Raw genomic sequence first — 461,373 nt, 5'->3', positions numbered from 1 at the left:
CCTTCGCCACTCAGGCGCGCGGCCAGGGTGAGCGCCTCCAGCGAGCCGCCCGCCTCCAACCCGATCTGCGCCGCACGACCGACCACCTGCGCCTCCACCTGGCCGCGCAGGGCGAGCGTGAAGGGCCGGCCGGTCGCGATGCGCCCCTCGGCTTGCAAGACCAGGGCCTGCCATTGGCCGCGCAGGCCGCTCGCCACGAGTTGCTCGGGCGTCGCGCTGAGGCCGCCGGAAAGACGGCTCAGTTGCACTGCAGGGGCCGGCTGCGTGTCGCCCGGCACAAGTTCGCCGATATCCAGGCGGCCGACGCGCAGGTCCGGCGCGTCGATGGTGATCGGCAGGGCCAGGCTGTCGGGCAGGCGCGCTGGGTCGCTGGAAGGTGCCGTGCGGATGTCCAGCACATCGACCTGCAGGCGCATCACGCGCAGATGCCGGTCGAGCAGCGCGGCGGGCTGCCAGTCGGCCTCGACCCCTTCGGCGCGCAGCACGAAACCAGGCAGGGCGAAACGCAGGCGTCGCGCCTTCCACTGCTTGCCCAAGTGGCCCTGCCAGCCCTCCACCTGCAGCAGCTCAGGCTGGAGGGTGGCGACGATGCGCAAGGCGGTGCGGCCACCGGCCTCGCTGCCGAGCAGGAACAGGAGGCCGCCGCCCGCGAGCGCCAGCGCGCCCAGCAAGCCGATCAGGACACCCAGCAGCCCGCGCCGCAGCCGTCGCCGCGGGCCTGGCGTCTGCGGGGCCTCGTCCGCCATGGCGGGACTCAGGCGAACAGGGCCGCCAGTTGGGCGCCGGGGTCGTCGGCGCGCATGAAGGCCTCGCCGACGAGGAAGGCGTTGACCGCGCGGCCACGCATGAGCTGCACATCCGCGCGGCCGAGGATGCCGCTCTCGGTGACCACGATGCGATCGGCCGGAATGCGCGCCAGTTGCGACAGCGTCACATCCAGCGTGACCTCGAAGGTGCGCAGGTTGCGGTTGTTGATACCCAGCAGCGGGGTCGTCATCTGCAGGGCGATATCCAGCTCGTCGGCGCTGTGCACCTCGACCAGCACGGCCATGCCCAGGTCGTGGGCCAGTTGCTCCAGCTCCAGCAGGTGGCTCAGGGCGGCGCGACTGGTCGCGCTATTGACCGTGCCGTCCGGCGGCAGGAAGGCGGCCACGATCAGCAGGATGCAATCGGCCCCCATGGCCCGCGCCTCGAACACCTGGTAGGGGTCGATGATGAAGTCCTTGCGCAGCACCGGCAGGCTGCAGGCTTCGCGCGCCTGCTGCAGGTACTCAGGGCTGCCCTGGAAGTAGTCGCGATCGGTCAGCACCGACAGGCAGGCCGCGCCACCGGCTTCGTAGGAACGGGCGATGTCGGCCGGGCGGAAGTCCGCGCGCAGCACGCCCTTGGACGGGCTGGCCTTCTTGACCTCGGCGATCACCGCCGCCTGGCCGGCCGCGATCTTGGCCCGGATGGCGCCCACGAAATCGCGCGGCTCGACCGCATCGCGCGCCTCTTCGACGATGTCCTCACGGGACAACTGGGCTTCGGCGGCTTCGATTTCCACCCGCTTGGTGGCAAGAATCTTCTGCAGGATGTCGGACATGGTCTGGGGCGCTGGGCGAGGCTGGATGAGACAGCCCCGCATGGTATCAAACGCGGCGCCGCCGCTGCCCGGCTCAGAAGGCCAGGCCGACCCCCACGAACACGGTTTTCAGCGTGGTCTTGGACTCCGGCTCATAGAAGCCGAGCACCACCGGCGATTCGCCATACTTGAAGCGGGTCTCACGGTAGTCGGCATGGACGCGCCAGGTCTTGGTGATGGCGTAGTCCAGGCCCAGGCCCAGGGCATAGACCGGATGCTTGCCAAGGTAGAAGACCGGCCCGCCGTCGATCTTCATCTGCGGGTCGATCATGTAGGACACCGAGGCATCCACAGAGGCCACCAGGCGCGCCCCCAGCGCGAACTGGCTCAGCAGCCCGAGCCCCACGGACTGATGCTCGTAGATCTCCATGTAGCCGTACTCGTCGGTGCGCGAATCGCGCACCCACTCGTGATAGGCATAGGACAGGTAGGGCGTGAGCTGGATGCTGTCGCCCGCCACGCGGAAACCCTTGCCGGCGCGGGCCTGGAAGTCGGTGGTGGTGGCGTGGCTGGTGGTCTTGTAGGGGGTCAATGCGCCGGTGTTGAGGTTCTGCAGGTAGCCGTCGTACTGCGTGTTGCCGCGCGCGCTGAGGTAGCTGGCGGCAATGTAGAGATCCTTCACGTCTTCACGGTCGGTCTGGAAGGCGAAGGCCACGCGCACCGCATTCTGCGTGCCATTCTCGGTATCCAGCACGCCGCTGCTGGTGACCCCATAGTTGTCGTACTCGGTGTAGCCGATCTTGTGGCGGCCGGCCGACAGCGTGAGCTGGCGGTTGGCCTGGGCGATGGCGGATTCAGCGACGGCCTGGCCCGTGACGCAGGCCAGTGCAAGCAACAGGATGAGGTGACGCATGTGAAGATTCCCCGATAGTCATGTTTGTTCTTGGCCACCAGCGCGCGACGGGTCGATGGGGCGGCGCGATTATGCGATACAGATATGAAATGGCAAGCCCGGTTAGCGCAAAGCGCCCCCATTCCTGCCCACCCCTGCCTGAAAGTCGGCACCCGTCGATGTTGCACCGCAATACCATTCGTCTGGGAGTAATGGTTTACCCGCATATTTGAGTCTCCAAACTGTTAGGCTCGGGCCGCGCACAGCAGGCCTAGGACCGGACGCAACCGGCCCGCCCGCCTGTCCGCTCATTACGATTCACCCGGAGAAACATTCATGCATCGATTCACGAGAACGCCCCTGATCATGGCCCTGGCGGCCTCGCTCACCTTCGCCTGCGCCTCCCCCGGCCGTCCCTTCGACCCAGTGGATGGCGCCGCACCCAGCCTCAAGACGGTGGCACTGATCATGGGCGAGCCCAATTTCTCGGTCGATGGCGCCTACCAGGAACTGGAGGAAGGCCTCTACACCAAGCCCGAGCTGCGCGCCGGCAAGACCGTGTTCGCCCCGCTGGGCGACCTGGTGCCCTACCTGGGCGGTGAATTCAGCTATGACCCGGGCACCCGCGCCGCCCGCTACAGCCTGGGCGGCCAGGTACTGGAGCTGAGTGTCGGCAGCAGCGCGGCCACCCTCAATGGCCAGCCGGTCAGCCTGGGCAGCGCGCCCGAGTTCAAGGACGGTAGCGTGTGGGTGCCGGTGGGCGAGGTATGGGCCAAGCTGGGCGCCTATGTGAAGTGGGACGAAGCCCGCCAGCGCCTGGTCGGCAGCTTCATCCTGCCGCCCAGCAAGAAGCTGGAAGACTTCGCGCGCGGCGGCCCGGTCACCGAGGCCAGCATGGCAGCCCAGAAACCCGAGTTCTACGGCAGCGCCGATGGCATCAAGCTGGGTGACGTGATCCTGGGCTACCAGAATGCCGACGGCGGCTGGCCCAAGCTGGAGGCCAACGTGAACCTGCTGGTGCCGGTGAACACCGCCGCCATGACGGGCTTCCGCATCAAGTCGACGATCGACAACGACTCGACGATGAAGCAGATGGCCGTGCTGGCCCGCATCCACCAGGCCACCGGCGAGCGCAAGTACGCCGAAGCCTACCTGCGCGGGCTGGATTACGTGCTCGCCGCGCAGCTCCCCAATGGCGGCTGGCAGCAGTTCTGGCCGGCCCCCAAGGGCTACAAGGCACATGTGACCTTCAACGACGACGCCATCGCCAATGTGCTGGAGGCGCTGCGCGACGTGGCGGCGCGCAAGCCCGAGCTGCGCTTCGTGGACGAGGCACGGGTGGCACGCGCCAAGGCGGCCTATGACAAGGGCCTGGCGCTGATCCTCAAGACGCAACTGGTGGTCGGCGGCAAGAAGACCGGCTGGTGCGCACAGTACGACGCAGCCACGCTGGCGCCGGTAATGGGGCGCGCCTTCGAGCTGGCCTCGATCAGCGGCAACGAGAGCGTGAATGTGGTGCGCTTCCTGATGAGCATCGACCAACCCAGCCCGCAGGTCATCGACGCCGTGCAGAACGCAGTGGCCTGGTTCGACAGCGCCAAGCTCAGCGGCATCCGCCTTGAGCGTAAGGACGACCGCACGCTGGAGTTCGGCTTCGACCGCCGCGTGGTGAGCGACCCCAAGGCGCCGCCGCTGTGGGCTCGCTTCTACGACCTGGAGACCGGCAAGCCCCTGTTCTCGGCACGCGACAGCGCCAAGCGCGACAACTACGCCGACGTGAGCTACGAGCGCCGCGTGAAGTACAACTGGTACGCGGAATCCCCGCGCGATCTGCTGGCCAAGGACTACCCGGCCTGGCAGGTGAAGTGGGCGCCCGGCCGCAGCGTGCTGGCGAAGTAAGCGGCGCCGCCCAGGACAAGCCCGGCCCCGCGCCGGGCTTTTTCATTGGGGCGGCGAACGCCTCAGGCGAGCCTGTAGCGCGCCATCGTGCCGACCAGGTCGCCAGACACCTGCTCCAGCGCCTGGGCGGTGTCGCTGGAGCGGCGCGCCGCCTCCACGTTCTGCTCGGCCATGTCCGACACGACCTGGGTGTTGCGCGCCAGAGCCTCCAGCGCGCTGCGCTGCTCGGCCAGCGATTGGTTGATCTCGCCGATGCCCTGGTTGGTGTCCTCGGCCGTCGCGCGCGCCTGGTCGAGCACCTCGACCACCGCGCGCGCCGCTTCGTTGCTCTCTTGCAGCAACTGGCGCCCCTCGCCGATGTGGCTGGTCATGCGACGCGCATGCTCCTGCAGTTCGCTCGCAATGCTGTCGATCTGGTTGGCGGACCGTCCCGAGTGCTCCGCCAGCTTGCGCACTTCGTCGGCCACCACCGCGAAACCCCGCCCCGCCTCACCCGCACGCGCCGCCTCGATGGCCGCGTTGAGCGCCAGCAGGTTGGTCTGGTCGGCGATCTCCTTCACATAGCCGGTGATCTGGCTGATCTGCTGCATGCTCTGCATGAAGCCGTCGATGGAGTCGCTGATGCTGCCGCTGAGCATGCGCTCGGCATCCGTCACCTTGTCCGCCAACTGGGCCAGGCGTTGCGTGCCGTGCTGGGTGCTGGCCCGGTTGTGCTCGGCCAGGCGGGCGATCTCGTTGGTGCGGTCGGCCACATGGGAGACGCTGACCGACAGCTCCTCCAGCGCGCTGGCCGCAGCCTGCGCGGCGTCCGATTGCTCGCCGGCGCGCTGTGATACGTCGCGTGAATCCGCCGCCACGCCGCTGGCCATGGCATCGAGACGGCGCGCCTCCTCGCCGATCAGCACCAGGGTCTGGCGCAGCGAGTCGAGCAAGGCAGAACAGCCGCGCCCCAACTCACCGAACTCATCACGACGCTCCACCGCGAAGCGCTGAGTCAGATCGTTCTGGCGTTCCACCGCGCGCATGCTGTCGAGCATCTGCTGCAGAGCCTGCACCACGCCCCGCCCGAGCAGGTTGGACAAAAGCATCACCAGCAGGCTCACCGCCACCAGCGCGGCGACGAACCAGGCTGTGTCGCGGTAGAACTGGCGGTTGATGTTGTCGATGTACATGCCGGTATTCACCAGCCAGTCCCAGGGCTCGTAACGCCGCGCGTAGGAGAGCTTGGGCGAAGGTTTCTCCTCGCCGGCCTTGGGCCACCAGTATTCGACGTAGGCACTGCCCTCGGCCTTCACCTGGGCCACCATCTCGGCGATGAAGGGCTTGTCGTTCTTGTCCTTGAGCCCGCCGAAGTTCTTGCCTTCCAGCGCCGGCACGGCCGGGTGCATCAGCATCACAGGCTCCATGGTGCCGACCGAGAAGAACTCCTTTTCCTGATAGCGCACCTTGCGCAAGGCCTCCAGCGCCTGGCGCCTGGCCTCGTCCGCCGGCAGCTTGCCGCTGTCGGCCAGGCCACGGTAGTAGTCGAACATCGTGAACACGATGGACATCTGGTCGCGCAACTGCTGGCGCACGCCTTCCATCATCGTGTTGCGTTTGGCCTGGATGGCCGAGATGCCGATGATCAACAGGGCCGCCAGCGCGACCAGATTGATGAGGCGCAGCTTGGCACGCAGGCTCAGGTGCTTGAACATGAAACCCCCGGAATGGACTCGTGACGGATGCCGCTGCTGCAATGCGACATACCGGGGGTTTCGGCGGGTAGCGCGGCTTCTTGAGCCCTCGCCCGCGCCCTGGAAGGAGGCTTACCCTTCAGGGCAGGGTAAGCGTTTCAGCCGGCCAGCTTCTGGGTCAGGCCGACGAACTCATCCAGCTTGGCACGCGCCGCGCCGCTGGCGATCGTCTCCAGCGCGAGCTTCACGCCGGCTTCCAGGGTGGCGGCCTTGCCCGACACGTAGAGGCTGGCGCCGGCATTGAAGGCCACGATGTCGCGCGCGGCCGGCAGCTTGTTCTCCAGCGCGCCCAGCAGCACCGACTTCGACTGCTCGACCGAGCCCACGCGCAGGGCCGAGGCACCGTGCATGGGCAGGCCCACGTCCTCGGGGCTGATGCGGTACTCGCGCACCACACCGTCACGCAGCTCGCCGACCATGGTGGGCGCCGAGATCGACAACTCGTCCAGCCCTTCCACACCGTAGACGATCATCACGTTGCGGCTGCCCAGGCGCTGCAAGACCCGCACCTGGATGCCCACCAGATCGGGATGGAACACGCCCATCAACTGGTTGGAGGCGCCAGCCGGATTGGTCAGCGGCCCCAGGATGTTGAACATGGTGCGCACGCCCAGCTCCTTGCGCACCGGCGCGGCGTGCTTCATGGAACTGTGGTGGTTGGGCGCAAACATGAAGCCGATGCCGACCTCGTCGATGCACTGGCCGACCTGCTCCGGGCTCAGGTTGATCTTGGCCCCCAGCGCCTCCAGCACATCGGCCGAACCGGACAAGGAGGAAGCCGAGCGCCCGCCGTGCTTGGCCACGCGCGCGCCGGCCGCGGCCGCGACGAACATGGCCGAGGTCGAGATGTTGAAGGTGTGCGAACCGTCGCCCCCCGTGCCACAGGTATCGACGAGGGTCTGCACGTCGCTCTTGACCGGCACCTTGGTCGACAGCTCGCGCATCACGCTGGCCGCTGCGGCGATCTCGCCGATGGTCTCTTTCTTCACCCGCAGGCCGGTGATGATGGCCGAGATCAGCACCGGCGACACCTGACCGGACATGATCTGGCGCATCAAGTCGACCATCTCGTCATGGAAGATTTCGCGGTGTTCGATGATGCGCTGGAGCGCTTCCTGCGGAGTCATGTCTTAGCCTCGTCTCTCAATGTGTTGGTGTGCCCGGTTTCGGGCGTCGATTCTATCGCCTGCTCGGACTCGCGCGGGCAGTCGTTCATGCGCACACTGCCATAGGTGAGCAGCAGCGCCCAGATCAGGATCACCAGCATCAACGTGGCTGAAGGCACATCGGCCAGCGCGTATTGCGCCGGCAGGCTCATGAACAGCAGAACGGTGATCAGGCCACGCGGCGCGAAGAAGGTCAGCACCCGCGAGTGCTCACCCGCCACCCAGCGCAGCAGCGGGATGCGTGGCAGCACGCAGCACAGCACCACCACCACCGCCATGCCCCAGGCCAGGGGATCGGCCAGTTGCGGCAGGCTGGTGCTGTAGCCCAGCAGCACGAAGAAGAAGCAGCGCACGACGAAGGTGAACTCCGCCGTCAGGTGCTTGAAGGCCTCCAGATCCGCCTCGAAGGACGTGGCCGCCCGCACGCGACCACGGCTGAGCCGCTCGAACAGGAAGCTGTTGTTGAGCAGCAGGCCGACCAGCACCACCAGCACCAGCGGAGCCAGGTGCATCATCTTGCCGACCCTGTACAGCAACACGATGCCGAAGATCATCGGCAGTACGCGCACATGGTGGTCGATGCGCTGGATCAGCCAGAAGATGGCGAAAGCCACGATCAGGCCGAGCACGATGGACAAGGTGATCTCGCCGACCTGCGCCACCAACAAGCCAGCCACGTCACCGTCGTAGCGCAACAGCGCGTAGAACAGCACTACGCCGAAGATGTCGGACAGCGAGCTTTCGTAGACGACGAACTCGCGCTGGTGCTGCGCCAGCGCGCCTGCGGCGGGTATGGCCACCGCCGAGCTGATGACCGCGAAGGGGGTGGCGAGCAGCATGGCCTGCAACACGGGAACGTGGAACACCGCGACCAGCAGGCCGGCAATGAGGCCGCCGGTGACCACGATGCCCGCCGCCGCCATCGCCGCCGTGCGACCGACCAGGCCGATGTGCTCGCGCGTCAGCGAGATGTCCAGCGCGCCTTCCAGCACGATCAGGATCAGGCCCACGGTGCCTAGCACCGGCAGCAGCCCTGCCGGAATCTCCAGCGACAACCCGGTGAAGTCGGTCGTCGCCCGAAGCGCCAGGCCGCTGAAGATCAGCAGCACCACCGAGGGCACCTTGATGCGCCGGCCGGCGAAATCCAGCAGATAGGCCACCAACACGATGGCCCCCAGACTCACCAGGATCAGGGAGGGATCCATTCACACTCCTTCAGTTTGTGTGCTGCAGGAGGCGGGCATGCTTCCCCGCCGGAATCGCCGCCGGAATCGCCAATTACATCCGCATGTCGAGGAAGTTCTGCAGCAGCATGTGCCCGCCCTCGGTCTTGATCGACTCCGGATGGAACTGCACGCCCTCGATGGGCAGGGTCTTGTGGCGCACGCCCATGATCTCGCCATCCTCGGTCCAGGCGGTCACTTCCAGGCAGTCCGGGCAGCTCTCGCGTTCGATGGCCAGTGAATGGTAGCGCGTCGCGGTGAAGGGCTGCGGCAGGCCGCGAAAGATGCCCACGTCGCTATGCTGGATGGGCGAGGTCTTGCCATGCATGAGCTGCTTGGCATGCACGATCTTGCCACCGAAGGCCGCGCCGATGCTCTGGTGCCCCAGGCACACGCCCAGGATGGGCAGCTTGCCGGCGAAGTGCTTGATCGTCGCCACCGAGATACCGGCTTCGGCGGGCGAACACGGCCCCGGCGAGATGACGATGCGTTCGGGCTTCATCGCCTCGATCTGCTCGAGCGTGATGCCATCGTTGCGATAGACGCGCACATCGGCGCCCAGTTCGCCCAGGTACTGGACGATGTTGTAGGTAAAGCTGTCGTAGTTGTCGATCATCAGCAGCATGGTGTCTTCCTTGTCGCGGCGCCTTACAGGCGGGCCGCCAGTATTTCCTTGACGAAATTCGGGGTGATATTGCCACGCTCGCCGAGCGCATTCACGCCACGCGAAGCCAGGCGCTCAGCGATGCGCTGCGGCGCTTCCTCGCCCACGCCATAAGCGACCAGGCGCGTGGGCACGCCGACGGCGGCAAAGAAGCCCTCGGTGTGCGCAATGGCCGCCTCGATGCGCTCGCTCTCCGAGCCAGTGCTGAGGCCCCACACCCGTTCAGCGTACTGCAGCAGTTTCTCGCGCTTGTCCTGCCATCGATGACGCAGCACGCCGGGCAGCGTGACGGCCAGGGTCTGCGCATGGTCCAGGCCGTACTCGGCGGTGATCTCGTGGCCGATCATGTGGGTGGCCCAGTCCTGCGGCACCCCGCAACCGATGAGGCCATTCAAGGCCATGGTGGCGCACCACACCTGCTCGGCGCGCAGGTCGTAGTCCTGCGGATTGGCGATCACCCTGGGACCGATCTCGACCAGGGTCTTCAGGATGCTCTCGGCGAAGCGGTCCTGCAGCGCAGCGCTGGCCGGATAGGTCATGTACTGCTCCATGGTGTGCACGAAGGCGTCCACGATGCCGTTCGACACCTGGCGCAGCGGCAGGCTGAAGGTGGTCTCGGGGTCCAGCACTGCGAAACGCGGGTAGCAATGCTCGCTGCCGAAGGCGAGCTTGTCGCCCGTCGACTCGCGCGAGATCACCGCAAAGGTGTTCGACTCCGAGCCGGTGGCCGGCAAGGTCAGCACCACGCCCATGGGCGTGGCGTCCTCCACCGCGGCGCCCTTGCTGAGGATGTCCCAAGGCTCGGCGCCCTTGAAGCGGGCCGCGGCGGCAATGAACTTTGTGCCGTCACAGACCGAACCGCCGCCCACGGCCAGCAGGAACGTGACCCCCTCGCGCCGCACGATCTCGACCGCGCGCATCAGCGTCTCGTAACGCGGGTTGGGCTCGATGCCGCCGAATTCATGCCACTCGAAGCCGGCCAGGGCAGCCTTCACCTGATCGTAGACACCGTTCTGCTTGATGCTGCCCCCACCATAGGTGACCAACACCTTGCTGCCGGCGGGAATCTGCGTGGCGATGGCTGCGATCTGGCCCTTGCCGAACAGGATGCGGGTCGGGTTGTAGTAGCTGAAGTTCTGCATGATGCGCTCTCCTCTATTCAGTCAGTTCATACCCGGCCCGCGATGGCCAGGATCAATTCAGTACGCCCAGTCGGCCAAGCGTCTCACGGACCTTCTGACGCTTCTCCTCGGTCAAGGGCACGGCCGGCGGCAGCACATGGGTCGAGATGTCCACACCCGCCATCTTCGCCGCCTCCTTGACAACGGCATAGAACGGTGACTCCAGCGCGAACATCGGCGGGCACAGGCACAGCAGGCGCTGCAGCTCCACCATGCGGGCACCATCGCGCTCGTTGAACGCGCGCCACAGCCCGACCGGGATGTACGGTGCGAAGTTCAGCGCCGACGGGAAGCAACCATCGCCGCCCATGATCAGCGTCTCCAGCATGTATTCGTCGAAACCGGCGTACACCGCGAAATCGGGCCGTACCGGCTTGACCGCCGCGATCACGTCGCGGATGTGACGCACCGTGTCCGTGGTGTCCTTGACACCCACGATGTTGGGGCACTCCAGCGCCAGCTCGCGGATCATGGCCGGCGACAGGTCCTGTCCGGTCAGCGCCGGGAAGTTGTAGAGGATCAGCGGCAGATCCACCGCCGCTGCCAGGCGCCGGTAGTGCAGCTTGATGTTATCCGGCAGCAGCAACGCGTAATACGGATTGACCGCCACCACGCCGCTGGCCCCGATGGCCTTGGCATGCTGGCCGTAGGCGATCGCCTGGTCGGTGCTGCAGGAAGCAATGCCGATCAGCACCGGCACGCGCCCCGCGACGTGGCTCACCGCGAATTCCGCCACCTCGCGCCGCTGCGCTTCGCTCATCTGGCTGAACTCGCCGGCGCTGCCGACACAGAACACCACATCAGCACCACCCGCAATCACGAAATCCAGCATGCGGCCCATGCCCGCGCGGTCGAGCTGGCCTTGCGGGGTCCAGATCGTCGGGACGGGTGGGATGTTGCCGCGGAACAAGGGGCTGCTCATGACAAGGTCCTTACGGGAGTGGAAAGACGGCCAGCTTGCGAGTCCCTTCTGTTGTCAGGCAATAAGCAGTCACCGCAGTGCTGATGCCGGACAAATACACGCAATGCCCGCCGCCCGAATCACTCCAGGCGCGTGTCCAGTCCGCTTTCCGCCAGCTCCGCCGCGCGGATCACCGCGCGCGCCTTGCTCAGCGTCTCCTGCCACTCCGACTCCGGGTTGGAGTCGGCCACGATGCCGGCCCCGGCCTGCACATGGAGCTGGCCGTCCTTGATCACGGCCGTGCGGATGGCGATCGCCACGTCCACATCGCCATCGAAGCCCAGGTAGCCCACGGCGCCTGCATACACACCGCGCTTCACCGGCTCCAGTTCGTCGATGATTTCCATCGCGCGCACCTTGGGTGCGCCGGACACGGTGCCGGCCGGGAAGGTGGCGCGCAGCACTGCCAGCGCGGCGGCACGCCGATCGGTCGCAGGCGGCAGCACGCCTTCCACGTTCGACACGATGTGCATGACGTGCGAGTAACGCTCGATGGTGAACTGCTCGGTCACCTTGACGGTACCGGTCGCGGCCACACGGCCCACGTCGTTACGCCCGAGGTCCAGCAACTGCAGGTGCTCCGCCAGTTCCTTCTGGTCGGCCAGCAGGTCCTTCTCCAGTGCCAGGTCCTCCTCATGCGTGGCGCCGCGCTTGCGCGTCCCGGCGATGGGTCGCACCGTCACGACCTGCTGGCCAGCGTCCTCTTCCAGCTTGACCAGGATTTCCGGCGAGGCGCCGACCACCTGGTAGTCCTCGAAGTTGAAATAGAACATGTAGGGCGAAGGGTTCAGCGCACGCAGGCTGCGGTACAGCGCCAGCGGGCTGGCCGCGAAGGGCTTGCTCATGCGCTGCGACAGCACCACCTGCATGATGTCGCCATCCACGATGTACTGCTTGGCGCGCAGCACGGCGTCCTTGAAGGCCTGCTCGCCGAAACTGGACACCGCCGGCGCCGGTGTGGCGCGCGTGTCGGCCGGAATCGCCACCGGCTCGCGCAGCTTGGCCAGCAGTTCCTTGAGGCGGCGCTGCGCGCGCTTGTAGGCGCCGGGCACTTCCGGCTCGGCATACACCACCAGGGTCAGCTTGCCGGAGAGGTTGTCGACGATGGCGATCTCTTCGGACAGCAGCAACAGGATGTCCGGCACTTCCAGCGGATCGGCCGCCTTGTGCGAGGCCAGCTTGGGCTCGATGTAGCGCACCGTGTCGTAGCCGAAGGAGCCGACCAGGCCACCGCAGTAGCGCGGCAGGCCAGCCTTGGGCGGCACCTTGATGCGTTGCATGAACTCGCCGACGTAGGCCAGCGGATCGCCGTAGTCGCGGCGCTCGACGATGCGATCGCCGGTCAGCAACATGGCGGTACGACCGCGCACTTCGATGCGCGTATCGGCGCGCAAACCGATGATGGAGTAACGGCCGAAGCGCTCACCGCCCTGCACGGACTCCAGCAGGTAGGTGTAGGACTCGTTGGCGAGCTTGAGATAGATGGACAGCGGCGTGTCCAGGTCGGCAAAAGTCTCCAGCGTCAGGGGGATACGGTTGTAGCCCTGGGCTGCGAGTGCCTGGAATTCGGATTCGGTCATGGTGACTCCAAAAGCGTTTTGTCTTCTTCGTTCGGGTCTTTTTCAACCCTGGGCGCGACGCAAGCCGGCCCGGCGGTGTGCGTTATTGTTGGCGCACACGCCACGAGCACCCGATGTGCTGCCAGCAAGCTGAAGCGGCACGAACCGGGGATTGCTCCTTAGCGAAGAAACGGCTCTTGTCAGTCACGGAATCTTGATGAGGGTTGTCTGCCGCCCCCGCCTTGCTCAGTCGAGCAGGCCGGGCAGATCGGCGAGCGAGGATAGTAACCCGTCGCAATCGACAGTGTCCACCGACACGCCCTCGTTGTAACCGTAGGTCATCAAGACCACCGGAATGCCCGCGCGGCGCGCGCACAGGGCGTCGTTCGACGAGTCGCCAACCATCAGCGCCGCCTCGCGCGCCACCCCCACTTTCAGGCAGGCATGCCACAGCGGCTCGGGCTCCGGCTTCTTCTGTGCCAGGGTGTCGCCACCGACCACCACGTCCATGTAGGGCATGAGGCCCAGGGTCTCCAGCAGCGGCGTGGTGAAGCGCTCGGCCTTGTTGGTCACGCAGCCCATGCGCACACCATGTGCGCGCAACACCGCCAGCCCTTCCTTCACGCCCGGATAGGCCACGGTCAGCAGTCCATTGACGACGTCATAGTGGCGCTGGAATACGGTGATGGCCTGCTGCAGGCGTTCCGGCGAAGCCGGCGCCCGCCCGGTGGTCAGCGCCCGCTCCACCATGACCGGGATGCCCTTGCCGACATAGGTGGCGATCTCGGCATCGCTGCGCGTCGGCTCGCCCAGCTCGGCCAGCATGCGGCGCGCGGCCTCGGCCAGATCGGGCACGGAATCGACGAGTGTGCCGTCGAGGTCGAAGAAGATGGCCTGTGGTGAAAATCGCTTCATTGCTGCTGATCCTGTTGTTGCCCGTACTGCGCGAACTGCGCCTGCACCTCGGCGAGCTGCGCGGCGCTGAGCAGGCGCGGCTGCCCCAACTGCCTGGCGCGCCAGTAGTGCTCGCACAGGGATTCGAACTCGACTGCGGCCGCGATGGCGCCGGGCGCATCCTTGGCCAGTGCGACCATACCGTGGTTGGCCATAAGGCAGGCCGTGCGGTCTTGCAGCGCGGCCAGCACCGCATCCGACAAGGCCTGGGTGCCGTAGGTCGCGTAGTCGGCGCAGCGCACGTCGGGGCCACCGAAGCGCAGCACCATGTAGTGGAACGGCGGAATGCTCTCGGCATGGCAGGCCAGCGCCGTGGCGGCTGGCGAATGGGCGTGCATGACCGCGCCGATCTCGGGCCGCGCCGCCAGGATGTCGTGGTGCAGGCGCCATTCCGACGAGGGCTTGCAGCGCCCACGCGTATTACCCGCGAAGTCCATGAACACCAGGTCGGCTTCGTTGACCTCGTCGGCCGCAATGCCCGAGGGCGTGACCAGGAAGCCCGCACCGAAACGCAGACTGGCATTGCCGGCCGTGCCGGCGTTCAAGCCGCGCCTGCTCAGCTCGCGGAACGCGCGCAGCAAGGCCACGCGGGCCTCATGCTCGTCATGCTCGGCGATGTTCTGGTGCGGGAATCCGATCATGTGACACCTCCAGAAGGAAGCTCGGATGCTACTGGAAGGGGCGGAAGACCAGATTGATCCGCTGCAGGGAGTCGCTATCACGCATCGCCTGCGTGACCGGCAGCGGCTCGGCACGGCGCAAGGCCTTGAGCACGGCTTCATCCACCGCCTTGTAGCCGCTGCCACGCAGCACGCGTGCGCCCAGCACGGCGCCGCTGGGCGTCAGTGCGGCCTCCAGCGTGACGGCTGCGCTCTTCGGGTAGCTGCCACGCGGCACGACGAGGTTGGCGCGCAGCTTGTTGGCGATCTCGCGCCCCACCATCGCATCCGAGGGGCTGCCGTCCTGCGCCAGGACCTGGATGCCCGGTTCAAGGAAGCCGGCCTGGTCCGGCTCGCCCGCGATCGGCTGGGTGTTCAACTCGGCGACCTGGCGGGCCGGTTCGGCCGGAGCAGGCGGGGCTGCAGGCCGCAGGCCGGCGCACGCGCCCAGGCCCAACAAAACGGCGAAAGACAGGGAAAGACTGCGAAACACCATGCCCCCTCTCAGGCCAGCGTGGCGAGCTGGGTGCGCATCGCCGCGATCACGCTGTCGTAGCGGTGCGGGTCGCTCGCCTTGGCCGCGCCGAACACGGCCGAGCCGGCCACGAAGGTGTCAGCCCCCGCAGCAGCGATCTCGGCAATGTTGTCGACCTTCACTCCGCCGTCGATCTCGAGCAGGATGCGTCGGCCCGTTTCTTGTTGGTAGGCATCCAGCCGCGCACGCGCAGCGCGCAGCTTGGGCAGGGTGGAGGGGATGAAGCTCTGACCGCCGAAGCCGGGGTTCACCGACATCAGCATGATGATGTCCAGCTTGTCCATCACGTAGTCCATGTAGTCCAGCGGCGTGGCCGGGTTGAACACCAGGCCGGCCTGGCAACCGTGGTCACGGATCAGCTGCAGCGTGCGGTCCACATGACGCGTGGCTTCCGGGTGGAAGGTGATGATGTTGGCGCCGGCCTTGGCGAACATCGGCACCAGCGCATCGACCGGCTCGACCATCAGGTGCACGTCGATCGGCGCGGTGGTGAGCGGGCGCAGGGCCTGGCACACCAGCGGGCCGATAGTGAGGTTGGGCACGTAGTGGTTGTCCATCACGTCGAAGTGCAGCCAGTCCGCCCCAGAGGCGAGGACGTTGTGCACTTCCTCCCCGAGGCGGGCGAAGTCGGCGGAAAGCAGGCTGGGGGCGAGCCTGAAGCGGGATTGCTCGGTCATGGAAACGTCCTGATGTCGCGGGCCGGATGCTGCCCTGCAAAAGACGGTAGGATACCGGGCGGGCCCATTCCTTGGCACGCCCGCCGTGCCTGAAACAGAGATTTACGCCGCACCATGAGCGCCGAATACGACATCACCGTGGAAGCCGAAGCCAGCTACGCAGCCGATCAGTCCGAGCCGGACGAGGCGCGCTACGTGTTCTCGTACCGCATCCGCATCACCAACAGCGGCCGGGTTGCGGCCAAACTGATTAGCCGCCATTGGATCATCACCGATGCCGAGGGCAAGGTGCAGGAGGTGCGCGGCCAGGGCGTGATCGGCGAGCAACCCACGCTGCAGCCGGGCCAGAGCTTCGAGTACACCAGCGGCTGCGTGCTGGAGACCCCCTTCGGCACCATGCGCGGCAGCTACCAGATGGTGGCCGACGACGGCACACAGTTCGATGCCCACATCCCGGAGTTCTTCCTCTCCGGGCCGCGCGTCATCCACTGATCCGCTGCTTGCGTTCCTCGCGCCACAGACGCCAGATCGTGAACCCGTTGGTGAGCACGATCACCGCCTCCAGTGCGGTGCCGCCGATGGAGCCGGACAGGATGTTGTTCACCAGCCACAGCAAGGTGCCCACCATCATCAGGCCGCGCATGCGGATGCCGTGCAGCCAGTACAGCGCGGTCGTGCCACAACAGGCCGCCAGGATGGGTAGCAAGGACAAGGGGCCGTTGTAGAAGACCGCCCCCATCAGCAGGCTCAGCGCGATGAAGAATCCGCCGGCCCACGGCGAGCGCGTGCGGATGGACACCACCGAACGCCCCAGCGACACCGCCGTGCTGGCCATCGCGGTGTAGTTGCCCAGCAGCCAGAAGTGGATCACATAGCTGAGGCATTCGATCGACATGAAGACCTTGAACCGCAGGTCATTCTTCTGCAGGAAGCAGCCCACGCCGAAGACGAAGGCCAGGTAGCCAAAGAGTTGCGGGATCGAGAAGACGGTGTCGAGACTCATGGTGCAATCTGTCGGGCCGCGGCGCGCTGGCGGTAGAGCTGCCAGATGGTGTAGAGATTGGCCACCGCGATGCAGACCTCCAGCGCCGTGCCGCCGATCGAGCCAGACAGGATGTTGTTGGCCAACCACAGGAGCGTGGCGACGAACAGGAGCCAGCGCATGGTGATGCCGGTGAACAGGAACACGGCCGTAGTCCCCAGGCAGGAGCCCAGGATGGGCAGCACGCCGGCCCAGCTCCGCACCAGGATGAAGCCCAGCAGGATCGTCAGCGACACGAAAAAGGCCGCCACCCAGCGGGAGTTGCTGCGCATGGAAACGATCGTGCGCGCGCAGGCCATGCTTGAGCTCGCCATCGCTGGATAGTTGCCCAGCAACCAGAAATGGATCACATAGCTGCCGGCCTCCAACACCAGGAAGAACTTGAAACGCAGGTCGTTCTTCTGCAGGAAGCAGGTGATGCCAAAAACGAAGGCGAGGTAGCCGAAAAGCTGTGGGAGGGAGAAGACGTGGTCCAGCATGCAGGCGAGACGGGCGGGCAATCCGGCAAGCTAGCACCGGGCGCCCCGCCCGGGGGCAAACTTTCGTCAAGCGCGGGTCATTCGCCCGGGCGGCACGTGGGCGGCGGCAGGAGCGCCCGGCCCGCGTGCGTCCGGTCGATCAGGAACGGTAATCCGCGTTGATCTTGACGTAGTCGTAGGAGAAGTCGCAGGTCCAGATCGTGGCGGCTGCGGTGCCGCGCGCGAGGTCCGCGCGGATCGTGATCTCGGCGTTCTTCATGATGCGCGCGCCGACCTCCTCGGCATAGCTCGCGGCACGCCCGCCCTGCTCCGCCACCAGCACCTCCTCGCCACCACCGCCGAGCCACACGCGGATCTTCGCCACATCCAGATCGTTCACGCCGGCATAGCCGATGGCGGCCAGGATGCGGCCCAGGTTGGGGTCGGAAGCGAAAAAGGCGGTCTTGACCAGCGGCGAGTGCGCCACGGCGTAGCCGATCTGGCGGCACTCGGCGAGATCGCGCCCGCCCTCGACCACGATGCTCATGAACTTGGTGGCGCCTTCGCCGTCGCGCACGATGGCCTGGGCCAGCCACTGCGACAGCTCGATCACCGCAGCACGCAGCGTGGCATAGGCCGGCGAGGCCGCGTCGACGATCTCCGCCCCCACCTGGCCGGTGGCGATCAGGATGAAGCTGTCATTGGTCGAGGTGTCGCCGTCGACCGTGATGCTGTTGAAGGACAGGTCGGCTGCCTCGCGCACCAGGCGCTCCAGCAGCGGCTGCGCCAGCTTCGCGTCGGTGGCCAGGAAGCCCAGCATGGTCGCCATGTTGGGCTTGATCATGCCGGCGCCCTTGCTCATGCCGGTCAGCGTGATGGTCTGGCCGTCGATCTGCACCTGGCGCGAGGCGCACTTGGGCTGGGTGTCGGTGGTCATGATGGCGTGGCAGGCCTCGAACCAGCCATCCGCCTTCAACGCGCCCTTCGCCATGGGCAGGCCAGCCACCAGTCGCTCGACCGGCAGGTGTTCGAGGATCACGCCGGTCGAGAAGGGCAGCACTGCCGTCGCTGGCACACCCAGCAGGCGGCCGACCGCCTCGCAACTGGCCTGGGCGTTGCGCACGCCGAGCTCGCCAGTACCGGCGTTGGCGATGCCGGTGTTGATGACCAGGGCGCGGATCTCGCCACCAGCCAAGTGCTGCTTGCACACCTGCACCGGGGCAGCGCAGAAGCGGTTCTGCGTGAACACACCGGCCGCGCGGCTGCCGGGCGCCAGCTCGATCAGGCTCAGATCGCGGCGGTTGGCCTTGCGGATACCTGCCTCGGCCGTCCCCAGACGGACACCCCGGACGGGCAGGAGCTGGTCGGCGAGTGGCAACGGCAGATTGACGGGCATGGCGGTTCCATCGGTCAGGTGGCGGGACAGCGATTCTATGCCAGCGCGCAGAATCTCGCAGTGCAACAATCCGACACCTTTTGCTCCACTTTCCGGATCAAGCCCTCTTCAGGCTCGACCGTTATTGCTCCATGGCCCAGAAATCCGCCCCCTCCCTTCCGGCCACCCCACCCGAGGACCCGCAACAGGTCGCCCGACTGATCCGCGACGAACGCATCCGCATGCATGTGGCGAGCTCGCGGGGCGTGGTCGCGGCGACGGTGGCGATCAGCACGCTGGTGTGCGTCGCCCTCTTCGACGCTGTGCGCCCGGCCTGGAGCCTGCTCTGCTGGTGGCTGTGCTTCCAGGTGCTGATGGTGGTGCGCCTGGGCTACAGCGAGCGCTGGCGCAACGACACGGATCGCGTGCTGCGTGGCCGCCTGTGGGAGCGTCGCCTGGCCATCACGGCCAGCCTGTCCGGCCTGATGTGGGGTCTCACCGGCACCCTGCTGTACCCCACGGAGGAGAGCGGGCTGCGACCGATCAGCGCGCTGGTGCAGATGGGCGTGTCGGCCGCCGCCGTGTCCTCGCTGTCCAGCCTGCCGGGGGCCTTCCGCGGCTTCTTCCTGCTCCTGATGGTGCCCAACATCGTGTGGCTGGGCCTGCGCGACGACTACGCGGCGCAGCTCACCGCGCTGGCCCTGTTCTTCTTCACCGTGCTGATCATGATCAACGGCAGCCAGGTGTACCGGCGCATCGACCGCGGCATCCGCCTGCAGCTCGACCTCGCCCGCGCGGTCCGCGAGACAGAGGCCGCACTGGCCGCCGCGCGCAGTGCCAACGAGGCCAAGAGCCTGTTCGTGGCCAACATCTCGCACGAGCTACGCACGCCGATGCACGCGATCCTGGGCTTCGCCCAATTGGGGCGCGAGCGCAGCACCGAGCACAAGATCAAGGACTACTTCGAGCGCATCGGCTTCAGCGGGCGCCGCCTGCTGACGCTAATCGACGACCTGCTGGACCTGTCCAAGCTGGAGGCCGGGCAGATGCAGCTCACGCTGCAACGCCTGGGAGTCCGCAGCGTGGTAGACCACGCCGCGCGGGAGTTCGAGCCCCTGCTGCGCGAACGCCGGCTGCACCTGGTGGTCGACGAAGAAGCCAACCTGCCGCCGGTGATGCTGGACCCACAGCGCTTCGGCCAGGTGGTGCGCAACCTGCTGTCGAACGCCGTCAAGTTTTCGCCCGAGGGCGGCAGCATCTACGTGCGCATCAAGCGCAGCCAGGGCTCGGCGCCCATGCTGCAACTGATCATCAGCGACGAAGGGGTCGGCATCCCCGAAGGCGAGCTGGAGACCATCTTCGACAAGTTCGTGCAGAGCTCCAAGACCCGCACCGGCGCCGGCGGCACCGGGCTGGGACTGGCGATCTGCCGCGAACTGGTGATGGCGCACCACGGGCTGATCCACGCCCACAATGCCCCCACCGGCGGTGCTGTGCTGGTGGTGGAGCTTCCGCCGGCCCCGCCCTCTACCACCCACGCAGCCGCGGCTGCCTGAGCTCAACTCAGGTGCGAGATGCGGCTGGGTCCCAGCTCGACCGCAGGGTCGCTGCCACTGTCGACGAAGTCGATCAGCGCCGCTAGCTCCTCCTTGCCCAGCGCCACACCGACCGCCAGCACGTCGATCACCAGCAGGTGCAGGATGCGCGAGATCATGGCAATGGCATTGGGGCTGTCTTCCACGTGGTCGACCGGGATGCACACCGTCGCGCGCTGCGCCAACGTGGAGTGGCTGGCGGTGATCGCGATCACTTTGGCACCACGCGCCAGGGCAGAGTCCACCGCCTCCAGCAACTCCGGCAGCTGGCCGCGGCTGGACACCACCACCACCACATCGCCGGGGCTCAGCAACTGCGCCGCCATGCGCGTGGTGTAGGCGTCCGGGTAGGCCACCGACGGGATGCGCAGGCGGAAGAACTTGTGCTGCCCGTCGTGCGCCACGATGCCGGAATTACCCATGCCATAGAACTCGATGCGCCGCGCCTCGCGCAGCACGGCGATGGCGGCGTCGATGGGGGCTGCATTGAGGCTCTCGCGGAAGCGCAGGATCGCCGACACCGTATTGTCGAGCACCTTGGCAAAGATGTCTGGCGCGGTGTCGCCGTGGCGCACCTGGCTATGACGCACCGGCACCGTGCCGGTGAGCCCGGTGGCCAGACGCAGGCGGAAGTCCGACAGCCCTTCGAAACCCAGCGAGCGACAGAAACGGATCACCGTCGGCTGGCTCACGCCGGCCTGGCGGGCCAACTCGCTGACCGAGTCGTTGAGTGCGGCACGCGGGTGACGCAGCACGAGGTCGGCCACACGGCGCTCGGCCGGCGACAGCATGGCGCGTCGCTTGCGCAGGCTGGGCAACAGCGCGTCGTGGCGATCATGGTCGCGCAGACGGTCGGCGAGGATCGCTGCCACCCCCAGGAAAGCCGGATGCTCGGCAGTGATCACATAGGTCGGAACCTGCGCGAGGTAGGCCGACATGCGTCCCTTGGCCTCGAAGCGCGCGCGGAAGGGCGAGCGGTCGAGGAACTCACCGAGACGCGGCACGATGCCGCCGCCAATGTAGATGCCACCAAAGGCGCCCAGGGTAACCGCGAGGTCGGCCGCCACCGTACCCAGCATGGCGCAGAAGCAGTTGAGTGCCTCGACGCACAGCGCATCGCTGCCGGCCAGCGCACGCGCGCCGATCTCGGGCGCCGTCAGCCCGCCTGGCAGGCCAGCCGCTTCGGCCAGCGCGGCATGGCACAGCTCCAGGCCCGGTCCGGACACCAGGCGCTCGGCCGACACATGCGGATATTTGCGCCAGGCGTACTGCAGCACGCGCAACTCGCGCTCGTCGGCCGGCGCAAAGCTGACGTGGCCGCCCTCGCTGCCCAGGGTGACCCAGCGATCCGCCGTCGGGATCAGACCCGACACGCCTAGCCCGGTGCCTGGCCCCAGGAGCCCGATCACCGCGCTCTCGCGTGGCGTACCCCCGCCGATCTGCCGACGCTGCTCGACTGGAAGCCGGGGCAAGGCCATGGCCAGCGCAGTGAAGTCATTCACCACCAGCAAGGTCTGCAGGCCCAAGGACTGGCGCAAGGCCTCGATCGAAAACTGCCAGTTGCGGTTGGTCATGCGCGCGATGTCGCCATCCACCGGGTAGGCGATGGCGATCGCCGCATGCTGGATCAAGGGCTCGCCCTGCCGTGCAAGGTAGTGACGGATGAGCGGCTCGATACCCGCGAAGTCCTCGCTGTGCAGGACCGCGACCGCGCCGATTTCACCCGGCGCCGACTCCAGCGCGAAACGCGCATGGGTGGCCCCGATATCGGCCAGCAGGCGCGGCCCGTCTTGATAAAGCTCGGCGTGGCCCATCAGCGGATGCGCGCCTCCGTCGCCGGATCGAAGTACACCGCCTTGGAGAGATCGAACAGGAGCTTCATGTCCTCGCCGGCCCGCGCGGCGAAGTCGGGGCACACACGACAGGTCACCTTGGCGCCATTGATGTTCACCAACAGCAAGGTGTCGGGGCCGGTGGGCTCGGCCAGATCAACCCGCAGGCTCTGTGTCACCACGCGCGGGTCGCTGCCATGCGAGTCGACCACCTCGGTGATCTGCTCCGGCCGGATGCCCAGAATGACCTCCTTGCCGAGATAGGCCTGCAAGCCCTCGGCATTCACGGCCGGGAAGGCGAAGTGCTGCCCGTGGCTCTCCATCTCCAGCCCCAGTCCGCTGCCCAGTTGCACGACGCGCGTGCGGATGAAATTCATCGACGGCGAGCCCATGAAGCCAGCCACGAACAGATTGGCCGGGTTGCGATAGATCTCGTTGGGGGTGCCGAACTGTTGCACCTCGCCGGCCTTCATCACCGCGATCTTGTCGCCCAGGGTCATGGCCTCGATCTGGTCGTGGGTGACATAGACGATGGTGGTGCCCAGGCGCTGATGCAGCAGCTTGATCTCGGTGCGCATCTCGACGCGCAGCTTGGCGTCGAGGTTGGACAGCGGCTCATCGAACAGGAACAGCGCCGGGTTGCGCGCGATGGCACGGCCCATGGCCACGCGCTGGCGCTGCCCGCCAGAGAGTTGCGCCGGGCGCCGATCCAGCAGGTGGCCGATCTGCAGGATCTGCGCCACGCGCTCGACCGCCGCGTCACGCTCGGCCTGCGGCACCTTGCGGATCTCCAGCCCGAAGGAAATGTTCTCGCGCACCGTCATCGAGGGATACAGCGCATAGGACTGGAACACCATCGCGATGTCGCGGTCCTTGGGCGACAGATCGTTCACCTTGCGGCCGGCGATATGCACCTCGCCCGAGCTGATGTCGTCCAGCCCCGCGATCATGGCCAGCAGGGTGGATTTGCCGCAGCCGGAAGGGCCGACGAGGATCAGGAACTCGCCCGGCTCGATCTCCAGGTCGATGCCTTTGAGGATTTCGGTCCCTGCATACGATTTGCGGACCTGGCGTAGAGACAATGCACCCATGTTGTTCAGCCCTTGACTGCGCCGGCTGTCAGCCCGCGTACGAAATATTTGCCCGCCACGATGTAGACCAGCAATGTGGGCAGCGCGGCGATGACCGCTGCGGCCATATCGACGTTGTATTCCTTCACCCCGGTGGACGTGTTCACCAGGTTGTTGAGCGCCACCGTGATCGGCTGGCGCTCGCCCGAGGAGAACACGACGCCGAACAGGAAGTCGTTCCAGATCTGGGTGAACTGCCAGATGACCGTCACCACGATGATCGGCCCCGACAGCGGCAGCACGATGCGCCGGAAGATCATGAAGAAGCCTGCCCCATCGATGCGCGCGGCCTTCACCAGCTCGTCGGGAATGGTCACGTAGTAGTTGCGGAAGAACAGCGTGGTGAAGGCGATGCCATAGACCACGTGCACGAAGATCAAGCCCGGCACCGAGTTGGCGATGCCCAGCCAACCCAGGGTCTGCGCCATCGGCAACAGGATGGCCTGGAACGGGATGAAGCAGCCCAGCATCAAGGCCATGAACAAGGCATCCGACCCGCGGAAGCGCCACATGGTCAGCACGTAGCCGTTGAAGGCACCGACCAGGGTGGAGATCAGCACCGCGGGCACGACGAAGGACACCGAGTTCCAGAAATAACCCTTGAGCCCCTCGCATTGCACGCCGGTACAGGCGCTGTCCCAGGCCTTGAGCCAGGGCTCGAAGGTCACGCGCTGCGGAAAGGCCAGCAGATTGCCGGCCTTCAGCTCGTCCAGGTCCTTGATCGAGTTGAACAGCATCACCGTCAGCGGCAGCAAGTAGTACAGGCAGCAGTAGGTGATGAAGGCGTAGAGCATCACCCTGCCGAAAGAGAGCTTGGTCACGGCCTTAGTCACGTCTTGTGCTCCTCAGCTCCGAATACATGAAGGGCACGATCACCGCCACCACGATCATCAGCATCACGATGGCGGAAGCCGCGCCCATGCCGATCTGGTTGCGTGTGAAGGCAAACGAATACATGAAGGTGGCCGGCAGGTCGCTGGCGAAGCCGGGGCCGCCGCCAGTGAGCGCCATCACCAGGTCGAAGCTCTTGATCGCGATGTGCGCCAGGATCATGAAGCTGGAGAAGAACACGGGGCGCAGACTGGGCAGGATGATTCGGCGGTAGATCGTCGGCATCGATGCGCCATCGACCTTGGCAGACTTGATGATGCTGTCATCAATGCCGCGCAGGCCAGCGAGGAACAAGGCCATCACGAACCCGGATGATTGCCAGATGCCGGCAATGACCACGGTGTAGATCGCCATCTCCGGATTCTTGATCCAGTCGAACACGAAGCTCTCCCAGCCCAGGTCGTTAACGACCTTCTGGAATCCGATGGAAGGATCGAGAATCCATTTCCAGGCCGTGCCGGTGACGATGAAGGACAGCGCCAGCGGGTACAGGAAGATCGAGCGGATGAAACCTTCGGCGCGAATCCGCTGATCGAGCAGGATCGCCAGCAAGAGCCCCATCGCCAGGCAGGCCAGGATGAAGAGGCCACCGAAGGCGGCGAGATTCTTCAAGGCCAGCCACCAACGATCGTTATCGAACAAGCTCAGGTATTGCTCGAAACCGACAAACTCGTAGCGCGGCAACAGGCGCGAGGGCGTCATCGACAGCACGGCTGTCCACAGGATGAAGCCGTAGAAGAACACCACGCAGATGACGAAGGTGGGCGACAACACCAGCTTGGGCAGGAAACCCTCAAGCGTGTCGAGCCAGTTTCGGCGCGCGGGCGATGCAAGAGTGTGTGTAGAGGACATGGGAGCCTCGGGTGTGTTGGGGCGGTCGGCCCTCTCCCGGCGCTGTGCGCTACCCTCTCCAGCCAGCGGGCGAGGGGCAAACCGGCAAGGCGCCAGCCTTCCCCTCTCCCACGACCGTGGGAGAGGGTGGCCGTCAGGCCGGGAGATGGCCGCGAAACAGTGAGCCTGCTTCGCAGCCGCCGCTTACTTCGTCTTGGCCGCCGTAGCCAGCTTCTTCACCGCATCCTTCGAAGATTCGTTGGAGTTGAAGAAGGCCGTCACCACGTCCTGGATCGCCCCGGTAGTCGCCGCCGGCACCGCCATCTGGTGCGCGATCGAGGGCACCAGGCCGCCCGCCTTGGCGGTATCGGCAAAGTCCTTGGACGACAACTTCGCGCAATCGTCGAACTTGGCCATCGACACGCCGCTGCGCACCGGGATCGACCCCTTGTTCAGGTTGAACACCTCCTGGAACTCAGGGCTCATCACCGCCGTGGCGAAGTTGGCCTGCGCCTTGGCGGCATCCGCGCCCGACTGCTTGAAGACGATGAAGCTGTCGATGTTGAAGGTGAAGGCCTTGTCGGTACCCGGCGCAGCCAGGCACAGGTAGTCCTTGCCCGGCACCTTGCCGGCCGCAGTGAACTCGCCCTTGGCCCAGTCCCCCATGAACTGCATGGCCGCCTTGCCGTTGATGACCATGGCCGTGGCCAGGTTCCAGTCGCGGTTGGCGGCATCCTTGTCGACGTACTTACGGACCTGGCGGAAGGTATCGAAGGCCTTCTCCATGGTCGGGCTGGTCAGCACTTTCTGATCCAGCTTCACAAGTGCATCGTTGTAGAACTGCGCGCCGCCGACGCCCAGCACGACCGACTCGAACACGGTGAAGTCCTGCCAGGGCTGGCCGCCATGCGCCACCGGAATGAAGCCGGCCTTCTGTATCTTCTCGGCTGCAGCCGGGAAGTCGGCCCAGGTCTTGGGCACCTCCGCTCCAGCCTTCTTGAAGACCTCCGGATTCACCCACATCCAGTTCACGCGATGCACATTCACCGGCACCGCCACGTAGTTGCCCTTGTACTTCATGACATTGGCCACCACGCCCGGCAGCAGGCCATCCCAGTTATTGGTCTTGGCGGTGTCATTCAGGTTGGCCAGCACCCCTTCGGCGCCCCACTCCTGGATGCTGGGGCCCTTCACCTGCGCGGCAGTCGGGGCCTTGCCCGAAACCACGCGGCTCTTCAGCACCGTCATGGCGTTCTCGCCGCCACCACCGGCCACGGCAAAATCCTTCCACTTGTCGCCCTTGGCCTCGATCATTTTCTTCAGCTCGGCCGCCGACTTGGCCTCGCCACCCGAGGTCCACCAATGCAGCACCTCGACTTCCGCCGCCTGCGCCACACCCAGACCCAGCGTCGCGAGTGCGACGACCAAGCGCTTCTTCGTGATCATGTCCAATCTCCTTTGGTGGATAAGGCGACACCGTGGTGTCGCCACTGCACGACGCGTCCGCAGTGCTCCCGCAGCGCAACTCTTGTGTTCTGTATCGGCGTCAGTCTTCGAGCGTCAGCACGGAAGCGCCCTCTTCGGCCGCGCTCACCACCGCACGCATATGGCCGAACAGGTCGCGCCCCATGCCGTACTGCGGCCGGCTGACGTCAAAACTCGCCGGGCTGCGCGCGGCCAGTACAGCATCCTCCAGCTCGACCTTCAGCACGCCCGTCTCGGCATTCAGCTCGATGACATCGCCATCCTGGATGCGACACAGGGGGCCGCCCGACGCCGCCTCCGGTGTCACATGGATCGCCGCCGGCACCTTGCCCGAAGCGCCGGACATTCGCCCATCGGTCACCAGTGCAACCTTGAAGCCCTTGTCCTGCAGGTTCGCCAGCGTGGGCGTGAGCTGGTGCAGCTCCGGCATACCGATGGCCTTGGGGCCCTGGAAACGCAGCACCGCGATGAAATCCGCTTCGAGCTCGCCGGCCTTGTAAGCCTTCAAGAAAGCCTCCTGGCTCTCGAACACGCGCGCCGGCGCACGTACCACACGATGCTCCGGCTTGACCGCCGAGACCTTGATGACCGCACGGCCCAGATTGCCCTGCAGCAGGTGCAGCCCACCATTGACGCTGAACGGTGCCGATACCGGAGCCAGAATGCCGGGGTCGCCACTGGCTTGCGGCGGGGCACTCCACTGCAGCTTGCCGCCTTCGAGCTGCGGCGCCGTGGCGTAGGGGCGCAAGCCCTGGCCCATGACGGTCCGCACGTCTTCGTGCAGCAGGCCCGCATCCAGCAGTTCGCGGATCAGCCAGGCCATGCCGCCAGCCTGGTGGAACTGGTTCACGTCGGCCTTGCCATTGGGATAGACCTTGGCCAGCAGCGGCACGACATGCGACAGCGCCTCGAAGTCGCCCCAGTCGATCACGATACCGGCCGCCCGCGCGATGGCCACGAGATGCAGCGTGTGATTAGTCGAGCCTCCAGTCGCCAGCAGGCCGACGATGCCATTGACGATGGCGCGCTCATCCACGACTTCGCCTATCGGCGCGAAGTCAGGCTGGCCATTGGTGATCTGCACCACGCGCCGCGCGGCCTCGCGCGTCAGCGCTTCGCGCAGCGGCGTGCTCGGTGGCACGAAGGCGGTGCCCGGCAGGTGCAGACCCATGATCTCCATGAGCATCTGGTTGCTGTTCGCCGTGCCGTAGAAGGTGCAGGTGCCGGCCGCGTGGTAGGACGCCGCCTCGCTCTCCAGCAGGGCATCCTGGCCCACCTTGCCAGCGGCATATTCCTGCCGCACCTTGGCCTTTTGATCATTGGAGATGCCGGTCGGCATCGGCCCGCCCGGCACGAAGATGAAGGGCAGATGCCCGAAGCGCAGCGCACCGATCAGCAAGCCCGGCACGATCTTGTCGCATACCCCCAGGCACAGCCCCGCGTCGAACATGTTGTGCGACAGCGAGACCGCCGTGCTCATGGCGATCACGTCGCGCGAGAACAGCGACAGCTCCATGCCATCCTGCCCCTGCGTGATGCCGTCGCACATGGCCGGCACGCCACCGGCCACCTGTGCGGTGGCGCCCACTTCACGCGCCGCCTGCTTGATCCATTCCGGGTACGCACCCAACGGCTGATGCGCCGACAGCATGTCGTTGTAGGCCGTCACGATGCCAATGTTGGGCGCCTTGATCGTCTTGATGCGCAGCTTGTCCTCGGCCGGACTGGCCGCGAAGCCGTGAGCCAGGTTGGTACAACCGAGCTGGCCGCGATACGGCGAGCCGGGAATGGCCGCCTGCAGGCGGGCCAGGTAGCGCGTGCGCCGTTCACGACTACGTTCGCGGATACGTTCGGTGACGGCCACCAGGCCGGGATGAAGCTTGCTCATGTGAGGCATCCAGAAGAAAGACGGGGCGCTTTTCAGCGTGCCGTGAGTGTAGTTGCGCTACATCCCCACATCAAGCCAAAAGCCCGCCCACGCCCGCCCAAGCTGAATTTCCGCATGAACAAAGCTCAATAAATAATATTTAATTCAATAACTTAAAAGTATAAAATTCTAAACTACGCTCAACTTATCAGCGTATACCCCAGGTCAACATGGCCACTACTGCTATGTAGTTTTGTTTCATATACTTCAGCCAGAGCCCACTCAGACCCGCACCATGCCCCACCCCACTACCTGGCCCCGTCTCGTTGGCGACATCGGTGGCACCAACGCCCGCTTTGCGCTGCTCGATCGCCTCGATGGCAAGCTGCAACACGTCCGTACGCTAGCCTGCCGGGACTTCAGCGGCCCCGCCGCCGCGATCCGGCACTGGGCCGACGAGACGGGTATCGGATTGCCGGCCGTGGGCGGCATCGGCATCGCCAACCCCATCCTCGGCGACCGCATCCAGGTCACCAACAACCACTGGAATTTCTCGATCGAAGAAACGCGCCGGCAACTCGGGCTTGAACGCCTGCAGTTCATCAACGACTTCACCGCACTCGCGCTGTCCTTGCCGCACCTGGGGCAGGACATGCTGCGCAGCGTGGGCGGAGGCATCGCAATGCCCGGCTGCGCCATTGGCGTGATCGGCCCTGGCACCGGCCTGGGCGTCTCCGGTCTGCTGCCGGTCGCGGGGCGCCACGCACCGATCGAAGGCGAAGGCGGCCACGTCACGCTCTCCACCCAAACGGAAGAGGAGCGCGCCGTGCTGGCGATCCTGCAGAAGGAGTTTTCCCACGTTTCGGCCGAACGCGTACTGTCCGGCCCCGGCCTGGTATGCCTTCATCGCGCCCTGGCCCAGGTGCGCAGCCAGACACCCGCCGCCCTTGATGGCCCGCAGATCACCGAAGCGGCGCTCGCCAGTCACGACGCCCTGTGTCGCGCCACACTGGACATGTTCTGCGCCCTGCTCGGCACCGCCGCCGCCAACCTCGCCCTAATCCTGGGTGCGCGTGGCGGCATCTACATCGGCGGCGGCATCGTGCCGCGCCTCGGCGACTACTTCGCGAAATCGCCCTTTCGCGCCCGCTTCGAGGACAAGGGGCGTTTTTCTCCCTATCTCGCCCGCATCCCCACCTGGGTCATCACCGCCCCCTACCCCGCGCTGATCGGTGCAGCGGCCGCATTGGACAATCTCGACTGAAGCACAGGCCGCATCCTCCGCGCCGGGCAAACAGTCATCGCCCGAACCATCCGGATACAGAGAATTGCGGAGGAAAGCACAAAAACAAAAACGCCCCTCGCGGGGCGTTTTTGCGTTTTGGCGGAGTGGACGGGACTCGAACCCGCGACCCCCGGCGTGACAGGCCGGTATTCTAACCGACTGAACTACCACTCCAAGCGTAGCGACTTGCATCGCTTCGCCGTACAACCCTGGACTTGCTCGGTTAGTACAAGTCCATCAAATTGTGGCGTCCCCACGGGGATTCGAACCCCGGTTATCGCCGTGAAAGGGCGGTGTCCTAGGCCTCTAGACGATGGGGACCCTAGTACAACTTTTTCTTCGCTGCGTTTGCTTGGTGGAGGTAAGCGGGATCGAACCGCTGACCTCTTGCATGCCATGCAAGCGCTCTCCCAGCTGAGCTATACCCCCGCTGCAGCGAAGAAGCGAAACTATAGACGCCACATAGCGATGTGTCAAGCACCTTTTCGCGTTTTCCGCATCCTCCTTGTACGTAGCCGTGTGCAAGGCCAAACGGGCAACGCATAATCCTTGGCCTCCCCCTTCCGTTACAGGCATGTCATCCGGCTTTCCTCCTTCGCGCTTCACCGCCCTGCGCAGGGTTCTCGTCGCCGACGCCCGCGCCTACGCGCAGACACACGGTCACCTGGCCGGACAAGTCACGCGCCTCGCGCCGTATCTCACCCACGGCCTGATCTCGGCAGCTGAGGTGTTCGACTGCTGGCGACTGCGCCACGGGCTCACGCTGCGCGACCGGCTGTGCCAGGAACTGGCCTGGCGTGAGTACTTTCAGCATGTGTGGCGGCATCGCGCGGATGGCATTCTGGAGGACATGCGACCGCCCCTTGCGGGCCATCGTCCCCTGAACCACCTACCGGCCGACATCCGCCGTGCCGCGACCGGCATTCCGGTCATCGATCTGAGCGTACGCGAGCTTTACGACACCGGCTATCTCCATCATCGCCAGCGCCTGTGGCTGGCCAGTTACTGCGTGCACGTGCGCAAGCTCGCTTGGCGCAGCGCTGCGGACTGGATGTACGGACACCTGCTGGACGGCGACCTGGCCTCCAATCATTTGTCATGGAAAGGCGTGAGCGGAAATTTCGGCAGCAAGCCTTACGTGTTCACCAACGACAATGTGCGCCGCTTCGCGCCCGCGCTGGACAGCCCGGGCTCGCTGCTGGACCGTAGCGTCGCCGACATGGAAAAGCTGGCCATGGATGGAAGCTCTCCGGCCGATGCACGCATCCTGGGATGTTCAGTGCGCGAACCCGAATTGCTGGCTCGACCGCCCGTACTGCAAAGCTCGCCGGGCTTGGCAAGCGCAGCACGCGCGCGCAAGGTTTCGCTGATCCACCCTTGGATGCTGGAGCGTCGGCCTCGGGCGGATCTCGTAGTCGGCGTGATCCATCTGCCCTTCCACGCCCGCTTTCCGTGGTCGGCGAAACGCTGGCATTTCGTGCTGACGCGCATGCGTGCGCTGTGTGATGTGTTCTTCGTTGGTGACCTGCAGCAGGCACACCACTGGCTGGATGAAGTGGACATCGCTGCCAGTGAGGACACACTCAATCCAGGCTATCGCGAAGCCTTGCGCCATGCGCGCGTGCAGCTCGCCACCACGCCGCGCGCACTGCCTGAGCCGGGCACGCAATGCGCGTCCTATCACGCTTGGTTGAAAGCCCTGATGCGTCTGGCGCCTGAACTCTTCGAGCGCTCGCTGGCGGACCAACTGGCCCGTCTGCGGCATGCCGAAGAAAACTAGATGACCTTGCCCGGATTCATCAAGCCGCGCGGGTCCAGGGCATGCTTGATCGCCTGCATCATCTCCAGCTCCACCGCTGACTTGTAGCGCCGGATCTCCTCGCGCTTGAGCTGGCCCAGGCCATGCTCGGCCGAGATGGAGCCGCTCAAGTCGGCCACGATGTCATGCACGATGCGATTGACCGCCGGGGTCTCGGCGATGAAAGAAGCATTCTCCTGGCTGATGGGCTTGGACAGGTTGTAGTGCAGATTGCCGTCGCCGACGTGGCCAAAAGCCACGATGCGCACACCAGGAAAAGCCTCGCGCAAGGCGGCATCCGCGCGCGCAAGAAAGCGCGGGATCGCACTCACCGGCACAGCGATGTCGTGCTTGATGCTGATGCCCTCAATGCGCTGCGCTTCGGAAATGTTTTCGCGCAGGGCCCACAGCGCCTGCGCCTGCGCTTCGCTGCTCGACAGCACGGCATCCAGCACGGCGCCGCGCTCCATCGCCGGCAGCAGGCCGGCTTCAAAGCGCGCGGACAAGTCCGCGTCAGCCGAAGCATCGCTGAGTTCGGCCAGCAGGTACCAGGGGGCGGGGGCACCGAGCGGATCGGAACAGCCGGGCAGATGCTTCAACACCAGTTCCAAAGCCGGACGCGCCACGATCTCGAAAGCCGTCAGGCCTTCGCCGCAACTCGCTCTCAGCTCACCCAGCAGGCGGATGGCCTCCTCCGCCTCGCCCAGGGCCAGCCAGGCGACACAACGCGTGCGCGGCAGGGGGAAGAGTTTCAGCACGGCGGCGGTAATGATGCCCAGCGTGCCTTCGGCACCAATGAACAGGTGCTTGAGATCGTAGCCGGTATTGTCCTTACGCAAGCCGCGCAGGCCATTCCAGACCTCGCCGCTAGGCAGCACCACTTCGAGACCAAGGGTCAGCTCACGCGTGTTGCCATAGCGCAGCACCTGGACGCCGCCGGCATTGGACGACAGGTTGCCACCGATCTGGCAACTGCCCTCAGCCGCCAACGACAGCGGGAACAGGCGCCCGGCCTCCTGCGCCGCGGCCTGCACTGCGGCCAGGGTGCAGCCAGCTTCGACCGTGATGGTGTTGTTGCCTGGGTCGACCGCCAGCACACGGTTCAGGCGCCCCAGGCTGATGACGACTTCATGCCCGCTGTCGCGCGGCACGCTCCCGCCCACCAGGCCGGTATTGCCACCTTGCGGCACCATCGGCACGCCCGCGCTGGCACACTCGCGCACTACCGCCGCGACTTCTTCGGTGCTGCCGGGTCGCAGTACGCAGCGCGCCCGACCGTGATAGCGCCCGCGCCAGTCGGTGACATAGGGTGCGATGTCTTTGTCATCGACCAGGACGTGGGGGCGACCGATGATCTCAACGCAGCGCGCAAGCAACTCGTCCATGCTCTCAGGCTTTCTCGGCAAGACGTCGGAAATAATCGGGCGGCACAACCAGTTGCGGTTTGCCGGTCTCGGCCAGCAGCAGGTTCAGGCGCGCCAAGCGTGCCAGCAGGCCGGTGCGGCCCCCCGCCTCGCATGGAGCCTCATCCTGGGTGGCCAGTTGTAGCGCCAGTGCCACCGCTTCCTTGTGCAGCTCCAACTCGGGCGGCACATAACCGGCGTTCTTGAGTACGCGGTAGGCCACGCGCAGTTCCTCGGGCACCAGGCTCAGGTCTTCGTCCGGCAGGGGCTGGCCCGCGCCAGGCAGGTCGTCGAAGGCCCCGGCGTCACGCGCCTGCTCGATACGCTGTTCGGCGATGCGGTCAAGCAGCCACATGACTCAGCGGCCTCACTCGTCGGCGTAGATTGGTTCAGCGTACAGGTCGTGCACGTCGCAATCGGTGACGCGCACGCGGTAGAAGCCGCCGGGCTCCATGTCGTGGCCCTCGGGGATCATGACCAGACCGTCGATGTCCGGCGCATCGCCTTCGGAACGCGCGATGGCGCCCTCCTCGTCGACGTCGTCGACCAACACCACGATCTCCTTGCCAATCTTGGCCTCCAGGCGCTGGGTGGAGATGTCTTCCTGGAACTCCATCAGGCGCTGCTTGCGCTCTTCGCGCAGTTCGTCCGGCACCGGATCCGGCAGCTCGTTGGCGGCAGCCCCCGTGACCGGGGAATAGGCGAAGCAGCCCACGCGATCCAGTTGCGCTTCTTCCAGGAAGCCCAGCAGCTCTTCGAACTCGGCATCGGTCTCGCCCGGGAAGCCGGCGATGAAGGTGCTGCGGATCGTCAGCTCGGGGCAGATCTCGCGCCAGCGCTTGATGCGCGCCAGGTTGTTCTCGGCACTGGCGGGGCGCTTCATCAGCTTGAGAATGCGCGGGCTGGCATGCTGGAAGGGCACGTCGAGGTAGGGCAGGATCTTGCCCTCGGCCATCAGCTGGATGATGTCGTCGACGCTGGGATACGGATAGACGTAGTGCAGGCGCACCCACACGTCCAGTTCCGACAGTTCCTTGCACAGGTCGTAGAGCTTGGTCTTGACCGGGCGGCCATTGACGAAGCCGGTGCGGTATTTCGTATCGACCCCGTAGGCGCTGGTGTCCTGCGAGATGACCAGGATTTCCTTCACGCCAGAGTCGACCAGCGCTTCGGCCTCGCGCATCACTTCGTGGATCGGACGCGAGACGAGATCGCCACGCATCGACGGAATGATGCAGAAGGTGCAGCGGTGGTTGCAGCCCTCGGAAATCTTCAGGTACGCAAAATGCCCCGGCGTCAGGCGCACGCCTTGCGGGGGAACGAGATCGGTGAAGGGATCGTGCGGCTTGGGCAGGTGCTGGTGCACCACCTCCATGACCTCTTCGGTGGCGTGCGGGCCAGTCACCGCCAGCACCTTGGGGTGCACCTGCTCGACGATCCCCTTGCCGGCTTCATCCTTCTTGGCACCGAGGCAGCCGGTCACGATGACCTTACCGTTCTCCTTGAGCGCCTCGCCGATGGCATCCAGCGACTCTTCCACCGCAGCATCGATGAAGCCACAGGTGTTCACGACCACCAGGTCGGCACCATCGTAGCTCGACGAGATGTCGTAGCCTTCGGCGCGCAGGCGGGTCAGGATGTTCTCGGAATCGACGGTGGCCTTCGGGCAGCCGAGGGATACGAAGCCGACTTTGGGCGTCGCGCCGGGGACGATGATCTTGCTCAAGGGATGGAACCTTCCAGAAAGACAGCGGGCGCAGCATGAAGGCTGCGCCCTGCGTGTCGTGTATTCATGTAAGTGGTTATTTTAGCAGCGGATTGCGACAGCTCCAAAAGCAAGCGGCGCCCGTGGGCGCCGCCTATGCCGAGCACACCTTCGCTTACTTCTTGTCGCCCGGGAACTGGAAGCCCGAGAACAGGTTGCGCGTCTGCGACTCGATCTGCTCCTGCATCTGCTGGAACATGCGCTTGCTCTGCTCCATGTAGGCCGACATCATGCTTTGCATGGCCGGCCCCTGGAAACTCAGGAACTGGGTCCACAGGTCCTTGCTCATCGGGCTGTTCTCGCCGTAGAGCGCACGGGCCTGGTCCTGCAGCTTGGTCTGCATTTCGGTGAAGGCCTTGATGTTGTTTTCCAGGTATCCGCCCATGAAGCCCTGCATGGCGCTGCCATAGGACCGGATCATCTGGGCCAGCACGTCGCTGGAGAACATAGGCGCGCCGCCGCTTTCCTCTTCGAGGATGATCTGCAGCAGGATGCTGCGCGTGATGTCTTCGCCCGTCTTGGCGTCGACCACCTGGAACTCCTCCTGACTGAGGACCAGGTCACGCACGTCGGCCAGGGTGATGTAGCAACTGGACGCCGTGTCGTAGAGCCGACGGTTCGGGTACTTCTTGATCAAACGAGGGTGCTCGGACATCTTTGTCTTCCTCCGATGGAAACCGGTTGATCGCTTGTTTTGCCTTTTCGTTCGCGCGACAGTGGGGCGATTATAACAACGGGACGAAACCTGCCCAGACGGGCAGGCTTCGATCCGGAACTATTTCTCGCTTGCCTGCAGCGCATGCGTCGGGAATTCCAGTTCCGCGACGCACCGCGGGGTCAGCACATGTGCAGACCGCCGTTGATGTTGATGGTGGCGCCGGTGATATAGCCGGCCTTGTCGGAGGCCAGGAAAGCACACAGGTCGCCGATCTCCTCCGGCTTGCCCAGACGCCCGGCCGGTACTTGGGCCACGATCTGGGCCCGCACCTCTTCCTTGATCGCCATGACCATGTCGGTGCCGATGTAGCCCGGGGCGATGGCATTCACCGTCACGCCCTTCTTGGCCACTTCCTGCGCCAGCGCCTTGGTGATGCCCAGGATGCCGGCCTTGGCGGCGGAATAGTTGGCCTGACCGAACTGCCCCTTCACCCCGTTGACCGAGGAAATATTGATAACCCGCCCAAACCCGCGCTCGGCCATCAAGGGCAGGATGTGGTGGGTGACATTGAACACGCTATCCAGGTTGGTCGCCATGACGGCGTCCCACTGGCCCTTGTCCATCTTGCGGAACATGGCGTCGCGCGTGATACCGGCATTGTTGATCAGCACGTCGATCTGGCCGATCTCGGCCTCGATCTTCTTGACCATGGCGCCGCATTGCTCGTAGTCGGTCACGTCGGCTTCACCTACGTAGAAGTTGAAGCCCTCGGCCTTGGTCTTCTCCAGCCACTCCTTGGCGGGCGGAAAATCGGGCAGACAGTTGGCCACCACCTTGTAGCCTTCATTGGCCAGGGACTTGCAGATCGCGGTACCGAGACCGCCCATGCCACCGGTTACCAGAGCAACGTTCTTCGCCATTTTGGAGCACCTCGCTAGTCAAGACGCCGGCCACGGGGGGAGTCGCGGCCGGCACATGCATCCGCCATCGCGGGCGGACGCGGGATCAATACATGTGCTGCCCCCCGTTGATCGAAATATTGGCCCCCGTCAGGAAAGCCGCCTCTTCCGAAGCCAGGTAGGCGACCAGGCCGGCGATCTCTTCCGGCTTGCCCAGGCGGGCGACCGGGATCTGCGGCAGGATCTTCGATTCCAGGATTTCGTTCGGGATGGCGGTGACCATCTTGGTACCGATGTAGCCCGGCGAGATGGTGTTCACGGTCACGCCGTGCTTGGCCACTTCCAGCGCCAGGGCCTTGGTGAAGCCGTGCATGCCGGCCTTGGCCGCCGAGTAGTTGGTCTGGCCGAAGGCGCCCTTCTGCCCGTTAACGGAAGAGACGTTGATGATGCGGCCCCACTTGCGTTCCATCATGCCGTTCATGACGTGCTTGCTCATGTTGAACACGCTGTCGAGGTTGGTGTGGATCACCGCATCCCAGTCGGCCTTGCTCATTTTCTTGAAGGTCATGTCGCGCGTGATCCCCGCGTTGTTGACCAGCACGTCGACCGGGCCGATCTCGCGCGTGACTTCCTCGATGCACTCAGCCGCCGAATCGAAGTCGGTCACATCGCACTTGAAACCGCGAAAGCCATAGCCCAGGTGGTGCATCTTGGTCAGCCACTCGTCTGCCGTCTTGTTGCCGGGCGAATAGGTGGTCGCCACCTTGTAGCCCAGCGCCGCCATCTTCATGCAAATCGCTTCGCCCAGGCCGCCCATGCCGCCTGTAATCAGCGCAACTCGAACCATCTTTTGTCTCCCACAAGGGTTCAGCCCGGTTGATTCAGTTCGCCGACGGCCCGGGCAGCCGGCGGCGAATCGCGGATTGTACGGACTTAGTCAGGACAGGGCTGTCAGGCTTTTACCTTGACGTAGCGGCCTGGCGCCGGTTCGATTTCCTTGAACTTGCGCGTGCTGCCCGGCTTGCGGGCCGCGATGAGCTTGCCGCTGCGCGCCTTGAGCCAGTCGATCCAGTGCGGCCACCAGCTCCCTGCCTGCTCAGTCGCGCCTTCCATCCAGTCATCGCTGGTGGAGGCCTGCGAATCGTTGGTCCAGAAGCTGCGCTTCTTCTTGGCCGCCGGATTGACCACACCGGCGATGTGACCGGATGCGCCCAGCACAAAGGTGGTGTCACCGCCCAGCAGGCGGCGCCCGAGGTAGGAGGTCTGCCAGGGCACGATGTGGTCCTCGCGGGCCGCCATGAAATAGGCCGGCACCTTGATGCTGGTGAGGTCGACCTTCTCGCCCAGAATCTCCAGCTTGCCCGGAATGCGCAGGTTGTTCTCCAGATACATGTTGCGCAGGTACCAAGCGCCGAAGGGACCCGGCATGTTGGTGGAGTCCGAGTTCCAGTACAGCAGGTCGAAGGCCGGCGGCTTGTTGCCCTTGAGGTAGTTGTCGACCACGTAGTTCCAGATCAGGTCGTTGGGACGCAGGCTGGAAAACACGTTGGCCAGTTCGCGCCCCGGCATCAAGCCGCCTTTGCCGATGGTGGCCTCGCGTGCGGCCACGCTCTGCTCGTCCACATAGCAGGCGATGTCGCCGGTCTCGGTGAAGTCCAGCAGGGTGGTCAGGAAGGTGATGCTCTCCACCGGGTCCTCGCCGCGCGCCGCCGCCACGGCCAACGCACTGGCCACCAGCGTGCCGCCGATGCAGAAGCCCAGGATGTTGGGCTTCGGGTCCTTGGTGATTTCACTGACGACCGACAAGGCCTCCAGCACGCCGGAACCGACGTAATCATCCCAAGTCAGCGTCGACTGCTCGGCCTGTGGGTTGACCCAGGACACCAGGAACACCGTGAAGCCCTGCTCCACGATGTAGCGCACATAGGAGTTTTCCTTCTGCAGGTCCAGGATGTAGTACTTGTTGATACAGGGCGGCACGATCAGCAGCGGCTTGTCGCACACCTTCTCGGTCTGCGGCGTGTACTGGATGAGTTGCATGACCGCGTTCTCGTACACCACCGCGCCGGGCGTGGTGGCGAGATTGACGCCGACCTCGAAGGCCGTGTCATCGGTCATCGAGATGCGCCCCTTCTCCATGTCGGCGATCAGGTTCATCACGCCCTGGGTGATGCTCTCGCCCTTGGTCTCCAGCGCACGCTTGACGAACTCGGGATTGGTCGCGGCAAAGTTCGACGGCGAAAGCGCGTCGATGTACTGGCGGGTGAAGAACTGCAGTTTGCTCTTGGCTGCACGGTCGGTGATCGGCAAGGCCTCGGCCACCGAATTCAGGAAGCGCGCATTGATCAGGTAGGCCTGGCGGATGTAGTCATACACCGGACTCTCGGACCACTCCGGCGCATTGAAGCGGCGATCGCCGGGGGCGGGCTGCACCACCGGCTCGATGGACTGCTCGGGCTTGCGGCCCAGCATGGTCTGCCACAGCTTGGCATGCATCTCCAGGTGCTCGCGCTGCAAGTTGGCCAGCCGCTCGGCATCCGGCGCCAGGGTGGGCGCGATGGCCGCCGGCGTGACACCCGCCACGCCGGGCATCTTGTTCATGTGCTGGAAGAAGCCCTGCATGAGGCTCTGGCCGGCTTTGACAAACTGTTCGAAACCTTGGGGTGTGGTGGGATCGGAAGGCGCAGTCATCTTGTTGTCACCATGGATGGAAAGGTTTGTGCTGAACCGGCAGCAGACTCCGTGCCAGTTGCTTCTATGAGGCTGCGTGCTGATTTTTGCACTGCACAAATGCGCCGTCAAGCAATCGCCTGCACCACAATGACGGCCACTCCAGGGCCCCACTCGCGCATGCACATCATCTCTCTCGGCTGGCTTTTCGTCGCCCTCATGATCGCCGTCGGGCAGCCCTCGCCGGTGGCGGGCCTGCTCAGCTTCATCGGCTGGGGGCCGCTGCCACTGCTGTTGTTTTGGTATCTGTTCGGGCGCCGCCGCCCACGCCAGGCGCGGCCCCCGCTCAGCGAAGACGACTGATCAAGTCCTGCAGGTCGTCCGCCAGCGGCACACTCCAGCTCATCTCCTGCCCGGTGGCGGGATGCACCAGGCCAAGCCGGAATGCATGCAGGGCCTGGCGCGCGAACCCGCTCGCCGCCGCCAGGCTGCGGCGCCCGCCATAGACCGGGTCGCCAACCAAGGGGTGTCCCAGATGCGCCATATGCACCCGTATCTGGTGCGTGCGTCCGGTCTCCAGCCGGCACTCGACCCAGGTCGCGCCTTGCAGGCGCTCGACCACGCGGAAGTGGGTCCGCGCCGGGCGCCCGTCCTGCACCACGGCCATGCGGGTGCGCTGGGTCGGATGACGGCCGATCGGCGCATCGACGGTACCGGCAGCGGCCGGCTCACCCATGACCACGGCGGCGTAATGGCGCGACACGCTGCGCGCCTGCAGTTGCCGCACCAAATCGGTCTGCGCAGTGAGGGTGCGCGCCACCACCATCAGACCCGAGGTCTCCTTGTCGAGGCGATGCACGATCCCGGCGCGCGGCAGTTCGCGCAGACGCCCATCGTGGTGCAGCAGCGCATTGAGGAGCGTGCCGGACCAGTTGCCGCTGCCCGGATGAACCACCAGCCCCGCCGGCTTGTCGATGACAATGAGGCTGGCGTCCTCGTACACAATGGACAGCGGGATCGCCTCGGGCTCGAAGGCCAGGGCCTGCGGCGCGGCCACCGGCATCACTGCCAAGCGGTCGCCCTCGGCCACGCGCTGCTTGGGATCGTCCAGCACCCGCGCCTCGCGGCTTACACGGCCGGCGCGGATCCAGTCCTGCAGGCGGCTGCGCGAGTGCTGCGGCAGCAGGCGGGCGAGTGCGGCGTCCAGGCGCATGCCGGCCAGACTGGCGTCGACACAGAGTTCGGCGCAGTCCTCCTCGACCGATTCGCTATAATCCTCGGACTCTTCAGCAGGTGGTGTTGGTATGTTCAAGCTCACGAAACGTAGTCTACCGGTAGTCCTCGCGCTGTGCCTCGCGGCCTGCGGCTCGGATCCCAAGCTCCCCGACGAGGGCACGCCGCCGGCCAAGCTCTACGCCGACGCCAAGGAAGCCCTCGATTCCGGCAACTACGAGGACGCAATCAAGAAGTACGAGTTGCTGGAATCGCGCTTCCCCTACGGCAGCTACGCCCAGCAGGCCCAGTTGGACATCGCCTATGGCTACTTCCGGCAGCCCGACATCGCCTCGGCCATCGCGGCCTGCGACCGCTTCATCAAGCAGTACCCGAACCATCCCAACGTCGACTACGCGTACTACTTGAAGGGTCTGGCCAACTTCAACGCCGACGCCGGCGGCATCCTGGCGCTGGTCGACGAAGACCTGGCCGAGCGCGACCAGAAGGCCGCGCGCGACTCCTTCAACATCTTCCGCGACCTGATCACCCGCTTCCCCGAGAGCCGCTACGTGCCGGACGCGCGCGCCAAGATGGAGCATTTGGTCAACGCCATGGCGCGCCACGAGGTGCTGGTGGCGAACTACTACATGAAGCGGCGCGCGCCGGTGGCGGCCGCCAACCGCGCCAAGCAGGTGGTGCTGAACTACCCGAACTCCGCCTCGCTGGAAGAGGCCTTGTCGATCATGGTTCGCGCCTATGACCAGTTGGGCCTCGTCACCCTGCGCGACGACGCCCGCCGCGTACTCGAAAAGAGCTTCCCCAACAGCCGTTTCCTCGCCCCGGCCAAGGGCTGAGCATGCTCGCACTGGACCAGTTGCTGCTCTTCGTGCCGATCGCGCTGCTGGTGACGGCCACGCCGGGACCGGACAATCTGGTTGTACTGGCCCTCGGCATGGCGCGCGGGCGTGCCGCCAGTCTTGGCTTTGGCCTGGGCTGCGCGGCCGGTTGCCTCAACCACACCTTGCTCGCGGTGATCGGCGTATCGGCCCTGATCGCCGCCTCGCCCACCGCCTTCGCGCTGATGCAGTATGCCGGCGCGGCCTACCTGATCTGGATCGGCCTGCGCAGCCTGCGTCACGCCGGCAGCAGCCAGCCACTCCTCGACACTCAGGGTACGGCCAGCGCGGGCGACTTCTGGCGGCATTTCCGGCGCGGCCTGCTGGCCAACGCGATCAACCCCAAGGTCGCCCTGTTCTTCCTCGCCTTCCTGCCCCAGTTTGTCCGCCCCGAGCAGGGCGGACCGGGCGGGCAGCTCGCGCTGCTGGGGCTCGTGTTCACCGCCTGTGCCGCGCTCCTGTTCAGCCTGCTGGCCCTCGGTGCAGCGCGCGCCGGTGGCGTGCTGCGTGCACGCCCCGCCATCGGACGTGCGCTCGACAAAACCACTGGCCTGCTTTTCCTGGGTCTCGGACTGCGCCTCGCTCTGGGCGATCTGGCACGCGTGCGCTGACCCTTCCCTCTTCGCTTCAAGACTGGACCATGCAGATCCACCACCAGATTCATTCGTTGCGCGCTGCGCTGCTCGGGGCTGGCCGGGTGGCCTTCGTTCCCACCATGGGCAATCTGCATGCCGGGCACATCGACCTCATGCGTCGCGCCCGCACGCACGCCGACGTGGTGGTCGCGAGCATCTTCGTCAACCGTCTGCAGTTCGGGCCGCATGAGGACTTCGACCGCTACCCGCGCACCCTGGAGGCGGATTGCGCCCAGCTTGCCGCCGCTGGTGTGGACCACCTGTTCGCTCCTGACGAAGCCGAGTTGTACCCGCAGCCGCAGACCTATCAGGTACAGCCCGACCCGGCCCATGACAGCATCCTCGAAGGCGCTGCCCGCCCCGGCCACTTCCGTGGCGTGGCCACGGTGGTCGCCAAGCTGTTCAACATCGTCCAGCCGGCGGTGGCGCTGTTCGGCAAGAAGGACTATCAACAACTGATGGTGATCCGCAACATGGTCAGCCAACTGGCCCTGCCGATCGAGATCGTGGGCGTGGATACGGTGCGCGCCGAAGACGGGCTCGCCCTCTCCTCGCGCAACGGTTACCTCAGTGCAGAGGAGCGCGCCGAAGCACCGCGCCTGGCGCGCCTGCTGCGCGACATCGCACAGGCGGTGGAGGGCGGCCGGCGGGATTTCGCCGTGCTGGAGCAGGCGGTTGTGACTGAACTTCAGGCCCATGGCTGGCAGCCCGATTATGTGGCGATCCGCCGCCGCACGGACCTGCAGCCGGCACAGGACGACGCAGCACTCGTGGTACTGGCTGCCGCACGTCTGGGCCGGACGCGCCTGATCGACAATCTGGAGATCGGCCCGCGTTAATTTGTTATCGCTTGGCGTACGCAGAGGCTGGCACACGCCGCGCCACTGATTTGTAATGGGGCCCAGCCACCCCTCACCACAGCCCGATCCGGCCACGACCCATGCTCATGCCACGCAGACTGATCGCCCTCCTCCTGGGAATGGCGCTCGTCCTGCCGCTGTCTGGTATGGCAGAACCCGCGCCAACGGGCGTGCTGAGCTACCACCTCGGCGACATCACGACGCAACGCCAGCCGATCGACCCCGACCTGGCCGATCCCGAACGCCTCCGCCTGCTGCTGTCCGACGGCCTCGCCCCGCTTCCCCGCGCGACTCCGCTGCTGGCCACGCCCCAGGTGTCCGCGCCCTTGCCCAAGGAGGTGGTGGAAGAGGAGGCCCCGGCCACGCCCGCCGGCCTGCTCATCGCCCAGCTCGCCCTGGCGCTGTGCGGGCTAGGCCTCATCCTGCATGAGTTGCAAAGCTGGCCCCGCCTGTGGCGCGGCCTGCGCCAGCGCCACCATGCGGCGGCCATCACCACCGCCGACTGGCCCGAACTGAGCATCGTGTTCCCGCCCGGCCACCCGCCGGAAGTGCTGGCCCAGCGCATCCACGCCCTGCTCCATTCGGGCTACCCGGCCCCGCGTCTGCACTTCCTGCCGATCTCCAGCTCGACCCAGCCGATCCTGCGCGATGACATCGCGCGCTACCTCGCCCTGCCGCCCGCACGCATCGTGCCGGTCAGCACCGGTGGTCGCCTGCATGACGCATTGGCCATGTTGCGCGCCGCCTTCGTGCATGCCCCGACCGATTTGCTGGTGGTGGTCGATCCGACCCGCCCCTTGCTGCCGGACCAGCTCAAGCAGGCGGTCGCGCCTTTCCTCGATCCCGCCGTCGGCGCCATCCAGGGCACGCGCCACGGGCGCGCTCCGGCGACCACCCTGTCCCGCCTGCTCGATCTCGCGCGCCACGCCCAGGTCGCGCAGCACGACGCCTGCAGCCACACCCGGCTGCTGCCCGGCGCCACCGTGTTGGGCCTGCGCCGCCGCGCCGCGCTCGACTGCGGTGATCCACAGAACGATGCCTCGGCCGAAGTGGAATTCGTCGCGCGGCTCGCCGCGCGTGGCTGGCATACCGCGATGCAGACGGCCTTCAGCGACATGCGGCCAAGCCCCCAGCGCTGGGACGAATACCTGCGCCGGGTTCGCCTGGGCAGCCATGCCGAAGGTGGCCCCGCCCGCCTGCCACTGCTTTCCCTGCTGTGGCTGGGCGGCATTGCGCTGTCGATCCTGCTCTATCTGGTGGGCGAGCCTGTCCTGGCTGGCCTGGGTCTGCTGGTGTGCGCCTTCCACAGTTTCGATGCGACGGGCGAGGCCACCAGCCTGCTGCGCCTGCTGGTTCCGGCACGCGCGCGACGCCAGCCCCAGCAACTCGCCTTGTTGCCCCTGATGCCCCTGCTACACGCCCTGGCCGCCGCCCATGCGGTACTCGCCTGGGGCGCCGGCTTGTTGCCGCGCAGTAGCCGCGCACGCGCGCAATTGCTGGCCGCAACGCACCAGGAAACGCTCACGTGAACGCCCTCAGCCATCTCGCCTTCCTGGCCCTCGGGCTGGGCCTGCTGGGCCTGCCGCTGGCCGGCATGCTGCGCGCGCTGTGGCGCCCGCGCCCGCTGGCGGAACACCCGGACCTGCCACTGCAGACCGTGGCCCTGGCCGGCATCGCACGCTTCAAGGAGAACCTGGCGCAGGAATTCGGCTCCCTGCTCGCCCTGGTGCGCGAGGACGAGGCCATCCGCGGCTCCTCCAAGCGCGGCGTGCCCTTCCTGATGCTGGGCGGCAAGCGCTACCTGACCGAGCAACTGCCGCCCTCGGCCCGGGTACTGCGCCAGTGGGTGGTGGCCGCGCGCCACCTGGACATTCCCGGCGAACTGGCCTGCGAGCGCCCCCTGCATGCGGAGGCCCGGCTCAGCCTGGCGCACAACGCCAGCGTGCGCACCGCCCACGCCGGACGCGAGATCGTGATCGGGCCGCGCGCCCGGGTGCGCCAGTGGGCCAGTGCGGGCCTGCGCGTGGAGGCGGCCGAGGGCGCGGTGCTGCACGGTCTTGTCAGCGCCGGGCGCGAGATCGTGCTGGCGCGCCAGGTCCGCTTCACCCACCTCGACGCGCCGCGCATCCAGTTCGGCCGCAGCCTCCCGCGCGCACCAGCCGAGTCGCGCAGCCGGCTGGAGATGGATCCGCCGCCGCACGTCGACGTCCGCCAGGGCGTGTGGCATGTGCGTGGCGACCTGCATGTGCCGGCCAGTTGCGTGATCGTGGCCGACCTGCTGATCCGGGGGCGCCTGGTGCTGGGCAAGCACAGCCTGGTGCAAGGCCATGTGCATGCCGATGGGGCGGTGCACATGGACGTGGATGCACGTATCGAAGGCGCCTTGTTCAGCAAGGAAGACATTGCGCTGGGCGAGGGGTGTCGCGTACTGGGTCCGCTGCAGGCGGGCGGCCGCCTGGGCCTGGATGCCTGCAGCGTGGTCGGCAGCCCGCAGGCGCCCACCACCGTATCGGCCCAACGCCTGCTGTGTGCCGAGTCGGCCCAGGTGCATGGGGCGGTGCATGCGCGCCACAGCGGCGAGGTGCTGCTCGACGTGCGGGACCGGCCATGAAGCGCGAGGCGGCTGAACTGCTGTCGCGCACCTTCTCGACCCGCGCCCCCGCCCGCAAGGCGCGGTGGCGCCTGCGCGGCCACACCCAGCGCCGGCTCGGCCTGGGCCTTTCCTTCGCCCTGCTGTACGCCGTGCTATGCCTGCTGCAGCCCGCGCTGAACCGGCTGACGGTGAGCAGCAGCGCCTTCTGGCTGAGCAGTCTGGAGTTGGAGGCACGCGCCGGCCTGCAGATGCTGGCGGTGGCAGGCTGGCAGGTGAATCTACCGGTGATCCACGCCGCCACGACGGGGAGCCCCCCGGGCCTGCTGTGGCATGTCCTGCTGCTGGGCGCGCTGGGCGCGCTGGTGCGGCGCTTGTTCCACCGGCGTCCGTCGGCGGCCTGGGCGCTGTGCGGCGTGCTGGCGGTGCACGGGCTGAGCGTGCTGGCCACGGCCGCCGGCGCAGGCGCGCAGCTCACCCTGAGTTCGCACACGCTGGCGATCAGCGCCTGCACGCAGTTGCTCCTGCTGTGCGCGCCACTGGTACTGGTTTTCGGCTTCTTCGTGCTGGAGCCCTCTTGGCCGCGCCGCCTGCTGGCGAGTGCCCTGTTGCTGAGCTACCTGATGATGGCCGGCGCGCTGAAGCTGGTGAGCCACGCCTGGCTGGCCGAGTTGGGCGGACCGGTCATGCTGCCCACGCTGTTCATCCTGTTCGGGCCGGCCTTCGACGTGCTGGCCCTGGCCGGCATCCTGAGCAGCCTGCTCGCCATGCCGCCGCAACTGCACCCTGCGCGCAACGTGGCCGAGCCTCACTGACCACGGCTCCGCCTGAAGCAAAAAAGGCCGGCCCCGGGCAAACCGGGCCGGCCTTTCTTGTGGGCGACGGGTCTTACATCACGGCGCCGATGGACCAGGGCAGGAACTCGTCCTGGCCATAGCCCAGCACCTCGCTGCGCGTCTTCTCGCCCGAGGCGTAGGCCACGATGGCATCGAAGATACGCTGGCTGACGACCTGCATCGGCACGCCCTCGATCATGTCGCCACAATTCACGTCCATGTCGTCGCGCTGGCGCTCCCACAGGGCGTTGTTGGTGGCGAACTTGATCGTCGGCACGGCGGCGCAGCCGAAGGCCGAGCCACGCCCGGTCGTGAAACAGATGAGCTGCGCGCCGCCGGCCGCCTGGCCGGTGGCCGACACCGGGTCGTAGCCCGGGGTGTCCATGTACACGAAGCCCTTGGCGGTGACCGGCTCGGCGTATTCGTACACCGCCTCCAGCGTGGTCGTGCCGCCCTTGGCGACCGCCCCCAGGGATTTTTCGAGGATGGTGGTCAGGCCGCCGGCCTTGTTGCCGACCGAGGGGTTGTTGTCCATCTCGCCGCCGTTGCGCTGGGTGTAGTCCTTCCACCAGGCGATGCGACCGAGCAGCTTCTCGGCCACTTCGGGCGTCGCCGCACGGCGTGTCAGCAGGTGCTCGGCACCGTAGATCTCGGGCGTCTCGGACAGGATGGCGGTGGCGCCATGCGCCACCAGCATGTCGACTGCGCCACCCAGGGCCGGGTTGGCAGTGATGCCGGAGTAGCCGTCGGAGCCGCCGCAGTTCAGGCCCACGATCAGGTGACTCAGCGGCGCCGGCTTGCGCTCGAACTTATTCACGCCGTCCAGCATGCCGGCCACGCATTCGATGCCGGCGCGGATGGCGGCCGAGGTGCCGCCCAGGTCCTGGATGTTCACGCTCTTGAGCATGCCCGGCTCCAGCCCGTTCATGCCTTCGACCAGCGCCGACACCTGGGCCATCTCGCAGCCCAGGCCCACCATCAGCACGCCCGCCACGTTGGGGTGCAGGGCGTAGCCGCGGATGGTCCGCTGCAATACCTGCATGCCCTCGCCGGCGGAGTTCATGCCGCAGCCCAGCGGATGCACCAGGCCGACGACGCCGTCAATGTTAGGCCAGGCGGCCAGGCGCTCGCGATTGAAATGGTTGGAGATGCTGCGCACCACGGTCGCCGAGCAGTTCACCGAGGCGATCACCGCGATGTAGTTGCGCGTGCCGACCTTGCCGTTGCGCCGGTGGTAACCCATGAAGGTGGCCGGTTCAGCCAGCTTGGGCGGATCGAACTTCGCGGTGCCGATCTCATGCTTGCGCTCGAATTCGCCCATGCCCAGGTTCTGCACGTGGACGTGCTCGCCGGCCGCGATGTCGGCCTTGGCGAAGCCGATGACCTGGTTGTAGCGGCGCACGGCTTCACCTTGCTTGATGTCGTGCGCGGCGACCTTGTGGCCCGGGGGAACCAGCGAGCGCACGGCGAGGTTTTCGGCCTCCAGGCGCGTGCCCGGCATCAGTTGGGCGGTGGCGATGACGACATCGTCGTTGGGATGCAGGCGGATGAAGATCGGGGTAGCCATGTGTCTTGCCTCCGCGGACCGTCTGGCTGACGGCCCGGCTTATTTGGGTAGGGATGTAGACCGGCCGCCGGGGCCGGTCGTTCAGCTCAGAGCAGTTCTTCCAGCGCCTGCTTGACGCCCACGGCCTTGATGCGCGCCAACGCGGCAGCGGCCTGCTCGCTGAGGCCCGGCACGGCGTTGAGGTCTTCGCCCCACAGGCGGGCATCGCCCAGCACGCTGCGCACCAGCGCGGGCGTGTCCTGCTTGGCAGCCCAGGCACGCCAGGCTTCGGCCAGCACCGTCAGCACCTCGGCGTTGTCCTTGATCGGGTAGCTCTGGCCGCCGCGCGTGCCGACATACTCACCCTTGTCGGTATAGCTGCCGCTGTAGAAGTTCAGCAACGCGGCCAGCGAGAAGGACAGCAGCTTGGGCGCCTTGCCCTGGGCCTTGGCGAAATCCTTGACCGTGGGCAGCACGCGCACCTGCCACTTCGACACCGAGTTCAGCGCGATCGAGATCAGCTCGTGGCGGATGTAGGGGTTGGCGAAGCGCTCCATGATGGTGTTCGCATAGGCCTTGCGCTCCGCGTCGGGCAGCGGCACGCAGGGCACGATCTCGTCGAACATCAGGGTGCGCAGGTACTTGGAGACGACCGGGTCGTCGATCATCGCCTGCACGGTATCCAGCCCGGCGCTGTAGGACGCCAGGGCCGAGGCGGTGTGCGCGCCATTGAGGATGCGCACCTTGCGCGTGCGGTAGGGCTGCAGATCATTGGTCCACACCACGTCCAGCCCCGCCTTGTGCAACGGGAACTCGTCGGCGATGGCCTGCGGCCCTTCGATGACCCACAGGTGGAAGGGCTCGGCGGCCACCATCAGCGGGTCTTCCACGCCCAGATCGACGAACAGCTTGTCGGCTTCGTTGGCGGGATAGCCCGGCACGATGCGATCGACCAGGGTGTTCAGGAAGTGGTTGTGCTGCTCGATCCAGGCCGCAAACTCGGCCGGCAGGGCCCAGGCCTTGGCGTGCTGCAGCACGATGCGACGCAGGTTCGTGCCGTTGGCTTCGATCAGCTCGCAGGGCAGGAACACCAGACCGGTAGCGGCGCTGCCGCCTAGCTTCTGGAACCGCGCCCACAGCAGCGCGGCGACCTTGGCCGGGAAACTCTGCGGGCAGACGCCATTGACCAGGGCCTCTTCGACGTGCGCGATGCCCGCTTCGGTGGTGTTGGACACGACGAAGCGCAGGCTGGGATCGGCGGCACAGGCCAGCATCGCATCCCACTGCGCATAGGGGTTCAGCGATTCGCCCACGCAGGTCACGATGCGCTTGGCTTCGCTCGGCTTGCCGTCCTGCAGGCCACGCAGCAGCACGGTGTAGAGACCGTCCTGCGCATTCAGCTTGTCAGCGATGCCGCGATCCAGCGGCTGCGCGATGGTGACCTTGGCGTTGAGCACACCGGCGCCGTTGGCCACGTCGATCATCCAGTCGGCGAAAGCGCGAAGGAAGTTGCCATCGCCCACCTGCAACACGCGCACCGGCGGCTTGGTCGAGGGCTGGGTGTTGAAATCGGCGCGGATCTTGGCGCCGGCCAGGCTTGCGCGGTTCAGTGCTGCCACGGAGGTCTCCTTGTGTTTTGCCAGGCGCGGCTGCCCACCAGACAGACCTCACGCCTGACAAATTCGCGTTGATTTGGCAATTTTAGGCCAATTTGCCTGACAACTCAATTGCGCCACGGCCCGCCGGTTTGTGCCCGGTCAACCGAAGAAAAAGACCGGCATCGCCTCGCGCGGGATGATCGCGCCCGGGTACTGCACCACGATAGACGCCAGCTTGTTGCCGTAGCGTGCCGCCACTTCCGGTGCCTGGCCCGAGAGGCGCGCGGCCAGGTAGCCACCGGCGAAGGAGTCCCCCGCGCCGGTGGTGTCCACCACCTTGGAGACGCGGAAGGTCGGCACCATGATCGGGTCCATGCCGCGGATGCGGATCAGGGTCGGGTCGGCGCCACGCTTCACCACCACTTCGTCCGGCGCCAGCGAGTAGGCGTGGCTCAGCGCCGATTCCTCGTCCAGGCCGTACAGGGCGGCATTGTCTTCCAGGGTGATCAGGGCCAGGTCGGCACTGGCGAAGGCGCGGTCATACCACTCCGTGGTGCGCGGATCCCCACGCCACACGCGCGGCCGGTAATTGTTGTCGAAGAACACCTTGCCGCCCCGCGCACGCAGGCGCTCGGACAGGCGGAACAGGGTCTCGCGGCCGGAATCCGGCAGCACCGCCAGGCTGATGCCGCTGAAATAGAGCACGTCGAGTTCGTCGATGTGCTGCTCCAGCAGGCTGTCGTGGTCCTGCCCGACGAAGAAGTCCTTGGCGGCACTCATGTCGCGCCAGTAGTAGAAGGTGCGCTCGCCCTTGTCGTCGACCTGGATCGTGTAGAGGCCGGGCATCTTGCCCTCGACGCGACGCACCATGCAGGTGTCGATCCCCTCCTCTTCCCACGCCGACACCATGGCGTCGCTGAACGCGTCGGTGCCCAGTTGCGTGGCATAGGCCACCTGGATGCCCGCATCCGCACCCAGGCGCGCCAGGTAGACCGCGGTGTTGAGGGTGTCACCGCCAAAGGTTTGCTGCATGGTGCCGAACATCTGGCCCCGCAACTCGATCATGCATTCGCCGAACAGCGCGATACGACACTTCGTTTCCATGGATGGGATTTGCCTTTTTTGTGTTTCGCCGCGACCGCAGTGTGCCTCAGTCGCCGGCAACAGGGGAGCGTCAATGATAGTCAAAGCGTGCCCGGCGGTTGCGGCAGCGCCGCAGGCCGGCTCCGCCGCGCTGACTTGGATCAAGCCCTGCCGCCGCCGCACCGGCCACCGCAGCGCGACAGAAATCACGCGCAGCTTTGGTTTTAGGTTCAAACAAAGTTACCGGGGCATGGCAAGTGAGTGTCCTTGTGTTAAAAAGTTTAAAGCCGCCTCTGGCAAGGGTCGTAAAAGATTGAGCCTCAACGAAAGTAATAGAAGTTGAAGCTCGGCATAGAGCGCGGCAGGAGACAAGCCATCACGCAACAGATGATGGATACACAACGATAAGACACGAGATTTCACGACGATGAAGACAGTGTTGTCTGTCATCAACAACGAGGCGAGCCCGCGCAAGACGGAGCCCCTCTCGGCGCAGGACTGCGTGGCCGTCGTGCTGACGCAGCCGGCCTTTCCCATTGCCGCCACCACCCTGGCCAGCACGCTGGCCCATGCCCTGGGTGCGGACCATGTCTGCATCGGCCTGCTCAAGGGCCCGGCGATGCGCCTGGTGGCCTGGTCCGACACCGCCGACGTGCGCGAGGAGCTGGGCGTGGTGCGCCTGGTCACCTCCGCCATGGAGGAAGCGGCTGACCAGCACTGCAGCCTGCGCTACCCGCTGCCGCCCGAGGACCCGCCGCGCATCACGCTGATGCATGCCGAGCTGTCGGGCCAGGGCTTCGGCGGCGCACTGCTGACCATTCCCCTGTCCGACCGCCAGCAGGTCACCGGCGCACTCACCCTGGCGCGCAAGCGCCCGTGGAGCGGCGAGGAGCGCGACATGCTGGAGGGCCTGGCCGGCGCCATCGGCCCGGCCTTGCGCCTGCGCCAGCGCGCCGACGAGAGCCTGCCGGCCCATCTGCGGCGCAGCCTGCGTGACTTCGTGGCACGCCTGCGCGGCCCGGGAGCGCTCGGCACCAAGCTGGTCACCGGTGGCGTGCTGCTGCTCGCCGCCTTCGCGCTGTTGGTTCCGGTGGCCGACACGGTGAAGGCACCCGCGCGGCTGGAAGGCGTGATCCAACGCAGCATCACCGCCCCCGCCGACAGTTTCATCCAGGACGTGCTGACCCGCCCCGGCGCCCAGGTCAAGACCGGCCAGGTCCTGCTGACCCTGAAGGACACCGACCTGCGCAACGAGCACCTGCGCCTGGAAGGCGAACTGGCCCGTTTCCGTGGCGAACAGGCCGAGGCCTTCGCGCGCCAGGACCGCGCCCAGATGGTCATCGCCCAGTCCAAGGTGGAAGAGGTCTCCGCCCAGCTCGCCCTGGTGGCCGACCAACTGGCGCGTACCCGCCTGGTCGCGCCCTTTGACGGCATCATCATTCGCGGCGACCTGCAGCAGCACGCCGGCGCGCCGGTCAAGCGCGGCGACGTGCTGATGGTGCTGGCACCGGCCGCCGATTACCGCTTGGCGCTACAGGTCGATGAGCGCGAGGTGGCGCGCCTGCAGCCGGGCCATCTGGGCGAGGTCGCCTTCGCTGCCCTGCCCGGCGAGCGCTTCCCGATCCGCATCGAGCGCCTCACCCCGGTGGCCAGCCTCAAGGACGGCCGCAACAGTTTCGAGGTGGAGGCCAGCCTGCAACGCAAGGCCGCCGGCCTGCGGCCCGGCCTGGAAGGCTTCGCCCACATTCAGGACGGGCAACGCCCGCTGGGCCTGATCTGGGCCCGTCGCGTCATCGACTGGGCCAGCTTCAAGCTGTGGACCTGGTTCGGCTGAGCGAGGTGGCATGAGCGACTCGCTGTTCAGCCCCTACTGGTACCGCGCGGCGGGCCTGCATCCGCGCCTGGTCAGCACCATCCAGGTGGCGCGCCAGACCTTCCGCGGCGAGCACTGGCACGTCCTGTCCAACCCGGCGACGGGACGCCAGTTCCGCGTCAACAGCATCGCCTACCAGTTGGTCGGCCGCCTCGACGGCCGCCTCACGGTGCAGGAGATCTGGGACCTGCTGGTGCGCGAACTGGGCAACGACGCGCCCACCCAACACGAGGTGCTGTCGGTGCTGTCCGAGCTGGCCGCCGCCGGCATGCTGCACAGCGAGACCGCGCAAGACCTCGGCGCCGTGTTCGAAGCAACGCGTCGGCGCCGCGGCCGCCCCGGCAAGCAACAGAGCCTGCTGGGCTTCCGCGTGAGCCTGTTCGACCCCACGCGGCTGCTCGACGCCCTGCTGCCGCTGGCCACGCCCCTGCTGCGACCACGCATGCTGTTCGCCTGGAGCCTGCTGGTCGCGACCGCCCTGCTCGTCGCCGGTATGCACGCGGCCGAACTGGGCGCCTATGCGCGCAGCCACCTGGCGAGCCCACGCATGCTGCTGCTGGGCTGGTTCCTGTATCCCTTGATCAAGGCCCTGCACGAGCTGGGGCATGGCCTGGCGGTGCGCCGCTGGGGCGGCGAGGTGCGCGAGATGGGGGTGGCCGTGTTCCTGGTCATCCCCGTGCCCTACGTCGACGCCTCGGCCGCTTCCGGCTTCTCCAGCAAGTACCGCCGCATGGTGGTGAGCAGCATGGGCATCCTGGTCGAGACCACGCTCGCCGCGCTGGCCCTGTTCGTGTGGCTGCAGCTCAGCGACGGCTGGCTGCGCCAGGCCGCCTTCGCCTGCATGCTGATCGGCGGCCTGTCCACACTGCTGGTCAACGCCAACCCGCTGATGCGCTTCGACGGCTACTACGTGTTGATGGACTGGCTGGAGATGCCCGGCCTCGCCACCCGCGCCGACGCCTGGCTGCGCTACCTGGGCGAGCGCTGGGTACTGGGCAACCGCAAGCTGCGCAGCCCACCGGGCAGCGAGCACAGCCGCCTGCTGCTGAGCGGCTTCGGCCTCGCCTCGCTGGCATACCGCCTGCTGCTGCTGGCCAGCATGACGCTGTGGCTGGCCGCCCAGCAACTGGCCCTGGGCCTGGCCCTGGGGGCCTGGCTGCTGCTGCGCTTCCTGCTGCAGCCGCTGTGGCGCCTGCTGCGCCTAGTGTTCCAGCACCCGCGCATGGCACCGATCCGCCTGCGCGCGGCCGGCAGCGTCAGCGTGCTGCTGCTGGCCGTACTGGGCTTCGCCTGCGCCTACCCGCTGCCTCAGGTCACCCGCGCCATGGGCCTGGTCTGGCTGCCCGACGAGGCCCGCGTGCGCAGCGAGGTCGATGGCTTCGTGAGCGAGGTGCGGGTGGGTGAGGGCCAGCTCGTCAAGCGCGGCGACGTGTTGCTGGTGTTGGAGAACCCCGAGCTGGAAGCGCGCCGGGCACAGATCGCCAGCCGCCTGGCGAGCAAACAGCAGGCCTACCAGGCCGCCCTGCTGACTCAGCCCGCCACCGCGGTGGCCCTGGGTGAAACCCTGGAGGCCCTGCACGCCCAACTGCTCGACGCCGAGCGCGAGCTGGGCCGCCTGGTATTGCGCGCGCCGGTGGACGGCCGTGTCGGCCTGGGCGCCGCGCGCGACCTGCCGGGGCACTACTTCCCGCGCGGCAGCGTGGTGGTGAACGTGCTCAACCCACGCCAGGCCACGGTACGCCTGGCACTGCCACAGACCGAGGTGGACCTGTTGCGCCAGCCGGCACGCAGCATCGTGGTGCGCACCGCCGAGGCGCCGCAGCGCGACCTGGCCGCGCGCCTCGCCGCACAGGAACCCGCCGCCAGTTATGACCTGCCCAGCGCCGTACTGGGCGAGCACGGCGGCGGCCCCTTTGCCACCGATCCGGCCGACGCCAACGGACTGCGCACGCTGGAGCCCTTCTTCATCGTCGATCTGGAACTGCCCGGCCAGCCGCTCGAACGCATCGGCAGCCGCGCCTGGGTACGCCTGGAGTTCCCGCCGCAACCCCTGGCGCAGCAGTGGCTGCGTGCGCTGCGCCAGCTCCTGAGTGCGCCGCTGGACAGTGCCGTCCGGCCGGGGACCACGCTATGACCGGCCTGCGTCGCGCGCCCCTGCCGATGCCCGGCGTGGTGCTGGGGCCTTACCCCCAGCGCACGACGGGCGAATCGGAAGGCCACCGGCTGGCCGGCCTGCGCGCCCTGCTGGATGCCCTGCCGAGCAGCCAGCGCCGGTTGCAAGGCCAACTGGCGCTGGCGGCGCGACGGGTGCAGGAACACGTGGGCCGTCTGGCACCGCTGAGCGAGCCGACGGTACTGGCCCAGTTGCACACGGTGCGCGCCGAGCTGGCGCGCGACGGTCTGCGCTCGGCCGCCGCCGAGCGCTGCCTGGCCATGGTGCTGGTCAGCCTGCGTCACGCCGGGGGGCCGGCGCTGCGCCCCAACCAGATCATGGCGGCCCTGGCCGTGTTGCGCGGCCTGCTGGCCGAAGTGCCCACCGGCGAGGGCAAGACCCTGGCCACCGCGGTGGCGGCCTGCGTCGCCGCGCTGGCCGGCATCCCGGTGCATGTGGTGACCAGCAACGACTACCTGGCCGGCCGCGACGCCGCCCTGCTGTTGCCGCTGGCGCATCGCCTGGGCCTCAGCGTGGCCGCGCTGGAGGCGGGCATGAGCCCACAGGCGCGGCGCCGCGCCTATGCCTGCAGCATTGCGTATAGCAGTGCCAAGGAGCTGGTGTTCGACTACCTGCGAGACGGCCTGCAGCCTTCCCCGCAATCGCTGACCGAGAGCCCGCTCTCCGGTCGCGTGCTGCGCGGCCTGTGCATGGCCATCGTGGACGAGGCGGACAGCGTGCTGATCGACGAGGCGATCACGCCCTTCATCCTGTCCGAGACCTACGCCGAACCCGAGCAACTGGCGGCCTGTACCCACGCCCTGCGCTGCGCGGGCACGCTGCGTGCCGGCTTCGACTTCCGCCTCGATGCGCGCAATGGCAGCGTGGAGCTGAGCGAATCCGCACACCAGGAAATCGCCGCCAACGTCGGCGGTGGCGCCGGAGCGCTGTGGGCGATTCCGCGCTATCGCCGCGAGATGGTGGAGCTGGCGATCCGCGCCCTGCACCTGCTGCGCCGCGACGAGCACTACCTGGTGCGCGAAGGCAAGGTCCACATCATCGACAACCACAGCGGGCGCATCGCAAGCGGACGCGCCTGGTCGCGCGGCCTGCACCAGATGGTGGAACTGAAGGAGCGTTGCGCCCCCACGCCTGCCACCCGCGTGCGGGCACAGATCACCTTCCAGCAGTTCTTCACCCGCTACCTGCACCTGGGGGGCATGAGCGGCACCCTGGTGGAAGCGCGGCGCGAGTTGCTCGACAGCTACGGCCTGCATGTGCTGCCGATCCCGACCGGCCGGCCGGGCGGCCTGCAGGTCGCGCCACCGCAGGTCTTCGTCGGCGCCGCCGCACGCTGGGAGGCGGTCATCGCGGAGATCCGCCGGCACCATGCGGCGGGCCTGCCAGTACTGGTGGGCACCGACTCGGTCCGCGAGTCCGAGCGCCTGGCCACCCTGCTGACCCGCGCCGGCCTGGCGCATCGCGTGCTCAATGCGCGCCAGGACCAGGAGGAAGCGCGGCTCATCGCGGCCGCCGGCGAGCCGGGCAGCATCACGGTGACCACTAACATGGCCGGGCGCGGCACCGACATCCTGATCGCCCCCGAGGTCGCCCGCAGCGGCGGGCTGCAGGTCGTGTCCTGCCAGCACAACAGCGCCCGCCGCATCGACCGCCAGTTGTTCGGTCGCGCCGGCCGCCTTGGCCAGCCGGGCGGTGCGAGGACCATTCTGTCGCTGGAAGAAGGCCTGCTGGGACGCTACCTTCCGCCCGGCCTCCGCCGCCTGCTGGCGGTATTTTCAAGCTCGTCCGGACGCCTGCCGATAGTCATGGGATCAGCCTTGGTGCGGGGTACGCAGTGGCTGGAAGAAGGCCGCGCCGCCCGTGCCCGCCGTGCCCTGCGCGACCGCGAACGGCAGCAGCGCAGCCAGCCCTCCTTTGGTACCCGGCCCGAATAACCTGAACCGAGAACACATGTTCATGACCCGCCCGTTCCTCCTCTTCCTCGCCCTGCTCGCCGTGCCAGCCCTGGCCGCCGACCCGCCGACCGCCCCCTCCAATGCCTGGAAGGCCGGCAGCGCCCGTCCGGACGTGCTGGGCTGCCTGCTCACCCCCACCGCAGAAGTGGATGTCGGCAGCCCGGTGGTCGGGGTGCTCGCCAAGGTGCTGGTGGATCGCGGCGACGCGGTCAAGAAGGGCCAGGTGCTGGCCCAACTCGTCGACGACGTGGAGCGTGCCTCGGTGGCTGCCGCCTCGCAGCGTTTCGAGAACCGCGCCGACGTGGCCGCCGCCAAGGCCGCCTACGAGTTCGCGCAGAAGAAGGCGGATCGCGCCGAGGAACTGCTGGCCAAGAATTTCATCTCGCCCCAGGCGCGCGACCAGGCCGTGTCGGAGGCCAAGGTGGCCGCGATGCGCTACGCCCAGGCGCAGGAGCAGCGCGTGGTGGCGCGCGAGGAGATGGGTGTGGCGCGTGCCCAGCTCGGGCTGCGCACCATCGTCGCGCCCTTCGGCGGGGTGGTGGTGGAGCGCTACCTCCAGGCCGGCGCCCGGGTGGAGGACAAGCCGGTGGTGAAGTTGGCGCAGATCGACCCCTTGCGGGTGGAGGTGGTCGCCCCCGCCGCCCGCTTCGGCCAGATCAAGGCCGGCATGAACGCGCGCGTGACGCCGGAGCTGGCGGGCGCGCAGGAGACGTCGGCCCGCGTGGCCCGTGTGGACGCGGTGGTTGATGCCGCCAGCAACACCTTCCGCATCCGCCTCGAGTTGCCCAACCCGGGCGGCCAGATCCCCTCCGGTCTGCGCTGCCAGGTGCAGTTCGAGCAGCCCTGAACGGACATCGGCATGGGGCACTCCGATCTCCTCCACCGTGTCGGCCGCGCCTGGCAGCGCCTGGCCCGGCGCCGGCCGGCCACGCCCCAGCCGCGCGCCAGCGTGTTTGAGGAGGTCGAGGCGCGTCTGCTGTATTCGGCCGATCTGGCCCCGGGTGTCGAGGACGAGGCGGCGGAGGTGCGCATCCTCGACGCCAGTCCGCCCACCACCAGCGAAGCGCCACAGCAGGACGGGAGCACAGACCAGCAGAATGCCGTCACGCCCCCGCTCGCCTTCGAGGAGAACCTGGGACAAGCGGCGGACGAGTTCGATTTCCTCGCCCACGGCGATGGCTATGACGCCTACTTCAGCCAGGGCGACGCCTGGCTGCTGTTCCACCAGGGCGAGCAAAGCCGCCTGGTGCAGTTGCAGTTGGTGGACGCCCAGGACCCCAGCGCGGCCTATGGCGAACAGGCCCTGGGCAGCTACAGCAATTACCTGACCGGCAGCCAGGAGAGCTGGCTGACGAGAGTGGCCCACCAGGGCGCGATCCGCTACGACGGGGTGTGGGACGGCATCGACCTGCGCTACTACGGCAACCAGCGCCAGCTCGAATATGACTTCCTGGTCGCCGCTGGCGCCGACACCGGCCAGATCCGTCTCGCCTTCAGCGGAGTGGACAGCCTCAGCATCGCCGACAACGGCGAGCTGGAACTCCGGCTCTCCCCCAACGAATCGATCCGTTTCATGGCGCCGGTGAGCTACCAGATCGACGCCCTCGGCCAGCGCGAGGCGGTCGCCAGCCACTACGTGATCCATGCCGACGGTTCGGTCGGCTTCGTGCTGGGCGACTACGACCACAGCCGCGCGTTGGTGATCGACCCGGTCCTGAGCTATGGCACCTACCTCGGGGCCTCGGGCACGGACAATGTCAATGACATGACCGTGGACAGCGCCGGCAACTTCTACACCGTCGGGACCACGACCTCCAGCTCGGGGCTGGCCACGGTGGGCGACACCACCCTCGACGGCTCCAACGAGGCCTTCGTAGCCAAGTACAACAGCGACGGCACGCTGGCCTGGGTGACCTACTACGGCGGCGGCGGCGACGACTCGGGCTGGGGCATCGACGTCGACAGCAGTGGCAACGTCTATATCGTCGGCCAGACCAGCTCGACCGACATCAGCGTGCCGAACGGCGCCGACACCACGCGTGACAGCACGGTGGACGGTTTCCTCGCCAAGCTCGACAGCAGCGGCAGCAGCGTGCTGTATGGCACCTACAGCGAAGATGGCGGCGGCGGCGACATCTTCTACGGCGTGGCGGTCGACAACAGCGGCAACGCCTACGTGACCGGCGGTCTCGGCACGACATCCAACCACGACCTCTACGTCGCCAAGTACAACACCGCCGGCAGCGGGACGGGCTCCCTGGTCGACGCACAGACCTATGCGCAGTCAGGCGATGCCTATGGCCGCGACATCGCGCTGGATGGCTCGGGTCGCATCTACGTGGTCGGCATCACAGACGGCGCCTTCAGTTCCAGCCTGCCCAGCAACAAGGGGCAGTCGAGCTTCGGTGGCGGCGCCAGCGACGGCTTCGTGGTGCGCTACACCACCTCGCTGACCTGGGACTATTTCAGCTACATCGGCGGCTCCGGCAGCGACGAGGCCTACAGCGTCGCGCTCGACTCCGCCAACAAGGTCATCGTGGGCGGGGTGAGCGGCTCCAGCGGCCTGGCCTCCAGCGGAGCCTACGACACCAGTTTCAACTCGACCACCGAAGGCTTCGTCGCCAAGTTCAACGCCACCACCAACGGCGCCTCCTCGCAGGAGTTCTTCACCTACTACGGCAACGAGTCGGGCAAAGTCACCCGCGTCTACGGCGTCGCGGTCCGCGCGGACGATTCCATCGCCCTGACCGGCGAGACCAACTCGACCACCCTGCCGACCTCGGGCGATGCGCTGGACACCTCGCTCGACAGCGGCTTCGACGCCTACCTGGCAATCATCAGTTCGAGCGGCGCCGCACTGACCTACGGCTCCTACATCGGCGGCAGCAGTTCGGACGTGGGCAATGCCGTCGCCGCCAGCGGTTCGACCGTGTTCGTCGCCGGCTCCACCGCGTCCAACGGCCTCAGCACGGCCGGCGCGCCGGACACCTCGCGCTCTGGCACCGATGGCTTCATCCAGAAGTACAGTTTCAACAGCGCGCCCACGGTCACGATCACACCGACGACCTACTCGGCCACCGAGCAGGTCTCACTCAACCTGCACGGCACAGGCATCTCGATCAGCGATGACTCCGCCTCGCTGACCGTCACGATCTCCAGTCCCGACACGAACGCCGAGTTCACCGCCTCGGCGGGCAGCTCGGGCATCAGCATCGTCTCCGGCAACGGCACCGAAAGCCTGGTCATCAGCGGCACGGTCACCCAGCTCAACAACTTCTTCGCCGGCAATGGCTCGGCCACCCTGACTTTCCGCCTGGCAGACGACACCCCGGCCACCAGCGTGAGCATAACGATCCAGGCCAGCGACGGCAGCCTGTCGGGCTCCGACAGTGCGACCATCAACATCACGGCAGTCAACGACGCGCCGGTCATCAACATCAACAACTCAGCCCTGGCCTACGCCGAGAACGCGGCGGCCACCGCCATCGACAGCGCGCTCACGATCAGCGACGCGGACAGCACAAACCTGACCGGCGCCACCGTGCAGATCACCGGCAACTATGCCAACGGCCAGGACGTGCTGGCCTTCACCAACCAGTTGGGCATCACCGGTTCGTGGAACGCTGCCGCCGGCACGCTCACGCTCTCCGGCACCACCACCGTCGCCAACTACCAGACCGCGCTGCGCGCGGTCACCTACCAGAACAGCTCCGACAACCCCAGCACCTCGGCCCGTGTCGTCACCTTCACCGTCAACGATGGCAGTGCCACCGGCAACGACACCCGCACGATCAATGTTTCGGCCGCCAACGACGCACCGGTCATCAGCGTCGACAACACGGCCCTGGCCTACGCCGAGAACGCGGCGGCCACCGCCATCGACAGCGCGCTCACGATCAGCGACGCGGACAGCACAAACCTGACCGGCGCCACCGTGCAGATCACCGGCAACTATGCCAACGGCCAGGACGTGCTGGCCTTCACCAACCAGTTGGGCATCACCGGTTCCTGGAATGCCGCCACCGGCACGCTCACGCTCTCCGGCACCACCACCGTCGCCAACTACCAGACCGCGCTGCGCGCGGTCACCTACCAGAACAGCTCCGACAACCCCAGCACCTCGGCCCGTGTCGTCACCTTCACCGTCAACGATGGCAGTGCCACCGGCAACGACACCCGCACGATCAATGTTTCGGCCGCCAACGACGCACCGGTCATCAGCGTCGACAACACGGCCCTGGCCTACGCCGAGAACGCGGCGGCCACCGCCATCGACAGCGCGCTCACGATCAGCGACGCGGACAGCACAAACCTGACCGGCGCCACCGTGCAGATCACCGGCAACTATGCCAACGGCCAGGACGTGCTGGCCTTCACCAACCAGTTGGGCATCACCGGTTCCTGGAATGCCGCCACCGGCACACTCACGCTCTCCGGCACCACCACCGTCGCCAACTACCAGACCGCGCTGCGCTCGGTCACCTACCAGAACAGCTCCGACAACCCCAGCACCTCGGCCCGTGTCGTCACCTTCACCGTCAACGATGGCAGTGCCACCGGCAACGACACCCGCACGATCAATGTTTCGGCCGCCAACGACGCACCGGTCATCAGCGTCGACAACACGGCCCTGGCCTACGCCGAGAACGCGGCGGCCACCGCCATCGACAGCGCGCTCACCATCAGCGACGCGGACAGCACAAACCTGACCGGCGCCACCGTGCAGATCACCGGCAACTATGCCAACGGCCAGGACGTGCTGGCCTTCACCAACCAGTTGGGCATCACCGGTTCCTGGAACGCCGCCACCGGCACACTCACGCTCTCCGGCACCACCACCGTCGCCAACTACCAGACCGCGCTGCGCTCGGTCACCTACCAGAACAGCTCCGACAACCCCAGCACCTCGGCCCGTGTCGTCACCTTCACCGTCAACGATGGCAGTGCCACCGGCAACGACACCCGCACGATCAATGTTTCGGCCGCCAACGACGCACCGGTCATCAGCGTCGACAACACGGCCCTGGCCTACGCCGAGAACGCGGCGGCCACCGCCATCGACAGCGCGCTCACCATCAGCGACGCGGACAGCACGAACCTGACCGGCGCCACCGTGCAGATCACCGGCAACTATGCCAACGGCCAGGACGTGCTGGCCTTCACCAACCAGTTGGGCATCACCGGTTCCTGGAACGCCGCCACCGGCACGCTCACCTTGTCGGGCAGCAGTTCGGTCGCCAACTACCAGACCGCGCTGCGCTCGGTCACCTACCAGAACAGCTCCGACAATCCGAGCACGGCCACGCGGACCGTGTCTTTCACGGCCAACGATGGCAGCGCCAACAGCAACACGGCCACGCGCAACATCAGCGTGGCTGCCGCCAACGATGCACCGCTCATCAGCGTCGACAACGCGGCCCTGGCCTACGCCGAGAACGCGGCGGCCACCGCCATCGACAGCGCGCTCACCATCAGCGATGCCGACAGCACGAACCTGACCGGCGCCACCGTGCAGATCACCGGCAACTATGCCAACGGCCAGGACGTGCTGGCCTTCACCGACCAGTTGGGCATCACCGGTTCGTGGAACGCCGCCACCGGCACACTCACGCTCTCCGGCACCACCACCGTCGCCAACTACCAGACCGCGCTGCGCGCGGTCACCTACCAGAACAGCTCCGACAACCCCAGCACCTCGGCCCGTGTCGTCACCTTCACCGTCAACGATGGCAGTGCCGCCGGCAACGACACCCGCACGATCAATGTCAGCGCCACCAACGACGCGCCGCTCAACAGCGTGCCCGGCGCCCAGGCCACCAACGAGGACACGGCGCTGGTCTTCTCCAGCGGCAACGGCAACCTGATCTCCATCGCCGATGTCGATGCCGCCAGCGGCAGCCTGCGTGTCACCCTCGCCGTCACCCAGGGCACGCTGACGCTCTCCGGTACCACCGGCCTGTCCTTCACTACCGGCGACGGCACCGCCGACACCAGCATGACCTTCACCGGCACGCTGGCCAGCATCAATGCCGCGCTCAATGGCCTGGCCTACACACCCACCGCCAACTACAACGGCGCCGACACCCTGACCCTCACCACCAACGACCAGGGCAACACCGGCTCCGGCGGTGCCCAGCAGGATGTCGACAACATCGCCATCACGGTCAATGCCGTCAATGATTCTCCGGTCAACAACGTGCCCGGCGCGCAGACGGTCAATGAGGACACCAACCTGTCGATCGCGGGCATCTCCGTCAATGACGTCGATGCCAACCTGATCACCGTGGCCTTGTCGGTGGGCAATGGCACGCTCAACGTCACGCTCTCCGGAAGCGCCTCCATCTCTGCCGGCAGCAATGGCTCGGGCGCGCTGACCCTCAGCGGCAGCCAGGCCGACATCAATGCCACCCTGGCCAGCCTGGTCTATCGCGGCAACCTGAACTTCAACGGCAGCGACACCCTGACCGTGCTGTCGACCGACAGCAACAACGCCACCGATTCGGACACCGTGAGCATCAATGTCAGCGCCACCAACGACGCGCCGCTCAACAGCGTGCCCGGCGCCCAGGCCACCAACGAGGACACGGCGCTGGTCTTCTCCAGCGGCAACGGCAACCTGATCTCCATCGCCGATGTCGATGCCGCCAGCGGCAGCCTGCGTGTCACCCTCGCCGTCACCCAGGGCATGCTGACGCTCTCCGGTACCACCGGCCTGTCCTTCACTACCGGCGACGGCACCGCCGACACCAGCATGACCTTCACCGGCACGCTGGCCAGCATCAATGCCGCGCTCAATGGCCTGGCCTACACACCCACCGCCAACTACAACGGCGCCGACACCCTGACCCTCACCACCAACGACCAGGGCAACACCGGCTCCGGCGGTGCCCAGCAGGATGTCGACAACATCGCCATCACGGTCAATGCCGTCAATGATTCTCCGGTCAACAACGTGCCCGGCGCGCAGACGGTCAATGAGGACACCAACCTGTCGATCGCGGGCATCTCCGTCAATGACGTCGATGCCAACCTGATCACCGTGGCCTTGTCGGTGGGCAATGGCACGCTCAACGTCACGCTCTCCGGAAGCGCCTCCATCTCTGCCGGCAGCAATGGCTCGGGCGCGCTGACCCTCAGCGGCAGCCAGGCCGACATCAATGCCACCCTGGCCAGCCTGGTCTATCGCGGCAACCTGAACTTCAACGGCAGCGACACCCTGACCGTGCTGTCGACCGACAGCAACAACGCCACCGATTCGGACACCGTGAGCATCAATGTCAGCGCCACCAACGACGCGCCGCTCAACAGCGTGCCCGGCGCCCAGGCCACCAACGAGGACACGGCGCTGGTCTTCTCCAGCGGCAACGGCAACCTGATCTCCATCGCCGATGTCGATGCCGCCAGCGGCAGCCTGCGCGTCACCCTCGCCGTCACCCAGGGCACGCTGACGCTCTCCGGTACCACCGGCCTGTCCTTCACTACCGGCGACGGCACCGCCGACACCAGCATGACCTTCACCGGCACGCTGGCCAGCATCAATGCCGCGCTCAATGGCCTGGCCTACACACCCACCGCCAACTACAACGGCGCCGACACCCTGACCCTCACCACCAACGACCAGGGCAACACCGGCTCCGGCGGTGCCCAGCAGGATGTCGACAACATCGCCATCACGGTCAATGCCGTCAATGACGCACCCGTGCTGGCCACCACCGGCAGCACCCTGGCCTACACCGAGAACGATGCGGCCACGGCGGTGGATGGCGCGCTCACCATCAGCGACGCGGACAGCACGAACCTGACCGGCGCCACCGTGCAGATCACCGGCAACTATGCCAACGGCCAGGACGTGTTGGCCTTCACCAACCAGTTGGGCATCACCGGTTCGTGGAACGCCGCCACCGGCACGCTCACCTTGTCGGGCAGCAGTTCGGTCGCCAACTACCAGACCGCGCTGCGCTCGGTCACCTACCAGAACAGCTCCGACAATCCGAGCACGGCCACGCGGACCGTGTCTTTCACGGCCAACGATGGCAGCGCCAACAGCAACACGGCCACGCGCAACATCAGCGTGGCTGCCGCCAACGATGCGCCGCTCATCAGCGTCGACAACACGGCCCTGGCCTACGCCGAGAACGCGGCGGCCACCGCCATCGACAGCGCGCTCACCATCAGCGATGCCGACAGCACGAACCTGACCGGCGCCACCGTGCAGATCACCGGCAACTATGCCAACGGCCAGGACGTGCTGGCCTTCACCAACCAGTTGGGCATCACCGGTTCCTGGAACGCCGCCACCGGCACGCTCACGCTCTCCGGCACCACCACCATCGCCAACTACCAGACCGCCCTGCGCGCGGTCACCTACCAGAACAGCTCCGACAACCCCAGCACCTCGGCCCGCGTCGTCACCTTCACCGTCAACGATGGCAGTGCCACCGGCAACGACACCCGCACGATCAATGTCAGCGCCACCAACGATGCACCGGATGCGCACGACGACAGCGCCTTCACGCCGATCGACACCCCGATCAACATCGCGGTGCTCGCCAATGACAGCGACGCGGAAGGCAACACGCTGACCGTCACCAGCATCGACGGCAACGCGGCCTCGGTCGGCGTGCCGGTGGTGCTGGGCGACGGCAGTTCGGTCACGCTCAATGCCAACGGCAGCCTGACCGTGCTGCCGCCAAGCGGCTCCAGCAATCCGGTGTCCTTCAGCTACACGGTCAGTGACGGCAATGGCGGCAGCGATACGGCGACCGTCACCGTCACAGTCGGCGCCAACAATCCCCCCGAAGGGGTCGACGTCTCGCGCAGCTTCGACGAAGACACGGCCTACGTCATCTCGGCGGGCGATTTCGGCGGCTTCCCCGATGTGGACGGTCATACCCTGGCGGCGGTGCGCATCGACAGCCTGCCCGGTGCGGGCAGTCTGCGCCTGAACGGCGTGGCCGTGACGGCGGGCCAGATCGTCAGCGTGGCCGACATCAACAGCGGCCTGCTGCGTTTCACCCCCGGCCTGAATGCCAACGGCAACGCCTACGCCGGCTTCGACTTCACGGTGCAGGATTCGGTCGGTGGGTTCGACGACGACAGCGACACCTTCACGTTCAACGTCAACGCGGTCAACGACGCCCCGGTCAACAGCCTGCCGGCCGCGCAGAGCGTGGCGGAGGATGGCACGCTGACGCTGTCCGGCGGCAGCGCCATCAGCGTGTCGGATGTTGCCAACGAGAATGCCACCCTGGAAGTCACGCTGAGCGTCTCCAACGGCACGCTGAGCCTGGCCGGCACGGCCGGTCTCAGCTTCAGCAGCGGCGACGGCACAGGCGACGCCAGCATGGTGTTCAGTGGCACCCAGGCCGCCATCAATGCCGCGCTGAATGGACTGGTGTTCACGCCCACCGCAAACTTCAACGGCACGGCCACGCTGTCGATCACGACCGACGATCAGGGTTCAAGCGGCAGCGGCGGCGCCCTGCAGGACAGCGACAACCTCACGATCACGGTCGGTGCGGTCAACGACGCGCCGGTCGCGACGATCACGCCCAACAGCTACAACGTCAATGAGCAGGCCACGCTGACCCTGGCCGGCACCGGCCTGTCGATCAGCGACATCGACGCCGGCGGCGCCACGATCACGGCCACGCTGTCGGTGGTGTCCGGCACGCTCACCGCCGGGGCCGGCAGCACCGGCGTGGTGATCTCGGGTTCCGGCAGCAACACGCTGACCTTGACGGGCACCCTGGCCGAGATCAACGACCTGCTGGCCGGCAATGGCGGTGCCACGCTGGACTACATCCTGAACAGCGACACGCCCCCCGCCAGCGATACGCTCACCCTCGCCGTGGATGACGGCGGCAACACCGGCACAGGCGGGCCGCTGAGCAGCTCGGACAGCGCCACCATCAACCTCACCGCCGTCAACGATGCGCCGGTGGTCAGCATCGCCCAACCGTCCTACACCGCGACCGAGCAGGTGAGCCTGGCCCTGCACAACACCGGCCTGTCGCTTGCCGACGTGGATGCCGCCGGCGGCACGCTGACCGCCACCCTGTCGGTCAGCGGCGGCGTGCTCAACGTGGTGGCCGGCAGCAGCGGCGTGCTCGTCAGCAACTCCGGCAGCGCCAGCGTCACGCTGACCGGCACGCTGGCCCAGATCAACGACCTGCTGGCCGGCAATGGCGGCGCCACCATCGGCTTCCTGCACCCCAGCGACACGCCACCCGCCTCGGTCACGCTGACCCTGGCGATCGACGACAACGGCAACAGCGGCGGTGGCAACCTGAGCGACAGCGCGCAGGTGACAATCAACCTCAGTGCCGTCAACGACGCCCCGGTCAACACCGTGCCCGGCGCGCAGAACCTCAACGAAGACGCCACCCTGGTCTTCTCCACCGCCAATGGCAACCTGATCGCGCTCGCCGACGCCGACGCCGCCAGCGGCAATGTGCGCGTGACGCTGAGTGTGGGCAATGGCAGGCTCACCCTCGCCGGCACCACCGGCCTGTCCTTCACCACCGGCGACGGCACGGCCGATGGCCACATGGTCTTCAGCGGCAGCCTCGCCGACGTCAATGCCGCCCTCGATGGCCTGAGCTACACGCCAGACGCCCATTTCAACGGCAGCGATACACTGAGCCTCCTCAGCAACGACCTCGGCAATAACGGCTCGGGTGGCGCGCTCTTCGACCTCGACCAGGTCACGCTCAACGTCGCCGCCGTCAACGATGCGCCGGTGGTCAGCATCGCCCAACCGTCCTACACCGCGACCGAGCAGGTGAGCCTGGCCCTGCACAACACCGGCCTGTCGCTTGCCGACGTGGATGCCGCCGGCGGCACGCTGACCGCCACCCTGTCGGTCAGCGGCGGCGTGCTCAACGTGGTGGCCGGCAGCAGCGGCGTGCTCGTCAGCAACTCCGGCAGCGCCAGCGTCACCCTCAGTGGCACCCTGGCCCAGCTCAACGACCTGCTGGCCGGCAATGGCGGCGCCACCATCGGCTTCCTGCACCCCAGCGACACGCCACCCGCCTCGGTCACGCTGACCCTGGCGGTCGACGACAACGGCAACAGCGGCGGTGGCAACCTGAGCGACAGCGCGCAGGTAACGATCAACCTCAGTGCCGTCAACGACGCCCCGGTCAACACCATACCCGCGGCCCAGAACGTCGACGAGGACGGCGTGCTGGTGTTCTCCACCGCCAATGGCAACCTGATCGCGCTCGCCGACGTCGACGCCACGGGCAGCGTGCAGGTGCTGCTGAGCGTCTTCAACGGCACGCTTACCCTGGCCGGCACGACGGGGCTGAGCTTTTCGATCGGCGATGGCACGGCCGATGCCACCCTGCGCTTCAGCGGCAGCCTTGCCGACATCAATGCCGCGCTGGACGGGCTCAGCTACACCCCCTTCAGCAACCACAACGGCAGCGACACCTTGCTGATCAACACCTCGGACCTGGGCGGCACCGGCAGCGGTGGCGCCCAGACCGATGCCGACAGCGTCTCGATCACCGTCGCCGCGGTCAACGACGCCCCGGCCATCACCGTCACCCAGCCGTCCTACAACGCCACCGAACAGCAGAGCCTGGTGCTCAGCGGCACGGGCATCTCGCTCGACGACGTAGATGCCGGCGGTGGCACGCTGACCCTCACGCTGTCCGTCAGCCATGGCAGCCTGATCGTGTCCGCCGGCAGCAGCGGCGTCATCGCAGCCAACTCCGGCACCGCCAGCGTGACCCTCAACGGCACCCTGGCCCAGCTCAATGCACTGCTGGCCGGCAGCAGCGGCGCCAGCCTGAGCTACCTGATCAACAGCGACGCCCCGCCGGCCACCGACACCCTGAGCCTGACCCTGGATGACAACGGCAACAGCGGAAGCGGCGGCAATCTCGCGGACAGCGCGGCGGTGACGATCAACATCGCCGCGGTCAACGACGCCCCCACGGCCGACATCACCCAGGCCAGCTACAACGCAACCGAGCAGGTATCACTTACCCTCTCCGGCACCGGCATGAGCCTGACCGACCCGGACGCCGGCAACTCGATCATCAGCGCCACGCTGTCGGTCAGTGCCGGCACGCTCACCGCCAACGCCGGCAGCACCGGCGTGGTGATCTCGGGGTCGGGCAGCAACACGCTGAGCCTGAGCGGCACGCTGGCCCAGATCAACGACCTGCTGGCCGGCAACGGTGCGGCCAGCATCAGCTTCCTGATGGCCCAGAACGCCCCGCCCGCCAGCGCCAGCCTGAGCCTGGAGATCGACGACGGCGCCCTGCTCGCCAGCGACACCGCCACCATCAACATCGCCGCCGTCAACGACGCGCCGCTCAACACAGTGCCCGGCGCCCAGAGCGTGGCCGAAGATGGCAGCCTGGTGTTCTCCAGCGCCAATGGCAACGCCATCCTGATCAGCGACGCGGATGCCGGCAGCAATGCCGTGCAGGTCAGCCTGTCGGTCACCCAGGGCAGCCTGAGCCTGGCCGGCACCAGTGGCCTCAGCTTCACCACCGGTGACGGCAGCGCGGACGCGAGCATGGTCTTCAGCGGCAGCCTGTCGGCCATCCTCGCCGCACTCGAGGGCATGAGCTTCACGCCCCCGGCTGACTTCACCGGTAGCGCGGTGATCACCCTCCTCACCGACGACCTCGGCGCCACCGGCAGCGGGGGCGCCCTGAGCGACAGCGACACCATCACGGTCACGGTGAACAGCGTCAACGACACGCCCACCCTGGACAACGCGCTGGCCGACCAGAACGCCGTCGAGGACAGCGTCTTCAGCTACACCGTGCCAGCCAACAGCTTCAGCGATGTCGACGCCGGCGACACGCTCACCTGGAGCACCTCGGCCCTGCCCGCCTGGCTCAGCTTCAACGCCACCACGCGCAGCTTCTCCGGCACCCCGGCCAATGCCGACGTGGGCAGCTTCAGCGTCACCGTGACCGTCACCGACGGCAGCGGCGCCACAGCCTCCGACAGCTTCCAGCTCACCGTCGCCAACACCAACGACACGCCCACCCTGGACAACGCGCTGGCCGACCAGAACGCCGTCGAGGACAGCGCCTTCAGCTACACCGTGCCGGCCAACAGCTTCAGCGATGTCGACGCCGGCGACACGCTCACCTGGAGCACCTCGGCCCTGCCCGCCTGGCTCAGCTTCAACGCCACCACGCGCACCTTCTCCGGCACCCCGGCCAATGCCGACGTGGGCAGCTTCAGCGTCACCGTGACCGTCACCGACGGCAGCGGCGCCACCGCCTCCGATGTCTTCCAGCTCACCGTCGCCAACACCAACGACGCGCCCACCCTGGACAACGCGCTGGCCGACCAGAACGCCGTCGAGGACAGCGCCTTCAGCTACACCGTGCCGGCCAACAGCTTCAGCGATGTCGACGCCGGCGACACGCTCACCTGGAGCACCTCGGCCCTGCCCGCCTGGCTCAGCTTCAACGCCACCACGCGCACCTTCTCCGGCACCCCGGCCAATGCCGACGTGGGCAGCTTCAGCGTCACCGTGACCGTCACCGACGGCAGCGGCGCCACCGCCTCCGATGTCTTCCAGCTCACCGTCGCCAACACCAACGACGCGCCCACCCTGGACGTCAACGCCGGCACCACGCTGGCCGAGGGCGCCAGCGTGACGCTCAACACCAGCATGCTGTCGGCCAGCGACAACGACAGCAGCAACGCGCAAATCATCTACACCCTGAGCAGCGTGCCGGCCAACGGACAGTTGAGCCTGGGCGGCAGCGTGCTGGGCGTGGGCGGCAGCTTCACCCAGGCCGACATCCTCGCCGGCCAGCTCATCTACACGCATGACGGTTCGGAAAGCAGCAGCGACGGCTTCTCGTTCACGCTCAGTGACAGCAGTGGCGGCAGCGGCGGCGCGGCCAGCTTTGCCATCACCGTCCAGCCGATCAACGACAACGCGCCGGTCATCAGCAGCGACGGCGGCGGTGCCGCCGCCGCCATCAACCTCACCGAGAACACCAGCACGGTCACCACGGTGCTGGCCAGCGACGCCGACCTGCCGGCACAGAGCCTTGGCTACAGCATCGTGGGTGGCCTGGACGCCGCCCTGTTCAGCATCGACGCCAGCACCGGGGTACTGAGCTTCCTCGCCGCGCCGGACTTCGAGGCGCCGGCCGACAGCAACGGCGACAACCAGTACCTGGTGGTGGTGCAGGCCAGCGACGGCAGCCTCATCGACACCCAGACCCTGGTCGTCACGGTGAGCGACAGCAACGAATTCGCGCTCGGCCCGGTCAGCGACACCGACGGCACCGCCAACACCATCGCGGAAGGCGCCGCCAACGGCAGCGCGGTGGGCATCACCGCCCAGGCCAGCGATGCCGACGGCAGCAACAACACCGTGTCCTACAGCCTGGATGACGACGCTGGCGGCCGCTTCGCCATCGACGCCAGCACCGGCGTGGTCAGCGTCGCCAACGGCAGCCTGCTCGACTACGAGGCCGCCAGCAGCCACGCCATCGTGGTGCGCGCCAGCAGCAGCGACGGCTCATTCAGCACCCAGTCGCTCACCATCAACCTGCAAGCCCTCAACGACAATGCGCCCGTGATCACCAGCAACGGCGGCGGTGCCAGCGCGACGCTCAACCTGGCCGAGAACGGCACGAGCGTGACCACCGTTCTCGCCAGCGACGCCGACCTGCCGGCGCAGAGCCTCAGCTACAGCATCGTGGGCGGCCTGGACGCCGCCCTGTTCAGCATCGACGCCAGCACCGGGGTGCTGAGCTTCCTCGCCGCGCCGGACTTCGAGGCGCCGGCCGACAGCAACGGCGACAACCAGTACCAGGTGATCGTGCAGGTCAGCGATGGCAGTTTCAGCGACACGCAGAGCCTCAGCATCCAGGTCAGCGACAGTAACGAATTCGCGCTCGGCCCGGTCAGCGACACCGACGGCACCGCCAACACCATCGCGGAAGGCGCCGCCAACGGCAGCGCGGTGGGCATCACCGCCCAGGCCAGCGATGCCGACGGCAGCAACAACACCGTGTCCTACAGCCTGGATGACGACGCCAGCGGCCGCTTCGCCATCGACGCCAGCACCGGCGTGGTCAGCGTCGCCAACGGCAGCCTGCTCGACTACGAGGCCGCCAGCAGCCACGCCATCGTGGTGCGCGCCAGCAGCAGCGACGGCTCCTTCAGCACGCTCAGCCTGAGCATCGCACTGGGCGACCTCAACGAGGCCGGCGTGGGCCCGCTGTCGGATATCGACGCCACAGTCGACGGCGTCGTCGAAAACGCCAGCGCCGGTGCGACGGTGGGCATCACGGCGCAGGCCACGGACCCCGACGGCAGCAACAACACCGTGTCCTACAGCCTGGACGACGACGCCGGCGGCCGCTTCGCCATCGACGCCAGCACCGGCGTGGTCAGCGTCGCCAACGGCAGCCTGCTCGACTACGAGGCCGCCAGCAGCCACGCCATCGTGGTGCGCGCCAGCAGCAGCGACGGCTCGTTCAGCACCCGCCTGTTCAGCATCGCGCTGCAAGCAGCCAACGACAACGCCCCGCTCATCACCAGCGACGGCGCGGGCGCGACGGCCGCCCGCCAGGTGCAGGAAGGCCTGGGCCTCGTCACCACCGTCACGGCCAGCGATGCCGACCTGCCGACCCAGACCCTCGGCTTCAGCATCGTCGGCGGCAGCGACGCCAGCCTGTTCGTCATCGACGCGAACACCGGCGCGCTGAGTTTCATCACCGCGCCGGACTTCGAGAACCCGCAGGATGCGGATCGCGACAATGTCTATCACGTCATCGTGCAGGCCAGCGATGGCGCCGGCCTCAACGACACCCAGGCCCTCACGGTCAGCGTCATCAACGTCAACGAGGCGCCCCGCGTGCAGGCCCCGGACGCCCTGTTCGCGAGCGGGACCAGCACCGTGCCCATCATCGGCATCAGCGTCAGCGACGTCGATGGCAACGTCAGCAGCGTGAGCCTGCAGGTCGACCGTGGGACCCTGCACATCACCCCCACGACCGGCGTCACCATCAGCAGCGGCGCCAACGGCTCCCCGGCCATGACCCTGAGCGGCAGCCAGGCGGCCCTCAACGCCGCTCTCGCCACGCTCGGCTTCAGCGCCAGCACCGGCGACAGCGGTGTAGCCACCCTCAGCCTGACCGCCATCGACAGCGGCGGCCTCAGCCACGTGGCGCAGACGCGTGTGGGCCTGAACATAGACGACAGCACCAGCACGCCCCCCCTGCTCGACCCTGGCCCGCCGCCGGACCCCGGTCCCGGTCCCGGTCCCGGTCCCGGTCCCGGTCCCGATCCCGACCCCGATCCCGACCCCGATCCCAAGCCGGGTCCAGACCCGGATCCGGATCCGGACCGCGGCCTGTGGCCGGAGGGCGGCCTGCGCGAAGACACCGACATCGGCAACATCCTGGGCGGCGGCGAGGGGCCACTGTCACCAGCCGCGAGCGGTGGCCGCTTCTACGCCGGCCTGGAAGACCGCTACCTGAGTGGCACGCCGAATGAAGTACCGGATCTCATCACGCCGGAAATCCGCGTGTTGCTGGGGCGCTTCGACGTCGATCTGGGCAGTCTCGAACAGATCCGCAACCAGGGAGGCGAGTTGTCGGTCGACTGGGGTTCGATCACGCGCCCGGCGCAGGAGGAGGACCTCTTCCTCAACCTCACCCCGACCCAGGCTGGCAAGGTTGCCACCGTGGCCATGACGGCCGGCGTGGTGTGGTGGGCCGGTCGCTCGGCCGGCCTGATCACCGCCCTCATGGCCTCGGTCCCGGCCTGGCGTACCATTGACCCGCTGCCCATCCTGGCGCGCAACCGCCAGCGTGGCAGCCTCGCCGACGAACAGGCCCAGAACGATGACGACGCGATCGACGCGCGCCTGCCACAGCGCGATGCCATGGCACCCACACGCCGCGAACCGGAACGAACCCTGATGATGGACCTCGACGCGTGATCTCCCGTCTCAACCCCACCATCCGCATCACCCTCGGCCTGCTCTCGCTGAGCGTCACCCTGCTGCTCGCCCTGGACCTGCTGCTGGGCGTCTTCCCCAATCCGGACCAGCAGGAAGCCCAGGTCCGCAAGCGCCTGGCCGAAGGCGTCGCGGTGCAGGTCGCCACCCTCATGATGCGCAGCGACGAAACCACGGTGGCCAGCGTCGTGCCCGAACTGGTGCGCCGCGACCCCGGCCTGGCCTCGGTCGGCGTGCGCGACAGCCGCGGCATGCTGATCTACGCCACCCCAGAACACGAGCGCGGCTGGCGCAGCACAGACCCCACCAGCTTCGGACGCGAGCAGTTCGTGGTGCCCCTGGCTGCCAGCAACCGGCCCGGGGCAGCCTGGGGCCAGGTCGAGGTGCGCTTCCAGCCGATCGGCAGTTCCTGGCTCGCCCACCTGCTGTCGCCGACGGTGAAACTGGTGCTGCTGTTCACCGCGGTGGCCGGCGCCATCTACTACCTCTACCTTCGCCGCAGCCTGCAACACCTGGACCCCACCGCGGCCGTCCCCGAGCGGGTGCAGATGGCCTTCGACGCGATGAGCGAGGCGGTGCTGATCCTCAACGCCCAGGGCCGCATCGTCATGGCCAACAAGTACTTCGACGCCCTCATGCCGAACGAGGGTGAGCAGGTCATCGGGCGCGATCCGGCGGACTTCACCTGGCTCACCATGGGTGCCGAGCACGTCGCGCGCACCCCACCCTGGCAGCAGTGCGCGATCGACAAGGCACCGGTCGAAGGCTACGTCTACGAAGCCCGGACCAAGCTCGGCGAGACCCGCCGCCTGATCGCCAACAGCTCGCCGGTGCTCGACGCGCGCGACAACGTGCGCGGCTGCATGGTGTCCTTCAACGACGTGACCGACCTCGACGAAGCCAACAAGCAACTGGTCAGCCTGATGGCCGACCTGTCCGCCTCCAAGGAGCAACTGGAAGCGCAGAACGTCGAGTTGCATCGCCTGGCCAGCGTCGACCCCATGACCGGCGCACGCAACCGGCGTTCCTTCTACCCCGAGTTCGAACGCATGTTCGCGGACGCGCAGAAGCGCGAGCTGAGCTTCGCCTTCATCATGGCCGACATCGACAAGTTCAAGTCGGTCAATGACGTCTATGGGCACCAGATCGGCGACAAGGTGATCCAGAAGTTCGCCGCTATCCTGCTGCGCTCGGCGCGCGACAGCGACATCGTGTGCCGCTACGGCGGCGAGGAGTTCTGCATCGCGCTGCCCGGCACCGACGCAGCGCAGGCCCATGCCGTGGCCGAGCGCATCCGCGAGCAGGTGGAGGCCGAGGTCGGTGCTGCGCTCCCGCTGGACCAGAAGCCCACCATCACCAGCAGCTTCGGCGTGGCCGCGCTCTCCAGCGGCGCGCGCAGCGCCGAGGAACTCGCCGACCAGGCCGACCAGGCGCTGTACCACTCCAAGCACAACGGTCGAAACCGCACCACGACCTATTCCAAGGTCATTGCGGCGAAAGTGGCCGAAGACAGCAAGCCCGCCTCGCCGGCCACCGCCTGATCAGCCCCCGCCTGCGTAGCCACACTGGCGCCAGGCTTCGTACACCACCACCGCCGCCGCGTTGGAGAGATTCAGGCTGCGGCAGCCCGCCTGCATCGGAATGCGCATGCACTGCTCGCGCCCCACTTCATCCAGCATCGCCTCCGGCAGGCCGCGCGATTCGGGACCGAAGATGAACACATCGCCCGCCTGGAAGGCGAAGTCCGCCATCATCCGCGTGCCGCGCGTCGAGATGGCGAACATGCGCTGCCCCGCCAGTTGCGCGCGGCAGTGGGCCCAGTCCGGATGCACCGTGTAAGTGGCCAGGTCGCGGTAATCCATGCCGGCGCGCGCCAGCAGCTTGTCGTCCAGCGAATAGCCCAAGGGCTCGATCAGGTGCAGGCGCGCCCCCGTGTTGGCGCACATGCGCATGATGTTGCCCGTGTTGGGCGGAATCTCCGGTTCAAACAGCACCACGTGAAACACCGTCGTCCTTCTCCCTGCTCTGCGGAGCGGCCTGTGCCGCCCCAGTCTTCAATCGCGCCCACCCAGCAGCGTGCGCGCCAGGACGAGGTTCGTCACCCGCACAGCCCCCGCCAGCTTGAGCGTGCGCGCCAGTTCATCCAGCGTCGCCCCACTGGTCATCACATCGTCGAGCACCAGTACATGCTGGGCATCGAAACGCCGTACACAGCGGAACGCCCCCCGCACATTGCGCCGTCGCACCGCCCGCCGCTTCCCCACCTGATGCGGGGTATCCGCGTCACGCAGCACGCCGTCGCGCTCCAGTGGCCGCCCCAGCGAACGCGCCAGGCCGGCACCGATCTCGACACACTGGTTGAACCCCCGCTCGCGCAGACGCGCGGCATGCAGCGGCACCGGCAGGACCAGGTCGACCTCGTGCTCCACCAGCGGCAGCAGGCGTTCCGCAAACCAGGGCGCCAGCGCGAAACCTTGCCCCCGCTTGAGCGCCAGCACCATCTCACGCAGCGGCGTCTCGTAACGGAACAAGGCCTGGGTGGCATCGAAATGGGGCGGGCGACGCAGGCAACGCCCGCAGCGCTCACCCAGCGGGGTGGGCAAGGCGCACTGCGGGCAATGCGGCTCCACCAGCCAGGGCAACTCGTCCAGGCAGGCCCCGCACACCGCCTGCGCACCCGCAAGGCCACCACACACGAAGCAGCTACGCGGCCAGGCGCGCGCCATCCAGGCCGCCGCAGGCCGGGCAATCGCATGCCACCACGTACCCTGCGGCTGGTTTGACAAGGCTTTCTCCTTTCCGAGAAGATACCCCGTTTCCCGCCTGACAGAACACACTCCATGACCAGTTGCACCAGCACCGCTGCGCCGCAAAGCGCCACGATCAATTTCGCCCGCAAGCCCGCCCCGGCCGAGGGTCCGTGGTCCATCGACGCCGTCGCCGCCCTGTTCGACCTGCCTTTCATGGACCTGGTGTTCCGCGCCCAGCAGGTGCACCGCGAGCATTTCGATCCCAACGCCGTGCAGCGCTCGACCCTGCTGTCGATCAAGACCGGCGGTTGCTCGGAAGACTGCAGCTACTGCTCGCAGGCCAAGCGCTACAACACCGGCCTCGAAGAAACCCCGTTGATGTCGCTGGAAGAGGTGCTGCAGAAAGCCCGCCTGGCCAAGAATAACGGCGCCAGCCGCTTCTGCATGGGCGCCGCCTGGCGCAGCCCCAAGGGCCGCGATCTGGAGCCGGTGCTGGAGATGGTGCGTGAGGTGAAGGCTCTGGGCCTGGAGACCTGCGTCACCCTGGGCATGCTCAAGGACGGACAGGCCGAACTCCTGCGCGAGGCCGGGCTGGACTTCTACAACCACAACCTCGACACCGCGCCCGAGATGTATGACCAGATCATCTCGACGCACTCGCAGGCCGACCGCTTCGACACCATCGCCAAGGTACGCGACGTGGGCATCAAGGTGTGTGCCGGCGGCATCATCGGCATGGGTGAATCGCGCCGCGGCCGTGCCGGCCTGGTGGCCCAGCTCGCCAACATGGACCCGGCGCCGGAGTCCGTACCCATCAACGGCCTGGTGCGCGTGGAAGGCACCCCGCTGGCCAGCCTGCCGCCGATCGACCCGCTGGAGTTCGTGCGCACCATTGCGGTCGCGCGCATCACCATGCCGAAGTCATACGTGCGCCTGTCCGCCGGCCGCCGCGAGATGAGCGACGAGCTGCAGGCACTGTGCTTCATGGCTGGCGCCAACTCGATCTTCTACGGCGAGCAACTGCTCACCACCGGCAACCCCGACGTCGAACGCGACGAGAACCTGCTGGCCCGCCTGGGCATGCGTTCGGTGTGAGCCTGCCGCAAGACTTCGACATCGACCGCCGGCTCGCCCGGCAGCGCTTTGACCGCCATGCGCTGGGCGCGGCTGCGAGCGGCTTCCTGGGCCGCGAAGTGGCCACCCGCATGGCCGAGCGGTTGGACTACATCCGCCACACGCCGGCCCGCATCCTCGACCTGGGCTGCGGCATCGGCAGCGACCTGCCCCTGCTGGCCAAGCACTATCCGCAAGCACAGCGCATCGGCGTCGACTTCGCCTGGCGCACGCTGCAGACGGGCCGCGGCGGCCGCAGCTTCGTCCAGCGGGTGCTGGGCATCCTGCGCCCGGGCGAACCCTGGCTGGCCTGCGCCGATGCCGAGGCCCTGCCCTTCCCCCGCGCCAGCATGGACATGGTGTGGAGCAACCTGATGCTCAACTGGCTGGCCGACCCGATGCCCGCGCTGGGCGAGATGCACCGTGTATTACGTGTCGGCGGCATGCTGATGTTCTCCACCCTGGGCCCGGACACGCTGCGCGAGCTGCGCGCAGCCCTGCCGGCCGGGCGCGGCGAGCGCGTGCATCGCTTCATCGACATGCATGACCTGGGCGATTGCCTGGTGCGCGCCGGCTTTGCCGAGCCGGTGATGGACATGCAGACCCTGACGCTGACCTACCAAGATGTCGACGGCCTGCTCAAAGACCTCCGCCAAGGAGGCTGCAGCAATGCCGCACGGACGCGACCGCGCGGTCTCAGCGGCCGGCACGAGTGGCAACGCGCCCGTGCCGCCTACGAGAGCCTGCGCCGGGACGGCGTACTCCCCGCCACCATCGAAGTGGTATTCGGGCATGCCTGGAAGACGGCGCCCAAGAAGACGGATGACGGTCGGGACGTCATCCAATTCCGCCCACGCAGCTAGGACCGACTTCCCGATGAAGATCCTCGTCACGATCACCAACCCCGAGCTCATCCGCAACATCTTTGACCCGACCACGCTGGACCGCCTCGCCTCGCTGGGCACAGTGACCTGGGCGCCCACCGACGGCAGCTTCACACAGGAAGCCTTCGAGGCCTGCATCGCCGATTACGACGCCTGCCTCATGTCCTGGGGCTCGCCGCGCCTGTCCGCCACCGCCTGCCAGCGCGCCACACGGCTGCGCTTCCTCGGCCATGCGGCGGGCACGCTGGCGCCCTATCTCGACCCCACGGTTTTCGAGCGCGACATCGCCATCATCAACGCCAGCGAGATGCTGGCGCTATCCACCGCCGAGTGCAGCCTCGCGCTCATGCTGGCCGGCGCCTGGAACCTCAACGGCTATGCCGAAGGCATGCGCAATGGGCGCTGGTCTCAGTCGCGCAAGGAGACGGTCATGGGCGTGTACGGCCAGACCATCGGTATCGTCGGCCTGGGCCAGATCTCGCGCCAGTTGATCCGCTACCTGCAGCCCCTGCATCCTCACATCCTGGTCCACTCCAGCCACCTTTCTGCTGGCGAGGCCGAGGCCCTGGGCGTCACGCCGGCCACGCTGGACGAACTGCTGGCGAGCAGCCAGATCGTCTCGCTGCATGCCACGCTGACCGAGCGCACGCGCGGCATGCTGGGTGCGCGTGAGCTGGGCCTGATGCGCGACGGCGCCCTGCTGGTCAACACGGCCCGCTCCGAACTCGTGGACAGCGCCGCCCTGCTGGTCGAGCTGCGCAGCGGGCGCTTGTTCGCCGCGCTGGACGTGTTCGACCAGGAACCGCTGGACAAGGCAGATCCGCTGCTGCACCTGCCCAACGTACTGTGCGCGCCGCACATCGGCGGCATCTCGTCCTACTGGCGCAAAGGGCTGGGACGCAAGGTGGTCGATGCGCTGGCTGCCTTCCAGGCCGGCGAGGCGCTGCCCGAGCGCATCACCGCCGAGCGTTTCCGCGCGATGTCTGCTCACTGAGCGGCTCACTTAACGACACACTGAGCGACACGGCAGGCACATGGTGACTCCAGTCTGGCTGTTCGATCTCGACGACACGCTGCACGACGCCAGCGCACACATCTTTCCGCACATCAACCAGGCGATGACGGACTACGTGGCGCGCCTGCTGCAGGTCGATTCGGTCGAAGCCAACCGGCTGCGCATGCACTACTGGCAACGTTACGGCGCGACCCTGTTGGGCCTGATGCGCCATCATGGCGTCGATCCGCGCCACTTCCTGCATCACACTCACCAGTTCCCGGACCTGCCGCGCATGGTGGTACACGACCGCGCGCTGTGCGGCCTGCTGCGCCGGTTGCCCGGCCGCAAGGTGGTGTTCAGCAATGGCCCGCGCGCCTATGCACATGCGGTCATCGACCTGCTGGGCATCCGCCCGATGCTGGACGATGTGATCTGCGTCGAGGATGTGAACTTCAAGCCCAAGCCGATGCTGCAGGCCTACCGCAAGGTGCTGCGCCGTCTGCGCGTGCCCGCCTCGCGCTGCATCATGGTGGAGGATTCGGCCGAGAACCTGCGTACGGCCAAGCGCCTGGGCATGCGCACGGTGTGGATCACGCGCCGGATGCAGCGGCCGCCGCATGTCGACCAAGTCCACCGCAGCGTGCTGCAGCTAGCGCGCGGCTGACTCCATCACGACCGCCTCGCCATAACCGGCGTGCGGCCGCAAGCCTGCAAGCCTGCTGAATCCATGGCGCTGCCAGAACGTCATGGCCTGCCCCACGGCCACCAGCACGATGCGCCGCAAATGCCTCGCCTCCGCAGTAGCCTGCAGCGCGTTCACCAAGCGACCCGCGACACCGCGGCCCGCCGCCTGCGGGTGCACGGCCAGGTCGTGGATGAACAGGTACTCGGGTAACGCGCAAGCCGGCAAGGCCTGATGCAGGACCGGCAGATCGCCCGCCCAGGGATGGGCGAACAGGTAGGCACAGACGGCACCTGCGTGCTCAGCCACGAAACAGCACTGCGGCGCGGCCTTCAGATGCGTCAGCAATACGGCCTGCGCCTCATGATGGCTGGGCGGATAGGCCGCACACTGCACCGCGTGGATCACCGCCATGTCCTCGGCCCGCATCGGCCGGACACACAGCTCACCCACGCTTGAGCACGCGCGCTGCCTCCAGCGCGAAGTAAGTGAGCACGCCGTCGGCACCCGCGCGCTTGAAGGCCAGCAGGGATTCCATCATGCAGGCTTCCTCGTTGAGCCAGCCATTGGCGCCGGCAGCCTTGAGCATGGCGTACTCGCCACTGACCTGGTAGACGAAGGTCGGCACACGCAACTCCTCCTTCACGCGACGCACGATATCGAGGTAAGGCATGCCAGGCTTGACCATGACCATGTCGGCGCCTTCCGCGAGATCCAGTTGTACTTCGCGGATCGCCTCGTCGCTGTTGGCCGGGTCCATCTGGTAGCTGTACTTGTTGCCCTTGCCCAGATTGCCGGCCGAGCCCACCGCGTCGCGGAAGGGGCCGTAGAAGCTGGAGGCGTACTTGGCCGAGTAGGCCAGGATGCGCGTGTGGATATGCCCGCCGGCCTCCAGCGCGCTGCGGATACGCCCAATACGGCCATCCATCATGTCGCTGGGCGCCACCACGTCGGCTCCGGCCTGGGCATGGCACAAGGCCTGTTTCTCCAGCGCCACCAGGGTCTCGTCGTTGAGCACGTAGCCGGTGGCGTCGATCAGCCCGTCCTGGCCATGGCTGGTGTAAGGGTCCAGCGCCACATCGGTGATCACGCCCAGTTCCGGAAAGCGCGCCTTCAGCGCCTGCACGGTGCGCGGCACCAGGCCGTCGGGGTTCCAAGCCTCGTCAGCCGCCTCGTTCTTGAACGCACTGTCGACCACGGGGAACAGCGCCAGCGCTGGCACGCCCAGCTCCACGGCTTGCTCGGCCACGTGCAGCAGCTTGTCGATGGATAGGCGCGACACGCCGGGCATAGAGGAGACCGCCTCGACGCGCTGCTCGCCATCCAGCACGAACACCGGATAGATCAGGTCATCGGCCGACAGGTGCGATTCGCGCATCAGGCGGCGGGAGAAGTCGTCACGGCGCATGCGGCGCGGGCGAATGGCGGGAAAACGGGCGTCCTGGGTCATGGTCTGCGATGTAAAGCTGGGTGAAAACCACCGGCAATTCAAAATGGCCGGAACTATTCTGGAATGGCAGGATCATAGCCTGCAGATGGCGCCAGCCATCTCCCGCTTCACCTCCCTGAGCGGGCGCCTGGACACACTCCCCCGGGTTGTTCAGGTTGTTTGAGCCCCCCGACGTGTCCCCTCGCGTCGGGGGTCATTTTTTTCCAGAGTGCTTGAGAAGCCGGCTGCGCGTCGCGCTGGCTGCGTTGGCATGCTCGCCGTACCACTTGTACGGCTGTGCGTGCCGCCTTGCCAGCACGCCGCTCGCTCGGCTTCCCAAGCACTCTGGCTGGCCTGTCGGATGCTTACTCTGAACCCTCGCCGCTTTGCGGCTCGGTCGGTTCGTCCGAATAGGGCTTCAACCACTCCGCCACCACCACTTCGCACTCCTCGATACCGGTCTTCTTGAGACTGGAGAAGAGTTGCACAGTGATGTTGTCACCCCAGGCCTTCAGCTCGCGCCGCACGGTGGCCAGGGTCTGGGTGGCGGGGCCACGGGTCAGCTTGTCGGACTTGGTCAGCAGCACGTGCACCGGGCGACCGCCCTGGGCGTACCAGTCCAGCATCTGGCGGTCGAGCGGGGTCAGGGGGTGGCGCGCGTCCATGATCAGGATGAGGCCGATCAGGTTCTCGCGCCGCGACAGGTAGTTCTCCAGCAGCCGGACCCATTGCTTGCGGATCGCCTCGGGCACCTTGGCGTAGCCATAACCAGGCAGGTCCATCAAGGCGGCACCGGACTTCATGCGGAAGATGTTGATGAGCTGGGTGCGACCGGGCGTCTTGGAGACGAAAGCGAGCCGGGTGTGTTGCACCAGGGTATTGATCGCGCTGGACTTGCCCGCGTTGGAACGGCCGGCGAAGGCGATCTCCGGCCCTGTGGGGGGAGGCAGGTCCTGCGGCTTGGCAATCGAGATCTCGAACTGGGCGTGGCGGAAGATGGACATGAAGCGTGGCGTGGGCGTGACACCGGCTGTCGCCGGGCGGGCACCGTGTTATAGAATCGCCTGATTCTAATCGCCCCACGCCTTCGAGACGACAATGATCAAGCGCACTTTCCTCCTGGCCTTGCTGTTCGCGGCCCAGGCCAGTTCCGCCCAGACCGCCCAGAAGCCCGCCCCGGACCTGGCAAAGGCCAAGCAGACCGCCGAAACGGTGTGCGCCGCCTGCCACGGTGCAGACGGCAACAGCGCCATCTCGGCCAACCCCAAGCTGGCCTCCCAGCATGCCGCCTACCTGGAAAAGCAGTTGCTCAACTTCAAGCCAGCCAACGGCAAGCCGGCCGAGCGCAACAACGCAGTCATGGCCGGCATGGTGGCAGCCCTGACGCCGGAAGACATGAAAGCGCTGGCGATCTATTTCTCGCAGCAGAAGCTCAAGCCCGAAGTGGCCAAGAACAAGGCCACGGTCGAGTTCGGTCAGAAGATCTGGCGCTCCGGCGATGCCGGCAAGGGCATCCCGGCCTGCGCCGGCTGCCACGGCCCGGCCGGTGCAGGCCTGCCGGCCCAGTACCCGCGCCTGGCCGGCCAGTTCGCCGACTACACCGAAGCGCAGTTGAAGGCCTTCCGCGACGGTGCCCGTGCCAATGATCCGAGCTCGATGATGCGCGCCATCGCCGTACGCATGACCGACCCCGAGATCAAGGCCGTGTCGGACTACATTGCCGGCTTGCGCTGAGAGCCTGCTCTCCCCGGAGACGAAAGGGCTGCCACGGCAGCCCTTTTTCTTGGTCTCAGCGCTCGGCGCGCCGACGCAGGAAATCGTCCAGCTCGGCTTGGCTGAAACCGGCCGCGAGGCGCGCCTCCACGTTCAGCGGCGCCTTGGGCCGCGGTGCATCGAATTCAGCCATCAGACGTTGGAAGGCGGCTTCCGGCACTTCGCCCCGACGCGCGCATTCGACCCGAAACCAGTGGTCGCCCACCGCCACATGCCCCACTTCGTCACGCAGGATGATGTCCAGGATGGCCAGCGAAGCCTGGTCACCGATCTCCCGCAGCTTGCGCTGGATCGGCGGCGTGGCGTCGAGCCCGCGTGCCTCCAGCAGGCGCGGCACCAAGGCCATGCGGGCCAGGAAGTCGTGGTCGGTCGCCACCGCCATCTCCCACAGCCCGTTGTGTGCATCGAAGTCGCCATAGGCGAACCCAAGCTCGCCCAAGCGGCCTTGCAGCAACGCGAAATGCTCACACTCCTCACGTGCCACGCGCAGCCATTGGGCTACGAACAGGTCGCCCTCCACCGAAAAACGCAACACGCAGTCCAGCGCCAGATTGATCGCGTTGAATTCGATGTGGGCGATGGCGTGGAGCAAGGCGGCATGGCCTTCGCGCGAACCCACGCTGCGGCGGGGCACCTGGTCAGGCGAAACCAGACACGGGCGCGCAGGACGCCCCGGCAATTCGACACGGCCCAGCGGGCTGCGCCCGCCACGCGAGAGCTCACCGGCCAGCCAGTCCGCCTCCAAGGCATGTACCCGTGAGCACTTTTCGGCCGGGTCGCAACACAGCAGGGCCGCAGCGGCTCCCGCCTCCACGCAGTTCATCGCAGTAGCAGGAAGGCGGCGGCGGCCACGGCAGTTGGCGGCAAGGCGGCGGTGAATAGGCGTCGCGCACTGATGGACTGATCCGGAAAGTAATTCTTGAGCATCGCGTAACCTGCCGGATTGGGCGCATTGGCGATCACGGTCAGGCCGCCGCCGGTCACGGCCCCCGCCACAAGGGCGTATTTGAAACCGTCATCCACGCCCGACACCAGCGAACCGAGGTAGGTCAGCGCGGCATTGTCAGTCATGGCCGTCAGCCCCATCGCGCCGAAGAACAGCACGAGATCATGCATGTCCGCGAGCAGGGGCTGCAGCCACCATTTCTGCATCCCGCCCAGCACCACGAGACCGGCCAGGAACAAGGCCACCATCAATCCTTCACGCAGGATCAGGCGGTCCTGGAACTGCTTATAGGCATCCGCCAGCCCCAGGAACAGCAGAAAGATCGCCATGAACACGACGGGATGATGGGCGAAATAGACCACGCCACCGAGGAACACGAGATGAAGCGCGATCACCCAGGCCGGCAAGGGGCGTTGCTTGCCGGTCTCGGCCACGCTCGGCAAAGCCAGCAACTCGCGCCGACACCACCAGGTCAGCACACCCGCGTTGATCAGCACTGCGATCGCCGCTTTCCAGCCGAAAGTGCTGAAGACATAGGCGGTGTCCCAAGACCAGGTGCTGGCGACCATCAGGATGGGAGGCGCGGCAAAATTGGTCAGGGTGCCACCGATGGAAATGTTCACGAACAGCACACCCAGCGTGGCGTACTTGACCGATTCCGGGATGCCGCGCGAATAGAAGCGCTCGCGCAGCATCAGGGCAGCCAGGGTCATCGCGGCCGGCTCGGTCACCAGTGAGCCGAGCAAGGGCACGAGAAACAGTACGACAAAGAAATAGGCGACGTTCTCCGACAGCGGCAGGCTGCGCGCCACCGTGCTCACCAAGCCACCACAGAAACGGATCACCGGCTTGGTCGCGGCAATCACCATGATCGCGAACACGAACATGGGCTCGGTGAAGTTCAGCACCTCCATGTAGGCCACCGCAGAGTCAACGCTGATGCGCAGCGCCATGATCACGACCAACACGGCGGCCCAGATGCCGAACACGGCCTCTACTTCGGCGAAGAAATGCCATAGCCCCGCATGCGCGGGTTGCTTGTGCGCCAGCACCTCGAAACGGTGGGTCAGGAAGGTGTGCGCAATCGCCAGCGCAAACAGCACGGTCGCGATCGTGTCGATCTGGTGCATCCGGAATTCCCCCGAAACGTATTAGAAGCTGCTTGACTGCCTGTGCCGGCATTCGGTTCCACGCCAGCAGATCATAGAACGCAAACGGGCACCATACGGTGCCCGTGATCGACGCGAAGTCTACCTGCTCAGTGTTGCGGCGCCGTGCTAACGCTCGGCGTCTTGATCTCCTTGTGCGGCTCATGCGGCTCCCAACCCACCACAGTAAGCATCACGAAGAACCCGATGACATAGGCCACCGCCACATACCAGCCATGGCGCAGCCACTTGGCCACCGACTTGGCTTCCGGGTACATGTTCGACAAGGCCACGCCTGCGGACGAACCGAACCAGATCATCGAACCGCCGAAGCCCACGGCATAGGCCAGCACGCCCCAGTCGTAGCCACCTTGCTTGAGCGCCAGCGCGGTCAGCGGAATGTTGTCGAACACGGCAGACACGAAGCCCAGGCCGAAAGCCGTTTGCCACGACGCCAACGGCAACTTTTCCACCGGCATCAGCGAAGCGCAGCTCACCAGCGAGAGCAGAAAGATGGAGCCCTTGAAGGCTTCCGGCAGCACCTCCCAGTCCGGACGACGGACCGCCACCGACACCAGGATCGCCAGTACCACGGCAACGCCGATGAAGGGGAATCCATTGGCCAGCTCAGGCATGCGGGTATTGATGTACACGTTGGTGATGATGGCCGCGACCAGGATGAACCCCACGATGCCTACGCGCCCCCAGTCGATATGGGTGTGTTCATGTGCGTTCTTGATGATCGGCGAGTACTTGTGTTGCGCGATGGAGGCCGGAATGCCGAACACCACCAGCGCAACCCCCGCCGCCACGTAGGCATGCAGCACATCGGCCGGATCCACACCGTCGATCCACATCATGGTCGTCGTGGTGTCGCCCACCACGCTGCCAGATCCACCCGCATTCGAGGCCGCCACGATTGCCGCCAGGTAACCGATGTGCACGCGTGCGCGGAACAGTTGATGCGCCATCGCGCCGCCGATCAGCGCCGCCGCGATGTTGTCGAGGAAGCTGGACAACACGAACACCATCACCAGCATCAGGAAGCCGCCCTTCCAGTCGTTCGGCAGGAACTTGGGCAGCACCACCGGCACATGGCTCTTCTCAAAGTGACGCGCCAGCACCGCAAACCCCATCAGCAGACACAGCAGATTGGCCAACGTGACCCATTCGTGACCGAAATGGCTGACCAAGCCCCCCAGGCCAGAGCCATGGGCAAAGCCGGTGAAGATCAGCTTGTAGATCACGATCACGGTGAGACCGGTCAGGCCGACCTTCAGCGTATGGTCGTGGAACAGCGCCACGCCCAGCAGCGTGCAGGCAAACAAGATGAAATCGACCGGAATGCCGAACAACGCGGGCAACTCGCCTGCCGAGGCCCAAGCCGGATTGAAGAACACAAGAAGGCTCAGCGCCAATGCTGAGCGCGACAAGACTCGAGACATGGTTTTCCCTGGTTTTTGGTTATGTATGTAACAACTGCTGCGCTATTCACGCATTGCCCGCTGAAGGAGCAAGAAAGGCACCACCCGGGTGCACGCTTCCCACCCTCCTCACCCGGCAGTAAATCAGGCCAGATGACGGACGACTTTGTTATATGTCAGACAAAGCTAATGGAAGAATGTCTGTCCTGCAACAGGGGGAAACCACCAAGCCCGCCTCGCCTCAGCGCATGCCCGGCAGCATGCCCTTGAGCCCGCCCATGCCACGCATGAGCTTGCCCAGTCCGCCCTTGCTGAACTGCTTCATCATCTTCTGCATCTGCTCGAACTGGTTGAGCAGGCGATTGACTTCCTGCACCTGCACGCCGGCTCCGGTCGCGATACGGCGCTTGCGGCTGGCCTTGATGAGTTCGGGGTTGCTGCGCTCGGCCGGGGTCATGGCATTGATGATGCCTTCCACGCGGCGCATGGACTTCTCCGCCGCATCCCCCTGCACCTGCGACGCCGCCTGCGCGAACTGCGCCGGCATCTTGTCCATCAGCGCCGACAGACCACCCATGTTGCGCATCTGGCCGATCTGTTCCTTGAAGTCATTGAGATCGAAACCCTTGCCCTTCTTCAGCTTGTCGGCAAACTCGCGCGCTTTTTCCTCATCGACCATCGTGCGCGCTTCCTCGACCAGCGACAGGATGTCGCCCATGCCGAGGATGCGACTGGCCATGCGTTCGGGGTGGAATTCTTCCAGCCCGGTCAGTTTCTCGCCCACGCCCGAGAACTTGATCGGCTTGCCCGTCACCTGGCGCACCGACAGCGCCGCGCCGCCGCGCGAATCGCCATCCAGCTTGGTCAGCACGACGCCGGTCAGAGGCAGCGCCTCGTTGAAGGCACGCGCGGTGTTGACGGCGTCCTGACCCAGCATGGCGTCGACCACGAACAGGGTTTCGATAGGCTGCACGGCCGCGTGGAGCTGTTTGATCTCGGTCATCATGGCTTCGTCGATCGTCAGACGACCGGCCGTGTCGACCAGCAACACGTCGAAGTAATGACGCTTGGCGTAGTCGATCGCGGCGTTGGCAATATCGACCGGCTTCTGCTCCACAGTGGAGGGAAAGAACTCGGCGCCGGCCTGACCGGATACGGTCTGCAACTGCGCGATGGCCGCCGGGCGATAGACATCGCAAGAGACCGTCAGCACCTTCTTCTTGTGCTTTTCCTTCAGGAACTTGGCCAGTTTGCCGACGGTGGTGGTCTTGCCCGCGCCCTGCAAGCCCGCCATCAGGATGATGGCCGGCGGCTGCGTTGCAAAGCTGAGCGCCGACTGAGCCCCCCCCATGATTTCGGTGAGCTCCTTGTGCACCACGCCGACCAGCGCCTGGCCTGGCGTCAAGGAACCGACCACCTCTTGCCCCAGCGCCTTCTCCTTGACTCGCGCAATCAACTCCTTGACCACCGGCAGCGCCACGTCCGCCTCCAGCAAGGCCATGCGCACCTCGCGCAGCATCTCGGCGATATTGTCTTCGGTCAGGCGTGCCTGCCCGCGCAGCGTCTTGACGACCTTGGCGAGCCTTTGAGTCAGGTTATCCAGCATGGGTAGGATCGAGAAGGGTGAGGGTCGATGAGGCGCAACGAATAGGGCTGCGTGTCTCCACCCGGACAGAGGCGGTTACACTGCGCGAATGTCCGCGATTTTACTGCATCTGCTACCCGCCTCCATTTACGTTTTCCTCGGGCTGATCTGGCGGCGCCTCCATGCGGCCAGCGGTGGCTCGGCAAGCTCGCTGTTGCATGGCCTGCCGCTGCTCGCCCTCGCCCTGCACGCTGGCGCGCTATACCAGGACATGTTCGCGGCTGGCAGCCTGCGCTTCGGGCTGGCCAGCTCGCTCTCGCTGACCTTGTGGCTGGTCGTGGCCGTGTATTTCTTCGAAAGCCATTTCGCCCGCATCAACAAGCTGCTCGCGTGGGCCATGCCGGTCGCCGCAATCTGTTGTGTGTTGCCCCTTGTCCTGCCCGGCCCGCTGCACCCAGGAGCACTGGACACCTGGACCTTCCGCGGCCATTTCATTGTCGCCATGCTGGCCTACAGTCTCTTCACCCTCGCCGCGCTGCATGCCCTGATGATGAGCCTGGCCGAGAAGCAACTGCACCGCGCCCGTCTCAACCCCGGCATGGAAGGCCTGCCGCCCTTGCTGACCCTGGAGAACCTGCTGTTCCGCCTGATCGGGATCGCCTTCATCTTCCTGACCCTGACGGTGCTATCCGGCGTCGTCTTCTCCGAGCAGGTTTTCGGCAAACCCTTCACCTTCAGCCACAAGACCATCTTCACCCTGCTCTCCTGGCTGGTATTCGGCGGCTTGCTGCTTGGGCGCCACCTGCGCGGCTGGCGCGGCCGCACAGCACAGCGCTGGACTCTGACGGGCTTCCTGTGCCTGCTGCTGGCCTACGTCGGCACCCGCTTCGTGCTGGAGATCATCCTGGCCCGCCCTTGATTCGTCGCCCTGATGCCACCACAAATCCCGCAGACCTTCATTCGCAGGCTTTTTGGCCGACAATACCGACAGGATGCACGGGTGTCCGACTGTTCGCGCCCATCGGCGGGCCACCAGTCACGCTTGGCGGGAGGATGCTTTACAAAGCGCGCAGGACGGGCGCAACATGAAGTATCGCGTGTAAGTTATTGATAACGGATAAAGATTCATGGCGGCAAACCCCCAGGCAGCGCTCAGTGGTCTGGCTCGGGCCCTGGTCCAGCATGGCCGACTCTCCGAAGCGGATGCCGTCGCCTGCTCCAGTGCGCCCGGGAATCCTGGCGGATTCGTCGCCGAGGTCGTCCAGCGCGGAGTCATGAAGCCGATGCAACTCGCGGTATTCGGCGCCGAAACCTTCGGCTTTCCGGTACTCGATCTGGCGATGTTCGACGAGGCCCAGGCCCCACGCGACGCCATCGACCCCAAGCTGGTCACCAAGCATCAGGTCGTCGCCCTCAACAAGCGCGCCAATCGCCTGACCGTCGCCCTGGCCGATCCGACCAACCTGCGGGCGATCGACGAAATCCGCTTCCAGTCCGGCATGGCCGTCGACCCAGTCGTGGTAGAAGTCGACAAGCTCGTCCAGTTCATCGCCAAGATAACGGAGTCCGCGGCCAAGACGCTGGATGACCTCACCAAGGGCGACGACTTCGATCTCGACAGCATGACCGAGCTGGCGGAAGAGGACACCTCTGCCGATACCGGCGCCGGAGCGGACGTGGACGACGCGCCCGTGGTGCGCTTCATCCAGAAGATGCTGACCGACGCCATCAACGAAGGCGCCTCGGACATTCACTTCGAACCCTACGAGAAGTACTACCGCATCCGCTTCCGCACCGACGGGGTGCTACGCGAGATTGCCCAGCCCCCGCTCGCCCTGAAGGAGAAGATCGCCGCCCGCATCAAGGTCATCTCGCGCCTGGACATCGCCGAGAAGCGCGTTCCCCAGGACGGCCGCATGAAGCTGGTGATCTCCAAGCAGAAGGCCATCGACTTCCGGGTTTCCACCCTGCCCACCCTGCACGGCGAGAAGATCGTGATGCGTATTCTCGATCCCAGCTCCGCCATGCTCGGGGTCGACGCTCTGGGTTATGAACCTGACCAGAAGCAAGCCTTGCTGGATGCGGTCAACCGGCCCTATGGCATGGTCCTGGTCACCGGCCCGACCGGTTCGGGCAAGACGGTGTCGCTCTATACCTGCCTCAACATCCTGAACAAGCCTGGCGTGAACATCTCGACAGCGGAAGACCCGGCCGAAATCAATCTGCCCGGCATCAACCAGGTCACCATGAACGACAAGGCGGGCCTGAACTTTGCCGTATCGCTCAAATCCTTCCTGCGGCAGGATCCGGACGTGATCATGGTGGGTGAAATCCGTGATCTGGAAACCGCCGAGATCTCGATCAAAGCGGCCCAAACAGGTCACTTGGTGCTGTCCACACTGCACACCAACGATGCCCCGACCACCTTGGAGCGACTGCGCAACATGGGGGTTGCGCCCTTCAACATCGCCTCCAGCGTGATCCTGATCACCGCCCAGCGTCTTGCTCGCCGCCTTTGCTCTTGCAAGAAACCCGTCGACATCCCTGTCGAAGCGCTACTACAGGCAGGCTTCGCGGAGAACGACCTGGACGGCAGTTGGCAACCCTACGGCCCAGTTGGCTGTGATCGCTGCAAAGGCTCCGGCTACAAGGGCCGCGTGGGCATTTATCAGGTCATGCCGATCTCCGAAGAAATCCAGCGCATCATCATGACCGGCGGCAACTCGATGGACGTCGCGGCACAGGCGCAGCTGGAAGGCGTGCGCGATCTACGGCAATCCGGCCTGCTGAAGGTCAAACAAGGCGTGACCTCGTTGATCGAGGTACTGGCAACCACCAACGAATGATCCTATCGGACTGATACATGGCCACCGCAACCCGCACCCGTACCCCACGTCCCCGCCAGCAGGAATCCAAGGAGATTCTCTTTACCTGGGAGGGCAAGGACAAAGTCGGCAAGATCGTGCGCGGCGAAATGCGCGCGCATACCGAAAACGTGGTCCAGGCCACCCTGCGCCGCCAGGGCATCTCGGTCACCAAGGTCAAGAAACGCAGCTTCGGCCGGGGCGCCAAGATCAAGGACAAGGACATCGCGATCTTCACCCGCCAGCTCGCCACCATGATGCGATCCGGCGTGCCGCTGCTGCAGTCCTTCGATATCGCCATCAAGGGCTCCAGCAACCCGGCCGTGGCACGCCTGCTCAATGAAATCCGCAATGACGTCGAGACCGGCACCAGTCTGTCTCAGGCCATGCGCCGACATCCCATCTATTTCGACCAGCTTTACTGCAATCTTGTCGGTGCGGGCGAACAGTCCGGTGCGCTTGAAAACCTGCTGGACCGCCTGGCTACCTATAAAGAGAAGATCCTAGCCATCAAGGGCAAGATCAAATCGGCACTGTTTTACCCAATTTCCGTGGTAGTCGTGGCTGGCGGCGTTGTGACGGTCATGATGTTGTTCGTTATTCCGCAGTTCAAGAGTGTATTCACAAACTTCGGCGCCGAACTGCCAGCCCCAACCCTGTTCGTCATCGCACTGTCGGATGCATTTGTGAATAACGCGCCCATCCTTTTTGGTAGCCTGATTGCTGCTGTCTTTGCCATCAGTTATTTCTACAAACGTTCCCCCGCCATGCAGGCCGCAGTGGACAAGGCAATCCTACAGATTCCAGTCATCGGGGAGATCATCCGTAAGGCCACGATCGCGCGCTGGACCCGTACCCTGTCCACCATGTTCGCAGCAGGCGTACCGCTGGTGGAAGCGCTGGACTCAGTCGCTGGCGCTGCCGGTAACCACATCTACAAGGTCGCAACCAAGAACATCCAGAACGAAGTCGCCACCGGGACTAGTCTCACGGTGGCGATGCAGGGCGCCCAAGTCTTTCCCGCCATGGTGGTTCAGATGGTTTCGATCGGCGAAGAGTCCGGCCAGTTAGACGGCATGTGTTCAAAGGTCGCAGACTTCTTTGAGCGCGAAGTCGACGAAATGGTGGCCGGTCTGTCCCAGCTCATCGAACCCCTGATCATTGTGTTCCTGGGCGTGGTCATTGGTGGCCTTGTCGTCGCTATGTACCTGCCGATCTTCAAGCTCGGTGCCGTCGTCTGACCTTATCTGCGGGCCTCCTTCAGGGCGGCCCAGTTCCTTCATGACCGATTATCTACACGTCCCGACTGTGCTGATCAGCATATGCACCGTCATCGGTCTCTGCGTCGGCAGCTTTCTCAATGTGGTGATCCATCGCCTGCCCAAGATGCTGGAGAACCGCTGGCGTGCGGAAGCCGCCGAGTTCACCGGCGAGCAGGTCGCGGTCGAGCGTTTCAATCTCGCCGTACCGCGCTCACGCTGCCCACACTGCGGACACCTCATCACGGCCCTGGAAAACGTTCCACTGTTCAGCTACCTGTTCCTGCGCGGTCGCTGTCGCCACTGCCAGGCCCCCATCAGCGCACGCTACCCGGTCATCGAAGTGCTGACAGCCGCACTCTCCGGCTTGGTGGCAGCCAAGACGGGCTATGGCCCGGCATGCCTCGGCGGCCTGCTGTTCGTCTGGGCCGCCATCGCGCTGACCTTCATTGACCTCGACACCTTCCTGTTGCCGGACGACATCACCCTGCCCCTGCTGTGGCTGGGCCTGATCTTCAACCTGTGGGGCGTGTTCGCCGAACTGGATGCGGCGGTGATTGGCGCGATGGCGGGCTATCTCGCGCTGTGGAGCATTTACTGGGGCTTCAAGCTGCTGACCGGCAAGGAAGGAATGGGCTATGGCGACTTCAAGTTGCTCGCCGCCATCGGCGCCTGGTTCGGCTGGCAGGCCTTGCCGATGGTGATCCTGCTGTCCTCCGCGGTCGGCGCGCTGGTCGGAATCGGCCTGATCCTGTTTGCACGTCACGGCCGCGAAACACCCATCCCCTTTGGTCCTTATCTTGCCGCAGCGGGGGTTCTTACCCTGTTCTTTGGCGACATTCTGCGCGCCTGGCTACTGCCGGGTGCTTGAATCTCGCGCAAACCATCCCCATCTACTGCTAGCCGGAAGCGACAAGAACATTTCTTGCTTGGCTGCATTCCGCTAAACTCTGTTATTTCGACTTCACTTTTTGGAATCGGGAGCAGTCATGCCGATTTACGAATACCGCTGTGGCGAGTGCGGCCACACCAAAGATCATCTGCAGAAGGTTAGCGACGAGCCTATCGCCGTTTGTCCCGCCTGCGGTAGCGCTTCCTATGCGAAACAACTGTCCGCCGCCGGTTTCCAGCTCAAGGGCAGCGGTTGGTACGCCACCGATTTCAAGGGCGGCACTTCGTCCTCTGCATCCGCCAGCAAGACGGAAGCCAAGTCCGAGTCGAGCGCCAGCAGCGCAGCCCCCAGTACGCCTTGTGGAGGTAGTTGCGCCTGCCACTAAGGTGGCTCGCTGCCTCACATGAAGAAATACTTCATCACCGGCCTGCTGGTGTGGGTACCGCTGGCCATCACGGTCTGGGTGCTGCAACTCATCATCGGCACGCTGGACCAGTCCTTGCTGCTCCTGCCGCCAGCCTGGCAGCCCAAGCAGCTCTTCGGCTTCCGCATCTGGGGCATAGGGGCGGTTCTGACCCTGCTGGTCGTACTGCTGACCGGCATGATTACGTCGAACTTCTTCGGCGCGCGCATCCTGCGACTGTGGGAAAGCGTGCTGAACCGCATCCCGGTCGTGAAGTCGATCTACTCCAGCGTCAAGCAGGTGTCGGACACGCTGCTGGGCCCTGGTGGGCAAGCTTTTCGCCAAGCCCTGCTGGTTCAATACCCGCGTCCAGGTAGCTGGACGATCGCCTTCCTGACTGGCCAGCCCAATGGCGAGGTCGCCAGTCACTTGCCCGGCGACTGCGTGAGCGTGTACGTCCCAACCACGCCCAACCCGACTTCCGGCTTCTTCCTGATGATGCCGCGCGCCGATGTGATCGAACTCGACATGTCGGTCGACGAAGCCCTGAAGTACATCATCTCGATGGGCGTCGTAGGCCCCGAAAACGGCAGGGCTTAAGCCTTGCGTCATTGAATTTGCTGGAAATTGCGGCAAACTAGCGCCCCATGAAAACTTTCAGCCCGGTCGCCCCTGCCTGCGGCCATCCTGATCTGCGGCGAAATTGAATGGGTTGAGCCACGCGATCCGATTGCGCTCAACCCCACCGCATCCAGCATTGCCCTGCCTCCGCGGCAGTCCAGAACCAAAAATCCGGAGAATTCCATGCGTACCACTTACAGCGGCCTTATTTCCGCCGCTCACCTCGACCAAGTTGTCACCCTGTTCGGCTGGGCCCACCGTCGTCGCGACCACGGCGGCGTGATCTTCATCGACCTACGTGACCGCGAAGGCCTGGTGCAGGTCGTGTGCGACCCGGACCGTGCCGCAACCTTTGCCATCGCCGAAGGCGTGCGCAACGAGTTCTGCCTGAAAGTGGTCGGCAAGGTGCGTCGTCGCCCCGAAGGCACGACCAACGCCAACCTGATCTCCGGCGAAATTGAAGTGCTCGCACACGAACTGGAAGTGCTGAACCCCTCGGTGACGCCCCCGTTCCAGCTCGACGACGAGAACCTGTCGGAAACCGTGCGTCTGACCAACCGTGTCATCGACCTGCGCCGCCCCGCGATGCAGAAGAACATGATGCTGCGCTACAAGACCGCACGCGCCTTCCGCCGCTTCCTGGATGACGCCGGCTTTGTCGACATCGAAACGCCGATGCTCACCAAGAGCACGCCCGAAGGCGCGCGCGACTACTTGGTGCCCAGCCGCGTGCATGACGGCCAGTTTTTCGCCCTGCCGCAGTCGCCGCAGCTCTTCAAACAGCTCTTGATGGTGGCCGGCTACGACCGCTACTACCAGATCACCAAGTGCTTCCGCGACGAAGACCTGCGCGCTGATCGCCAGCCTGAATTCACCCAGGTCGATATCGAAACCTCGTTCCTGACCGAGACCGAGATCACCGGGATCATGGAAAACCTGATCCGCTACGTCTTCAAGGACGCCATCGACGTCGATCTGCCTAACCCCTTCCCGCGCATCAGCTACCAGGAAGCCATGGCCCGCTATGGCTCCGACAAGCCCGACCTGCGCGTGACACTGGAACTGGTCGACGTCGCCGACGCGATGAAGGACGTGGCCTTCAAGGTCTTCTCGGGCGCTGCCAACGACCCGGGCTGCCGCGTCACCGCGCTGCGCATCCCGGGTGGCGCTTCGCTGTCGCGTGGCGAGATCGACGGCTACACCGAGTTCGTGAAGATCTACGGCGCCAAGGGTCTGGCCTACATCAAGGTCAATGACGTCACCAAGCTCAACGAAGAAGGCCTGCAGTCGCCCATCGTCAAGAACCTGTCCGAAGCTTCGCTGAAGACGGTGATGGAACGCACCGGCGCGCAATCCGGCGACCTGATTTTCTTCGGCGCCGACAAGGCCAAGATCGTCTCCGACGCACTCGGCGCGCTGCGCACGAAGATCGGCCACGAGAAAGGCCACGTCGATGGTCGCAAGTGGGCACCGGCCTGGGTAGTCGACTTCCCGATGTTCGACTACGACGAGGAAGACAAGCGCTGGGTCGCCTGTCACCACCCCTTCACCTCGCCCAAGGATGAACACCTCGAATTCCTCGAGACCGATCCGGGCAAGTGCCTCGCCAAGGCCTATGACCTCGCGCTTAACGGCTGGGAACTGGGCGGTGGCTCGGTGCGTATCCACCGCGCCGACGTGCAGGAGAAAGTGTTCAAGGCGCTGGGCATCGGCGAGGAAGAAGCGCAGCTGAAGTTCGGCTTCCTGCTCGACGCGCTGAAGTACGGCGCGCCGCCGCACGGTGGCCTGGCTTTCGGTCTGGACCGCATCGTCACCATGATGACCGGCGCAGAATCGATTCGCGACGTGATCGCCTTCCCCAAGACGCAACGTGCCCAGTGTCTGCTCACGCAGGCCCCGAGCCCGGTCGATGAGAAGCAACTGCGCGAACTGCACATCCGCCTGCGCAACCCGGTCAAGACCGAGGATGCCGCGGGTTGATCGTTCCGCCTCCCATGCTCAAAAAGGGCGAGCCGCGGCTCGCCCTTTTCTTGTCGGCGGGCTCATGAGAACAGCATAGAATCGAAGCTCGCCCCCAGGAGAGATTCATGACCGCCCCCCTACTACTCCACCCCCAATCACGCGACATCGGCTTCACCGTGCGCCGCCTGCTGCCCGCCATGCAGGCGCGCAGCGTCGGCCCTTTCGTGTTCCTCGACCACATGGGACCGGCAAGCTTCAAGGCGGGGACCACCGAGAATGACGTGCGACCACATCCGCACATCGGGCTGGCCACGGTGACCTACCTGTTCGCCGGCGCGATGATGCATCGCGACAGCCTGGGGGTCGTGCAGCGCATCGAACCGGGCGCGGTGAACTGGATGCGCGCGGGTCGTGGCGTAGTCCATTCCGAACGCATTCCGAAAGACATCCGCGCAGCCGGCACCGAGATCGAAGGCATCCAGATGTGGGTCGCGCTGCCGGCCGACCAGCAGGAAGCCGAGCCCGCATTCCATCATCATGCCGCCGACAGCCTGCCGCGCTGGCAGGAGGGCGGGGCTAGCTGGCACCTGCTGATTGGCAACTGGGGTTCGCGCAGTGCCCCCGTCGCGCAGCCCTCACCCACCTTCTACGTAGCCGGAGAGTTGAGCTCCGGCGCCGTCTTCCGCTTCCCCGAAACCGTCGCCGAGCGCGCCCTCTACGTCGTCAGCGGCGCCCTCATGCTGAATGGCGAAGCTGTCAGCGAAGGCACGCTGGCCGTGCTGCCGACGGACTGGCAGGGCGACATCGCGGCCCAGGCAAACAGCCGCGTCATGCTGCTGGGCGGCGCGCCGCTGGATGGTCCGCGCCACATGTGGTGGAACTTCGTCTCCACCTCGCGCGAGCGCATCGCCCAGGCTTACGAGGACTGGGAAGGCGGCCGCTTCCCGCCCGTGCCTGGCGAGACCGAGCGCATTCCGGCACCACCCTTCAAGCCCGCGTAGGGCGGAACTCCGAAGGAGGTTCCGCCAGCCGCCCAGAGGGCGGCATCGGCCTATGCGTCACGAAAATGGCGGAACCTCCTTCGGAGTTCCGCCCTACGTCACACCTCGCTCGCGCAGGTACACTCCCGCCACAATGTCCAAGCAGAACCGCTCCGCGCCGCCCGCGCTCGATCTTTCATCCGCGCCCCCGGTGGCGGCCCGCAAACCCAAACGCCTCACGGCGCATGGCCACACCCGCGAAGACGCCTACCATTGGCTGAACCGCCGCCGCGACCCGGCCGTGCTGGCGCATCTGCAGGCTGAGAACGCCTATGCCGAGACGGTCATGGCTCCACTCGCTGCGCTGCGCGAGACGCTCTATGCGGAGATGCTCGCGCGCATCGAGGAAGACGATCAGTCGGTGCCAGTGCGCTATGGCGCCTGGATGTACTACAGCCGCACCGTGCAGGGCCTGGCCTACCCGATCCATGCGCGCAAGCGGGTCGCGGACGACGGGCAGTGGGAGAGCGCTGCCGAGGAAGTGCTACTCGACGAGAACCGCGAGGCCGAGGGCAAACCGTTCTACGAGGTCGGTGATTTCGAAGTGAGCCCGGACGGCAGCTTGCTGGCCTGGGCAGAGGACACGCGCGGCAACCGCCAGTACCGCTTGCGCGTGCGCGATCTTGCGACAGGACGTGACCTGCGCCTGCGCCGCGAACGCATCACCAGCCTGGCCTGGGCCAACGACAACCGGACCCTGTTCTACACGGTGGAAGACGCAGTCACACAGCGCTCCTGGCAGCTGTGGCGCCACCACCTCGGCGAGCGCGAAGACGCATTGCTCTACACCGAGCGCGACGAGCGCTTCTCGGTCTCGCTGATGCGCACACGCAGCGACGGCTACCTCGTCCTCACCAGCGGCAGCCACACCACCAACGAGCTGCGCCTGCTGCCGGCGGATCAGCCCGATGGCCAGTGGCGCGTGTTCGCGCGTCGTCGCGCCGGCATCGAGTACGAACTGGATCACTATCGCGGCGAACTGGGCGACTTCCTGCTCCTGCGCGTGAACGACACCGGGCCGAACTTCCGCCTGTGCATCACGCAAGCAGACGACTGGAAGAAGGAAAGCTGGCGCGAGCTGATGCCGCACGACGACGAGGTGATCATCGAGGGCATCGACCTGTGGCGCGACTGGCAGGTGCTGAGCCTGCGGGTGCGCGGCCAGCAGACGCTGCGCGTCACCGTCCTGCGGGACAGCGCGACGGGCCAGGCGGGCGACACCCACGACATCCGCTTCGACGAGCCGGCGCACGCAGTCGAGATTGAAGACCTGCCAGCATGGGATTCGCCCTTCCTGCGCTACGAATTCGAGTCCTTCACCACGCCGGACTCCACCTTCAACTACGACCCGCTCGCCCGCCACGCCACGCTGGTCAAGCAGGCGCGCATCCTAGGCGGCTTCGACGCCAGCCGCTATACCAGTGCGCGCATCGAAGCCCTCACCGCCGATGGCACACGCATCCCGATTTCCCTGGTTCACCACCGCGCCACCCTGCTCGACGGCAGCGCACCGCTATGGCTGGAAGGCTACGGCGCCTACGGCATCCCCTCTGACCCCTGGTTCTCCAGCACCCGCCTGTCGCTGCTGGATCGCGGCTGGGTCTATGCCATCGCCCATGTGCGCGGTGGCGGCGAGCTGGGCCAGCGCTGGCACGATGGCGGGCGCCTCAAGGACAAACCCAACAGCTTCAGCGACTTCGTGGCCTGCGGCGAGGCCCTGGTCGCGGCAAGCTTTACGCGCGCCGGCCGGATACTCGCCAACGGCGGCAGCGCCGGCGGCCTGCTGGTGGCGGCCAGCCTGCACCTGAACCCTGCGCTGTTCGGTGCCGCCATCCTGGAAGTGCCTTTCGTCGATGTCGTCACCACCATGCTGGACCCCAGCCTGCCACTGACCGTGGGCGAATACGAGGAATGGGGCAATCCGCAGCGCGCGGCCGACTACCGCCGCCTGCTCGCCTGGTCCCCCTACGACACGCTGGACGCCCGGCTCTACCCGCCGGTGCTGATCGAGGCCGGCCTGCACGACAGCCAGGTCATGTATTGGGAACCAGCCAAGTATGTAGCCCGGCTACGTGAGCACAAAGCCACGCCCGCCCTGTTGGTCACCAATCTGGAAGCTGGCCATGGTGGCGCTTCCGGGCGCTACGCCGCGCTGCAAGAACGGGCGCGCCAGGTGGCTTTCGCGCTAGCTGCAATACCGCCAGAAGGGGCTTAAGCACGAGGCTCCATTAGGGCTTACCGCCCTCAAGATTGTTGGGTCTCGGCCGTATTCAAGACACGCCCCCCCCGTGCTAGCTGCCGCCATGCAATCCATTTCCGACCTGAGCATCCTGATCGTGGAGTCCAACTCCGCGATGCGCACGCAGTTGCGCAACATGGTCTCGCTGTGCGGCATAACCAAGGTCAGCCTGGCAGTCACAGCCGGAGTGGCGATCAGAAAGCTCAGGGAGATGAACTTCGACATCATCCTGTGCGAATACCACCTGGGCGAAGGCCAGGATGGTCAGCACCTGCTGGAAGACTTGCGCCAGCACCACCTGATCCCGCTTGCCACGGTATTCCTGATGGTCACCGGAGAGAGCCTGTACGACAAGGTCGTCAGCACCGCCGAGCTGGCGCCGAACGACTACATCCTCAAGCCTTTCTCTTCTGACAAACTGCTTGAACGACTGCTGAAGACGCTGCAAAAGCGCGATGCATTCCTGCCAACCTATCGCCATATCGAGGCGGGCTCGCTCAGCGACGCCATTCAGTCGGCAGCCGACGGCGAGAAGGCTTACCCGCAATACATCATCGACTTCAAGCGCCTGCGCGCCGAGCTGCTGATCACGGCCGGCGAGGCCGAGGCGGCCCAGCAGCTCTACCAGGAGGTGCTGGCCCTTAAAGCCGTACCCTGGGCCAAGCTCGGCCTGGCCAAGACGATGTTCATGCTCAAGCAGTACGAGAACGCGGAGAAACAGCTCGAATCCCTGGTGGATGAGAACGCCGCCTTCATGGACGCTTACGACTGGCTGGCCAAAACGCGCGAGGCCGCCGGCAAACTGGTGGAGGCGCAGGAAATCCTGCAGGACGCGGTGAAGGTTTCGCCCCACACGGTGCGTCGCCTGCGCAAGCTGGGCGAGGTTGCCAACGAACTGGGCGACCACGACACTGCGATCAAGACCATGTCCGAGGTCGTCCGCAAGGGCAAGTATTCCGACTTCCGCGAACCCGAAGACCATGTGCTGCTGGTCAAGGCACAACTGGGCAAGGGCGACGTGGATGCCGCCAACGCCACCGTGCGCGACCTCGAACGCAACATGGACGGTGAGCCGAAGACGGCCCTGTGCAAGGCCGTCACCGAGGCCATGGTGGCGACCAAGCTGGGCGACACCGAGCGCGCCCAGAAGGCGCTCGATGCGGCCATGCAGCACAACGACCCGCGCCTGGGCGCCTCGCTGCAACTGAAGAAGGACCTGGCCCGCATCTGCATCGAGAATGAGCGCGACGAACAGGCCGCCGAGGTGATCATGGACGTCATGCGTCACGCCGCCAACGACGCCGAAGTCGACCGCATCAAGGGCGTGCTGGTGGAGCTGGGGCGGCCGGAACTGGCCGAGAACCTAGCCACGCGCATCCGCGTGGAGGTCAAAGAAATCATGAGCGAGGGTGCCCAGCTCGCCCAAAGCGGCGACTACGAAGGCGCCGTGCGCCAGATGATGCAGGCAGTGCACAAGTTGCCCGGCAACACCCACGTACTGTTCAACGCCGCGCTGGCCCTGCTCAAGAGCCTGGAGCACGAGGGCTGGAACGAGAAGTACGCCTCCCACGCGCGCGACTACATCGAACGCGTGCGCAAGCAGGAGCCCAGCAACGAGCGCCTGGCCGCCCTCAACGGTTACTACCAGAACCTCCACAAAAAGCATCAGCTCAGCAAGCAGCAAGCGATGGCCCGCAAAGCGGGCTAAGATCCCGCCACCTGCCATCTCTGCCTGCCCTATGCGACCGACCCCCACCCGGTGGGCCTCGCCGATTCAGCTCTGGCGCCTGCTGCTTCCCCTGTTATGTCTGCTCCTGACAAGCCTCAACGCGCCTGGCGTGCTGGCGCGGGACGAAGCCGCCAGCCGCATCCCGCTGGTCAGCCTGGCCAAGCTGCCCCCCGAAGCCAGCACCACCCTGCGCCTGATTGAGCGTGGCGGGCCCTTTCCCTATCGCCGCGACGGCATCACCTTCCAGAACCGGGAGCGCCGCCTGCCGCTCCAGCCCAAGGGCTATTACCGCGAGTACACCGTGCCCACCCCGGGCTCGCCCGACCGCGGCGCACGCCGCATCGTGGCCGGCAGCGCACGCGAGTACTACTACACCGACGACCACTACCGCAGCTTCAAGCGCATCCAGCAGCCATGACGCCCACTCAGCCCACCGCCTTCCCGACCCTCCTGCGGGACGCCCGCGCCGCCGGCCTGGTCGCCCTCGCGCCCGGGCAGGCGCCTGCCCTGCAGGCAGCGGCGCAGCAGTTGCGCTTCCGCATCTGGCAGGTCGCGCTGGCCGAGGCGCCGGACGAAGCCGCGCTGATGCGCCTGTTCGGCCAGCAACTGGGCCTGCCGGACTGGTTTGGCCACAACCGCGACGCCTTGGCCGATTGCCTGCTCGATCTGTCGTGGAGCGAAGCGCCGGGCTACCTGCTCCTGCTCAGCGGCTTCACCGCCTTCGCTGCGCGCGCCCCCGAAGCCGCGCAGGTCCTGCTCGACATCCTGGCCGATGCGGCCTCCGCCTGGGCCGACGACGACATCCCGTTCTGGGTCGTCTTCGACGCCGACGCCCCGGCCGGCCTGCCCACACTCGCCGGCGCGGCATGAGCCACAAGAAGCCGGTGTCGGTGCTGGTGCTGTTACATACCCCGGCGCTGGACGTCCTGCTGATCGAACGCGCCCGCCACCCCGGCTACTGGCAGTCCGTCACCGGCAGCCAGGAAGGGGACGAGCCGCTGATCCAGACGGCCTGCCGCGAACTGGCCGAAGAAACCGGGCTCATCGCCACGCCCGCGCAACTGCAGGACTGGCATCTCATCAACCGCTTCGAGATCCTCGCCCAGTGGCGCGAGCGCTACGCCCCCGGCGTGACCCACAACCTGGAGCATGTGTTCAGCCTGTGCGTCCCCGCGCCGGTGGCGGTCCGCCTGGCGCCCGACGAGCATCGCGCCCAGCGCTGGCTGCCCTGGCGCGAGGCTGCCGCGGCCTGCTTCTCCTGGACCAACCAGGACGCCATCCGCTTGCTGCCCCTGCGCCTGCAGAGCCGCCCAACCTCTTGAGTCGCAGCCGCCCCGCCCCCATCTAGAGGGTGTGGGAGGGCATCCCGCCCTCCATCGAGAAAGGAGGGCATCATGGCCAACATCGTTCGCTCCGATCCCTTCGAGGATCTGTTCCGCGGCTTCTTCGTACGCCCGGTCGAGTTTGGCAACGTGGCCGGCATGGAAGCGCCGAGCATGCGCGTCGATGTACGCGAACAAGCCGAAGCCTACGTCGTGCATGCCGAACTGCCCGGCATGAAGAAGGAAGACATCGAGGTGCGGGTGGACGGCAGCCTGCTCACCATCGCCGCCGAGCGCAAGATGGAGCGTGAGGTCAAGGAAGGCGAGCGCGTGCTGCGCACCGAACGCAGTTTCGGCAAGGTCTCGCGCAGCTTCGAGCTGGGCAGCCTGCTTGACGACGAGCACGCCCGCGCCAGCTTCACTGACGGCGTACTGGAACTGACCCTGCCCAAGAAGGCCGGACCGCAAGCCAAGCGGCTTGCCATCTCATGAATCCCCTTGTCGCGGTACGACAGCCGGGTGCAAGCCCGGCTTTTTCTTTCATCCCGGCGCGCTAGAATGCGCGGCTACGCGTCGATCGACGCCCCTCCCCCGTCCACCCGAATCACGAGTCCCGCCATGCCCGCCGAATTGCAAAGCCTCAGCCCCGTCCTCAAGGCCGAAGTCCTTGCCGAAGCCCTGCCCTACATCAAGCGCTTCTTCGACAAGACCATCGTCATCAAGTACGGCGGCAACGCGATGACCGACCCCAAGCTGCAGGACTGCTTCGCGCGTGACGTAGTGCTGCTCAAGCTGGTCGGCATGAACCCGGTGGTGGTACACGGCGGCGGCCCGCAGATCGACGACCTGCTCAAGCGCGTCGGCAAGCAGGGCCAATTCATCCAGGGCATGCGGGTGACCGACGAAGAGACCATGGACATCGTCGAGATGGTGCTCGGCGGCCAGGTCAATAAGGACATCGTCAACCTCATCAACAAGCACGGTGGCAAGGCCGTGGGCCTGACCGGCGCCGACGGCGCCTTCATCCGCGCCAAGAAACTGATGATGCCCAACAAGGACAACCCGGACGAAATGCTGGACATCGGGCAGGTCGGGGAGATCACCCAGATCGACCCGTCGATCATCACCTTCCTTGACTCCGGCGACTTCATCCCGGTCATCGCGCCTATCGGCGTGGGCTCTGGCGGCGAAACCTACAACATCAACGCCGACCTGGTGGCTGGCAAGCTGGCCGAGATCCTCAAGGCGGAAAAGCTCGTGCTGCTGACCAACACGCCTGGCGTCCTCGACAAACAAGGCAACCTGCTGACCGGGCTGACCCCGACGAAGATCGACGAACTGGTGGCCGACGGCACCCTGTCAGGCGGCATGCTGCCCAAGATCAGCTCAGCGCTGGATGCCGCGCGCAACGGCGTGCGCTCGGTGCACATCATCGACGGCCGAGTGGAACACTGCCTGCTGCTCGAAGTGCTCACGCATCACGGCGTGGGCACCATGATCAAGAGTCACTGAGACTGGGCGGCCGGGGCGCTCGCCGCGGCGGGCGCCGAGGCCGCCTCTTCCGGCACCGGTGGCGGCTCGGTCCACTTGCCTTCGCGCATCAGCGCATTCTTCAGCCCCGGCAAGGGAAAACCACCCGCATACGCCTTGTGGGCGAAAACCAGCGCGCGGTCATACTGCTTGAGCTGCAGGTAGGCCAGGCCCAGGTTGTAATTGGTGTTCGGGTTGGTGTCGTCGAGGCTGGCGGCCATCTCCAGGTTTTCCTTTGCCTTGGCCGTGTCGCCCATCTTCAGCAGGTGGATGCCGTACAAGGTGTAGGGAATCGGGTCGTCCGCCTGGAACTCGATCGCATGCTCGAAGTAGCAGCGCAAGGGCGCTTTCGCGCCCTGCGGAATAGCCATCTTGTTGCGTTCGAACAATCGCATCATCGACATCAGCGCGCGCGGATGGTTGGGAAATGCACGCAGCGTGTACTCGATGTCTCCGGCCAGATAGCCGCGGTGACCGCGGATCAGATTCTCCACCATCGGCAGGAAGTGGGCGCCCTCCACCAGAACCTTCTGCTCCTGCGTCGCGGTACGGTAATCGAACGGACCAAAGCCGTGCGTCAGGATCGGGCACCCCACCATGTTCTGGGCCAGAGCGAAGCTTGGTGCGCTCAGCGCCCAAGCCAGGACCACCGTACGCACACTCCACTCAAGCGGAAACCGCATGCTCCCCCCTCGCCAAGAATTGCCGCGTCAGCCACTCTTTGGTCGCCAGTTCCACATCCTGGCGCCAAACCTGGCTCGAAAAAGTATGATCGGCTGCGGCGAAACGCACGCAGTCGACCTGCTGGGAAACTAGGAGTTGCGACCACACGGCAGACTGCACCATCGCCGCCTCGAACTCGGCAGCCACGAAATCCCGTCCGGACAGCAGCACCAGCACCGGCCGGCCGGCCCGCCGCAAGCTCTCGGGCAGACGCTGCGCGAGCGGACGTGAAGCATCCTCATGTTCGGCCCGCTCTGTATGTGGCGCCGTGGCGCGCGCCCGCCTGAGCATGTCCCACAGCCCGCCCAAGGCACGCCGCGGATCAAGGCGGCCGGACAGCAGCTTGCGCCAGAAGGCTGGATCAACGATGCGCTGCAGGTAGTAGTGCTTGAGCATGGTCTGCGCTTCGCCGGCTTCGCTACGCACCCAGGGATTCAGCAAGACCAGCCCGGCCACCCGCGCGTCATGCGCGGCATGGAAGGCCGCCGCCGTCGCGCCATCGCACAAGCCCCACAACACGACACGCTTGACCGTGGGGCAAGCCGCCTGGAACTGCGCGATGGCCGCCCCGATATCGTCGGAGACTTCGAGGTAGGAACGCATCGGCCCGCTGCTGTCCCCCATGCCGCGGAAATCGAAGCGCAGGGTCGGCACGCCGGCCTGCGCCAGGGCGCGCGACAACAACAGGAACTGGCGATGGCTCCCGACCCGGTATTGCGGCCCACCGACCACAATCAGCACGCCAAGATCGTGCGACGGCGACACGGCGGGCTCGGCCACGAGCGCCACCAGTTGCTCCGTGTACAGGCCAAAGCTGAAGGCGCGCTCCACCAGGCTCATGCCACGCACTCCTGCGCGTGCACTGCAAGCATCCGCAGGCTCGCCTCCACCAGGGCCGGCACTTCGGCGATCTCCAGCGTCTGCCAGAAGGACGGGCCCGCCATAGCCTGCGTCTGCACCGCATGCCCCTGCGCCCGGAGCGCCTCCACACGCTGGCGCGAGGCCGGCAGCAAATCGGGTTCCTCGCGCGCCGACACTTCCAGCCATGCAATCGGCATGGCCGCCAGCGGTTCCAGCGTGGTCGCTTCCAGCCCGGCCGCCAGAGCCGGCGACAAGGCATAGCCACCGACTTCCACCTGCCGGCCAGCAGCAAGTTCCGCACGCAGTTGTTTGGTGTCGATGCCGTTGTCGGCGCCGGCAAGGGATTCGCTCGCCAGCTTGAGGCGCAGGAACTGGGTGAGGAACTGCTTGCCCGAGACCACCGGCTGCCACAGCAGCAGCCCATCGCCGCCCGCCTCGCGGCTGGCCGCGCCAGCCAGCAGGGCACCGCTGCGCAGGCCCCACCACACCCAGGGCAGGTGGGTGCCGACATCACTCAGGGCTGCGCGAGACCAGGCCGCATCCTGCACCCAGGCGGACCAGGCGGCGTCGCCGAAATCCCCGGCGCTGTCGCCGGTCCCCAAGGGGTCGACGATCAGCACCTGCCACCCCGCTCCGGCCATGGCCCAAGCGGCATGCGCGACCATGTGGCGCGCCTTGTTCATCTCTTCCGCGAAGGCAGGCAGATGGCACACATAACCACAGGGCGCGCCGTCAGGCAGGACCCGCAGGCAAAACAGGCGGCCAGAAGGAGCGTCGATGAAATCAGGTTGCAGGCGCGGCACGCGTGCCCCGCAGTCAGGCGAGCTTGCCTTCGACGAAGCGCACCAGGCTGCCGAAGGTCTGGAAGGTCGCGCCGTCGATATCGTCGTCGCTGACCTCGAAACCGAAGTGTTCCTCGAGCGAGGTGATCACCGCGACGACCGCCATTGAATCCAGTTCCGGGATGCTCCCCAGCAGTGGGCTGTCGTCACCCAGCGCCTTGGCGCGCGCGCCCAGGTTGAGTACCGAATCCAGAACTGCTGCAGTCTCTTGCCGAATGTCCAAAATGAAACCCCTCAAAAGCGCAAAACCCTAACACGAATGCCGCTGCAAGCGTAAGCAGCCCGCGCCCTGCCCGTTAGGTCGGGCACGAACCCGGGCATTTTTCCTGCGTGGTGTAATAGTGGGCATGCAGCATGCGTGCCCGCATGACACAGTGAGCGCCGCCCTTAACCTCATGACATCCGGCTCGCCCTCCAGCCCACGACCAGCCCCATGTCCACCCTGACCCTCGCCGCCACGATCCCGCGCCTGCCCAGCCTTGGCTGGCACGCCCTGCACAGCGAACGCACCCTCTCCCTGCCTTCGGTACTGGACCAGCCCCGGCGCCTGCTGACGACCAGCGGACGCGCCGCCATCGCCCTGGCCTTGCGCTGTCTGCGGATCGGCCCCGGCGACCGCGTCCTGGTGCCCACCTACCACTGCCCCACAATGATCGCGCCGATCACCGCCTGCGGCGCGCAACCGGTGTTCTTTCCCATCACCGCCGAAGGCGATGCCGATATCAGCTGGCTGGAGGCCGCCGACCTGAGCGGGATCCGCGCCATCATCGCCGCGCACTACTTCGGCCTGCCCCTCCATTTCGCCACGCTACGTGCCTTCTGCGATGCACGCGGCATCGCGTTGATCGAAGATTGCGCGCACGCCCTGTTCGGTCGCTGCGATGGCGTGGCCATCGGCACCTGGGGCGACCTCGCCATCGCCAGCCTGACCAAGTTCCTGCCGGTACAGGATTGCGGCCTGCTGGTGTCGAACCGACCCGAGTTGCCGGCGCTGCGTGGCCCGGCGCGCGGCTGGGGCAAGGAGATGCGGACCTTGCTGGACATGCTGGAGATCGGCAGCCAGCATGGCGGCTTCCCGCCCTTCGGCCCGCTCCTGAACGGCGCGTTCCGGCTCAAGCGCCATCTCCGCCAGACCCCTTTGACGACGGCAACCGAAACCCTGGAAGCCCCGCCCGAGAACATCCAGTGGCTGGACGCTGAACTCGTCGACACGCCGCCGACGCAGGTCAATGTACTGGCTATCCGCGCCACCCTGCGCGACAGTGTGATCCAGCGACGCCGCGCCAACTTCCAGCGCCTGTTGCAACTGCTGGGCGACCTGCCCGGCGCCACGCCTCTGGTCTCCAGCCTGCCGGCCGACTGCGCGCCCTACGTCTTCCCCCTCCTCAGCGAACGCCCGGACGAACGCTACCGCTTCCTGCGCGCCAGCGGCCTGCCCCTGTTCCGCTGGGACTGGCTGTGGCCTGACACCCCCACGCTACCTGGCGATGCCGGCGTAAGCTGGGCACGCAAGGTGTTCCAGCTCCCCTGCCACCAGGACCTGCGCGAACACGATCTGCTCTGCATCGCCGACACGCTGCGCGCAGCCTGCCGCGAATATCCGACGGAGTGAGGGCATGACCACCCGACGGGTGCTGATGGTCGCCTTCCACTTCCCGCCATTGCGAGGCAGCAGCGGCATCCAGCGCACGCTCGCCTTCGCCCGCCACCTGCACGAATCCGGCTGGGAGCCCTTGATCCTCACGGCACATCCGCGCGCCTACCCGGACATCAGCACGCCCCCCCCCGATCTTCCGCCCGACCTGGTGGTGGCGCGCGCGCAGGCGCTGGACACCGCCCGCCATCTCTCGCTTGCCGGCCGCTACCCACAGGCCCTGGCACTACCGGACCGCTGGCGCAGTTGGCAGTTCGGCGCGGTACCGCAAGGGCTGGCGATGATCCGTCGCTACCGCCCCGCCGCCCTGTGGTCCACCTACCCCATTGCCACCGCCCACCTGATCGGCGCCAACCTGCAAAAACTCAGCGGACTGCCGTGGGTTGCCGACTTCCGCGACCCGATGGCGCATGAGGGCTACCCCGCGGACGCCCGCACCTGGCACAGCTTCAAGCACGTGGAGGAAAAGGTCTTCGGGCGCGCCCGCCATGCCTGCTTTGCCACACAAGGCGCGCACCGCCTGTATGCCGAGCGCTACCCCCAACGGGCCGCCGACATGTCGGTCATCGAGAATGGCTACGACGAAGCCGCCTTCGCCAACCTGGCACCAGCCCCGCGTGAGGACAACCGCATCCTTCTCCTGCACAGTGGCATCGTCTATCCCGAGTGGCGTGACCCGGCGGCCCTGTTCACCGCCGTGCGCCGCCTGCGCGAACAAGGCCACTCCCTGGTCGGGCGCCTGTGCCTGCGCTTCCGTGCCAGCGAGCATGACAGCTTTGTGACTGCGCGCGCGCGCGAACACGGCGTGGCCGATCTGGTGGAAACCGTTCCGCCTCTGTCCTATCGCGAGGCTCTGGCCGAGATGCTGGCGGCGGATGCCTTGCTGGTCCTGCAATCGGCCGGCTGCAACGACCAGGTGCCCGCCAAGTCCTACGAGTATCTGCGCGCTGCGCGTCCGGTGCTGGCCCTGGCCGACCCCACCAGCGACACCGCCCGCCTGTTCCAGGCCAGCCCACTCGCCCATCTGGCTGCGCTGGAAGCATCGGTCGACGTCGAACAGGCCCTGCGTGCCCTGCTCGACCGCCTGACCCAGCCCGCGAGCAGCACCGTCGACACCCAATGGACCGCCCGCTTCAGCCGCCGCGCCCAGACTGCCGAGCTGGGTCGGTTGCTCGATCAAGCCATCGCCTGAGTCCTGCCACCGACCGCTTACTGACCGTAGGGGCAGATGGAGACTTATTGCGCAATTGCAGCAAATGTTCGCTGCTATCATCCAGGGCCTCCCGTACCCAAGAGCACATCATGTCCATTCGTTGGGAGTGTCATGCGGCATCAGCGTTTCCCCAATTCACCCAACGCTGGGACGCGCTCAACCAGGAAGCGGGCAATCTGCCCTTCCTCGACAGTCGTTTCATCGCCCCCTTGCTGGCCCACTTCGGCAACGGAGACCAACGCCTCCTGATCGCTACCCGGGACGGCCGTGACATCGCCGCCGGGATCGTCGAGCCTTGCGGTCTCGGTCGCTGGCACAGCTTCCAGCCCTCCCAGATGCCCCTGGGGCCTTGGCTGATGCGGCCAGAGAGCGACCTCGAAGCGCTCACCACCAGTCTGCTGCGCAGCCTGCCGGGCGCCAATCTGCTGCTGGGCCTCACCCAACTCGACCCCCTGCTCGTGCCGCGGCCGGCCAATGACGGGCGGATCGGTACGGTGGACTACATCCAGACCGCCTGGGTCGATGTCGAGGGCAGCTTCGACACCTATTGGGACGCGCGCGGCAAGAATCTGCGTACCAACATGCGCAAGCAGCGCAGCAAGCTCGAAACCGAAGGCGTGCAGATCCGCTTCGAGCGCATCACCGATCCGACCCAAGTGGACGACTGCCTGGCGGAGTATGGCCGCCTGGAAGCCAGTGGCTGGAAAGCCGAGGCGGGCACGGCTGTAGGCCATGACAATGCCCAGGGCGCTTTCTATGCCGACATGATGAGGGCCTTCTGCGCCAGCAATCAGGGCTGCATCTGGCGCCTGCAGTTCAACGACAAGACGGTCGCCATGGACCTGTGCATCGAGAGCGGCAGCACCCTGGTCGTGCTCAAGACCGCCTTCGATGCAGAACACCGCAGCGTCTCCCCTGCCTTCATCCTGCGCCAGGACGCCTTCCGTGGCCTGTTCGACGAGGGCCGCATCCGCCGCATCGAGTTCTACGGCCGCCTGATGGAGTGGCACACGCGGTGGACGCAGAACGCGCGCACGCTGTACCACCTGAACACCTGGCGCTGGGGCTTCCTCGCCCGCATCAAGCAACAGTTGCAGCAGCGCCAGGCGCGCCAGGCCGAGGCCGCGCCCGAAAGTGCCGCCAGTGAAAGCTGAGCACGCGCGCACCATCCCGCTGTCGATCCGCCTGCGCTGGCAGGCTTTCCGCCTGCTCGAACGCTTCGGCACGCCAGGCTCCCCGCTGCGTCTGCCGGACGACGACACCATCCGTCCGTCCCTGTGGGTCTTCGTCTCCACCATTGGAGAAGTCAACGCCATCGGCCCCCTGCTGCGCGAACTCGCCGATCGCCATCGCAACCTGCAACTGGTCCTGCTGACCGACCGCAGCATCTATCGCGAGTCCTACCTCGCCCAGTTCCCGCAGGCCGAAGTCGTCGAGATCGGTGCCAGCGGCGCCCCGGCCGCCGCACTCGCCCAGCGCCGCCCGCCACGCCTGTTCGTCGTCGCCGAGATTCCCTGCCTGCCCGCCGATGCGCCCTGCCGTCTGCCCTTCGGCTATCTCTACGCTGCGCGCCAGGCCGGTGCCCACCTGGCCCTTGTGAACGGCTGGCTCTATGGCTACACCCCGAGTTGCCGCATGGACGACATCGAGCGCCGCCTGCTCAGCGCGAGCTACCTGCAACTCTTCGATGTCCTGTGCGTGCAGACCGAAACGGTTGCCGCGCGCCTGCGCGAGGCCGGCGCACCCGCCGATCGCCTGCACATCACCGGCAACATCAAGTTCGACGCCATGCAAAGTACTGCGCGCCCCTGGCAGGACACGCGCAGTCCCCACACCCTGCACAGCATCGAGCAGAGCGCCCGCCCGATCGTCGTAGCCGGCTGTGTGACCGACGATGATGAACGGGACCTCGTGCTCGACGCCTTCCAGTCCCTGCTGCCTGCCCGCCCCAACGCGCTGCTGGTGCTCGCCCCGCGCCACCCGGAGAACCCGAATGTCATGCGCAACCTGCACACCGCGCTGCAGGCACGCCACCTCGCCTACCGTTGCCGCAGTGCCGCCGCCGACCACGCGGTCGAGCCCGGCCTGCAGGTGCTGGTACTGGACACCATGGGTGAGCTGCGCGACTTCTATGCCCGCGCCAGCGTGGCCCATGTAGGGCGCGACCACAACGTGCTGGAGCCGCTGGCCTTCGGTAAACCGGTCACGGTGAGGCCTGGCTGGGACAGCACCTATCCCAGCTATCCGGTCTATCAGTTGACCCGCGAACATGGCTTGCTCAGTGAAGCCACCGGAAAGGAAGACCTGGCCCAGGCATGGGCTGAGTCCTTGAGCCGCGGCGAGGCACGCGGCCTACAGATTCACGCAGCCCTGCGCCCGCTCACGGGCGCGACCTCGGCCAGCGCCCGCGCCCTGAGCGCATTGCTCCCTGGGGCCACGGCATGAGCCTGAAGGTTTTGCACCTGTCGCACACCCCTCTGGTGGGCGCACCAGGCCGCATCTGCGAAGCGCTGCGCGCACTCGGCTGCGATGCGCGCTGGGCGGTGCTCAAAGCCGAAAACTACGGCGGCCTGAGCTTCGAACTCGACTGGCGATGGGACGATCACCAGGAAGAGATACTCGCCTTTGCCGCCCAGGCCGACCTCATCCACCTCCACAACTACGTCGACCTGAGCTGCAAGGATTTCGCGCCGCTCGACTTCCGTGCGCTGTGGGCCTCCGGGCGGCCGATGCTGCGGCATTTCCATTCGACGCCCCAGCTCGTCGCACGCTACATGGGTATCGACGAGCAAGCCGTACTCGACTGCCCTCTGCCCAAGCTGGTGATCGCACAGTATCCGGAACGCTTCTTCCCGCAAGCCCGGATCGTGCCGAACATCGTCTCCGATGTGCCAGACCGGGCGGATCGCAGCGGGCTGCCGCTGCGCATCGGTTATGCCCCGAGCAACTTCCGCTCCGCCCGCGCCAGCCGCTGGGACACCAAGGGCTACCCCGAGACCCGCAAGCTGCTGCTCCACACGCTGAAGACGCTCAAGCAGGCCGGGCATGAAATCGAACTCGACCTCATCACCCAGGTGCCGCATCGCGAGTGCATCCAACGCAAGGCGCAGTGCGATGTCTTCATCGACGACCTGGTCACCGGTAGCTATCACCTCAACACACTGGAGTCGCTGATCCAGGGCTGCGCCACCCTGACGCACCTGGATGGCCGCATCCAACGCACATTGTTCGAGTTGCTGGGTCGCGCAGATTTCCCCGCACTGGACGTGCGCCTCGAAAGCCTGCCCGAAACGCTGGACCGATTCGCGGCAGACCCAGCATTGGCGCGTTCGCTGGGCGCCCAATCCCGCGCCTGGATGCGTCAATACTGGACCCCGGCGCTCATGGGCCAGCACTTCCTGGATGCGTATTCCGCCGTCCTGCGTTCGCCGGGCACGCCCTTCCCCGCTCGCTTTGGCTCGGATGCGGCGTCCGCCTACCGTACGCGGGATCACTACGATGCGGCCTGGGAGGCGCGGCATCGTACCTGGCCCCGACTGACGCCAGACTGGCTGCTGTCGGCGCGCCACGCACTCGGGCAGACCCTGCGCAAGCTCGGCCTGCGAACATGACATGAAGCATGCGCTCGTACTCACCCGCGCCTGGAGTGACGCGCCGGAGACAGCCACGCATGGCATCTTCCAGCGGCTCTCGCTGTTTCTCGACGCACTGGGGACGCAGTTCTCCCATATCGAGGTCCTGGCTTTTGCGCCCGACAGTCCTGACCTGCCCGGTCTCGCCGCCCGGCATGCCGCGCGCTATCAACGCGGCCTATCCGCGAGCATCAAGGTGACTGCAGTCCCCCGCACCCCCAATCCGGCGCCCTGGGGCTTGGTGGCGCGCTACCTCGGTGGCGCCTGGTCGGTGGACCGCCAGGAGAACTACCTCAACATCGCAAGCCGGCCGTGCACCCAAGCCGTGGAGACTGCCCTGCAAGCCAGTCCGGCCCTGGTTTTCGCGCACCGCCTGCCCGTCTTCACCCCGCTGCTGAACTGCTCCAGCCAGACGCTGCCGCCGATCCTGTTCGACATGGACGACATCGAGCATCGGGCGCTCATCCGCAGCCTCCGCCACGCACCGCGCTGGCCCAGTGACCGCCTTCGCCTGCTACACGCGCCGGCCTTGATGCTGCGCGAGCGAGCAGCCATTCGGGCCAGTCAACTCACCTTTGTATGCTCGCAAGAAGATGCCCTGAGCCTGCAACGACTCTCAGGCTCGCGGCATGTGGTTGCTGTGCCCAATGCTGTTGCAGCCCCCGTGACTCTCGCCGAACGCAAAGCCGCACGCCATGCGGTGGGTTTCATCGGCTCCTTCGCCCACCCGCCCAATCTCGACGCCGCCATCTGGCTGATCGAGGATATCTGGCCGCGAATACGCGCTCAGCATCCGCATGCGACACTGCAGATCGCCGGAGCAGGCTCGGCGGATGCCCTGTCCAGCTACAGCGAAACCCCCGGGCTGCGGGTTCTCGACTTCGTCCCTGATGTCAGCAGCTTCTATGACGAGGTGGACGTCATGCTCGCCCCGCTCCGGTTTGGCGCCGGAACACGCGTCAAGATCATCGAGTCCGCCGGCTACGGCCTGCCCACGGTCAGCACCCACATCGGTGCCGAAGGCCTGGTGCTCCGATCAGATGAAAGCATCGTCCTGGCCGACTCGGCCGAGCAGATCGCAAGCGCCGCCTGCCGGTTGCTCGGCGACTACGCGGCAACACAGCGAATCGGTCTCGCCGCGAGAGCCTGTTACGAACAACACTATGCGAGGCAAGGCGTCGTGGACGGCATCGCCGGCCACATTGCCCGCATCCTGGAATCCCCGGCGGCCCGCTGAATCATGTCCATCAGAAAGTCGATCTTCATCAGCGCCCTGTCCGCCAACAGCCTCACGCTCATCGGCATCATCTCGTCGATGATCATTGCGCGGCTGCTGACGCCAACCGATCTCGGTGCTTACGCGATCGCCGCGGTGTTTGTGGGACTCGCTCACCAGTTTCGGGACTTCGGAACCAGCACCTATCTCGTGCAGTGCGAACGGATAGATCGGGAGTCCCTGGGCAAGGCACTGGGACTGACGGTCCTTTCCGCCTCGGCACTGGGGCTACTCGTCATCGCCCTGGCTCCGTTGGCTGGCTGGTTCTACCGCTCACAGCAGATCACCTATGTGCTGCTCGTCCTCGGCGTGAACTTCTTCATCGTGCCCTTTGGCGCCAACACACTTGCCATCCTCCGTCGCGATATGCGTTTCAAGGAGCGTGCAATCATCGACCACGCCAGCGCCTTTACCGGCCTCGCGGTGTCGTCCACCTGTGCCCTGCTCGAATACGGCGCGATGAGCCTCGCCATCGGAACCTTGAGCAGCACGATCGCCACCACGCTATGCGCCAGTCTTTATCGTCCGCGTCAGCATCCTTGGTCGATCCGTTTCCGGGGACTCAGGGAAGTTTTCAGCTTTGGCGCCTCGACCACGGCGAGCACGATGATCACCCAACTGAATCGCGGAATCGTGGACATGGTGGGTGGGCGCTTCGCGGGATTGGAGGCGGTGGCCTTCTTCAACAAAGCCAAATCCGTGACAGACCAAATCGGGGCGTTGCTACTCGGCGTGGCAAATCAGGTCACCCTGCCGGTGCTGTCTGACGCGCACCGCAAGGGCGAACCCCTCGCCCCGCTCTACCTAAGGGCCATCGCACTACTGACGGGAGTAGTGTGGCCTGCGTGCATATTCGCTGCCTTCTTCCCGCTCGACATCCTGCATTTCATGTACGGCTCGCAATGGGATGCAGCCGCGCCCATGCTCAGGCTGATGTGCCTGATGACTGTCTTCAGTTGTCCATTCTGGCTATGGCCGCAACCCATGTTCGCGCTCGGCAAGCCTCAACCCGTAGTCTGGGGGGAAAGCCTCCACCTAGTCAGCCTATTGGCTAGCTTGGGTGTCCTCGCATGGTGGCTCAAATCAGACAACCTTGCGCTTGCAACGATACTCGGCGTACCCCTGGTGCTGATCTACGCTTATCGCACACTACGCATCACGCTCGGGTACTCACATCGGGAATACTTCCTGGCTCTTTGGCCGAGTGCGCTTGTAGCATGCTCAGTGGCTCTGTGCGCTTTCGCCATGGCTACCTTGACGCAAGGATGGCTCTTGATTCCCCGCCTGCTTTTGTGTGGAGGAATCTGCGGAATCACTTGGGTCGCTAGCACCTTCCTTTTCAAGCACTTATTGCGTAACGAACTGACCCACGCTCTCCGTTACGTAGGGCTCATGCGTAGGACTTGAGCCGAGTCGAACACGGTACAACGCACACAGCAACTCGAGATTTTTCAGCATGGAACGCCCAGATCTAAGCATCGTCATCCCGACTTACAACAACGCGGAGTACTTGGTTCGCGTTTTGGGCTCGGCTTATGCGCTCGAAGGTGTATCTCTCGAAGTCATCCTGGTAGATGACGGATCGACCGATCACACTCCGCAACTGGTCCCGGCACTGACTCAGTCTTACCCTGAACTCGTTTGTGTCAGAACCACGAATGGCGGACTGTCGGCGGCACGAAACACTGGCATTGAACGCGCAACGGGGCGTTACGTAATGCTTCTGGATGCCGATGATGAAGCTATCAAGAACGACCTCAGATCCGTCCTCTCCACAGGCGCCGACCTGATCCGTATAGGAACGGAGGAAATTGGCTTTGACGGCCACGCTCTACAACACGAACCGCCCACGGTCTCGCCATGCAGCGGGCCTGCGTACCTACGCCAGTGTTTTTTGGCCGAGTCGTTCTACACCCCGGCTTGGGCATACCTGTATCGACTAGACTGGCTGAGATCAAACGGACTCGTTTTTCAGAAAGGCTTGATCCACGAAGACATGCTGTTCAGCGTGCAAGCCCTACTCGCCGCAGAGTTGGTGATCTGCTTCGATCCGCCCGTTTATAGATATTTCAGACGACCGGGATCGATCACAACCAGCACTCAGGAACACCATTACCTGCAACGCATACGTTCGCTGGAGAAGATCGTACGGATACTGGTTCAAATGGGAAACTCGCGTACAGACATAGACCTGAGCCACTGGATCGTCACGACCAACGACCACGCCCTCCAGATCGCATACAAAGCCGAAACCCGCAAGGCCAAAGCCATTGCACTGAGATCTCTTCTATGGATGCTGGTTTTCTATCGCGGACCAAGCGCTCCCCAGATCCGTCAGCGAGAGCGCTGGCGGCTACGGCAGACATGGCATGATTTCCTGTTCAATCCGCAAACCTGATCGCCCCCTGAAATCCAAAGATCTCTCCCGATCCGACAAACCTGTTGCGCTCAAGACCTTCGGCCACTAGAGCGAGGCAGATGAGAAAGCCACAATACAGCCATTCACAACCGATCGAAGAAGAGCAGCCTCATGACGAACGCCCCACTTACTCATGAGCGACTATCGGTGGTGAGGCGTGCATTGCGTATTGCATAACGCAACTAGAAAACCCAACAACTCTCTTGATCTACATGAGCGAACGGTCTGCACGCACGCCCCGAGCCAGAGCAATTGCCTTCTACCTGCCTCAGTACCACCCCATTTCCGAAAATGATGAATGGTGGGGGCCTGGATTCACGGAGTGGATCAATGTCGCCAAGGCGCGCCCTCTCTTTCGTGGACATCATCAGCCACACCTCCCCGCGGATCTCGGCTTTTACGACTTACGACTGGCGGAAACAAGGGAGCAGCAAGCGCTGCTCGCGCGGGAAGCTGGCATAGAGGGGTTCTGTTACTACCACTATTGGTTCGCCGGGCGCCGAATCATCGAACGGCCTTTCAATGAAGTACTCGCATCCCGGCAACCCGATTTTCCCTTCTGCCTCTGCTGGGCGAACCAGACATGGTCTGGAATCTGGCACGGGCTGAGTAATCGTGTGCTCATCGAGCAGACCTACCCGGGAAAAGAGGATCACATTCAGCACTTCAACGCGCTGTTGCCCGCGTTCACAGATTCTCGCTACATCAAGGTAGACGGTAAGCCATTGTTTGTTGTATTCAATCCGACCGACGTTCCTGACCCGCAAAGAACGACGGACCTCTGGCGAGAGCTGGCGGTCAAGGCTGGGCTGCCGGGCCTATACCTTGCTGCGAGCATCGGCGACCCAGATTGGGAGCCGGCCCTTCATGGGTTTGACGCTTCGGTGATCACGCGACTTCCACCCAAGCGTAGGACCTGGGTGCCATGGTCCAACCCCTACCAGAAAATCAAAGGGAAATTGATGGACCTGATGCGTCAGCCCACAATTCATCCCTATCGGAGTGTGATCGACAAAATGATCACGCCTCGCTTTGACCGGATCACGAGTTTCCCATGTGTGATTCCGAACTGGGACAACACGCCTCGCAGTGGCGCGAAAGGCATGGTGCTTGATGGCGCCACGCCCGAGTTGTATCAGCAGGTGTTGGAGAAGGCAGTCGCCCGAGTCGCCGACGAGAGCCCGGAACACAGAATCGTGTTCATCAAATCCTGGAACGAGTGGGCGGAAGGAAATTATCTTGAACCGGACCGTCAATTTGGCCACCAGTATCTGGACGCGACTCGACGGGTTCTACTTGGTTAAAGTCTCTGACCTGACGGCCTCAGATCCAAGGCCTACTTTCAGACAGGCATAGCTATGCACGACGCTCATCTGCTGCATCACCTTCCATTACTGTCGGCCGCGAGTCGTCCGACGAGTCCGGCACTGACCTACCAGGACAGTACGTTCAGCTATCAGCTTGTGGCGGAAAGCTGCACCAACTTCGCCAGCGCGCTGCTCGACCTCGGCCTCCCCCGCGCTGCCCGCGTCGCGATCTACCTCGACAAGCGCGCCGAGTTCGTCTTCGGGGCGTTCGGGGCGGCGGCGGCGGGCTGCGTGTTCGTGCCGATCAATCCCTTGCTGAAGCCTGAGCAGGTCGGTTACATCCTGCGCGATTGCAATGTCAGCCTGCTGCTGACTTCGCCGGAGCGCTATGCGCTGCTGGGCGAGACGCTCGCCCAATGCCCCGATCTCAAGCATGTGATCCTGACCGAAGGTGCGCAGACACCCGAGGGCGGCGCGGCGACACACGCGCTGCATTCCTGGTCCGCCGCCATGGCAAGCCCGGCGCGGCCGGGGCATCGGGTGACCGATGCCGACATGGTGTCCATCCTCTACACCTCAGGCAGCACCGGGCGCCCCAAGGGCGTGGTGCTGAGCCATCGCAACATGGTCGCTGGGGCGAAGAGTGTGGCGAGTTACCTCGGCAACCATGCGGAAGACACCCTGCTCGCCGCGCTCCCACTGTCCTTCGACGCCGGCTTCTCGCAACTGACCACGGCCTTCCATTCGGGTGCGCGCGTGGTGCTGCTGAACTACCTGATGCCGCGCGATGTGATCAAGGCGCTGGAGCGCGAGAAGGTGACCGGGCTTACCGCCGTGCCGCCGCTGTGGATCCAGCTCACCCAGGTGCAATGGCCGGTGAGCATTGGCGAGCATCTGCGCTACATCGCCAACACCGGCGGGCGCATGCCTTTCGAGACGCTCAAGGCCTTGCGCGAACGTCTCCCCAAGACCAAGCCCTTCCTCATGTACGGGCTGACCGAGGCCTTCCGCGCTACTTATCTCGACCCCAGTGAAGTGGATCGTCGCCCGGACTCGATCGGCAAGTCGATCCCGAACTCCGAGGTGCTGGTGCTGCGTGAAGACGGCACGGAGTGCGCACCCAACGAACCGGGCGAACTGGTCCAGCGCGGGGCACTGGTCGCCATGGGCTACTGGAACGACATGGAGAAGACCGCCGAGCGTTTCAAGCCCCTGCCCGCCAATCTGCGTCCGAACGGTCTGGTGCTGCCCGAGATCGCAGTGTTCTCGGGCGACACCGTGCGCCGCGACGAAGAGGGCTTCCTGTATTTCATCGGGCGCCGCGACGAGATGATCAAGGTGTCGGGTTATCGCATCAGCCCGACCGAGATCGAAGAAGTAGTCTATGCCACCCAGATGGTCGGCGAGTGCGCGGCCTTCGGTGTGCCGCACCCCGCCATGGGCCAGGCCATCGTGCTGATCGTCACCGCCCCCGCCGAAGGCACGCTGGATACCGACGCACTGCTCGCGCAGCTCAAGCGTGACTGCCCGGCTTACCAGGTCCCCTCGCGCATCGAGCTCCGCCCAGGTCCGCTGCCCCGCAACCCGAACGGCAAGATCGACCGCAAGCTGCTGTCGGGCGAATTCCAGACTCTGTTCGAACAGGCCCCGCAATGAGCGAAGTCCGCCAAGCCCCGCGCCACGCGCCCCAGTCATATTTCCCACAGCAACACGGTGAACTGCAGGTGGGTGGCATGCCCCTGAGCCGGCTGGTCGCGCGCGTCGGCCAGACGCCGTTCTACGTGTATGACCGCAGCGTACTGCAGCGTCGCGTGGAAGAGTTGCGCGCTGCGCTACCCGCCGCGCTGTCGCTGCACTATGCGATGAAGGCCAACCCGATGCCGGCACTGGTGGGCTTCATGGCAGGCCTGGTCGACGGCCTGGATGTCGCCTCCGGCCGCGAGCTGCGCGTCGCGCTCGATAGTGGCATGGACCCGCGCGAAATCAGCTTTGCCGGTCCCGGCAAGAGCGAGGCCGAACTGACCCAGGCGGTCGCGGCCGGCGTGCTGCTCAATGTCGAATCCTTCCGCGAGGCGCGCGTGCTGGCCGACATCGGCGCACGCACCGGGTGGACGCCGCGCGTGGCGGTGCGCGTGAATCCGGACTTCGAACTGAAATCCTCCGGCATGAAGATGGGCGGCGGCCCCAAGCAGTTCGGCGTGGACGCCGAGCAGGTGCCCGATCTGTTGCGCGAGATCGGCACGCTGGGGCTGAGCTTCGAAGGCTTTCACCTCTACGCCGGCTCGCAAAACCTGAAAGCCGAGTCCATCGTCGAGGCGCAGCAGAAGAGCTTCGAGCTGGCCCTGCGCCTGGCCGAGACCGCACCCGCTCCGGTGCGCGTGCTCAACCTGGGGGGCGGTTTCGGCATCCCTTATTTCCCGGGTGAGACACCGCTCGATCTCGCGCCCGTCGGCGCCAACCTCGACGCAATACTCGCCCGCGCAGCCCAAGCGCTGCCTGGCACGGAAATCGTGATCGAACTGGGCCGCTACCTCGTCGGCGAAGCCGGCCTGTATGTCTGCCGGGTGACCGACAAGAAGGTATCGCGCGGTCTGCCCTATCTGGTGGCCGACGGCGGCCTGCATCACCACCTCGCCGCCTCCGGTAACTTCGGCCAGGTGATCCGCAAGAACTACCCGGTTGTCATTGGCAATCGCATGGACAGCGAGCTAACCGAAGTCGCCTCGGTGGTCGGCCCCTTGTGCACGCCGCTGGATCTGCTGGCCGAGCGCATGGAACTCGCCCGTGCCGAACCCGGCGATCTGGTCGTGGTGTTCCAGTCCGGTGCCTACGGCTACACCGCCAGCCCGCGCGACTTCCTGAGCCAGCCCCCCGTGGTGGAAGTGCTGGTGTAGTCACACGCACGCAAGACACAGGAGAACACGATGCCCCGCGTCAGCGTCATCATCCCCGCCTACAACGCAGCCGCCTTGCTCGGGCCCACCTTGCAGACGACCCTGACGTCGCAGTTCGACGACCTGGAGATCGTGGTCGTGAACGACGGCTCACGCGACCAGACGGCAGAAGTCGCCGCCTCCTACGGCCCGCGCGTGCGCGTGATCTCCCAGGCCAACGCGGGCATGTCGGCCTCGCGCAACCGGGGTATCGCAGAGAGCGACTCCGAGTTCATCGCCTTGCTCGACAGCGACGACATCTGGCATCCGGCCAAACTACGACTGCAGATCGCTGCGCTGGATGCGCGCGCCGATCACGCCTACTGCTTCACCGAGTTCGAAAGCTGGCCCGGTGGTGATTGGCAGGCGTTCATTGGCCAGCCGCGTGCGGGACACGTTGCCCCCGCGCTCAGTGGCTGGATCTATCACAAGCTGCTGCTGACCAACTGGGCTTTGCCCTCCTCCATGCTGTTCCGCCGTTCGGCCTGGCAGGCGACGGGCCCATTCCTGTGCGAGGACCACCAGACGGACGATTGGGAATACTTCGTGCGGGCAAGCCGGCAATTCCGCTTCATCAAGCTGGCCGAGCCCATGGTGCTGTACCGCCAGCACCCAGGCTCGCTGTCACGCAAAGTCGCTCCCACCAATACAACGGAGCTGATGCGTGAGCGACTGATCGCGCAGTACGGTCTTCAATCACCTGACGGCACAGAGGTAGACCACACCGAACTGGCCCGACGCCGCTATCAGGGCTGGAGCCATTTTGCCGACGCCCACTGCGCACGCGGCGACCTGGGGACCGGTTTGCGCACCTTCGGCAGACTGCTGGCACAGGGGCCACATCGGGTGGATGCCTTGGCACGATTGGGCAAATCGCTGGTTCGCCGCGTAGCACCCAAAGCGTCCCCGCAGTAAGCCCCCCCCCAGACACTCCCTCTTCACCTTATCAAACCCATCATGCTCATCGGTCAGATCGACATCGCCTCTCTGAATACCGGCCCACTTCACACGCAACGGGAGACTGAAGGAGAGATCCGCTTGGTCGCACCGGGGGTGGATGTCACGCTGCGCGGCCCTGGCTGGACGGTGGCATACCAAGACTCAGCCTGCCTGATTCTGAGTGGCCGGCCCGCACCGCGCGAGGCACGCCTGGCCCAGCAGATCAAACAAGAGGGCTGGGGATGCCTGCTGCCCTGGTTGCTGGCTCGCCCGGAGGAGGTGCTGAATCAGTTGGCCGGACGCTTCAGCCTGCTGTGGCTGGACACCTCGTCGCGGCAGCTTGGCCTGGCCTCCGATCGTTTCAATACGCACGGTTTCTGCTATCACGTCGAGGGTACCCGTGTGAGCCTCTCGGACCGCGCGGATCAGGTTCCGGTGAGCAAGGAGCTCTCGCCGCAAGCGCTCTTCAACTACCTGTATTTCCATGTCATTCCGGCACCCGACACCGTGTTCCGGAACATCCGTCGCCTCGAACCGGCGGGTCTGCTATGCGGCAAGCCTGACGGCGTCAGCACGCGCTGCTGGTGGTCACCACGTTTCGAGGAACCCAAGGACGCCGACGCCAAGTCGCTGGGCGAATCCTTCCGCACCCTGGTGCGCGAATCGGTTCGTCGCGAGGCGGCAGGTGAAGGAAACATCGGCGCCTTCCTGTCCGGCGGCACCGACAGTTCCACCGTGGTCGGCATGCTGGCGCAGGAAGGCGGAGCACCCGTGCAGGCGTACTCGATCGGCTTCGAAGCCGAGGGCTACGACGAGATGGAGTACGCCCGCATCACCGCCAAGCACTATGGCGCGCAGCACCACGAGTACTACATCACGCCAGACGACTTGCTGACAGGCATTCCGCTGGTGGCTGCGCACTACGACCAACCCTTCGGCAACTCCTCGGCCGTCCCGGCCTACTACTGCGCCAAGCTGGCGCGCGCCGATGGCGTGACCCGCATGCTGGCCGGTGACGGGGGCGACGAACTGTTTGGCGGCAACACGCGCTATGCCAAGCAACGCGTGTTCGAACACTACAAGCGGATTCCCGCGCCGCTGCGGCGCGGGCTCGTCGAGCCCCTGCTCTCGCAGGGCTGGGTGCGCAGCCTGCCGCTTGCCAGCAAAGCGGCCAGTTACATGGAGCAGGCCCGCACCCCGTTGCCGGATCGCACCGAGCGCTACAACCTGCTGCACCGTCTGGGCATGACAAATGTCTTCGAGGCCGGCTTCCTGACCCAGATTGACGGTGAAGCGCCGATGGTCCTGCAGCGTGCGGTATGGAACGCCATCGAGGGCATGTCGCTGATCAACCGTCAGCTCGGCTTCGACTGGCGCTTCACGCTGGCAGACACCGATCTGCCCAAGGTGATCGGCAGCACGCAATTGGCCGGGGTCGAGGTGGCCTTCCCGCTACTGGACGATGACCTGGTGGACTTCTCCGCCCGCCTGCCGCCCCACTTCAAGCTCAAGGGACAGCAACTGCGCTGGTTCTTCAAGGACGCGCTACGCCACTTCCTGCCACCCGAGATCCTGACCAAACCCAAGCACGGTTTCGGCCTGCCCTTCGGCCCCTGGACGCTCAAGCACGACGGATTGCGCGCGCAGGCGAGCGACGCGCTACGCAGCCTGGCCACACGCGGGATCGTTCGTGCGGACTTCCTGGATGAGCTGATGCAGCGCCGGCTGGCCGAGCATCCTGGTTACTACGGTGAGATGGTGTGGATCTGCGAGATGCTGGAGCACTGGCTACGCCAGCACGCGCCGGACTACCGTTCCCAGTCCTGAGCCGACGGCCACCGAACACGGTCCCAGGACAGGCCCGAGACGGCGTCAGCGCTCAGCACGGCTCTCCCAGTAACGCTGTGCGGCATCTAGTTCGACCTTCCTGGCAAAGAAGCAGCCTCTGGCGCGAGCGGCATTCACGTCTTCAAGCGTCAGATAGCGCGGGCTGGCCGCCCCCGGCGGGAATTCATCGAAACGACGATTGCCCGCTTCCGCGACTCGGAGGCCTGCCCGCCGATGAAGAATCTGGAAGAAGTGCTCGTCCGCACAGCGCGTCCAGCGGAATCTCCCGCAGTAATCCTGCAGGTCGACGCCCTCGAACATCTTGTGCAATGACCCAGCCCGAATCGACCACCAAGTACTGCCCTTGAGGATTTCCTCAACCGAGAAGTTCCGGCGCGGCGGGAATGGGCGTTGCGCATCCCTGAGCTTCTTGAAGGCGAGGTTGTACCAGTGAGTACGGTTCTTCGGATGCTCACCGAAGATGTTGTAACGGTTGATGCGCCAGGCGTACTCGGGCTTCCAATGGGAGTCGAGCAGATCTTCATCGGCATGCTCTGCACGCATGATGCGATCCATCTCGTTAAAGGAAAGCAGGGGCAGGCACTCTCCGCTCATGAGGTGCAGCACCCGGTAATCAGGACACTTTGCCTGAGCGAGCGAGATGCCGCGCAGGGTGGCCTCGACCTGGGAGAACCCCGCCCAATTGACCGACACCGGCTCCTGCACGATGGCGACCCGCTCGCTGGTGGCGAGATGTTCGAGGAGATCGGCAAACCGCGGCAGGCTCTTCCGGTCGACATGCAGGAGCACAAAAGCGCCGAGACGGATGAGTTGCTCGACCAGCCAGCGAGTCTGCTCCGGTTTCTGGAAAACCATCAGCACGACCGCATGGCCGGACCATTCTGAGCCTACTGACTGGATTGGCTGTGCTGCGACTTCGGCCATGGCGCCCCCGTGCCAGGTACAGGAGAGCGGATTGTACGTCCCCGCCACGCGGGCGGCTTACCAAGTCATCCCGTGCGAACTTCAAGGCAGGTTCAACATTCCATCGCCGGTCGCGGCGCAGGAAATGAGAGCAAATCCTCAGGGCGCCCGTGGGCGCCCTGAGGAATGTCAGGCCACGCGCAGAATGCGGATATCGTTGTCCGCGCTGTCGACGAAGAGCACCGCGCCCAGTTGCTTCACATAAGCCATCTTGGTCTCGACCAGCCCGTGCGCGTTCGCAAGGAATGCGCCTGGCATTGCGGCGTCGCTCATGACGCCGGTGGCCGGGTCGATCCAGTACAGCCGCAGCTTGTTCTGCGACTGGGAGTGACTGGCCAACAGGAGCTTCCCCAACTCGGGGACATAGGTCAGGCCACCTCCGTCATACCAGGACGTGGTGTAGGTATCCGAAGCCAGGCCAGTGACAGCCAGGCTGGTCCGCTGATTGGTCTTGATGTTGAGGATGCTCAGCTCGGCAGAGCGGATGGAGTCCGGACGACAGTAAGAGTACAGCGTATCGTCGTGCAGGCACTTGGCCGTGGCCCAGTAATAGTCGCCAGCCTGGATATTGACGTTCGACAGTGTCGTCGTCTTGGTCACTGGGTCGAACTCCAGGTTCTGCCCCGCATTGCCATTCTGCGTGGCATTCACGATGTACTTGCCGCGATAGTTATCCCACCAGCAGAACATGTTCTCGCCGATCGACCAGTTGTTCGAACCTTGCTGGGCGTGCTGGTTCGAGACAGACCAGAGATTGGTGTTGAGGTCCAGGGACCACATGCGTCGGCAGCCCATGAACAATTCGTTGCGCGAGGGATTGAACACCAGCGACCCATAGGTGTGACGAGCTGTCGGCTCAAGCGGTGCGAACGGGTAGAAGCAATCTGACTTCACACTGTAGTTCGTTGGATTAGCCGCCTCGAAATCCGCCGCAGGCGGGTAGTTCGTAAACGATCCGGTGCCCGCGGTGGTGTAACGTGAGTCGAACTGTGCCGGATCGGTCGGCAGCTTCTGCACCGCCCAGGCCATCTTGTCCAAATCGAAGCGATACACGCCGTTGTTGGCCGAGTCGTGGTGCCCCCCACCGAAGAAGAAAGCGCGCGGGCGGGAAGGATCAAGCGCCATGCCGCTCCAGGCCTTCAGCACCCCGTTCCAGTCCCCGGTTCCGCGGTCGTTCCAGGCGGGGATGGCCGCCTTCACCGCGCTCTCCAGCACATCCATGCGCGTGCTGGCCACGCGCACCCAACGGTTCAGCGGCACCAGGTTCCAGCTCATGGCGGTCACCCGGCCATCGCTACCCCGACCGGGCGTCCACGCATCCGTGGCGGGATCGTAGCTGCCCGGCACATTGTCTTTGGACCAGGTCGCCGCGGCAGCCTGACTGATCAAAACAGAAAAGGTATTCGACAGAACGGTTGGCATGCTCAGCTCCTCGGCCCCACACCCCAGGTCGGGTCGTTGGCCAGCGAGTTACGACAACTCGCATAGTTCGACGCGCTCGTGATGCGCGCGAACGCTGTCGCGGCTCCCGGCACCCCTTGGTTGACACACTGCGCCAAGGCATTCATCGCGTACTCGAAATAGTTGGCTCCCCAACTCGACGCGGCGATGTAAGTCGTCAAGTTGCGCTCATCCGTCCAGCCACCATAGATGACTCCATTGTCCAGGTCGGTGCCGTTGGCACGCCCGAACCAGCGCTGGAACGCCACCCCCCAGTTCGCATCCAGGTTCGCTTGCTGCTGGTTCTGCGGGAAGGCTGCGCCACTGACGGTCGGCGAATACGGCTGGCGCGCCCAGTGCCATCCATTCGGATTCGTTCCATCCGACATGCGCTGCACCAACCCCGCCCCACACCAGTTCATCACCGCCTGCGCGTCGGCCAATTGCTGGCCGGCCAGGAGTTTCTGGTCGAGCGCCCAGGCGATGCAACCCACCACGTAATCACTCATCCAGGTACGTTGCCCGCCCGGGTCTCCCCAGCCAGCCTGATCGGGTTCGATGAACAAGCCCAGCCCATTGGTGTGGTAACCGCGCATCCAGCTCAACGAGGCGCCGACGGCGTTGCAGTAGGCTGCGCGCTCGCTGTCGCTGTCCGGGGTGATCGCAGCCGCCATGGCGCAATTGCGCAAGGCCCAGGCGGTGCCGCGTGTCTGCAGGTTGCGCACCATCAGGCCCGTCGCATTGCCCCGATAGGACACATTGCTGGTGTAGTGCACCCACTTCACCACGAACTGCAGCTCCTCCAGGTGCCACCAGTCGCCCGTCAGCAGATAAGCGAGGTAGCCTGGAATCCAGCCATGCGAGATGTCCCAGTCGGTCCCGTACTGCCCCGAGTAGTAGGCCCGCCCGCCATAAGCGGAGTTGCTGCCGGCTGACTGGCCAATCCCGGTGGTCGGGGCGTCGCCATAGGCCACCACGTTGCCGCTTGTGCCGTTGCGGAAGTGATAGGAATAAGCAGCAGATGCGAAGGAGTTGACCAGCACTGCGCGGTAGGCGCGCGCGTCGGCACTGACCACGTAGCAGGCATCCCAGCGCGGCAGCCAGCCGATGGAGGGGTGCGCCCCGCCTCCGCCCAGCGAGTTACCCGGCAGATTGTGCTGGGCATAGGGCACGTAGGCCTGTGACAGCCCATTGAGCGTGTTGGCATTGACGCTCTGCACCAGGTAGGCCGGCACGGCGCCCGTCCGTTGCAGGTAGCTCGTGTTGTGCGCCGGAATCACGCCTGGGTCGCCGCCGATCCACAGCTTGCCGCTATAGCCGGTCGTACACACCATGCGGGTGTGGTGCTTGATGTCGATGGCGCTGCCCGAGTCGTAGGCGACCGTGCCGTTCAACGTGACCACCACCTGGGCCGGCTTGTTGATCGCCCCAGTAAAGTTGAACCAGCCATTCTCGATGCTGGCCATGCACTCGACACGCCCGCCCTTGTACAGGCGCACATAGAGCCAGACCGTCAGTTGCGCATCAACCGTCAGGCGGTACTGCCATTCACTGCACACCGGTCCAGCGAGAAGCTGGCGGTGCGGGGTTCCGATGACACTCCCCAGATTGACCGTGCCAAACCCGCCGACCTGCACGCTGATCTGCGGATTGGCCTGGGTCAGATCGGTCAGCGACACGGCCGTCTGTGCGCTCGCCGCGACACGCGTCAGTTGCACGGTGCGCGCCACCCCCGCATTCAGGTTGCAACGTCCGGACAGGACGGCAAACTTGACCGAGCCATCCGGCCAGCGATTGCGGATCACCGCCTGAAAATCGTCGACGTCGGCGTACAGTGTTTCACCGTTCGGAACATCACCCTGGCGGAAGAAGTGCCCCATCGTCCAGGGCAGCAGACTGCCGCCGGCACTGGAGGTGAGGGTAAAGGAGGTAACGAAATTGCCCAGCGGATTGGCACTGACACTCAGGCTCACATTGGTCAGTTGCACGCTGGAGCCGGAGCCGTCGTAACTGAGGATGCCAGTCTTCTGGTCGAAGCTGAGCCCGGCGGGGAGTACCCCCACCAGGGTGTAAGTCGGTGCTTCATAGCCCGGTGGAATCTGCACGTATTGGCTGAACGCATGGGTCGCCGCGACGCCGCCGGTGAACACGATCTGGGGGATAGCCGAGATGGTGATCGGGCTGACGCCCCCTCCCCCGCCGTTGCCGCCCCCGCCGCCGCTGCTGCTGCCAGCCGCGCTGGTGGTGCTCGCTCCGCCGCCCCCGCCTCCGCCACACGCGACCAGGCCCGCGCTCCCCCACGAGGCCATCAAGGCCTTGATCAGGGTTCTACGCTTGTGAAGGATTTCCGTGTTCATCTTGCCGCCTCATGCCAAGCACCGAATACAGGCATCAACCTGCCCGCCGGATGTTACACACGCAACTACGGAGTGGATCGGCGCTTCCTGAGGACCGCCCGAATAACGTACGCCAGGGCTGACCAGTGGGCGGCTGCGCCCCTTAGGCGGCGTTCATCGGGCGAGGCTGGCGAGCGCCGGCGAGGTGGACTGACGCGCATTGAGCGTCAGGCGCGCCAGGAAGGCGAGGCGACTCCGGTCCCAGGGGCTGAAGCGGCGCAACTGGAAAAGATCGTCACCAGGCCGCGACGCGCCGGATGCCGTCGACACCGCTGCATCGAATCCAGCCTCGCGCACCATGTGGACGTGCTCTGCGGTGTAGTCCTGCCTGGGGCGCCCGTTCGGATAGGCAAACAGACGGATCGGCGCGCCCAGCATGTCTTCCAGCTCGCGCCGGCCGTCCAGGATCTCACTGCGCGCCTGGTCGGAGGGTAGTCGCGCCAGAATGGGATGAAGACGCGTGTGGGCACCGATCTCCTGCCCACCGGCCGCCAGTGCACGGACTTCGTCGCTCGTCATCATCAGGTTCGCGGGCAGGGGGGCACCACTACGACGGGCAAAGTCATCCACAAAGCGGCTGCGCTCCGCAAACTCCAGGTATTTGGCCTGGCCGAGGATGGCGTCGATGGCCTGTCTCCGCGCGGCGACAGAATCCAGCCTGAATTGGCCGAAGGGGCCGGCATCGCACAGATCCCCCTGCCAATGGCGGATGCTCTCGATGATCGTGTCGTTCCACATTCGCCCCCCGTTCAGGAAACCGGTGGCGATGAAAAAAGTCGCGGACACGCCGTGCTTGCGCAGGATGGGGTGAGCGACATGCAGATTGTCCGCGTAGCCATCGTCGAAAGTGATCGCCAGGGCGCGTGCCGGCAGTTGCCCGTCACGCATGCGGGCGACCGCCTCGCCCAGGGGCAGCACCCGGAAGTAGCGGCTCAGCCAGCCGATCGTGCGATCGAAACGCTCGGCGTGCATCTCTTCGGGGAACAAGGGGTCCGGCTCAGCCAGGACGCGATGCCAGATCAGCACCGGCAGGCGGCCGCCCCGCCCCCCCGGGAAAACGGCTGACAGAACGGGATTGATCACGCTGGCGCTCCTTGACTCCCTGTTGCCACGGCTGACCTAGCTGGCGCCATCAACAGCCGTCGCAGGGCCGACACGACCACGGCAAGGTAGTAGGGGAAGTCGAAATAGCTGAGACTCAGGAAGGCGCCGCCGACCGCGAAGGCCAGCAGGCTGACCTGGATCATCCGGGCGAGATTGACCATCCATTCACGATCCGCCTGAGCGCGTGCAGTCTTGCTGATCCAGCCGCAGGTGCGCCAGACGTAGCCCCAGAACGCCAGATAAAGCATGAGCCCGATCCAGCCATGCTCCCCCATCATCTGGAAATAGATGCTGTGGGCGGTGAGCGGCCAGCTCGGATCAGGCGCATACAGCCCGAACACATAGGCATTGGCCACCGCGTAGCCACCACCCGTGATCCGGTCATTGGCCAGGTTGAAGGCCATCTGCCAGGCATTGATGCGCCCCATCGCGGACTCGTCCTGCTGGTAGGTCTTGAGCGTGTTCATGCGCTCGAACCAGTTGTCGGGCAGGAAAGCGATGGCCAAGGGGATCAGGATGAGGATCAGGAGCCCGAAAGCCAGCTTGTTCTTGCCTTTCAGCCACAGGAACCCGCCCATGGCCACCATGGCCAGCAAGGCCCCGCGCGAATGGCTACCGAGTGCGGAGAAGATGCTCAGGATCGCGGCCAAACGCAATGCCCACTTGAGGTACTTGTTGCTCACGTCGCCCGCCAGGAAGAACAGCAAGGGCACTGCCATGATGGAGGCCAGGGCAAACGCATTATTGTCCTCGACGAAGGACGATGGCGGCCCCCACACGCGGTATGAGCCCCCCGAGGCGAGGGTGAACAAACCGCCCTTGGCGCTCAGCACGCCGATACTCAAGGTCAGCGCCCACACCAGTACCTTGACCTGCTTCTCGGTGGTGAACAAGGAGATCGCCACCACCGCCATCAGATTGATCTTGAGTACCCGCTCCAGCATCTCGAAACTGGGCGCGGGAAAGAGTGCGGCGGCGGTCGTCACGCACATCCATAAAGTCAGGACGGTGAGCAGCACTCCAGTCACGTCGAACGGCGACTTCTTTTCATCTTTGGTGATAGCCAGGCCGATGAAGACCACCAGCGCCGACAGCATCGCAAAGGGCGCGCTGTAAGCAAATCCGTACGCGAAACGGTGGGGGTTGAGCACACTGATGACGACCCACACGATCATGGCGATCCACGGGTGCTTGAGCCCCTTCGCCAGTGCGGCCAGCACCGCAAGGGTAATCGCAATATCACGCATGCCGGATCGCTCCCGTACCCGCCGCCACCTGCGCACCCCGCGCGCGCACCTGATGGAACAGCGCAAGCTGCGCCGCCGTAGTGGCCTCCCACGAAAAGCCCTCGGCGTAGCGCCTGACCGCCGCGCGATCGGGCTGGCGCGCGAGCAGGGCGAAGAGCGCGGCCGCGAAAGCCGCCCCCGCACGCTCATCCACCAGTTCGCCCACGGCCGGGTCCTGCACCACCTCGGGCGTACCCCAGATGCGGGTGGCGACTACCGGCGTGCCGCAGGCCATGCTCTCCAACAACACATTGGCCCAGCCCTCGCGGCTGGAAGCCAGGATCAAGACGTCGGCCGCGCTGTACCAGCGCGCCAGCTCGGTGTTCGGCCGCGCGCCGGCGAAGCGCACGCGCATGCCCAGGCCTAGTGTCTGCACCTGCGCTTCCAGGCGCGCACGCTCCTCGCCCTCACCCACGATCACCAGGCTGGCGTCGGGCAGCGCCGCCACGGCGTCGATCGCCACGTGATGCCCCTTGCGTTCGACCAGATGGCCGACCGAGAGCAACACCGGCCCCTGCGTCGGCAGGCCCAGCTCGGCACGCATCTGCGCCTGCGGCAGTGGCTTGAAACGCTCCAGATCGACGCCATTGCGCATCACATGCAGCTTGTCGCCCGCCACGCCCATGTCGCGCAGCACGTCCATCAGGGCTGCACACACGCCGATGGAGCCCGCCGCCTGCTGTGCGGTGTCGCGGATCAGGCGGCGCGGCCAGGCATATTGCGGGATCAGGTTGAGGTCGGTGCCACGCGCGGTGACTACGAAGGGCTTGTTGAACCAGCGCGCCAGCATCGCGGCGGCGACGCCATCCGGGTAGTAGTAGTGGGCGTCGATCAGGTCGAAGTCGAAGCCCTCGCGGATCAGCCGTGCCACGGTGGCGCGTGCGCCCCAGGCCAGCGTCCAGGGCGCGAGGTTCATGCCCACCTTGGGCGGCAGGACGTAGCGCGGATGATGGACCTCCACCCCGTGGCGCGATTCGAACGACGGGGTGGCCGCCATCTTCGCCCAGTCGCCGAAGCGCGGATGCGTGGACGGAAACCAGGGCACCGGCGCCACCACGCGCGTCTCCACCTCGCCACTCTTGAGCAGTTCGCGTAACCGGGTCTCGACAAAGATGCCGTGCGTGGGCCGCACGCTGGATGGGTACAGCGAGGAGAACAACAGGGTGCGGAGCGGACGCCCGGCGGTCACAGCGCCCGCCCAAGCAAGCGGCCGTAGAGGCCGCGATAGCGCGCCACGCTGTTGCTCCAGTTGCGCTCGTCTTCGACAAAGCGACGGCCAGCCGCGCGCAAGGCCGGCCAGTATTCGGAGGAGTCCAGCAGCTTGAGGATCGCGTCGCCGAGGGCCTGCGCATCACCGGCCTTGAACAGGATGCCGGTCTCGCCATGGCGCACCAGTTCCTTGTGCCCGCCCACATCGGAGGCCACGAAGATGCGCTGCTGTGCCATCGCCTCCAGTGGCTTGAGCGGGGTGACCAGCTCGGTCAGGCGCATCGGGTGGCGCGGATAGGCCAACACATCCACCAGGTCGTAATAACGCTGCACCTCGGCATGCGGTACGCGACCGGTGAACACCACCTTGTCGGCAATGCCCAGTTGTTGGGCCTGGGCCTTGAGCGCCTGCTCCTGCGGGCCACCACCGACCAGCAGGAAGCGCAGCTCGGGGCGCGCCTGCAGCAAGCGGGGCGCGGCCTCCAGCAACAGATCCAGCCCCTCGTAGGCATAGAAGGAGCCGATGAAACCGATCACCGTGCAGCCGGCCAGCCCCAGCGAGGCCTTGAGCGCCTCATCCGCCGGTCCGCTGGGGGTGAAGGAATGCACGTCCACCGCGTTGGGGATCACCGTGACGCGATCCGCCGCAATGCCACGCGCCACGATGTCGGCCCGCAGACCCTCGCAGATGGTCGTCACATGGTCGGCCCGTCGCAACGCCCAGGTCTCCATCGCGCGGGTGGCGCGGTAGCGCGCACTGCCCTCTTGCGTGGTGCCATGATCGACCGCGGCATCTTCCCAGAACGCCCGCACTTCATAGACCGTGGGGATGCGCGCACGCGCCGCGACGCGCAGCATCGGGATCGCGTTGAGCACCGGCGAATGCGCGTGCAGCACGTCCGGTTTGAGCACCTCGACCAGCTCCGCCAGGCGCTTCTCGGTGGCCCGCATCTGGGCCACCTCGCCCAGCACCGGCAGGCTGGCCATACCTCCCTGCGGCACCGCGGTGCGATAGAAACGCAGGCCATCGGCCTCTTCGCAGGGCAAGGCCACCTCGCCCTGCTTGGGGGAGGTGAGGTGGAAGGTCTCCCAGCCCAGCGCACGCTGCTCGCGCAGGATGGCGGCAGTACGGAAGGTGTAACCGCTGTGCAGCGGCAGGGAATGGTCCAGTACGTGGAGGACTTTGAGCGTCATGGTGTACGGATTCGGAAATACGGTTCAGCTTGCGGGCTGCTGCTGGCGCAGGAAGGCTTCGAACATCAGCAGGCTCCAGATCGAGGCACTGTAGTCGCGGCTGCCATTCTGATGCGCGTCGACGAGGTGTTCCAGATAGGGGCGGTTGAACAGACCGGTGTCGGCCAGGGTCGACCCCAGCAAGGCGTCGCGCACGCGCTGGCGCAGCGGCCCGCGGAACCAGCGCGCCAGCGGCACGGAGAAGCCCATCTTGGGACGGTACAACACCTCGTTCGGCAGCAACGGTTCCAGCGCCTTCTTGAACAGGTACTTGCCCTGCATGCCGCGCAGCTTGAGGTCGGACGGCAGGGTCGCCAGCCACTCGACCAGCGGATGGTCCATCAGCGGCTCGCGCACCTCCAGCGAATGCGCCATCGACGCGCGGTCCACCTTGGTATTGATGTCGCCCACCAGGTAGGTCTTGAGATCGAGGTACTGGATCAGGCCCAGCGCGTCGTCTGTACCGGCGCGCTCGGCATGCCGACGGAATACCTCGATCGCGTTGTAGCCGCCCAGGCGCGACTTCATCTGCGGGCTGTACAACTGCTGCCGCATGTCGTCGCGCAGCACCGAGATGGAATGGAAATAGGCTTCCACCGAGTTGCGCGCCAGCGCCTGGAACGTGGTCTTGGCGCGGAACATGCGCGGCGCCCAGTCGGCCTTCGGATAGACCCCACCCAGGAAGCCGAACAGCGGACGACGCAGGGCCAAGGGCAGCGCGCTGCGCATGCGCTCTTCCATCGCATGCAGGCGATAGCGGCGGTAACCGCCCAGGCTCTCGTCGCCGCCATCACCCGACAGCGCGACAGTGACATGCCGGCGCGCAAGCTGGCACACACGGTAGGTGGGGATCGCCGAGCTGTCGGCGTAAGGCTCGTCGTAGAGCGCCGCCAGGGTGTCGATCAGGTCGAAGTCGTCGCTCGCCACCTGGTCCAGGTGATGGCGCGTGCGGTAGCGGTCGGCCACCATCTGGGCGAAGGCCGACTCGTTGAAGGCCGGATCGTCGAAACCGATCGAGCAGGTCACGACGGGCTCGTTGGACACATGCGCCATGGCGGCAACCACCGCGCTCGAATCCACCCCGCCCGAGAGGAAGGCGCCCAGCGGCACCTCGGAGATCATGCGCAGCTTGACCGACTCGTACAGCCGGCGCGTCAGCTCCTCGCTGGCCTCTTCCTGCGAGATGGGCGAATCGAGCGAGAAGCGCACATCCCAATACTCGCGCGGCTCGGCGGCCGGGCGACCCCGCCGCAGGCACAGGGTGTGCGCCGGCGGCAGCTTGCGCGCGGCCGTGAAGATGGTGCGCGGCTCGGGGACGTAGCCCAGGGCGAAATACTCCTCCACGCACTGCGGGTCGATCTGGCGCGACAGGCCGGGGTGTTGCAGCAGGCACTTCAACTCGGAGCCGAACAGCAGGGTGCCGTCATCCAGCAAGGCATAGTAGAGCGGCTTCACGCCCAGGCGGTCGCGCGCCAGGAACAGGGTGTCGTGGTTGCGGTCCCACAGGGCGAAGGCGAACATGCCACGGAAGCGCTCCACGCAGGCCTCGCCCCAGGCCTCCCAGGCGTGCACGATGACCTCGGTGTCGCTATGGGTGTGGAACACATGCCCCAGCGCCTGCAACTCCGGCACCAGTTCCTGGAAGTTGTAGATCTCGCCGTTGAACACCACGACGACCGATCCATCCTCGTTGAACAGCGGCTGCTGACCAGTGGCGACGTCGATGATGGACAGGCGGCGGTGCGCCAGTGCCAGGCCTGGCTCGAAATGGAAACCGGCCGAATCCGGCCCGCGATAGGCGATCACCTCGCTCATGCGCTCGACCACGGGGCGCGCGATCTCGCGCAAGCCTTTGCTATCGAACACCCCTGCTATTCCACACATGTCCCCGTACCCTGTTCAGACTTGCTTGGTTCCGCTGCGACCGACCCGTGCCAGCAGCGACTGATACAACTCATCGTAGCGACGCACCATGCCGGCAAGGCTGAATTCCGCCTCGATCCGGGCACGCGCCGCCTCGCCCATGACCCGCCCACGCTCGCCATGCTGTACGCATTGCGCCATGCATTCCGCCCACGCGGCCGGGTCGGCCGCCGGCAACAGCACGCCATCCGTGCCATCGCGCACCAGCTCCGGATTGCCACCGACCCGCGAAGCGAGCACCGGCAGGCCGCAGGCCATGGCTTCGAGCACCGTGTTGGAGATGCCCTCGGCCAGCGAGGGCAGCACGAAGCAGTCGAAGCTGCGCATCAAAGCGGCCACGTCGGCCCGCTCACCGGCCAGCCACACCACATCCGCCAGGCCCTCTTCGGCGATGCAGCGTTCCAGCTCGCCACGCAAGGGACCGTCACCCACGACCACCAGGCGCGCCGCCGCCACCGCCTCGCCCTGTTCGCGCCGCATCTGCGCAAAGGCACGTAGCAGGCCCATCTGGTCCTTCACCGCCTGCAATCGACCCACGGTGCCGAACACATAGAGCCCCGGCGCGCCGAAGGGCGAGCCCTCGACCGGCTCGCGCGCGGCGTCCGGCGCCGGATGAAAGCGGTCCGCGTCCACCCCGTTGCAGATCGTCAGCACGCGACGTGATCCGATGCGCACGATGTCCGTCAGATATGACGCGAGATCGCGCGATAGGGCAATGTACTGCGTCACGAACGGACTGTAGGCACGACGCACCCACTGGTACGCGCGGTTGCTGCCATCGGGGTCGTCAACGTCGCGCCCGTGCTCGCCATGCACCCGCACCGGCACACGCGCCAGCCAGGCTGGCAGACTCATCTCCAGCGCCGCCAGGTTTCGGGTATGCACGATGTCCGGCTGCAGCTCACGCAGCAGGCGGTAGAGACGCGGAAACAGCTTGGCGCCATGCCCCGGCGTCTTGTGGAGCGCGATGAAGCGCACGTCCTCGCGCTTGATGCGCTGGCAGAACTGCGGGTCGTAGTCGGTCAGCGCGATCACCACATGCCGGTAGCCCTCGCGCGGCAGGCGGTTGATGAGGTTGACCATGCCGTTTTCCAGGCCACCGACGCGGAAGCTATAGACGATATGGGCGATCAGGGCAGACATGCGACGCCTACTGTTCCGCCGCGGCGACGGCCTCGCCGATCGCACGCCCGTGGGCCTGGAGGAAATCGCTCAGCACGGCACGCGCGCGCGTCTCGTCGGCATCAGTGGCAACGAACACCGCCGCCGAGTAGTCGGACTGGCGCAACAGGCGGTCACGCAGCAGCGACAGCTTGGCCTCGCGCACGCTGATCGTGGGCCGTTCGTCCACGATCAGCCAGTGCCAGGTCTCCACATAACTGCCGGACCGGCCGCGGATGCGCGCGCGCTCGACACGCTGCTCGCCAGCACCCAGGTCGACAACTGTCGTGCCCTGCGCCACCACTTCCCAGGGGCGCTCCGACTCTTCGGCGGCGACCAGCCGGTTGTCCCATTGCAACAGCTTTTGCCCGTCACGCTGGCCGGCATAGGCGTAGACGAAGACCTGCACCCGGTCCTCCCCCTTCCGGTAGCTCTGAGTGAGGCTACGGATCATGCCGGCATAGGTGGGCCGCCAGCCGTTCGCCGGCGTCTCGGTCCACTGCCAGCCGGCACTCGCCGGCGGCGTCCGCAGCTCGGCCACGACAGGCACGGGCGCATCAAGCATCCACTGCGCCACGGGCTTCCACAGGGCCGCAGCAGCCACTGCCAGCAGCACCGCAGCGGCGAACCGCGACTTCGCCGCGACCGGGCCGACGTGGCCCGTGGGTGGCGCATCCTGCGGCACCGGCTGACGCCAGCGCGCGCCGATCCAGAACATCGCAAACACCACCAGGCCAAAGAACAGCCAGCCATAGATCAGGTGATCCACCCCCACCGCCAGCTTGTTGCCGCTGAGGTGCCCCAGCATCACGATGAGGTAGGCACGCAACCAGTTCGCCACCAAGGGCATGACGAACGAGAACGCCACGAAAGCGAGACGCCGGCCGAGGCTGGCATAGGTCAGGTAGGCATAGAGCGAGCCGACCATGACGGAGGCAATCAGGTAGCGGATGCCGCTGCAGGCCTCCACCACCGACCAGTTGCCGCTGGGGATCACGAAGGACAGGCCCTCGCGATAGACCGGGATGCCGGTGAGGCGCAGCGCCAGCACGGTGAAGTCCGCGGTGTGCTCCATCAATACCGGCACGAGAAATTCGCCAAAGGGCACAGCGAAGAACAGGAAGGCCAAGGGGAAGGCGGCCAGCGCGGCGGTCCGATGACCCCATACCAGCCACACGCCACCCAGCAACATGCCGACCAGACCGAAGTGACGCAACGCTCCGACCGCGGCCAGCTCGCCCACTAGCCACACGCCCCCTGCACCCAGCACGAACAGCACGGCCAGCCAGCCCGGCCGGAAGCCCTGCTCCAGCAGGCGATGACGTTCGCGCCACAACAACCACAGCCACAAGGGCAGCACGGCATAGCCATGCTCGTAGGTGGAGGAGCCGTCCCAGACGCGACGAATCTCGCCGACCGTGGGCCAGTACCAGGCCAGGATGGCCAGGAAGGCCAGCAGGCTCCCCAGCAGCGGCACGCTCGCCACCCGCCAACGCGCTTCAGGCATGCGCCACCTCGCCCGTCTTATCGATCGCAGCCGCTTCGATCAGGGAGGGGAACACCGCCAGGTGGGCCTCCCAACTGTAGTGGTCCAGCACGCACTGGCGTGCAACCAGGCCCAGCGCGTCGCCAGCGCTATGCCCGACCCCATCCAGCAGGCCGGAGACCTGGCTGGCAAACTCTTCCGCCGTATCCGCCACCAGCAGATGCTCGCCAGGCTGTGCCATCAGCCCGCCGGCACAGGTGGCGGAGGCCACCACCGGGCGGGCCATCGACATGGCTTCCAGAATTTTGTTCTGCACCCCGCGCGCCACGCGCAGCGGCGCCACCACCGCGCGCGCATGGCCGGTATAGGGACGCACATCCGGCACCGTGCCGGTGACGACGATGCCATCGCGTCCGTCCAGCGCACGCAGTTCGGGCGCGGGGTTCATCCCCACGATGTAGAAGTGCGCCGCCGGTGCCTGCGCGCGCAACAGTGGCCACACGGCCTGGGCGAACCAGCTCGCTGCGTCGATGTTGGGCCAGTAGTCCATCGCGCCGGTGAACACCACGGCTTGCTCGCCTTCGGCATACGGGCTGGCCCCGCGCTTTTCGGGGGAGAAGAAGGCCGCGTCCACTCCGTTGCTCACAGCATGGATGCGCGCCGCCTGCGCCGGGGCAACCTGGCGGAACAGTGCGGCCTCGGCTTCCGACACCAGTACGCTGCTGCTCGCCCGCGCCGCCAGCGCGCGCTCGTAGTCCGCCAGGCGGGCGCCTTCGCGCCGATACAACCAGGCCATGGGGCCGGCGTGATCGTCGGCATAGCGGGTCCACTTGGCGGAGTCGACGTCGACGAAATCGACCACGGGTCGTAGCTCCGGGTGCCGATCCAGGTACTGCCCCATCGAGGAGCTGAACACCACCGCGCGGCGGATATCGTGGCGCACGCGCACCGCATCCACCCAAGCCTGCATGCGGGCATTGCGGTAGTACGGCAGGGTCAGGGCCTCGCCGCTCAGCAAGCCGCGCAGTGACAGCAGGCGCGCGCTGCGCGGCTGGATACCTTCGACATGCACGTCCTCGCACCATTGACGCAGGCTGTCGACATGGGCCCAGTCCTCGGGCTGATCGATGAAGCAGCCGAGAAACACGCGGTAGTCCTGAGCAAGCTGGCGCAGCAGGTGGTAGGAGCGCACCTTGTCGCCCTTGTTGGGCGGGAAGGGAATGCGATGGACCAGGTACAGCAGCGCCGGTTTCTGCATGCTCATCCCAGGTTGCGCACGATGAAGGGGCCCAGGGTGTTGGCCACCGGCAGGGGCAGGCGCTTCCACATCGCGATGAAGGCGCGGTACTTCGGGTTCATCGGGTTGTTCTGCGGCACCGAGTCGCGCTTGTAGAGCACGTATTCGTAGGACAGCGGCGTCGGTTCGAAGCCCCAGTTCTTCTTGAAACTGTACGGGCCAGTGCCGACCTTGCTGCGACCGTAGTCGAACACCTTGCAGCCGCGCGCCAGTGCGCGCCGCATCAGTTCCCAATACTTGAAATCGTTGGCCGCCAGATCGCGCGCAGCCGGCATGTCGCCGGCATAGTAGGGCAGGATCTCGTCACGGAAGTAGAAGCTCAGTACGCTGGAGAGCAGTTGCCCATCCGGCCCGGTGATGGTCATCACCTCGCAATCCTCGCCAAAGGCCTCGCGCAATGCGGCAAACCACTTGCGCGGCATGGCCGGCGTGCCGTGGCGTCGCACATTGTCGGAATAGACCGCGAAGAAGCGTTCGACATCCGGGTCCAGCGTCGCCTGCAGGCCGTTCTTGATGCCCTTGCGCACCATCGCGCGCTGCTTGCGCGGAATGGCGTTCATGTTGGCCTCTTCGTCCGCCTCCAGGGTCTTGCGGAAGGTCACGTACAAGTCCTGCCGCGGCCAGTCGGGGTTGGCCGGCTGCATGTTGCGGTATTCCAGGTGGCTCACACCCAGCTCGCGCGCCAGCGAATCCGCCCGGGCCTCCAGCGCCCGCCGCGCATCCTCGTCGTTCCCTGCGATACCGCCGTAAACCGCGAAGGGCAAGGAGGTCAGAGCATGGCCGAACAAGCGGCTCTTGACCTCCACCAGGGGCAATACCGCCACGATCTCTCCGCCCCGCTCGGCGAACACGTAATGCGTGCGATGACCGAACACGGAGGAAATGAGACCGGCCCAGGCCGAGAGGTGGAAGAAGCTGGCCTGCGGACAGGCGCGGACGAACGCGTCCCAGCGCAGGCGATCACTCTCTTGCAGGTTGCGCAGCTGCAGCCCGCCGGGGGAAGACGCACTCATGGCTTCAGTGTTGGATGGGCTTGAGAAAAACCTCGTCCACCCGCCCCCACTGGAAGTCGGCCAGCAGGCGCGCCAGGCGCGCCTCGGTCTTGTCGAGGTTCACATAGTGGCGAAAACGCGACTTGGCGCTCGCCTCTGCCACCCGGGGTTGCTCCGGATCGAGCTCCCAGGGGTGGAAGTAGAAGATGGCCGGCCGCCGGTCCTGCTCGTTGACGCGGCGAATGCACCAGCGCGACATCGGGTAAGGCAGCAAACGGAAATAGCCGCCACCACCCGCCGGCCAGTTGCGGCCCAAGGCATGCACGGTGGAGATCGGAATCTCGAACAGCCCGGACTCATGCTTGTAAGGAAAACGCGGTGCATCGGGCATGCCGTAGTGATCGTGCACCACCGGATAGATGCTGGAGCTGTACTCGTAGCCAGCCTCCAGCAAGACCGCGTGCGCCCACGGGTTCTGCTTGCCGATCGAGAAGCTCGGTGCGCGATAGCCGCGCACATCGACGCCGCCGATGTCCTCCAGCACCGCCTTGGCCAGTTGCACGTCGGCCAGGAAGGCGCCGCGCGACAGGTCACTCGCGCGCTCGTGGGCAAACCCGTGGCTGGCCAGTTCATGACCTTCCATCACGATCAGGCGCACGATCTTGGGATAGCGTTCGGCAATCCAGCCCAGGGTGAAGAAGGTGGCCTTGACGCCATACTCGTGCAGCAGCGCCAGGATGCGATCGACGTTGCGTTCGACCCGGCACTCCACGCTGTCCCACTTTGACTTGGGGAAATGCGGCGCCAGCGCGGAGACCTGGAAGTAGTCCTCGACATCAATGCTGAGGGCATTGGTGATGCGATCCATGCTGCTCATCCCTTGGCCTGTTTGCGCGCCGGCGCGGGCGCGGGTTCTTCAGCGGCGGCAGCATGCTTGCCCTGGCCGACGGCACCCAGTAAGGCGGCAAATGCGTGCTCAAGACGCATGATGCGCTCTTCCAGGCGCGAGGCCTGGAAACCCGCCGCCGCGTCGGCCAGCGCGGCAAGGTCGGCCTGCCCCATGCCCATGAGCGAGGACAGGGCTTCCTGTGCCGGGCCGCCCAACGCATCAGGGCGCCGCGCGGGCATGGCTGACACCGGGTTGCTTGCCCCCGCCTTGGCGACCGGTGTTTCCTCGCGAATTTCGCGCACCACCTCGTCGACCTGGGTATCGGTGATGATCCGCCGCTCGGACAGAAAACTCGCCAGCAACACCCGGTCACACAAAGTATTGATGCGCCGTGGCACCCCACCGCTGAAGGCGAAGATGGCCGCGTGGGCAGAGGGCTCGATGCGCGGCTCACCACGCCAGCCGACCCGCTTGAGGCGGTGCTCGACGTAGGCACGGGTCTCCTCCGCATCCATTGGGCCCAGGTGATAGGTGGCGATCACGCGCTGGCGCAACTGTTGCATATGATCGCTCTGCATGGTCTCGCGGAACTCCGGCTGACCAACCAGGAAGCTCTGCAGCAGCGCGTGATCCTCAAGCTGGAAGTTGGACAGCATGCGCAACTCCTCCACCGCACGCGGGGTGAGGTTCTGCGCTTCATCCACGATCAGCAGCGCACGCTTGCCAGAGGCGGTGACCGATACCAGGAAACCTTCCAGCGCGAGCAACACATCGGACTTCTCCATGCCCTTGGCCGGCACGCCAAACGCGGCGGCCACCAGGCGCAGGATGTCATCGGCATCAATCTGGGTGCTCACCAGATGCGCTGCGACGACCTTGGACTCTTCGAGCTTCTGCAACAGGCTGCGCACCAGGGTCGTCTTGCCGGCCCCGATATCGCCGGTGATGACGATGAAGCCCTCGTTCTGGTGCAGGCCGTATTCCAGGTAGGCCATGGCGCGCCGGTGGCCGCGACTGCCGTAGTAGAAGGTCGGGTCCGGGTTGAGCTGGAAGGGTTTGGCGGAGAAACCGTAGAACGACTCGTACATGATGCGGCTCAGAAAGCGTGGTACAGCGTGGCGGCCAGCGAGTTCTCGCGGTATTCCGCAGTGCCGGTCGAACGCGAATAGCGGTAGCGCAAGCCCCCCCGCGTGTAGGCCCCGAGGCTGGTGTTCAACCCGAGATCAAGGCTGTTGGTGCGACGGGTGTCCTGCGCACCATTCCCCACTTGTTCGCCGCGCACCCAAGAATGCTCCAGCCCCATGTAGGCCGTCCCGATCGCCGAGTAGCGGTTGGACCACATGAAGTAGCCACGGTTTTCACGCGTGGTCGAGTAGGACGAAAAATCCCCCAGTACCGGCCCCAGCGTCTGGTTGTACAAGGCAGCACGGTCCGCCCGCTGGAAGTTCAGCGAGAACGTGTTGCGCACACCCTGCGCCGTGATGGTGCCGAACAGGCGGCGGGAATCGGTATAGGTATTGGCCAGGAAGTTGACGGTCGCCAGATCGAAGGGGGAAACACCTTGCTGGGCCAGTTGGGTCAGCACCTTGATGAAACGCTGGTAGGGGTCCGGTTCGGACTTCATCAACGAAGTGTTCAACAGATCGTACTGGGTCATCTGGAGCGACTGCTCGGTGATGCTCGTCTCGGCGTCATGCACATAGCCGACTTCGAAAGTCACGCGCCGCATCGCATGTCGCATGCGGTAGTCGCGCCCCCAGCCAAACCAGCGCTTGTTGATGCGGGCCGACAGCAAGGTGCGCTCCTGCGGCGTCCACGTCACGCCTCCACCGTAGTTCTGGTAGTTTTCCTGCTCCAAGGTCAGGTAGTTATTGCGCTCACGCCCACCGATGAGCTCCAGGCGCAAGGCTGGGGTCATCGAGTAGAAAAGGGAGAGGTTCATGACCGCGGCCTCGGTCGTGCGGGTTCGCTCGCCGGATATCCGGGTCTGCTCGGCCAGCAGCCCCCAGCCCAGGCGGCCCCAAGCCGTACCGTTCTGGGCATTCAGGCTCAGGCGCTGCTCCACCCGCTCGTCCACCAGGGAGTCGTCGGAATCCGAGAAATCAGCGCGATAGCGGAGGATGGCCAGCCCTTGGTCGCCCAGCCGCCAGCGCGCATAGGGCGAGAAATTGAAGCGGCGGATCTCGGTGGTATTGGTGTCCTGGTAGTCACCGACATTGGTGGCACCGAACTGCGACACCCGCTCCCGCGAAATGCTCGCCCCGCCATCCACGAACACGCGATCATCGAGCAGTTCGGCCTGGCCTACGCCGTACATGCCGAGGCGCGTCTCCGCATCCTTGCCATCGGCGGTATGCGCAATGCCCTGCACACGCAGGTTCACGTCGCCGCGCGCACGCGCGCTGTTGCCCGTCAGACGCAGCCCTGGCGTGACCTCGGTCACCCAGTCGGCCTCCTGGTTCTGGGAGGCGGCCTGGAGGTCGGCGTTGTCGGTATAGGTCTCGCTGACCGTGAGGTCCGTCGACACGCGCCAGCCCTGGGCTTGCGCGAACGGCAGTCCGGCCAGGCCCAGCACGACCAGCAGGGCGCGGATAGGCACGGCACCGCGCCGCTCAGGCCTGTTCCGGTTTCTGCCCGTAACCATACTGCCCATAGCCGTAGTAACCCCCCGGCCCGGCTTCCCGGGTCTTGTTCAGCAGCATCAACTTGATCGGACAAGCTTCAATGGTGGCCAGCGCCTGCCTGACCATTGCATGGGTGGTACCCCCGGACTCGACAACCATCACGACCTGCCCCATGTGCGTGGCCAGCACGCGAGCCTCGGTAGTCACCAGCAAGGGTGGGGAATCGAAGATCACCACGCGATCGGCATAGCGGGTGGCGATCTCGTCGACCAGGGCCGCCATGGTGTCGCTGGCCAGAAACTCGGTGGCACGCTGGTGCGGCATCCCGGCGGGCAAAAGGGTCAGCTTGTCCACGTTGGTCCGCAACAGCACATCCTGCAGGGCCACCGAGCGGTCCTTGGCCGTCAGCACGTCCATCAGGCCAGGAGCGGGCGGCAGGCCCAGCAGATTGAGAATGGAGGGACGCGACACGTCGGCGTCGACCAGCAGGACGGTACGGTCCATTTCCATCGCCAGACTCATGGCCAGATTGATCGAGCTGAAGCTCTTGCCCTCGCCCGGCACCGAGCTGCTGACCATGATGAGATTGGCGTGGCGCAAGTTGCCACTCGCGGCGCTGGTGATGTTGCGCAACAGCGGACGCTTGATGACACGGTATTCCTCGGCGATGACCGAGCGCGGATTGCGGGGCGTCACCATGCCCACGGCCTCCAGTCGATCGAGGTCGATCACAATCTGCTTGCCGGTCACCGGCGCTGGTGCCACAGCCGGACGCGCAGCCTCGGCCACCACGGGCGGCGCAACCGGCTCCGCCGGAGCAGGCGCAACTGCGGCGGCGGGCGCTGCGGGTGCGGCTACGTGAGTGGGAGCGGGTGCGGTGGCGGGCGTGACTGGAGGTACATCCACCCCCGCCCGCTTGAGCTGGTCCAGTCGTTCGACGGCTTTCTCGATGATGCTCACTGCATGCTCCCTCAACGCCCGAAGTGGCTGATCAGGATCGTCAGCGCACCGAATGCCATCACCAGGGAGGCCACCCCGCCCGCGAACCCGATCAACTGGCGGCGCTGACGACGGCGGCGCTCGGGCGAACGGATCATGGACACCGTACCCAGAATGGGTAGCCCGGTGAATTCCCGCAAGGAACGACTGTCATGGAAGGTCGGCCGGATCTGGCTGATCAGCAGCGCCACCGCGCCCCCCACCAACAGGCTCAGCAGACCGACCAGGGGCATCAGCAGGCCACGGTTCGGCGCAGCGGGCTTGGACGGCACGTTGGGCGGGTCGATCACGCGGAACTCGGCGACCCCCGCAGAGGACTCCATCTCGACCGAGATGTTGGCCGACTCACGCCGCGCGACCAGGCTCTCGTAATTGCGCTTGTTGATCTCGTAATCACGATTCAGTTGGGCCAGTTCCTGCTCGATCTGCGGGCCCAGCTTCATGTATTCCTTCAATTGCGCCTGGCGCGCCTGGTACTCAGCCACCCGTGTCTTGAGCGAGGCAATGTTCGCCTCGGACTCCATCAGTTGAATCTTCATCTGCTGATAGACCGGGTTGGAGTTCACGTTCATCGCCTGGGCTCCGGGCTTACGGCGCGTCTTCAGCGCTTCGGCGCGTTCTTTCTCCAGTTGCTCGATGATGCGCTGGGTACCCACCACATCCGGATGCTTGTCGGTATAGCGGCGCTCCAGTTCGTCGAGCTGCTTCTTGAGCGCGTCAATGCGGCCATCCAGCTCGGGCAGGGAGACGCCACCGGTATTCGGGTTGTCGGGCAACAGCACGGGTTCCTCGCCCACCAACTGGCGCTTGAGCGCATCGCGCGAATTCTCGGCCTCGCGCAATTGCAACTGGGCGTCGCGCAGGCGGCTCGCCAGGTCGCCGACCTGCCCGGTCAGGTCCTTGCCGCTCTCGCTGAGCATGGAAATGTTCTTGATCCGGAAGTCCTTCAGGCGCGTCTCGGCCTCGTCGAGCTTCTGGGCGTAGTTCTTGATCTGTTCTTCAATGAAGCGGCGGGCCGAGTCCGTGTCCTTGCGCTTGTCGCCCAGCCCCGACTCAACGAAGATCGACACGATGGACTGCACCACGCGTTTCGCGCGGTCCGGCTTGGTGTCACGGAAGGCCAGGGTGTACAGGTTGTCGCGGCCGGTGCTGGAAATCTGGATGCGTTTGGTGACATCCTCGATGAGTTCCTCGCGCTGCTCCTTGGTCTTGGCCGCCAGATCCAGGTCGGCCATGCGGATCAGCTTTTCGACATTGGGCCGGCTGATCAAGGTCTTGGACAGCATCGCCACCTGCTGATTGACGTCGCTTGGAACGGCCAGGCCCGACATCAGCGGCGCCAGCACGGACTGGGTGTCGACGTAGATGCGCGCACTCGCCTCGTAGCGATCGGGGATGAAGTAGACACCCACGGCCCCGCCGATGCCCACGAGCCACGCCACGAGCAGGCCCCACCAGCGATAGGCCCAGGCGCCGCGCGCGAACACCAGCAATTGCCGAATCAAATCATCCATAGCCCTACCCGGGAAGCCGCCAACACAAGCACGCGCCCCGGCGATCCGGGGCAGCCAGAATCAAGGACGCGAGCCACGCTCGCGCCAGGTGGTCAGAACCAGCTCTGCGGAATCACCAGGACGTCGCCCGGCTTGACCTCGACATTCGCTGACACGTCGCCACCACGCAGGAGGTCCTTGAGGCGCACGTTGTACTGCTTGTTGCCCTCGGCGGTCCGCAAAATGGAGGCGCGGTTGCCATCAGCGAACTCGGTGATGCCGCCCACCGCGATCATCACGTCCAGCACCGTCATCTTCTGGCGGTAGGCCAGCACCTGCGGGCGAGTTGCCTCACCGACGACGCGGATCTGCTCGCTGAAGGGACCGGCGAAGCTGGTCACCACGACCGTCACGACCGGATCGCGGATGTATTTGGACAAGGCCTTCTCGATGTCACGCGCCAGGGTGCTGGCATCCTTGCCGATGGCCGGCAGGTCTTCCACCAGGGGCGTGGTGATCTTGCCGTCGGGACGCACCGGCACCGACATCGACAGTTCGGGATTGCGCCACACGACGACGTTGAGCGAATCGCCCGGGCCGATGATGTAGTTGTATTCGCCGGACGCAGCGGCAGCCGGAGCCGGCGGATAGGACGAGGCACAACCACCGAGCACCTGCAGCAAGGCAAGACACAGTGCCAGGCAGGCGAGCAGTGACTTGCTGAATGACATTCGCAACATTTCCCACCTCCGAATCGACTTGGGGATACCGGCAAGACCCGCGCCGCAGAGGCGTCGTCGTCACCGGCCCCGACACGATGACCTGCCATGCCGGGATACGCAGCCTGCTGATCGGGCAGCAGGACCGGGCGGCCATTGTAGCGAGGGCAGGCTACACATTGATTGCCCTATCGGGCCGCTCCACAGACGCGGAGCGATGCCTTTCCGGGATCATAGCAGCGTCAAAACGCATTGCGCCGCATCAAATACTGCTGCGTATTGAATACCAAGCGCCCCGCGCTGGCTGTGAACCACTGCACGCCCACCACCCTATCTCCTGGTTTTCTGCCTGCCCCGACGGGCAGGCCCGCATGCCGGACATCCGCGCCAGGCCTGACACCGCCACGCGCCGCGGCTAAGATGACGACATCCTGTCCCGACCCAAAGCCTGCCCATGCGCGACTGGCTGCACCTGGATCTCCCCCTGGCCCTGCGCAATCTGCTGCGCCACGGGCGCCGCAGCTTGCTGGGGCTGCTCATCGTGGTGGGCGGTGTGGTGGCCTACATGCAGGCCGCCGGCTTCATTGCCTGGATCTACGACCAGATGCGCGAGGGCGTGATCCACGCCCAACTGGGGCATTTCCAGATCACCCGCAGCGGTTACCTGGAGAAAGGGCTCAGCGCCCCCTACCAGTACCTGCTCGACCCGCAGGCCCCCGAACTGGCTGCACTGCGGCAAACCCCCGGCCTGCAGGCCCTGTCCCCTCGGCTGGCGATCAGCGGGCTGCTGTCCAAGGGCGAGCGCTCGGTCGGCTTCCTGGGCGAGGGAGTCGATCCGGTCGCCGAACAGGCGCTCAGCGCGCGCATCCACATCCGCGCCGGGCGCAACCTTGAGGCCGGCAAGGGTTGCAGCCTGATCCTCGGTGAAGGCCTGGCAGCGGCCGTCGATGCGCATCCGGGCGATCTCGTCGTCTTGTTGAGCAATCGCGTCCGGGGCGGACAGAACGCGGTGGAGTGCACGGTGGCCGGGCTTTTCTCGACCGACGCCAAGGCGTATGACGATGCGTTCCTGCGCCTGCCACTCACCAGTGCACAGGAACTGGTCCGCAGCACGGGCGCGACGATGCTGGTGGCCCTGCTCGACGACACCGACCGCACCGACACGGTGGTCGCCGCCCTGCAGAAGCCCCTCATCCAGGCCGGCTACGAGGTGACGCCATGGCACGCCCAGGCCGACTTCTACAACAAGACGGTGGCGCTGTTCTCGCGCCAGGTCGGCGTGATCCGCTTCATCATCGCGCTGATCATCGTGCTGTCGATCAGCAACACACTGACCATGAGCGTGATGGAGCGCACCAGCGAGATCGGCACCTGTCTGGCGATCGGCAATCGGCGTAACGAGGTGCTGCGCCTGTTCATCACCGAAGGGCTGGTGCTGGGCCTCGCCGGCGGCGTGGCTGGCATCGTGCTGGGCAGCGTGCTTGCGGCATTGATCTCATGGATCGGCATTCCGATGCCGCCGCCCCCCGGCATGGCGCATGGCTACATCGGGGGGATCCGGATCACCCTGGGCATCGTGGTGGAGGCCTTGCTGCTGGCCGGCCTGACCACCTTGCTGGCGAGCATCCTGCCGGCCCTGCGCGCCTCGCGCCTGAACGTGGTGGAGGCCTTGCGCCATGGCCGTTGAGCAACCCAATCCAGCCGGGAGGCCACGCGCATGACCTGGACCCTCGCCCTGCGCAACCTGCTGCGCCAGCGCGCCCGCACCCTGATCACACTGGTGGCGATCGTGGTGGGCGTGGCGAGCCTGATCCTGTCCGGCGGTTTCGTGCGCGACATCATCGACCAGTTGGGCGAAGCGGTGATCGGCTCCCAGACGGGCCACCTGCAGTTCGCCCATCCACGCCAGTTCGCCAGCGGCTTCGCGCTGTCCAACGAGACACTGCTGAGCGACACCGGGCGCCTGCGCAAGCAGGTGGCCCTGCATCCCGAGGTGGCGGACACGATGGGGCGCTTGAGTTTCGCCGGTGTGCTCAACAACGGGCGGCGTGACCATTCGGTGGTGGCCGAAGGCATCGAGCCCGCCCCGGAATCACGCCTGGGCGGCTACATCCAGATCATTCAGGGGCGGGCGCTCACCGACAAGGACGGCGACGCCGCCATCGTCGGCGAAGGTCTGGCCCAGTCGATGGGGCTCAAGCCCGGCGATCTCGTCACCCTTCTTGCCAACACGCCGGATGGTGCGATCAACACGCTGGAAGTCGAGATCGTCGGCGTGTTCCGCAGTTTCTCGCGCGACTTCGATGCGCGCGCCCTGCGCCTGCCATTGGCCAGCGCCCAGGCCCTGCTGGCCAGCGACACGATCAACCTGCTGGTGCTGCGTCTGCACCACACGGCCGATACCGACCGCACCCATGCCGCGCTGAAGCCGCTGGAGACGCCCGGCCTCGTGCTGCGCCGCTGGGAAACCCTGTCCGACTTCTACGACAAGGCGGTTCAGCTCTACGACCGCCAGTTCGGCACCCTGCAGTTCATCATTCTGCTGATGGTGTTGCTGAGCGTCTCCAACAGCGTGAACATGAGCGCCTTCGAACGCATCGCCGAGTTCGGCACACTGCGCGCGCTGGGTTCGCGCCGCGCCGACCTGATCCGCCTGATCCTTGCCGAGAACCTGTTGCTCGGCGCCGCCGGCGCCAGCCTGGGCGTGCTGACCGGCTGGCTGCTGGCGATGGCCATATCTGCCATTGGGATACCTATGCCCCCACCGCCTGGCTCGAACGTGGCCTATACCGCTTATATACGGCCGACGGCCCTCACGCTGGCGAGTGCCTGGGGTGTCGGTTTCATCGCTACCGTGGCGGCAGCCATCCTGCCGGCGCTGCGGCTAACCCGCATTCCGCTGGTGGATGCACTGCGAAGGGCGATCTGAGCCGTCAAGCCGGCCCGATTGGCGCCGATATTGAGCCTGTCCGGATCCACCGGACCACATACGAACACGGGAGGACACATGTTCCTGTTTGATGTCTTCGATGTGCTGAACCTGGGCGAAGGCTTTCGCAAGCACTTCCAGCTCACCCCTTGCTTTCACGACGAGCAGCGCACCGCCGTCTACCGCATCCGCCACGAGGTGTACTGTCGCGAACTCGGGTGGGAAGCGTTGCGCGAGGACGGTTGCGAGTCGGACGCCTACGACCGCCACGCCCTGCATTGCCTGATGCGCACCGCCGACGAGTCGCGCCGCCCGGTCGGCTGCACCCGCCTGGTGCTGGCCCGCCCAGACGCCCCGGCGACCCCGCTGCCCTTCGAGGCCTTCTGCGCCGACTCGCTGGACCGCAGCGTGATTGACCCGGCCAAGCTGCCCCGTAACAAGATCGCCGAGGTTTCTCGCCTCGCCGTGATGCCCGCCTGGCGCCGCCGTCGCAATGAGTCGAGCCAACCGGTGGCGATGAACGACGAGGATTTCGGCGACCGCAAGCAGCCGCGCTTCCCCTTCATTCCTGTCGGGCTCTACATGGGCGCGGTGTCGCTGGCCCACCGCCACGGCATCGACTACATCTTCACCCTGACCGAGCCGCGCCTGGCGCAGCATTTCGGCAAGCTGGGCGTACGCGTGCAGCAGATCGGCGAGCCGGTGGAACACCGTGGTCTGCGCATCCCCTCCATGCTGGACGTGCAGGAGATCGTGGGCGGCATCCGCCGCTTCTTCCGCCCGATGTGGAAGGAGATCAACCTGCAGATTGAGGCGGCCTACGCCGAGGAAGCCAGTAGGGCCGCCGCCGCGGCCACGCGGCACCTGCCCGAGCAGGCACCGCGCCTGGTCTCAGAATGACTGGCGGACCTCGCCCCAGATGCGGTCCTGCTTGTCGTAGCGGCCAAAGAAGGCAGTGCGCGGCCCGTAGTACACGTCCGCCCCGAAGCGCAGGCGGGTGTCAGGCCGCAGCTTCCACACCAGGATCGGGTTGAACCAGCCCTCCGAACGGTTGAAGCTGCTCACCCACAGCACCTGGCTCTCCAGGCTGCGGTTGAAGCTGTAGCTGAGCATCACGCTGCCGCCGGTCTCCAACTGATCGTTGAGCATGGAAGCATCATGCTCGCTGAGACGCTTGCCGAAGAGCTGGTAATTCACCCGCAAGTCACGCAGCGGCTGGGTGTCCAGCCCCAAGGCAAAATCCACCGTGTGCGCGGCCAGCAAACCATCGTCGTCATCCAGGCGGGTCAGCGAGTAGCGCCGGCCGCCGGTCCACACCAGCTCGGTCTTGAACACCATGCCCGAGAAATCCTTGGCCAGCGTGCCGCCGATCTGGCGGATGCGGTCATGCACCGGGGTATAGATCGTCGCCGGCGTGGGCCCCGCCGCCACCTGACGCTCATAGGTGGGCGACACATCACGGCTGTAGAAGCCGAACAGCGAGACATCCCAGCCATTCTTGAGGAAGCCGGTGCGCAAGCCCGCGCTGCTGTTGGACAGGCTGCGCTCGGGCCGCTGCTCATCGGTGATCACATAGGCGTAGCCAGGTGTGGCCGGCACTGGGTAGGGGTAGAAATCCGCCCCGGGCATGCCGATCTTGTCGTAGGTCTGCACCGGCACCCACACGAACTCGTGATGCCAGTCGCCGGCGAATTTCTCCAGCCGGAGGCCCCATTGCGTGCGCCGCATGTTGTCGTTCTCGACCTGCAGGAAGTCGCGCATGTCCCGCGCCGACACCACGTCAGCCACGTACAGGCCAACCATCTCGCCCCACACGATGTTCTGCTTGCCGGCGCGCACCGACAGGCCGGCCAGCTCGAAGTCGACATAGTTCTCGCGCAGCTCTGCACCGAGCTTCTGGTCCATGCGTACGGCGGGCGGGTAGATGTCCTGCCCGACGTAGGCCGCGTCTGCGTCCACGCGCACGCCCAGCTTCCACTTCAGGCCGCCGCTGCCGCCCTGGGCCCCGAGCAGGCTGCGCAGGCGGATATGCGCGTCGTGCTGCGGCTCGGCCACCACGCCCGCGTAGTCGAACTGCAGGTTGCCGTAGAAGCGTGCGCTGGCCGGCGCCGCAGCGGGCTTGAGCAACTTGACCTCGTCGGCCGGTGCCGCGTCATCGTCGAACAAGGCGTCGCGCGACTGCGCCATCGCCGTGCCCACCAGCACACTGCACAACAGCCACGCACCGACAGCCCTCACAGCACCTCCTCCGGCTGCGCCGGCTGGCGCTTCTCGGCCACCCAGATCCATTCGGACCCGGTGCGCACGCCCAGATGGGTGATCTCGCCATCGTCGATGCGCACCTGGCGGTCCGCCATGGCCATCACGCGTTTGTCATGGGTTGAAAACACGAAAGTCGTCCCCGTTTTCTTGTTGATCGAGCGCATCAACTGCAGGATCTCGTCACCCGTCTTGCGATCCAGGTTGGCCGTGGGCTCATCGGCCAGCACGATGCGCGGCTGGATGGCCAATGCGCGGGCAATCGCCACCCGCTGGCGCTGCCCGCCCGAGAGCTGGTTGGGGCGCCGGTCGCCCTTGTCACCCAGCCCGACCAGCGCCAGATTGCGCTGCACCCGCTCGCGCCGCTCCGCCGGGCTGATCTCCTTGCGTCGCAGCAGCGGATATTCCACGTTTTCGGCTGCGGTGAGCACCGGCAGCAGATTGAAGGTCTGGAAGATGAAGCCGATGGTCGTGTTGCGCAGATCGGCCAGTTCGTCCTCGCTGCGCCCGGCCACATCGTGATCGTCGATCAGGATGCGTCCCGAGCTGGGAGAGTCGATGCAGCCGATCAGGTTCAGCAGGGTCGTCTTGCCACTGCCGGAAGGCCCGGCCAGGGCCAGGAACACCCCCTCCTCGATGTGCAGGGACACGCCCTTGAGCGCCTGCACGCGCTGCTCCCCCAGCGGGTATTCCTTGACGACGTTCTCAACCTGCACCACGCTCATCACAACACTCCTTGCAATGCTCGCCAGGTCCGGCCAATCTGGCGGCCCATCGTGAAGGACCGTCCCGTCATGCGCATCCTGTCCGCTCTGTTTGTCTGCTGCCTGAGTCTAGCATCCGTCGCCCATGCCGCCGAGCCGGACGCCGCTGCGATCGTCGAGGCGGCCGACCGCATCCGCTTCCCGGCCGACGGCTTCCAGGTCGAGATAGCCATCACCACCAAGGCACCCGACCAGTCGCCCGAGCAGCGCAAGTACCGCGTACTGTCCAAGGGCAATGACAACACCATCGTCATGACCGTGGAACCAGCGGCCGATCGCGGCCAGATGCTGCTGATGAAGGGCCGCGACCTGTGGTGGTTCGCTCCCAACGTATCGCAACCGGTGCGCCTGTCGGTGTCACAGCGCCTGACCGGCGAGGTCTCCAACGGCGACCTGGCGCGGGCCAACTTCGCCGGCGACTACACCCCGCAGATCCTGCGCACCGAGCAGATCGACGGCGAAGATCATTACGTACTGGAACTGACTGCCGTGGACCGCGGCGTCACCTATGCCAAGGTGCTGTACTGGGTGGCGCGCGGCAACAACTATCCGTACAAGGCGGAGTTCTACTCGCTCAGCAACCGTCTGCTCAAGACTTGCCGCTACGAGAACTTCAGTACCCTGGCCGGCAAGCTGCGGCCGGCCCGCCTGGTCATGGAAGACGCGCTGCGCAAGGGCGAGGTGTCCGTCCTGGAATACTCGAACATGAAGGCGCGCGAACTGCCGGACCACGTATTCACGAAGGAATACCTGAAGAAGCTGGAGTAAGCCCCCGCGCCGGGCCGCGTCAGGAGCCCGGGATGCTGGTGCGCCAAGCCGTGCCGGCACCGACCGTGGAGGTGGTCGTGTGCATGTTGATGTCGGTGATGGCCGACTTCTCGGTCAAGGCTTCCAGGGGGATACCCACGCGGTACTCCTGCTCGATCAGTTCCAGCAGGGGCAGCAGGGTATGGGTCAGCTCGCGCAGGCGCTTTCTCGGCTCGTCGACCGCGCCGGTCCGCAGTTGGGTCAGCGCGTGGTCAACGCTGACCGCCAGGCGACTGAAGCGGCCGATGTTGTCAGGCGTCACCTCGCCGGATTCCGACACCACGCGATTGCCGCCCATGCCGCGGCCTTCCGACACACGCTGTGCGGCAAGCTGCAACAACTGCTCCAGGGTCACCTTGTCGTCGCCATGCGCACTGGCCAGGCCGATGGTCAGGCTGACGCGGATGCGGTGCTCCTTGTAGGTCATCACGATCGTCTCGATCGCGCGTCGCAGGCGGAGCGCGAAGGCGCCGCAGGCATCGAGGTCAGCCGAGGGCGAGATCACCGCGAACTGGCCTTCGGCCAGGTGGGCGATGGTGTCTTCCTTGCGCACCTTGGCCGACAGCAGCTTGGACAGCTTGCGGTGAACCAGTTGGCCCACGCTGTGGCCGTAGGACTCGCACAGCTTGTCGTAATGATCGACCTCGATGACCATGACCGAGACGTCGCCCCGGTTGCGCCGCACCAGTTGCTCGCGGCTCTGCTCCAGTTCGCGACGGGTCTGGGCCATCTTGACCAGGGCCTCGATGCGCGCCAGCAACTCGACGCGCGGCGTGCCCTTGGTAATGAAGTCGGTGGCGCCCATGGACTGGGCCTTGAGGCGCGCCTCGTTCTCGTCTTCGCCGGAAATGATCAGCACCGGCAGGGCGTTGACGCGCGACAGACGCGACCCACGGATGCGCTCGAGCAGGCCGAAGCCGTCCAGACGCGGCATGCCGATGTCAGAGATCACGACCTCGATGCTGGGGTCCAGCAGCAGGGCCTGCCAACCGGCCTCGCCGTCGGCTTCTTCGCGGATGTCGAACTTGTCGCGAATCTGCTTGATCAGGGACGCCCGGACCATGCGCGAGTCATCGACGATCAACACGCGCGGCAGTTGCGCACTCACCTCGGACATGGAGTCTTTCTCCCCTGAACCTGCGTCCAGAACCTAATCTTCCGCACCGATGCGTACCACGGTACGCCCGCGCGCCTTCCCCGCCAGCAGGTGCGCGAACACCTGCGGCAAGGCCTCGAATTCCACACTGTGCGCGATGCGGTCCAGGTGGCGCGGCCGCAAATCGGCCGCCAACCGCCCCCAGGCACGTTCACGCACGGAAAAACCAGCATAGCCGGAGTCGATGCCGAGCAAGCTGACCCCCCGCAATACAAAGGGCATCACGGTCGTATTCAGCGTCGCCCCACCCGCCAGCCCGATGCCTGCGACCACACCGGCCGGCTTGGTCGTACTCAGCAGCCAGGCCAGCACGTCGCCGCCCAGGTTGTCTACGGCACCGGCCCACAGTCCTTTATCCAACGGCCTGGGATGTTGTAGCGACAATTCGTTACGCAGCATCACCCGGCGCGCCCCCAACTCGTGCAGCCAATCCACCTCGGCGACCTTGCCGGTCAGGGCCACCACTTCGTAGCCTCGTCCGGCCAGCATGTCGATCGCCAGCGAGCCCACGCCGCCCGTCGCCCCGGTCACCAGCACCGGGCCGTTCTCGACGCGCAGGCCGTTATCTTCCATCCGGCTGATTGCCAGGGCGGCGGTCAGCCCGGCCGTGCCCAGCGCCATCGCCTGGGCCAGCGTCAGCCCCGGCGGCAGCGGCAGCACCCAGCCGCCGGGCACCAGGGCGTATTCGGCGTAGCCGCCGTGGTGCGAGACCCCGAGGTCGTAACTGGTGGCGATGACCTTGTCACCGGGCGCGAAACGCGGCACGGCGCTGCTCACCACGACGCCTGCCAGGTCGATGCCGCCCACGCAGGGAAAGCGCCGGATGATCTGCCCCGCACCGGTCGCGGCCAGAGCGTCCTTGTAGTTGACGGAGGAGTGGACAACCCGGATCAGCACGTCGCCGGCGTCGAATGCGGCTTCGGTCAGGTTCACGAAGTCGCCACGGACGACCGCCCGGCCCTCAGCTTCGCTCCTTTGCACCAGGAATGCCTTGAATGGCGTCACTTACTTCTCCAGCGCGCCCAGGCGGGACGCGCCCGGATTATAGCCAGCCCCTTCCCGCCCCAAGCGGCCGCCTGACTTGCGGTCGCCAGCACGCGACAGAGCCGCACCGCGCCTCAAGCTCGCCCTCGGCGCTGCCGTAAATACCGAGAGCACCTATTCGCACGGAAGATTCGATGGCCATTCGGACGCCTCTTGCCAGCATAGACAGTTACATCGCGTATTTCGCCGGTGCGGACATCCCCGTGCTGCGGCGAAGCATGCGCGAGCTGGCCGAACTGCGCAAAGACGAGGAGAACGTTGCCGGGCGCCGCCTCGCCAGCGTGGTGCTGCAAGACCCCCTGCTCGCACTGCGCGTGCTGGTCCACCTGGAAGCCAACCGGCGCAGCAGCCAGAACCACGACATCACCACCATCGAGCGCGCCGTCATGATGATGGGCATCACGCCCTTCTTCAGCCGCTTCTGCGATCTGCCCACGATCGAAGCAGGCCTGGCGCAGCATCCCAAAGCCCTGATCGGGGTCCTCAAGGTCATCACACGTGCCAAGACGGCAGCCGACCTGGCGCGCGACTGGGCCATCCTGCGCCACGACATCGACGTCGACGAGGTCACCGTGGCCGCCCTGCTGCACGACGTGGCCGAGATCCTGCTGTGGTGCTTCGCCCCTGAAGCCATGCTGCAGGTCGCCCACGACCTCCAGGCCACACCTGGCCTGCGCAGCGCCCAGGCCCAGCGCCAGCACCTGGGCTTTGCTGTACACGAGATCCAGCTCGCCCTGGTGCGTGCCTGGCACCTGCCGGAACTCTTGATCACCTTGATGGACGAGAAGCAGGCCGACAACGCGCGCGTGCGCAACGTGGCCCTCGCCTGCAACATGGCGCGCCACCTCTCCAACGGCTGGGGCGACCCGGCCTTGCCGGACGATTACCGCGGCGTGGCGGACCTGCTGCACCTGAACCTGGAAAACACGCTCTACCGGCTGGGCGTACCTTCCGAGCACTGGCCACCCGGCCTGGCACAGGACGGGTGAGTTGATCTTGCGCAGACCGGTAATCCGAAGTCAGCACGCAGGCTCAAGTCCATCGTCATCGCAACCGTAAGGCACAGACTGGAACCATGCGCGGGCCGACAGCCCGGCCTGTCTCGCCTGGATTGGCCCTGAGGCGCACCAACAGACGCACCCCTGCTGGATAGGGATTGTTCGGAGAGAGGGCCAATGCAGACTCGCCATGCCGTCCGCGCGCTCAATGGCGCCGCAATCGCCGCACTGTCGTTGATCATCATCCTCGCCCTGGGCGGAGCCGCGCCAGGCCTCGTGCCGTGGTTGGCCCTATGCACCGGCCTGTGCGTCGCGCTGTCTTGGTGGCTGGTCGGGCGGCGCCTGCTGCGCCCCCTCGGCGAGCTCGAACAAGATCTTGGGCAGGCCCTGGCGCGACACGACTTTTCCCCCTGCCCGCCCCGCGAGGGCACCCACGACATCAGCACCGTAGCCCGTCTGCACAACGAGTTGCTCGGGCTCGTCCACACCTCCCTGCAGAACCTGCAGCAGTGCGCGGAAGAACTGGAGTCCGTCTCGGAAGAGGTGGACGTGGTGTCGCGCAAGATCGCGCGCAACTCCCATCTGCAAAGCGAAGCGTCCTCGAACATGGCCTCGGCGGTGGAAGAAATGACCGTCAGCATTGCGCTGGCGGCGGAGCAAACCCTCACCGCCAGCAGCCACACCGAAGAGTCCTCGACCGTCGCACGCGATAGCGCAACTGACATCGTGGCCACGGTAGAAGGCATTCACGCCATCTCACAACTGGTCGGTAACGCCACGGCCCGCATCCACAACCTGCGCGAGGACTGCGACAACATCACCCGTATGGCCGACACCATCCGCGACATCGCGGACCAAACCAACCTGCTCGCACTCAACGCCGCCATCGAAGCAGCGCGTGCCGGCGAGCAGGGGCGCGGTTTTGCCGTGGTGGCCGACGAGGTGCGCAAACTGGCCGAGCGGACCGCCGGCTCCACGCAGGAGATCAGTGCTCTCGTGCAGCGCATGCAACAGGACGCGCACGAAGCGGTGGACGGCATGGCCAAGACCGAACAAGCCGTCGGCCGGGGCGTGGAATGCGGCACCCGCGCCGGCGCCTCGATCGAACGCATCCAGGCCAGCTCAGCCTCCGCCGCCAGCGTCGTGCGCGACATCTCGGCGGCCATCCAGGAGCAGCGCGAGGCCAGCACCGACGTCGCCAAGAACATCGAACAGGTGGCCCAGATGAGCGAGCAGAACTCGCTCGCCACGCAAGCGGCGGCCGAGGCGATCGCTCGCCTGACCCAGAACAGCCGCCAGATCAGCAGCATCCTGGATCAATTCCATGCACGGCAAGGGAACGACCGGCGCATCGTGCTGCGGCTTGCCGACATCCACGCAGAAGACCACCCTGCGGTGCGCGCGCTGCAGGCAATGAGCCAGATTTTGCGCGAGCGCAGCCAGGGCCGCATCGAGCTGAAGGTACAGGCAGGCGGCGTGCTCGGCACCGAAAAGGAAGTGTCGGAGCAGGTGCGCGCTGGCCGCATCGACATGATGCGGGTGAACATGTCCTCGCTGAACAAGGACTGCCCGCTGACGGTGGTACCCACCCTGCCCTTCCTGTTCCGCGACATCCACCACCTGCATGCCGCCATGGACGGCGCGCCGGGCGCCAGCGTGCTGGCGGCCTGCGAGACAGTGGGGCTGATCGGCCTGGCCTTCTACGACAGCGGCGCGCGCTCCATCTACGCCACGAAGCCGGTCCGCAAGCCTGCCGACACGCGCGACATGAAACTGCGCGTCATGCAGTCCGACCTGTGGGTGGCCGTGGCCAGGGCGATGGGCGCCAACCCCACACCGATGCCGATGGACGAGATCATCCCCGGCTTCAAGACCGGCCTGATCGACGCGGCCGAGAACAACATCCCGACCTTCGACAGCTATCGCCAGCACGACGTATTCAAGTACTTCTCGCACACCGAGCATGCGATGGTGCCCGAGATCATCGCGTTCTCGCGCCAGCGCTGGCAAAGCCTGCCGCCCGATGTGCAGGAACTGATCCGCGCAGCGGCGCGCGACTCGGTCCCCTTGATGCGGCGCTTCTGGCAGGAGCGCGAGGTTGAGGCACGCCAGCGCGCCATGCAAGCCGGTACGCACTTCGTCACCGACGTCGACAAGGGCGCCTTCCAGCAGCTCATGCGGCCGGTTTATGAGCGCTTCGTGACCACCCCTGAGCAACGTGCGCTGCTGCGCGCCATCCAGGACATCCGCTAGGGCTGTTGTGTCAAACTGATCCTTTGCCCAGCAAAGCGTTTCACAGGAGCCCCCATGTCCGACCCCCAGTACGTCGTTCCCGCCGCCCCCCGCCCCAGCCTGCCCGTCACCGGCAGCAGCGCCCGCTTTCCGGTGCGTCGCATCTACTGCGTGGGCCGCAATTACCTGGAGCACATCCGCGAGCTGGGCAACGACGAGAAGCAGCCGCCGATCTTCTTCAGCAAGCCTGCCGACGCGATCGTGCAGGACGGCAGCACCATACCCTATGCCAGCGTCACGCAGAACCTGCATTACGAGCTTGAGCTGGCGGTCGCCCTGCAGTCCGGCGGCTACAACATCGCCGAGGCCAATGCCCTGTCGCACGTCTATGGCTACGCCGTGGCGCTCGACATGACCCGGCGCGACATCCAGAAGCAGCTCTCGTCCAAGGGCAGCCCGTGGGACGTCGCCAAGGGCTTCGATCACTCCTGCCCAGTTGCGGCCATCCATCCGGCCAGCGCAGTGGGGCACTTCTCCGCGGGCAAGATCCAGCTCAAGGTCAACGGCGAGCTCAAGCAGGACTCCGACCTGTCGATGATGATCTGGAACGTGCCGCAGATCATCGCCGAGCTGTCGCGCTACTACGATCTCCAGGCCGGCGACCTCATCCTCACTGGCACTCCGGCCGGCGTCGGACCGGTGGTACCGGGCGACGTGATGGTCGGCAGCATCGACAAACTGGGCAGCCTTACCATCTCGGTCGGGCCGGCAGCGGCCTGATCCGATTCACACGCTGGAGGCAGACAATGGGCTCGTGGTTCTTCTTTGCAATCGTGCTGGTGGTGGTGGCCTATGCGGTCATGCTCTACAACGGCCTGGTGAACCTCAAGCATGGTGTCGCGCGCGCCTGGGCCAACATCGACGTCCTGCTCAAGCAGCGCCATGACGAGTTGCCCAAGCTGGTCGAAGTCTGCCGCCAGTACCAGCAGTTCGAGCAGAGCACGCTGGAGCGCGTGATCGCCGCGCGCGCCCAGGTCGCACAGGCACGCGAGCGGCAGGACATCGCCGCGCTGGGTACGGCCGAATCCAGCCTGCGCGCCGGGCTGGGGCAAATCTTCGCGGTGGCCGAGGCCTACCCCGAGTTGCGCACCAGCGAACACTTCATGCAGTTGCAGACGCGCATCAGCGGGCTGGAGAATGCCATCGCCGACCGCCGCGAGCTGTACAACGACGCGGTCAACCTCAACAACGTGCGCGTCGAACAGTTCCCCGACCTGGTGATCGCGCGCCTGTTCGGCTTCACCGCCAAGCCCCAACTGGAATTCTCGTCCGCCGAAAAGAGCGACGTGGACATGAAGGCCTTGTTCAGCAACTGATCTCCCCGCCGTGCACCTCAAGCTGGACAACCCGCTCAAGCTCATTCCGGCCTTACTGTTTGGCGTGCTGTTCATGGCCGGCGGCGGCGACTGGCTCACCCGCCACCTGGCCCCTTGGCACTTCGCCCTGGCGGCAGGCGTCATCGGCTTTGGTGGCTGGGTCTGGAACCACCGGCGCTACCGCAACTTCGCAGATACCCCTGACTGCCCCATCAGCAGTGCGCCGCAGGGCTACGTGCGCCTCTCGGGCATCGGCCGCCCGGTCGCCGGCACGCCCCTGCTCTCGCCGGCCATGCACGGCTTCATGCCCCTGCCCTGCCTGTGGTACCGCATCAAGGTGGAGGAACGCGACAGCAACGACCGCTGGCACACCACCTTCGAAGACGAGAGCGAGGACGCCTTCCTGCTCGTCGACGAGGACGGCACGGAGTGTGAAATCTACCCGGCGGGCGCCAGTGTGATCACCGCGCGCGAAGAGCACGGCCGCGCCCTGGGCGAGCGCAGCACCCTGTGGCTGCTGATTCCCGGCACGCGCATCTCGGCCAGCGGCGAGTTCCGTACGCGCAGTGCCCACGGCGAAGCGCCCGACATGCGCGCACGCCTGCGCGACAAACTGGCGGACTGGAAAACCAGCGGCGAAGCGCAGCGTTTCGACCTCGACCGCAATGGCGAACTCGATCTACGCGAATGGGAGCTTGCCCGCGCCGCCGCGCAGCGCGAGGTGCGCACCGAGCGTAGCGAGGAGCTGACCCAGGCCGAGCAGCACGTCCTCGCCAAACCGGCCGATGGCCGCCCCTTCATCCTCAGCGACCGGCGTCCGGAGCAGATTGTCCGCCGCCTGCGCTGGCAGGCCTGGGGCTTCCTCCTGCTGTTCTTCGCCGGGGTGGCGGGCTTGGCCTACACCTTCAGCCCCTGAGTCAGGATGGGCCGGGTGCGCGCGTTTCTGCTGAGCTGCCTGCTGTGGCCCCTCCTGGGTCTGGCACAGTCGCGCGACATCAACGAAACGCTGATCCGCGTGCCGGTCAGCGTGCCAGACCGCGAGGGGCGGACGATCAGCGGCGACATCCCGGTCAGTCTGTTCCGCCCCGATGGCCCCGGCCCCTTCCCTCTGGTCGTCATCAGCCATGGCCGCGCCAGCACCCCGGTCAAACGCGGTGAGCCGAAGATCCAGCGCCAGGAGTCCGCCGCCCGCTTCTTCGTGCGCAAGGGGTTCGCGGTCGCGGTGCCCACCCGCCTGGGCTATGGCGAAACCCTCACCCTGGGTGACCCGGAACGTTCGCGTGGCAACTGCGGCAACGCCGAGTATGCCGACGCCATGCAGGCCGGCGCGCGGCAGGTACTGGCCGTGGTCGAGCACCTGCACCAGCAGCCCTGGGTGGATGCCCGGCGCCTCGTGCTGGTTGGCCAATCGGTTGGCGGCTTCGTGACGACGGCCGCCAACGCCAGCCGCCCGCCCGGCCTGATCGCCGCGATCAACTTCGCCGGCGGCTCCGGCGGCAACCCGGAGACCCACCCCGGCGTGCCCTGCGCCGGCGCCAATGCGGGCCAGGCCTACGCCGGTTTCGGCCGCAGCGCCCAGGCCCCGATGCTGTGGGTCTATACCGAGAACGACCGCTACTTCGACCCGGCACACAGCCGCGCCTGGCACGCCGCCTACACCGGCGCGGGCGGACAGGCGGAATACCGCCTGCTGCCAGCCTTCGGTGACGACGGTCACACCCTGTTCGCGCGGGGCAATGACATCTGGCAGCCGATCGTGGACGACTTCCTGGCGCGCTTCGGCTTCCCCCGACCAGGCACCCTGCAGGCGGAATGGAGCGACTACGCGGCGCTGACGGACAGCCTGCGCCTTCCCTTCCTGAGTACGCAGGCGATCCGCGAGGGCTATGAAAAATTCCTCGCAGCGAAACCACCACGCGCCTTCGCCATCGCCCCGCAGGGCGGCTGGGGCTGGGCTAGTGGTGACGACAGCCTGTCGCGCGCGCTGGCGAACTGCCAGCAGCACGACAGGACGCGCTGCCGCCTGTATGCAGTGGACGATGCCGTAGTGTGGCGCTGAAACGGGCGGCTCGGCGCTCGCTCAGCCCACCTTGCCTTCCAGCACTTCCCAACGCTCCAGCAGCTCCAGCAGTTCTTCCTCGATGGCTTCGAGGCGTGCGTTCATGGCCGGCATCTGCGAGCCATGCTTCTTGTACGCATCCGGGTCGGCGAGTTGCTGCTGCAGGCCCGCCTGCTCAGCCTCCAGCGCGGCGATCTTGGCGGGCAGCGCTTCCAGCTCGCGCTTCTCGTTGTAGCTGAGCTTGCCCGGCTTGGCGGCGGCGGGTTTCTTCTCCTCCGGCGCTGCAGCGGGCTTGGCCGGCTTCGCTTCCTTCGACTCGACTGACACCGGGCGCTGGCGTACCCAATCGGCATAGCCACCGGCGTACTCCTTCCAGTTGCCATCGCCTTCGGATGCGATGGTCTGGGTCACCACGTTGTCGAGGAAGGTCCGGTCGTGGCTGACCACGAACAGCGTGCCGTTGTAGTCCTGCAGCAACTGCTCCAACAATTCCAGGGTCTCGATGTCGAGGTCGTTGGTCGGCTCGTCCAGCACCAGCACATTGGCGGGCTGGGCGAACAAGCGGGCCAGCAGCAGACGGTTGCGCTCGCCGCCGGACAAGGACTTCACCGGGCTGCGCGCACGCTGCGGCGAGAACAGGAAATCGCCGAGATAGCCGACGACGTGCTTCTTGCTGTCGCCAATCTCGACGAAATCCGAGCCCGGGCTGATCACGTCGGTCAGCGGCGCTTCGGGGTCCAGCGCGGTGCGGAACTGGTCGAAGTAGGCGACCTGCTGCTTGGTGCCGCGCTTGATGCTGCCGGCATCCGCCTCCAGCTCGCCGAGGATCAGCTTGAGCAGCGTGGTCTTGCCGGCACCGTTGGGGCCGATCAGGCCGATGCGGTCGCCACGCATCAGGCGCGCCGAGAAATCGCGCACCACGGTTTTCTCGCCGAAGCGCTTGGTAACGTTCGTCAGCTCGGCAACGAGCTGCCCGCTTTGCTCACCGCGGTCCAGTTGCAGATTGACGTTGCCGACGCGGTCGCGCCGCGCCGCACGATCGCGCCGCAACTGCTCCAAGCGCTTGACGCGACCTTCGTTGCGCGTACGCCGCGCCTCCACGCCCTTGCGAATCCACACCTCTTCCTGCGCCAGGAACTTGTCGAACTCCGCGTTCGACTTGGCCTCCATCTCCAGCATCTCGGCCTTGCGGCGCTGGTACTCGGAGAAGGAGCCGGGAAAGCTCGCCAGGATGCCGCGATCCAGTTCCAGGATGCGCGTAGACACGGCGTCCATGAAGCTGCGATCGTGAGTGATGACGACCACTCCGCCACGGAAGCCACGGATCAGTTCTTCCAGCCAGCCGATGGCGTCGATATCCAGGTGGTTGGTGGGTTCGTCCAGCAACAGCAGGTCCGGTTCGCCGGCCAGCGCGCGTGCCAGCGCCACGCGCTTGACTCCACCACCGGATAGGCTGCCGACGCGCGCCGCGCCGTCCAGGCGCAGGCGGTCGATGACTTGCTCGACCTTGTGGTGCAGGGTCCAGCCGTTCCCCGCTTCCAGTTGATGCTGAAGTTCTTCCAGGCGCGCCAGTGCCGCCGGGTCGTGCCCTGCTACGGCCGCACAGGCATGGTATTCGGCGATCAGGCGGGCGGCCTCGCCGACGCCCTCGGCCACCGTGGCGAACACATCGCGATCCAGCGCGAAATCCGGCTCCTGCGCCACGTAGGCCACCTTGAGGCCGGGCTGGCGCCACACCGTGCCGTCATCCAGCCGCGCCTGGCCGGCCAGCGCACGCAGCAGGCTGGATTTGCCCGCGCCATTGCGCCCGATCAGGGAGACTTTCTCACCCGGCTCCAGCACCAGTTCGGCACGGTCCAACAGGGCGACGTCGCCGAAGGCGAGGCAGGCGTTATCCAGGGTGAGCAAAGGCATGGTGCGGACAGGCTACGGCGTGAAAGGCCGCCATTCTACCCGGGCCACCGCTCAGCCCTTGCGGCCAATCAACGCTTTCAGGTCAGCGAGTACTTCCTCGGCATGCTTGTCGGCATCCACTTTCAGATAGGCCTTGCGCAGCACGCCCTGCGGGTCGATCAGGAAGGTCTGGCGCTTGGCGAACTTGACCACGCCCCAGTTCGACAAGGCGCCATAGCGCTGTGCCACCGCCCCGTCCGCGTCGGCCAGCAGCGGGAAAGGCAGCTTGTACTTCTCGGCGAAGGCCTTGTGCGAATCCGTGTTGTCGATGCTGACGCCCACCACCTGCGCACCCAGGGCGCTGATGAAGGCCTGCCCATCGCGGAAGTTGCAGGCCTCGGTGGTGCAGCCGGGCGTATCGTTCCGAGGGTAGAAGTAGAGCACCAGCCACTTGCCACGGAAGCTCTCCAGCGTACGTATGGTGCCGCCCTGGTCCGGCAGGCTGAAGGCCGGCGCAGGAGCGCCCAGGCCCGGCGTTTCCGCCCTGGCGCCGGTCAGGAAACAGCCCAGCAGGACGCCCGCACAGAGTCTCATCATCATTTCTCTCTCCTCTTGGGATCACGCGCTTGCACTACAATACCGCCCGGTTCTGCCCGTCCCGCCGTAGTTCAATGGATAGAACGGCCGCCTCCTAAGCGGCAGATACAGGTTCGATTCCTGTCGGGGGGACCACTCCGCGGCCCCGCCATGCTCAGACCACTTCTCGCCACCGGCGTTCTTGCCCTGCTCAGCGCTGCCGCCCCGGCTGGTGCCGAGGTGGCCGAGCGCCTGGACCAGCGGGCCTACCCCGTCAGCCCTTCGCCCGAGCAGCGGCTGTACGAGGCCATCGACGCGGCCTCGCCGATCCGCCACGACGGCCGGGTATTCCACGGCTACACCCGCTGGGATATCAACTGGCGTTTCGCCACCCAGGCCCGCAGCGACGGCCGCTGCCGCATCACCAGCATCCGCGTCGACCTGGCCATCACCCTCGATCTGCCCGAATTGCGCGGCGGCAGTGATGCACAGCGGAGTGCTTTCGCAGCCTACCTGCCGGCCCTGCGCGAACACGAGATGGGGCACGTACAGATCGGCCGCGAGGCTGCGGCCACCATCGAGCGGCGCATCTTCATCCTGCCCGAGATGGCCAACTGCGCGGTACTCGAACAACAGGCCAACCAGACCGGCCACCAAGCGCTGGCGGAGTTCCGGCGCCGCGAGATCCAGTACGACCAGCAAACCCGGCACGGCAGGACGCAAGGCGCCTGGCTGCGGGAATGACCGGCCCGGGCCGGCTCAGGCCTCGCCGTCCTTGAGCGCCAGAGCACGCTCGTAGAGTGCGTTCTTTGACGCCCCGCTGATGCTGGCCGCCAGTTTCGCCGCGCTCTTCAGCGGCAACTCCTCCATCAACAGGCGCAGCACGCGCTCGGCCTCGACCGACAGACCCTCCTCCTGCGGCGCCGCGCTCACGCACAGCACGAACTCGCCACGTTGGCGGTTGGCGTCGGCGCGCACCCAGGCCGGGGCCTCGCTCAAGGGCAAGCGCACGACCTGCTCGAACAGCTTGGTCAGCTCGCGCCCGATCACGATCTCGCGCGTCGGCTCCAGCGTCGCGGCCAGGTCGTCGATGCATTCGACGATGCGGTGTGGCGCCTCGTAGCACACCAGGGTGGCGTGGACACCGCGCAAGCGCTCGATCTCGGCAACCCGCGCGGCGTGCTTGGGCGGCAGGAAGCCGACGAAGAGAAAACGGTTATCCAGCAAACCGGAGGCGGACAGGGTGGCCACCACCGCGCTGGCGCCAGGCAGCGGCACGACACGGAAACCCGCTTCCTGCACCCGCCGCACCACGCGCGCACCAGGGTCGGAAATGGCCGGCGTGCCGGCATCACTGACCAGCGCGACATGCTGGCCCTGCTGCAAGCGTTCGATGATGCGCGTCGCGCTCTCCTGCTCGTTGTGCTCATGCGCCGCCAGCAGTGGCACGCTTATGTCATACGCATCAAGCAGGCGTTGCGTATGACGGGTATCCTCCGCCGCCACCACATCGACGCAGCGCAACACGGATAATGCGCGCTGCGTGATGTCCGAAGCATTCCCCAGCGGCGTCGCAACCACATACAATGCGGGCGTTTCCGCCAATATCTTTTCCGGAGTCGGGTGCATGAGGGTCTTGGCCAACAGGGTCAGGGAGATCGTGGATTCTCTGCTGCGTCGCAGCCCGCGGCAAGTCGCGCCCGTTTACGACGAGGGCGCGCGTGCCGAGGAGCTGGCCGCGCAGTTCCTGACTTCGGTCGGCGGCCGCGTGCTGGCGCGCAACGTGCGCTGCCGCGGTGGCGAGATCGACCTGATCGTGCTGATCAGCGGCACCCTGGTCTTCGTCGAGGTGCGCAAGCGCCGCCGCAAGGATTACGGCGGTGCGGCCGGCAGCATCTCGGAACGCAAGCAGATGCGCATCGTGCTGGCCTCGCGCTACTGGCTGGCCGGCGCCGGCCGCGAGCATGCCTGGCGCCCCTGCCGCTACGACGCGATCCTGCTCGACCAGCTCTCGCTGAACGCGCTCAAGTGGATCCAGGACGCCTTCCGTCCCGCCTGATCCAGGCCTTGCTGGTCCTGGCCTGCGCGGCCCCCTTGCCGGTCCGTGCCGCCGAAGCACGCTTCCTCCACATCCACAGCACCCAGGTCGCCGGTCTCGCCTATTACGACGCTTCCGCCGTGTGGGCCGAGCTGCGCCCCGGAGACCTCTTGCAACTGCAAGCCGATCCGGCCAATCCGCATGACGCGCGGGCCGTGCGGGTGCTGTGGCGCGGCCGCATGCTGGGCTACCTGCCCGCGGCCGAGAACGCTCCGCTGGCCGCCGCGCTGGCCCAGGGGCAGCCGCTGCAGGGGCGCATCGCCCGTCTGCGCGAACATCCGAACCCGCGCGAACGCTTGCGCATAGACGTGCTGGCCCCCCTGCCCGGCGCCAGCCCTTGATGCCGCTCAACTAGGCGCCCCGCGCCGGCCTTCGCGGTAGGCGTAAACATGTACTACCGCCAGATCAATAGGCTAAACTTATCGGCTCAGGCGTATTCGACAGACCCGTCCGTTGCGGCAAGCTCCACACGAGCGGTCTCTGACGCGCAACCAGCCTGTGCGAACGCGCAGGTCACTGTCACCACACGGGAGAGTTACAGAATGAGCAATCCTTTCGATCTGACCGGCAAGGTCGCCCTCATCACCGGCGGAGCCCAGGGCATCGGTGCCGCCATCGCTGCCAAGGTGGCAGAAGCCGGCGCCAACGTGATCTGCGCCGACTTCGCGCCGATGGCCGCCGAATCCACCGCCGCCATGGACGCGGCTGTCGCCAAGACCGGCGGCAAGTGGTGGTACCTGCAGGCCAACCTGACCGAAAAGGGCGCCCCCCAGCGCGTGATCGACGAAGCCGTGAAGCTGGCCGGCCAGGTCGACCTGCTGGGCAACGTGGCCGGCACCATCCGCCGCGCCCCGTTCCTGGAGCACACCGAAGCCGACTTCGACTTCGTCATGCAGATCAACCTGTATGCCCCGATGTACCTGTCGCAAGCCTTCTGCCGCCACGTCGTGGGCCGCAATGGCAAGGGCAAGATCATCAACATCTGCTCGATGCTGTCCTACCAGGGCGGCATTCTGGTGCCGGGTTACACCGCCTCCAAGCACGGTATCGCCGGCATCACCAAGCTGATCGCCAACGAAATGGGCGCCAAGGGCATCAACTGCAACGGCATCGCCCCGGGCTACATCGCCACCGCGAACACCGCCCCGATCCGTGCCGACGAAGCCCGCAACAAGGCCATCCTGGACCGCATCCCCGCAGGTCGCTGGGGCGAGCCGGAAGACCTGGCCGGCACCGCCGTGTTCCTGTTCTCGGCCGCTTCGGACTACCTGAACGGCACCATCGTGAACGTGGACGGCGGCTGGCAAGCCCGCTGATCCCACGGCAGTCACGCAGCACCGAAACCCCTGCCGAGCGATCGGCAGGGGTTTTTCTTTGGCCAACGCCCGGCGGCGGTAAAACGTCCCCGTCACAGGTCTCGTTTACAATTGAGGCCCTTCACGCGAAGCAGCGAGCAGCCCCATGAGCTACAAGGTATTCATCGACGGCCGCCACGGCACCACCGGTCTCAAGATCGACGAGCGCCTGGCCGCCCGCGACGAGATCGAAGTCCTCAGCATTCCCGAGGACAAGCGCAAGGACCCCGCCGTCAAGGCTGAGTACATCAACTCGGCGGACGTGGTGTTCCTGTGCCTGCCCGATGCGGCCTCCAAGGAGTCCGTATCCCTGCTGAAGCCGGGCAACACGAAGACCCGCTTCCTCGATGCCAGCACCGCGCATCGCACCCACCCCGACTGGGTGTATGGCCTGCCCGAACTGCACGGACAGCGTGCGCGCATCGCCGGCGCGCAGAAGGTGGCCGTACCAGGCTGCCACGCCAGCGGCTTCATCCTGCTGGTCGCCCCGCTGGTGGCGGCAGGCATCCTGCCGCCCGCACACCCGCTGACGACCTACTCCATCACGGGCTACAGCGGTGGTGGCAAGGAAATGATCGCCAGTTACGAAGAACCGGCCGGCCTGCCCGACGCGATGCTGAGCCCGCGCTTCTACGCACTGGGTCTGACCCACAAGCACCTGCCCGAGATGAAGGCCATCTGCGGCCTGGATGCGGCGCCGCTGTTCACCCCCATCGTCGGCAACTTCGCACAAGGCATGGTGGTGGCCGTGCCGCTGCTGCCGCGCATGCTGCCTGGCACGGTCACCCCCGCGTCGCTGCAAGCCTTCTACGCCGACTACTACCGCGACCAGACCTTTGTGAAGGCGATGCCGCTGGATGCCGCTCCGCTGCTGGATAACGGCTTCCTGCCCGCCACCGCCTGCAACGACACCAATCGTGCGGAGCTGTTCGTGTTCGGCCACGGCGAACAGGTCCTGCTGGCCGCGCGTTTCGACAATCTGGGCAAGGGTGCTTCGGGTGCCGCGATCCAGTGCATGAACATCATGCTGGGCCTGGACGAAACCCGTGGTCTGAGCGCCTGACATGGACCTGCTGGAACGCATCGGCACGCACTTCCAGGAGAGTGCGCAACTCAAGCTGGACGCCGCTGAACTGCTGGCTGGCCCCCTGGCCGAAGCCGTCGACCTGATGGTGGGCAGCCTGCTCTCCAATGGCAAGATCCTGGCTTGCGGTGTGGGCGGCTCGGCCGCCGACGCCCAGCACTTCGCCTCCAAGCTGGTCGGCCGCTTCGAGCGCGAGCGCCCCGAACTCGCCGCCATCGCGCTCGGCACCGACGGCGCGGTGGTGACCGCCAGCGGCAACGACCACGCCTTCGACGAAGTCTTCGCCAAACAGATCCGCGCCTTCGGTCAGTCGGGCGACGTCTTGCTGGCGATTGCCACCAGCGGCAATTCGCCCAGCGTGCTCAATGCGGTGCAGGCCGCGCATGACCGCGACATGCGCGTCGTGGCCCTGACCGGACGCGGTGGTGGCCGAATGGCTGAACAATTGCGCGGCGACGATGTCCATATCTGCGTGCCGCATGAACGCACGGCACGCATCCAGGAAGTCCATATCCTCGCCATCCACTGCCTGTGCGATGGCATCGACTGCATGTTGATGGGAGAAGAAGCGTGAAGAAGTTGAAACCGGTTCTCCAGTTGCTCGTTGCCGCGGGTCTCGGCATGAGCCTGCTGCAGGCGTGCGTACCGGTGGTCGCCACCGGCGTGGCCACTGGTGTATCCGCCAGCGTGGATCGCCGCAGCTACGGCGCCCAGGTCGAGGACACCAACCTCGAACTCAAGATCGCCAATACCCTGCGTGAACGCCTCGGCAACAAGGCCAGCATCGGCGTCACCTCGTACAACCGCTGGGTGCTGCTGACCGGCCAGGTGCAGGACGAAGCCACACGGGCCGAGGCCATCCGCTTGGCCGGCGCAGAGACCAACGTGCGTCGCGTGTTCTCCGAGACCGGCATTGCGGCCTCGCCCACTTTCGGCGTGTACTCCAACGACGCCTACGTCACCACCAAGGTCAAGGCCCGCCTGCTGGACACCCACGGCATTTCGGCGAGCAACGTCAAAGTGGTCACTGAGACGGGCACCACCTATCTGATGGGCCTGCTAACCGAAAGGGAAGCAGAACTCGCCACGCGCATCGCAGCCACTACGGCTGGAGTCCAGAAAGTGATCCAGGTCTTCGAGATCATCTCGGATGAGGATGCGCGCCGTCTCTCGCCGCCGCCCGCGCAGAGCGCGCCGGCCACCGACCCGCGCTACACAAACTAAGGCTCAGCGCGGCAGACGCAACAGGAAGCGCTTGCCGCGCCCAGCCGCCGGCGTCACCCTGCCCAGCAGGAGTTCCCCTCCCATGGCCTGCGCAAGGCGATGCGCCAGGACAAGACCCAGCCCGCGGTCCTTGAACGCCTGGCCATAGGCGGAGAAGGGCTCGAACACGGTATCCAGCGCCTCTGCGGGCAGGGCCTTGCCGCTGTCCCAGACCTCGATGCGCACACTGCCCGCCTCGCGCCGGCAGCCAATCACGATGCCCGCGCCCGCTTCGCTACTGGCCAGTGCATGCGCCAGCAGGCCATCGAGCAGACGCGCAAGCTGCGCCTCGTCGGCCCACACCTGCAGCCGGGTCGGCACATGGCGCAGATGAATCTCGCGTTCCTGCGCGGCATCCATGCGCTCCGCCACGCAGCGCTTGAGCACCAGCCCCAGCGCCACTTCCTGACGCTGCAACTGGACCTTGCCTGCCATCAGCCGAGCCAGGGCCATCACCGCCTCAAACAGCTCCGACAAGGACTCGGCCGCCTGCTCGATGCCCTGCACCAGCTTGGCGGAATCGCCAGGCAGCGGATGCGCGGCCAGGGTTGCCGAAAAGAGGGCAATGGCTTGCAAGGGTTGGCGCATGTCATGGCCGGCGGAGGACAGGAAGCTGGCCTCCTCGGACACCGGGGCTGCCTCACGCGACTCGGCGGCGGCAGGTGCCGCGACCGCTGGCTCGCGCTCATCGGCGGGCGGCGCCGAGGACGAGGACAATCGGGCCAGGCGGCGCAAGGCCATCACTCCGTAAGCCAGGCAGACCAGGAGCGCCAGAACCCAGAACCAGGAAATGAGACCCAGACCGCCCAGGCTGGCGAGCAGCCCAAGCGCGCAGATGAGGCCGCCGACCAGTGCCAGCCGCAAGCTGAGCAGTGATTGCGACAAGACCGGCGAGCGCCGCTCAGGCATCTTCGGCAGGCATCGACAAATCCAGCGTCTGCCCCACCAGGATGGCTTGCGAGCGCGTCGACACACCCAGCACGTGATACACCGATGTCAGGTGCATTTTCACGGTGCGTTCAGAAAGATCGAGCTTCTGCGCGATCTCCTTGTTGGACAGCCCTTCCATCAGGCAGCACAGCACCCGTTCCTGCTTGGGCGAAAGCTTGGGGCGCGCACGTTGTTCACCACCGTTGCGGCCGCGCTCACCCTGGTCGTCGAAGAAACGACGACCCGCCAGCAGCAGCTTCACCGCCTCGACCAGCGCAGCAGGCTGCATAGACTTGGAGAGGAAGCCCTCAACTTCGGCCTCGCGCGCGAGTTGGCGATAGATCGGCGCATCCTGGCCCGAAAACACCGCCACCGGCACGCCCGGCGCCTCACGCCGCAACAGGCTCAGCAGGCGCAGACCGTCGCTGTCGGGCAGTTTCAGGTCAAGCAGGATCAAGTGGAACTGCTTGCCGGCCCGCAGGGCACTCACCGCCTCTTGGGCAGACGCGGCACAGACAATCACGCCCCCGCTGAGCAGGGGTTCGAGCATGGCCGACAAGGCATGTTGCAACAGTGCATGATCATCGACCAGAAGGATGTTTCGGACGAACGGATTCATCGGCGGAGGCGAGGCTGACTGGAATGGCAGGCGAAAAGATTACCGCAATATTTGCTGCCCAACGAGGCATTTTTGACGCTTTTCCACACATGACATGTCAGCGATTTGCGGCCATGCGACGCAGAAGCCAGCGTACCGCGGCGCCGAACACAGGCAAACGCGCAAACAATTCGGACGCGCTGTCCCAGTAATCGAGATGCTCTGCCACCCTTCCTTCGCCATCCAGGCTCAGCCGGCTACAGCCCTGGATGCTGAACGCCCGGCCACGCAGGCGGAAATGGAAATCCCATACCAGCATCGCCGTTCCCGGGCCATGAAAGACATCGCTCACCTTAAAGCTGGGGCTCTCCAGCGTGTCGAACATATGCCGGAAAATGCGCTCGATCCGGGCCGGACCGCGCACATCGTTGAAAGGATCACGGAAGCGCGCAGCGGGCGCATAGAACTCTGGAAGGCGCGCGAGCGAATCTGGACTGAGGGTTTCGTACCAGGCGACCAGTCGCGCCACCCTGGCTTCCTGCGTGTTCTCCGAGGTGCAGGACGCGTTCATGCCTGCACCGTCCGTGCCACGAGTTTGAGATACGCCCATGCCGGCAACAGCTTCAGGCACTTCAGCAGCAGCGTGAAGCGACGCGGGAAGTGGATCTCGAACTTGCCACGTGCCAGGCCCGCCAGAATTCGCCGGGCCGCCTCGTCCGGCTCCATCAGCGCGGGCATGCGAAAGTCATTCTGCGCGGTCAACGGCGTGCGCACGAAGCCGGGGCTGACGAGGGTCACGCCAAGCCCCGCGCGCGCCACGTCCAGATACAAGGACTCGGCGAAGTTGATCAGTGCCGCCTTGCTGGGTCCGTAGGCCAGCGCCTTGGGCAGGCCGCGATAGCCCGCCACGCTGCCGACCAGCACGATGTGGCCCTGCCCTGCGCGCAGCATGCCGGGCAGCACGCAGGCGACGGCATCCATGATGCCCAGCAGGTTGGTACGCATCAGCGCATCGGCCCAGCCGGGCTGGATATCCTTCGCGGCCACTGGGGCATAGGTGCCTGCATTGAGGATGGCGACATCCACCCCACCCCACTCGGCCAGCAAGCGTGCATGTGCAGCCTGCAGTTGCTCGGCCTGCCCCACATCCAGGGGCAAGGCGAGCGCTCCCAGGCTGTCTGCCAGATCGGCCAGCCGTGCCGGGTTGCGTGCCGACAGCGCCAGCCTCGCGCCCTGCGCGGCCAACGCCTTGGCCAGCTCGGCACCAATGCCGGTGGAGCCGCCGAGCAGCCACACTCGGCGGCCACTCCAGTCGGTGATCGGAGGATTCATGGCCATGCTGGTATTTACCGTTTGGTGAAGGACAGCGTGACCTGACCAAGCTCGAAGCCGAACTTGCTCATGAACGAGCGGTTCAACATGACTTTGTCATCAATCAGGAACATCCAGTCGTCGAACTTGACGTGATAGACCTTGCCATCCACCGGCAGGGCCAGCACGTAGCGCCAGCGCAGGGCATTGCCGGAGACCTCGCCGACGGCCTCGCCCACCACGTCGTCCGCCCGCCCGCGCCAACTACCATCGGCCTGCTGGGTCAGCGTCCATACCCGGCGCTGGGTCGTGCCGTCCGAGTAGCGGAAGTGCTCGTCCAGGGTGCCGACCGGTCGCCCGTCCTCGAACTTCCAGCTTGTCTCGATCACCACATGGAAGCGCTTGATCACCTTGCCGGAACGATCCTGGAACATGCCCCAGGCATCCAGTGTGCCGCTGAAGTACTTGGGCAGCTCCAGCTTGGGCTCATCGGCCATGTAATCTTTCACATCCATGCTTGCGCATCCCGTCAAGGCGGCCAACAGAAACAGACACCACCAGCGTTTCATGATCCCTTGTGCTCCTCTATCCGATGTCTGAACGTCCATAGCAAGGCCACCGCTGCCAGCTTCAGCACGGCCGGCAGCAGGGCATAGACGATGGCCAACGCGAACAAGGGTTGGGCTTCGCGCGCACCGACCGTGTAGCCGAGCGCCTGCAACAACGGCAAGGCGAGGCCGGCGGCCAGCGCGAGATTCAGCTTGGACACCAGATTCCACCAGCCGAAGTAACTGCCAGCGCCCAGTTCCGCATCCTGCGCAACCTGATCGGCCAGCAGGGACGGCGGCATCGCCAGGTCCGCCCCCAGGGCCAGCCCGGAGAGCACGCACACCAGCCCATAGGCGAAAAGCTGCCCTTCGCCCAGGAAAGCTGCCCAGACGAAAGCGGCGGATGCCATCAGCATTCCCGCCAGCCAGGCATGCAGTCGACCGATGCGCCGTGCCAGGCTCACCCATACCGGCAAGCCACAGGCGGCCGCGATGAAGTACACCGCGAGAAAGATGCCGCTGAGGCGCTCGGCTTGCAGCACGTCGGCAATGAAGAACAGGACCAGGGTGGCAGGTATCGCCGCTGCGATGCCGCTCAATGCAAAAACGGCCAGCAGTGCGCGAAACCGGGGGCGGCGGAACACCCGCCACAGCACCGAGAGAACGGGCGCTTCGCCAGATCGCACGAGCGCCGCAGGCTGCATGCGGGGCAGGCCGGATGCGGCACCCAGCACGCCCAGCACCAACAAACCGGCGAACAACCAGGCGATGAGCCCCAAGCCCTCGGCCAGCGTCGGCGCGATCAGCCCCGGCAGGGCCGAGGCGAGTACGACACCCAGCAGAGCGAAGCCTTCACGACTGGCCGTCAGGCCGGTGCGCTGCTCGACGTTCTGGGCCAGTTCCGCCCCCCAGGCCTGGTGATTCACGCTGGCCACCGAATACGCCGAGTAGACGACAAAGAGGCTCAGCAGCAACCAGCCCGCGCCCGCCGTGGCGGGTGGGTTCATCAGGGCCGCAAAACCGAGCATGAGGAAAGGTGCTGCCAGGGCGATGAAGCGCAGACGGGCTGAACCCGCCGCCGGATGGCGATCCGCCCACCAGCCGATCACCGGGTCGATCAGCGCATCCCACAAACGGGCAAACAGCAGGATGCTGCCGATGGCGGCCAGGGACAAGGCGCCATGCTGTGCGTACAGCGCCGGGACATGCACGTAGATTGGCAGCGCGACGAATGCCAAGGGCATGCCAAGTCCGCCATAGGCCAGGACGGTTCGCCAGCTTGCCGGGCCACGCGACGCAGCAGGCAGGCACTCCAGCCGGGCGCTCATCAGCCAGCTCCGATCAGACGGGTGCGCAACTCGGCCGCGCGCGTCCGGGGGTCGAGCCAGATACCGAAGAAGGCACGTGCCAGCGCCGGGTCGCGCACCTCTCCCACAAAGCGACCGTCGTGGAACATGCTCATGCCCCGCCCAGGCTCATGCCGCCCGATCAGGGTCTCGCCTTTCTTCACGCTGGGCAGCACGCGGTCCAGCTCCTGGCGCCAGCGCGCCAGCGTCGCCTCGTCACGCGTACCGAGGCGGCGGATCTCGTCGATGGAGGTGGACACCAGCATCTCGCCCGAGAAATCGCGGGCGTAGGTCAGTTGCAGGGCGAACGCAGCGTCGACATCGAAACGCTCACCGGCGACCCACAGTTGTGCACGATAGAGGTTGAGGCCGAACCAGCGCATTTCGCCCGCTCCCAGTGGGCGCAGGCCCGGCAGCATCTGCTCCGCTCCACTCTCCTGCGCGTGCCCCAGCACCGGCAGCAGAAGACAGAGGCTCAGAAGGAGACGCCGCCGCCGGTTCATCTGCCCACCCCCGGGCTGTCGCCCTCGTGCGCGAAGAGGTACTGCAGCACGTCGGTGTTACGGGCGCGGAAGCCGGCTTCGCAGTACGCCAGGTAGAACTGCCACATGCGCATGAAACGGGCGTCGAAGCCCTGCGCCGCGACCTCCTTGGCAACCGCATTGAAGCGCTCCATCCAGTGCGCCAGCGTCTCTGCATAGTCGATGCCAAAGGCATGCTCGTCGAGCACATCGAGCCCGGCACGCTTGGCCTGCAGACGCACCTGCTGGGGCGACAGCAACATGCCGCCGGGGAAGATGTGGCGCTGGATGAAATCCACGTCACGACGGTAGTGGGCAAACAAGGCGTCATCGATCACGATGCCCTGCACCGCGATGCGCCCGCCGGGTCTGACGCAGGCCTTGAGTTGCGCGAAGTAGGAGGGCCAGTAGCGCTCGCCCACCGCCTCGATCATCTCGATCGAGACGATGTGGTCCCACTGGCCGGCCAGGTCGCGATAGTCACGCAACTCGAACACCGCGCGATCGGCGAAACCACCGCGCTCCGCGCGCTGCTGTGCCCAGGCGAGCTGGGACGGGGACAGGGTGATGCCGTGCACCTTGCAATCGAACTCGGTCGCCGCGACCTCGGCGAAACCGCCCCAGCCACAGCCTATCTCCAGGATGTGCTGGCCGGGCCGCGCGCCGATCTGCTGCAGCATGCGGCGGTACTTGGCGCGCTGGGCGTCTGCCAGGGCCTGGCCGGGCGTCTCGAACAGCGCGCTCGAATAGGTCATGGTCTCGTCCAGCCACAGGGCATAGAACTCGTTGCCCAGGTCGTAATGCGCCTCAATGTTGCGGCGTGCACCGCGGCGGGTGTTCATGCGCAGCAGGTGCCACAGGCGGTGCCCCAATACGCGCAGCACGTTGCCGTGGATGGCGCGCTCCAACTGGCGCCGGTTGCTGGCCAGCAAGGTGAGCAAGGCAGCAAGGTGGTCGGCCTGCCACAGACCCTCCATGTAGGCCTCGCCAAAGCCGATGCTGCCCTCGCCCAGGATGCGCTCGAACACCGACCAGTCGGTGACTTCCAGCGTGGCCGTCAGGGAGCCATCGCCCAGCAGGCATTGATCGCCATTGGGCAGGCGCAAGGAAATGCATCCGCCCTCGATGCGTTCCAGCATGCGGATCACGATGCGGGCGGCGGAGGGGATGCTGGCGGCGGCGCTGCGGCTGAGGGCGTCGGAACGGGTATTCATGTGGTCTCCTCTGCGGGCGGGAGCGGTCTGGAATGAAAACGGACTCGGCGCAGGGCCAGTCGCAGAGCCTGCCAATGGATGCGGACGATGACGCCTACGCTGAGCAGAGGGCAGCGTAGCAGCGCGCCCAGCAAGGCTCGACTGGTCAAAGGTCTGTCCTGGCCGGCCAGGCGGGTGGTGAGCTGCTTTACCCCTTCATCCCAGTAGTCGATGCCCACAGTGAGCTGGCTTCCGCGTCGTGTGAAGTGAAAGCGGTACTCGCCTTTCACCGGAAAGAAGGGCGACACATGGAAAACCTTCTGTGCCACCAGCACGTCGTCGGCTTCAATGGGGCGCTGGTCCGGATGCACGACCAGATAGTTATGGCGGTCGCCAAAGGTGTTGTTCACCTCGGCCAGCACCGCACGCAGCTTGCCGTCACGGTCGTGGCAGTACCAGAAGCTGACCGGGTTGAAGACGTAGCCGAACAGGCGCGGCACCGTTTGCAGCACCACCTCGCCATCGGCGCTGTCGACGCCATGGCGGGCCAGCAAGCCCCGGATCCAGGGCAGCAAGGGCGAGCCATCACGCGCGCCATGGTCCTTTTCGTAAAGGGCCAGCGGTGCCGCCCGATTGACCCGCAGCAGCGGTAGGTCGAGGGTCTGCAGGTGTGACAGGGGCACGCACAAGGTAAAGGCCGAGTAGGAGAAGCGATGCTCCACCGGCACGTGGCGCGCATGCATGACCGCCCCCAGGCTCAGGGCGGGCGTCATCGACAGGCTCTGGCTCACGCCGCCACCTCGTCGAGCTGCAGCGCGGCGGCACGCCAGGGTGCCACTGCACCGAGCATCGCAGCCACCTCCACCGCCGACGCGATACCGTCCTCATGGAAGCCGTAACGCGTCCAGGCGCCGCAGAACCAGGTGTGCTGACGGCCTTGCAGCATCGGCAGGTGTGCCTGGGCGTCGCGTGCGCGCAGGTCGAACACCGGGTGGTCGTAATCGAACTCGGCAATTACCTTGTCCGGCGCGGGCTCGATGAAGGGATTCAGCGAGACCACGACCGGGCGCTGGAAGGGCAGCGGCTGCAAGCGGTTCAGCAGGTAGGACACGCTCACCGGCTGGCGGTCGATTGCGCCTTCGCCGGCCAGGTAGTTCCAGGCCGACCAGGTGTTGCGCCGGCGCGGCAGCAGGCGTGTGTCGGTATGCAGGATGGCGCGGTTCGGTTGATACGGAATCGCGCCCAGCACGGCACGTTCCGCCGCCGTGGCGGACTCGCCCAGGATGCGCAGCGCCTGATCGCTATGGCAGGCCATCACCAGATGGTCGAAGTGCTCGGTACCACGCGTGCTGATGACCTCGACGCCCCGCTCACCGCGCTGCACGGCGTAGACCGGCGCATTGAGGCGCAGGTCCGGGATGCCGGCCAGCATGCGCTGGACGTACTCGCGCGAGCCGCCGCGCACCGTCATCCACTGGGGCCGGTCGAATACCTGCAGCAGGCCATGGTTGTGACAGAACTGAAGGAAGGTGGCCAGCGGATAGGCCAGCATCTGCTCGGTCGGGCAGGACCAGATCGCCGCCGCCATCGGCAACAGATACCAGGCCCGGAAACCCTCGCTGTAGCCCCCGCGTCGCAGGTATTCGCCCAGCGAGATGGCCGGTGCCGAATGCTCGCGCGCAAGCCTGGTCGTCTCTTCATTGAAGCGGCGGATATCCGACAGCATGCGCCAGAAAGCAGGGCGACCGAGATTGCGCTTCTGCGCGAACAGGGTGAAGAGATCGTCCCCGGCCCACTCCAGGTCGGGCTGCGACAGGCTCACCGAGAAGCTCATGTTGCTGGTGGCCACCGGTACATCCAGGGTTTCGAACAGGCCGACCAGGTTCGGATAGGTGCGCCGGTTGAATACCAGGAAGCCGGTGTCGACCGGTCCGGAGACGCCATCGACCTCGATGTCGACCGTATTGGCATGCCCACCTGCGTAAGCCCCCGCCTCGAAGAGCGTGACCTGATGCCGACGGCCCAGCAGCCAGGCCGCCGACAAGCCGGCGATACCGCCGCCGACCACCGCGATGCGCCGTGGCTGCTCGCCCGTGCCCGGCTGCGCCGGAAGTTCGCCCATCTTCATGTCAGCGCCTCCCCGGCTTCAGCATTCACGCCCTCGATCAGCGCGTAGGCGGAATGGTTGTGGATCGACTCAAAATTCTCCGATTCCACCGTCCACCGCGCGACGCGGGGCTCGGCCTTGAGCCGCAGTGCGATGTCGCGCACCAGGTCCTCGACGAACTTGGGATTGTCATAGGCGCGCTCGGTGACCCACTTCTCGTCCGGCCGCTTGAGCAGACCGAAGACTTCGCAGGAGGCCTCCTCCTCCGCCATGCGGACCAGGGTCTCCAGGCTCAGCCAGCCGCGCAACTGGACCGTGATGCTGATGTGCGAGCGCTGGTTGTGCGCGCCGTACTCCGAGATCTTCTTCGAGCAGGGGCACAGGCTGGTCACCGGCGTGACGACCTTGAGGGTGACTTCGCTCACTGCCTCGCCCGGGCGACGCTCCACCCGCAGCTCGGCATCCAGGTCCAGCAGGCTGGCCACGCCCGACACCGGCGCCAGCTTGCGCAGGAAGTAGGGGAAGCGCAGCTCGATGTAGCCGCTGCTCGCATCCAGGTGCACCAGCATCTCGTCGAGCAGGGCCGGCAAGTCCTGCATGCGCAGGGCGGCACGCTCGCGCTCCAGAATCTCGACGAAGCGCGACATGTGGGTGCCCTTCACCTCGGGCGCCAGGCCGACGTACATCGCCACGGTCGCCACAGTGGATTGGATCAGTCCTTCGTCCGACAGCAACTGCAGCGGGTAGCGCAAACCCTTGACCCCGACACGCTGGATGGCCAGCGCGCGCAGGTCAGGCGTGGCCTGGACGTCGGGCAGGAAAACAACTTTCTCGGGGGCGTTCATGGTCTCTCCAGGGGCGGGGCGGGCTCAGGGGTGCCACATGGCGGCCACGCCGTCATGCACAATCAACATCCTGTCCATGACAAACCGTTCCTGCTCGGCTTCGCGTGCATGCTGGATCACACCCCAGGTGGCGGTCGCCGCCATCACGGCGAACAGGCTGAGCAGCGCGGCCAGCCCAGGGCGGGACAGGACCCGTCCGGCACGGGGGAAAGACTGATGAGACTTCATGGCCATCTCCATTTGTCGTGGACAAAACTGAATAGTGATCTTAAATTAGAGCTCAACTCAATCAAAGTCAAGAGTTTGTCTTGGACAAAATGATTCAGACTGACAGACAAGAAGACCCTTACTTCAGCATTGCCGCCGTCGAGCGCGACACCGGGCTTGCCAAGGACACCTTGCGTGTATGGGAGCGTCGCTACGGCTTCCCCGTCCCGGCGCGCGATGCGCTGGGCGAGCGGCTGTACTCACGTGAGCAACTGGAGCTGCTGCGCCATGTGAAACGTCTGATAGACCAGGGCGCGCGCCCCGGCAAGTTGCTGGCCGATGGCCAGGCGGGCTTGCATGCCGCGCTGTCGGAGCAATCAGCGCGCCCCGCGCTGCCTGCCTGCCCCCAGTTCGATGAGTTGGTCGCCCTGCTGCGCGGTCACCACAGCGAAGCGCTGCGCAGCATCCTGCTCAAATGGCTGGGCAAACAAGGCTTGCAGCGTTTCGTGACCGACACCGTGGTTCCACTCAACATCGCGGTCGGCAATGCGTGGATGCAGGGCGAGATCGACGTGGCAGAGGAGCACCTCTACACCGAGCACATCCAGAACACGCTGCGCGCCGCGATCAATGCCCAGGCCAGCGGCGGTACGCGCCCGCGCATCCTGCTGACGACCTTTCCCGAAGAGCAGCACAGCCTGGGGCTTTTGATGGCGGAAGCCATGCTCGTTCCGGAAGGAGCGACCTGCATCTCGCTGGGCACCCAGACGCCGCTGGCCGACATTGCCAGCGCGGCTGCGCGTGGCGACATCGACATCGTGGCCCTGTCATTCAGCCCGGCCTACCCGCAACGACAAGCTCGCGAAGGCGTCGCCGCCCTGCTCCGCCTGCTGCCCCCACACATCAAACTGTGGGTGGGTTCGCGTCTGGAGAAGCTGTGCCCGCCAAACGACCCGCGCTGCATGGAGATGAGTGACATCGCGCAGACGCTGGAAGGGCTGGCGGAGTGGCGCCGCCGCCAAGGCTGAAGGCGCGGTTCAGGCCGTCGCGCAGAGACCGTCCGCCCGCGGGTCACAGGCGCCTTCGATGAGGCCATCGGCGTGCCACGAGACGGCGCCGGCGTGGCCCATCATGTCCTCGAAATCACCGACGATCTGGATGTCATGCCCGGCTGCGCGTAGCGCGTCGTATAGCGCGGGGGCGAAACGCGACTCCAGCTTGAGGTTGGTGGACTCCTCGCCCCAGGTGCGCCCCAACAACCAGCGCGGTGCCGTGACAGCGGCCTGGATGTCCTGACCGAACAGCACGTGGCGCGAGAACACGGCGGCCTGCGTCTGCGGCTGCCCTTCCCCACCCATGGTGCCGTAGGCGATGACGCGGCCATCCTTCAGTTGCGCCAGCGAAGGGTTCAGCGTGTGGAAGGGCAAGCGCCCCGGCAGCAAGGCATTGGGGCCGTCGTGCAGAGTGAAGCTCGCGCCACGGTTCTGCCACTGCACACCGCTCTCGGGCAGCACCACGCCGCTGCCGAACTCCCAATACACGCTCTGGATGTAGCTGACCACGTTGCCGTGGCGGTCGGCTGCGCCCATCCAGATCGTGTCGCCAGGCTTGGCGATCTCGGGCCAGGGCGCAGCACGCTGACTGTCGATGGCAGCGGCCTCGCGCGCCAGCACATCGGCATGCAGGAAGGCCTGGGCGTCCGCACTCATGTAGCGCGGATCGCCGCAGTGCGCATTGCGCCAGCGAAAAGCGCGCTTAGTCGCCTCCACCAAGCCGTGCACATGCGCAAAGGACTCGCCGTCCCGCACGCCCAGACGGTCGAAGATGCCGAGGATCGCCAGCGCGCTGACGCCCTGCGTGGGTGGCGGCTGGTTGAAGATGCGGCCGACGCCCAAATCCACGCACAGCGGTGTGACCTGTTCGGCCCGATAGGCCTCCAGGTCGGCCAGGCGCAGCGGGCTGCCCAGCGCCTCCAGGTCACGTGCCAGGCTGCGCGCCAGCTCGCCGCGATAGAAGTCATCCAGCCCGGCACGCACGAGCTGCTCCAGCGTGGCAGCGAGGCGCGGCTGCACCTGCGTATCCCCCAGTGCGGGAAGGCCCTGGGCGGCAAAAGTCTCGGCGAAGCCAGGCACGGCTTCCAGCTCATGCCATTTGCTGGCGGTGAGCTGGACCTGCGAACGCGTGATCGGCACGCCGACACGCGCGTGATGGATCGCATCCGCCAACAGACGCGCCACGGGCAGGTGGCCACCCAGGCGCGCCGCGACCTGCAGCGCCTGCGCCCAGCCGCCGATGGCGCCCGCCACCGTCAGCGCGGCACGCGGGCCGCGCGTGGGAATGCTCTTGTCCTGCGTGTAGAAGGCGCGGTCGGCCAGCCCGGCTGCCGGCCCGCAGGCACGGATCGCAATGGGCGGCTTGCCCGGCTCGGCGATCAGCCAGAAGCCGTCACCACCGATGCCGTTCATGTGCGGGTACACCACCGCGATACTCGCCGCCGCCGCGAGCATCGCCTCCACCGCATTGCCGCCTTCGCGCAGCACCGCCGCACCGCTCTGCGCGGCCAGGTGATGTGGTGCCGTAACCAAGCCGCCACGGGCCATCGTCGCTTTCAGCATGTCAGCTCCCGAATGCGCTCATGAACATCTTGATCGAGGTGATCAGCAGGAACAGCGCGAAGGCGCGCCGCAGCAGCGCCGGCGAAATCGCATGCGCGGCGCGCACGCCATGCGGCGCGGTCAGCATCGAGGCCGGCACGATCAGGGCGCAACCGATCAGGCTGCAGTAGCCCAGGCTCAGTGGCGGCAACAGTGGATTGCCCCAGCCAGTGGCGATGAAGCCCAGCACGCCCGGCACGCCGATCAGGATGCCCACGGCCGACGCGGTGCCCACGGCGCGCCGCACCTCCACGCCGAAAGCGCTCAGGATGGGCACCGACAGCGTGCCGCCGCCAATGCCCATCAGCACCGAGAACCAGCCGATGAACAGCCCGATGGGCGCACGCAGCAAGGGCGAAGCCGGCAAGGCCGGGGCGATGATCCAGTTGTCGCGGCGGAAGGCCATGTAGATCGCGACCACCAGGGCGACGATGGCGAAGATCAGGATCAGCGTGTGACCACTGGCCTTGCCACCAAACAGGCTGCCGGCCACCACGCCGACCAGGATCGCCGGCGCCAGCGCGCGCAGCAGGGCCGGGTCCAGCCCACCCTTGGCGTAGTGCGCACGCGCCGAGGTGATCGCGGTCGGGATGATGGTGGCCAGCGAGGTGCCGACGGCCAGGTGCATGCGGATCTCCTCCGCCACATTGAGCGCCGGGAACAGCATGTAGAGGATGGGCACCACGATGATGCCGCCGCCGACCCCCAACAGGCCGGCCAGGAAACCGGACACGCAGCCGGTCAGGAAGAGTGCGGCGGCGAACAGCGCCAGATGGGTGAAATCGATTGTCATGTATCAAGTGTCTTGTAGTTGCGATCGGCGCGTGCCTCAGTCCATCCAGGAGACGTGCGCCGCGACCACGCGCCAGCCCTCGGGCATGCGCACCCAGGTCTGCGTCTGGCGACCGACGCGGGCCACGCCTTCGCGCGTGAACTCGGTGCAGGCGGTGGCGAAGTCCTCACCGTAAGTCGTGATGACGGTGTTGCGCAAGCGGCGCATCAGGCCCTTGGAGGGGCGCGCCGCACGGAAGTCCTGAATCGCCGCATAGCCGTAGAGGTTCTCGGTCGCGCCATACCGCACGGTGAGCGGGCTGTCGCAGAAAAGCTCGTCGAGCACCGCCACGTCGTTGCCGGTCAGGGCGGCCTCATAGCGCGCGAAGGCCGCTTCGACCTCGGCAAGGATGTGGGGAAGGTTGATGCTTCGTTCATTCATGTGATTCGTCCGATCCTGATTCATGCCGTCGCCCCTGCGCAGGCAGGTGCCCAGTGACTTTGCCTTTCCTTCCGCACCTGCGCGCCGCGACCGAATGACGCTGGACTCCAGCCCCCGATCAGATCGAGGGCAGGCTCTGCGCAGGAATGACGGAGAGAGGGTTCGAAAGGGAGCCCGCCACTCAGTGCCCACCGAGATACGCCTTCGCCAGTGCCGGATCGGCCGCAATCTCGGCCGCTGTGCCACGCGCGACCACGCGGCCGCTCTCCAGCACGTAGGCACGGTCGGCCAGGGCCAGCGCGAGCGCCGCCATCTGGTCGACGAGCAGGATGGTCATGTTCTCGTTGCGCAGGCGATCCAGCGCCGCGAACAGCTCTTCGATGATCTTCGGCGCGAGCCCCAGCGAGGGTTCGTCGAGCAGCAGCACGCGCGGCTTCGCCATCAGCGCGCGGGCAATCGCGAGCATCTGCTGCTCCCCGCCCGACAGCAGGCCGGCGCGCTGGTGCAGGCGCTCGCGCAGGCGCGGGAAGCGCGTCAGCATCTCCTCCACGCGCTGCTCGCGCCCTCCCGGGTGCAGGAAGGCGCCGAGGCGGATGTTGTCCAGCACGCTCAGTTCGGGGAACACTTGGCGCCCCTCCGGCACCAGCACCAGGCCCTGGCCCACGATCTGCTCGGCGCGCAGCTCGGTCAGCTCCGCACCGGCCAGGTGGATGCCGCCCTGCAAGGGTTTGTGCAGGCCGCTGAGGCTGCGCATCAGCGTGGACTTGCCGGCGCCGTTGGCGCCCAGCAGCGCCACCATCTCGCCCTCGCGCACCTGCAGGTCCACCGCGTGCAGCACCGGCTCGGCACCGTAGCCAGTTGTGAGGCCGCCCACGCCCAGCACTTCCGCCGCATCACCGGCTACGCGGCGGGCAGCAGGCGCGGCCACCTGCACAGAGCCCGACTCGCCCAGGTAGGCACGGCGGACATCGGGGTGATGCTGGATCTCGACCGGCGTGCCTTGCGCCAGCAACTGGCCCGCATCCAGCACCACGATGTGGTCCGACACCTCCATCACCAGCGCCATGTCGTGCTCGACCAGCAGCACGCCGATACCAGCCTCGGCAATCCGCCGCAGCAAGGCACCGAGCTGCGCCTTGTCCTCGCGAGACAGGCCGGCCGCGGGCTCGTCCAGCAACAGCACCTCCGGGTCCGTTGCAAGCGCCCGCGCGATCTCGACCAGGCGACGATCGACATGCGCCAGCCCCGCAGCCTGGATACCGAGCTCACCCTGATAACCACACCAGCGCAACAAAGCAGCCGCACGCTCACGCGCAGCCGGCGCACTGACGGCACGACGCGACAGCAAGCCCCCCAGGCGACCGCGCGGCAGGGCCAAGGCCACGTTGTCCAACACCGTCAGCGAGCCGAAGAGCTGCGAGGTCTGGTAGCTGCGCGCCACCCCACTGCGCGCCGCGCGCCACGCGCCACGCCCTTGCAAAGCCGCATCCTGCAGCAGGCAGCGGCCCAGCGTCGGGGTGTAGAAACCCGAAAGCATGTTCAGCACCGTGCTCTTGCCGGCACCGTTCGGCCCGATCAGGCTGGTCACCCGCCCCGGCTGTGCAGCAAAGCTCAGTGCGCTGACCGCACGCACGCCGCCGAAGATCATCGACAAGGCGTCCGCATGCAGGGGCTTGCGCGGCCGCGCCGGCAGGCTGATCTGCGGCGCGTCGACCGACATCGTTCCCTTGCCCGCCCAGCCAAGCCGGCGCATCGCGGCGGCATGCAGGGACGCGAGCAAGCCGACCATGCCGCCGGGTGCCGCCCACAACACAAGCAGCAACAGCACGCCAAAGAACAGCAGGCGATATTCCTCCAGGCTGGACAACAGCTCTGGCAGGACCCCCACGATGATGGCGCCGACGATAGGACCTGCCAGCGTGCCCGAGCCGCCGATCATGACCACCAGCACGAACAGGATGGACTGGATGAAGGCAAAGCTGCTGGGCGTCACGAAGCCCGAGAGCGGTGCATAGAGCCCGCCTGCCAGGCCCGCCAGCAGGGCCGACACCGCAAAGGCCACGGTTTTCACCACCAGCGGATTGAGGCCGATGGACTCGGCAGCGGTCTCGCTGTCGCGCACCGCACGCAAGGCCGCGCCCCAACTGCCGCGCGACAAGAGCTGGTAGCCCAGCAGGGCCACCGCCGCTGTCAGCACGGCCAAGGCGGCCACCGCACGCTCGCCGCGCAACAGCTCGCCCAAGGCCGGCGCAGCGATGCCCATGATGCCGTTCTGCCCGCCGGTGAGATCGCGCAGCTCGACCGCGCTGTGCTCGACGATGAAGCCGAAAGCGATGGTGATCATGGCGAGATAAGGCCCCTTGGCGCGCAGTGCCGGCAAGGCCAGCAGCGCACCCACCGCGCAGCTCAGCGCCGCTGCGACCGGCCAGGCGGCCCAGAAACTCCAGCCCGCCCGGGTCGTCAGCACCGCCACCACGTAGGCGCCCAGCGCATAGAAGCCGACATGGCCGAAGGAGACCTGCCCGCTCATGCCCATCAACACGTTGAGGCCGATGCCCACGATGGCCAGCAGCGCGACATTGGCCAGCACGAACACGTAGTAGCCGTTGAGGGTGGCGGCCAGCACCAGCGCGGCCGTGAAACCGATCAGCGCGAGCACCAGCCGCGCGAGGCCGCCATCGTTGCGGCCGGTGATGACATTTGAATTGAATGACATGGCGGGTAGGGGAAGGGTTTGATCCAGGCTGCTCATACCTTGCGCACCTCGGCGCGGCCGAACAGGCCATTGGGGCGCAGCGCCAGCGCCACGATGACCAGCGAGAAGCTGATGATCTGGGTGTAGCCCGAGCCCAGCGTGGCGGTGACCAGGGCCTCCACGCCCCCAAAGATCAGCCCGGCCAGCATCACGCCCCAGGCGCTGGAGATACCGCCCAGGATGGCGACCGCGAAGGCCTTGAGACCGAACAGCGTGCCCATGTCGGCATGTACGTTCATCAAGGGGGCGATCAACACGCCGGCGATGCCGGCGAACAGGGTCGACAGCGCGAAGGCGAGCATCACCACGCGCCGGATCGGTATGCCCATCAGGCGCGCCGCGTCGCGGTTCTGCACCACCGCCAGCATGGCCGTGCCCCAGCGGGTACGCCGCGCCACGAAGTGCAGCACCGCCGCGAGGGCCAGACCGATGACGGGGATCAGCAGTTGCAGCGGATACACGCCCAGGCCCAGCCCACCCAGTTCGATCGGCGTCTGCGCCAGCACCGAGGGCAGCGAGCGTGGCTCCTTGCCGAAGGAGAACATGACCAGGTTGTCGAGCACGATGCCCAGCGCCACCGTCGACATCAGCCAGGCATCCGAGCCCCGACTGGCGAAAGGACGCACCGCAACGAACTCAACCAGCAGGCCATACAGCGCGCACAGCATCAGCGCCAGCACGATGGCCAGCAGCATCGGCCAGCCCAGCAACTTGGCGAACGCAAAGGTCAGCACCGCGCCCAGCATCATCGAACTGCCCTGCGCGAAGTTGACCGTGCCGGACACGGCGTAAGTGACATGGAAGCCCAGCGCCATGAGGCCATACATGGCTCCCAGGCCAAGGCCGGAAATCAGGGCGGAGAGGAGGAGCATCGGATTGCCTTGGTATTCGTGATAGCCGGAACGTAGGGCGGAACGCGCAGCGGTTCCGCCGGTCGTGACCATGCGAAGCCTGACTGGAGCCGCCTGCCGGCGGCCGGCGGAACCTCCTGCGGAGTTCCGCCCTACGTACTGAGCGGAGAAATCGCATCAGGGCGGAGCGAGCGCCCTGCTGGCTAGGCGGCTTGCGCAGAGCAGTGCAGTTGCACGGCGAGCAAGCCAACAACGCCAGCGGGGCGCGCAGCCCGCCCTGGTGCGATTTCTTACTTGCTGGTCATACCGACCGGCAGGATGTAGTCGTCAATGAAGTAGGCCCATACGTAGTCATTCTCGTTGAGCGCGTCATGCACCTCGGGAGTGAAGGGCTTCACGTAGGTCTTGATCAGGCCTTCGTAGCGGTCGATCTTGTAGAAGCCCTGGCGCACCGCATCGCCGTCCGTGGAGCCGGCCTTGGCGATCGCCTGCGCGGCGAGGTGCAGGCCGTCATAGGCATTGGCCACGCCGACCGCCGGCGTGATGTCATCCACGCCCTTGATGTCCGGGTACTTGGCCATCAGGGTCTTGATCAGCTTCTCGCCGACCGGGTTCTGCTTGCCGAAGAAGCTGTAGGTCTGCACGAAGTGCACGTTCTTCGCATTCGGGCCGGCCAGTTCGGTGAAGCGGCCACCCGCCGGGCCCCAGTGCGACACCACCGGCACCTTCCAGCCCATGCGGTCCAGCGACTTCACGACCTGAGCCGAGGGACCCACGTTGCCGACCATGAACAGCACGTCGGCACCGGCCGCCTTGAGGCGCGTCAGTTGCGGCACCACGTCCACATCATTGGCCTCGAACTTCTCGACGCCGACCGCCTTCATGCCCTTGGCCGTCAGCGCGGCGGTGAGGCCCTTCTCGTTGGATTCACCCCAGGCGTTGTTCACCAGGATCATGCCGGGCTTGGCTGCCTTGAAGGTCTTCTGCGCGTAGGCCAGCATGCCGCGGTCGACGATCTCGTCCACCGCCGACACGCGGAAGGCAAAGTTCGGGTTGGCGCCATTCTTGGTCACCGGCGTACCGGCCGCCCACGGCCCCATGAAGGGCACCTTCTCCTGGTTGGCCATCTGCACGATGGCCACCGACACCGGCGTATCCAGGCCGCCGAACAGAACCGCCACCTTCTCCTTGTAGATCAGCTCGCGCGCCGCGGTCACGCCCTTGGCCGGGTTGCCCTCATCGTCGCGCCGCACCAGCTCCAGCTTGCGCCCGCCCAGCAATCCGCCCTTGGCATTGATCTCCTCGATGGCGACGGTCATGCCGCGCGTGATGGCCTCGCCCGCCAGCGCAGACTGGCCGGACAAGGCCGTCACCAGGCCGATCTTGATCGGGTCGGCCGCCAGCGCGGACGGCAGGCTCAGACAGCTCGCGGCCGCCAGCGCGGCAGCCAGGACGGTACGTCGGGTAGTACGGGTCATGACGAATCTCCAGTGTGCGGGACAAGAACAGGCCACATGGCCACGGAACAACCCAACGCAGGAAACATGCCAGATGTTATCAATGTAGAAACAACATTGCAGACGCTTGTAAAAGCTAATTGTCTACAATCTGGCACGCACTATGCTCACATGTAAAAGCACGCCTCGTTGGCGATTGTTCGCACAGATTTAGTGCAAAAACGGAGAATCCACGATGAATCCTGCTTCAAAACCGGGCATGGGCAGTAGCGAAGAGATCGGCCGCCGCGCCGGCGAACTGGTCGAAGAGTTCCTGCGCGTGATCATGATTCCGGACCCGGAGGGCGCCCGCGCCTTCACCGCGCCCGACATGCGCATCCTGTTTACGGGTGGGCGCAAGATGGCGGAACCCGCCGAGTGCAGCGCCTTCAACGCCAGCCGCTATGCCTGGGTCAAGAAACGCTTCGAGCGCACCGACGTGGTCGCCGGCGCGACCGCCGATGAAGCCATCGTCTACAACATCGGCACGCTCTACGGCGCCTGGCTGGACGGCACCCCTTTCGAGGGCAATCGCTACGTCGATCGCTACGTGGTGCGCCAGGGCAAGATCGTAGACATGCAGGTGTGGAACGACAGCGCGGAGTGGCTGCTGGTGCGCGCCGGCCTCGCCCAGGCCTGGCCCTCCCCCATGGGGGCCGCGGCATGAGTGCGCCTCCCCTGGCCCGGCTGCCCGACAGTGGCCGCTTCGCCTATAGCCCGATCACGCGGCGCCCGGACTACAGCTGGCCCGGTGGCGCACGGCTCGCCGTCTATCTCGGTTTCAACATCGAACACTTTGCATTCGGGGAAGGGCTGGGCGCCTGCATCGGCCCGGTCTCGCCGCAGCCGGATGTGCTCAATTACAGTTGGCGCGAGTACGGCAACCGCGTCGGCGCCTGGCGCTGCCTGGAACTGTTCAAGCAGCTCGGCTTGCCAACCGGCGCGTTGATCAACACCGCCCTCTACGAGCACTGTCCCGAGCTGGTGGAGGCCTTCGCTGCACGCGGCGATGAGCTGATTGGTCATGGCCATAGCAACGCGATGCGCCAGGCCGAGCTGGATGAAGCCGGCGAAGCCGGGCTGCTCGCCACCTGCCGCGAACACATCGCACGCCATAGCGGGATCGCGCCCAGCGGCTGGTTGTCACCCTGGATTTCAGAAAGTCGCCTGACCCCCGACCTGCTCGCCGAAACGGGCTATCGCTACACGCTCAACTGGTGCCACGACGACCAGCCGGTCGCGATGCAGACACGCAGCGGAAAGCGGCTGTGGGCCATCCCCTACCCGCAGGAGGTCAACGACATCCCGATGATCATCGCGCGCCAGATGGACGGCAAGGACTTCGCCCAGCTCGTGGTCGACAACTTCGACGAGATGCGCGAGCAGTCCCGCCACCAGCCGCTGGTGATGGGCATCGCCTTGCATCCCTACCTCGTCGGCCAGCCCTACCGCCTGCGTCACCTGCGCCGCGCGCTGGAACACATCGCCGCCGCACGCGACGCCGGCGATGTCTGGATCACCACGCCAGGGGCAATCTGCCGACATGTCGACGAGCTGTTTCCAGTTTGAATGAGATGCACGCCACTCTTCAATTGCCAGCAGCCGCCTTGCTCACACTGCCGCGCTCGTCGTCCCTGCGCAGGCAGGGACCCAGCGACTTTGCTTTTCCCTCTGCACTTGCGGGCTGCATCGAAAGACACTGGAGTCCTGCCTGCGCAGGAATGACGGCTTCCACTCAGCCCAGCTCACCACGCTCATGACGACACACTCCCCTCTCCCCTTCGAAGACCACATCGGCGCCTGGGTACCGCACGGCAAGTTCAGCCTGCCGCCCACCGCCAGCGGCCCGCTGGCCGGCCTCAGCTTTGCCGTGAAAGACGTGTTCGACGTCGCCGGCCATCCCACCGGGGCCGGCAATCCGCGCTGGCTGGAGACGCATCCTATACCCGATCGGCATAGCCCCCTGGTGGCGCAGTTGCTGGCCGCTGGTGCCGCCCTGCATGGCAAGACGCTGACCGACGAGTTGGCCTACAGCATTCACGGCGACAACCTGCACTACGGCATGCCGGTGAACAGCGCAGCTCCCGAGCGCATCCCCGGCGGCTCTTCCAGCGGCTCGGTGGCGGCGGTGGCAGCGCATCTCGTCGACTTCGCGCTGGGCACCGACACTGGCGGCTCCACCCGCGTGCCGGCCAGCTACTGCGGCGTGTGGGGCTTGCGTACCACGCACGGCCTGCTGTCACGTGACGGTCTTGTGCCCCTGCATCCCGGCTTCGACACGGCCACCTGGTTCGCCCACGCCGCCGAGACCTTCGAGCGCGTCGGGCAGGTACTGCTGCCGGAGAGCGCTTTCAGGCCATGTCGCGTACTGCTGCCACGCGACACCTGGGCACTGGCGGAGCCGGCCTTCCAACCCTTGCTGGCCGCCGCCCGGGATGCCGCTGTGGCGCAGGTCGGGCCAGCCAGCGAGACGGACATTGCCGCCCCCACCTCGCTGGAGGACTGGCGCCAGACCTACGTGACCGTGGGCGCCTTCGAAGGCTGGCAAGCTCACGGCGATTGGATCAGGCGTGAGTCGCCGGTGTTCGCGCCCGCCATCGCGGCACGCTGGCAGCATGCGGCCAGCGTCAGCCAGGCCGATGCCGAGACGGCACAAGCCCGCAAGGCCGCGATCCGCGAACAGGTGCGCGGCCTGCTCGGCGACGATGCCATTGCCATCCTGCCTTCGGCGGCCAGTGTGCCACCCTTGCGCACGGCAGGCGGCGCGGAGATCGACGACATCCGCATGCGCACCCTGCGCATCTGCTGCATTGCCGGCCTGGCTGGCCTGCCACAGGTGAGCCTGCCGCTGCGCACCGCCACCGGGCTGCCCGCCGGCATCTCGCTGCTGGGGCCAGTGGGCAGCGACCTCGCGCTGATCCGCCTGGCACGCCAGATCCACGCCAGGCTCACCGCCTGATGCGCGGCAAGGCTTGTCACACCCCATGCGAGGCAGAGGTGTGGCAAGCTGTGTCGCTCAATCAACCCACAGGATTGTCGACAATCCAGACGAGCCCATGGCCACCAGCAAATCGCGCAACAAGTCCCGCCCTGCCATGAGCACCGAACTGCCAGGGCTGCAGCCCGGCGACGACGTGGAGACGCGCATCTACAACACGGTGTTCGAGAGTGTGATGACGCAGCGCCTCAAGCCCGGCACCAAGCTGCCGGAAGCCTCGCTGTGCGAACTGTTCGAGGTGAGCCGCGCCACCGTGCGCAAGGTGCTGCAGAAGCTGGCGCACGACCACATCGTGGAACTGCGCATCAATCGCGGCGCCGTGGTGGCCGCGCCCACGCCGGAGGAGACGCGCCAGATCTTCGAAGCCCGCCGGCAGATGGAAGCGAGCATCGTGCGCCTGGCCGCCGCCAAGGCCACGCGCGCCGACATCGCCAGCCTGCGCGCCCAGCTCAAGCAGGAACACGAGGCCATGCACAGCTTTGCGCAGCCGCAGTGGGCGCGGCTCGCCAGCGCCTTCCACCTGCGCCTGGCCGAAGTCGCCGGCAATACCATCCTGCAGCGCTACCTGATCGAGCTGGTATCGCGCTGCTCGCTGATCGTGGCGCTGTACGAGCCGCCCGGCAACGCGTCCTGCGAACACGACGAGCACGCCCGCATCGTCGACTACATCGAGAAGGGCGATGCCGAACGCGCTGTGAAGCTGATGGATGAACACCTGCATACATTGGAAGCCAATGTATGCGTGGAGACGGAGGAAGAAGACGGCAGTCTGGCCCGCATGCTGGGCATGCGCTGAAAGATGCGCAGAACGCTTACGAACTGAGTCAGCGATCTTTCACGTGAGGACTCAAGAAATACCTCGGCGGGCCGTACTGTGGACATGACCATTCAACTGGAGTGGTCTTGCTCTTTTCCTGACGTACGAAAGCCCCATGAAACTCTCCTCCCGCCTGGCCCTGATCATCCTCAGTTCTGCCATTGGCCTGCTGTTGATCTGCGGTATCGCCCTGTACGGTATCCGCAGCACCATGACCGCAGAACGAGAAATGCAGACACGTACGCTGCTCAATCTTTCCGTGGGCATCCTCAAGCAGTTCGATGAAGCGGCCAAGGCCGGCAAGATGACGCAGGAGGAGGCGCGGGCACGCGCCAGCGAAGCCCTGCGCGGCCTCAAGAATGGCAATGACTACATCTTTGCGCGCGACGACGACTTCACGCTGGTCGCGCACGCCAATGAATCGCGCATCGGCAAGAAGGATCTCGGCTCCACGATGCCGGACGGACGCAAGACCGTGGAGGTCTATCGGGATGCGCTGGCCAAGGCGGATCCGGCCTTTGTCACCATCTACACCACCCGGCCGGGCAGCGACAGCAAGGAAGAGTTTCCAAAACTCAACGGCGTGACCCGATTCGCCCCCTGGGGCTGGACGGTGGGTACCGGCTTCTTCGTGGATGACATCGACACGGCCTTCCACCGCTACGCCCTGACGCTGGCTGTGGCCGGCTTGCTGATCGTCGGCCTTGGCACGGGGCTCGCCGTCATCATGGCGCGCAACATCTACCGGCAACTCGGCGGCGAACCCGCCATCGCGGTGGAAGCAGCCAACCAGATCGCCACAGGTCATCTCGGCCAACGCCTTCCCACCGCGCCGGCAGGCAGTCTGGTGGACTCGCTGGGGGTGATGCAGCGCAACCTCCAGGGCATGCTCACCAGCATCAAACACAGCGCGACTGCACTGAACGATGCGGCCAACGATATTGCCTCCCGCATGAGCGACATCCACACCGCCTCCAGCCAGTCGTCGGAGGCGACCTCGGCCACCGCCGCCGCCATCGAGGAGATGACGGTCAGCGTGGGCCAGATCGCCGACAACGCGCATGAGACCGAGGGCAACTCCAGCCGCTCAGCCGAACTGGCAGCCAGTGGCGGCCAGCGCGTCGCATCGGCGGCCGAAGCGATCGAGGCCGTGTCTGGCACCATCGCCGACGCTTCCGGCAAGATCGAGGGCCTGGCAGAACGCACGCGCCAGATCGGCGGCATCGCCAGCACCATCAAGGAAATTGCCGAGCAGACCAACTTGCTGGCGCTCAATGCAGCCATCGAGGCCGCACGCGCAGGCGAACAGGGGCGCGGCTTTGCCGTGGTGGCCGACGAGGTGCGCAAGCTGGCGGAACGCACCACCAAGGCCACCACCGAAATCGCACAGACCATTGCCGCCGTGCAGGATGACACCGACTCCGTGGTGGCCAGCATGCACACCGTGCGCCCACTGGTGGAGCGCGGCGTGGCGCTGTCCAACGAGGCAGCCGAAGCCCTGCATGGCATCAATGCCGAGACGCAGCAGACGCTGGCCAAGATCCGCGACGTGGCCCACGCAACGGCGGAGCAGACGGCAGCCAGCAACAGCATCGCCAACAACGTGGAGCGCATTGCGCACATGGTCGAGGAATCCGACTCGGCAGTGCGCGGCGCCAGCGAAACCGCGCGCTCACTGGCCAGTCTTGCCGGCGAGTTGAACGCAGCGGCGGCTCGCTTCAGGGTCTGAACGGGGCACGCTGTCTGCCCAAGCAGTGACCAGCAGGAAGGCGATTGGTTATAGTGTTCGCCTTCCTTGCACGCCTCACCCGAAGATGTCCGCCTACCCGCTCCCCGACTTCACCCGCCGCATCTGCGCGCCGCAAGACCTCGCCGCGCGCATCGCCACCCTGCCCCGCCCGCTGGTGTTCACCAACGGCTGCTTCGACATCCTGCACCGCGGTCATGTGACCTACCTGGGCCAGGCCCGCGCGCTGGGCGCCAGCATGATCGTGGCGCTCAACACCGACGCCTCGGTCAAGCGCCAGGGCAAGGGCGACGACCGCCCGGTCAACACACTGGAAGACCGCGCGCATGTCATGGCGGCGCTGGACTGCGTAGACTTGGTCACCTGGTTCGACGAGGACACGCCGATCGCGCGCATCATCGAATGTCGCCCCGACGTGCTGGTCAAGGGCGGCGACTGGCCGGTGGAGAAGATCGTCGGCTACCCCGAGGTGCTCGGCTGGGGCGGCAGCGTGCACAGCATCCCCTTCGAGGTCGAGCGCTCGACCACCGCCCTGCTCAGCAAGATCCGCCGCCTCTGAATCCCGCCCGACAAGGCGTGATTTCGATCACGCCGCGGCACACAGCCGGCTATGGCCAACGGCACTGAAATGTCACCATCTGTGACTTATTGAGTCGCGCTTGCAAACGACTGTTGCGCTACGGAATTTCACTTCGTGTCCATCCGTCCACACGACACAATGAAACGCATGGACAGACTCAATCAAGGCTTCGAAATCGAATCCACCAGCTATTGCCAGACCGGCTTCTCGCCGCGCTGGTCGTGGTGGATTCGTGGCATCGCCGGCACCGCGCGCTACGGCATCGTCGGCACCGACGAGCTTGGCTCGGGCCTCTACCTCTACGGCTACGACAGCGCGCACCAGCAGACGCGCGAGTTACTGCTGCCCGCCGAGCGCTTCTCGCTGACTGAAGAAGTGCCACGCACCCTGGCCAACGAGATGGTCACGCGCGCACTGGTCGACATCGGCTGGTTGCAAGCAGACAACCCCTTTGACCGCGGCAACCTCAACACGCCCAGCCGCCACAGGCAGTAAGCGCAGCACGCACACACAAAAACGCCAGCCTCCAGGCTGGCGTTTTTGCTGCTCACTCCACGCACCGTTCAGGCCGCGCGCTTGAGCTGCTTCTGGTACAGGAACTCCAGGATCGCCGCGCGATAGGCCGCAAAGTTGCTGTCGTGCGCCAGCGCGAGACGATCGCGCGGCTTGTCCAGCTTCACCTCGAGGATTTCGCCGATGGTCGCCGCCGGGCCGTTGGTCATCATCACCACGCGATCCGATAGCAGCACCGCCTCATCCACGTCGTGCGTCACCATCACCACGGTAGCTCCCGTCTTGCCCATCACGCCGATCAGCTCGTCCTGCAGGCTGGCGCGCGTCAGCGCATCGAGCGCGCCAAAGGGCTCATCCATCAGCAGGATCTTCGGCTCCATCGCGAACGCCCGGGCGATACCCACACGCTGCTTCATGCCGCCCGAGATCTCGTGCGGATACTTGTTGGCCGCATGACCCATATGAACCATCTCGAGCGCGGCCGTGGTGCGCGCCTTAAGCTTGGGCTTGCCTTCCTTAGTGCCGAACACACGCTCGACAGCCAGGTAGACATTCTCGAAGCAGGTCAGCCAAGGCAGCAGGGAGTGGTTCTGGAACACCACCGCGCGCTCCGGGCCGGGACCGCCGATCTCGCGACCATTGCAGATCAACGCCCCGGTGCTGGGCAGGGTGAGCCCCGCGATCAGGTTCAGCAGGGTCGACTTGCCACACCCGGAGTGACCGATCAGGGATACGACCTCGCCTTCCGCAATGCGCAGGTTGATGTCGCGCAGTGCGACGAAGGTGCCCTTCTTGGTCTCGAAGGACATACCGACATCTTCGATCTGTACCAGTGATTTCATGATTCTTTCCTCTCTGTGTCGCGGGGGCGTCAGGAACCGTCGTGGGAGAACCTGCGGGCGATCAGCAGCAGCAACTGCTCCAGCAACAGGCCAACGAAACCGATGACGAAGATGGCGATGACGATGTGCTCGACCTTGAGGTTGTTCCACTCATCCCACACCCAGAAGCCGATACCCACCCCGCCGGTCAGCATCTCGGCCGCCACGATCACCAGCCAGGCCGTACCGATGGACAGGCGGATGCCGGTCAGCATGTAGGGCAGCACGGCCGGGAACAGGATCTTGGTGATGATCTTCATCTCGGAGAGGTTCAACACGCGCGCCACGTTCATGTAGTCCTGCGGCACCCGCGTCACCCCCTGGGCGGTGTTGAGGATCATCGGCCAGATCGAGCAGATGAAGATGGTCCAGGTCGCCGCGGGGTCCGCCTTCTTGAACACCAGCAGGCCGATCGGCAGCCAGGCCAGCGGCGACACCGGACGCAGCAGCGAGATGATCGGCTCGAGCATGTTCGCCATGAAGGTGAAGCGGCCCAGCATGAAGCCCAAGGGAATGCCGATCAGCGCGGCGAAGCCGAAACCGATGCCCACCCGCTGCAGCGACGACAGGACGTTCCAGCCAATGCCCTGGTCATTCGGGCCGTTGCTGTAGAACGGGTCGGAGAACAGCACGACGGCCGCCTCCCAGGTTTTCAGGGGACTCGGAATGCCCTGGGTCTTCATGGCCACGATGGCCCAGATGCCAACCAGCAAGGCAAGGCCGAACAGCGGCGGGATCACCTTGCGCAGGAAGGCGACGAACAGCTCGCGGGCACGCGCGGAATCCACGCCCGGTGCGGGCCTGGCTTCGGCCGGCGGGGCAGCGGCGAGCTCAAGGTGGGTGGTTTTGTTCGGGGCCGGCTCGGCCGCCGGAATAGTCGTGGTGCTCAGGGTCGCAGCAGTCATGTTGGGTACTCCACAAGCTTGTTCTGATCGGAATCACTGCGGTCAGCCAGGCCGCGGGGGCTGGCCTGGCTGACCTCGTCGCAACGCGTCAAGCTGCCTTGATCTTGAAACTCGCGGCGTACTTCTTCGGGTCCTTGCCGTCCCACACCACGCCATCAATCAGTTTCGAGGTACGGAAATCAGACTTGGGAACCGGCGCCTTGACGATGGCTGCCGCCTGCTTGTAAAGGTCGATCTTGTTGATCTGCTTGGCCACGGCCAGGTAGTCGACGTCTTCCTTCAACAGCCCCCAGCGGCGATGCTGGGTGAGGAACCACATGCCGTCCGACAGGTAGGGGAAGTTCACCGTGCCGTCGTTGTAGAACTTCATGTAGTTCTTCTCCGACCAGCTCTTGCCCAGGCCGTCTTCGTACTGTCCGATCATGCGGCTGCGGATGACATCGGTATCGGTATTGACGTAGGCCTTGGCCGACACGGTTTCCGCCGTCTTGCTACGGTTGCTGGCGCTGGCGTCGATCCACATGGAAGCCTCGAGGATCGCGCAGATCATGGCGCGCGCCGTCTTCGGGTACTTCTGCACGAACTCTGCAGTGGTGCCGAGGATCTTCTCCGGGTGATCGGTCCAGATGTCTTGAGTGGTGATACCCGTGAAGCCGATCTTGTCGGCAATCGCGCGCATGCCCCAGGGCTCACCCACACAGTAGCCGTCCATGTTGCCCACACGCATGTTGGCCACCATCTGCGGCGGCGGGACGGTAATGGTCTTCACATCCTTCATCGGATCGATGCCATGCGCAGCCAGCCAGTAGTACAGCCACATGGCGTGCGTGCCGGTCGGGAAGGTGTGTGCGAAGGTGTATTCCTTTTCCTTCCTAGCGATCACCTTGGCAAGCGATGCACCGTCAGTTGCACCCTTGTCCTTGAAGGCGTTGGCAAGGGTGATGGCCTGACCGTTGTGATTCAGGGTCATCAGGTTGGCCATGTCCTTCTTGGGGCCGCCAATGCCCAGGTGCACACCGTAGATGAGACCGTACAGCACGTGGGCGGCATGCAACTCGCCGTTCACCAGCTTGTCGCGCACGGCGGCCCAGGAGGCCTCCTTGGTCGGGGTGATCTTGATGCCGTACTTCTTGTCGAAGCCCATGACGTTAGCCATGACCACGGAGGAGCAATCGGTCAGCGGAATGAAGCCGATCTTCACTTCTTCCAGTTCGGGCTTGTCACTGCCCTGCGCCCACACGCCGCCCATCGGCAGCGTACCCGCTGCAACCGCTCCACTCATGGCCATACCTTTCTTGAGGAAATCTCGCCGGGCGAGATCGTCAACTTTGCTTTCCGTCATGTTCATCTCCGTTGGTGACGCTGGGGGCTTGCTCTCGCAAACGAAAAAAGGCGTCACGGCGAATGAAACAGCGCAGACACCTCTGTCTCCCCTTCGCCGGACGCCTTTGTCCGTGCCGGACCTTCATTGGCCCGACTTCAGACAGCAATTAGCAGGAGCCATGCCAACAACAAAGATTCATTAAAAATCAAATGATTAAATAACAACTACCGGAATCCGGAGCACAGGGCATGAGCCAGCACGGCGCACTTTTGCAGTGCAACAGCCTGCCCGGCGCACCAAAGCGGTCAATCACATCCGGATACGTAAAGAGGTCAGGGAAAGGCGCGAGCATACGCAGCGCCATTGGCGGCGCCCGCAGTGCGAAACGGGAACGAAATCGGGCTGGCGCCGCTCAGCCGAGCAGCAGCTTGGCGCTGGCCAGCACTTCGTCGGCCACTTCGACGAGCTTGCGGCCGCGCTCCATCGCCAGCTTGCGCAGGGCGTGGTAGGCCTCGTCCTCGTCCATGCCACGCGCCTTCATCAGCACACCCTTGGCGCGGTCGATGGTGACCCGCTCGGTGAGTTTGCGCTGTGCTTCGTCGCGCTCGCGGCGCATGGCCATGAACTCCTCGAAGTGCACGGTCGCCACCTTGAGCAGTTTCTCCAGGCGCTCGGGCGCCAATCCGTCCACCACGTAGGACGACACGCCCGCCCGCATGGCACGGCGGATCGCGTCGTCGTCGTCGTCACCGGCGAACATCAGCACCGCGCGCGGCGAGTTCTCGTGCATCACAGCGAGGTTTTCGAGCGTGTCGCGACTGGGGGAGTCGGTATTGATCAGCACCACGTCGGGCTGCATGTCGAGCACGCGGTCATTGAGATTGACGGCGTCCGACAGCACCGCCGCCACCATGTGGCCCGCGCGCGTCAATCCTTCGCAGATGTCCAGCGCGCGTTCCTGAATCTCGTCGATGACCAATACCTTGAGCATGCAGATCTCTCATCCCGCCCATGCAGGGCGCGGTCGGGGGGCGTGTTGCGTTTATGTGTCGGGATTCTAGCAGTGACACCCAGCCCCCCCGACAAGATTCAGATCACCATACCAGGCACCGACGCGGGCACCTCCAGCTCAGCTTCGGTTGCAGCCAGCACGGCGTCGACACTGACGCCCGGTGCCGTCTCTTCGAGGCGTGCGCGTCCGTCGGGGAACGAGATCACCGCCAGCTCAGTCACCAATAGGTCGATACGCCGCGCCGAGGTCAGCGGCAAACTGCATTCGCGCACGATCTTGGGCTTGCCCTTCGCGGTGTGCAGCATGGCCACCACCACGCGCTTGGCTCCGGTGACCAGATCCATCGCGCCGCCCATTCCCGGCACCATCTTGCCGGGGATGGTCCAGTTGGCAAGCCGCCCCGTCTGGTCCACCTGCAATCCGCCAAGCACCGTCATATCCAGGTGGCCCCCGCGGATCAGCGCGAAGGACATCGCGCTGTCGAAGGCGCAAGCGCCGGGCAGCGCAGACACGGGGCGCCCGCCTGCATCGGTCAGCCGGCGCTGGGCCATCCCCGGCTCCGGCACCGGTCCGGTACCGATCAGCCCGTTCTCCGACTGGAAGAACACGTGAATGCCAGAAGGCACGTAGTTGGCCACCTGGGTGGGAATGCCGATCCCCAGATTCACCAGCATGCCATCACGCAGTTCGCGCGCGATGCGCCTGGCAATGATTTCCTGTGCGTCCATGTGGCTCACCCGTGTGCAATGAGATAGTCGACCAGCACGCCGGGCGTCATCACGTGATCCGGCGCGATGACGCCGGTGGGCACGATGTTCTCGGCGTCAACAATCACCGTACTTCCTGCCATCGCCATGACGGGATTGAAGTTGCGCGCGGTCAGCGCATACATGAGGTTGCCCAGGTAGTCGGCCAGAAAGGAACCGATCAGCGAGAAGTCGGCCTTGAGCGGCGTTTCGAGCAGGAACTCGCGCCCCTCCACCTCGATCTTGCGCTTGCCCTCCTCGACGACGGTACCGATGCCCGTAGGCGTCAGCACCCCGCCCAGCCCACAACCGCCCGCGCGGATGCGTTCGATCAAGGTCCCCTGCGGCACCAGTTCGCACTCGATGTCGCCCGCCAGCAGTTGCTGCTGGGTCTCGGGGTTGAGGCCAATATGGCTCACGATCAGCTTGCGGACCAGACGGGCGCTGATCAGCTTGCCAATGCCCACGCCCGGGGCGGCACTATCGTTGGCGATGACAGTCAGTTGCCGCTTGCCCTGGCGCACGATCTCGTCAATCAGGCGCTCAGGTGTGCCAACCCCCATGAAGCCTCCCACCATCAGGCTGGCGCCATCTGGAATCAGGGCGACCGCTTCGTCCACCGGGACAGTCTGCATCACACGCTCCTTGCCAGGTTTTGCCTGCGGGCTCGGCGCAGGCATGCCACCTCAGCATAGCCCGAAGCTGTTGCCCGCAGAAGTCAAAGGCGCCTGTTCAGGAAGGCGTGGCATCCACCGCGGCCGCCCCCTGCGTCGCGCACCAGCGCTGCCACATGCCGCGCAAGGCCCGCCCCATGCCTGCGGCAAAGGCCGGGCCGTCGGTCAGGGGCGAGGCAAGCAAACGCTCGCGCATCCCCGCGCGCAAGGTAGCCAGCTTTTCAAGATCACCAGCAGCCGCGACGGCGCGCCGCACGTAGTCGTCGCGATCCTCGGCCACCCAGTCCAGCAAATCCGCCTGCTTGAGGATCGACTCCGCCATGTGGGACACATAGTTGTAGCCCCGCATGGTCAGGACAGGAACGCCCATCCACAAGGCATCCAGAGTGGTGGTCGCACCGTTGAAGGGGAAAGGGTCGAGCATGATGTCGACCTCGTGGTGAGCCGCGAAGTAGCCCTTGCGATCCGACGGCGCGTCCACCCGCACGCGCAGAGGGTCAATGCCATGCCCGCCAAACACCTGGCGCATGTACTCCTGCCCCTCGGGCTTGCGCCCGGTGTCATTCTTGATGAGTAACTGGCTGCCAGGCAGCGCATGCAGAATCCTGGCCCAGGTTTCGAGCACCTGCGGCGTCAACTTCTCATGCCGGTTGAAGCAGCCGAACGTCACGCCATTCTTGGCCAGAGCCGGCAAGGGCGCCACGTCCGCATCAACCTCAAAGGGCGCAAAGCATAAATGTCCTGTTTCAAGATACCAGGGCGTCTCGCTGTAGAGCCCCTCCTCGCCCGGCGGGACAAGCTCGCGATTGACCAGGATGTAATCCATGGCTCGCACCCCCGTCGTCGCGAAGTAACCCAGGTAGCTCACCTGGACAGGGGCCGCCCGACTGGCAAACACAAGTATGCGATTGCCATAAGTACAGCCTGACAGGTCGAACAGGATGTCGATCCCGTCTTCGCGAATCCGCTTGGCCAGACCTTCGTCCGACAAAGGGCGCACATCCCGCCACACCGAGAACAAAGGCTTCAGTGCATCGGTCTGTTTGTCGAACCCCTCCTGGCTGGAGTAACAATACAGCTTGAACTGTTCACGATCGAGGTAGCGCAACCAGCTCGCCATGAAGTTCCCGACCGGATGGATGCGCAGATCGGCCGACACCATGCCGATCTTCAAGGGACGCGTCGGATCGGCAACATTGGTGAAGCGATCACCGTCCTTATTGCGCAGGGCATCCACATGGGCACCGAATTCCCGGTGCAGATCGGCCACCTCCAGCGCGCTGAGTTCCGTCGCACAGGCGCTGGCGTAGAGCAGTTGCTGCCAGTTGTCCGGCATGATCTCCCGGATGTCCTTGGCCTGCCGCAAGCAGGCCACCGCCTCATCCGGCAACTGCTTGCGCATATAACAGTCACCCAGGTTGCATAAGTAACCGCAGTGCCCGGGAAACGCCTCAAGCAGCTCCTTGTACAGCACGATCGCCTCATCCACGCGCCCAGCCGCGTTAACGAACATGCCCGCCAGATACTCCTTGGCAAAAGGCGCGGTCAGAGAGCCGGACGCAATGATCTCGCGAAAGGCCCGTTCCGCGTCCCGCAACAGCCCCGCTTTCTCAAAGGCTCGCGCCAAGTTCAGTCGTGCCTGTTCGTGATCGGGTTTCGCCCGCAGAATGCGCTCCAGAACAGCTCGGGCCTGAACCCAGTCACCCAGACCGAACATGCATTCCGCATAGTCGAGCAACACGTCGATAGGCACATCGCGCCCCACCGCGGCGATTTCGAAGAGCTTGCGGGCCTCCTTGAGCTTGCCAGCCCGCATCGTCAGCGTAGCAAGCACGCCTGCCGCAGCAGGATTACGCGCATCTCGCCGCAAGATCTCCTCGCACAGGACTGCCGCCTCGCCTACCCGCCCAGCCGCCTGCAACATCAAGGCATGCTGAGCCGCCTGAGGAACCGGATAGGGCAGGCCATTGATGAGGATGGGCTTGGACGACTGGGACTGGCTGTTTTTCTTCATGAGGGTCACTCAACACCAGAAAACAAAAACAAAAAAGCCGAATCGGCAGCATGCTGATTCGGCTTTTTATATCCTGGTCGGGGTGAGAGGATTCGAACCTCCGGCCTCTACGTCCCGAACGTAGCGCTCTACCAGGCTAAGCTACACCCCGCTTGAGCCAGCCTAAAAATTCCGGCTGACTGCAAAGTCGCATAATTGTAGCAGCGACTTTTGGAAAGAGGAAGATTCTAGCACACCCAAAGCTTCGCGTGCGCACACCATCTCGCGCCGCGCATATTCGCGGGTCACATCCAGCGCCCCGGTCGCCCGGATGGCCTCCAGCACTTCTGCAAAGGAGTCACGCCCACCAACTTCAATGGCTTCGCGCACCAATGCAGCCTGGGCAGGAGTCCCGGCGTTCATCACATGTATCAACGGAAGCGTCGGTTTCCCCTCGGCAAGATCATCCCCGAGATGCTTGCCCGTGGCATCGGCATCACCTGAGTAGTCCAGAACGTCGTCTATGAGCTGGAATGCAGTTCCGATATGACGACCGAATACAGCAAGACGCTCTTCACCCGCCTCGTCCAGCCCCCCCAGGATTGCCCCCAGGCGCGCCGCAGCCTCGAACAGCTTGGCCGTCTTGAAATTGATGACCTGCAGGTAGTCGGCAACTGCCGCATCCGCGTTGTGCACATTCAAGAGCTGCAATACCTCGCCTTCCGCAATGATGTTGGTTGCGTCGGCCAGCACACGCATCACGCGCATGCTGCCCACATCCACCATCATCTGAAAGGAACGGGAATACAGGAAGTCCCCGACCAGCACGGCAGCTGCATTGCCGAACATCGCGTTGGCCGTAGAGCGGCCGCGCCGCAGATCAGACTCGTCCACCACATCATCGTGCAGGAGGGTGGCGGTGTGAATGAACTCAACGACTGCCGCCAACTCATGGTGGTGCGCCCCTTTGTACCCCAGCGCACGGGCAACCAGTAGCAACAGGGCAGGCCGCAAACGCTTGCCGCCCGCCCCGATGATGTATTCAGAAACCTGGCTCACCAGCGCGACCTGCGAGTACAGGCGCTTGCGGATCACCGCATTGACCGCTTCCATGTCAGCAGCAATCGGAGCGTAGATATGTTCGAGCGACAAAGCGGCGGCCAGAAACTGGAAACCCGCGATCTTAGGCGGCGCAGCACGACAGCGTCAAGGCGAGCAGCAAAAACCGCTTGACGTCAAAGACTTGCGCAAAGATAATGTTCGGCTCTGCTCGCTCCGAGCAGGTTTTGCAATGGAGTCCAACATGTACGCGGTCATAAAAACCGGTGGCAAGCAGTATCGCGTTGCCGCAGGCGAAAAGATCAAAGTAGAACAGATACCGGCAGACGTTGGCGCTGAAATCACGCTCGACCAGGTTCTCATGGTCGGCGCAGGCGAGGACGTCAAGATTGGCGCCCCGCTGGTTTCCGGCGCCTCGGTGAAGGCCACCGTGCTTTCGCAAGGCCGCCACGACAAGGTCACGATCTTCAAGATGCGCCGTCGCAAGCACTATCAGAAGCATCAAGGCCACCGTCAGAACTACACCGAGCTGCGCATCGACGCAATCTCGGCGTGAGCGTAAGGAGCTAATACGCCATGGCACACAAAAAAGCAGGCGGCAGTTCGCGTAACGGCCGCGAATCGGAATCGAAACGACTCGGCGTCAAGCGCTACGGTGGTCAGGCTGTTCTGGCTGGCAACATCATCGTGCGTCAACGTGGCACCGAATACCACCCGGGTGAAAACGTCGGCATCGGCAAGGATCACACCCTGTTCGCACTGGTCGACGGTCGCGTGCAGTTCGTGGTCAAGGGCCCGCAGCGTCGCCGCACCGTGGTGATCGTGCCGGACGCGCAAGCCTAATACGCTCCTGCGCGCACGCCTAAAGCCCCGTCGCGCCGCGATGGGGCTTTTTCGTTTTTTAGCCCTCCCTTTCCCGGAACGCAGCCATGAAGTTTTTTGACGAAGCACGCATCGAAGTCATTGCCGGCGATGGCGGCAACGGCGCGGCCACGTTCCGGCGTGAGAAGTACATCCCCATGGGCGGACCGGATGGCGGCGACGGCGGCCGTGGCGGCAGCGTGTTTGCCGTGGCTGATCGCAACATCAACACGCTGGTCGACTACCGCTACACCCGGACTTTCAAGGCCCAGAATGGGGAAAAGGGCGGCAGCAGCGACTGCTACGGCAAAGGCGGCGAGGACATCACGCTGCGCTTCCCTGTGGGGACGCTGATCCGCAACCTTGAAACGGGTGAACTGCTCGCCGACCTCAAACAAGACGGTATGCGAATCCTGATTGCCAAGGGCGGACAAGGCGGCCTGGGGAATCTGCATTTCAAGTCCAGCACCAATCGCGCTCCGCGCCAAAAGACCATGGGCACGCCCGGCGAACGCTTCAAGCTGCACCTGGAGCTCAAGGTGTTGGCGGATGTCGGGCTGCTGGGCATGCCCAATGCGGGCAAGTCGACTTTCATCCGGGCAGTTTCCGCCGCCAAACCCAAGGTGGCCGATTACCCCTTCACCACACTCGCCCCCAATCTCGGCGTGGTGCGCACGGACCAGGGGCGCAGCTTCGTCATCGCGGACGTACCCGGCCTGATCGAAGGCGCGGCCGAAGGCGCAGGGCTGGGGCATCGATTCCTGCGCCACCTTCAGCGCACGCACTTGCTCCTACACCTTGTTGACCTTGCCCCCTTCGACCCCGACACCGATCCCGTGCATGAAGCACGGGCCATCGTCGATGAGTTGCGCAAGTACGACGAGCATCTCTACAACAAGCCTCGCTGGCTGGTACTGAACAAGCTGGACCTCATCCCAGAAACCGAACGCGCGGCGCGCGTCGACGCGTTCCTGGCCGCTTTCGGCCGCCCGGAGCAGGTTTTCACGATCTCTGGAATCAAGGGCGAAGGTTGTCAGGAGTTGATATTTGCGATTCAGGATTACCTCGACGCGCAGCCTCGCCCCAATGAAGAAGAAAGCCTTGCAGCCGTTGCCAGCGGGCCTGCCCTCGCCCGCGAGGTCGATACAGCGGCCGACGATGATGAAGATGACGATGACGACGACTTCGAAGGCGAAATCATCTACGCCCGCTGACCTTCGCGACTCCGCACCGGACTCCACTATGCGTGACACCATCTGCCAGGCTCGCCGCTTTGTCGTCAAGGTCGGGAGCGCATTGGTTACCAATAATGGCTCCGGCCTGGACCTCGATGCCATTGCCGACTGGGCCCGACAAATCGCACGCCTGCGGGCAGATGGGCGAGAGGTCGTGATGGTGTCCAGTGGCGCCATCGCTGCGGGCATGCAGCGCCTGGGCTGGACGACTCGTCCCAACGAAACGCATTCCCTCCAGGCCGCCGCAGCAGTGGGTCAGATGGGACTCGCGCAAGCCTACGACAGCGCATTCGCGGAATTCGGGCTCCATACCGCACAGATTCTATTGACCCATGCAGACCTGGCTGACCGCCTGCGTTATCTCAACGCGCGATCCACGCTCGCCACGCTTCTCGACCTGGGTGTCATTCCGGTCATCAACGAGAATGACACCGTTGTGACCGATGAAATCAAGTTCGGTGACAACGACACCCTGGGTGCGCTCGTTGCCAATCTGATCGAAGCCGACGCCCTGATCATCCTCACCGATCAGAAAGGCCTCTACACGGCCGATCCCCGCAAGAATCCGGAGGCACGCCTGATCTCTGAAGGCCGGGCCGAAGACCCAAGCTACGAAGCCATGGCCGGCGGTGCCGGCAGCGGCATCTCACGCGGCGGCATGATCACCAAGATCAGAGCAGCCCAGCGTGCTGCACGCAGCGGAGCCCACACGCTGATTGCCAGTGGTCGGGAGCACGACCCGCTGCTGCGCTTGGCCGCTGGCGAGAATCTGGGCACTTTGCTCTACGCCACCAGCACGCCACTCGCCGCGCGCAAGCAGTGGCTAGCCGACCACCTTCAGCTTGCCGGCAGTTTTTCCCTAGATGCCGGCGCCGTACAGGCGCTACGCGCAGGGGCCAGCCTGCTTCCGATTGGCGTTACGGCGGTGGAAGGGGAATTCGAACGGGGCGCGGTCGTAGCCTGCCTGGACACGAATGGCCAGGAGTTGGCGCGTGGCTTGAGCTGTTACTCCAGCTCCGAAGCACGACGCATTGCTCGCCATCCGAGCAGCGACATCGAGACGCTGCTGGGCTATATCGAGGAACCCGAGTTGATCCATCGGGACAATCTCGTACTTCGCTGACTTTGTCCCTGGCGCTGTTGAAGAAGTAACGCCCTCAACGCCCTCTTCTTCACTCAGGCACAAAAAAAGGGCACCCGAAGGTGCCCTTTCTCAGCTCAACTGTCTTGCGACAGATTAGAAGCTGTGGCGGATAGCCAGTTCCAGGCCTGCCTGGTTGTCTTCGCCGTTGGCGAACTGGTCTTGCTGGCGGTCGTACTTCATGTTGGCCATGAGGATCGTACGCTTGCTCAGCAGGTGCCAGTAGCCCAGACCGATGTGGCTGTAGTCGGACAGGTCGGTCGAGGTCTTCACATTGGTCGTTGCATTGGTAGCGACGGTAGTTTCCGTGCCGCGGCCGATGTTGGCCAGGATCACGCCCTTGCCGACCGGCACCTTCACACCGATCTGGTAACGAACCATTTCAGCGCCTTCGTTGTCGATACCCAGGGCGGAGTAGCCCTTGGAGATCGCGTAGCCGCCGAACAGGTCGAAGGAACCGAAGGCGTAGCCAGCGGTCAGGTAGGTGGTGTCGTACATGCGGCCCTTGACCAGCGCGCCGCCGCCGGCGTCACCCACGTCCTTTTGATAGACCAGCTCGCCACGGAAGCCGCCCAGACCCAGCTTGCCGCCGAGGGCGTAAGCAGCCTTGCCGCCAGCAGCTTCTTCGTTGAAGCTGTAGGTGGCGATGGCTTGGAAGCCACCCCAGACCGGCGAGTCGTAACGCACGGAGTTGTTCCACAGGTTCACGACCTTACCGCGACGCGAGCCGAACGAACCGATGGTGTCGCCACCGAAGGACTCGTAACCGCCGGAAGTTGCACCGCCACCACCGTACAGGGCGTAGCCCACGGAAGCGTTACGGCCCAGGTAGACCTTGCCGAAGCCGCCCGACAGACCAACCCAAGCCTTGTCCTTCCACTGGGTGTTGGTGGCCGAAGCACCGGTCACCACAGCGACGGTTTGCGTCGAGGTGCCGTTGGAGATCGAACGGGTCGAGGTGCTCACCGCCGGGTTCGGGTCGGTGTTGCCGTTGTCCAGCCAGAAACGGTTTTCCAACTGGAAGAAGGCCTTCAGGCCGCCGCCCAGGTCTTCTTCACCCATCAGGCCCCAACGGTTGCTCGACTCTTGCTCCAGCACGGAACCCTTGTCGTCGTTGGTCAGGTTGGTGTACGCCATGTCAACGCGGCCGTAGACGGTCACGTTCGACTGTGCGAAAGCGGGGGCTGCCATCAGGCCGGCGACAGCCAGCGCGATCAGTTTCACTTGCATGGAATTCTCCTCATAGTTTGAAGATCAGGCTGGCGTACCCAGGTTTGCCACGCCTGCTCACCCCCCGCGGACGGGGAGTTGCGGCGATTGTGGCGCTGGACCCGAGGCAAATGTGGGAATTCGTATCGTCGAAGCGCGTATACCGGATCTTTTGTTGCGGATACGCAACACAGCCTTTGGCGACGCCAGTCCCGATGAAGACTCGGCCAGAGCAGGCGCTCGCTGCAAGCGATCCAGCCAATCCCAATGGCGACGTCGCATCCGGGCAACAGGCCTCGCCACCACCCACGCACAAACAGAACGGGCACCCGAAGGTGCCCGTTCTGTGCAAAGAAAGTAAGGACTCAGCGACGCTGGCGAGACCAGAAAAGTCCGGCCAGTGCGATCCCGAGCAAGGCCAGCGGTGCCGGTTCGGGTACGTCCGTCGTCGTCGGGGTCGTACCGGTCAGCGATGCGATCTTGATGTAATCCTTGCTGGAGTCGGTATTGGCCCACACGCTGCTGTTGGCCGCGCCAACCAGCCAGTACATGGAGGTCGTGGAGTTCGTCCCACTCTGGTTAGTAGCATCCCCTGCCGTATTCCAGGCGAGGTTGCTCAGCTTGCTGGTCAGAGTCCAGCCACTGCTGACCAAGGAGGAATAGGTCTTGCCCTTGAGGATGGTGTTGATGTCGGCCGGACCGGTGCTGCCGGTATAGGCCATCACGAACAGGTCGCTGTCGCCGGAACTCCAGCCGATCGTGACGTCTGTCAAATTCACGGCCTTGCCGAAGCTGAACAGGACGGAGTCGAAACGGGTGGCAGAATCAACCGAGTGTTCCGGACTCACGCCCTCGTCACTATCACCTGTAGAACTCCCGCTCAGGCAACTGGTTCCGTCGCAGTCCCTGTTCTGCACGCCAAGACCGCCGGTATAGGCACCGACATAGCCGTCTTCAAGTGCGGTGTTGGTTGAGCCAACCGTGTTGGACCACGCCGTTGCGGTCACGGAAACTCCGTCAGCCGTCCAGGTACGGTTGTTACCATAGCCGTTGATGACACCGCCTTGCGTGCCGCCCGAAGTGAAGTTCCAAGTCGTTGCGCCCAGCGCGGCCGGAGCTGCAATTGCTAGCAATAGGGCCAGAACGAGTTGAGCGGGGTTTTTCATTGTGGAACTCCAGCAGAAAGGCGTTTTTCAGTTCATTAAGCAAACCCTGTTCCACCAAAAAAAAACTTCAAATATGTCAGTGCTTTACACAAACCCACACCCCCTGTAGAAGGTGGGCTGTAAAAAGCACCGACAGCACCAGAAATGAGTCCTGCGGTAAACGCTTATCAGATCCCGAGCTCACGTCGGAGCACAGCCACCGCGTCCGGTGCTTCGAACTTTGCCTGAGCCTGGAACATGGGCTGCAACTCGGCTTTCGCCTCTTCCTTGCGCCCCAGGCGGGCCAGGGTGAAGGCGAGGTGGTGGCGCACGTCGGGGTTCTGGGGCAGACGTAGCCGCGCGTCGCGCAGCAGGCGCAGCGCCCGCTCATAGTCTCCTGACTGGGCCAGGGCCCAGCCGTAGGTGTCGATCGCGTCGGGATTGCCGGGGGCCGCCTTCCAGGCACGCTCGGCCACCGCGACAGCCTGCGGGTCCTTCAACCGGATCAGGATGTTCGCGAGGTTGTTGAGGAAGACCGGATTGTTCGGGTCCACCTTGAGTACTTGTTCGTACTGGGTGCGGGCGACAGTCCAGTTGCCGGCACGCATGTGGGATTCGGCCAGCGCCGCGCGCACCGCGACGTCGCCCGGCCGCTGGGCCAACCAGGACTCCAGGGCCGCCAAGGCTTGGCGGGTGTCGCCCACGAGCAGCCAGGCGTGGGCCACGCGCTGGACGTTGATCGTGGTGGGGTCGCGCTCGAGCGCGCTGCGATAGGCAACCGCCGCCGCCTGGTGCTGGCCACGGGCGGAAGCGGCGTCGCCCGCAATACGCCAGCCTTCGGCACTGGACGGGTAGCGGGCCTGGATGTCCCGCGCGATCGCCTCGGCCTTGCCAATGTCGCGCCGGCTCAACTCGGTGTCCGCCTGCAGCGACAGCGCGGCAAGGTCTTCGGGGGCGACGGCCAGCGCTTTTTGGGCGTTGTAGGCCGCACCTTCAGTGTTGTTGACCATGAGCTGCATACGCCCGATGCGGACCTGCAGTACCGGGTTGAACTCCGCCAGACGCGTCATGTCCTTCATGGTCTGGATGGCCCCCTTGTTGTCGCTCGAAGCGATCTGTACGCGGGCCTGGGCGGCCAGCGCATCGAGATTGTCCGGTACGCGCGCGACCAGATCCCGCGCCAGCTTGAGGGCTGGCTCGTAGGACTTCTGGGTGAGGAGGATGTCGATCAGGGCCACCCCGGCCGTGACATCCCGCGGCTGTTCATCCACCACCTTCTGCAGCCGGCGCTGGGCCTCTTGCGACCGGCCCATGCGTTGTTCGAGCAAGGCCAGTTCGTACTGCGCCAGGGAGTTCTGGGGCTCCGCCGCAACCAAGGCGTCAAGGCGCTTGCGGGCCTCGGCCTGCTTGCCTTCCGCCTGGTCCAGGCGCGCCAGGTTGAGCGTCACGGTGCTGAACTTCGGTTCGCGCGCCAAGGCTTGTTCATAGGCCTTGCGCGCACCGACGCGATCACCTGCAGCCCCCTTGACCACGCCCAGCAGGTTGAGTGCCGCCAGGTTGTTGGGGTCGCGCTTGAGCATGCTGTCGACGACCTGGATAGCCTTGGCCGACTGGCCCATCCGCATATGCAGGCCGGCGAGCATGAGGCCGATGGCGGCATCGCCGGGTTTGCGCCGGAATGCCTCTTCCATGCTCTTGAGCCCTTGCTCGCCTTTGCCGAGATTCAGCAAGCCCTGGCCCAGAACGGCCTTGACCTCGGCGGTATCCAGGCCGGCCTTGGCCGCACGCTCGAGGTAGTCGGTGGCCTGTACGTAGCGCTTCTCAGCCATGAGGATGCGCCCCTTGAGGAACAGGGCCTGACCGTCACCCGGCACGTCCCGCAAGGCGGGATCCAGGGTATTGCTGGCGCTCGCCAGGTCGCCCTGATCGAAATAGATCGAGGCCAGCAGCTTGCGCGCGGCGGCATGCCGGCCATTCCGGCCGATGATGGTGTCGAGGTAGGCGCGTGCCGCGGTGAAGTTGCCGAGCCCGTGATGGGCGGTCGCCCCGAGCATCAGGAACTGCTCCTGATTGTTGATCCATGCCCGCGGCATGGCATCCACGACCTTGGCGACCTCGCCCAGCAGGCGCGCGACCTCCGCGGAGTTGCCCTTGCGTCCTGCCAGTACCGCGCGCAGGTAGTTGGCACGGGCTTCGGCCGGCACCTGCTGGCGCAGGGCATCGAGATCCTTCTCGGCATCTGCGTCGCGCTGCAATTCAAGGTAGATGGCGACGCGCGCCAGGCGTGCGTCGATGTGCTTGGGATTGGCCCCCAGGGCCTTGCTGTAGTGGTCGAGCGCCTGCTTCAAGTCGCCACCGATATGCGTCACCGAGCCCTGCAGATACCAGGCGTCGGCGTTCTGCGGTGCGAGTTGCACCGCCTTGTCGATCAGGGCCTTGGCCTGGGCCAATTGGCCACGCGCAAGCAGGATCGGGGCTTCCGCCACCAGTGGCACCGGGGAGTGTGGGTCGAGCTGGCGCGCACGCTCGAAGCTAGCGGTGGACTGCGCCAGTTCGCCCAGCTCGAAATGGGCGACCCCGCGCAGGGCAAGCACCTCGACCTGAGCCGGTACGGGCAGGCCCTCTGGGCTGACCCGATCCAGCAATGCCCGCGTCTGTCCCATCAGCAACAGGGACTTGGCCAGAGGGACGGCGACTTCGCTTCGGCTGACCCCCAGGCGCAGAGCCTCGCTGAACGCCACCTCGGCCGCCAGCACATCGCCAGTGCGCAGCAACGCATTGCCAAGCAGTACGTGCGCGGCCAGCAGCTTGTTGTCCTGCTGCAAGGCGTTCTTGAGCTGGATGATTGCGCCGCTGAGGTCTTCCCGCTTGTAGCGGCTCAGGCCGTCCTCATAGAAGCGCGCGGCCTTGTCGGGATCCGCCGCCACGCCGCCCGGCGCACCCAGCATCAGGCCGAGAATCAGGAGGCTACGGGCAACCTGGCGTGTCATTTTCGGCTGGGTGAACATGGGATACATCCAATAGCGTGGATCAAGGTGGCGAGTATAGTGCGGCGCTATGACGACGCGCGTGACGGCTTCCCCACCGTACGCTGCGTCGCGGTATCGGCCGGCGACTCAAGTCGCCGCCTTGCGTTGCCGCAATATTGGTTTCGACGGATAGGCTTCATCGAGGGAACAGGCCCGCTTCTGGCTTATCCTCCGCAGTTGCGATCCGACGCACCTTAGGCGTTTCTCATGGAGGTTCACATGTTCAAGAAGTACTGTCTCCCGGCCCTGTTCCTGGGCCTGCTGTCCGCCGGCGCGCTGGCACAAGATGCGGGCACGCTGAAGAAGATCCAGGACACCGGCACGATCACGCTGGGCATCCGCGAGTCCTCGTTCCCGCTGTCCTACCTCGACGCCAGTCAAAAACCGATCGGTTATCACATCGACATCTGCTATGCGATCGTCGACGCGGTGAAGGCACGCCTGAAGAAGCCCGACTTGAAGGTGGCCACCCAGGCAGTGACCTCGCAGAACCGCATCCCCTTGATGGTCAATGGCACCATCGATCTGGAGTGCGGTTCCACCACCAACAACGCCGCCCGCCAGCAGCAGGTCGCCTTCGCGCCGACCACCTACGTCACCAACGTGCTGATGGCAGTGAAGAAGTCTTCCGGCATCAAGAGCCTGTCGGAGCTCAACGGCAAGCCGGTCGCCACCACTACCGGCACCACCAGCGTGCAACTGATCCGCGCCCACGAGAAGGGCAAGAACCTGGACATCAAGGAGGTCTATGGCAAGGATCACGCCGACTCCTTCCTGATGCTGGAGACGGATCGCGCCGTGGCCTTCGTCATGGATGACAACCTGCTGATGGGCCTGATCGCCAACGCCAAGGCGCCGCAGGACTACGCCATCGTCGGCGAGTCGCTGTCGGTGGAGCCGATCGCCATCATGCTGCGCAAGGATGATCCGCAGTTCAAGGGTCTGGTGCATGCCACGGTGACCAGTCTGGCCAAGACCGGCGAGCTCAACAAGCTCTACGCCAAGTGGTTCAACTCGCCGATTCCGCCCAAGGGCGTGAACCTGAGCGTGCCGATGAGCGACATGCTCAAGGCCGCGATCGCGCAGCCGAACGACAACCCGATGGAAATGTACAAGAAGTAACAGGAAGCACGCGGAACGGAGGCGGCCAAAAGGCCGCCTCCTCCTATTTGGGACCGCCAAGGGAGAGTCGAAGTGAATTACAACTGGAACTGGGGAATCTTCTTCCAGACCATCCCCTCCGGAGATGAAACCTATCTGACCTGGGTGCTGCACGGCCTGGGCTGGACCATCTCCATTTCTTTGCTGGCCTGGGTCATCGCGCTGGTGCTGGGCAGCATCGCCGGCATCCTGCGGACCGCACCGCACAAGGGGCTGGCCCTGATCGGCCACGTCTGGGTCGAATTTTTCCGCAACGTACCGCTGCTGATGCAGTTGTTCCTGTGGTTCTTCGTCGTACCGGAACTCTTGCCCAAGGACCTGTCGATGTGGGTTAAGCAGGACATGCCGGCCAAGGAATTCCTCACTGCCGTGATCGCCCTCGGGCTGTTCACCTCGGCGCGTGTCGCCGAGCAGGTACGGGCCGGTATCCAGGCCCTGCCACGCGGCCAGCGTAACGCGGGCCTGGCGATCGGTTTCACCCAGTTGCAGACCTATCGCTACGTGCTGCTGCCTATGGCCTATCGCATCATCATCCCGCCGCTGACCTCGGAGTTCATGAACGCTTTCAAGAACTCGGGCGTGGCCTATGCCGTGGGGGTATGGGAACTGGTTTTCGTATCGCGTCAGATGGTGGAGGAAACCGGCGGCCAGGTCATCGAGAGCCTGCTGGTGCCGACCGTGCTGTACATCCTGTGCGCCTACGCGGCCAACCGCGGCATGGCAGTGATCGAGCGGCGCGCCCACGTGCCTGGTTTCATCGTGGCAAAGTGAGGGAATGACGATGCTCGGTTCACTTGATTTTTCCGTCATCCCGCTGGCCTGGGGCGCGATCATGAAGGGCTTGCTGTTCAGCCTGGAACTGACCGTCATCGCCATGATCGGCGGCATCGTCCTCGGCACGCTGCTGGCGCTGGCCCGCCTGTCCGGCGGCAAGTTGCTGGCCGGCGCGGCCAAGCTGTATGTGGACATCATGCGCTCGATCCCGCTGCTCATGATGATCCTGTGGTTCTTCTTCCTGATCCCGCTGCTCACCGGCAAGCCGATCGGTCAGGAGAACTCGGCCATCATCACCTTCACCCTGTTCCAGGCAGCCTTCTACAGCGAGATCATGCGCGCCGGCATCCAGAGCATCCCGAAGGGTCAGGTCTACGCGGCCTCGGCCATCGGCATGACCTACTGGCAGGCCATGGGCCACGTGGTGCTGCCGCAGGCCTTCCGCAACATGGTCCCGGTGCTGCTGACGCAGACCTTCATCCTGTTCCAGGATACCTCGCTGGTCTATGCCATCGGCGCCACCGACATGCTCAAGGCTGCCGAGAACGCCGGCATGCTCTACGGCCGCACCGTCGAGATGTACCTGTTCGTGTCGGTGATCTATTTCGTCATCTGCTTCTCGCTGTCCATGCTCGTCAAGTACATGAACAAGCGCATCGCCATCATTCGCTAGGCATCCCCATGATCAAAATCGAGAACGTTTCCAAGTGGTACGGCAACTTCCAGGTGCTGACCGACTGCTCCACCCACATCGACAAGGGCGAGGTGGTCGTGGTGTGTGGCCCCTCGGGTTCCGGCAAGTCCACCCTCATCAAGTGTGTCAACGGGCTGGAGCCGATCCAGAAGGGCTCCATCATCGTCAACGGCACCCAGGTCAACGACCCGGCGACCGACCTGCCCAAGCTGCGCTCGCACGTCGGCATGGTGTTCCAGCACTTCGAGCTGTTCCCGCACATGAGCATCATCCAGAACCTGCGCATCGGCCAGGTCAAGGTGCTTGGCCGCGGGCAGGACGAAGCGCATGAACGCGGCATGAAGCTGCTCGACCGCGTTGGCATCAAGATGCACGCCGACAAGTACCCCGGCGAGCTATCCGGCGGCCAGCAGCAACGCGTGGCGATCGCACGTGCGCTGTCGATGGACCCGATCTGCATGCTGTTCGACGAACCGACCTCGGCGCTTGATCCGGAAATGATCAACGAGGTGCTGGATGTCATGGTCGAACTGGCGCAGGAAGGCATGACCATGATGGTGGTGACGCACGAGATGGGCTTCGCCCGCAAAGTGGCACACCGCGTGGTGTTCATGGACTACGGCAAGATCGTCGAGGACGCGACCAAGGAAGATTTCTTCGGCAAGCCGCGCAGCGAACGCGCCCAGCAGTTCCTGTCGAAGATCCTCAGTCACTGAGCCTGACGAAAGCGGCCAGCAGCTCCTTTCGGCGCCTCCGGGCGCCGAAACTTTTTCCGCCCCTGATCCTTACAACGCACCGGTCTTGAAGGTATTGCACTGCTCCACGCTGCCCGACTCCATGCCGACCCGGAACCAGCGCACGCGCTGTGCCGAGCTGCCATGCGTGAAACTGTCGGGCACGGCATAGCCGCGCGCATTCTTCTGCAAGGTGTCGTCGCCGATGGCGGTGGCGGCCCGTAGCCCTTCCTCCACGTCGCCCGGCTCCAGCACCTTGCGGCGCGTATTCGCGTGGTGCGCCCACACGCCCGCCAGGCAATCGGCCTGCAACTCCAGACGCACCGACAGCGCATTGGCCTCCTTCTCGCCCGCCTGGCGCCGCGCCTGCTGCACCTTGGCCGAAATGCCCAGCAGGTTTTGCACGTGGTGCCCCACTTCGTGCGCGATCACATAGGCCTGGGCGAAATCGCCCGGCGCCTGGAAGCGCCGCTGCAACTCGTCGTAGAAGCCCAGATCGATATAGACCCGTTGGTCGGCCGGGCAATAGAACGGGCCCATGGCGGCTTCACCCGTGCCACAGGCGGTGGGCGTCTGCCCACGGAACAGCACAAGGCGCGGCTCCCGGTACTGCTTGCCGGCCTGGGCGAACAGCTCGCTCCAGGTCTTTTCGGTGTCGCGCAGGACCTGCGACACGAAATGCGCGGTCGGGTCACTGGCCGGATCGGTGTTCAAGGCCTGCCCCGCCGGCGCCTGCTGGGCACTGCCTTGCTGCAGCATCTGCGAACCCTGGAGCACGATCGAGGGGTCGATGCCGAAGTACCAGGCCGCCAGCGCGAGCACGATGGTGCCCACGCCGAGGGAGCGCCCGCCGACAGGTAGGCCGCCGCCACGGCGGCGGTCTTCCACATTGCGGCTACCGGAATCGTCGTCGAAACGCATGGCTCACTCCAGAACACGATCAGGCGCCGATTCTGGCACAGGCGCGGAGCGCACTTGCGCACTGCGGCATATATGGGCCGATCAATAAAGTGCTTGCGTCATCCCCGCCCCAGCTCTGTTCGGCGCACCACTATGGCGCACGCGCTTCACCATGCACAGGCATTCAGGCTCCCACAGGGCATGCACACCCCATCTTGGTGCATAACCAATCAAACCGCCAGGCGAGAGAACGCTTTCCCTGTGGCACGCCGATTGCTCACGTAGCCCAGTTCGCAAACCTTTGTTCAATCACGGAGAAGCACTCATGAACCTGTTTGCCCGCAAGCTTGGCCGCAGCCTGATCGGTGGCCTGCTCGTCCTGTCATCCGGCCTGGCACTTGCCCAGGAGCCCACCAAGATCAAGTTCACGCTGGACTGGCGCTTCGAAGGCCCCTCCGCCCCCTTCCTGCTGGCCAAGGCCAAGGGTTACTTCGCCGCCGAAGGCCTGGACGTGAGCATCGACGCCGGCACCGGCTCGGGCGCGGCGGTCACCCGCGTGGCGACCGGCGCCTACGAGATGGGCTTCGCCGACTTCAACGCGCTGGTGGAGTACGACGCGAACAATCCTGGTTCCAAGATCCAGGCTGTATACATGGTCTACAACTTCTCGCCGGCGGCCGTGGTGTCGCTGAAGAAATCCAACATCGCCAAGCCGGCCGACCTGGTCGGCAAGACCCTGGCCGCGCCGGTGTTCGATGCCGGCCGCAAGGCCTTCCCGGCCTTCGCCAAGTCCAACAAGCTGGACCCGGCCAGCGTGAAGTGGCAGTCGGTCGACCCGGCACTACGCGAAACCCTGCTCGCCAAGGGTGAGGTGGATGCCATCACCGGCTTCTCCTTCACCAGCATCCTGAGCCTGGAAGCCCGTGGCGTGAAGGAGTCCGACCTCAACGTGATGCTCTACAACAACAACGGCGTCGAGCTGTACGGCAACGCGATCATCGCCTCGAACAAGCTGATCACCGAGAAGCCCAAGGCGGTTGAGGGCTTCGTGCGCGCCTTCAACAAGGCGCTCAAGGAGACCATTGCGAACCCGGACGAAGCCGCCACCTACGTCAAGAAGCAGGACGCCCTGGTCGACCTCTCGCTGGAGACGCGTCGCCTCAAGATGGCGCTGAACGAAGTGGTAATCACCGCCGAAACCAAGGCCAATGGTCTGGGCGGCGTCACCGACGACCGCATGCAGCGCTCCATTGCCGAGACCTCCGCCGCCTACAACCTGAAGACCGTGCCGGTCGCCAAAGACCTGTTCAATGCGGGCTTCCTGCCGGCCAAAGCGGATCGCGCGATCAAGTAACAGCCTCTTTCCCTTGCCCCTCTCCCGCGCGCGGGAGAGGGGAAACCCTGGCACGAGACCCCGCCCCCATGAGTTTCGTCATCTTCGAGAATGTCAGCCTGTCCTACGCCGAGGACGGCCCACGTGCCATCGAGGACGTGAGCCTGTCGGTGCAGGAAGGTGAGTTTGTCGCCATCGTCGGCCCCTCCGGCTGCGGCAAGTCCACTGTCATGAAACTGGTGTCCGGCCTGAAGCCGCCCAGCGAAGGCTACGTGTACGTCAATGGTCGCCAGGTCGGCGGGCCGCTGAATATCGTCGGCATGGCCTTCCAGGCCTCCAATCTGCTGCCCTGGCGCACCACGCTGGAGAACGTGATGCTGCCGATGGAGATCGTCGAGCCCTACCGCAGCAACCTGCGCGCCAAGCGCGCCGAGTACGAGGAGATGGCGCGCGCCCAGTTGAAGCGCGTCGGGCTGGCGGGCTACGAAGACAAGTTCCCGTGGGAGCTGTCGGGCGGCATGCAGCAACGCGCCTCGATCTGCCGCGCATTGATCCACAAGCCGCGCCTGCTGATGCTGGACGAGCCATTCGGTGCGCTCGACGCCTTCACCCGCGAAGAGCTGTGGTGCATGTTGCGCGACCTGTGGCAGCAGGAGCCCTTCACCATCATCCTGGTGACGCACGATCTGCGCGAAGCGGTGTTCCTGGCCGACACCGTGTATGTCATGAGCAAGCGGCCGGGCCGCATCCTGGTGCGGCGCGAGATCGACCTGCCGCATCCGCGCGACATCGAAGTCACCTACACCGACGCATTCTCCAGCCACGTCCATGTGCTGCGCGACGCCATCGGCCGCGTGAGGGAGTCCTGACATGAAACGCAGCAAGCGTCTCTCGCCAAAGGTCATCAATCGCCTCGCCCCCTGGCTGCTGACCCTCATCCTGCTGGTGATGTGGGAGGCCATCTGCAAGGGCTTCGACGTACCCACCTTCCTGTTCCCCGCGCCCAGCCTGGTGTGGCACACCGGGGTGGAGATGTACCAACCGATATTCCAGCATGCCACGCAGACTTTCATCACCACCATGGCCGGTTTTGCCCTGGCGGTAATCGTCGGTCTGCTGCTGGGCATGCTCGTCGGTTCTTCACCGCTGATCTACAAGGCGCTGTACCCCATGCTGGTGGGCTTCAACAGCATCCCGAAAGTGGCTTTCGTCCCGGTGCTGGTGGTGTGGTTCGGCATCGGCACGGTCCCGGCCATCCTGACCGCTTTCCTGATCTCCTTCTTCCCGGTCGTGGTCAATGTGGCCACCGGGCTCGCCACGCTGGAGCCGGAACTGGAAGACGTGCTGCGCTCGCTCGGCGCCTCGCGCATCGACATCCTGCGCAAGGTCGGCCTGCCGCGCTCCCTGCCCTTCTTCTTCGCCTCGCTGAAGGTGGCCATCACTCTGGCTTTCGTCGGCTCGGTGATCTCCGAGACCGTCGCGTCCAATCTGGGCATCGGCTACCTGATGATGAGTGCCAGCTCCTCGATGAACATGCCGCTGGTGTTCGCCGGGCTGATCGTCATCGGCGCCATGGGCGTGATCATGTACGAGCTGTTCGCGCGCCTGGAGCGCCGCCTCACCGGCTGGTCACAGCGCGGGCAGAACGCCGCTCTGTAGGCGCGGCGGCGCCACAACCAAAGAGATAGGCCAGAAAGCCGGTGCAAACCGGCTTTCTGCTTTTGCGTCAGGCCACTACACTCCTTGCGGCAGGATGGCGCCGACCATCCGCTCGCCCATCACGCCCAACAGGAGAAAGCATGGCCAGCTCGCGTCCGCAGTACCTGTATCCGCCCGGTTCCGTCATGATGCATTCGCCGCTGCAGTTGAAGCGCGCGAACATGTATGGCTTCTTCATCCAGGGGCAGCTCTCTGCCCTGCAGGCCAGCATTGATGGCACGCTCAACACGGTGGCGGCCGGCCGCCTCAAGTACAAGGTGCTGTCGCCCTTCGCGATGCTGACCTTCACCGCGGTCTCGCATGCCAACTCGGCGGTGCCGGTCGATTTCAACAAGGGCTGGATCACCGAGACGGACATCATCACCTGGATCATGGTGGGCCGCATGGACACCGTGAACGGCAAGGAGAAGCTGGGCGCCATCTACTGGTACCCGTTCCACATCTGGGTCGATGACACGATGGCGCTGATCAACGGGCGCGAGCTGTTCGGCTATCCCAAGTACGACTGCCAGTACACCATGCCCAAGCTGGGCGAAGACCCGCTGGCCTTCACCCTCAACGTGAAGAGCTTCAAGACCTTCTCGCCCGACACACAGATTGCCTGGAACCCGCTGCTGGAGGTCAATGCGATCAAGCAGGGCCACCACACGCCGATCCAGAGTTTCATCGAGCTGGTGGAACAAGGCATCGAACTGCTGATCTCGATGCCCGAGCTTCTGAACCTGGATGCCGATGGCATCAAGGATCTGCTGTCGCTGATCAGGCACCCACGCACCGACCAGATCTTCCTCAAGCAATTCCCGGATAGCGCCGGCGAGCGCGCGGTCTATCAGGCCATCGTCGCGGCCCCGGCCAATGTCGACAAGCTCTATAGCGGGCAGCTGCTGGGCCACGAGTACCAGCTCACGCTGCACGAGAACGACAGCTTCCCGCTCACCCACAGCCTCGGCGTGGCCGCCGGCAACAGCCAAGCCATCTTCCCGTTCAACGTGTATTTCGATTTCTCGGTGCCGCCGGGCGAAGAGATTCTCGACAACTCGCAAATCGCGCCTGAGAAGATCGCCATCCTCGGCGGCGGGGTGGGCTCCATGGTCACGGCCTTCTACCTGACCGACCAGCCGGGCTGGCAGAACAAGTACGACATCACCGTCTACCAGATGGGCTGGCGCCTGGGCGGCAAGGGCGCCTCCGGCCGCAACGCGCAGTACGGCCAGCGGATCGAGGAGCACGGTCTGCACATCTGGTTCGGTTTCTATGAGAACGCCTTCGCCACCATCCAGAAAGCCTACGAGCTGCTCGGTCGCCCGCCGGGTGCCCCGCTCGCCACCTGGCAGGACGCCTTCAAACCACAGGACTACATTGCGCTGACCGAGAACGTGAATGGTCAGTGGAAGACCTGGCCACTGTATTTCCCGCACAAGCCCGGCGTACCCGGCAAGGCGGACGAGGATCTCACGCTGTGGGATCTGGTCGAGAGCCTGTTTGCCTGGATCAAGCAATGGCTCGGCGAAGCACGCGCGCACAAGAAACTGCTGGCAGCCAAGCACCACACCGCGGATGGTCCGCTGGACTGGCTCAAGCATCTGGCTAGCGAGGTCGGACAGGAGGCAGAGGATCTGCTGCATGACGTCACGCACCTGGCCATCGGTTCGGAAAAGCTGCTGCAGGCCCTGGGCGCCGAGCGCTCGCTGGACGCCGCGCGCCATGCGCTGCTCAAGCACAGCCTGGGCGGCATCCGCCACTGGCTGGAGCGCGAACTGCTGCACCTGATCGATGAAGACGACACATTGCGCCGTCTCTACATCTGCATCGACCTGGGCCTGGCCATCCTCTCTGGCATGCTCGAAGACCAGGTGTTCGAATACGGTTTCGATGTCATCAACGACATGGACTTCGCGGCGTGGATCGCCAAGCACGGCGCCAACAAGAAGATCACAGTGCCCTCGGCTCCGGTGCGTGGGTTCTACGACCTGGTGTTCGGCTTCAAGAACGGTGACTTCAACCAACCCGACTTCGAGGCAGGCACCATGCTGCGCGCGATGATGCGCATCAGCTTCGCCTACCAGGGCAGCATCATGTGGAAGATGCAGGCCGGCATGGGCGACACCATCTTCACCCCCTTCTACCAGGCGCTGAAAGACCGCGGCGTGAAGTTCAAGTTCTTCCACAAAGTGGAGGATCTGGTGCCGGACGATGCCAATGACATCGGCGAGATCCGACTCACCCAGCAGATCGAAGTGGCCGGCGGCTACGACAGTTACGATCCCTTCGTGTATGTGAAGGGTCTGGCCTGCTGGCCCTCGGAGCCGAACTACGGCCAGTTGATGCCCGACCAGGCGGCGCTGCTCAAGACGGCCTCCACCGGCCTGGAGTCGCGCTGGAGCAACTGGCCGCAGCTCTACCAGCAGAAGTTCGGCAAACCGCTGCCCACCCTCACGCTCAAGAAGGGCGTGGACTTCGACAAGGTGGTGTTCGGTCTGTCGCTGGCCACGCTGCAGGACGTGGGCAAGCAGCTCATGGCGCAGAGCCCGGCGCTGCAGACCACCTTCGACAAGGTCGACACGGTGGTGACCCAGGCCTACCAGGTCTGGCTGACGCAGACGCTCGCCGCGACCGGTTACACGCCCTTGCCGGAAAGTGGCCCGGGCGCCGGCCAGCAACCCGTGCTGAGCGCCTTCACCGAACCGTATGACACCTGGGCGCCGATGGATCAGTTGCTGTGTCGCGAGGACTGGCCGCCCGCCAACGAGCCGCAGAACGTTTCCTACTTCTGCAGCGCGATGACGATGGATGCCCGCAAGCTGCCGCCGCCCTCGGACACCCAGTTCCCGCTGCAGGCCGCCGCGCAGGCCAAGGCCAATGCGCTCAACCAGCTCGCCACGCAGATCGGCACGCTGTGGCCCGCCGCGCTACAAGGGGGGCAGTTCGACTGGGGCTTCCTGTTCGACCAGCAGAACAGCAGCGGCCCGGCCCGCTTCGATGCACAGTACTGGCGTGCCAATGTCGACCCGACCGAACACTACGTACTGTCGACGACCAACAGCACGCAGTACCGCCTGGCCACCGACGGCAGCGGCTTCGGCAACCTGTATCTCACCGGCGACTGGATTCGCACCGGGCTGAATGCGGGCTGCGTGGAGGCTGCGACGATGGCGGGCATGCAGGCCTCGCGGGCCATCTGTGGCTACCCGAGCGTCATCAAGGGCGAGAAGGACTTCTAGACTGCACGCATTTCGCCCTGCAAACGCCCCTGCTCCGGCAGGGGCGTTTTTGCTTTGTGCCGATCAGGCCAGGCGCACCAGCGCGCGCTGCAGGTTGGCGCGCGCCACCGGCGTGTAGCGCTGCGCGAAGGCCGGCGTCAGGAACAAAGCCTCACGGTCGAGAAAAGACTGCAACAGCGCGCGTCGCTTGTGGCGGAACAGGATGTCGGGCACCCAGGCGTACTCCGCCCGCACCTGCTGCTCGTACTCGTCGAAGCGCGCAGGCTCTGCGCCAAGGATGGCCAAGTCGATGTCGAGCAGCAGGGCTTCGTCTGGGTTCGTCGCAGGCTGGGCGTGGCGGGTCGCCAGCACCAGCGCATGCACGCGCGCAGCCACCTCGAGCGGCGCCCCTGCCGCCAGCAAGGCCGCCTGCGCCCAATCGGCGCTGCGCTGCTCGTTGTCGTGACGCTGCGTGTCATAGACCGCGTCGTGGAACCACAGGGCGACGCGTAGTTCGGCCGGCTGCTCGGCCAGCGCCAGATTCGCGTCCAGCAGCGCCAAGCACTCTGCCAGGTGCTGCAGCGTGTGATAGTGACGATGCGGTTCGCGGTAGGCATCGGCCAGTTGTGCCAGCACGGCCATGTCAGCCCCCAGCGCACCCAAGGCCGACCAGTCATGTCGCCAGGCGTCGATCCAGGCGTCTTGCATGCTGGGTGCCTAGGCGGAACGCCGACGCATCGCCTTGCGGGCGCTCTTGGAGAGGTACATGCGGGTATCCGCCTGGGTTACCAGGATGGCCGGGGTCGAGCATTCGGAGGAATAGGCGATACCGAAGCTGATGCCGGCCTCGGTCGACACCGGCGTCACGATGTCGCGCTCGATCTCGCCCAGGCTGGCCACGATGAAGCTCTCCTGCGCGCGCAGCGAGAGGATCGCGAACTCGTCGCCGCCCAGGCGGTAGATACGCCCCACCGGCTCCAGGCGCTGCTTGAGGGCCTGCGCCACCTGGCGCAGCAGGTCGTCGCCAACCGAGTGACCGAGACGATCATTGATCGGTTTGAGCCCATCGAGGTCGATCAGCACCATCAACTGTTCGCCATCATGCTTCACATCATCGAAGATGAAGTGATGCCGCAGGTACTCGTCGAAGGCGTAGCGGTTGCCCACACCGGTGAGGCCGTCGGTGTTGGCCAGGGTCAGCGCCTGGTTGAGCTCATGCATGAAGCGGTCTTTCTGCTCCGACACCATGCGGTAACGGTCGGCCACCGCGAAGGCGAGCAGGATGCCGTCCAGCGTGCCGCCCAACAACGTGAACAACTCGTTGTCGACGAGGTCGGGCATCAGCCCGATGTTGGCCGGCAGGATCATCATGGCCGGCAGGATCAGCGCGATGAAGGCCGGCACGAAGAAGCGCGCCGGGCGATAGCCGGAGCGCCAGCTCACGATGCCGCAGACCAGCGCGAGGCTGAGCCAGATGGCGATGGCGATGGTCGCCAGCGTATGCGCCCACGACAGCGCGAGGAAGCAGCTCGGCAACAGCAGCAAGGGCAGCACGATGTTGATGCGGCTGGCCCGCGCAAGCCTGGGCGAGACCTGCCGGATATTCAGGAAGTCCAGGTAGAACAGGGTGTTGAGCACCGGCAGCAGGAAGAAGGGCACATAGTTCCAGCGCAGGTCGGTGTGCCCGAACAGGTCGGCCGGCAGGTTGAACACGAAGGCCCAGCCCGCCGCATAGGTCAGCAGGTAGGCCGAGTAGTAGAGCAGGCTGTTCTCACGGATGGTCAGGAACAGGAACAGGTTGAACACCGCGAGACAGGCCAGTGCACCGAGGCATCCCAGCGCGATCACGTTGCCGCCCAGCACATGGTGCTGGTAGGCGGTCTGCGGCCACAGTTCGAAGCGCGGGAAAGAACTGAAGAAGGGGCTGGAGAAACGCACCAGCACCTCGTAGCGGCCCGGCACCGAGAGATTGACCACCTTGCCGTAATGCAGCATGAAGTCATGCGGCGCGGCATAGCCCGTTCTGACGCTCTGGCTAAGCCCGTCGGGCCCGTCGATGCGCACCTCGACCTGCTGGATCAAGCTGTTGGACGCCTCGAACACCCACTGCTGCTGGGTATCGCCAACCAGCAGCTCGGCATACAACCAGTAGTCGCCCCCCTGCAGACTCACCCGCTCAACCGGCTGGCGCTCCCGCACCCAATGGCCCAGTTGCCCATGGGCAGGCGGCAGGGAGCCGTCGGCCAGGTAGTAGCGACCGACGCTGCCCAGGTCGCTGACCGGCACAGCCGGACGGCTGGTGACGAAGGACGAGGCCAGCAACAGGACGAAGCCCGTCATCACGCTGAGCATGAGCAGGCCAACGAGATAGCGCGGGGCCAGGAAGTACTGCATGTCGTGCCGGCGAGAGGGGTCCTCTCATGCTCCCTAAGTCAGGTGCCCCGCAGTCGGCCAGGCGCCTGGGCGCCCGGTCTCACGCTGTGAGGCTTGTTTTTATAATCAGCCACTTGCAACTGTTTCTAAAGGGCATACTGCCTTGCACCCGCCCTCCGAAACAGCCAGGAAAACACCTACGCCATCTAAACTAAGGTAATAGATCACAGGCGAGCAGGAACGCTACCACAACATCATGCGCCACGTATGTAGGCGCATTGCCCCAGGACGTGCGTGGCCGCGACGCAACGCTCGTCGCCCAGCATGATCAGCGCGAACAGGCGCTCGCCCAGGGACTCGGCATGACGCCAGCGGAAGCCCAGCTCGGGCACACCCTCCGCATCCAGCACCACGAAGTCCGCCTCCTTGTTCTCGGCGAAGTTGCCGATGAAGGAATCCAGGCCCAGCGCATGTGCCCCTCCGAGGGTGGCCAGGTAGGCCGCGCGCCATGGCGACAGCGGCTGGTGCTGGGCCTGGCTGACCATGTAGGCCGCCGCCATGGTGCGCAGCATCGAGAGGCTGTTGCCGCCACCCACGTCGCTCGCCAGGCCCACCGCCAGACCGGCCGCCTGCGCCGCGTCGTAATGGAAGAAGCCGCTGCCGAGGAACAGGTTGGAGCTGGGGCAAAAGGCAATGGCGGAGCCCGTTTCGGCCAGGCGCGTCCGCTCGGCAGCACTGAGATGGATGCCATGACCATAGATGGCGCGCGGGCCCAGCAGGCCGAAGTGGTCATAGACGTCAAGGTAGTCGCGCCGCCCCGGGAACAGCTCGCCCACCCACTCCAGCTCGCGCCGGTTCTCCGACAGATGCGACTGCAGGTGCAGCTCCGGCGCACTGCGGAACAAGGCGCCCGCCACCTCCAGTTGCGCCTCGGTCGAGGTCGGCGCGAAGCGCGGCGTCACCGTGTAGCGCAGGCGGCCCTGCCCATGCCAGCGGGCGATCAGCGCCTGGCTGTCGTCGAAGGCGCTCTGCGCGGTGTCGCGCAGATTGTCAGGGCAGTGGCGGTCCATCATGACCTTGCCGCTGAGCATGCGCAGGTTGCGCGTCCGGGCCGCCTCGAAGAAGGCATCCACCGAATGCGGATGCACCGTGGCGAACACCGAGGCCGTGGTCGTGCCATGCGCCAGCAGGCGGTCGAGGAAGAAGGCCGCGGTGTCCTCGGCCACGCGGCGATCGGCAAAGCTCGCCTCGGCCGGAAAGGTGTAGTGCTCCAGCCAGTCCAGCAACTGCCGACCATAGGAACCCATGACGCGCAGTTGCGGGTAATGCACGTGGGTGTCGATCAGCCCGGGCAGGATCAGCTTGCCGCTGTAGTCAAAGTAGCGCGCCGCATCGCGGGTCACCGCAGGCAGCGCGGCCAGCACGTCCTGCCACAGCCCCACGCGCTGGATGCGCCCGTCGACGATCAGCAGCGCGCCGTCCTCGATGAACTGCCAGGCCGCGGGATCGTCCTGCGGACCCGGATCGCTCAGGAAGTGCAACAGCTTGCCACGGACGAGAATGGAGTTTGGAAGCGGATTCATGAGACGGAAATGCAGACGCGGGGCATCGGCACTATAGCCGTCCCCCCATGCCCATGCCATGCGCAAAGGATTACAGTGCCTATCCTTGCACGCAGGATGAGCCCCATGAGCGACACCAACGACAACACGCCGCGCTGGCTGGGCCTGACCCTCATCGCCGCGCTGATGCTGATGATCACCATGGGCTCGCGCCAGTCGCTGGGCCTGTTCGTCTCGCCGCTCAACACCGCGACCGGTCTGGGCATCGCCAGCATCAGCCTGGCCATGGCGATCGGTCAGTTCGTGTGGGGCGCGGTGCAGCCCATCGCCGGCGCAGTAGCCGACCGCTACGGCCCCGGGCGCGTGCTGGTGGCCGGCCTGGTGCTGCTGGCGGCCGGCTTCGCGCTGACGCCCTACCTGGGCAGCACCTGGGGCCTGAGCTTCAGCCTGGGCGTGCTGATGGCCGCCGGCTCCGGCGCCAGCAGCTTCTCGGTGCTGATCGGCTCGATCGCGCAGCGCCTGCCGGCCGAGCGGCGCGGCATGGCCTCGGGCATCGTCAATGCGGGCGGCAGTTTCGGCCAGTTCGTGTTTGCCCCGCTGGTGCAAGGCCTGATCCAGTTCGTCGGTTGGGTCGGCGCGCTGTGGTCACTGGCGGTGATCAGCCTCGCCGCCCTGCCCCTGGCGCGCCCGCTCAAGCGTGACGCCACCACCACCGCCGCCCACGCGGCCCATGCGGCAAGCGATGGCCCCAAACTGGGCGCCACCGTGCGCGGCGCGCTGGCCGACCGCAGCTACCTGCTGCTGCATGCCGGCTTCTTCACCTGCGGCTTCCACATCGCCTTCCTGGTCACCCACCTGCCCGGCGAGGTCTCGCTGTGCGGCCTGCCGGCCGGGGTGGCGAGCTGGTCGCTGGCCATCATCGGCCTGGCCAACGTGGTGGGCAGCCTGATCGCGGGCTGGGCCGTGCAGCACTATCGCAGCAAGTACGTGCTGTTCTGGATGTACGGCTCGCGCGCGCTGCTGATCCTGGCCTACCTGGCTGCTCCGCGTACGGCGCTGACCTTCTACCTCTTCGCTGCCGGTCTCGGCTTTACCTGGCTCGCCACCGTGCCGCCCACGGCGGGCCTGGTCGGCAAGCTGTTCGGCACGCGCTACCTGGCCACCCTGTTCGGCCTGACCCTGCTGTCACACCAGGCCGGCGGCTTCCTCGGCGCCTGGCTGGGCGGACTGGCGATCACCCACTGGGGCAGCTACACCGCGATGTGGTGGGCGGATATCGCACTGGCCGCCGTTGCCGCGCTGCTGAACCTGCCGATCCGCGAGGCGCGCATCGCCCGCGCCGTCCCCGCAGCCGCCTGATTACAACCCGTTACACACGCTTACCACGCCCGGTCAGCCGGCTCCGTAGGCTGGACGTTGATCGCTCATCGCATCGCGCGATCCCGATCCAACCACGGAGTCGAAACATGAAAACCCTGCCTGTCCTGCTCACCCTTGTCGCCGCCCTGCCCCTTGCCGCCCAGGCCGACGAATACGCCCCGGTCATCGCACGCAGCGAGATCGTCCAGGGCTTCCCGGTCAGCCGCCAGGTCTGCCGTACCGAACAGGTCAGCGTGCCCGTCGAGCGCAGCGGTGCCGGTGCCGCCATCGGTGGCGTGGCTGGCGGCCTGCTGGGCCACACCGTCGGTGAGGGTAGCGGCAAGATCGCCGCCACCGCCGTAGGCGCCATCGCCGGCGCCATCGTCGGTGACCGCGTAGCCAACCGTGACGCGGACGGCTACTACGAAACGCGCAACGTGCAGCGCTGCAGCAACGTGACCGAGATGGAAAACCGCGTGGTCGGCTACAACGTGACCTACGAATACGCCGGCAAGCAATACACCACGCGCATGGCGCGCGACCCGGGCAGCCAGGTGCAGTTGCGCATCAGCGTGGTGGGGGGCGATGAGACCGCGCCGGTGGCCTACTACGAACCGGCCCGCCCGCCGCGTCGCGGCCGGTATTGATCGGTCGTCCGGTAGGCCGTCGCCGGCTCACCCCAAAGACACTGGATTCCTGCCCCCGATCGGGTCGAGGGCAGGCTCTGCGCAGGAATGACGGGCGTGGAGGGAATGACAGACGCGTAGGGCGGAGCTCCGCAGGAGGTTCCGCCAATCCACCCCTCCGGCCGACAGGCCGCTGACCGCATTCCCACGCACCATCACGTCGCACGCATGACACACCGCCGCCCTCCGGGCGGCCGGCGGAACCTCCTGCGGAGTTCCGCCCTACGCCCATCCCATCAACCTCAGCCCGCGACCAGACTGCGCGCCAACCGCTGGTGGCGCTCCAGCACGCGCGGCAGGTCCAGCGTGGCGAGCTGGCCCTCGCGCACCACCACCCGGCCGTTGATGACGGACCAAGTCACCTGCGGCGGGGTGCAGAACACCAATGCGGCCACCGCGTCGTGTAGCGCGCCGCCGGCCATGCCGACGGCATCGAGCGGGAAGGCCACGCAATCCGCGCTCATGCCCGGCGCCAGCGCACCGATGTCGTCGCGCCCCAGCACCTTGGCGCCGCCCAGGGTGGCGAGCTCCAGCGCCTGACGCGCGCTCATGGCGGCAGGGCCGTGGCCCACGCGCGCCAGCAGCATGGCCTGGCGCGCTTCACCCAGCATGTGCGCACCATCGTTGGAGGCCGAGCCGTCCACACCCAGCCCCACCGGCACGCCAGCCACTCGCATCTGCGGAATCGGCGCAATGCCTGAAGCCAGGCGCATGTTGGAACACGGGCAGTGCGCCACCCCGGTGCCGGTGCGTGCGAACAACGCAATGCCTTCAGCATCGAGCTGCACGCAGTGCGCGTGCCACACGTCCGGCCCGGTCCAGCCCAGGGACTCGGCGTACTCGGCCGGGGTCATGCCGAACTGCTCGCGGCTGTAGGCCACGTCCTTCACGTTCTCGGCCAGGTGGGTGTGCAGGCGCACGCCGTAACTGCGCGCCAGCAACGCCGCCTCGCGCATCAGCTCACGGCTCACCGAGAAGGGCGAGCACGGCGCCACCGCGATGTGCAGCATGCTATGACGGGCTGCATCGTGGTACTGCTCGATCAGACGCTGGGTGTCGCGCAGGATCGCCTCTTCCTGCTCCACCACCTCGTCCGGCGGCAGGCCGCCCTGCGAACGCCCCACGCTCATGCTGCCGCGCGAGGCGGTGAAGCGCATGCCGATCTCGGCGGCCGCAGCGATGGAGTCATCCAGCCGGCAGCCGTTGGGATAGATGTAGAGGTGGTCGGACGAGGTGGTGCAGCCGGACAGGATCAGCTCCGCCATCGCGGTCTGCGTGGAGGCGTGGATCATCTCCGGCGTGAGGCGCGCCCAGATCGGGTACAGCGCCTGCAGCCAGTCGAACAGCTCGGCATCCTGCGCGGCCGGAATCGCCCGCGTCAGGCTCTGGTACATGTGGTGGTGGGTGTTGATGAGGCCCGGCATCAGCACCTGGCCGGCCAGGTCGATCACTTCGTCGGCCGTTTGCGGCAGCTCGGCGGTCGCCCCGACCTGCTCGATCACACCATCGCGGATGAAGACAGCGCCCTGCGCGATCTCGCGCCGCGCGGCGTCCATGGTGACCAGGACGTCCGCGTTCTTGAGCAGCAGGGTCGCCATCAGCCCCCCGGAATGAAAGGCTTGCCCAGCGAGGCCGGCAGGTTCAGTTGCAGCACCGTGCGGTCGCGCGAGATCAGCACCAGCACCAGGATGGTGGCGATGTAGGGGATGGCCGACAGCAGTTGCGAGGGCAGCGCCACGCCCAGGCCCTGCGCGTGCAGTTGCAGGATGGTCATGCCACCGAACAGGTAAGCCCCCAGCACCAGGCGCATGGGTTTCCAGGTGGCGAACACGACCAGCGCCACCGCGATCCAGCCACGCCCGGCGGTCATGTTCTGCACCCATAGCGGGGTGTAGACGGTGGAGAGGTAGGCCCCCGCGATGCCCGCCATCGCGCCGCCGAAGCACACTGCGGCGTAGCGGATGCCGGTGACCGGATAGCCGATGGTGTGTGCGGCCTCAGGGCTCTCGCCCACCGCGCGCAACACCAGGCCCCAGCGCGTCTTGGCCAGCACCCAGGCGACCACCGCGATGGCGATGTAAGAGAGGTAGACCAGCGCCGTCTGGTTGAAGAACACAGGGCCGATCAGCGGAATCGCCGACAGGCCCGGGATCGCCCAGGGCTGCAGGCCGGGCAGACTTTCACTGACGAAGTACTGGCCCACGAAGGCCGACAGGCCGCTGCCGAAGATGGTCAGTGCCAGGCCCGAGGCCGCCTGGTTGGCCCCCAGCGTGAGGGTCAGCACCGCGAAGGGCAAGGCCGCCAGCGCACCGGCGAAGGCGCCCGCGAGGATGCCAGCCACCAGGCCCCACTGCAGTGCGGCGCCGAAGCCGGCGACAGCGCCGACCAGCATCATGCCTTCAACGCCCAGATTGATGACACCGCTCTTCTCCGTGACCAGCTCGCCCAGGCCCGCGAAGATCAAGGGCGTGGCGGCGGCCAGCGTACCGACCAGGATGGGAACAAGGTGCTCGATCATGCTGCGTTCTCCACGGCAGGCGACTTGAGGACAACCGGTTTGCGGCGCTTCAGGCGGAAATCGACGAAGGCGTCCGCCCCCAGCAGGAAGAACAGCAACATGCCCTGGAACAGCCAGCTCACCGCCGAGGGCAGTTGCATCGACACCTGTGCCGCTTCACCCCCGATGTAGATCAGCGCCATCAGGAAGCCGGAGAACACGATGCCAACGGGATGCAGGCGGCCGACCCAGGCCACGATGATGGCGGCGAAGCCATAGCCCGGCGACAACGACAAGGTGAGCTGGCCAACGGGTCCGGCTGCTTCCGCCGCCCCCGCGATGCCTGCCGTCAGGCCCGAGACGACCAGGCTGATCCACACCGTGCGCCGGGCCGAAAAGCCGGCGTAGCGCGCCGCCAGCGGCGCCTGCCCACCCACCGCCAACTGGTAGGCGAGGAAGCTGCGCGCAACGAAGACCCAGAAGATCGGCACGGCCACCAGCGTGATGATGACCGAGGTGTTGATGCGCAGCCCCTCGAACAACATGGAGAACAGGGCGGGCTCCGAGAACAGGATGGACTGCGGGAAGTTGGTGCCACCCGGGTCACGCCAGGGCCCGCTGACCAACCACGAGAGCAGGAAGCCGGCGACATAGGTCAGCATCAGCGTGGTCAGCGTTTCTTCCGCGTTGAAGTGCGTCTTCAACCAGGCCGGCAAGGCGCCCCACAAGGCCCCGCCGATGCCACCGGCGATCACCATGGCGGGCAGGATCCAGGCGCCCTCCATGCCATCGGTGTAGATCGCGATGCCCGAGGCGAAGATCGCGCCCATCAGCAACTGACCTTCGGCTCCGATGTTGTAGATACGCGCACGGAAACCCAGCGCCAGGCCCTGCGCGATGAGGATCAAGGGCGAAGCCTTGAGCGCCAGCTCGCTCCAGCCGTTGGCGGTCTCCAGCGGCTCGATGAAGAACACGTAGAAGGCCTGCATGGGCGGTTTGTTCAGGGCATAGAACAAGACCGTGGCAGTGAGCAGGGTGGCGATGATGGCAATGGGCGGCGCGGCCCATTGCATCAGCTTGGAGGGATTGGCACGCGGGGTCAGGATTTGCATGGGGTGATCGGTCGTCCGTTCTTAACTTCGTTCCGTGCTGGCCACATCAAAAGACACTGGATTCCTGGCTGCGCAGGAATGACGGTGAAAACTCATGCCGCCTCCTCCCTTTGCCCCGCCATCAACAATCCAATCCGCTCGGCATCCGTCTGGGTCTTGGGCACGGCCTCCGACAGCCGCCCGCCGGCCAGCACCGCGATGCGGTCGCAGATTTCGAACAGTTCTTCCAGTTCTTCCGACACCACCAGCACCGCCACCCCGCTGCGCGAGAGGTCGAGCAGGGTCTGGCGCAAGGTAGCGGAAGCCCCCACGTCGACACCCCAGGTCGGCTGCGACACGATCATCAGCTTGGGCTTCTGCATGATCTCGCGGCCCACGATGAACTTCTGCAGATTGCCGCCGGACAAACTGCGCGCGGCGGCCTGCGGGCCATTGCAGCGCACATCGAAACGTTCGATGCAGCGCAGGGCGAATTCACGCGCGACCGAGAAGTCGAGCAGGCCGCTGCGTTTGAGCGAGGGCTGGCGGTGCGCGGTAAGCATCGCGTTATAGGTCAGCGACATGGCCGGCACCGCGCCACGCCCGAGGCGCTCTTCCGGCACGAAGGCCAGGCCGCGGTCACGTCGCGCGCCCGCATCCAGGTGGCCCACCGGCTCGCCCTCGATACACACCGACTCCGGCTTGCCCTGCGTCTCACCCGAGAGGGCGGACAACAGCTCCGCCTGGCCGTTGCCGGAGATGCCGGCGATACCCACCACCTCGCCCGCATACACGGTTAGCGAGATGTCCTGCAACGACACGCCGAAGGGATCATCGTTGGGACGCACGATCTTGTTGATCTGCAGCACCGGACGGACTTCCCCCTCGTAGGCCGGCGCGTGGCAAACCGGCAGTTCGCGGCCGATCATCATGCGCGCCAGGCTGCCGGTGGTCTCATGGCGCGGCACAGCCTCGCCCGTCACGCGGCCACCGCGCATCACGGTGGCGCGGTCGCACAGCTCCTGGATTTCGTGCAGCTTGTGGCTGATGTAGAGGATGGACACCCCCTCGGACGAAAGCTGGCGCAGCGTCTCGAACAGCTTACGCACGGCCTGCGGCGTCAGCACCGAGGTCGGCTCATCGAGGATCAGCAGTTGCGGGTTCTGCAGCAGACTGCGCACGATCTCCACGCGCTGGCGCTCGCCCACCGACAGGGCATGCACCATGCGGTTCGGGTCCAGCGGCAGGCCGTACTTCTCCGACACGCTGCGCACCTTCTCGGCCAGCGTCTTGAGGTCGCGCTCATGCGACAGGGCCAGCGCGATGTTCTCGGTGACGCTGAGCGTCTCGAACAACTGGAAGTGCTGGAACACCATGCCGATGCCCAGCTCGCGCGCCTCGGCCGGGTTGGCAATCGAGACCTCGCGGCCATTCCACTCGATCTGCCCGCTGTCGGCCTGCACTGAGCCGTAGATGATCTTCATCAGCGTGCTCTTGCCGGCGCCGTTCTCGCCCAGCACGGCATGGATCTCGCCCGGCATCACATGCAGGCTGACCTTGTCGTTGGCCAGCACGCCGGGGTAGCGCTTGGAGATGTCGATCAGCCGCAGGCGCGGCTCACCCGGTGGAACCGGATGGGGATGGGGCGGAGGTATCAGCATGGGGCCTGAATCGCGGAGTCTTGTCTTAGGTTCGGAGTCGAAGATTCGTTCTGCACAGCCAGTTCGCGGACCTGCAAGAGTTGCGCCACCACCGCCACTGCGATGGCAGCCGGCAACTTGCTGCGGATGCCGGCCACGCCGATCGGACACACGAGCCGCGCCAAGCGTAGCGGATCGAGCCCGCGACTGACCAGACGCTGCTCAAAACGGGCCCGCTTGGCGCGCGAGCCGATCAGGCCGAAGAACCCCAGGTCATCGCGACGCAGGCCGGCGGCACAGAGTTCCAGGTCGATGGCGTGGCTATGGGTCAGCACCAGCACGAAGCTACCCGGCGGCAGCGCGGCGAGTGCCTGTTCCGGCGCGTCGGTCGCGATGCAGCGGACCTGCGCCGCGAGATCGGGCGGGAAGACGCCCTCGCGCGTGTCGATCCAGCGAACCTGCGCCTCCAGCGGCAGCAGCGCCCGCACGATGGCCTCGCCGACGTGGCCCGCACCGAAGATGGCGACAGGGAAATGTGGCAGGGAGAGAGAGAGGGTGAATTGCCAGGAGGCAACGGAGGAGTTGCCCTTCAATTCCAGCACAGTGCCAGATACCGGCACCGCAACCCCTCCCAGCCTCCCCTTCTCAGGGGAGGAGACCACCACGCCAACACGATCCGGCTCCCCCCTGACAAGGGGGGCTGGGGGGGTTACGGCCTCGCCACCCCAAGACCACACCGAAGGTTCACCTGAACCGCAGGCCCGCTTCAACACTCGCCCCTGCTCCAAGCCCGTCAATCGCTCTTGCCACGAAATCGCGTCACCCGCCGCGATGCGCTCGAACAGCAGCCACACCACGCCGCCACAGCATTGCCCGAGACTGGCGGCCAGCGGGAAACGGCGCAGCACCGGTGCCGTCGCGCCGCTCGCCAACATCTCGCGCGACAAGGCGATGGCCTCCCACTCCAGGCGTCCGCCGCCGATGGTGTCGCAACAGTCCTGCGCGCCGACCAGCATGCTGGCGCCCCGCTCGCGCGGACCGGAGCCGCGCAAGTCGGCCACGGTGACCAGCACCTGGTCACCCTGCTCGGCCAGCCGCTGCGGCAGCGCACGCCAGGCGTTCATCCCGACAGGCCTCCGATGGCGCGCAGAATGGCCTCCGGCGTGGCCGGCGCATCCAGCTTGACCGTGCGCCCGGCAGCCGCGCAGCAGGCATCGCGCAAGGCGAAGAAGACACTGAAGGCGAGCATCAGCGGCGGCTCGCCGACAGCCTTGGACTTGTGGATCGTGTCCTCCACGTTGGCGTTGTCGAACAGCTTCACGTTCAAGACCGGCGGGCAATCGCTGGCAGCCGGAATCTTGTAGGTGGAGGGCGCATGCGTCATGTTGCGTCCCTTCTGCGCCCCGTCCGGGCGGAACCACAGCTCCTCGGTGGTGAGCCAGCCCATGCCCTGGATGAAGCCCCCCTCGATCTGGCCGATGTCGATGGCCGGATTCAGCGACTTGCCTACGTCATGCAGGATGTCGACGCGCAACACGCGCGACTCGCCAGTCAGGCTGTCGATGGCGACCTCGGCACAGGCCGCGCCGTAGGAGAAATAGAAGAAGGGGCGGCCCTGCAGCGTGTCCTTGTTCCAGTGGATCTTGGGCGTGCTGTAGAAGCCGGCGTCCCACAACTGGATGCGCGCACGGTAAGCCGCGATCACGACCTCGGCGAAGGGCTGGCTCACGCCGCCGGCGCGCAGCATGCCATCGGCAAACACCACGCTGTCGACCGCCAGCCCATGCTGCGCGGCGAAGAAGCTCGCCAGACGCTGCTTGATCTTGAGTGCGGCGGCCTGCGCCGCCTTGCCGTTGAGGTCGGCACCACTCGATGCCGCCGTGGCCGAGGTGTTCGGCACGCGGCTGGTGTCGGTGGCGGTCAGGCGCACCTGCTCGTCGGGCAAGCCCAGCTCATGCGCGACGACCTGACGGATCTTGGTGTACAGCCCCTGCCCCATCTCGGTGCCGCCATGCGAGACCAGCACCGTGCCATCGGCATACACATGCACCACCGCACCGGCCTGGTTGTACAGCGTGGCATTGAAGGAGATGCCGAACTTCAGCGGTGTCAGCGCGATGCCGCGCTTGATCACCGGGCTGCTGGCGTTGAAGGCGGCAATGGCCTCGCGCCGCGCGGCGTAGTCGCTGCTCGCGGCCAGCTCGGCAATCAGCGCGGGCGCCACGTTGTCCTCGACCTTCATGCCATAGGGGGTGGTGTCACGACGTATTTCAGACTCCCCTCGCCCGCAAGCGGGAGAGGGGTCGTATAGATTCACCTGCCTCACCTGCAAGGGGTCCAGCCCTAGGTGGCGCGCGATGTCGTCCACGATGGTTTCGATGAAGAACATGCCCTGCGGCCCACCGAAGCCGCGGAAGGCGGTGTTCGAGACAGTGTTCGTGCGGCAGCGCAGGCTGCGCACATCCACCGCATCGAGGTAATAACAGTTGTCGACGTGGCACAGCGCGCGGTCGTTCACCGGCCCCGAGAGGTCGGCCGAGAAGCCACAGCGTGAGGCCATCGTCAGGCGCAGGCCGAGGATGCGACCGGCATGATCGAAGCCGACCTCCCACTCGCCGTCGAAGTCGTGGCGCTTGCCGGTGATCGTCATGTCGTCGTCGCGGTCCAGGCGCAGCTTGACCGGCCGGCCGGTCTTCCACACACCCAACGCCGCGGCGCAGGCAATCTGTGCCGACTGCGACTCCTTGCCGCCAAAGCCACCCCCCATGCGCCGGCATTCCACGCTGACCTGATGGCTATGCCAGCCCAGCATGTGCGCCACCATGTGCTGCATCTCGGTGGGGTGCTGGGTCGAGCTGTAGACGTGCATGCTCTCGTGCTCGCGTGGCACGGCGTAGGCGACCTGGCCTTCTAGGTAGAAGTGCTCCTGCCCGCCCACCGTGGCCTTGCCCTGCAGCCGCAGCGGAGCTGCCGCCAGCGCAGCGGCAGCTTCACCGCGCTGCATGTGCACCGGCGGAAGCACCCAGGATTCAGCCGCCACCGCCTCGTCCGTCGTCAGGATCGCCGGCAGCGTCTCGTACTCCACCTTGCCCAGGCGCGCCGCGCGACGCGCTGCCTCGTGCGTCTCAGCCAGCACCAGGAAGATCGGCTGCCCGTAGAACTGCACCAGGCCGTCGGCCAGGATCGGGTCATCATGGATGATCGGCCCGCAGTCATTAACGCCGGGGATGTCGCGCGCGGTCAGCACGCTCACCACGCCGGGGGCGCCACGCACCGCCTCCAGGTCCATGCGCAGGATGCGGCCATGGGCACAGGCCGACAGGCCGAAGGCTGCATGCAGCGTGCCATGCAGCTCGCGCATGTCGTCGATGTAGGTCGCGCTGCCGCTCACATGCTGAGCGGCGCTCTCGTGATAGAGGGGCTGGCCGACGACGCTGCTCATGCCTGCACCTCCAGGCACGAACCGCAGAACGCGCATCCCTCACGGCGGCGTCCCTGCGCAGGCAGGGACCCAGCGACTTTAGAGCGCTTCGGCCACGCTCCGGCGTCACACAAGACACTGGATTCCTGCCTGCGCAGGAATGACGGCAAAAGGCCAGCGCTCAGCCACAAGTGTCGGTTGTTCATGCCTGCACCTCCGCCAACCCACCCACCGAGACCGGCACGCCAGCGTGCTCCAGCCACAGGCGCCACAGCAGATTCTGCGCGACCTGCAGGCGATAGGCCGCCGTGGCGCGCATGTCGCTGAGCGGCTGGTAATCCTGCGCCAGGGCCGCCATCGCCGCACGGATGCTGACCTCCGACACGGGCTGACCCGTCAGCGCGGCTTCGGCCTGTGCGGCGCGCCTGGGCGTGGCCGCCATGCCGCCGAAGGAAAGCCGTGCCTCCACGACCACCTCGCCCTGCAGACGCAGGGCGAAGCCGCCGCACACGGCAGAGATATCCTGGTCGGCGCGCTTGGATATCTTCCAGGTGCGGAACACGGTGTCTTCACGCCGACGCGGCACACGCAGGGCGCGCACGAACTCGCCCGCTTCGCGCGCCGTCTGCTGATAGGCGAGGTAGAAATCCTCCAGCGCCATCGTGCGGATGCGCGCGCCCTTCTGCAGCACGATCTGTGTGCCCAGTGCGATCAGCGCGGGCATCGAATCGCCGATGGGCGACCCATTGGCCACATTGCCGCCCAGGGTCCCGGCATTGCGCACCGGCACCGAGGCGAAGCGGCGTGCGAGCTCGGTCCACTGTGCGTCTTCCCGTATCAGTTCCGAGAAGGCGTCGGACAGCGAGACGCCGGCACCGATCTCGATGCAATCGGCATCGGTCTTAATCTGTTTCAGTTCCGGTGCAGCCCCGAGATAAAGGATGTCACCCAGTTGCTTGAGCTGCTTGGTGACCCACAAGCCGATGTCGGTGGAGCCCGCCAACAGGCGCGCCTGTGGCATCTGCTCACAGGCGGTGGCGAGCTCGTCCAGGCTGCGTGGCGCGAGATAGCGCTGGCCGGCATGGGTGTAATCCAGCGTCGGCAAGGCGGCGAGCTGATCGAGCGCGGCACGGATCGGCTGCCGGTCGATGCGACGCATCGGCTTCTGCCAGGCGGCCTGCGCGGCATCGATGATGGGTCGGTAGCCGGTGCACCGACACAGGTTGCCGGAGAAGCAGTCGCTGACCTCGTCGCGCGTCGGCGCGGCCTCACGTTTTTCGTAGTCGGCCCACAGCGACATCACGAAGCCCGGCGTGCAGAAGCCGCACTGCGAGGCATGTGCCTCGACCATCGCTTCCTGCACCGGATGCAGGGCGTCGCCCTGCGCCAGGTCCTCGACCGTGAACAGCGCCTTGCCGTCCAGCGTAGGCAGCAACTGGATGCAACTGTTCACCGCCTCCAGGCGCAGGCCGCCGCAGGTGGCGTCGTCACGCGAGCCCAGCACGACGGTGCAGGCGCCGCAATCGCCCTCGCCACAACCCTCCTTGCTGCCCACGGCATGCTGATCCTCGCGCAGCCATTGCAGCACGGTGCGCTGCGGGGAAACTTCGGAAACGGAGACGATCTGGCCGCGGAACCAGAACTGGATGGGGCGTGGGGGCATGGGGCAAGCAGGTCCTGTGTTGTTGATTTGAGGCTAGCACGCGCGGTGCCAGTGCATCATCGGTGATGGCAATAGAGCCTATCGCGGCGTCCAGAAACCTCGTTGCGCCACCGCCGCCTCCTCCTCCAGCAAGGGGCCCAGCACTTCGATGGGCCGTTGGCCGGCCGCGAAGACGGTGCGGCAAGGCAAGGACAGCGTGGGGTTCTCCGGGTCGTTGCCGGTGATCGCCAACAGGCCGGTCTCGGACAAGCCATAGACCACGCGCCCGATGCCGCACCAATAGATCGCGCCGGCACACATCGCACAGGGCTCTGCGTTGGAATACAAGGTGCAGCCGCGCAGGGCTGCCAGGTCCAGCAAGGTCGCGGCGCGCGCCGCAGCTACTCGCTCAGCATGACGGGTCGGATTGCCGGGCGGGCGCGAATCATTGCCGCATTCCACCACCACCTGGCCATCCGGCCCCACGACCAGGGCGGCGAAGGGGTGATGGCCGGCCTCGCGACTCGCCTGCGCCAGTTCGAAGCTGCGGCGCAGCCAGTGCAGATCGTCGGACTTGATTTGATCGGGGGTCATGGTCTCTCCTTGGAATTAGCATCCTGCCCACAATCGGTGCCCCATGCCCCGATATCTGACATAAGCCGCAGACGATAGAATTGCGCCAGTCGCCGGTCTACAGTTCCACGGCCAATCCCGCGTTTGCTTTTACCCTCATTTCATCCACTCACCCGGAGAAATCAATGTCATCCAGTCCCTTTGCCCGGTTCACGCGCGCCATTGCAGCCTGCGTCGGCCTGTTCGCCTTGTCCGCCGGCCACGCTGCCGATCCGCTGAAGGCCGGCTTCGTCTACATCGGCCCGACCGGCGACCATGGCTGGACCTATGCCCACGACCAGGGCCGCAAGGCACTGGAAGCCAAGATGGGCGACAAGGTGAAGACGACCTTTGTCGAGAACGTGCCCGAAACCGCCGACGCCGAGCGCGTGATCCGCGACCTCGCAACCAAGGGCCACAAGGTGATCTTCGCCACCTCCTTCGGCTATATGAACGCCATGGACAAGGTGGCCAAGCAGTTCCCCAAGACCGTGTTCATGCACGCCACCGGCTACAAGACCGGCAAGAACCTGGGCATCTACGATGTGCGCACGTACGAAGGCGCCTACATGCTGGGCGTGGTCGCCGGCAAGATGAGCAAGAGCGGCAAGCTGGGCGTGGTGGGCTCCATCGCCATCCCGGAAGTGATCCGCAACATCAACGCCTTCACCCTGGGCGCGCGCAGCACCAACCCCAAGGCCACCACCAAGGTGATCTGGGTGAATAGCTGGTTCGATCCGGGCAAGGAGCGTGAAGCCGCTCTGACCCTGATCTCGCAAGGCGCCGACGTGCTGATGCAGAACACCGACTCGCCGGCCGTGGTGCAGGCCGCCAACGAGAAGGGCGTGTTCGCCTTCGGCTGGGATTCCGACATGAGCAAGTTCGGCGACAAGGCCCACCTGGCCGCCTCGGTGCTGAACTGGGGCGTGATCTACAACCAGGAAGTCGAGAAGGTCGCCAATGGCACCTGGAAGACCATCGACATCTGGTACGGCGTCAAGGACGGCGCGGTCGACATCATGAACTTCGGCCCCTCCACCCCGGCCGACGTGAAGAAGCTGGCTGAAACCGCCCGCGACAACATCAAGGCCGGCAAGCTGCATCCCTTCACCGGCCCCTTGAAGGACAACACCGGCAAGGACATGCTGGCCGCTGGCAAGGTGATGACCGACGCCGATCTGCGCAAGATGAGCGTGTATGTCGAAGGCGTAGAGGGCAGCATTCCCAAGTAAGCCGTCTTCGCTTACGGCTTGACCCGTCATTCCCGCGCAGGCGGGAATCCAGCGACTTTCGAGACACTGGGTTCCCGCATCCGCGGGAATGACGCTTTGTGAGAGAGAAAAACATGGACACCCTGCAACTCGCGCTGAGCGCCCCCAAGGCCGAACTGCACCTGCACATCGAAGGCTCGCTGGAGCCCGAGCTGGCTTTCGAACTGGCGCAGCGCAACGGCATTACCCTGCCCTACGCCAGCGTGGAGGCCCTGCGCGCGGCCTACGACTTCAGTGACTTGCAGAGCTTCCTCGACCTCTACTACGCCTGCGCCGATGTGCTGCGCAGCGAGGCCGACTTCCGCGACCTGATGCTGGCCTACCTGCGCCGTGCGCGTGAAGACAACGTCATCCACGCCGAGATCTTCTTCGATCCGCAGACGCACACCGCGCGCGGCATTGCGTTCGAGACCGTGCTGCGCGGGCTCAAGGCCGGAGCGGACGCGGCGCGCGCCGAGTGGGGCATGAGCACGCAACTGATCCTGTGCTTCCTGCGCCACCTGCCGGAGGAGGACGCCTTCGCCACGCTGGAACAGGCCCTGCCCTTCATCGCGGACATCGACGGCTTCGGCCTGGACTCTTCCGAGCGCGGTCATCCGCCGGCCAAGTTCGAGCGCGTGTTCGCCCGCTGCCGCGCGCTGGGCAAGCCGGTCGTGGCGCATGCCGGCGAGGAAGGCCCGCCGGCCTACATCGTCGAGGCACTGGACCTGCTGAAGGTGGCGCGCATCGACCACGGCGTGCGCTGCGTCGAAGACCCCGCGCTGGTGCAGCGCCTGGCCCGTGAGCAGATGCCGCTGACCGTGTGCCCGCTGTCCAACGTGCGCCTGTGCGTGTTCAAGGACATGCGCGAGCACAGCCTGCCGCAACTGCTGGCCCAGGGTCTGTGCGTCACGCTCAACAGCGACGACCCGGCCTATTTCGGCGGCTACATGGGCAACAATATCCGTGCCGTGCAGGCCGCCTTCGACTTCGACAAGCACACTTGGCAGACCCTGGTGGCCAACAGCTTCCGCGCGAGCTTCGTCTCCGAGGCCCAGAAGGCCGAGTGGATCGCCCGCGTCGCCGCGCATTTCGCCTGACCTCCGCGGCCCGGCCAAACCGGGCCGCGCCCCGCCGCTCGTCGCACCCACGCAGCAATTCGCCCCCCGCGCCCTTGAAGCATCCGTACGGGAAAACCAGAATAAAAGGCGCCAACAAGTTATCAGGCAGTCATCTGCCGCATGCGGCACGGGGCGCCCACGCTTCGCCCGCCCCTCGCACCCCACCGAATTCCGGCGGCGCCCGCCGCCCGATCCGCTTGGTGGCGACCAGACCGGTACCAAGCCCTGACCACACAGGGCTGGAGGAGACACCATGCAGCAGCCGGTCTGGCTCGCCACCTCCCGCCCCTCCCCCATCACTCGGCCGCGAAAGGCATGATCCTCGCTTGCCACGCAGGCGCGGCCCACGCAGATGGCCGAACGACACACGGGGAGAAGACATGAAACAGACCTTCATCCAGGTCACCGAAATCTGGGTGCCCTCGCGCGACCGCAGCATCCTGGAACACCTGGGTGGCATCTACGGCCCGCACCACGGCTTTCGCCTGGCCGCGCAGAACACCTGTTTCGGCTACGACCAGGGCCTGCCCGGGCGCGCCTGGGCGCAGCGCCGCCCGGTGGTGCTGCGCGACCTGCAGCACTCCTACTTCCGCCGTGCCGAGGCCGCCCAGCGCGCCGGGCTGACCTGCGGCGTGGCGCTGCCAATCTTCGCCGGCGATTACCTGCTGGCCGTGGTGACCTTCTTCTGCGGCTCCGACGACGACCACGTGGGCGCCATCGAGCTGTGGCACCACGACGCCGGGGACTCGCCCGAGATGCGCTTCGTCGACGGTTACTTCGGCATCGCCGAGAGCTTCGAATTCTCCGCGCGCCACACCACATTCATGCGCGGCTTCGGCATCCCCGGCCTGGTGTGGCAGAGCGGCATGCCGCTGGTGATGAACGATCTGGGGCATACCCAGCGCTTCCTGCGCCGGGATGATGCACGCCGCGTGGGCATCAACAAGGGCCTGGGCCTGCCCTCGCCCTACTGCCCGGGGCACGACTATGTGCTGACCTTCCTGTCAGCGCTGGGCACGCCGATCGCGCGCCGCTTCGAGATCTGGCTGCCGGACGAGCGCCACGCCTCGCTCGTCTTCCAGGACGGCCTGTGCGACCTCGACCCGCAACTGAGCGCGCGCTACGCCGCGCTTCGCCTGGAAGCGGGCTGGGGCGTGCTGGGCAACGTGCTGCTGACCGGCCTGCCGGCGGTCAGCGAGCACATCGGCAGTGAGCAGACACCGATCGGCAGCTCCGCCGCCGAGGCCGGCCTGTCCTCGCTGGCCGCTCTGCCGGTGCTGGAGAACGGGCGGCTCAAGGCGGTGGTCGCGCTGTACTTCTGAATGCCATCGCGCCGGGGCAAAGGTCGGGGCCTGTTCACGGTGGCCACACAGGCTTGCATAGCGGTGAGCTCGAGCGCAGACCACGACACGGCATGACGAATGAATCCATCGTGATGGGCAAAAAAAAGGCCGCCCATGGGCGGCCATCAAACATTCCATGCAAGGAGGAGACTCACTCTTCCCTAGCAATTCACATGCCACATCACAGATGCCATTCGACCTTCAGCATCGGGGTGGAGGTCTTGCTGCCCGGCGTCGGTGCGCTGGTGCCGAACTTGTTCTTCACGTACTCGTAGCCCACGCCGACCAGCACGGTGTCTTTCTTGTCGGCGATCAGCTTGCCGGCGTCCACCATCAGGAAGGCGTCGCCCCAGGTTTCGGGCTTGGTTTCGGTACCGAAACCATCCTTGCCCTTCTTGCCGGTGTAGTTGAGGAAGCCGTTGAACTTGAGCGGCACCGGACCGGCGTTGAACGACAGGCCCCAGGCCATCGCGATGCGGTAGGTGGCATCGAAGTCCACGCTCTTGCCGACGATGCCGTTGTGGTTCCATTCCTTGTAGTACATCAGGCCCAGGTCGGCCCAGCCGAGGCTGCCGCCAAACTTCATGACCGGACCGGTGATCAGCTTGCGCACGCGCGGTGCAAAGGCGGTGTCCTTGGAGTTGGCGTCGAAACCCGTGCTCCAGGCGAAATCACTGATCACACCCATGTCCAGCTTCTTGCCTGTGAGCTTGGAGTAATGCAGTTGGTTGGCATAGACCAGGTAGATTTCCTGCGCGCCGCTCGTCGAGTTGTTGGCCGGGTCGGCCTTGTCGGACATCAGCACGTCAACGTTGAAGAAGTTGCTGCCGTACTTGAAACCACTCACATGGGTCAGCCCGACGATGCTCTTGCGCACATCCTTATCGATGCCGGGTTCGCTGAAATCCGAGCCGTAGCGATAGCTGATGGCGGTGTCGCTCCAGTCCGCCGCATGTGCGCCAATGCTCGTCGCGCCGGCCAGGGCCGCGACTGCGGCCAAACGATAGATGCTGCTTTTCATATAGGTCTCCCTGAGAATCAAACACAGGACCGCGCGACATGTCACGGTCTTGCAACGATTCTAGGGAGCCCCCTCGGTGCCCCCGGACATAGGCCGCATAAGGCCCGACACATGCTTCAGGACGGTGCCGCCAAGGCCTGCCCATGCACCCAAGTCGAGCCTTGATGCCGCCTGCACGCTGGCCCGCCAGCAAGGCCCTCGGCACTCGCCGACGGCGCTCTCCGCGCCACCACCACAGTCGAACGCCCCAGCATGGCGCGCCCGCTATTCGCCACCCGCAATATCTTGTATACAAGACTGGACGCTCTCGGCCCGAAGGCAAACCCTCAAGGCCAGCGCCAGCGCAACTGCAGCGCCACCGTCACCGGCGTCTTGGTCGTGCGCGGCACGACGATCAGCGCCGTCTCGACCGGCCCCGTCGCCATCACCAACTCGGGTACCACCAGCGCATGCAGGCCCCCCTTGTAGCCCGACACCACGCCCAGCACGCCGCCCGCCGACAGCGCGACGCGGTCATCACCGAGCAGACGCCAGCGCCATTCACGCCCGAGATAGAAGGAATCGTTGCGGATGCTGTTGAAGTAGTAGCCGGCGGTGTAGCCGCCGGGAATACGCAAGCCGATGCCCGCGTTGTGCGGGTTGAGATCATCGCGGTCGTCGGCGTGCCAGGACTCGAAGCCGCTGAGCAAGGCGTAGCCCAGCTCCTCTGCCGCCCACAAAGGCGCAGCCGCCAACCCACCCGCCAATGCAATCGCACACGCACGCACCATGGTGCCCTCCTGGCTGCAGGAGGCCGGCGCCGAAGCGCCGGTCAGCCACCACTCCGTCGGCCTCATGGGCCAACGACATGCCGGTGGGCGAGCACCGGTCCGAATCAGTCCGCATCTGGCCGCGCGACGCCCCACATGGGCGAGATGCGACGCGGCAGACGCTTGAATTCAAGACGCCAATCACGCCGCCCGCCCGCCCGGCATTCCCGCATGGCGAGGCGCCTGACTGCGGACTATGCTGATTCCCGCTCAGCGGTCCAGCACCAGCCGCGCGCCCGCGCAGCGCGACACGCAGGGCAGCATGAGCCGGCCCTCGGCGCGCTCGGCATCGTTCAGGTAGGCGTCGTGGTGCGCGGGCGTGCCTTCGATCACCTCGCTGAGGCAGGCGCCGCACACGCCCTGCTCGCAACTGGTGGGGATATCGACGCCGCATTGCCGCGCCACCTCGATGATGGGCACGCCGGCCGGTACCTCGGCCTCCACGCCGCTGCGCGCGAAAACGATGCGGAAGCTGCCGTCGGCCAGCGCCGCGCCGGCCGCAGCAGGCGCCTCGGCCGCGAAGCGCTCCAGGCGCAGGCGCGCGGCCGGCACACCGGCGGCGGCCAGCGCGGTTTCGACCGCCGCCATGAAGGGTGCCGGCCCGCAGGTGTAGAAGCCGCAGCGCGGGTCATCCACATGCGGCGTCACGATGGCGCGCAGGGCCTCTGCCGTCGCTTCGGCATCCAGACCGAAGTGGGGATGCACCGCGTCCCCCAGCCTGTCGGCGAAGGCGGCGTGTGCAGCGCTGCGTGCAAAGTAGTGCAGCTCTGCCGCAGCGCGCCCGTGCAAGGCATTGAACATCGCATACAGCGGGGTGATGCCGATGCCCCCGGCGAGCAGCACATGACGCGTGGCCTGCGGGTCGATCTCGAACAGGTTGAGCGGTGCGCCGACGCGCAGGCGCTGGCCGACGCTGAGTGCGTGCATGGCGCGCGAGCCGCCGCGCGAGGCGGGTTCGAGCTTGACGGCGATGCGCAGCGCCTCGCGCTCGCCGGGGTGGTTGCACAGCGAGTAGGCGCGGCGCAGGGTCTGGCCGGGACCGACAGGCAGTTCGACCAGCACGTGCGCGCCCGGCGCCCAGGCTGGCAGGGCAACACCGTCGCAAGGGACCAGCTCGAAGCTGCGCACGCCCTCGGCCTCGATGCGGATGCTGCGGATGAGCATGTCCATGGCGGGTCTCCTCAGGCCGCCGCCGCGCGGGCGATCAGGTCGCGCACGGCCAGCCGCGCCTGCGTCGCCAGCTCCGCCATGTCGAGGCCGGGGATGGCGCCGTCGCGCACCACTTCGTTCCCGCCCACCAGCAGGGCGCGCAGATGCGCCTGTCCACCGGCTGCCACGGGCGCGATGGCGACGTCATGCAGGCCGAAGTAGCGCGGGTTGCGGGAGAGGTCATAGACCGCGATATCGGCCGCCTGGCCGGGCGCCAGCGTGCCGGTGCCGGGCAGGCCCAGCACCGCCGCGCCGCCAGCCGTGCCCCAGCGCACCACGTCCTCCACCGTGGCCCAGTCCGCCCCCTGCTCGCCCGCGCCGCCGCGGTACTTCGCGACGGCCGCCTCGCCGCCCTTGGCGCGTTGCATGAGCCAGGCCGCGTGCGTCTCGGAAATCATGTCGGCGGCTTCGTTGGACGCGGCGCCATCGACGCCGATGGACACCGGTGCGCCGGCGGCCTCCAGCGCGCGCACCGGGGCAATGCCGCTGCCTAGGCGGCCATTGCTCTGCGGGCAGTGGGCGATGCCGGTGCGGGTGGCGCCGAGCAGCGCGATCTCGTCGGCATCGAGCTTGACGAGGTGGGCGAACCACACGTCCTCGCCCAGCCAGTCGATGCTTTCGCAGAAGCGCAGTGGGCTCATGTCGTGCATGGCCGCGATGCTGTCCTGGTAGCCGACGGTCTCGGACAAATGCGAGTGCAGACGCAGGCCCAGCTTGCGCGCCAGCGCAGCCGCCTCGCGCAGCTCACCGGGCTTCATCGAGTACGGCGGCGTGGTCGGCGCCATCACCACGCGGCGCATCGCGGCCGGCGATGGGTCGTGGTAGCGCGCGGCGAGGCGTTCCATGTCGGCCATGTAGGCCGCCATGGATTCGGGCCGCAGGGCTTGCGGCAGCTCGGCTTCAAGCTGCCGCGTGAGGGTGGCGCCGCCCCGGCACAGCACGAAGCGCAAGCCCAGCGCCGCGGCCTCCTCGAACAGGATGGCCGAGGGGTCGTAGTCTTGCCCCGGGTAGTAGAGGTAGTTGTGGTCCGCGACCGTGGCGCAGCCCGAGAGGGCCAGCTCGATGAGACCGATGCGCGCAGCGAGGCGGAAGCTCGCCGCATCGAAGCCGGCACGGAAGCGGTAGGGCGTGGCCGCCAGCCAGGGCGTCAGCGTGGCATTGATGCCCTGCGGCTCGCCCTTGAGCAAGGCCTGGAACAGGTGATGGTGGGTGTTGACCCAGGCCGGGTAGATCACGCAATCGGTGGCGTCGAGCACACGCTCGCCGGCTTCGACCGGCAGGCGGCCGAGGGCGACGATGCGGCCATCGACGATGCGCAGGTCGGGGCCTGCATGGCGCGCCGCGTCACCGGGCAGGCCGGTGAGGATGGCGGCGGCGTTCTGGATGAGGAGAGAGGTCATGGTTTGTCTCTTTCGTGTTCAGGTGTTGGCTGCTGGAGCACGGCGGAACCCCTCCCCCGCCTCCCCTTTTCAAGGGGAGGCGCCCGTGGCGCGCGGCGCCTTTCAGCTCCCCTAAAAAAGGGGAGGCCGGGAGGGGTTGCCGTTGAGCAGTCGTGCCGCAGCAGGTAGCCCGGATGCAGCGCAGCGTAATCCGGGAATCCGGGCGGGCTCGCTCCCGGATTCCGGCCTATGGCCTTCATCCGGGCTACGCCCAGGCCTAGGCCATCTCGCTCTCATGCCAATGCGATAGCGACTTCTTCGCCAGCCAGGCCATCAGCGAGAACAGCAGCACGCCGGTCAGCGAGATCAGCACCAGCGCGGCGAACAGGCGCGGGATGTTGATCTGGAAGCCGGCCTGCATGATCTGGTAGGCGAGCCCGGCGCCGGTGCCGCCGGTGCCGGCGACGAACTCCGCCACCACCGCGCCGATCAGCGCCAGCCCACTGGAGATGCGCAGGCCACCGAAGAAGTACGGCAGCGCGCTGGGGATGCGCAGGCGCGTGAGTGTCTGCCAGCGCGTCGCGCCATTGAGGCGGAACAGGTTGAGCAGCCCGGGATTGACGCTGCGCAGCCCCAGCACGGTGTTGGAGATGATGGGAAACAGCGCGACCAGGGTGGCGCAGAAGACCAGCGCGGTCGTCGTGTCCTTGACCCAGATGATCAGCAGCGGGGCGATGGCCACCACGGGGGTGACCTGCAGCAGGATGGCGTAGGGGAACAGGCTGGTCTCGATCACGCGGCTCTGTACGAACAGGAAGGCCGCGATCACGCCCAGCACCACCGCCATGACGAAAGCGAGGAAGGTGATCTTGAGGGTGACGGCCAGCGCGCGCAGCAGGCTGGGGCCATCACTCCACAGCGTGGCGGCCACGTCCGAGGGCTTTGGTACGAGGTAGGTCGGTACCTGCCAGACGGTGCACACCACCTGCCACAGCGTGAGCAGGACGAGACCGACCAGCAGCGGGGCGACGATCTTCATGACGCGTGGGTTCTGGATGAGCGGGGTTTTCATGGCGGGGCTCCTCAGTCGTGATCCAGCTCGCCGCCACTGGCGGCCAGCAGGCGTGCGGAGAGATCGCGGCAGTACGCCGCGAAGGTATTGGACAGGCGGAAATCCTCGTCGCGCACCGGCTCGGGGATCGGCAGGTCGGCGACGATGCGGCCCGGGCGCGCAGCCATCATCACGACGCGGCTGGAGAGGTACACCGCCTCGTAGATGCTGTGGGTGACGAACACCACCGACAGGGGCTTGCCATCGCCGTTGCGCTGCGCCCACAGCTTGCGCAGATCGGCATCGAGCTTGTTGCGCGTGAACTCGTCGAGCGCGCCAAAGGGTTCGTCCATCAGCAGCACATCGGGCTCGGTGACCAGCGCGCGCGCAATCGACACCCGCATCTGCATGCCGCCCGACAACTCGCGCGGATAGCACCCGCCGAACTTGCCGAGGCCCACGGCGTCGAGCGCGCGCTGCACGCGCGGCAGGCTGTCCGCCTTGGGCACGCCGGCCAGGTCCAGCGGCAGGCGCACATTGGTGGCAACATCGGCCCAGGGCATCAGGGTGGCCTCCTGGAACACCATGGCGGTCTTCAGCCCGCTCTTCGCCGGCGTATCTGCAGCCCCCCAGCGCACCTGCCCCGCCGAGGCGGATTCGAGGCCGGCGAACATCTTGAGCAGGGTGCTCTTGCCGCAGCCCGAAGGGCCCAGCAGCGAGATGAAGTCGCCGCGCTGCACGCGCAGGCGCACATCGTCGAGTGCATGGGTGCCATTGGGATAAGTCTTGTCGACGCGGTTGGCGAACAGCACGGTGTCCGCATCAGGCTGCGAGGGCACAAGCTCGGTTTCGATCTCGATCTCGCTGTACTTCATGAGCATGTTCATCTCCAATAGTTCGGTGTGACTCAGGTGCGGAAGACTTCCACTTCGCCATGCGCGGTGAGCAGATCCATGAGCTGCTTGCGGATCAGCAGGCCGGGCTTGTCCGAGGGCATGTGGAACTCGACGCGGCGCCGCGTATCGACGCAGGCATCGGGGTCGGTGGCTTCAAGGATGTCGCGGTCCTCGGCGGTGATCGCCGCGTCCCACTCGATCAGCTCCTGTGTGCTGCAGGCCTCCTCGCTGTCGTTGCGGTAGAGCCACTGCACCAGCATCATGTTTTCGTCGTCGATCGGCGTGGCGCAGTTGTAGATGATGTGGTCGGTGCCGCTGTCCGGGTACGAGCAGCCGAAGCGACGACAGAACGGCAGGTAGTAGCGATTGACCAGATGGCGATGCGTGATCGCCTCGGTCGTACCGGTGATGCGATGACTCTCTGGCGGGTTCCTGATCGGCACCAGGGTCTCGGCCTCGAAGCCGTAGTCGGTATCGCGGAATTCGTAGGGCGCCGGTGCAGGCTGGTCGAGGATGCCGAAGTTGGCCTTGTGCACGAAGGAGAAGTGCGAGTTGTCGAAGCTGTTCTCCATCATGCGCAGCGGGCTGGTCTTCCATTGCTCGTAGAACTGGAAGATGCGGCGGTAGCCGGGCGCGCCGTCTTCGGGGAAGTGCGGGATGTCGCGCAGCGGCTCTTCCAGCGCGACCCACACGTAGCCGTAGCGTTCCTTGCAGCGGAAGGCCTCGGTCTTCGCGCCGGACGGAATCTTCTCTCCGTTGAACTGCGGGATCTTCACGCAGGTGCCCATGCAGTCGTACTGCCAGCCGTGGTAGCCGCAGACGATGTTGTCCCCCTCGACCCAGCCTTTCGAGAGCTGCGCGGTGCGGTGGCAGCAACGGTCGCGCAAGGCGGCGGGGCTGCCGTCGGTGCGCTTCCAGATCACCAGATTTTCGCCCAGCAAAGTGAAGGGTTTGGGACCGTCGTCGAGATACGACATCGGCATGAGTGCGTACCAGAATCGGCGCAGCACGGGTTGTCGGGTTACCAGCATTTTCATGACTCCTTGCTCGACGCCAGGCCTGTGTGGGTCTGGCGCCACCAACCGGCGTGCCTGGAATGGTCGCCTTCGTCGGTTCCGGCGCTCAGCTTCAGCGCCGCAGTTTTGTTGCTACTCCTGCCGCCCTCTCCCGGCCCTTCGGACCACCCTCTCCCGCAAGCGGGAGAGGGGAAGGCGCGCGTCGTGCCACTTGTCCCTCTCCCATGCAATGGGAGAGGGTGGCCGTCAGGCCGGGAGAGGGCAGATTGTTCGTACCTATGCGCTCGCCGCCTCGCGCTCAGCCAGATTGCCGCGATGCACTTCCTCCTCGCCACATGTGCTCATGAGGTCAAGCAACTGCTTGCGGATCAGCAGACCGGGTTTGTCGGATGGCATATGGAATTCCTCGCGCCGGCGCGTATCCATGCACACGTCGAAGTCGGTCGCCTCCAGGATCACCTTGTCTTCCAGCGTGACGGCACCGTCCCACTCGATGAGCTTGGCGGCCGGGCACTGTTCCTCGGTGTCGTTGCGATAGAGCCACTGCACCAGCACCATGCGTTCGTCGTCGATGGGGGTGGCGCAGTTGTAGACGATGTGGTCGATGCCCGACTCGTAGCTCACGCCCATGCGGCGGCAGAACGGCAGGTAGTAGCGATTGACCATGTGGCGCGTCACGCGCTCGGCCGTTGAACCGGTGACCTGGTGCGCTGCCGGCGGGTTGAGCACCGAGACGGAGACTTGCGCCTCGAAGCCGTAGTCGGTTTCCTGCAGCCCATAGCTCAGCGGAATCGGGTTGCCGAGATCGCCGAAGGTGCCCTTGTGCACGAAGCTGAAATGCGAGTTGTCGAAGCTGTTCTCCATCATCCGCATCGGCGTGCAGTGCCAGGTGTCGTAGAGCTGGAAGATGCGGCGGTAGCCCGGCCTACCCTCTTCGGGAAAGTCGGGGATGGGACGTAGCGGGTCTTCCAGCGCGACCCACACGTAGCCGTACTTCTCGACGCAGTGGTACGCCTGGACCTTCGCGCCAGCGGGGATGCGGTCGTCCTGCGCCTGCGGAATCTTCACGCAGGCGCCGCTGCAGTCGTACTGCCAACCGTGGTAGCCGCACACGATGTGGTCGCCCTCGACCCAGCCCTTGGAGAGCTTGGCCGTGCGGTGACAGCAGCGGTCGCGTACTGCGGCGGGGCTGCCGTCGGCCTTCTTCCACACGACGATGTCTTCACCGAGCAGGGTGAAAGGTTTCGGCCCGCTGTCGAGGTCGTGCAGCGGAAACAGCGCATACCAGAAGCGGCGCAGGATGGCTTGTTGGGTGACCAGCATGGTTCTTCTCCTTGCTCTCTGTGAAGCAGCGTCTCTGTCGGGGCTGCTTCACCTCCACCGGCGCGCCAGAACGGTCGCCCTCGTGGAGTCTTGCTACGCGGTGCCATTGCCCGGGCACCATCGGATCCCTGCTCCGTCATTCCCGCGAAAGCGGGAATGACGTCTATTGGGAGTGTGTCGCCGACAGCGTCTCCTTCTCGCCGTGCTCGCGAAGCAGCGCCAGCAGCCGTTTGCGCATCAGCAGCCCGGGGCGATCACTGGGCATGTGCTGCTCCAGCAGCAGGCTCACATCACAGGGCGCATCGGGGTCGACGGACTCCAGGATCTCCTTGTCCTCGGCCACGACCTTGATGTCCCACTCGTTGAGCAACTGCGCCGGGCACTGTTCTTCGCTGTCGTTGCGATAGACCCACTGGATAATCTGGATGTGCGCGTCGTCGATCGGTGTGGCACACGTGAAGATGGTGTGGTGAATGCCACTGGGATAGACCAGGCCGAGCCGGCGCAGGAAGGGAAGATGCCACTGGTTGTGGAAGTGGCGCTTGGTGGTCGGCTCGGTCGAGCCGGTGATGCGGTGCGACTCGGGCGGGTTGTTGATGGTGATGATGGTCTCGGCTTCGAAGCCGTAGTCCGTCTCGCGGATCTCGAAGAACTCGGGCTTGGGCTTGCCAAACTGGCCGAAGGTACCCTTGTGCACGAAGGAAAAGTGCGCCGTATCGAAGCTGTTCTCCATCAGGCGCAGCGCACCGGTCTTCCAGGTCTCGTCGAACTGGTGGATGCGGCGATAGGCCGGGTTGCCCTCTTCGGGCGTGTCGAGCAGGGGCACCAGCGGATCGTCCAGCGCCACCCACACGTAGCCAAAGCGCGCCTGGCAGCGATAGGCATCGACGCGCGCGCCGGCGGGAATCTTCTCACCGCTGAACTGGGGAATCTTCACGCAAGTGCCGGTGCAGTCGTACTGCCAGCCGTGGTAGCCGCACACGATGTGGTCGCCCTCGACCCAACCCTTGGAGAGCTGGGCGGTGCGGTGGCAACAGCGGTCTGCGGCGGCGGCCGGCGTGCCGTCGGCCATCTTCCACAGCACGATCTTCTCGCCCAGCAAGGTGAAAGGCTGGGGGCCGCCGTCGAGCTTGGCGAGCGGCATCACGGCGTACCAGAAGCGCCGCAGGACGGGTTGTTGGGTAACGAGCATGGAAACTTCCTTTCTAGCTGGACCGGCCGGCGTGCCCGGTGGGCCGCCTTCGCCGGCCGGTCCGTTCAATGACTTGCGTTCTCAGGTACCGGCGCGCTCGCGCGAACCCGGGCTTCTGTTTCGCCATGGGTGGCGAGCAACTCCAGCAAGGCACGGCGGATCTGGATGCCGGGCAGGTCGGAGGCCATGTGCACCTCCAGGTTCATGCGCGTGTCGAGTGGCATGTCCTCTTCGACGAAGGCGAGGATGTCGCGGTCCTCGTCGAGGATCTTGCGGTCGAAGGCATTGATGGCGGCCGCCGGCACCTCGGCCTCGCTATCGTTGCGATAGCTCCACTGCACGACCATCGTGCGCTTGTCGTCGATGGGCGTGGCTGCGGTGACGATGCTCTGCACGAGGCCGTTGGGATAGGTGATATGCATGCGTCGTGCGCAGGGCATGAACCAGTCCATGACCACGGTGCGCACCGTCTCGTCGCTGGCGATGCCGGTGTGCGCCTTGCCCGAGTCGGGGTTGCGCACCGGCTGCTGGAGGTGCATGACCAGTCCGAAAGGCACGCGCTGCAGCTCGCCCTTGGGAGGCTGCGGTTTGTCGTAGGTGCCATGCATGGCGCGATGCACGTAGGCCTGGTGTGCGAAGTCGAAGGTGTTCTCGATGAAGCGCAGTGCGCCGCAGTCCCATTCCTCGTAGAACTGGTCCACGCGGCGGTAGCCGGGCAGGCCGTCTTCTTCGAGCACGGGGATCGGCGCCAGCGGCTCTTCCAGGGCGACCCACACGTAGCCGTACTTCTCGGCACAGTGGTAGGCCTGGATCTTCGCGCCGGCGGGAATCTTCTCGCTGGTGAATTGCGGAATGCTCACGCAGGCGCCGCTGCAGTCGTACTGCCAGCCGTGGTAGCCGCACGCGATGTGGTCGCCCTCGACCCAGCCCTTGGAGAGCTGGGCGGTGCGATGGCAGCAGCGGTCGCGGGCGGCGGCCGGCGTACCGTCGCGTTTCTTCCACAGCACGATCTTCTCGCCGAGCAGGGTGAAGGGCTGGGGGCCGCCGTCGAGCTTGGCGAGCGGCATCACGGCGTACCAGAAACGCCGCAGAACGGCTTGTTGGGTCACGAGCATGGTCGTCTCCACGACGGCCGGGCGCACTTGGCGACCGGCCATCCTTGAGGGGTGGGAAGAATCAGGGCTTGGGCAGGAAGTTCAGGGTGTAGCCCTGCTTCCAGTCGACATCCGGCTTGAGCAGGCTGTTGGCCACCATGAAGTCGAAGGTCTTCTTCCAGCGCGCCTCGGTCATCACGCCTGGCCCCGCCTTGGCAGCATCGCCCGAACCCATGACATTGAGCTTCTTGAGGCCGGCCACCGCGAAGGCGAGCTTCTCGTCGCTCATCTGCGGGTTGTCCTTCTTGATCAGCTCGTTGCCGGCGGCCGGGTCCTGCAGGTAGCTGGCCCAGCCTTCCAGCGTAGCCTTGACGAAGCGCGCCACCACATCGGGCTTGTCCTTGAGCGTCTTCTGCATCGTCACGATGGTGTTGCCATAGGGCGGGTAGCCTTCTTCCGAGAGCAGGAAGAAGTTGGTCTTCACGCCAGCCTTCTCGGCCTCGAAGGGCTCGGAGGTGATGAAGCCCTGGGTGGCGATGCTCTTGTCGGCGAAGAAGGGCTGCAGGCTGCCGGTGTAGGGGCGCACCTGGGCATCGGTGAAGCCGAACTTGCTCTTGAGCATCGGCCAGTACGAGGTGTGTGCGCTACTCGCCATCATGATGCTGCGGCCCTTGAGGTCCGCGATGCTCTTCACGTCCGGATGGGTCATGATGCCCTGCACTTCGTACTGGAAGTTGGCCGCCACGGTCACCATCGGGATGCCCTTCTCGATGCCCGAGAGCACCTGGAAGTCCTTGCCCATGATGAAGTCGGTCTGCCCGGCGGCGAGCAGTTGCACGATGTTGACCTGGGGGCCGCCCATCTTGATGCTGACGTCGAGGCCGTACTTCTTGTAGATGCCCTTGGCGACGGCCTGGTAGTAACCGCCGTGTTCGGCCTGGGCGAACCAGGAGGTGGTGAAACTCACCTTGTCATCGGCCTGCGCCGCCGGGATGGCCAGGGTGCAGATGGACAGCAGGCAGGCCACACGGCCGCGGAAGGATTGGATGATGCTGGGCATGTCGGTTCTCCGTTGAGGTAAGGGAACCGGAACACGCGGGGAAGGAGGGAATGCCGCTCGCGAAATGCCGCAGTCTCTTGGCCACCGACCCGTTGTGTTCCGTCGCGAACACAAGCGCCTCTCGCGAGGCGCACAACCGGGGCGCTACCCACCGGTTGCCGGAGCAATGACCCATCGTCCTTTTTTCAGCTCGGACGACTGACTGCTTCTACTCCACGCCCTGACTTTAGCAAGGCATGTGCCAACACCATTCGACCGGCACGCACATTGACATGGATCAAGGCTTTGCGTGAAAGAGAGCGGCTGCAGCCTTCCGCAAACACCTGCTTATCGTGCTTCAGGCTGGTGCAAGCCTGCGCCACAAGCATGCATGCACGAGCCCCACTGGGGCTCACCAGGTCGCGGGGATCAGGGCCACGCGGTCCAACTGGACCTCGTCGCAGTTCGGCCCCTCTCCGGCACGGTCCAGCACCAGGAAATCGCTGACCGCCTCCAGCGCAAGCAAGGGGTGATGCCATACCCCCTTGGCATAGTTGACGCCCTGCCCCGGCTGCGCCAGAAAGCAGCGCAGGTCCTCGGCCACAGGCGGCTCGCCGGGCGGCGCCACCACCACCAGATAAGGCCGCGCCGCCAGCGGCACGAAAGCCTGCGAGGCGAGCGGATGGCGTTCCATCATCGCCACCGTGAAGGGCAGCGCGCGTGGTTGGCCGCGAAAGATGCTCACGATCACGCGCCCGTCCTCGCCCGGATCGAGCGTCGCCAGATCGTGGAAACGCTCGGTATTGCCACCATTGATCGGGAAGTGACGCAGCGCGTCGCTGGCCTCGATGAGGTCGCCGAAAGGCGCGAAGGCTTCGTGCGTGAGAGGCTCAACCGTCAACTGCCTCATGCGCCGGCCACCTTGCCGAACAGGCGCAGGCGGCTCACCCCGCCGTCCGGGAAGATATTGAAGCGCACATGTGTCACCGGCCCCAGGCTGGCCAGCGCATCGAAGCTATGGATCGCATCCATGGTCAGCTTCTGCGGCGCCAGCAGCTCCTGCCAGAACATGCTTTGCGTGATCAAAGATTGCTCGGTGCCGCCGCTCATACGCGCGGCCTGCAGTGAGCAGGCATCCGGGAAGTTGCCCTTGAAGTGCGCGGTATCGACTTCGACGCGCTCGATGATGCCCGGCGCGGCCAGCGCGACGATACACCAGTCGTTGCCGGGCTCACGCCGGCGCCGCGTCTCCCAGCCGTCCCCCATGTTCACGCCACGCCCCGGCAGCAGCAAGGTCGCGGCCAGGCCGAAGTGTTCGTTGTTGGCCGCCACCACGTAGGCGCCGTTGATGGCCGCGGCAAGGTCCAGCTCGGCCCCGGCCACGGTCGCATCGCTGCTGGGGCGGCCATAGATGCGCAGGCGCGCCACACCACCGTCGGGATAGATCGACAGGCGCACATGGGTCCAGGTCTCGTTGCTGCTCAAGGCGTGGTAGTGATGCGAGTTCCCCGCCAGCGCCACGGTAGGCAGCAGCGGCGTCCAGCGCGTCTCCGCCGTCGGCTCGCCCTTGGGGCTGTGGCAGGCTTCCAGCGAAGCGCCCGGCGGATAGTTGCCGGTGAAGTGGCGGGTGTCGATATCCACGCCGAAGAGGCGCCCCGGGCGCGCCAGGCGCACGATGCACCAGTCATTGCCGGGACCGCGCTTGCGACGCGACTCCCAGCCATCCATCCATTTGCCATGCTCGTCGTACTTGCCGGGGATGAATACCGGCTCGGCAGGGTCCAGCAGGCGCTCGCGCGGGGCGAAGAACTCGTCGCTGCTGGCGACGGCCTGCGCGCCCAGGCGCGGATCGGCAAGATTGGTATAGCGGCGGGTGAAGTCGGGCGCGTTCGGATCGAGGGCAACGATGGCCATGGCGGCTTTCCTGTTGTGTATGGGGCAAGGGCGTTCTCCTGAGCTTAGCGCGGCGCCCCCCGCTTGTGCGCAATGAGCTCTATTGCCGAATCGCAGACAGCCCCGCCGTGGCATGCTATGGCCGTCCTTACAACAGGCCCCGGCATGCTTCGACTCCTGCTCATCCCACTGCTATCGCTGGCGCTGTGCGCCCTTCGCGCCGCGGCACAGGAGCCCGGCGAGGAGCGCTTCAGCCTCGACCCGCAGCACAGTTTTGCCCGCTTCGAGTACGACCACTGGGGCCTGTCGCGCCAGCAAGGGCGCTTCGACGCGACCCGCGGTCGCATCACCCTGGCTCCGGACACACCGACGGGCGGCCTGGTGGAAGTGGAGATCGACACCCAGTCCATCAGCACCGGCAGCCGTGTGCTGGACGATCTGCTGCGCGGTGAAGACTTCTTTGATGCCGCCGCCCATCCACGCATCCTCTTCCGCACCCAGCGCCTGATCTTCGAGGGCGAGCGCCTGCGCAGCCTGGTGGGCGAACTGGCGATCAAGGGCGTCACCCGCCCGGTCACGCTGGACGTTACGCACATTCACTGCCGCTTCGTGCCGATCTACCTACGCCGCGCCTGTGGCGCACACGCCCAGACCACCATTCTGCGCAGCAGTTTCGGCATGGGGCGCTACAGCAGCTTCGTCAGCGACGAAATCCAGCTCTCCATCGTGGTCGAGGCCCTGCAAGAGCCCCCCGCCGACCCGCCTCCATGACAAAGGGCTCCCTCAGGAGCCCTTTGTCACACGAAGCAAGCACGGACTACTTCTTGGCCGGCTTGGCCGCTGCGTCGGCGATGCTGACGAGCTGCTTCTCCAGTTGCTCCACCGGCACGTAGCCCCCGATGCGGGTGCCGTCGGCCAGGAAGATGGTCGGCGTGCCATTGATGCGGTACTTGCGCGCGATCTCCGAGTTCTTGCTGGTCGGTGTATCGCAATTGGCGTTGGCCGGTGCCTTGCCCTCCACCATCCAGTCGTTCCAGGCCTTGGTGCGATCCGAGGCGCACCAGATGTTGCGCACCTTCTCGCCGGAGTCCGCCGACAGGATGGGGATCATGAAGGTGTAGATCGTCGCGTCCTTCATGCCCGCCAACTCCTTCGCGAGCTTCTTGCAGTAGCCGCAGTTGGGGTCCTCGAAGGTGGCAATCACGCGCTTGCCATTGCCCCGCACCTGCTTGATGGCCTGGTTCAGCGGCAGATCGGCAAAATTGATGCGCGACAGCTCGGCCTGACGTGCCTGGGTGACATCCTTGCGCTGGCCGACATCGACCAGGGAGCCGGTGAAGAAGAAGCTGCCGGTCTCATCCACGTAAATGAACTCACCGTTGCTCAGCACCACCTCGTAGAAGCCGCCGTAGCCCGCCTTGCGCATGCTCTCAATTGCCCCCGGCGAGGACATCACGTTCTCCAGGCTCTTGCGGATCTCAGCCTCACTGAGGACGGGCTTGGCTACCTGCTTGGCCACGCCCGGCTTGGCCGGCTCAGCCCACGCGGTGCCGCCCAGGATCGCGCCGATCAGGCCTGCCGCTGCGCACAACTTGAAAATCGAACTCAAGATCATCTCCACACTTATCGTTGATTGCCACCCATCACACCAGGCCTGCCGCGTACCGCGCCAACCCCGCCCTTACCAGCGGAAGCCGGTCCGCCATGCTCATGCCCACATTGCGTGCCCAGGCCAAGGGGCCACGGCGCGGCCGGAACATACCATGCAGCGCATGCGTGACCGACTGCACCAGCAGCACCTCCTCCTTGCGTCGCCGTGCGTGGCGGCGCAGCACGTCCATCCTGCCGCAATCCGTCGCCCCGGCCTCCAGCAGCAGTTCGGCCAGCACGCAGGCATCCTGGAAGCCCAGGTTGATGCCATGTCCCGACAGCGGGTGCACCGCATGCGCCGCATCGCCGATCAGCACCACGCGCTGACCAATCACAGTCTCCAGGCGCATCCGCCGCAACGGAAAGCCTGCCGCTGCCGTCACTTGCCCCAGGCGCCCCAGGCGCCCTTCGCCAGCCGCCTCGACAGCACGACAGAACGCCTCTTCGTCGAGCGCGAGCAGGCGCCGGGCCTGTTCGTCGGGGGTAGACCAGACGATGGATATTTGGTTTCCGGGCAGGGGCAGATAGGCCAGCACCCCATCCTCGCGGAACCACTGCCAGGCCGTCCCGTGGTGCGGCTGCGCACAGGCGAAGTTGGCCACCACGCCTTGCTGCCCGTAGGGCTGCGCAGCGCCTGGAATGCCAATCTGCCGGCGCACCCAGGACTCCACGCCGTCTGCGCCGACCACCAGGCGGGCACGGATCTCGCGCCCGTCCTCCAGGCCCAGCACCGCCACATCCTCCAACTGGCGCAACGTCACCGGCCGGGCCGGGCACAGCAGGCTCACATTGGACTGGCGCCGCGCCGTCTCCCACAGTTCGCTGGCCAGCCGCCCGCCTTCGACCGTCCAGGCCAGGGCGTCAAGCCCGCTGTCGTAGGCATCGAAATGCAGACGACCGCCACGATCTCCCCGCACATCCATTCGCTGGATGGCCTGCACCCGCTCACGCGGCAACAGATCCCAGGCGCCACAGCGACGCAGGAAATCCACATTGGCTGGGCTCACCGCATAGACGCGTGCATCCCAGCCCGAAGCCACGACCGGCTGGCGTTGCTCCACCAGCGCCACCCGCAGGGGGCTGCCGCGCAGCGCGCAGGCCAGGCTGGCGCCCGCCAGCCCGCCGCCCACAATCAGTACGTCACATTCCATGGTTTTTCACTCCGGCGCGGATTGTGCCCGAGTGCCACCCCGCGCGATACCTGCGCCGCACCAGCCACCGGCGGGCGTGACCCACACCACGGCCAGCGGCGTCGCTTTTCTTTACACTTCACCGTCAAACACATCAGTAGAAACCCGAAGAACGCCCTGGCGCCAAGCCCGCCCAACGCAGGCCTGCTTATTGCTTCAAGCTGCCGGAGCGTGGCGACGACGTAAAACAAGGCTCAAGCTGCACCGCCCGCCCCCTGGATGGCCCGCCCGATCTGAACCGGCGAACCACCAAGGTCGATTGATAATGGAGATATCGATGCATATGCTTCGCCACTGGGTCGCCGGGCTGATCACGGCCGCGAGTTGTGTTTCCGCGCACGGCGCCACCGCCTACAACCTCGGCATCGCCGAGCGCTTCAGCGCCTACATCTTCGGCAACTTCGACAACATCGGGGGGGGCTCGGACACCCTGCACTCGCTGGCGGTCGGCGGCAACGTCAAGATCACCAACGGCTACGGCTTCGCCAATGGCGGCACCACCTACTCCACCGGCGGCCAGGACTGGGGCCTCATCGTGGGTGGCAGCATGTCCTGGAATGGCGCGCCGCAGGTCAACGACGGCAATGCCGCCATCAACAATCTGACCAGCACCCCGCTGACCGTCAATGGCGGGGGATATGCCGTCACCGGCGCGGCTGCGGCCAGCGTGATCGGCAGCGTCGACTTTGCCGGCACCAAGAGCAGCCTGACGAGCTACTCCGCCACCCTCGCCGGCAAGGCCGCGACCGGCACAGTCAGCAAGGATGCGAACTACATCTACCTCAAGGGCGTGGGTTCGGGCGTGCAGTACTTCAACGTGAAGGCCTCGGACCTGCAGAGCGTGGGCGGCGTGAACGTCAGCAACGTCGGCGCCGGCATGGTCATCAACATCATTGGCGACATCACCAGCCTGGTCGTCAGTGCGCTCGACAACTTCTCCGGCATCTACGACGGCGCCAACACGCTGTGGAACTTTGACAGCAAGATCACCAACATCACGCTGGACACCGGCGGCTACGGCGCCATCCTGGCCACTGGCGCGACCATCACCTCGAATAGCGGGAACATCACAGGCACCGTTGTGGCCGCCAACTGGAAGGGCACCACTCAGCTCAACGGCGGAACGGCGTCCTCTTCTTCATCCTCATCCTCGTCCAGCAGCGGCGGCAACAAGGTGCCGGAACCCGCATCCCTAGGCCTGCTGGGCCTCGCCCTCGGCGGCCTGCTCGCCAGCCGCCGTCGGCGCGCCTGAGACCACGGCATGCAGCAACCCCGGCCTGGTGCCGGGGTTGTTTCGTTCACCGCCCCGCGCAGCGATAGTGGGCAGTGCAACACGGCTTGCAGTAAGCTCCACCCTCATCCTTGAGCTGCTTGGGCCGTAATACCCACAAGAATCGTTTCCAGGAGACACCAGTGCGCCTCTTCCAAGCCTTGTCCTGTCTGCTGTTCCTGCTGTTTTCTGCCACGACTGCCGCGCAGGGCACCGCCCCGGCCGCAGGCGAGCGAGGCTTCCGCGTACTCCACGTCATGAGCTACCACAGCCCCTGGCGGTGGACCGACGGACAACTGCAGGGCTTCAAGGATGGTTTCGGCAAGGGTCTGGCCGAGGTCGAGGTATTCCAGATGAATGCCAAGGCACTCAGCTCGCTGGAAGCCAAGCAGCAGAAGGGCAAGGAAGCGCTGGCCCTGATCGAGCGCTGGAAGCCCGACCTCGTCTACACCTCCGACGACGAAGCCCAGGAGTTCGTCGCCAAGTTCCTGGTAGGCAGCAAGATCCCGGTGGTGTTCAGTGGCGTCAACAAGGCGCCTTCGGAATACAGCTTCGCCGGCAGCCCAAACGTGACTGGCGTGCTGGAACAGGAACACTTCGTCGAATCGGTCGGTCTGATCCGTCAGCTCAATCCTTCCATCAAGCGCATCGCCGTGGTGTTCGACGACGCACCCTTGTGGAAGGCCGTAGGGCAACGCATGCGGGATGCAGCAGGCCAGTTGCAGGGTGTGGAGATCGTAGCCTGGGACGTGATCACCCGCTACGACGACTTCCAGCAGAAGATGCTGTCCTACCCCGCCAAGGCCGACGCGGTCGCGCTGCTGGGTGTGTTCAACTTCAAGGACCAGGCCGGCAATAACGTGCCTTACCAGACGGTGCACCGATGGGTGGCGGAGAACAGCAAGCTGCCCGACTTCTCATTCTGGATCGACCGTATCTACTACGGCACGCTGAGCGCCGTCACCGTGTCCGAGCGCGAGCAAGGCCTGGCCGCCGGCCGCCTGGCACGCAGCATCCTGGTCGAGGGCAAGTCCCCGGCCAGCCTGCCGATGCTACCGACCAAGAAGGGCGTCGCAGCGATCAGTCTGGCGCGCGCGCGCGACCTTGGCATCACCCCCAGCAGCACGCTGCTGCTGTCCTCCGAAGTCTCCACCGTCTACGAGTGGAATAAGAAACAATGAACTTCCGCCTGAACCTGAGCCTGCGCAGCAAGTTCGCGCTGATCGGGTCCGGTGCCATCCTGCTGGCCATCTTGACCGTGGTGACGGTCAGCGGCCACATATTCCGGGAGTCCTACACCGAAGCGCTGGAATCCCGCTCGGTCGCCGTGGCACGCAGCCTGGCCCTGCAGCTCGAACGCATCGTGCAACTGGGCATCCGCCCGACCGAGCTGAGCGGCTTCGACGTCCAGCTCAGCGAAGCCGCCAATGCCTACGAAGGCATCGCATGGGCCATTCTCGCCACCCAGGATGGCAATGTCATTGCCCATAGCACGCAGGCGCACACCGACCTCCTGCGCAGCAACACCGAGCTGATGCATGCGCTGCGCGCCGGCCGCGCGCAGGTCATCAACACCCAGGACAAAGGCCAGGACATCCATGTCGCGCTGGCGCCGGTGCGCACCCCCAGCGACTTCACCCCGGTCGTGGTGGGCGTGGCTCTCGATTCGACCTCCCTGCAGCGCGACATCCTGCGCCTGCAGGTCGCGGGCTGGGCGGCTGGCCTGATGGCGCTGGTAGCTGGTGCCGCGCTGCTGATCTTCGCCACCACGCGCTACATCACGCGCCCGATCTCGTCCTTCGTCGCCACCATGGCGCGCATCCGCAAGGGTGGCGTGGACCTCAGCCTGCGCGCCAAGCGGCGCAGCGACGACGAGTTCGGCGTCATGGTCGATGGCTTCAACACCCTGCTCGACCAGTTGGCTCAGCGCGATGCAGCCCTGGTGCACGCACGCCAGACCGCGGACGCAGCCAACCGCGCCAAGTCCCAGTTCCTCGCCACGGTGAGCCATGAGCTGCGTACCCCTATGCATGCCATCCTCGGCATGAACGAGTTGCTGCTGCGCACCGAGCTGAGCTCCAAGCAACAACGCTTTGCCTCGACCGTGCATCACTCCGCCAAGACCTTGCTGGAGCAGATCAACGACATCCTGGATTTCTCCAAGATCGAAGCCGGTCGCATGGAGCTGGAGGCACGCCCGTTCAGCGTACGCCAACTGGCCGAGAACGTGGCCGGCCTGATGTCGGCGCAGGCCCAGCGCGCCGGTCTGGACCTCGCCTGGCGTGTCGGCCGCGAAGTGCCCGAGGAACTGCTCGGCGACGCCAGCCGCATCACCCAGATGCTGACCAACCTGATCGGCAACGCCCTCAAGTTCACCCAGAAGGGCGGCGTGCTGATCGAGGTGGTGCCGGATGGCGAACTGATCCGCTTCACCGTCAGCGACACCGGCATTGGCGTGGATCCGATGCAGGTGCCGCAACTGTTCGAGCCCTTCCGCCAGGCTGACAACACCTTCGCCCGGCGCTACGGCGGCAGCGGCCTGGGGCTGGCCATCGTGAAGGAACTGGCGGTCGCGATGGGCGGTGATGCCAGCGGCACCGGCACGCCAGGGGCCGGCTCCAGCTTCTGGTTCACTGCCCGCCTGGAGCACCAGGCGCCGCCGCCCGCCGCCCCCGCGATCGACAAGTCCACCCCGCGCCTGCTGATCAGCGCTGACCTGCCGATGACCAGCCGCGCCATCCTGCTGAGCGCCCGCGAATATGGCGTGCGCGTCGAGGAACTGCCGCACGATGGCGAGGCCCGCCACCCGCTGCCTGCCAGCACGGAGGAGGACGCCATGCTGCTAGTGGCCAGCCGCAGCGCACGACACTACCTCGCCGAACTGGCCCGTCACCCGGAACACGCCGCACGTGCCATCGTGCTGGGCTTCGACCTTGCCGACAGCAGCGGGCCGGCTGGCTCGGTGATGGGACTCCCCTTGAATACTTCCAAGCTATTTGCAAGGATTGCAGAATTGTGCACCAGCACAAATTAGCGCTCTTGCCAGGACTCAGTCATGCATAAGCCCCGCATCCTGCTTGTCGAAGACAATTTCACAAACCAGGAAGTCGTTGTCGCCATGCTGGAGGACTTCGACTACGAACTGCACGTCGCCGAGACTGGCGCCGAGGCTCTGGCCCTGCTCGAAGCCGAAGCCTTCTCCCTGATCCTCATGGACTGCCACCTGCCGGGCCAGGACGGCTACTCCATCACAGAGCAGATCCGCTGCAACGAGAAAATAAAAGGCCGCCCGCCCATTCCCATCATCGCCGTTACCGCCAACGCCGGCCCGACCGATCGCAGCCGCTGCCTCAGTTCCGGCATGACCGACTACCTCAGCAAGCCTTTCACCCTGCAGCAACTGCTCGACGCCCTGTCGCGCCATCTCCCGCTCGCCGCCTGAAACGACAGGAGCCGCCCGCAGGCGGCTCCTTTTTCCGGTAACGCGCCGCCTCAGCCGCGCTTATAAGTAATCTTCTTGGCCCCCCCGGCACAGGTGCCGACGACGCGCAACTCGCCGGTATCCGCCGCCTGATCGACAATCTCCATCGTGTAAGACTTAACCCCCTTGGCCTGCAACTTGGCGTCGATCTCGGCCTTCAGCTCCTCACAGTCCTTGGCGGCGAAGGCGGGCGATACACACAACGCGGCGAGCAACACACACAAGGCTTTCATCGCTTGACTCCCTGATCTGGACATGGCGCCCTGGAAAGGGCGCCCGCCTGAAGCCTAGCGCTGCGCAAAGACTCCAGGCCCTACCCCAAAGGGCAGGGGTAAACGGCAACAGCCCGCGCATGGCGGGCCTTTGAAGTCTGGTGGTGATGGGCGGGATCGAAGCTACTTGAACAGTCTGGCGAAACCGTCTTCGGCTACAGTCAGGAGAACGCCACGAGCCTTCATATGTCCGGTGAAGATGGGATCGGTGAGGTTCGCGGCGGGACGTGATGGGGATTCGAATTCACCACCGCTTATTTGGTCCTGGAAGTCGAAGAAAGCATCCTTCAATGCCGTGCCAACCTTGGGAAGTGCCATTGCGAGGCGATCAATGAGGAAAGCCAAGCGATCCAGCGCATACTTGATCTCAAATTCCAACTGCTGAGCCGGCGCCGATCCGCCTTGAGTCGCCCAGTACTGGCGGCCGAGAACAACGATGGCGTCCGTATCTTTTGCAAGCTGATCCAGCTTTACGCGCACCTCCTTGCGACGCTCGCGCTTGTTTGCACCGCATCCCGCGACCAACCAGCCAATGACCGTGACCAACGCGGTCAGCAAAAAACCCCAGCTTGTAAAGGTTTGCAAGGGTATGCCCCACAGCTCACCCGGAGCCATGGTTGATGATTTGCCCGCAGTTTGTTCTTGGGATGGAGGAGGCTTCGGCGCGGCTGGAACGGCAGACGGAACGGGTGCGGACGCGGCCGCACCCGAAATAGGCTCAGAGCGACCTTGCGTCACTCTGGCTGAGCTTTGTCGATGTACCGCCACACTCGCTCGCGGTACAACGGAGTCGAAGAGTTGATCTGCAGCCTCTTCCGCAGATCCGCCCTCGTCGAAAGACCCTTGCGGATTAGACCGCCAAACGCCTCCTCCAAGAAGGAGGATCCATATCCAGTAGTCCCATCAAGGTCGATACAAACATCGTTTCCACTGCGAAGAGCTGGCGCGAGAACCTCCTCGCGGAAGCGCTCCCCTGAATAGGGGCCATCCGTCACATACCGGCCAGCCGGCGATTCTGAATAATCTTTAGCTACTGCTATCTTCATTATCGAAGCCATGATTCGTTCCCCTTTTCAGAGGCAGTTCCCACAACACCAACGTCCCGCGGATGGACCGTCTGAACTTGACCCGCTTTTCTGTGGCACTGTCTGCTAAGTAACGGAAGCTTCCCCTTGAACTATAGATAGACAAAGATCCGCTCTGCAAAGACTGCGAAAACGTCAACATCTCCGGCAGTCCTTGCCCTCGGAAACTGAGGCCCGTACTGGTCCGAGTACTTCCTACAGCAGACTCGATCATTCGACCATCGTTCCACAAGCGGAAGACATCTTTGTACTCGGGCCGGTTCCCCAGGTGAGCAGGAATCCCGAAGCCCAGGTCACATACCGCTACGAAGAGTCTTCCGTCCTTTGGCTGAGAAAGAATCCACCACGCGGACGCCCCGTGAGTCAGGCTGCCGCCCGAAGGCAAGCAATAAGCATGCTGACGGACGTTAGTGATCGCTTCATTGAGGCAGTCGCCAAACATCTCACTATGGGGATGTTCTACATCGGGCACCGCCTGGCGGACCAACGTCTTCCACTGCTCAGCTTCTGCCAAGACCCCTTTGTGGTAGTGCCAATGCCGCACCCGCTCGTGCTGTACGGTTAGCCTCCCGCTCAGACCCATCTTCTCCAGTAGCCCTACGTGCTGGAACAGCTCCTCCACGACCGGGTCTTTCGGGTAAGAAGCAGAAAGCAGCTCCGGATTGCGTTCTAACCACTCGTCTAGGTGCGCCAAGAAGTAAAGCGTGCCGCAAGGGAAGAGCTTCTCTGTTCTTCCGAAGTCTAGCCGAACGGGGCGTCTTTGTGCGACGCACAAAGCTATGTCATCTATGAACTTTAGCAACAGTTCACGGTCTGCATTGGTCGTAATGCACCACCGCGAAGGAGCAGGAACAGTGCGCCGACGCAGTTCCTTACGAGTAATAGAAGACAACGAACGCCGATGGCGTGACACGCCGGCAAGTCGAAGACTCAAGCGGCGCGCAGCCTTAGCTCTCCTCAGCAGCCACTCCTCGCGTTTGATATCCATAAGCCCCGGCCAGCGTTTGCAGCCTGCCCGTGTGGAGACACACCGCGCCTCGGAGCGACGATGCCCCTGCACTGTTCCCGTTGAGGCGCACTTCTACAACAGCCGCCCCCCGTAGCCCACGTCGCTGTCGCTTTATCAGACTCTGTCTGATATTCGACACTCCTGACACTGCGCGGCAAAAGGGCCGCTTGCTGGCGGCCCTTGAAAATACTGGTGGTGATGGGCGGGATCGAACCGCCGACCTGCGGGTTATGAATCCGCCGCTCTAACCATCTGAGCTACATCACCGAAGAGCCGGGCATTATAGGTAAGCCTAGTTTTAAGGTCAAGCACGCACATCCGGCCGGCGCCACAGCAGCCCATGCAAATCTCTTAAATTTCATGCACTTGCAAATAGATTCATTGACGCACGGGCAGCGATCACGGATCATTCCGCCCTCGCTTTGAGGACAAGGACGGCAGACATGACTTTTCGCCTGGCGCTAGTGCTGCACCTGCTCATCCCGCTCGCTTGTGGTGTCGTCTCCGCAGGTGCGCAGGCGCAAAACTCATTGGTCAAGCAACAAATCCCCGCAGAAGCGAAGCGCCTCGTGCTGGACATCAGTCAGGGCGTGTTGAGCGTCAAGGGTGAGATTGTGAAGACCTCTCCTGCACTGCAGATCCGCGACCCCCAGAACCGCCTCAAGCTGCCGCAGTCGCTGGAAGGGCGATTCCTGGCGGCGGTGCTGTTCGATGGCAATGGCGCGGCGACGCGGATCTGGCTGCTACCGGCCAACTGATTGCAACCCGGCCGCGCTGGCGGCCTGATGAGTACCGATTAGATGAAGAAGCTGTACATCCGCACCTTCGGCTGCCAGATGAACGAGTACGACTCGGACAAGATGGCCGATGTGCTGGGCGCCACCGAAGGCGTCGTCAAGACCGACAACCCTGAAGATGCCGACATCATCCTGTTCAATACCTGCTCGGTGCGCGAGAAGGCGCAGGAGCGCGTGTTCCACGATCTGGGCCGGGTCAAGGAACTGAAGAAGACCAAGCCCGGGCTGATCATCGGCGTGGGCGGCTGCGTCGCCTCGCAGGAAGGGGCGGCCATCGTCAAGCGCGCGCCCTATGTCGATGTCGTGTTCGGGCCGCAGACCCTGCACCGCCTGCCGCAACTGATCGACAAGCGTCGTGAATCGGGCCGCTCGCAGGTTGACATCAGCTTCCCCGAAATCGAGAAGTTCGACAGCATGCCGCCGGCACGCGTCGAGGGCGCGAGCGCCTTCGTGTCGATCATGGAAGGCTGCTCGAAGTACTGTACCTTCTGCGTGGTGCCCTACACGCGCGGCGAAGAAGTGTCGCGCCCGCTGGACGACATCCTGACCGAGATCGCCGGCCTCACGGCGCAAGGCGTCAAGGAGGTCACCTTGCTGGGGCAGAACGTGAATGCCTGGCGCGCACCGCTGAGCAAGGGGAGCGAGGAGATGGGTGACTTCGCCTTCCTGCTCGACTGCGTGCACGACCTGCCCGGCATCGAGCGCATCCGTTACACCACCTCGCACCCGCGCGAGATGACGCAGCGCGTGATCGACGCCTACGCCAGGCTGCCCAAGCTGGTATCCCAATTGCATCTTCCGGTGCAGTCCGGCTCCGACCGCATACTGGCCGCCATGAAGCGCGGCTACACCGCGATCGAGTACAAGGCCCTGGTGCGCAAGCTGCGCGCGGCGCGACCCGATCTTTCCCTGTCCTCCGACTTCATCATCGGCTTCCCTGGCGAGACCGAGGCCGATTTCGAGATGACCATGAAGCTGATCGACGACGTCGGCTTCGACAACGCATTCAGCTTTGTCTATAGCCCGCGCCCCGGCACGCCGGCGGCCGACCTGGCCGACGACACGCCGCAAGAGCTGAAGCTCGCGCGGCTGGCGCGCCTGCAGAAGCGTATCGAGGAGCAGACCGCCGAGGTCAGCGCCTCCATGGTGGGAAGCGTGCAGCGCATCCTGGTCGAAGGACGCGCCAAGAAGAATCCGGGGGAACTGTCCGGCCGCACCGACAACAACCGTGTCGTGAACTTCGCCGGCAACCCGCGCCAAATCGGCCACTGCATCGAGGTGAAGATCACTGCCGCGCTGCCGCACTCGCTGCGTGGTGAAGTCGTGATCGCCGACTGAGGCAGGCACAACTTATTGCGTTCGCGCAGCCACGCAAGCTGTACGGACGAGGACAATCCGCGCTGCGCCGCCCACCCGGCGGCATGACGCTTTGTCTGCCTTCCGCCCTATCCGGGCATTTCCATTCGGGATACCGCCATGAACAAGCTCACTACACTGTTGGCCGCTGTGCTGACGACCAGCCTCTTCCTGACCGCCTGCGGCAAGAAGGAAGAAGCGCCGCAAGCCGAGGCCCCTGCCGCCGCACCGGCTCCTGCCAAGATCGTGATCGGTCTGGACGACAACTTCCCGCCCATGGGTTTCCGCGACGAGAAGAACGAACTGGTCGGCTTCGACATCGACCTGGCCAAGGAAGCCGCCAAGCGCCTGGGCGTCGAGGTCGAATTCAAGCCCATCGACTGGAGCGCCAAGGAAGCCGAACTGTCCGGCAAGCGCATCGACGTGTTGTGGAACGGCCTGACCATCACTGAAGAGCGCAAGCAGAACATCGCCTTTACCGCGCCCTACCTGGAAAACCGCCAGATCATCATCGTCACCGCCAAGTCCGCGGTCAAGGACAAGGCCGGCCTCAAGGGCAAGATCGTGGGGGTGCAGGATGGCAGCAGCGCCGTCGACGCCGTCGCCAAGGACGAGGCCACCGCCAAGACCATCAAGGAACTCAAGAAATTCGGCGACAACGTCACCGCGCTGATGGACCTCTCCGCCGGCCGCCTCGACGCGCTGGTCGTGGATGAAGTCGTGGGACGCTACTACACCGCCAAGAAGCCCGGCGAGTACCTCGTGCTGGATGAGAACTTCGGCACCGAGGACTACGGCGTGGGCGTGCGCAAGGACGACGCCGAACTGCAGGGCAAGCTCGACAAGGCGCTCGCGGACATGAAGCAGGACGGTGCCGCCGCCAAGATCTCCGAGCAATGGTTCGGCAAAAATATTGTCAAGTAAGTCGTCACGTAATCAGCGTGTAGTGGTGGGTTCGGCACACCGCGCCAACCCACCACAATGCTAGCCACGCGGTGGGTTGCTTCGCGAACCCACCCTACAACGCACGCAAGCCAATGGACTACCTGCTCAGCATCCTCCCTCCCCTGATCGAAGGCACCGGCGTCACGCTCAAGATGTTCGCCGTGACCATAGTGCTGTCGGTCCCATTGGGATTGGCGCTGGCGCTCGCGCGCATCTCGCGCTTCCGGCCGCTGAGCTGGGGCGTCAATGGCTACATCTGGCTCATGCGCGGCACGCCGCTGATGCTGCAGATGCTGTTCATCTATTTCGCCCTGCCCTTCGTGCCGGTCATCGGTGTCCGCCTGCCTGACTTCCCGGCCGCGATCGTCGCTTTCAGTCTGAACTACGCGGCCTATTTCGCCGAGATCTTCCGTGCCGGCATCCAGTCCATCGACCGCGGCCAGTACGAGGGCGCCAAGGCGCTGGGCATGACCTATCCGCAGACCATGCGCCGCATCGTGCTGCCGCAGATGGTGCGGCGCATCCTGCCGCCGGTGTCGAACGAGACGATCACCCTGGTGAAGGACACCTCGCTGATCTACGTGCTGGCCATGAACGACCTGCTGCGTGCCGCCCGCGGCATCGTGCAGCGCGATTTCACGACCAGCCCCTTCCTGGTCGCCGCAGTGTTCTACCTGCTCATGACCCTGATCCTGACCTGGGGCTTCCAGGCCCTGGAAAAACGCTATGCCGTCCACGATGAGTAAGCCCATGCTCGAAGCCCGTGAACTGCACAAACGCTTCGGCCACCACGAGGTGCTGAAGGGCGTCTCGCTTTCGATGGACAAGGGCGAGGTCATTGCCATCATCGGCCCCTCGGGCTCCGGCAAGAGCACCTTCCTGCGCTGTTTGAACCACCTGGAGACCATCGACCGCGGCCACATCGCGATCGAGGGCGAACTGCTCGTCGATACCGACAGCGCCGGCCATGCGCGCTACGTCGCCGAACCAGAGGTGCGCCGTATCTGTCGCAAGATGGGCATGGTGTTCCAGCACTTCAACCTGTTCCCCCACCTCACGGTGCTGCAGAACATCATCGAAGCGCCGATCACGGTCAAAGGCATGAAGCGCGAGGAGATCGTGCCGCGCGCCGAGGAGCTGCTGGCCAAGGTGGGCCTCTCGGCCAAGCGCGACAACTACCCGGCGCGCCTGTCCGGTGGCCAGAAGCAGCGTGTGGCCATCGCCCGCGCGCTGGCCATGGAGCCGGACATCATGCTATTCGACGAGCCGACCTCGGCGCTGGACCCGGAGCTGACCGGCGAGGTGCTCCGTACCATGCGCGAGCTGGCCGAGGAGCATATGACCATGGTGGTCGTCACGCATGAGATGGGTTTTGCGCGCGAAGTGGCCAACCGCGTGATCTTCATGGACCACGGCGAGATCGTGGAGGAGCGCCCGGCGCGCGACTTCTTCGCCGATCCGCAACACCCCCGGGCGCGCGCCTTCCTCGACAACATGCTGTAACCACCTGGCGGGGTGTCCTGCAGCGCGTCCGGCGCTAAACTGGAGGGCCGCAGAGCGTCTGCGGCCTTTTTCTTTGTGGACAGCCTTGAAACCCCGAGCCCTGGACATCGCCCTCCAACCCCTGGACAACCTGCGCCTGGCCAACCTGTGCGGTGCGCTGGACGAAAACCTGCGCCAGATCGAGACCGCCTTCGACGTCACGCTGGCGCGACGCGGCGAGCGCATCCGCATCAGCGGCGAAACTGCCCAGGCCCATCTCGCGGCCAACGCGATCCGCAACTTCTACGAAGCCGCCGACGAACCCCTGTCGGTGGATGACATCCAGCTTGGCGTCATCGAGCAGCGCAACCGTGATGCGCGCGCCCCGGGCGCCCCTAGCCTGATGACGCGGCGTGGCGACCTGCACGGCCGCACGCCACGCCAGATCGAATACATCCGCGCCATCCACGAGCACGACATCACCTTCGGCATCGGCCCGGCCGGCACCGGCAAGACCTACCTCGCCGTCGCCTGCGCGGTGGATGCCTTCGAGCGGCAGCTGATCGAGCGCATCATCCTCACCCGCCCGGCGGTGGAGGCCGGCGAACGACTGGGTTTCCTGCCCGGCGATCTGGCACAGAAGGTCGACCCCTACCTGCGCCCGCTCTACGACGCCCTCTACGACCTGATGGGCTACGACCGCGTGGCCAAGCTGTTCGAGCGCCAGGTCATCGAGATCGCTCCCCTGGCCTTCATGCGCGGCCGCACGCTCAACAGCGCCTTCATCATCCTCGACGAGGCGCAGAACACCACGCCCGAGCAGATGAAGATGTTCCTCACCCGCATCGGCATCGGCTCGCGCGCCGTCGTCACCGGCGACCTGACGCAGGTCGACCTGCCACGTGGACACAAGAGCGGCCTGCTCGACGCGGCGCACATCCTCAACGGCGTACGCGGCATCGCCTTCACCCAGTTCCTCAAGGAAGACGTGGTGCGTCACCCGCTGGTCGCGCGCATCGTCGCAGCCTACGAAAGCGCGACGGAGGCAAAGGACAAGGAGGCGCGCGAGCATGCCAAAGAGCGCCACAAGGACGGAGAGACCCGCGCATGAAAGCCATGATCCTCGCCGCCGGCCGTGGCGAACGCATGCGCCCGCTCACCGACTCCTGCCCCAAGCCTCTGCTGGAAGTCGGCGGCAAGCCGCTGATCGTGTGGCACATCGAACGCCTGGTACGCGCCGGGTTCAGCGAACTGGTCATCAACCATGCGCACCTCGGCGAGATGTTGGAAAAAGCGTTAGGCGACGGTCGCCAGTGGGGTGTGCGCATCGAATGGTCGCGCGAAGGCGAAGCCCTGGAGACCGCCGGCGGCATCGCCAAAGCCCTGTACATGCTGGGCGACGCCCCCTTCCTGGTCGTCAATGGCGACATCTGGTGCGACCTCGAGTTCGGCCCCTTCGTTGCGCGCGGTCTGGCCCGGCTGACGCGTGGCGCGGTCGCGCACCTGGCGCTGGTGGGCAACCCGCCGCAGCACCCGCAGGGCGACTTCCTGCTCGGCGAAGACGGCCTGCTGAGCCACGGCGACGGCGAGCGCATGACCTTCTCCGGCGTCGGCCTCTACCGCCCCGAGCTGTTCGGCAGCGTGATCCCCGGCGACAAGGCCAAGCTGGCCCCGCTGCTGATCGACGCCATGCAGCACGGCCGTGTCAGCGGTGAGCGGCATGCCGGCCGCTGGCATGATGTCGGCACACCGGAACGCCTGGCCGAACTCGATGCCAGCCTCAAGACTCCAACCTGACCCGACGCACAAGGCGCCCCATCATGAACGCCCCCCACCCCCTGCAACCCGCCTACGACCTCGCCCCCTTCGCTGCACGCCGTGCGCGACTAGTCCAGCGCCTGCGCAATGCCGGCGGCGGCGTGGCCGTGATCCCCACCGCGCCGGAGCGGCGCCGCAACCGTGACACCGAGTATCCCTACCGCCACGACAGCTACTTCTACTACCTGACCGGCTTCCGCGAACCCGGCGCCACCCTGGTGCTGATCGCCGGCGACGGCGCGGGCAGCCCAGCGCGCAGCGTACTGTTCTGCCGCCCGCGCGACATCGAGCGCGAGATTTGGGACGGTTACCGCTACGGGCCGGACGGCGCGCGCGAGCTGTTCGGCTTCGACGATGCCTTCTCCAGCGACGAACTGACGACGCGCCTGCCCGACCTGCTCGCCGACCAGCCGGCCCTGTGGTACTCGCTGGGCTATGACGTGTGCTGGGACAGCCAGATCTTCGACGCCCTGAATGCGCTGCGCGCGCGCACGCGTGCCGGCGTACGCGTCCCCAACGACATCCGCGACGTGCGCATGCAGCTCGACGAAATGCGCCTCATCAAGGACGCCAGTGAGGTCGCCACCATGCGCCGCGCGGCTGCCATCAGCGGCGAGGCGCATCGCCGCGCCATGCAGTCCACCCGCCCCGGCCTGCACGAATACCAGATCGAAGCCGAGCTGCTGCACGCCTTCCGCCGCGGCGGCTCGCAGTACCCGGCCTACACCAGCATCGTGGCCGGTGGCGGCAACGCCTGCGTGCTGCATTACGTCAGCAACGAAGCTCAGCTCAGGGATGGCGATCTCTTGCTGATCGACGCCGGTTGCGAACTCGACGGCTACGCCTCCGACATCACCCGCACCTACCCGGTGAACGGCCGTTTCAGCGGCCCCCAACGCGAGGTCTATGAGCTCGTGCTGCAGGCGCAGGCGGCGGCGCTGGCGGAATGCAAACCGGGCACGCCCTATGACGCCACCCACGAGGCCGCCGTGCGCGTGCTGGCCCAGGGCATGCTCGACCTGGGCTTGCTCCAGGGCAGCCTGAGCGAAGTGCTGGAGACCGCCAGCTACCGCCGCTTCTACATGCACCGCACCGGCCACTGGCTGGGCATGGACGTGCACGACTGCGGCGAATACAAGCTCGACGGAGCCTGGCGTCCGCTGGAGCCCGGCATGGTGCTGACGGTCGAACCCGGTTGCTACATCCGCCCCGCGGAGGATGTGCCCGAGGCCTTCTGGAACATCGGCGTGCGCATCGAGGACGACGTGCTGATCACCGCCGACGGCCACGACATCCTGACCATCGACACGCCCAAGACCGTGGCGGGCATCGAAGCCCTGATGGCCGACGCCCATGGCTGACGCAGGCTCCACGCCGAACATCGCCATCGTCGGCGCCGGCCCGCTGGGCCTCGCCAGTGCCCTGCGCCTGACCGACGCCGGTCATGCCGTACAGGTCTTCGATGCGCGTGATGCGGCATCAGCCCAACGCGATGCGCGCGTACTGGCCTTATCGCACGGCAGCCGCCAGTTGCTCGAACAACTCGACGCCTGGCCCGCCGCGCAGGCCACCGCCATCACCACCATCCACGTCTCACAGCGTGGCGCGCTGGGCCGCACGCTGATGGAGGCCGCCGACTATGGTCTGCCGGCGCTGGGTTACGTGGTGCCCGCCGCAGCAGTCACCAGCGCGTTGGCACAGCGTGCGCACGCACGCGGCATCGTCGTGCACTACGGCCAGCGCGTCGAGGACCTGCAGCACAGCCCGGGCGCCGTGACGCTGCGGATTCGCGCGCATGAGCACACCCACGACGTGCCGACCTCTCTCGCCGTCTGCTGCGAAGGCGCCGTGTTGGCCGCCACCGACAATGACAAAGGCATTCACCAGCGCGACTACGATCAGCATGCGCTGCTGCTGCGCGCGACGACGATGCAGCCGCACGGCGGCCGCGCCTGGGAGCGCTTCACACCCGACGGCCCCATCGCGCTGCTGCCGCTGGGCCAGGACTACACCGTGGTATGGACCGTCTCCGGCGCCCGCCTGCAGGCCTTGTTGCAGGAAGACGACGCCAGCCTGTGCCGCCTGCTGCAAACCGCCTTCGGCCAGCGCGTCGCGCTGCGCAGCGTGGGCCAGCGCGCCCACTACCCGCTGGGCCTCAAGTACCGCAGCCAGCCGGCACAGGATCGCGTGGTGTGGCTAGGCAACGCCGCGCAGACCCTGCACCCGGTCGCCGGCCAGGGCTTCAACCTGGCGCTGCGCGACGCCTGGGAGTTGGCCGACACCCTGCGCGAAGAACCCGATCCCGGCTCGCCCAGCCTGCTGCGCGCCTACGCCAGCCGCCGCCGTGTCGACCGCCTGGGCGCCATCGGCTTCACCGACGGTCTGGTACGCCTGTTCTCCAGCGACAACCCGCTGCTCACCCACCTGCGCGGCGCCGGCCTGCTGGCCATGGACGTCGTCCCGCCGCTACGCCACTTCGTTGCCAAGCGCATGATGTTCGGCGCGCGGGCTTGGCCGTGACCGCTGCGTCGTGGATGGAGTGATCGCCGCACTCCGCACTCGGCTCTTAATCCTCCGTCCTCAGCAAAAATGAACCTTCACCTCCTGCGCATCTTCGCCACTGTCGTCGAACAGAAGAGCTTCTCGCGCGCCGCCGAGGTACTGGCGGTGAGCCAGCCGGCGGTGTCGAAAGCGGTGCGCGAGCTGGAGTCGCAGCTCGATGTGGTACTGCTCGACCGGGGCGGTCGCCAGTTCAGCGTGTCGGAACCTGGCAAGGTGCTCTACGAGTATGCACGCGGCATTTTCGCGATGGAACGCGCGGCGGTCGACGCGGTGCAATCCTTCTACAGCATGGAGCGCGGCACGCTGACCATCGGCGCCAGCACGACCATCGCCACCTACTGGCTGCCCCCTTTTGTGGCGCGCTTCGCGCAGGCACACCCGGGCATCCAGATCCGCGTGCAGTCGGGCAACACGCAGCATGTGGCGCAGTGGCTGATCGATTGCGAGGTCGATGTGGCGCTGGTCGAAGGGCCGGTGGAAGACGAGCGCCTGGAGGCGCGACCCTGGCGCGAGGAGCGCATGCTGATCGTAGCGCCCCCCGGCTCGCCGCTGGCCGCGCGGAGCTTCTCGACCAAAGCCCTGGCCGGGGCGACCTGGATCATGCGCGAGCCCGGCTCGGGTAGCCGCGAGGTGGTGGAGCGCACGCTGGGCGAGCTGGACATCCAGATCGCACGCGCGCTGGAAGTCGGCAGCAACGAGGCCATCCTGCAGAGCGTGGCGGCCGGCCTGGGCCTGGGCATGGTGCCGCAGATCACGGCGGCCGACCTGCTGGCGCTGGGCCGCGTGACCGAGATCGCCACGCCACAGCCCTTGTCGCGTACCTTGTACCGGCTGCGCCTGCCGCGCCGTCCGGTGAGCCAGGCCGCACTGGCCTTCGAGGCCTTGCTGGCGAGCTGAGCCGCCGCCGTACGTCTGCCCGCCACCGACCGGCACAGTAGCGTCACGCCGACGACCGGCCAAATGCCGTATCCTTCGCTTCCTCGCGCCCACGATGCACCGGCCAAGGTGACCGGCCTGCCGACCGCGGACGCCTCTTGCACAAGGAATAGCATGAAGAAGATCGCTCTCGCGCTGTCGCTCGCCTTCGCCGCACAGCTCTCCGTCGCCGCCGACATGACCGAGGAACAAAAGACCTTCTACGCCCTGGGTCTGGCCATGGGGCAGCAGGCCTCGGTGTTCAGCATGAGCCCGGCCGAGCTGGAACTGGTCAAGAAGGGCCTGACCGACGCGGTGACCGGTGCCAAGCCGGCCGTGGAGCTGGAACAGTACGGTCCCAAGCTGCAGCCGCTGGCGCAAGCCCGCCGCGCCGCGCAGGGCGAGAAGGCCGCGGCCGAAGGCAAGGCCTTCGCCGACAAGGCCGCCAAGGAAAAAGGTGCGGTGAAGACCGCTTCCGGTCTCGTGTACATCTCGCTCAAGGACGGCAGCGGTCAGGCCCCCGGCGCCGATGACACGGTGAAGGTGCACTATCGTGGCACCCTGCCCAACGGCAAGGAGTTCGACAGCTCCTACAAGCGCGGCGAACCGATCGAATTCCCGCTCAATGGCGTGATCAAGTGCTGGGGCGAAGGCGTGCAGAAGATGAAGGTCGGTGGCAAGGCCAAGCTGGTCTGCCCGTCCGCCATCGCCTACGGCGAGAACGGCGCTGGCGCGGCCATTCCGCCGAACGCCACGCTGGCCTTCGAAGTGGAGCTGCTGGGCGTGACCAAGGCTGCGGCACCCGCCGCCTCCGCCCCGGCTGCCAAGCCCGCGGCCAAGCCGGAAGCCAAGAAGTAAGCCGCTTCCCGCGCCCAAAAGAAAGCCGCTCTCCGGAGCGGCTTTTTCATGGGCGGCCTACGCTCAGGCGAGCGGGGTGCCGCACTGCTTGGACAGCTCGGCCAGCTTGCGATGGGCCGGATGCGTGGCCTGCGGCAGCAGGCCGGTCAGGTCGGCCAGCTCCAGCTTCTGTAGGTCGATCTTCTGGCCGTTGGCAAAGCTCACTTCCACACAGCCCGGCCGCGCGTGCACCATGCCCATGAGCAGGAGCATGGGCAGCGGATTGCCGATGCGCGGGGCGGACCCGCGCAGAGAATCCTCCGAGATCACCAGGAAGGGCTGGATCGTGCTGTTATGGCGCACGGTCCAGATGCGCTCGCGCTGGTCAAGCTTGACCACGAATTCGGTCACGCTGTTCCAGCGTTCCAGCACCTGCTCGGCGATGGCCGTCAGCTCTGCCCACTTGAGCAGGCCGCGCCACATGAAGGTTTCCATTCCTGACATGACGATCAAACCTTGGCTTGCCCTCGTGGCATCGGCTCAGGCGTCGCGCGCCGGGCCTTGCTTGAGGGCTTTCATGAATTCCGCGAAGTGTGGCCGGAAAGCCACGAACAGTGGGTGCGACTTGTTCTCCAGCATGACCTCGCTGAACAGCTTGAGGCCGACGGCAAAGGCCGTGGCCGCCTGCTCGTCGAGGTCGCCGCGCTGACGCACACGCGCCACGACGGAAAAGATGTCGTCATGGTTGCCCACCTCGAACTGCAGGGCCTCAGCATACGCAGAAGGCGCCCCTTGCGGGTCGGCAAGATGTTCCAGGGTCACGCGGTAACGATGTTGTTTCATGTTTCGAGTCTCGGCAAAGTCAGAACTGCCGGCCCATGGCGCCATATCGGCACCGCAGGGCCCGGGCTTGATGCTTGGGTTCAGGAAGGCTGGGCGGGTTTGACCGCGTAATGCGGCAGACGCAGGCTGATCAGCACGCCCAGCATGGCCAGCACGGCGGCCACCACGAAGGCGCTGTGGATGCCGTGAGCCAGACCGGCCTGCGCCTGGACGATGAGGGCCTGCATGTCGAAGCCTTGCTGGCCGGCCAGCGCCAGCAGGTGCGCCTGGTCCTCGGCGCGCACCAGCACCTGCGGGGTCGCCATGATCTGGCCGACCTCGCTGGCGGCCAGCCCGGCCCTGTCGAGCGCCTGGCCGATGCGCTGGGCGAACGCGGCATTGACGATCACCCCGGCGATGCTGACGCCGACCATGGAGCCCAGCATGCGCGTGGTCTGCACCATGGCCGTCCCCACCCCCAGGTGCAGACGGCCGACCACGGCCATCATCTGCAGTGTGAGATTGGGCAACTGGAAGCCCAGGCTCAGCCCGCACAGGCCCAGCAGGCTCATCAGCAGCCAGCGCGGCGAGTCGCGGTCGACCAGGGTCAGGGCGAGGCAGGCCACGCACAGCAGAAGCTGGCCCCAGGCGATCAGCCGCTCGGGGCGTGCCAGGCGCGGCAACAGGCGGCCGTTGATGATGCTGCCCACGGTGATGCTGACCAGCAGCGGCGTCAGCACGAAGCCGGCGGTGGCCGGGCTCATCCCGAAGCTGCCCTGCAGCAGCAAGGGCGCGTAGAACACCAGCACGAACATGGAGAAGCCGGTCAGCACGCCCAGCGCGGCGAGCTTGCGTACGTCACGGTTGGCGAACATCTCGGCCGGCACGATGGGTGCGCGCGAATGGTGTTGGTGCCACACGAAGGCGCCGCCCAGCAGCAGCGCGAGGGGCGTCAGGAGCAGCACCAGGGGGTGCAACAGGCCGTGCGCCTGACCGTACTCGGTGGCCAGCAACAAACTGCACAGGGCGGCGGCAAGCAGCAGCGCACCCGCCCAGTCGATGCTCTTGTCCTCGCCCTCGTGGTGCACGATGTGGGGCAGGTAGCGCCAGATCACGGGCAGCGCGAGCAGGGCCACCGGCAGGTTCACGTAGAACACGCTGCGCCAGCCGGCATGCTCGGTCAGCCAGCCACCCAGCGAAGGGCCGATCGCACTGGCGATGCCAAAACTGGCCGACAGCATGGCCTGCCAGCGCACACGCTGCAGCCGGTCGGGGAAGACGTCCGGCACGCTGGCAAAGGCCACCCCCACCAGCATGCCACCGCCAGCCCCCTGCAGGCCACGCGCCAGCACCAGTTGCAGCATGCTCTGCGCCATGCCGCACAAGGCGGAGGCCAGCGTGAACAGGATGACCGCGGCGAGCACGAAATACTTGCGTCCATACAGGTCGCCCAGGCGCCCGGTGATGGGGATCATCACCGCATTGGTCATGAGGTAGGCCGAGGCGATCCAGGGGTACAGCGCGTAGCCCTCCAGCTCGGCCACGATGCGCGGCATGGCGGTACCGACCACGGTGGAGTCGATGGCAATCAGCATGATGACGAGGCAGATGCCCGTCATCGCGGCCAGACGGGTGGCGAAGTTCTGCGGTGCGCGACTCATTTCCGGCCCTCCGCGCAGCCCGGCTTCGTCGTCGGGTCCAGCACCGCATGCAGGGCGCGCATGGCCTGCACCACCGGCCCCCGTTCGGCCTCGGGCAGGCGCGCCAGCACGGCAGCAGCATGCCGGTCGAGCACGCCCTCCAGTTCCTGCGCCTGCTGCAGCCCGGCCGGCGTCAGACTCAACATCAGACGGCGCCGGTCGGCCGCGTCGGCCTCGCGGCTCACCCAACCCGCCTCCACCAACCGGTCCAGCGCGCGGCTGACCCAGCTTTTCTCCAGCGACAGCATGCGTGCCAGATCCGATTGCGCCAGCGGCCCCTTGCGACGCAGCACGATCAACATGCGGCCATGGGTATGGCTGCCCTGCGCAGCCAGCAGATGGCGCTGTTCGAGCTGGAAGAACAGCATGGCCTGACGCAGCAGGGCGGTATCGGACAGCAGGACGGAATCGGCGGAAGACATGGGGCAATGAAAGCGGGAATGGCGCCGGCATGGGGCGGACGAAATCAATGCTATCCACAACGGTTGTTATTAGCAACCATTGATACAATTTCTTACTTGCGAATGATTCGCATTTATATAGAATGAAGCTGTCATTCCACGGAGGCCGCCATGTCCGAACTCTTCGCTTCACCCCAGCAATCCCTTGCCGGCGCAACGCTGTTCGCCATGACGCGCTACGTCGAATGCCCCTGCCCCGAAAATGCACTGCAGGTCGCGCGCCACCTCGAATGCGCGGCCGAGCAAAACGAGGGGGACGCGCGCCTGAGCGAGCTGTGCAGCGCGCTGGCCCTGCGCTGGCGCGGCCATGTGCTGGCCGGCCTGCTGGCGCGCGGACTCCCGCAGGGGGAGCACTGACATGGGCGCGCCGGAACTGGAGCTGTGGGCCGCCAGCAGCGAACGGCTCGCCGCCGAGACACGCCTGGCGGCCTGCCTGCTGGCCATGACGCAATTCGTGGAGCAGCCCTGCGGCTGGGGCGCGCAGCGCATCGTGTGCCTGCTCGACTGCCTAGCTGAGGACAGCACCAGCGATGCCGCGACACGCGCGATCGCCACACTGCTGGCGCAGCGCTGGATGTTCGGCGCCGAAGCCGGCTGCGAGGCCGTGTTGCAACCGGCGCGGACCGGCGGAAAGCGTGCCGCGTAAGGCGGAACCTCCTGTGGAGTTCCGCCCTACGGACTACCTACCATCGACCCTGAACGACTCAATCAGCGCCTGCGCACGCAGTTCCCTCTGCTGCCACTCAGGCAACCACTTTTCATCCAAGCAAGTAGCCCGGATGGAGGCCGCAGGCCGAGAATCCGGGGAGAGTCATGGATCAGGGTGATGATCCCGGATTCCGCTTCGCTGCATCCAGGCTACTTTCTGAGGGCGGCCATGGGTCAGTGCGCGACGGAAACGGCGGAACCTCCTGCGGAGTTCCGCCCTACAGCCGGGAACCCTTGCGCTCGACGGCAAAGCGCATGAGCGCGGCGGTGCCCTCGAGTTCGAACTTGCGCTTGATGTTGATGCGGTGCGCTTCGACGGTGCGCACCGAGAGGTCCAGGCGGGAGGCAATCTCTTTGTTGGACAGGCCGTCCGCGATGAGGTCCAGCACCTCGCGCTCGCGCTGGGTGAGGGCGGGCTCGGGCAGGCTGGCCTCGGCCAGGGCGGTGGCCACCGCGGCGGTGTAGTAGCGGCGCCCGGCCATCACCGCCTCGATGGCGGCGACGATCTCCTGTGCCGGGCTGTCCTTCAGCACATAGCCGCGTGCACCGGCGCGAAAGGCCTCGACCACGTACTGCGGCTCGTCGTGCATGGTCAGCATGATGACCTGCAGATCCGGCCAGCCGGCCAGCAACTGGCGCGTGAGGTCGATGCCGTGCGTGCCACGCAGCGAGATGTCCATCAGCACGCAGTCCGGTTGATGCTGTCGCACCGCGGCCAGCGCGCTGGTGGCATCCCCCGCCTCGGCCACCACGCGGAAGCGCGGGTCGGCCTCCAGGCGCGCACGCACGCCGTCGCGCACCAGTGGGTGATCGTCCACCAGCAACAGGCGTACCCCGCCGTCCGTGTGTGCTCCATCCATTTTCTTCTCCTCAACCCGCCTTGAGCGTCGACGGCGGCAGCCAGGCCTCGATACGCGTGCCGCTGGGGCCAGCGTCGATCTGCAAGCGCCCGCCCAGGGTCTCGACGCGCTCACGCATGCTCGACAGCCCCAGCCCGCCGCGCGCGGCCTCCTCCACCTGGGCCACGTCGAAGCCCCGCCCGTTGTCGGCCACGCTCAGGCGCAGGCCGTCCGTGCCCAGCCGTAGTGTCACATGCGCCTCGCTGGCCTGGGCGTGGCGTTCGATGTTGTTGAGCGCTTCCTGGGTGACGCGGAACAGGGCCGTGGCCACCGCATCGGGCGGACGCACGCCGGGGTCGGCATCGAGTTGCGCGAGGATGCCGGTGCGCTCGCCGAATTCACGCAGCACCTGATTCAACGCAGCCACCAGGCCCAGGCTGTCGAGCAGCGTGGGGCGCAGGCCGTGCGAGATGCGGCGCAAGTCGCGGATCACTTCGTTCACGCCGCCCAGGCTACGCTCGATGGCCGCGCGCGCCTCGTCCGAGAGTTTGTCGCAGCGGGCCTGCGCGCTCTCCAGCATGAACTTGACCGACACCAGACTCTGACTCACGCCGTCGTGCAGTTCGCGCGCCACGCGGGCGCGTTCCGTCTCCTGCGAGCGCACCACCTTGCGTGCCAGCAGGCGCATCTGCTCCTCCGCATCGCGCCGGTCGGAAACGTTCAATGCCAACGCCGCCAGCGCGACCAGCACGGTAGCGACGATGGCGATGCCGACGATCACCGCCATGGTGTTGTGGATGGCCTGGGTCGCTTCGCGGTCGATGCGTGCGCGCGTCTCGGCAATGTCGTCGAGGTAGATGCCGGTACCGAGCATCCAGCCCCAGCGCTCGATCTGCGTGACATAGCCGAGCTTGTGCTCGACCTGGCCGGTGGAGGGACGCTGCCACATGAATTGCTCGAAGCCGCCGCCCTCGCGCGCCCGCTGGATCAGGCGCTGGATGGTGGGCGCCCCCTCCGGGTCGCGCATGTCCCACAGGTCGCGCCCCACCAGTTCGGGCTGGCGCGGGTGCATGAGGTTGCGCCCCTGCATGTCGTAGACGAAGAAGTAGCCGTCGCTGCCAAAGTCGAGCTTGGCCAGCACGCGCAAGGCCTCTGCGCGGGCGGCCGCGTCGTCGCGCTGTACCAGGTGGTCGACAGCGCCCAGCGCGAGGTCGACGTAGTGCTGCAGTTCGGCCTTGCGCGCCGCCATCAGCACCGGCTCGACCACCGCCAGTTCGGCCGCCGCGAGCGCGCGTGCCTCCAGCCGCACCACCGAGGCAATGGCCGCGATGGCCAGCAACAAAGGCACGATCGCGAGGAGGACGAATTTGAGGCGGAGTTGCATGACGGGAAATCGTTGAACGCCCCAGGATGATACGTCCGCCGCCCATGCTGCACCGCAGACTGCGGAAACCCCTTACGTGCTGCCACGCATCCGCCCTGCGTGCTCGCACCGATGCGCGGTCCTTGCGCGATCACGATACTTCAACGCAAGTCGGGCCGCCCTCCGTGGCCTGCCTAAGCAACCGGGTCCATCCCGATACTGGAGGAGACAAATGAAAGCAATCCTGCCCAAACTGGGCTGGGCGGCGCTAGCCCTGCTCGGCGCCTTCTGCCTCGCCTTCGTCGCGCTGTCGCGCGGCGAGACCATCAACGCCCTGTGGGTCGTCACGGCTGCCGTGTCGATCTACCTCGTGGCTTATCGCTACTACGGGCTGTACATCGCCAACCGCGTACTGGGCGTGGACCCCACGCGGGTCACCCCGGCCGTGAAGTACAACGACGGCCTGGACTATGTGCCGACCGACAAGAACGTGTTGTTCGGCCACCACTTCGCCGCCATCGCCGGCGCCGGCCCGCTGGTCGGACCGGTGCTGGCCGCGCAGATGGGCTATCTGCCCGGCCTGCTGTGGATCGTCGCCGGCGTGGTGCTGGCCGGCGCGGTGCAGGACTTCATGGTGCTGTTCATCTCCTCGCGCCGTGACGGCCGCTCGCTGGGCGACCTGATCAAGAGCGAACTGGGCGAAATCCCCGGGATGATCGCGCTGTTCGGCGCCTTCCTGATCATGGTGATCATCCTCGCCGTGCTGGCGATGATCGTGGTGAAGGCCCTGGCCGAATCGCCCTGGGGCACCTTCACGGTGGCCGCGACGATTCCCATCGCGATGTTCATGGGCGTCTACATGCGCTACATCCGTCCCGGCAAGGTGGGCGAGATCTCGGTCGTCGGCTTCGTGCTGTTGATCGCCGCCATCCTGCTGGGTGGCCAGGTGTCGCAGAACCCCGCCTGGGCCGCCGCCTTCACCTTCACCGGTACGCAACTGACCTGGATGCTGATCGGCTACGGGTTCGTCGCCGCCTCGCTGCCGGTGTGGCTGCTGCTGGCGCCGCGTGACTACCTGTCGACCTTCCTGAAGATTGGCACCATCATTGGCCTCGCGCTGGGCATCGTGTTCGTCGCCCCGATGATGCAGATGCCGCATGTCACCAAGTTCATCGACGGCACCGGCCCGGTGTGGTCCGGCAACCTGTTCCCCTTCCTGTTCATCACCATCGCCTGCGGCGCCGTGTCTGGCTTCCACGCGCTGATTTCCTCCGGCACCACGCCCAAGCTGCTCGACAACGAGCGCCACGCAGCCTTCATCGGCTACGGCGGCATGCTGATGGAATCCTTCGTGGCCATCATGGCCCTGGTTGCCGCCTCGGTCATAGACCCCGGCGTCTACTTCGCGATGAACAGCCCGGCTGCGGTGATCGGCAAGGATGCGGTGGAAGTCGCCGCCAAGATCTCGCAATGGGGCTTCGTCGTCACCCCCGAGGTGCTGACGCAGACCGCGAAGGACGTGGGCGAGCACACCATCATCTCGCGCGCGGGCGGCGCCCCGACCCTGGCCGTGGGCATGGCGCACATCATCTCGGGCGTGATCGGCGGCAAGGCGATGATGGCCTTCTGGTACCACTTCGCGATCCTGTTCGAGGCGCTGTTCATCCTCACCGCCGTCGATGCGGGCACCCGCGCCGGGCGCTTCATGCTGCAGGACCTGCTGGGCGCCTTCGTGCCGGCCTTCAAGCGCACCGAGAAACTGGGCCCCAACCTGATCGCCACCGGTCTGTGCGTGGCAGCCTGGGGTTACTTCCTGTACCAGGGCGTGGTTGACCCGCTGGGTGGCATCAACACCTTGTGGCCGCTGTTCGGCGTGGCCAACCAGATGCTGGCTGCCGTGGCACTGACGCTGGCGACCGTGGTGTTGTTCAAGATGAAGCGCGAGCGCTTCGCCTGGGTCACCATCATGCCCACCGTGTGGCTGCTGGCCTGCACGCTGACCGCTGGCTGGCAAAAGATCTTCCATGAGAATCCGAAGATCGGCTTCCTCGCCAACGCCGCCCGCTTCGACGCCGCCGCCACGCGCGGCGAGGTGCTGGCGCCGGCCAAATCGGTGGCGCAGATGCAGCAGATCATCTTCAACAACTACCTGGATGCAGCGCTGTGCGGCCTGTTCATGCTGGTGGTGGTGTCGATCCTGGTGTTCGGCATCCGCGCCTGCATGAAGGCCTACGCGGCCAACCATCCGACCGCCAAGGAATCGGCCTACGAGGCCCTGCCCGGCCAGGTCTCGGCCTGACCGTCAAGCGGCGGCGCACCTCACCCGGTGCGCCGCCGAGTCTCTTGCGGCCTGCCCCTCACCGGGGGCAGTCCAGAAGACACTCACCACGGAGACGACACGTGTTCAAGGACCTCGCCCGCATGGGCGAATACCTCGGCCAGACTGCCCGGCTCATGATCGGCATTCCCGATTACGACGCCTATGTGCAGCACATGCGCATGAAGCATCCTGAGCGCGAACCCATGAGCTACGAAGAATTCTTCCGCGAACGCCAGGAAGCGCGCTTCGGCGGCGCCAATGGGAAATGCTGTTAAACCGCAGGACTGAGTTACGAGGACGGAGGACTGAGTAAAACACTCAAGCCCACGGCCCCACCGCTCAGTCCTCAGTCCTCAGTCCTCAGTCCTCAGTCCTCAGTCCTTGAGAATATGATCCCCGTCACCCTCCTCACAGGTTTCCTCGGCGCCGGCAAGACCACGCTGCTCAACCGCCTGCTGGCCGCGCCACATGGCGAGCGCATCGCGGTCATCGAGAACGAGTTCGGTGCCACCGGCATCGACGGCGAGTTGCTGGACCGCGCGGCGACCACGGTGGTGGAACTGGCCAACGGCTGCATCTGCTGCAGCGTGCGCGGTGAGCTGTCCGCCGCGCTGCACGACCTGCTGGCCCGACGCGATGCCGGCACGCTGGTCTTCGACCGCCTGGTGATCGAGACCACCGGCCTGGCCGATCCGGCACCCGTGGTGCAAAACTTCTTCTGGGACGAGGGCCTGCGTGCGCGCTTCCAGCTCGACGGGGTGATCACCCTCATCGACGCCTGCCATTTCGATGAACAGTTCGCGCGCGAGCGTGTGGCGGCCTCGCAGGTCGCCTTTGCTGACCGCCTGCTCATCACGCGCGCCGACCTCGTCAGCAGCGAACACATCGAGACCCTGTGCCGCCGCCTGGCCTTCATCAACGCGCGTGCGCGCATCGCGGTCGCCGGCCAGGACGAAGACTGGCGCGACCTGCTGGCGATCGGCGGTTTCCGCCTCGATGAACGTGGCATGCCGCCCGCCCGCGCTCGCCAGGCCGCGCCGATGCGGCAAGGCGTGTTCGGCAGCCCCGTCCGCTCCTGGGACGCCGACGTCCATTCGCTGGTGCTGGAATGCGCCGCCCCGCTGGACCTGGATGCGGTGTCCCGCTTCGTCGACCAGTTGATCGAAACACATGCCGTCGACCTGCTGCGCTACAAGGGCATCCTGTCCATCGCGGGCGAAGCCCGTCGCCTGATCTTCCAGGGCGTGCACCGCATTGCCGGCTTCGACTACGGCCGTGAATGGATGCCCGAGGAGGCGCGCAGCAGCCGTATCGTGCTGATCGGCCGCCAGTTGCCCGCCGCCGCACTGCAAGAAGCATTTGCATCAACACAATCCGCAGCACAGGCGGCTTGAAGCCACCTGACCGACAAAAAGGGTGTGTGTCCCCGATCGGCGTTCTACGGTGATCCGGCTCGGCTAGAATGGCCTCACCCCTATCCGGCCATCCCGCCATGCACGCCACCGACGAGCTGTTCGACAAGCTGCCGCGCCTGCCCAGCATCCCGCGCGTGGTGCAGGAGCTGATCCATACCCTGGACAATCCGGACGCCGACCTGCACGCCCTGATCGCCGAGGTCAAGCATGACCAGGCCCTGTCCCTGCGCGTGCTGCGCCTGGCCAACTCCAGCTACTACGGCGTCAGCCGCAAGATCGGCGCGATCGACGACGCGGTCACCTTGATCGGCCTGAACGCCTTGCGCACCCTCGTCATCACCTCCGGCGTCACCTGGACCTTCCACGAAGTACCCGGCGTCGCGCTGCAACCCTTCTGGCGCCACGCCATGCTTACCGCCATGGTGGCGCGCTGCCTCGCCCGCCCGGCCGGCGCCAATGGTGAATATGCCTACACCGCCGGCCTGATCCACCGCGTCGGCGAGTTGCTGATCGCCCTGGCCCTGCCCGACCAGGCCGCAGGCATCAGCCATGCCTTGCATGAGGGGCCGGTATCCGAACTGATCGCCGCCGAGCGCACGCTGCTGGGCCTGGACCACTGCGAGGTGGGGGCCGAGCAGGCCCGGCTGTGGAACTTCCCCGTCGTGATCCGGAATGCGGTGCGCTGGTATGCCGAGCCGGACAATCCCGAAGGGGGCCCCCAGGCCGGCCTGGTGCACCTGGCCGCGCGCATCGCCTGGGGCCTGACCCATGGCCATGCCGAGCCGGACATCATCGCCACCCTGCCCGCCCCACTGTGCCAGCGGCTCAACCTGGGCCAGCTCAACTGGCCGGAGCAGTTCATCCGCTTCCAGGCCTTCGCCGCGGAAGCCGCCGCCATCGCCTGAACACCGCGCGTCTGCCAGCCGGCATCAAGCCCTCCGGTGACGCAGCCGTAAACCGTGGACAGGGGCGGCCCCGCCCCACCTCGACAACCCGATACCGGATGCTCCCATGAGCCAGAACTTGCAGACGGGCGATGTTCTCTCGCGCATGCCCGTGATCCCGCGCGTGGTGCAGGAACTGATCCACAGCCTCGGCAAAGAAGACTCCGACCTCGGCGCGCTGGTCGACCAGGTGCGGCAGGACGCGGTGCTGTCCGCGCGCATCCTGCGCCTGGCCAACTCCAGCTACTACCACGCCACGCGCAAGGTCGGCGCCATCGACGACGCGGTCGTGCTGATCGGTCTCAACGCCTTGCGCACCCTGGTCATCGCCTCGGGCGTCAGCGGCGCGTTCAAGGAAGTGCCGGGGGTCGATCTGCCGGCCTTCTGGCGCCACGGCCTGCTGACCGCCTTGATCGCCCGCGAGCTTGGCCGCCATGCGCGCCTGTCGCCCGAGCTGGCCTACACCGCGGGCCTGATGCATCGCATCGGCCACCTGTTGATCTGCATGACCCGCAGCGACCACGCCGCCCAGCTTGCCGCCATCGGACGCGACCTGAGCCTGGCCGAGCTGGTCGCCTTCGAACAAGAACTCACCGGCACCGACCACGGCGAGGTCGGCGCCCTGCTCACCGAGCACTGGCACTTCCCTGCGGTGATCCAGAATGCACTGCGCCACTACTGCGCAGCCACGGAAGAAGGCGCCAACGGCTACGCCGGCGTGCTGGCCCTGGCCGTGCTGATGGCGCAGGGCATCAGCGACCACGATGACTCGCGCCTAATCGCCAGCCAGATGCCCGCCGGCCTGCTCGACCGCCTGGGCCTGAGCGAGCTGGACATCGAAGACACCCTGGCCCTGCGCCAAGCCATGCAGACGGCGGCACGCGCGCTGTAGCGCCGAAGCTCCATGCGCCACGGCCCACCCGTGCTGTTCGCCTTGCTGCTTGTTTGCCCGGCGAGCAGCGGAGCGGAGCGCCTGACCCTGTACTACGACCTGCGGCCGCCCCTGGTCACGCTCAACGAAGGGCGCCTGAGCGGTAGCCTGGGCAGCCGCGCGGCCGAGGTGCTGCAGCGCGCCGGCATCGAGGTGGACCTGATCGCCGCCAACGTCGCCCGGCAAGACCACGACATCGCCCAGAACCTGGCGCCGGCCTGCGCCTTGGGGCGCCTGCTGACGCCGGAGCGGAGCCGCCAGGGCCAGTTCAGCCAGGTACTGTTCATCACCGCCCCCTACGTGGCGCTGGTCCGCCAAGGGCAGCTCTACCCGCAACCCGCCACGCTCCAGTCCTGGGCCGCCGACAGTGGGCTCACCTGGGGCCTGCAACGCGGCCTGCACTACAGCGACCGCGTACAGGCCCTGCTGGCCGGCGCACAGGCCAAGACCACCTTCATCGCCCAGTCAAACGAGCACCTGGCCAAGATGCTGGCCGCCGCTCGTCTCGATTTCATGCTGCTGCATGAGGACGAGGCGCGCGAGTTGCTGCGCGGCCTGCCCTCGGGCGGCCCGCTGCGCATCGTGCCCCTGCAGGACTTGCAGAGCCCGGAGCCACGCTACTTCTACTGCAGCAAGCGCGTCGACGGCGAGCTGATGCAGCGCCTGAATCACGCCATCCAGTCGGTCCCGCCGCCCGCGCCGCGCTGAGCCCTTGGCTCAGGCTTTCAGATACGCCGCACGACCGCCGTACCAGCGCTCCAGCAAGGCCTCGGCCTGCAGCGGGAAGTCGCGCAGCATCTGTTCACTGGCCTGGTGCGCCGCCTCGACCAGGTCGACATCCGTCTCCAGATCGGCGTAGCGCAACAGCGCCGCACCGCTCTGCCGCGCCCCGATGAATTCACCCGGACCGCGCAGTTGCAGGTCGCGCCGCGCAATCTCGAAGCCATCGGTGGTCTCGTAGATCGCCTTGAGCCGCGCCCGGCCGTTCTGCGACAGCGGTTGTGCATACAGCAGCACGCAGCTCGACGCCGCCGCGCCGCGCCCCACGCGGCCGCGCAACTGGTGCAACTGGGCCAGGCCGAAACGCTCGGCATGCTCGATGACCATCAGGCTCGCATTGGGCACGTCCACGCCGACCTCGATCACCGTCGTCGCCACCAGCAGTTGCACCTCGTTGCGCACGAAGGCCTCCATCACGGCTGCCTTCTCGTCCGGTTTCAGGCGGCCATGCACCAGGCCCACGCGCAACTCGGGCAGCTCGGCCGTCAGCGTTTCGTAGGTGTCCTGTGCGGTCTGCAACTGAAGCGCTTCGCGATCAGGCGCGCCGCCGGGCCGCCCCAAGGCGCGCCTGGCCCCCTTGGGGGGCGCTTCGACCGCAGCGGGCGAAGCGGGGGTCGTAACGTCTTCAATGAGCGGGCACACCCAGTAAGCCTGACGCCCCTCGCGGCAGGCATCGCGCACGCGCGCGATGACCTGATCGCGGCGCGTATCCGCCACCAGCTTGGTCAGGATCGGCGTGCGCCCCGGCGGCAGTTCGTCGAGCACCGACACGTCGAGGTCGGCCAGGTAGCTCATCGCCAGCGTGCGCGGGATCGGCGTGGCACTCATCATCAGCATGTGCGGCAGGCCGCCGGCGAGCTTCTCGCGCAGCGCCAGGCGCTGGCGCACACCAAAGCGGTGTTGCTCGTCGACCACGGCGAGCCCCAGGCGGTTCATCGCCACGCTGTCTTCGATCAGCGCGTGGGTGCCGACCACCAGCAAGGCTTCGCCGCTGTCCAGGCGCGCCAGCATGGCGGCACGCTCCTTCTTCTTCTGCGAACCGGAAAGCCACACTACGGGCACGCCCAGCGGTTCCAGCCAGCCCGCCAGCTTGCGCCAGTGCTGCTCGGCGAGGATTTCGGTGGGTGCCATCAGCGCCGCCTGGTAGCCGTTCTCGGCCGCCTGCAACATGGCCAGCGCGGCGACGATGGTCTTGCCGCTGCCCACGTCGCCCTGCAACAGACGCTGCATCGGGTGCGGCTGCGCCAGGTCGCGCGCGATCTCATCGACCGCGCGATGCTGCGCGCCGGTCAGGCTGAAAGGCAGGGCGTGCAGCAGGCGTGCCGTCAGCGCACCGGTCGGCCGCAACACCGGCGCGGCATGGCTGCGCCGCTCGGCATAGGCCTTGCGCAGCGAAATCTGCTGCGCCAGCAGCTCATCGAACTTGATGCGCCGCCACGCTGGGTGACTTCTGTCTTCGAGGGACGCCAGGCTCGCCTCGGGCGTCGGCTGGTGCAGGAAGCGCAGGCTGCGTTCCCAGCCCGGGAGGTGCAGGCTGCGGCGCAAAGCTTCGGGCAACAGATCGTCCATCGCGCAGCGCTCGAAGGCGCGCGCCACCAGCTTGCGCAGCGCACTCTGCGCCAGCCCGGCCGTCGCCGGATAGACGGGCGTCATGGCCTGCGGCAGTGTGCTGCCCGCCTCCACCGCGACGATCCGCGGGTGCACCATCTCCTCGCCCCAGAAACCGCCGCGCAGCTCGCCGAAGGCGCGCACCCGCCGGCCCACTTCGAGTTGCTTGGTGATGCTGGGGTAGAAATTCAGGAAGCGCAGCGTCAGCGTGCCGCTGTCGTCACGCAGACGCGCCACGAACTGACGCCGCGGCCGGAAGGTGATCTCGGCATGTTCGACCTCACCCTCCACCTGCACCGGCTGCCCCGGTGCGGCGGCTGCGATGAGCGTGAGCTGCGTCTCGTCCTCGTAGCGCAGTGGCAGGTGTAGCAGCAGGTCGGCCTCGCGGAACACGCCCAGCTTCTCCAGGCGACCGGCAAGGGCCGACTTGCGCGGGGGGGTGACGGACTCGGAAGGGGGAACGGGCGGGCGTGGCACCGCAGCATTTCACCTGAAGGCCGGTTTCCATGCAAACGGCAGCATTCCGCCTTGCATGCTGTGTCACCCCATGCGTCCCCACTCGCGGACCATGCCATTCGGCACCGCTCATCCCCGATAAGGAATCGCCGGTCGCAAATTGTCACCATACAAGTCGCGCCGCACCGTTGGGCGATTGCGCCGTCACGGAAGCATCCACAGAATCGCCCGGCGCTCACGGCATGTCATCGCCACGAACGCGAACACGGTGCAGCAACAAGCCGTGACCTTCATCAACAAGCCGCTCACGGTGCACCGCACACGGGGCGCTTGCAAACAGTGATAACAGGAGATTCAGATGCAAGGGTCCAAGCTTCGCTTCAAGTACCTGCCTGTCGTGACCGCCGTCGCGCTGGCCCTGTCGGCCGGCCAGGCGCTGGCCGGCAAGACGCCCGATTCGCTCGGCGCGTTCGGCTGGGCTGCCACCAATGGCGGCACCACCGGCGGCCACGGCGCTGACGCCGCTCACACCTACACCGTGCGCACCCGCACCGAACTGATCAAGGCCCTGATGCCGGACGCCGTGATCAACCCCAACGGCACCTTCACCTCGGCCGCCGGCCCGGATGCCACCAAGAAGATCATCTACATCAAGGGCAAGATCAACCTGTCCACCGATGCCAGCGGCCGCGAGCTCGGCTTCAACGACTTCAAGGACCCGGGTTACGACTTCGCCGCCTACGTCGCCGCCTACAAGCCCAGCGTGTGGACCGCCAACCCGGCCAACTGGGATGCCGCGCGCAACCGTCCGAAGCTGCCCACCGGCCCGCTGGAAACCGCCCGCCAGGCCTCGTCGGCCAAGCAGGCCGCCGTGGTGAAGATCCCCGTCGGTTCCAACACCTCGCTGATCGGCCTGGGCGACGGCGCCCGCATCACCAACGGCCAACTGTCGGTGAGCAACGTGAACAACGTGGTGATCCGCAACATCACCTTCGAAGACGCCTTCGACCACTTCCCCGAGTGGGACCCGACCGACTCCTTCTCGCTGACCAATCCGCCCACCCCCGGCTGCCAGGCGACCTACGTCGATGCATCCACCGGCCCGCAGAAGTGCCCCGGCGGCCGCTGGAACACCGAATTCGACAACGTCTCGGTCGTCAACTCGAAGAACGTGTGGGTCGACCACTGCACCTTCAACGACGGCGGTCGTGAAGACTGGAAGTACCCCTCGGTGTTCGAAGCGCCGCACGTCGGCCAGGACTACCTGGTGGTGCGCCACGACGGCGCGCTGGATGTCACCGGCACCTCCGACTTCGTGACCATCTCGCACAACCTGTTCGAGAACCACGACAAGACCAACCTGCTGGGTAGCTCCAACACCGCGACCCCTGCCAACGGCTGGGGCGCGCTGTCGATCACGGTCGCCCACAACTGGTACGAGAACGCCGGCCAGCGCCTGCCGCGCGTGCGTTTCGGCAAGGTCCACGTCTACAACAACTACTTCTTCGGCACCATCGGCTACCTCGGCCAGTACGCCCCCTCGGGCGACACCTACATGCCGAAGAACCGCTTCCTGTACGGCATCGGCATCGGCAACCACGCCAAGATCTACGCCGAGAACAACGTGTTCGAAATCAAGAACGCGCCCAAGGCCGGCACCGGTGCGGTGGTGGATGACAGCGTGATGTTCTTCAACTGGTACGGCGCCAACGCCACCATCAACGGCGTGCTGGAGAAGACCTACTTCTACGACAGCGGCACCCTCCTGAACGGCCAGCCGCGCAGCATCACGGCCGCCGCCCAGGCGATGGCGGTGACCCAGGGCAAGGTTCCGCTGGAAAACACCCAGAGCATCTGGCAACCGGCCACCAACTACACCTACAGCCTGATGCCCAGCAATTCGGTCAAGAAGTCGGTACAGAAGAACGCCGGCGCTGGCCGCCTGTAAGCGCACGCGCGCATCACGGAAGAACCCGGCTCCAGCCGGGTTCTTTTTTTTTGGTGGCGGGCGATCAACCAGCCAGATGCATCACCGCGTCGGCCTCCACCAGCCCGCCGCGCGGCAGCGAGGCCACGCCGACCGCAGCCCGTGCCGGGTAAGGCTGGCTGAAGTACTGCGCCATGATCTCGTTGAGGCGCGCGAAGTGGCTCAGGTCGGTCAGGTAGAAGTTGATCTTCACCACATCGGCCAGCGAGCCGCCGGCAGCCTCGGCCACCGCCTTGAGGTTCTCGAACACGCGCACCGTCTGCGCCTCGAACCCCTCCAGCATCTGCATGCTGACCGGGTCCAGGCCGATCTGGCCCGACAGGTAAACGGTATCGCCCACCCGCACGGCCTGCGAATAGGTGCCGATCGCGGCCGGCGCGTGTGGTGTGGCAATGATCGCCTTGCTCATGACATACCCTCTCTGGCGAAACGGCAGGCGGCCCATGCCGCACTGCACAGCGGAGAAGTGTAGCGCGCGGCATGCAGCCACCGACCTACGACTTTGGTAGCTTTCCCCACTCCTGCGCGCGGTCTGCTGCGTGTATGCTTCGGCCCAATCACGTCAGCAGGAGCTGCATGGATGGCCCGGATGCATGCCGACAACGGGAACGACGAGCTGACTTTTGCCGCAGAGGATGGCGAAGCGCAGGATGCCGCCGCACACGCAGTGCGCTGGCGGGTGCTCATCGTAGATGACGACCCCGGCGTGCATCAATCGGTCGTGTTCGCCCTGCGCGACCTCAGCATCCTCAACGGCCGCCTCGAGTTCCTGCATGCCCACTCGGTGCGCGAGGCGCACGAGCAACTGCAGCAGCCGGACATCGCGGTGGTGCTGCTGGACGTGGTCATGGAGCGTGAGGACTCCGGCCTGACCCTGGTGCGCTACATCCGCGATGACCTCAAGCGCAGCGACTGCCGCATCATCCTGCACACCGGCCAGCCCGGTTATGCGCCGGAAATCGAGGCGATCCGCGACTACGACATCAACGACTACCGCACCAAGTCGGAGCTGACGCGCAACCATCTCTACACCTGTGTGGCTTCGGCCATCCGCGCCTACGACCAGATCAGCGCCATCGAGCACGCGCGACGTGCACTGCGCCGCATCGTCGAGGCCGGCACCCTGCTCATGCGCACCCGCTCGGCCGCCGAGTTCGAGCGCACCGCGCTGCGCCAGGTCGCCGAACTGCATGGCTTGCCGGCCGCCGGCTTTGCCGCCCTGCTGCACACGGGCACTGGCGAACCCCTGATCGGCCAGGCCGAAGGCCGCTTCGGCCACCTCGGCGGCCAGCCGCTCAGCGCGCTGGACGAGCCCGCGTTACGCCACTGCATCGAGCTGGCGATCGACGCGGGGTCGGCCCTGCACGACACCCCGGCGGGTCTGGTGCTGCATGTCGTGGGCGCCTCCGGGCTCAACCTGCTGGTCGTCGTCGAGCATGCTCCGGACCAGAGCACGCGCGCCCTGCCCCCGGGCCTGGACGACGTGCTGATCGGCTCCCTGCTCGCCTGCCTGGACAACCGTTCGCTGCTCGACCGCCTGCATCGCTACGCCTACTTCGACCGCCTGCTGAACCTGCCCAACCGGCGCAGCCTGTGCGAGACCATCGACGGCCAGCGCCTGTCCTCCGGCCTCGGGCCACAGACGCTGGCGCTGATCGACATCGACCACTTCGGCGACACCAACGAAGCCCTGGGCCCCATCTTCGGCAACTACCTGCTGCTCGCCGTGACCGAGCGCCTGAGCCTGTGTGCCCAGCCCGACTGGGTGATCTCCCGCGTGTCCTCCGATGTGTTTGCGGTGCTGGGCCCGGAAACCAGCGTGCAGCCTGACACGCTGCAAGCCCTGTTCCACGCGCCCTTCTCGATCGAGGGCGAAGAGAGCATGGTGTCCGTAACCTGCGGCCTGGCCCGCCTGGACGACGTGCCAGGCGATGGTGCCGCCGTGCTGGAAGCCGCCAGCCAGGCCCTGCGCCAGGCCAAGGCACGCCATCGCGGCCACTTCGCCTGGTACTCCCCGTCCCTCGCCGCACAGGCGCAGGAACGGGTGCAGATGCTCAACGCGCTGCGCTACGGCCTGAGTCACCAGGAGCTGTTCGTCGCCTTCCAGCCGCAGATCGACCTGGCCAGCTCGCGCGTGGTCGGCATGGAGGCACTGGTACGCTGGCGCACCGCCGAAGGCCGCCTGATCCCGCCTGACCGCTTCATCCCGGCAGCCGAACAGTCCGGCCTGATCCGCGAGATCGGCGAGTTCGTGCTGCGCAATGCCTGCGCCACCCTGGCACGCCTGCATGCGCAGGGTTTCGACGCGCTGCGCATCGCCGTCAACGTGTCGGCCATCCAGTTCCGCCACCAGCGCTTCCTGCAGGAGATCGAGCAGGTCATGCGCGAGACCGGCATCGACCCGCACCGCCTGGAACTGGAGATCACCGAGTCGGTGGCGATGGAAGACGCCACCCAGCTCGGCGAAGCCCTCACGGAGCTGCGCCGGCTCGGCGTGCAACTGGCCATCGACGACTTCGGCACCGGCTACTCGTCGTTGTCGCAGTTGAAGCGCCTGTCCTTCGACCGTCTGAAGATCGACCGCAGCTTCGTGGCCGACCTGTTCGAGGGCGGCCCCCAGGGCAGCATCGCCAACATGGTCATCGAGCTGGGCAAGCGCCTGGGCATCCAGGTCATCGCCGAGGGCGTCGAGACCGAGGCGCAATGGCACACCCTGCGCGAACTGGGCTGCCACGAGGCCCAGGGCTACCTGTTCGCCAAGCCCATGCCCGAAGCTGAACTCCTGGCCTGGTTGCAGGCCTACCCCGCGCGGGCTTAGCGCCCGCCGCATCATCGTCTATAATCCAACGCTTCCGAGGAGCGCTGCGAGACCTATCCCCTGGTCCCAGGCTCGGAACCTGATGCTGCCCCGTGGGCGCCCAGGCCCAGTTTCAACGGCGCTCACCTGTTCAACCGTGCCGGCCACGGGAAGACGGTGAGCACTGCCACCCTCCCCGCCGGCCACACTTCAGGAGTTCTCATGAACGCTGTGGCTGACTTCAATGATTACGTCATCACCGATCTCAAACTGGCCGATTGGGGCCGCAAGGAGATCAAGATCGCGGAAGGCGAAATGCCCGGCCTGATGGCCATCCGCGAAGAATTCGCCAAGACCCAGCCCCTTAAAGGCGCGCGCATCACCGGCTCGCTGCACATGACCATCCAGACGGCCGTGCTGATCGAGACGCTCAAGGCGCTCGGTGCCGACGTGCGCTGGGCTTCGTGCAACATTTTCTCGACGCAGGACCACGCCGCGGCCGCCATCGCGGCAGCCGGCATTCCGGTGTTCGCCAAGAAGGGCGAGACCCTGGTCGAGTACTGGGACTACACGCACCGCATCTTCGAGTGGGCCGACGGCGGCTACTCGAACATGATCCTCGACGACGGTGGTGACGCCACCCTGCTGCTGCACCTGGGCGCCAAGGCCGAGAAAGACATCTCCGTGCTGGCCAAGCCGGGCTCGGAAGAAGAGACCATCCTGTTCGCCGCGATCAAGGCCAAGCTCGCCACCGACCCGAGCTGGTACTCGGTGCGCCTGGAAAAGATCCGTGGCGTGACCGAAGAGACCACCACCGGCGTGCATCGCCTTTACCAGATGCATGCTCGCGGCGATCTCAAGTTCCCCGCCATCAACGTGAACGACTCGGTCACCAAGTCCAAGTTCGACAACCTGTACGGCTGCCGTGAATCGCTGGTCGACGGCATCAAGCGCGCCACCGACGTGATGGTCGCCGGCAAGATTGCCGTCGTGGCCGGCTACGGCGACGTGGGCAAGGGCTCGGCACAGGCCCTGCGTGCCCTGTCCGCCCAGGTGTGGGTCACCGAGATCGACCCGATCTGCGCGCTGCAGGCCGCCATGGAAGGCTACCGCGTCGTCACCATGGAATATGCCGCTGACAAGGCCGACATCTTCGTCACCACCACCGGCAACTTCCACGTCATCACGCACGACCACATGGCTGCGATGAAGAACAACGCCATCGTCTGCAACATCGGCCACTTCGACAACGAGATCGACGTCGCCTCGCTTGAGAAGTACCAGTGGGAAGAGATCAAGCCGCAGGTCGATCACGTCATCTTCCCGTCAGGCCGCCGCATCATCCTGCTGGCCAAGGGTCGTCTCGTGAACCTGGGCTGTGCCACCGGCCACCCCAGCTACGTGATGTCCTCCTCCTTCGCCAACCAGACCATTGCGCAGATCGAGCTGTTCACCAAGACCAAGGACTACCCGGTCGGCGTCTACACGTTGCCCAAGCACCTCGATGAAAAGGTGGCGCGTCTGCAGCTCAAGACGCTCAACGTGCAGCTCACCACGCTGACCGAAGAACAGGCCAAGTACATCGGTGTGCCGGTGGAAGGCCCGTACAAGGCCGACCACTACCGCTACTGATCCACATCAGGCCGACTGCCCAGGCAGTCGGCCTGCGACTGGAACCCTCTCCCGAATATGAGCAAGAAGATTCCCTTCAGCATCGAGTTCTTTCCCCCGGCCACACCAGAGGGCATGGAGAAACTGCGTGGCGTACGCGAACAACTGGCCGCACTCAAGCCAGAGTTCTTCTCCGTGACCTACGGCGCGGGCGGCTCGACGCGCGACCGTACCCTGCAAGTCGTGCGTGAACTGCGCGCTGCCGGCCTCGATGCCGCACCGCACCTGTCCTGCATCGGCGCCACCCAAGCCAGCATCCGCGAACACCTGGCGGAATTCCGCGAGATCGGTGTCAAACGCATCGTCGCGCTACGTGGCGACCTGCCCTCCGGCATGGCCGACCCGGGCGAATTCCGTTATGCCAATGAACTGGTGAGCTTCATCCGCCAGGAAAGCGGCAACGAATTCTTCCTCGAAGTCGCCGCCTATCCCGAAGTACACCCGCAGGCGCGCAGCTTCGAAGCCGACTTCAAGGCCTTCCTGACCAAGGTACGCGCGGGTGCCAACTCGGCCATCACGCAGTACTTCTACAACGCCGACGCCTACTTCCACTTCGTCGACGCCCTGCGCCGCGAAGGCATCGATACGCCCGTCGTGCCCGGCATCATGCCAATTGCGAGCTACACCAAGCTGGCGCGCTTCTCGGAAAGCTGCGGCGCCGAGATCCCGCAGTGGATGCGGCGCAAGTTCGAAGGCTTCGGGGATGATGCCGACAGCGTGCGCGCCTTCGGCCTGGACGTCGTCACCAGCCTGTGCGAGCGCCTGATCGCAGGTGGCGCGCCCAGCCTGCATTTCTACACGCTGAACCAGGCCGGACTCACCTCCAGCCTCGTCCAGCGCCTGGGCCTGGCCTGAAGGAAGAAGTCACGCTCGCGCGTTGACAACCCGCGAAGTCGCTCTCTATAATGCGCGACTTCGCTTCTGGCGGGTCGTTAGCTCAGTTGGTAGAGCAGCGGACTTTTAATCCGTTGGTCGCAGGTTCGAGTCCCGCACGGCCTACCACCAGTTGCGGAATCGAAGGTAGGTTTGGGGGTATAGCTCAGTTGGTAGAGCAGCGGACTCTTAATCCGTAGGTCGTAGGTTCGAATCCTACTGCCCCTACCAGGTACCAGGAATTCAAGCATCAAGGCTCGCTTCGGCGGGCCTTTTGCTTTTCTGCGCGTGGCATCAAAGGTGTTCGGTGTCCAGGCCGAACTTCTCGCGGCAGACCTGCCCAGCCTTGTCGGCCACCTCGCGCGGCACGAAGACATAGAAGCGCCAGAGGCTGGCGTAGCGCTCCTGAAGTGCCTGGATCTCGTTGAAGGCGATGTCCTGCGGATCATTCAGATGTGCAAGGCCGCGGCTGTTCTCCACCGGGACAGCGGCCTCTTTCATGACGGTCAGCGCCGGGCAGTAGAGGATCACCTCCTCGAAGGGCAGGCCCAGTGCTTTCGCGATCTCACGCTCGGCTTGCGCACGCGCGCTGCGTGACTCGTGATAACGCGCCACCCACTCTGCCCGCAGGCCGGCCGATACGCTCGCGGACACCACATAGCCACGCTTGAGCAGTGCGCGCTGCTGCACGCGTGTGGCCAATGCTGTCGCACCAGGCACCTTGCTGTGCTGGAGTCGGTCGAGCAGCGTCCAGTCGTTCAGCACCAGCAGGTCGTCCTCCTGCAATGCGCCGTGATCGAGAGCCAGTTCCACCGCCTTGGAGATCATGGCGCCGGCGACGACCTTGGTGTGGTGGTAGTAGACACGCTCGGTCAGGAAGTAGCGCAGGCGCAGCACGCGGATGATCTCGGAGCGCGCGTCCGGGCGGTCCATGCCGTGCTTGACGAGGCGCACCACCAGGCGATCCTGTGCCAGGGCGAAGGCACGGAAGATGCGGTCGTCATAGTCATGAGAAAGTCCGGCAAAGAAGCTGTCGCGGCGCAGGTAGTCGAGCAGGTCGGCGTCGATGGCGCCGGACACGATATCCTGCATCCAGCGCGGTGAGATCAGCGGCCCCGCACCGAGCAAGCCGGCGACGATTTCACGCAGGCCCTGCGCCGCCAGCGCCTCGCCCAGTTCGCCGGCCAGGAAGTGCGACAGGCGCGAGCCCTTGTCGTGGCGTGCGAAAAGGCGTCGTTCGTCCTCCAGGGTATGGCCGAAGGGCACGTGGGTAATGTCATGCAGCAGGGCGGCGGCGCCAATCGCCGCCTCCTGCTCGTCGCTGATGACATGGCCGCTGCGGCGCAGACCATCGAGGATGCGATGGGCGACCGCACAGACGCCGATGGCGTGATCGAAGCGCGTGTGCAGCGCGCCCGGATAGACGAGATAGGCCGTACCCAGTTGCTTGATGCCACGCAGCCGTTGCATGACAGGCAGATCGAGCAAGGCCGACTCTTCACGACTCAGTTCGATGTCGCCATGGATGGGGTCACGCAGGAGCATGGATCAGGTCTCAGAATGGGGGTTGAGTCGGTGCGCGCGTGCCTGTTCCATGAAGGCGCGTACGTAGTCGACGTCGGCATCCGCCTCGCGGATGCCCAGGAAGATCTGTTTCGGTACGCCACGCTTGCCGAGGCGCACGGGGGTGACGTCCAGCTTGGGGGCGTACTCCTCCACCAGCCAGCGCGGCAGGGCGGCGACCCCCCGGCCGCTGGCCACCATCTGCAGCATGATATCGGTGGTCTCGATGGGTTTGTGCCGGCGGGGCGCAATACCGGCTGGGGTGAGGAACTGGGTGTAGACGTCCAGCCGGTCGATGGCGACCGGGTAAGTGATCAGCACCTCGTCCGAGAGCTGCTGCGGCGCCACCCATTCGGCATGCCGCAAGGGATGCCGGGGCCCCACGACGAGCACCTGTTCGTAGTCGAACACCGGCTCGAAGACGAGGCCGCTCTTGTACAAGGGATCAGGCGTGACCAGCATGTCGATCTCATGCCCGAACAGGGCACCGATGCCACCGAACTGGAATTTCTGCTTCACATCGACATCCACGTCCGGCCAGGCCGCGAGGTAGGGCGACACGATCTTGAGCAGCCACTGGTAGCAAGGGTGACACTCCATGCCGATGCGCAGGCTACCCCGCTCGCCCTGGGCGAACTGGTGCAGACGCGTTTCGGCCAGCTCCAGTTGAGGCAACAGACGCTGCGCCACGGCCAGGAGGTATTCGCCCGCCTGGGTGGGGCGCAGGCTTCGCCCTTCGCGCAACCAGACGGCCACGCCGAGCTGGTCTTCGAGCTTGCGCATGGCATGGCTCAGCGCGGACTGCGTGAGGTGCAGTTTGTCGGCCGCCGCTGTCAGGGAGCCCTGGCGATCCACCTCGCGCAGGATGGCCAGATGAATGCGCTCAAGCGTCGCCATACACGTGAACACCGTTCATTGATTGATGAAGAAATACCATTTTTATTCATGGATTGATGATTTTACGATCCTGCCACTTTCCTCCCTCATCTGGCAACGATCATGGCAATCACACACAACCTGGGCTTTCCGCGCATTGGCGCAAAACGCGAGCTGAAGTTCGCACTGGAGTCTTACTGGAAGGGGCAATCCACGCGCGAGGCACTGCGCGCCGTGGGCTCCCGTCTGCGTCAGCAGCACTGGCAGGACCAGGCCGCGCTGGATCTCATTCCCGTCGGCGATTTCTCGTTCTACGACCAGGTGCTCGACATGAGCTTCACCCTGGGCAATCTGCCCGAGCGCGTGCGCGGCTTTCACGGCGATGCGCTGGACAACTACTTCCGCGTCGCACGCGGTCGCTCCGCACAGGCTGCCGACATGCATGCCCAATGCTGCGGTGGCGTGGCCGCGGGTGAGATGACCAAGTGGTTCGATACGAACTACCACTACATCGTCCCCGAGTTCTCCGCACACACCCGTTTCAAGCTGGATGCCACCCGCCTGCTGACAGAGCTGGGCGAGGCACGCACCCAGGGGCTCGGTGGCAGCACGCAAGCCAAGCCGGTGATCATCGGCCCGCTGACCTATCTGGCCATCGGCAAGGCGAAGGACGATTCCGACAAGCTGGCCCTGCTGCCACAGTTGCTGCCGGTGTATGCCGAGCTGCTCAACGTGCTGGCCGAGCAAGGCGTGGAATGGGTGCAGATCGACGAGCCGATTCTGGCGACCGAGCTGGATGCCGAGTGGAAGCATGCCTTCAGCATCGCCTACCACGCGCTCAAGACCTGCCGCGTCAAGCTGCTGCTGGCGACCTACTTCGGCCAGTTGCGCGAGAACCTGGAATGGGCGATCAAGCTGCCCACGGCCGGTTTCCACCTGGATGCGGTGAATGCCCGCGATGAGGTACAACCCGCGCTGAACTACCTGGCCAGCCACAAGGTGCTGTCGCTGGGCGTCATCAACGGCCGCAACATCTGGAAGACCGATCTGGACGCGGTGCTCGACTGGCTGCAGCCAGTGGCGGAGCGCCTGGGCGAGCGTCTGTGGATCGCGCCCTCCTGCTCGCTGCTGCATGTGCCGGTCGACCTGGGCAGCGAGCAGGCGCTCGATGACGAGATCAAATCCTGGCTGGCCTTTGCCAAGCAGAAGCTGGCGGAACTGACGACCCTGGCCACCGCGCTGAACCACGGTCGCGCGTCGGTGCACAACGTGCTGGAGGCCAATCGCGCAGCCTGCGCCGCCCGGCGCCAGTCGCCCCGGGTACACAACCCGGCGGTGAAAGCCGCGCTGGCCAAGGTGGATGCGCGTCTGGGCGAGCGCCAGAGCCCCTATGCGGAACGCGCGCGCAAGCAGGCCGCGCGGCTCAAGCTGCCGCCCTTCCCGACCACCACCATCGGCTCCTTCCCGCAGACGGCCGAGATTCGCGCTGCACGCAGCCGGTTCAAGGCCGGTGAGATCGACGATGCCGGCTACCGCAGCGCCATGCAGGCTGAAATCGCCCGTAGCGTGCGCGAGCAGGAGGCACTGGGGCTGGACGTGTTCGTGCATGGCGAGGCCGAGCGCAACGACATGGTCGAATACTTCGGCGAGCAGCTGGACGGCTATGCCTTCAGCCAGTTCGGCTGGGTGCAGTCCTATGGCTCGCGCTGCGTGAAGCCGCCCATCCTGTTCGGCGACATCAGTCGGCCTCAGGCCATGACCGTCGAATGGATCCAGTACGCCCAGTCACTGACGGCCAAACCGATGAAGGGCATGCTCACCGGGCCGGTGACGATCCTGAACTGGTCTTTCGTGCGCGACGATCAGCCGCGTGCCGTGTCGTGCCGGCAGCTTGCGCTGGCGATCCGCGAAGAGGTGCTGGACCTGGAGCGCGCCGGTGTCAGCGTGATCCAGATCGACGAGGCCGCACTGCGCGAGGGCTTGCCCCTGCGCCGCGCCCAATGGCGCGAATACCTGGATTGGGCGGTGGAGTGTTTCCGCATCACGGCCAACGGTGTCGCCGACGAGACGCAGATCCACACCCACATGTGTTACTCGGAGTTCAATGACATCATCGCGTCGATCGCCGAGATGGATGCCGATGTCATCACCATCGAGACATCGCGCTCCGACATGGAATTGCTCGACGCCTTCGACAACTTCAAGTATCCGAACGAGATCGGCCCCGGCGTCTACGACATCCACTCGCCCAACATCCCGAGCGAGGCGCACATCGTGCAATTGATGCAGAAGGCTGCCGAGCGCATCCCGGCCGAACGCCTGTGGGTCAATCCGGACTGCGGCCTGAAGACGCGTCAGTGGAACGAGGTGATCCCGGCACTCAGCAACATGGTGGCCGCGGCCAAGACGCTGCGCGCCACGCTGGCCTGATTTCCAGCCTTCGCGGGAGCGGTGGTGGCCGGGCAAGCCGGGCTTGTTCCCCCTCTCCCCCATCCCCAATGGGGCGAGGGGACGGACGGGCCCGGCTTCGTCGCCCCTGCGCAAGCAGGGGCCCAGCGGCTTGGCAGTAGCAGGCCGGGTTCAGGGGGCGGCGAGGAGGCCGCAATCCTGGGAGCGATCCCGCCGCCACTCCGCCAGGCGGATCAGGCGCTGGTTGTCCGAGCCGCGCCAGGGCTGGGTGGTCGGCCGTTCCTGCAGGTAGGGCCCGTCGATCAGCACATCGACATCGCGCAGCACGGGCAGATCGCGCACCTCTTCATACAGGTAGCCCGTCCACATCCAGATGTCCTTGTCTGGGTAGCGCTGCTTGAAGCGGCGGCACAGGTCGGTCACCGCCTCACGATTGGCCGGCAGCAGCGGGTCGCCGCCGGACAGGCTCAGGCCATCGTGGTCCGCACATAGGTCCAGCACGCGGTCGCGGACTTCCTCGGTGAAGGCCTGGCCGGCAAGGCGGTTCCAGGTGGAGCTGTTGTAGCAGCCGGGGCAGGCATGCGCGCAGCCGGTCACGAACAGCGTGACGCGCAGCCCTTCCCCGTTGACGACGTCGCAGGTGTAGTAGCGGTCGTAATTCATGCTTCCTGCGGTTCGGGCTCCTGCACACGCGGCGCGACTTCGGGCGCCGGTGCTGCCATGTGCTTGACGCGCCGGATCACTTCCTTCTGCTTGCCCGCGTTGAAGGGGCGCGCATTGGGGCTGCCGAGGTAGCCGCACACGCGACGCGTGACCGAGAGGCTGGCGCTGTCGTGGTTGCCGCACTCGGGGCAGGTGAAGCCCTCCGCCGTGGCCAGCGCCTCACCCATGAAGCCGCACTTGCCGCAGGAGTCCACCGGCGTGTTGGTGCCGAAGTACGGCACGTGCTCGATAGCGTAGTCCCAGATGCGCTCCAGGGCCTTGAGGTTGTGGCGCATGTTGGGCAGCTCGACGTAGGTGATGTGGCCGCCCGAGGCGGCGTCCGCGAAGCCCTTCTCGTACTGGATCTTCTCGAAGGGATTGACCTTGCGCGCCACGTCGAGGTGGAAGGAGTTGGTGTAGTAGCCCTTGTCGGTCACACCCGCGATCTCGCCATAGCGCGCGGCATCCAGCTTGCAGAAGCGGTGGCACAGGGATTCGCTGGGCGTGGAATAGAGCGAGAAGCCCCAGCCGGATTCGGCCTTCCAGCGCCGCACCGTGCCACCCAGGTAGGCCACCACCTTGTGCAGGAAGCTCTGCAGCGCCGGGTTGTCGAAGGGATGCTCGCCGCCCGACATCAGCAGCGCGACTTCATGCAGGCCGATGTAGCCCAGCGAGATGGACGCGCGCCCATCCTTGAACAAGGTCAGGATGTCCTCGTCCGGCTTCAGGCGCACACCGAAGGCGCCCTCGGTGTACAGGATCGGGGCGATGTTCGCCTTCACGCCTTCGAGACGGCGGATGCGCGTCATCAGCGCCTTGTGGGCCAGCTCCAGACGCGCATCGAGAATCTCGAAGAAACGCTTCTGGTCCTGCTGCGCCTCGATCGCGATGCGCGGCAGGTTGACGCTGACCACGCCGAGATTGTTGCGGCCATCCAGCACTTCCTGGTCATGCTCATCACGCCACACCGACAGGAAGCTGCGGCAGCCCATCGGCGACACCGGTCGCGACGAGCCGGTGAGCTGGCGGTTGAGCTTGGCCGAGATGATGTCCGGGTACATGCGCTTGGAGGCGCATTCGAGCGCGAGCTGCTTGATGTCGTAGTTTGGGTCTTCGGGCCGCAGGTTGAGCCCTTCCTCGATGAAGAACACCAGCTTGGGGAAGACCGGCGTGATGCCCTCCTTGCCCATGCCCTTGATGCGCACCTGCAGGATCGCCTTCTGCACCGCACGCGCCTGCCAGCTCGACCCCATCCCGAAGGAGAAGGTCACGAAGGGTTGCTGCCCGTTCGAGCTGAACAGCGTGTTGATCTCGTACTCACAGGCCTGGATGCCGTCGTAGGTTTCCTTCTCGGTGCGTTCGCGCGCATAGCGCTCCGGCTCCGGGATGCGGTACTGACGCGCGATCTCCAGGTTCTTCTCGTAGGTCTTCTGAACGTAAGGAGCGAGCGTCTCGTCGATGTTCGGGATCGTCGTACCGCCGTACTGGTGGCTGGCCACCTGGGCGATGATCTGCGCCGTCACCGCACAGGCCACACCCACCGACTTCGGGCTCTCGATGCCGGCGTTGCCGAGGTGGAAACCATGCGCCAGCATGCCCTTGAGATCGACCAGGCAGCAGTTGGTGAAGGGCAGGAAGGGCGAGTAGTCCAGGTCGTGGAAGTGGATGTCGCCGCTGTTGTGGGCGGTCAGCACCTCCTTCGACAGGAAGTTGCTGGCGAACTGCTTGGAGACGATGCCGGCCATCAGGTCACGCATCACCGGGAAGACATTGGCATCCTTGTTGGCGTTCTCGGTCACCGCGTCCTGGTCGGTCTTGTCGACCAGGCCCATCAACTGGGCGTGCAGGGCCGAGCCCTTGACGCGAATGTTGTCGCGGTCGTGGCGATACTCGATGTAGATCCGCGCCACCTCGGGGTAGGAGCCCATCAAGGCGTCTTCGACGTACTGCTGGATGGTCGGGATGTCGAGCACTTCGTCCCCGTGGCGGCGGCAGCGCGCCTCCACCTCGCTCGCCACCGTCAGCGCCACCGCGCTCGGGTTGCCGATGCCGGCGGCAGTGGCCGCCTTCTGGCAGGCCACCGCGACTTTCAGGATGTCGAAGGACGCCGTGGTGCCATCTCTCTTCAGGACGTTCAGCATGGACTCTCTCTCCAAAACGGGAACAGGGCGCGACCAGCCACCGGGCAACTGCATCCGTACGCAGTTGCCCTGGGTGATCGCTCTATCTGGAAACCTGCTCGATGAAGATTCCGCAAGATCCGGCTGGGCACAGCACCGGACCAATGGGGCTGTCCGGCGCGTCCGGTCCGGGAACCGTCGAGGCCATGCACTGTAGCGCCGGGCCGCTGAACGCGACAAGACGGCGGACACTATATGTAGTTCCGCTTTGACGCCGCGCAACTAGATGTAGTGGCCCAGGTCCAATCCTGGGCAAGCTACCCGAATGGGACAAGCGTCGAAAAGCTGCCTCAGCCGCGCACTGCGACGCGCGCGGCACTCCACACCGAGAGCATCAGCACGCTACCGATCGTGGCCAGGGCGGCCAGCAAGGCCGCCGGGGCCAGCAGCCAGGGATGGCTCGCGAGCGGCAGGGCCAGCCCCCACAACAGGCCGGCCAGCACGGCCCAGCGCTTGGTCAGGATCAGGCCGTAGCGGCTGAGCCACTCGCGGTTGCGCCGCCGTGCCTGTTCCGCCATGTGCCGTGCCCAGGGGTCGGCGGCCACGCGCCGGCGGTGAGGGGAGCTAGCCTCGTCAGGGGCCAAGGCCCGGCGCGCTTCCTGCGCGGGGGCCGCCGGTGGGGTGGGCACGAGGTAGGCCCGTAACATGCTCAACATCTGTTCATCCTTCAACATCACCGACAGTGCGCTGGCGGCAAGACACAAACCATACGACCCACATCACCAAGCACAAGGCATTCCTGGCTAGCCAGGTGTCGCGCATATTCCGCCCCGCTCCGTCCAGCAACCCGGCCGGCCAGACACTGCATCGGTTCGCGCCCATGCGTGCGCCATCGCGGCGCATCGCCGCCATCCCGCGCACAGCAGAGATGCACAGCCAGCAGGACACTGCAGGATGCGAGGGATCAGTCCGCCTCGCGCGCCACGCGGCCGCCCACACGCGCCTGCCAGGTGGCCACCGCCATCACCCCAGCGATGCCCAGGAACACCGGCATCGCGCCCAGCCAGGCCGACACCGCACCAAATACCGATGGCCCGGTCAGCCCCATGCAGTTGCCCATGGAGGCGCGCAAACCCGCCCCTTCGCCCTGCCGCCCGGGCGGCATGGCACGGTAGATCAGGTTCAGGATGGCCGGCTGGCCGACTCCGGCCGCCAGGCCGAAGGCGAAGCCCAGCCCCGCCAACAACAGGCTGTAGGCGGCCCAGGGCAGGAACAGGAAGACGCTGGCGGTGAGGCCGAAGGCGAAACTCAGCAGGCGCCATTCCGGCACATGCACCGACAGCCAGGGCAAGGCCGCGCGGATGGTGAAGGTGCCGCAGGCGAAAGCCGACAACACCAGGCCGATGGTGGTGGCCGAGTAGCCACGCTCATGGCCCAGCACTGGCACCATGAACGCGAAGGCGTCCCAGGACAGGGACACCGTCATCGCCAGCAGGTAGATGCGCAGCAGGCGCGGATTGCCGAACACCTCGCGCACGACGCTGCCCTCGCCCTTGGCACGGGATTGCGGCATCGACTCCGGCAGGGATACGCGGAAAGAGACGATCAGGCTGGCCACGACCATGCTGGCCATCAGCGCGAAAGCCCAGCGGAAACCGAAACCGTCGATCACCAGGCCCACCATCGAGGGGCCCGCGACGGCCGACACCGAGTTGCCCATCTGCAGCCAGGCCAGCATGCCGACGCGGTCCGACTCGCGCGCGAGCTTCATGTAGGACACCGAGACATTGGCCGCCAACATGTAGGTACCGAAACCCAGCCCGCCCAGGGCGGACATCAGCAGCACCAGCGGCAGGCTGGGCCACAGCGTGGGCAGGGCCAGCCCGAGGATCATGATGGACAGGCTGATGCGCATGACGCGCTGCACGCCCACGCGGTCGATCCAGCGTCCCATGTGCAGTGACAACAGGGCCGGGAACAGCGAGAACAGGCTGTAGCAAATGCCCGCCATGGCCTGTGAGTGGCCGTTCTGCAACACGAACAGCGAGCCGGTGACGCGCCCGCCGGACATGGTGATGTGGGCCAACAGGGAAACCGCGATGAGCGAGAAGATCTGCGGGTTGATGCGCGAGCCCAGTGGGGCCGGAGGAGGCAAGGCGGTCATCCAGGAATGTTAACGTTTAACTTCCATACCACCAACGTCGTCGGACAAGCCGTGACGGAAGGTACGACAGGCCCCGCCAGCCGCCCCGGAGGCGCTGGCCGGCGGGATGGGGACGGCCTCACACGGTGAAGCGACGCACCGTGGTGTCAAGCTGGCCGGCAATCTGCGACAGGCGTCCGGAAAGCTGATCGGCCGTCACCGACACGGCCAGGTTCTCCTCGCTCGCCACCGAGATGCGCTCCACATGGCTGGCGATGCTCTGGCTGGCCGCGCTCTGCTCCTTCACCGAGGCGGCGATGCTGGCGATGTGGCCCACCGTCTCGCGCGCCTGGGCCTCGATGGCGCGCAGGGTCTCGGACACGCTGCGCGCGCTGTGCACACCGGACTCGACCTTGGTGTGCGCCGATTCGATGCCGGCCACCGCCTCCGAGGTGTCGCGCTGCACCGCTTCGATCTTGCCGTTGATCTCCTGGGTGGCGATCGCGGTGCGCTCGGCCAGCTTGCGCACCTCGTCAGCCACCACCGCGAAGCCGCGTCCCTGCTCACCGGCACGCGCCGCCTCGATGGCCGCGTTGAGTGCCAGCAGGTTGGTCTGGTCGGCGATGTCCTTGATCACGTTGACGATGCTGCCGATCTCGTCGGAGCGCTGGGCCAGCGCCGACACGGTGCTGGAGAGCTGGGTGATGGTGTCGGCGATCTGCTCGATTTCCGCTGCCGCGCGCTGCGCCGCGCTGGCGCCCTCGCTGGCGGTGGCGGCCGCATGTCGCGTCTCCTGCTCCACCGTCTGCGTGTTGTCGGCGATGTGGCTGACGCTGACCGACATCTCCTCGATCGCCGCCGCCGTGGCCTGCACCGCGCCCGACTGGTCGCGTGAGGAACTGCTCACCCGCTCGGCCGCGCCGGTCAGCTCACGCGAGGCGGAAAGCTGCTCGGCCACGCTGCCACCCACCTCCTTGATCACGCTCTGGATGCGCGAGACGAAGCGGTTGAAGCCATCGGCCACCTCGGCGAACTCGTCGCCGCTGCGCGCGTCCAGCCGGCGGGTCAGGTCGGCCTCGCCCTCGGCGATGTCGCGCAAGGCATTGCGGATGCGGTTCAGCGGCTGGATCACCACCGCCCGCAGCGCCATCGACAGCGCGAACACCAGGGCGATGTCCAGCACGATGATCTGCACGATCTGGCGCAGCAGCACCGAGCGCGCCACCGCACTCACGCTGGCATCGGTGTAGAACAGCGTGTACTTGCCGATGGTCTGGCTCTTGTCACCCTCGCGGTAGACGATCTCGCCCTCGTGGCGCAGCAGGCCATCGCCAGCCGGCGCGGCCTCCAGCTCGGCCGGCTTGCCGTCCTTGTCGCGGCCGATGGCCAGCGTCCAGTTCTTGGGCGTGACGATGCTGATCGCCATCGCGTATTCCGAGCGCACCTCGGCCTGCAGCATGTTGCTCATGACCGGCTTGTCGAAGTTCCACAGGGGCTGCGACAGGTTGGTCTCGATGCGGCCGGCGGCATCCGCCACCTGCTCCTGCAGGTCGCGCTCGGCGTCCGCAGTGAGCTTGAGGTAGTTGAAAACGCCGCCCAGCGCGAGCAACAGCGTGACGATCACGACGAACAGCAGGTTCAGGCGAAAGCTGATGCTGCGGGTATTGAGGTTCATTTCCTGTTCTCCGGAATCTGGGTCAGCGCGGGGCGGGCGAAGTGGCAGCGGCGGACATGTCGAACCACAGCTTCTTGTCGGCCAGCGGGGTGTCGGGCGACAGCAGCTTGTTCTCGACCTCGAACACGCGCCGCTCACGCAGCTTCGTCTTCTCGATGAAGGGGCCGAAATAGCCGTTGAAGTGTTTGTCGAAGCTGCCATCGGCGATCATGCGGCGCAGCCCCGTCTCGATGCGTGCGGCCAACGCCGGGCCGTTGCCCTTGCGGCTGACCATGAAGATGCGCGGATAGGGATAGACGATCACCAGGCTGGGCTCCAGCACCAGGTCCTGCATGTCGGCGCTGCGCTTGAGATCGTTCTCGGCCTCCCAGGAAGCGCGCGCGAACATGTCGAAGCGCTCCTCGTTGAGCATGCGCGTCAGGCCCGCCGAATAGCTGCCCTTGACCATGCGGAAGCCGGCCGCCTCCAGGATCTTGGTGTCCGGCCAGGTCGCGCCCTGCCCCATCCGCAACTGCTTGAGCTCATCCACGCTCTGGATGGCGGCGAACTTCGGCAAATCCTGCTTGCGCACCAGCAGCACGCGATAACCCAACAATCCTTTATCCAGCGGAATGCGGATCGGCAGCAGACGCTTCTCCTCGTCGATGTTGGAGCCGCGCGTCATGATGTGGATGGCGCCGCTGTCGTCGGCGATCTCGTCGATCAGGCGTGCGCCCGCCAGCGTGGTCTCGGAGGGCTTGAGCGTGAAGCCGCCCATGTCCTTGGTGTGCTCCAGCGCGTCGCGCAGCAGGCCGACGAAATACTCGGGTTCGGACTTGTTGTGGATGACGGTCAGGTCGGCCGCGCGCACGCCCGCGGCTGCCATCAGGGACAGCAGGAAGATCGTGATCGTTCTCATTGTGATGCCTCTGTGGGGAGCGGCGACCCGGAGGACGGGCGCCACAAGGCATCAACGGCAGGCGGTGAATACTGTTTATATGGGTTAACGATTATTCACAGACCATCAGCCTGCCACCGGCATGTGCACGGCCGCCCGTGACCGGCCGGGACGGCGGTTCAGGCCTCGTAGTCGCGCAGGCCCGCCAGATCGAGCAGGCGGATGTGCTTGCCGTGCACCTCGACCAGGCCGGCCGAGGTCAGCGCGTTGAGGATGCGCGAGAAGGTCTCCGGCGTCACCGACAGGCGCGAGGCCAACACCTGCTTGCTGGTCGGCAACTCCACCTCCACCACGCCGGCCGCCCCGCTCTCGTCCGCGTTGCGCAGCAGGTAGCCGATCAGACGCTGGGTCGAGGAGCGCAGCGAATAGGCCTCGACGTCCTTCACCAGGGAATGCAGGCGTACCGACAGCCCGGCCAGCATGCGCCGCGCCAGGCCAGGGGTGCGGTCCAGCAGCGCATCGAGCTGGGCACGCGGGATGTGCAGCACCAGCGATTCGGTCAGCGCCTCGGCGAACACCGGGTAGGGGCGGTCGAGAAACATCACCGCCTCGCCGAAGCTCATGTGCGGCGGGATCAGCTCGACCACCTTTTCGTTGCCGTTGGGCGCCGTCACGCCCAGCTTGATCTGGCCGTGCACCACCACATAGAAGCCGCGGCAGGGATCGCCCTGCTGGAACAGGCGCTCGCCGCGCGCCAGCTTGTGTTCGCTGACATCCTCCGCGATCGCGTCCAGCGCGCTGCGCTCCACCGAGCTGAACAAGGGCAGGCGGGACAACAGTCCAGGCACGTCGGCTTTGCGTTTTTCCATTTTCCGGCTGACACGAAGAGGCTTGGAGGGCACAATTCTCGCTCATGCAGCCACGCCGCTGGGACATCTTCTGTTCGGTCATCGACAATTTCGGCGACGTTGCCGTCTGTTGGCGCCTGGCGCGCCAGCTCGCGCGCGAACACAGCCTGTCCATCCGCCTGTGGGTGGACGACCTGTCCACCATGGGGCGCATCGAGCGCCGAACCATCCCGCTGCTCGATCGCCAGACCATCGACGGCATTGAGATCTGGCGCTGGAACGACAGCACCCTGGCCCAGGCCGTGCCGGCCGACGTGGTGATCGAGGCCTTCGGCTGCGAGACGCCGGCCAGCTACCAGCAGGCCATGGCGCAGTGCTCACCCGCCCCGGTGTGGCTGAACCTGGAATACCTCAGCGCCGAGGACTGGGTCGAGGGCTGCCACGGCCTGCCCTCACCGCACCCCCAACTGGGCCTGACCAAGTACTTCTTCTTCCCCGGCTTCACGCCGCGCACCGGCGGCCTGATCCGCGAGAGCGGCATGAACAAGCGGCGCCGCGCCTTCCAGAGCTCGCCCTCGGCCCATACAGCGTTCTGGACCGAGTACGGCGTGCCACCACCCGCCGGCGACGAGCTGCGCATCTCACTGTTCTGCTATGTGAACGATGCGCTTCCGGGCCTGCTCGACGCCTGGGCCGGGGGCGACAAGCCGATCTACTGCGCCGTGCCGCAAGGCAAGGCCCTGCCTGCCATCTGTGCATGGAGCGGCATCGACCCGCTGCCGCCTGGCAGCATCGTGCAGCGCGGCCACCTGCGCATCGCCATCCTGCCTTTCCTGCCACAAAGTGACTACGACCGCCTGCTGTGGGCCTGCGATCTCAACTTCGTGCGTGGCGAGGACTCCCTGGTACGCGCGCATTGGGCGCATCGGCCCTTCGTGTGGCAGCTCTACGTACAGCAGGACGGCGCCCACCTCATCAAGCTCGACGCCTTCCTGCGGCGCTTCAACGCAGACCTGGGCCGTGAGGCCGCGCAGGCCCTGCACGATTTCTGGCAGGCCTGGAACCAGCAGAAGGCGGCCGGCGAGCATTGGCCGGCCGTGCTGGAGCATTTGCCCGAACTCAAGGCCCGTGCGGTTTACTGGGCCGACGAGGTCGCCCGGCCCGGCGATCTCGCCTCCAAGTTGCTGTTTTTTTGCGAAGACTTGCTAAAATAGCCGGCTTTGCAAACCTCTGGCCCGATGGGGCCGCTTAATTGGGTGCCCCGATGAAAACCGCACAAGAACTCCGCGCCGGCAACGTGGTGATGGTTGGCGCTGACGCGCTGGTCGTCCAGAAGGCCGAATACAGCAAGGGCGGCCGCAACGCCGCCGTGGTCAAGATGAAGTTCAAGAACCTGCTGACCGAAGCCGGTTCCGAAGCCGTCTACAAGGCCGACGACAAGTTCGAAGTCGTCCAGCTCGACCGCAAGGAAGTGACCTACTCCTACTTCGCCGATCCCATGTACGTGTTCATGGACGCCGAGTACAACCAGTACGACATCGAAGCCGACAACATGGCCGATGCGCTGAAGTACCTGGAAGACGGCCTGCAATGCGAAGTCGTGTTCTACAACGAGAAGCCGATCTCGGTGGAACTGCCCAACAGCGTCGTGCGCGAAGTGGTCTACACCGAGCCCGCCGTGAAGGGCGACACCTCCGGCAAGGTCATGAAGCCCGCCAAGCTGGCCACCGGCTACGAGCTGCAAGTGCCGGCCTTCGTCGAAATCGGTGACAAGATCGAAATCGACACGCGCACCGACGAATACAAGGCCCGCGTCAAATAATTCCGCGCACAGTCCTACTGCGCGGGCCAATCCTGACGCTGCGATGCTCGCCGTACTCCAGTACGGCTGCGCTTCTCCCGTCAGCCTTGACCCGCTCGCGACGGCCTCTGCACGAAATTATGCTGAATGAAAAAGGAGCTCTCAGGCTCCTTTTTTGTTGCCGTCATTCCTGCGAACGCAGGAATCCAGCGACTTGGATTGACCAGGCAGCCTTTCGCTCAATCAATCCAGCAGTTCCGATTCGAAGCGCTCCAGCTCTTCCTGCGGATCGCCGCGCGAGGCAAAGCTGCGCTGGGCGCGGTGGTACCAGTATTCCGCGTTGGACAGGTCGCCCTCCTGCGCATGCAGGATGCCGTGCAACCATGCGCCCAGCATGGAGTCGTCGTCCTGCACCATGTTGTGGGCGGCGGCCCAGTCGCCGCGGCGGGCGTGGGTCAGGGCGTGCCGAAGATTCACCATGCGAGCCTCCTGGTGGGCGAGTGATCCTGAACCCAGTCTAGGCGCTCCCTCGCACGTCGTCAGCTTGAGGGAAACCGCAGCCCCTGCTGACAGCACCTGGCAGCAAGCGTGCAGGTGAAGGATCGTCCTGAGACAATGGCGGGCTGCGCAGCAAGCTACCCGGTCCGCCCCCATGTCCCAGCCTCACCCTTACACCCAGCCCAGCATCCGCATCCGCGGTGCGCGCCAGAACAATCTCAAGAATCTGTCGCTGGACATCCCCACCGGTGAGCTGGTCGTGGTGACCGGCCCCTCCGGCTCGGGCAAGAGCTCACTGGTCTTCGACACGCTCTATGCCGAAGGGCAGCGCCGCTACGTCGAGACCTTCTCGCCCTACGCGCGGCAGTTCCTCGACCGCATGGACAAGCCTCAGGTCGACGCCATCGAAGGCGTGCCCCCAGCGATTGCCATCGACCAGAGCAACCAGGTGCGCACCTCGCGCTCCACGGTCGGCACCATGACCGAACTGGCCGACTACCTGAAGCTGCTCTACGCGCGTGCCAGCCACCTTTACTGCAAGGGTTGTGGCACCAAGGTCGAACGCGACACGCCGCAGACCATCCTCGCCGCGCTCGCGCAGCGCTGCCCGGCGTTTGATGATCCACGCCTGGCCATCGTCGCGCCGCTCGCCATCCCCGACAACTTCACGGCCGAGGAAATGCGCGGCCACCTCGACCGCCAGGGTTTCACGCGCGTCACCGAAGACGGCAAGCGCCTGCTGGTGACGGTGGACCGCTTCCGTTTCGGCAACACCGAAACCAGCCGCGTCAGCGAAGCCATCGAAAGTGCGCTGCGTCTCGGACAAGGCCGCATGGAGGTGCACCTAGGCGGGGAGGCGCTGACTAGCTCCCCTCTCCCGCGTGCGGGAGAGGGGCTGGGGGAGAGGGCAAACGCCTCACTCACCCCTCACGCCTCACTATGGAAATTCTCCGCCGACCTGCACTGTGCCGACTGCGACATCCACTACGCCGAGCCCACACCCTCGCACTTCTCCTTCAACTCGGCCGTCGGGGCCTGCGACACCTGCCGCGGCTTCGGTCGCGTGATCGGCATCGACCCCGGCCTGATCGTGCCGGACGAATCGAAGACCCTGGCCGGTGGCGCCGTGAAACCGTGGCAGACCGAGAGCTACAACGAATGCCAGCGCGACATGATGAAAATGGCCAAGCTGCGCGGCATTGCGACAGACATCGCGTGGCGTGACCTGCCACCAGAACATCGTCATTGGGTCATGGAAGGCGAGCCGGAGTTCAAGAGCTGGGAGCGTTCCTGGCCCAAGTACTGGTATGGCGTGCGACGCTTCTTCGACTGGCTGGAGACCAAGGCCTACAAGATGCACATCCGCGTGCTGCTCTCGCGTTATCGGGCCTACACGGATTGCCCGATGTGCGATGGCGCGCGGCTCAAGACCGACTCGCTGCTGTGGCGCGTGGGAACGAAGATCGACGCTGACGCGGCCCTTGGCGTAGCCTGGATGGAGCAAAGCGGAATCCGGGACGTCCCAGACGCAAAAAGTGCCCCGGATTCCGGCCTACGGCCTGCATCCGGGCTACGCAGCTTGCGCCGCCGTTTCCGCCCACGCGGCATGCGCCTCTCCGACGAGGCGCTGCAAGCCCTGCCCGGTCTTTCCATCCACGACGCCATGCGTCTCCCCGTCGAACGAGCCCGTGACTTCTTCAATGCGCTGCCACTTGAGGGGAGTGCCGGCGACGCGGTCGAACTGGTCATGCAGGAGATCCGCGGCCGCCTCTCGTACCTGTGCGAGGTGGGGCTGGGCTATCTCACCCTGGATCGTCAGAGCCGCACGCTCTCGGGTGGTGAGGTGCAGCGCATCAACCTCACCACCGCGCTGGGCACCTCGCTGGTCAACACCTTGTTCGTGCTCGACGAGCCCTCCATCGGTCTGCATCCGCGTGATATCGACCGCATCAACGGTGTGATGCGCCGCCTGCGCGATGCGGGCAACTCGCTGGTGGTGGTCGAGCACGACCCGGCTGTCATGCTCAATGCCGACCGCATCATCGACATCGGCCCCGGGCCGGGCGCGGCGGGCGGCAACATCGTGTTCAACGGCACGCCGGACGAGCTGCGTGCGCGCACCGATACCCTCACCGCCCAGTTCCTCGGCGGCCACCGCCAGGTCGACGCCGGTCTGGTGCGCCAGAGCGTCGATGCGAAGACGCCACGTCTGCGCCTGCTTGGCGCGACGGCCAACAACCTCAAACAGGTCGACCTTTCCATCCCGCTGGGCCGCCTCGTCTGCGTGACCGGCGTCTCCGGTTCGGGCAAGTCGACGCTGATCTCCGACGTACTGTGGCCTGCGCTGAAGAAGACCAAGGGCGAAGCCACCGAAGCGCCCGGCGCCTTCGACAAGCTCATCGGCGACGACTTGATCGAGGCCGTGGTGATGGTGGACCAGAGCGCCATCGGCAAGACCACGCGCTCCAACCCGGCCAGCTACGTCGGCGCCTTCGACGTGATCCGCAAGCGCTACGCGGCGCTGCCGGAGGCTGAACAACGCGGCTACACCGCCGGCACCTTCTCCTTCAACTCCGGCGACGGGCGCTGCCCCACCTGCGGCGGCAATGGCTTCGAGCACGTCGAAATGCAGTTCCTGTCCGACGTGTATCTGCGCTGCCCGGATTGCGACGGCAAGCGCTACCGCCCCGAGGTGCTGGAACTCAAACTGAACGACAAGAGCATCGCGGACGTGCTGGAGCTGACCTGCATCGACGCGCTGGACTTCTTCGCCGGAGACAAGGAACTCACGCGCGCGATCCAGCCGCTGGTCGACGTCGGCCTCGATTACCTCACGCTGGGCCAGCCCGTGCCGACGCTGTCGGGCGGCGAGGCGCAGCGCCTCAAGCTCGCCGGACATCTCGCGGAATATGCGGCGAAGAGCGCCAAATCCCGTCGTCCCCGCGAAGGCGGGGACCCAGTGTCTTCAAAGAGCAAGGCAAAGTCGCTGGATTCCCGCCTGCGCGGGAATGACGCAGCCCAGGGTTCGCTGTTCCTGTTCGACGAGCCGACGACGGGCCTGCACTTCGGTGATATCGAGAAGCTGCTGCGTGCGCTGCGCGCGCTGGTCGACGCCGGCAACACCGTGCTGGTCGTCGAACACAATCTGGATGTCATGCGCGCCGCGGACTGGCTGATCGACCTCGGCCCCGAGGGGGGGGACGGTGGCGGCGAGATCCTCGTCGAAGGCACAGTGGAGGCCCTGATCGCCGAACCGCGTTCGCACACCGGGCGTGCACTCGCAGAGTATGCCCGTAGGGCGGAAGCCCCACAGGGGCGTTCCGCCAGCGATCCAGAGGATCGCAATACCGACGGGCCCGCTGGCGACGAAAACCGGCGGAAGCTCCTCCGGAGTTCCGCCCTACATATGGCCGAGCCGCGCGCCCAATACGCCCCCCACGGCAACGCAGTGACCATCACCCACGCCCGCGAGCACAACCTTAAGAACATCTCGCTCTCCATCCCACACAACAAGTTCACCGTCGTGACGGGCGTGTCGGGTTCCGGCAAATCGACCCTGGCTTTTGACATCCTGTTCGCCGAAGGCCAGCGCCGTTATCTCGAATCGCTGAACGCCTACGCACGCCAGTTCGTGCAGCCGGCCAGCAAGCCCGACGTGGATGCGATCCACGGCATTCCACCGACCGTGGCCATCGAGCAACGCACCAGCCGTGGCGGCCGCAAGAGCACGGTGGGCACGCTGACCGAGGTGCACCACTTCCTGCGCCTGATGTTCGTGAAGCTGGGCACGCAGCACTGCCCGGACTGCGGCTGCGCGATCGAACCGCAGAGCCAGGACGCCATCGCCGCCCGCATGCTGCGCGACTATCGCCAGCAGCGCGTCGGCCTACTGGCCCCGCTGGTGGTCAATCGCAAGGGGCTCTACACCGACCTCGCCAAGTGGGCGAAAGGCAAGGGCTACACCCACCTGCGCGTGGATGGCGAGTTCCTGCCGGTGTCGCCCTGGCCGCGCCTGGACCGCTTCAAGGAACACAACATCGAACTGCCGGTCGCGGATGTGGACGTGCGTGCCGACAACGAGGCCGAGTTGCGCGAGAAACTGGCCACGGCCCTGCAGTTCGGCAAGGGCGTGGTGCGCGTGATCACGCCGGACGGCAGCGACACCGTGTTCTCCACGCTGCGTGCCTGCCCCAGTTGCGGCACCAGCTTCCCCGAGCTGGACCCGCGCCTGTTCTCGTACAACTCCAAGCATGGCTGGTGCGAGAGCTGCTGCGGCACCGGCGTCGAGATTCCGAAATGGATGAAGGACCCCGAGGTCGACGTGGCCGAGATGGAGTTCGCCGGCCTCGATGACGAAGACACGGAGGAAGTCACCTGCCGCGCCTGCGACGGCCTGCGCCTGAACCCGACCGCACTGGCGGTGCGCTACCGCGAGCACTCCATCGCCGACTACAGCAAACACTCGGTCAATGCCCTCGGGCAATGGATCGCCGATCTGCAGTTGAGTGGCCGCGAAGCCGAGATCGGCCGCGACATCGTGGCCGAGTTGAAGCACCGCCTCGCCTTCCTGCGCGATGTGGGCCTCGGCTACCTGGCGCTGGACCGCGCCGCGCCCACGCTATCGGGCGGCGAAGCGCAACGCATCCGGCTGGCCGCGCAACTCGGCAGCAACCTGCGCGGCGTCTGCTACGTGCTGGACGAACCCTCGATCGGCCTGCACCCGCGCGACAACGGCGTGCTGCTCGACATGCTGTCGGCATTGCGCGAGAAGGGCAACACGGTGGTGGTGGTCGAGCACGACGAAGAGACCATCCGCCGCGCCGACGAAGTGCTGGATCTCGGCCCCGGTGCCGGCACGCGCGGTGGCCAGCTCATCGCACAAGGCACGGCCGCCGAACTGATTGCCGCGCCCGAATCCGTCACCGGTAAGAGCCTGCGCGAACCACTGCAGCATCCGCTGCATACGCGCAGCGCCCCCTCGCGCAAGGACGAAGCGATCCGCCTGACCGGCGCCTCGCTGCACAACCTGCAGGACGTGTCGGTGCAAGTGCCGCTGAACCGCCTGACTGTGGTCACCGGCGTCTCCGGCTCGGGCAAGTCGACACTGGCGCGCGACGTGCTGCACAGCGCGCTGAAGAAGCTGGTTGTGGACGTAGGGCGGAACTCCGAAGGAGGTTCCGCCACCAAGACAGGCGCCGGTCGTAAAGCGAAAGCCCCAATGCCGTCGCGAGCGACGGCTGGCGGAACCTCCTCCGGAGTTCCGCCCTACCGCGCAATCGAAGGTTGGGAACCTGTCGGTCGCGTACTCGAAGTCGACCAGACGCCGATCGGCAAGACGCCGCGCTCCTGCCCCGCGACGTATGTCGGCTTCTGGGACGAAATCCGTAAGCTGTTCGCCAACACCGAAACCGCCAAGCTGCGCGGCTGGACCGCCGCGCGCTTCTCCTTCAACACCGGCGAGGGCCGCTGCCCGGCCTGCGAGGGCGCTGGCGTGCAGACGGTGGCGATGAACTTCCTGCCGGATGTGAAGGTGCGCTGCGAGGTCTGCAACGGCGCCCGCTTCAATGCCGATACGCTGTCCGCCACCTGGCGCGACAAGAGCATTGCCGAAGTGCTGGCGATGGAAGTCGACGAGGCGGTGGAATTCTTTGCCGCGCATCCCAAGGTCAGCCATCCGCTCAAGCTGCTGCAGGACGTGGGTCTGGGCTACCTCACGCTGGGCCAGGCCTCACCCACGCTGTCGGGCGGCGAGGCGCAGCGCATCAAGCTGGTGACCGAGCTTGCCAAGGTGAAGACGGACCCGGCCGCGCGCGCCTCCAAGTACAAGAGCCCGCACACGCTCTACGTGCTGGATGAGCCCACGGTGGGCCTGCACATGGCCGACGTGGCGAAGCTGATCCTGGTGCTGCACCGCCTGGTCGAAGCCGGCAACACGGCGCTGGTCATCGAGCACGATCTGGATGTCATGGCCGAGGCCGACTGGCTGATCGACATGGGGCCAGAAGGCGGCGATGCCGGCGGGCGTGTTGTCTACGAAGGGCCACTGGCCGGCGTGCTGAAGGCCGACACACATACGGGGGTGGCACTGCGCCAGTTCCTGCAGCGACACGGCACGCGCTGAACCTTGGAGAGGACGCGCCGCCGGTCAGGCGGGGCTCAGAAATCGAGCGTAGCCGACAGCCAGATCATGCGCCCCACGCGATTGGCCGGTGTCTTGCTGCCCGTCGTCAGGGCCTGCGCAGCCTGCTGGGAACGATCCGCGATCTCCTGGTGGCGTGACCCCAAGTTGATTGCATTGAGCGCCAGTTCCAGCGAGTTCTGGCCGAGACGCGTGAGGTAGGCAATGCGCGCATCGAAGGTGGTGTAGTCCTCGGCCACGTAGTTGGTCAGCGGCACGAAACCGTCGCCACCGGCCAGCGGCCCCATGCGCAGGGCCGATACCTGGGTACGCCAGGCCGTGCCGAAGCGCTGAATCCAGGTCAGGCTCGCCGAGTACGGCGCCACGCGCTGGTCCAGTTGGTCGTCGCCGGAGTTGCGGTCGATCATGCTGTGACTGAACAGAAGCTCGCCCTGCTGCCAGGGCTGCAGCTTGATCTGGTACTCGATGCCCTGCAGCACGAAGTCCTGATCGCGGTTCACGTACATCGACGACCCCAGATGGGGCAGCGTCGCGCCCGGAGCCGGCACCGGCACGCGCCAGATATAGCCGTCGATGCGCTCATGGAACAGGCGCACATCCAGCGTCGTCTTGAGCGTGGCGAAACGCCCCAGGTAACCCAGTTCCGCGCTATCCACCCGCGCCTGGCGCAGATCCGGATTCGGCTGGTAGGGGTGAGCCAGCAAAGTGCCGCTGTTCAGATCGTAGGCGTAGATGTCGCCGTACTTTTCGAAGGTCGGGCGCTGCTGGTAGGCACGGCCGTAGCCGACGCGCCAGGTACTGCTCTGCGAGGCCTGCCAGTTCACGAAAGCCCGCGGCGCCACATGCGCCGGCTCGTCGCTGTAGCGCTCCACCGCCGCCCCCAGATTGGCCTGCCAGGCGGGCGCGAAACGCCACTCCAGGTTGCCGAAACCGCGCAGCAGGGAGGTGCTCACCTCGTCGCGCCCGGCGTAGAGGAAGCTGGAATCCACACGATCACGCCGCCCCTCCAGGCCCCACACCAGTTGCGTGCGCTGCCCTGGCGCGAAGCGGTGCTGGAACTCCAGATGGTCGCGCACACTGTCACGGTTGCGATCGAGCGGCGAGTAGACGCCGGGGCCGCCGTCGGCCAGCCATTCGTCCTTGATTGACTCCTGGTTGCGGTAGTAGCTGAGCGATAGCTCCTGGTCCGCCGCCAGAGCCCGCGTCCACTTCAGATGCACGGTGCCGGTCGTGTTGTAGGAGTCGCGCTCGCCGTTGTTGTCGAACAGGGAGCCGCGGTAGCCCTCGCCCTTGATGGCCTCGCTGGCGGCCAGGCGCAGCATCAACTCGTCGACGTTGGACAGGCGCCAGTCCCCTCGCCCGGACGCCACCGTGACATGGCGCTGATCGCGCAGATCGGGGTAGCCATCGTCATGGCTGGTGGACAGATTGGCGCGCCACGCGAAGCTCCCCTGCTTGCCGCCCAAGGCGGCGGCACCGTCGATGATGTCGCTGTCGCCCGCGTTGGCCCGCACGCGATTGCCCGCATGCTCCGCGCTGTGGCGCGTGATGATGTTGATCACGCCGAGGAAGGCATTGGCCCCATAGGTGACGGAGTTGGTACCGCGCATGACCTCGATGCGCTCGATCTCGTCCACGCTCAGGGGCAAGGCGGTCCAGTCGACCCCGCCGAAGGCAGCTGGGGAATAGACCGAGCGGCCGTCGATCAGCACCTGCATCTCCGACGGATAGGTGTTGCCCATGCCGTGGTAGGTGACCCATTGCTGGTTGGCGCGTTCCTGCCCCACCTGCATGCCGGGCACCAGGCGGAAGATGCGCGCCAAATCGCGGTAACCGGTGGCGCGGATGAAGTCGCCGTCGATGACGGTGACGGCTCCGGGGGCTTCATTGATGGGCTGCGGCAGGCGCGAGGCCGTGAGCACGGTGGGCAAGTCCTCGAAGAACGAGGCTTCGCTCTGCTGGGCGTGCAAGGGCTCGGCGCAGGCCAGCACGGCCATGCCCAGGACACGGATCACTCTGGAAACACGCAGTTCAACAGTCATGCATTGCAAGGTGTGGCCCCATCCCGGCTTCGATTTCCTTCGCGCGCGCCGCGCGAGGGCCCCGAGTATAGCGCGGCAGGGCCTTGATTTTAATTGCATTCTGCGTATTTCCATGACATTTGCTCGGGCACAAGGGGCGCCCCCGCATCGTGCCGCTTGGACGCGCCACGCGCTGCGGGTAGCATGCAGGCCGTGCCGCTCGTTCGCCCCGCTTCCACGCCTTCGATGACCCCTAGCGCTTCTCCTGGCCACGCCAGCCGCCAGCTCCCCGTTCCCGCACATGTCAACGCCGCGCGCAGCCTGCATTGGTTGCGTGCCGGCTTCAGCAGTTTCGTGCACCATCCGGTCCAGTGGTTGATCGCCGGCCTGCTCAGCTTCATCGCCCTGCTGTGCGCCAGCCTCCTGGCCGCCCTGCTGGCGCCGGCCATTCCCATGCTGAGCCCCATGCTTCCCGTGGTCAGTCTGGTGCTGATCGTCGCCTGCCTGCTGCGCGCCGCCGACCACCAGCGCGAGGGCCGCGGGCCACGCCTGTCCGACATGCTGGATGGCGTACGCCCCCACGGCGCGCACCTTGCCTTGCTGGGCGTCTTCTTCAGCCTGCCACTGGTGCTGCTGGTGATGCTGGGTCTGCTGGCCCTGGGCGGCGGCCTGTTGGCCGGCCTGCTCGGCACGGCGCTGGGCAATGCGGTGGAAAGCGTGGCCAGCGGACTGGCAGCGTTCTTCACCTACATGGTCTCTTCCCTGCTGGTGTTCGTGGTGTGCTGGGCGCTCCTCCTGCTAAGCCTGTTCTTCGCCCCCGCGCTGGTGCTGTTCCACCATGCACGACCGCTGGACGCGATGCGCCTGTCATTCTCGGCCAGTCTGCGCAGCCTGCCGGCCATCCTGTGCTTCGCGCTGCTGCTCACGATCCTGTTTGCCCTCGCGGTGGCCCCGATCGGGCTGGGCGTGCTGATCCTGATCCCGGTGTTCGCTGGTGCGCTATACCAAGCCTATCGGGATGTTTTCTGTCAGTCGGCCGAACCGGCCACCGAGGAGCACTGAGATGCAGGCCCGTCAGCTTCCCCCCGCCCGCGGCTGGCAATGGCTGGGTGCCGGCCTGGCGCTGTGGCGCCGCAACCCCGGCCTCATTTCGGCCGCGGCCATGGCCTCGCTGCTGCTGTCGGCCTTCCTTGGTGCGATCCCCTTGCTGGGCACGCCGCTGGCCTGCCTGGCCGGCCCCCTGGTGTCGCTGACGGTGATCCGCATCTGCCACCATGTCGCAACGGGTCAGCCGCTGCGCCCGGAACGTCTGCGCGTCGAGCGCCCGCAACTCATCAGCCTGCTGATCCTTGGTGCCTTCCTGTTCGTTGCCCTGTACCTCGGCGATCTGCTCAACCACCTGATCGCCGGCGATGCGCTGGCACAGATGGTGGCGGCGGCGAATGCCAGCGGCGAACCGCCCAAGGCCATGCCCAGCTCTGTGCTGTGGGGCATGACCGTCTATATGCTGGTGATCGCGTTGGCCGGCAGCATGATGTGGTTCGCCCCGATGCTGACCGCGCTGCGCAATGTGTCGCCGGCCAAGGCGCTGTTTTTCACCGCGGTCGCCTGTTGGCGCAACAAATGGCCATTCCTGGTGTTTGGCCTGAGCCTGATGATGCTGATGATGCCTCTGTCCCTGCTGGTGTCCATGGGCAGCGTGTGGCAGTCGGTCGCCATCATGCTGATGGTGGGCCTGGTGTGGCCGGTCGTGAACGCGGTGAATTACCTCAGCATGATCGACATCTTCGGCGACCTCTTCCGCCCCGGTGATGAGGTCTGAGCGCGGACCGCTGGGCATCCTCGGCGGCACCTTCGACCCCATCCACCATGCCCACCTGCGCCTGGCCGAGGAGGCCCGCGCCGCGCTCGGCCTGGCCGAAGTGCGCCTGATCCCGGCCGGCCAGCCGCCACACCGCGCGCAACCCGGCAGCTCCGCGGCAGACCGCCTGGCGATGACGCGCCTGGCGGTCGAAGGCGTGGCGGGCTACCACGTGGATGCCGCCGAAGTGCTCAGCGATGCCCCCAGCTACACCGTCGTCACGCTGCAACGCCTGCGTGCCGAGCTGGGTCCGGACCGGCCGCTGGTGCTACTGATGGGCGCGGACGCCTTGCGCAGCCTGCCCGGCTGGTTTCAATGGGAAGCCTTGTTCGGACTGGCCCACATCGGCGTGGCCACGCGCCCCGGCTACTTGCTGGCGCAGGACAGCCTGCCCGCCCCGCTGGCCGACGCCTTGCGCGGGCGTTTGTGCGCGGCCCCGGCGGAGCTGGCTGCCAGCGCGGCTGGCCGGGTGTGCCGCTTCGACATGACACCCCTGGACATCTCCGCCACCACCATCCGCGCCATGCTGCAGCGCGGCGACAGCCCGCGCTTTTTGCTGCCCGACGCGGTTCTCGACTATATTCAGACACATCATCTCTACGGGCCCGAGACCCACTAGACCACCCCAAGCATGGATATCCGCAAGCTGCAGAAGATCGTTGTCGGCGCCCTCGAGGACGTCAAGGCCACTGACATCGAAGTCATCAACACCACCAAGCTCACTTCCCTGTTCGATCGCGTGATCATCGCCAGCGGCAGTTCCAACCGGCAGACACGCGCACTCGCCAACAATGTGCAGGACAAGGTCCGTGAGGCCGGCGGCGAGGTCGTCTCGGTCGAAGGCGCAGATACCGGCGAATGGGTGCTGGTCGACCTGGGCGACGTGGTCGTGCACGTCATGCAGCCCGCCGTGCGCGCCTACTACAACCTGGAGGAGCTGTGGGCCACCACGCCCGCCAAGCGCCGCAAGCTGACCGACGCCGCCGCGCAGGAATAAGCACGGCGCCATGAAGCTGCTGATCGCCGCAGTCGGCACGCGTATGCCGGACTGGGTGCAGGACGGATTCACCGAGTATGCCAAGCGCTTTCCGCGTGACTGCGCACTGGAGCTGCTGGAGGTGAAGGCCGAGCCGCGCACCACGGGCAAGCCCCCTGCCGCCATGATGGCGGCCGAAGCAGACAGGCTGCGCGCTGCGCTGCCTGCGCGCAGCCGCAAGGTGATCCTGGACGAACGCGGCGACGACCTGAATACCCGGCAACTGGCGGATCGCCTCAAGCGCTGGCTGGCCAGTGGCGACGACGTGGCCTTCCTGATCGGCGGCCCCGACGGGCTAGACCCGGCGCTCAAGGACGCGGCCGACGAGCGCCTGCGCCTGTCCAGCCTGACCCTGCCGCACGCCATGGTGCGCGTGCTGCTGGCCGAGGCCCTGTACCGCGCCTGGAGCCTGCACCACAACCACCCTTATCACCGGGAATGAGATGGCCCTGACCCTATCCACCAACCGCATCTACCTGGCCTCGCGCAGCCCACGCCGACGCGAACTGCTGCACCAGATCGGCGTCAGCTTCGATACCTTGCTGTTCCGCGTTCCACCGCGCGAGGACCCGGACGTCAGCGAAGCCGTGTTGCCGGGCGAAGCGGTTGAGCAGTACGTCGACCGCGTCGCGCGCGCCAAGGCCGAGGGCGGGGTGATCCGCCTGCAGTGGCGGAACCTGCGGCGCCAGCCGGTGCTATCGGCCGACACGACGCTGGAAGTGGACGGCGAGATCATCGGCAAGCCGGACGACGCGGCCCATGCCACTGACATTCTGCGTCGCCTGTCGGGCCGCAACCATCGCGTGCTGACTGCTGTGGCCCTGGCCGACGGCGAGCGCCTTGAATGCCTTACCAGCGTCAGTACCGTGCGCATGCGAAAGATCGACGACAAGGAGATCGCGCGCTACATCGACTCCGGTGAGCCCTTCGACAAGGCTGGCGCCTACGGTATCCAGGGCCGCGCAGCCGCCTTCATCGAACACATCGAAGGCTCTTACTCCGGCATCATGGGCCTGCCGCTGTACGAGACCTGGTCGCTGCTCAACAGCTTCCGCCTCGTCACCTGAAGCGACGGGCCTGGGTGAGCGCGCCTAGGCCCCGTCCGAATCCCGCAGCAAGGCCTGGCGCGCCGCCAGGTAGACCAGGGCCAGCATCGGCCACAGGCTGGCCAGCAGACCGGTCAGCCCGCTGAAGTTGACGGCGTGACTCTGCCGCGTGAGATGCAGACTCAGTTCGAGATAGGGATTCTCCGGCGTCATGTTGACCAGCGCCGCCGTCAGCAACAAGGCCAGGCTGGCGCCCAGGTGCTGCAGCCAGCCCGGCAATCGCCAGGCCAGCAAGGTCAGCGCCAAACCCAGCACGGCACCATACAGACCGCCCGTGGTCATCCACAGCGTGGGATTGGGCGGCTCCAGGAACACGGTGCAGGACAGCGCCCGCAAGCCCACCCCCGCCACGACCACCAGCGCGGCCAAGGGTAGGGAAGGCCGCGCCATCACCCGCCTCATCACCAGCAGTACGGCGGCAAGCTGGGTCGCGACGACCAAGGTCTCCAGCATGACGTAGCGCCGGGCCGAGAAGGCGATGGGCGCGGGCAGGTCCAGCAGCGGCCGCAGATCGCCGGCCGCAAACAGGATCGCCGAGGGCTGCAGCAGGCTCAGCCACCACAACGCCACCAGCACCAGGCCCAGCTCGCCGATGTGGCCGCCCAGCACGCGCCGCCGACGCCAGCGCGACAGCCCCCCGCCCTCGTCGAACAGGCGCCCCCAGCGCAAGGCCAGCAGCGCGCCGGCCGCACCACCCAGGGTATTGGTCAGCAGGTCGACATTGGATGCCACACGTGTCGGCAGATAGTTCTGCAGCACTTCCACCAGCAGGCTCAACAGCGCGCAGCCCAGCACTGCCCACAGCACACCGCGGGCGGGCGAATGGTGCCCGCGCTGCGCGGCCGCCAGCAGGAAGCCCAGCGGGGCGAAGCCCAGCAGATTGAGGACCAGATCGAGACCAGAGCGGTCGCGCGGTGGCGGGGCGACAAGAAAGGAAAACGGGCCGACTCCGATGTCGCGCCAGCCTGTCAGGGGATTCAGACAGACCAGCGCGATCAGGACGACACAGGCCAACGCCAGGTAGCGCGGCAGGCGGGGCGCCTGCGCCGGGTTCACGCGCGGGCCGGGTCGGCCGGCGGCGTGCCGGCACCGATGAACTGCGGCATCAGCGAACCCACGAGCATGGCAATCACGCTCGCCAGCAGGCCGATGAACTGCGGCGGAATGGTGTGGGCAAGTTCGACCCAGGCTTCGGGCGCAGGCAGCCAGCCGATCATCGGCAACAGCAAGGCCAGCCACACCGCGCCGCCGACCAGGATGGCGAAGATCGCGCCCTGGTTGGTCGCCCGCTTCCAGTACAGGCCGAAAGCCAGCGGCGCGAAGGCCATGGCCAGGGTGACCGAGTAGGCCTGCTCGACCATCTCGTAGATCGTGGCCTCGCTATTGAGCGCGAAGCTCAGCACCAGGCAGGTGAAGATGACCACGATCACGCGCGTCATGCGCAGGAAGCGCTCATCGCTCATCCCCGGCATGAAGCCGTGCAGCACGTTCTCGGAGAACGTCACCGAGGGCGCCAGCAGGGTGCCCGAGGCGGTGCTCATGATGGCCGAGAGCAGCGCGCCGAAGAACAGCACCTGGGCGAAGATCGGCATGTGGTTGAGCACCAGCAGGGGCAGGACCATCTGCGAGTCCCCGCCTTCGCCCAGGTACTTCGCCACCAGTTCAGGCGCCACAATGGTCGCCGCGTAGGCGATGAAGAGCGGCACGAAAGCAAAGAAGAAGTAGGCCACGCCACCGGTCACGGTACCCCACACCGCGCCTTTCTCGTTGCGCGCCGAGTTCACGCGCTGGAACACGTCCTGCTGCGGAATGGAGCCCAGCGCCATGGTCGAGAACGCGGCAATGAAAGCCACCCATTCAAGGCCACCGCCCGTGGGGAAGAACTCCAGCTTGCCGGCCTGCTCCATGTGGGTCACGACATTGCCGACACCGCCCGCCATGCCCCCCACCGAGTAGGCGATGTAGAGCAAGCCCACCACGATGATGCTCATCTGGAAGAAGTCGGTCAGCGCCACCGACCACATGCCGCCGTAGAGCGTGTAGAGCAGCACCACGCCGGTACCGATCACCATGCCCCATTCCTGCGAGATCTGGCCCTGCGACAAGACGTTGAACACCAGGCCCAGGGCGGAAATCTGGGCCGCCACCCAGCCCAGGTAGGAAATGGTGATCACCAGCGAGGTGATGATTTCCACCGCGCGGCCGTAGCGCTGGCGATAGAAGTCGCCGAGCGTCATCAGGTTCATGCGGTAGAGCGGCAGAGCGAAGAACAGGCCGAAGAAGATCAGGGCGAAGGATGAGCCGAAGGGGTCGGCCACGATGCCGGACATGCCGTCCTTGACGAAGGTGGCGGAGATGCCCAGCACCGTCTCGGCACCGAACCAGGTCGCGAAGACGGTGGCAACCGTGATGTAGAACGGCAGGTGACGACCGGTCGTCACATAGTCGGTCGAGTTCTTGACCCGTGTGGCCGCATACAAGCCAATGCCGATCGAAACCAGCAGATAGGCGATCACGAAAAAGACGAGCATGGTCTGAAAGGCTCCATGAATGTAAAGGCACGCAGCACACGTGTTCCGCGTGAATGGTCATGCGGGTTTTCCCGCGCGATTATAGCGAGCGGGGCGTCGCGTACAGGCCCGCGCGACGGCAAATGCCGAATATGTCCCATTCACCCGGCCCATGGCCTGAGCCAGGCCCACCCCGGGCCCGCGCCCACTCCGTCCGCTCAGATGCCCGGATCGCTGCCGCCGCCTGCCAGGGCCGCCTCCACCGCTCGCCGCGTGAGCTGCGGCGCGAACATCTCGATGAAGGCATAGGCATAGCCGCGCAGCCAGGCCCGTGCCGGCAGGCCCAGGCGGGTGGTGGAAGACTCGAACAGGTGGGCCGCGTCCAGCGCCACCAGGCCACGGTCGATCATCGGATCGAACGCCATGCTGGCGATGATGCCCACGCCCAGGTCCATGCTCACATAGGTCTTGATCACGTCGGAGTCGAGCGCGGTGAGCACCACCTCGGGCTTGAGCCCTCGCCCCAGGAAGGCCTTGTTGATGAGATTGCGCCCGGTGAAGGCCGAGTCATAGGTGATGATCGGGTACTGCGCGATCGCCTCCAGCGTCAATGGCTTGGCTCGCGCCAGCGGATGCCCGGGGCGCACCACCACGCTGCGGTTCCACTGCATGCAGGGCAGCGTGACCAGGCCCTCCTGGTCTGCGATGGCCTCGGTGGCGATGGCGAAATCGGCCTCGCCGCGCAGCACCATCTCGCAGTTCTGCTGCGGATTGCCCTGGTGAAGGTGCAGGCGGACTTTCGGATAACGCCGCACGAACTCCGCCACCACGCGCGGCAAGGCATAGCGCGCCTGCGTGTGGGTAGTGGCGATGGTCAGCGTGCCGCTGTCCTCGCGATGGAACTCCGCGCCCACCGCGCGCAAGTTCTCCGCCTCGCGCAACATGCGTTCGGCGATCGCGATCACCTGCCGCCCCGGTTCAGTGATCGCGGTCAGGCGTTTGCCATGGCGCACGAAGATGTCGATGCCCAGCTCCTCCTCAAGCTGGCGGATCTGCTTGGACACCCCGGGCTGGGAAGTGAACAAGGCATCCGCCGCCTCCGACACGGAGAGGTTGCGACGCGCGACTTCAAGCACGTAGCGAAGCTGTTGCAGGTTCATGGCTTCAATATCTAGAGGTTAAAAGCCTCGGCTGGCCGAGCGAGCGCCCGGCAGGCAAGGCGGCGCGCACGCCAACGCAGCATGCCGGCCGCGCAGCCGGCCAGCCGAGGCTTTTATATTACTTTTTCTTCTAATGGTGTGAGCAGGACAAGGAGTAAGGATTAAAGGCCGGCCGCTATGATCCGCCCATCCCCCTGATTCATCCTTGAAAGTGCGTACATGGACCTGATGTACCCCGTCGCAGGCTTCGCCGTCGGCGCCATCGTGGGCCTTACCGGCGTCGGTGGCGGCTCGCTGATGACGCCGCTGCTGGTGCTGCTGTTCGGCGTCAGTCCGTCCGTGGCCGTCGGCACCGACCTGCTGTACGCCGCCGTCACCAAGGCAGGCGGTACCCTGGCGCACGGTCTCAAGGGCACGGTGGACTGGGCCATCACACGCGCCCTGGCCTACGGCTCGATCCCCGCCGCCGCGCTCACACTGTTGCTGGTCCATCACTTCGCGCCGGGCGGCCTCGGCGGCGCCAGCAAGCTGATCTCGGGCGCGCTGGGCGTGGCCCTGCTGCTGACCGCTGTGGCCCTGCTGCTGCGCAAGAAGATCCAGGCCTTCGCGCTGCGCCATGCGCCGGCCGTACCCAATCCCGGCCGCACCTTCTGGCTGACCGTGCTGACCGGAGCGATCCTCGGCGCACTGGTATCCATCTCCTCGGTGGGCGCCGGCGCGCTGGGCGTGACGGCCTTGTTTTTCCTGTACCCTTCGCTCCCCGCCCACCGTATCGTCGGCTCCGACATCGCCCATGCCGTGCCGCTGACCCTGGTCGCGGGTCTGGGCCACTGGTGGCTGGGCAGCGTCGACTGGGCCCTGCTGGGCAGCCTGCTGCTGGGCTCCCTGCCCGGCATCTGGCTGGGCAGCCAGGTCGGTGCCAAGGTGCCGGAAAAAGTGTTGCGCCCCATCCTCGCAGGCATGCTGCTGCTGATCGGCACCAAGCTGATCGTGGCCGCCCGCTGAGTCATCTCACAGAGAGAATCCAGATGTACAAGTACGACGAATATGACCAACGGATCGTAAACGAGCGCGTGGCGCAGTTCCGCGACCAGACCCGCCGTTACCTGGCTGGCGAGCTGAAGGAAGACGAGTTCAAGCCGCTGCGCCTGCAGAACGGCCTCTACATCCAGCGCTATGCCCCGATGCTGCGCGTGGCCGTGCCCTACGGCCTGCTCAACTCGACGCAGGTACGCAAGCTGGCCCACATCGCGCGCACTTACGACAAGGGCTACGCTCACGTGTCGACGCGCCAGAATTTCCAGTACAACTGGCCCGAGCTGAAGAACGTGCCGGACATCCTCGAAGAACTGGCCAGCGTGCAGATGCACGCGATCCAGACCTCGGGCAACTGCATCCGCAACACGACGACCGACCAGTTCGCCGGCATCGCGCCGGACGAAGTGGTCGATCCGCGTCCGCTGGCCGAGATCATCCGCCAGTGGAGCACCTTCCACCCCGAGTTCGCCCTGCTGCCACGCAAGTTCAAGATCGCCGTCAGTGGCACGGTGGAAGACCGCGCCGTGGTGCAGATGCATGACATCGGCTTGGAGTTCTACAAGGACACCGCCGGCCAGTTGCTGGCCAAGGTGTGGGTCGGTGGCGGCCTGGGCCGCACCCCCATCCTGGGTGAAGTCATCGAGCCGGCCCTGCCCTGGCAGCATCTGCTGAGCTATTGCGAGGCCATCATCCGCGTCTACAACCGCTGGGGTCGTCGCGACAACGCCTACAAGGCACGCATCAAGATTCTGGTGAAGGCGCTGGGCATTGCCGAGTTCAAGCGTCAGGTGGAAGCCGAGTGGGCTTTCCACAAGGACGGTGCCAACACCATCACTGAAGCGGAACTGGCGCGCGTGGCCAAGCACTTCACCGCCCCGCCCTACGCCCAACTGCCCGACAGCGACGCCGGCTTCGAAGCGAAACGCGCCGAAGAGAAGGCCTTCGCCAACTGGGTCAAGCGCAATGTGCATGCCCACAAGCAGCCGGGCTATCGTGCCGTCACGCTGTCGCTGAAGGTCACCGGCATCGCGCCGGGCGACATCACCGACAAGCAGCTCGACATCGTGGCCGACCTCGCCGACAAGTACAGCTTCGGCGAACTGCGCACTACGCACGAACAGAACATCGTACTGTCCGACGTGAAACTGTCCGATCTCTACGCGCTGTGGCAGGAAGCCAAGGCCGCCGGTCTGGCGACGCCGAACATTGGCCTGATCACCGACATCATCTGCTGCCCCGGCGGTTCCTTCTGCGACCTCGCCAATGCCAAGAGCATTCCCATCGCGGAGTCGATCCAGCGCCAGTTCGACGACCTGGACTACCAGCACGACATCGGCGACATCGAGCTCAACATCTCCGGCTGCATGAACTCCTGCGGCCACCACCACGTGGGCCACATCGGCATCCTCGGCGTCGATAAGAACGATTCCGAGTGGTACCAGGTCTCCATCGGCGGCAAGCAGGGCAATGACGCCAGCCTTGGCGACGTGATCGGTCCCTCCTTCGCAGCGGATGAAGTGGCGGGCGTGATCCAGCGCCTGATTGATGTGTACGTGGAACAGCGCACGCCGGAAGAACGCTTCATCGACACGGTGCGCCGCATTGGCGCCACCCCGTTCAAAGAGCGTGTGTATGCCGACCGCCAGCCGGGCAAGAAGGAAGTCGCTAATGTCTAATCTGATCAAGCTGAACGCTGGCGTGGCCAGCATCGTGGCGGACGACGCCTGGCAGTTCGTCCACCTGCCCGCCGCGCAGGAAGAAGTGAAGAAGCAGGCCGGCAAGGTCGTGCTGTTCAAGCTGACCGGCGCACAGGCCGTCAGCGCGGAACAGATTGCCGGCACCACGGTACCCGCCGGACGCGTCGTGCTGCCGCTGTCGGTCTTCCTCGCGCGCCGTGACGATTTCGCCGGTCGCATCGCCGCCGGCGAAGTCGGCGTATGGCTGGAGACCCATGAACTGGTCGAAGCCCTGGCCGAAATCCAGACCGAGCTCAACGCCCTGCCGCTGATCGCGGTGCACATCGAGCGCTTCGCCGATGGCCGTGCCTACTCCACCGCCGCACTGCTGCGCACCCGCTACGGGTTCAAGAACGAGCTGCGTGCGTTTGGCGACGTGCTGCGCGACCAGTTGTTCTTCCTCAAGCGCGTCGGCTTCGATGCCTTCCAGATCCGTGCCGACCGCTCGGCCGAAGACGCCCTGCCCTCGCTGAACGACTTCTCCGAGCCCTACCAAGCCGCCGTGGTCGTCGATCAACCGGTGTGGCGCCGTCACGCACGCGCCTGACCGAGGCCACCGAAATGAGCGAAACCGTCTCCATCCTGCGTCCGCGTGCCAAGAACCCGGCCACGAACCCCGAGCTGACCGATGTGCTGCGCGCCACCGTCGCGGTGAAGCGTGCGCAGGCACTGGAGCTGCTGCATGCAGCCATCGAGCTGCACCAGGCGCAGCCGGGCGAAATCACCTTCGCCAACAGCTTCGGTGCCGAGGACATGGTCCTGACCGACCTCATCCTCAAGGAAGGCCTGCCGATCGAGATCTTCTCGCTCGACACCGGCCGCCTGCCGGCCGAGACCTACAGCTTGATGGGCGAAGTCGAGAAACAGTACGGCACCAAGCTGAAGGTGTTCTTCCCCGACAGCAGTGCCGTTGAGCAGTACGTGCGCACGCACGGCATCAACGCCTTCTACGACTCGGTCGAGCTGCGCAAAGCCTGCTGTCATGTGCGCAAGGTCGAACCGCTGCGCCGTGCCCTGACCGGCAAGAAAGCCTGGGTCACCGGCATGCGCGCCGCACAGAGCGCCACCCGCAGCGAGCTGCCCGTGCGCCAGTTCGACGAGGGCAACGGGCTGGAGAAGTACAATCCGCTGTCCGACTGGTCCGAAACCGAGGTGTGGGCTTACATCCGCATCCATGGCGTGCCCTATAACGCGCTGCACGACCAGTTCTACCCCAGCATCGGCTGCGCGCCCTGTACGCGCGCGATCGCCGTCGGCGAGGATGTGCGCGCCGGCCGCTGGTGGTGGGAGGACCCCGCACTCAAGGAATGCGGCCTGCACGTAAAGAAGTAAACCCTCAAACGTCATTCCCGCGAAAGCGGGAATCCACGTCGACCTCGATGTGGCTTTTGGCCAGAAAGTGGATTCCCGCTTTCGCGGGAATGACGGAACACCTATTGATGAATTGACAATGTCATGGCTGTACTGACCAAACACACCCTCTCCCACCTCGACTGGCTGGAAGCCGAGGCCATCCACATCATGCGCGAGGTGGCCGGCCAGTGCGAACGCCCGGTGCTGCTGTTCTCCGGCGGCAAGGATTCCATCTGCATGCTGCGCATTGCCGAGAAGGCTTTCCGGCCCGGCAAGTTCCCCTTTCCGCTGATGCACATCGACACCGGCCACAACTACAAGGAAGTGGTCGACTTCCGCGACAAGCGCGCGGCCGAGCTGGGCGAGCGCCTGATCGTGCGCTCGGTGGAAGACTCCATGAAGCGCGGCACCGTGGTGCTGAAGACGCCGGATGAATCGCGCAACAAGCACCAGGCCGTGACCCTGCTGGAAGCGATTGCCGAGTTCGAGTTCGACTGCTGTATCGGCGGCGCCCGCCGCGATGAAGAGAAGGCGCGGGCGAAAGAACGCGTGATGAGCTTCCGCGACGAGTTCGGCCAGTGGGACCCGAAGAACCAGCGCCCCGAGCTGTGGAGCCTGTACAACGCCCGCGTGCACAAGGGCGAGAACATCCGCGCCTTCCCGATCAGCAACTGGACCGAGATGGACGTGTGGCAGTACATCGAGCGCGAAAAGCTGGAGCTGCCCTCGATCTACTTCGCGCACCAACGCCCGGTCGTCATGCGCGGCGGCGCCATCATGCCGGTCAATGTGCAGTTGGCCAGCGGCGAAGTGCTGAACCAGCCCCGCGCCGGCGAAGAGATCATCGACATGCAGGTGCGCTTCCGCACCGTCGGCGACATTCCCTGCACGGCGCCGGTGCCCTCGGATGCCGACACGGTCGAGAAGATCGTCGTCGAGACCGCCACCACCACGATCACCGAACGCGGCGCCACGCGCCTCGACGACCAGACTTCCGAAGCCTCGATGGAGCAGCGGAAGAAGGAAGGGTATTTCTGAGATGTCCGCACACGAAAACATCATCGACAACGGCCTGCTGCGCTTCATGACCTGCGGCAGCGTCGACGACGGCAAGAGCACGCTGATCGGCCGCCTGCTGTACGACACCAAGGCCATCCTGGCCGACACGCTGAACGCGATCGAAAAGACCTCGCAGAAGCGCGGCATGGAAGCCGTGGACCTCTCCCTGCTGACCGATGGTCTGCAGGCCGAGCGCGAGCAAGGCATCACCATCGACGTGGCCTATCGCTACTTCAGCACCGGCACGCGCAAGTACATCATCGCCGACGCGCCGGGCCATGAGCAGTACACCCGCAACATGGTGACGGCCGCGTCGACCGCGAACCTCGCCATCATCCTGATCGATGCGCGCAAGGGCGTGCTGACGCAAACCCGCCGTCATAGCTACCTCGCCCACCTGGTGAACATTCCGCACATCGTGGTGGCGGTGAACAAGATGGACCTGATCGACCACGACCAGGCCAGGTTCGACGCCATCGTGGCCGAGTACAAAGCCTTCATCGCCAAGATGGGCCTGTTCAACGACGGCCGCGATATCCAGTTCATCCCGATGTCCGCGCTGAATGGCGACAACATCGTCGAGCGCTCCGACGCCATGTCCTGGTATCAGGGTCCGACGCTGCTGGAGCTGCTGGAAACCGTGCCCGGCGCACACACCGAGCGCCCGGAAGCCTTCCGCTTCCCGGTGCAGTTCGTGTGCCGCCCGCAGGACTCCGCCAACCCCGAGCTGCACGACTATCGCGGCTTCCAAGGTCGCATCGAGTCGGGTTCGGTGAAGGTGGGCGATCTGCTGACCGCCCTGCCCAACGGCCGTGAAAGCCGCGTGAAGGCGGTGCAGATCGGCGGCGTGGATATCGCCGAGGGCGTGACCGAGCAATCCGTGACCATCCTGCTGGAAGACGAGATCGACATCTCGCGCGGCGACATGCTGGTCAAGTCGGCCGAAGCCCCCGAGCAGAAGAAGGAGATCGAAGCCATGCTGTGCTGGCTGTCCGAGACCCCGCTGTCGCCGGCCCGCACCTACCTGATCCGCCACACCACGCGCACCAGCAAGGCCAAGCTGACCGGCATCGCCTTCAAGGTGGACGTGAACTCGCAGGAACATGTGGACGCCACGCAACTCGCGATGAACGACATCGCCAAGGTCGGCTTCAAGCTGGCCCAGCCGGTGTTTGCCGATGCCTACGCAACGAACCGCGCCACCGGCGCCTTCATCGTCATCGACGAGAGCAACAACAACACCGTCGGCGCCGGCATGATCGTTTGATCGACTTCCCGCCTCACCCCGGACAGGCCGCATACGCGGCCTGTCCGCGTTTACGCACGTAGCCACGCGAGCGGCCACAAGCGTGCCCCACTCCCCTCTCCCGGAAGCGGGAGAGGGGTTGGGGGAGAGGGCGTCTTGACATCCTCTCCCCCTCTCCCGCCCCTCCGGGGCACCCTCTCCCGTTCCCGGGAGAGGGAACATGGCTCCAGGCGCCATTCACGTGAGCGACCTGCGAGCAAGAATTAGGGTGGGTTCGAAGCGAAGCGCAACCCACCATCGTGCGCAACGGAGAGGCGGTGGGTTGCTGCGCGAACCCACCCTGCGCCCCCACACTCTGTCGTCCCTGCGCAGGCAGGGACCCAGTGACTTTGATCTTGTGCTGCTCAAGCCAACGACAAAGACGCTGGATTCCCGCCTGCGCGGGAATGACGGGCTTGTTCCTCTTTCGCCGGAATGGGGAACGGCACCGCCGTTTGGGTCCCACGCGGGCAAGGCTCTCCGCTCGGTGTAGCATCGCGCCATCATCGCCCCTCGGAACTCCCATGCGTCTCGCCGCCCTGCTGCTGTGCCTGCTGCCCCTGCTCGCGCGAGCCGAGCTGCCCGACGCTATCCAGCGCGCGCTGAAGGCCGCCAACATCCCGCCGAGCAGCGTCGGCCTGTGGGTCGCGCCCGCCACTGGCGGCGCGCCGCTGATCCAGCACAACGCCGACAAGGCCTTCAACCCGGCCTCGGTCATGAAGCTGCTCACCACCAGCGCGGCGCTGGACCTGCTCGGGCCGGCCTACATCTGGAGCACCGAGGCCTATCTCGGCGGGCCGCTGGACAAGGGCGTGCTGTCGGGCGACCTGATCCTGCGTGGCAGCGGCGACCCGTCGCTGTCCTGGGACAAGCTGGGCCAGTTCCTGCGCGAGCTGCGCGGGCGCGGCATCCAGGACATCCGCGGCGACCTCGTGCTGGACCGCAGCCTGTTCGCCGGCCTGCCACCTGCGAACGGTAACTTCGACGACCAGCCACTGCGCGCCTACAACGCACAACCGGATGCGCTGCTGGTGAACTTCAAGGCGCTGACGCTGCGCCTCACGCCGAATGCGCAGGGCATCGAGGCCGTCGCCATGACGCCTTATGCGCCGCTCATCATCGACAACCAGTTGCGCATCACGACCGCGCCCTGTGGCGACTGGCGCAACGGCTTCACCACCGAGCTGGAGAATGCGGGCGAAGGCCTGCGCGTGCGCCTCAAGGGCAACCTCTCCGCGAGTTGCGGCGAGCGCCTGCTGCATCTGGCGGTGCAGGATGGGCCACGCTTCGCGGCCGGCATCTTCCGCGCACTGTGGAGCGAACTGGGCGGTACCTGGCAGGGTCGCGTGCGTGAAGGCTCGATGCCGACGGGCGCGCAGCCGTATGCCATCTGGAAGTCCCCACCGCTCTCCGACATCGTGCGCGACATCAACAAGTTCTCGAACAACGTGATGGCGCGCCAGCTCTTCCTCACCCTGGGCACCCGCAACGGCGACGCCGGCAGCAGCATCCCGCCGGCGAGCGCCGCCAGCCCGCAGCAAACCAATGCCACAATCCGCGACTGGCTGCGCCAGAACCGCGTCGACATGCCCGAGTTGGTGCTGGAGAACGGCTCCGGCCTGTCGCGCATCGAGCGCGCCACGGCCGGCGGGCTGGGGCGCCTGCTGCAACAACAGTGGCAGAGCCCGCGCATGCCCATCCTGGTGTCATCACTCCCGGTGGCGGGCAGCGACGGCACCGCGCGGCGGCGCTTCTCCGAGCGCGCGGTGTCCGGCCGCGCCTACCTCAAGACCGGTTCGTTGAATGAGGTGATGGCGCACGCGGGTTACGTGCAGGACGCACAGGCGCGCTGGTACGTGCTGGTGTGGATCATCAATGACCCGAACGCCGCTGGCGGCGAAGCGGCCACGACGCTGAGCACCGACTGGGTGTTCGAGCAGGCCGGCGCCCGCGCGAGCTGTTGCTTGAGCGGCGAGCGCAGCCCGGGCGCGGAACGACGCGGGCGCTGAGCGTGGTCTGCGCGCTGTCGCGCCGCTGACGCGCTCAGCCCGCCGCCGGCCCCATCAGACGCTTCAGCTCGGGCACGCAGGAGCCGCAGTTGCTGCCGCAGCGCGTGCGCGCCTGCAGGCCTTCCAGGCTCTCGCCGGCCGCGCAGGCCGCCTTGATCTCGTTCTCCGACACGTCGAAGCAGTTGCAGATGATCTTGCCGCGCGTGCTGCCGCTGCCCACCGGCGCTTCGGCCAAGGGCGCGAGCAACCACTTGCGCGCCTCGCCCGCCGCCGAACCACGCTCCATCATGTCCTGCAGCCAGCCGGCCGCGCGCGTCTCACCGGACAGGCGCACCGCCGCCAGCGCGTCATCCGCGATGCGCGCGCGCTTGGCCACCTGGCGCCGCGCGTCCTGGTAGCTGAGCGTCTGCAGCGGGTCGTCGAGCGCCAGTGCGGCGTCCACCGCTTTCAGCGTCTCGCCCGGCAGGCTGTCGGCACGCGCCTTGAACACCACCACCGGCGCGTCGCGCCCGCTCAGGGTCAGGCTGGCCTGCGGCAGCTCGGGCAGCAGGCGGCGCAGGTCTTCCAGTACCGTCAGCGCGTTGTCGCCTTCGACGGTGCGGCGCATCGCCACCAGTTGAGCAGGCGCACTGTCGAGCTTCTCGACCTGTACCACCGCATGCTTGAGTTCGGGCTGTTTGGAGTAGGGGTCGAAGCTCTTGATCGTGAGCGCATTGGTGCCCAGGCCGCTCATGGCGTTGGCGCCCCAATGCATGGGCAGGAAGACCTGCCCCTGGCGCACGCTCTGGCTGGCCAGCACCTTCAGCGCGAGTTCGCCACGCCGGCTTCGCACCTTGATGATGTCGCCATCCGCGATGCCGCGCCGATCCATGTCTCCCGGGTGCATGTGCAGCAGCGGTTCGCTCTCATGCGCATAGAGCCGCGCCACGGTGCCGGTACGGCTCATGCCGTGCCATTGGTCACGCAGGCGCCCGGTAGTCAGGCGCAAGGGGTAGCGCGCATCAGGCTTCTCGGCGGTGTCGCGATGCTCGGTGGCGACGAAGCGGGCGCGCCCGCTCGCCGTCGGGAACACGCCATCCTCGTACAGGCGCAGCTTGCCGCCTGCGGCCCCAGCAGGAAAAGGCCATTGCTGCGGCCCCTGCTGTTCGAGCAGGGCGTAGCTGAGTCCGGTAATGTCGAGGTCGCGACCGCGCGTGCTCTCGCGGTGCTCGTTCCAGATGTCCTCTTCGCTGGCGTAGGGGAACAGGCGTTGATCCTCTGGCCGCTCCAGCTTCACCGCCAGGCGGCGTGCGAAGTCGACCACCGCCGCCCAGTCGTGACGCGCCTCACCCGGCGCCGACACGGCCGGGCGCACGCGACTGATGCGCCGCTCCGAGTTGGTGACCGTGCCGGTCTTCTCGCCCCAGCTCGTCGCCGGCAGCAAGACGTCGGCATAGCGGGCGGTCTCGGTATTGCGGTACGCCTCCTGCACGACGACGAAGTCGCAGGTCTGCAGCGCCTTGTGGACTAGGTTCTGGTCCGGCATCGACTGGGCCGGGTTGGTGCAACTGATCCACACCGCCTTGACCTTGCCCTCGGCCATCGCGTCAAACAGCTCGACCGCTGACAGGCCCGGCTTCTCCGGCACCTGCTCCACACCCCACAGGCGCGCCACTTCGGCGCGGTGCTCTGGGTTGGCGAGGTCGCGGTGAGCCGACAACAGGTTGGCCAGGCCGCCGACCTCGCGTCCGCCCATGGCATTGGGCTGGCCGGTCAGCGAGAAGGGGCCGGCGCCGGGACGGCCGATCTGCGCGGTCGCCAGATGCAGGTTGATCAGCGCGGCATTGTTGTGGGTGCCGTGCGTGCTCTGGTTCAAGCCCTGGCAGTACATCGACAGGGTGGCGCGGCTGGTGGCGAACCACTCGGCAGCCTGCTCGATATCCTTCTTCTGCAGGCCACAGATCTCGGCCGCCATGGCCGGCGTGTATTCGCGCACCAGGCGGCGCAGTTCGTCGAAGCCTTCGGTGTGCGCCGCGATGTAGTCCGGCTTGATCCACTCCTCCCACAGCATCACATGCAGCATCGCGTTGTAGAGCGCGATGTCGGTGCCCGGCAGCAGGGGCAGGTGCAGGTCGGCCTGCTCGGCCGTGTCGGTGCGGCGCGGGTCGACCACGATCATCTTCATCGCCGGATTGGCCGCGCGCGCGGCCTCGATACGGCGATACACGATGGGATGCGCGAAGGCCGTGTTGCTGCCCGCAATGAACAGGCAGTCGGTGTGGTCGATGTCCTCGTAGCAAGCCGGCGGCGCATCCGCGCCCAGCGTCTGCTTGTAGCCCGCCACCGCGCTGCTCATGCACAGGCGTGAATTGGTATCGACGTTGTTGGTGCCGATCAGGCCCTTGGCCAGCTTGTTGAAAACGTAGTAGTCCTCGGTCAGCAACTGGCCCGAGATGTAGAAGGCCACGGCGTCCGGCCCGTGCTCGCGGATCACCGCGGCGAAGCGCTCGGCCACCAGGTCCAGCGCCTCATCCCAGCCCGCACGCGCGCGCACCGCCTCGCGCTGGTGGCGCAGCTCGGGGTACAGGGCACGCACCGCCAGCGACTCGACACTGGCCGTCAGGTGCAGGGTGGAGCCCTTGGTGCACAGGCGGCCGAAGTTGGCGGGGTGATCGGGGTCGCCGCGCACGCCGCTCACCTGGCGCCCATCGTGCTCGATGATCACGCCGCAGCCGACGCCGCAGTAACAACAGGTGGATCTGGTTTCAGCCATGTCTCTCGTTTCCATGCTTGCCGTTGCGGCAGCGGAGAGCAGGCGCGAACGGCGTAGGGACAATTCAGGGGCAGGCACCGAGCCTGACTGCGAGGGGACGCCGTTGCCCCGATGCAGTTGTTTGATCTAGCTCAAGCAAGAGATGTGCCGCCAAAACCACATCGGTCTGGCAAGGCATCTCCAGGGAGAGGCAACGGTAAATCAATCACTTGCGCGCGCCACCCGGAACACGCCGCCGCTACGGGACCCGTTGCGGTGCGCGCAAAACGGTCCGTTGCGCAAGCATGGTGCCGTGCGACAACGCGCATGGCTTGACGCTGCCCCCACCTGGTCGCAACCTTCCACCCTGCGTGGGCAAGCCGCCGCCAGCCCGTCAATCGCGTTCCCATCCCTCGTACCCTGGAGCATTCATGGATATCGACATTGGCATCAAGAAGGCCGATCGCGCGAAGATCGCCGAAGGCCTGTCGCGCCTGCTGGCCGACACCTACACCCTGTACCTGAAGACCCACTACTTCCACTGGAACGTGACGGGCCCGATGTTCAATACCCTGCACCTGATGTTCGAGACGCAGTACACCGAGCTGTCGCTGGCGGTGGACCTGGTGGCCGAGCGCATCCGCGCGCTGGGCCACTTCGCGCCGGGCTCCTACGCCGAATACGCCAAGCTCTCCTCGATCAAGGATGCCGAAGGCGTGCCCAAGGCGCAGGACATGATCAAGCAGCTCGTGGAAGGGCAGGAAGCCGTGGTACGTACCGCGCGCGCACTGTTCCCGGTCGTCGAGAAGGCCGGCGACGAAGCCAGCGCAGACCTGCTGACCCAGCGTATCCAGTTGCACGAGAAGACGGCCTGGATGCTGCGCAGCATGCTGGAGTAAGCCGCCATCTGCCGCGCGCCCATCGCGGTGCGCGGCAGACAGACAACAAAAAACCCGGCCAAGGCCGGGTTTTTTGTTGTCGGCGAACCGATCGACTTACTTGACGGTCACCGTCAGCACGCCGCGATCGGAACCACCCACGCCGTTGGAGACCAGGTACGGAATCTCCAACTCGCCGGTAAAGCCATCGGCCGGCTTGAACACGATGAAGTTGCCGTCCGGATACACCATGCCGTACTTCTGATCCAGCTTGATGTTGGCAATCGACATCACGGTGTTGGGCTGCTCGTTCTCGTCGTTCGACAGCACGTCGATCTTCGATTCCTGGCCGGCCGGGATTTCAGCCTTGTCGTTGTGGGCAACCGGCGCATAGGCCAACTCACCCAGCGCACGCGGCAGCCACAGCGACAGGTTGGGCACATAGGTCACCAGGATCAGCACCGCGAACAGCGCGCCGAAGAAGGGGATCATGGCCTTGGTCACTTTTTCGATCGTTCGCCCTGAGACCGCACTGGCCACGAACAGCACCGAACCCACCGGTGGCGTGATCAGACCGATACCCAGGTTCACCATCATGATCATGCCGAAGTGCACCGGGTTGACGCCCAGTTGCTGCACGACCGGATACAGGATCGGGGTCATGATCATGATCAGCGGTGCCATGTCCATCAGCGTGCCCAGGATCAGCAGCAGCACGTTGATGGCCAGCAGGATCATGATCGGGTTGTCCGACAGGCTGGTAAAGAAGGTCGAGACCTTCAGCGGCAGCGCCAGCATGGTCAGCGAGTGGCCGAAGGCTGCGGCGAAACCGATCAGCACCATCACGATCGACACCGTCTTGACCGTACGGTGCGCCAGGATGGGCAATTGGTTCCACTTGTAGTCGCGGTACACGAACATCGTCACCAGGAAGGCATACACGCAGGCCACAGCCGCCGATTCCGTCGCGGTGTAGAAGCCGGACAGGATGCCACCCAGGATGATGACCACGGTGAACAGACCCGGCACGGCGTCCCAGGCTTGCTTGAGCGCCTGTTGCATGGTCAGCACTTCACCCTTCGGATAGCCACGCTTGTTGGCGAAGAAGACGCACAGCGCCATCAGCGTCACGCACAGGGCCAGACCTGGCATCACGCCGGCCAGGAACAGCGCCGGGATCGACGCGCCGCTGACGTACAGCGAGTAGATCACCGCGTTGTGGCTGGGCGGGATCAGGATGGCTTGCACCGAACCCGAAGCCGTCACCGCCGCTGCGTACTCGCGCGGGTAACCGTGCTTCTCCATCTGCGGGATCATCACCGAGCCGATGGAGGCGGTATCCGCCACCGAGGAGCCCGAGATGGCGCCGAAGAAGGTCGAGGCCAGGATGTTCACCAGCGACAGGCCGCCGCGGATGAAGCCCACGAAGATCGAGGCGAAATTGATCAGGCGCGAGGCGATACCACCCTCTGCCATGATCGCGCCGGCCAGCACGAAGAAGGGGATGGCCAGCAGACTGAACTTGTTCACGCCGTCGCCCATCTTGAGCATCAGCGTGGTCATGAACGACAGGTCACCCGTAAACCAGATGGCGCCGATCATGGCCGTCAGGCCCAGCGTATACGCCACCGGCAGACCAACCGCCAGCAGCAGGAAGAAAGAACCCATTACAACCAGAGCATCCATGTTCGCGACTCCTCTTACTTGCTTTCTTCTTGTTCTTCTTCGCCGCCATGGCCACCGATCTGGCAGATCGGGCGATGGTGTTGCGAGCCGAACAGGATGGCTTCAATGATGAACAGCAGGGTAGCCGCGGAACCGATGGGCAGCGGCAGATAGGTCCAGCTCACCTGGATCGAGGTGAAGTCGGACAGGGACTGGCCTGTTTCCATGAAGAACAGCACGCGGTCCATGCCGTACCAGATCACGAACAAGGCCACCAGGGCCATCAGCACGTCGACGATGCGCGCACACACCAGCTTGGCGCCAGGGCCAAGGCGGTCGGTCAGCATGGTCACGGCGATGTGCGAACCCGCACGATAGGCCGCAGCCGCGCCGATGAAGGTGAACACGATCATGCACATGAGTGCGAGCGGCTCGGGCCAGGACAGGCCGGAGTCAAAGAATTTACGTGCCGTGACCTGGATCGGGATGACGATGGTCATCACCAGAAGCGACAGGGCCGCCACCCAGATGCAGGCGCGGTAGAGCCAGTCCATGGCGCCGATATACGCGTTTTTCATTACTCTCAATCTCCCTCGCGGGCAAAAAAACTGGCGGGCGCGAGCCCGCCAGCTTCTTCACCACGGATTACTTAACAGCTTGGATACGCTTGATCAGGTCAGCGTAATTTGCACCGTACTTGTCACGCACCGGCTGGGTTACCTTGAAGAAGGCGTCCTTGTCGACGTCAGCCACGATGGTCACGCCAGCAGCCTTGGCCTTGGCGGTGTCCTCAGCCACGCGCTTGTCCCACAGCACGCGCTGCTCCACCGTTGCTTCCTTGGCCAGCTTCTTGATCAGCGCCTGATCTTCCGGCGACAGCTTGTTCCACTTGGCCTTCGAGTACACGAAGATTTCGGGGATGATCAGGTGACCGGACAGGTTGTAGAACTTGGCCACGGTGTAGTGGTTTTGCGTCACGTAGGTGGGCGGGTTGTTTTCCGCACCATCCACCACGCCGGTCTGCAGCGCGCTGTACAGCTCGCCCACACCCATCGAGATGCCCGAACCGCCCATGGCGTTCATGGTGTCGATGAACAGCGGGTTACCCATCATGCGGATCTTCTGGCCAGCCAGGTCGGCCGGCTTGCGGATCGGCTTCTTGGTGTACAGGTTGCGGGTACCACCGTCCATCCAGCCCAGTGCGACCAGGTTGGCCGACGAAGCCGTGATCTTGGCGAGGATTTCGTCGCCGATCGGGCCGTCAACAACCTTGCGCATGTGGGCTTCGTCGCGGAACACGAAGGGCATGTTGAAGACGTTGACGTCCGGCACCACGGGACCGACCGGGCCCAGCGAGGTACGCAGGATGTCGATCCCGCCAGCCTGGGTTTGCTCGATCATGGACTTTTCGTCACCCAGGACGCCGCCCGGGAACATCTTCAGCGTGATACGACCCTTGGTCGCGTCGGAGAGCTTCTTGCCCAAGCTCTGCATGGCGACGACGTTCGGATAACCTTCCGGGTGAACGTCAGCAGCCTTGATCTCCTCCGCTGCAACGGTTGCCGCGAAGCCCAGGGAACAGGCCGCAACGGCCAGACCGATTAGAGACTTGCGAAACTTCATTAGACACCTCCTTGGGTAGAGAAAACCGGGGCGAACCCCGCCTTGTTGCCGCCGACACACCATGGCGGTGTTCCAGCAAGCGATAAGACCACTACGTTGGATACGCACCCCTGTGCATAAGCACGTATCCGTTGTGAGCAGGATGTAAGGCTGCCACGGTTCACTGCGGCAAACTTGTCAGACATCAAGCTCGATCTCCTTCAGGCCACCTGTTTCCAAACGGTACGCAAGCATACAGCCGGCAAACGGGTCGTCATTTGAATTTTGTGTTGTGCGCCGCAGCGATGCGACGAACAAGGTTTGCATATCCGGGCCGCCGAAGCAGGGCATGGTCGGATTGCGGAAAGGCAGCTCCAGCACGCGGTCCAGCACGCCTTGCGGGGTGAAGCGCATGAGACGCCCCGCCTCGGTGGCACACACCCAATAGCACCCGTCCACGTCAACGCAGGCGCCGTCCGGACGGCCGACATGCTGGTGGAAATCAATAAAGAGCTTGCGCTCACCGCATTCGCCGCTCTCTGCATCGTAGTCCATGACCCACACACTGCGGACGGCAGACGCCGACTCGGCCAGATACATGCGACGCCCATCGGGGCTGAAGGCGGAACCGTTGGGCGTGGTGAACCCCGTCATCGCGGAGACATGCACGCCACGACGGTCCAAGCGATACCAACGCCCGACCGCCGCACGCTCGCCACGCGCCTTCATGCTGCTGAACCACAGACGCCCCTGGCGATCGCAACGGCCATCGTTGGCGCGCATGTCCGGGTGATCATGCGGAATCTGCGCCAGGCAGCGCAGCACTCGGAGCGGCTCGCCAGCGACCGGCCGCACGGTAAACACCGACTGCGCGCCCGCGACCACCAGCTCACCCGCCGCGCCCAGGGCAATACAGCCCGGCTGCTCGGGCAGATCCCACGTCTCCGGCGCGCCCTGCAGATCATGCAGGCGGCATAGTTTGCTGCGCGCGATATCGACCCAATACAAGGCCTGCTCGCCGGCATGCCACAAAGGGCTCTCGGCCAGCTCACCAGCCTGGCGGGCGCCGATCAGCGCATCGGCCGTGAGGGTGGTGATCGCCACAGACATTACTGGACCGGCCCTTCGAACAGGCGGCGACGGGCATTGCCCAGGTGCAGGCGCATCGCTTCGGCGGCCTCGACGGAAGAGCCCTTCTCGATCGCCACCATGATGTCGCGATGCTCGGCCTGGACCAGCTCACGCCGGCTGCGGCTTTTCTCCATCGACAGGCTGCGCGACAGTTGCATCGCCACGCGCATCTGCTCGGCGATCATTTCCAGCGCGGTGACGAAGAACACGTTCTGTGAGGCGCGCGTAATGGCGAGGTGGAACTGCAGGTCTTCTTCGACCGCCAGTTCATATTCCATGATTGTTTCGAGACGCTGGTAGCTGCGCTCGATCTCGGCCAGGTCGCGCGGTGTGCGCAGCTCGGCGGCGAGGCCGGCGGCGGCCGACTCCAGCGCGATGCGGAAGGCGAAGCAGCGCTGCACGTCGGCAATGCTCTCGATGGCCGCGAAGCGCTTGATGTTGCGGTCGGGCCGGCGCAGCACGTAGCTGCCGGAACCCCGGCGGGAAGCGATCAGGCCATCGAGGCGCAAGCGCGAGAGCGCCTCGCGCACGGTCGGGCGGGACACGCCATACTGCTGGGCCAGCTCGGTTTCGGTCGGGAGTCGGGAGTTCTCGGGGAAGTCGCCGTTGGTCATCGCTTCGATGATGCCGGCGTAGACCGCGTCGACGCGGTTGGTGCCCGATCCTTTCTTGCTGTGCGGCTGATCCGCCATGACTCCTCCTCCGGAACCGACAATATTGCCTTACATTTTTATGAGTTGTAAGTACAGGAAACCACCTAGCCCATACTCCACGCCACGCCCTCTTGTGGGGCCGAATCTCCGCCAGTGCGGCGGGATCCTCAACGCCACGCGAGATTACATGGAAATGACAACTTGCGCGTGAATTTGCCAAGATGTTTGACGGTTGGCAACCCGACAAGCTTGATTCGGGTGACAACTTGCAGACTTGTTTGAACCGGAGCCCCCCATGCCCAGGAAGAAAGCCGAGGAATTGAGAAGCCACCGCTGGTACGGCGCGCAGGATCTGCGCGCCTTCGGCCACCGTTCGCGCAGCGCGCAAATGGGTTACGACCGCAGCGAGTACGCCGGCAAGCCGGTAATCGGGATCATCAATACCTGGAGCGAGATCAACCCCTGCCACAGCCACTTCCCGCAACGCGCAGAGGAGATCAAGCGCGGCATCTGGCAGGCCGGCGGCTTTCCGGTGGAACTGCCGGCAATCTCGCTGTCGGAGCCGTTCCAGAAACCCAGCACGATGATGTACCGCAACCTGCTGGCGATGGAGACGGAAGAGCTTCTGCGCTCGCACCCGGTGGATGGCGCGGTGCTCATGGGTGGCTGCGACAAGACCACGCCGGCACTGATCATGGGCGCGGTCAGCATGGGCCTGCCCTTCATCTACATGCCGGCCGGCCCCATGTTGCGTGGCCACTTCCGCGGCCAGACCCTGGGCTCGGGCTCCGACACCTGGAAATACTGGGACAAGCTGCGCCGCGGCGAGATCACCCAGGAGACCTGGCAGGAAGTGGAGGCCGGCATCGCCCGCACGCCCGGCCACTGCATGACCATGGGCACCGCCTCGACCATGACCAGCGCGGCCGAGGCACTGGGCCTGACCCTGCCCGGCGCGGCCTCGATCCCGGCGGCCGACTCGGCACACTCACGCATGGCGGTGCTGAGCGGCAAGCGCATCGTGGACATGGTGTGGGAGGACATACGGCCGGCCGACCTGCTGAGCCCCGCCGCCTTCGACAACGCGGTGACGACCGTGCTGGCGCTGGGCGGCTCGACCAACTCGGTGATCCACCTGATCGCCATGGCACGCCGTGCCGGCATTGCGCTGGACCTCGCCCGCTTTGACGAACTGGCGCGGCGCACGCCGGTGATCGCGGATCTGCGTCCGGCCGGACGCTTCCTGATGGAGGACTTCTTCCTCGCGGGCGGCCTGCGCGCCCTGCTGTGGCGCCTGCGCGACCTGCTGGCACTCGACTGCCCGACGGTGAACGGCCGTACGCTGGGCGAGAACCTCGCCGGGGCCGAGGTTTTCGATGACGAAGTCATCCGCCCGCTGGATCGCCCATTGATCGCCCGCGATGGTTTGGCGGTGCTGCACGGCTCACTGGCCCCGAACGGAGCCGTCATCAAACCCGCCGCGGCGGAACCGCACCTGCTGCAGCACACCGGACGCGCGATGGTGTTCGACGACTACGCGGACATGGCCGCGCGCATCGACGACCCGGCGCTCGACGTGGATGCCGACAGCGTGCTGGTGTTGCGCAACGCCGGCCCGCAAGGAGCCCCTGGCATGCCCGAGTGGGGCCAGTTGCCGATCCCGAAGAAGCTGCTGGCGCAAGGCGTGACCGACATGCTGCGCATCTCGGACGCGCGCATGAGTGGCACCAGCTATGGCGCCTGCGTGCTGCATGTGGCGCCGGAATCCTGGATCGGCGGGCCGCTGGCCCTGGTACGCACGGGCGATCTGATCGCGCTGGACGTGCCCGCGCGCAGGCTGGACCTGCTCGTCGACGAAGCCGAGCTGGCACGCCGCCGCGCCGCCTGGCAAGCCCCGCCGCCGCGCTTCGCACGCGGCTACGGCCGCTTATTCACCCAGCATGTGACGCAGGCAGACCAAGGGTGCGACTTCGACTTCCTGGAAGGCACGGCGCCGACCGACGAGCCGGAGATCCACTGAGCGCGGAGTGCGACAAGACGTGCCGCAGCAAGGGCGCGCCGGAGGGCTGCCCGTGCCCTACTCCTGACGCGTCCGCCAGCGCTCGAAGGGGTGGCGCAGGTCGCGCTCGTCGAGCTGGCCGCCATCGAGGTAAGTCTTGATCAGCATGTTGCCGCCCTGCCAGGGCCGGCGCGGATCTTCGTCCGGCAAGGGCTGCGGCAGACCGTCCGCAGGCAGGTTCTCAGTGGCCTTGTCGCGCGGCTGGTAGCCGATGCGTTGCGCATTCTGGTTGTCCCATACGCAATGCGCGTTGTCGGACACGCCCCACACCACCAGATGGCCCACGTCCGGCGCGGTCAGCGCGCACCGCACCAGTTCCGCCAGGTCGCGCGGGCTGATCCACATGCCCAGGCTGCGATAGGTGGTGGGATGGTCGAGGCAGGCGCCGATGCGCAGGCATACCGTCTCGATGCCGTAGTGGTCGTAGTAGTAGCGCGACAAGAGTTCGGCGTAGCCCTTGCTCACGGCGTACAGGCTGTCCGGGCGCATCGGTGTATCGGCGTCGAGGCGTGCCTCGGCCGGGTGGTAACCCGCCACGTGATTGGTGCTGGCCAGCACCACGCGCCGCACGCCATGCAGCAAGGCCGCGTGGTAGAGGTTGTAGGTGCCGATCAGGTTGGCCTGCAGGATGGGTTCGAAGGCGCGCTCGTTCGAGATACCGCCGAAATGCACGATGGCCGAAACCCCCTGCACCGCCGTGGCGAGGGCGACCGGATCGGCGAGGTCGGCCGCAACGAAGCGCTCGCCAGTCGCCAGCGCTTCTTCACCCCCTTGCGGGGCCCGCAGATCGCTCAGGCGCAACTCGGCGCACAAAGGGCGCAACCCGGGACGCAGGCGGGTCGCCAGTTTGCCGCTGGCGCCGGTGAGGAGCAGCGACTCGAAAACGCGTGAGGACATCGTGGAGCGACTACAAAGGTAAACGTTGAATCTGCAGATTCTCCGCCTTTCCGCGCGCAGGCGCGAGCGGTCTGGCAGAGCGGAGGAACCGCAGCTTACAGAAGGCTCAGGTCGGCGTCAGTCAAGACTTTCCACAACCCGCCCACACGCCCCTCCAAGGGGCGGAAAGCCTGCTTGTAGCGCATCTTGTCGGACTCGCGGATCCAGTAGCCGAGATAGACGTAGGGCCGGCCGATGCGCCGGCAGGCTTCGATCTGCCACAGGATGCCGTAGGTGCCAAGACTGGCGCGCGGCAGATCGGGATCGAAGAAGGTGTAGACGCTGGACAGGCCGTCGGACAGGCAGTCGATGATGGACACCATGCGCAGCGTGTCGCCCTCGCGGAACTCCACCAGGCGGGTGTCGACCTGGCTCTGCAGCAGGAAGTGGGCGTATTGCTCGCGGTTGTCCTGGTCCATGCCGCCGCCGGCATGGCGCGCCGCCTGGTAGCGCTGGTAGAGCTGGTAGTGCTCCTCGCTGAAGGTCAGCGCCATCTCGGTGGGCTCCAGCGCGGCCAGGCGCTGCATCACGCGACGCTGGCTGCGATTGGCGACGAAGTCATTGACCGGGATGCGCACCGGCACGCAGGCATGGCACTGGTCGCAATGCGGCCGGTAGGTGAACACCCCGCTGCGGCGGAAGCCGCTGCGCACCAGCTCGCCGTACAGCGCGGTGTCGATCATGTGACTGGGGGTGGCGACCTGCGAGCGGGCCAGGCGCTCGGGCAGGTACGAGCAGGCGTAGGGCGCCGTCGCATAGAACTGCAGAAAGGAATACGGCAGGTCTTTCAGCAGGGACATGTACTACGTGCTCCAGTCTCGCTTGGCAAAATCCGGGGTCCATCTGCCGGGCGACAGGTTCTCGCGCGTCCAGGTGCGCAAGCCCTGCACAAAATCACGACGGGGGATCTCCCGCCCTCCCAGTGAAGCTAGATGGGTGGTGCTCATCTGGCAATCTATCACGGCGAAATTTTCGCGCTCAAGCAGGGCCGCCAAGTGGGCGAACGCCACCTTCGAGGCATCGGTGACGCGGTGAAACATGGATTCCCCATAGAAAGCTCGCCCGATGGCCACGCCATACAGGCCGCCGACCAACTCGCCGTCCAGCCAGGTCTCGATGCTGTGCGCCCAACCCAGCTCATGCAGGCGATGGTAGGCGGCACGGATCTCCGGCTGGATCCAGGTGCCGGCAGCGCCCTCGCGCGGCCCGGCGCAGGCGGCCATCACGTTGGCGAAGGCGGTGTCGCAGCGCACCTCGAAACGGCCGCTGCGCAGCACGCGCAGCAGGGAGCGGCGGATGCGCTGCTCGCCCGGGATGACCACCATGCGCGGATCGGGACTCCACCACAGAATGGGCTCGTCCGCGTTGTACCAGGGGAACACGCCCTGGGCATACGCCGCCAGCAGCCACTCCGGCGTCAGCTCGCCACCGGCGGCCAGCAGGCCGTTCGGTTCGTCGAGCGCGGTCTCTACCGGCGGGAATGCGGGCATGGGGCCCAACCAGGGAATCATCGGCGCCAGCCGTGGCGAAGGAATGCAATGTGCGGATTATCGCGGATTTGGCACGTCCAGCCGCGCGCCCAACCTGCCCCGACACGGCTTGCTACAGATCGCCTCAGGCCAGCAGGTCCAGCAGGCGGCCGGGTTCGACCGGTTCGCCATAGGTGGCGGCCAGCCGGGGCGCCCGGTCCGCGCCGCCCTCTGCGGGCGTGGCGGCATCGCGAGGCGAGGACTCCGCCGCAGCCTCCGCAGCCAATGCCTGCTGTGCCTGCGCCTCCATGCGCGAGGCCAGTGCCGCGACGCGATAGTCCTGCGGCGAGGGGTCGGCCGGGGCCAGCGCAGCGGCACGGATCTGCCGTGCGCGCGCCAGCGTGTCCTGCGGATCGCGCCCTTCCGACGTGGAGATGGAGACTTCGCCTCCGGTGGCGTAGTAGCGCCCGTCCGATCCGCGCGTCATGGTGAAGCTGGCGCCGCCCTGGGCCAGCCCGCCGGCGGCGGCGAGGTGCGCGGCTTCGTGGGCGCGAACCTTGCGGTCGGTCTCCTGCAGTTCGCGCAACGCACGCTGCGCGGCCAGGTCGGTTTCAGTCGTGGCGGCGGTGCCGCGCCTCACCTCGCGGAGTGTGCTGACATCGCTGGAAGCGGGGCTGACAGGGGAAATGGACAACATGCGCGCGACGGGAGCGAAGGAACGGGCCTGTTCCCGGCATAGACCGCCGCCCGCGTCAGCGCAAGTCGCGCGGTCGCGGGCTCAGCCGGGCGGCGGCAGCCAGTCGCCCAGCACATCTTCCGGCCGGGCCTGCGCCGGATCGAGCGGCGGGCGTGCCGCGCCGGCGTGAGCGCCCGGGCCACTGCTGCGCAGCTCGCCGAAGCGCGCCTCGCGCGGGCTGAACATCACGCGTTGCCCCGTACGGTCGAAGCCGCCCATCTCGTCCCAGCCCTGCGGGCTGATGTGCGCATCCATCCAGCAGTCGACGAAGCTCACGCAGGCAATCGCGTCCGGGTCGGCATAGCGGCCATCGGGAAAACTGGTGGTGGGATGCCAGGGACGCCCCAGCATGGTCGAGCCGTCCGCCACCGCGGCGCTCTCGCGGGTGAGCCGGCAGCGCTGGAACAGCAGCCCCTGCGGCTGTGCCCGGGGGGTACTGGCGGCGGTCAGCCAGCCCAGCGGCTCGCCCGGCGGCGCCGGTCGGTGCAGGCTGCGCAGCTCGCAGTCCTCGAACACCGCACGCCCGGCGCCCAGGATGAAGTCGACATGGCCCGCAATCAGGCAGCGCCGGAACAGGCTGCGTCCGCCCTCGACATACAGGCTGTCCTGCTGCCCCAGCACGTGCACCTCATCCAGCAGGCTGCGGTCGGCCCCTTCATCCAGCATCAGCGCCACGCCTTGCGGGTTGCGCCGCTTGTGCGGGTCCCCCTCGGCCAAGGCGGCGTTGGCCGCATAGTCGAATCCGTTCTGGATGCACAGCGCGTGCGCCTGGAAATCCGCGGCCCGCACGATCAGCGTGCCACTGCCCGCCGTGCCCCAGGGCAGGCCCAGCGGCGACAGGTCGTCGGCCACCTTGTCGCAGCGGATCACGCTGCGCGTGGGCCCTTCGCCGATCAGCGTGACCCCGGGCCGGGTGATGACCAGCTTCTCGCGGTAGCACCCGGCGCGCAGCAGGATGCGATAGGCGCCATGTGGCGGCGCCGCGTCCAAGGCGGCCTGGATGGTCGAGAAGCACGGCAGCCCGCCCGCCTCGCCCTGGCCGGTGGCACAGACGATGGCATCCACGTCGCCTGGCAAAGCCCCTGCTCCGCAGGCCGCCACCGGCAGATCAGGACCGGACATCGTTCGAAGAGGCGGCACCGGGAGTAGCCTCCGCAGCGGCCACGGGCATGTGGCGCAGGAACCAGTCACGCGCCGCCTGACCGGCAGCCTCCAGCGTACCGGGTTCGATGAACCCGCCGCTGGCCTGCTCGAAGAGCTTCCATTCCCTGACCGCGCCGAGCAGCGCATAGGCCTGCTCGCTGGGCGCGCGCAGGTCGCGCTCGGCCCCGGGGACCAGCATCAGGAAGGGCACACGCAGGCGGCGCAGCGGATCGGCGCCGGCCAGGTCGGCCCGGCCGGCACGACTCACCAGGGCGCTGATGCGCTCCGGGTCGCGCACCAGCAGACGCACGCCGGCCGACACCACGGTGGACACGGCCAGCAGGCCCAGCGGCAGGCCGGCCAGGCCCGGCTGCTGGTCGAGCCAGGCCACAATGGCCTGCAGGCGCTGATGCAACGTGGACACATCGAAGCGCACGTCGGGGTCGCGCGCCTCCTCGTGCGGCGTCAGCATGCTGACGATCAGGGTGGCGAAGCCGGCCTCGCGCAGCAGGCCGGCGGCGTAGTTTTCGCGCGACTCCCGCAGACGTCCCATGTAAGGCAGGGCCACGATGACCAGGCCACGCACGCCAGGAGAATGGGACAGCAGCGCATCCAGCCACACGCGCTCGGCCTGGATGCGGATGTCAGTGTGCCGCAGGACGTAGTTCTTCTCTTCGCTCATCTCACTGTGGGTTCATCAGGATCGGGATGCGCCGGTTGCCGAAGCTGCCATGGTACTCACCGAAACGCCCGGCCAGTCGGTGCCCGCACTGCGGGCAGGTCCCGTCGGGCAACAAGTGGTAGGCGCGTATTGCATATCCATCGCGGGCGATCAGGCAAGCGTCGCAGTGCGAACAGTGTGTTCGCGTGCCGCTTTCGTCACGGATATTGCCCGTATAGACGTGGCGCAGCCCCTCCTCCTGCGCGATGCGGCGCGCCCGCAGCAAGGTGGCGGGCGGGGTCGGCGGGCGGTCGGTGAGCTTGTAGTCGGGATGGAAGGCGGAGAAGTGCAGCGGCACCTCCGGCCCCAGTTCGCGCGCGACCCAGCGTGCCAGCGCGGTGATCTCGGCATCGCTGTCGTTGGCCTCGGGAATCAGCAGGGTGGTGATCTCCAGCCAGCAGTCGGTGTCGTGATGCACATAGGCCAGGGTGTCCAGCACCGGGGCGAGCTGGCCGCCGGTCATGCGGAAGTAGTAGTCCTCGCTGAAGCCCTTGAGGTCGATGTTGGTCGCATCCATGTGGGCGTAGAACTCACGCCGCGGCTCCGCCATCACGTAGCCAGCGCTGACCGCGACAGTCAGGATGCCTTCGTCATGACAGGCCTGGGCCACGTCGATCGCGTACTCGGCGAAGATCACCGGATCGTTGTAGGTGAAAGCGACGCTGGCCGCTCCACGCTGCCGCGCCGCCTCGGCGATGGCCCGTGGGGTGGCCTGGTCCATCAGGCGATCCATGTCGCGCGATTTGGAGACATCCCAGTTCTGGCAGAACTTGCAGGCCAGGTTGCAGCCCGCCGTACCGAAGGACAGCACGCTGCTGCCCGGGTAGAAGTGGTTGAGCGGCTTCTTCTCGATCGGGTCGATGCAGAAACCCGAGCTGCGCCCCCAGGTCGTCAACACCATCCCCTCGCCCTCACGCTGGCGCACGAAGCAGGCGCCGCGCTGGCCATCGCGCAGCTTGCACAGGCGCGGGCATAGATCGCACTGGATGCGCCCGTCCGGCAGCACCTGCCACCAGCGGGCCGGGTAGGGATCGGTATGGGGATGGGGATTAGCCAGAGACCCGGGATCAGATTTGCTCATGCTGCTGTTCATGCCGCTCCATTCGATGTCCGGCTCAATGTGCCGGCTCCACATATTTGTCCACGCGATACAGCCCGAGCTGCATGTCCACGGGCCAGGCACGCCCGAACCCGGCCTTCTGCTGCAATTGCGCGAGGAAGTCGCGCGCCTGCGGCAACTGCGCCCACACCTGCGGCAGGAAGGTGGCCCGCCTTGCACCGGCGGAGAGGATCACCCCATCCCGCCCCGGCTCGATCAGCGCCAGCGCGTTCTCGATGCGCGGGCAGGCGTGATAGCGCGCCTCGCCCAGCACCGACACTTCCACCTCCAGCCCCTCCCATTCAGCCGGCGTCAGCGGTGCAAAGCGCGGATCGCGGAAGGCTGCCGCCTGCGCGTTCTCCTCGACGTCGCGACGCAGACTGCGCGTCGGCTCCAGTTGCCCGATGCAACCGCGCAACGCACCGTGCCGCGTCAGGGTCACGAAGCAGGCGCCAGGCTCGTCCAGCGCAGGGTGCGCCAGCGGCACCCCGGCCGGCACGCCGAGGCGGGTCGCGATCGCAGCCCGTGCATGGCTCAGCAAGGCGGCACCCAAATCAGGCATGGCCCGGCTCCTCATCGAAACGCAGCGCGGCGTAGCCGACCACGCGCTGGCGATCCCCCGCGGTATCGCCCGAATTGCACTGCGCCACCAATCCCGCCCGCAGGCCATGCGTGCGCGCCGCCAACAGGAGGCCATTGAGCGGCGTCGCGCCGCAGGCCTCGTCGTGCCGCAGATCGGCCTGCCCCGCCAGGAGGCGTCGCAGTGTGGCGGCGTCGCGCTCGACGGCCGCGGAATATGGCAGGTAATGCGACAGGTCGGAACTGACCACGATCAAGGTCTCGGGACCGCCCCACAACAAGTCGAGCAGGGCCGCCAAGCGTGCCGGCGCCACCTCGCCCACCACCACCGGCAAGACGCTGAACTCATCCAGCACCATCTGCAGGAAGGGGAGCTGCACCTCCAGCGCATGCTCCTGCGCATGCGGCAGGTCGCCGACCTTCACCTCGGGCAAGGCCAGTGCGGCCTGCAGCGTCGCCTGATCCACCTCGACCTCGCCCAGCGGCGTGGCGAAACGCCGCGCCTGCGGCAGCGCCATGCCGGCAAAGGCCACCCGATGCGCCGGGCCCAGCAGCAGCACGCGGCGCACGCTGGCCCGCGCCGCGCGCAACAAGGCGTAGGCCTGCCCCGCCACCGCGCCGGAATAGATGTAGCCCGCATGCGGCACGACCAAGGCCTTGGGCACGACGCCCGCGCCCACGTCTGGCAGATAGTCCGCCACCGTCTCGCGCAGCACTGCAGGCGCGGCCGGGTAGAAGCTGCCCGCCACCGCGCAAGGCCGGACCCCGCCGCCCGGCCACGCACCCGCTCCACATTGCAGACTCATGCTGCCTCCCGCCCGCTCACAGAAGGGTTTCCGATGATTTCACTGTAGTCCCTGCAGGCCTGCCGCTGCCGGGCGATCGCTTCGATATCACCGAAGTCCGTCCGAAAACCTTGACAAGCCATAAATCACAAACCATAATCTCGCCTCTCTGACGCGGGGTGGAGCAGTCTGGCAGCTCGTCGGGCTCATAACCCGAAGGTCGCAGGTTCAAATCCTGCCCCCGCAACCAAGCCTTCAGCACCAAGGCCAACTCGCGAGAGTTGGCCTTTTTGCTTTCCGGGGTCCGGCGACCGTCTCCTTGGGCGACTCGGCGACTGCGCCTTGACCGAACCGCGGGCTTACAATGCCCGCTTTTCCGTTTTGCGCGAGAAGTCCACGTGGCTGCAACCATCCTCCAGAAGATCCCCGCCGGCGAGCGCGTCGGCATCGCCTTTTCCGGCGGTCTCGACACCTCCGCTGCCGTGCACTGGATGCGCGGCAAGGGCGCCATTCCCTGTGCCTACACTGCCAACCTCGGCCAGCCGGACGAGTCCGACTATGAAGAGATCCCGCGCAAGGCCAAGGCCTATGGCGCCGAGATCGCGCGCCTGATCGACTGCCGCCCGCAGCTGGTGGCCGAAGGCATTGCCGCCATCCAGTGCGGCGCCTTCCACATCAAGAGCGGCGGCGCCACCTACTTCAACACCACCCCGCTGGGCCGTGCCGTGACCGGCACCGCGCTGGTCGTGGCGATGAAGGAAGACGGCGTCAACATCTGGGGCGACGGTTCGACCTACAAGGGCAACGACATCGAGCGCTTCTACCGCTACGGCTTGCTGGCCAACCCGGCGCTGAAGATCTACAAGCCCTGGCTGGACCAGAGCTTCATCGACGAGCTAGGCGGCCGCAAGGAGATGAGCGAATACCTCATCGCCAACGGCTTCGACTACAAGATGAGCGTGGAGAAGGCCTACTCGACCGACTCCAACATGCTGGGCGCCACGCACGAAGCGAAGGACCTGGAGTTCCTGAACGCCGGCATCAACATCGTCAACCCGATCATGGGCGTCGCCTTCTGGAAGGAAGACGTCGTGGTGAAGGCCGAGACGGTGACGGTGCGCTTCGAGGAAGGCGTGCCGGTGGCCATCAACGGCCGTACGTTCGCCAACGCGGTCGAGCTGTTCAACGAGGCCAACATCATCGGCGGCCGTCACGGCCTGGGCATGTGCGACCAGATCGAGAACCGCATCATCGAAGCCAAGAGCCGCGGCATCTACGAAGCCCCCGGCATGGCGCTGCTGCACATCGTCTACGAGCGCCTGGTGACCGGCATCCATAACGAAGACACCATCGAGCAGTACCGCATGAACGGCATGAAGCTGGGCCGCCTGCTGTACCAGGGCCGCTGGTTCGACCCGCAGACCCTGATGCTGCGCGAGACCGCGCAACGCTGGGTGGCACGCCCGATCACCGGCGAGGTGACGCTGGAGCTGCGCCGTGGCAATGACTACAGCATCCTCAACACCGAGAGCCCGAACCTGACCTATGCGCCCGAGCGCCTGTCGATGGAGAAGGTGGAAGACGCTGCCTTCACGCCGGCCGACCGCATCGGCCAACTGACGATGCGCAACCTCGATATTTCCGACACGCGCCAGAAGCTGGGCATCTACGTCGGCACCGGCCTGCTCGGCAGCCAGTCCGAAGGCAGTATTCCGCTGCTGACGGGCGGTGAGGACAAGGCCTGAGCGCCTCCTCTGCCCAACGAAAAGGCCCGCGAAACCGCGGGCCTTTTTCTTGTGGCCTGTCGTCCCTAAGCAGAGCCTGACGGGCCAAGACGCCTCCGTCAGCGCAAGACGCGGTGCCCTGCCGCCTCCAGCAGCGCGATGGCGCGCTCCGCCACTGTCGTCTGCAACAGCAGGTGGTCCGTGTCGTAGCTGGACACCACGAAGACGCCCAGCCCGGCATCGGACAAGGGCGCCACGATGGACAGCAGAATGCCGTACTCATCGAAGGCGAATGGCCCCTGCAGCTTGAAGCATTGCCAGGGGCCGGAAGTCTGCACGCCGGCCGGCACGCGCGCGGCGAGGCACACCACCGACAGCTCGTCATCGGTTCGGCTGATGGAGACGAAGCCAGGACCGTCGGCCCACGCCGGTATTGGGGTGTCCGGCGGCAGGCGCACCACCGCGTAGTGGCCTTCGAGCCCGCGCAAGGTTTGTGTTTTCATGCTGCCGCTCCTGATCCAGTTATATGGAAACCCAATAAGCAATTCGTTTTTCATTCGTTTACCGGATTAAGCCCGCGCCATACAGTGTGATCGCTCCCTGACAAACACAGTCAAGAAAGGATTCCGGTCATGAAGTTGGCATTCCCCCGCCGCCCCCTGCTTGCCGCGCTGCTCTCGCTCGCAGTGGCCGCCCCCGCGTTCGCACAGGTCTCGTTGTTGAACGTTTCCTACGACCCCACCCGTGAGTTGTACCAGGACTTCAACGCCGCCTTCGCCAAGCACTGGAAGGCGACCGCCGGAGAGGACGTGCGCATCCGCGCCTCGCATGGCGGTTCCGGTGCCCAAGCGCGTGCCGTGATCGACGGGCTGGACGCCGACGTGGTGACCCTGGCCCTCGCTTACGACATCGACGCCATCGCCGAAAAGGCCAAGTCGATTCCGGCCGACTGGCAGAAGCGCCTGCCGCACAACTCCTCGCCCTATACCTCGACCATCGTGTTCCTGGTGCGCAAGGGCAACCCGAAGGCGATCAAGGACTGGCCAGACCTGGCACGGAGCGGGATCGACGTCATCACACCCAACCCCAAGACCTCCGGCGGCGCACGCTGGAACTATCTCGCCGCCTGGGCCTACGCCCTCAAGCAGCCGGGCGGCAATGACGCCAGCGCGCAGGACTTCGTCAAGCGCATCTTCGCCAATGTGAAGGTACTCGACACCGGCGCGCGGGGTTCGACCACCACCTTCGTCGAGCGCGGCATCGGTGATGTGCTGATCGCGTGGGAGAACGAGGCCTACCTGGCCATCAAGGAGCTGGGCCCGGACAAGTTCGAGATCGTCACGCCCTCGCTGTCGATCCTGGCCGAACCGCCGGTGACCGTGGTCGACAAGGTCGTCGACAAGAAGGGCACGCGCAAGGTGGCCGAGGCCTATCTGCAATACCTGTACTCACCGGTGGGGCAGGAGATCGCGGCGCAGAACTACTACCGACCGACCGACCCGAAGGTGGCGGCCAAGTACGCCAAGCAGTTCGCCCCGGTGAAGCTGATCACCATCGACGAGGTGTTCGGCGGCTGGCAGAAAGCCCAGAAGACGCACTTCGCCGACGGCGGCTTGTTCGACAAGCTCAGCCCGCGCTGATCAACGGCCGCCTGCCCGCACAGCGCGGGCAGGCCGAACCTTTCCCCCAAGCAATCGACTACAAAGAGAGAATCGAACATGAGCATCCAGGCTATCAATGTACGCAACCAGTTCCGTGGCAAGGTGAAGGAGATCGTGCGCGGCGATGTCGTCAGCGAGATCGACGTCGACACCCCGTCCGGCATCGTGACCTCGGTCATCACCACCCGCTCGGTCGATGAGCTGGGGCTGAAGATCGGCAGCGAGGTCGTCGCCCTGGTCAAGTCGACCGAGGTGTCCATCGCGACGCTCTGAGCGCGCCGCACATCCGGCGGAAAGCTGCCCGTGTTCGCCACGCGGGCAGCCTTTCTTTGAGGCATACAGCATGAGCACGATCCTGATCGTCCCCGGCCTCCACGGCAGCGGTCCCGAGCATTGGCAGACGTGGTTCGAGCACAAGCTCAGCGGCTGCGTGCGGGTGGCGCAAAGCGACTGGGACGAGGCCCATCTGCCGCGCTGGGCCGGCACGGTGCGCCATGCGCTGGCGCAGGCCAAGGGCCAGGTGTGGATCGTGGCCCACAGCTTCGGCTGCCTGGCCAGCGTGCATGCCGCCTGGGACTACCGCGACAAGGTCGCGGGCGCGATGCTGGTGGCGCCGGCCGACCCCGAGAAGTTCAAGGTCGAGCCCATGTTGCCCGACGATCACCTGCCCTTCCCCAGCGTGGTCGTGGCGAGCAGCAACGACCCCTGGATGCGCCTGACCCGTGCGGCCTGGTGGGCCGACCGCTGGGGCAGCCGCTTCATCAATCTCGGCGCAGCCGGGCACATCAACGTCGACGCCGGTTTCGGCCCCTGGCTCGATGGCCTGGACATCTTCGAGGAACTGCGTCGCTCGCATGACGGGCTGCCGCTGGGGTCGCTGGACCCGCAGGGGCGCAGCAAGCCGCCCCGCGACACCAACACGCACCGCCAGGCCTTCAACTGGCAGGCCTGGCTGCATGGCCGGCCGGCCGCGTCCTGAGCCCGTCCGCGTCGTTCGCAGCGGGCGGCTCGACCCGGTAGCCATGCTGGCGCAACAGGGCGACGGCGCGCTCCAGGCGCCGTGCCAGGCGCGGCGATAGCGCGTCCTCGGGCAAGGCTGCCTCCCCGTTGCGCAAGTCGAGGCCCTGTATGGCCAGCCAGGCCCGGATGATCGCCACGCTCTTGGGCCCCACGCCCGGCATGCACAGCAGGCGCCGGCAGTCGAGTGCGGCCACCTCCTCGGCCCGGAACTCGCGCCGTCCGAGCAACAAGCCCAGCAGATTACGCTGACGGGTGTTCAGCAACTCCAGCCTCCTTTCCGACAAGACAGGCCGGCACCGCAAGCAGCGTCGGCCGGCTGGTGCGCCATAGGGCCTGTTCACAATTACCCCGCCGGTTGCGCTGGGGGTGAATGGCGCGCAGATCAAGACGCCGCGACGACGCAATGCCGTCAGCCTTGCTAGGAGCGGCAACGCCGAGATGCGAGCCATTCACCCCCAGCCCTTCGGGTGGCTCGCTGCGGCCGTCCAGCTGCGTTGCGCTCGTCGCCAAGGGCACCACCCTTGGCTTCCTCGCGGCGCCTGGCTGGAACGACCGCAGCGAACCACGCAATCCGGCGCGGTAAATGTGAACAGGCCCTAGCGGCGCGCGCTGCGCGTTCCCAGCGCGCCGAGCTTGTCGCGCAGCTCGACCAGGGAGTGACGCGCGTAGATCACCGGCACGCCCAGGCGGCCGGCCTGTCGCCGCACGCTATGCAGCAAGGGGTGGCTCAAGCGGTCACAGATGACCACGATCAGGCGTGTATCGCAGGACACCTGGCGGCGACGGTCGCCGACATGGCGACCCGACCAGTGCTCGGTCCGCGTGATCCCCAGCTCCTCGCCCAGGCGCACCAGTTCCTGCCGGATGGGCTCGATGTGGTCGGCGCCGACGATCAGGGCGTTCATGTTCTTTCCCGGTGCGTATGCAGAAGCACTCAGGCTAGGCAGGACCGCAGGCGCGCAAAAGGAACTTGTCCTTCGCTGCATATGGGGCCGCGAAGACATATGCATATTCGTACATGCGTTGGCGGCACGATGCTTCTGCGCATATGGAAGTCAGGATTTCTTCGTTCTCACGGTGGTGGAGCACGACCTAGAGTCGAGCCCAGTCCAACACCGATCGCGAGTACGCCATGAGCATCCTCTTCCTTTCCGGCAGCCCCTCTGCCAGCTCCCGCAGCGCCCACCTGCTCGCCGAGGTCCGGCGCCGCCTCGATGAGCGGAATGAAGACAGCACCTGGTTGGCGATCCGCGACCTGCCCGCCGACGCCCTGGTGCTCGCCCAGGCCCAACACCCGGCCATCCAGGCTGCCATCGCAGAGGTGGAACGGGCCCGCGCGGTGGTGATCGCCAGCCCCATCTACAAGGCGGCCTACAGCGGCCTGCTGAAGCTGTTCCTCGACTTGCTGCCGCAGAAGGCGCTGGAGGGCAAGCTGGTCCTCCCCGTGTCCACCGCCGGCAGCGCCCTGCACGTGCTGGCGCTGGACTTCACGATCCGCCCGGTGCTCGCTGCACTGGGCGTGCGCGAGGTGATTCCGCCAATCAGCGCGCTGGATTCGCAGGTCGAAGTCCAGCTCGATGGCAGCGTGCGCTTCGACCGCCTGATCCAGACACGCTTCGACGACACCTTGAACCTGCTGCTCGAACGCCTGCGCAGCCAGGACCGCGAGTTGCTGCTGCGCGAACAGCAGGACCACCCCCCTGTTCACTTCTCGGCCGTGCAGTACAGCGTGTAGGCACGCCGCCCCTATCACCCTATCCCCCCAATCGCCCCGCTACCCAGACAGAGAGGAAACCATCATGTCCATCATTCGCACCACCCGCCGCCACCTGCTCGCTGCCTTGCTTGGCCTCGCCGCTGGCCTGCCCTTCGCCGCCCATGCGGACTACGACCCGAAACTGCTGCGCATCGGCTTCCAGAAGTCGGCCGCCGCGCTGACCCTGCTCAAGAGCGATGGCGTGCTGGAGAAGCGTCTCGCCCAGCTGGGCGTGGAGGTGAAGTGGGTCGAGTTCCCGGCCGGGCCGCAACTGCTGGAAGGGCTCAACGTCGGCTCCATCGACTTCGGTTTCGTCGGCGAAGCGCCGCCGATCTTCGCCCAGGCCGCCGGTGCGCGCTTCGTGTATGTCGGCTACGAGCGCGAGGCGCCAGCGGCAGAGGCGATCCTGGTGCAGAAGGACTCGCCGATCCGCTCGGTGGCCGAGCTCAAGGGCAAGCGCGTAGCGCTCAACAAGGGTTCCAACGTGCACTACCTGCTGGTCAGGTTGCTGGAGAAGCACGGTCTCAAGTACAGCGATGTGCAGGTCTCCTTCCTGCCGCCGGCCGAGGCCCGTGCGGCCTTCGAGCGTGGCGCGGTGGATGCCTGGGTCATCTGGGATCCCTTTACCTCTGCGGCGGAACATCAACTGGGTGCACGCGCCATCGCCGATGGCACGGGCGTGGTGAAGAACTACCAGTTCTTCCTCGCCGAACGGGATTTCGCCAGCAAGCGCGGCGACGTGCTCAAGACGGTGCTCGACGAGGTGAACCGCAAGGGCCAGTTCATCGCCCAGAACACCAAGGAGGCGGCGCGCCTGCTGGCCCCGCTGCAAGGCCTGGAGGTGGCGGTGCTGGAACGCGCCCTGCCGCGCTACATCCATGGCGTGCGTGCCATCACCGAAGAGGCGCTGGATTCCCAGCAGAAGATCGCCGACACCTTCTTCGAACTCAAGCTGATCCCGACCCGCCTGCGCATCAAGGATGCGGCGCCGGCCAGCCTGCTGTGAAGCCCTCCACCACACACACCACAACAGAGAGAACCCCGCCATGCAGAATCTGATCCGGACCTTGTCCGGCCTGCTCGCCGCAGGCCTGCTCGCCCTGGCGTCGCCCGCGCAGGCGCAAGCCCCTCATCCCGCCGAGTTGCGCATCGGCTTCCAGAAAGGCTCGCTGGCCCTCGTGGTGCTGAAGGAAAGCGGGCGCCTGGAGCAACGCCTCAAGGGCACGAAGCTCAGTTGGGTCGAGTTCCCGGCCGGGCCGCCACTGCTGGAGGCGCTGGCCGTCGGCAGCATCGACCTTGGCGCCACTGGCGACTCGCCCCCGGTATTCGCCCAGGCTGCCAGCAAGGACCTCGTGTATGTGGCCTACGAATCGCCGGCCCCCGAGGGTTCGGCGGTGCTGGTGCCGGCGAACTCGCCGATCCGCTCACTGGAGGATCTGAAGGGCAAGCGCGTCGCCTTCACCAAGGGCAGCAGCGCGCATTTCCTGACGGCGCAGGCGCTGCGCCGGGCCGGCCTCACGCTGGCCGACATCCAGCCGCTGTACCTGCAGCCGGCCGATGCACGCGCTGCCTTCGAGGGCGGCAACGTGGACGCCTGGACGGTGTGGGACCCCTACTACGCCGCGATCGAACTCTCCGGCAAGGCGCGGGTGCTGACGACCAGCAAGGGACTGACCAGCAACAACTCCTTCTACCTGGCGAGCAGCCGCCTGACACGCCAGCACCCCAGCACGGTGGGCGCCCTGCTGGAGGAGCTGAACAAGGTCTCCACCGCCGCCTTGCGCCCGCAGGACACGGCTCAACTCATCACCCGCCTGCTCGGGCTGGAACCGGCCGTGGTGGAGCGCTTCGTCGCGCGCCGGCCCGGCTCGCTGGTCCAGCCGCTCACGCCCGACATCGTCGCCGAGCAGCAGGTGGTCGCCGACACCTTTCACCAGGCGCGCCTGATTCCCGCCCCGATCAGGGTCGCGGATGCGGTGTGGCCGTCCGGCACCCGCCTGGCCAACAAATAGGCGCGGGTGCGCGCTGCAGGCTCCTGCCGCGACAGCGCCCGCGTCGCTCCCTCATCCCGGAGATATGACATGAAAGTACTGTGGTTTCTGCCCACGCATGGCGACAGCCGTTATCTCGGCACCACCGAAGGTGCCCGCGAAGTCAATCACGATTACCTGCGCCAGGTCGCGCAGGCGGCGGACCGCCTGGGCTACTACGGTGTGCTCACGCCCACCGGCCGCTCCTGCGAAGACCCCTGGGTGGTGACCGCCAGCCTGATCGGCGAGACGCGGCAGTTGCGCTTCCTGGTGGCGGTGCGACCGGGGCTGCATCAACCTGCATTGGCCGCGCGCATGGCCGCCACCTTCGATCGCCTCTCCGGCGGTCGCCTGCTGATCAACCTGGTCACCGGCGGCGACGCCAGCGAACTGGAGGGCGATGGCGTGACCACCACGCACGCGCAGCGCTACGAGGCCTCGACAGAGTTCATCCGCATCTGGCGCGAGATCCTGAGCCGCAGCCATGCCGGCGAATCCTTCGACTACCAGGGCCGCCACCTCTTCGTGAAAGGCGCCAAGCTGCTCTACCCGCCGGTGCAGCAGCCACACCCGCCCGTGTGGTTCGGCGGCTCGTCCGAGGCTGCACATGAGCTGGCGGCCGAGCAGGTGGAAACCTATCTGTCCTGGGGCGAGCCCCCCGAGGACGTGAAGAAGAAGTTCGACGACGTGCGCGCCCGCGCAGCCAGGCACGGTCGCACGGTCAAGTTCGGCGTGCGCCTGCATGTGATCGTGCGCGAGACGGAAGAAGAAGCCTGGGCTGCCGCCGACACACTGATCAGCCGCCTCGACGACGACACCATCGCCCGCGCCCAGGCCAGCTTCTCCCGCATGGACTCGGAGGGCCAGCGGCGCATGGCCGCGCTGCACAAGCGCGGCAGCGGCCGCACCCGCGCCGAGCTGGAGATCCACCCGCATCTGTGGGCCGGCGTGGGCCTGGTGCGCGGTGGTGCGGGCACGGCCATCGTGGGCAACCCGCAGCAGGTGGCCGCCAAGCTGCGCGAGTACCAGGCGGCCGGGGCGGAGGCCTTCGTGCTGTCCGGCTACCCGCATCTGGAAGAGGCTTATCGCTTCGCCGAACTGGTGTTTCCGCTGCTGCCGCTGGCACACGGGCAGCCGGAAGCCCTGCCGGGCCGCAAGCTGGCCGGCCCCTTCGGCGAGGTGGTGGCGATCGATCAGATCCCGCGCCAGGCCGCGCAGAGCTGAGGAGGCAGACATGACTGACACCTCCTCCTCGCGCTGGCGGGTGCTCATCCCCTGGTTGCCGCCGCTGGGCCTGCTGCTGCTGTGGCAGGGCCTGGCCCAGACCGGCCTCATCTCGGTACGCGTGCTGCCGGCCCCCTCCAGCATCGCGCAGGCCGCGTGGGCGCTGGCCCTCAGCGGCGAGTTGCTGGACCACGTGCTGGTCAGCACGCGGCGTGCCCTGGTGGGCTTCGCCATCGGCGGCGGCCTCGGCCTGCTGCTGGGCCTGGCCACCGGCAGCCTGCGCCAACTGGAGACCCTGCTCGACACCAGCCTGCAGATGCTGCGCAACATCCCGCCGCTGGCGCTGATCCCGCTGGTCATCCTGTGGTTCGGCATCGACGAGGCAGCCAAGCTGTTCATCGTGTCCATCGGCGTGTTCTTCCCGGTCTACCTCAACACCTTCCACGGCATCCGCTCGGTCGACCCCGGCCTGATCGAGATGGCGAAGAGTTACGGCCTGACACGCTGGCAGCTCTATCGCGAGGTGATCCTGCCCGGCGCGCTGTCCTCCATCCTGGTCGGCGTGCGCTTCTCGCTGGGCCTGATGTGGGTGCTGCTGATCGTGGCGGAGACCATCTCGGCCACGGCGGGCATCGGTTACATGACGATGAATGCGCGCGAGTTCCTGCGCACCGATGTCGTGCTGGTCGGCATCCTGATGTACGCCCTGCTCGGCAAACTGGCCGACCTGATCGCGCGCGGCCTGGAGCGCCTCTGGCTGCGCTGGCACCCCGGCTACCAATCCGCCTGAGGACCAAGACATGCATACCCATCCGATCGAACATGCCGTCATTGCCGCCACCGCGCCCGCCAACACGCGCGGCGTGGCGCTGCGCATCGAAGGCCTCGTCAAACGCTACGGCGAGCGCGCAGTGCTCAAGGCGGTGAGCCTGGATATCGCGCCGGGCGAATTCGTCGCCATCGTGGGCCGCAGCGGCTGCGGCAAGAGCACCCTGCTGCGTCTCGTCGCGGGGCTGGAGCAGGCACAGGGCGGCCAGCTCTTCTACGACGGCGAGACGACCGACGCACGCCATGACACCCGCATCATGTTCCAGGACTCACGCCTGCTGCCCTGGCGCCGCGTGCTGGCCAACGTGGCGCTGGGCCTGCCCACCGAGGCGCAGGCGCTGGCGCACACCGTGCTGGGCGAAGTCGGTCTCGCGGACCGTGCGGGCGAATGGCCGGCGCGGCTGTCGGGCGGTCAGCGCCAGCGCGTGGCCCTGGCTCGCGCGCTGGTGCACCAGCCCCGCCTGCTCCTGCTGGACGAGCCGCTCGGCGCGCTCGACGCGCTGACCCGCATCGAGATGCATGCGCTGATCGAACGCCTGTGGCGCGAGCACGGCTTCACCGCGCTGCTGGTGACGCACGATGTGGCCGAGGCGGTGGCCCTGGCGGACCGCATCGTGCTGATCGACGAGGGACACATCACGCTGGACCTGCGCGTACCGCTGCCCCGCCCGCGCCTGCGTGGTGCCGAGTTCGCCGCGCTGGAGGAACGCGTGCTGCGCGAAGTGCTGCGCCAGGGCCCGGGCGACGAGGCGAGCGAGGCGCCCGGCGACCATTCGCTGTGGCACAGCGTGGCGCAGGTGCGCTGGGCGATCTGAACCACGCGCCCCGTGAGATGGGGGGGGTCTCCCGGCCACGGCCCATCGCGCGCCATCGGCCCCTCCCCCGGCCCTCCCCTGACAAGGCGAGGGCCGGGGAAGCGTTCATGGCCCACCCCCAGGCCATGCCACTTGCGCCGGGCAAGGCCGCTTTAACCGAATTTTGAATAAGCATTTCAGGTTTTATTAGTTCTTCTTCTAAGCCTGGCTGCATAGACTGGCTCCCATCCCGCGGCCCTGCCGCATTCGAGCCGCCTGTCCTAGCCATGTCCGCCCTCGCCCGTCGAGCCCCGCGAGTCCTGCCCGGTTTCAAGCTGAGCCTGGGCTACACGCTGTTCTACCTGTCGCTGATCGTGCTGATCCCGCTGTCGGCGGTGTTCTTCAAGACCGCCTCGGCAGGCTGGGAGCATTTCTGGCACACGGTCAGTTCGCCGCGCGTGCTGGCCTCGTTCCGCCTCTCCTTCGGCGCCTCGCTGGCGGCGGCGGCGATCAACGCGGTGTTCGGCCTGCTGCTCGCCTGGTCGCTGGTGCGTTACCGCTTTCCCGGCCGCAAGATCGTGGATGCCCTGGTCGATCTGCCCTTCGCCCTGCCCACCGCGGTGGCGGGCATCGCGCTGACCGCGATCTACGCCCCCCGGGGCTGGGTCGGCAGCCTCGCCGCCGAGCATGACATCCGGATCGCCTTCACCCCCTGGGGCGTGCTGATCGCGCTGGTCTTCATCGGCCTGCCCTTCGTGGTGCGCACAGTGCAGCCGGTGCTCGAAGACCTCGACACCGAGCTGGAAGAGGCGGCGGCCAGCCTGGGCGCGCGCCGCTGGCAGACGGTGCGCCATGTGATCCTGCCGGCCCTGCTGCCGGCGCTGACCACCGGCTTCGCGCTGGCTTTCGCGCGCGCCGTGGGTGAGTACGGCTCGGTGATCTTCATCGCGGGCAATATTCCGATGGTCTCCGAGATCGCGCCGCTGATGATCATCACCCGCCTGGAGCAGTACGACTATGCCGGGGCCACCGGCATCGCGGTGGTGATGCTGCTGCTCTCCTTCGTGCTGCTGTTCGTCATCAATGGTTTGCAGGCCTGGTCTGCACGCCGCATCGGGAGGGACATCTGATGGCCGGCGCCACCGCGACCCTGGGCGCCCATCTGGGTGCCGCCCGCGCCACGCGACACTTCGAGGACAACCCGGCCACGCGCGACACGGTCTGGGTGAAGTGGCTGGTGCTGGGCGTCTCGCTCTCCTTCTTCGCCATCTTCCTGCTGCTGCCGCTGGCGACCGTGTTCGTCGAGGGCTTCCGCAAGGGCTGGGATGCCTACCTGGCCGCGCTGCAGGAGCCGGACGCGCTGGCCTCGGTGCGCCTGACCCTGCTGGCCGCCGCAATCGCGGTGCCGGTGAACCTGGTGTTCGGCGTGTCGGCGGCCTGGGCCATCGCCAAGTTCGAGTTCCGCGGCAAGCAGTTCCTGATCACCCTGATCGACCTGCCCTTCTCCGTCTCGCCGGTCATCGCGGGCCTGATCTATGTGCTGATCTTCGGGGCCCAGGGCTGGTTTGGCGAGTGGCTGCAGGCGCATGACCTCAAGATCGTGTTCGCCGTGCCGGGCATCGTGCTGGCGACCATCTTCGTGACCTTCCCCTTCGTGGCACGCGAGCTGATCCCGCTGATGCAGGCGCAGGGCAAGGAGGAGGAAGAGGCGGCCGTGGTGCTGGGCGCCAATGGCTGGCAGACCTTCTGGCACGTGACCCTGCCCAATGTGAAGTGGGGGCTGATCTACGGGGTGGTGCTGTGCAATGCGCGCGCCATGGGCGAGTTCGGCGCGGTCAGCGTGGTCAGCGGGCGCATCCGTGGCGAGACCAACACCATGCCCTTGCACATCGAGGTGCTTTACAACGAATACCAGGGGTCGGCCGCCTTCGCGGTGGCCTCGTTGCTGGCGCTGCTGGCGCTCATCACCCTGGTCATCAAGACCTTCATCGAGTGGCGCGCCGCCCAGGCCGCGCGGACGAGTACGCAGGAAGAGACGCCATGAGCATCCAGGTCCAGAACATCCGCAAACAGTTTGGCAGCTTCGTCGCCTTGAACGATGTGTCGCTGGATTTCCCCAGCGGCGAGCTGGTCGCCCTGCTGGGCCCCTCGGGCTGCGGCAAGACAACCTTGCTGCGCATCATCGCCGGCCTCGAACATGCCGACTCGGGCAGCGTGATCCTGGAAGGCACGAATGCCTCGGAGACCCATGTGCGCGATCGCCACGTCGGTTTCGTGTTCCAGCACTACGCGCTGTTCCGCCACATGACGGTGTTCGACAACATCGCCTTCGGCCTGCGCGTGAAGCCGCGCGGCGAGCGGCCCAGCGAGGCGGAGATCAAGCGCAAGGTCACCGAGTTGCTCAAGCTGGTGCAGCTCGACTGGCTGGCCGACCGCTTCCCCTCGCAGCTCTCCGGCGGGCAGCGTCAGCGCATCGCGCTGGCCCGTGCGCTGGCGGTGGAGCCGCGCGTGCTGCTGCTCGATGAGCCCTTCGGGGCGCTCGACGCCAAGGTGCGCAAGGAGTTGCGCCGCTGGCTGCGGCGCCTGCATGACGAGTTGCACATCACCAGCATCTTCGTGACGCACGACCAGGAGGAGGCGCTGGAGGTGGCCGACCGGGTGGTGTTGATGAACCATGGCCAGGTGGAGCAGATCGGTACGCCGGAAGAGGTCTGGTCGACGCCGGCCACCCCCTTCGTGTATGGCTTCCTGGGGGCGGTGAACCTGTTCCACGGGCGGGCCGACAGCGGGCGCGTGCAGGTCGGCGAACATGACCTGCACCACCATGACGACGCCATTCCGACAGGTGCCGAGGTGATCGCTTTCGCGCGCCCCCATGAGCTGGACATCGACCCCGATCTGCTGGCCGCCGGGGGTATCCGTGCCCGCATCACGCGCGTGCTGGCCTTCGGGCTCACCGCACGGGTCGAGCTGGAGCGCCGCGATGCGGCCGACGTGCTGCATCACCATGAGGTGGAGCTGACGCTGGACCGGCTGGTCCAGTTGCAGTTGCGCGAGGGCCAGGAGGTGAGCTTGGTGCCGTCCCGCCTGCGGGTGTTCGCACATCCGCACCCCAGCCCGGCCGCTCCCGAGGCCTATGTCGGCGCAGGAATCTGATCATGAACTTTCAGCAACTACGCATCATCCGCGAGACGGTGCGCCAGAACTACAACCTGACCGAGGTGGCCAACGCCTTGTTCACCTCGCAGCCCGGCGTGTCGAAACACATCAAGGACCTGGAGGACGAGCTGGGCGTGGAGCTCTTCGTGCGCCGCGGCAAGCGCCTGCTGGGCATGACGGAGCCGGGCAAGGAGCTGGCGGTGATCGTCGAGCGCATGCTGCTCGATGCCCGCAACATCAAGAAGCTGGCCGACCAGTTCACCCAGCGCGACCAGGGCCAGCTCACCGTGGCGACCACGCACACCCAGGCACGCTACGCATTACCCAGCGTGGTGAAGACCTTCAAGGGGGAGTATCCCAAGGTGCACCTGGCCCTGCACCAGGGCGGCCCGCAGGAGATCGTGCAGTTGCTGCTGGCGGGCGACGCGGACATCGGCATCGCGACCGAGGCGCTGGAGAACGAGCCGGAGCTGGTGACCTTCCCCTACTACGACTGGCACCACGCGGTGCTGGTGCCGGCGGGGCACCCGCTGCTTGAGCGACAGGGCATCACGCTGGCCGACATCGCCGAGTACCCGCTGATCACTTACCACAGCGGTTACACCGGGCGCGGCAAGATCGACCGCGCCTTCGCCGAGGCGAATGTGACGCCGGACATCGTGATGTCGGCGCTCGATGCGGATGTGATCAAGTCCTACGTGGAACTGGGCCTGGGCATCGGCATCGTGGCGCCCGGCGCCTACCACCGCGACAAGGACCAGGATCTGCGCCTGATCGATGCCTCGCATCTGTTCGCGCGCAACACCACGCGCATCGCGGTGCGCAAGGGGCACTACCTGCGCGGCTTCGCCTATCGCTTCATCGAGCTGTGCGCACCTGACCTCACCGAGGCCACCATCAAGGCCGCCGTCTCGCCACAGCGCGAGAACGGGTTCTGAAGCTCACGATCTTTGGTCCGGCGTTCAAACCCTCCCAAGCTCCCCTTGTCAGGGGAGGAGCCCCGCAGCATCGGGCCCGAACGATCCCCCTCCCCTGACAAGGGGAGGGCTGGGGAGGGGTTGAGAGCGCTCCTCACGCACGGGATGCGTAACACAAGAAAGACCAAGAACAAGCGCTGAGTGCTGAGTGCTGCGCACGGCTTGTCCACAGTTCATGAGGATGAAACTGTGGACAAGTGCGGGATAGCGCGGGTAAGTCACTCATCTGCAAGCGATCTCTCGCACTGCATCGCGATTGAGCAAGCCCGCAGCGGCGGAATGCGTGGTGCGGATGAAATGGGGCGCGGCCTGATATTCAAATGGGATTTTCTTCGTTCCGTTCCCAAGCCAGCCTTCCTAGCATGTGGCCTTCTTCAAGGAGAAAGCCCATGCACCTGCATCACCGCCCATCACCGCATCTTCCCCGTCGCGTGCAGCACAGCCTGCTCGCCGCCGCCATCGCCTCCAGTCTGCTGCTGCCGGCCTGCGGCAGCGAGTCGCAGGACGAGCCGCCGCAACAGTCCGCCGCCACACCTGCCGAGACGAAGAAGCCGAACATCCTGTTCATCATGGCCGACGACCTCGGCTACTCAGACCTCGGCGCCTTCGGCGGCGAGATCGAGACGCCCAACCTCGACGCCCTGGCCGCGGACGGACGCATCCTGACCAATCACCACACCGGCTCGGTCAGCGCCATCACGCGCGCCATGCTGATCTCCGGCACCGACCACCACCTGGTCGGCGAGGGCACCATGGGAGCCCCCAACGACGAGCGCAAGGGCCTGCCCGGCTACGAGGGCTATCTGAACGACAGCGCGCTGTCGGTGGCGCAATTGCTGCAGGACAACGGCTACCACACCTACATCGCCGGCAAGTGGCACCTCGGCTCCAACATCCCGGGTAGCGCCTCGGGTGGCAAGACGCCGGACCAGTGGGGCTTTGAACGCAGTTACGTGCTGCTGGGCGGGGCTGCGGCCAACCACTTCGCGCACGAGGCCGCCGGCTCCAAGAACTACACCGAGGACGGCAAGTACGTGCAGCCGGGCCAGCCCGGGCAACCCGGCGGCGCGGGCGGCAAGCCGGAGGTGTTCTACTCGACCGACTTCTTCACCCAAAAGCTGATCGACTACATCGACTCCAACAAGGGCTCCGGCAAACCCTTCTTCGCCTACGCCGCCTATACCTCGCCGCACTGGCCGCTGCAGGTGCCCGAGCCCTGGCTCAGCAAGTACAAGGGCAAGTACGACCAGGGCTACGCGCCGGTGATCGCGGCCCGCCTGGCGCGGCTCAAGCAACTGGGCCTGATCCCGCAGGACTTCAGCGCCTACGCCGGCCAGCCGGAAACCCTGGTGCGCAGCCCCGCCTCGCCCAACAACGGCACCAGCGCCGCGAAGTACATCAACGCCATCAACAGCCCGGCCGATGGCTACGTCGACTACCACGCGGGCTATGTGAACAAGAAGTGGGACAGCCTCAGCGCGGCCGAGAAGAAGGCGCAGGCGCGCTACATGGAAATCTACGCCGGCATGGTGTCCAACCTGGACCACAACATCGGCCGCCTGATCCAGCACCTCAAGGACATCGGCGAGTACGACAACACCTTCATCATGTTCCATTCGGACAACGGTGCAGAAGGCTGGCCGATCAACTCCGGCGCCGATCCCAAGGCCACCGACGAGGCCAATGCCGCCGCTGGCGTGTATGAAACCCTGGGCACCGACAACGGCAAGCAGGCCGTGCCGCGCCTGCAGTACGGCCTGCGCTGGGCCGAGGTCAGTGCCACGCCGCTGTCGCACGTGAAGGGCTCGCAAGGCGAGGGCGGCATCTCGGTGCCGACCATCGTGCGCCTGCCCGGGCAGAAGGGCCGACAGGCCCACTTCACGCAGTTCACCCACGTCATCGACAACGCCGCGACCTTCCTCGACCTCGCGGGTGTCAAGCTGCCGAGTGCCCCCGCGCCGACCGACCTCGACCCCGCGACCGGACGCAACCGTAACCACGGCAAGGTCATCTACAAGGGACGCTACGTGTACCCGGTGACCGGCAAATCGCTCGTCGCTGCCCTGCAGGACAAGAGCACCACACCGTTGCGCAACCAGGCGTTCGGCGGCGAGTCCTACGGCCGGGCCTACATCCTCAGCGCCGACGGGCAATGGAAGGCGCGCTGGACCGAGCCGCCCATCGGTCCCGCCGACGGGCACTGGGAGCTGTTCCACATCGCGACCGACCGGGCCGAGGTCAAGGATGTCTCGGCGCAGAACCCAACGCTCGTCCAGCAGTTGGTCCAGCAGTGGAAGGACTACATGAGCAGCGTCGGCGGCGTGGAACCCCTGCGCCCGGCGGGGTATTACTGAGCCCACGGGGCCGGGTGCCGACCCGCCTGCAGGCGGCAAGACGCCCGGCCCGCCCCTCGATGAACACACCCACCTCACCTCCCGCCCAGGCCTGGTCCTTCCACTGCACGGCCTGCGGCAAGTGCTGCAATTCGCCACCGCAGACAAGCCTGCCCGAGCTGTTCCATCACGCCCGGCGCTTCATCGGCGCGCTGGGCCTGCGTCGCATCGCCTTCGGCAGCCTGGAGGCGGACGCGGCGCAACGCGCCCTGGCCGCGCGCCTGCTGCACCCCGCCCAAGATGGCACGGGCTGGATCGCCCTCTTCACGCACGCGATCGACTACCCCGCCACGGCCTGCCCCGCACTGGAAGGGAGCGGTCGCTGCGCGCTCCACGCTGACCGCAAACCCCTGGCCTGCGCGGTGGTCCCGCTCGACGCGCTGGTGTGCGATGCGCACCAGCACGCCGTGCTGCGCACCCGCGCGGCCGGTGGTGCGGAGTACCTGGGCGCGGATTGCCTGCGCCCGCCACCCACGGCGCCGGCCGACTTCGTGCTGTGGGTGCACCCAGACGGCATCGCGGATGCCGCTGCCCGCGCCGCCGTACAGGCGCAGCGCGACGCCCTGGCGGCAGACAGGCGCTGGTGGGGCGACGCGGTGTTCGCCCGCCTGCGCGCGGCCGGCGTGGAGCACCAGCTTCGCGCGGACACGCTGCTGAGTCTGCCGCTCGCCCCGGTCCTGCAAGCCGTCTCCAGTCTGTCCGCCACCTGTAATGCCATGTGCATCGACTATGTGCATGCCCAGCAAGCCTTGATTGCCGAACGCATCGCCGCCGCACTGACCCGTCGCGACCCGACCGAGCGCGCCTTTACCACGCGCCTGCGGGCACTCCACGACATCAACACCCGCCTGCTGCGCGAGCTGGCCTCCCACCCCACGCGCCACACCAGCGCCACGGCGGACGCCTGGCTGCGCAGCACGCCACTCACCCCAGCCCACGACACATGAACGACCACGACGCACTCATCGCCCAGGCCCAGCGCCTGAACATCCGCCCTGAAGCCCTGCGCACCTATCTCAGCGCGGCCACCGATGCGCCCGCACCCGGCGTGGTGCGCAGCCTGCACACCACGGTCAAGGCCGTCGGCTCGGCCTGCAACCTCGACTGCAGCTACTGCTACTACCTCAGCAAGGAAGGGCTGCTGCAGCAACGCAACCAGCGCCTCGACGAAGCCCTGCTGGAACGCTTCATCGTCGACTACATCGCGGCCACAGACAGCGAGGAAATCCAGTTCACCTGGCATGGTGGCGAACCCACCCTGCTGGGCGTCGACTACTTCCGCAAGGTGGTCGAACTGCAGCGCCGCCACACGCCTGCCGGACGCCGCGTCAGCAACGATCTGCAGACCAATGGCACGCTGCTCGACGAGGAATGGGGCGCCTTTCTCGCCGAGCACGGTTTCCTGGTCGGCATCAGCATCGACGGTCCGCGCGCGCTGCACGACCAGTACCGCCCCACCAAGCGCGGCGAATCGAGTTTCGACGCGGTCATGCGCGGCCTGCGCGTGCTCCAGCGCCACGACCTGCCGTTCAGCACCCTGAGCGTGGTGAACCGCCATACCGCGCAGCAGGGGCAGGCGGTCTACCGCTTCCTGCGCGATGAGGTCGGCACCCGTCACATGCAGTTCATCCCCTGCGTGGAGCCACGCGAGTTCGCCAGCACCTCGCCGACGCAATTGCCGGCAGATCGGCTGGTACGCCCGGACAGCCCGCGCGCGCAGCCCGATCACCCGCTCTCCGTCGTCACCGCGTGGAGCGTGGCGCCGCTTGACTGGGGGCACTTCCTCGTCGCTGCGTATGACGAATGGGATCGCGCGGACCGTGGCCGGATCAAGGTCAACCTGTTCGAGACCCTGTTCGCGCAACTGCGTGGCGAGCCGGCGCAGATCTGCACCAGCAGCCCCTTCTGCGGCAAGAACGTAGCCCTGGAGCAGGACGGCCAGGTCTACTCCTGCGACCATTTCGTCTACCCGGAGCACGCCCTGGGCCAGATCGGCAAACGCCCGCTCAAGGAGATGGTGTTCTCGCTCAAGCAACTCGAATTCGGGCTGGACAAGTTCAACACCCTGCCCGATGCCTGCCGGCGCTGCCCCTACCTGAAGCTGTGCTGGGGCGAATGCCCGCGCACGCGCATCCTCGCCGCCGATGACTCGGGCCAGCGCATCAGCTACCTGTGCGCCGGCTGGACGCATTTCTTTCAGCATGCCGTGCCACGGGAACGCGCGCGTCTGGCACGCGGCACGAACTCGTCGCGCCGGCCACTCTCGCGTTGACGTACCGGCTCGCAGGCGCCTCCGGCGAAGCCCAATTCCCTCCACGCCCCTGCCCATTCGGGCCATCGTGGTTTGGCATTCGGCGAATCCCGACTAAACCATGTGGACACTCGCTTGTCCCTGCTGCGCCCCAAGTCCTGAGAAGAAGGCGACTCGCTGGCTACGGCCAGCGCTGGGCAACGACCCGTCTCCATTGATCGAAGCAGGCCGGCCACCCGCCTCATCGCTACACGCGAAGCGGTGCTGAAGTGCAGCGATACGCGCGCATGGGAGGACACACATGGTGGAGAGCCCCGTTGCACATGCCTCGCCCCTGGACCGTACTCAAGAGCTCGTTGCGCCCGCCTCACCCTCAAACCTGAGGCAACACGACGTTGGGGGCAGACCGTCGCCTGGGGCGCTGCTCATCATGCTGGGCGGCTGGCTGTTGCTGCTTGTCCTCCGCCTGCATACCTATGACGAACCGGTCGAACGCGACCTCGCCATTCACGCGATCATCGGCAACGAATGGCTCAACGGCCGCACGCTGTACTCGGACCTGTGGAATCACAAACCGCCAGCCAGCTTCCTGATCCATGCCGCATTCAATGCTGTGCTGGGATTCGGCCCGGATTACATCCAGGCCATGAACCTGTTGTTCAACAGCCTCAGCCTGTTCGGCATCGTCCTGCTGAGCCGCGCCTTGGGCGCCAGTTGGCTGGCCGCCGCCAGTGCCGCCCCGCTGTGGGCCTTGCTGTCGTTCGATCTGGCGCTGCAGGCCAACCAACCCAACAGCGAGGCACTGGTCAATCCGCTCCTGGTGGGTGCGACCCTGCTGTGGCTCCTGCTGAGTGAGAAACGCCTGCACGGTGCCTGGGCCATCGCAGCCGGTGGGCTGTTCTTTGTTGCCAGCTTCTTCAAGCAGCAATACGCGCTGCTGCCTATCGCCCTGGCGCTGGCTTTCATCCTGCATGCCGCGCTTTTCAAACGCACTGCATGGGCGTTCCAGTGCGGGCTGGCGCTGCGCATCGGCGCAGTCAGCCTGGCGGCCTGGGGCCTGGCCTTCCTGGTCTTCTGGTGGCAAGGCAGCCTGGAGGCATTCATCGATGCCGCTTTTCTTTTCAACGAGGGCTACGGCGGCAACTGGTTGTGGAATCTGCGGCGCTCATACTGGCAAGGCATTCTTCCCGCGCCCATGACAAGCGGCCTGCACGCCTACGCAGTCGCCACCGCCCTGAGCCTCATCGGGATGCTCTTCAGGCGGCAATGGAAAACGCTCCTGCTGCTGTGCGCCTGGATCTGCGCGACCGTCATCATGGTCGCGCTGCCGGGGCGCTTCTTTCCCCACTATTACCAACTCTGGATGCCGGTGCTGGTGATCGGCAGCGCGCTGCTGATCTCACAGATTGCTGGTGGAGCGCCCTCGCCCAGGCGCCGGGCGCTTGCCGCTGGATGCTTTGGCCTGCTGTTCGCTTTCTCGGCCGCGCGCGCGGCTCAGGATCTGATGCTGTCGCCATCGCAATGGGCCGCCAAGAAGTACCCCGACGAACATTTCGTCGAGGCGCGCCGCCTGGGTGAGGCCCTGCAAGCCCTGCTGCCATCGGGCGAGCCCGTCTTTTACTGGGGCAGTAATCCCGGTGTCCTCTTCTACGGGCGCTTCCGCTCCGTCGCGGGCAAGGTCTACGTGGGCTGGTTCAGCGGAAATCCGCTGTCGCCGAAACTGTTGGCCGACACCATCGCGCGTTTTCACGAGCAGAAGTTCCAGGTCGCGGTCGTCGGCCTGGACCCTACCCAGGTGGATGCCGCCAGCATGGTCGAGCACCTGCGCCGGGATTTCGTCCCGGTCATGGCGTGCATCGAGAACAATCAGGTGTGGGTCCGGCGCGACAGCGCGCTATTGCCCTCGATCAAAGCAAGCCTGACCTCGCCTGCGCCATCGGCGGCCCCACTTCCGGGAGCGGGGAAACCCACTTGTCATGCACAGGACAGCAGCGGCCCACCCCAGGACACCGGGGAATAGCCCCCTACGCGCCTGATCAGTCCAGCAAGGCCACCGCCTTGACCTGGGCCCATACACGCTGGCCGGGATGCAGCCCGAGTTGCTCGGCCGAGCGTCGGGTGATGCGGGCCATGAGAGCGGCCCCAGCCGCATCGAGCCCCACCAGACATTGTGCGGGGTCTTCCGCCCCCACCACCCCGGTCACACTGCATTCGAAACGATTCTGGATGCTGGAGGGCATATCGCCGGACAAGGCAATGCTCACATCGCGCGCCAGGATGCGCACCCTCACCTGTTCGCCTGCGGTCAGCGGCCGCCCGGACACGAACAGCTCCCCCCCGGCAAAGGCAACCCGGCTCAGATGCCAGGCCGCCTCGTGCTCGATCACCCTGGCCTGGATCACGACACCGGCATCGTGGTCACGCGCCAAGGGCAGATCGAGGCGCGCCAGGGTCTCGGTGAGGGGCCCGCTGGCGAGCGCCCGCCCTTGCTCCATCAACACCAGGTGGTCGCCCAGGCGGGCGGCCTCCTCGATCTGGTGGGTCACATAGAGCATCGGCACCTCCAGCTCGTCGTGCAGGCGCTCCAGGTAGGGCAGGATTTCCTGTTTGCGTGCTGCGTCCAGCGCCGACAGGGGCTCATCCATCAGCAACAGGCGCGGCCGGGTGAGCAGCGCACGCGCGATGGCCACGCGCTGGCGCTCGCCGCCCGACAGCCCGTCGGGCTTGCGGGCGAGCAGATGCGCGATGCCGAAGCGCGCGGCCATCGCATTGATCTCCTGATCACGCACCTCACCCGTCGCGCGCTTCATGCCGAAGGCCAGATTGCGCCGCACATCCAAATGCGGGAACAGGCTGGCCTCCTGGAACACGTAGCCGATCTGACGACGCCAGGTCGGGATGAAAGTATCGGCACGCTGCCAGTATTCGCCATTGAGCCGGATGTCCGCTGCGGTCGCGCGCTCCAGTCCGGCCACGCAGCGCAGCAGCGTGGTCTTGCCCGAGCCGGAGTGCCCGAACAGCACGCTGATGCCCTTGCCGGGCAGGGTCAGGTCCACGTCCAACGTGAAGCCGGGAAAGGCATGCTGCACGCGCAGCGCGAGCTGATCGCCCATACCGCTCATGTCGGCTTCTTCCGTGAGTCGGGGTTGAGGGTGTACAGCGCCAGCAGCACCAGAAAGGAGAACAGCACCATGCCGCCAGACAGCCAGTGTGCCTGCGTGTACTCCAGCGCCTCCACGTGGTCGTAGATCTGCACCGACACGACGCGGGTGGCGCCCGGAATGTTGCCGCCGATCATCAGCACCACGCCGAACTCGCCCACCGTGTGTGCGAAGCCGAGGATGGCGGCGGTCAGGAAACCGGGGCGAGCCAGCGGGACAACCACCGACCAGAAGGTATCCCATGGTGAAGCACGCAAGGTGGCGGCCACTTCACGCGGCCGCGGGCCGATTGCCTCGATGGCATTCTGGATAGGCTGCACCACGAAAGGCATCGAGTAGAAAACCGAGGCCACGACCAGTCCCCAGAAAGTGAAGGGCAGGATTCCCAGGCCAAGCGATTGCGTGAGCTGCCCCACCGGACCGTGTGGCCCCATGAGCAGCAGGAGGTAAAAGCCAAGCACCGTGGGCGGCAAGACCAGCGGCATCGATACCAGTGCCGCCACCACCCCACGCAGGCGCGAGCGGGTATTGGCCAACCACCAGGCAAGCGGGGTCCCCACCACCAAGAGCAGCAGCGTCACGGTACTGGCCAGCTTGAACGTCAGCCAGATGGCCAACCAATCCTGTTCCTGCAACATTGCGTTCCTAGCTTGTGTGTCTCATCTCAAGGCATGGCCGACAAGCAGGGGGCGTGCCGCCTCCTGGCCCGGCAGCCGGCCCGTGGTGGCGCCGGGCCACTCGACAGCGCCTACAGGTCGTAGCCATATGCCCTGATCACCGTCTTCGCCTTGTCTGACCGAAGATACTTCAGCAGCGCGTCGGCCGCCGGCTTGCCCGCGCCATTGTTCAGCAGGATGGCGTCCTGCTTGATCTGCGGGTAGTCCGCCTGCGGCACCACCCAGGCCGAACCGCTCTTGAGCGCGCCGCTCTCCCACACCTGCGACAGGGCCACGAAGCCCAGCTCGGCATTGCCGGTGCTGACGAACTGATAGGCCTGCGAGATGTTCTCGCCCTGCACGATCTTGGGCTGCACGGTCGCCAGCAGGCCCAGCTTCTTGAGCACTTCGACACCTGCCGCGCCGTAGGGCGCCGTCCTGGGGTTGGCCAGGGAGAGCTTGGCGTAGTCCCCCTTCTTCAGCACTTCGCCCTTGTCATCCACATAGCCCGGCTTGGCGCTCCACAGAACCAGCTTGCCGATGGCATAAGTGAAGCGGGAGCCCTTGACGCCGGCGCCTTCGGACTCAAGCTTGGCGGGGGTTTCATCATCGGCGGACAGGAAGACTTCGAAGGGCGCGCCGTTCTTGATCTGGGCATAGAAGGCGCCGGTCGCACCGGTCGACACCACGGCCTTGTGGCCGGTGTCGCGCTCGAACTCGGCGGCGATCTTCTGCATCGGCGCGGTGAAGTTGGCGGCTACCGCGACCTTGACTTCATCGGCATAGACGGGGGTAACCAGGCCGACAGCGGCCAGCAGGGCGACAAGGTGTTTCATGGCAGAACCTTTCGGGGTGAGGCAGGGATAAACATGACAGTCAGTCGAAGGAACACAGCATCACGGTCGAGGCCTTGAACACCGCGCAGGCCTCCACGCCTTCGCGCAGCCCCAGTTCGGCCAGCGACTCGCGGGTGATCAGCGCGCTCACGGTGCGCCCGCCCGGCAGTTCCAGCACCACGTCGACCGCCACCGGCCCTTCGTGGATGCGGCTCACCGTGCCCCACAACTGGTTGCGTGCGGACAGGCGCAGGCGGCGATCGGTCATCAGGATCACCGAGGACGCGTTGACCCAGGCGTGCAGCTCGCGGCCCAGTCCAAGCTGCAGCTGCTCGGCACCTTCGCGCGAGATCTGCGCCACGACCTCATTCATACCGTCGAAGCGGATGCCGACCTCGAAGGTCACCTCACCGGCTCGCAGCGTGGTGATCGGGCCGACGAACTGGTTGCGCGCGCTGGGCGTCACCCCCACGCTGCGCATCAGGCGGCGCAGGGCTTGCGGGTCTTCGCCACCGGCCTCGTTGAGGCTCGCGGTCACACGATCCAACGCCAGTTGGTATTCGGCCTCCATCGCGCGGTAGAGCGCGATCACCCGCTTGCCATAGTCGGTGAGCAGGGTGCCGCCACCGTTGCGCCCCCCGACCGCGCGCTCCACCAACGGACGCTCCGCCAGGTTGTTCATCGCGTCGATGGCGTCCCACGCGGCCTTGTAGGACAAGGGCACTTCCTTCGCGGCCTGCGAAATCGAACCGCACTGCTCAATGGCCTCCAGCAGCCGGATGCGGGTGTCGCCGAGGAAACTGCCACTCGCCAGATCCACGCCGAAACGGCCAATCATGCGTAACGACTTCATAACGGATACTTTCCTCTAGCAGACAGCGTTATATTTACACATAAATAACGAAATAACGTACAGGACAGTTCGGATGCAGCGTGCCCCGTCGAGCGCTGTGGTTGAAACGTCGCATGCCAGCCCCATACAGTCGGCGACGTGGAATCACCACGTCCGTCACGTTCATCCGCGAAAGGTTCGTAGTCATGAAGATCAGCGCACGCAATGTTTTCGAGGGCACGGTCAGTGCCCTCTCCACCGGCCCGGTCAGCGCCGAGGTCGAAGTCACCACGACGGGGGGCGACAAGCTGGTCTCCACCATCACCCAGGGCAGCGTGAGCGCACTTGGCCTGGCCGTCGGCCAGCCAGTCACAGCCCTGGTCAAGGCTTCCAACGTGATCGTGATGACCGAGGGCGACGGCCTCAAACTGTCGGCCCGCAACTGCCTGGCCGGCACGGTGAAGAAGCTGGTGCAGGGCCCGGTCAGCGCCGAGGTGGTGATCGGCCTGCCGGGCGGGGCAGACATCTTTGCCAGCATCACGCGCGATGCAGTGATCGAGCTGGGCCTCAAGGAAGGCTGTCCCGCCACCGCGGTGATCAAGGCCTCGGGCGTGATTCTCGCCGTCCGGTAAGCGCCCGGCCGGGCGTGCAGCAAGCCCCCGCTTCATTGCACGCCCAGCCTGCGCAGCCCCAGGAAGACCCGCAGCGACACCGCCCCCAGCACCACAGTCAGCCCCGGCTCGCAACAGGCTCGCCACCTGGCAGTCTTGAACATGCTCGCTCCCTTGCGCCCCACGCACGCTATTTACTTGCTGATACAGCGAATAGCGTGCCAGGCATGGGTTTGATGCCACCCGCGGCGCGGTGGCCGGGCGTGCCAGCACCTTGAGACGCAAAGGAGCCGCGGCAGAGCAGACAGGCGGGCTGTGTGTTACGTCGCCTTTACGACAAAAAGGGGCTGACATGCCCCCCACGGCGCGATCAGCCGCGACGCTACTTCAACACATCAAACAGGTTGTTGAAGTCGTCGCTCCACACCCCCAACTGCGGCATCGGCGCGACCGGCGTGCTCGCCCGCTGGATGGGTGCCTGCGCCAGCGTGCGTGGGTCTGGCGCGACGAGCACCCAGTCGGTGGCGCTCAGTTGCGCGGCCGGCGGGTCATCGCGCACGAAGGCGAAGGCCAGGCCTCGCGCCTGCGCGATGTTCTGCACCACCGGCGCCAGCCACAGGTAGTGGTTGGTGATGTGGAAGGCGATGATGCCGGTCGGTTTAAGGTGCCGCAGGTAGGCTGCCATCGCCTCGTCGGTGATCAGGTGGACCGGGATGGAGTCGCCCGAGAATGCATCGACCACCAGCACGTCGAAACCCTGCGCTGGCTCGCGCTCCAGGGCCAGGCGCGCATCCCCCAGCACCGTCTCGATACCTGCCGCGCTATCGCGCAGGAAACTGAACTCCTCGCGCGCCAGGGTGATGACATCCGGGTTGATCTCGTACAGCCGGTAGCGATCGCCGGCCTGTCCGTAGACCGCCAGCGTGCCCGCACCCAGGCCGATGACGCCCACCGCCTGCGGCGACTGGCGGGTATGCGCGAGCGCCAGGCCCACCCCGGAGGTCGGGCCATAGTAGGCCGTCGGTTCGCGTCCGCGGTCTGCCGCCAGGATCTGTTCGCCATGCTTGACCGAGCCGTGGAACAGGCGACGCACCGGGACGCCCAGGTCGTCGCGCTGCAAGTCGGCGGTGATCAGGGTGCCGTAGAAGCTGCGCGTGATGACGCGGCTGTCGGCATAGTCGTACCTGATCTGCAGGTGCAGGCACCACCCCGCCAGCACGGCCAGCAGCAGCGCGGAGACGCGCGCGAAGCGCAGTCCGCGCAGCAGGAACACGGCCAGCAGCGCTGTCACCACCAAGCCGATACCCAGTTCGTAGTAGGCCGGCAACACGCGCGGCGCCACGAGCCCCACAGCGATGCCGCCGGCCGCCCCGCCAAGCGAGATCATCAGGTAGAAGCGTGTGAGATGGCGCGGGCCGGGGCGCTGCCGTGCCAGTTCGCCGTGCAGGAACATGCACAGGGCAAACAGGCCGGCGACATAGACCGGCACGGCGACCTGGATGTCACGCCCCACGCTGCCGTCGTACAGGCCATACGCGCACACGAGCAGCAAGCCCCCGGCCACAGGCAGGAACAGGCCGCGCCGGTACCAGCGATCGCTCTCGAAGCACAGCACGAAGCTCAGCAAGTAGAGACTCAGCGGCAAAACCCACAGGAAGGGGATCGCCGCCACGTTCTGCGTGATGTGGTTGGACACTGCCAGAAGCAGCCAGGACGCCAGGGCTGCCGGCAGCAGCCAGCCCAGGTAATCACGCCAACCCGGATCCCAATCGCCTTCCGGCGCATGCTCCCGCTCGTGCCGCGCCGGCGCCAGCGCATGACCACGAAGGGCGTAATACAGAGTGGCGCCGCCGCACAGCAAGACGAACAGTGCGTACAGCAGCGACCAACCCTGCGCCTGTTGCAGGTTGCCGGCATGACGTTCGATCAGCACGGGGTAGCACAGCAGGGCCAACAGGGACGCCAGGTTGGACAGGGAGAAGTAGCGATAGACATGGCGGCTCAGGTCGAGGCGCGCCAACCAGGCCTGCATCAGCGGCCCGGTGGTCGACAACAGGAAATAGGGCAGGCCGATGGTGGCCAGCAACAGACGCAGGATCAGCCAGCCCGGCTCCTCGTCGCCGGCCGGCTTCCACTGCGCCTCCACCACGATGGGCAGCAAGGCCAGGCTCGCCAGCAACAACACGCCATGCAGCAGCGCCTGCAGGCGCGGTGGCAGCGCCCGCGTCAGCCAGTCGGCATAGGCATAGCCGGCCAGCAGCACGAGTTGGAAGAAGACCATGCAGGTGGCCCATACCGCGGCCGAGCCCCCGAACCAGGGCAGGATCTGCTTGGCGATGATGGGCTGCACCAGGAACAGCGCGAAGGCGCTGCTGAAGATGGTACCGGCGAACAAGGCCAGCGGCAGGCTACGCGCCAGGGTTCCACGCATCGGAGCAGCTCCAGGTTGGGGCGAGGGGGACGACAGGCTGCAAGTCATGGCCAGTATAGGCAATGCTCGCTTGTCGGCGGCAAAGAATCCCCCCGTCCACTCCGGGCGGCCGTCCGCGCGGCAAACCGGCGCGCCCCGGACGCGGCGGGTCAGCCTCGTTCGCGGTTCTGCCCGGCCACGATGCGGTATTCGTAGAGGCGACAATCAAGGTCGCCATTCATCAAGGGGGTGCGCTTGCTGGCCTTCAGGCCGATGCGCTTGGGCAGTTCGGTATCGGCCGACAGCAGGTAGCAGTTCCACCCGGCGTAGTGCGCCTTGAAGGCGTCGCCAAGCTTCGGATACCACTCCGACAATTCCTCTCCGCTGCCCAGGCGCACGCCATAAGGCGGATTGGTGACCATGACTCCGTCGTCAGCCGGCGGGTCCAGATCGAGCACATCGCTGTCGATGACCGCCACCGCGCCATGCAGGCCCGCCGCATCCAGGTTGGCCTCGGTGGCGCGCACCTGGCGCGGGTCGATATCCGCACCGAAGATGTCGAGCTTGCGGACCGGTTTGCGCTGTTGCTCGGCAGCGCTGCGCACACGCCGGTACTCACCCGAATCAAAATGACGGAGACGCTCGAAGGCAAAGCGGCGACCCAGACCAGGCGCTACATCGAGCGCCATCTGCGCCGCTTCGAGCAGGAAGGTGCCGCTGCCGCACATGGGGTCGAGCAGGCTTTGCCCGGGTTGCCAGCCACTCAGCCGGATGATGCCGGCGGCCAGGTTCTCCTTCAGCGGCGCTTCCACCTTGGCCTGCTTGAAGCCGCGCTTGTACAGCGGCTCGCCCGAGGTATCGAGGTACAGCGTGCAGGTCTCGGCCGTGAGGAAGGCATGCACCCGCACATCCGGCGCCTCGGTATCCACGCTGGGGCGGCGGCCGCTGATGGTGCGGAAGTGGTCGCACAGCCCATCCTTGATGCGCAGGGTCACGAAGTTCAGGCTCTTCAGCGGCGACTTGATCGCGGTGACGAATATGCGGATGGTTTCATCCGGCGTGAACCATTTGGCCCAGGTCGTGGCGTAGGCCAGCTTGAAGATCTCCTCCTCGCTGCGGTAGCGCGTCTGCCCGACCTTCCACAGTACGCGCGTGGCGATGCGGCTGTGCAGGTTCACGCGCCAGGCCAGCGGCCAGTCGCCCTCGAAAGCCACGCCACCCGGCACACTGCTGATCTCTTGTGCGCCCAGCGCGCCCAGCTCTTCGACCAGGAAATGCTCCAGCCCGCGCGGGCAGGGAGAAAAGAAGATTTCGGCCATGTCAGAAGGGTTTCACGATGACGAGGATCACGATGGCCAGCAGGAACAGTACCGGCACCTCGTTGAACCAGCGGTACCAGACGTGGCTGCGGGTGTTGCGCCCGGCCTTGAAGTCGCGCAGCAGGCGGGTGCACCAGCCATCGTAGCCGGACAGGAGCAGCACCAGGGTCAGCTTGGCATGCAGCCAGTGCTGCGACAGCCAGGCACTGGCCGTCTCCATGCCGCCGCTGAAGATGATCGCCAGGCCAAAGGCCCAGGTGCCGATGTGCAGCGGGATGGAGAAGCGCTTGAGGCGCGTCGCCATGCCCAGCAAGCGCTGGTACTCGGCGCTCTGCGCATCGCTCACCGCCGCGAGGTTGACGTAGAGGCGTGGCAGGTAGAACAGCGCGGCGAACCAGCTCACCACGAAGAACACGTGGATGGCCTTGAACCACAGGTAATTCATGCAATCTCCTCGGAAGACGGCGTCATGCCGCCGAAAACACGCAGCGCTTCAACCACGTCCGGCCACTGCGGTTGCCAGCGCAGCTCCCGCCGGGCGCGCCGGTTGCTCAGGCGACGCGACTCGGACATGAAGGACAGGGTCGCCGGCCCCAGGCGCGCGGCACATTCCTCACGGCTCGCGCGCGGCGGGCGCGCCAAGCCGAAGGCGTCGGCCATCGCGTCGTAGTAGTCCCCCATGCGCAACTCGGCGTCGTCGCAGATGTTGTAGCTGCGCCCGTTGGCGCCGCGGAACATGGCCAGTACGCAGGCATGCGCCAGGTCGTCGGCGTGGATGTGATTGGTATACACGTCCTCCTCCGTCCGCAGCACCGGATCGCCGCGCCGCAGGCGCTCCAGCGACAGGCGATCCGCCGCGTAGATGCCCGGCGCACGCAGGATCGACAACGTGCAGGCCTGCCGTGCTCCGCGCTTCACCGCGCCTGCCTGGCGACGTACGAAGGCGCGCAGGCGGGACTCCGCCGTCACCCGTCGCTGTGCCCGCGCGGTGGTCGGTCGGCAGGGCCTGGTCTCGTCGATCCGCTCGCCCCGACAGTCGCCATATACCCCGCTCGTGCTGATGTACACAAGGCTGCGTGGTAGACTGCCCCGCGCTACCAAGGCCGCCAGCAGGCGTCGGCTGCGCGCATCGCCCCGGCCCTCGGCGGGTGGCGCACTATGCAGCACGATGTCGGCCAGGCCGGCGATGCGGCGCAGGCTGCGCGGCGAGTCCAGGTCTCCCGGAATGGGTGTGACACCCAGGGCGCGGAGAGCCTCGGCCCGCTCGGGTCGGCGCACCAGCGCATACACGCGACAGCGTTGGGTCAGCCAGGGTAGCGCGCGCTGGGCAACGTCGCCGCAGCCCACGATGAGAACTCGTTTCATTCACCGGATTATTGCACGCCCGCCCATCATGTCGTTCCAGGTCACCCTCAAGCCCAGCGGTCATCAGTTCAACGCCGAAGAAGACAGCAGCCTGCTGCTTTCCGCGCTGGAGGCCGAGCTGATCGTGCCCTATGGCTGCAAGGACGGCGCCTGCGGTTCATGCAAGGCGAAGCTCCTGTCAGGTGAGGTCGATCACGGCCGCTCGCCCGAGACCACCCTGCCTGCGGCGGAACGTGCGGCAGGCCAGATCCTGATGTGCTGCGCGCAGCCGCGCTCGGACCTCGCCATCGAATGCCGCGACGTACGCTCGGCGCAAGACATCCCGCTGCGCAAGCTGCCCACGCGCGTGATCAGCATGGCTAAGCTGGCGCACGACGTGATGCAGTTGAACCTCAAGCTGCCACCAACCGAGAACTTCCGCTTCCACGCGGGCCAGTACATCGACTTCCTGCTCGCCGACGGCAAGCGCCGCAGCTTCTCGATGGCCAACCCGCCGCATGCCGCCGACATGATCGAGCTGCACATCCGCTACGTGTCGGGCGGCTTCTTCACCGAACATGTGTTCGGCCGCATGAAGGAGCGCGACATCCTGCGCATCGAGGGGCCTTATGGCAGCTTCTTCCTGCGCGAGGGCGACAAGCCCATCGTGATGCTGGCGGGCGGCACCGGTTTCGCGCCGCTCAAGGGCATGATCGAGGACATGGCGCATCGCGGCATGCAACGCCCTGTGACGCTGTACTGGGGCTCGCGTGACCGCAGCGGACTCTACCTGCATGAGCTGGCCGAGAAGTGGGCGCGCGAGCTGCCCTGGTTCCGCTATGTCCCGGTCATTTCGGACGTGATGCCCGCCGGCTGGAACGGTCGCGGTGGCCTGGTGCACGAAGTGGTGATGGAGGATCTGCCCGACCTGTCTGGGCACGAGGTCTATGCCTGCGGCTCGCCCGCCATGATCGACGCGGCTCGCACCGACTTCACGACGCGCTGCGGCCTGGCCCCGGAGTCTTTCTTCTCCGACGCCTTCACTTTCGCCTACGACACCAACAACTGAGGGGGCAGCATGTCCGCAGGTGTACTGATTACCCGCGAGCCGGTGGTCAACAAGCAACGCGCGATCACCGCCAACCGCCTGATCGTGCATGCGCCGAACGTCCCGGCCGCACTCGAAGCACTGGCGGAGCAAGCTGCGCACTGGCCCAGCCGCCACACGGTCTTCGTGAGCCTGGGCAAGCTGGTGCCCACGCCCGACCTGCTTGAATGCCACATGCCGGAGAACGCACTACTCGAAATCCCGGCCCAGGTGCTGCAGCACCCGCAGGTCCAGGCGCTCGCCACACAGCTTGCCGGGGCTGGCGTGCCCTTGGCACTGTCCTGGTACCAGCCGGGCGTGCCCTGGCCACAGGGCGTGGATTGCCGCTTCGCCCTGGCCGACATCCGCAAGGTTCCGCAACCGACGGGGGCGCCCGGCCTGGCACTGGCCTGGGGCCTGCCCGATGTCACAGCCTTCGACGCCGCGGTAAAGGCCGGCTACGTCGGCGCCGCCGGCTGGTTCTTCCTGCATGGCGTGAAGGCGGCCAAGGAGCTGTCCGCTTCCCACGCGCAAATCGTGCGCCTGCTGAACCTGGTGCGTGACGAAGCCGAGGTCAGCGAGATTGAGGCGGCCCTCAAGCAGGACGTAACCCTGTCCTACAAGCTGCTGCGTTACATCAACTCGGCCGGCTTCGGCCTGATGGTCGAGGTGCAGTCCTTCCGCCACGCGGTGACCATCCTGGGCATGGACAAGCTCAACAAGTGGCTGTCCCTGCTGCTGGTCTCGGCCAGCAAGGACCCGGCCGCACCGGCCGTGATGCAGGCCGCGATCGCGCGTGGCCGCATGATGGAAACCCTGGGCAAGCAGTTCTTCGACAAGGGCGAGCTGGACAACCTGTTCATCACCGGCGCCTTCTCGCTGCTCAACGTGCTGCTGGGCGCCTCGCTCGACACGGTGCTGGACCAGATGAGCCTGCCCGAACCGGTGACCGACGCCCTGCTGCATGGCGAGGGCGTCTATGCCCCGCTGCTGAAACTGGCGATCGCGACCGAGAACTTCATGCCGGACGCCCTGCGCGCCCAATGCGAAAGCCTGGGGCTGACCACCGAGATCGTCAGCAGCGCGCTGGTCGGCGCCGTGGCCTACGCCGACACACTCAGCTTTGCCTGACCCCTCCGCGCAGAATGAAGATAAACGGGCCCGCGGGCCCGTTTTTCATGGTCGGCGTGGAGGCGACTCAGGCCAGGGCGTGCTCGCGCAGCAACTCCAGCGGGATCAATTCCAGCGCCGACTCGTGCGTGGCCTCCAGCACCACGGCTGGCGCAGCGCCGGCCTCGTAGGCCTCCAGCCAGCGCAAGGCGCACAGGCACCAGCGATCCCCTGGCTTGAGGCCGGCAAAGCGGTACTCCGGACGCGGCGTGCTCAAGTCATTGCCCGCAGCCGCGCTGAAATCCAGGAACTCACGACTGGCCTTGATGCACACCACATGACGACCGCGATCACTTGCGTCCGTGTCACAGCAGCCCGTGCGGAAGTACCCCGTCAGCGGGGCATAGCTACAGGCCAGCAAGGGCCCACCCAGCACATTGCGCGCATCATTCATGGCATCCAGCCCGTCGCAGGCCGCCTCAGTTGGTCCGTCCGTAAGTATCCTCGAAGCGCACGATATCGTCCTCCCCGAGATAGGAGCCGGACTGGACCTCGATGATCTCCAGCGGCACCTTGCCCGGGTTGGCCAGGCGGTGGGTGGTGCCCAGCGGGATGTAAGTCGATTGGTTCTCGCTGAGCAGCATCACCTTGTCGCCATTGGTGACTTCGGCCGTGCCGCTCACGACGATCCAGTGCTCGGCGCGGTGGTGGTGCATCTGCAGGCTCAGCTTGGCGCCCGGATTGACGACGATGCGCTTGACCTGGAAGCGCGGGCCGGCGTCGATGCTGTCGTACCAGCCCCAGGGACGGTAGACCTTGCGGTGGGTCTGGGCGAGCGTCTTGCCCTCGGCCTTGATGCGGGCGACGATTTTCTTGACGTCCTGCGCGCGGGCCTTGTCGGCAACCATGATGGCGTCGGGGGTTTCGACGACAACCAGATCCTTGACGCCGACAGTGGCGACCAGACGGCTTTCAGCGAAGACGATGGAGTCACGCGTGTCTTCGAGCATGACTTCGCCTCGCGTGGCGTTGCCGGCTTCATCCTTGGGGCTGACCTGCCACAGGGCGTCCCAGGCGCCGACGTCGCTCCAGCCGGCGTCCATGGGGACGACGACGCCTTGGCCGAGTTCGGGGTGTTCGTTGAGCGGCTCCATGACGGCGTAGTCGATGGAGTCGGACGGGCAGGCGGTGAAGGCGGCTTTGTCGACGCGCACGAAGTCGATGTCGCGCTTGGCTGCGCCGACCGCTTTTTCGCAGGCTTCGGCCATGGCGGGCTTGAGGGCGCGCAGGGCTTTGAGCCAGACGCTGGCTTTCATCATGAAGATGCCGGCGTTCCACAGGTACTGGCCGCTGGCGACGTATTGGGCGGCGCGCGGGGCGTCGGGCTTTTCGACGAAGGCGGCCACCTTGCAGGCGCTACCACTGAGGGTGTCACCCTTGCGGATGTAGCCGTAACCGGTCTCGGGCCGGTCGGGGACGATGCCGAAGGTGACCAGTGCACCGGCCTGGGCTTGCTGCAGGCCTTCGGCGATGGCAGCCTGGAAGGCGTCGCTGCGGGTGACGATCTGGTCGGCCGGCATCACCAGCAGGATGGGGTCGGCGCCGTCGGCGGCCGCCACCAGGGCGGCCAGTTGCATGGCCGGGGCGGTGTTGCGGCCCACCGGTTCGAGCACGATGCGCTCACTGGGCTTGCCGGCCTGGCGCATCTGTTCGGCCACGATGAAGCGGTATTCCTCGTTGGTCACGACGATGGGCGCGGCGACTTCGGCGGCGGCAAAACCGTTGAGGCGGCAGGCGGTGATCTGCAGCAGCGATTCGTTGCTGGTCAGCGGCAGCAACTGCTTGGGGTAGGTCTCGCGCGACGCGGGCCACAGGCGCGTGCCGGAGCCGCCGGACAGGATCACGGGTTGCAGCATGAGTTTTTCCTCTTTTCAGTAACCGTTGGGATTCTGGCTTTGCCAACGCCAGGCGTCGGCACACATGGCATCAAGATCGCGTTCGGCACGCCAGCCCAGTTCCTGCTCCGCGAGCACGGTCTCGGCATAGCACTGGGCCACGTCACCAGGCCGTCGCGCGACGATCTCGTAAGGCACGGGACGACCACTGGCACGTTCGAAGGCGCGCACCACCTCCAGTACAGAATAGCCTTGGCCGGTGCCCAGGTTGACGGTCAGCACGCCCTCGCGCTGCGTCAGGCGCTGCAGCGCCTTCACATGGCCCAGCGCGAGGTCGACCACGTGGATGTAGTCACGCACCCCGGTGCCGTCCGGCGTCGGGTAGTCCCCACCGAACACAGACAGCTTGGCGCGCTTGCCCACCGCCACTTGCGACACGAAGGGCATCAGGTTGTTGGGGATGCCGTTGGGGTCCTCGCCGATGCGCCCCGAGGCATGCGCGCCGACCGGGTTGAAGTAGCGCAGCAGAGCGATGCGCCAGGCCGGGTCGGCCGCGGCCACATCGCGCAGCACGAATTCCATCATCCACTTGGTACGCCCGTAGGGATTGGTCGGGCCGGTCGGGAAGTCTTCGCGGATCGGCACGCTGGCCGGGTCGCCATAGACCGTGGCCGAGGAACTGAACACCAGGGTCTTAACGCCCGCCTCCCCCATGACTTCAGCCAGGGCCACCGTGCCAGCGATATTGTTGCCGTAGTAGCGCAAGGGCTGGGCCACCGACTCGCCGACCGCCTTCAGTGCAGCGAAGTGGATCACCGCGTCGATGCGGTGAGCAGCGAAGACCTCGCGCATGGCCGCGCGGTCACCGACATCGACCGGGTGGAAGGCTGCCAGCTTGCGCCCGGCCAGTTGCTCAACGCGGGCCAGAGACTCGGCCTTGCTGTTGCACAGGTTGTCGACCACGACCACCTCATACCCCGCCGCCAGCAGCTCGACGCAGGTGTGAGAGCCGATATAGCCGGCTCCGCCGGTGACCAGGATGGTTTTCATGAGGCGCTCACTCGAAGCAATCACATTCAGCGAAAGGCTTGCCCGCCAGGTCCTTCGCCGACAGCAAGGGGGCGATACCTTCCAGCGGCCACTCTACCCCGACCGTGGGGTCGTTCCAGGCGAGGCTACGCTCGAAGGCCGGCGCGTAGTAATCGGTGGTCTTGTAGAGGAAGTCGGCCGACTCCGACAGCACCAGGAAACCGTGGGCGAAGCCCTTGGGTACCCAGAACTGGCGGTGATTGTCTTCGGAGAGTTCCACCCCGGCCCATTGACCGAAGGTGGGCGAAGCGCGCCGCATGTCGACCGCGACATCGAACACCCGACCGCTGACCACGCGCACCAGTTTGTCCTGCGCCTGTTCGATCTGGTAATGCAGGCCGCGCAGCACGCCGCGTTGTGAGCGTGAATGGTTGTCCTGCACGAAATCGGCGTCGATCCCCGTCGCCTCGCGGAAGGTCTTGGCGTTGAAGCTTTCCATGAAGAAGCCGCGACTGTCGCCAAACACCTTGGGTTCGAGGATCAGCAGGTCGGGGATGGCAGTCTTGATGACATTCATTGATGAATTCCAGGCAACATGGGATCAGGCGCGCGCATCGCCCCAGCGCAGCGGGCAGTCGTCGTCACCCACATAGGTCGTGTGGCCACTGCGGTCCACGCAGTAGCGGGATGACACCACCATCTCGTTGAAGGTCATGCCTTCACCGACGCGGGTGTATTCGAAAAGCACGCTGCGTACCAAGGTGGAGTTGCGGCGCAGGTGGGAGCCGTGGCCGATCCAGCACGGGCCGACAATGGTCGTGCCCGGCTCGATGCGCACACTGGAGCCGATGTAGACGGGCCCGGTGATGCTGACCTTGTCCCAGTCAATGTGCGTGTTCAGCCCAGCCCACACACCAGGCGCAACCTCTTTGCCGGGCATGTCCATCTGCGCGATCTCGCCGCGCAGCACGCGTTGCAGCACCGTCCAGTAGTCGGTCACACGACCGATGTCGATCCAGTTGAAGAAGCGATTCTGCGCGTAGAAGGGCAGCCCTTTCTGCACCAGCAAGGGGAACAGTTCGCTCCCGATGTCATACACCTTGCCGGAGGGAATCAGATCCAGCGCGGCCGGCTCGAACAGGTAGATACCGGTCGAGGCCAGCGTGGACTTGGCTTCCTCGGGGCTCGGCTTTTCCTGGAACGAGAGGACCTTGCCTTCCTTGTCCGCGACCACGATGCCGTAATTCTTGACCTCGTCGCGCGGCACGTTGAGCGTCACGACGGAGGCGATCGCGCCCTTGCTCGCGTGCTCGTGCAGGGCGGCGCCGATGTCCAGGTCGATGATCGCGTCCCCGCACAGCACCAACGTGGTCTCATCGAAGAAACCGCTGTTGTCCTGGATGCGCCTCATGCCGCCCGCCGAGCCGACGGGCTTGGGCACGATGTCGCCGTGATCCACGCCGCCCTCGTAGGAATAGCCGATCTCGACACCCCAGCGATGGCCGTCACCGAAGTATTCCTCGATCTTGCGGTGCATGAAGGCCACGTTGATCATGATCTCGCGCACGCCATAGCGCGCCAGATGCTCGATGATGTATTCCAGCACCGGCTTGCCGAGGATGGGAATCATCGGCTTGGGCAGGTCCTTGGTCAGCGGGCGCACGCGGGTGCCCTGCCCTGCGGCCAGAATCATTGCTTTTGCCATCAGTCGTTTTCTCCGTGTTCGGATTGCGCTTCAGGTTGCGCGCGCGCCGCCAGATGATTGGCGATGCGCACGTAATCATCCACCGCCAATGTTTCACCGCGCGCGCCTGCATCAAGGCCCAGGCTCACGAAGTCCGCATCGTCCAGCCAGGCGCGCAAGGTGTTGCGCAGTGTCTTGCGGCGCTGGCCGAAGGCGGCGGTGACGATGCGCCCCATCAGCGCGACATCGGTGCAGGACAGGCTTGCGAGCGGCCGCGGCCGCATGTAGACGATCGCAGAAACCACCTTGGGCGCGGGACGGAATGCCCCGCCGGGCACGTCGAACAGGCGCGCCATGTCGAAGCGGTACTGCAGCATCACGGACAGGCGGCCGTACTCCTCGGTGCCCGGTTCCGCCACCATGCGCTGGACCACCTCCTTTTGCAGCATGAAGGTCATGTCGCGCACGCGTTCGGCATGGTCGGCCAGGTGGAACAGCAAGGGGGTCGAGATGTTGTAGGGCAGGTTGCCGATCACGCGCAAGGGGGCGGGCAGACTGCCGAAGTCGAAGGCCAGCGCATCGCCCTCGTGCACAGTGAGCTGATCCGCGCTGAAATTCTCGTGTAGCCGCGCGATCAGATCACGGTCGATCTCCACCACATGCAGGTGGCCGCAAGCGGCCAGTACCGGACGCGTCAGCGCGCCAAGGCCAGGGCCGATCTCGACGATGTGCTGGTCCGGCTTGGGCGCGATCGCGGCGACGATCTTGCCGATGATGTTCTGGTCGACCAGGAAATTCTGGCCGAAGCGCTTGCGTGCCTGGTGACCGTCGGGCATCTCAACGACTCCCGAAGGCTGCCAGGGCTTCGCGGATGCGGGGAATCGCCGCGAAACCGGCACGCTCCCCGCGCAGGATGGCTTCGTGGCGCAGCTCAAAGCTGGAACGCGGCAGGCCGGCGATGTCGGGCCGGATCACCACATCAGCCTCGCGCAGCTCGTAGGTCGCCAGCGTGTTGCCCATGATCGCGATGGTGTCCATCAGCATGTCGACGCTGCCCGCATTCTTCTTGCCCGAGGGGCGTCCGGAAATATCCACCGCGATCACCACGTCGGCACCGAGCTGGCGCGCGGCGCGCGCCGGCACCGGGCTGACCAGGCCACCATCCACATAGTCGCGGCCACGTATGGTGACCGGCGAGAAGACCTCGGGAATGGCCGAGGACGCCCGCACCGCCATACCCACGTTGCCGGTCGCGAAGACGATGGGTTCGCCACTGGCGAGATCGGTTGCCACCGCACCGAACTTGCGACGCAGGCCCTCAATCGGTTTGTTGCCGACACTCTGGTTGACGAAGCGCTCCAGCGCCTCGCCCTTGAGGAAGCCGCGCTCGAAGATGGCCCAGTCGGTGAGCTTGCTCTCCTCAAGGCGGAAGGCAAGCTGCTGCAGGTCGAAGGCGCCGATGCCCGAGGCATAGAGCGCGCCGACCACGCTGCCCGCCGAGGTACCCACCACGATGTCCGGCACCAGGCCTTGCGTCTCCAGCGCCTTGATCACGCCGATATGCGCCAGGCCGCGCGCGGCGCCTCCGCCCAAGGCCAGGCCCAGGCGCGGCTTGGCCCGGGCTACTGGCGGCACTGGCGCTGGCGGCACGGGTTGTTCCGTCAGAAGCGGGCTGGGGGTCTGTGAAGTGGTGGCGCAAGCGGACAGGAAAGCCGAGGCCAACCCCCATTGCAGGAAATCGCGTTTCTTCATGAGTGTGCTTTGGTCTGTGCAGCAGCGATCATTGCCAGCGCGCAATCGACCGCAGCAAAAAGACTGCCGGGATCGGCCCGTCCGCTGCCAGCCAGATCCAGCGCAGTGCCATGGTCGACCGAGGTCCGGATGATCGGCAGGCCCAGGGTGATATTGATGCCGCCACCAAAGGTGGCGTACTTGAGCACCGGCAGACCCTGGTCGTGGTACATGGCGAGCACAGCATCGCCACGCGCGAGCTGGCGCGGCGTGAACAAGGTGTCGGCCGGCAGCGGGCCCACCAGCTCCATGCCCTCGGCACGCAAGCGCGCCAGCACGGGTTGCAGGCAGTCGATCTCTTCGCGCCCCATGTGCCCGCCCTCGCCGGCATGCGGATTGAGGCCGGCCACCAGGATGCGCGGCCGGACCAGGCCGAACTTGTCCTGCAGGTCGGCATGCAGGATGCGGATGACCTGTTCCAGCTCGCTCGCCGTGATGGCTGCCGGTACGTCCTTCAGCGCCAGGTGGGTGGTGGCCAGGGCCACGCGCAGCCAGCTACGCGCCTCGGCCGGGCCATGCTCGCCCGCCAGCATCATGACCACGCGCGACGTGCCGGTCCGCTCGGCCAGGTATTCGGTGTGGCCGGAGAAGGCGATGCCGGCATCGTTGATCACGCTCTTCTGCACCGGTGCGGTGACCATGGCGGCGAACTCGCCCGTCATGCAACCGTCGATGGCACGATCCAGCAGGTCCACCACATAGGTCGCATTGCGCAGGTCGAGTGTCCCGGCCTGAGCAGCGGCACGCAGCGGCACGTGCAGAACTTCGAGCGTGCCCGGCAGGGGCGCGGACTCCGGTCTGTAGTCGCGTACCGCGACATGGGCGCCGGTCGCCGTCGCACGACTGGCCAGCAGTTCGCGGTCTCCCAGCACGACCAGGCGGGCCGGGGTGTCCCGCCAGTCGCCGCGCGCCAGCATGGCGCACAGCTCGGGCCCGACGCCCGCCGGTTCGCCGCTGGTGATGACGATGGTCGGACTCGGCGCCACGCCGCGCTCAGTCGAGCTTGATCTCGACATAGGCCTGGTCGCGCAACTGACGCAACCAATCCTCGTAGTTTTCCTGCGCCTTGCGCTCGCGCAGCGCCATGCGCGCCTCCTGGCGGCGACGCTCTTCGGTCACATCGGCGAGGCGGCGTTCCTGCACCTGGATCAGGTGCCAGCCGAAAGGTGACTTGACCACGCCGCTGATCTCACCCGGCTTGAGCGCGTTCATCGCGCGCTCGAACTCGGGCACCGTCTCGCCAGCCGACAGCCAGCCCAGATCGCCCCCCTTGGCCGAGCTCATGTCGGTGGAGTTGGCTCGGGCCAGCTCGGCGAAGTCCGCCCCACTGAGCAAGCGTTCGCGCAGTAGATTGAGGCGGCGCAAGGCTTCGGCCTCATTGGGGACGTCGCTGTTGCGGACCAGGATGTGACGCGCGCGGGTCTGCTCGACTTGTTGCTGACGGGTACTGCCCACGTCGCGCAGATCAACCAGCTTGAAAATGTGCAGGCCGGCAGAACTGCGAATCACCGGGCTCACTGCGCCCTTGCTCATCTGCGCCAGGCGCTCGGCGACCATACCCGGCAGGCGGTCAGCCGTACGCCAGTCGAGCGAACCGCCCTGCATCGCGTCCTGTGCGTCGGAGAAGGCCGCGGCCAGCTTGCCAAAGTCGTCACCCTGGGCGATCAGGCGGTTGACCTCGGCGGCGCGCGCCTGGAGGCGGCGCCAGTCCTGCTCGGTGGCGCCATCGCGCGCGCGCAGCAGGATGTGCGAGACGAGAAACTCGCGCCCGCCGATCGCGCCCAGCGGGCTCGCCAGGAAGGCATCCACCTCGCCCTCGGTAACGACCACCCGGCTGTCGACCTCGCGCTCGCGCAAGCGCGACAAGGTCACTTCGTTGCGGATATCTTCACGGAAGCGTTCCCAAGGGATCTTCTCGTTGTTTTCCACCGCGCGGCGCAGGTCCGCCACCGACAGCTTGTTGTTGTCGGCAATGGTCTGTAGCGCACGCTGCAGGGTCAGTTCGTCGATCCGCACACCCAGTTCGCGCGCCTGCTGGAGCTGGATGCGCTCGAGGATCACCCGCTCCAGCACTTGCCGCTCCACCTGCGCACGCGGCGGCACCGCGGTTCCGCCGCGGGTCAGTTGCGCAATCGCGGCGTCGACCTTGCCATTCAGTTCCAGACGCGTGATCACATCATTGTTGACCACCGCCACCACGCGGTCGAGCGAGGCCGCCCAGGCCGCCGACACCGTGCACAAAAGAGCAGCCCCCAGGGCAGCCCGGCCAAGAGAGAGAAACCTGATCATTCCCGTGTACTTCCTTCCTGTGATCCGCTCGACGTGCATCGACTCACTCCTCGCCCATCGAGGCGCTGCTGTCGAGGCGCTGGTAGCCCCCGACGTTGCGCTTGAGCAGGGAGGTCGGGCTGGAGCCGATCGCGGACAGCCCGTCCAGTTGCAATTGAATGAAGAAGCCGCTGGTGTATTCCGCCTTGCCCACGGTCGTATCCGTCCGGGTATTCACGACCGAGTGCCACACCATGCGCAAGGACCAGCAGCCCGCGCTGTATTCCAGGCCAGCCAGCGACTCCGACATCTGGTGGTCACGCATGTTGTAGTTGTAGCGCCCAACCAGTGAGTAGCCACCACCGATGCGCCATTGCCCAGACAGGTCTACGTCGCGCAGGTTCCCCTGGCGATAGCGATAGGCAGCAGACATCACCCGTCCCGGCTCCAGCGTGTAGCGGGTGGCCAGCACGCCGCTCTGGGTGCGCGCCTCGACAGGGTCGTATTCGTACAGGCTGTCCACCCACCACCCGCGCGTCACGCGGCCGGAAAGGCCGGCCAGCCAATTGTCGTTGTTGCGCGTAGGCTGCGTATTCGTGGTGTTCAGGCCAACCTTCTGGTCGGCGAAATGAAAGCGCTGCCCCACGGCGCCGCGCAACCATTCCTCACCGGAGTCGGCCTCGATCAGGCGCGAGGTGATCGCCGCGGTGAGCTGGTTGGCATCGCCGATGCGGTCGTTCCCGGAGAAGCGATTCTCGGCGAAGATCTGCGCGAAGTTGTAGTCGGCCAGGCCGGAATCGAACACAGGGATGTCATCCTGCTCACGGTAAGGCGTGCGCACGTAGAACAGTCGCGGCTCCAGGGTCTGGATCTGGCCACGCCCCTGCAAATCGGTGTCGCGCTCGAAATTGAGTCCGGTGTCGAAACTGAAGGTCGGCACCGACCGCCCCACCGACTCCTCGCCAACACTCGTCCGCCGGTCGAGTTGGTATTGCGAGAGGTGCACGCCCAACTTGGGGGTCATGTAGTAAGCCGCCCCCTGCACCGGCAGAGACACCTGCGGGTACGCCCAGGTCCGCGTGCCCTCGTCCTTCAGAGTGTGAGCAAAGCGCGTCAGCTCCATGGGCATTTGCAAAGACAAACCCTTCACATCAGGCAGCGACACCTTGCCCGTCAACTGCGGCAGGCGCTGGTAGGGCTCGTCCCCGGTGAAGCCGATCAAGGTCTGGTAATTCTGCACATTGAGACCGAAAGTCCAGCCCCCGCCGCCCGTGTTGGCCGTGACCTGGCGACTCAACAAGGTCTGGGAACTGGTCGCCAGCCGCGTCCCCATATCGGCGAAGTAGTACTCGTCGGAGGCATTGCTCACATCAATGAAGCCGCCCCAGCGCCCTGTGTTGTAGTCATGCCGCCAAGTCGTGAAGCTGCGCGCCTCGCCGGTCTGCTTGTCCTGCGGCATCATTTCGGAGCGGAAGACCCCGAAGTAGCCCGGGTTCAGGTAGCGGAACTCGCCCGACAACTGCGCGCCGCGGTCGGCCATCCAGCGCGGCGCGATGGTGGCGTCGTAATTGGGCGCGAGATTCAGGTAATAGGGCGCGCTGATGTCCAGGCCAGTGGTGTTACCGGTCGCGATGACCGGCGGCAGGAAACCGGACTGACGGCCGCCATCGAGCGGGAATTCCGCCCAGGGCGTCCACAGGATGGGCACGCCCTTGAGCCACACGCTGGCGTTGGTGGCGACCCCGGTATTACGGTCGAAATCCATGCGCGCGCTGCTGGCACGCAGGAACCAGTCGGGGTCAGGCGCCGGGCAGGAGCTGTAGGTCAGACGGTCGAAGTGGTACTGGTTCTCGCCCTGCAGCTTGAGCAGGTCCGACTCGCCGCTGAGCACCAGCTCGCGTCGGCTGTCCGGCTCACCGCGCTGCGACCGGGTTCGCACGATTTCGTAGGTGGGGGTGTAGAACTCGCCGAAATAGGTGTCGAGATTCAGCAAAGCCCGCGGCCCGCGGATCGTCTCGCCCGGTTTGGTGAGCACCACCTTGCCCTCGGCATGCAGATCGCTGGTCACCTGGTCGAGGCGCATCCGTTCCGCATTGAGCACCGTGTCCCCGCGCTCCATGCGCGCCTGGCCAACGGCATGCAGCTCCGCATCGGTGCGTCCTTCCATGCGATCGGCTTCAAGGCGCGTCGGCGGCGGCGCGGCCGGTGCCGCAGCGACGGCACCATTGGCCGCCAGCAGCGAATGCCCGAGCAAGAGGCGCGGGTCGACCTCCAGCGGAGCGGCACCCAGGGGGCGCGCCATCGCACAGACGGCAGCAGACACGGCCAAGACCAGCAAACGGGGCTGGACACCGCTTCCATGCAGGGGCCGGGGGCGGTGACGGTGGTTTCGGGACATTGAAGGTGCGGCGAAACGCGCGGCTCACCCCCGCGGGCGGCGAACCTCTGTTTGATAAGATGCCCGGATTCTACACAAAGGCGAGCAGGAGCCCCGACTTGGAACGATTGGAACAATTGCAGCACTGGCTTCACCAACAGCTTCCCGGTCTGGATTTCACGCTTCGCCCCGCCTCGGCGGACGCCAGTTTCCGCCGCTACTTCCGCGCCACGCTGGCCGACGGCAGCACCCGCATCATCATGGATGCGCCGCCCAGCCACGAGGACTGCCGCCCCTTCCTGCACGTCGCCGAACTGTTCCGCGCCGCCGGCGCCCATGTGCCGAGTGTGTTTGCGCAGGATCTGGCGCAAGGCTTCCTGCTCCTGTCAGACCTCGGCGACACCACCTACCTGTCTGCACTCACACCGGACAACGCGGCCGAGCTCTACGCCGAGGCCCTGGGCAGCCTGGCGGTGATCCAGCGCGCGAGCCGACCCGGCGTGCTGCCCGACTACGACCGCGAACGCCTGCTGCGGGAAATGGAGCTGTTCCCGGTCTGGTATCTGGCACGCCATAAAAATATCCAGCTCGACGAAAAAGAAAGCGCCGAGCTGTACGAGGTCTTCGAGCGCATCCTGGCCGTCAACCTGGCCGAGCCCAAGGTCTTCGTGCATCGCGACTTCCACAGCCGCAACCTGATGCTGAGCCAGCCCAACCCCGGCGTACTGGACTTCCAGGACGCGGTATACGGCCCGCTCAGCTACGACCTCGCCTCCCTCTTCAAGGACGCTTATATCGAATGGGAGGAAGAGCAGACCCTGGACTGGCTGGCCCGCTACTGGGAAACCGCACGCCACATCGGTCTGCCGGTCCGCGCGGACTTCGCCGATTTCCACCGCGACTACGAGTTCATGGGCGCCCAGCGCCACATCAAGGTGCTGGGCATCTTCGCCCGGCTGTACCACCGCGACGGCAAGGACGGTTACCTCAAGGACATGCCGCTCGTCTTCAAGTACCTGCGCACCACCTGCCGCCGCTATCGCGAGCTCTACCCCCTGGCCCGTCTGCTGGAACGCATCGAGCCGCAAGGCAGCAGCGTGGCCTACACTTTCTGACGCAACGCACCAATCACGCGCAACCACCCGACGCGCTACGCACCAAATTGCTCACAGGCACAATCAATAAGCCGGAAACAAGCACCAATAACGTGCCACCAACAAGACTCCAGGCACCAAACATGGGAAATCCTGTTCGCCAGAAAGGCATAAGCCAATGATTTTCAAAGACTAAAAACCAGGCCCGAAATCTGCTTTCGGCTCCGCCGTCGTGCATAAGGAGTCCATAATGGAGCAGATCAAAATATCAACCGATGTACTTTTCGTGCTGCTGGGCGCCATCATGGTGCTGGCCATGCACTCCGGGTTCGCCTTTCTTGAACTCGGCACCGTCCGCAAGAAGAACCAGGTCAATGCCCTGGTCAAGATCCTGACCGACTTCGCGGTCTCCACCATCGCCTATTTCTTCATCGGCTACGGCATCGCCTACGGCCTGCACTTCATGGGCGACGCCGCCAGCCTGACCCAGGCCAGTGGCTACGAGTTGGTCAAGTTCTTCTTCCTGCTGACCTTCGCGGCGGCCATCCCGGCCATCGTCTCGGGCGGCATCGCCGAGCGCGCGCGCTTCGCGCCGCAACTCGCCGCCACCTTCCTGGTAGTCGGTTTCGTCTACCCCTTCTTCGAAGGCATCGCCTGGAACAAGCACTTCGGCCTGCAGGACTGGCTGCAGGCCAGCTTCGGCGCCCCCTTCCATGACTTCGCGGGCAGTGTGGTCGTGCATGCCGTGGGCGGCTGGATCGGCCTGGTCGCCGTGCTGATGCTGGGCGCGCGTCGCGGCCGCTATCACAAGGACGGCGCCATCGCCGCCCACCCGCCTTCCAGCATCCCCTTCCTGGCCCTGGGGGCGTGGATCCTGATCGTCGGCTGGTTCGGCTTCAACGTGATGAGCGCGCAGAAGATGGAGGCCATCACCGGCCTGGTCGCGCTCAACTCGCTGATGGCCATGGTCGGCGGCACCCTGGCCGCGTTACTGCTGGGCCGCAACGACCCCGGCTTCGTGCACAACGGCCCGCTGGCGGGGCTGGTAGCGGTCTGCGCCGGTTCCGACGTGATGCACCCGGCCGGCAGCCTGATCGTCGGCATCGTGGCAGGCGCCCTGTTCGTCCAGCTCTTCACGCTGACGCAGAACCGCTGGAAGATCGACGACGTGCTGGGCGTCTGGCCACTGCATGGCCTGTGCGGCGCCTGGGGCGGCATCGCCGCCGGCCTCTTCGGCCAGCAGGCGCTGGGCGGGCTGGGCGGGGTCAGCCTTGCCAGCCAGGTCATCGGCACCCTGGGCGGCATTGCGGTGGCGCTGCTGGGCGGCGTGATCGTCTACGGCGGCCTGCGGGCGGCGGTGGGCATCCGCCTATCCCCCGAAGAAGAATTCGACGGGGCCGACCTCAGCATCCATCGCATCACGGCGACCCCGGAACGCGAGACGAACTGGTAGTCCGCGCTGAAAACAAACAATTCGGTTCGTTGAGCGCAGAACTTCAGGCCGTTGGTTTATATGAGTTTACAAACCACCGGCCTGAAGACGCGGCCTGTCGCGCCATTGAACATATCAAGCAATACTCGCAGGACACCTAGAAGCTAACCGCAATCCCCACGGACGTACCTTCGACGTTATTGCCAAAGCGATAGCGGAAGACAAGGCGGGTACGGGTAATGATGACGTCGTGAGCACTCGAATCCAGCTCAAGTCCAAAACCCAGCGATGTGAGCTGATCAAAACCGAGCAGGCCGGCCTGATCTCCAAGATAGGTGGTGTGGGCCGCTTCAAGCACATAGCGCACGGGTCGTCCCAGTGCATTGAGTCCGGTCGGTGCCCGCCAGCGGGTCCACAGGCTGAGGGTCTCACCAGAAGCACTGCTCTCGAACACCGTGTCGTAGCTCTTGAGCTGGACATTGGAGTATCGCCATTCGACATCGATCTCGCGTGCGGGGGCGTAATCCTCGTAATCAAGCATCACCGAACCGCCCAGTCCGTAGGCGTTCATATGCCCACCCTGCAAAAAGCTGAAGTTGGCGTCGAGCTTGTTTTCAATGGCCGTGGAAACCGTGGTGAGCGTACTCGCGAGCGAACCCACCATGAAGTTGAAGATGGGTCTGAGCTTGAGCTTGTCGGCCAGCATGAAATCCCAGCCCACCCCGCCGCTGAGGCTGCCCGAGGTCCATTTGGCCGGTAGCAGGGCCTCGGTCTGCCCATTGCTGGCGAGAAAGGTCGGATCGTAACGCGCGTAGGCGACGCCGCCTTCCAGGTAAAGCGGAAAGCTCTTGCTGATCGAATCCCCTCCGGCGAGCTGCGACATCACGAGGGACGAGCTTTCGGCACTGCCTGTTCCGGCATCCATGCTCAAGGTGCTGCTGGTCAGATCCGGGACGGCCGAGAAACTCATCAGCGCCAGCATGCTTTCGGCATTGCGCTTGACCCTGTCGGACTTGACGCTGAAGGGTGGAGCACTCTGAGCGGAAACAGAGCCCAGGCTGTGTATGACAAGCAGGCAGAGGCCGCCAACCATCCTCAAGCTGGCACGCTTGAATTCGGCAATCAAATTGAGCCCTGTGGTTCGAGTCCGGCGCGCTTGTGTCTGGTAGTGCATGCTAGGGACCTGTTGTTACCTGCCGCACCTATGAGAAACGGTCAGCGCACGCCAGCCCATGTAGTGGCTCAGGCGGGATCATCATTTCGGGAACAGCAGCGTCAGTTGAGCCCGTACCCCCCAGCCTTTCTGGGCGCCGTCCGCTGCCTCGGCCCAGTATTTCCCGGCCACCGCGAACTGCATCACCTGGGAGCCGAGCTTGAAGAGCTGGCCAACCTGCACGATCAGCGGCACCGTCCACTGCTTGGCGCGCCAGTCGTAGACCGATTCTGTATAGGCACCGATGGTCGTGTGGGTCTTGGTCGTGTAGCTCATGAAGGGCTGCACGGTCGTCAGGTTGACGCCTTCCCGCTCCCCGTCCCCGGCCACTGACCAGATGTGGCTGCCCAGGTAGCCCACTGTCCATGGCCCGCTCTGCCTGAGCACCACCCCCGTCGGTCCGAGCCCCAGCTTTTCGGTACCCAGCGTCGATTCACTTGCAGTCGGCAGCAGCTCGACAACGCCCACGCCCCAGATCCAGCCGCCCGCCGTGGGAGCCTTGGGTGAGAAGAACTGGCTGGCGCTGGTGTCGCCCAGGCCGGACTGGTTGACGGTCGCTGCCGGAAAGCCCTGGCGATCGACGAAGGGCACGATGGTGCGCGTGACCAGGTTCCAGTCCTGGCTGATTTCAAAGGGCACCACGGGCTGGAAGACCAGGCTGTCGACCGAGCCGCCTTTGTTCACGCCGCCGTATTCGTCATGGTTGTACTGGATCGGCACGCTGATGAGCGCGGCAACCGGATTGGAGAGTTTCTTGGCCAGTTCGGCGGCTTGGTCTTCCTGTGCATACGAGCCGACGCTCATGGTCACGGCGACCATCGCCAGGCCAACACTGACAAGTGCTTTCAGCATCGTGCTTTCCGTTTCTGTTGTGTCGGAAGGTGGCCCCCCGGATCGAGTCATCACAGCCCAGACCCCCGCGGGTGTCGGCGAGGGCTGCCGCGTCGGATGCTTGCGTCATTCTCCCTTCAGCCGACGCGCGCCTTCGATGATCGGATGCCAGCCCGAGATGAGGGTGATCATGAAACTATCCATGCGCATGTCGCCGGCGCTGTTGTCGTTGCCCGTCGATTTGTAGCCGAAGGTGAGGTTGATGTTTTCGTTGATCTTCCAACCCAGCGTCAGGCCAAAGGCGACGTCATTGCGCTTTTCGCCAGCCACCCCATTGATCGTGGACTTGCCGCCGCTGTACCAGGACGCATCCAGCGAGCCCCACAAGGTTTCGTTGAAGTCGCGCGTCAAGTGAGCATCGAGCTGCAACAGGGGATCGGTCTTGAGGGTCTGGCCCACGTAGTCGGTGTTGTCACCGAAAATCCACGCCGAGGGCAGCAGTTCGAAGGTGGTGCGCCGTCCCGGCACCCAGGCGCCGATCTGCATCACCATGGGTGCGCCAATGCGGCCATACCAGCGGTTCTGCCCGATATTCAGGGCCTGCTTGCTGTTGTACTCGCCGATCGGCAGCGCCAGGTCGGCCAGCAGATCCAGCGAAAATCCCGGCTCGTAGCGAATTGCGTCGGGAATGGTCCGCTGCGCCTTCGGCCCGATCAGGTTGATGTCGAACTCCAGCATCGGGTCCCCGAAGCCGCTGGCGGTTTGCTGGGCAGAGCTGACTGTGGCGCCGTTGACGATTTTTGAGGCTTCGCCGGACAGGCGCCCCATCGGCAGGATCACGGCAGCCATTGCGGAGCGGTCGAGCAGCGCAAAGGTCTGCGCGAATCCGGCCATCGCCAGCGTGGCGTCGAAGTTGGCACCGGCGCTCACCTGGTGCGAGGTATCGAAGGGATTGGTGTTACCGCTCACCGACTCGAAGATCAGTGGCACAGCACTGCCGCCGGAAAGGGATTTCCAGTAAAAGCGGCCGGGCACCTGGGCCTGTACCGACTGGCACAGCCCCAGGGCGACTACCGCTACCGCGGCCATGCGCAGCGCAGTGCGCGACTGGCGGGTGTTTGCGTGGTATTGGGTCATACGAGCCATCCTTCCTGAATATTTGAGCGATTCATCAGCACTGCGATCAAGGCTTGGGTTCTTTCAGCATGTCCTTGGGTGGCAGGAACTGCTTCTTGTAGATCAGCGGCGGATAGCCGGCGTCGTCCTGCACACGCGGTGGCAACTGGTCTTCCAGTGTTTCGAACATGGAACGGTTGGGCAGGATGACGTTGTTCTCCTGCGCGTAGCGATCCCACAGGGCAACCATGCTCTTGAGCTTGTCGGGGTTCGAGGCAGCAAGATCCTTGCGCTCTGCCGGATCCTTCGCCACGTTGAACAGCTCCCACCGTTCCTTGCCATACGACTTGTACTGCCAGCGGATCTTCCATTCCCCCTGGCGGATGGCGTAGTTTCCGAAGACCTCCCAGCCAAGGTAATCCTGCTCGGTGCGTGGGGAGTCGGCCTGGTTGGCCAGCACCTTGTTCCAGGATTTGCCAATCAGCGGAGGCAGTTTCTGCCCGTCCAACTGCTCCGGGTAACGGGTGCCGGCCAGTTCCAGCATGGTCGGCACGATGTCGGCGACATGCATCAGCCCGTTGTTGATGCTGCCCTTCGCACGCTTGACGGGCGACCCACTGACGATCAGCGCGTTGCGGATGCCACCTTCGGCCATCCAGCCTTTGTACTGACTGAACGGCGTCATTGAAACCTGCGCCCACATTGGGCCGTAGCCGACGTAGGAGCCAGGATCGCCCCAGGCATTGGGGTGGGTCTGGGACCAGGCGATGGAAGCGAACAGGAAATCGCGCGAGCCCGGCGAGCCGGCAATCATCTTGAACAGATCGGTTCCCTCGGCACCGTTATCGCCGAAGGTCACGAAGATGGTGTTCTCGTATTCGCCGATGTCCTTCAAGTGCTGCACCAAGCGCCCAATATGGTGGTCCATGTTCTCCACCATGCCGGCATACAGCTCCATCTTCTTGCCCTGGATCGCGCGGGCGGCGGGTGCGAGCACGGTCGGATCGGGAATGAACCACATACGCTCGGAGAGCTGCGTGCCGGGCGGCATGATGCCCAGCTCGATCTGACGTTTCAGGCGCGCCTGGCGGACGGCATCCCAGCCCTGGTCGTATTCGCCCACATGACGGTTCCGCCAGTCATGTGGCAGGTGATAAGGGTCGTGCGGGGCCTGGTGGGCCACATAGGCGAAGAAGGGCTTGCCGTCGCCGCGATTCGCATCGATGAAGCTGATCAGCTTGTCGGTGTAGGTCTTGGTGGCGTAGTAGTCCTTGGGCAACTCGGTCAGGTAGCGGCCATCTTCGGTAAACACCGACTTGGGCGCGACAGCGGTGAAGTTGTTCATGTCCCAGTAGCTGCCGGCACCGTCGAGCAGCGTAAAGTCACGCTCGAAGCCACGCGCCGCCGGAATCAGGTCCGGCGTCTTGCCCAGGTGCCATTTACCCACCATGTAGGTGTGGTAACCCGCGCCCTTGAGCAACTGCGGCAGCGTCGCCACCTGCTTGTTGAGATAGCCCTCGTAGCCGGGCACACCCGTCTGGTTAGGCGCGGTCCACTCGTCCATGTTGCCGAGCCCGTTCAGGTGCGTATCCACACCCGTCAGCAGCATCGAGCGCGTCGGCGAACTGGTGGCATGCGTGTAGAAGTTGGTGAAGCGCACGCCATCACTGGCGAGGGCGTCGATGTTGGGCGTCTTGATCTCGCTGCCAAAGGCGCCAATATCAGAAAAGCCAAGATCGTCACCCAGCAGGATGACGATGTTGGGCCGTTTGGCAGGCGCCTGGGCCTGGACTGATGCCATGAACAGCGACGCCAGCGTCGCGGCGATGACGGTCAGGGAAGTTCGCGTCTTCATACGTCCTCCTGTTTCAATGCCTGGTGATTCGGTCTGTCGGGTGATTCATGGCGCGGCATCCGGATTCCCAGCCCCCGGCTGCGCGCCCTGGATCCGCTCCAGGTAGCGGGAGACCTGCTGCAGGATGCGCGGCATGTCGCGCTGGATATGGCTGTAGAAATGCTTCAGGCCGTGGCACAGATAGTTCAGGCCCGGCTCCCCCGAGGTGGTACGCACGAGCCTGTTCTTCGGGCACTCACCCCAGCACAGCTTGAGGTAGCGGCACTCGCGGCAGTCCTGCGGCAGGGTGTCGCGCTTGGCGAAGCCAAAGCCCTGCTGGCGCGCGGAGTAGGCCATCTCGCTCCAGTGCGTGTCGGCAATGCTGCCGAGCTTGTATTCGGGATAGACATAGTGGTCGCACGAGAACACCTCGCCCGAGTGCTCGATGGCCAGGCTCTTGCCGCAGAACTCCGCCGTGATGCAGCGCTGCGCGGGCATGCCAAGTGACTGGGCCACCACGTTCTCGAACAGGTCGATATGCACCTTGCCGTAATCGTTGGCATACCAGTCATCCCACACCGCACTCAGGAAGTGGCCCCAGTCCTCGGGCGCGACCGACCAGTCGGTCACCACCGAGCCGGGCGTGCCCGGCCGCGCAGCCTGACTGCCGACCACCGGCTGCACGACCTGCCCCTGGTGCTGTGGCGCGACGCTGGCGAAATCCTTCGGCTCGACGCAGGAGATGAACTGCAGGCGGCGGGCGCCCAGTTCCCGCGTCAGGAAGCGATACACCTCCAGCGGCTGCAGGGCATTCTCGCGATTGACCACGCACAGCACGCTGAAGGGCACATCGTGCTGCTGCAGCAGGCGCGCCGCCGCCACCACCTTGGCGTGGGTCGTCGCCCCGCCCTTGGTGACGCGATAACGGTCATGCAGCACCTGCGGGCCGTCACAGCTCAGGCCGACGAGAAAACCGTGCTGCTTCAGGAACACAGCCCACTCGGTGTCGAGCAGGGTGCCATTGGTCTGCAGGTCGTTCTCGATGCGCTGGCCCGGCCGGGCGTGGCGGGCCTGGAGGGCGACCACCTTGCGGAAGAAGTCCACCCCCAGGATGGTCGGCTCGCCCCCCTGCCAGCTGAACACCACCTCTTCGCCGGTCTGCGCCTCGATGTACTGGCGGATATGTTCTTCCAGCACATCATCGGCCATGCGTGGCTGACGCGGTTGCCCTAGCAGTTCTTCCTTGTGAAGGTAATAGCAGTAGGGGCAGTCCAGGTTGCACTGTGCGCCCACCGGTTTGACGATTGCATGGAAGCGGTGGCGCGCACCCGGCGGCAAGGCCGCCAGCTTGGCGCGTGGCTTTGCAAACACGATCTTCTTCTGCGGCGTGTTCATGTTGCCCGTCCTGCATCCGGCTGCACATGGGGACACTCCCCCGGCTCCGACACAGCGGGCGCCGGATCAAGTGCATGGCTTGGCATTCGAGAGGGGAGCGCGGAACTCATGGACGCATCCATGCGCTGCCAAAGGTGATGTAAAAGGCATTGCCGTCCGGACCCCGCGCGACATCCAGCCCCATGTGCAGGCCGTACTTGCGCGCCAGTTCGTAACGGATGCCCAGCCCGCCCGCCAGCACTTCGCGTTTTGATTCGGCGCGGCTGGCGTCCAGGCGTGCCGCCCCGCCACCACCAAAGAACACCAGGCTGTAGCGCTTCCAGAACTGCCAGCGCACCTCAGCCTCCAGCTGCGCCACCTGTTCGCCCTGGTAGCGCATGGCGGGGACACCCCGCATCATCACGAAGGGATACACATAGAAGGGCGCATCGCCCTGCAGGGCGGAAGCACTGCCGAACAGGCCCAGGTTCCAGTCCCGCGCCAGCGGAAGGTAATGAAGGCCGGTCAGGCTGTAGCGCTGGAAGTCGCTGTCGCCGCCGAGAGACTTGTTGAACACCCCCGCGCTCAGTTCAAACAGGCTGCCGGCGGTGGGCGTAAAAGGCGAGTTGCGCGAATCGTAGTTCAGCACAGGCAGCAGCCCGCCGACCTTCGAGTCTTTCGAAAAATCCGGCAGGCCGGGCGTACCGGCCGCCGCGTCGAAGCTCGAAGCGACGTTGGCACGCACGTAGCCCAGGCCCAGCCACCAGGGCGACTGACCGAGCCGGTAACGCGCCTGGAGCATGGCCAGCTCGATGCCCAGCGTATAAGGCAGTGGCGAATCCTGCAGCACCGGCACGCGACCCAGGCCGTAGAAATCCAGGTTCACCGAAGACTTCATCAGCACCGCCAGGGTCTTCAGCCGGTCATCCAGCCAGTGACGCACGTCCGCCACGAAAGCCCCGCGCGTACCATTCTCCGTGCCCAGCAAGCCAACTGCCGTGATGTTGGGGCGGCCGAAACCGGCACGGCCATCTTCGCGGGCCGGCTTGTCGATGAATACTGCCGCGCCAGCCGCGCCGAGGCCCACCGCCGGCTCCGTGATGGGCGCCACGATCGGCACGAAACCATAGGCCTGGTCGATGTATCCGCTGATGTCGAACTCACCATCCTCGGCAGAGTAAAAGCGCGGGTCCGCCGCCTCGGCGGCCAGCGCTCGGCCGCCCAGGACGAGCGGGAACAGGACACAGACAAGCAGGCAGACCGGTCTGCGACACAGGCGCGTGATCATGTCGGCTCAGCCAGTGGATGCGCTATCGCACGGAACGGCGTGCCACGCCGCGTGTATTGCCGGCGACCCCCGGCTGATTGAGCCCCGGATCGACCGCTACGCCACGATTACCCGCCGCCCCCGGCTGGTTGATGCCCGGATCGACCTTGCCTACGCCCGGGGCGCCCCCTGCGACACCCAGGTTCCCGGCAGCGCCCGGCTGGTTGATACCCGGGTCGACCTTGCCCACGCCCGGCGCCCCCCCCGCGACACCCCGGTTTCCGGCCACGCCGGGCTGGTTGATGCCCGGGTCGAGCGCCAGGGCAGGCCCCCCCAGTACCAGCAGCGACAAGGACAGGACAACCCCACGATGCTTGCTCACGGCTGACCCCTTTCCCCTGGTGTCGGGTTCACTGGACCACATAGACCAGGTTGTTGCCCTGGAAAGCTGCCCGGTAATAAACCTCGCCACATTTCTGGTACTCGACCCCCTCCCTGGTTTCGGGCTTGCAGCCCGGTGGCAGGATGGTGGAAACCGACCCTTTGGCCGGCTTGCTTGCGGCAGCCTGCTGCTGGGCCACTGCCGCCTGCTGCTGCGCGGTGGCCGCCTGTTGTTGAGCCGTCTGAGCCTGCTGCTGGGCCGTCTGGGCCTGCTGCTGTTGTGTGCTGCTCGCCGCTGCACCCTCCGCCACAACAACGCGCCGTGTGGTGCGACGGGCTACCCCGGCGCCGGAGATGGGCGTCAGTGGCGCACCGACCACGGCTTGCGCCGTCGGCATCCAGCGCAGCCCCGGCATCGGGGCGAAGCTGACATCACAGAACGAGGCGGCAAACACGACCACCCCCAGCAGAAGCAGCCTGTTGGCCTTGAAAGTATTCATTGACTGTTCCTTTCGGCTGGATCAACGCGGGGCGATGAAGTCGACCTTCTGCGCGCCCTTGGGCGGCGTCATGCGAAAGGTCTCAGCTACGAAGGCCGGTTTGAAATCCCAGCGGCTGACCACCACCGAGAATTGAGGCGCACTGACCATGTCACGGGTCGTCAGAACCAGTTTGCGGATCAGCGGGCGCGGGCCATCCTCGATCCAGATCTGCCAGTCGACATGCGGTGCACGGAAAGCCAGGTGATTGCAGCGCGCGCCCTCCACCACCCCTTTCCCGACGACGAAGCCGCTTTCGACATCCGTCATCAGAATGTCATAGGCATCGCGGTAGAGCAGGTCGCCAGCCGGTGCAACGATGTCCAGCGAACTGCGTGCGAAGTCCAGCATCGCTTCAAGCGTGTCCGGCGCGGCCACGCTGGCATAGATTTTTTGCGACGGACTACTGAGCATCAGTGACTTTCCGTCGTACACGAAGAGCTGATTGACCAGATCGCCGCCACGCTCCACACGCAACTTGTTCGGTCGTTGCACTGACTGTGCAGCCGTGTGGTCAAACTGAATCTTCTGTCCGGAATCGAGAACGATTTCGAGCGAACTGCGGGTATCGAGGCGGAACTTCTGCTGCTGGGCCAGGAAATCTGTGGCCTTCTTCAGCAAGCCGGACGCCTCCAGTTCTATTTGAGCCTGCGCGCTGTGCAAAGAAAGGCAAGCCAGGCTCACCAGCACAAAACCGCGGAACATCAGCCTGACGCGAGGAAATGCAGTCATTTTCCGCTCTCCTTGTGGATACCGTTTGACTTCTTCCTGGCCCGCGCTTGGCCGGCAGGACCATGAGTTTCAATTCTGGGTCTGCACCAATGGGCAGGAATCTACATTTCGCGACAGCTGGTTTAGATTTGCGGCACATCAACGGTGCCCCTTCGCCCATGCGTCCCATCACCGCTCCCTTGCCTCCGATGCCTGGCCCAGGCGAACTACGGGTGGGTGTCTTTTCGCATTTGTGTTCAGAGCTGAACCGGCAGGGAATTGCGCCAGAGCCGATTTTCGAAGCCATCGGATTCGACAGGGCGCTGATTGACGATCCCAATGGCATCATCAGTTACCGCCGTGCGGCGCAGCTGGCAGACGCTTGCGTCAGGCTCGGAAAATGCTCCTGTCTTGGCCTGCGCCTTGGCATGACCGTTGATGACGCGGCGCTCGGCACGGTTGGTGCGCTGGTCCGCCACTCCCCGAATGTGGGAACGGCCCTGAAGAATCTGATCGAATACCTTTCACTGCATAACCGATCAGCCATCGCAAGCCTGAAGGTGAATGGCGCCAATGCACACATCGGTTACGCCATCCTGGACACTAGCCTGCCTGGCGGCGACCAGTTCTGTGCCTCGGCGATGGGGAGAGCATTTGTCATCATGCGCAGCCTGTGCGGCCCGGCCTGGCGCCCCATCGAAGTGCGCTTTCCATTTCGAGAACCCGCTGAAGCAGACAGCTACAGAGAAGCCTTTCAGGCCCCCGTCAGCTTCAATGCGGAGCTCGCTGAGCTGGTTTTTCAGGCCTGCTGGCTACAGCTTTCATTTCAGGACACTGACATTCACGCTTATGCTTGCGCAGCCTGGCAAGCCGGGATGCTGGAGGCCCGCGCTGGGAAGACATTTTCCTCCATGGTCAGCAGGGAGATCAGGATCGCCCTGATTACCGGGAAGTGCGCAGAGGAAGAGGTGGCAAGGGCGCTGAGCCTCCACAAGCGCAGCTTGAATCGCCTTCTTCAGAAAGAGGGCACAACCTTCCGGCACCTGCTCGACGAGGTTCGCATCTGCTTTGCCCAGCAGATGCTGCGCGATACCAATCGTTCAATCGAAGACATCGCCAGATGCCTTGGTTACTCCGACAGCACGGCTTTTGGGCGTTCCTTCAAACGCATCGGAGGCTGCTCCCCGCAAGCCTGGCGTAACTCAGCCCGTACGCATGCTTAGGCGGCTGCGCGCAGGCCCGAATCGCCCCTGCTTTTTCGGACCGACCAGAGCGCATTGCTATGCAATGCGCGTACGCTACTGAAGACAGGCCGCCAACAAAGCCGCCTCATCCACCTCGTCGCGCTGGGCCGCGCTGAGGAATTTCTCGCTGTAGCGGCGGTAGACGCCGCTGCGTACGAACAGGGCGAACAGCTCGCCATCAAGGTGCTGCTCGCGCACCATGCGCGCCATGATGGTCAACGACTCCGACAAGGTCTTGGGGGCCTTGTAAGGCCGATCGGCCGCGGTCAGCGCCTCGAACACGTCGGCAATGGCCATCACGCGCGCCGGAATGCTCATCTGCTCGCGCGTGAGGCGGCGTGGGTAGCCCTTGCCGTCCATGCGCTCGTGGTGGCCGCCGGCGATCTCCGGCACGCTCTTGAGGTGGCGCGGGAAGGGCAGGCGTTCGAGCATCATGATGGTCTGCACGATGTGCTCGTTGATGATGTAGCGGTCTTCATCCGTGAGCGTGCCACGACCAATCGAGAGGTTGTGCAACTCGCCGCGGTTGAACTTGTGCTGCGGCACACTGAGCTTGAAGCCCCAGGGATTGTCGGCCGCCAGCAGTTCGTGCGCACCGCGCGCGACCAGGTGCTCGGGCTTGTCGGCCAGTAGTTTCTCGCTGACCGGCAGGGGCTCTGCCGGGCGCTCGCCGAGTTGGCGCAGCTCGTCGCGTGACAGGCCCAGGCGGTCGTCCAGGGTGCGCATCCAGCGTCGCTCGGCGATCTCGCGCAGGCGTGCGACCTGGTCCTGGCCCATGAACTCGCCGCCGATGTTGCACTGGGCGACGAAGGCGAATTCCTCGTCCAGCGCCTGCCAGTTGCGCTGCAGGGCGGCGCGCGCCTCGGCTTCCGGCGTGCCGGACTGGATCGCGCGCAGGCAGTTGATCTCGGCATCGCGCTTGAGCACCTCGAAGCGCATGCGCACCTCGTGGATGCGGTTGTAGAGGGTCTCCAGCTTGGTCGCCTTGTCGACCACGTACTCGGGCGTGGTGATCTTGCCGCAGTCGTGCAGCCAGGCGCCGACGTGCACCGCCTCCCACTCTTCCTCGCTGAGGCTGAAGTCGCGCAGCGGCCCCTCGCGCTCGTCCTGTGCCGCGCGCACCAGCATCTTGGTGAGCTCCGGCACGCGCTGGCAGTGACCGCCGGTGTAGGGGCTCTTGGCGTCAATGGCGCCGGCCAGCAACTGGATCAGGGCCTCCAGCAACTGCTTCTGGCCATCGATGAGGTGGCGCGTCTCGATCGCCACCGCGGCCGTGGCCGACAAGGCCTCGACCAGGCCCAGCAAGGGATCGCGCAGCCCTTCGCCGGATACGTTCAGGGGTCGCCCCAGCTCCAGCAGGATCACCCCCACGGCCTCGTTGGCCAGGGTCTCCAAGGGCACCACCACCAGCTCCGGCGCCTCCGGCGCGACACGTCCCAGCACGCTGCCATGCGTGCGCAGGGCCTGTGCGGCGAGGTGCTCGCCCGCCAGCGGCAGGACATCGGGGTGGACGGCCTGCGCGCCCTCCAGCGACAGCAACTGCGAGCGCCGCAGCAGCGTCTCATCGCGCAGGTACAGCGCGGCCGAGCGCGCCTCGCTCATGTTCACCACGTCGCGCAGCACCATGTCGAGCAGGCGCTCAAGGCGCGCTTCGGAATTGAGCGCCACGTTCACATCGAGGAAGCGCGAGATGGTGCTCTTCATCTGCGCGGTGGCGGTGGCCAGCAGGTCGACCTCGGCGATGCGCGAGGGCGGTAGATCGCGCGCGCTGAAATCGAAGGCGGCCACCGCGCGGGTGGTCTCGGCCAAGGCTCGCAACGGGCGTACCAGGCGCTGGGTCAGCCAGTAACCGGCCGGGATGGAGGCGAGAATCAGCAGCAGCGTGATCAGCAGGTGGCGCTGCAGCAGCGCGCGCGCCGTCGCAAACAGCTCGCTGTGCGGCACCGCCATCAACACGCGCAGGGTCTGCCCTTCGGCGCGCAGGGTGACCGGGATGGACATCAGCTCCCAGTCCCCGTTCTCATCGGCATGGGTGCTGCGTTGCAGGTCCTGCCGCGACAAGCGGCCCGCCACCTGCACCGGCGTCGGCTCCAGGCTCGTCAACGCGGCCAGGCGGGGCTCGCCACGCGCATCGAAGCTGATCGGCACCGCGCGATCGCTCAGCGCGATCACCTGGTCGGCGGCATCGACGATGGCCACGCGCGAGCCGGGGGTGATCTTGAGTTCATCCACCTCGCGCGCCAACCCATCCAGCGTCGCATCGAGTCCGATCACGGCACCGCCGGGGTAGGCCTCGCGCGCCAGGGTCGTCCCCACCTCGCGGGTGGTGAAGAACACATAGGGCTCGGTCAGCACCGGCCGGTCGTTGCCGCGCGCCAACTGAAACCAGGGCCGGGTGCGCGGATCGAAGACGTAGCCCGGACGCGGCTGGTGCAGCAGCATCTGCTGCTGTTCATCGAAATAATAGAAATCGCCGCTGCTGCCACCGCGCGCCGTCACGCTCTGCGTCTGTACCAGCAGCGTGGCATGCTCGGGCGCCTTGAACACCCGTCGCATCTCCGGGCTGGACAGGCGGCGGAACAGCACGAAGCTGCCGTCTGGATAGCCGACGTACCAGGCATCCAGCAAGGCGTTGGCGCCGAACACAGCATGTGCCAGGGCCACGCCGGCCAGCCGCTGCGACTGGGAACGGGCACGCACGATGTCGTTGTGGGCCAGCAACTCGATCTGCCCGACCGCCGGTTCGAGGATGCCGCGGATCTTGTCGCGCAGCACCTGCGACACGCGCATCGCGTCTTCCTCCACCGTCGCGGTGAGCACCTGGCGCGTGCCGCTGTAGGCATGCCAGGCGAGGACCAGGGCCACGACGACCAACAGCAGGGCGGAGCCGCCTGCCGTCACGACATGCAGTGGCAGACGGAAGCGGGGGCTCATGCGTGGGTTCATGTCTGCCCTCCCGCTCGCTCAGGGCCGGATCGGCTTGTTGTCGTTGAGGGTCAGCCAGCCGCGCGCCACGCGGTAGATGACCCAGATGCCGGTCAGGAACAGGATGCCCCAGGCGATCGGAAAACCGATCAGCACGATACCCAGCACCAGCATGATCAGCATGGCCAGCAAGGACCAGGCGAAGGCAAACCAGAAGGTGCGGATCTGCCACTCGAAATGGCTATCCAGCCAGGTGCCACGCACCTCGCCACGCTGCACATAATTGAGGATCACCGCGATGATCGAGGGCCAGCCGAGCAGGAACATGCCCACCACCGAGGCCACGCTGAAGATGCCCACCAACACCGAGAAGGCGTGGAGCGCGTAGATGATGTGGGTCAGGCGCAGCAGCCCCGGTGAGGGTGCGGCCTGGAGGCTGCCGTCTGGCTGTACGTCGAAGACCTGCTTCTGCTCGCTCATGGCGTTCCGTACTCCCTTGTCATGCTACGTTGCATGGGGCGGAGCCGCCTGCGGCGTTCCGCCCTACAGGCCGAGACGACCCCACATCTCGTCGACCCGGCGCTTCACGGCTTCATCCATCGCGATGGTACGGCCCCATTCGCGATTTGTCTCGCCCGGCCACTTGTTGGTGGCGTCGATGCCCATCTTGCTGCCCAGGCCGGAGACCGGCGAGGCGAAATCCAGGTAGTCGATCGGCGTATTGTCGACCAGGGTGGTGTCGCGCGTGGCGTCGACCCGCGTGGTCAGCGCCCAGATGACTTCGGGCCAGGAGCGCACGTCCACGTCATCGTCCACCACGATGATGAACTTGGTGTACATGAACTGGCGCAGGAAGCTCCAGATGCCGAACATCACCCGTTTGGCATGCCCGGGGTACGCCTTCTTCATGCTGACCACCGCCATGCGGTAGGAGCAGCCCTCGGGCGGCAGGTAGAAATCGGTGATCTCGGGAAACTGACGCTGCAGCAGCGGCACGAACACCTCGTTGAGCGCCAGGCCCAGCATGGCCGGCTCGTCCGGGGGCTTGCCGGTGTAGGTGCTGTGGTAGATCGGCTCACGCCGCATCGTGATGCGCTCGACGGTGAACACCGGGAACTCGGCCACCTCGTTGTAGTAGCCGGTATGGTCGCCGTAAGGCCCCTCGGCCGCCATCTCGCCAGGGTGGATCACGCCTTCCAGCACGATCTCGGCGCTCGCCGGCACCTGCAAATCATTGCCCAGGCACTTCACCAGCTCGGTCTTGGCGCCGCGCAGCAGGCCGGCGAACTGGTATTCCGACAGGGTATCCGGCACCGGCGTCACCGCGCCCAGAATGGTCGCCGGGTCGCAGCCCAGCACCACCGACAGCGGGAAGGGCCGGCCGGGATTCGTCTGCTGGAACTCGCGGAAGTCCAGCGCGCCGCCGCGGTGCGCCAGCCAGCGCATGATCAGCTTGTTGGGCCCGAGCACCTGTTGGCGATAGATGCCCAGGTTCTGGCGCGCCTTGTGCGGGCCGCGGGTGACGACCAGGCCCCAGGTGATCAGGGGTGCCACGTCGCCGGGCCAGCAGTGCTGGATCGGCAGGCGTGCGAGATCGACCTCGGCCCCCTCCCACACCACCTCCTGGCAGGGCGCACTGCGCACCTCCTTGGGCGACATGTTCATCACCTGGCGGAACATCGGCAGCTTGTCCCAGGCGTCCTTGAGGCCCTTGGGCGGCTCGGGTTCCTTGAGGAAGGCCAGCAGCTTGCCGATCTCGCGCAGGGAGCCCTTCCAGTCAGCGTCTTCACCCATCCCGTAGGCCACACGCTGCGGCGTGCCGAACAGATTGGCCAGCACCGGCATGCTGTGCGCGCGCCCTTGCGTATGCGGCTTCTCGAACAACAGGGCCGGGCCGCCCGCGCGCAACACGCGGTCGGCGATCTCGGTCATTTCGAGATGGGTGTCGACCGGCTCGGCAATGCGCCGCAGTTCGCCGCGCGCCTCCAGTTGAGCGATGAAGTCCCGCAGATCCTTGTAGCGCATCAGTACACCAGGGCAGGCATGGCCGGCGCCTTCTGGAAATGGTAGTCCAGGATCAGCCCCAGGAAGACCACGGCACCCAGCCAGTTGTTGTGCAGGAAGGCCTTGAAGCACTTGTCGCGCGCCCGGCCACGGATCAGGGTCCAGTGGTAGATCGCAAGAAGCGCGGCAATCCCCAGGCCGGTGTTGTAGATCCAGCCACGCAGCATCAGGCTGCCCACCCACCACATGAGGAGCAGGAACAGCGCGTAGCAGATCATGACGGCCGCCACGTCGAAACGGCCGAAGGTGATGGCCGAGGTACGGATACCGATCTTCAGATCGTCCTCGCGGTCGACCATCGCATATTCGGTGTCGTAGGCGATGGCCCAGAAGATGTTGGCCAGCAACAAGTACCAGGCCAGAGGCGGCACCTCCAGGCGCGTCGCCGCGAATGCCATCGGAATGCCGAAGCCGAAGGCGATGCCCAGGTAGGCCTGCGGGATGGCGAAGAAACGCTTGAAGAAGGGATAGGTCGCCGCCACCAGCAAGGCCACGACCGAGAGCTTCCACACCAGCGGGTCCAGCGGCAGGATCAGGCCGAAGGACACCAGCGAGAGCAGCGCCGCCAGCACCAGGGCCTCCCGCCCGCTCACTTCGCCCGTCACCAGCGGCCGCAGGCGCGTGCGCTCAACATGGCCGTCGAACTTGCGGTCGGCCCAGTCGTTCATCACGCAACCGGCCGAGCGCATCAGCACCGTGCCAAGCGCAAAGATCCACACCACGATCCAGTTGGGATACCCCGCCGCACCGAACCACAGCCCCCACAGCGTGGGCCACAGCAGCAGCAGGATGCCGATCGGCTTGTCGAGCCGCATCAGGCGTTCATAGGCATCCAGCTTCTCGCGCAGGTTCATCGCAACTCCAGATCGAGCACCGCCGGCAGGAACACTTCGCAGACCAGCAGGCCATGGCCCGCGCGCATGAAGCGTGAGCGGCGCGCCCACAAGGCACCCGGCACCGCCTGCCCGGCCACAGCGGCTGCGCGATGATAGCGCCGGTCACGCGCGTCCAGCCGCTTTGCCGCCAACCGGCCACGCGCGATGCGCGGGTCAGCGAACAGCGCCGCACCCAACGGACGGCTGCCGATGCCGGCAAACACCTGCCAACCCTGGCGCAGGCTGCGCGGAGCCAGCAGCGAGCGGGCATAGACCACCGGCCTGCCATCAGCGACCAGCAGCACCTCGCGCAGCAGCGCCAGCTCGCCTGCACGCAGGCGCAGCAGGCGCGCCTCGTCTGGATGCGGCCGCCCCCTGCCCTGGGCCAGCACGGTCACCGTGAGCCGGTCACAGCGCGCCCGGATGCGGGCCGTCAGGGACTGCGGATCGGTCAGCCAGGCGCGCAGCGGATGATGCGCGGGCAGGCCCGCCGAGTCGGCCACGGAACGCCAGCAGGCGTCGGGTGCTACGAGATGCTGCATCGACAACGCGGGCTCAGCGGTACTGGTTGATCTCGTCGCGTGTGGCGATCGCCGCAGCCCGCGCGGCGGCGGCGAAATCCTCGCCCTGGCCGGCGTACAGGATGGCCCGCGAGGAATTGATCATCAGCCCGGCACCATCGCTCGCCTTGCCGGCCCCTACGGTGGCCTTCACATCGCCGCCCTGGGCCCCGATGCCTGGCACCAGCAGCGGCAGCTCGCCGACGATGCGGCGCACCTCGGCCAGTTCGCTGGGGAAGGTCGCGCCCACCACCAGCGCCGCCTGGCCATGCTTGTTCCACTTCGTGGCCACCAGTTCGGCCACATGCTGATAGAGCTTGCGGCCGCCTTCGACGGTGAGGTTCTGCAGGTCCGAGCCGCCGGGGTTGGAAGTGCGACACAGCACGATGAGGCCACAGTCGCTGTACTCAAGGTATGGCTCGACCGAATCGAAACCCATGTAGGGATTCACCGTCAGCGCATCGGCCTGGAAGCGCACGAAAGCCTCGCGCCCGTACTGCGCCGCCGTGGCGCCGATGTCGCCGCGCTTGGCATCGAGGATGACCGGAATGCCCGGGTATTCCACATGGATGTAGTCGATCAGTGCTTCGAGCTGCTCTTCGGCCGACTCACCCGCGAAGTAGGCAATCTGCGGCTTGAAGCTGCACACCAGGTCGGCCGTGGCATCGACGATGGCCTTGCAGAAGGCGTAGATCGCGTCCGGCTTGTCCTGCAGGTGGGCGGGGAACTTCGAGAGGTCCGGGTCCAGGCCCACGCACAGCAGGGAGTTGTTCTTGTGCCAGGCGGCGGCGAGATCGGTGATGAAGGGCATGGCGCTTCCGTCGAGAGTCAACTGGAGGATTTTAACGTAGGGCGGAACGCCGCAGGCGGTTCCGCCACGCCACCGCCCGCGTCATGCACCACCATGCTAGCCGGCAAAGAAAAAGCCCGGCACGCAGCCGGGCTTTCTCATCGCTTCGGACCAGACTCAGCCCTTGGTGCTCAGCCCTTCGTCACTTCGGCGTAAGCCCACTCCAGCCAGGGCAGGACCTTCTCGATGTCGGCGGTCTCGACGGTGGCACCACACCAGAAGCGCAGCCCCGGGGGCGCGTCCTTGTACGAACCGATGTCGTAGGCCACGCCTTCCTTGTCGAGCAGCTTCACCAGCGCCTTCACCTGGTCCGGCGTGGCGTCCAGCGAGAAGCACACCGAGGTGTTGGAGCGCGAGGCGGCGTCCTTGGCGAGGAAGTGGATCCACGGGGTCTTGGCCACGAACTTCTCGAACGCCGCGAGGTTGGCGTTCGAGCGCTTGATCAGCTCGCTCACGCCGCCGATGGAATCGACCCAGGCCAGCGCGTCGAGGTAGTCCTCATTGGCCAGCATGGACGGGGTGTTGATGGTCGAACCTTCGAAGATCTCGGTCATCAGCTCGCCGCCCTTGGCGATACGGAAGATCTTGGGCAGCGGCCAGGCCGGCTTGTAGTCCTTGAGGCGTTGCACCGCGCGCGGCGACAGGATCAGCATGCCGTGCGCGCCCTCGCCGCCCAGCACCTTCTGCCACGAGTAGGTGACCACGTCCAGCTTGTCCCAGGGCAGCTCCATGGCGAACACGGCCGAGGTCGCGTCGCACAGGGTCAGGCCTTCGCGGTTGGCGGGAATCCAGTCGCCATTGGGCACCTTCACGCCAGAGGTCGTGCCGTTCCAGGTGAACACGATGTCGTGCGCCGGGTTCCATTGCGACAGGTCGGGCAGTTCGCCGTAGGCGGCGCTGAAGTTGCGCACGTCCTTGAGCTTGAGCTGCTTGACGATGTCGGTCACCCAGCCTTCGCCGAAGGATTCCCAAGCGAAGGTATCCACCGGACGGGCGCCGAGGAAGTTCCACATGGCCAGCTCGAAGGCACCGGTGTCGGAGGCGGGCAGGATGCCGACGTGGTAGTCCGCCGGAATGCCCAGCAGGCGCTTGGTCTCGGTGATGGCCTTGGCCAGGCGGGCCTTGCCCAGCGAGCTGCGGTGCGAGCGACCAAGGATGTCGGTCGGCAGGTTTGCCAGCGAATAGCCGGGGCGCTTGGCGCAGGGGCCCGACGAGAAATTGGGGGAATTCGGCTTGATGGTCGGCTTCACGAAAAGCTCCGATTCAGGTTCAGGAAGTGATCAGGTGGTGAGACGCAAAGAGGGCAGATTGTAGTCTGAGCCCGCAAGGGGATGCACTGTGGCCGATCAAGGCGGCTGGGAGCGGGCTGGAGCGGGCTCACAGCTCGATCGGATCGACGTCGATGTGCCAACGCAGATCGCGCGGCGTCTTCATGCGGTAGAGCGCGTCGACCCAGGCTCCCAGCAGGGTGTGCAGCTCGGGCCGGGTATCGGCTTCCGCCACCAGTTGGGCGCGCTCCAGGCGGGCGCGGCGCACCAGGCGCATCGGTACCGGGTCGAACAGGCGGGCGCGGGTCTTGAGCGCCAGCGCCTGCTCGCGCGCCGCCTTGAGGAAAGCCAGGGTCGTGTCCAGCGACTCAGCCTCGGCACGCAGCACCGCGTGGAAGCTACAGGGCGGGAAGCCGGCCTGGCGACGCTCGGCCAGTTGCAAGGCGGCGAAGGCGTCGAAATCGTGTTCGGCCAGGCAACGGAACAACGGGTGGTCGACGAACTCGGTCTGGATCAGCACCTCGCCCGGCAGCTCGGCGCGCCCCGCTCGCCCAGCCACCTGCATCAACTGCTGGAACAGGCGTTCTGGCGCACGGTAGTCCGAGGAGTACAGCGAGGCATCCGCGCCGACGATGCCGACCAGGGTCAGGCGCGGGAAGTCGTGCCCCTTGGCCAGCATCTGCGTGCCGACCAGGATGTCGACCTCGCCCGCCTCGATCTGGTCGCGTACCGCCTCCCACTGCGCCGGGGTCTTCACCACGTCGCGGTCGACGCGCAGTACCCGCGCGCTGGGGAAGTGCTCGCCCAGGCGCTCTTCCAGGCGCTGCGTGCCGCGCCCGAAGGCGGCCAGGTGCTGGCTGCCGCAACTGGGGCAACTGCGCGGCACCTGCGCCTCCGAGCCGCAGTGGTGGCAACGCAGGATCTGGTCGGTCTGGTGGAACACGCGGTTGGCCGAGCAATGGTCGCAGGCGCTGATCCAGCCGCAATCGGGGCAGGACACCACCGGCGCATAGCCACGCCGGTTGAGGAAGACCAGGCTCTGCTCGCCGCGCTCCAGGCGCAGGCGCAGCGCGTCGAGCAGACGCGGCGACAGGCCCTGGTCCAGCTTCACCCGGCGGGTGTCGATCAGGCGCACCGCCGGCGGCGACTCGGCCACCGCGCGGCTGGGCAGGGCCAGCCGCGTGTAACGGCCGGCCTCGCCATGCAGCCAGCTCTCCAGCGAAGGCGTGGCCGAGCCCAGCAGCACCGGGACGCCCTCGTTGCGCGCGCGCCAGACGGCGAGATCGCGCGCCGAGTAACGCAGGCCGTCCTGCTGTTTGAAGGAGGCGTCATGCTCCTCGTCCACCACGATCAGGCCTAGGCGCGCCAAGGGCACGAAGACCGACAGGCGCGTGCCGAGCACGATGTCCAGCTCACCGCGCAAGGCCTGCACGAAGGCTCGCGAGCGCACGCCGTCGGCCACCCCGCTGTGCAGCGCGGCCAGCCGCGCCCCGGGGAAACGCCCCGCCACGCGTTCCAGCAACTGCGGCGTCAGTCCGATCTCGGGCACCAGCATCAGCGCCGACTGGCCGCGCGCCAGCGTCGCCGCGATCAGATGCAGATACACCTCGGTCTTGCCGGAGCCCGTCACGCCATGCAGCAGACAGGCCTGGAAGTGCCCCAGGCTCTCCTGCACCGTCGCCACGGCGGCCGCCTGCTGCGGGTTGAGCGCCAGCGCATCGAGCGCGCGCACGTCGCCCTGCGCGCTGGCGACCTCCAGCCAACCCTTGTTGCGCGCCTGGCGCAGGCCCTCGGCGGCGTTGGCCCCCAGTTGTTCCAGCATCAGGCTGCGCCGCAGGGGGCCGGCGGCGGCCACCAGGCTCACCGCGGCCAGCGCCCGCGTCAGGCGCGTGCTGTCAGCCAGCGCGGCGCGGCCGGCAGCCGTTGCAGCTAGCAGCGGGTCTTCCTCGCGCGGCAGACGTACCGCGCGCTTGAGGCCGGGCGGCAAGGCGGTGGCGATCACCTCGCCCAGCGGATGGTGGTAGTAGGCGGCGACGAACTCGGCCATGGCCAGCCAGGACTCCGGCAGCGGCGGCACCTCGTCAAGCACTTCCCGCACCGCACGCAGCTTCTCGACGGGGGGAGAGTCCTCCGGGTTGACGGCGATCACGACCCCGGTCCGCTCACCCGTCCCAAAGGGCAGGCGCACGCAATGCCCGCGCTGAACCTCGCCCGCCCCTTCCGGCAGCAGGTAATCGAATAGCAGCGGCCGTGGCAGCGGCAGTGCCACGCGCACACGTTGCGTCATGCCGGCCCCCGGAATATTGCAATCAGACAAAACTCCTTCTTTACCAACTGCTTAGCAAAAAAACGTGAGAAACCACACGAGTTCTTGAGCGCAAGGCATTGCAGCGACGTTGCAATTTTCCTTATCCACAAAACCTGTGGATAAAAATGTGGATGTCCAGGGCTTCGCCGGCTTTGCGCAGGGGCTTGCCGCCAGGCTGTTTTTCATGCTAGCCCCAAAAACAGGCAACAATATTCAATAAAATCAGATACTTATTCGTATCTCACTGTAAACCCCGGGTTGTTGCAAAGCAGCAAGCATCGACCGACCCGCTCATGTGTATAAGTCAAGCCCCGCAAAGGCCCGTGCATGCTCATTCCGCGCCCTGCCCACCGAACCCGCAGCCGGCGTGCAGGGCGACAGGTCAAACGCTTACAGGAAGTCGTCGGGGGTGATCAGGAAGCGCTCCGGCTCACCCGCGGGGGTGAGGCCATAGCCTGGCCCCTGCTTGCGCAGTTCGCGGCTGTAGGTGTGCACCGTCTCGACCAGCACGCGCACATTGTCGTGCGGCGTGTGTTGCGAGATGCCATGGCCGAGGTTGAACACGTGGCCGTAGTGCGGGCCATAGGCATCAAGTACCTTGCGGGCCTCGGCGGCCACCTGCTCCGGGCTGCCCAGCAGCACGCTCGGGTCCAGGTTGCCCTGCAAGGCCACCTCGCCCGCCATGCGCGCGCGCGCCACGCCGATGTCCACGGTCCAGTCCAGGCCCACCGCGTCACAGCCGGTGCGCGCGATGTCTTCCAGCCAGTTGCTGCCGCCCTTGGTGAACAGGATCACCGGCACGTCTTCACCGTCGTGCCTGCGCTGCAGGCCATCGACAATCTTCTGCATGTAGGCGAGCGAGAACTCGGCGTAGGCGGGGGTGCTGAGCACGCCGCCCCAACTGTCGAACACCATCACCGCCTGCGCACCCTGTTCGATCTGGGTATTGAGGTAGGTGGTGACGGTCTGCGCGTTCATCTCCAGGATGTGGTGCAGCAGCTCGGGCCGGCTGTACATCAGGCCCTTGATGTGGCGGAAGTCGTCCGAGCCGCCACCTTCGACCATGTAGCAGGCCAGCGTGAAAGGGCTACCGGAGAAGCCGATCAGGGGCACGGAATTGTTGAGCGCGCGGCGGATTTCGGCGACCGCGTCGAATACGTAGCGCAGCTTGGCCATGTCCGGCACCGTCAGCGCGCGGATGGCTGACTCGTCGCGCAGGGGGCGCTCGAAACGCGGCCCCTCGCCTTCGGCGAAATACAGCCCCAGCCCCATGGCGTCCGGTACGGTCAGGATGTCGGAGAACAGGATCGCGGCGTCCAGGTCGTAGCGAGCCAAGGGCTGCAGCGTGACCTCGGTGGCCAGCGCGGGCGACTGGCACAGGTCCAGGAAACTGCCGGCGCGGGCACGCGTGGCGCGGTACTCGGGCAGGTAGCGCCCGGCCTGGCGCATCAGCCACAGCGGGGTGTAGTCGGTGGGTTCGCGCAGCAGGGCGCGCAGGAAGGTGTCGTTATGCGGACGCGCCATGGCGGTCTTTCCGGGTGCGGCGGGGGGTAAGCATTGTAGCGCGCGGCCCCCGCCCCCGGCAGGATCGGTCTGCGATGCAGCCGCCGTGCAGCCTGCTACGCCCTGTCGTCGTATCCGCTTGTGTTCGACGGTCCGCTCCACCTACATTCGCGGCTCATGTTCTGCGCGGACTGATCTCCATGCCTGCTTTCCTGCGCTCGCCAGCCTGGCTGATCCTGCCGGGCCTGCTTGCGGCCACCGTGCTGGGTATGCTGCACCCCCTGCCCCCCTGGGCCAATGCGCCGCTGGCCGCACTGCTGGCCGCACTGGCGCCGGGCCTGCTGTGGTGGCGCTCGCGCGGGCGCGACTTGCGCTACCTGCAGGCCGCACTGGACGCGCTGCCCCACCCTGTCTTCCTGCGCGATGCCGACAGCCGCTTCGTGGCCGTCAACCAGGCCTACGCCGCGCATCTGGGCAAACCGGCGGCGGAGATCGTCGGCCGCCGCCCCTGCGAGCTGGTGGTGGACCAGGACATCGCCCGTCTGATGCAGGAAGAAGACCGCACGGTCGCCGCCGGCGAGCAGATCCACAAGGAGACCCTGAGCCACCACCCGGTCGGCGCGCCACCGCGCCACCTGGTGGTCAGCAAGATGCGCTCGCGCACGCCCGACGGCCGCCCCCTGGTCGTCGGCAGCTACTTCGACGTATCGCAATGGCGCCAGGCCGAGCAGGCGCTGCAGGCGGCGCTGACGCGCGAGGTGTCGCGTCACGAACGCATCCATGACTACATCCAGCGCCTGATCGACGTGATCCCGCAGCCGGTCTACATCAAGGACGCGGACAGCCGCTACCTGCTCGTCAACGAGGCTTTCTGCCGCGAACGCGGGCGCAGCAAGGCCGAGTTGCAGGGCCAGTTGTCCTATGGCCTGACCGCCGACGACACCCTGCGCACACGCATCCGCGCCGAGGACGCAGCAGTGCTGGGCGGCGAAGCCGTGCTGAAGGAAGAGCACCTGCCGCACATGTACACCGGAGCCGAGCGCTTCCGCCTGATTTCGAAAGGCTCGTGCCTGGACGCCGAGGGGCGGCCGGTGATCGTCGGCGCCAACTTCGACATCACGCCGTGGCGGCAGGCCGAGCGCGCGCTGAAAGACGCCTTGGCGCGCGAGGTGGAACATCGCAAGCGGACCCAGGACTACATCCAGCGCCTGATCGACGTGATCCCCCATCCCGTCTACGTGAAAGATGCCGCGGGCAACTACGTGCTGGTCAACGAGGCCTTTGCGCGCGACCGGCAGACCACGCGGGAGGAGTTGCTGGGCACCAACTGGCTGCGCAGCGGGCGGGACTCCAACTTCGTCCGCATGGTGTCGCAGGAGGATGCCGAGGTGCTGGCCGGCCGCCGCGTGCTGAAAGAGGAGCAGAAGGCCCACCCGCTGACCGGCAAGGAACGCTACCGCGTGGTGGCCAAGGGCTCCTGCCTGGACGCCGACAACACCCCGGTGATCGTGTGCGCGGTCTTCGACGTCACCGACTGGCGGCTCGCCGAGGCGCGCTGGATGGCGGCCAAGCAGGCGGCCGACCGCGCCAATGAAGCGAAGACGCACTTCCTGGCCAACATGTCGCACGAGCTGCGCACGCCGATGCACGCCATCCTGAGCTTCGCCCGCCTGGGCGAGGCGCGCACCACCGAGACGGGGGACGACAAGCTCAAGAGCTATTTCGGGCGCATCGTGTTCAGCGGCGAACGCCTGCTGGGCCTGCTCAACGATCTGCTGGACCTGTCCAAGCTGGAGTCCGGCCGGGTGCGCCTGCACCTGAAACCACTCAATCTACGCATCGCGGTGCAGGAGGCCTTGTCGGAGTACAGCGCGCTGCTCGACTCGCGCCAGGTCTCGATCAACCTGCAATGCAACGGGCATGACACGATCGAGGCCGACGCGGTGCTGATCGGCCAGGTGCTGCGCAACCTGTTGTCCAACGCGATCAAGTTCTCGCCGCAGCAATCGGTCATCGACATCGGGATCGAGCCGGATACCCGCGGCGAGTGCCTGGAGCTGGGCGTGCGCGACCGCGGCGTCGGCATCCCGGAGGAAGAACTGGAAGCCGTGTTCGACAAGTTCTACCAGAGCAGCAAGACCCGCTCCGGCGCCGGTGGCACTGGCCTTGGTCTGGCCATCTGCAAGGAGATCGTGCTGGCGCACCGCGGCGAGATCGAAGCGCGCAACCGCGCGGGCGGCGGCGCCGAGTTCCTGCTGCGCCTGCCCCTCTCCCCCGCATCAGCCCTTGGCGACACGCCAGCCTGAGGACTCAGTAGTCAAACACCTTCTCGAGCAAGATGCCGGCGGCCTGGAACTCACGCAGTTGGCGGCCCAGGCCGCCCACGCTGGTGCGCAGGATCATGTGCGCCTCGTCGGCCCGCCCGGCCACCGGCTGCACATGCAGCAACTCCACCTCGCCCTGCTCCGGCAACCAGTCGCGCGGCGCGCGCACCGCCAGCTCGATCGGCGCCTCCTCAGGGTTGCCCGCGATCTCGATGAAATCCGCCCCCTCCAGTGCAATCGCCAGCAGGCGTGTGGCGACGTCCGCATCGCGCGGCAGGGCCAACAACTGGCTGCCGTCGCGGAAGCTGCGCACCCGCTGCAGGTCCGGCCACACCGGCCCCAGTGGCGCCAGCCAGCGGTCGACCACCACCGCTGTCAGCGGACGGCGGGCGGCGGGCGGGTCAAGCAGGCGCATCGCGCCCGCCGCCAGGGCCCGTGCGCCCCATACGCTGCTCAGCAGATAGCGTCGTTCCCAGCGGCGCCAGCCACCGCCCTCGACGGCAGGCAAGGACCACAACTGGCGCAGCACGGCGACGAAATCGTAGCGGTACCAGGGCTGGTGACGGCTGAACAGCAGATAGTCCCGTTCCGCCCGCGCCGCCAATCCGTCCTCCGGTGACAGGGCACGCGCGTCCTCGCCCAGTACGCCGAAGACCCGCTCATACGCTGCCCCCGCCACCGCTTGCGCGGCCTGCCAGGCAAGACCGGCCAGCTCCCCCAGGGCAGACGGCCACAGGCGCGGCTCGGCCGCCCACACCAGCGGCACGCTGCGCGCCAGGGCCGCCAGCTCGGCTTGCGGGGACTGCGCGCTGGGCGGCATGCCCTGGTCGCGCGCATCGACGCGGTCCAGACGCGCCGCCCCGGCCAGCCAGCCGGCAACAGCCAGCCCGCCCAACGCACCATCGCGTCGCCACCCCGGTGGCGTCCGCAGCTCGGTGTCCGTGTCCTGCGCCTGCGCACAGGCACACAACAAGGCCAGGCCCAAGGCCAGCATGCCGCGCCATCCGCTCACTCACGCCCCCCGCTCAAGCCGCGCTTGACGAAGACCATGCAGACGCGGCGCAAGGGGTCCCCGACGCGGGACAGACGCACCCCTTCCTCACTGAAACCGACCGCACCGAGGCGCGCGGCCCAACCATCGGCGCTGGCGAAGTTGCGCGGCCGCGCGGCCTGCGCGGGCCAGGCATGCCCGGCCACCAGTCCCTGCAGCAAGTCGGCCAGCTCGGCCAGGGCACGCTGCCCCGGTGTCTGCACGTCCGGCTCGCACAAGAGGAGAAGACCACCCGGGCGCAGCACGCGATACAAGGAGGCCAGCAAGGGCGCGACCCGCTCGGTGGGCAAGCCATGCAGGCCCTTGGCGCAGCACACCAGGTCCAGGCTGTGGTCGCGCACCGCCTCCGCCGGAACCGGCGCGTCATCCGCCAGCGGCAGGACCAAGCAGTCGGGCAGGCGGCGGCGACGGGCCCACAGCGCGCGCAGGCCATGATTCGGCAGCGGCTGCCCCGCCACCACCCGATCGCCACGCACGCGCAGCGGCCCGGCGAGGCGCGCCAGCAGCTCGCCACCACTGCCCAGCTCCAGCCAGCCGGTCAGGTGATCGCGCGTCCCCACCTGCTCGCGCACCTGCTCGGCCAGGGCCTGCCACGCGGCCCGCTGCACCGCGGCCTGTTGCGCGCGGCTGCGCCGTGGCAGCCGGCCGAGCACCGTCTGCAGTTCGGCATGGATGGCCTCGTCCTCGTCGTGTGCCTGACAGGCGCGGGCGATCGCCGCGTGCAGCGCCGACGGCTCCAGCGCGGGCAACTCGCGCGCGAGGTAGCCATAGATCGCATCGCGCGCCGGCACCACGTCGTAGACGGCGTGGAACACCGAGTCGGTGGCCCGGGGCGCGCGCTCGCCCACCAGCCAGGGCTGATACCAGGCGTCCCACAGGCGGTTGCGCAGGCGGTAGTCCGGGTCGTAGCGACGCTTGAGCGCGAACAAGGCCTCGGCCTGCGGATAGGCACGCATGAGTTGCGCCGGCATGGCGTGCACCTGACCGTCGAGCAGGAAGGTGCCGCCCGCCGCCAGCACCAGGTCCAGCAACTCGCGCGTCCACAGCGCCACCACCTCGTGCGCCGCTGCTTCACGGGGATGGGCGAAGGCCAGGGTCAGCACGCAGGGCTGCTCGCCACGGCTCCAGGCCAGCAGGCTGCGGGTATCGGGCGCCGCTCTCTGCACACGCGCATCGAGCACGCGCACCGCGTGCCGCGCCACCACCTCGTGCAGGCGAGGCAACAAGCCGTCGAGCCGGTCCGCCTCCACCACCAGGGACAGCTCGACCCGCACCCAGCGCCGCAGCAGCCCGCCCTGCCAGCGCGTGGCCCCACGATCTGCGCTGCACAGGTAGTTGAGCCAGGCGACGCCCCGTGTGGGGGCGGCATCGCGACCACCGCCCTGCAGGCGCGCCGGCTCACTGAGCGCGCGCGTGCTCGGCCCCCAGCTCGTCGCCACGACGCGCCGCAACGCGGGCAGCGCCAGTTGCGCCTCGTGCAGCACGGCATCGGTCGCGGGCAAGGTGTGCGCCAGCCAGTCGGCATAGGCGGCCGGGCTCATGCGGCGGCGGCGCGCCTGCAGCTTCTGGTTGGGGCGCACGATCAACTCCACCTCGGCGATCACCCCCAGCGCACCGTAACTGCCGATCACGGCGTGGAACAGTTCGGGCGTCTGCTCCGGTCCCAGTTCGACGCATCGACCGTCGGGCAGGACCAGGCTGAGGCCGGCCACGGCCTCGACCAGCGGGCCGTCCTGCGCGCCCCAGCCCGGCGCGTTGGCGGCCACCGCACCGCCCACGGTGTAGTTGGCATGGCGCGGCAGCACGGCTGGCGCCAGATCGTGCGGGTCGAGGAAGCGCAGGACCTCGGCCCAGCGGATGCCGGCCTGCACGCGCAGGCGCCCGGCCTGCGGCGCAAAGTGCAGCACCTCGTTCATGCCGCGCATGTCCAGGTGCAGGCTGCCGCCACAGACGTACTGGCCGCCCTGGCTGAAACGCGCGCCGCCAATCGAGACCGGCAGGCGGGTGTCGCGCAGCGCCTGCTGGATGTCGGCCACACTGCGCGGACGGAGCACGCCCCACACGGTGACGGGACTCAGCCCGGCCAGGCCGTGGATGAGGACCGGGTCGGTCGGCAGCGGCAGTTGCGGATCGGCATGCATGCTCAGCTCACCTCCAGGTAGTCGGGGGAAGACGCATCGGGCTGCGGGCCGAAAGAGTTCTCGCCCGTCATGCCGCGGCGCAGGCACAGGCGCCAGGCGAGCCACAGCGGCCCGGCCAGCGGCACCGCCAGGGCCAGCAGCCACAGGCCGCGCAAGCCTGTGTCATGCAGGCGGAGCACCGTCAGGCACACCAGCACGGCCAGCAGGGCCAGCGCCGGCCACGCACCCGCCGCCTCGGTGATGGGCGCGGGCGCGAAAAGCCAGCCACCCAGCAGGATGAGCAGGCATAGCACGGCGTGATTGAAGCGGCGGCGCGAAAGACGGCCGGCGAGGAACAGGTAGTGCCAGACGACGGGCAATCGCATGCGAACCTCTTGTAGGGGCTGTCAGCGGCAAGACTGGCCGGATTGTGACAGCCGCACGCGCGAACGCAAGCGGGCCGCGGCGGCAGGCTGTAACATCGCCTGTCCTCTTGCCCACCCCGCTTCACCGTGCGCCTCATCCGCCTCGCCAAGATCGCCTCCGTCAGCCTGCGCTTCGGCCTGGATCAGATGATCCTCGACCGTGCCTCGACCACCCGCGTCGGCGAATGGCTGCGCCGCCTGCTGCCGATGCGCCGGTTCGACCAGCCGGGGGCGGTGCGCATGCGCCTGGCGCTGGAGTCGCTGGGGCCGATCTTCGTCAAGTTCGGCCAGATGCTGTCGACGCGGCGCGACCTGCTGCCGCCCGATCTGGCCGACGAGCTGGCCAAGCTGCAGGACCAGGTGCCGCCCTTCCCGACCGAGCAGGCCATGGCGCGCCTGCAAGCCGAGTACGGCCGCCCCGTCGACGAAGTGTTCGCCCGCTTCGACCGCACGCCAGTCGCCTCCGCCTCGGTGGCGCAGGTGCACTTCGCCTGCCTGCACGATGGCACCGAAGTCGCGGTGAAGGTGCTGCGCCCCGGCATCGACCGCATCATCGAGCATGACCTGGCACTGCTCGACGTGGCCGCCGTACTGATCGAAGCCGTGTGGGTCGAGGGGCGCCGCCTCAAGCCACGCGAGGTCGTGGCCGAATTCGCCAAGCACCTGCAGGACGAACTGGACCTGATGCGCGAGGCCGCCAACTGCTCGCAACTGCGGCGCAACTTCCGCGACTCGCCCCTGCTGGCCGTACCCGAGATCCATTGGGACTACTGCGGGCGCACGGTCATGGTCATGGAGCGCATGCACGGCCTGCCGATCTCGCAGACCGAGGCCCTGCGCGAGCGCGGCGTGGACCTGCAGGCGCTGTCGCGTGCCGGCGTCGAGATCTTCTTCACCCAGGTGTTCCGCGATGGGTTCTTCCATGCCGACATGCACCCGGGCAACATCTTCGTGGTCACCGACGGCCCGATGCGGGGCCAGTACATCGCGCTCGACTTCGGCATCATGGGCACGCTGGAAGAGCGCGACAAACAGTACCTGGCGCAGAACTTCCTGGCCTTCTTCAAGCGCGACTACAAACGCGTGGCGCAAGCCCACGTGGATGCCGGCTGGGTGCCGCCGGATACCCGCGTCGATGAGTTCGAGAGCGCGATCCGCGCCGTATGCGAACCGATCTTCGACAAACCGCTGAAGGAAATCTCCTTCGGCAAGACGCTGCTGCGCCTGTTCCAGACCGCGCGCCGCTTCCATATGGAAGTGCAGCCGCAACTGGTGATGCTGCAGAAGACCCTGCTCAACATCGAAGGCCTGGGGCGCGACCTGGACCCCGAGCTGGACCTGTGGAAAACGGCCAAGCCCTTCCTCGAGCGCTGGATGCATGAGCAGGTCGGCTGGCGCGCGCTGCTGCGCCACCTGAAGGAAGAGGCCCCTGGCTGGGCCGCCACCCTGCCCCAGTTGCCGCGCCTGGCGCACCGCGCCCTGGCCGAGGACCACCAGGCGCTGATGCGCGCCCAGCTCGACGAGGTCGCGCGTCGCCAGCGCCGTAGCGAGCTGCTGCTGGGCATGCTGTGCGCGGTGGTCGGTGTCCTGGCACTGATGGAGCTGTGGCTGTTGCTGCGCTGAGCAAACCCGTCCGCCCGGCGGACGCCGACAACGCCGGCTTTTGATCCAGCTCAAGTTTGAGCAACGGGCGTCGCTATCCCTCGAAGAGTCCACCCGCTCCACGAGGTTCCCATGTCCCGGCCTGCCCACCCGACGGCTCACCCATTCCGCCGTCACATGCCTGCCCTGCAGGCCTACGCCGAAGGATTCCGCGACCAGCAGACGGGCTGGGACAACCTGACCCTGCTGGGGCAGCTCGCCGGCACCGGCGTCGACACCGGCAACACGCGTAGCGCGTTCCACACCCTGACCGAGGAACTCCTGTCCAAGCTGGGTCAGGAGGTTCTGCGCAAGACGGTGAGCGAGAGCCGGGCCAAAGCCCAGGTCGCCATCGACATCCTGGTGCGCAACCTGTTCGAACGCACCGCCGACATCGGCTTCCTCGCCACCGACCAGGACTTGCGCGATTACCTGCGCGACAGCGCCGAGCTGCGCGGACAGTTTCATGCGCGGGAGGCGCTGCGCCAGCTCAACGAAGTGCTGCGCGCGCGCTTTGCCGAATACGTCGACAAGTACTCGGTCTATCACGACGTGGTACTCCTGGCCGACGATGGCCAGGTGCTGGTGCGCCTGGACGAACAGGTGGCGGTGACACAGTGCGCGCACCCGCTGCTGGCGCAGGCGCTCAGCGGCGAGCACGCTTATGTGGAGCATTTCGGTGAGATCGACATCCTGCCCAGCCAGCCCCATGCGCTGGTCTACGCCGCCCGCGTGGAGGACGCCACCGGCCAGCCGCGCGGCGTGCTGTGCCTGTGCTTCCGCTTTGCTGACGAGATGCGGCGCATCTTCACCAACCTGAACCTGCCCGGCGACTGGTCAGTGATCACACTGCTGACGCCGGACGGGCAGGTCATCGCCAGCTCCGATCCACACCACCTGCCGCTGGGTGCCACGCTGAACCCGCAGCCGGATGCCGACTACACCATCCAGCGCTTCGCCGCCGGCGAATACCTCGCCACCACCACGCGTAGCGGCGGCTACCAGGGCTACATGGGCCCAGGCTGGTATGGCCATGTGATGACCCCGCTTCAGCATGCCTTCGAGGCGCGCCACGCCGATTCGCTGGGCCAGGTCGACGCGCAGGTGCTGCAGCAGGTCATGAACACACCCAGCCTGTTCAGCGACGAGCTGCGGCGCATCCCGCAGCAAGCCGAGGAGATCGTGCATCGCCTCAACCTGGCGATCTGGAACGGCCATATCGGCATGGGCAAGCTCAAGCACGCGGTGAACCCGAGCTTCTCGCGCGTGCTGCTATCAGAGATCGGCAGCGCCGGCAGCCGCACCCGCGAACTGTTCGCCGAGTCGATCAACGACCTGCACGCCACCGTGGTCTCCGGCTTCCTGCAGGACAGTGCCTTCCTCGCCTCGCTGGCCATCGACATCATGGACCGCAACCTCTACGAGCGCGCCAATGACTGCCGTTGGTGGGCGCTCACCAGCGCGTTCCGCGAAGCCCTTGCCGAGCCTGAACTGAGTGCCGCGCAAGCCCAGCGCTGCAGCGACATCCTGCGCTACATCAACAGCCTGTACACGGTCTACGCCCAGCTTGTGCTGTTCGACCGTCGTGGCCGCATCGTGGCCAGCTCACGCGACGGTCAGGCCACGACCGGACGCATCCTCGACGAAGAGTGGATCATGCGCAGCCTGCGCCTGAGCGGTTCGCAGGACTACGTGGTGTCGGCATTCGTGCCCAGCCCGCTGTACGAAGACCGCGCCACCTACATCTACGCCGCGGCCGTGCACGCCCCCAGCGACGATAGCGTGGTCGGCGGCGTGGGCATCGTGTTCGACGCCCAACCTCAGTTTCACGCCATGCTGGTCGACGCCCTGCCGCGCAGATCCGACGGCCAAGCGGACGACGCCTGCATCGGCCTCTTCATTGACGGCGACGCTCACGTGATCGCCAGCACGCATGACGACATCCCGGTTGGCAGCACCTTCCGCCTCGACGGCCCGCTGGCCGGCTACGCCCGCAGCGCGCGCTTCGGCATCGCCGAATGGGGCGACCGAACCTATGCCATCGGCGTACGCGGATCGGACGGCTACCGCGAGTACAAGAGCGAGCAGGACTGCTACCACAGCGAAGTCCAGGCCGTCGTCATGCAACCGATATGCGAGGCCTTGCAGCAGCATGTCGACATCCCCGCCACCCCGCTGCCAGTGCGCAGCGAAGCAAGCCGCGGCGAGAGTGTTGAAGTCGCCACCTTCCGTGTCGGCAACCGCTGGCTGGGCCTGCGCCCGGCCGACATCGTGGAAGCCCTGGACACCCGCAGCCTGTCGCCGGTGCCCGGCGCGGAAGGTCGCATCGCCGGCTTCCTGCTGCACCGGGGCACACCCATTCCGGTATTTGAATTGCATGCTCTGGCGCAGGCGAGCAAGCTGCCCGTGCCGGCACCGCACATCATCCTGCTGCAGTACGGCGAGTCCTCATGGATCGGCGTACTGGCCGACGAACTGGGCCCCCTGCTGGAACTGCCGGCCGAACGCGTGCGCACGGTACCAGGCATCGTCGCCGGCATCAGCGTGATCACTCAGGCCGTGCTGCCCGACAGCGATGAAGGCAGCCTGCTGCCCATCCTTGATGTCAGCCGCATCGCCCAGCGCCTGGACACCCACCTCGTGCCACTCACGCCCACCGCGACCCGCCTGCATCCAGCACGCAGCGCACAGGTTCGCGGTGCCGCCGAGTGATGCGGCATCCGCCATCACAGCCCGCGCATGCAGCCTCAAGCACCCAATTCGCACAGCGGCAGGCGGCGGGTCAGTTGGCCGCCCCGCACTGCCTACTCAACAATCAACGCAAGACCAACCAGCGACCATCCGGCTGCTTCTGCAGGTCGTGGCGTACCGTCGTGCTGTCGCCCCCCTCCGATTGATACACCGCCTCCAGGCGCAGGTGCTTGAGCGTGACCGCCGTCATTTTCTGCAGGGAGGCCACACTCAGGCAAACCTGTCTGTCATGCTTGGGCAAGGCCTCCATCGGCGCCGCGTAACCCGATGCGGCAAAGCTCACGCCAGGCGCGGCCCACTCATTCAGCACGCTGCCATTGCCATCATTGATGCAGGCATTCTTGCTCAGAAACTCGCTCAGGCTGGGCTTCGCCTCCGCCACGATCTTGCGCAGCACGCTGCTGTTGGTCTTGATGTTCAAAGCCTTGTCCAAACGCTCGGCCTGCGCGCTCGAAAAGCTCGGCGCCACCGGCTTCGGCGGCACGACGACCGGGGCCGGAGCAGACTCGGGCGCGGCGACCGGCTTGGGTGCGGGCTCACTGGGTTGGCTTGCGCAAGCAGCCAGGATCAGGGTGGAAAGGAGGGGGGTGAGGATCGACAGGGATTTCATGTGCATGGTGAATAGAGAACGGTTCAAAACTTCGGTCTGGTTCCGGGCCGGCCAGGTAGTACTGGTTGGCTCACGCCAAGGCTCATCGAGCGCAAACAGACTTGAACGGGCCGGACGTTCAGGCTGACATCCAGAGCAACGCAACTACATGGCGAATCCCTCCTCAAGCGCCTGCTGCGCCTTCTCGACTTCCGCTCGCAACGCAGCCTCTTCCCTGACCATAGGGTCGAGCACCATCTTGTAGATGCGCGACACGCTCTCGTCGTAGGCGCGCACATCCTGCCCGGCCTGCTGCAGTTGGCGACGGGTCTCCTGGGATGAACGGATGAAGCCCATCACCCACTCGCGTTGCCGGGCCTGCAGCGCCTTGATCTTCTCTTCGCTCTCACGCTTGCGGCTGTGATTGATCTGGTCCTGCAGCAAGCGCATCTGGAACAGATCGAATTGTTCTTCCGTGCGCTTGCGGCTGGATTCCGTGGTATAGACCGCGCGCCAGTTCAGGTAGCCCGCGACATACCATTCCTCGTACAAAGGCGAACGACCGCCATTGAGGACACCCCATTCGGCGACATGTGCGCGCTCGGCTTGCAGCTCCGTGAGCTGCGCACGTTCATGCTTGAGCGACCGCTCCAGGCGTAGCTCCTCTGCGCGCATTGCAGCGGTCGGATCAACAGCGTCCGGACCAAGCGCCGCCCTCAGTAGCGGGCTTTTCGTCGCGCCCGAAGCCAGGCTTGCACGAACGTTGGCGAGCCGCTTCTCCAGATTCGCAATCGAAGCGTTGATGTCCTTCTCCCGCTTGGCGAACTCGGCACCCTGCTCGCGTTCGGCAAGGCTTTTTTTACTCGGCCATGGCTTGCCATCCGGGTCTTTGCCACCGCCAAACCATTCGTCATCTGGCGAGCCACCGAACTTGAACCAGGCGCGAGAGTCGTGCACGTACAGATCGAACAGCTTGATCAACGCCGCATCCTTGCCTGGATCGAGCTGCGTCTTCTCCCAGTGGGCAATGAGCTCTTTCAGCGCCTTGTACTTCAGGGCGGCGGGTACGTAGAGATTCCGTGACTCCTCTCCGCTGAGGACGGACAAGGCCGACGCCTTGGGCAAGGGGCCCTTGCCGAGCATGGCGCGCCCGTAGGCAACCTCCTGTTTCAAATCCTCATTGGTACGCCAAAGGTCATGGATGTCCTGCCTGGCGCTCGGCTCCTTGCTGGCGAGCAGACCGGGCAGCTTGTAGACATCATTGATGCGGTGCTTGCGCCAGGACAGGTAGTGCGCATAGTGCCGCCGCATGATCGCGTGGATGGACTCCGGCGGCTGCGTTTCCTCGGGGAACAGCCAGCCCAGTGCCCCCTTGCCTTTCGTGGGCGCCACCTGCCCCGCGCGCGTGGCGGCGATGTAGTCGTTGAAGGCCTTGCGCAGTGATTCGTTGATCTCGAACATCGGCTTGACCTGCGGGGGCATGGAGTTAGGCGGACACAACGGCACACCCGCCATACGCGCCTCGCGATACATCTGCGCCAGCGTGATCTGAGAGATCTTGTCCGCATCCTTCGGGCAGCGGCCCTGGTCATTGGGTGGATAACCACCACCAATATCCGAGTGCACGCCTGGATACACGATCTCCTTGCAATTGGGCGGCAGGCGCTTGTTCTGGCACACCGAGTCGAGCGGGAAGGACATGCGTACCTCGTGCGCCGCCACCAGATGCACGCAGCGCCGCACGGCCGCAGGCACCGTCATGTGCTCGCCATCGGCCCAGCTCGCATGGCCCGAGGTGACCACGAGTGAATGCGCCAGCCCCACCGAGGCCACGGTGTCGAAAATGCCCAGCATGTCGATCTGGAGCGGCACACCACCAATGCTGTCGCCATAGCCATCGAGCAGCCAGTTCGTAAAGGCGCGTGCCTCGGCCGCGCCGCGCGAGAAGCCGAAAATGGAGAGACGGATGCGCGTCGTCTTCGGTTTATTGGCCAGCCAGGGGCGCAGGGCGGCCTCCAGCTTTTTCTTCACGTCGGCCAGCGGCGCAAGCGGGCTGAAACCCAAGCCAAGGAGGTTGCTGTCCTTGCTCGTCTGCGCCGCGGCCATCTTGGCGATGAGTGCTGTCACTTCAGCGGGCGCCAGCAAGGGCTTGCCCTCGAACACCGCGTGCAACTGGTTGGCGAACTGCAGCAATGCCCAGAAAATCCGCTCCGCGCCCCGCGCCGCCATGCCCAGCCCCAGCTTCTTGTCCAGGCCTCTGCCGCTGTCGCCAATCTCGGGGAAGGCCGTGCCCAGCCCCGGCACGTACACCTTGCGATAACAGGCGAACTCTTTGGCGGGCAGGTTCAGCGGATTAAAGGGCTCATCCTTCTCGCCACCATAGGTCGCCTTGATCTTCTCCGGCGTGCCGGTGAAAGCTGCGAACAGACGCGCGGCATTGCTCTGCGCCTGCCCCGGCGTGTCGCGGTACTTGTTGTTGTTCGTGCCGTCGAAGAAGAAACCGAGGAAGAGTTCTTGGTCGCAGGAGAGGCGGTTGGTTTTCGTGCGAGAAGCATCCGAGATGGCGGCTTCAGAGCCCACAAAATCCAGGGGCTTAGCAGGACATTCCTCGGCAAAGCGAACGCCGTGTTCAATTCGATTTGAGCTTGTCATGGGAGGTCAGTTTCTGCTGTCACTTTTTCTGGGGCCCCATGCGGTTTTCTTGCAGAGAGCCTCGTCTTCGTAGTTGCGAATGCATTCAGCAATTGCCCGGTCACAAATCCCCATATCCCAGCGCTCTTCCTTTAGATATGTGCAGTGTCCTTCTAACTCGCTCAAGCTAAGTCCCAACTTCGGCTGCGCCGCCCTGCATTCCTTGGCGGAGTACCTAGCCAAACAGTAGGTCGCGGGTGACTCCTTGATGCTGCCAGTCCATTGCGGGTGACCGGGTTCGGCGGGCGAGACGGCCAGTTCGACCTTCTGCCCCGGCAGGAACACGACGAACAGGTTGGCGGGTTCCTCATAGCGAGGGATCTCGAGGTCCTGTTTGTGATACGTCATGGTGTCCGGCCATTCGTGCTTGGCCATGTCGTACTTGCCCTCGGTCCATTCGATCCTTACCTTCAAGCCCGGCCGCCACTGCTTGGGCAAGCGCACGCAACAGTTGCTGGCGCCCGCCGATTGCAGCGGCCACACCACGTCGCCGCTGATCGGGGCGTACTCGGGCGAGCCGAGGTCGTACATCGTGAAGCCGTAGCTGGTGTCATGCCCGTAGTTGACGACATCTACCGAGGCGGTGAACACGGACTTCTCCGCATCGGCTGCGCGGTGGTCGGCATCGGCCCCGGTGGCGGCCCCGCTGCGCCAATGCAGCGTGCCTGCGATCGCCAGCGCCACCGCAACAAGGCCTATCGCCACCACAATGCGATGCATGCGGCGCGGCTTGGGGGATGACATGTCGGGCGGCGTGGGTTGGGGGTGGTCGGTCATGTCTGAAGTCCCGGCTTGATTTGCGGATGGAACGAGGAGGCGCCCTCGAACACCGCATGCAACTGGTTGGCGAACTGCAGCAGTGCCCAGAAAATCCGCTCCGCGCCCCGCGCCGCCATGCCCAGCCCCAGCGTCTTGTCCAAGCCTCTGCCGGTGTCGCCAATCTCGGGGAAGGCCGTGCCCAGCCCCGGCACGTACACCTTGCGATAACAGGCGAATTCTTTGGCGGGCAGGTTCAGCGGATTAAAGGGCTCATCCTTCTCGCCACCATAGGTCGCCTTGATCTTCTCCGGCGTGCCGGTGAAGGCAGCGAACAGGCGCGCGGCATTGCTCTGCGCATGCCCCGGCGTGTCGCGGTACTTGTTGTTGTTCGTGCCGTCGAAGAAGAAACCGAGGAAGAGTTCTTGGTCGCACTCCAGTGAGCGAGGCTTGAGGTTGTTTTTTTGATAGAGCTTGTACTCCGAATCAACGAAATCCAGGGGAGACGATGGGCATGCCTCAGCAAAACGCACTCCATGCGTTTGAGCTTCGGCAGCCCTTTTAGTAGGTGCGTTCATTCTTTCGTGGCCCCCAGTTCACTGTCTTGCACAGCTCTTCGTCTTCGTAGTTTCGGATGCATTCGGCGATTGATGCCTCACATAGGCGCATATCGTCTTTTTCCTCTTTCAAGTAAGTGCAAAACCCCTGCATCTCACTCAAGCTCGCCCCCAACTTCGGCTGCGCCGCCCTGCATTCCTTGGCGGAGTGCCGCGCCAGACAGTAGGTCGCAGGCGACTCTTTGATGCTGCCGGTCCATTGCGGGTGGCCGGGCTCGGCGGGCGAGACGGCCAGTTCGACCCTCTGCCCCGGCAGGAACACGACGAACAGGTTGGCGGGTTCCTCATAGCGAGGGATCTCGAGGTCTTGTTTGTGAGATGTCATGGTGTCCGGCCATTCGTGCTTGGCCATGTCGTACTTGCCCTCGGTCCATTCGATCCTTACCTTCAAGCCCGGCCGCCACTGCTTGGGCAAGCGCACGCAACAGTTGCTGGCGCCCGCCGATTGCAGCGGCCACACCACGTCGCCGCTGATCGGGGCGTACTCGGGCGAGCCGAGGTCGTACATCGTGAAGCCGTAGCTGGTGTCGTGCCCGTAGTTGACGACATCGACCGAGGCGGTGAACACGGACTTCTCCGCATCGGCTGCGCGGTGGGCTGCATCGGCCCCGGTTGCGGCCCCGCTGCGCCAATGCAGCGTGCCTGCTATCCCCAGCACCACTACAACGAGAGCAAGCGCCACCGCAATGCGATGCATGCGACGCGGCTTGGGGGATGACATGTCGGGCGGCGTGGGTGGGGGGTGGTCGGTCATGTCGGGATGCGGGTCGATTGGTCTGCGGTGCTTGTGTCCAGATAAGCACGCCAGCGGGCAAAGCAGAATTCGGTACGCTCGGACTCGCTGTGCGCGCCGCTGGCTTGGGCTTCTTGCAGGCTGTGCGCAATGAAGCGTGCCTGTTCCGGCTTGCCAAACAAGGTGTCGAACTCGGGTTCAAGCTGGCGTAGCTGGCAGGCGAGCGCCACGGGGAAGGTGTCGTCCAGCAACTGTACGAGCTGAGTGTCATCCAGCTTGAGCGGCAATGGCGTTGTTGCAGGGGCGCTGATGGCGATGGCGGGCGCGTGATTGTGCAGCTTGCCGTCGTGATCGCAGTGCCACCAGCCATTGATGGGTTGCAGCAAGCTGCCACGTTGCATGGTGTTGAGGCTGCGCAGGCAGGGACCCAACATTTGCGGGTCGAAGAAGCGCAGCAGGAAGTCGCCGGCAGGCGTTTCGACCCGCAGGAACTGGCGCAAGTGATCAGCCAGTGCAGCGAGCTCAAGCTTGCTACGCAGCACACTCAATGCGCAGACGCCCGCGCACAACGTGTCCAGCCTGTTCAGAAACGCTGCGGCAGTGGGGTTCGACACATCGGGCAGCCGGAACAGCAAGGGGCTCAGCGCCAGCGCCGGTGCTGCAAAGGTGTCGGCAAACAGCGCAATGCCTTCGGGCCGCGCGCCATGCCGGGGCGGAATCTGGGCCAGATCCAGCAGGCCATAAAAAGACGTGTCTCGCGCGTCATCTTGCGATGCGCGGGCCAACAGCGCTGGCCAGTGCGGCGTGAAGGAGAAGGACATGTCGCCGCCCGATCAGGTGAGCGCGGCAAGCGGGCTGCCGGACTGCATGGCTTTCATGAGGCACTCGATGCAGATGCTGCTGTTCGGCATCTGCGGCAACGCTGCCTCAACCCTCCCTCCGCCCACAAAACTCTTCCCACTGGCATGTACCGTCAGCGTGCCCGGGCACTGCACGGTGATGTTTCCGCCCTCGATGGTGATGGCCGAACCGCCGGCCACCGCGAGGTGGATCTTCTTGGCAGCAGCAGCCTTGAGCTTGCCGGAGACCGAAACCATCTTGAGTTGGGCCTTGGATGCGAGCGTCATGGCGTCGGCCTGGGCCTGGGCGATCACGGGGCCGGTGGCGGCGATGGCTTTGAGGTGGCCCTCACTTGCGTCACTTCCTTTGGCGCTGGCAAGCACGCCCAGTGCTTGCCCGGTGTGGATGCGCAGGTGGCTGGCCAGGGCGAAGTTACTGTCCTGACCGCTGGCCCAGGCAATCGTCTCGCCGGCCGCCCAGTGTTGGTGCTGGCCGGCGACCAGTCCCAGCCCTCCGCGCCCCGCGAGGGTGAGCAGTGGGTCGGTGCTGTGGGGAAGATCGGCACCGGATGTTGAGAACTGCGTATCTGCGCTGGTCAGGCCGTTGGCGGATTTGAGGATCGCGGCGTGGGGGGCGAGGTCGCGATTGAGTTCGCTCTGGCCCGCGCCTGCGCTGCCGGCATGAGCGGCCAGCTTGACGGTCTGATGGGTACCCGCAATCTGGCTCGCATGCTCACTTAGCTGGGTGAGCTGCTTGAGCAGCGCTAGCGGCGCGGTTGCATCCCCGGCGGGTTCGCTGCGCGTCTGGTCGGGCGCGGCCTGGATAGGCCAGGTGGTAAGCATGGCGCCGCGTGCGGCACGCAAGGCACCGTAAGCGTCGGTGCGCAGCTCGAAGCCCTCGCCCCGGTGGCTGCCCCGGTAGTTGTCGGCCTGGTGGATGAGGTGGCCGAGATTGAGTTGGCTGGCGTATTGGGTGGTAGCGAGCTGGATGCGTTGCTGGCCGTCGGTGTCGTCAAAGACGAGCTGGGTATAGGGGCCCAGTCCGCCACTGCCGTACTCGCTGGACTTGAGGCCGCTGAGCGCGGCACTGTGACGATGCGCCCCGCTTGCGCCGGCTTCGCCATGCCAGGCGGGGCTATGTCCCCCTACCAAGTTGGCCTGAGCGGCAGGCTGGTGGTCAGCGGCTTGCTGGAATGCGCGCTGCCGACCGGCTGCGCCCCCCTCTCCCGCTGCCGCGTGCGGGGGCTCCTCACCGCCGGGAGTGGGGGCCAGGCCCCCCTCCCCCTGTCCGTTGAAAAGGCTGCCCAGGACGATGGGACGGTCGATGTCGCCTTCCAGGAAGCCGACCAGGACTTCCTGCCCGATACGCGGCACGAACTGGGCGCCCAAACCGGCACCGGCGTAACGACTGGCCACGCGCAACCAGACGGTATGCGGGGCGATGCTGTCGCTATGACCCACATCGCGTTGCCAGTGAAAACGGACACGGATTCGGTGGCGCACGTCGGTGTAGATCTCGCCTGCGGAACCCGGCGTGGTTTCGCCACCCGGCCCGACAACAATGGCAGTTTGCAGACCCGGAGCAGTAGGCCGTGGATTGATCCGTACGCCGATGCCATCTTCCAGGCAAGGGCGCCAGGGAACATGCACACGTCCCGCGCTGAAACGGTTGGCGTAGCCGCGTGCGCGTGCGGTGTTCAGCAGGGGCGCAGCCTGCGCCTGGCCGCGTTCGCGCAGTTGATCGAGCAGTAAGCGGTCGCGTTGAGCCGCCAGGGCGCCACGTGTCGCCTCATCCTGCAAGGGCAGGTTGTTGATGCCCAGGTGGTGCACCGCGTAGAGCAGCAGGTGGCGCGAAGCGTTGGCCGCATCGGCGTCGCGCGCTTCGCCGCGCAGGCCAGCTTCGCGGTCAAGCGGGCTGCCGGTAAGCAGGAAACGATGCCCAGGACGGAAGCTGCGTACGCTGCCTTCGCCCAGAAACTGCTTGTTGCGCGCTTCGCGCGTCTCACGCGCCAGACGCAGGTAGCGCTGGGTGCTGGCTTCATCGTGCAGGACATCGGCATCGAAGGCACTGCCGCTCGGTTCGTACTCTTCCAGGCGATCAGCCCAGGCACTCAGGCTCTGGCCGGCAAAACCCGGCTGACTGCCGATCTGGGCGCTGACGCTGCGCTTGCTGCCCTCATGCCAGGCCAGGGTGCTGCTGACCGTGGCCTGCAGGATGCGCTCGGCGCCGAGGGCAGTGACGGCATCCTGATCCTCTTGGCTGCCCGCACGGTGGAAACGAATGCCTTGACCGCCCAGGGCATGGGTGGCGCAGTGATCCTCTGGGAGAGACTCGTTGGCGCAAAAGATCAGGAGCTGATGGCTACTCGTCTGACCCAACTCGTCCGCGGCCTCCTCGACAAAGCAGAAGCCCAGCCCTTCCTCCGCCAACAGACGACTCACAAAGGCGTAATCAGTCTCGCGATACTGCACGCAGTAGGCGCGGCGAGGGGCCTCCGCCACAAAGCTCTCCACCCCCTCGGCCCACAGCCAGCGCGCACGCGGCTGGTAGGTGGCGAGTACGCAGTCGACGATCTCCAGCACGCTCTTGTCCTGGAACACGCGGCAGTCGCTACGCTGGGTGGCAAGCCACAGCCACGGCACAAGGCGCAGACGATAGCGGGTCAGCGCGCCATCGGCGCCCAGGCGCTCCGCCTGGGCGACGTAGCCGCTGCGCGGAATCTCGCTGCCATCGGACAGCCGGGTCATCAGGCGGGCCTGGCGTCCGATCATCCCGGGCAGCGACAGCGTGGCGTCGTCGGAGAGCAACAGCAACTCGTACCGATAAAGCTCGGACAAGGCCTCGCTTGCGGTGAAGGCCTCCAGTTGCAGTGCGCTGCTCCCTTCCATCTCGAAGCGATAGAGCCGGGTCCGTGCATCCAGTCCGGGCAGAGACGGCGGGCCGAAAACGGATGGCTTCATGGCTGCTTGCTCTCCACTTCGCCTGTGGCCTTGGCCGCACCCGCTTTTCCCGCAGGTCGGGTGTCCTGCTCGGCTTGCGCCTGTTGGCGGCGGGAATACGACACCAGTGCTTCGAGCAAGAGCACATCTGAATCGACCGCTGCGGTTCGTCCGCTGGAACGCGCAGGCGCCACCGAACGGGCGACCGGCCCACTGGCGTCGGCGGAGGTCAGTGCGCGCATGATGGGCGAGCGCACACGCGGCGCCTCATCGGACGCGGCCGGTGGCGAGGACGATGCGGCGGGCGCCTCCGGCGCGGCACCATGCACGCCGGATGGCGTCGCAGGCATCGCCCCCGCGGACGGAACTGCGGATACCGGCGAGTCCTCGGGCAAGGTCTCGATCCGGGCGCCGGCTTGCTGCGGGGTTACTTCCGCCCCGCCTGGCGGCATCTGTGTCACTGACGGCTGGATCGGTCGCGTCGGCGTGTCCACAGTGACGGCCGCGGGGACCGCCGCTTCACGCCACAAAGCCCAGGCCAGTGCCATGGAGACTGCGCCAGCGCCAGCCACCGCCAGCACGATGCCGCGCGCAGAAGACTTACTGCGCGGTGCCCGGGCAGTACTCGGTTTCGGCATGCCAGAATCCAGCGCCGCCAGCACGCTGATGCGTGGCGCCTGCTCCGCCGCCCCGACGCCCCCGAACAGGCTGGGACGGATGGGCTTGCTGGCTTCTTCTGCAGATGCTGACATGGCTTACTCCTTGGCCAAGCTCAATCGACGATGCGGAATTCAATACGCCGATTGCGTGCCCGTCCCTCGGCCGTGGCATTGCTGGCAATCGGTTCGTTCGCCCCCTGGCCCGTCGACTGCAGGCGCTCTGACTCGATGCCACGCGCCACCAGATAACGCTGGACAGCGTCGGCACGCGCTTGCGACAGAAGCTGGTTGGCATCGGGGTGTCCCTGGCTGTCGGTGTGACCAATGATCAGCACCTTCTGCTTGCCCAGACGCCCGATCGCGGAGGCCATTTCATCCAGAATCTGCATGCCGTGGGCGGCCAGTTTGCTGGAGCCGGACTCGAACTCGACGATGCGGTTGGCCAGCGTCTTGTCCAGCAACTGCTGCTGGCCAGCCCCGACGCGCAGACCGTTCTTGATGACGTAGGTCGGATTCAGGCGCGACGAGAAGTCGCTGACGATCTGCTGGCGCTGCGCCTCGTTGGCAACCTCGCCATGCACGCTCAGGTTGTTACCCTGGATGGCCAGCGCGCCACCGCTGATCTGCTTGATATCCGGGGTGATCAACTTCTGTACATAGGAGGACCAGTTGGCGGGTGCCACCACGTTGCCCACGCCGATCTGGTCAACCACACGCTCTGCCCCATAGACCTCGCGCACACGGGCCAGGATGGCCTGGCGCGTGGCTTCATCCGGCACCGTGCCACTGACGATGACGGGCTTGGGTGCCATCAGCTCGGCGTGAACCGGCCAGGAATGCAGCGCCATCGCGAGAGCCACCGTGGTGATGTTGCAGAGAGACGCAAGCTTGGCAAGACGACGATTCATCATGACGTTCTCATGCCCCGAGAAAGACTTCGGAAAAGGTGGTCAGGGCCTGGCGCAAGGACAAGCCGGGATGCTCGAGATAGCTGGAGAGCTTGCTGAGCGGATACTCGCCAGCCACCATGTCTTCCACCCACTCGGCTTCGCACAGGTCGATGTTGGAATCGAAGGCGCGCACAGGGTCGAACACGGCCTCCAGCGTGGCGGCACTGACCCCGTTGAAGCTCACCAGCAACTGCGGGCGCCCTTGCAATGACACATGCAACAAGGCCAGTTCGTGGCTGGCGCGCGCCAGGAATGGCGCCAGACAGCTCAGCCAGAAGGCTGCCGCGAACGATGCCTCGCGCTTGTCGCGCGGCAGAGGCAAAGCCAGGCCCTTGCTCGCCACGCCGGCCGCCCCGCTCAGCAGTGGCAACAACAACAGGCCCAGCGCGATGATGCTCTGGCGCAGATCGAGCCGGTTCCCACTATCGGACAACTGCGTCTGCAATTGACTGATCGTGACGCTGTCCAGGTAGCCAGCCAAGGCCGCGGTGGACTGACTGAAGTCATTGTCGGCCGGCATGTTGCTGGCCTCGATGCGGGTCAAAGCTTCCTCGATGCTGTTCGCGCCCTGCGCCCCCCGCACCAATTGGTCCAGCAACTGCCAGGCCGGCATCAGATGCACGGGCAGACAAGCCAGCAAGGCCAGGGGGTCAGCGATCTGCATGCGCCCGGCCACGAGAAAGGGGTAGCGTCTCCCGGAACTGTCCTGGCTGCCCACCATGTGGCCGGCGATCAGGTTCTGCGAACGGCTGCCGACGAAGGCGAACTCCACTGCCTGCAAGGCGTCGAAATGCCGCTTCCAGTCGGGCTCGATGGCTAAGCGCTCCAGGCTCTCGCTGATCCAGCGATCAAGCGCATTCACCACGGCCCCCCCATTTGCGCTGCGGACAAAATCGCCACGCAAGGGCAGCTTGCCGAAATACATCAACACCGAAGCATCCAGCGATGCAGCCATCATTGTGCTCATTGCTGAACAGCCCCGGCTTGCGCAACCGCGGGAGCCGCACCGCCCGCCACCTGCGCCGGCAGACGCAGGCCCTTGAGGTCCTGCTGCGGTGCCGGCGAACTGACCTCGCCTGCGGCCTGCTGGCTGATGATGCGCAGTTGCACCGTGACCTGCGCAGCAGCGGCCCCCCAAGTCAGGTCGAAGTCCCCGTTGTCGCGACGTTTGCGCTGGGCAGACTCAATCAGCTTCTCCAGCCCGAAACGGCCGGGGAAGTTGGCGAGTTCCACGCTACGCCCGTCATACGCGACGGCCACGACCCGCGCGCCAGGTTGTCCTGCCCCCGGCCAGCGGAAGCGATTCCACTCCGGCGCCCCGTTGCGGTAGCGCATGCTCTGCCCATCGATCTCGACGGTGTATTCCAGGATGCCAGGCGAGGGGCTGGGGAGAATCTGGAAAACGGTCTGCGGTTCACCGGCCGCCACGCCAGAGGCCGCCACTGCGCCACCGGGGGGAGCCACGTAGCGCGGGTAGTTGGCCACGAACTCGGGATTGAGGCGGACGCCGATGTCAGCCCAAGTGCGCGGGGAGAAGGTGTCGCCACGACGCACGACCAGCGGCCCCAGCGAGCCATTGACGAACTTGGCCACCGCCCCCTCCGCACCGAAGAACTGGGCGATCTCGGCCGGCGTGGCCTCGATCCGCGAGTCCGGCTGGAACGGATACTTGCTGGCGATGCTGCGGGCGAAGGGCTCATAGACCTGAGCCGCCCACAACTTGTTGAGCTCGGTCTCGGCCGGCTTCACCACGACGGTGAAGGACTCCATCAAGGGGCGCACCAGAAGCGGACGGATCGTGGCCTTGGCCGTATCGTTGAGCCCAACCATCATGCTCTCGTCGACATAGCGCAAGGCATCGGCCAACTCGGAGCCGCTCGCGTCGAGCGTCTGCTGCATGAGCTGGCGTGCTGCCGGGCCGGGATCGCCAGCATTTTTCATCTGGTTGAAGCGGGTGCGCAGGCGCGACAGATTGTCCAGATAGCCCTTGAACAAGGGCGTATCGCGGTTCTCGCCGCGCGGCATCATCAATGCAGCGATGGCCGCAAACTCCCTGCCCACTGGGCCCATGGGAATAGCCGCAGCACCACCACTGACGTTCACGTTGACCTGAACCTGTGCCGGCGACTGACGCAGGATCGTCTCCTTGAACCATGCGACGACGCCCCGCTGCGCCCTGGCCAACTGCTGGTTCGCCAGCGAAGGGTTGTCCCAGGAGGTTTCACGGTAGAGCGCCTCCATCAGCTTCTGGAGGGGCGAGCTGGCCGGGTCGCCCATACGATTGAGGCCGCGGACCGCCGCATCGAAATCCTGGAAGCCGGCGATCGAGACGCCTTGCAGGAACTTCTTCCACTCTTGCACGTAGTCGTTCTTGTACAGCTCGGTCAGCGCCTTCTGGATCTGCTCCGGGCTGCCTTGCAGGGTGAGATCCTCCCGCGTGCTGGTCTTGAGCACCCAGTCAGTACTCTGCAACTCCTTGTTGGCGGCTTCCTTGATGGAGGGCTCGACGTATTTCTCCCAGGCATCACGCGTGAAGGCGCCAGACATCGCGTAGCTGCCCGCGACCAACCTGCTGTCCTCATCGCCAACGATGCGCGCCACCGTCAGTGCCGGGAAGCGTGTGGCCGCCCGCGCCTTGATCTCGGCATAAACCCGCTCGCGTGCAGGGGTGCCGCGCACCACGCGGCCCAGGTTTTCACGTACCTGATCCACCAGGGCCAGCTTGTTGTCGATGAGCGGAAAGTCCGGCTCGGTCGTCTGCGACAGGTAGAAGCCCAGCAGACGTTCGGCACTGCGCACCATCTGCTCGCGCGGCATGCTGCCTCGGTTGGCATCCAGCCACACGCGCCAGAAACGAGTCATCTGATCATTCAGATGCCCGCTCTCCAGACGCTCGCGATTGGCCAGCATGAGATAGGTCTTGAGCGCGTTGTAGGCATCCTCCACATTGGTAGGCGAGACGTCCTTGTAGAGCGAGAACGCCGCAACCGGCTGCGCAGCCGCCGCGCCAGACCGCGCTTGCCCCGCCGCCCCTTGTGGTGCCAGCTTGTCGGCATTCGCGTTCACCTCGGTCAGGTACGCTTCCAATGCGTCGCTCACCGGCGTCAACAGAATCTCGCGCATACCCTTGAAGTACTCGTGGCGCAGATGCGCCTCGATCGTGTCGCCCTGGTAGAGCCCCAGCCCAAGGGCCACCGGCTTGGTGTCGCGATAGGTCTGCAGTTGCTGGATGCGGTCCTGCAGGATCAGCAACGCATCCAGACGCGAGGCGATGTCGAATCGCTCACGCTGCACGGCTGCCACGCGCTCAAGGTCAGCCCTGACATTGGTGAGGTACTTTTCGTTCGCCACATAGCTCCACGACCACAGGCCCAAGGCGGCAGAGAGCATGAGCGCGGACAACGTGAAGCCGGCCAGGCGCAGACGCTGCCGCGCGCGCGTACTGAATTGCCGGACCAGGTTCTTGTCAGCAAAGATGACCTTGGAGAACAGGTCCGCCAAGAAGAAACCGGCACCTTCGTAGATCGTGACCGACGAGCGAACCAGGTCGCTTGCCTGTAACCCGAACATCTCCCCCAGGCGTCGGTCGGAGGTACTCACCGGCGTCCCCTCCCGAACGGCGCTGGTGAAGTAGAAGCCGCGGAAAACCGGTTTGTACTGGAAGGGGTTTTCCTCGAACAGGGTGGCGATGAACGCACGCAGGCTAGGACGTGTGGCTGCGAACTCTAGCGGGAAGCTCAGTACACCGGCACCGATGTTTCCGTCATGACGAACCGAAAGGCTGGCCACGGACAACTCGTGCAAGCCCTCCTGCAACTGATCGAAATGCTGGTCGAAGAGCGCCACCGCATCGGACCGGGATTCGCTCTCATACGGCAGGGTGGCGCCCCATACCCGGCGCCGCCCATCAGCATCGGCGTCCTCGAAGAACTCCGCGAAGCCGGCGACGAGATCGACCTTCGTGAACATCACGTAGATCGGCGCGAATACCCCGAGCTCGGACGACAGCTCCTGCATGCGGGTACGCAGCTGCTTGGCCAGGTTGATCCCGTACTCGGGGCGATTCTGGGTCAGTTCGGCCACGCTGACGGCAATGACGATGCCATTGATGGGTGCCTTGGGGCGATGCTTCTTCAGCAGCCCGAGGAAGGCCAGCCACTCGCTACGATCCGCGTCATAGACCGAGTAGCGACCCGCGGTGTCGAGCAGGATGCCCTCGGTGGTGAAGAACCAGTCGCAGTTCCGCGTACCGCCCAGGCCATGGATCACCGCCCCAGCGTTGTCGGAGAACGGAAAGCGCAGCCCGGAGTTCACGATGGCCGAGCTCTTGCCCGCCGCAGGGTTGCCGATCACCAAGTACCAAGGCAGTTCGTAGAGGGCCGCCGCCCCCGACAACTCGCCCAGCTTGGAGGTCTTGATGGTTTTGACCGCCTTGCTCATGCGCTCGCGCAAGGCCTCCACTTCCGGGCGCCTATCGGGTGCAGCCCCCTGCACAGCCCGCTCGGCGTCAGCCTCCAGCATCTCGCCCAAGGCGTTCGATGCCTGCTGCGCCCGGCGGCGACGCCACCACCACACGCCCAACCACAGCAACACAGCCACCAAGAGCACGATGCCAACCCACAGCAGGCCAAGCTTGAGGGTACTCGCGGACAGCAACATGAAGGCAGCCAGCGCGGCAAAGCCAACTACGGCCAGCACGCGGGAGTCGGTCAGGACGGAAACAAGGCGATTCATCGAATGTGCTACCAGATCACGATTGAGTAAGGGGCCAGGGGTCGAGAACCAGGCTGCTGCGCTCTCGCGAGTCATCTACCCCCAGCGCCAGAACGGGACATTCCGCTTGCGAAACGAGTGTGGCCGCCACGCACAGACTTAAGGTCGAGGAGGCGTGACCGACCCACCCCAGCGTATTTCCCAGCGCCAGGTGGTCCGCCACGGGATCAAGTTCAGGAAGTGCTTCGCCGATGGCCTGGGCAAGCTCGCTCTGCCAGACCCCGCGATGGTCGCAATCGGACACCACGCAACGGACCTCGCCGCCCTCGCGCTTCGCCTGGCGCAATGCCTGTGACATCACAGCCAACAAGTCGACCGCATCGGTTCGCCCTGCGGCATCGACAGGTTTCTGCCGACGCACATATGCAGTGCGGTGCAGGCGCGCCAGCGGAGCAGGTTCCACCCCGGCGAGCGCCTCTGGAATCGCCAGGAAGACGGCGGCCGCCTCGCCGGGCATGCGCCCTTGCTGGCGCTGCGCGGAGAACAAGCACTGGCTGTGCTCCAAGACCTCCACCTGCGCGGCGGAGACGAGACTGTCGCAAGCGATGATCAGCAGCGCACTCTGTGCGTACTGAGTGGAACTTGCGGCACAGAACGCGTCGGCAATCCGCAAGGCATCGAACTGGAGGTCCAGGCCCTCCGCGTTCGGTGCGCTCGAACGCACGATCCCCACATTGAGCTTGCCGACGTGGGTAGCACGCTCACGCACATAGCTCGCCAGCATGTCCTGCCAGGCATCCGGCGCAAATATCTTGGTGACGACAGGACGGGCCGTCCCGCCCTCCGACGACGACACCTCCTCAGCAGGCAAGGCTGGCATAGTGGCCAATCGCGCCAACGCACGATCGAGCGGATCAGCAAGCAAGGCAAGCAGACGCACGCCCTGTAAGAACTCCTCGTTCGCCAAGCCGCTTGGCCGCGCAGCCGCACACCAGCGCGCCACCCAGTCGGCATGCGACTCGTCCGAGATAGAGTCACAACGCAGACCGCGGACCGGCAAGCCGTCCCGATCAAGCACCTCAGACATCGGCGCGGGCTGCAAGCGGGCTTCGCGATGCTCCGCCTGCAGTTGCAACGAATCGCTCCCTCCAGCAGTAGTGAACTCGGCCGCCAACACGGCCAGCGTCAGGGGAGCCTGAGGTGGCTGGGCAGGTACGGCAGACACCGGGGCGTCCGCGTCGGCAGCCGCAGAAGACGGGCGTTGCATCGCCCAGCGGAAGATTGCGCTCCCCACGAACCATGCAATCACCGCGCCCAGCGGCAAGACGACAAACCACAGTAGGATGCCGCCCCCATCCAGGTCCTGGCCAGACTGCTGGAAATAGATGACCGCCCCCAGCCACATCAGGCCGGCCAGCAACACGGGCAGCATCAGTACGCGCACGAGTCCTACGAACATGAGAAAACGCGATCCCTGTATAGAGCTCAGATGTCCGTCGTAAGCGCTTGCGAGGCGATCAGCATCGCGCCACATGCCGTCTTGTCGCCATGGCGTGCCGCCGGCTTACCGTCGATCAGACAGGTCGGATCCCCCGTCACGATCACAGTCTCGCCGCGATGCCCCTTTTTCGGACATGTCACCTTGTCGCCGACCCGCGCAATCCGCTTGCCGCCGACGTCGCAGGAAGGCGAGCCTTCCACCACCACGCCGCCGTGGTCGGTTTTGTCTCCCACCAGAATCAACGGACGACTCATCTCATCACCTACCCAGTTCTCTCTTGTTTCTTAGCGACCAGCTTTCTGGCGCAGTTCTACATGGCCGAAATCCATCAATTTCCAGCGCCCACCCCACACCAAGCCAACCGCTTCGGCCTCCTGGCCATACAACTCATAGCCACGCATCGCCCAAGGGTCGCGCTCGGAAATCACCAAACGCCCCGCAGCCAGGAAGGCGCAATCCGCCGCACGCCCAAACTGATGCATGCTCTGGAACGCACGCGCATTCGTGACATGTGGCCCCGCAGCCGCCAACATGTCTTGTCGCTCCGGACTGCGATAACCCTCGATGAGCGCCATCTCGTAACCGTGCTCTCGCATGCGCTTGAACACATGCAGCAAACGCAGCCGAAAGTCCGCGTCCAGCAGGCTCCAGTCCCGACTGGCCGACACGATGCCAGGCCGTACCGCCAGCACTTCCTTCGTCGCAAAGACCTCCGGCGGCAAGGCAGGCGGCGGCACCAACTGCTCCCCGGCCAGTAGCGCAGCGATGACCTCGTCACCCCCGCTGGCCGCCTCACCAAAACTTCCGACATCGACTTCAGCGCGCAGCAGCCAAACCGTTGCTGCGGGCATCAACATCAGGGCAATCGTTCCGCCCAGCCACCATCGATTCCGCTTTACGCTCCCCCAAGTGCAGGCCCAGGTACTGGAGGACACCTCGCGGACCAAAATCACGCTGCGCGAGGGTGCGTGGGCTAATTCACGGGAAAATGAAACAAACAAAACGCCCCCCCTGGAAATCATGCCCAGGACAGCCCGTCTTAAATCGACAAAAACAACAAAAGCCAAAAACAAAATAGCCAGTAAAGCAAAAACGATCACAAACAAAACAGCCATCTTGGAATCCCGTGAATATAAGACAGCCCTCTTGTCACAGACCGCATGGCAAATCACGAGACGCCGCGATCAGCCCCATGAATTTAACTTATTCGCAGCGATAGTAACGAAACCCCACCCTTTGAGGCACTGCCCTTTTGTATGCACAAAACCTGAAACACAGGAACAGCAAGGGTTTGGCAGCAGCAACACCGGCCGAGCGGTTATTTTCTTTGGACGATCGGTAAAATGCCTCTCATCGTTATTCATAATATGATTTGATAGAATCTCCGCATACACCAGCTATTGAACAAGGCGTTTTTGGTATTTTTTTTATTAAGCGCAGTTTGAAGCACTCGCGCAATTCAGCTTGATTCAAATCATGTTTAGATCAAACAAAGCACGCCTGTGTACCTTTCTGTTTGCATCCCTTTCCGCGCTGGCAGGATGCGCCGTCAGCAAGAAACCAGAAACCACATCGGCGCACGTCAGTACACCGGAAGTCATCCTGGGCATTAATTTGTTTGTCACGACGGATCTGGTCCCACCAGTGAAACCATCTGGTCATGCCTTCAAGGCACCTGACCCCTTCAAACCGATTCCTCTCGACGAGGGCGCCAGTTCCGAGTTACAGGCGAGAGCTTTGCTTTACATGACGGATTTGCGTGAGAACCTTCACCCGCACTTCAGGGCTCGCGGTATCGCTATGCGGAGCTACTACTCCGGGGCCCGTTATTCATGGGAGGAACTGCGGCGCGATCTCTACAACTACCGTCTGTCTGCCTGGCCTATCCGCAGCCAGAACGGAAACAGCGCAGCGCCAGTGGTTGACCTGCGTTTCGCACTCATCCATGACCAAACCGGTCGTGTGATCTGGACGCATCAGGTAGCTGACCCATTCCGCTTCGGTATTGATCAGACAACAGAACTTCCAGGCTGGCAGCGCGCGGCCATCGTCGAAGGCATCGCCAAAGACTTGATCGCCCTTATGGAGCAGGACGGCGTTTTCGCTAACGCCTATCGCTAGACCCTGAGACCTTTCATCATCACCATGGCATCTTCTATATCTTTGTTCGACCTTGACGCACTGCTGGCTCCGCTCGCAGGTCCAAACCCGACAGGGGAAGATCTCTCCTTTTCTACGGAGTTCGACTCCATTCAGGAGGCGCGGCGCGCAGACGACCCTACACTAGACCAAGGCGAGTGGGTCACCTCCATCAAAGAGGCCGACTGGCGCGCCGTGATGGGGATCTGCGAAGCGCTGTTGTGCGAACGCACGAAAGATCTCCGACTTGCCTCTTGGTACACAGAAGCTGCCGGCAAGGAATTCGGAGTCAAGGGGCTAGCCCAGGGCTTCACCCTGATGAACGGTTTGCTCGTACAGTACTGGGACAGCGTGCATCCCCTGCCGGAGGACGGGGATCTGGAGCAACGCATCGGCAATCTCAGTTGGCTCATCTCGCGCTGCCGAGAGATAAGCCGAGAGATGCCTTTGGTCAGCCATAACGCCAGTCGTTTCGGCATGACCGACCTTGAACAAGCCCGTGACAACACGGACGAGGCAGCAACGGATCGCGTCTCCCTTCAACAGTTCAAGGATGCGCAAAAGCACACCCCTGCCGCTTTTTACTCGCAATTGCTGCAGGATTGCGCAGATTGTCAGAATGCTCTGGCCACGCTAAGCGACAGCATCGACGCCCGCCTTGGACTGGATGGGCCGTCCTTCACGCCGCTACGGGACGCACTCGAAACCTATGCAGATACAGCTTCACGACTGGCCCGTGAGAACGGCGTAGGCAGCACAGCGGACTTGCCGTCAGAGGAAAACGCTGCGCCTGCTACCCCGCCCCAGGGGGTATCAAGTCTCACTGGCCTGATCGCCAGCCGTGAACAGGCTCTGCAACAACTCAGACAGGTCGCGGACTACTTCCGTCGCACCGAACCACACAGTCCTGTTGCGTATCTCGCGGAGAAGGCCGCTCGCTGGGGTAACATGCCTCTCCACGAATGGTTGCGTGCCGTACTAAAGGAAGACACGACGCTAGCCCGCTTTGACGATCTATTGGGGGTAGATAGCCGCTCGGGTGAGTAGTGACAACGCGTCTCAACGCCTGATCTGGTCGTGCGTATGAATGCGCTGGAGATCGGCGAAAACTGTCGATGAAGATCTCGCTCAACGACGGCGCACCGGCCACCCAAGCCGCGCAGTAGTCGGGTTGAAAACCGATGAAGAAGGGACGCCTTTGGGTGTCTTTTTTTTTGGCGCCCGCCGGAGACCTCGTTCTAGTGGCAAGGGAACAGTCCAAGGGACTGCTTCGCCGAAGCGATAGCCCCAGTGCTAGTCATAGCTTGGGCCACAGCGCAGTCGGACGACGAGCGATAGTCAGTCCCCGCAGGAAGACAGGTGTATCGACTCGGCATTACGCTGGCGTGCCAGTCACGCTTTCCATTTCCCAAAAAGTAAAACGCCCCACTGATTGATTCAGTGGGGCGTTTTGATGGGGTAGTCTGACGATGACCTACTTTCTCATGGGCAATCCACAATATCATCGGCGCGACTTCGTTTCACGGTCCTGTTCGGGATGGGAAGGGGTGGTACCGAAGCGCTATGGTCGTCAGACTGTAACTTGTCTATCTGCTGATTCTGATGATCAACAGACCAAAGAAGGAAGGCAAATCAACTTGCGTATGGGTTGAGATTGCTGCGATGTGCTGTTGTTAGCACTGTGTTCTCAATGTTATAGGATCAAGCCGCACGGGCAATTAGTATCAGTTAGCTTAACGCATTACTGCGCTTCCACACCTGACCTATCAACGTCCTGGTCTTGAACGACCCTTCAGCAGGCTCAAGGCCTGAGGGAAGTCTCATCTTGAGGCGAGTTTCCCGCTTAGATGCTTTCAGCGGTTATCTCTTCCGGATTTAGCTACCCGGCGATGCGACTGGCGTCACAACCGGTACACCAGAGATCCGTCCACTCCGGTCCTCTCGTACTAGGAGCAGGCCCCCTCAAACTTCCAACGCCCACGGCAGATAGGGACCAAACTGTCTCACGACGTTTTAAACCCAGCTCACGTACCACTTTAAATGGCGAACAGCCATACCCTTGGGACCGGCTACAGCCCCAGGATGTGATGAGCCGACATCGAGGTGCCAAACTCCGCCGTCGATGTGAACTCTTGGGCGGAATCAGCCTGTTATCCCCAGAGTACCTTTTATCCGTTGAGCGATGGCCCTTCCATACAGAACCACCGGATCACTATGTCCTGCTTTCGCACCTGCTCGACTTGTCGGTCTCGCAGTCAAGCCTCCTTTTGCCATTGCACTATCAGTACGATGTCCGACCGTACCTAGGAGACCTTCGAACTCCTCCGTTACCTTTTGGGAGGAGACCGCCCCAGTCAAACTGCCTACCATGCACGGTCCCCGATCTGGATTCACAGACCAAGGTTAGAACCTCAACGACACCAGGGTGGTATTTCAAGGACGGCTCCATGAGAACTAGCGTCCTCACTTCAAAGCCTCCCACCTATCCTACACAAGTCCCGTCAAAGTCCAATGCAAAGCTACAGTAAAGGTTCATGGGGTCTTTCCGTCTAGCCGCGGGGAGATTGCATCTTCACAAACATTTCAACTTCGCTGAGTCTCAGGAGGAGACAGTGTGGCCATCGTTACGCCATTCGTGCAGGTCGGAACTTACCCGACAAGGAATTTCGCTACCTTAGGACCGTTATAGTTACGGCCGCCGTTTACCGGGGCTTCGATCAAGAGCTTGCACCCCATCACTTAACCTTCCGGCACCGGGCAGGCGTCACACCCTATACGTCCACTTTCGTGTTTGCAGAGTGCTGTGTTTTTAATAAACAGTCGCAGCCACCGATTCTCTGCGGCCCCATCGCCCTTCGGATGTACTCCTACAAGCTACCGGGGCATACCTTCTCCCGAAGTTACGGTATCAATTTGCCGAGTTCCTTCTCCTGAGTTCTCTCAAGCGCCTTGGTATTTTCAACCTGCCCACCTGTGTCGGTTTGCGGTACGGTCGATTCTTGACTGAAGCTTAGAGGCTTTTCCTGGAAGCAGGGTATCAACCACTTCGTCTGCAAGCAGACTCGTCATCACACCTCAGCTAAGCTCTCCGGATTTGCCTAGAGAGCACGCCTACATGCTTAAACCGGGACATCCAACACCCGGCTGGCCTAACCTTCTCCGTCCCCCCATCGCATCAAGAACCGGTACAGGAATATTCACCTGTTTCCCATCGACTACGCATTTCTGCCTCGCCTTAGGGGCCGACTCACCCTACGCCGATGAACGTTGCGTAGGAAACCTTGGGCTTTCGGCGAACGAGCTTTTCACTCGTTTTATCGCTACTCATGTCAGCATTCGCACTTCCGATACCTCCAGCAGGGTTCTCACCCCACCTTCGCAGGCTTACGGAACGCTCCCCTACCACGCACTAAAAGTGCATCCGCAGCTTCGGTTCATAGTTTGAGCCCCGTTACATCTTCCGCGCAGGACGACTCGACTAGTGAGCTATTACGCTTTCTTTAAAGGGTGGCTGCTTCTAAGCCAACCTCCTAGCTGTCTATGCCTTCCCACCTCGTTTTCCACTTAACTATGCATTTGGGACCTTAGCTGGCGGTCTGGGTTGTTTCCCTCTTGACGATGGACGTTAGCACCCACCGTCTGTCTGCCGTATATCACTTTGCGGTATTCGGAGTTTGCTATCGCGAGGTAGATCGCAATGACCCCCTCAACGATTACAGTGCTCTACCCCCGCAAGTGTCCGTACGACGCACTACCTAAATAGTTTTCGGGGAGAACCAGCTATCTCCAAGTTTGTTTAGCCTTTCACCCCTATCCACAGCTCATCCCCTAACTTTTCAACGTTAGTGGGTTCGGACCTCCAGTACGTGTTACCGCACCTTCATCCTGGCCATGGATAGATCACTTGGTTTCGGGTCTACGCCCAGCAACTCTGACGCCCTTATCAGACTCGCTTTCGCTACGCCTCCCCTATCCGGTTAAGCTCGCTACTGAACGTAAGTCGCTGACCCATTATACAAAAGGTACGCAGTCACCCCTTGCGAGGCTCCCACTGTTTGTATGCACGCGGTTTCAGGATCTATTTCACTCCCCTCCCGGGGTTCTTTTCGCCTTTCCCTCACGGTACTGGTTCACTATCGGTCGATCACGAGTATTTAGCCTTGGAGGATGGTCCCCCCATGTTCAGACAGGATTTCTCGTGTCCCGCCCTACTTTTCGCATGCTCAGTACCATCGCGTCGTTTTCGCGTACGGGGCTA

393 protein-coding genes, 9 tRNA genes, 2 rRNA genes and 1 riboswitch (2 of these 405 running past the window's edge) are annotated in these 461,373 nt (G+C 65.8%); of the genes, 173 read left to right on the top strand and 231 right to left on the bottom strand.

Going from position 1 to position 461,373, the window contains the following annotated elements; genetic code table 11:
- The 3 genes from NMB43_RS05605 to NMB43_RS05595 all read right to left on the bottom strand — a co-directional run.
- On the bottom strand, positions 1-746 hold the beginning of the coding sequence (locus NMB43_RS05605; protein ID WP_494351170.1) for a translocation/assembly module TamB domain-containing protein. It extends 3,226 nt beyond the left edge of the window; the window shows 746 of its 3,972 coding nt (coding positions 1-746); the start codon lies at positions 744-746; its stop codon lies beyond the left edge, outside the window.
- Between the two features lie 8 nt (positions 747-754).
- Positions 755-1,585 (bottom strand): indole-3-glycerol phosphate synthase TrpC, encoded by an 831-nt coding sequence (gene trpC / locus NMB43_RS05600; protein ID WP_494351169.1) that lies wholly within the window; start codon positions 1,583-1,585, stop codon positions 755-757.
- A gap of 73 nt (positions 1,586-1,658) precedes the next feature.
- Positions 1,659-2,477 carry an autotransporter outer membrane beta-barrel domain-containing protein gene (locus NMB43_RS05595; RefSeq protein WP_494351168.1) on the bottom strand — a complete coding sequence of 273 codons (819 nt, stop codon included), beginning with the start codon at positions 2,475-2,477 and terminating at the stop codon, positions 1,659-1,661.
- Between the two features lie 315 nt (positions 2,478-2,792).
- Between NMB43_RS05595 and pelA the strand changes: the two genes are divergently transcribed.
- Positions 2,793-4,355, top strand: a complete 1,563-nt coding sequence (pelA, locus tag NMB43_RS05590; RefSeq protein WP_494351167.1) for a pectate lyase — start codon at positions 2,793-2,795, stop codon at positions 4,353-4,355.
- A gap of 62 nt (positions 4,356-4,417) precedes the next feature.
- Here the strand turns inward: pelA and NMB43_RS05585 are convergent, their stop codons facing one another.
- The 11 genes from NMB43_RS05585 to rpe form a co-directional block, all read right to left on the bottom strand.
- Positions 4,418-6,049, bottom strand: a complete 1,632-nt coding sequence (locus tag NMB43_RS05585; RefSeq protein ID WP_494351166.1) for a methyl-accepting chemotaxis protein — start codon at positions 6,047-6,049, stop codon at positions 4,418-4,420.
- A 137-nt stretch (positions 6,050-6,186) separates the two neighbouring features.
- Positions 6,187-7,215 (bottom strand): anthranilate phosphoribosyltransferase, encoded by a 1,029-nt coding sequence (trpD, locus tag NMB43_RS05580; protein WP_494351165.1) that lies wholly within the window; start codon positions 7,213-7,215, stop codon positions 6,187-6,189.
- The gene (locus NMB43_RS05575) at positions 7,212-8,459 is read right to left on the bottom strand and encodes a cation:proton antiporter (RefSeq protein ID WP_494351164.1); all 1,248 of its coding nucleotides are present in this window, start codon (positions 8,457-8,459) and stop codon (positions 7,212-7,214) included. The genes trpD and NMB43_RS05575 overlap by 4 nt, the downstream gene beginning before the upstream one ends.
- Before the next feature lie 73 nt (positions 8,460-8,532).
- Positions 8,533-9,102 carry an anthranilate synthase component II gene (locus NMB43_RS05570; protein WP_494351163.1) on the bottom strand — a complete coding sequence of 190 codons (570 nt, stop codon included), beginning with the start codon at positions 9,100-9,102 and terminating at the stop codon, positions 8,533-8,535.
- 23 nt (positions 9,103-9,125) lie between these two features.
- On the bottom strand, positions 9,126-10,283 hold the full coding sequence (locus tag NMB43_RS05565; protein ID WP_494351162.1) for an iron-containing alcohol dehydrogenase: 1,158 nt from the start codon (positions 10,281-10,283) through the stop codon (positions 9,126-9,128).
- 52 nt (positions 10,284-10,335) lie between these two features.
- On the bottom strand, positions 10,336-11,244 hold the full coding sequence (locus NMB43_RS05560) for a dihydrodipicolinate synthase family protein (protein WP_494351161.1): 909 nt from the start codon (positions 11,242-11,244) through the stop codon (positions 10,336-10,338).
- 119 nt (positions 11,245-11,363) lie between these two features.
- On the bottom strand, positions 11,364-12,863 hold the full coding sequence (gene trpE / locus NMB43_RS05555) for an anthranilate synthase component I (protein ID WP_494351160.1): 1,500 nt from the start codon (positions 12,861-12,863) through the stop codon (positions 11,364-11,366).
- A 225-nt stretch (positions 12,864-13,088) separates the two neighbouring features.
- Positions 13,089-13,757 carry a phosphoglycolate phosphatase gene (locus tag NMB43_RS05550; RefSeq protein ID WP_494351159.1) on the bottom strand — a complete coding sequence of 223 codons (669 nt, stop codon included), beginning with the start codon at positions 13,755-13,757 and terminating at the stop codon, positions 13,089-13,091.
- Positions 13,754-14,437, bottom strand: a complete 684-nt coding sequence (locus NMB43_RS05545) for a class II aldolase/adducin family protein (RefSeq protein ID WP_494351158.1) — start codon at positions 14,435-14,437, stop codon at positions 13,754-13,756. Before NMB43_RS05545 ends, NMB43_RS05550 begins: the two co-directional genes overlap by 4 nt.
- A gap of 28 nt (positions 14,438-14,465) precedes the next feature.
- Positions 14,466-14,951: a TonB family protein gene (locus NMB43_RS05540; protein WP_494351157.1), complete on the bottom strand. Its 486-nt coding sequence runs from the start codon at positions 14,949-14,951 to the stop codon at positions 14,466-14,468.
- Between the two features lie 8 nt (positions 14,952-14,959).
- Positions 14,960-15,667, bottom strand: a complete 708-nt coding sequence (gene rpe / locus NMB43_RS05535) for a ribulose-phosphate 3-epimerase (RefSeq protein WP_494351156.1) — start codon at positions 15,665-15,667, stop codon at positions 14,960-14,962.
- Positions 15,668-15,781: 114 nt separating this feature from the next.
- On the opposite strand from rpe, the gene apaG reads away from it, so the two are divergent.
- Entirely contained in the window at positions 15,782-16,159 is a 378-nt protein-coding gene (gene apaG / locus NMB43_RS05530) for a Co2+/Mg2+ efflux facilitator ApaG/CorD (protein ID WP_494351155.1), read from the top strand.
- Here apaG and NMB43_RS05525 read toward each other — a convergent pair.
- The 3 genes from NMB43_RS05525 to argJ form a co-directional block, all read right to left on the bottom strand.
- Entirely contained in the window at positions 16,149-16,670 is a 522-nt protein-coding gene (locus NMB43_RS05525; RefSeq protein ID WP_494351154.1) for a YgjV family protein, read from the bottom strand. The two genes, apaG and NMB43_RS05525, sit on opposite strands and share 11 nt — an antisense overlap.
- A complete protein-coding gene (locus NMB43_RS05520) occupies positions 16,667-17,209 on the bottom strand; it encodes a YgjV family protein (protein WP_494351153.1) in 543 nt (180 codons plus the stop codon). Before NMB43_RS05520 ends, NMB43_RS05525 begins: the two co-directional genes overlap by 4 nt.
- A gap of 118 nt (positions 17,210-17,327) precedes the next feature.
- A complete protein-coding gene (argJ, locus tag NMB43_RS05515; protein ID WP_494351152.1) occupies positions 17,328-18,563 on the bottom strand; it encodes a bifunctional glutamate N-acetyltransferase/amino-acid acetyltransferase ArgJ in 1,236 nt (411 codons plus the stop codon).
- A 131-nt stretch (positions 18,564-18,694) separates the two neighbouring features.
- Here argJ and NMB43_RS05510 point away from each other — a divergent pair, with 131 nt between their 5' ends.
- A complete protein-coding gene (locus tag NMB43_RS05510) occupies positions 18,695-20,098 on the top strand; it encodes a sensor histidine kinase (RefSeq protein WP_494351151.1) in 1,404 nt (467 codons plus the stop codon).
- Between the two features lie 2 nt (positions 20,099-20,100).
- Here the strand turns inward: NMB43_RS05510 and NMB43_RS05505 are convergent, their stop codons facing one another.
- From NMB43_RS05505 to edd, 6 genes are all read right to left on the bottom strand, one after another.
- On the bottom strand, positions 20,101-21,951 hold the full coding sequence (locus tag NMB43_RS05505; protein WP_494351150.1) for a glucokinase: 1,851 nt from the start codon (positions 21,949-21,951) through the stop codon (positions 20,101-20,103).
- Positions 21,951-23,060: an ABC transporter ATP-binding protein gene (locus NMB43_RS05500; RefSeq protein ID WP_494351149.1), complete on the bottom strand. Its 1,110-nt coding sequence runs from the start codon at positions 23,058-23,060 to the stop codon at positions 21,951-21,953. The genes NMB43_RS05505 and NMB43_RS05500 overlap by 1 nt, the downstream gene beginning before the upstream one ends.
- Before the next feature lie 5 nt (positions 23,061-23,065).
- Complete coding sequence (locus NMB43_RS05495; RefSeq protein WP_494351148.1) at positions 23,066-23,932, bottom strand: carbohydrate ABC transporter permease; 867 nt, start codon at positions 23,930-23,932, stop codon at positions 23,066-23,068.
- Positions 23,925-24,842 (bottom strand): carbohydrate ABC transporter permease, encoded by a 918-nt coding sequence (locus tag NMB43_RS05490; protein ID WP_494351147.1) that lies wholly within the window; start codon positions 24,840-24,842, stop codon positions 23,925-23,927. Before NMB43_RS05490 ends, NMB43_RS05495 begins: the two co-directional genes overlap by 8 nt.
- 183 nt (positions 24,843-25,025) lie before the next feature.
- The gene (locus NMB43_RS05485) at positions 25,026-26,267 is read right to left on the bottom strand and encodes an ABC transporter substrate-binding protein (RefSeq protein WP_494351146.1); all 1,242 of its coding nucleotides are present in this window, start codon (positions 26,265-26,267) and stop codon (positions 25,026-25,028) included.
- A gap of 100 nt (positions 26,268-26,367) precedes the next feature.
- Complete coding sequence (edd, locus tag NMB43_RS05480; RefSeq protein ID WP_494351145.1) at positions 26,368-28,194, bottom strand: phosphogluconate dehydratase; 1,827 nt, start codon at positions 28,192-28,194, stop codon at positions 26,368-26,370.
- 274 nt (positions 28,195-28,468) lie between these two features.
- Here edd and NMB43_RS05475 point away from each other — a divergent pair, with 274 nt between their 5' ends.
- Positions 28,469-29,437, top strand: a complete 969-nt coding sequence (locus NMB43_RS05475; RefSeq protein WP_494351144.1) for a glucokinase — start codon at positions 28,469-28,471, stop codon at positions 29,435-29,437.
- A gap of 118 nt (positions 29,438-29,555) precedes the next feature.
- Here the strand turns inward: NMB43_RS05475 and NMB43_RS05470 are convergent.
- From NMB43_RS05470 to NMB43_RS05460, 3 genes are all read right to left on the bottom strand, one after another.
- A tRNA-Asp gene (locus NMB43_RS05470) sits at positions 29,556-29,632 on the bottom strand.
- Between the two features lie 71 nt (positions 29,633-29,703).
- A tRNA-Glu gene (locus NMB43_RS05465) sits at positions 29,704-29,779 on the bottom strand.
- 32 nt (positions 29,780-29,811) lie between these two features.
- A tRNA-Ala gene (locus tag NMB43_RS05460) sits at positions 29,812-29,887 on the bottom strand.
- Between the two features lie 145 nt (positions 29,888-30,032).
- Between NMB43_RS05460 and NMB43_RS05455 the strand changes: the two genes are divergently transcribed.
- Positions 30,033-31,238 (top strand): FAD-binding domain-containing protein, encoded by a 1,206-nt coding sequence (locus NMB43_RS05455; RefSeq protein ID WP_494351143.1) that lies wholly within the window; start codon positions 30,033-30,035, stop codon positions 31,236-31,238.
- Here the strand turns inward: NMB43_RS05455 and NMB43_RS05450 are convergent.
- The 7 genes from NMB43_RS05450 to NMB43_RS05420 all read right to left on the bottom strand — a co-directional run bounded on the left by NMB43_RS05450 (position 31,235) and on the right by NMB43_RS05420 (position 38,672).
- Positions 31,235-32,641 (bottom strand): FAD-binding oxidoreductase, encoded by a 1,407-nt coding sequence (locus NMB43_RS05450; protein WP_494351142.1) that lies wholly within the window; start codon positions 32,639-32,641, stop codon positions 31,235-31,237. The two genes, NMB43_RS05455 and NMB43_RS05450, sit on opposite strands and share 4 nt — an antisense overlap.
- A 4-nt stretch (positions 32,642-32,645) precedes the next feature.
- Positions 32,646-33,014, bottom strand: a complete 369-nt coding sequence (locus NMB43_RS05445; RefSeq protein WP_494351141.1) for a DnaJ family domain-containing protein — start codon at positions 33,012-33,014, stop codon at positions 32,646-32,648.
- A 12-nt stretch (positions 33,015-33,026) separates the two neighbouring features.
- A complete protein-coding gene (rimO, locus tag NMB43_RS05440) occupies positions 33,027-34,376 on the bottom strand; it encodes a 30S ribosomal protein S12 methylthiotransferase RimO (protein WP_494352117.1) in 1,350 nt (449 codons plus the stop codon).
- A gap of 163 nt (positions 34,377-34,539) precedes the next feature.
- Entirely contained in the window at positions 34,540-35,079 is a 540-nt protein-coding gene (phaR, locus tag NMB43_RS05435) for a polyhydroxyalkanoate synthesis repressor PhaR (RefSeq protein WP_494351140.1), read from the bottom strand.
- A gap of 182 nt (positions 35,080-35,261) precedes the next feature.
- Positions 35,262-36,002, bottom strand: coding sequence for a beta-ketoacyl-ACP reductase (locus NMB43_RS05430; RefSeq protein WP_494351139.1), 741 nt, complete (start codon positions 36,000-36,002; stop codon positions 35,262-35,264).
- 85 nt (positions 36,003-36,087) lie between these two features.
- Positions 36,088-36,828, bottom strand: a complete 741-nt coding sequence (phbB, locus tag NMB43_RS05425; RefSeq protein ID WP_494351138.1) for an acetoacetyl-CoA reductase — start codon at positions 36,826-36,828, stop codon at positions 36,088-36,090.
- Between the two features lie 104 nt (positions 36,829-36,932).
- The gene (locus NMB43_RS05420; protein ID WP_494351137.1) at positions 36,933-38,672 is read right to left on the bottom strand and encodes a PHA/PHB synthase family protein; all 1,740 of its coding nucleotides are present in this window, start codon (positions 38,670-38,672) and stop codon (positions 36,933-36,935) included.
- A gap of 159 nt (positions 38,673-38,831) precedes the next feature.
- Between NMB43_RS05420 and NMB43_RS05415 the strand changes: the two genes are divergently transcribed.
- Positions 38,832-39,014 (top strand): hypothetical protein, encoded by a 183-nt coding sequence (locus tag NMB43_RS05415; RefSeq protein WP_494351136.1) that lies wholly within the window; start codon positions 38,832-38,834, stop codon positions 39,012-39,014.
- Here the strand turns inward: NMB43_RS05415 and rluD are convergent.
- The gene (gene rluD / locus NMB43_RS05410; RefSeq protein WP_494351135.1) at positions 38,998-39,969 is read right to left on the bottom strand and encodes a 23S rRNA pseudouridine(1911/1915/1917) synthase RluD; all 972 of its coding nucleotides are present in this window, start codon (positions 39,967-39,969) and stop codon (positions 38,998-39,000) included. The genes NMB43_RS05415 and rluD overlap by 17 nt on opposite strands.
- Between rluD and NMB43_RS05405 the strand changes: the two genes are divergently transcribed.
- The 6 genes from NMB43_RS05405 (at position 39,956) to NMB43_RS05380 (ending at position 45,662) form a co-directional block, all read left to right on the top strand.
- Positions 39,956-40,720: an outer membrane protein assembly factor BamD gene (locus NMB43_RS05405; RefSeq protein WP_494351134.1), complete on the top strand. Its 765-nt coding sequence runs from the start codon at positions 39,956-39,958 to the stop codon at positions 40,718-40,720. The two genes, rluD and NMB43_RS05405, sit on opposite strands and share 14 nt — an antisense overlap.
- A 2-nt stretch (positions 40,721-40,722) precedes the next feature.
- Entirely contained in the window at positions 40,723-41,373 is a 651-nt protein-coding gene (locus NMB43_RS05400) for a LysE family translocator (protein ID WP_494351133.1), read from the top strand.
- Between the two features lie 29 nt (positions 41,374-41,402).
- A complete protein-coding gene (gene panC, locus NMB43_RS05395) occupies positions 41,403-42,236 on the top strand; it encodes a pantoate--beta-alanine ligase (protein ID WP_494351132.1) in 834 nt (277 codons plus the stop codon).
- Between the two features lie 107 nt (positions 42,237-42,343).
- Positions 42,344-43,786 carry a glycosyltransferase gene (locus NMB43_RS05390; protein WP_494351131.1) on the top strand — a complete coding sequence of 481 codons (1,443 nt, stop codon included), beginning with the start codon at positions 42,344-42,346 and terminating at the stop codon, positions 43,784-43,786.
- Positions 43,783-44,868: a bactofilin family protein gene (locus NMB43_RS05385; RefSeq protein WP_494351130.1), complete on the top strand. Its 1,086-nt coding sequence runs from the start codon at positions 43,783-43,785 to the stop codon at positions 44,866-44,868. The genes NMB43_RS05390 and NMB43_RS05385 overlap by 4 nt, the downstream gene beginning before the upstream one ends.
- Entirely contained in the window at positions 44,865-45,662 is a 798-nt protein-coding gene (locus tag NMB43_RS05380) for a hypothetical protein (RefSeq protein ID WP_494351129.1), read from the top strand. The genes NMB43_RS05385 and NMB43_RS05380 overlap by 4 nt, the downstream gene beginning before the upstream one ends.
- 73 nt (positions 45,663-45,735) lie before the next feature.
- Here NMB43_RS05380 and NMB43_RS05375 read toward each other — a convergent pair whose 3' ends face one another.
- From NMB43_RS05375 to NMB43_RS05365, 3 genes are all read right to left on the bottom strand, one after another.
- Positions 45,736-47,250 carry a UxaA family hydrolase gene (locus NMB43_RS05375; protein WP_494351128.1) on the bottom strand — a complete coding sequence of 505 codons (1,515 nt, stop codon included), beginning with the start codon at positions 47,248-47,250 and terminating at the stop codon, positions 45,736-45,738.
- Between the two features lie 86 nt (positions 47,251-47,336).
- Entirely contained in the window at positions 47,337-48,848 is a 1,512-nt protein-coding gene (locus tag NMB43_RS05370) for a tagaturonate reductase (protein WP_494351127.1), read from the bottom strand.
- A 138-nt stretch (positions 48,849-48,986) separates the two neighbouring features.
- Complete coding sequence (locus tag NMB43_RS05365) at positions 48,987-49,931, bottom strand: sugar kinase (protein WP_494351126.1); 945 nt, start codon at positions 49,929-49,931, stop codon at positions 48,987-48,989.
- A gap of 406 nt (positions 49,932-50,337) precedes the next feature.
- On the opposite strand from NMB43_RS05365, the gene NMB43_RS05360 reads away from it, so the two are divergent.
- From NMB43_RS05360 to NMB43_RS05335, 6 genes are read left to right on the top strand one after another with little or no spacing between them, the layout of a single operon-like run.
- Entirely contained in the window at positions 50,338-51,744 is a 1,407-nt protein-coding gene (locus NMB43_RS05360) for a GAF domain-containing protein (protein WP_494351125.1), read from the top strand.
- Positions 51,745-51,754: 10 nt separating this feature from the next.
- Positions 51,755-53,917 (top strand): PqqD family peptide modification chaperone, encoded by a 2,163-nt coding sequence (locus NMB43_RS05355; RefSeq protein ID WP_494351124.1) that lies wholly within the window; start codon positions 51,755-51,757, stop codon positions 53,915-53,917.
- The gene (locus tag NMB43_RS05350; protein WP_494351123.1) at positions 53,914-55,890 is read left to right on the top strand and encodes a preprotein translocase subunit SecA; all 1,977 of its coding nucleotides are present in this window, start codon (positions 53,914-53,916) and stop codon (positions 55,888-55,890) included. The genes NMB43_RS05355 and NMB43_RS05350 overlap by 4 nt, the downstream gene beginning before the upstream one ends.
- Positions 55,891-55,906: 16 nt before the next feature.
- Positions 55,907-56,758 carry an efflux RND transporter periplasmic adaptor subunit gene (locus NMB43_RS05345; RefSeq protein ID WP_494351122.1) on the top strand — a complete coding sequence of 284 codons (852 nt, stop codon included), beginning with the start codon at positions 55,907-55,909 and terminating at the stop codon, positions 56,756-56,758.
- Between the two features lie 12 nt (positions 56,759-56,770).
- Positions 56,771-72,862 carry a cadherin-like domain-containing protein gene (locus NMB43_RS05340; RefSeq protein WP_494351121.1) on the top strand — a complete coding sequence of 5,364 codons (16,092 nt, stop codon included), beginning with the start codon at positions 56,771-56,773 and terminating at the stop codon, positions 72,860-72,862.
- A complete protein-coding gene (locus NMB43_RS05335) occupies positions 72,859-74,421 on the top strand; it encodes a sensor domain-containing diguanylate cyclase (protein ID WP_494351120.1) in 1,563 nt (520 codons plus the stop codon). Before NMB43_RS05340 ends, NMB43_RS05335 begins: the two co-directional genes overlap by 4 nt.
- Here the strand turns inward: NMB43_RS05335 and NMB43_RS05330 are convergent, their stop codons facing one another.
- Positions 74,422-74,886, bottom strand: coding sequence for a tRNA (cytidine(34)-2'-O)-methyltransferase (locus NMB43_RS05330; RefSeq protein ID WP_494351119.1), 465 nt, complete (start codon positions 74,884-74,886; stop codon positions 74,422-74,424). It abuts the gene before it with no gap.
- Positions 74,887-74,934: 48 nt separating this feature from the next.
- Entirely contained in the window at positions 74,935-75,606 is a 672-nt protein-coding gene (locus NMB43_RS05325) for a ComFC family protein (RefSeq protein WP_494351118.1), read from the bottom strand.
- 114 nt (positions 75,607-75,720) lie between these two features.
- On the opposite strand from NMB43_RS05325, the gene bioB reads away from it, so the two are divergent.
- The 4 genes from bioB to NMB43_RS05305 are packed head-to-tail and all read left to right on the top strand — an operon-like array spanning position 75,721 to position 79,288.
- Positions 75,721-76,725, top strand: a complete 1,005-nt coding sequence (gene bioB / locus NMB43_RS05320; RefSeq protein WP_494351117.1) for a biotin synthase BioB — start codon at positions 75,721-75,723, stop codon at positions 76,723-76,725.
- Positions 76,722-77,606 (top strand): methyltransferase domain-containing protein, encoded by an 885-nt coding sequence (locus NMB43_RS05315; RefSeq protein ID WP_494351116.1) that lies wholly within the window; start codon positions 76,722-76,724, stop codon positions 77,604-77,606. The genes bioB and NMB43_RS05315 overlap by 4 nt, the downstream gene beginning before the upstream one ends.
- 13 nt (positions 77,607-77,619) lie before the next feature.
- The gene (locus NMB43_RS05310) at positions 77,620-78,621 is read left to right on the top strand and encodes a hydroxyacid dehydrogenase (protein WP_494351115.1); all 1,002 of its coding nucleotides are present in this window, start codon (positions 77,620-77,622) and stop codon (positions 78,619-78,621) included.
- A 40-nt stretch (positions 78,622-78,661) separates the two neighbouring features.
- The gene (locus tag NMB43_RS05305; protein ID WP_494351114.1) at positions 78,662-79,288 is read left to right on the top strand and encodes a pyrimidine 5'-nucleotidase; all 627 of its coding nucleotides are present in this window, start codon (positions 78,662-78,664) and stop codon (positions 79,286-79,288) included.
- Here the strand turns inward: NMB43_RS05305 and NMB43_RS05300 are convergent.
- The 3 genes from NMB43_RS05300 to yihA all read right to left on the bottom strand — a co-directional run bounded on the left by NMB43_RS05300 (position 79,274) and on the right by yihA (position 81,739).
- Positions 79,274-79,720: a GNAT family N-acetyltransferase gene (locus NMB43_RS05300; protein WP_494351113.1), complete on the bottom strand. Its 447-nt coding sequence runs from the start codon at positions 79,718-79,720 to the stop codon at positions 79,274-79,276. The genes NMB43_RS05305 and NMB43_RS05300 overlap by 15 nt on opposite strands.
- A 31-nt stretch (positions 79,721-79,751) precedes the next feature.
- Positions 79,752-80,756 (bottom strand): porphobilinogen synthase, encoded by a 1,005-nt coding sequence (hemB, locus tag NMB43_RS05295; protein WP_494351112.1) that lies wholly within the window; start codon positions 80,754-80,756, stop codon positions 79,752-79,754.
- Positions 80,757-81,100: 344 nt separating this feature from the next.
- Entirely contained in the window at positions 81,101-81,739 is a 639-nt protein-coding gene (gene yihA / locus NMB43_RS05290) for a ribosome biogenesis GTP-binding protein YihA/YsxC (protein ID WP_494351111.1), read from the bottom strand.
- A gap of 94 nt (positions 81,740-81,833) precedes the next feature.
- Here yihA and NMB43_RS05285 point away from each other — a divergent pair, with 94 nt between their 5' ends.
- Positions 81,834-82,469, top strand: a complete 636-nt coding sequence (locus NMB43_RS05285) for a c-type cytochrome (RefSeq protein WP_494351110.1) — start codon at positions 81,834-81,836, stop codon at positions 82,467-82,469.
- Positions 82,470-82,524: 55 nt separating this feature from the next.
- On the opposite strand, the gene NMB43_RS05280 is transcribed toward NMB43_RS05285, so the two are convergent.
- The 4 genes from NMB43_RS05280 to ffh form a co-directional block, all read right to left on the bottom strand.
- On the bottom strand, positions 82,525-83,331 hold the full coding sequence (locus NMB43_RS05280; protein ID WP_494351109.1) for a ferritin-like domain-containing protein: 807 nt from the start codon (positions 83,329-83,331) through the stop codon (positions 82,525-82,527).
- Positions 83,328-84,584, bottom strand: a complete 1,257-nt coding sequence (locus tag NMB43_RS05275; RefSeq protein ID WP_494351108.1) for a putative Na+/H+ antiporter — start codon at positions 84,582-84,584, stop codon at positions 83,328-83,330. The genes NMB43_RS05280 and NMB43_RS05275 overlap by 4 nt, the downstream gene beginning before the upstream one ends.
- Before the next feature lie 128 nt (positions 84,585-84,712).
- Positions 84,713-86,047, bottom strand: a complete 1,335-nt coding sequence (locus NMB43_RS05270; RefSeq protein WP_494351107.1) for a citrate transporter — start codon at positions 86,045-86,047, stop codon at positions 84,713-84,715.
- Between the two features lie 220 nt (positions 86,048-86,267).
- Entirely contained in the window at positions 86,268-87,632 is a 1,365-nt protein-coding gene (ffh, locus tag NMB43_RS05265) for a signal recognition particle protein (protein ID WP_494351106.1), read from the bottom strand.
- Between the two features lie 88 nt (positions 87,633-87,720).
- On the opposite strand from ffh, the gene NMB43_RS05260 reads away from it, so the two are divergent.
- The 15 genes from NMB43_RS05260 (at position 87,721) to argB (ending at position 103,454) form a co-directional block, all read left to right on the top strand.
- Positions 87,721-88,530 carry a cytochrome C assembly family protein gene (locus tag NMB43_RS05260; RefSeq protein ID WP_494351105.1) on the top strand — a complete coding sequence of 270 codons (810 nt, stop codon included), beginning with the start codon at positions 87,721-87,723 and terminating at the stop codon, positions 88,528-88,530.
- Between the two features lie 208 nt (positions 88,531-88,738).
- A complete protein-coding gene (gene pilB, locus NMB43_RS05255) occupies positions 88,739-90,457 on the top strand; it encodes a type IV-A pilus assembly ATPase PilB (RefSeq protein WP_494351104.1) in 1,719 nt (572 codons plus the stop codon).
- A gap of 17 nt (positions 90,458-90,474) precedes the next feature.
- Complete coding sequence (locus tag NMB43_RS05250) at positions 90,475-91,716, top strand: type II secretion system F family protein (RefSeq protein WP_494351103.1); 1,242 nt, start codon at positions 90,475-90,477, stop codon at positions 91,714-91,716.
- 40 nt (positions 91,717-91,756) lie between these two features.
- A complete protein-coding gene (locus NMB43_RS05245) occupies positions 91,757-92,605 on the top strand; it encodes a prepilin peptidase (protein WP_494351102.1) in 849 nt (282 codons plus the stop codon).
- A 118-nt stretch (positions 92,606-92,723) separates the two neighbouring features.
- Positions 92,724-93,011 carry an FmdB family zinc ribbon protein gene (locus NMB43_RS05240; protein ID WP_494351101.1) on the top strand — a complete coding sequence of 96 codons (288 nt, stop codon included), beginning with the start codon at positions 92,724-92,726 and terminating at the stop codon, positions 93,009-93,011.
- A gap of 18 nt (positions 93,012-93,029) precedes the next feature.
- Positions 93,030-93,629 carry a DUF502 domain-containing protein gene (locus tag NMB43_RS05235; protein WP_494351100.1) on the top strand — a complete coding sequence of 200 codons (600 nt, stop codon included), beginning with the start codon at positions 93,030-93,032 and terminating at the stop codon, positions 93,627-93,629.
- Positions 93,630-93,833: 204 nt separating this feature from the next.
- Entirely contained in the window at positions 93,834-95,630 is a 1,797-nt protein-coding gene (gene aspS, locus NMB43_RS05230) for an aspartate--tRNA ligase (protein WP_494351099.1), read from the top strand.
- Positions 95,631-95,737: 107 nt separating this feature from the next.
- Positions 95,738-96,613: a pirin family protein gene (locus NMB43_RS05225; protein WP_494351098.1), complete on the top strand. Its 876-nt coding sequence runs from the start codon at positions 95,738-95,740 to the stop codon at positions 96,611-96,613.
- A gap of 133 nt (positions 96,614-96,746) precedes the next feature.
- A complete protein-coding gene (locus tag NMB43_RS05220; protein ID WP_494351097.1) occupies positions 96,747-98,867 on the top strand; it encodes a S9 family peptidase in 2,121 nt (706 codons plus the stop codon).
- 88 nt (positions 98,868-98,955) lie between these two features.
- Positions 98,956-100,599, top strand: coding sequence for a response regulator (locus NMB43_RS05215; RefSeq protein ID WP_494351096.1), 1,644 nt, complete (start codon positions 98,956-98,958; stop codon positions 100,597-100,599).
- 130 nt (positions 100,600-100,729) lie between these two features.
- Positions 100,730-101,038, top strand: a complete 309-nt coding sequence (locus tag NMB43_RS05210) for a guanyl-specific ribonuclease (RefSeq protein ID WP_494351095.1) — start codon at positions 100,730-100,732, stop codon at positions 101,036-101,038.
- Complete coding sequence (locus NMB43_RS05205) at positions 101,035-101,490, top strand: barstar family protein (protein ID WP_494351094.1); 456 nt, start codon at positions 101,035-101,037, stop codon at positions 101,488-101,490. The genes NMB43_RS05210 and NMB43_RS05205 overlap by 4 nt, the downstream gene beginning before the upstream one ends.
- The gene (nudB, locus tag NMB43_RS05200; RefSeq protein WP_494351093.1) at positions 101,487-101,942 is read left to right on the top strand and encodes a dihydroneopterin triphosphate diphosphatase; all 456 of its coding nucleotides are present in this window, start codon (positions 101,487-101,489) and stop codon (positions 101,940-101,942) included. Before NMB43_RS05205 ends, nudB begins: the two co-directional genes overlap by 4 nt.
- 72 nt (positions 101,943-102,014) lie before the next feature.
- Positions 102,015-102,434, top strand: coding sequence for an Hsp20/alpha crystallin family protein (locus NMB43_RS05195; protein WP_494351092.1), 420 nt, complete (start codon positions 102,015-102,017; stop codon positions 102,432-102,434).
- A gap of 126 nt (positions 102,435-102,560) precedes the next feature.
- A complete protein-coding gene (argB, locus tag NMB43_RS05190) occupies positions 102,561-103,454 on the top strand; it encodes an acetylglutamate kinase (RefSeq protein WP_494351091.1) in 894 nt (297 codons plus the stop codon).
- On the opposite strand, the gene NMB43_RS05185 is transcribed toward argB, so the two are convergent.
- The 4 genes from NMB43_RS05185 to NMB43_RS05170 are packed head-to-tail and all read right to left on the bottom strand — an operon-like array spanning position 103,448 to position 106,121.
- On the bottom strand, positions 103,448-104,155 hold the full coding sequence (locus tag NMB43_RS05185) for a tetratricopeptide repeat protein (RefSeq protein ID WP_494351090.1): 708 nt from the start codon (positions 104,153-104,155) through the stop codon (positions 103,448-103,450). The genes argB and NMB43_RS05185 overlap by 7 nt on opposite strands.
- On the bottom strand, positions 104,139-105,035 hold the full coding sequence (locus NMB43_RS05180) for a hydrolase 1, exosortase A system-associated (protein ID WP_494351089.1): 897 nt from the start codon (positions 105,033-105,035) through the stop codon (positions 104,139-104,141). Before NMB43_RS05180 ends, NMB43_RS05185 begins: the two co-directional genes overlap by 17 nt.
- A complete protein-coding gene (locus NMB43_RS05175) occupies positions 105,032-105,859 on the bottom strand; it encodes a hydrolase 2, exosortase A system-associated (protein WP_494351088.1) in 828 nt (275 codons plus the stop codon). The genes NMB43_RS05180 and NMB43_RS05175 overlap by 4 nt, the downstream gene beginning before the upstream one ends.
- A 13-nt stretch (positions 105,860-105,872) precedes the next feature.
- Positions 105,873-106,121, bottom strand: coding sequence for an acyl carrier protein (locus tag NMB43_RS05170; protein WP_494351087.1), 249 nt, complete (start codon positions 106,119-106,121; stop codon positions 105,873-105,875).
- Between the two features lie 210 nt (positions 106,122-106,331).
- On the opposite strand from NMB43_RS05170, the gene NMB43_RS05165 reads away from it, so the two are divergent.
- From NMB43_RS05165 to NMB43_RS05105, 13 genes are all read left to right on the top strand, one after another.
- Entirely contained in the window at positions 106,332-107,510 is a 1,179-nt protein-coding gene (locus tag NMB43_RS05165; RefSeq protein WP_494351086.1) for a DegT/DnrJ/EryC1/StrS family aminotransferase, read from the top strand.
- Positions 107,511-107,514: 4 nt separating this feature from the next.
- Positions 107,515-108,744 carry a glycosyltransferase family protein gene (locus tag NMB43_RS05160; RefSeq protein ID WP_494351085.1) on the top strand — a complete coding sequence of 410 codons (1,230 nt, stop codon included), beginning with the start codon at positions 107,515-107,517 and terminating at the stop codon, positions 108,742-108,744.
- 110 nt (positions 108,745-108,854) lie between these two features.
- Positions 108,855-109,919, top strand: a complete 1,065-nt coding sequence (locus NMB43_RS05155; RefSeq protein ID WP_494351084.1) for a GNAT family N-acetyltransferase — start codon at positions 108,855-108,857, stop codon at positions 109,917-109,919.
- Positions 109,909-111,210, top strand: a complete 1,302-nt coding sequence (locus NMB43_RS05150; protein ID WP_494351083.1) for a 3-deoxy-D-manno-octulosonic acid transferase — start codon at positions 109,909-109,911, stop codon at positions 111,208-111,210. Before NMB43_RS05155 ends, NMB43_RS05150 begins: the two co-directional genes overlap by 11 nt.
- Positions 111,207-112,376, top strand: a complete 1,170-nt coding sequence (locus NMB43_RS05145) for a glycosyltransferase (RefSeq protein WP_494351082.1) — start codon at positions 111,207-111,209, stop codon at positions 112,374-112,376. The genes NMB43_RS05150 and NMB43_RS05145 overlap by 4 nt, the downstream gene beginning before the upstream one ends.
- A gap of 1 nt (position 112,377) precedes the next feature.
- Positions 112,378-113,634 carry a glycosyltransferase family 4 protein gene (locus tag NMB43_RS05140; RefSeq protein WP_494351081.1) on the top strand — a complete coding sequence of 419 codons (1,257 nt, stop codon included), beginning with the start codon at positions 112,378-112,380 and terminating at the stop codon, positions 113,632-113,634.
- 3 nt (positions 113,635-113,637) lie between these two features.
- On the top strand, positions 113,638-115,080 hold the full coding sequence (locus NMB43_RS05135) for an oligosaccharide flippase family protein (RefSeq protein WP_494351080.1): 1,443 nt from the start codon (positions 113,638-113,640) through the stop codon (positions 115,078-115,080).
- A gap of 49 nt (positions 115,081-115,129) precedes the next feature.
- Positions 115,130-116,071 (top strand): glycosyltransferase, encoded by a 942-nt coding sequence (locus NMB43_RS05130; protein WP_494351079.1) that lies wholly within the window; start codon positions 115,130-115,132, stop codon positions 116,069-116,071.
- 233 nt (positions 116,072-116,304) lie between these two features.
- Positions 116,305-117,396 carry a glycosyltransferase WbsX family protein gene (locus NMB43_RS05125; protein ID WP_494352116.1) on the top strand — a complete coding sequence of 364 codons (1,092 nt, stop codon included), beginning with the start codon at positions 116,305-116,307 and terminating at the stop codon, positions 117,394-117,396.
- 54 nt (positions 117,397-117,450) lie between these two features.
- Positions 117,451-119,055 (top strand): acyl-CoA ligase (AMP-forming), exosortase A system-associated, encoded by a 1,605-nt coding sequence (locus NMB43_RS05120; RefSeq protein WP_494351078.1) that lies wholly within the window; start codon positions 117,451-117,453, stop codon positions 119,053-119,055.
- The gene (locus NMB43_RS05115) at positions 119,052-120,293 is read left to right on the top strand and encodes a pyridoxal-dependent decarboxylase, exosortase A system-associated (RefSeq protein WP_494351077.1); all 1,242 of its coding nucleotides are present in this window, start codon (positions 119,052-119,054) and stop codon (positions 120,291-120,293) included. The genes NMB43_RS05120 and NMB43_RS05115 overlap by 4 nt, the downstream gene beginning before the upstream one ends.
- A 30-nt stretch (positions 120,294-120,323) precedes the next feature.
- Complete coding sequence (locus tag NMB43_RS05110; RefSeq protein WP_494351076.1) at positions 120,324-121,247, top strand: glycosyltransferase family 2 protein; 924 nt, start codon at positions 120,324-120,326, stop codon at positions 121,245-121,247.
- A 42-nt stretch (positions 121,248-121,289) separates the two neighbouring features.
- On the top strand, positions 121,290-123,098 hold the full coding sequence (locus NMB43_RS05105; protein ID WP_494351075.1) for an asparagine synthetase B family protein: 1,809 nt from the start codon (positions 121,290-121,292) through the stop codon (positions 123,096-123,098).
- A gap of 45 nt (positions 123,099-123,143) precedes the next feature.
- On the opposite strand, the gene NMB43_RS05100 is transcribed toward NMB43_RS05105, so the two are convergent.
- From NMB43_RS05100 to NMB43_RS05015, 18 genes are all read right to left on the bottom strand, one after another.
- A complete protein-coding gene (locus NMB43_RS05100; protein WP_494351074.1) occupies positions 123,144-124,043 on the bottom strand; it encodes a beta-1,6-N-acetylglucosaminyltransferase in 900 nt (299 codons plus the stop codon).
- Positions 124,044-124,211: 168 nt separating this feature from the next.
- On the bottom strand, positions 124,212-125,504 hold the full coding sequence (locus NMB43_RS05095; protein ID WP_494351073.1) for a hypothetical protein: 1,293 nt from the start codon (positions 125,502-125,504) through the stop codon (positions 124,212-124,214).
- Between the two features lie 2 nt (positions 125,505-125,506).
- A complete protein-coding gene (locus NMB43_RS05090; protein ID WP_494351072.1) occupies positions 125,507-127,879 on the bottom strand; it encodes an Ig domain-containing protein in 2,373 nt (790 codons plus the stop codon).
- A 153-nt stretch (positions 127,880-128,032) separates the two neighbouring features.
- Complete coding sequence (locus NMB43_RS05085; RefSeq protein WP_494351071.1) at positions 128,033-129,001, bottom strand: polysaccharide deacetylase family protein; 969 nt, start codon at positions 128,999-129,001, stop codon at positions 128,033-128,035.
- Positions 128,998-130,269, bottom strand: coding sequence for a putative O-glycosylation ligase, exosortase A system-associated (locus NMB43_RS05080; protein WP_494351070.1), 1,272 nt, complete (start codon positions 130,267-130,269; stop codon positions 128,998-129,000). The genes NMB43_RS05085 and NMB43_RS05080 overlap by 4 nt, the downstream gene beginning before the upstream one ends.
- A complete protein-coding gene (locus NMB43_RS05075) occupies positions 130,262-131,497 on the bottom strand; it encodes a glycosyltransferase family 4 protein (RefSeq protein WP_494351069.1) in 1,236 nt (411 codons plus the stop codon). The genes NMB43_RS05080 and NMB43_RS05075 overlap by 8 nt, the downstream gene beginning before the upstream one ends.
- The gene (locus tag NMB43_RS05070; RefSeq protein WP_494351068.1) at positions 131,494-132,711 is read right to left on the bottom strand and encodes a TIGR04063 family PEP-CTERM/XrtA system glycosyltransferase; all 1,218 of its coding nucleotides are present in this window, start codon (positions 132,709-132,711) and stop codon (positions 131,494-131,496) included. The genes NMB43_RS05075 and NMB43_RS05070 overlap by 4 nt, the downstream gene beginning before the upstream one ends.
- Before the next feature lie 24 nt (positions 132,712-132,735).
- A complete protein-coding gene (locus tag NMB43_RS05065) occupies positions 132,736-134,634 on the bottom strand; it encodes an XrtA/PEP-CTERM system amidotransferase (RefSeq protein ID WP_494351067.1) in 1,899 nt (632 codons plus the stop codon).
- Positions 134,635-134,649: 15 nt separating this feature from the next.
- Positions 134,650-135,816 (bottom strand): TIGR03088 family PEP-CTERM/XrtA system glycosyltransferase, encoded by a 1,167-nt coding sequence (locus NMB43_RS05060; protein ID WP_494351066.1) that lies wholly within the window; start codon positions 135,814-135,816, stop codon positions 134,650-134,652.
- A gap of 7 nt (positions 135,817-135,823) precedes the next feature.
- The gene (gene xrtA / locus NMB43_RS05055; RefSeq protein ID WP_494351065.1) at positions 135,824-137,341 is read right to left on the bottom strand and encodes an exosortase A; all 1,518 of its coding nucleotides are present in this window, start codon (positions 137,339-137,341) and stop codon (positions 135,824-135,826) included.
- On the bottom strand, positions 137,334-138,584 hold the full coding sequence (locus NMB43_RS05050) for a TIGR03087 family PEP-CTERM/XrtA system glycosyltransferase (protein WP_494351064.1): 1,251 nt from the start codon (positions 138,582-138,584) through the stop codon (positions 137,334-137,336). The genes xrtA and NMB43_RS05050 overlap by 8 nt, the downstream gene beginning before the upstream one ends.
- Positions 138,581-139,630: a FemAB family XrtA/PEP-CTERM system-associated protein gene (locus NMB43_RS05045; protein ID WP_494351063.1), complete on the bottom strand. Its 1,050-nt coding sequence runs from the start codon at positions 139,628-139,630 to the stop codon at positions 138,581-138,583. Before NMB43_RS05045 ends, NMB43_RS05050 begins: the two co-directional genes overlap by 4 nt.
- A 4-nt stretch (positions 139,631-139,634) precedes the next feature.
- Positions 139,635-140,486, bottom strand: a complete 852-nt coding sequence (locus tag NMB43_RS05040) for an XrtA system polysaccharide deacetylase (RefSeq protein ID WP_494351062.1) — start codon at positions 140,484-140,486, stop codon at positions 139,635-139,637.
- A complete protein-coding gene (locus NMB43_RS05035) occupies positions 140,483-141,586 on the bottom strand; it encodes an XrtA/PEP-CTERM system-associated ATPase (RefSeq protein WP_494351061.1) in 1,104 nt (367 codons plus the stop codon). The genes NMB43_RS05040 and NMB43_RS05035 overlap by 4 nt, the downstream gene beginning before the upstream one ends.
- Positions 141,587-141,594: 8 nt before the next feature.
- A complete protein-coding gene (locus NMB43_RS05030) occupies positions 141,595-143,097 on the bottom strand; it encodes a TIGR03016 family PEP-CTERM system-associated outer membrane protein (protein ID WP_494351060.1) in 1,503 nt (500 codons plus the stop codon).
- A gap of 13 nt (positions 143,098-143,110) precedes the next feature.
- A complete protein-coding gene (locus NMB43_RS05025; protein WP_494351059.1) occupies positions 143,111-144,082 on the bottom strand; it encodes an XrtA-associated tyrosine autokinase in 972 nt (323 codons plus the stop codon).
- Positions 144,083-144,093: 11 nt separating this feature from the next.
- Positions 144,094-145,635 carry an XrtA system polysaccharide chain length determinant gene (locus NMB43_RS05020; protein WP_494351058.1) on the bottom strand — a complete coding sequence of 514 codons (1,542 nt, stop codon included), beginning with the start codon at positions 145,633-145,635 and terminating at the stop codon, positions 144,094-144,096.
- Between the two features lie 92 nt (positions 145,636-145,727).
- Positions 145,728-146,345, bottom strand: coding sequence for an XrtA/PEP-CTERM system exopolysaccharide export protein (locus tag NMB43_RS05015; protein ID WP_494351057.1), 618 nt, complete (start codon positions 146,343-146,345; stop codon positions 145,728-145,730).
- A 442-nt stretch (positions 146,346-146,787) separates the two neighbouring features.
- Between NMB43_RS05015 and NMB43_RS05010 the strand changes: the two genes are divergently transcribed.
- The 3 genes from NMB43_RS05010 to NMB43_RS05000 all read left to right on the top strand — a co-directional run bounded on the left by NMB43_RS05010 (position 146,788) and on the right by NMB43_RS05000 (position 150,162).
- On the top strand, positions 146,788-148,020 hold the full coding sequence (locus NMB43_RS05010) for an ABC transporter permease (protein WP_494351056.1): 1,233 nt from the start codon (positions 146,788-146,790) through the stop codon (positions 148,018-148,020).
- A 30-nt stretch (positions 148,021-148,050) separates the two neighbouring features.
- Positions 148,051-149,262 carry an ABC transporter permease gene (locus NMB43_RS05005; protein ID WP_494351055.1) on the top strand — a complete coding sequence of 404 codons (1,212 nt, stop codon included), beginning with the start codon at positions 148,051-148,053 and terminating at the stop codon, positions 149,260-149,262.
- A gap of 78 nt (positions 149,263-149,340) precedes the next feature.
- Positions 149,341-150,162, top strand: a complete 822-nt coding sequence (locus NMB43_RS05000; protein WP_494351054.1) for a PEP-CTERM/exosortase system-associated acyltransferase — start codon at positions 149,341-149,343, stop codon at positions 150,160-150,162.
- Here the strand turns inward: NMB43_RS05000 and NMB43_RS04995 are convergent.
- Positions 150,154-151,500, bottom strand: a complete 1,347-nt coding sequence (locus NMB43_RS04995; protein ID WP_494351053.1) for a DUF1302 family protein — start codon at positions 151,498-151,500, stop codon at positions 150,154-150,156. The two genes, NMB43_RS05000 and NMB43_RS04995, sit on opposite strands and share 9 nt — an antisense overlap.
- Complete coding sequence (locus NMB43_RS04990) at positions 151,497-152,246, bottom strand: ABC transporter ATP-binding protein (protein ID WP_494351052.1); 750 nt, start codon at positions 152,244-152,246, stop codon at positions 151,497-151,499. The genes NMB43_RS04995 and NMB43_RS04990 overlap by 4 nt, the downstream gene beginning before the upstream one ends.
- 51 nt (positions 152,247-152,297) lie before the next feature.
- Between NMB43_RS04990 and NMB43_RS04985 the strand changes: the two genes are divergently transcribed.
- Positions 152,298-153,053, top strand: coding sequence for an outer membrane lipoprotein-sorting protein (locus tag NMB43_RS04985; RefSeq protein WP_494351051.1), 756 nt, complete (start codon positions 152,298-152,300; stop codon positions 153,051-153,053).
- A gap of 19 nt (positions 153,054-153,072) precedes the next feature.
- On the opposite strand, the gene NMB43_RS04980 is transcribed toward NMB43_RS04985, so the two are convergent.
- Both NMB43_RS04980 and NMB43_RS04975 read right to left on the bottom strand, forming a co-directional pair.
- Positions 153,073-154,209, bottom strand: coding sequence for a GGDEF domain-containing response regulator (locus tag NMB43_RS04980; RefSeq protein ID WP_494351050.1), 1,137 nt, complete (start codon positions 154,207-154,209; stop codon positions 153,073-153,075).
- Between the two features lie 33 nt (positions 154,210-154,242).
- Complete coding sequence (locus NMB43_RS04975; protein ID WP_494351049.1) at positions 154,243-155,253, bottom strand: oxidoreductase; 1,011 nt, start codon at positions 155,251-155,253, stop codon at positions 154,243-154,245.
- Positions 155,254-155,426: 173 nt separating this feature from the next.
- On the opposite strand from NMB43_RS04975, the gene NMB43_RS04970 reads away from it, so the two are divergent.
- The 6 genes from NMB43_RS04970 (at position 155,427) to NMB43_RS04945 (ending at position 161,957) form a co-directional block, all read left to right on the top strand.
- The gene (locus NMB43_RS04970; protein WP_494351048.1) at positions 155,427-156,281 is read left to right on the top strand and encodes an HDOD domain-containing protein; all 855 of its coding nucleotides are present in this window, start codon (positions 155,427-155,429) and stop codon (positions 156,279-156,281) included.
- Between the two features lie 186 nt (positions 156,282-156,467).
- The gene (gene dctP, locus NMB43_RS04965; protein ID WP_494351047.1) at positions 156,468-158,543 is read left to right on the top strand and encodes a TRAP transporter substrate-binding protein DctP; all 2,076 of its coding nucleotides are present in this window, start codon (positions 156,468-156,470) and stop codon (positions 158,541-158,543) included.
- A gap of 54 nt (positions 158,544-158,597) precedes the next feature.
- Complete coding sequence (locus tag NMB43_RS04960; protein ID WP_494351046.1) at positions 158,598-159,302, top strand: fumarylacetoacetate hydrolase family protein; 705 nt, start codon at positions 158,598-158,600, stop codon at positions 159,300-159,302.
- Between the two features lie 26 nt (positions 159,303-159,328).
- A complete protein-coding gene (locus NMB43_RS04955) occupies positions 159,329-159,898 on the top strand; it encodes a LemA family protein (protein ID WP_494351045.1) in 570 nt (189 codons plus the stop codon).
- A 10-nt stretch (positions 159,899-159,908) separates the two neighbouring features.
- Complete coding sequence (locus NMB43_RS04950; RefSeq protein ID WP_494351044.1) at positions 159,909-160,814, top strand: hypothetical protein; 906 nt, start codon at positions 159,909-159,911, stop codon at positions 160,812-160,814.
- Positions 160,815-160,829: 15 nt separating this feature from the next.
- The gene (locus NMB43_RS04945) at positions 160,830-161,957 is read left to right on the top strand and encodes an alpha/beta hydrolase family protein (RefSeq protein WP_494351043.1); all 1,128 of its coding nucleotides are present in this window, start codon (positions 160,830-160,832) and stop codon (positions 161,955-161,957) included.
- Between the two features lie 21 nt (positions 161,958-161,978).
- Here the strand turns inward: NMB43_RS04945 and NMB43_RS04940 are convergent, their stop codons facing one another.
- Positions 161,979-163,871 (bottom strand): ATP-binding cassette domain-containing protein, encoded by a 1,893-nt coding sequence (locus tag NMB43_RS04940; protein ID WP_494351042.1) that lies wholly within the window; start codon positions 163,869-163,871, stop codon positions 161,979-161,981.
- A gap of 51 nt (positions 163,872-163,922) precedes the next feature.
- Positions 163,923-164,450 carry a peroxiredoxin gene (locus NMB43_RS04935; protein WP_494351041.1) on the bottom strand — a complete coding sequence of 176 codons (528 nt, stop codon included), beginning with the start codon at positions 164,448-164,450 and terminating at the stop codon, positions 163,923-163,925.
- Between the two features lie 57 nt (positions 164,451-164,507).
- On the opposite strand from NMB43_RS04935, the gene NMB43_RS04930 reads away from it, so the two are divergent.
- Together NMB43_RS04930 and NMB43_RS04925 are read left to right on the top strand one after the other, a co-directional pair.
- Positions 164,508-164,582, top strand: a tRNA-Arg gene (locus NMB43_RS04930).
- A 15-nt stretch (positions 164,583-164,597) separates the two neighbouring features.
- Complete coding sequence (locus NMB43_RS04925; protein WP_494351040.1) at positions 164,598-165,170, top strand: DUF922 domain-containing protein; 573 nt, start codon at positions 164,598-164,600, stop codon at positions 165,168-165,170.
- A 15-nt stretch (positions 165,171-165,185) separates the two neighbouring features.
- On the opposite strand, the gene rsmI is transcribed toward NMB43_RS04925, so the two are convergent.
- Positions 165,186-166,055, bottom strand: a complete 870-nt coding sequence (rsmI, locus tag NMB43_RS04920) for a 16S rRNA (cytidine(1402)-2'-O)-methyltransferase (RefSeq protein ID WP_494352115.1) — start codon at positions 166,053-166,055, stop codon at positions 165,186-165,188.
- A 31-nt stretch (positions 166,056-166,086) separates the two neighbouring features.
- On the opposite strand from rsmI, the gene NMB43_RS04915 reads away from it, so the two are divergent.
- The 6 genes from NMB43_RS04915 to NMB43_RS04890 all read left to right on the top strand — a co-directional run bounded on the left by NMB43_RS04915 (position 166,087) and on the right by NMB43_RS04890 (position 170,187).
- Positions 166,087-166,485, top strand: coding sequence for a YraN family protein (locus tag NMB43_RS04915; RefSeq protein ID WP_494351039.1), 399 nt, complete (start codon positions 166,087-166,089; stop codon positions 166,483-166,485).
- Entirely contained in the window at positions 166,455-166,865 is a 411-nt protein-coding gene (locus NMB43_RS04910) for an HIRAN domain-containing protein (RefSeq protein ID WP_494351038.1), read from the top strand. Before NMB43_RS04915 ends, NMB43_RS04910 begins: the two co-directional genes overlap by 31 nt.
- A 201-nt stretch (positions 166,866-167,066) precedes the next feature.
- A complete protein-coding gene (locus NMB43_RS04905; protein ID WP_494351037.1) occupies positions 167,067-167,840 on the top strand; it encodes an SDR family oxidoreductase in 774 nt (257 codons plus the stop codon).
- 145 nt (positions 167,841-167,985) lie between these two features.
- On the top strand, positions 167,986-168,942 hold the full coding sequence (argC, locus tag NMB43_RS04900; RefSeq protein WP_494351036.1) for an N-acetyl-gamma-glutamyl-phosphate reductase: 957 nt from the start codon (positions 167,986-167,988) through the stop codon (positions 168,940-168,942).
- Position 168,943: 1 nt separating this feature from the next.
- Entirely contained in the window at positions 168,944-169,537 is a 594-nt protein-coding gene (locus NMB43_RS04895) for a phosphoheptose isomerase (protein ID WP_494351035.1), read from the top strand.
- On the top strand, positions 169,534-170,187 hold the full coding sequence (locus NMB43_RS04890) for a BON domain-containing protein (RefSeq protein ID WP_494351034.1): 654 nt from the start codon (positions 169,534-169,536) through the stop codon (positions 170,185-170,187). The genes NMB43_RS04895 and NMB43_RS04890 overlap by 4 nt, the downstream gene beginning before the upstream one ends.
- A gap of 3 nt (positions 170,188-170,190) precedes the next feature.
- Here the strand turns inward: NMB43_RS04890 and NMB43_RS04885 are convergent, their stop codons facing one another.
- From NMB43_RS04885 to NMB43_RS04830, 12 genes are all read right to left on the bottom strand, one after another.
- A complete protein-coding gene (locus NMB43_RS04885) occupies positions 170,191-171,135 on the bottom strand; it encodes a sensor histidine kinase (protein WP_494351033.1) in 945 nt (314 codons plus the stop codon).
- Positions 171,128-171,775 (bottom strand): response regulator transcription factor, encoded by a 648-nt coding sequence (locus NMB43_RS04880; protein WP_494351032.1) that lies wholly within the window; start codon positions 171,773-171,775, stop codon positions 171,128-171,130. The genes NMB43_RS04885 and NMB43_RS04880 overlap by 8 nt, the downstream gene beginning before the upstream one ends.
- A 97-nt stretch (positions 171,776-171,872) precedes the next feature.
- The gene (locus NMB43_RS04875; RefSeq protein WP_494351031.1) at positions 171,873-172,325 is read right to left on the bottom strand and encodes a nuclear transport factor 2 family protein; all 453 of its coding nucleotides are present in this window, start codon (positions 172,323-172,325) and stop codon (positions 171,873-171,875) included.
- Positions 172,322-173,092 carry an SDR family NAD(P)-dependent oxidoreductase gene (locus NMB43_RS04870; RefSeq protein ID WP_494351030.1) on the bottom strand — a complete coding sequence of 257 codons (771 nt, stop codon included), beginning with the start codon at positions 173,090-173,092 and terminating at the stop codon, positions 172,322-172,324. The genes NMB43_RS04875 and NMB43_RS04870 overlap by 4 nt, the downstream gene beginning before the upstream one ends.
- An 8-nt stretch (positions 173,093-173,100) precedes the next feature.
- Positions 173,101-173,580: a DUF3833 domain-containing protein gene (locus tag NMB43_RS04865; RefSeq protein ID WP_494351029.1), complete on the bottom strand. Its 480-nt coding sequence runs from the start codon at positions 173,578-173,580 to the stop codon at positions 173,101-173,103.
- 50 nt (positions 173,581-173,630) lie between these two features.
- Positions 173,631-174,941, bottom strand: a complete 1,311-nt coding sequence (locus tag NMB43_RS04860) for an MFS transporter (RefSeq protein WP_494351028.1) — start codon at positions 174,939-174,941, stop codon at positions 173,631-173,633.
- Positions 174,941-175,378 (bottom strand): chalcone isomerase family protein, encoded by a 438-nt coding sequence (locus NMB43_RS04855; RefSeq protein ID WP_494351027.1) that lies wholly within the window; start codon positions 175,376-175,378, stop codon positions 174,941-174,943. Before NMB43_RS04855 ends, NMB43_RS04860 begins: the two co-directional genes overlap by 1 nt.
- A gap of 80 nt (positions 175,379-175,458) precedes the next feature.
- A complete protein-coding gene (locus NMB43_RS04850) occupies positions 175,459-176,694 on the bottom strand; it encodes a class I SAM-dependent methyltransferase (protein WP_494351026.1) in 1,236 nt (411 codons plus the stop codon).
- Positions 176,691-177,464, bottom strand: a complete 774-nt coding sequence (locus NMB43_RS04845; protein ID WP_494351025.1) for a DUF1365 domain-containing protein — start codon at positions 177,462-177,464, stop codon at positions 176,691-176,693. The genes NMB43_RS04850 and NMB43_RS04845 overlap by 4 nt, the downstream gene beginning before the upstream one ends.
- Positions 177,461-178,801, bottom strand: a complete 1,341-nt coding sequence (locus tag NMB43_RS04840) for an NAD(P)/FAD-dependent oxidoreductase (RefSeq protein WP_494351024.1) — start codon at positions 178,799-178,801, stop codon at positions 177,461-177,463. The genes NMB43_RS04845 and NMB43_RS04840 overlap by 4 nt, the downstream gene beginning before the upstream one ends.
- Complete coding sequence (gene folE2, locus NMB43_RS04835; RefSeq protein ID WP_494351023.1) at positions 178,798-179,625, bottom strand: GTP cyclohydrolase FolE2; 828 nt, start codon at positions 179,623-179,625, stop codon at positions 178,798-178,800. The genes NMB43_RS04840 and folE2 overlap by 4 nt, the downstream gene beginning before the upstream one ends.
- A 24-nt stretch (positions 179,626-179,649) precedes the next feature.
- Positions 179,650-179,853 carry a hypothetical protein gene (locus NMB43_RS04830; protein ID WP_494351022.1) on the bottom strand — a complete coding sequence of 68 codons (204 nt, stop codon included), beginning with the start codon at positions 179,851-179,853 and terminating at the stop codon, positions 179,650-179,652.
- A gap of 89 nt (positions 179,854-179,942) precedes the next feature.
- On the opposite strand from NMB43_RS04830, the gene NMB43_RS04825 reads away from it, so the two are divergent.
- Positions 179,943-180,860 carry a MerR family transcriptional regulator gene (locus NMB43_RS04825; RefSeq protein ID WP_494352114.1) on the top strand — a complete coding sequence of 306 codons (918 nt, stop codon included), beginning with the start codon at positions 179,943-179,945 and terminating at the stop codon, positions 180,858-180,860.
- A gap of 9 nt (positions 180,861-180,869) precedes the next feature.
- Here the strand turns inward: NMB43_RS04825 and NMB43_RS04820 are convergent, their stop codons facing one another.
- The 6 genes from NMB43_RS04820 to NMB43_RS04795 form a co-directional block, all read right to left on the bottom strand.
- Positions 180,870-182,447, bottom strand: a complete 1,578-nt coding sequence (locus NMB43_RS04820) for a gamma-glutamyltransferase family protein (protein WP_494351021.1) — start codon at positions 182,445-182,447, stop codon at positions 180,870-180,872.
- 1 nt (position 182,448) lies between these two features.
- Positions 182,449-183,279: a sulfite exporter TauE/SafE family protein gene (locus NMB43_RS04815; protein ID WP_494351020.1), complete on the bottom strand. Its 831-nt coding sequence runs from the start codon at positions 183,277-183,279 to the stop codon at positions 182,449-182,451.
- Positions 183,280-183,315: 36 nt separating this feature from the next.
- Positions 183,316-183,699: an oxalurate catabolism protein HpxZ gene (hpxZ, locus tag NMB43_RS04810; RefSeq protein WP_494351019.1), complete on the bottom strand. Its 384-nt coding sequence runs from the start codon at positions 183,697-183,699 to the stop codon at positions 183,316-183,318.
- Between the two features lie 181 nt (positions 183,700-183,880).
- The gene (locus tag NMB43_RS04805; RefSeq protein ID WP_494351018.1) at positions 183,881-186,415 is read right to left on the bottom strand and encodes a branched-chain amino acid ABC transporter ATP-binding protein/permease; all 2,535 of its coding nucleotides are present in this window, start codon (positions 186,413-186,415) and stop codon (positions 183,881-183,883) included.
- Positions 186,416-186,447: 32 nt separating this feature from the next.
- Positions 186,448-187,326 carry a branched-chain amino acid ABC transporter permease gene (locus tag NMB43_RS04800; protein WP_494351017.1) on the bottom strand — a complete coding sequence of 293 codons (879 nt, stop codon included), beginning with the start codon at positions 187,324-187,326 and terminating at the stop codon, positions 186,448-186,450.
- A 269-nt stretch (positions 187,327-187,595) separates the two neighbouring features.
- Entirely contained in the window at positions 187,596-188,783 is a 1,188-nt protein-coding gene (locus NMB43_RS04795) for an ABC transporter substrate-binding protein (protein ID WP_494351016.1), read from the bottom strand.
- Positions 188,784-188,997: 214 nt separating this feature from the next.
- On the opposite strand from NMB43_RS04795, the gene NMB43_RS04790 reads away from it, so the two are divergent.
- The 7 genes from NMB43_RS04790 (at position 188,998) to NMB43_RS04760 (ending at position 195,438) form a co-directional block, all read left to right on the top strand.
- A complete protein-coding gene (locus NMB43_RS04790; RefSeq protein WP_494351015.1) occupies positions 188,998-189,468 on the top strand; it encodes a nuclear transport factor 2-like protein in 471 nt (156 codons plus the stop codon).
- Positions 189,465-190,370: a polysaccharide deacetylase family protein gene (locus NMB43_RS04785; protein WP_494351014.1), complete on the top strand. Its 906-nt coding sequence runs from the start codon at positions 189,465-189,467 to the stop codon at positions 190,368-190,370. Before NMB43_RS04790 ends, NMB43_RS04785 begins: the two co-directional genes overlap by 4 nt.
- Before the next feature lie 187 nt (positions 190,371-190,557).
- Entirely contained in the window at positions 190,558-191,760 is a 1,203-nt protein-coding gene (locus NMB43_RS04780) for an amidase (RefSeq protein WP_494351013.1), read from the top strand.
- Between the two features lie 97 nt (positions 191,761-191,857).
- A complete protein-coding gene (locus tag NMB43_RS04775; RefSeq protein WP_494351012.1) occupies positions 191,858-192,595 on the top strand; it encodes a GntR family transcriptional regulator in 738 nt (245 codons plus the stop codon).
- 136 nt (positions 192,596-192,731) lie between these two features.
- Positions 192,732-194,345 carry a methyl-accepting chemotaxis protein gene (locus tag NMB43_RS04770; protein ID WP_494351011.1) on the top strand — a complete coding sequence of 538 codons (1,614 nt, stop codon included), beginning with the start codon at positions 192,732-192,734 and terminating at the stop codon, positions 194,343-194,345.
- A gap of 85 nt (positions 194,346-194,430) precedes the next feature.
- Positions 194,431-194,922, top strand: a complete 492-nt coding sequence (gene rfaE2 / locus NMB43_RS04765; protein ID WP_494351010.1) for a D-glycero-beta-D-manno-heptose 1-phosphate adenylyltransferase — start codon at positions 194,431-194,433, stop codon at positions 194,920-194,922.
- Positions 194,923-195,090: 168 nt separating this feature from the next.
- Positions 195,091-195,438, top strand: coding sequence for a hypothetical protein (locus NMB43_RS04760; protein WP_494351009.1), 348 nt, complete (start codon positions 195,091-195,093; stop codon positions 195,436-195,438).
- 68 nt (positions 195,439-195,506) lie between these two features.
- Here the strand turns inward: NMB43_RS04760 and NMB43_RS04755 are convergent, their stop codons facing one another.
- The 9 genes from NMB43_RS04755 to NMB43_RS04715 form a co-directional block, all read right to left on the bottom strand.
- Complete coding sequence (locus NMB43_RS04755; RefSeq protein WP_494351008.1) at positions 195,507-196,298, bottom strand: ABC transporter ATP-binding protein; 792 nt, start codon at positions 196,296-196,298, stop codon at positions 195,507-195,509.
- A gap of 29 nt (positions 196,299-196,327) precedes the next feature.
- Complete coding sequence (ntrB, locus tag NMB43_RS04750; protein ID WP_494351007.1) at positions 196,328-197,242, bottom strand: nitrate ABC transporter permease; 915 nt, start codon at positions 197,240-197,242, stop codon at positions 196,328-196,330.
- An 88-nt stretch (positions 197,243-197,330) separates the two neighbouring features.
- Positions 197,331-198,590: a CmpA/NrtA family ABC transporter substrate-binding protein gene (locus NMB43_RS04745; RefSeq protein WP_494351006.1), complete on the bottom strand. Its 1,260-nt coding sequence runs from the start codon at positions 198,588-198,590 to the stop codon at positions 197,331-197,333.
- Positions 198,591-198,978: 388 nt separating this feature from the next.
- On the bottom strand, positions 198,979-199,557 hold the full coding sequence (locus tag NMB43_RS04740; RefSeq protein WP_494351005.1) for an ANTAR domain-containing response regulator: 579 nt from the start codon (positions 199,555-199,557) through the stop codon (positions 198,979-198,981).
- A gap of 98 nt (positions 199,558-199,655) precedes the next feature.
- Entirely contained in the window at positions 199,656-200,306 is a 651-nt protein-coding gene (locus NMB43_RS04735; protein ID WP_494351004.1) for a 3-oxoacid CoA-transferase subunit B, read from the bottom strand.
- Positions 200,307-200,311: 5 nt separating this feature from the next.
- Positions 200,312-200,959 carry a CoA transferase subunit A gene (locus NMB43_RS04730; protein ID WP_494351003.1) on the bottom strand — a complete coding sequence of 216 codons (648 nt, stop codon included), beginning with the start codon at positions 200,957-200,959 and terminating at the stop codon, positions 200,312-200,314.
- A 97-nt stretch (positions 200,960-201,056) separates the two neighbouring features.
- Positions 201,057-203,012 (bottom strand): O-linked N-acetylglucosamine transferase, SPINDLY family protein, encoded by a 1,956-nt coding sequence (locus NMB43_RS04725; protein ID WP_494352113.1) that lies wholly within the window; start codon positions 203,010-203,012, stop codon positions 201,057-201,059.
- A 74-nt stretch (positions 203,013-203,086) separates the two neighbouring features.
- Positions 203,087-203,163: transfer RNA gene (locus tag NMB43_RS04720), tRNA-Pro, on the bottom strand.
- 11 nt (positions 203,164-203,174) lie between these two features.
- On the bottom strand, positions 203,175-204,104 hold the full coding sequence (locus tag NMB43_RS04715) for a polyprenyl synthetase family protein (RefSeq protein WP_494352112.1): 930 nt from the start codon (positions 204,102-204,104) through the stop codon (positions 203,175-203,177).
- Between the two features lie 190 nt (positions 204,105-204,294).
- Here NMB43_RS04715 and rplU point away from each other — a divergent pair, with 190 nt between their 5' ends.
- From rplU to proB, 4 genes are all read left to right on the top strand, one after another.
- The gene (gene rplU, locus NMB43_RS04710) at positions 204,295-204,606 is read left to right on the top strand and encodes a 50S ribosomal protein L21 (RefSeq protein WP_494351002.1); all 312 of its coding nucleotides are present in this window, start codon (positions 204,295-204,297) and stop codon (positions 204,604-204,606) included.
- A gap of 20 nt (positions 204,607-204,626) precedes the next feature.
- Complete coding sequence (gene rpmA / locus NMB43_RS04705) at positions 204,627-204,893, top strand: 50S ribosomal protein L27 (RefSeq protein WP_494351001.1); 267 nt, start codon at positions 204,627-204,629, stop codon at positions 204,891-204,893.
- A gap of 86 nt (positions 204,894-204,979) precedes the next feature.
- Positions 204,980-206,125 (top strand): Obg family GTPase CgtA, encoded by a 1,146-nt coding sequence (gene cgtA, locus NMB43_RS04700; protein WP_494351000.1) that lies wholly within the window; start codon positions 204,980-204,982, stop codon positions 206,123-206,125.
- A gap of 28 nt (positions 206,126-206,153) precedes the next feature.
- A complete protein-coding gene (gene proB / locus NMB43_RS04695; protein WP_494350999.1) occupies positions 206,154-207,269 on the top strand; it encodes a glutamate 5-kinase in 1,116 nt (371 codons plus the stop codon).
- A gap of 114 nt (positions 207,270-207,383) precedes the next feature.
- Here the strand turns inward: proB and NMB43_RS04690 are convergent, their stop codons facing one another.
- From NMB43_RS04690 to prsT, 3 genes are all read right to left on the bottom strand, one after another.
- Positions 207,384-208,517 carry a porin gene (locus NMB43_RS04690; RefSeq protein WP_494350998.1) on the bottom strand — a complete coding sequence of 378 codons (1,134 nt, stop codon included), beginning with the start codon at positions 208,515-208,517 and terminating at the stop codon, positions 207,384-207,386.
- A gap of 344 nt (positions 208,518-208,861) precedes the next feature.
- Positions 208,862-209,662 carry an exosortase-dependent surface protein XDP1 gene (gene xdp1, locus NMB43_RS04685; RefSeq protein WP_494350997.1) on the bottom strand — a complete coding sequence of 267 codons (801 nt, stop codon included), beginning with the start codon at positions 209,660-209,662 and terminating at the stop codon, positions 208,862-208,864.
- A 167-nt stretch (positions 209,663-209,829) separates the two neighbouring features.
- Complete coding sequence (gene prsT, locus NMB43_RS04680; RefSeq protein ID WP_494350996.1) at positions 209,830-212,649, bottom strand: XrtA/PEP-CTERM system TPR-repeat protein PrsT; 2,820 nt, start codon at positions 212,647-212,649, stop codon at positions 209,830-209,832.
- Between the two features lie 240 nt (positions 212,650-212,889).
- Between prsT and NMB43_RS04675 the strand changes: the two genes are divergently transcribed.
- The 4 genes from NMB43_RS04675 (at position 212,890) to NMB43_RS04660 (ending at position 216,015) form a co-directional block, all read left to right on the top strand.
- The gene (locus tag NMB43_RS04675; RefSeq protein WP_494350995.1) at positions 212,890-213,792 is read left to right on the top strand and encodes a transporter substrate-binding domain-containing protein; all 903 of its coding nucleotides are present in this window, start codon (positions 212,890-212,892) and stop codon (positions 213,790-213,792) included.
- Between the two features lie 72 nt (positions 213,793-213,864).
- Entirely contained in the window at positions 213,865-214,602 is a 738-nt protein-coding gene (locus NMB43_RS04670; RefSeq protein ID WP_494350994.1) for an amino acid ABC transporter permease, read from the top strand.
- Positions 214,603-214,612: 10 nt separating this feature from the next.
- On the top strand, positions 214,613-215,278 hold the full coding sequence (locus NMB43_RS04665; RefSeq protein ID WP_494350993.1) for an amino acid ABC transporter permease: 666 nt from the start codon (positions 214,613-214,615) through the stop codon (positions 215,276-215,278).
- A gap of 8 nt (positions 215,279-215,286) precedes the next feature.
- Positions 215,287-216,015 (top strand): amino acid ABC transporter ATP-binding protein, encoded by a 729-nt coding sequence (locus tag NMB43_RS04660; RefSeq protein ID WP_494350992.1) that lies wholly within the window; start codon positions 215,287-215,289, stop codon positions 216,013-216,015.
- 69 nt (positions 216,016-216,084) lie between these two features.
- Here NMB43_RS04660 and ypfJ read toward each other — a convergent pair whose 3' ends face one another.
- Positions 216,085-216,954 (bottom strand): KPN_02809 family neutral zinc metallopeptidase, encoded by an 870-nt coding sequence (gene ypfJ / locus NMB43_RS04655; RefSeq protein WP_494350991.1) that lies wholly within the window; start codon positions 216,952-216,954, stop codon positions 216,085-216,087.
- Between the two features lie 304 nt (positions 216,955-217,258).
- On the opposite strand from ypfJ, the gene NMB43_RS04650 reads away from it, so the two are divergent.
- The 4 genes from NMB43_RS04650 (at position 217,259) to NMB43_RS04635 (ending at position 223,206) form a co-directional block, all read left to right on the top strand.
- Positions 217,259-218,287 (top strand): ABC transporter substrate-binding protein, encoded by a 1,029-nt coding sequence (locus NMB43_RS04650; protein ID WP_494350990.1) that lies wholly within the window; start codon positions 217,259-217,261, stop codon positions 218,285-218,287.
- Between the two features lie 68 nt (positions 218,288-218,355).
- Positions 218,356-219,135 carry an ABC transporter ATP-binding protein gene (locus NMB43_RS04645; protein WP_494350989.1) on the top strand — a complete coding sequence of 260 codons (780 nt, stop codon included), beginning with the start codon at positions 218,356-218,358 and terminating at the stop codon, positions 219,133-219,135.
- A gap of 1 nt (position 219,136) precedes the next feature.
- Positions 219,137-219,925, top strand: a complete 789-nt coding sequence (locus tag NMB43_RS04640; protein WP_494350988.1) for an ABC transporter permease — start codon at positions 219,137-219,139, stop codon at positions 219,923-219,925.
- A gap of 140 nt (positions 219,926-220,065) precedes the next feature.
- A complete protein-coding gene (locus NMB43_RS04635; protein ID WP_494350987.1) occupies positions 220,066-223,206 on the top strand; it encodes an acetoacetate decarboxylase family protein in 3,141 nt (1,046 codons plus the stop codon).
- Between the two features lie 63 nt (positions 223,207-223,269).
- Here NMB43_RS04635 and NMB43_RS04630 read toward each other — a convergent pair whose 3' ends face one another.
- The 3 genes from NMB43_RS04630 to guaD all read right to left on the bottom strand — a co-directional run bounded on the left by NMB43_RS04630 (position 223,270) and on the right by guaD (position 227,141).
- Positions 223,270-223,893 carry an HD domain-containing protein gene (locus NMB43_RS04630; RefSeq protein ID WP_494350986.1) on the bottom strand — a complete coding sequence of 208 codons (624 nt, stop codon included), beginning with the start codon at positions 223,891-223,893 and terminating at the stop codon, positions 223,270-223,272.
- Between the two features lie 9 nt (positions 223,894-223,902).
- Positions 223,903-225,579: a GGDEF domain-containing protein gene (locus tag NMB43_RS04625; RefSeq protein ID WP_494350985.1), complete on the bottom strand. Its 1,677-nt coding sequence runs from the start codon at positions 225,577-225,579 to the stop codon at positions 223,903-223,905.
- 233 nt (positions 225,580-225,812) lie between these two features.
- Positions 225,813-227,141, bottom strand: coding sequence for a guanine deaminase (guaD, locus tag NMB43_RS04620; RefSeq protein WP_494350984.1), 1,329 nt, complete (start codon positions 227,139-227,141; stop codon positions 225,813-225,815).
- 105 nt (positions 227,142-227,246) lie between these two features.
- Between guaD and NMB43_RS04615 the strand changes: the two genes are divergently transcribed.
- The gene (locus tag NMB43_RS04615) at positions 227,247-228,479 is read left to right on the top strand and encodes an MFS transporter (RefSeq protein WP_494350983.1); all 1,233 of its coding nucleotides are present in this window, start codon (positions 227,247-227,249) and stop codon (positions 228,477-228,479) included.
- Between the two features lie 107 nt (positions 228,480-228,586).
- A complete protein-coding gene (locus tag NMB43_RS04610; protein ID WP_494350982.1) occupies positions 228,587-229,126 on the top strand; it encodes a glycine zipper 2TM domain-containing protein in 540 nt (179 codons plus the stop codon).
- A 281-nt stretch (positions 229,127-229,407) separates the two neighbouring features.
- Here NMB43_RS04610 and NMB43_RS04605 read toward each other — a convergent pair whose 3' ends face one another.
- The 8 genes from NMB43_RS04605 to NMB43_RS04570 all read right to left on the bottom strand — a co-directional run bounded on the left by NMB43_RS04605 (position 229,408) and on the right by NMB43_RS04570 (position 240,050).
- Positions 229,408-230,763: an 8-oxoguanine deaminase gene (locus NMB43_RS04605; protein WP_494350981.1), complete on the bottom strand. Its 1,356-nt coding sequence runs from the start codon at positions 230,761-230,763 to the stop codon at positions 229,408-229,410.
- The gene (locus NMB43_RS04600; protein ID WP_494350980.1) at positions 230,763-231,683 is read right to left on the bottom strand and encodes an ABC transporter permease; all 921 of its coding nucleotides are present in this window, start codon (positions 231,681-231,683) and stop codon (positions 230,763-230,765) included. Before NMB43_RS04600 ends, NMB43_RS04605 begins: the two co-directional genes overlap by 1 nt.
- Positions 231,680-232,774 (bottom strand): ABC transporter permease, encoded by a 1,095-nt coding sequence (locus tag NMB43_RS04595; RefSeq protein ID WP_494350979.1) that lies wholly within the window; start codon positions 232,772-232,774, stop codon positions 231,680-231,682. Before NMB43_RS04595 ends, NMB43_RS04600 begins: the two co-directional genes overlap by 4 nt.
- Before the next feature lie 92 nt (positions 232,775-232,866).
- Positions 232,867-234,414 (bottom strand): ABC transporter ATP-binding protein, encoded by a 1,548-nt coding sequence (locus NMB43_RS04590; RefSeq protein WP_494350978.1) that lies wholly within the window; start codon positions 234,412-234,414, stop codon positions 232,867-232,869.
- Complete coding sequence (gene xdhC, locus NMB43_RS04585; RefSeq protein ID WP_494350977.1) at positions 234,408-235,517, bottom strand: xanthine dehydrogenase accessory protein XdhC; 1,110 nt, start codon at positions 235,515-235,517, stop codon at positions 234,408-234,410. The genes NMB43_RS04590 and xdhC overlap by 7 nt, the downstream gene beginning before the upstream one ends.
- Positions 235,514-237,835: a xanthine dehydrogenase molybdopterin binding subunit gene (gene xdhB / locus NMB43_RS04580; protein ID WP_494350976.1), complete on the bottom strand. Its 2,322-nt coding sequence runs from the start codon at positions 237,833-237,835 to the stop codon at positions 235,514-235,516. Before xdhB ends, xdhC begins: the two co-directional genes overlap by 4 nt.
- A 181-nt stretch (positions 237,836-238,016) precedes the next feature.
- Entirely contained in the window at positions 238,017-239,477 is a 1,461-nt protein-coding gene (gene xdhA, locus NMB43_RS04575) for a xanthine dehydrogenase small subunit (protein WP_494350975.1), read from the bottom strand.
- A gap of 78 nt (positions 239,478-239,555) precedes the next feature.
- Positions 239,556-240,050, bottom strand: a complete 495-nt coding sequence (locus NMB43_RS04570) for a nucleoside deaminase (protein ID WP_494350974.1) — start codon at positions 240,048-240,050, stop codon at positions 239,556-239,558.
- 164 nt (positions 240,051-240,214) lie between these two features.
- Here NMB43_RS04570 and NMB43_RS04565 point away from each other — a divergent pair, with 164 nt between their 5' ends.
- The 3 genes from NMB43_RS04565 (at position 240,215) to NMB43_RS04555 (ending at position 243,761) form a co-directional block, all read left to right on the top strand.
- On the top strand, positions 240,215-241,300 hold the full coding sequence (locus NMB43_RS04565) for a BMP family ABC transporter substrate-binding protein (protein ID WP_494350973.1): 1,086 nt from the start codon (positions 240,215-240,217) through the stop codon (positions 241,298-241,300).
- A 113-nt stretch (positions 241,301-241,413) separates the two neighbouring features.
- The gene (locus NMB43_RS04560; protein ID WP_494350972.1) at positions 241,414-242,418 is read left to right on the top strand and encodes an adenosine deaminase; all 1,005 of its coding nucleotides are present in this window, start codon (positions 241,414-241,416) and stop codon (positions 242,416-242,418) included.
- Between the two features lie 401 nt (positions 242,419-242,819).
- A complete protein-coding gene (locus NMB43_RS04555; RefSeq protein WP_494350971.1) occupies positions 242,820-243,761 on the top strand; it encodes a GAF domain-containing protein in 942 nt (313 codons plus the stop codon).
- A gap of 202 nt (positions 243,762-243,963) precedes the next feature.
- On the opposite strand, the gene NMB43_RS04550 is transcribed toward NMB43_RS04555, so the two are convergent.
- From NMB43_RS04550 to alc, 13 genes are all read right to left on the bottom strand, one after another.
- Positions 243,964-244,803 carry a hypothetical protein gene (locus tag NMB43_RS04550; protein ID WP_494350970.1) on the bottom strand — a complete coding sequence of 280 codons (840 nt, stop codon included), beginning with the start codon at positions 244,801-244,803 and terminating at the stop codon, positions 243,964-243,966.
- A 326-nt stretch (positions 244,804-245,129) separates the two neighbouring features.
- A complete protein-coding gene (locus NMB43_RS04545) occupies positions 245,130-245,573 on the bottom strand; it encodes a hypothetical protein (RefSeq protein ID WP_494350969.1) in 444 nt (147 codons plus the stop codon).
- A gap of 249 nt (positions 245,574-245,822) precedes the next feature.
- Entirely contained in the window at positions 245,823-246,782 is a 960-nt protein-coding gene (locus tag NMB43_RS04540) for a PDR/VanB family oxidoreductase (protein WP_494350968.1), read from the bottom strand.
- Positions 246,783-246,793: 11 nt separating this feature from the next.
- Positions 246,794-248,221 carry an amidohydrolase family protein gene (locus tag NMB43_RS04535; protein ID WP_494350967.1) on the bottom strand — a complete coding sequence of 476 codons (1,428 nt, stop codon included), beginning with the start codon at positions 248,219-248,221 and terminating at the stop codon, positions 246,794-246,796.
- A gap of 256 nt (positions 248,222-248,477) precedes the next feature.
- Positions 248,478-249,272, bottom strand: coding sequence for an ABC transporter permease (locus NMB43_RS04530; RefSeq protein WP_494350966.1), 795 nt, complete (start codon positions 249,270-249,272; stop codon positions 248,478-248,480).
- Positions 249,273-249,283: 11 nt separating this feature from the next.
- Positions 249,284-250,132, bottom strand: coding sequence for an ABC transporter ATP-binding protein (locus NMB43_RS04525; RefSeq protein ID WP_494350965.1), 849 nt, complete (start codon positions 250,130-250,132; stop codon positions 249,284-249,286).
- Positions 250,133-250,158: 26 nt separating this feature from the next.
- Positions 250,159-251,184 carry an aromatic ring-hydroxylating dioxygenase subunit alpha gene (locus NMB43_RS04520; RefSeq protein ID WP_494350964.1) on the bottom strand — a complete coding sequence of 342 codons (1,026 nt, stop codon included), beginning with the start codon at positions 251,182-251,184 and terminating at the stop codon, positions 250,159-250,161.
- A gap of 255 nt (positions 251,185-251,439) precedes the next feature.
- A complete protein-coding gene (locus NMB43_RS04515; protein ID WP_494350963.1) occupies positions 251,440-252,486 on the bottom strand; it encodes an aromatic ring-hydroxylating dioxygenase subunit alpha in 1,047 nt (348 codons plus the stop codon).
- A gap of 163 nt (positions 252,487-252,649) precedes the next feature.
- Positions 252,650-253,678 carry an aromatic ring-hydroxylating dioxygenase subunit alpha gene (locus NMB43_RS04510; protein WP_494350962.1) on the bottom strand — a complete coding sequence of 343 codons (1,029 nt, stop codon included), beginning with the start codon at positions 253,676-253,678 and terminating at the stop codon, positions 252,650-252,652.
- A 65-nt stretch (positions 253,679-253,743) separates the two neighbouring features.
- Positions 253,744-254,793, bottom strand: a complete 1,050-nt coding sequence (locus NMB43_RS04505) for an aromatic ring-hydroxylating dioxygenase subunit alpha (RefSeq protein ID WP_494350961.1) — start codon at positions 254,791-254,793, stop codon at positions 253,744-253,746.
- Positions 254,794-254,854: 61 nt separating this feature from the next.
- Positions 254,855-255,832 carry an ABC transporter substrate-binding protein gene (locus NMB43_RS04500; protein WP_494350960.1) on the bottom strand — a complete coding sequence of 326 codons (978 nt, stop codon included), beginning with the start codon at positions 255,830-255,832 and terminating at the stop codon, positions 254,855-254,857.
- Between the two features lie 391 nt (positions 255,833-256,223).
- Positions 256,224-256,721 (bottom strand): ureidoglycolate lyase, encoded by a 498-nt coding sequence (locus NMB43_RS04495; protein WP_494350959.1) that lies wholly within the window; start codon positions 256,719-256,721, stop codon positions 256,224-256,226.
- Positions 256,718-257,725, bottom strand: coding sequence for an allantoicase (gene alc, locus NMB43_RS04490; RefSeq protein ID WP_494350958.1), 1,008 nt, complete (start codon positions 257,723-257,725; stop codon positions 256,718-256,720). Before alc ends, NMB43_RS04495 begins: the two co-directional genes overlap by 4 nt.
- A 144-nt stretch (positions 257,726-257,869) precedes the next feature.
- On the opposite strand from alc, the gene NMB43_RS04485 reads away from it, so the two are divergent.
- Positions 257,870-258,475 (top strand): YceI family protein, encoded by a 606-nt coding sequence (locus tag NMB43_RS04485; protein WP_494350957.1) that lies wholly within the window; start codon positions 257,870-257,872, stop codon positions 258,473-258,475.
- A 46-nt stretch (positions 258,476-258,521) separates the two neighbouring features.
- Here the strand turns inward: NMB43_RS04485 and NMB43_RS04480 are convergent, their stop codons facing one another.
- Together NMB43_RS04480 and NMB43_RS04475 are read right to left on the bottom strand one after the other, a co-directional pair.
- Entirely contained in the window at positions 258,522-259,319 is a 798-nt protein-coding gene (locus NMB43_RS04480) for a DsbC family protein (RefSeq protein ID WP_494350956.1), read from the bottom strand.
- Positions 259,320-259,347: 28 nt separating this feature from the next.
- On the bottom strand, positions 259,348-260,505 hold the full coding sequence (locus tag NMB43_RS04475) for a UbiH/UbiF family hydroxylase (protein ID WP_494350955.1): 1,158 nt from the start codon (positions 260,503-260,505) through the stop codon (positions 259,348-259,350).
- Positions 260,506-260,821: 316 nt separating this feature from the next.
- On the opposite strand from NMB43_RS04475, the gene NMB43_RS04470 reads away from it, so the two are divergent.
- The 4 genes from NMB43_RS04470 to NMB43_RS04455 all read left to right on the top strand — a co-directional run bounded on the left by NMB43_RS04470 (position 260,822) and on the right by NMB43_RS04455 (position 265,256).
- On the top strand, positions 260,822-261,796 hold the full coding sequence (locus NMB43_RS04470; RefSeq protein ID WP_494350954.1) for a collagen-binding domain-containing protein: 975 nt from the start codon (positions 260,822-260,824) through the stop codon (positions 261,794-261,796).
- Between the two features lie 161 nt (positions 261,797-261,957).
- Positions 261,958-262,995, top strand: a complete 1,038-nt coding sequence (locus NMB43_RS04465) for an ABC transporter substrate-binding protein (protein WP_494350953.1) — start codon at positions 261,958-261,960, stop codon at positions 262,993-262,995.
- Entirely contained in the window at positions 262,992-264,848 is a 1,857-nt protein-coding gene (locus tag NMB43_RS04460) for an ATP-binding protein (RefSeq protein ID WP_494350952.1), read from the top strand. The genes NMB43_RS04465 and NMB43_RS04460 overlap by 4 nt, the downstream gene beginning before the upstream one ends.
- Before the next feature lie 21 nt (positions 264,849-264,869).
- Positions 264,870-265,256: a response regulator gene (locus NMB43_RS04455; RefSeq protein ID WP_494350951.1), complete on the top strand. Its 387-nt coding sequence runs from the start codon at positions 264,870-264,872 to the stop codon at positions 265,254-265,256.
- A 50-nt stretch (positions 265,257-265,306) separates the two neighbouring features.
- On the opposite strand, the gene NMB43_RS04450 is transcribed toward NMB43_RS04455, so the two are convergent.
- The 4 genes from NMB43_RS04450 to NMB43_RS04435 all read right to left on the bottom strand — a co-directional run bounded on the left by NMB43_RS04450 (position 265,307) and on the right by NMB43_RS04435 (position 267,928).
- Positions 265,307-265,528, bottom strand: coding sequence for a DUF1161 domain-containing protein (locus NMB43_RS04450; RefSeq protein ID WP_494350950.1), 222 nt, complete (start codon positions 265,526-265,528; stop codon positions 265,307-265,309).
- 162 nt (positions 265,529-265,690) lie between these two features.
- On the bottom strand, positions 265,691-266,182 hold the full coding sequence (locus NMB43_RS04445) for a hypothetical protein (RefSeq protein WP_494350949.1): 492 nt from the start codon (positions 266,180-266,182) through the stop codon (positions 265,691-265,693).
- A gap of 119 nt (positions 266,183-266,301) precedes the next feature.
- Positions 266,302-266,613: an STAS-like domain-containing protein gene (locus tag NMB43_RS04440; RefSeq protein ID WP_494352111.1), complete on the bottom strand. Its 312-nt coding sequence runs from the start codon at positions 266,611-266,613 to the stop codon at positions 266,302-266,304.
- A gap of 1,238 nt (positions 266,614-267,851) precedes the next feature.
- Positions 267,852-267,928 (bottom strand) — tRNA-Met (locus NMB43_RS04435).
- A gap of 176 nt (positions 267,929-268,104) precedes the next feature.
- On the opposite strand from NMB43_RS04435, the gene NMB43_RS04430 reads away from it, so the two are divergent.
- The 11 genes from NMB43_RS04430 to NMB43_RS04380 all read left to right on the top strand — a co-directional run bounded on the left by NMB43_RS04430 (position 268,105) and on the right by NMB43_RS04380 (position 278,394).
- A complete protein-coding gene (locus tag NMB43_RS04430) occupies positions 268,105-268,419 on the top strand; it encodes a hypothetical protein (RefSeq protein WP_494350948.1) in 315 nt (104 codons plus the stop codon).
- 42 nt (positions 268,420-268,461) lie between these two features.
- Positions 268,462-269,796: a tRNA (N6-isopentenyl adenosine(37)-C2)-methylthiotransferase MiaB gene (gene miaB, locus NMB43_RS04425; protein ID WP_494350947.1), complete on the top strand. Its 1,335-nt coding sequence runs from the start codon at positions 268,462-268,464 to the stop codon at positions 269,794-269,796.
- A gap of 138 nt (positions 269,797-269,934) precedes the next feature.
- A complete protein-coding gene (locus NMB43_RS04420; RefSeq protein WP_494350946.1) occupies positions 269,935-270,738 on the top strand; it encodes an amino acid ABC transporter substrate-binding protein in 804 nt (267 codons plus the stop codon).
- Positions 270,739-270,851: 113 nt separating this feature from the next.
- Positions 270,852-271,505, top strand: coding sequence for an amino acid ABC transporter permease (locus NMB43_RS04415; protein WP_494350945.1), 654 nt, complete (start codon positions 270,852-270,854; stop codon positions 271,503-271,505).
- Positions 271,506-271,509: 4 nt separating this feature from the next.
- Positions 271,510-272,262 (top strand): amino acid ABC transporter ATP-binding protein, encoded by a 753-nt coding sequence (locus NMB43_RS04410; RefSeq protein WP_494350944.1) that lies wholly within the window; start codon positions 271,510-271,512, stop codon positions 272,260-272,262.
- Positions 272,263-272,347: 85 nt separating this feature from the next.
- On the top strand, positions 272,348-273,352 hold the full coding sequence (locus NMB43_RS04405) for a PhoH family protein (RefSeq protein WP_494350943.1): 1,005 nt from the start codon (positions 272,348-272,350) through the stop codon (positions 273,350-273,352).
- A 5-nt stretch (positions 273,353-273,357) separates the two neighbouring features.
- The gene (gene murU / locus NMB43_RS04400) at positions 273,358-274,038 is read left to right on the top strand and encodes an N-acetylmuramate alpha-1-phosphate uridylyltransferase MurU (protein ID WP_494352110.1); all 681 of its coding nucleotides are present in this window, start codon (positions 273,358-273,360) and stop codon (positions 274,036-274,038) included.
- A gap of 23 nt (positions 274,039-274,061) precedes the next feature.
- A complete protein-coding gene (gene pepP / locus NMB43_RS04395) occupies positions 274,062-275,420 on the top strand; it encodes a Xaa-Pro aminopeptidase (RefSeq protein WP_494350942.1) in 1,359 nt (452 codons plus the stop codon).
- Positions 275,413-276,579, top strand: coding sequence for an FAD-dependent monooxygenase (locus NMB43_RS04390; RefSeq protein WP_494350941.1), 1,167 nt, complete (start codon positions 275,413-275,415; stop codon positions 276,577-276,579). The genes pepP and NMB43_RS04390 overlap by 8 nt, the downstream gene beginning before the upstream one ends.
- A gap of 69 nt (positions 276,580-276,648) precedes the next feature.
- Entirely contained in the window at positions 276,649-277,518 is an 870-nt protein-coding gene (locus NMB43_RS04385; protein WP_494350940.1) for a LysR substrate-binding domain-containing protein, read from the top strand.
- A 153-nt stretch (positions 277,519-277,671) separates the two neighbouring features.
- On the top strand, positions 277,672-278,394 hold the full coding sequence (locus NMB43_RS04380; protein ID WP_494350939.1) for an FKBP-type peptidyl-prolyl cis-trans isomerase: 723 nt from the start codon (positions 277,672-277,674) through the stop codon (positions 278,392-278,394).
- 63 nt (positions 278,395-278,457) lie between these two features.
- On the opposite strand, the gene NMB43_RS04375 is transcribed toward NMB43_RS04380, so the two are convergent.
- From NMB43_RS04375 to NMB43_RS04360, 4 genes are all read right to left on the bottom strand, one after another.
- Positions 278,458-278,877, bottom strand: a complete 420-nt coding sequence (locus NMB43_RS04375; protein ID WP_494350938.1) for a hypothetical protein — start codon at positions 278,875-278,877, stop codon at positions 278,458-278,460.
- A gap of 36 nt (positions 278,878-278,913) precedes the next feature.
- On the bottom strand, positions 278,914-279,216 hold the full coding sequence (locus NMB43_RS04370) for a DUF3861 domain-containing protein (protein ID WP_494350937.1): 303 nt from the start codon (positions 279,214-279,216) through the stop codon (positions 278,914-278,916).
- An 80-nt stretch (positions 279,217-279,296) separates the two neighbouring features.
- Entirely contained in the window at positions 279,297-280,856 is a 1,560-nt protein-coding gene (locus tag NMB43_RS04365) for an MFS transporter (protein WP_494350936.1), read from the bottom strand.
- Positions 280,853-281,317, bottom strand: a complete 465-nt coding sequence (locus NMB43_RS04360; protein WP_494350935.1) for a MarR family winged helix-turn-helix transcriptional regulator — start codon at positions 281,315-281,317, stop codon at positions 280,853-280,855. The genes NMB43_RS04365 and NMB43_RS04360 overlap by 4 nt, the downstream gene beginning before the upstream one ends.
- A gap of 150 nt (positions 281,318-281,467) precedes the next feature.
- On the opposite strand from NMB43_RS04360, the gene NMB43_RS04355 reads away from it, so the two are divergent.
- Together NMB43_RS04355 and NMB43_RS04350 are read left to right on the top strand one after the other, a co-directional pair.
- Positions 281,468-281,713, top strand: coding sequence for a hypothetical protein (locus tag NMB43_RS04355; protein ID WP_494350934.1), 246 nt, complete (start codon positions 281,468-281,470; stop codon positions 281,711-281,713).
- A 1-nt stretch (position 281,714) separates the two neighbouring features.
- The gene (locus tag NMB43_RS04350) at positions 281,715-282,002 is read left to right on the top strand and encodes a hypothetical protein (RefSeq protein ID WP_494350933.1); all 288 of its coding nucleotides are present in this window, start codon (positions 281,715-281,717) and stop codon (positions 282,000-282,002) included.
- A 280-nt stretch (positions 282,003-282,282) separates the two neighbouring features.
- Here the strand turns inward: NMB43_RS04350 and NMB43_RS04345 are convergent, their stop codons facing one another.
- Positions 282,283-282,924, bottom strand: a complete 642-nt coding sequence (locus NMB43_RS04345; RefSeq protein ID WP_494350932.1) for a response regulator — start codon at positions 282,922-282,924, stop codon at positions 282,283-282,285.
- 10 nt (positions 282,925-282,934) lie between these two features.
- Positions 282,935-284,287 carry a cache domain-containing protein gene (locus NMB43_RS04340; protein WP_494350931.1) on the bottom strand — a complete coding sequence of 451 codons (1,353 nt, stop codon included), beginning with the start codon at positions 284,285-284,287 and terminating at the stop codon, positions 282,935-282,937.
- 211 nt (positions 284,288-284,498) lie between these two features.
- Here NMB43_RS04340 and NMB43_RS04335 point away from each other — a divergent pair, with 211 nt between their 5' ends.
- The 6 genes from NMB43_RS04335 to NMB43_RS04310 all read left to right on the top strand — a co-directional run bounded on the left by NMB43_RS04335 (position 284,499) and on the right by NMB43_RS04310 (position 290,584).
- Positions 284,499-286,565, top strand: coding sequence for a carbon starvation CstA family protein (locus tag NMB43_RS04335; RefSeq protein ID WP_494350930.1), 2,067 nt, complete (start codon positions 284,499-284,501; stop codon positions 286,563-286,565).
- 101 nt (positions 286,566-286,666) lie between these two features.
- Positions 286,667-286,861 (top strand): YbdD/YjiX family protein, encoded by a 195-nt coding sequence (locus NMB43_RS04330; protein WP_494350929.1) that lies wholly within the window; start codon positions 286,667-286,669, stop codon positions 286,859-286,861.
- Positions 286,862-286,975: 114 nt separating this feature from the next.
- Entirely contained in the window at positions 286,976-287,980 is a 1,005-nt protein-coding gene (locus NMB43_RS04325; RefSeq protein ID WP_494350928.1) for a CobW family GTP-binding protein, read from the top strand.
- Positions 287,981-288,048: 68 nt separating this feature from the next.
- The gene (locus tag NMB43_RS04320; RefSeq protein ID WP_494350927.1) at positions 288,049-288,906 is read left to right on the top strand and encodes an HDOD domain-containing protein; all 858 of its coding nucleotides are present in this window, start codon (positions 288,049-288,051) and stop codon (positions 288,904-288,906) included.
- Between the two features lie 106 nt (positions 288,907-289,012).
- On the top strand, positions 289,013-289,837 hold the full coding sequence (locus tag NMB43_RS04315; protein WP_494350926.1) for an HDOD domain-containing protein: 825 nt from the start codon (positions 289,013-289,015) through the stop codon (positions 289,835-289,837).
- Positions 289,838-289,849: 12 nt separating this feature from the next.
- A complete protein-coding gene (locus NMB43_RS04310) occupies positions 289,850-290,584 on the top strand; it encodes a substrate-binding periplasmic protein (RefSeq protein ID WP_494350925.1) in 735 nt (244 codons plus the stop codon).
- Between the two features lie 9 nt (positions 290,585-290,593).
- On the opposite strand, the gene recG is transcribed toward NMB43_RS04310, so the two are convergent.
- Positions 290,594-292,741 carry an ATP-dependent DNA helicase RecG gene (gene recG / locus NMB43_RS04305; protein ID WP_494350924.1) on the bottom strand — a complete coding sequence of 716 codons (2,148 nt, stop codon included), beginning with the start codon at positions 292,739-292,741 and terminating at the stop codon, positions 290,594-290,596.
- A gap of 337 nt (positions 292,742-293,078) precedes the next feature.
- Here recG and NMB43_RS04300 point away from each other — a divergent pair, with 337 nt between their 5' ends.
- A complete protein-coding gene (locus NMB43_RS04300) occupies positions 293,079-294,668 on the top strand; it encodes a pectate lyase family protein (RefSeq protein ID WP_494350923.1) in 1,590 nt (529 codons plus the stop codon).
- 64 nt (positions 294,669-294,732) lie between these two features.
- Here NMB43_RS04300 and NMB43_RS04295 read toward each other — a convergent pair whose 3' ends face one another.
- Positions 294,733-295,116 (bottom strand): RidA family protein, encoded by a 384-nt coding sequence (locus tag NMB43_RS04295; RefSeq protein ID WP_494350922.1) that lies wholly within the window; start codon positions 295,114-295,116, stop codon positions 294,733-294,735.
- A 171-nt stretch (positions 295,117-295,287) separates the two neighbouring features.
- Between NMB43_RS04295 and NMB43_RS04290 the strand changes: the two genes are divergently transcribed.
- From NMB43_RS04290 to NMB43_RS04270, 5 genes are all read left to right on the top strand, one after another.
- Positions 295,288-297,525, top strand: coding sequence for an EAL domain-containing response regulator (locus NMB43_RS04290; protein WP_494350921.1), 2,238 nt, complete (start codon positions 295,288-295,290; stop codon positions 297,523-297,525).
- A 30-nt stretch (positions 297,526-297,555) separates the two neighbouring features.
- Positions 297,556-297,656: riboswitch (S-adenosyl-L-homocysteine riboswitch) on the top strand.
- A 70-nt stretch (positions 297,657-297,726) separates the two neighbouring features.
- The gene (ahcY, locus tag NMB43_RS04285) at positions 297,727-299,136 is read left to right on the top strand and encodes an adenosylhomocysteinase (protein WP_494350920.1); all 1,410 of its coding nucleotides are present in this window, start codon (positions 297,727-297,729) and stop codon (positions 299,134-299,136) included.
- A 57-nt stretch (positions 299,137-299,193) separates the two neighbouring features.
- A complete protein-coding gene (metF, locus tag NMB43_RS04280) occupies positions 299,194-300,030 on the top strand; it encodes a methylenetetrahydrofolate reductase [NAD(P)H] (RefSeq protein WP_494350919.1) in 837 nt (278 codons plus the stop codon).
- Between the two features lie 71 nt (positions 300,031-300,101).
- Positions 300,102-300,177 (top strand) — tRNA-Lys (locus NMB43_RS04275).
- A 26-nt stretch (positions 300,178-300,203) separates the two neighbouring features.
- Positions 300,204-300,279 (top strand) — tRNA-Lys (locus tag NMB43_RS04270).
- Positions 300,280-300,342: 63 nt separating this feature from the next.
- On the opposite strand, the gene NMB43_RS04265 is transcribed toward NMB43_RS04270, so the two are convergent.
- Positions 300,343-301,593, bottom strand: coding sequence for an HD domain-containing protein (locus tag NMB43_RS04265; RefSeq protein ID WP_494350918.1), 1,251 nt, complete (start codon positions 301,591-301,593; stop codon positions 300,343-300,345).
- A 3-nt stretch (positions 301,594-301,596) separates the two neighbouring features.
- On the bottom strand, positions 301,597-302,508 hold the full coding sequence (locus NMB43_RS04260) for a LysR family transcriptional regulator (protein ID WP_494350917.1): 912 nt from the start codon (positions 302,506-302,508) through the stop codon (positions 301,597-301,599).
- Positions 302,509-302,610: 102 nt separating this feature from the next.
- Here NMB43_RS04260 and metE point away from each other — a divergent pair, with 102 nt between their 5' ends.
- The gene (gene metE, locus NMB43_RS04255; RefSeq protein WP_494350916.1) at positions 302,611-304,917 is read left to right on the top strand and encodes a 5-methyltetrahydropteroyltriglutamate--homocysteine S-methyltransferase; all 2,307 of its coding nucleotides are present in this window, start codon (positions 302,611-302,613) and stop codon (positions 304,915-304,917) included.
- Between the two features lie 150 nt (positions 304,918-305,067).
- On the opposite strand, the gene nrdG is transcribed toward metE, so the two are convergent.
- The 7 genes from nrdG to NMB43_RS04220 all read right to left on the bottom strand — a co-directional run bounded on the left by nrdG (position 305,068) and on the right by NMB43_RS04220 (position 313,282).
- Positions 305,068-305,559 carry an anaerobic ribonucleoside-triphosphate reductase activating protein gene (gene nrdG / locus NMB43_RS04250; RefSeq protein WP_494350915.1) on the bottom strand — a complete coding sequence of 164 codons (492 nt, stop codon included), beginning with the start codon at positions 305,557-305,559 and terminating at the stop codon, positions 305,068-305,070.
- Positions 305,556-307,739 (bottom strand): anaerobic ribonucleoside-triphosphate reductase, encoded by a 2,184-nt coding sequence (gene nrdD / locus NMB43_RS04245; RefSeq protein ID WP_494350914.1) that lies wholly within the window; start codon positions 307,737-307,739, stop codon positions 305,556-305,558. Before nrdD ends, nrdG begins: the two co-directional genes overlap by 4 nt.
- A 329-nt stretch (positions 307,740-308,068) precedes the next feature.
- Positions 308,069-308,434: a hypothetical protein gene (locus NMB43_RS04240; RefSeq protein ID WP_494350913.1), complete on the bottom strand. Its 366-nt coding sequence runs from the start codon at positions 308,432-308,434 to the stop codon at positions 308,069-308,071.
- A gap of 248 nt (positions 308,435-308,682) precedes the next feature.
- Positions 308,683-309,873, bottom strand: a complete 1,191-nt coding sequence (locus tag NMB43_RS04235; protein ID WP_494350912.1) for an MFS transporter — start codon at positions 309,871-309,873, stop codon at positions 308,683-308,685.
- Positions 309,874-310,000: 127 nt separating this feature from the next.
- Positions 310,001-311,536 (bottom strand): methyl-accepting chemotaxis protein, encoded by a 1,536-nt coding sequence (locus NMB43_RS04230; protein WP_494350911.1) that lies wholly within the window; start codon positions 311,534-311,536, stop codon positions 310,001-310,003.
- A 22-nt stretch (positions 311,537-311,558) separates the two neighbouring features.
- Positions 311,559-312,434 (bottom strand): hypothetical protein, encoded by an 876-nt coding sequence (locus NMB43_RS04225; protein WP_494350910.1) that lies wholly within the window; start codon positions 312,432-312,434, stop codon positions 311,559-311,561.
- 158 nt (positions 312,435-312,592) lie between these two features.
- Positions 312,593-313,282 carry a Crp/Fnr family transcriptional regulator gene (locus NMB43_RS04220; RefSeq protein ID WP_494350909.1) on the bottom strand — a complete coding sequence of 230 codons (690 nt, stop codon included), beginning with the start codon at positions 313,280-313,282 and terminating at the stop codon, positions 312,593-312,595.
- A gap of 44 nt (positions 313,283-313,326) precedes the next feature.
- On the opposite strand from NMB43_RS04220, the gene earP reads away from it, so the two are divergent.
- Together earP and efp are read left to right on the top strand one after the other, a co-directional pair.
- Positions 313,327-314,475 carry an elongation factor P maturation arginine rhamnosyltransferase EarP gene (gene earP, locus NMB43_RS04215; protein WP_494350908.1) on the top strand — a complete coding sequence of 383 codons (1,149 nt, stop codon included), beginning with the start codon at positions 313,327-313,329 and terminating at the stop codon, positions 314,473-314,475.
- 50 nt (positions 314,476-314,525) lie between these two features.
- The gene (efp, locus tag NMB43_RS04210; RefSeq protein WP_494350907.1) at positions 314,526-315,083 is read left to right on the top strand and encodes an elongation factor P; all 558 of its coding nucleotides are present in this window, start codon (positions 314,526-314,528) and stop codon (positions 315,081-315,083) included.
- A gap of 222 nt (positions 315,084-315,305) precedes the next feature.
- Here efp and NMB43_RS04205 read toward each other — a convergent pair whose 3' ends face one another.
- On the bottom strand, positions 315,306-315,542 hold the full coding sequence (locus NMB43_RS04205) for a hypothetical protein (RefSeq protein WP_494350906.1): 237 nt from the start codon (positions 315,540-315,542) through the stop codon (positions 315,306-315,308).
- Between the two features lie 172 nt (positions 315,543-315,714).
- Here NMB43_RS04205 and NMB43_RS04200 point away from each other — a divergent pair, with 172 nt between their 5' ends.
- Positions 315,715-321,681: an excinuclease ABC subunit UvrA gene (locus NMB43_RS04200; RefSeq protein ID WP_494350905.1), complete on the top strand. Its 5,967-nt coding sequence runs from the start codon at positions 315,715-315,717 to the stop codon at positions 321,679-321,681.
- A gap of 35 nt (positions 321,682-321,716) precedes the next feature.
- Here NMB43_RS04200 and NMB43_RS04195 read toward each other — a convergent pair whose 3' ends face one another.
- Positions 321,717-323,741, bottom strand: a complete 2,025-nt coding sequence (locus tag NMB43_RS04195; RefSeq protein WP_494350904.1) for a TonB-dependent receptor plug domain-containing protein — start codon at positions 323,739-323,741, stop codon at positions 321,717-321,719.
- A 192-nt stretch (positions 323,742-323,933) separates the two neighbouring features.
- On the opposite strand from NMB43_RS04195, the gene NMB43_RS04190 reads away from it, so the two are divergent.
- The 6 genes from NMB43_RS04190 to NMB43_RS04165 are packed head-to-tail and all read left to right on the top strand — an operon-like array spanning position 323,934 to position 327,684.
- The gene (locus NMB43_RS04190) at positions 323,934-324,782 is read left to right on the top strand and encodes a BPSS1780 family membrane protein (protein ID WP_494350903.1); all 849 of its coding nucleotides are present in this window, start codon (positions 323,934-323,936) and stop codon (positions 324,780-324,782) included.
- A 1-nt stretch (position 324,783) separates the two neighbouring features.
- Positions 324,784-325,542 (top strand): BPSS1780 family membrane protein, encoded by a 759-nt coding sequence (locus NMB43_RS04185; protein WP_494350902.1) that lies wholly within the window; start codon positions 324,784-324,786, stop codon positions 325,540-325,542.
- Positions 325,532-326,200 (top strand): nicotinate-nucleotide adenylyltransferase, encoded by a 669-nt coding sequence (gene nadD / locus NMB43_RS04180; RefSeq protein ID WP_494350901.1) that lies wholly within the window; start codon positions 325,532-325,534, stop codon positions 326,198-326,200. Before NMB43_RS04185 ends, nadD begins: the two co-directional genes overlap by 11 nt.
- A gap of 12 nt (positions 326,201-326,212) precedes the next feature.
- Positions 326,213-326,578, top strand: coding sequence for a ribosome silencing factor (gene rsfS, locus NMB43_RS04175; protein WP_494350900.1), 366 nt, complete (start codon positions 326,213-326,215; stop codon positions 326,576-326,578).
- Positions 326,579-326,588: 10 nt separating this feature from the next.
- Complete coding sequence (rlmH, locus tag NMB43_RS04170; protein ID WP_494350899.1) at positions 326,589-327,059, top strand: 23S rRNA (pseudouridine(1915)-N(3))-methyltransferase RlmH; 471 nt, start codon at positions 326,589-326,591, stop codon at positions 327,057-327,059.
- 1 nt (position 327,060) lies between these two features.
- Complete coding sequence (locus NMB43_RS04165; RefSeq protein WP_494350898.1) at positions 327,061-327,684, top strand: Maf family protein; 624 nt, start codon at positions 327,061-327,063, stop codon at positions 327,682-327,684.
- 24 nt (positions 327,685-327,708) lie between these two features.
- Here NMB43_RS04165 and NMB43_RS04160 read toward each other — a convergent pair whose 3' ends face one another.
- The 3 genes from NMB43_RS04160 to cysB all read right to left on the bottom strand — a co-directional run bounded on the left by NMB43_RS04160 (position 327,709) and on the right by cysB (position 331,393).
- On the bottom strand, positions 327,709-328,779 hold the full coding sequence (locus NMB43_RS04160) for a VanZ family protein (RefSeq protein ID WP_494350897.1): 1,071 nt from the start codon (positions 328,777-328,779) through the stop codon (positions 327,709-327,711).
- Complete coding sequence (locus NMB43_RS04155) at positions 328,776-330,254, bottom strand: high affinity choline transporter 1 (protein WP_494350896.1); 1,479 nt, start codon at positions 330,252-330,254, stop codon at positions 328,776-328,778. Before NMB43_RS04155 ends, NMB43_RS04160 begins: the two co-directional genes overlap by 4 nt.
- Positions 330,255-330,451: 197 nt before the next feature.
- Positions 330,452-331,393 (bottom strand): HTH-type transcriptional regulator CysB, encoded by a 942-nt coding sequence (cysB, locus tag NMB43_RS04150; RefSeq protein ID WP_494350895.1) that lies wholly within the window; start codon positions 331,391-331,393, stop codon positions 330,452-330,454.
- 219 nt (positions 331,394-331,612) lie between these two features.
- Between cysB and NMB43_RS04145 the strand changes: the two genes are divergently transcribed.
- The 7 genes from NMB43_RS04145 (at position 331,613) to dacB (ending at position 339,873) form a co-directional block, all read left to right on the top strand.
- On the top strand, positions 331,613-332,398 hold the full coding sequence (locus NMB43_RS04145) for a sulfite exporter TauE/SafE family protein (RefSeq protein ID WP_494350894.1): 786 nt from the start codon (positions 331,613-331,615) through the stop codon (positions 332,396-332,398).
- A 23-nt stretch (positions 332,399-332,421) separates the two neighbouring features.
- Positions 332,422-334,107 carry a nitrite/sulfite reductase gene (locus NMB43_RS04140; RefSeq protein WP_494350893.1) on the top strand — a complete coding sequence of 562 codons (1,686 nt, stop codon included), beginning with the start codon at positions 332,422-332,424 and terminating at the stop codon, positions 334,105-334,107.
- Positions 334,100-334,714, top strand: coding sequence for a DUF934 domain-containing protein (locus NMB43_RS04135; protein ID WP_494350892.1), 615 nt, complete (start codon positions 334,100-334,102; stop codon positions 334,712-334,714). Before NMB43_RS04140 ends, NMB43_RS04135 begins: the two co-directional genes overlap by 8 nt.
- 14 nt (positions 334,715-334,728) lie before the next feature.
- On the top strand, positions 334,729-335,499 hold the full coding sequence (locus tag NMB43_RS04130; RefSeq protein WP_494350891.1) for a phosphoadenylyl-sulfate reductase: 771 nt from the start codon (positions 334,729-334,731) through the stop codon (positions 335,497-335,499).
- Positions 335,500-335,622: 123 nt separating this feature from the next.
- Positions 335,623-336,558, top strand: a complete 936-nt coding sequence (gene cysD / locus NMB43_RS04125; RefSeq protein WP_494350890.1) for a sulfate adenylyltransferase subunit CysD — start codon at positions 335,623-335,625, stop codon at positions 336,556-336,558.
- A 1-nt stretch (position 336,559) separates the two neighbouring features.
- Complete coding sequence (locus tag NMB43_RS04120; RefSeq protein ID WP_494350889.1) at positions 336,560-337,846, top strand: sulfate adenylyltransferase subunit 1; 1,287 nt, start codon at positions 336,560-336,562, stop codon at positions 337,844-337,846.
- Between the two features lie 542 nt (positions 337,847-338,388).
- A complete protein-coding gene (gene dacB / locus NMB43_RS04115) occupies positions 338,389-339,873 on the top strand; it encodes a D-alanyl-D-alanine carboxypeptidase/D-alanyl-D-alanine endopeptidase (protein WP_494350888.1) in 1,485 nt (494 codons plus the stop codon).
- Positions 339,874-339,907: 34 nt separating this feature from the next.
- On the opposite strand, the gene NMB43_RS04110 is transcribed toward dacB, so the two are convergent.
- Positions 339,908-342,625: a nitrate reductase gene (locus tag NMB43_RS04110; RefSeq protein WP_494350887.1), complete on the bottom strand. Its 2,718-nt coding sequence runs from the start codon at positions 342,623-342,625 to the stop codon at positions 339,908-339,910.
- 410 nt (positions 342,626-343,035) lie between these two features.
- Here NMB43_RS04110 and NMB43_RS04105 point away from each other — a divergent pair, with 410 nt between their 5' ends.
- On the top strand, positions 343,036-343,503 hold the full coding sequence (locus NMB43_RS04105; RefSeq protein WP_494350886.1) for a Dps family protein: 468 nt from the start codon (positions 343,036-343,038) through the stop codon (positions 343,501-343,503).
- 96 nt (positions 343,504-343,599) lie between these two features.
- Here the strand turns inward: NMB43_RS04105 and NMB43_RS04100 are convergent, their stop codons facing one another.
- The 5 genes from NMB43_RS04100 to NMB43_RS04080 all read right to left on the bottom strand — a co-directional run bounded on the left by NMB43_RS04100 (position 343,600) and on the right by NMB43_RS04080 (position 348,572).
- Positions 343,600-345,168: a TRAP transporter large permease gene (locus tag NMB43_RS04100; RefSeq protein ID WP_494350885.1), complete on the bottom strand. Its 1,569-nt coding sequence runs from the start codon at positions 345,166-345,168 to the stop codon at positions 343,600-343,602.
- Positions 345,169-345,182: 14 nt separating this feature from the next.
- A complete protein-coding gene (locus tag NMB43_RS04095) occupies positions 345,183-345,725 on the bottom strand; it encodes a TRAP transporter small permease (RefSeq protein ID WP_494350884.1) in 543 nt (180 codons plus the stop codon).
- Positions 345,726-345,792: 67 nt separating this feature from the next.
- The gene (locus NMB43_RS04090; RefSeq protein WP_494350883.1) at positions 345,793-346,770 is read right to left on the bottom strand and encodes a TRAP transporter substrate-binding protein; all 978 of its coding nucleotides are present in this window, start codon (positions 346,768-346,770) and stop codon (positions 345,793-345,795) included.
- Positions 346,771-346,947: 177 nt separating this feature from the next.
- Positions 346,948-347,853: an SMP-30/gluconolactonase/LRE family protein gene (locus tag NMB43_RS04085; protein ID WP_494350882.1), complete on the bottom strand. Its 906-nt coding sequence runs from the start codon at positions 347,851-347,853 to the stop codon at positions 346,948-346,950.
- A gap of 5 nt (positions 347,854-347,858) precedes the next feature.
- Positions 347,859-348,572 (bottom strand): FadR/GntR family transcriptional regulator, encoded by a 714-nt coding sequence (locus tag NMB43_RS04080; protein WP_494350881.1) that lies wholly within the window; start codon positions 348,570-348,572, stop codon positions 347,859-347,861.
- Positions 348,573-348,828: 256 nt separating this feature from the next.
- Here NMB43_RS04080 and araD point away from each other — a divergent pair, with 256 nt between their 5' ends.
- On the top strand, positions 348,829-350,553 hold the full coding sequence (gene araD / locus NMB43_RS04075) for an L-arabinonate dehydratase (RefSeq protein WP_494350880.1): 1,725 nt from the start codon (positions 348,829-348,831) through the stop codon (positions 350,551-350,553).
- A gap of 57 nt (positions 350,554-350,610) precedes the next feature.
- Here the strand turns inward: araD and NMB43_RS04070 are convergent, their stop codons facing one another.
- The 9 genes from NMB43_RS04070 to amrB all read right to left on the bottom strand — a co-directional run bounded on the left by NMB43_RS04070 (position 350,611) and on the right by amrB (position 358,081).
- Positions 350,611-351,489, bottom strand: coding sequence for an NAD-dependent epimerase/dehydratase family protein (locus NMB43_RS04070; RefSeq protein WP_494350879.1), 879 nt, complete (start codon positions 351,487-351,489; stop codon positions 350,611-350,613).
- Positions 351,490-351,584: 95 nt separating this feature from the next.
- Entirely contained in the window at positions 351,585-352,322 is a 738-nt protein-coding gene (locus NMB43_RS04065) for an arginyltransferase (protein ID WP_494352109.1), read from the bottom strand.
- Positions 352,323-352,331: 9 nt separating this feature from the next.
- A complete protein-coding gene (aat, locus tag NMB43_RS04060; protein WP_494350878.1) occupies positions 352,332-353,039 on the bottom strand; it encodes a leucyl/phenylalanyl-tRNA--protein transferase in 708 nt (235 codons plus the stop codon).
- A 103-nt stretch (positions 353,040-353,142) separates the two neighbouring features.
- Positions 353,143-353,694 (bottom strand): putative metalloprotease CJM1_0395 family protein, encoded by a 552-nt coding sequence (locus NMB43_RS04055; protein ID WP_494350877.1) that lies wholly within the window; start codon positions 353,692-353,694, stop codon positions 353,143-353,145.
- 81 nt (positions 353,695-353,775) lie between these two features.
- The gene (locus NMB43_RS04050) at positions 353,776-354,855 is read right to left on the bottom strand and encodes a pectinesterase family protein (protein ID WP_494350876.1); all 1,080 of its coding nucleotides are present in this window, start codon (positions 354,853-354,855) and stop codon (positions 353,776-353,778) included.
- Entirely contained in the window at positions 354,842-355,558 is a 717-nt protein-coding gene (locus tag NMB43_RS04045) for a dienelactone hydrolase family protein (RefSeq protein ID WP_494350875.1), read from the bottom strand. The genes NMB43_RS04050 and NMB43_RS04045 overlap by 14 nt, the downstream gene beginning before the upstream one ends.
- Before the next feature lies 1 nt (position 355,559).
- Positions 355,560-356,678, bottom strand: a complete 1,119-nt coding sequence (amrS, locus tag NMB43_RS04040) for an AmmeMemoRadiSam system radical SAM enzyme (RefSeq protein WP_494350874.1) — start codon at positions 356,676-356,678, stop codon at positions 355,560-355,562.
- Between the two features lie 34 nt (positions 356,679-356,712).
- The gene (gene amrA, locus NMB43_RS04035; protein ID WP_494350873.1) at positions 356,713-357,258 is read right to left on the bottom strand and encodes an AmmeMemoRadiSam system protein A; all 546 of its coding nucleotides are present in this window, start codon (positions 357,256-357,258) and stop codon (positions 356,713-356,715) included.
- Positions 357,251-358,081 carry an AmmeMemoRadiSam system protein B gene (amrB, locus tag NMB43_RS04030; RefSeq protein ID WP_494350872.1) on the bottom strand — a complete coding sequence of 277 codons (831 nt, stop codon included), beginning with the start codon at positions 358,079-358,081 and terminating at the stop codon, positions 357,251-357,253. Before amrB ends, amrA begins: the two co-directional genes overlap by 8 nt.
- 152 nt (positions 358,082-358,233) lie before the next feature.
- On the opposite strand from amrB, the gene NMB43_RS04025 reads away from it, so the two are divergent.
- A tRNA-Met gene (locus NMB43_RS04025) sits at positions 358,234-358,310 on the top strand.
- 148 nt (positions 358,311-358,458) lie between these two features.
- On the top strand, positions 358,459-359,805 hold the full coding sequence (gene argG / locus NMB43_RS04020; RefSeq protein ID WP_494350871.1) for an argininosuccinate synthase: 1,347 nt from the start codon (positions 358,459-358,461) through the stop codon (positions 359,803-359,805).
- Between the two features lie 98 nt (positions 359,806-359,903).
- Here the strand turns inward: argG and NMB43_RS04015 are convergent, their stop codons facing one another.
- Positions 359,904-360,287, bottom strand: a complete 384-nt coding sequence (locus NMB43_RS04015; RefSeq protein WP_494350870.1) for an ACT domain-containing protein — start codon at positions 360,285-360,287, stop codon at positions 359,904-359,906.
- Positions 360,288-360,416: 129 nt separating this feature from the next.
- Here NMB43_RS04015 and NMB43_RS04010 point away from each other — a divergent pair, with 129 nt between their 5' ends.
- From NMB43_RS04010 to NMB43_RS04000, 3 genes are all read left to right on the top strand, one after another.
- On the top strand, positions 360,417-361,424 hold the full coding sequence (locus NMB43_RS04010; protein WP_494350869.1) for a sulfate ABC transporter substrate-binding protein: 1,008 nt from the start codon (positions 360,417-360,419) through the stop codon (positions 361,422-361,424).
- A 78-nt stretch (positions 361,425-361,502) separates the two neighbouring features.
- Entirely contained in the window at positions 361,503-361,718 is a 216-nt protein-coding gene (locus tag NMB43_RS04005) for a TOBE domain-containing protein (RefSeq protein WP_494350868.1), read from the top strand.
- Positions 361,719-361,788: 70 nt separating this feature from the next.
- Positions 361,789-362,424, top strand: a complete 636-nt coding sequence (locus NMB43_RS04000; RefSeq protein ID WP_494350867.1) for an RBBP9/YdeN family alpha/beta hydrolase — start codon at positions 361,789-361,791, stop codon at positions 362,422-362,424.
- On the opposite strand, the gene NMB43_RS03995 is transcribed toward NMB43_RS04000, so the two are convergent.
- Both NMB43_RS03995 and NMB43_RS03990 read right to left on the bottom strand, forming a co-directional pair.
- The gene (locus NMB43_RS03995; protein WP_494350866.1) at positions 362,381-362,728 is read right to left on the bottom strand and encodes a hypothetical protein; all 348 of its coding nucleotides are present in this window, start codon (positions 362,726-362,728) and stop codon (positions 362,381-362,383) included. The two genes, NMB43_RS04000 and NMB43_RS03995, sit on opposite strands and share 44 nt — an antisense overlap.
- A gap of 333 nt (positions 362,729-363,061) precedes the next feature.
- Positions 363,062-363,370, bottom strand: coding sequence for a DUF2325 domain-containing protein (locus NMB43_RS03990; protein ID WP_494350865.1), 309 nt, complete (start codon positions 363,368-363,370; stop codon positions 363,062-363,064).
- 227 nt (positions 363,371-363,597) lie between these two features.
- Here NMB43_RS03990 and ssuE point away from each other — a divergent pair, with 227 nt between their 5' ends.
- From ssuE to NMB43_RS03920, 14 genes are all read left to right on the top strand, one after another.
- Positions 363,598-364,200, top strand: coding sequence for an NADPH-dependent FMN reductase (ssuE, locus tag NMB43_RS03985; protein ID WP_494350864.1), 603 nt, complete (start codon positions 363,598-363,600; stop codon positions 364,198-364,200).
- Between the two features lie 64 nt (positions 364,201-364,264).
- A complete protein-coding gene (locus NMB43_RS03980) occupies positions 364,265-365,227 on the top strand; it encodes a sulfonate ABC transporter substrate-binding protein (protein ID WP_494350863.1) in 963 nt (320 codons plus the stop codon).
- Positions 365,228-365,267: 40 nt separating this feature from the next.
- Positions 365,268-366,233 (top strand): aliphatic sulfonate ABC transporter substrate-binding protein, encoded by a 966-nt coding sequence (locus NMB43_RS03975; RefSeq protein WP_494350862.1) that lies wholly within the window; start codon positions 365,268-365,270, stop codon positions 366,231-366,233.
- A 69-nt stretch (positions 366,234-366,302) separates the two neighbouring features.
- Positions 366,303-367,475, top strand: coding sequence for an FMNH2-dependent alkanesulfonate monooxygenase (gene ssuD / locus NMB43_RS03970; protein ID WP_494350861.1), 1,173 nt, complete (start codon positions 366,303-366,305; stop codon positions 367,473-367,475).
- A 10-nt stretch (positions 367,476-367,485) separates the two neighbouring features.
- Positions 367,486-368,265, top strand: a complete 780-nt coding sequence (gene ssuC, locus NMB43_RS03965; protein ID WP_494350860.1) for an aliphatic sulfonate ABC transporter permease SsuC — start codon at positions 367,486-367,488, stop codon at positions 368,263-368,265.
- Between the two features lie 10 nt (positions 368,266-368,275).
- A complete protein-coding gene (locus NMB43_RS03960; RefSeq protein WP_494350859.1) occupies positions 368,276-369,118 on the top strand; it encodes an ATP-binding cassette domain-containing protein in 843 nt (280 codons plus the stop codon).
- A 266-nt stretch (positions 369,119-369,384) separates the two neighbouring features.
- On the top strand, positions 369,385-370,227 hold the full coding sequence (gene cysT / locus NMB43_RS03955) for a sulfate ABC transporter permease subunit CysT (protein ID WP_494350858.1): 843 nt from the start codon (positions 369,385-369,387) through the stop codon (positions 370,225-370,227).
- A complete protein-coding gene (gene cysW / locus NMB43_RS03950; RefSeq protein ID WP_494350857.1) occupies positions 370,227-371,141 on the top strand; it encodes a sulfate ABC transporter permease subunit CysW in 915 nt (304 codons plus the stop codon). Before cysT ends, cysW begins: the two co-directional genes overlap by 1 nt.
- A complete protein-coding gene (locus tag NMB43_RS03945; protein ID WP_494350856.1) occupies positions 371,138-372,253 on the top strand; it encodes a sulfate/molybdate ABC transporter ATP-binding protein in 1,116 nt (371 codons plus the stop codon). Before cysW ends, NMB43_RS03945 begins: the two co-directional genes overlap by 4 nt.
- 2 nt (positions 372,254-372,255) lie before the next feature.
- On the top strand, positions 372,256-373,194 hold the full coding sequence (locus tag NMB43_RS03940) for a CysB family HTH-type transcriptional regulator (RefSeq protein ID WP_494350855.1): 939 nt from the start codon (positions 372,256-372,258) through the stop codon (positions 373,192-373,194).
- Positions 373,195-373,622: 428 nt separating this feature from the next.
- The gene (locus NMB43_RS03935) at positions 373,623-375,587 is read left to right on the top strand and encodes an arylsulfatase (protein ID WP_494350854.1); all 1,965 of its coding nucleotides are present in this window, start codon (positions 373,623-373,625) and stop codon (positions 375,585-375,587) included.
- Between the two features lie 59 nt (positions 375,588-375,646).
- Positions 375,647-376,573: a hypothetical protein gene (locus tag NMB43_RS03930; protein ID WP_494350853.1), complete on the top strand. Its 927-nt coding sequence runs from the start codon at positions 375,647-375,649 to the stop codon at positions 376,571-376,573.
- Complete coding sequence (locus tag NMB43_RS03925) at positions 376,570-377,898, top strand: anaerobic sulfatase maturase (RefSeq protein ID WP_494350852.1); 1,329 nt, start codon at positions 376,570-376,572, stop codon at positions 377,896-377,898. The genes NMB43_RS03930 and NMB43_RS03925 overlap by 4 nt, the downstream gene beginning before the upstream one ends.
- Positions 377,899-378,325: 427 nt before the next feature.
- The gene (locus NMB43_RS03920) at positions 378,326-379,897 is read left to right on the top strand and encodes a hypothetical protein (RefSeq protein WP_494350851.1); all 1,572 of its coding nucleotides are present in this window, start codon (positions 378,326-378,328) and stop codon (positions 379,895-379,897) included.
- Between the two features lie 16 nt (positions 379,898-379,913).
- Here NMB43_RS03920 and modC read toward each other — a convergent pair whose 3' ends face one another.
- The 4 genes from modC to NMB43_RS03900 form a co-directional block, all read right to left on the bottom strand.
- Positions 379,914-380,990 (bottom strand): molybdenum ABC transporter ATP-binding protein, encoded by a 1,077-nt coding sequence (gene modC, locus NMB43_RS03915; protein WP_494352108.1) that lies wholly within the window; start codon positions 380,988-380,990, stop codon positions 379,914-379,916.
- Between the two features lie 5 nt (positions 380,991-380,995).
- On the bottom strand, positions 380,996-381,676 hold the full coding sequence (modB, locus tag NMB43_RS03910) for a molybdate ABC transporter permease subunit (protein WP_494350850.1): 681 nt from the start codon (positions 381,674-381,676) through the stop codon (positions 380,996-380,998).
- A gap of 110 nt (positions 381,677-381,786) precedes the next feature.
- Entirely contained in the window at positions 381,787-382,530 is a 744-nt protein-coding gene (gene modA, locus NMB43_RS03905; protein ID WP_494350849.1) for a molybdate ABC transporter substrate-binding protein, read from the bottom strand.
- A gap of 40 nt (positions 382,531-382,570) precedes the next feature.
- Positions 382,571-383,383, bottom strand: a complete 813-nt coding sequence (locus tag NMB43_RS03900) for a TOBE domain-containing protein (protein WP_494350848.1) — start codon at positions 383,381-383,383, stop codon at positions 382,571-382,573.
- A 185-nt stretch (positions 383,384-383,568) separates the two neighbouring features.
- Between NMB43_RS03900 and NMB43_RS03895 the strand changes: the two genes are divergently transcribed.
- On the top strand, positions 383,569-383,994 hold the full coding sequence (locus NMB43_RS03895) for a TOBE domain-containing protein (protein WP_494350847.1): 426 nt from the start codon (positions 383,569-383,571) through the stop codon (positions 383,992-383,994).
- A gap of 361 nt (positions 383,995-384,355) precedes the next feature.
- Here the strand turns inward: NMB43_RS03895 and NMB43_RS03890 are convergent, their stop codons facing one another.
- From NMB43_RS03890 to NMB43_RS03875, 4 genes are all read right to left on the bottom strand, one after another.
- Positions 384,356-386,404 carry a spermidine synthase gene (locus NMB43_RS03890; protein ID WP_494350846.1) on the bottom strand — a complete coding sequence of 683 codons (2,049 nt, stop codon included), beginning with the start codon at positions 386,402-386,404 and terminating at the stop codon, positions 384,356-384,358.
- A gap of 149 nt (positions 386,405-386,553) precedes the next feature.
- Positions 386,554-387,702: a THUMP domain-containing class I SAM-dependent RNA methyltransferase gene (locus NMB43_RS03885; protein WP_494350845.1), complete on the bottom strand. Its 1,149-nt coding sequence runs from the start codon at positions 387,700-387,702 to the stop codon at positions 386,554-386,556.
- Position 387,703: 1 nt separating this feature from the next.
- Complete coding sequence (locus NMB43_RS03880) at positions 387,704-388,147, bottom strand: CopD family protein (RefSeq protein ID WP_494350844.1); 444 nt, start codon at positions 388,145-388,147, stop codon at positions 387,704-387,706.
- A complete protein-coding gene (locus NMB43_RS03875; protein WP_494350843.1) occupies positions 388,144-389,067 on the bottom strand; it encodes an SDR family oxidoreductase in 924 nt (307 codons plus the stop codon). The genes NMB43_RS03880 and NMB43_RS03875 overlap by 4 nt, the downstream gene beginning before the upstream one ends.
- Before the next feature lie 28 nt (positions 389,068-389,095).
- Here NMB43_RS03875 and NMB43_RS03870 point away from each other — a divergent pair, with 28 nt between their 5' ends.
- Both NMB43_RS03870 and NMB43_RS03865 read left to right on the top strand, forming a co-directional pair.
- On the top strand, positions 389,096-390,115 hold the full coding sequence (locus NMB43_RS03870; protein WP_494350842.1) for a CDP-6-deoxy-delta-3,4-glucoseen reductase: 1,020 nt from the start codon (positions 389,096-389,098) through the stop codon (positions 390,113-390,115).
- A gap of 9 nt (positions 390,116-390,124) precedes the next feature.
- On the top strand, positions 390,125-391,264 hold the full coding sequence (locus NMB43_RS03865) for an EAL and HDOD domain-containing protein (protein ID WP_494350841.1): 1,140 nt from the start codon (positions 390,125-390,127) through the stop codon (positions 391,262-391,264).
- A gap of 67 nt (positions 391,265-391,331) precedes the next feature.
- On the opposite strand, the gene NMB43_RS03860 is transcribed toward NMB43_RS03865, so the two are convergent.
- From NMB43_RS03860 to NMB43_RS03815, 10 genes are read right to left on the bottom strand one after another with little or no spacing between them, the layout of a single operon-like run.
- Positions 391,332-391,697 carry a DUF2237 family protein gene (locus tag NMB43_RS03860; RefSeq protein ID WP_494350840.1) on the bottom strand — a complete coding sequence of 122 codons (366 nt, stop codon included), beginning with the start codon at positions 391,695-391,697 and terminating at the stop codon, positions 391,332-391,334.
- Between the two features lie 25 nt (positions 391,698-391,722).
- Complete coding sequence (locus NMB43_RS03855; protein ID WP_494350839.1) at positions 391,723-393,159, bottom strand: mannose-1-phosphate guanylyltransferase/mannose-6-phosphate isomerase; 1,437 nt, start codon at positions 393,157-393,159, stop codon at positions 391,723-391,725.
- A 15-nt stretch (positions 393,160-393,174) separates the two neighbouring features.
- Positions 393,175-394,188, bottom strand: coding sequence for a UDP-glucose 4-epimerase GalE (galE, locus tag NMB43_RS03850; RefSeq protein ID WP_494350838.1), 1,014 nt, complete (start codon positions 394,186-394,188; stop codon positions 393,175-393,177).
- A gap of 7 nt (positions 394,189-394,195) precedes the next feature.
- The gene (rfbC, locus tag NMB43_RS03845; protein ID WP_494350837.1) at positions 394,196-394,744 is read right to left on the bottom strand and encodes a dTDP-4-dehydrorhamnose 3,5-epimerase; all 549 of its coding nucleotides are present in this window, start codon (positions 394,742-394,744) and stop codon (positions 394,196-394,198) included.
- 24 nt (positions 394,745-394,768) lie between these two features.
- Positions 394,769-395,872 (bottom strand): nucleotidyltransferase family protein, encoded by a 1,104-nt coding sequence (locus NMB43_RS03840; protein ID WP_494350836.1) that lies wholly within the window; start codon positions 395,870-395,872, stop codon positions 394,769-394,771.
- The gene (rsmA, locus tag NMB43_RS03835; protein ID WP_494350835.1) at positions 395,872-396,687 is read right to left on the bottom strand and encodes a 16S rRNA (adenine(1518)-N(6)/adenine(1519)-N(6))-dimethyltransferase RsmA; all 816 of its coding nucleotides are present in this window, start codon (positions 396,685-396,687) and stop codon (positions 395,872-395,874) included. Before rsmA ends, NMB43_RS03840 begins: the two co-directional genes overlap by 1 nt.
- A 1-nt stretch (position 396,688) precedes the next feature.
- On the bottom strand, positions 396,689-397,603 hold the full coding sequence (locus NMB43_RS03830; RefSeq protein ID WP_494350834.1) for a patatin-like phospholipase family protein: 915 nt from the start codon (positions 397,601-397,603) through the stop codon (positions 396,689-396,691).
- Positions 397,600-398,658 (bottom strand): 4-hydroxythreonine-4-phosphate dehydrogenase PdxA, encoded by a 1,059-nt coding sequence (pdxA, locus tag NMB43_RS03825; protein WP_494350833.1) that lies wholly within the window; start codon positions 398,656-398,658, stop codon positions 397,600-397,602. Before pdxA ends, NMB43_RS03830 begins: the two co-directional genes overlap by 4 nt.
- Positions 398,636-399,931 (bottom strand): peptidylprolyl isomerase, encoded by a 1,296-nt coding sequence (locus NMB43_RS03820; RefSeq protein WP_494350832.1) that lies wholly within the window; start codon positions 399,929-399,931, stop codon positions 398,636-398,638. Before NMB43_RS03820 ends, pdxA begins: the two co-directional genes overlap by 23 nt.
- Before the next feature lie 43 nt (positions 399,932-399,974).
- A complete protein-coding gene (locus tag NMB43_RS03815) occupies positions 399,975-402,212 on the bottom strand; it encodes an LPS-assembly protein LptD (RefSeq protein ID WP_494350831.1) in 2,238 nt (745 codons plus the stop codon).
- 194 nt (positions 402,213-402,406) lie between these two features.
- On the opposite strand from NMB43_RS03815, the gene NMB43_RS03810 reads away from it, so the two are divergent.
- Together NMB43_RS03810 and NMB43_RS03805 are read left to right on the top strand one after the other, a co-directional pair.
- On the top strand, positions 402,407-403,402 hold the full coding sequence (locus tag NMB43_RS03810; protein WP_494350830.1) for an aminoglycoside phosphotransferase family protein: 996 nt from the start codon (positions 402,407-402,409) through the stop codon (positions 403,400-403,402).
- Positions 403,403-403,631: 229 nt separating this feature from the next.
- Positions 403,632-404,834: an ammonium transporter gene (locus tag NMB43_RS03805; protein WP_494350829.1), complete on the top strand. Its 1,203-nt coding sequence runs from the start codon at positions 403,632-403,634 to the stop codon at positions 404,832-404,834.
- Between the two features lie 136 nt (positions 404,835-404,970).
- Here NMB43_RS03805 and NMB43_RS03800 read toward each other — a convergent pair whose 3' ends face one another.
- The 9 genes from NMB43_RS03800 to NMB43_RS03760 all read right to left on the bottom strand — a co-directional run bounded on the left by NMB43_RS03800 (position 404,971) and on the right by NMB43_RS03760 (position 414,100).
- Complete coding sequence (locus tag NMB43_RS03800; RefSeq protein WP_494350828.1) at positions 404,971-405,987, bottom strand: hypothetical protein; 1,017 nt, start codon at positions 405,985-405,987, stop codon at positions 404,971-404,973.
- Between the two features lie 81 nt (positions 405,988-406,068).
- Positions 406,069-406,878 (bottom strand): transporter, encoded by an 810-nt coding sequence (locus tag NMB43_RS03795; protein ID WP_494350827.1) that lies wholly within the window; start codon positions 406,876-406,878, stop codon positions 406,069-406,071.
- Between the two features lie 105 nt (positions 406,879-406,983).
- Positions 406,984-407,994, bottom strand: a complete 1,011-nt coding sequence (locus tag NMB43_RS03790; RefSeq protein WP_494350826.1) for a transporter — start codon at positions 407,992-407,994, stop codon at positions 406,984-406,986.
- Between the two features lie 46 nt (positions 407,995-408,040).
- Positions 408,041-409,828, bottom strand: a complete 1,788-nt coding sequence (locus NMB43_RS03785; RefSeq protein WP_494350825.1) for an arylsulfatase — start codon at positions 409,826-409,828, stop codon at positions 408,041-408,043.
- A gap of 45 nt (positions 409,829-409,873) precedes the next feature.
- The gene (locus tag NMB43_RS03780) at positions 409,874-411,202 is read right to left on the bottom strand and encodes an anaerobic sulfatase maturase (protein WP_494350824.1); all 1,329 of its coding nucleotides are present in this window, start codon (positions 411,200-411,202) and stop codon (positions 409,874-409,876) included.
- 106 nt (positions 411,203-411,308) lie between these two features.
- Positions 411,309-412,469 carry a BamA/TamA family outer membrane protein gene (locus tag NMB43_RS03775; RefSeq protein ID WP_494350823.1) on the bottom strand — a complete coding sequence of 387 codons (1,161 nt, stop codon included), beginning with the start codon at positions 412,467-412,469 and terminating at the stop codon, positions 411,309-411,311.
- A gap of 22 nt (positions 412,470-412,491) precedes the next feature.
- Positions 412,492-412,830 carry a hypothetical protein gene (locus NMB43_RS03770; RefSeq protein WP_494350822.1) on the bottom strand — a complete coding sequence of 113 codons (339 nt, stop codon included), beginning with the start codon at positions 412,828-412,830 and terminating at the stop codon, positions 412,492-412,494.
- Between the two features lie 28 nt (positions 412,831-412,858).
- Entirely contained in the window at positions 412,859-413,329 is a 471-nt protein-coding gene (locus tag NMB43_RS03765) for a hypothetical protein (RefSeq protein WP_494350821.1), read from the bottom strand.
- A 21-nt stretch (positions 413,330-413,350) separates the two neighbouring features.
- Positions 413,351-414,100, bottom strand: coding sequence for a DUF2092 domain-containing protein (locus NMB43_RS03760; protein WP_494350820.1), 750 nt, complete (start codon positions 414,098-414,100; stop codon positions 413,351-413,353).
- Positions 414,101-414,258: 158 nt separating this feature from the next.
- Between NMB43_RS03760 and NMB43_RS03755 the strand changes: the two genes are divergently transcribed.
- Positions 414,259-415,302 carry an AraC family transcriptional regulator gene (locus tag NMB43_RS03755; RefSeq protein ID WP_494350819.1) on the top strand — a complete coding sequence of 348 codons (1,044 nt, stop codon included), beginning with the start codon at positions 414,259-414,261 and terminating at the stop codon, positions 415,300-415,302.
- 75 nt (positions 415,303-415,377) lie between these two features.
- On the opposite strand, the gene NMB43_RS03750 is transcribed toward NMB43_RS03755, so the two are convergent.
- From NMB43_RS03750 to hemE, 9 genes are all read right to left on the bottom strand, one after another.
- Entirely contained in the window at positions 415,378-418,257 is a 2,880-nt protein-coding gene (locus NMB43_RS03750) for an HD domain-containing phosphohydrolase (protein WP_494350818.1), read from the bottom strand.
- A gap of 30 nt (positions 418,258-418,287) precedes the next feature.
- Positions 418,288-418,728 carry a DUF4870 family protein gene (locus tag NMB43_RS03745; protein WP_494350817.1) on the bottom strand — a complete coding sequence of 147 codons (441 nt, stop codon included), beginning with the start codon at positions 418,726-418,728 and terminating at the stop codon, positions 418,288-418,290.
- Between the two features lie 63 nt (positions 418,729-418,791).
- Entirely contained in the window at positions 418,792-420,273 is a 1,482-nt protein-coding gene (gene ubiD / locus NMB43_RS03740; protein WP_494350816.1) for a 4-hydroxy-3-polyprenylbenzoate decarboxylase, read from the bottom strand.
- A complete protein-coding gene (gene ubiA, locus NMB43_RS03735; RefSeq protein ID WP_494350815.1) occupies positions 420,273-421,166 on the bottom strand; it encodes a 4-hydroxybenzoate octaprenyltransferase in 894 nt (297 codons plus the stop codon). The genes ubiD and ubiA overlap by 1 nt, the downstream gene beginning before the upstream one ends.
- Positions 421,163-421,729: a chorismate--pyruvate lyase family protein gene (locus tag NMB43_RS03730; protein WP_494350814.1), complete on the bottom strand. Its 567-nt coding sequence runs from the start codon at positions 421,727-421,729 to the stop codon at positions 421,163-421,165. Before NMB43_RS03730 ends, ubiA begins: the two co-directional genes overlap by 4 nt.
- Positions 421,730-421,742: 13 nt before the next feature.
- Entirely contained in the window at positions 421,743-422,558 is an 816-nt protein-coding gene (gene pyrF, locus NMB43_RS03725) for an orotidine-5'-phosphate decarboxylase (RefSeq protein ID WP_494350813.1), read from the bottom strand.
- Between the two features lie 170 nt (positions 422,559-422,728).
- Positions 422,729-423,847, bottom strand: a complete 1,119-nt coding sequence (locus NMB43_RS03720; protein WP_494350812.1) for a phosphoserine transaminase — start codon at positions 423,845-423,847, stop codon at positions 422,729-422,731.
- Between the two features lie 127 nt (positions 423,848-423,974).
- Positions 423,975-426,152: a primosomal protein N' gene (locus NMB43_RS03715; RefSeq protein ID WP_494350811.1), complete on the bottom strand. Its 2,178-nt coding sequence runs from the start codon at positions 426,150-426,152 to the stop codon at positions 423,975-423,977.
- A gap of 411 nt (positions 426,153-426,563) precedes the next feature.
- Positions 426,564-427,697, bottom strand: a complete 1,134-nt coding sequence (hemE, locus tag NMB43_RS03710) for a uroporphyrinogen decarboxylase (protein WP_494350810.1) — start codon at positions 427,695-427,697, stop codon at positions 426,564-426,566.
- Between the two features lie 179 nt (positions 427,698-427,876).
- Here hemE and NMB43_RS03705 point away from each other — a divergent pair, with 179 nt between their 5' ends.
- Positions 427,877-429,982: a PAS domain-containing sensor histidine kinase gene (locus NMB43_RS03705; RefSeq protein WP_494350809.1), complete on the top strand. Its 2,106-nt coding sequence runs from the start codon at positions 427,877-427,879 to the stop codon at positions 429,980-429,982.
- A 4-nt stretch (positions 429,983-429,986) separates the two neighbouring features.
- Here NMB43_RS03705 and NMB43_RS03700 read toward each other — a convergent pair whose 3' ends face one another.
- From NMB43_RS03700 to NMB43_RS03690, 3 genes are read right to left on the bottom strand one after another with little or no spacing between them, the layout of a single operon-like run.
- Positions 429,987-431,012, bottom strand: coding sequence for a hypothetical protein (locus tag NMB43_RS03700; RefSeq protein WP_494350808.1), 1,026 nt, complete (start codon positions 431,010-431,012; stop codon positions 429,987-429,989).
- The gene (locus NMB43_RS03695) at positions 431,009-433,192 is read right to left on the bottom strand and encodes an FAD-binding protein (RefSeq protein WP_494350807.1); all 2,184 of its coding nucleotides are present in this window, start codon (positions 433,190-433,192) and stop codon (positions 431,009-431,011) included. The genes NMB43_RS03700 and NMB43_RS03695 overlap by 4 nt, the downstream gene beginning before the upstream one ends.
- Before the next feature lie 2 nt (positions 433,193-433,194).
- On the bottom strand, positions 433,195-433,557 hold the full coding sequence (locus tag NMB43_RS03690; RefSeq protein ID WP_494350806.1) for a DUF805 domain-containing protein: 363 nt from the start codon (positions 433,555-433,557) through the stop codon (positions 433,195-433,197).
- A gap of 126 nt (positions 433,558-433,683) precedes the next feature.
- On the opposite strand from NMB43_RS03690, the gene ubiB reads away from it, so the two are divergent.
- Positions 433,684-435,219, top strand: a complete 1,536-nt coding sequence (ubiB, locus tag NMB43_RS03685; RefSeq protein WP_494350805.1) for a ubiquinone biosynthesis regulatory protein kinase UbiB — start codon at positions 433,684-433,686, stop codon at positions 435,217-435,219.
- Positions 435,220-435,330: 111 nt separating this feature from the next.
- Positions 435,331-437,949: a chemotaxis protein CheW gene (locus tag NMB43_RS03680; RefSeq protein WP_494350804.1), complete on the top strand. Its 2,619-nt coding sequence runs from the start codon at positions 435,331-435,333 to the stop codon at positions 437,947-437,949.
- 103 nt (positions 437,950-438,052) lie between these two features.
- Here NMB43_RS03680 and NMB43_RS03675 read toward each other — a convergent pair whose 3' ends face one another.
- The 14 genes from NMB43_RS03675 to NMB43_RS03610 all read right to left on the bottom strand — a co-directional run bounded on the left by NMB43_RS03675 (position 438,053) and on the right by NMB43_RS03610 (position 456,091).
- A complete protein-coding gene (locus tag NMB43_RS03675) occupies positions 438,053-438,598 on the bottom strand; it encodes a hypothetical protein (RefSeq protein WP_494350803.1) in 546 nt (181 codons plus the stop codon).
- Between the two features lie 144 nt (positions 438,599-438,742).
- Entirely contained in the window at positions 438,743-441,157 is a 2,415-nt protein-coding gene (locus NMB43_RS03670; protein WP_494350802.1) for a T6SS phospholipase effector Tle1-like catalytic domain-containing protein, read from the bottom strand.
- A gap of 78 nt (positions 441,158-441,235) precedes the next feature.
- Entirely contained in the window at positions 441,236-442,045 is an 810-nt protein-coding gene (locus NMB43_RS03665; protein WP_494350801.1) for a DUF3304 domain-containing protein, read from the bottom strand.
- The gene (locus NMB43_RS03660) at positions 442,042-442,557 is read right to left on the bottom strand and encodes a hypothetical protein (RefSeq protein WP_494350800.1); all 516 of its coding nucleotides are present in this window, start codon (positions 442,555-442,557) and stop codon (positions 442,042-442,044) included. The genes NMB43_RS03665 and NMB43_RS03660 overlap by 4 nt, the downstream gene beginning before the upstream one ends.
- 28 nt (positions 442,558-442,585) lie before the next feature.
- Positions 442,586-443,395: a DUF3304 domain-containing protein gene (locus NMB43_RS03655; protein WP_494350799.1), complete on the bottom strand. Its 810-nt coding sequence runs from the start codon at positions 443,393-443,395 to the stop codon at positions 442,586-442,588.
- On the bottom strand, positions 443,392-444,195 hold the full coding sequence (locus tag NMB43_RS03650; RefSeq protein WP_494350798.1) for a DUF4123 domain-containing protein: 804 nt from the start codon (positions 444,193-444,195) through the stop codon (positions 443,392-443,394). Before NMB43_RS03650 ends, NMB43_RS03655 begins: the two co-directional genes overlap by 4 nt.
- A 12-nt stretch (positions 444,196-444,207) precedes the next feature.
- Positions 444,208-447,174 (bottom strand): type VI secretion system Vgr family protein, encoded by a 2,967-nt coding sequence (locus NMB43_RS03645; protein WP_494350797.1) that lies wholly within the window; start codon positions 447,172-447,174, stop codon positions 444,208-444,210.
- Positions 447,171-447,905 (bottom strand): hypothetical protein, encoded by a 735-nt coding sequence (locus NMB43_RS03640; RefSeq protein WP_494350796.1) that lies wholly within the window; start codon positions 447,903-447,905, stop codon positions 447,171-447,173. The genes NMB43_RS03645 and NMB43_RS03640 overlap by 4 nt, the downstream gene beginning before the upstream one ends.
- A 20-nt stretch (positions 447,906-447,925) precedes the next feature.
- Positions 447,926-448,723: an OmpA family protein gene (locus NMB43_RS03635; RefSeq protein ID WP_494350795.1), complete on the bottom strand. Its 798-nt coding sequence runs from the start codon at positions 448,721-448,723 to the stop codon at positions 447,926-447,928.
- Between the two features lie 7 nt (positions 448,724-448,730).
- Positions 448,731-449,717 (bottom strand): type VI secretion system-associated protein TagF, encoded by a 987-nt coding sequence (tagF, locus tag NMB43_RS03630; protein ID WP_494350794.1) that lies wholly within the window; start codon positions 449,715-449,717, stop codon positions 448,731-448,733.
- A gap of 8 nt (positions 449,718-449,725) precedes the next feature.
- Positions 449,726-453,496, bottom strand: a complete 3,771-nt coding sequence (gene tssM / locus NMB43_RS03625; protein WP_494350793.1) for a type VI secretion system membrane subunit TssM — start codon at positions 453,494-453,496, stop codon at positions 449,726-449,728.
- A gap of 16 nt (positions 453,497-453,512) precedes the next feature.
- The gene (locus NMB43_RS03620) at positions 453,513-454,919 is read right to left on the bottom strand and encodes a hypothetical protein (RefSeq protein ID WP_494350792.1); all 1,407 of its coding nucleotides are present in this window, start codon (positions 454,917-454,919) and stop codon (positions 453,513-453,515) included.
- Between the two features lie 41 nt (positions 454,920-454,960).
- Positions 454,961-455,230: a PAAR domain-containing protein gene (locus tag NMB43_RS03615; RefSeq protein WP_494350791.1), complete on the bottom strand. Its 270-nt coding sequence runs from the start codon at positions 455,228-455,230 to the stop codon at positions 454,961-454,963.
- Positions 455,231-455,260: 30 nt separating this feature from the next.
- On the bottom strand, positions 455,261-456,091 hold the full coding sequence (locus NMB43_RS03610; RefSeq protein ID WP_494350790.1) for a M15 family metallopeptidase: 831 nt from the start codon (positions 456,089-456,091) through the stop codon (positions 455,261-455,263).
- Positions 456,092-456,440: 349 nt separating this feature from the next.
- On the opposite strand from NMB43_RS03610, the gene NMB43_RS03605 reads away from it, so the two are divergent.
- Together NMB43_RS03605 and tssA are read left to right on the top strand one after the other, a co-directional pair.
- The gene (locus NMB43_RS03605; RefSeq protein ID WP_494350789.1) at positions 456,441-457,097 is read left to right on the top strand and encodes a hypothetical protein; all 657 of its coding nucleotides are present in this window, start codon (positions 456,441-456,443) and stop codon (positions 457,095-457,097) included.
- Positions 457,098-457,121: 24 nt separating this feature from the next.
- The gene (gene tssA / locus NMB43_RS03600) at positions 457,122-458,162 is read left to right on the top strand and encodes a type VI secretion system protein TssA (RefSeq protein WP_494350788.1); all 1,041 of its coding nucleotides are present in this window, start codon (positions 457,122-457,124) and stop codon (positions 458,160-458,162) included.
- 414 nt (positions 458,163-458,576) lie between these two features.
- Here the strand turns inward: tssA and rrf are convergent.
- Positions 458,577-458,690 (bottom strand): 5S ribosomal RNA (rrf, locus tag NMB43_RS03595).
- A 122-nt stretch (positions 458,691-458,812) separates the two neighbouring features.
- Positions 458,813-461,373, bottom strand: a 23S ribosomal RNA gene (locus NMB43_RS03590); it runs 324 nt beyond the window's last position.

The sequence above is a fragment of the Uliginosibacterium sangjuense genome (genome assembly GCF_059132465.1).
Note: the sequence above shows the minus strand (reverse complement) of the source record. Positions and strands in the feature narration are given on the sequence as shown.

Excerpts from the sequence above, each read along its gene's own strand:
- trpC (WP_494351169.1), bottom strand. The coding sequence starts at position 1,585 with ATGTCCGACATCCTGCAGAAGATTCTTGCCACCAAGCGGGTGGAAATC.
- NMB43_RS05595 (WP_494351168.1), bottom strand. The coding sequence starts at position 2,477 with ATGCGTCACCTCATCCTGTTGCTTGCACTGGCCTGCGTCACGGGCCAG.
- pelA (WP_494351167.1), top strand. The coding sequence starts at position 2,793 with ATGCATCGATTCACGAGAACGCCCCTGATCATGGCCCTGGCGGCCTCG.
- NMB43_RS05585 (WP_494351166.1), bottom strand. The coding sequence starts at position 6,049 with ATGTTCAAGCACCTGAGCCTGCGTGCCAAGCTGCGCCTCATCAATCTG.
- trpD (WP_494351165.1), bottom strand. The coding sequence starts at position 7,215 with ATGACTCCGCAGGAAGCGCTCCAGCGCATCATCGAACACCGCGAAATC.
- NMB43_RS05575 (WP_494351164.1), bottom strand. The coding sequence starts at position 8,459 with ATGGATCCCTCCCTGATCCTGGTGAGTCTGGGGGCCATCGTGTTGGTG.
- NMB43_RS05570 (WP_494351163.1), bottom strand. The coding sequence starts at position 9,102 with ATGCTGCTGATGATCGACAACTACGACAGCTTTACCTACAACATCGTC.
- NMB43_RS05565 (WP_494351162.1), bottom strand. The coding sequence starts at position 10,283 with ATGCAGAACTTCAGCTACTACAACCCGACCCGCATCCTGTTCGGCAAG.
- NMB43_RS05560 (WP_494351161.1), bottom strand. The coding sequence starts at position 11,244 with ATGAGCAGCCCCTTGTTCCGCGGCAACATCCCACCCGTCCCGACGATC.
- trpE (WP_494351160.1), bottom strand. The coding sequence starts at position 12,863 with ATGACCGAATCCGAATTCCAGGCACTCGCAGCCCAGGGCTACAACCGT.
- NMB43_RS05550 (WP_494351159.1), bottom strand. The coding sequence starts at position 13,757 with ATGAAGCGATTTTCACCACAGGCCATCTTCTTCGACCTCGACGGCACA.
- NMB43_RS05545 (WP_494351158.1), bottom strand. The coding sequence starts at position 14,437 with ATGATCGGATTCCCGCACCAGAACATCGCCGAGCATGACGAGCATGAG.
- NMB43_RS05540 (WP_494351157.1), bottom strand. The coding sequence starts at position 14,951 with ATGGTGTTTCGCAGTCTTTCCCTGTCTTTCGCCGTTTTGTTGGGCCTG.
- rpe (WP_494351156.1), bottom strand. The coding sequence starts at position 15,667 with ATGACCGAGCAATCCCGCTTCAGGCTCGCCCCCAGCCTGCTTTCCGCC.
- apaG (WP_494351155.1), top strand. The coding sequence starts at position 15,782 with ATGAGCGCCGAATACGACATCACCGTGGAAGCCGAAGCCAGCTACGCA.
- NMB43_RS05525 (WP_494351154.1), bottom strand. The coding sequence starts at position 16,670 with ATGAGTCTCGACACCGTCTTCTCGATCCCGCAACTCTTTGGCTACCTG.
- argJ (WP_494351152.1), bottom strand. The coding sequence starts at position 18,563 with ATGCCCGTCAATCTGCCGTTGCCACTCGCCGACCAGCTCCTGCCCGTC.
- NMB43_RS05510 (WP_494351151.1), top strand. The coding sequence starts at position 18,695 with ATGGCCCAGAAATCCGCCCCCTCCCTTCCGGCCACCCCACCCGAGGAC.
- NMB43_RS05505 (WP_494351150.1), bottom strand. The coding sequence starts at position 21,951 with ATGGGCCACGCCGAGCTTTATCAAGACGGGCCGCGCCTGCTGGCCGAT.
- NMB43_RS05500 (WP_494351149.1), bottom strand. The coding sequence starts at position 23,060 with ATGGGTGCATTGTCTCTACGCCAGGTCCGCAAATCGTATGCAGGGACC.
- NMB43_RS05490 (WP_494351147.1), bottom strand. The coding sequence starts at position 24,842 with ATGTCCTCTACACACACTCTTGCATCGCCCGCGCGCCGAAACTGGCTC.
- NMB43_RS05485 (WP_494351146.1), bottom strand. The coding sequence starts at position 26,267 with ATGATCACGAAGAAGCGCTTGGTCGTCGCACTCGCGACGCTGGGTCTG.
- edd (WP_494351145.1), bottom strand. The coding sequence starts at position 28,194 with ATGAGCAAGCTTCATCCCGGCCTGGTGGCCGTCACCGAACGTATCCGC.
- NMB43_RS05475 (WP_494351144.1), top strand. The coding sequence starts at position 28,469 with ATGCCCCACCCCACTACCTGGCCCCGTCTCGTTGGCGACATCGGTGGC.
- NMB43_RS05455 (WP_494351143.1), top strand. The coding sequence starts at position 30,033 with ATGTCATCCGGCTTTCCTCCTTCGCGCTTCACCGCCCTGCGCAGGGTT.
- NMB43_RS05450 (WP_494351142.1), bottom strand. The coding sequence starts at position 32,641 with ATGGACGAGTTGCTTGCGCGCTGCGTTGAGATCATCGGTCGCCCCCAC.
- NMB43_RS05445 (WP_494351141.1), bottom strand. The coding sequence starts at position 33,014 with ATGTGGCTGCTTGACCGCATCGCCGAACAGCGTATCGAGCAGGCGCGT.
- phaR (WP_494351140.1), bottom strand. The coding sequence starts at position 35,079 with ATGTCCGAGCACCCTCGTTTGATCAAGAAGTACCCGAACCGTCGGCTC.
- NMB43_RS05430 (WP_494351139.1), bottom strand. The coding sequence starts at position 36,002 with ATGGCGAAGAACGTTGCTCTGGTAACCGGTGGCATGGGCGGTCTCGGT.
- phbB (WP_494351138.1), bottom strand. The coding sequence starts at position 36,828 with ATGGTTCGAGTTGCGCTGATTACAGGCGGCATGGGCGGCCTGGGCGAA.
- NMB43_RS05420 (WP_494351137.1), bottom strand. The coding sequence starts at position 38,672 with ATGACTGCGCCTTCCGATCCCACCACACCCCAAGGTTTCGAACAGTTT.
- NMB43_RS05415 (WP_494351136.1), top strand. The coding sequence starts at position 38,832 with ATGCACATCATCTCTCTCGGCTGGCTTTTCGTCGCCCTCATGATCGCC.
- NMB43_RS05405 (WP_494351134.1), top strand. The coding sequence starts at position 39,956 with ATGTTCAAGCTCACGAAACGTAGTCTACCGGTAGTCCTCGCGCTGTGC.
- NMB43_RS05400 (WP_494351133.1), top strand. The coding sequence starts at position 40,723 with ATGCTCGCACTGGACCAGTTGCTGCTCTTCGTGCCGATCGCGCTGCTG.
- panC (WP_494351132.1), top strand. The coding sequence starts at position 41,403 with ATGCAGATCCACCACCAGATTCATTCGTTGCGCGCTGCGCTGCTCGGG.
- NMB43_RS05390 (WP_494351131.1), top strand. The coding sequence starts at position 42,344 with ATGCCACGCAGACTGATCGCCCTCCTCCTGGGAATGGCGCTCGTCCTG.
- NMB43_RS05380 (WP_494351129.1), top strand. The coding sequence starts at position 44,865 with ATGAAGCGCGAGGCGGCTGAACTGCTGTCGCGCACCTTCTCGACCCGC.
- NMB43_RS05375 (WP_494351128.1), bottom strand. The coding sequence starts at position 47,250 with ATGGCTACCCCGATCTTCATCCGCCTGCATCCCAACGACGATGTCGTC.
- NMB43_RS05365 (WP_494351126.1), bottom strand. The coding sequence starts at position 49,931 with ATGGAAACGAAGTGTCGTATCGCGCTGTTCGGCGAATGCATGATCGAG.
- NMB43_RS05360 (WP_494351125.1), top strand. The coding sequence starts at position 50,338 with ATGAAGACAGTGTTGTCTGTCATCAACAACGAGGCGAGCCCGCGCAAG.
- NMB43_RS05355 (WP_494351124.1), top strand. The coding sequence starts at position 51,755 with ATGAGCGACTCGCTGTTCAGCCCCTACTGGTACCGCGCGGCGGGCCTG.
- NMB43_RS05350 (WP_494351123.1), top strand. The coding sequence starts at position 53,914 with ATGACCGGCCTGCGTCGCGCGCCCCTGCCGATGCCCGGCGTGGTGCTG.
- NMB43_RS05345 (WP_494351122.1), top strand. The coding sequence starts at position 55,907 with ATGTTCATGACCCGCCCGTTCCTCCTCTTCCTCGCCCTGCTCGCCGTG.
- NMB43_RS05340 (WP_494351121.1), top strand. The coding sequence starts at position 56,771 with ATGGGGCACTCCGATCTCCTCCACCGTGTCGGCCGCGCCTGGCAGCGC.
- NMB43_RS05325 (WP_494351118.1), bottom strand. The coding sequence starts at position 75,606 with ATGGCGCGCGCCTGGCCGCGTAGCTGCTTCGTGTGTGGTGGCCTTGCG.
- bioB (WP_494351117.1), top strand. The coding sequence starts at position 75,721 with ATGACCAGTTGCACCAGCACCGCTGCGCCGCAAAGCGCCACGATCAAT.
- NMB43_RS05310 (WP_494351115.1), top strand. The coding sequence starts at position 77,620 with ATGAAGATCCTCGTCACGATCACCAACCCCGAGCTCATCCGCAACATC.
- NMB43_RS05305 (WP_494351114.1), top strand. The coding sequence starts at position 78,662 with ATGGTGACTCCAGTCTGGCTGTTCGATCTCGACGACACGCTGCACGAC.
- NMB43_RS05300 (WP_494351113.1), bottom strand. The coding sequence starts at position 79,720 with ATGGCGGTGATCCACGCGGTGCAGTGTGCGGCCTATCCGCCCAGCCAT.
- hemB (WP_494351112.1), bottom strand. The coding sequence starts at position 80,756 with ATGACCCAGGACGCCCGTTTTCCCGCCATTCGCCCGCGCCGCATGCGC.
- yihA (WP_494351111.1), bottom strand. The coding sequence starts at position 81,739 with ATGTCCATCTTCCGCCACGCCCAGTTCGAGATCTCGATTGCCAAGCCG.
- NMB43_RS05285 (WP_494351110.1), top strand. The coding sequence starts at position 81,834 with ATGATCAAGCGCACTTTCCTCCTGGCCTTGCTGTTCGCGGCCCAGGCC.
- NMB43_RS05280 (WP_494351109.1), bottom strand. The coding sequence starts at position 83,331 with ATGAACTGCGTGGAGGCGGGAGCCGCTGCGGCCCTGCTGTGTTGCGAC.
- NMB43_RS05275 (WP_494351108.1), bottom strand. The coding sequence starts at position 84,584 with ATGCACCAGATCGACACGATCGCGACCGTGCTGTTTGCGCTGGCGATT.
- NMB43_RS05270 (WP_494351107.1), bottom strand. The coding sequence starts at position 86,047 with ATGTCTCGAGTCTTGTCGCGCTCAGCATTGGCGCTGAGCCTTCTTGTG.
- ffh (WP_494351106.1), bottom strand. The coding sequence starts at position 87,632 with ATGCTGGATAACCTGACTCAAAGGCTCGCCAAGGTCGTCAAGACGCTG.
- NMB43_RS05260 (WP_494351105.1), top strand. The coding sequence starts at position 87,721 with ATGTCCGCGATTTTACTGCATCTGCTACCCGCCTCCATTTACGTTTTC.
- pilB (WP_494351104.1), top strand. The coding sequence starts at position 88,739 with ATGGCGGCAAACCCCCAGGCAGCGCTCAGTGGTCTGGCTCGGGCCCTG.
- NMB43_RS05250 (WP_494351103.1), top strand. The coding sequence starts at position 90,475 with ATGGCCACCGCAACCCGCACCCGTACCCCACGTCCCCGCCAGCAGGAA.
- NMB43_RS05245 (WP_494351102.1), top strand. The coding sequence starts at position 91,757 with ATGACCGATTATCTACACGTCCCGACTGTGCTGATCAGCATATGCACC.
- NMB43_RS05240 (WP_494351101.1), top strand. The coding sequence starts at position 92,724 with ATGCCGATTTACGAATACCGCTGTGGCGAGTGCGGCCACACCAAAGAT.
- NMB43_RS05235 (WP_494351100.1), top strand. The coding sequence starts at position 93,030 with ATGAAGAAATACTTCATCACCGGCCTGCTGGTGTGGGTACCGCTGGCC.
- aspS (WP_494351099.1), top strand. The coding sequence starts at position 93,834 with ATGCGTACCACTTACAGCGGCCTTATTTCCGCCGCTCACCTCGACCAA.
- NMB43_RS05225 (WP_494351098.1), top strand. The coding sequence starts at position 95,738 with ATGACCGCCCCCCTACTACTCCACCCCCAATCACGCGACATCGGCTTC.
- NMB43_RS05220 (WP_494351097.1), top strand. The coding sequence starts at position 96,747 with ATGTCCAAGCAGAACCGCTCCGCGCCGCCCGCGCTCGATCTTTCATCC.
- NMB43_RS05215 (WP_494351096.1), top strand. The coding sequence starts at position 98,956 with ATGCAATCCATTTCCGACCTGAGCATCCTGATCGTGGAGTCCAACTCC.
- NMB43_RS05205 (WP_494351094.1), top strand. The coding sequence starts at position 101,035 with ATGACGCCCACTCAGCCCACCGCCTTCCCGACCCTCCTGCGGGACGCC.
- nudB (WP_494351093.1), top strand. The coding sequence starts at position 101,487 with ATGAGCCACAAGAAGCCGGTGTCGGTGCTGGTGCTGTTACATACCCCG.
- NMB43_RS05195 (WP_494351092.1), top strand. The coding sequence starts at position 102,015 with ATGGCCAACATCGTTCGCTCCGATCCCTTCGAGGATCTGTTCCGCGGC.
- argB (WP_494351091.1), top strand. The coding sequence starts at position 102,561 with ATGCCCGCCGAATTGCAAAGCCTCAGCCCCGTCCTCAAGGCCGAAGTC.
- NMB43_RS05185 (WP_494351090.1), bottom strand. The coding sequence starts at position 104,155 with ATGCGGTTTCCGCTTGAGTGGAGTGTGCGTACGGTGGTCCTGGCTTGG.
- NMB43_RS05180 (WP_494351089.1), bottom strand. The coding sequence starts at position 105,035 with ATGAGCCTGGTGGAGCGCGCCTTCAGCTTTGGCCTGTACACGGAGCAA.
- NMB43_RS05165 (WP_494351086.1), top strand. The coding sequence starts at position 106,332 with ATGTCCACCCTGACCCTCGCCGCCACGATCCCGCGCCTGCCCAGCCTT.
- NMB43_RS05160 (WP_494351085.1), top strand. The coding sequence starts at position 107,515 with ATGACCACCCGACGGGTGCTGATGGTCGCCTTCCACTTCCCGCCATTG.
- NMB43_RS05155 (WP_494351084.1), top strand. The coding sequence starts at position 108,855 with ATGTCCATTCGTTGGGAGTGTCATGCGGCATCAGCGTTTCCCCAATTC.
- NMB43_RS05145 (WP_494351082.1), top strand. The coding sequence starts at position 111,207 with ATGAGCCTGAAGGTTTTGCACCTGTCGCACACCCCTCTGGTGGGCGCA.
- NMB43_RS05140 (WP_494351081.1), top strand. The coding sequence starts at position 112,378 with ATGAAGCATGCGCTCGTACTCACCCGCGCCTGGAGTGACGCGCCGGAG.
- NMB43_RS05135 (WP_494351080.1), top strand. The coding sequence starts at position 113,638 with ATGTCCATCAGAAAGTCGATCTTCATCAGCGCCCTGTCCGCCAACAGC.
- NMB43_RS05130 (WP_494351079.1), top strand. The coding sequence starts at position 115,130 with ATGGAACGCCCAGATCTAAGCATCGTCATCCCGACTTACAACAACGCG.
- NMB43_RS05125 (WP_494352116.1), top strand. The coding sequence starts at position 116,305 with ATGAGCGAACGGTCTGCACGCACGCCCCGAGCCAGAGCAATTGCCTTC.
- NMB43_RS05120 (WP_494351078.1), top strand. The coding sequence starts at position 117,451 with ATGCACGACGCTCATCTGCTGCATCACCTTCCATTACTGTCGGCCGCG.
- NMB43_RS05115 (WP_494351077.1), top strand. The coding sequence starts at position 119,052 with ATGAGCGAAGTCCGCCAAGCCCCGCGCCACGCGCCCCAGTCATATTTC.
- NMB43_RS05110 (WP_494351076.1), top strand. The coding sequence starts at position 120,324 with ATGCCCCGCGTCAGCGTCATCATCCCCGCCTACAACGCAGCCGCCTTG.
- NMB43_RS05105 (WP_494351075.1), top strand. The coding sequence starts at position 121,290 with ATGCTCATCGGTCAGATCGACATCGCCTCTCTGAATACCGGCCCACTT.
- NMB43_RS05100 (WP_494351074.1), bottom strand. The coding sequence starts at position 124,043 with ATGGCCGAAGTCGCAGCACAGCCAATCCAGTCAGTAGGCTCAGAATGG.
- NMB43_RS05095 (WP_494351073.1), bottom strand. The coding sequence starts at position 125,504 with ATGCCAACCGTTCTGTCGAATACCTTTTCTGTTTTGATCAGTCAGGCT.
- NMB43_RS05090 (WP_494351072.1), bottom strand. The coding sequence starts at position 127,879 with ATGAACACGGAAATCCTTCACAAGCGTAGAACCCTGATCAAGGCCTTG.
- NMB43_RS05080 (WP_494351070.1), bottom strand. The coding sequence starts at position 130,269 with ATGCGTGATATTGCGATTACCCTTGCGGTGCTGGCCGCACTGGCGAAG.
- NMB43_RS05070 (WP_494351068.1), bottom strand. The coding sequence starts at position 132,711 with ATGACGCTCAAAGTCCTCCACGTACTGGACCATTCCCTGCCGCTGCAC.
- NMB43_RS05065 (WP_494351067.1), bottom strand. The coding sequence starts at position 134,634 with ATGTGTGGAATAGCAGGGGTGTTCGATAGCAAAGGCTTGCGCGAGATC.
- NMB43_RS05060 (WP_494351066.1), bottom strand. The coding sequence starts at position 135,816 with ATGTCTGCCCTGATCGCCCATATCGTCTATAGCTTCCGCGTCGGTGGC.
- xrtA (WP_494351065.1), bottom strand. The coding sequence starts at position 137,341 with ATGCCTGAAGCGCGTTGGCGGGTGGCGAGCGTGCCGCTGCTGGGGAGC.
- NMB43_RS05050 (WP_494351064.1), bottom strand. The coding sequence starts at position 138,584 with ATGAGCATGCAGAAACCGGCGCTGCTGTACCTGGTCCATCGCATTCCC.
- NMB43_RS05045 (WP_494351063.1), bottom strand. The coding sequence starts at position 139,630 with ATGAGTGCGTCTTCCCCCGGCGGGCTGCAGCTGCGCAACCTGCAAGAG.
- NMB43_RS05040 (WP_494351062.1), bottom strand. The coding sequence starts at position 140,486 with ATGAGCAGCATGGATCGCATCACCAATGCCCTCAGCATTGATGTCGAG.
- NMB43_RS05035 (WP_494351061.1), bottom strand. The coding sequence starts at position 141,586 with ATGTACGAGTCGTTCTACGGTTTCTCCGCCAAACCCTTCCAGCTCAAC.
- NMB43_RS05020 (WP_494351058.1), bottom strand. The coding sequence starts at position 145,635 with ATGGATGATTTGATTCGGCAATTGCTGGTGTTCGCGCGCGGCGCCTGG.
- NMB43_RS05015 (WP_494351057.1), bottom strand. The coding sequence starts at position 146,345 with ATGTCATTCAGCAAGTCACTGCTCGCCTGCCTGGCACTGTGTCTTGCC.
- NMB43_RS05010 (WP_494351056.1), top strand. The coding sequence starts at position 146,788 with ATGCGCGACTGGCTGCACCTGGATCTCCCCCTGGCCCTGCGCAATCTG.
- NMB43_RS05005 (WP_494351055.1), top strand. The coding sequence starts at position 148,051 with ATGACCTGGACCCTCGCCCTGCGCAACCTGCTGCGCCAGCGCGCCCGC.
- NMB43_RS05000 (WP_494351054.1), top strand. The coding sequence starts at position 149,341 with ATGTTCCTGTTTGATGTCTTCGATGTGCTGAACCTGGGCGAAGGCTTT.
- NMB43_RS04990 (WP_494351052.1), bottom strand. The coding sequence starts at position 152,246 with ATGAGCGTGGTGCAGGTTGAGAACGTCGTCAAGGAATACCCGCTGGGG.
- NMB43_RS04980 (WP_494351050.1), bottom strand. The coding sequence starts at position 154,209 with ATGTCCGAGGTGAGTGCGCAACTGCCGCGCGTGTTGATCGTCGATGAC.
- NMB43_RS04970 (WP_494351048.1), top strand. The coding sequence starts at position 155,427 with ATGGCCATTCGGACGCCTCTTGCCAGCATAGACAGTTACATCGCGTAT.
- dctP (WP_494351047.1), top strand. The coding sequence starts at position 156,468 with ATGCAGACTCGCCATGCCGTCCGCGCGCTCAATGGCGCCGCAATCGCC.
- NMB43_RS04960 (WP_494351046.1), top strand. The coding sequence starts at position 158,598 with ATGTCCGACCCCCAGTACGTCGTTCCCGCCGCCCCCCGCCCCAGCCTG.
- NMB43_RS04955 (WP_494351045.1), top strand. The coding sequence starts at position 159,329 with ATGGGCTCGTGGTTCTTCTTTGCAATCGTGCTGGTGGTGGTGGCCTAT.
- NMB43_RS04940 (WP_494351042.1), bottom strand. The coding sequence starts at position 163,871 with ATGCCTTTGCTCACCCTGGATAACGCCTGCCTCGCCTTCGGCGACGTC.
- NMB43_RS04935 (WP_494351041.1), bottom strand. The coding sequence starts at position 164,450 with ATGATGATGAGACTCTGTGCGGGCGTCCTGCTGGGCTGTTTCCTGACC.
- NMB43_RS04925 (WP_494351040.1), top strand. The coding sequence starts at position 164,598 with ATGCTCAGACCACTTCTCGCCACCGGCGTTCTTGCCCTGCTCAGCGCT.
- rsmI (WP_494352115.1), bottom strand. The coding sequence starts at position 166,055 with ATGCACCCGACTCCGGAAAAGATATTGGCGGAAACGCCCGCATTGTAT.
- NMB43_RS04905 (WP_494351037.1), top strand. The coding sequence starts at position 167,067 with ATGAGCAATCCTTTCGATCTGACCGGCAAGGTCGCCCTCATCACCGGC.
- argC (WP_494351036.1), top strand. The coding sequence starts at position 167,986 with ATGAGCTACAAGGTATTCATCGACGGCCGCCACGGCACCACCGGTCTC.
- NMB43_RS04895 (WP_494351035.1), top strand. The coding sequence starts at position 168,944 with ATGGACCTGCTGGAACGCATCGGCACGCACTTCCAGGAGAGTGCGCAA.
- NMB43_RS04885 (WP_494351033.1), bottom strand. The coding sequence starts at position 171,135 with ATGCCTGAGCGGCGCTCGCCGGTCTTGTCGCAATCACTGCTCAGCTTG.
- NMB43_RS04880 (WP_494351032.1), bottom strand. The coding sequence starts at position 171,775 with ATGAATCCGTTCGTCCGAAACATCCTTCTGGTCGATGATCATGCACTG.
- NMB43_RS04875 (WP_494351031.1), bottom strand. The coding sequence starts at position 172,325 with ATGAACGCGTCCTGCACCTCGGAGAACACGCAGGAAGCCAGGGTGGCG.
- NMB43_RS04870 (WP_494351030.1), bottom strand. The coding sequence starts at position 173,092 with ATGGCCATGAATCCTCCGATCACCGACTGGAGTGGCCGCCGAGTGTGG.
- NMB43_RS04865 (WP_494351029.1), bottom strand. The coding sequence starts at position 173,580 with ATGGATGTGAAAGATTACATGGCCGATGAGCCCAAGCTGGAGCTGCCC.
- NMB43_RS04860 (WP_494351028.1), bottom strand. The coding sequence starts at position 174,941 with ATGAGCGCCCGGCTGGAGTGCCTGCCTGCTGCGTCGCGTGGCCCGGCA.
- NMB43_RS04855 (WP_494351027.1), bottom strand. The coding sequence starts at position 175,378 with ATGCTGCCGGGCCTGCGCCCACTGGGAGCGGGCGAAATGCGCTGGTTC.
- NMB43_RS04850 (WP_494351026.1), bottom strand. The coding sequence starts at position 176,694 with ATGAATACCCGTTCCGACGCCCTCAGCCGCAGCGCCGCCGCCAGCATC.
- NMB43_RS04840 (WP_494351024.1), bottom strand. The coding sequence starts at position 178,801 with ATGAAGATGGGCGAACTTCCGGCGCAGCCGGGCACGGGCGAGCAGCCA.
- folE2 (WP_494351023.1), bottom strand. The coding sequence starts at position 179,625 with ATGAACGCCCCCGAGAAAGTTGTTTTCCTGCCCGACGTCCAGGCCACG.
- NMB43_RS04830 (WP_494351022.1), bottom strand. The coding sequence starts at position 179,853 with ATGAAGTCTCATCAGTCTTTCCCCCGTGCCGGACGGGTCCTGTCCCGC.
- NMB43_RS04825 (WP_494352114.1), top strand. The coding sequence starts at position 179,943 with ATGATTCAGACTGACAGACAAGAAGACCCTTACTTCAGCATTGCCGCC.
- NMB43_RS04820 (WP_494351021.1), bottom strand. The coding sequence starts at position 182,447 with ATGCTGAAAGCGACGATGGCCCGTGGCGGCTTGGTTACGGCACCACAT.
- NMB43_RS04815 (WP_494351020.1), bottom strand. The coding sequence starts at position 183,279 with ATGACAATCGATTTCACCCATCTGGCGCTGTTCGCCGCCGCACTCTTC.
- hpxZ (WP_494351019.1), bottom strand. The coding sequence starts at position 183,699 with ATGAATGAACGAAGCATCAACCTTCCCCACATCCTTGCCGAGGTCGAA.
- NMB43_RS04805 (WP_494351018.1), bottom strand. The coding sequence starts at position 186,415 with ATGTCATTCAATTCAAATGTCATCACCGGCCGCAACGATGGCGGCCTC.
- NMB43_RS04800 (WP_494351017.1), bottom strand. The coding sequence starts at position 187,326 with ATGCTCCTCCTCTCCGCCCTGATTTCCGGCCTTGGCCTGGGAGCCATG.
- NMB43_RS04795 (WP_494351016.1), bottom strand. The coding sequence starts at position 188,783 with ATGACCCGTACTACCCGACGTACCGTCCTGGCTGCCGCGCTGGCGGCC.
- NMB43_RS04790 (WP_494351015.1), top strand. The coding sequence starts at position 188,998 with ATGAATCCTGCTTCAAAACCGGGCATGGGCAGTAGCGAAGAGATCGGC.
- NMB43_RS04785 (WP_494351014.1), top strand. The coding sequence starts at position 189,465 with ATGAGTGCGCCTCCCCTGGCCCGGCTGCCCGACAGTGGCCGCTTCGCC.
- NMB43_RS04780 (WP_494351013.1), top strand. The coding sequence starts at position 190,558 with ATGACGACACACTCCCCTCTCCCCTTCGAAGACCACATCGGCGCCTGG.
- NMB43_RS04775 (WP_494351012.1), top strand. The coding sequence starts at position 191,858 with ATGGCCACCAGCAAATCGCGCAACAAGTCCCGCCCTGCCATGAGCACC.
- NMB43_RS04770 (WP_494351011.1), top strand. The coding sequence starts at position 192,732 with ATGAAACTCTCCTCCCGCCTGGCCCTGATCATCCTCAGTTCTGCCATT.
- rfaE2 (WP_494351010.1), top strand. The coding sequence starts at position 194,431 with ATGTCCGCCTACCCGCTCCCCGACTTCACCCGCCGCATCTGCGCGCCG.
- NMB43_RS04760 (WP_494351009.1), top strand. The coding sequence starts at position 195,091 with ATGGACAGACTCAATCAAGGCTTCGAAATCGAATCCACCAGCTATTGC.
- NMB43_RS04755 (WP_494351008.1), bottom strand. The coding sequence starts at position 196,298 with ATGAAATCACTGGTACAGATCGAAGATGTCGGTATGTCCTTCGAGACC.
- ntrB (WP_494351007.1), bottom strand. The coding sequence starts at position 197,242 with ATGACTGCTGCGACCCTGAGCACCACGACTATTCCGGCGGCCGAGCCG.
- NMB43_RS04745 (WP_494351006.1), bottom strand. The coding sequence starts at position 198,590 with ATGAACATGACGGAAAGCAAAGTTGACGATCTCGCCCGGCGAGATTTC.
- NMB43_RS04740 (WP_494351005.1), bottom strand. The coding sequence starts at position 199,557 with ATGCTCAAGGTATTGGTCATCGACGAGATTCAGGAACGCGCGCTGGAC.
- NMB43_RS04735 (WP_494351004.1), bottom strand. The coding sequence starts at position 200,306 with ATGGACGCACAGGAAATCATTGCCAGGCGCATCGCGCGCGAACTGCGT.
- NMB43_RS04730 (WP_494351003.1), bottom strand. The coding sequence starts at position 200,959 with ATGCAGACTGTCCCGGTGGACGAAGCGGTCGCCCTGATTCCAGATGGC.
- NMB43_RS04725 (WP_494352113.1), bottom strand. The coding sequence starts at position 203,012 with ATGAAGAAAAACAGCCAGTCCCAGTCGTCCAAGCCCATCCTCATCAAT.
- NMB43_RS04715 (WP_494352112.1), bottom strand. The coding sequence starts at position 204,104 with ATGGAAGCGGTCAATGCGGTGATCCGCAAGCGCCTGTACTCGCAGGTC.
- rplU (WP_494351002.1), top strand. The coding sequence starts at position 204,295 with ATGTACGCGGTCATAAAAACCGGTGGCAAGCAGTATCGCGTTGCCGCA.
- rpmA (WP_494351001.1), top strand. The coding sequence starts at position 204,627 with ATGGCACACAAAAAAGCAGGCGGCAGTTCGCGTAACGGCCGCGAATCG.
- cgtA (WP_494351000.1), top strand. The coding sequence starts at position 204,980 with ATGAAGTTTTTTGACGAAGCACGCATCGAAGTCATTGCCGGCGATGGC.
- proB (WP_494350999.1), top strand. The coding sequence starts at position 206,154 with ATGCGTGACACCATCTGCCAGGCTCGCCGCTTTGTCGTCAAGGTCGGG.
- NMB43_RS04690 (WP_494350998.1), bottom strand. The coding sequence starts at position 208,517 with ATGCAAGTGAAACTGATCGCGCTGGCTGTCGCCGGCCTGATGGCAGCC.
- xdp1 (WP_494350997.1), bottom strand. The coding sequence starts at position 209,662 with ATGAAAAACCCCGCTCAACTCGTTCTGGCCCTATTGCTAGCAATTGCA.
- prsT (WP_494350996.1), bottom strand. The coding sequence starts at position 212,649 with ATGTTCACCCAGCCGAAAATGACACGCCAGGTTGCCCGTAGCCTCCTG.
- NMB43_RS04675 (WP_494350995.1), top strand. The coding sequence starts at position 212,890 with ATGTTCAAGAAGTACTGTCTCCCGGCCCTGTTCCTGGGCCTGCTGTCC.
- NMB43_RS04665 (WP_494350993.1), top strand. The coding sequence starts at position 214,613 with ATGCTCGGTTCACTTGATTTTTCCGTCATCCCGCTGGCCTGGGGCGCG.
- NMB43_RS04660 (WP_494350992.1), top strand. The coding sequence starts at position 215,287 with ATGATCAAAATCGAGAACGTTTCCAAGTGGTACGGCAACTTCCAGGTG.
- ypfJ (WP_494350991.1), bottom strand. The coding sequence starts at position 216,954 with ATGCGTTTCGACGACGATTCCGGTAGCCGCAATGTGGAAGACCGCCGC.
- NMB43_RS04650 (WP_494350990.1), top strand. The coding sequence starts at position 217,259 with ATGAACCTGTTTGCCCGCAAGCTTGGCCGCAGCCTGATCGGTGGCCTG.
- NMB43_RS04645 (WP_494350989.1), top strand. The coding sequence starts at position 218,356 with ATGAGTTTCGTCATCTTCGAGAATGTCAGCCTGTCCTACGCCGAGGAC.
- NMB43_RS04640 (WP_494350988.1), top strand. The coding sequence starts at position 219,137 with ATGAAACGCAGCAAGCGTCTCTCGCCAAAGGTCATCAATCGCCTCGCC.
- NMB43_RS04635 (WP_494350987.1), top strand. The coding sequence starts at position 220,066 with ATGGCCAGCTCGCGTCCGCAGTACCTGTATCCGCCCGGTTCCGTCATG.
- NMB43_RS04630 (WP_494350986.1), bottom strand. The coding sequence starts at position 223,893 with ATGCAAGACGCCTGGATCGACGCCTGGCGACATGACTGGTCGGCCTTG.
- NMB43_RS04625 (WP_494350985.1), bottom strand. The coding sequence starts at position 225,579 with ATGCAGTACTTCCTGGCCCCGCGCTATCTCGTTGGCCTGCTCATGCTC.
- guaD (WP_494350984.1), bottom strand. The coding sequence starts at position 227,141 with ATGAATCCGCTTCCAAACTCCATTCTCGTCCGTGGCAAGCTGTTGCAC.
- NMB43_RS04615 (WP_494350983.1), top strand. The coding sequence starts at position 227,247 with ATGAGCGACACCAACGACAACACGCCGCGCTGGCTGGGCCTGACCCTC.
- NMB43_RS04610 (WP_494350982.1), top strand. The coding sequence starts at position 228,587 with ATGAAAACCCTGCCTGTCCTGCTCACCCTTGTCGCCGCCCTGCCCCTT.
- NMB43_RS04605 (WP_494350981.1), bottom strand. The coding sequence starts at position 230,763 with ATGGCGACCCTGCTGCTCAAGAACGCGGACGTCCTGGTCACCATGGAC.
- NMB43_RS04600 (WP_494350980.1), bottom strand. The coding sequence starts at position 231,683 with ATGATCGAGCACCTTGTTCCCATCCTGGTCGGTACGCTGGCCGCCGCC.
- NMB43_RS04595 (WP_494350979.1), bottom strand. The coding sequence starts at position 232,774 with ATGCAAATCCTGACCCCGCGTGCCAATCCCTCCAAGCTGATGCAATGG.
- NMB43_RS04590 (WP_494350978.1), bottom strand. The coding sequence starts at position 234,414 with ATGCTGATACCTCCGCCCCATCCCCATCCGGTTCCACCGGGTGAGCCG.
- xdhC (WP_494350977.1), bottom strand. The coding sequence starts at position 235,517 with ATGAACGCCTGGCGTGCGCTGCCGCAGCGGCTGGCCGAGCAGGGTGAC.
- xdhB (WP_494350976.1), bottom strand. The coding sequence starts at position 237,835 with ATGAGCAGCGTCGTCGGCCAGCCCCTCTATCACGAGAGCGCCGCTCAG.
- xdhA (WP_494350975.1), bottom strand. The coding sequence starts at position 239,477 with ATGCCCCCACGCCCCATCCAGTTCTGGTTCCGCGGCCAGATCGTCTCC.
- NMB43_RS04570 (WP_494350974.1), bottom strand. The coding sequence starts at position 240,050 with ATGACCCCCGATCAAATCAAGTCCGACGATCTGCACTGGCTGCGCCGC.
- NMB43_RS04565 (WP_494350973.1), top strand. The coding sequence starts at position 240,215 with ATGTCATCCAGTCCCTTTGCCCGGTTCACGCGCGCCATTGCAGCCTGC.
- NMB43_RS04560 (WP_494350972.1), top strand. The coding sequence starts at position 241,414 with ATGGACACCCTGCAACTCGCGCTGAGCGCCCCCAAGGCCGAACTGCAC.
- NMB43_RS04555 (WP_494350971.1), top strand. The coding sequence starts at position 242,820 with ATGAAACAGACCTTCATCCAGGTCACCGAAATCTGGGTGCCCTCGCGC.
- NMB43_RS04550 (WP_494350970.1), bottom strand. The coding sequence starts at position 244,803 with ATGAAAAGCAGCATCTATCGTTTGGCCGCAGTCGCGGCCCTGGCCGGC.
- NMB43_RS04545 (WP_494350969.1), bottom strand. The coding sequence starts at position 245,573 with ATGGTGCGTGCGTGTGCGATTGCATTGGCGGGTGGGTTGGCGGCTGCG.
- NMB43_RS04540 (WP_494350968.1), bottom strand. The coding sequence starts at position 246,782 with ATGGACATGCTCATCCGCAGCATCCGCATCGAGGCCGAGGGCGTGCGC.
- NMB43_RS04535 (WP_494350967.1), bottom strand. The coding sequence starts at position 248,221 with ATGACCTCTCTCCTCATCCAGAACGCCGCCGCCATCCTCACCGGCCTG.
- NMB43_RS04530 (WP_494350966.1), bottom strand. The coding sequence starts at position 249,272 with ATGAAAACCCCGCTCATCCAGAACCCACGCGTCATGAAGATCGTCGCC.
- NMB43_RS04525 (WP_494350965.1), bottom strand. The coding sequence starts at position 250,132 with ATGCTCATGAAGTACAGCGAGATCGAGATCGAAACCGAGCTTGTGCCC.
- NMB43_RS04520 (WP_494350964.1), bottom strand. The coding sequence starts at position 251,184 with ATGAAAATGCTGGTAACCCGACAACCCGTGCTGCGCCGATTCTGGTAC.
- NMB43_RS04515 (WP_494350963.1), bottom strand. The coding sequence starts at position 252,486 with ATGCTGGTCACCCAACAAGCCATCCTGCGCCGCTTCTGGTATGCGCTG.
- NMB43_RS04510 (WP_494350962.1), bottom strand. The coding sequence starts at position 253,678 with ATGCTCGTTACCCAACAACCCGTCCTGCGGCGCTTCTGGTACGCCGTG.
- NMB43_RS04505 (WP_494350961.1), bottom strand. The coding sequence starts at position 254,793 with ATGCTCGTGACCCAACAAGCCGTTCTGCGGCGTTTCTGGTACGCCGTG.
- NMB43_RS04500 (WP_494350960.1), bottom strand. The coding sequence starts at position 255,832 with ATGCCCAGCATCATCCAATCCTTCCGCGGCCGTGTGGCCTGCCTGCTG.
- NMB43_RS04495 (WP_494350959.1), bottom strand. The coding sequence starts at position 256,721 with ATGAGGCAGTTGACGGTTGAGCCTCTCACGCACGAAGCCTTCGCGCCT.
- alc (WP_494350958.1), bottom strand. The coding sequence starts at position 257,725 with ATGGCCATCGTTGCCCTCGATCCGAACGCGCCCGACTTCACCCGCCGC.
- NMB43_RS04485 (WP_494350957.1), top strand. The coding sequence starts at position 257,870 with ATGCTTCGACTCCTGCTCATCCCACTGCTATCGCTGGCGCTGTGCGCC.
- NMB43_RS04480 (WP_494350956.1), bottom strand. The coding sequence starts at position 259,319 with ATGATCTTGAGTTCGATTTTCAAGTTGTGCGCAGCGGCAGGCCTGATC.
- NMB43_RS04475 (WP_494350955.1), bottom strand. The coding sequence starts at position 260,505 with ATGGAATGTGACGTACTGATTGTGGGCGGCGGGCTGGCGGGCGCCAGC.
- NMB43_RS04470 (WP_494350954.1), top strand. The coding sequence starts at position 260,822 with ATGCATATGCTTCGCCACTGGGTCGCCGGGCTGATCACGGCCGCGAGT.
- NMB43_RS04460 (WP_494350952.1), top strand. The coding sequence starts at position 262,992 with ATGAACTTCCGCCTGAACCTGAGCCTGCGCAGCAAGTTCGCGCTGATC.
- NMB43_RS04455 (WP_494350951.1), top strand. The coding sequence starts at position 264,870 with ATGCATAAGCCCCGCATCCTGCTTGTCGAAGACAATTTCACAAACCAG.
- NMB43_RS04450 (WP_494350950.1), bottom strand. The coding sequence starts at position 265,528 with ATGAAAGCCTTGTGTGTGTTGCTCGCCGCGTTGTGTGTATCGCCCGCC.
- NMB43_RS04445 (WP_494350949.1), bottom strand. The coding sequence starts at position 266,182 with ATGGCTCCGGGTGAGCTGTGGGGCATACCCTTGCAAACCTTTACAAGC.
- NMB43_RS04440 (WP_494352111.1), bottom strand. The coding sequence starts at position 266,613 with ATGAAGATAGCAGTAGCTAAAGATTATTCAGAATCGCCGGCTGGCCGG.
- NMB43_RS04430 (WP_494350948.1), top strand. The coding sequence starts at position 268,105 with ATGACTTTTCGCCTGGCGCTAGTGCTGCACCTGCTCATCCCGCTCGCT.
- miaB (WP_494350947.1), top strand. The coding sequence starts at position 268,462 with ATGAAGAAGCTGTACATCCGCACCTTCGGCTGCCAGATGAACGAGTAC.
- NMB43_RS04420 (WP_494350946.1), top strand. The coding sequence starts at position 269,935 with ATGAACAAGCTCACTACACTGTTGGCCGCTGTGCTGACGACCAGCCTC.
- NMB43_RS04415 (WP_494350945.1), top strand. The coding sequence starts at position 270,852 with ATGGACTACCTGCTCAGCATCCTCCCTCCCCTGATCGAAGGCACCGGC.
- NMB43_RS04410 (WP_494350944.1), top strand. The coding sequence starts at position 271,510 with ATGCTCGAAGCCCGTGAACTGCACAAACGCTTCGGCCACCACGAGGTG.
- murU (WP_494352110.1), top strand. The coding sequence starts at position 273,358 with ATGATCCTCGCCGCCGGCCGTGGCGAACGCATGCGCCCGCTCACCGAC.
- pepP (WP_494350942.1), top strand. The coding sequence starts at position 274,062 with ATGAACGCCCCCCACCCCCTGCAACCCGCCTACGACCTCGCCCCCTTC.
- NMB43_RS04390 (WP_494350941.1), top strand. The coding sequence starts at position 275,413 with ATGGCTGACGCAGGCTCCACGCCGAACATCGCCATCGTCGGCGCCGGC.
- NMB43_RS04385 (WP_494350940.1), top strand. The coding sequence starts at position 276,649 with ATGAACCTTCACCTCCTGCGCATCTTCGCCACTGTCGTCGAACAGAAG.
- NMB43_RS04380 (WP_494350939.1), top strand. The coding sequence starts at position 277,672 with ATGAAGAAGATCGCTCTCGCGCTGTCGCTCGCCTTCGCCGCACAGCTC.
- NMB43_RS04375 (WP_494350938.1), bottom strand. The coding sequence starts at position 278,877 with ATGTCAGGAATGGAAACCTTCATGTGGCGCGGCCTGCTCAAGTGGGCA.
- NMB43_RS04370 (WP_494350937.1), bottom strand. The coding sequence starts at position 279,216 with ATGAAACAACATCGTTACCGCGTGACCCTGGAACATCTTGCCGACCCG.
- NMB43_RS04365 (WP_494350936.1), bottom strand. The coding sequence starts at position 280,856 with ATGAGTCGCGCACCGCAGAACTTCGCCACCCGTCTGGCCGCGATGACG.
- NMB43_RS04360 (WP_494350935.1), bottom strand. The coding sequence starts at position 281,317 with ATGTCTTCCGCCGATTCCGTCCTGCTGTCCGATACCGCCCTGCTGCGT.
- NMB43_RS04355 (WP_494350934.1), top strand. The coding sequence starts at position 281,468 with ATGTCCGAACTCTTCGCTTCACCCCAGCAATCCCTTGCCGGCGCAACG.
- NMB43_RS04350 (WP_494350933.1), top strand. The coding sequence starts at position 281,715 with ATGGGCGCGCCGGAACTGGAGCTGTGGGCCGCCAGCAGCGAACGGCTC.
- NMB43_RS04345 (WP_494350932.1), bottom strand. The coding sequence starts at position 282,924 with ATGGATGGAGCACACACGGACGGCGGGGTACGCCTGTTGCTGGTGGAC.
- NMB43_RS04340 (WP_494350931.1), bottom strand. The coding sequence starts at position 284,287 with ATGCAACTCCGCCTCAAATTCGTCCTCCTCGCGATCGTGCCTTTGTTG.
- NMB43_RS04335 (WP_494350930.1), top strand. The coding sequence starts at position 284,499 with ATGAAAGCAATCCTGCCCAAACTGGGCTGGGCGGCGCTAGCCCTGCTC.
- NMB43_RS04325 (WP_494350928.1), top strand. The coding sequence starts at position 286,976 with ATGATCCCCGTCACCCTCCTCACAGGTTTCCTCGGCGCCGGCAAGACC.
- NMB43_RS04320 (WP_494350927.1), top strand. The coding sequence starts at position 288,049 with ATGGCCTCACCCCTATCCGGCCATCCCGCCATGCACGCCACCGACGAG.
- NMB43_RS04315 (WP_494350926.1), top strand. The coding sequence starts at position 289,013 with ATGAGCCAGAACTTGCAGACGGGCGATGTTCTCTCGCGCATGCCCGTG.
- NMB43_RS04310 (WP_494350925.1), top strand. The coding sequence starts at position 289,850 with ATGCGCCACGGCCCACCCGTGCTGTTCGCCTTGCTGCTTGTTTGCCCG.
- NMB43_RS04300 (WP_494350923.1), top strand. The coding sequence starts at position 293,079 with ATGCAAGGGTCCAAGCTTCGCTTCAAGTACCTGCCTGTCGTGACCGCC.
- NMB43_RS04295 (WP_494350922.1), bottom strand. The coding sequence starts at position 295,116 with ATGAGCAAGGCGATCATTGCCACACCACACGCGCCGGCCGCGATCGGC.
- NMB43_RS04290 (WP_494350921.1), top strand. The coding sequence starts at position 295,288 with ATGGCCCGGATGCATGCCGACAACGGGAACGACGAGCTGACTTTTGCC.
- ahcY (WP_494350920.1), top strand. The coding sequence starts at position 297,727 with ATGAACGCTGTGGCTGACTTCAATGATTACGTCATCACCGATCTCAAA.
- metF (WP_494350919.1), top strand. The coding sequence starts at position 299,194 with ATGAGCAAGAAGATTCCCTTCAGCATCGAGTTCTTTCCCCCGGCCACA.
- NMB43_RS04265 (WP_494350918.1), bottom strand. The coding sequence starts at position 301,593 with ATGCTCCTGCGTGACCCCATCCATGGCGACATCGAACTGAGTCGTGAA.
- NMB43_RS04260 (WP_494350917.1), bottom strand. The coding sequence starts at position 302,508 with ATGGCGACGCTTGAGCGCATTCATCTGGCCATCCTGCGCGAGGTGGAT.
- metE (WP_494350916.1), top strand. The coding sequence starts at position 302,611 with ATGGCAATCACACACAACCTGGGCTTTCCGCGCATTGGCGCAAAACGC.
- nrdG (WP_494350915.1), bottom strand. The coding sequence starts at position 305,559 with ATGAATTACGACCGCTACTACACCTGCGACGTCGTCAACGGGGAAGGG.
- nrdD (WP_494350914.1), bottom strand. The coding sequence starts at position 307,739 with ATGCTGAACGTCCTGAAGAGAGATGGCACCACGGCGTCCTTCGACATC.
- NMB43_RS04240 (WP_494350913.1), bottom strand. The coding sequence starts at position 308,434 with ATGTTGAGCATGTTACGGGCCTACCTCGTGCCCACCCCACCGGCGGCC.
- NMB43_RS04230 (WP_494350911.1), bottom strand. The coding sequence starts at position 311,536 with ATGAACCTCAATACCCGCAGCATCAGCTTTCGCCTGAACCTGCTGTTC.
- NMB43_RS04225 (WP_494350910.1), bottom strand. The coding sequence starts at position 312,434 with ATGAGAACGATCACGATCTTCCTGCTGTCCCTGATGGCAGCCGCGGGC.
- NMB43_RS04220 (WP_494350909.1), bottom strand. The coding sequence starts at position 313,282 with ATGGAAAAACGCAAAGCCGACGTGCCTGGACTGTTGTCCCGCCTGCCC.
- earP (WP_494350908.1), top strand. The coding sequence starts at position 313,327 with ATGCAGCCACGCCGCTGGGACATCTTCTGTTCGGTCATCGACAATTTC.
- efp (WP_494350907.1), top strand. The coding sequence starts at position 314,526 with ATGAAAACCGCACAAGAACTCCGCGCCGGCAACGTGGTGATGGTTGGC.
- NMB43_RS04205 (WP_494350906.1), bottom strand. The coding sequence starts at position 315,542 with ATGGTGAATCTTCGGCACGCCCTGACCCACGCCCGCCGCGGCGACTGG.
- NMB43_RS04200 (WP_494350905.1), top strand. The coding sequence starts at position 315,715 with ATGTCCCAGCCTCACCCTTACACCCAGCCCAGCATCCGCATCCGCGGT.
- NMB43_RS04195 (WP_494350904.1), bottom strand. The coding sequence starts at position 323,741 with ATGACTGTTGAACTGCGTGTTTCCAGAGTGATCCGTGTCCTGGGCATG.
- NMB43_RS04185 (WP_494350902.1), top strand. The coding sequence starts at position 324,784 with ATGCAGGCCCGTCAGCTTCCCCCCGCCCGCGGCTGGCAATGGCTGGGT.
- nadD (WP_494350901.1), top strand. The coding sequence starts at position 325,532 with ATGAGGTCTGAGCGCGGACCGCTGGGCATCCTCGGCGGCACCTTCGAC.
- rsfS (WP_494350900.1), top strand. The coding sequence starts at position 326,213 with ATGGATATCCGCAAGCTGCAGAAGATCGTTGTCGGCGCCCTCGAGGAC.
- rlmH (WP_494350899.1), top strand. The coding sequence starts at position 326,589 with ATGAAGCTGCTGATCGCCGCAGTCGGCACGCGTATGCCGGACTGGGTG.
- NMB43_RS04165 (WP_494350898.1), top strand. The coding sequence starts at position 327,061 with ATGGCCCTGACCCTATCCACCAACCGCATCTACCTGGCCTCGCGCAGC.
- NMB43_RS04155 (WP_494350896.1), bottom strand. The coding sequence starts at position 330,254 with ATGCTCGTCTTTTTCGTGATCGCCTATCTGCTGGTTTCGATCGGCATT.
- cysB (WP_494350895.1), bottom strand. The coding sequence starts at position 331,393 with ATGAACCTGCAACAGCTTCGCTACGTGCTTGAAGTCGCGCGTCGCAAC.
- NMB43_RS04145 (WP_494350894.1), top strand. The coding sequence starts at position 331,613 with ATGGACCTGATGTACCCCGTCGCAGGCTTCGCCGTCGGCGCCATCGTG.
- NMB43_RS04140 (WP_494350893.1), top strand. The coding sequence starts at position 332,422 with ATGTACAAGTACGACGAATATGACCAACGGATCGTAAACGAGCGCGTG.
- NMB43_RS04135 (WP_494350892.1), top strand. The coding sequence starts at position 334,100 with ATGTCTAATCTGATCAAGCTGAACGCTGGCGTGGCCAGCATCGTGGCG.
- NMB43_RS04130 (WP_494350891.1), top strand. The coding sequence starts at position 334,729 with ATGAGCGAAACCGTCTCCATCCTGCGTCCGCGTGCCAAGAACCCGGCC.
- cysD (WP_494350890.1), top strand. The coding sequence starts at position 335,623 with ATGGCTGTACTGACCAAACACACCCTCTCCCACCTCGACTGGCTGGAA.
- NMB43_RS04120 (WP_494350889.1), top strand. The coding sequence starts at position 336,560 with ATGTCCGCACACGAAAACATCATCGACAACGGCCTGCTGCGCTTCATG.
- dacB (WP_494350888.1), top strand. The coding sequence starts at position 338,389 with ATGCGTCTCGCCGCCCTGCTGCTGTGCCTGCTGCCCCTGCTCGCGCGA.
- NMB43_RS04110 (WP_494350887.1), bottom strand. The coding sequence starts at position 342,625 with ATGGCTGAAACCAGATCCACCTGTTGTTACTGCGGCGTCGGCTGCGGC.
- NMB43_RS04105 (WP_494350886.1), top strand. The coding sequence starts at position 343,036 with ATGGATATCGACATTGGCATCAAGAAGGCCGATCGCGCGAAGATCGCC.
- NMB43_RS04100 (WP_494350885.1), bottom strand. The coding sequence starts at position 345,168 with ATGGATGCTCTGGTTGTAATGGGTTCTTTCTTCCTGCTGCTGGCGGTT.
- NMB43_RS04095 (WP_494350884.1), bottom strand. The coding sequence starts at position 345,725 with ATGAAAAACGCGTATATCGGCGCCATGGACTGGCTCTACCGCGCCTGC.
- NMB43_RS04090 (WP_494350883.1), bottom strand. The coding sequence starts at position 346,770 with ATGAAGTTTCGCAAGTCTCTAATCGGTCTGGCCGTTGCGGCCTGTTCC.
- NMB43_RS04080 (WP_494350881.1), bottom strand. The coding sequence starts at position 348,572 with ATGGCGGATCAGCCGCACAGCAAGAAAGGATCGGGCACCAACCGCGTC.
- araD (WP_494350880.1), top strand. The coding sequence starts at position 348,829 with ATGCCCAGGAAGAAAGCCGAGGAATTGAGAAGCCACCGCTGGTACGGC.
- NMB43_RS04070 (WP_494350879.1), bottom strand. The coding sequence starts at position 351,489 with ATGTCCTCACGCGTTTTCGAGTCGCTGCTCCTCACCGGCGCCAGCGGC.
- aat (WP_494350878.1), bottom strand. The coding sequence starts at position 353,039 with ATGATTCCCTGGTTGGGCCCCATGCCCGCATTCCCGCCGGTAGAGACC.
- NMB43_RS04055 (WP_494350877.1), bottom strand. The coding sequence starts at position 353,694 with ATGTTGTCCATTTCCCCTGTCAGCCCCGCTTCCAGCGATGTCAGCACA.
- NMB43_RS04050 (WP_494350876.1), bottom strand. The coding sequence starts at position 354,855 with ATGTCCGGTCCTGATCTGCCGGTGGCGGCCTGCGGAGCAGGGGCTTTG.
- NMB43_RS04045 (WP_494350875.1), bottom strand. The coding sequence starts at position 355,558 with ATGAGCGAAGAGAAGAACTACGTCCTGCGGCACACTGACATCCGCATC.
- amrS (WP_494350874.1), bottom strand. The coding sequence starts at position 356,678 with ATGAGCAAATCTGATCCCGGGTCTCTGGCTAATCCCCATCCCCATACC.
- amrA (WP_494350873.1), bottom strand. The coding sequence starts at position 357,258 with ATGCCTGATTTGGGTGCCGCCTTGCTGAGCCATGCACGGGCTGCGATC.
- amrB (WP_494350872.1), bottom strand. The coding sequence starts at position 358,081 with ATGAGTCTGCAATGTGGAGCGGGTGCGTGGCCGGGCGGCGGGGTCCGG.
- NMB43_RS04015 (WP_494350870.1), bottom strand. The coding sequence starts at position 360,287 with ATGAAAACACAAACCTTGCGCGGGCTCGAAGGCCACTACGCGGTGGTG.
- NMB43_RS04010 (WP_494350869.1), top strand. The coding sequence starts at position 360,417 with ATGAAGTTGGCATTCCCCCGCCGCCCCCTGCTTGCCGCGCTGCTCTCG.
- NMB43_RS04005 (WP_494350868.1), top strand. The coding sequence starts at position 361,503 with ATGAGCATCCAGGCTATCAATGTACGCAACCAGTTCCGTGGCAAGGTG.
- NMB43_RS04000 (WP_494350867.1), top strand. The coding sequence starts at position 361,789 with ATGAGCACGATCCTGATCGTCCCCGGCCTCCACGGCAGCGGTCCCGAG.
- NMB43_RS03990 (WP_494350865.1), bottom strand. The coding sequence starts at position 363,370 with ATGAACGCCCTGATCGTCGGCGCCGACCACATCGAGCCCATCCGGCAG.
- ssuE (WP_494350864.1), top strand. The coding sequence starts at position 363,598 with ATGAGCATCCTCTTCCTTTCCGGCAGCCCCTCTGCCAGCTCCCGCAGC.
- NMB43_RS03980 (WP_494350863.1), top strand. The coding sequence starts at position 364,265 with ATGTCCATCATTCGCACCACCCGCCGCCACCTGCTCGCTGCCTTGCTT.
- NMB43_RS03975 (WP_494350862.1), top strand. The coding sequence starts at position 365,268 with ATGCAGAATCTGATCCGGACCTTGTCCGGCCTGCTCGCCGCAGGCCTG.
- ssuD (WP_494350861.1), top strand. The coding sequence starts at position 366,303 with ATGAAAGTACTGTGGTTTCTGCCCACGCATGGCGACAGCCGTTATCTC.
- ssuC (WP_494350860.1), top strand. The coding sequence starts at position 367,486 with ATGACTGACACCTCCTCCTCGCGCTGGCGGGTGCTCATCCCCTGGTTG.
- NMB43_RS03960 (WP_494350859.1), top strand. The coding sequence starts at position 368,276 with ATGCATACCCATCCGATCGAACATGCCGTCATTGCCGCCACCGCGCCC.
- cysT (WP_494350858.1), top strand. The coding sequence starts at position 369,385 with ATGTCCGCCCTCGCCCGTCGAGCCCCGCGAGTCCTGCCCGGTTTCAAG.
- cysW (WP_494350857.1), top strand. The coding sequence starts at position 370,227 with ATGGCCGGCGCCACCGCGACCCTGGGCGCCCATCTGGGTGCCGCCCGC.
- NMB43_RS03945 (WP_494350856.1), top strand. The coding sequence starts at position 371,138 with ATGAGCATCCAGGTCCAGAACATCCGCAAACAGTTTGGCAGCTTCGTC.
- NMB43_RS03940 (WP_494350855.1), top strand. The coding sequence starts at position 372,256 with ATGAACTTTCAGCAACTACGCATCATCCGCGAGACGGTGCGCCAGAAC.
- NMB43_RS03935 (WP_494350854.1), top strand. The coding sequence starts at position 373,623 with ATGCACCTGCATCACCGCCCATCACCGCATCTTCCCCGTCGCGTGCAG.
- NMB43_RS03930 (WP_494350853.1), top strand. The coding sequence starts at position 375,647 with ATGAACACACCCACCTCACCTCCCGCCCAGGCCTGGTCCTTCCACTGC.
- NMB43_RS03925 (WP_494350852.1), top strand. The coding sequence starts at position 376,570 with ATGAACGACCACGACGCACTCATCGCCCAGGCCCAGCGCCTGAACATC.
- modC (WP_494352108.1), bottom strand. The coding sequence starts at position 380,990 with ATGGGCGATCAGCTCGCGCTGCGCGTGCAGCATGCCTTTCCCGGCTTC.
- modB (WP_494350850.1), bottom strand. The coding sequence starts at position 381,676 with ATGTTGCAGGAACAGGATTGGTTGGCCATCTGGCTGACGTTCAAGCTG.
- modA (WP_494350849.1), bottom strand. The coding sequence starts at position 382,530 with ATGAAACACCTTGTCGCCCTGCTGGCCGCTGTCGGCCTGGTTACCCCC.
- NMB43_RS03900 (WP_494350848.1), bottom strand. The coding sequence starts at position 383,383 with ATGAAGTCGTTACGCATGATTGGCCGTTTCGGCGTGGATCTGGCGAGT.
- NMB43_RS03895 (WP_494350847.1), top strand. The coding sequence starts at position 383,569 with ATGAAGATCAGCGCACGCAATGTTTTCGAGGGCACGGTCAGTGCCCTC.
- NMB43_RS03890 (WP_494350846.1), bottom strand. The coding sequence starts at position 386,404 with ATGCGTGGAACCCTGGCGCGTAGCCTGCCGCTGGCCTTGTTCGCCGGT.
- NMB43_RS03885 (WP_494350845.1), bottom strand. The coding sequence starts at position 387,702 with ATGGCCGAAATCTTCTTTTCTCCCTGCCCGCGCGGGCTGGAGCATTTC.
- NMB43_RS03880 (WP_494350844.1), bottom strand. The coding sequence starts at position 388,147 with ATGAATTACCTGTGGTTCAAGGCCATCCACGTGTTCTTCGTGGTGAGC.
- NMB43_RS03875 (WP_494350843.1), bottom strand. The coding sequence starts at position 389,067 with ATGAAACGAGTTCTCATCGTGGGCTGCGGCGACGTTGCCCAGCGCGCG.
- NMB43_RS03870 (WP_494350842.1), top strand. The coding sequence starts at position 389,096 with ATGTCGTTCCAGGTCACCCTCAAGCCCAGCGGTCATCAGTTCAACGCC.
- NMB43_RS03865 (WP_494350841.1), top strand. The coding sequence starts at position 390,125 with ATGTCCGCAGGTGTACTGATTACCCGCGAGCCGGTGGTCAACAAGCAA.
- NMB43_RS03860 (WP_494350840.1), bottom strand. The coding sequence starts at position 391,697 with ATGAATGATGCGCGCAATGTGCTGGGTGGGCCCTTGCTGGCCTGTAGC.
- NMB43_RS03855 (WP_494350839.1), bottom strand. The coding sequence starts at position 393,159 with ATGCTGCAACCCGTGATCCTGTCCGGCGGCTCCGGCACGCGCCTGTGG.
- galE (WP_494350838.1), bottom strand. The coding sequence starts at position 394,188 with ATGAAAACCATCCTGGTCACCGGCGGAGCCGGCTATATCGGCTCTCAC.
- rfbC (WP_494350837.1), bottom strand. The coding sequence starts at position 394,744 with ATGAATGTCATCAAGACTGCCATCCCCGACCTGCTGATCCTCGAACCC.
- NMB43_RS03840 (WP_494350836.1), bottom strand. The coding sequence starts at position 395,872 with ATGGCAAAAGCAATGATTCTGGCCGCAGGGCAGGGCACCCGCGTGCGC.
- rsmA (WP_494350835.1), bottom strand. The coding sequence starts at position 396,687 with ATGCCCGACGGTCACCAGGCACGCAAGCGCTTCGGCCAGAATTTCCTG.
- NMB43_RS03830 (WP_494350834.1), bottom strand. The coding sequence starts at position 397,603 with ATGAAGAAACGCGATTTCCTGCAATGGGGGTTGGCCTCGGCTTTCCTG.
- pdxA (WP_494350833.1), bottom strand. The coding sequence starts at position 398,658 with ATGTCGAGATCAAGCTCGACTGAGCGCGGCGTGGCGCCGAGTCCGACC.
- NMB43_RS03820 (WP_494350832.1), bottom strand. The coding sequence starts at position 399,931 with ATGATCAGGTTTCTCTCTCTTGGCCGGGCTGCCCTGGGGGCTGCTCTT.
- NMB43_RS03815 (WP_494350831.1), bottom strand. The coding sequence starts at position 402,212 with ATGGCGCGCCCCCTGGGTGCCGCTCCGCTGGAGGTCGACCCGCGCCTC.
- NMB43_RS03805 (WP_494350829.1), top strand. The coding sequence starts at position 403,632 with ATGGAGCAGATCAAAATATCAACCGATGTACTTTTCGTGCTGCTGGGC.
- NMB43_RS03800 (WP_494350828.1), bottom strand. The coding sequence starts at position 405,987 with ATGCACTACCAGACACAAGCGCGCCGGACTCGAACCACAGGGCTCAAT.
- NMB43_RS03795 (WP_494350827.1), bottom strand. The coding sequence starts at position 406,878 with ATGCTGAAAGCACTTGTCAGTGTTGGCCTGGCGATGGTCGCCGTGACC.
- NMB43_RS03790 (WP_494350826.1), bottom strand. The coding sequence starts at position 407,994 with ATGACCCAATACCACGCAAACACCCGCCAGTCGCGCACTGCGCTGCGC.
- NMB43_RS03785 (WP_494350825.1), bottom strand. The coding sequence starts at position 409,828 with ATGAAGACGCGAACTTCCCTGACCGTCATCGCCGCGACGCTGGCGTCG.
- NMB43_RS03780 (WP_494350824.1), bottom strand. The coding sequence starts at position 411,202 with ATGAACACGCCGCAGAAGAAGATCGTGTTTGCAAAGCCACGCGCCAAG.
- NMB43_RS03775 (WP_494350823.1), bottom strand. The coding sequence starts at position 412,469 with ATGATCACGCGCCTGTGTCGCAGACCGGTCTGCCTGCTTGTCTGTGTC.
- NMB43_RS03765 (WP_494350821.1), bottom strand. The coding sequence starts at position 413,329 with ATGAATACTTTCAAGGCCAACAGGCTGCTTCTGCTGGGGGTGGTCGTG.
- NMB43_RS03760 (WP_494350820.1), bottom strand. The coding sequence starts at position 414,100 with ATGACTGCATTTCCTCGCGTCAGGCTGATGTTCCGCGGTTTTGTGCTG.
- NMB43_RS03755 (WP_494350819.1), top strand. The coding sequence starts at position 414,259 with ATGCGTCCCATCACCGCTCCCTTGCCTCCGATGCCTGGCCCAGGCGAA.
- NMB43_RS03750 (WP_494350818.1), bottom strand. The coding sequence starts at position 418,257 with ATGAGCCCCCGCTTCCGTCTGCCACTGCATGTCGTGACGGCAGGCGGC.
- NMB43_RS03745 (WP_494350817.1), bottom strand. The coding sequence starts at position 418,728 with ATGAGCGAGCAGAAGCAGGTCTTCGACGTACAGCCAGACGGCAGCCTC.
- ubiD (WP_494350816.1), bottom strand. The coding sequence starts at position 420,273 with ATGCGCTACAAGGATCTGCGGGACTTCATCGCTCAACTGGAGGCGCGC.
- ubiA (WP_494350815.1), bottom strand. The coding sequence starts at position 421,166 with ATGAACCTGCGCGAGAAGCTGGATGCCTATGAACGCCTGATGCGGCTC.
- NMB43_RS03730 (WP_494350814.1), bottom strand. The coding sequence starts at position 421,729 with ATGCAGCATCTCGTAGCACCCGACGCCTGCTGGCGTTCCGTGGCCGAC.
- pyrF (WP_494350813.1), bottom strand. The coding sequence starts at position 422,558 with ATGCCCTTCATCACCGATCTCGCCGCCGCCTGGCACAAGAACAACTCC.
- NMB43_RS03715 (WP_494350811.1), bottom strand. The coding sequence starts at position 426,152 with ATGACGCAACGTGTGCGCGTGGCACTGCCGCTGCCACGGCCGCTGCTA.
- hemE (WP_494350810.1), bottom strand. The coding sequence starts at position 427,697 with ATGGCGCGTCCGCATAACGACACCTTCCTGCGCGCCCTGCTGCGCGAA.
- NMB43_RS03705 (WP_494350809.1), top strand. The coding sequence starts at position 427,877 with ATGCCTGCTTTCCTGCGCTCGCCAGCCTGGCTGATCCTGCCGGGCCTG.
- NMB43_RS03695 (WP_494350807.1), bottom strand. The coding sequence starts at position 433,192 with ATGCATGCCGATCCGCAACTGCCGCTGCCGACCGACCCGGTCCTCATC.
- NMB43_RS03690 (WP_494350806.1), bottom strand. The coding sequence starts at position 433,557 with ATGCGATTGCCCGTCGTCTGGCACTACCTGTTCCTCGCCGGCCGTCTT.
- NMB43_RS03680 (WP_494350804.1), top strand. The coding sequence starts at position 435,331 with ATGTCCCGGCCTGCCCACCCGACGGCTCACCCATTCCGCCGTCACATG.
- NMB43_RS03675 (WP_494350803.1), bottom strand. The coding sequence starts at position 438,598 with ATGAAATCCCTGTCGATCCTCACCCCCCTCCTTTCCACCCTGATCCTG.
- NMB43_RS03665 (WP_494350801.1), bottom strand. The coding sequence starts at position 442,045 with ATGACCGACCACCCCCAACCCACGCCGCCCGACATGTCATCCCCCAAG.
- NMB43_RS03655 (WP_494350799.1), bottom strand. The coding sequence starts at position 443,395 with ATGACCGACCACCCCCCACCCACGCCGCCCGACATGTCATCCCCCAAG.
- NMB43_RS03650 (WP_494350798.1), bottom strand. The coding sequence starts at position 444,195 with ATGTCCTTCTCCTTCACGCCGCACTGGCCAGCGCTGTTGGCCCGCGCA.
- NMB43_RS03645 (WP_494350797.1), bottom strand. The coding sequence starts at position 447,174 with ATGAAGCCATCCGTTTTCGGCCCGCCGTCTCTGCCCGGACTGGATGCA.
- NMB43_RS03640 (WP_494350796.1), bottom strand. The coding sequence starts at position 447,905 with ATGTCAGCATCTGCAGAAGAAGCCAGCAAGCCCATCCGTCCCAGCCTG.
- NMB43_RS03635 (WP_494350795.1), bottom strand. The coding sequence starts at position 448,723 with ATGATGAATCGTCGTCTTGCCAAGCTTGCGTCTCTCTGCAACATCACC.
- tagF (WP_494350794.1), bottom strand. The coding sequence starts at position 449,717 with ATGGCTGCATCGCTGGATGCTTCGGTGTTGATGTATTTCGGCAAGCTG.
- tssM (WP_494350793.1), bottom strand. The coding sequence starts at position 453,496 with ATGAATCGCCTTGTTTCCGTCCTGACCGACTCCCGCGTGCTGGCCGTA.
- NMB43_RS03615 (WP_494350791.1), bottom strand. The coding sequence starts at position 455,230 with ATGAGTCGTCCGTTGATTCTGGTGGGAGACAAAACCGACCACGGCGGC.
- NMB43_RS03610 (WP_494350790.1), bottom strand. The coding sequence starts at position 456,091 with ATGGCTGTTTTGTTTGTGATCGTTTTTGCTTTACTGGCTATTTTGTTT.
- tssA (WP_494350788.1), top strand. The coding sequence starts at position 457,122 with ATGGCATCTTCTATATCTTTGTTCGACCTTGACGCACTGCTGGCTCCG.